General features: G+C 49.0%; 355 protein-coding genes, 1 tRNA gene, 2 other RNA genes and 1 pseudogene (2 of these 359 only partly in view). 215 read left to right on the top strand and 144 right to left on the bottom strand.

Annotated features, from left to right (window positions below):
* Positions 1-1,658, top strand: the 3' portion of a protein-coding gene (locus tag Pan54_RS25295; protein WP_146506209.1) for an HD-GYP domain-containing protein. It extends 100 nt beyond the left edge of the window; 1,658 of the gene's 1,758 nt are visible here — the last part of the coding sequence; its start codon lies off the left edge, out of view; it ends in the stop codon at positions 1,656-1,658.
* 60 nt (positions 1,659-1,718) lie between these two features.
* Here the strand turns inward: Pan54_RS25295 and Pan54_RS25290 are convergent, their stop codons facing one another.
* Entirely contained in the window at positions 1,719-3,488 is a 1,770-nt protein-coding gene (locus tag Pan54_RS25290; RefSeq protein ID WP_146506208.1) for an ATP-binding protein, read from the bottom strand.
* Positions 3,489-3,657: 169 nt separating this feature from the next.
* Between Pan54_RS25290 and Pan54_RS25285 the strand changes: the two genes are divergently transcribed.
* A complete protein-coding gene (locus tag Pan54_RS25285) occupies positions 3,658-5,106 on the top strand; it encodes a sulfatase family protein (protein ID WP_146506207.1) in 1,449 nt (482 codons plus the stop codon).
* Positions 5,107-5,127: 21 nt separating this feature from the next.
* Here Pan54_RS25285 and Pan54_RS25280 read toward each other — a convergent pair whose 3' ends face one another.
* From Pan54_RS25280 to Pan54_RS25265, 4 genes are all read right to left on the bottom strand, one after another.
* Positions 5,128-6,837, bottom strand: coding sequence for a SpoIIE family protein phosphatase (locus Pan54_RS25280; RefSeq protein WP_146506206.1), 1,710 nt, complete (start codon positions 6,835-6,837; stop codon positions 5,128-5,130).
* Positions 6,838-7,102: 265 nt separating this feature from the next.
* Entirely contained in the window at positions 7,103-11,044 is a 3,942-nt protein-coding gene (hrpA, locus tag Pan54_RS25275; RefSeq protein ID WP_146506205.1) for an ATP-dependent RNA helicase HrpA, read from the bottom strand.
* Between the two features lie 387 nt (positions 11,045-11,431).
* Positions 11,432-13,066, bottom strand: a complete 1,635-nt coding sequence (locus Pan54_RS25270; RefSeq protein WP_146506204.1) for an ArnT family glycosyltransferase — start codon at positions 13,064-13,066, stop codon at positions 11,432-11,434.
* Between the two features lie 121 nt (positions 13,067-13,187).
* A complete protein-coding gene (locus tag Pan54_RS25265; RefSeq protein WP_165441976.1) occupies positions 13,188-14,189 on the bottom strand; it encodes an NAD(P)/FAD-dependent oxidoreductase in 1,002 nt (333 codons plus the stop codon).
* Positions 14,190-14,490: 301 nt separating this feature from the next.
* On the opposite strand from Pan54_RS25265, the gene Pan54_RS25260 reads away from it, so the two are divergent.
* The 4 genes from Pan54_RS25260 to Pan54_RS25245 all read left to right on the top strand — a co-directional run bounded on the left by Pan54_RS25260 (position 14,491) and on the right by Pan54_RS25245 (position 17,478).
* The gene (locus Pan54_RS25260) at positions 14,491-15,330 is read left to right on the top strand and encodes an OmpH family outer membrane protein (protein ID WP_146506202.1); all 840 of its coding nucleotides are present in this window, start codon (positions 14,491-14,493) and stop codon (positions 15,328-15,330) included.
* Between the two features lie 267 nt (positions 15,331-15,597).
* Positions 15,598-16,089: a DUF2752 domain-containing protein gene (locus Pan54_RS25255; protein WP_146506201.1), complete on the top strand. Its 492-nt coding sequence runs from the start codon at positions 15,598-15,600 to the stop codon at positions 16,087-16,089.
* A complete protein-coding gene (locus tag Pan54_RS25250) occupies positions 16,059-16,730 on the top strand; it encodes a hypothetical protein (protein ID WP_146506200.1) in 672 nt (223 codons plus the stop codon). The genes Pan54_RS25255 and Pan54_RS25250 overlap by 31 nt, the downstream gene beginning before the upstream one ends.
* Positions 16,731-16,800: 70 nt before the next feature.
* The gene (locus tag Pan54_RS25245; protein ID WP_207310220.1) at positions 16,801-17,478 is read left to right on the top strand and encodes a hypothetical protein; all 678 of its coding nucleotides are present in this window, start codon (positions 16,801-16,803) and stop codon (positions 17,476-17,478) included.
* A gap of 231 nt (positions 17,479-17,709) precedes the next feature.
* Here the strand turns inward: Pan54_RS25245 and epmA are convergent, their stop codons facing one another.
* Both epmA and Pan54_RS25235 read right to left on the bottom strand, forming a co-directional pair.
* Positions 17,710-18,723 carry an EF-P lysine aminoacylase EpmA gene (gene epmA / locus Pan54_RS25240; protein WP_242631429.1) on the bottom strand — a complete coding sequence of 338 codons (1,014 nt, stop codon included), beginning with the start codon at positions 18,721-18,723 and terminating at the stop codon, positions 17,710-17,712.
* Positions 18,723-19,427, bottom strand: coding sequence for a YkgJ family cysteine cluster protein (locus Pan54_RS25235; RefSeq protein WP_146506198.1), 705 nt, complete (start codon positions 19,425-19,427; stop codon positions 18,723-18,725). The genes epmA and Pan54_RS25235 overlap by 1 nt, the downstream gene beginning before the upstream one ends.
* A gap of 1,035 nt (positions 19,428-20,462) precedes the next feature.
* Between Pan54_RS25235 and Pan54_RS25230 the strand changes: the two genes are divergently transcribed.
* The 4 genes from Pan54_RS25230 (at position 20,463) to Pan54_RS25215 (ending at position 25,502) form a co-directional block, all read left to right on the top strand.
* On the top strand, positions 20,463-23,318 hold the full coding sequence (locus Pan54_RS25230) for a ribonucleoside-diphosphate reductase subunit alpha (protein WP_146506197.1): 2,856 nt from the start codon (positions 20,463-20,465) through the stop codon (positions 23,316-23,318).
* A 56-nt stretch (positions 23,319-23,374) separates the two neighbouring features.
* Positions 23,375-23,737 carry a four helix bundle protein gene (locus Pan54_RS25225; protein WP_242631428.1) on the top strand — a complete coding sequence of 121 codons (363 nt, stop codon included), beginning with the start codon at positions 23,375-23,377 and terminating at the stop codon, positions 23,735-23,737.
* 8 nt (positions 23,738-23,745) lie between these two features.
* Positions 23,746-24,351 (top strand): AlbA family DNA-binding domain-containing protein, encoded by a 606-nt coding sequence (locus Pan54_RS25220; RefSeq protein ID WP_165441975.1) that lies wholly within the window; start codon positions 23,746-23,748, stop codon positions 24,349-24,351.
* Positions 24,352-24,440: 89 nt separating this feature from the next.
* Positions 24,441-25,502 carry a ribonucleotide-diphosphate reductase subunit beta gene (locus Pan54_RS25215; protein ID WP_146506195.1) on the top strand — a complete coding sequence of 354 codons (1,062 nt, stop codon included), beginning with the start codon at positions 24,441-24,443 and terminating at the stop codon, positions 25,500-25,502.
* Between the two features lie 223 nt (positions 25,503-25,725).
* Here the strand turns inward: Pan54_RS25215 and Pan54_RS25210 are convergent, their stop codons facing one another.
* The gene (locus Pan54_RS25210) at positions 25,726-26,961 is read right to left on the bottom strand and encodes a glycosyltransferase (RefSeq protein ID WP_146506194.1); all 1,236 of its coding nucleotides are present in this window, start codon (positions 26,959-26,961) and stop codon (positions 25,726-25,728) included.
* Between the two features lie 255 nt (positions 26,962-27,216).
* Between Pan54_RS25210 and Pan54_RS25205 the strand changes: the two genes are divergently transcribed.
* From Pan54_RS25205 to Pan54_RS25195, 3 genes are all read left to right on the top strand, one after another.
* Positions 27,217-29,016, top strand: coding sequence for a hypothetical protein (locus Pan54_RS25205; protein WP_146506193.1), 1,800 nt, complete (start codon positions 27,217-27,219; stop codon positions 29,014-29,016).
* 149 nt (positions 29,017-29,165) lie between these two features.
* The gene (locus Pan54_RS25200; protein WP_146506192.1) at positions 29,166-30,539 is read left to right on the top strand and encodes a DUF1800 domain-containing protein; all 1,374 of its coding nucleotides are present in this window, start codon (positions 29,166-29,168) and stop codon (positions 30,537-30,539) included.
* 32 nt (positions 30,540-30,571) lie between these two features.
* On the top strand, positions 30,572-31,798 hold the full coding sequence (locus Pan54_RS25195) for a DUF1501 domain-containing protein (RefSeq protein WP_146506191.1): 1,227 nt from the start codon (positions 30,572-30,574) through the stop codon (positions 31,796-31,798).
* Positions 31,799-31,841: 43 nt separating this feature from the next.
* Here Pan54_RS25195 and Pan54_RS25190 read toward each other — a convergent pair whose 3' ends face one another.
* Together Pan54_RS25190 and Pan54_RS25185 are read right to left on the bottom strand one after the other, a co-directional pair.
* Positions 31,842-32,756: a hypothetical protein gene (locus Pan54_RS25190; protein ID WP_146506190.1), complete on the bottom strand. Its 915-nt coding sequence runs from the start codon at positions 32,754-32,756 to the stop codon at positions 31,842-31,844.
* A gap of 63 nt (positions 32,757-32,819) precedes the next feature.
* A complete protein-coding gene (locus tag Pan54_RS25185) occupies positions 32,820-33,401 on the bottom strand; it encodes a DJ-1/PfpI family protein (RefSeq protein WP_146506189.1) in 582 nt (193 codons plus the stop codon).
* A 242-nt stretch (positions 33,402-33,643) separates the two neighbouring features.
* Here Pan54_RS25185 and Pan54_RS25180 point away from each other — a divergent pair, with 242 nt between their 5' ends.
* Positions 33,644-34,123 carry a hypothetical protein gene (locus Pan54_RS25180; protein ID WP_146506188.1) on the top strand — a complete coding sequence of 160 codons (480 nt, stop codon included), beginning with the start codon at positions 33,644-33,646 and terminating at the stop codon, positions 34,121-34,123.
* A gap of 120 nt (positions 34,124-34,243) precedes the next feature.
* Here Pan54_RS25180 and glk read toward each other — a convergent pair whose 3' ends face one another.
* Both glk and Pan54_RS25170 read right to left on the bottom strand, forming a co-directional pair.
* Positions 34,244-35,230 (bottom strand): glucokinase, encoded by a 987-nt coding sequence (glk, locus tag Pan54_RS25175; protein ID WP_146506187.1) that lies wholly within the window; start codon positions 35,228-35,230, stop codon positions 34,244-34,246.
* 78 nt (positions 35,231-35,308) lie between these two features.
* Complete coding sequence (locus Pan54_RS25170; protein ID WP_146506186.1) at positions 35,309-36,349, bottom strand: hypothetical protein; 1,041 nt, start codon at positions 36,347-36,349, stop codon at positions 35,309-35,311.
* 333 nt (positions 36,350-36,682) lie between these two features.
* Here Pan54_RS25170 and Pan54_RS25165 point away from each other — a divergent pair, with 333 nt between their 5' ends.
* Positions 36,683-36,856, top strand: coding sequence for a Flp family type IVb pilin (locus tag Pan54_RS25165; RefSeq protein ID WP_146506185.1), 174 nt, complete (start codon positions 36,683-36,685; stop codon positions 36,854-36,856).
* Between the two features lie 364 nt (positions 36,857-37,220).
* Here the strand turns inward: Pan54_RS25165 and ptsP are convergent, their stop codons facing one another.
* Together ptsP and Pan54_RS25155 are read right to left on the bottom strand one after the other, a co-directional pair.
* Positions 37,221-38,969 (bottom strand): phosphoenolpyruvate--protein phosphotransferase, encoded by a 1,749-nt coding sequence (gene ptsP, locus Pan54_RS25160; protein WP_146506184.1) that lies wholly within the window; start codon positions 38,967-38,969, stop codon positions 37,221-37,223.
* 260 nt (positions 38,970-39,229) lie between these two features.
* The gene (locus Pan54_RS25155) at positions 39,230-42,493 is read right to left on the bottom strand and encodes a family 16 glycoside hydrolase (protein WP_242631427.1); all 3,264 of its coding nucleotides are present in this window, start codon (positions 42,491-42,493) and stop codon (positions 39,230-39,232) included.
* A 393-nt stretch (positions 42,494-42,886) separates the two neighbouring features.
* Here Pan54_RS25155 and recJ point away from each other — a divergent pair, with 393 nt between their 5' ends.
* The 5 genes from recJ (at position 42,887) to Pan54_RS25130 (ending at position 48,056) form a co-directional block, all read left to right on the top strand.
* The gene (gene recJ / locus Pan54_RS25150; RefSeq protein WP_146506183.1) at positions 42,887-44,644 is read left to right on the top strand and encodes a single-stranded-DNA-specific exonuclease RecJ; all 1,758 of its coding nucleotides are present in this window, start codon (positions 42,887-42,889) and stop codon (positions 44,642-44,644) included.
* Positions 44,645-44,903: 259 nt separating this feature from the next.
* Entirely contained in the window at positions 44,904-45,245 is a 342-nt protein-coding gene (locus Pan54_RS25145; RefSeq protein WP_146506182.1) for a hypothetical protein, read from the top strand.
* Between the two features lie 185 nt (positions 45,246-45,430).
* Positions 45,431-46,480: a rod shape-determining protein gene (locus Pan54_RS25140; protein WP_146506181.1), complete on the top strand. Its 1,050-nt coding sequence runs from the start codon at positions 45,431-45,433 to the stop codon at positions 46,478-46,480.
* A gap of 94 nt (positions 46,481-46,574) precedes the next feature.
* Positions 46,575-47,516 carry a rod shape-determining protein MreC gene (gene mreC / locus Pan54_RS25135; RefSeq protein WP_146506180.1) on the top strand — a complete coding sequence of 314 codons (942 nt, stop codon included), beginning with the start codon at positions 46,575-46,577 and terminating at the stop codon, positions 47,514-47,516.
* Between the two features lie 12 nt (positions 47,517-47,528).
* A complete protein-coding gene (locus tag Pan54_RS25130; protein WP_146506179.1) occupies positions 47,529-48,056 on the top strand; it encodes a hypothetical protein in 528 nt (175 codons plus the stop codon).
* A gap of 4 nt (positions 48,057-48,060) precedes the next feature.
* Here the strand turns inward: Pan54_RS25130 and Pan54_RS25125 are convergent, their stop codons facing one another.
* The 3 genes from Pan54_RS25125 to Pan54_RS25115 all read right to left on the bottom strand — a co-directional run bounded on the left by Pan54_RS25125 (position 48,061) and on the right by Pan54_RS25115 (position 49,959).
* Positions 48,061-48,693 carry an SOS response-associated peptidase gene (locus tag Pan54_RS25125; protein ID WP_146506178.1) on the bottom strand — a complete coding sequence of 211 codons (633 nt, stop codon included), beginning with the start codon at positions 48,691-48,693 and terminating at the stop codon, positions 48,061-48,063.
* 111 nt (positions 48,694-48,804) lie between these two features.
* A complete protein-coding gene (locus tag Pan54_RS25120) occupies positions 48,805-49,146 on the bottom strand; it encodes a hypothetical protein (RefSeq protein WP_146506177.1) in 342 nt (113 codons plus the stop codon).
* 483 nt (positions 49,147-49,629) lie between these two features.
* Complete coding sequence (locus Pan54_RS25115; protein WP_146506176.1) at positions 49,630-49,959, bottom strand: hypothetical protein; 330 nt, start codon at positions 49,957-49,959, stop codon at positions 49,630-49,632.
* A 364-nt stretch (positions 49,960-50,323) separates the two neighbouring features.
* Between Pan54_RS25115 and Pan54_RS25110 the strand changes: the two genes are divergently transcribed.
* From Pan54_RS25110 to ribA, 3 genes are all read left to right on the top strand, one after another.
* Positions 50,324-51,184 (top strand): radical SAM protein, encoded by an 861-nt coding sequence (locus Pan54_RS25110; protein ID WP_146506175.1) that lies wholly within the window; start codon positions 50,324-50,326, stop codon positions 51,182-51,184.
* An 18-nt stretch (positions 51,185-51,202) separates the two neighbouring features.
* Complete coding sequence (locus tag Pan54_RS25105; protein ID WP_146506174.1) at positions 51,203-51,793, top strand: RNA polymerase sigma factor; 591 nt, start codon at positions 51,203-51,205, stop codon at positions 51,791-51,793.
* 272 nt (positions 51,794-52,065) lie between these two features.
* Positions 52,066-53,319: a GTP cyclohydrolase II gene (ribA, locus tag Pan54_RS25100; protein WP_146506173.1), complete on the top strand. Its 1,254-nt coding sequence runs from the start codon at positions 52,066-52,068 to the stop codon at positions 53,317-53,319.
* A 550-nt stretch (positions 53,320-53,869) separates the two neighbouring features.
* Here the strand turns inward: ribA and Pan54_RS25095 are convergent.
* The 4 genes from Pan54_RS25095 to Pan54_RS25080 form a co-directional block, all read right to left on the bottom strand.
* Positions 53,870-60,040 carry a hypothetical protein gene (locus tag Pan54_RS25095; protein WP_146506172.1) on the bottom strand — a complete coding sequence of 2,057 codons (6,171 nt, stop codon included), beginning with the start codon at positions 60,038-60,040 and terminating at the stop codon, positions 53,870-53,872.
* Between the two features lie 51 nt (positions 60,041-60,091).
* Positions 60,092-63,526: a hypothetical protein gene (locus tag Pan54_RS25090; RefSeq protein ID WP_146506171.1), complete on the bottom strand. Its 3,435-nt coding sequence runs from the start codon at positions 63,524-63,526 to the stop codon at positions 60,092-60,094.
* 299 nt (positions 63,527-63,825) lie between these two features.
* Positions 63,826-64,623, bottom strand: a complete 798-nt coding sequence (locus tag Pan54_RS25085; protein WP_242631426.1) for an inositol monophosphatase family protein — start codon at positions 64,621-64,623, stop codon at positions 63,826-63,828.
* Between the two features lie 407 nt (positions 64,624-65,030).
* On the bottom strand, positions 65,031-66,419 hold the full coding sequence (locus Pan54_RS25080) for an RtcB family protein (RefSeq protein ID WP_146506170.1): 1,389 nt from the start codon (positions 66,417-66,419) through the stop codon (positions 65,031-65,033).
* Positions 66,420-66,880: 461 nt separating this feature from the next.
* Between Pan54_RS25080 and Pan54_RS25075 the strand changes: the two genes are divergently transcribed.
* From Pan54_RS25075 to Pan54_RS25060, 4 genes are all read left to right on the top strand, one after another.
* The gene (locus tag Pan54_RS25075) at positions 66,881-67,357 is read left to right on the top strand and encodes a 6-pyruvoyl trahydropterin synthase family protein (RefSeq protein ID WP_242631425.1); all 477 of its coding nucleotides are present in this window, start codon (positions 66,881-66,883) and stop codon (positions 67,355-67,357) included.
* 229 nt (positions 67,358-67,586) lie between these two features.
* A complete protein-coding gene (ccsA, locus tag Pan54_RS25070) occupies positions 67,587-68,435 on the top strand; it encodes a cytochrome c biogenesis protein CcsA (protein ID WP_146506168.1) in 849 nt (282 codons plus the stop codon).
* 40 nt (positions 68,436-68,475) lie between these two features.
* The gene (gene hemA, locus Pan54_RS25065) at positions 68,476-69,759 is read left to right on the top strand and encodes a glutamyl-tRNA reductase (RefSeq protein WP_146506167.1); all 1,284 of its coding nucleotides are present in this window, start codon (positions 68,476-68,478) and stop codon (positions 69,757-69,759) included.
* Positions 69,760-69,836: 77 nt separating this feature from the next.
* Positions 69,837-70,616, top strand: a complete 780-nt coding sequence (locus Pan54_RS25060) for an RluA family pseudouridine synthase (RefSeq protein ID WP_146506166.1) — start codon at positions 69,837-69,839, stop codon at positions 70,614-70,616.
* A gap of 123 nt (positions 70,617-70,739) precedes the next feature.
* Here the strand turns inward: Pan54_RS25060 and msrB are convergent.
* A pseudogene (gene msrB, locus Pan54_RS25055) lies at positions 70,740-71,189 on the bottom strand (peptide-methionine (R)-S-oxide reductase MsrB); the annotation flags it as partial.
* A 461-nt stretch (positions 71,190-71,650) separates the two neighbouring features.
* Between msrB and Pan54_RS25050 the strand changes: the two are divergent.
* Positions 71,651-72,601, top strand: a complete 951-nt coding sequence (locus Pan54_RS25050; RefSeq protein WP_146506164.1) for a DUF1559 domain-containing protein — start codon at positions 71,651-71,653, stop codon at positions 72,599-72,601.
* Between the two features lie 34 nt (positions 72,602-72,635).
* Here Pan54_RS25050 and Pan54_RS25045 read toward each other — a convergent pair whose 3' ends face one another.
* From Pan54_RS25045 to Pan54_RS25025, 5 genes are all read right to left on the bottom strand, one after another.
* On the bottom strand, positions 72,636-72,899 hold the full coding sequence (locus tag Pan54_RS25045; protein WP_146506163.1) for a hypothetical protein: 264 nt from the start codon (positions 72,897-72,899) through the stop codon (positions 72,636-72,638).
* A 274-nt stretch (positions 72,900-73,173) separates the two neighbouring features.
* Positions 73,174-73,353, bottom strand: a complete 180-nt coding sequence (locus Pan54_RS25040) for a hypothetical protein (protein WP_146506162.1) — start codon at positions 73,351-73,353, stop codon at positions 73,174-73,176.
* Positions 73,354-73,570: 217 nt separating this feature from the next.
* Entirely contained in the window at positions 73,571-74,125 is a 555-nt protein-coding gene (locus Pan54_RS25035) for an RNA polymerase sigma factor (protein ID WP_146506161.1), read from the bottom strand.
* A 270-nt stretch (positions 74,126-74,395) separates the two neighbouring features.
* Positions 74,396-74,698 carry a hypothetical protein gene (locus Pan54_RS25030; RefSeq protein WP_146506160.1) on the bottom strand — a complete coding sequence of 101 codons (303 nt, stop codon included), beginning with the start codon at positions 74,696-74,698 and terminating at the stop codon, positions 74,396-74,398.
* A gap of 503 nt (positions 74,699-75,201) precedes the next feature.
* A complete protein-coding gene (locus tag Pan54_RS25025; RefSeq protein WP_146506159.1) occupies positions 75,202-76,479 on the bottom strand; it encodes a HEAT repeat domain-containing protein in 1,278 nt (425 codons plus the stop codon).
* A gap of 460 nt (positions 76,480-76,939) precedes the next feature.
* On the opposite strand from Pan54_RS25025, the gene Pan54_RS25020 reads away from it, so the two are divergent.
* Positions 76,940-78,292, top strand: coding sequence for an outer membrane protein assembly factor BamB family protein (locus tag Pan54_RS25020; protein WP_146506158.1), 1,353 nt, complete (start codon positions 76,940-76,942; stop codon positions 78,290-78,292).
* 6 nt (positions 78,293-78,298) lie between these two features.
* On the opposite strand, the gene Pan54_RS25015 is transcribed toward Pan54_RS25020, so the two are convergent.
* Positions 78,299-78,541 carry a hypothetical protein gene (locus Pan54_RS25015; RefSeq protein ID WP_242631424.1) on the bottom strand — a complete coding sequence of 81 codons (243 nt, stop codon included), beginning with the start codon at positions 78,539-78,541 and terminating at the stop codon, positions 78,299-78,301.
* 1,004 nt (positions 78,542-79,545) lie between these two features.
* Between Pan54_RS25015 and Pan54_RS25010 the strand changes: the two genes are divergently transcribed.
* Positions 79,546-80,658 (top strand): hypothetical protein, encoded by a 1,113-nt coding sequence (locus Pan54_RS25010; protein WP_146506157.1) that lies wholly within the window; start codon positions 79,546-79,548, stop codon positions 80,656-80,658.
* A 61-nt stretch (positions 80,659-80,719) separates the two neighbouring features.
* Here Pan54_RS25010 and Pan54_RS25005 read toward each other — a convergent pair whose 3' ends face one another.
* On the bottom strand, positions 80,720-82,327 hold the full coding sequence (locus tag Pan54_RS25005; RefSeq protein ID WP_146506156.1) for a hypothetical protein: 1,608 nt from the start codon (positions 82,325-82,327) through the stop codon (positions 80,720-80,722).
* A gap of 394 nt (positions 82,328-82,721) precedes the next feature.
* Between Pan54_RS25005 and Pan54_RS25000 the strand changes: the two genes are divergently transcribed.
* The 3 genes from Pan54_RS25000 (at position 82,722) to Pan54_RS24990 (ending at position 86,756) form a co-directional block, all read left to right on the top strand.
* On the top strand, positions 82,722-83,114 hold the full coding sequence (locus Pan54_RS25000) for a hypothetical protein (protein ID WP_146506155.1): 393 nt from the start codon (positions 82,722-82,724) through the stop codon (positions 83,112-83,114).
* 155 nt (positions 83,115-83,269) lie between these two features.
* Positions 83,270-86,146: a 2-oxoglutarate dehydrogenase E1 component gene (locus tag Pan54_RS24995; protein ID WP_146506154.1), complete on the top strand. Its 2,877-nt coding sequence runs from the start codon at positions 83,270-83,272 to the stop codon at positions 86,144-86,146.
* A gap of 175 nt (positions 86,147-86,321) precedes the next feature.
* On the top strand, positions 86,322-86,756 hold the full coding sequence (locus Pan54_RS24990) for a hypothetical protein (RefSeq protein ID WP_146506153.1): 435 nt from the start codon (positions 86,322-86,324) through the stop codon (positions 86,754-86,756).
* 8 nt (positions 86,757-86,764) lie between these two features.
* Here the strand turns inward: Pan54_RS24990 and Pan54_RS24985 are convergent, their stop codons facing one another.
* Positions 86,765-87,034 carry an indolepyruvate ferredoxin oxidoreductase subunit alpha gene (locus tag Pan54_RS24985; protein ID WP_146506152.1) on the bottom strand — a complete coding sequence of 90 codons (270 nt, stop codon included), beginning with the start codon at positions 87,032-87,034 and terminating at the stop codon, positions 86,765-86,767.
* 82 nt (positions 87,035-87,116) lie between these two features.
* Between Pan54_RS24985 and Pan54_RS24980 the strand changes: the two genes are divergently transcribed.
* Positions 87,117-87,704: an ECF-type sigma factor gene (locus Pan54_RS24980; RefSeq protein WP_146506151.1), complete on the top strand. Its 588-nt coding sequence runs from the start codon at positions 87,117-87,119 to the stop codon at positions 87,702-87,704.
* Between the two features lie 282 nt (positions 87,705-87,986).
* Positions 87,987-88,997, top strand: coding sequence for a serine/threonine protein kinase (locus Pan54_RS24975; protein WP_165441974.1), 1,011 nt, complete (start codon positions 87,987-87,989; stop codon positions 88,995-88,997).
* 28 nt (positions 88,998-89,025) lie between these two features.
* Here Pan54_RS24975 and Pan54_RS24970 read toward each other — a convergent pair whose 3' ends face one another.
* Positions 89,026-89,241: a hypothetical protein gene (locus Pan54_RS24970; RefSeq protein WP_146506149.1), complete on the bottom strand. Its 216-nt coding sequence runs from the start codon at positions 89,239-89,241 to the stop codon at positions 89,026-89,028.
* Positions 89,242-89,297: 56 nt separating this feature from the next.
* An RNA gene (rnpB, locus tag Pan54_RS24965) (RNase P RNA component class A) lies at positions 89,298-89,677 on the bottom strand.
* Positions 89,678-89,941: 264 nt separating this feature from the next.
* On the opposite strand from rnpB, the gene Pan54_RS24960 reads away from it, so the two are divergent.
* From Pan54_RS24960 to Pan54_RS24950, 3 genes are all read left to right on the top strand, one after another.
* Positions 89,942-91,045: a thioredoxin family protein gene (locus Pan54_RS24960; RefSeq protein ID WP_165441973.1), complete on the top strand. Its 1,104-nt coding sequence runs from the start codon at positions 89,942-89,944 to the stop codon at positions 91,043-91,045.
* A gap of 49 nt (positions 91,046-91,094) precedes the next feature.
* On the top strand, positions 91,095-92,174 hold the full coding sequence (locus Pan54_RS24955; RefSeq protein ID WP_146506147.1) for a Gfo/Idh/MocA family protein: 1,080 nt from the start codon (positions 91,095-91,097) through the stop codon (positions 92,172-92,174).
* A 204-nt stretch (positions 92,175-92,378) separates the two neighbouring features.
* On the top strand, positions 92,379-93,440 hold the full coding sequence (locus Pan54_RS24950) for an exo-alpha-sialidase (protein WP_146506146.1): 1,062 nt from the start codon (positions 92,379-92,381) through the stop codon (positions 93,438-93,440).
* A gap of 63 nt (positions 93,441-93,503) precedes the next feature.
* On the opposite strand, the gene Pan54_RS24945 is transcribed toward Pan54_RS24950, so the two are convergent.
* The 6 genes from Pan54_RS24945 to cysS all read right to left on the bottom strand — a co-directional run bounded on the left by Pan54_RS24945 (position 93,504) and on the right by cysS (position 100,958).
* Entirely contained in the window at positions 93,504-95,171 is a 1,668-nt protein-coding gene (locus tag Pan54_RS24945; RefSeq protein WP_146506145.1) for a flotillin family protein, read from the bottom strand.
* A 30-nt stretch (positions 95,172-95,201) separates the two neighbouring features.
* On the bottom strand, positions 95,202-95,885 hold the full coding sequence (locus Pan54_RS24940; RefSeq protein WP_146506144.1) for a hypothetical protein: 684 nt from the start codon (positions 95,883-95,885) through the stop codon (positions 95,202-95,204).
* Positions 95,886-96,098: 213 nt separating this feature from the next.
* On the bottom strand, positions 96,099-97,421 hold the full coding sequence (locus Pan54_RS24935; protein ID WP_146506143.1) for a 3-keto-disaccharide hydrolase: 1,323 nt from the start codon (positions 97,419-97,421) through the stop codon (positions 96,099-96,101).
* 126 nt (positions 97,422-97,547) lie between these two features.
* Positions 97,548-98,564: an SMP-30/gluconolactonase/LRE family protein gene (locus tag Pan54_RS24930; RefSeq protein WP_146506142.1), complete on the bottom strand. Its 1,017-nt coding sequence runs from the start codon at positions 98,562-98,564 to the stop codon at positions 97,548-97,550.
* A gap of 196 nt (positions 98,565-98,760) precedes the next feature.
* A complete protein-coding gene (locus tag Pan54_RS24925; RefSeq protein ID WP_146506141.1) occupies positions 98,761-99,333 on the bottom strand; it encodes a transposase in 573 nt (190 codons plus the stop codon).
* Positions 99,334-99,440: 107 nt separating this feature from the next.
* Positions 99,441-100,958 (bottom strand): cysteine--tRNA ligase, encoded by a 1,518-nt coding sequence (gene cysS / locus Pan54_RS24920; protein WP_146506140.1) that lies wholly within the window; start codon positions 100,956-100,958, stop codon positions 99,441-99,443.
* A 295-nt stretch (positions 100,959-101,253) separates the two neighbouring features.
* Between cysS and Pan54_RS24915 the strand changes: the two genes are divergently transcribed.
* The 3 genes from Pan54_RS24915 to Pan54_RS24905 all read left to right on the top strand — a co-directional run bounded on the left by Pan54_RS24915 (position 101,254) and on the right by Pan54_RS24905 (position 105,106).
* Positions 101,254-102,321: an NAD(P)/FAD-dependent oxidoreductase gene (locus Pan54_RS24915; protein ID WP_146506139.1), complete on the top strand. Its 1,068-nt coding sequence runs from the start codon at positions 101,254-101,256 to the stop codon at positions 102,319-102,321.
* Between the two features lie 122 nt (positions 102,322-102,443).
* Complete coding sequence (locus Pan54_RS24910; RefSeq protein ID WP_146506138.1) at positions 102,444-103,622, top strand: M24 family metallopeptidase; 1,179 nt, start codon at positions 102,444-102,446, stop codon at positions 103,620-103,622.
* Between the two features lie 266 nt (positions 103,623-103,888).
* On the top strand, positions 103,889-105,106 hold the full coding sequence (locus Pan54_RS24905) for an aminotransferase class I/II-fold pyridoxal phosphate-dependent enzyme (protein WP_242631423.1): 1,218 nt from the start codon (positions 103,889-103,891) through the stop codon (positions 105,104-105,106).
* Between the two features lie 85 nt (positions 105,107-105,191).
* On the opposite strand, the gene Pan54_RS24900 is transcribed toward Pan54_RS24905, so the two are convergent.
* The 5 genes from Pan54_RS24900 to Pan54_RS24880 form a co-directional block, all read right to left on the bottom strand.
* Positions 105,192-106,226 carry a hydantoinase/oxoprolinase family protein gene (locus Pan54_RS24900; RefSeq protein ID WP_146506137.1) on the bottom strand — a complete coding sequence of 345 codons (1,035 nt, stop codon included), beginning with the start codon at positions 106,224-106,226 and terminating at the stop codon, positions 105,192-105,194.
* The gene (locus Pan54_RS24895) at positions 106,223-107,176 is read right to left on the bottom strand and encodes an efflux RND transporter periplasmic adaptor subunit (RefSeq protein WP_146506136.1); all 954 of its coding nucleotides are present in this window, start codon (positions 107,174-107,176) and stop codon (positions 106,223-106,225) included. The genes Pan54_RS24900 and Pan54_RS24895 overlap by 4 nt, the downstream gene beginning before the upstream one ends.
* Positions 107,177-107,196: 20 nt before the next feature.
* Positions 107,197-108,537 (bottom strand): outer membrane protein assembly factor BamB family protein, encoded by a 1,341-nt coding sequence (locus tag Pan54_RS24890; protein WP_242631422.1) that lies wholly within the window; start codon positions 108,535-108,537, stop codon positions 107,197-107,199.
* Between the two features lie 177 nt (positions 108,538-108,714).
* A complete protein-coding gene (locus tag Pan54_RS24885; protein WP_207310219.1) occupies positions 108,715-110,538 on the bottom strand; it encodes a sulfurtransferase in 1,824 nt (607 codons plus the stop codon).
* A gap of 167 nt (positions 110,539-110,705) precedes the next feature.
* Positions 110,706-112,040 carry an outer membrane protein assembly factor BamB family protein gene (locus tag Pan54_RS24880; protein WP_165441972.1) on the bottom strand — a complete coding sequence of 445 codons (1,335 nt, stop codon included), beginning with the start codon at positions 112,038-112,040 and terminating at the stop codon, positions 110,706-110,708.
* A gap of 290 nt (positions 112,041-112,330) precedes the next feature.
* On the opposite strand from Pan54_RS24880, the gene ssrA reads away from it, so the two are divergent.
* From ssrA to Pan54_RS24840, 8 genes are all read left to right on the top strand, one after another.
* Positions 112,331-112,690: a transfer-messenger RNA gene (ssrA, locus tag Pan54_RS24875) on the top strand.
* A 206-nt stretch (positions 112,691-112,896) separates the two neighbouring features.
* A complete protein-coding gene (locus Pan54_RS24870; RefSeq protein ID WP_146506133.1) occupies positions 112,897-114,594 on the top strand; it encodes a helix-turn-helix domain-containing protein in 1,698 nt (565 codons plus the stop codon).
* 130 nt (positions 114,595-114,724) lie between these two features.
* Entirely contained in the window at positions 114,725-115,465 is a 741-nt protein-coding gene (locus tag Pan54_RS24865) for a response regulator transcription factor (RefSeq protein WP_146506132.1), read from the top strand.
* Positions 115,466-115,547: 82 nt separating this feature from the next.
* Positions 115,548-115,904: a hypothetical protein gene (locus tag Pan54_RS24860; protein ID WP_146506131.1), complete on the top strand. Its 357-nt coding sequence runs from the start codon at positions 115,548-115,550 to the stop codon at positions 115,902-115,904.
* A gap of 92 nt (positions 115,905-115,996) precedes the next feature.
* The gene (locus Pan54_RS24855) at positions 115,997-117,379 is read left to right on the top strand and encodes a hypothetical protein (protein ID WP_146506130.1); all 1,383 of its coding nucleotides are present in this window, start codon (positions 115,997-115,999) and stop codon (positions 117,377-117,379) included.
* 35 nt (positions 117,380-117,414) lie between these two features.
* Positions 117,415-118,002 (top strand): hypothetical protein, encoded by a 588-nt coding sequence (locus Pan54_RS24850; RefSeq protein WP_146506129.1) that lies wholly within the window; start codon positions 117,415-117,417, stop codon positions 118,000-118,002.
* 106 nt (positions 118,003-118,108) lie between these two features.
* Positions 118,109-118,504 carry a hypothetical protein gene (locus Pan54_RS24845; protein ID WP_146506128.1) on the top strand — a complete coding sequence of 132 codons (396 nt, stop codon included), beginning with the start codon at positions 118,109-118,111 and terminating at the stop codon, positions 118,502-118,504.
* Between the two features lie 63 nt (positions 118,505-118,567).
* Positions 118,568-119,518 carry a hypothetical protein gene (locus Pan54_RS24840; RefSeq protein ID WP_146506127.1) on the top strand — a complete coding sequence of 317 codons (951 nt, stop codon included), beginning with the start codon at positions 118,568-118,570 and terminating at the stop codon, positions 119,516-119,518.
* A 163-nt stretch (positions 119,519-119,681) separates the two neighbouring features.
* Here the strand turns inward: Pan54_RS24840 and Pan54_RS24835 are convergent, their stop codons facing one another.
* The gene (locus Pan54_RS24835; RefSeq protein ID WP_146506126.1) at positions 119,682-125,339 is read right to left on the bottom strand and encodes a PQQ-binding-like beta-propeller repeat protein; all 5,658 of its coding nucleotides are present in this window, start codon (positions 125,337-125,339) and stop codon (positions 119,682-119,684) included.
* 213 nt (positions 125,340-125,552) lie between these two features.
* On the opposite strand from Pan54_RS24835, the gene Pan54_RS24830 reads away from it, so the two are divergent.
* Genes Pan54_RS24830 through Pan54_RS24765 form a run of 14 tightly spaced genes read left to right on the top strand, consistent with a single transcriptional unit; the run spans position 125,553 to position 143,798 of the window.
* Complete coding sequence (locus Pan54_RS24830) at positions 125,553-126,461, top strand: TIR domain-containing protein (protein ID WP_146506125.1); 909 nt, start codon at positions 125,553-125,555, stop codon at positions 126,459-126,461.
* The gene (locus tag Pan54_RS24825) at positions 126,458-127,165 is read left to right on the top strand and encodes an adenylate/guanylate cyclase domain-containing protein (protein ID WP_146506124.1); all 708 of its coding nucleotides are present in this window, start codon (positions 126,458-126,460) and stop codon (positions 127,163-127,165) included. The genes Pan54_RS24830 and Pan54_RS24825 overlap by 4 nt, the downstream gene beginning before the upstream one ends.
* Before the next feature lie 2 nt (positions 127,166-127,167).
* Positions 127,168-128,517 (top strand): hypothetical protein, encoded by a 1,350-nt coding sequence (locus tag Pan54_RS24820; RefSeq protein WP_146506123.1) that lies wholly within the window; start codon positions 127,168-127,170, stop codon positions 128,515-128,517.
* Positions 128,514-128,885 carry a hypothetical protein gene (locus Pan54_RS24815; protein ID WP_146506122.1) on the top strand — a complete coding sequence of 124 codons (372 nt, stop codon included), beginning with the start codon at positions 128,514-128,516 and terminating at the stop codon, positions 128,883-128,885. The genes Pan54_RS24820 and Pan54_RS24815 overlap by 4 nt, the downstream gene beginning before the upstream one ends.
* 60 nt (positions 128,886-128,945) lie before the next feature.
* Positions 128,946-129,488, top strand: a complete 543-nt coding sequence (locus tag Pan54_RS24810; protein ID WP_146506121.1) for a hypothetical protein — start codon at positions 128,946-128,948, stop codon at positions 129,486-129,488.
* Between the two features lie 51 nt (positions 129,489-129,539).
* On the top strand, positions 129,540-131,519 hold the full coding sequence (locus tag Pan54_RS24805; protein WP_165441971.1) for an HsdM family class I SAM-dependent methyltransferase: 1,980 nt from the start codon (positions 129,540-129,542) through the stop codon (positions 131,517-131,519).
* Complete coding sequence (locus Pan54_RS24800) at positions 131,516-132,967, top strand: hypothetical protein (RefSeq protein ID WP_146506119.1); 1,452 nt, start codon at positions 131,516-131,518, stop codon at positions 132,965-132,967. Before Pan54_RS24805 ends, Pan54_RS24800 begins: the two co-directional genes overlap by 4 nt.
* Positions 132,964-133,998 (top strand): hypothetical protein, encoded by a 1,035-nt coding sequence (locus Pan54_RS24795; protein ID WP_146506118.1) that lies wholly within the window; start codon positions 132,964-132,966, stop codon positions 133,996-133,998. Before Pan54_RS24800 ends, Pan54_RS24795 begins: the two co-directional genes overlap by 4 nt.
* Before the next feature lie 8 nt (positions 133,999-134,006).
* On the top strand, positions 134,007-138,044 hold the full coding sequence (locus Pan54_RS24790; protein ID WP_146506117.1) for a hypothetical protein: 4,038 nt from the start codon (positions 134,007-134,009) through the stop codon (positions 138,042-138,044).
* 44 nt (positions 138,045-138,088) lie between these two features.
* Complete coding sequence (locus tag Pan54_RS24785) at positions 138,089-138,919, top strand: hypothetical protein (RefSeq protein ID WP_146506116.1); 831 nt, start codon at positions 138,089-138,091, stop codon at positions 138,917-138,919.
* Complete coding sequence (locus tag Pan54_RS24780) at positions 138,916-140,052, top strand: hypothetical protein (protein WP_146506115.1); 1,137 nt, start codon at positions 138,916-138,918, stop codon at positions 140,050-140,052. Before Pan54_RS24785 ends, Pan54_RS24780 begins: the two co-directional genes overlap by 4 nt.
* A 1-nt stretch (position 140,053) precedes the next feature.
* Positions 140,054-141,742 carry a helicase HerA domain-containing protein gene (locus Pan54_RS24775; protein ID WP_146506114.1) on the top strand — a complete coding sequence of 563 codons (1,689 nt, stop codon included), beginning with the start codon at positions 140,054-140,056 and terminating at the stop codon, positions 141,740-141,742.
* Positions 141,743-141,771: 29 nt separating this feature from the next.
* Positions 141,772-142,311, top strand: coding sequence for a hypothetical protein (locus Pan54_RS24770; protein WP_146506113.1), 540 nt, complete (start codon positions 141,772-141,774; stop codon positions 142,309-142,311).
* Positions 142,308-143,798, top strand: a complete 1,491-nt coding sequence (locus Pan54_RS24765; protein ID WP_165441970.1) for a protein kinase domain-containing protein — start codon at positions 142,308-142,310, stop codon at positions 143,796-143,798. The genes Pan54_RS24770 and Pan54_RS24765 overlap by 4 nt, the downstream gene beginning before the upstream one ends.
* On the opposite strand, the gene Pan54_RS24760 is transcribed toward Pan54_RS24765, so the two are convergent.
* Positions 143,780-145,117: a hypothetical protein gene (locus tag Pan54_RS24760; protein WP_146506111.1), complete on the bottom strand. Its 1,338-nt coding sequence runs from the start codon at positions 145,115-145,117 to the stop codon at positions 143,780-143,782. The two genes, Pan54_RS24765 and Pan54_RS24760, sit on opposite strands and share 19 nt — an antisense overlap.
* Positions 145,118-145,399: 282 nt before the next feature.
* On the opposite strand from Pan54_RS24760, the gene Pan54_RS24755 reads away from it, so the two are divergent.
* From Pan54_RS24755 to Pan54_RS24745, 3 genes are all read left to right on the top strand, one after another.
* Positions 145,400-146,344 (top strand): ArdC family protein, encoded by a 945-nt coding sequence (locus Pan54_RS24755; RefSeq protein WP_146506110.1) that lies wholly within the window; start codon positions 145,400-145,402, stop codon positions 146,342-146,344.
* Positions 146,345-146,679: 335 nt separating this feature from the next.
* Positions 146,680-147,000 carry a hypothetical protein gene (locus tag Pan54_RS24750; protein ID WP_146506109.1) on the top strand — a complete coding sequence of 107 codons (321 nt, stop codon included), beginning with the start codon at positions 146,680-146,682 and terminating at the stop codon, positions 146,998-147,000.
* Between the two features lie 34 nt (positions 147,001-147,034).
* Positions 147,035-147,928, top strand: a complete 894-nt coding sequence (locus tag Pan54_RS24745; RefSeq protein ID WP_146506108.1) for a hypothetical protein — start codon at positions 147,035-147,037, stop codon at positions 147,926-147,928.
* A 2-nt stretch (positions 147,929-147,930) separates the two neighbouring features.
* On the opposite strand, the gene Pan54_RS24740 is transcribed toward Pan54_RS24745, so the two are convergent.
* A complete protein-coding gene (locus Pan54_RS24740; RefSeq protein WP_146506107.1) occupies positions 147,931-148,476 on the bottom strand; it encodes a hypothetical protein in 546 nt (181 codons plus the stop codon).
* 86 nt (positions 148,477-148,562) lie between these two features.
* Between Pan54_RS24740 and Pan54_RS24735 the strand changes: the two genes are divergently transcribed.
* The 6 genes from Pan54_RS24735 (at position 148,563) to Pan54_RS24720 (ending at position 151,270) form a co-directional block, all read left to right on the top strand.
* Positions 148,563-148,979 (top strand): hypothetical protein, encoded by a 417-nt coding sequence (locus Pan54_RS24735; protein ID WP_146506106.1) that lies wholly within the window; start codon positions 148,563-148,565, stop codon positions 148,977-148,979.
* 48 nt (positions 148,980-149,027) lie between these two features.
* Positions 149,028-149,330, top strand: a complete 303-nt coding sequence (locus Pan54_RS24730; protein WP_146506105.1) for a hypothetical protein — start codon at positions 149,028-149,030, stop codon at positions 149,328-149,330.
* 48 nt (positions 149,331-149,378) lie between these two features.
* Positions 149,379-149,570 carry a DUF6117 family protein gene (locus tag Pan54_RS26900; protein ID WP_390621936.1) on the top strand — a complete coding sequence of 64 codons (192 nt, stop codon included), beginning with the start codon at positions 149,379-149,381 and terminating at the stop codon, positions 149,568-149,570.
* A 181-nt stretch (positions 149,571-149,751) separates the two neighbouring features.
* The gene (locus Pan54_RS26010; protein ID WP_165441969.1) at positions 149,752-149,925 is read left to right on the top strand and encodes a hypothetical protein; all 174 of its coding nucleotides are present in this window, start codon (positions 149,752-149,754) and stop codon (positions 149,923-149,925) included.
* Positions 149,926-150,090: 165 nt separating this feature from the next.
* Positions 150,091-150,336, top strand: a complete 246-nt coding sequence (locus Pan54_RS24725; protein WP_146506104.1) for a hypothetical protein — start codon at positions 150,091-150,093, stop codon at positions 150,334-150,336.
* A gap of 61 nt (positions 150,337-150,397) precedes the next feature.
* Complete coding sequence (locus Pan54_RS24720) at positions 150,398-151,270, top strand: tyrosine-type recombinase/integrase (RefSeq protein WP_146506103.1); 873 nt, start codon at positions 150,398-150,400, stop codon at positions 151,268-151,270.
* Positions 151,271-151,427: 157 nt separating this feature from the next.
* Here the strand turns inward: Pan54_RS24720 and Pan54_RS24715 are convergent, their stop codons facing one another.
* Positions 151,428-151,799: a zinc ribbon domain-containing protein gene (locus tag Pan54_RS24715; protein WP_146506102.1), complete on the bottom strand. Its 372-nt coding sequence runs from the start codon at positions 151,797-151,799 to the stop codon at positions 151,428-151,430.
* Positions 151,800-152,220: 421 nt separating this feature from the next.
* On the opposite strand from Pan54_RS24715, the gene Pan54_RS24710 reads away from it, so the two are divergent.
* Positions 152,221-154,140 carry a hypothetical protein gene (locus Pan54_RS24710; RefSeq protein ID WP_146506101.1) on the top strand — a complete coding sequence of 640 codons (1,920 nt, stop codon included), beginning with the start codon at positions 152,221-152,223 and terminating at the stop codon, positions 154,138-154,140.
* 342 nt (positions 154,141-154,482) lie between these two features.
* Here Pan54_RS24710 and Pan54_RS24705 read toward each other — a convergent pair whose 3' ends face one another.
* Positions 154,483-158,295 (bottom strand): reverse transcriptase domain-containing protein, encoded by a 3,813-nt coding sequence (locus Pan54_RS24705; RefSeq protein ID WP_146506100.1) that lies wholly within the window; start codon positions 158,293-158,295, stop codon positions 154,483-154,485.
* A gap of 551 nt (positions 158,296-158,846) precedes the next feature.
* Between Pan54_RS24705 and Pan54_RS24700 the strand changes: the two genes are divergently transcribed.
* The 4 genes from Pan54_RS24700 to Pan54_RS26005 all read left to right on the top strand — a co-directional run bounded on the left by Pan54_RS24700 (position 158,847) and on the right by Pan54_RS26005 (position 163,345).
* Entirely contained in the window at positions 158,847-159,998 is a 1,152-nt protein-coding gene (locus Pan54_RS24700) for a dsDNA nuclease domain-containing protein (protein WP_146506099.1), read from the top strand.
* Positions 159,995-160,543 (top strand): hypothetical protein, encoded by a 549-nt coding sequence (locus Pan54_RS24695; protein ID WP_146506098.1) that lies wholly within the window; start codon positions 159,995-159,997, stop codon positions 160,541-160,543. The genes Pan54_RS24700 and Pan54_RS24695 overlap by 4 nt, the downstream gene beginning before the upstream one ends.
* A complete protein-coding gene (locus Pan54_RS24690; protein ID WP_146506097.1) occupies positions 160,540-162,456 on the top strand; it encodes a hypothetical protein in 1,917 nt (638 codons plus the stop codon). Before Pan54_RS24695 ends, Pan54_RS24690 begins: the two co-directional genes overlap by 4 nt.
* A 748-nt stretch (positions 162,457-163,204) precedes the next feature.
* On the top strand, positions 163,205-163,345 hold the full coding sequence (locus Pan54_RS26005; protein WP_165441968.1) for a hypothetical protein: 141 nt from the start codon (positions 163,205-163,207) through the stop codon (positions 163,343-163,345).
* Here Pan54_RS26005 and Pan54_RS24685 read toward each other — a convergent pair.
* Entirely contained in the window at positions 163,342-164,778 is a 1,437-nt protein-coding gene (locus tag Pan54_RS24685; protein WP_146506096.1) for a hypothetical protein, read from the bottom strand. The genes Pan54_RS26005 and Pan54_RS24685 overlap by 4 nt on opposite strands.
* Positions 164,779-165,068: 290 nt before the next feature.
* Here Pan54_RS24685 and Pan54_RS24680 point away from each other — a divergent pair, with 290 nt between their 5' ends.
* On the top strand, positions 165,069-167,522 hold the full coding sequence (locus Pan54_RS24680) for a recombinase family protein (RefSeq protein ID WP_165441967.1): 2,454 nt from the start codon (positions 165,069-165,071) through the stop codon (positions 167,520-167,522).
* A 212-nt stretch (positions 167,523-167,734) separates the two neighbouring features.
* Positions 167,735-167,977 carry a hypothetical protein gene (locus Pan54_RS24675; RefSeq protein WP_146506094.1) on the top strand — a complete coding sequence of 81 codons (243 nt, stop codon included), beginning with the start codon at positions 167,735-167,737 and terminating at the stop codon, positions 167,975-167,977.
* Positions 167,978-167,998: 21 nt separating this feature from the next.
* Here Pan54_RS24675 and Pan54_RS24670 read toward each other — a convergent pair whose 3' ends face one another.
* On the bottom strand, positions 167,999-168,220 hold the full coding sequence (locus Pan54_RS24670) for a helix-turn-helix domain-containing protein (RefSeq protein ID WP_146506093.1): 222 nt from the start codon (positions 168,218-168,220) through the stop codon (positions 167,999-168,001).
* A 122-nt stretch (positions 168,221-168,342) separates the two neighbouring features.
* Between Pan54_RS24670 and Pan54_RS24665 the strand changes: the two genes are divergently transcribed.
* From Pan54_RS24665 to Pan54_RS26630, 9 genes are all read left to right on the top strand, one after another.
* Positions 168,343-169,503 carry a hypothetical protein gene (locus Pan54_RS24665; RefSeq protein WP_146506092.1) on the top strand — a complete coding sequence of 387 codons (1,161 nt, stop codon included), beginning with the start codon at positions 168,343-168,345 and terminating at the stop codon, positions 169,501-169,503.
* A gap of 132 nt (positions 169,504-169,635) precedes the next feature.
* Positions 169,636-170,109: a hypothetical protein gene (locus Pan54_RS24660; RefSeq protein WP_146506091.1), complete on the top strand. Its 474-nt coding sequence runs from the start codon at positions 169,636-169,638 to the stop codon at positions 170,107-170,109.
* Between the two features lie 124 nt (positions 170,110-170,233).
* A complete protein-coding gene (locus Pan54_RS24655; protein WP_242631421.1) occupies positions 170,234-170,473 on the top strand; it encodes a hypothetical protein in 240 nt (79 codons plus the stop codon).
* 99 nt (positions 170,474-170,572) lie between these two features.
* The gene (locus tag Pan54_RS24650) at positions 170,573-170,779 is read left to right on the top strand and encodes a hypothetical protein (protein ID WP_146506089.1); all 207 of its coding nucleotides are present in this window, start codon (positions 170,573-170,575) and stop codon (positions 170,777-170,779) included.
* A gap of 179 nt (positions 170,780-170,958) precedes the next feature.
* Positions 170,959-171,183, top strand: a complete 225-nt coding sequence (locus Pan54_RS24645) for a MoaD/ThiS family protein (protein ID WP_146506088.1) — start codon at positions 170,959-170,961, stop codon at positions 171,181-171,183.
* Positions 171,184-171,251: 68 nt separating this feature from the next.
* The gene (locus Pan54_RS24640; protein WP_146506087.1) at positions 171,252-172,268 is read left to right on the top strand and encodes a hypothetical protein; all 1,017 of its coding nucleotides are present in this window, start codon (positions 171,252-171,254) and stop codon (positions 172,266-172,268) included.
* Complete coding sequence (locus tag Pan54_RS24635) at positions 172,240-172,851, top strand: hypothetical protein (RefSeq protein WP_165441966.1); 612 nt, start codon at positions 172,240-172,242, stop codon at positions 172,849-172,851. Before Pan54_RS24640 ends, Pan54_RS24635 begins: the two co-directional genes overlap by 29 nt.
* A complete protein-coding gene (locus Pan54_RS24630) occupies positions 172,844-173,512 on the top strand; it encodes a ThiF family adenylyltransferase (protein WP_146506085.1) in 669 nt (222 codons plus the stop codon). Before Pan54_RS24635 ends, Pan54_RS24630 begins: the two co-directional genes overlap by 8 nt.
* 15 nt (positions 173,513-173,527) lie before the next feature.
* Positions 173,528-173,653: a hypothetical protein gene (locus Pan54_RS26630; protein ID WP_261343189.1), complete on the top strand. Its 126-nt coding sequence runs from the start codon at positions 173,528-173,530 to the stop codon at positions 173,651-173,653.
* Between the two features lie 245 nt (positions 173,654-173,898).
* On the opposite strand, the gene Pan54_RS24625 is transcribed toward Pan54_RS26630, so the two are convergent.
* Positions 173,899-174,108, bottom strand: coding sequence for a hypothetical protein (locus Pan54_RS24625; protein WP_146506084.1), 210 nt, complete (start codon positions 174,106-174,108; stop codon positions 173,899-173,901).
* A gap of 120 nt (positions 174,109-174,228) precedes the next feature.
* On the opposite strand from Pan54_RS24625, the gene Pan54_RS24620 reads away from it, so the two are divergent.
* From Pan54_RS24620 to Pan54_RS26000, 19 genes are all read left to right on the top strand, one after another.
* Positions 174,229-175,812, top strand: a complete 1,584-nt coding sequence (locus tag Pan54_RS24620) for a hypothetical protein (RefSeq protein ID WP_146506083.1) — start codon at positions 174,229-174,231, stop codon at positions 175,810-175,812.
* Between the two features lie 261 nt (positions 175,813-176,073).
* Positions 176,074-176,460 carry a hypothetical protein gene (locus tag Pan54_RS24615; RefSeq protein ID WP_146506082.1) on the top strand — a complete coding sequence of 129 codons (387 nt, stop codon included), beginning with the start codon at positions 176,074-176,076 and terminating at the stop codon, positions 176,458-176,460.
* A gap of 139 nt (positions 176,461-176,599) precedes the next feature.
* Complete coding sequence (locus Pan54_RS24610) at positions 176,600-178,264, top strand: efflux RND transporter periplasmic adaptor subunit (RefSeq protein ID WP_146506081.1); 1,665 nt, start codon at positions 176,600-176,602, stop codon at positions 178,262-178,264.
* Between the two features lie 27 nt (positions 178,265-178,291).
* Complete coding sequence (locus Pan54_RS24605) at positions 178,292-181,522, top strand: efflux RND transporter permease subunit (protein ID WP_146506080.1); 3,231 nt, start codon at positions 178,292-178,294, stop codon at positions 181,520-181,522.
* A 28-nt stretch (positions 181,523-181,550) separates the two neighbouring features.
* Positions 181,551-181,916, top strand: coding sequence for an RND transporter (locus tag Pan54_RS24600; protein ID WP_146506079.1), 366 nt, complete (start codon positions 181,551-181,553; stop codon positions 181,914-181,916).
* A 2-nt stretch (positions 181,917-181,918) separates the two neighbouring features.
* The gene (locus tag Pan54_RS24595; protein ID WP_146506078.1) at positions 181,919-182,545 is read left to right on the top strand and encodes a cation transporter; all 627 of its coding nucleotides are present in this window, start codon (positions 181,919-181,921) and stop codon (positions 182,543-182,545) included.
* 331 nt (positions 182,546-182,876) lie between these two features.
* Entirely contained in the window at positions 182,877-183,284 is a 408-nt protein-coding gene (locus Pan54_RS24590) for a hypothetical protein (RefSeq protein ID WP_146506077.1), read from the top strand.
* A 67-nt stretch (positions 183,285-183,351) separates the two neighbouring features.
* Positions 183,352-184,869, top strand: a complete 1,518-nt coding sequence (locus Pan54_RS24585) for a TolC family protein (protein WP_146506076.1) — start codon at positions 183,352-183,354, stop codon at positions 184,867-184,869.
* A gap of 260 nt (positions 184,870-185,129) precedes the next feature.
* Complete coding sequence (locus Pan54_RS24580) at positions 185,130-185,591, top strand: hypothetical protein (RefSeq protein WP_146506075.1); 462 nt, start codon at positions 185,130-185,132, stop codon at positions 185,589-185,591.
* Between the two features lie 211 nt (positions 185,592-185,802).
* Entirely contained in the window at positions 185,803-187,290 is a 1,488-nt protein-coding gene (locus Pan54_RS24575; protein ID WP_207310218.1) for an efflux RND transporter periplasmic adaptor subunit, read from the top strand.
* 12 nt (positions 187,291-187,302) lie between these two features.
* Positions 187,303-190,557, top strand: coding sequence for an efflux RND transporter permease subunit (locus tag Pan54_RS24570; RefSeq protein ID WP_146506074.1), 3,255 nt, complete (start codon positions 187,303-187,305; stop codon positions 190,555-190,557).
* 146 nt (positions 190,558-190,703) lie between these two features.
* Positions 190,704-191,225, top strand: a complete 522-nt coding sequence (locus Pan54_RS24565) for a hypothetical protein (RefSeq protein WP_207310217.1) — start codon at positions 190,704-190,706, stop codon at positions 191,223-191,225.
* Between the two features lie 158 nt (positions 191,226-191,383).
* Positions 191,384-192,160: a hypothetical protein gene (locus tag Pan54_RS24560; protein WP_146506073.1), complete on the top strand. Its 777-nt coding sequence runs from the start codon at positions 191,384-191,386 to the stop codon at positions 192,158-192,160.
* 120 nt (positions 192,161-192,280) lie between these two features.
* Positions 192,281-193,507 (top strand): ABC transporter permease, encoded by a 1,227-nt coding sequence (locus tag Pan54_RS24555; protein ID WP_146506072.1) that lies wholly within the window; start codon positions 192,281-192,283, stop codon positions 193,505-193,507.
* A gap of 54 nt (positions 193,508-193,561) precedes the next feature.
* Positions 193,562-194,245: an ABC transporter ATP-binding protein gene (locus Pan54_RS24550; protein ID WP_146506071.1), complete on the top strand. Its 684-nt coding sequence runs from the start codon at positions 193,562-193,564 to the stop codon at positions 194,243-194,245.
* Positions 194,246-194,321: 76 nt separating this feature from the next.
* Positions 194,322-195,287, top strand: a complete 966-nt coding sequence (locus Pan54_RS24545; RefSeq protein WP_146506070.1) for a cation diffusion facilitator family transporter — start codon at positions 194,322-194,324, stop codon at positions 195,285-195,287.
* Between the two features lie 174 nt (positions 195,288-195,461).
* Positions 195,462-195,743, top strand: a complete 282-nt coding sequence (locus Pan54_RS24540) for a hypothetical protein (RefSeq protein ID WP_146506069.1) — start codon at positions 195,462-195,464, stop codon at positions 195,741-195,743.
* Between the two features lie 18 nt (positions 195,744-195,761).
* The gene (locus tag Pan54_RS24535) at positions 195,762-196,748 is read left to right on the top strand and encodes an AAA family ATPase (RefSeq protein WP_146506068.1); all 987 of its coding nucleotides are present in this window, start codon (positions 195,762-195,764) and stop codon (positions 196,746-196,748) included.
* A 12-nt stretch (positions 196,749-196,760) separates the two neighbouring features.
* The gene (locus Pan54_RS26000) at positions 196,761-197,798 is read left to right on the top strand and encodes a hypothetical protein (protein ID WP_165441964.1); all 1,038 of its coding nucleotides are present in this window, start codon (positions 196,761-196,763) and stop codon (positions 197,796-197,798) included.
* Positions 197,799-197,822: 24 nt separating this feature from the next.
* Here Pan54_RS26000 and Pan54_RS24525 read toward each other — a convergent pair whose 3' ends face one another.
* Positions 197,823-198,041, bottom strand: coding sequence for a hypothetical protein (locus tag Pan54_RS24525; RefSeq protein WP_146506066.1), 219 nt, complete (start codon positions 198,039-198,041; stop codon positions 197,823-197,825).
* A complete protein-coding gene (locus tag Pan54_RS24520; RefSeq protein WP_146506065.1) occupies positions 198,034-199,395 on the bottom strand; it encodes a hypothetical protein in 1,362 nt (453 codons plus the stop codon). The genes Pan54_RS24525 and Pan54_RS24520 overlap by 8 nt, the downstream gene beginning before the upstream one ends.
* A 203-nt stretch (positions 199,396-199,598) precedes the next feature.
* On the opposite strand from Pan54_RS24520, the gene Pan54_RS24515 reads away from it, so the two are divergent.
* Together Pan54_RS24515 and Pan54_RS24510 are read left to right on the top strand one after the other, a co-directional pair.
* Positions 199,599-200,186 carry an RNA polymerase sigma factor gene (locus Pan54_RS24515; protein ID WP_146506064.1) on the top strand — a complete coding sequence of 196 codons (588 nt, stop codon included), beginning with the start codon at positions 199,599-199,601 and terminating at the stop codon, positions 200,184-200,186.
* On the top strand, positions 200,179-201,876 hold the full coding sequence (locus tag Pan54_RS24510) for a protein kinase domain-containing protein (RefSeq protein ID WP_146506063.1): 1,698 nt from the start codon (positions 200,179-200,181) through the stop codon (positions 201,874-201,876). Before Pan54_RS24515 ends, Pan54_RS24510 begins: the two co-directional genes overlap by 8 nt.
* Before the next feature lies 1 nt (position 201,877).
* Here the strand turns inward: Pan54_RS24510 and Pan54_RS24505 are convergent, their stop codons facing one another.
* From Pan54_RS24505 to Pan54_RS24490, 4 genes are all read right to left on the bottom strand, one after another.
* Positions 201,878-202,129, bottom strand: coding sequence for a hypothetical protein (locus Pan54_RS24505; protein ID WP_146506062.1), 252 nt, complete (start codon positions 202,127-202,129; stop codon positions 201,878-201,880).
* On the bottom strand, positions 202,116-203,009 hold the full coding sequence (locus tag Pan54_RS24500; protein ID WP_146506061.1) for a hypothetical protein: 894 nt from the start codon (positions 203,007-203,009) through the stop codon (positions 202,116-202,118). Before Pan54_RS24500 ends, Pan54_RS24505 begins: the two co-directional genes overlap by 14 nt.
* The gene (locus tag Pan54_RS24495; protein WP_146506060.1) at positions 203,009-204,109 is read right to left on the bottom strand and encodes a hypothetical protein; all 1,101 of its coding nucleotides are present in this window, start codon (positions 204,107-204,109) and stop codon (positions 203,009-203,011) included. Before Pan54_RS24495 ends, Pan54_RS24500 begins: the two co-directional genes overlap by 1 nt.
* Before the next feature lie 642 nt (positions 204,110-204,751).
* On the bottom strand, positions 204,752-205,630 hold the full coding sequence (locus Pan54_RS24490) for a DUF1330 domain-containing protein (RefSeq protein WP_165441963.1): 879 nt from the start codon (positions 205,628-205,630) through the stop codon (positions 204,752-204,754).
* Here Pan54_RS24490 and Pan54_RS25995 point away from each other — a divergent pair.
* Positions 205,629-205,856: a hypothetical protein gene (locus Pan54_RS25995; protein WP_165441962.1), complete on the top strand. Its 228-nt coding sequence runs from the start codon at positions 205,629-205,631 to the stop codon at positions 205,854-205,856. The two genes, Pan54_RS24490 and Pan54_RS25995, sit on opposite strands and share 2 nt — an antisense overlap.
* A gap of 101 nt (positions 205,857-205,957) precedes the next feature.
* Here the strand turns inward: Pan54_RS25995 and Pan54_RS24485 are convergent, their stop codons facing one another.
* Complete coding sequence (locus Pan54_RS24485; protein WP_146506058.1) at positions 205,958-206,224, bottom strand: hypothetical protein; 267 nt, start codon at positions 206,222-206,224, stop codon at positions 205,958-205,960.
* Between the two features lie 285 nt (positions 206,225-206,509).
* Here Pan54_RS24485 and Pan54_RS24480 point away from each other — a divergent pair, with 285 nt between their 5' ends.
* Positions 206,510-207,910, top strand: coding sequence for an exo-alpha-sialidase (locus Pan54_RS24480; RefSeq protein ID WP_146506057.1), 1,401 nt, complete (start codon positions 206,510-206,512; stop codon positions 207,908-207,910).
* Positions 207,911-208,943: 1,033 nt separating this feature from the next.
* Positions 208,944-210,608 (top strand): arylsulfatase, encoded by a 1,665-nt coding sequence (locus Pan54_RS24475; RefSeq protein ID WP_146506056.1) that lies wholly within the window; start codon positions 208,944-208,946, stop codon positions 210,606-210,608.
* Between the two features lie 74 nt (positions 210,609-210,682).
* Here Pan54_RS24475 and Pan54_RS24470 read toward each other — a convergent pair whose 3' ends face one another.
* The 4 genes from Pan54_RS24470 to Pan54_RS24455 all read right to left on the bottom strand — a co-directional run bounded on the left by Pan54_RS24470 (position 210,683) and on the right by Pan54_RS24455 (position 215,180).
* A complete protein-coding gene (locus tag Pan54_RS24470; RefSeq protein ID WP_146506055.1) occupies positions 210,683-211,147 on the bottom strand; it encodes a hypothetical protein in 465 nt (154 codons plus the stop codon).
* Between the two features lie 366 nt (positions 211,148-211,513).
* Entirely contained in the window at positions 211,514-212,452 is a 939-nt protein-coding gene (locus Pan54_RS24465; protein ID WP_146506054.1) for a DUF1559 domain-containing protein, read from the bottom strand.
* 169 nt (positions 212,453-212,621) lie between these two features.
* Positions 212,622-213,257, bottom strand: a complete 636-nt coding sequence (locus Pan54_RS24460) for a 3-keto-disaccharide hydrolase (RefSeq protein WP_146506053.1) — start codon at positions 213,255-213,257, stop codon at positions 212,622-212,624.
* Between the two features lie 204 nt (positions 213,258-213,461).
* Positions 213,462-215,180, bottom strand: a complete 1,719-nt coding sequence (locus Pan54_RS24455) for a hypothetical protein (protein ID WP_146506052.1) — start codon at positions 215,178-215,180, stop codon at positions 213,462-213,464.
* A gap of 422 nt (positions 215,181-215,602) precedes the next feature.
* On the opposite strand from Pan54_RS24455, the gene Pan54_RS24450 reads away from it, so the two are divergent.
* Entirely contained in the window at positions 215,603-217,393 is a 1,791-nt protein-coding gene (locus Pan54_RS24450) for a hypothetical protein (protein WP_146506051.1), read from the top strand.
* A gap of 305 nt (positions 217,394-217,698) precedes the next feature.
* Here Pan54_RS24450 and Pan54_RS24445 read toward each other — a convergent pair whose 3' ends face one another.
* From Pan54_RS24445 to Pan54_RS24435, 3 genes are all read right to left on the bottom strand, one after another.
* On the bottom strand, positions 217,699-217,890 hold the full coding sequence (locus tag Pan54_RS24445) for a hypothetical protein (RefSeq protein WP_146506050.1): 192 nt from the start codon (positions 217,888-217,890) through the stop codon (positions 217,699-217,701).
* Between the two features lie 309 nt (positions 217,891-218,199).
* Positions 218,200-218,523 (bottom strand): hypothetical protein, encoded by a 324-nt coding sequence (locus Pan54_RS24440; protein ID WP_146506049.1) that lies wholly within the window; start codon positions 218,521-218,523, stop codon positions 218,200-218,202.
* Between the two features lie 197 nt (positions 218,524-218,720).
* Positions 218,721-219,491 (bottom strand): sialate O-acetylesterase, encoded by a 771-nt coding sequence (locus Pan54_RS24435; protein ID WP_146506048.1) that lies wholly within the window; start codon positions 219,489-219,491, stop codon positions 218,721-218,723.
* A gap of 270 nt (positions 219,492-219,761) precedes the next feature.
* On the opposite strand from Pan54_RS24435, the gene ppdK reads away from it, so the two are divergent.
* Together ppdK and Pan54_RS24425 are read left to right on the top strand one after the other, a co-directional pair.
* The gene (gene ppdK, locus Pan54_RS24430; RefSeq protein ID WP_146506047.1) at positions 219,762-222,494 is read left to right on the top strand and encodes a pyruvate, phosphate dikinase; all 2,733 of its coding nucleotides are present in this window, start codon (positions 219,762-219,764) and stop codon (positions 222,492-222,494) included.
* 115 nt (positions 222,495-222,609) lie between these two features.
* Positions 222,610-224,040, top strand: coding sequence for an FAD-binding protein (locus Pan54_RS24425; protein WP_146506046.1), 1,431 nt, complete (start codon positions 222,610-222,612; stop codon positions 224,038-224,040).
* A gap of 46 nt (positions 224,041-224,086) precedes the next feature.
* Here the strand turns inward: Pan54_RS24425 and Pan54_RS24420 are convergent, their stop codons facing one another.
* From Pan54_RS24420 to Pan54_RS24410, 3 genes are all read right to left on the bottom strand, one after another.
* Positions 224,087-225,676 (bottom strand): hypothetical protein, encoded by a 1,590-nt coding sequence (locus Pan54_RS24420; protein WP_146506045.1) that lies wholly within the window; start codon positions 225,674-225,676, stop codon positions 224,087-224,089.
* Between the two features lie 337 nt (positions 225,677-226,013).
* Positions 226,014-227,582: a sulfatase family protein gene (locus Pan54_RS24415; protein WP_146506044.1), complete on the bottom strand. Its 1,569-nt coding sequence runs from the start codon at positions 227,580-227,582 to the stop codon at positions 226,014-226,016.
* Positions 227,583-227,788: 206 nt separating this feature from the next.
* Positions 227,789-231,232, bottom strand: a complete 3,444-nt coding sequence (locus Pan54_RS24410) for a pyruvate carboxylase (protein ID WP_146506556.1) — start codon at positions 231,230-231,232, stop codon at positions 227,789-227,791.
* Between the two features lie 403 nt (positions 231,233-231,635).
* Here Pan54_RS24410 and Pan54_RS24405 point away from each other — a divergent pair, with 403 nt between their 5' ends.
* The 14 genes from Pan54_RS24405 to Pan54_RS24340 all read left to right on the top strand — a co-directional run bounded on the left by Pan54_RS24405 (position 231,636) and on the right by Pan54_RS24340 (position 249,974).
* Positions 231,636-233,009 (top strand): outer membrane protein assembly factor BamB family protein, encoded by a 1,374-nt coding sequence (locus tag Pan54_RS24405; RefSeq protein ID WP_146506043.1) that lies wholly within the window; start codon positions 231,636-231,638, stop codon positions 233,007-233,009.
* 185 nt (positions 233,010-233,194) lie between these two features.
* On the top strand, positions 233,195-233,647 hold the full coding sequence (locus Pan54_RS24400; RefSeq protein ID WP_146506042.1) for a hypothetical protein: 453 nt from the start codon (positions 233,195-233,197) through the stop codon (positions 233,645-233,647).
* 180 nt (positions 233,648-233,827) lie between these two features.
* Positions 233,828-235,357: a YifB family Mg chelatase-like AAA ATPase gene (locus Pan54_RS24395; RefSeq protein WP_146506041.1), complete on the top strand. Its 1,530-nt coding sequence runs from the start codon at positions 233,828-233,830 to the stop codon at positions 235,355-235,357.
* 640 nt (positions 235,358-235,997) lie between these two features.
* The gene (locus Pan54_RS24390; protein ID WP_146506040.1) at positions 235,998-237,026 is read left to right on the top strand and encodes an HD-GYP domain-containing protein; all 1,029 of its coding nucleotides are present in this window, start codon (positions 235,998-236,000) and stop codon (positions 237,024-237,026) included.
* A 593-nt stretch (positions 237,027-237,619) separates the two neighbouring features.
* Complete coding sequence (locus tag Pan54_RS24385; protein ID WP_146506039.1) at positions 237,620-238,111, top strand: chemotaxis protein CheX; 492 nt, start codon at positions 237,620-237,622, stop codon at positions 238,109-238,111.
* A 46-nt stretch (positions 238,112-238,157) separates the two neighbouring features.
* The gene (locus tag Pan54_RS24380) at positions 238,158-238,523 is read left to right on the top strand and encodes a response regulator (RefSeq protein WP_146506038.1); all 366 of its coding nucleotides are present in this window, start codon (positions 238,158-238,160) and stop codon (positions 238,521-238,523) included.
* Between the two features lie 51 nt (positions 238,524-238,574).
* Positions 238,575-238,853 carry a hypothetical protein gene (locus tag Pan54_RS24375; protein WP_146506037.1) on the top strand — a complete coding sequence of 93 codons (279 nt, stop codon included), beginning with the start codon at positions 238,575-238,577 and terminating at the stop codon, positions 238,851-238,853.
* Between the two features lie 139 nt (positions 238,854-238,992).
* Positions 238,993-241,932, top strand: a complete 2,940-nt coding sequence (locus tag Pan54_RS24370) for a hybrid sensor histidine kinase/response regulator (RefSeq protein ID WP_146506036.1) — start codon at positions 238,993-238,995, stop codon at positions 241,930-241,932.
* Positions 241,933-241,965: 33 nt separating this feature from the next.
* Positions 241,966-242,436, top strand: a complete 471-nt coding sequence (locus tag Pan54_RS24365) for a chemotaxis protein CheW (RefSeq protein WP_146506035.1) — start codon at positions 241,966-241,968, stop codon at positions 242,434-242,436.
* A gap of 91 nt (positions 242,437-242,527) precedes the next feature.
* A complete protein-coding gene (locus Pan54_RS24360) occupies positions 242,528-244,540 on the top strand; it encodes a PAS domain S-box protein (protein WP_207310216.1) in 2,013 nt (670 codons plus the stop codon).
* Positions 244,541-244,812: 272 nt separating this feature from the next.
* Positions 244,813-245,940, top strand: coding sequence for a protein-glutamate methylesterase/protein-glutamine glutaminase (locus Pan54_RS24355; protein WP_165441961.1), 1,128 nt, complete (start codon positions 244,813-244,815; stop codon positions 245,938-245,940).
* A complete protein-coding gene (locus Pan54_RS24350) occupies positions 245,937-246,776 on the top strand; it encodes a CheR family methyltransferase (RefSeq protein WP_146506033.1) in 840 nt (279 codons plus the stop codon). The genes Pan54_RS24355 and Pan54_RS24350 overlap by 4 nt, the downstream gene beginning before the upstream one ends.
* Before the next feature lie 536 nt (positions 246,777-247,312).
* Positions 247,313-248,710 carry an MBOAT family O-acyltransferase gene (locus tag Pan54_RS24345; protein ID WP_146506032.1) on the top strand — a complete coding sequence of 466 codons (1,398 nt, stop codon included), beginning with the start codon at positions 247,313-247,315 and terminating at the stop codon, positions 248,708-248,710.
* Between the two features lie 7 nt (positions 248,711-248,717).
* On the top strand, positions 248,718-249,974 hold the full coding sequence (locus Pan54_RS24340) for a hypothetical protein (protein WP_146506031.1): 1,257 nt from the start codon (positions 248,718-248,720) through the stop codon (positions 249,972-249,974).
* 362 nt (positions 249,975-250,336) lie between these two features.
* Here the strand turns inward: Pan54_RS24340 and Pan54_RS24335 are convergent, their stop codons facing one another.
* From Pan54_RS24335 to Pan54_RS24320, 4 genes are all read right to left on the bottom strand, one after another.
* The gene (locus Pan54_RS24335) at positions 250,337-251,146 is read right to left on the bottom strand and encodes a DUF1571 domain-containing protein (RefSeq protein WP_165441960.1); all 810 of its coding nucleotides are present in this window, start codon (positions 251,144-251,146) and stop codon (positions 250,337-250,339) included.
* 484 nt (positions 251,147-251,630) lie between these two features.
* Positions 251,631-252,158 carry a carboxypeptidase-like regulatory domain-containing protein gene (locus Pan54_RS24330; protein ID WP_146506029.1) on the bottom strand — a complete coding sequence of 176 codons (528 nt, stop codon included), beginning with the start codon at positions 252,156-252,158 and terminating at the stop codon, positions 251,631-251,633.
* Between the two features lie 316 nt (positions 252,159-252,474).
* Positions 252,475-252,987: a carboxypeptidase-like regulatory domain-containing protein gene (locus Pan54_RS24325; protein ID WP_146506028.1), complete on the bottom strand. Its 513-nt coding sequence runs from the start codon at positions 252,985-252,987 to the stop codon at positions 252,475-252,477.
* Between the two features lie 299 nt (positions 252,988-253,286).
* On the bottom strand, positions 253,287-256,334 hold the full coding sequence (locus Pan54_RS24320; RefSeq protein WP_146506027.1) for a PVC-type heme-binding CxxCH protein: 3,048 nt from the start codon (positions 256,332-256,334) through the stop codon (positions 253,287-253,289).
* A 115-nt stretch (positions 256,335-256,449) separates the two neighbouring features.
* Between Pan54_RS24320 and Pan54_RS24315 the strand changes: the two genes are divergently transcribed.
* The gene (locus tag Pan54_RS24315) at positions 256,450-257,859 is read left to right on the top strand and encodes a DUF1501 domain-containing protein (RefSeq protein ID WP_146506026.1); all 1,410 of its coding nucleotides are present in this window, start codon (positions 256,450-256,452) and stop codon (positions 257,857-257,859) included.
* 51 nt (positions 257,860-257,910) lie between these two features.
* Here Pan54_RS24315 and Pan54_RS24310 read toward each other — a convergent pair whose 3' ends face one another.
* Positions 257,911-259,161 carry a Y-family DNA polymerase gene (locus tag Pan54_RS24310; protein WP_207310215.1) on the bottom strand — a complete coding sequence of 417 codons (1,251 nt, stop codon included), beginning with the start codon at positions 259,159-259,161 and terminating at the stop codon, positions 257,911-257,913.
* 103 nt (positions 259,162-259,264) lie between these two features.
* Between Pan54_RS24310 and Pan54_RS24305 the strand changes: the two genes are divergently transcribed.
* Positions 259,265-260,158, top strand: a complete 894-nt coding sequence (locus tag Pan54_RS24305; protein WP_146506025.1) for a hypothetical protein — start codon at positions 259,265-259,267, stop codon at positions 260,156-260,158.
* 305 nt (positions 260,159-260,463) lie between these two features.
* Here Pan54_RS24305 and Pan54_RS24300 read toward each other — a convergent pair whose 3' ends face one another.
* Positions 260,464-261,864 carry a hypothetical protein gene (locus Pan54_RS24300; RefSeq protein WP_146506024.1) on the bottom strand — a complete coding sequence of 467 codons (1,401 nt, stop codon included), beginning with the start codon at positions 261,862-261,864 and terminating at the stop codon, positions 260,464-260,466.
* A 225-nt stretch (positions 261,865-262,089) separates the two neighbouring features.
* On the opposite strand from Pan54_RS24300, the gene Pan54_RS24295 reads away from it, so the two are divergent.
* From Pan54_RS24295 to Pan54_RS24280, 4 genes are all read left to right on the top strand, one after another.
* Positions 262,090-262,566 (top strand): hypothetical protein, encoded by a 477-nt coding sequence (locus Pan54_RS24295; protein ID WP_146506023.1) that lies wholly within the window; start codon positions 262,090-262,092, stop codon positions 262,564-262,566.
* A 123-nt stretch (positions 262,567-262,689) separates the two neighbouring features.
* Positions 262,690-263,781, top strand: coding sequence for an NHL domain-containing protein (locus tag Pan54_RS24290; protein ID WP_146506022.1), 1,092 nt, complete (start codon positions 262,690-262,692; stop codon positions 263,779-263,781).
* Positions 263,782-263,882: 101 nt separating this feature from the next.
* The gene (locus tag Pan54_RS24285) at positions 263,883-264,854 is read left to right on the top strand and encodes a DNA-methyltransferase (protein ID WP_207310214.1); all 972 of its coding nucleotides are present in this window, start codon (positions 263,883-263,885) and stop codon (positions 264,852-264,854) included.
* Entirely contained in the window at positions 264,841-265,569 is a 729-nt protein-coding gene (locus Pan54_RS24280; RefSeq protein ID WP_165441959.1) for a PaeR7I family type II restriction endonuclease, read from the top strand. Before Pan54_RS24285 ends, Pan54_RS24280 begins: the two co-directional genes overlap by 14 nt.
* Before the next feature lie 5 nt (positions 265,570-265,574).
* Here Pan54_RS24280 and Pan54_RS24275 read toward each other — a convergent pair whose 3' ends face one another.
* Together Pan54_RS24275 and Pan54_RS24270 are read right to left on the bottom strand one after the other, a co-directional pair.
* Positions 265,575-266,804, bottom strand: coding sequence for a rhomboid family intramembrane serine protease (locus Pan54_RS24275; protein WP_146506020.1), 1,230 nt, complete (start codon positions 266,802-266,804; stop codon positions 265,575-265,577).
* Positions 266,805-266,975: 171 nt separating this feature from the next.
* The gene (locus tag Pan54_RS24270; RefSeq protein WP_165441958.1) at positions 266,976-267,947 is read right to left on the bottom strand and encodes an alpha/beta hydrolase; all 972 of its coding nucleotides are present in this window, start codon (positions 267,945-267,947) and stop codon (positions 266,976-266,978) included.
* Positions 267,948-268,059: 112 nt separating this feature from the next.
* On the opposite strand from Pan54_RS24270, the gene Pan54_RS24265 reads away from it, so the two are divergent.
* Both Pan54_RS24265 and Pan54_RS24260 read left to right on the top strand, forming a co-directional pair.
* Positions 268,060-269,496: a sulfatase family protein gene (locus tag Pan54_RS24265; RefSeq protein ID WP_146506018.1), complete on the top strand. Its 1,437-nt coding sequence runs from the start codon at positions 268,060-268,062 to the stop codon at positions 269,494-269,496.
* On the top strand, positions 269,493-269,894 hold the full coding sequence (locus Pan54_RS24260) for a diacylglycerol kinase (protein ID WP_146506017.1): 402 nt from the start codon (positions 269,493-269,495) through the stop codon (positions 269,892-269,894). Before Pan54_RS24265 ends, Pan54_RS24260 begins: the two co-directional genes overlap by 4 nt.
* Here Pan54_RS24260 and Pan54_RS24255 read toward each other — a convergent pair.
* Both Pan54_RS24255 and Pan54_RS24250 read right to left on the bottom strand, forming a co-directional pair.
* Positions 269,891-270,706 (bottom strand): DUF429 domain-containing protein, encoded by an 816-nt coding sequence (locus Pan54_RS24255; RefSeq protein WP_165441957.1) that lies wholly within the window; start codon positions 270,704-270,706, stop codon positions 269,891-269,893. The genes Pan54_RS24260 and Pan54_RS24255 overlap by 4 nt on opposite strands.
* 39 nt (positions 270,707-270,745) lie before the next feature.
* Positions 270,746-271,150 (bottom strand): hypothetical protein, encoded by a 405-nt coding sequence (locus Pan54_RS24250; protein ID WP_146506015.1) that lies wholly within the window; start codon positions 271,148-271,150, stop codon positions 270,746-270,748.
* A gap of 248 nt (positions 271,151-271,398) precedes the next feature.
* On the opposite strand from Pan54_RS24250, the gene Pan54_RS24245 reads away from it, so the two are divergent.
* Positions 271,399-272,928, top strand: a complete 1,530-nt coding sequence (locus tag Pan54_RS24245) for a sulfatase (protein WP_146506014.1) — start codon at positions 271,399-271,401, stop codon at positions 272,926-272,928.
* A 276-nt stretch (positions 272,929-273,204) separates the two neighbouring features.
* Here the strand turns inward: Pan54_RS24245 and Pan54_RS24240 are convergent, their stop codons facing one another.
* Entirely contained in the window at positions 273,205-274,047 is an 843-nt protein-coding gene (locus Pan54_RS24240) for an alpha/beta hydrolase-fold protein (RefSeq protein ID WP_146506013.1), read from the bottom strand.
* Between the two features lie 94 nt (positions 274,048-274,141).
* Entirely contained in the window at positions 274,142-275,314 is a 1,173-nt protein-coding gene (locus tag Pan54_RS24235) for a S1C family serine protease (protein ID WP_146506012.1), read from the bottom strand.
* Positions 275,315-275,990: 676 nt separating this feature from the next.
* Here Pan54_RS24235 and Pan54_RS24230 point away from each other — a divergent pair.
* On the top strand, positions 275,991-277,034 hold the full coding sequence (locus Pan54_RS24230; protein ID WP_146506011.1) for a hypothetical protein: 1,044 nt from the start codon (positions 275,991-275,993) through the stop codon (positions 277,032-277,034).
* A gap of 63 nt (positions 277,035-277,097) precedes the next feature.
* Here the strand turns inward: Pan54_RS24230 and Pan54_RS24225 are convergent, their stop codons facing one another.
* Entirely contained in the window at positions 277,098-279,158 is a 2,061-nt protein-coding gene (locus Pan54_RS24225; protein ID WP_165441956.1) for a DUF2079 domain-containing protein, read from the bottom strand.
* Positions 279,159-279,544: 386 nt separating this feature from the next.
* Here Pan54_RS24225 and Pan54_RS24220 point away from each other — a divergent pair, with 386 nt between their 5' ends.
* Positions 279,545-280,135 (top strand): MarR family winged helix-turn-helix transcriptional regulator, encoded by a 591-nt coding sequence (locus Pan54_RS24220; RefSeq protein WP_146506009.1) that lies wholly within the window; start codon positions 279,545-279,547, stop codon positions 280,133-280,135.
* Positions 280,136-280,238: 103 nt separating this feature from the next.
* Here Pan54_RS24220 and Pan54_RS24215 read toward each other — a convergent pair whose 3' ends face one another.
* The 5 genes from Pan54_RS24215 to Pan54_RS24195 form a co-directional block, all read right to left on the bottom strand.
* Entirely contained in the window at positions 280,239-282,344 is a 2,106-nt protein-coding gene (locus tag Pan54_RS24215) for a hypothetical protein (protein ID WP_146506008.1), read from the bottom strand.
* Between the two features lie 92 nt (positions 282,345-282,436).
* Positions 282,437-283,954: a hypothetical protein gene (locus Pan54_RS24210; protein ID WP_146506007.1), complete on the bottom strand. Its 1,518-nt coding sequence runs from the start codon at positions 283,952-283,954 to the stop codon at positions 282,437-282,439.
* Between the two features lie 76 nt (positions 283,955-284,030).
* Positions 284,031-286,181, bottom strand: coding sequence for a type IV pilus assembly protein PilM (gene pilM / locus Pan54_RS24205; protein ID WP_146506006.1), 2,151 nt, complete (start codon positions 286,179-286,181; stop codon positions 284,031-284,033).
* 430 nt (positions 286,182-286,611) lie between these two features.
* A complete protein-coding gene (locus Pan54_RS24200; RefSeq protein WP_146506005.1) occupies positions 286,612-287,712 on the bottom strand; it encodes a thiamine phosphate synthase in 1,101 nt (366 codons plus the stop codon).
* A gap of 104 nt (positions 287,713-287,816) precedes the next feature.
* Positions 287,817-288,749: an alpha/beta hydrolase gene (locus Pan54_RS24195; protein ID WP_146506004.1), complete on the bottom strand. Its 933-nt coding sequence runs from the start codon at positions 288,747-288,749 to the stop codon at positions 287,817-287,819.
* A 289-nt stretch (positions 288,750-289,038) separates the two neighbouring features.
* On the opposite strand from Pan54_RS24195, the gene Pan54_RS24190 reads away from it, so the two are divergent.
* Both Pan54_RS24190 and Pan54_RS24185 read left to right on the top strand, forming a co-directional pair.
* Positions 289,039-290,529, top strand: a complete 1,491-nt coding sequence (locus Pan54_RS24190) for a hypothetical protein (RefSeq protein ID WP_146506003.1) — start codon at positions 289,039-289,041, stop codon at positions 290,527-290,529.
* Positions 290,530-290,684: 155 nt separating this feature from the next.
* Positions 290,685-291,653, top strand: a complete 969-nt coding sequence (locus Pan54_RS24185; protein ID WP_146506002.1) for a sugar phosphate isomerase/epimerase family protein — start codon at positions 290,685-290,687, stop codon at positions 291,651-291,653.
* A gap of 100 nt (positions 291,654-291,753) precedes the next feature.
* On the opposite strand, the gene Pan54_RS24180 is transcribed toward Pan54_RS24185, so the two are convergent.
* From Pan54_RS24180 to Pan54_RS24170, 3 genes are all read right to left on the bottom strand, one after another.
* Positions 291,754-292,773, bottom strand: a complete 1,020-nt coding sequence (locus Pan54_RS24180) for a WD40 repeat domain-containing protein (RefSeq protein WP_165441955.1) — start codon at positions 292,771-292,773, stop codon at positions 291,754-291,756.
* Positions 292,774-292,943: 170 nt separating this feature from the next.
* Positions 292,944-293,357, bottom strand: a complete 414-nt coding sequence (locus Pan54_RS24175) for an Hsp20/alpha crystallin family protein (protein ID WP_146506000.1) — start codon at positions 293,355-293,357, stop codon at positions 292,944-292,946.
* Between the two features lie 69 nt (positions 293,358-293,426).
* Entirely contained in the window at positions 293,427-293,867 is a 441-nt protein-coding gene (locus Pan54_RS24170) for an Hsp20/alpha crystallin family protein (protein WP_165441954.1), read from the bottom strand.
* A gap of 558 nt (positions 293,868-294,425) precedes the next feature.
* Here Pan54_RS24170 and Pan54_RS24165 point away from each other — a divergent pair.
* The 5 genes from Pan54_RS24165 to Pan54_RS24145 all read left to right on the top strand — a co-directional run bounded on the left by Pan54_RS24165 (position 294,426) and on the right by Pan54_RS24145 (position 300,910).
* Positions 294,426-296,066, top strand: a complete 1,641-nt coding sequence (locus Pan54_RS24165; protein ID WP_146505998.1) for a hypothetical protein — start codon at positions 294,426-294,428, stop codon at positions 296,064-296,066.
* A 124-nt stretch (positions 296,067-296,190) separates the two neighbouring features.
* On the top strand, positions 296,191-297,033 hold the full coding sequence (gene kdsA, locus Pan54_RS24160; RefSeq protein WP_146505997.1) for a 3-deoxy-8-phosphooctulonate synthase: 843 nt from the start codon (positions 296,191-296,193) through the stop codon (positions 297,031-297,033).
* Between the two features lie 113 nt (positions 297,034-297,146).
* Positions 297,147-298,850, top strand: coding sequence for a tetratricopeptide repeat protein (locus Pan54_RS24155; RefSeq protein WP_146505996.1), 1,704 nt, complete (start codon positions 297,147-297,149; stop codon positions 298,848-298,850).
* A 117-nt stretch (positions 298,851-298,967) separates the two neighbouring features.
* The gene (locus Pan54_RS24150; protein WP_146505995.1) at positions 298,968-300,017 is read left to right on the top strand and encodes a bile acid:sodium symporter family protein; all 1,050 of its coding nucleotides are present in this window, start codon (positions 298,968-298,970) and stop codon (positions 300,015-300,017) included.
* 11 nt (positions 300,018-300,028) lie between these two features.
* Positions 300,029-300,910, top strand: coding sequence for a ThuA domain-containing protein (locus Pan54_RS24145; protein WP_146505994.1), 882 nt, complete (start codon positions 300,029-300,031; stop codon positions 300,908-300,910).
* 509 nt (positions 300,911-301,419) lie between these two features.
* Here Pan54_RS24145 and Pan54_RS24140 read toward each other — a convergent pair.
* Positions 301,420-301,827, bottom strand: coding sequence for a hypothetical protein (locus Pan54_RS24140; protein ID WP_146505993.1), 408 nt, complete (start codon positions 301,825-301,827; stop codon positions 301,420-301,422).
* 270 nt (positions 301,828-302,097) lie between these two features.
* Between Pan54_RS24140 and Pan54_RS24135 the strand changes: the two genes are divergently transcribed.
* Positions 302,098-303,102 carry an NAD(P)-dependent alcohol dehydrogenase gene (locus Pan54_RS24135; protein ID WP_146506552.1) on the top strand — a complete coding sequence of 335 codons (1,005 nt, stop codon included), beginning with the start codon at positions 302,098-302,100 and terminating at the stop codon, positions 303,100-303,102.
* Positions 303,103-303,127: 25 nt separating this feature from the next.
* On the opposite strand, the gene Pan54_RS24130 is transcribed toward Pan54_RS24135, so the two are convergent.
* From Pan54_RS24130 to Pan54_RS24120, 3 genes are all read right to left on the bottom strand, one after another.
* Positions 303,128-303,946, bottom strand: a complete 819-nt coding sequence (locus tag Pan54_RS24130) for an MFS transporter (protein ID WP_146505992.1) — start codon at positions 303,944-303,946, stop codon at positions 303,128-303,130.
* 180 nt (positions 303,947-304,126) lie between these two features.
* Positions 304,127-304,816, bottom strand: a complete 690-nt coding sequence (locus Pan54_RS24125; RefSeq protein ID WP_146505991.1) for a GOLPH3/VPS74 family protein — start codon at positions 304,814-304,816, stop codon at positions 304,127-304,129.
* Between the two features lie 81 nt (positions 304,817-304,897).
* The gene (locus Pan54_RS24120; protein WP_146505990.1) at positions 304,898-306,622 is read right to left on the bottom strand and encodes a hypothetical protein; all 1,725 of its coding nucleotides are present in this window, start codon (positions 306,620-306,622) and stop codon (positions 304,898-304,900) included.
* Positions 306,623-306,906: 284 nt separating this feature from the next.
* On the opposite strand from Pan54_RS24120, the gene Pan54_RS24115 reads away from it, so the two are divergent.
* The 8 genes from Pan54_RS24115 to Pan54_RS24080 all read left to right on the top strand — a co-directional run bounded on the left by Pan54_RS24115 (position 306,907) and on the right by Pan54_RS24080 (position 312,214).
* Entirely contained in the window at positions 306,907-308,007 is a 1,101-nt protein-coding gene (locus Pan54_RS24115; RefSeq protein ID WP_165441952.1) for a glycosyltransferase family 4 protein, read from the top strand.
* Between the two features lie 131 nt (positions 308,008-308,138).
* Positions 308,139-309,140, top strand: a complete 1,002-nt coding sequence (locus tag Pan54_RS24110) for an ABC transporter substrate-binding protein (protein ID WP_242631417.1) — start codon at positions 308,139-308,141, stop codon at positions 309,138-309,140.
* A gap of 186 nt (positions 309,141-309,326) precedes the next feature.
* Complete coding sequence (locus Pan54_RS24105; protein ID WP_146505988.1) at positions 309,327-310,094, top strand: SDR family NAD(P)-dependent oxidoreductase; 768 nt, start codon at positions 309,327-309,329, stop codon at positions 310,092-310,094.
* 91 nt (positions 310,095-310,185) lie between these two features.
* Positions 310,186-310,259, top strand: a tRNA-Val gene (locus Pan54_RS24100).
* A gap of 348 nt (positions 310,260-310,607) precedes the next feature.
* Positions 310,608-311,075 carry a hypothetical protein gene (locus Pan54_RS24095; protein WP_146505987.1) on the top strand — a complete coding sequence of 156 codons (468 nt, stop codon included), beginning with the start codon at positions 310,608-310,610 and terminating at the stop codon, positions 311,073-311,075.
* A gap of 35 nt (positions 311,076-311,110) precedes the next feature.
* Positions 311,111-311,407: a hypothetical protein gene (locus tag Pan54_RS24090; RefSeq protein WP_146505986.1), complete on the top strand. Its 297-nt coding sequence runs from the start codon at positions 311,111-311,113 to the stop codon at positions 311,405-311,407.
* A 3-nt stretch (positions 311,408-311,410) separates the two neighbouring features.
* Complete coding sequence (locus Pan54_RS24085; protein ID WP_146505985.1) at positions 311,411-311,707, top strand: hypothetical protein; 297 nt, start codon at positions 311,411-311,413, stop codon at positions 311,705-311,707.
* A 3-nt stretch (positions 311,708-311,710) separates the two neighbouring features.
* Entirely contained in the window at positions 311,711-312,214 is a 504-nt protein-coding gene (locus Pan54_RS24080; protein ID WP_146505984.1) for a super-infection exclusion protein B, read from the top strand.
* A 75-nt stretch (positions 312,215-312,289) separates the two neighbouring features.
* On the opposite strand, the gene Pan54_RS24075 is transcribed toward Pan54_RS24080, so the two are convergent.
* Complete coding sequence (locus Pan54_RS24075; protein ID WP_146505983.1) at positions 312,290-313,069, bottom strand: hypothetical protein; 780 nt, start codon at positions 313,067-313,069, stop codon at positions 312,290-312,292.
* A 62-nt stretch (positions 313,070-313,131) separates the two neighbouring features.
* Here Pan54_RS24075 and Pan54_RS24070 point away from each other — a divergent pair, with 62 nt between their 5' ends.
* From Pan54_RS24070 to Pan54_RS26895, 6 genes are all read left to right on the top strand, one after another.
* Positions 313,132-313,554 carry a phage tail fiber protein gene (locus Pan54_RS24070; RefSeq protein WP_146505982.1) on the top strand — a complete coding sequence of 141 codons (423 nt, stop codon included), beginning with the start codon at positions 313,132-313,134 and terminating at the stop codon, positions 313,552-313,554.
* Positions 313,554-313,958 carry an HNH endonuclease gene (locus tag Pan54_RS24065; protein WP_146505981.1) on the top strand — a complete coding sequence of 135 codons (405 nt, stop codon included), beginning with the start codon at positions 313,554-313,556 and terminating at the stop codon, positions 313,956-313,958. Before Pan54_RS24070 ends, Pan54_RS24065 begins: the two co-directional genes overlap by 1 nt.
* 249 nt (positions 313,959-314,207) lie before the next feature.
* Entirely contained in the window at positions 314,208-314,897 is a 690-nt protein-coding gene (locus Pan54_RS24060; RefSeq protein ID WP_146505980.1) for a hypothetical protein, read from the top strand.
* Entirely contained in the window at positions 314,897-315,940 is a 1,044-nt protein-coding gene (locus Pan54_RS24055; RefSeq protein WP_146505979.1) for a hypothetical protein, read from the top strand. The genes Pan54_RS24060 and Pan54_RS24055 overlap by 1 nt, the downstream gene beginning before the upstream one ends.
* Before the next feature lie 52 nt (positions 315,941-315,992).
* Positions 315,993-316,886, top strand: a complete 894-nt coding sequence (locus Pan54_RS24050) for a DNA cytosine methyltransferase (RefSeq protein WP_146505978.1) — start codon at positions 315,993-315,995, stop codon at positions 316,884-316,886.
* A complete protein-coding gene (locus tag Pan54_RS26895) occupies positions 316,883-317,290 on the top strand; it encodes a phage terminase small subunit P27 family (RefSeq protein WP_146505977.1) in 408 nt (135 codons plus the stop codon). Before Pan54_RS24050 ends, Pan54_RS26895 begins: the two co-directional genes overlap by 4 nt.
* 162 nt (positions 317,291-317,452) lie before the next feature.
* Here the strand turns inward: Pan54_RS26895 and Pan54_RS24040 are convergent, their stop codons facing one another.
* Positions 317,453-318,097: a hypothetical protein gene (locus tag Pan54_RS24040; protein ID WP_146505976.1), complete on the bottom strand. Its 645-nt coding sequence runs from the start codon at positions 318,095-318,097 to the stop codon at positions 317,453-317,455.
* Between the two features lie 191 nt (positions 318,098-318,288).
* Here Pan54_RS24040 and Pan54_RS24035 point away from each other — a divergent pair, with 191 nt between their 5' ends.
* From Pan54_RS24035 to Pan54_RS23945, 19 genes are all read left to right on the top strand, one after another.
* The gene (locus Pan54_RS24035; protein ID WP_146505975.1) at positions 318,289-318,909 is read left to right on the top strand and encodes a hypothetical protein; all 621 of its coding nucleotides are present in this window, start codon (positions 318,289-318,291) and stop codon (positions 318,907-318,909) included.
* Between the two features lie 20 nt (positions 318,910-318,929).
* A complete protein-coding gene (locus tag Pan54_RS24030) occupies positions 318,930-320,456 on the top strand; it encodes a terminase large subunit (protein ID WP_146505974.1) in 1,527 nt (508 codons plus the stop codon).
* Positions 320,457-320,473: 17 nt separating this feature from the next.
* On the top strand, positions 320,474-322,048 hold the full coding sequence (locus Pan54_RS24025) for a phage portal protein (RefSeq protein ID WP_146505973.1): 1,575 nt from the start codon (positions 320,474-320,476) through the stop codon (positions 322,046-322,048).
* Complete coding sequence (locus tag Pan54_RS24020; RefSeq protein ID WP_146505972.1) at positions 322,041-322,691, top strand: HK97 family phage prohead protease; 651 nt, start codon at positions 322,041-322,043, stop codon at positions 322,689-322,691. The genes Pan54_RS24025 and Pan54_RS24020 overlap by 8 nt, the downstream gene beginning before the upstream one ends.
* Before the next feature lie 159 nt (positions 322,692-322,850).
* Positions 322,851-324,065, top strand: coding sequence for a phage major capsid protein (locus tag Pan54_RS24015; RefSeq protein ID WP_146505971.1), 1,215 nt, complete (start codon positions 322,851-322,853; stop codon positions 324,063-324,065).
* 77 nt (positions 324,066-324,142) lie between these two features.
* Positions 324,143-324,484, top strand: a complete 342-nt coding sequence (locus Pan54_RS24010) for a hypothetical protein (protein WP_146505970.1) — start codon at positions 324,143-324,145, stop codon at positions 324,482-324,484.
* A gap of 273 nt (positions 324,485-324,757) precedes the next feature.
* Positions 324,758-325,306, top strand: a complete 549-nt coding sequence (locus Pan54_RS24005; RefSeq protein ID WP_165441951.1) for a head-tail connector protein — start codon at positions 324,758-324,760, stop codon at positions 325,304-325,306.
* Between the two features lie 26 nt (positions 325,307-325,332).
* Positions 325,333-325,662: a phage head closure protein gene (locus Pan54_RS24000; protein ID WP_165441950.1), complete on the top strand. Its 330-nt coding sequence runs from the start codon at positions 325,333-325,335 to the stop codon at positions 325,660-325,662.
* Positions 325,662-326,087, top strand: a complete 426-nt coding sequence (locus Pan54_RS23995) for an HK97-gp10 family putative phage morphogenesis protein (protein ID WP_146505967.1) — start codon at positions 325,662-325,664, stop codon at positions 326,085-326,087. Before Pan54_RS24000 ends, Pan54_RS23995 begins: the two co-directional genes overlap by 1 nt.
* A 4-nt stretch (positions 326,088-326,091) precedes the next feature.
* On the top strand, positions 326,092-329,670 hold the full coding sequence (locus tag Pan54_RS23990) for a LamG domain-containing protein (protein WP_146505966.1): 3,579 nt from the start codon (positions 326,092-326,094) through the stop codon (positions 329,668-329,670).
* A 39-nt stretch (positions 329,671-329,709) separates the two neighbouring features.
* Positions 329,710-330,150, top strand: a complete 441-nt coding sequence (locus Pan54_RS23985) for a phage tail tube protein (protein WP_146505965.1) — start codon at positions 329,710-329,712, stop codon at positions 330,148-330,150.
* 76 nt (positions 330,151-330,226) lie between these two features.
* On the top strand, positions 330,227-330,634 hold the full coding sequence (locus tag Pan54_RS23980) for a hypothetical protein (RefSeq protein ID WP_146505964.1): 408 nt from the start codon (positions 330,227-330,229) through the stop codon (positions 330,632-330,634).
* Between the two features lie 68 nt (positions 330,635-330,702).
* A complete protein-coding gene (locus Pan54_RS23975; RefSeq protein WP_146505963.1) occupies positions 330,703-330,888 on the top strand; it encodes a hypothetical protein in 186 nt (61 codons plus the stop codon).
* 47 nt (positions 330,889-330,935) lie between these two features.
* Complete coding sequence (locus Pan54_RS23970; protein ID WP_146505962.1) at positions 330,936-332,660, top strand: hypothetical protein; 1,725 nt, start codon at positions 330,936-330,938, stop codon at positions 332,658-332,660.
* Between the two features lie 11 nt (positions 332,661-332,671).
* Entirely contained in the window at positions 332,672-333,439 is a 768-nt protein-coding gene (locus Pan54_RS23965) for a hypothetical protein (RefSeq protein ID WP_146505961.1), read from the top strand.
* Between the two features lie 130 nt (positions 333,440-333,569).
* Positions 333,570-334,391 (top strand): hypothetical protein, encoded by an 822-nt coding sequence (locus tag Pan54_RS23960; protein ID WP_146505960.1) that lies wholly within the window; start codon positions 333,570-333,572, stop codon positions 334,389-334,391.
* Positions 334,392-335,005: 614 nt separating this feature from the next.
* Positions 335,006-335,206, top strand: coding sequence for a MerR family transcriptional regulator (locus tag Pan54_RS26890; protein WP_146505959.1), 201 nt, complete (start codon positions 335,006-335,008; stop codon positions 335,204-335,206).
* 51 nt (positions 335,207-335,257) lie between these two features.
* A complete protein-coding gene (locus tag Pan54_RS23950) occupies positions 335,258-335,479 on the top strand; it encodes a hypothetical protein (RefSeq protein WP_146505958.1) in 222 nt (73 codons plus the stop codon).
* Positions 335,480-335,592: 113 nt separating this feature from the next.
* Positions 335,593-337,158, top strand: coding sequence for an AAA family ATPase (locus Pan54_RS23945; protein WP_165441949.1), 1,566 nt, complete (start codon positions 335,593-335,595; stop codon positions 337,156-337,158).
* 935 nt (positions 337,159-338,093) lie between these two features.
* Here the strand turns inward: Pan54_RS23945 and Pan54_RS23940 are convergent.
* From Pan54_RS23940 to Pan54_RS23890, 11 genes are all read right to left on the bottom strand, one after another.
* The gene (locus Pan54_RS23940; protein WP_146505956.1) at positions 338,094-338,339 is read right to left on the bottom strand and encodes a hypothetical protein; all 246 of its coding nucleotides are present in this window, start codon (positions 338,337-338,339) and stop codon (positions 338,094-338,096) included.
* Complete coding sequence (locus tag Pan54_RS23935; protein ID WP_146505955.1) at positions 338,336-339,655, bottom strand: site-specific integrase; 1,320 nt, start codon at positions 339,653-339,655, stop codon at positions 338,336-338,338. Before Pan54_RS23935 ends, Pan54_RS23940 begins: the two co-directional genes overlap by 4 nt.
* 546 nt (positions 339,656-340,201) lie before the next feature.
* Positions 340,202-340,660, bottom strand: a complete 459-nt coding sequence (locus tag Pan54_RS23930; protein WP_146505954.1) for a hypothetical protein — start codon at positions 340,658-340,660, stop codon at positions 340,202-340,204.
* An 87-nt stretch (positions 340,661-340,747) separates the two neighbouring features.
* A protein-coding gene (locus Pan54_RS23925; RefSeq protein WP_449314306.1) for an IS630 family transposase occupies positions 340,748-341,883 on the bottom strand; the annotation gives its coding sequence in 2 pieces (ribosomal slippage) (positions 340,748-341,445 and positions 341,445-341,883; 1,137 coding nt in all).
* Positions 341,884-342,733: 850 nt separating this feature from the next.
* A complete protein-coding gene (locus Pan54_RS23920) occupies positions 342,734-343,483 on the bottom strand; it encodes an FRG domain-containing protein (RefSeq protein WP_146505953.1) in 750 nt (249 codons plus the stop codon).
* Between the two features lie 212 nt (positions 343,484-343,695).
* Complete coding sequence (locus Pan54_RS23915) at positions 343,696-344,259, bottom strand: REP-associated tyrosine transposase (RefSeq protein ID WP_146505952.1); 564 nt, start codon at positions 344,257-344,259, stop codon at positions 343,696-343,698.
* A gap of 698 nt (positions 344,260-344,957) precedes the next feature.
* On the bottom strand, positions 344,958-345,926 hold the full coding sequence (locus Pan54_RS23910) for a glycosyltransferase family 2 protein (RefSeq protein WP_146505951.1): 969 nt from the start codon (positions 345,924-345,926) through the stop codon (positions 344,958-344,960).
* A 118-nt stretch (positions 345,927-346,044) separates the two neighbouring features.
* Entirely contained in the window at positions 346,045-346,458 is a 414-nt protein-coding gene (locus Pan54_RS23905) for a hypothetical protein (RefSeq protein WP_146505950.1), read from the bottom strand.
* 187 nt (positions 346,459-346,645) lie between these two features.
* On the bottom strand, positions 346,646-348,274 hold the full coding sequence (locus tag Pan54_RS23900) for a DUF11 domain-containing protein (RefSeq protein ID WP_146505949.1): 1,629 nt from the start codon (positions 348,272-348,274) through the stop codon (positions 346,646-346,648).
* Between the two features lie 218 nt (positions 348,275-348,492).
* Positions 348,493-349,188 carry a hypothetical protein gene (locus Pan54_RS23895; protein WP_146505948.1) on the bottom strand — a complete coding sequence of 232 codons (696 nt, stop codon included), beginning with the start codon at positions 349,186-349,188 and terminating at the stop codon, positions 348,493-348,495.
* 215 nt (positions 349,189-349,403) lie between these two features.
* Complete coding sequence (locus tag Pan54_RS23890) at positions 349,404-350,645, bottom strand: hypothetical protein (protein ID WP_242631416.1); 1,242 nt, start codon at positions 350,643-350,645, stop codon at positions 349,404-349,406.
* A 364-nt stretch (positions 350,646-351,009) separates the two neighbouring features.
* Here Pan54_RS23890 and Pan54_RS23885 point away from each other — a divergent pair, with 364 nt between their 5' ends.
* The 3 genes from Pan54_RS23885 to Pan54_RS23875 all read left to right on the top strand — a co-directional run bounded on the left by Pan54_RS23885 (position 351,010) and on the right by Pan54_RS23875 (position 353,887).
* Positions 351,010-352,023: a hypothetical protein gene (locus tag Pan54_RS23885; protein ID WP_146505947.1), complete on the top strand. Its 1,014-nt coding sequence runs from the start codon at positions 351,010-351,012 to the stop codon at positions 352,021-352,023.
* Positions 352,024-352,069: 46 nt separating this feature from the next.
* Positions 352,070-353,173: a hypothetical protein gene (locus Pan54_RS23880; protein WP_146505946.1), complete on the top strand. Its 1,104-nt coding sequence runs from the start codon at positions 352,070-352,072 to the stop codon at positions 353,171-353,173.
* Positions 353,174-353,320: 147 nt separating this feature from the next.
* Complete coding sequence (locus Pan54_RS23875) at positions 353,321-353,887, top strand: hypothetical protein (RefSeq protein WP_146505945.1); 567 nt, start codon at positions 353,321-353,323, stop codon at positions 353,885-353,887.
* 524 nt (positions 353,888-354,411) lie between these two features.
* On the opposite strand, the gene Pan54_RS23870 is transcribed toward Pan54_RS23875, so the two are convergent.
* The 3 genes from Pan54_RS23870 to Pan54_RS23860 form a co-directional block, all read right to left on the bottom strand.
* Complete coding sequence (locus Pan54_RS23870) at positions 354,412-354,822, bottom strand: hypothetical protein (protein WP_146505944.1); 411 nt, start codon at positions 354,820-354,822, stop codon at positions 354,412-354,414.
* Between the two features lie 120 nt (positions 354,823-354,942).
* Entirely contained in the window at positions 354,943-355,236 is a 294-nt protein-coding gene (locus Pan54_RS23865; protein ID WP_146505943.1) for a PAAR domain-containing protein, read from the bottom strand.
* 288 nt (positions 355,237-355,524) lie between these two features.
* Positions 355,525-357,498, bottom strand: a complete 1,974-nt coding sequence (locus Pan54_RS23860; RefSeq protein WP_146505942.1) for a type VI secretion system Vgr family protein — start codon at positions 357,496-357,498, stop codon at positions 355,525-355,527.
* A 335-nt stretch (positions 357,499-357,833) separates the two neighbouring features.
* On the opposite strand from Pan54_RS23860, the gene Pan54_RS23855 reads away from it, so the two are divergent.
* The 6 genes from Pan54_RS23855 (at position 357,834) to Pan54_RS23830 (ending at position 362,126) form a co-directional block, all read left to right on the top strand.
* Positions 357,834-358,379, top strand: coding sequence for an Hcp family type VI secretion system effector (locus Pan54_RS23855; protein ID WP_146505941.1), 546 nt, complete (start codon positions 357,834-357,836; stop codon positions 358,377-358,379).
* Between the two features lie 14 nt (positions 358,380-358,393).
* Complete coding sequence (locus Pan54_RS23850; RefSeq protein WP_146505940.1) at positions 358,394-358,972, top strand: type VI secretion system tube protein Hcp; 579 nt, start codon at positions 358,394-358,396, stop codon at positions 358,970-358,972.
* A gap of 48 nt (positions 358,973-359,020) precedes the next feature.
* Positions 359,021-360,049 (top strand): type VI secretion system tube protein Hcp, encoded by a 1,029-nt coding sequence (locus Pan54_RS23845; RefSeq protein WP_146505939.1) that lies wholly within the window; start codon positions 359,021-359,023, stop codon positions 360,047-360,049.
* A 54-nt stretch (positions 360,050-360,103) separates the two neighbouring features.
* Entirely contained in the window at positions 360,104-360,682 is a 579-nt protein-coding gene (locus tag Pan54_RS23840) for an Hcp family type VI secretion system effector (protein ID WP_165441948.1), read from the top strand.
* A 70-nt stretch (positions 360,683-360,752) separates the two neighbouring features.
* Positions 360,753-361,493: a type VI secretion system tube protein Hcp gene (locus Pan54_RS23835; protein ID WP_146505937.1), complete on the top strand. Its 741-nt coding sequence runs from the start codon at positions 360,753-360,755 to the stop codon at positions 361,491-361,493.
* Between the two features lie 63 nt (positions 361,494-361,556).
* Positions 361,557-362,126, top strand: coding sequence for a type VI secretion system tube protein Hcp (locus tag Pan54_RS23830; RefSeq protein ID WP_146505936.1), 570 nt, complete (start codon positions 361,557-361,559; stop codon positions 362,124-362,126).
* Positions 362,127-362,219: 93 nt separating this feature from the next.
* Here Pan54_RS23830 and Pan54_RS23825 read toward each other — a convergent pair whose 3' ends face one another.
* The 4 genes from Pan54_RS23825 to Pan54_RS23810 all read right to left on the bottom strand — a co-directional run bounded on the left by Pan54_RS23825 (position 362,220) and on the right by Pan54_RS23810 (position 366,687).
* The gene (locus tag Pan54_RS23825) at positions 362,220-362,705 is read right to left on the bottom strand and encodes a hypothetical protein (RefSeq protein WP_146505935.1); all 486 of its coding nucleotides are present in this window, start codon (positions 362,703-362,705) and stop codon (positions 362,220-362,222) included.
* Positions 362,706-362,794: 89 nt separating this feature from the next.
* Positions 362,795-365,755: an MMPL family transporter gene (locus Pan54_RS23820; protein ID WP_146505934.1), complete on the bottom strand. Its 2,961-nt coding sequence runs from the start codon at positions 365,753-365,755 to the stop codon at positions 362,795-362,797.
* Between the two features lie 268 nt (positions 365,756-366,023).
* Entirely contained in the window at positions 366,024-366,419 is a 396-nt protein-coding gene (locus tag Pan54_RS23815; RefSeq protein WP_146505933.1) for a hypothetical protein, read from the bottom strand.
* A gap of 61 nt (positions 366,420-366,480) precedes the next feature.
* Positions 366,481-366,687: a hypothetical protein gene (locus Pan54_RS23810; protein WP_146505932.1), complete on the bottom strand. Its 207-nt coding sequence runs from the start codon at positions 366,685-366,687 to the stop codon at positions 366,481-366,483.
* Between the two features lie 505 nt (positions 366,688-367,192).
* On the opposite strand from Pan54_RS23810, the gene Pan54_RS23805 reads away from it, so the two are divergent.
* Together Pan54_RS23805 and Pan54_RS23800 are read left to right on the top strand one after the other, a co-directional pair.
* Positions 367,193-367,501 (top strand): branched-chain amino acid aminotransferase, encoded by a 309-nt coding sequence (locus tag Pan54_RS23805; protein WP_146505374.1) that lies wholly within the window; start codon positions 367,193-367,195, stop codon positions 367,499-367,501.
* A 370-nt stretch (positions 367,502-367,871) separates the two neighbouring features.
* The gene (locus Pan54_RS23800; RefSeq protein WP_146505931.1) at positions 367,872-368,180 is read left to right on the top strand and encodes a branched-chain amino acid aminotransferase; all 309 of its coding nucleotides are present in this window, start codon (positions 367,872-367,874) and stop codon (positions 368,178-368,180) included.
* A 214-nt stretch (positions 368,181-368,394) separates the two neighbouring features.
* Here the strand turns inward: Pan54_RS23800 and Pan54_RS23795 are convergent, their stop codons facing one another.
* Complete coding sequence (locus Pan54_RS23795) at positions 368,395-375,537, bottom strand: beta strand repeat-containing protein (RefSeq protein ID WP_165441947.1); 7,143 nt, start codon at positions 375,535-375,537, stop codon at positions 368,395-368,397.
* A 547-nt stretch (positions 375,538-376,084) separates the two neighbouring features.
* Here Pan54_RS23795 and Pan54_RS23790 point away from each other — a divergent pair.
* Positions 376,085-377,659, top strand: a complete 1,575-nt coding sequence (locus Pan54_RS23790; RefSeq protein WP_242631415.1) for a hypothetical protein — start codon at positions 376,085-376,087, stop codon at positions 377,657-377,659.
* 229 nt (positions 377,660-377,888) lie between these two features.
* On the opposite strand, the gene Pan54_RS23785 is transcribed toward Pan54_RS23790, so the two are convergent.
* The 8 genes from Pan54_RS23785 to purQ all read right to left on the bottom strand — a co-directional run bounded on the left by Pan54_RS23785 (position 377,889) and on the right by purQ (position 384,339).
* Complete coding sequence (locus Pan54_RS23785) at positions 377,889-378,281, bottom strand: hypothetical protein (protein WP_146505929.1); 393 nt, start codon at positions 378,279-378,281, stop codon at positions 377,889-377,891.
* 6 nt (positions 378,282-378,287) lie between these two features.
* Entirely contained in the window at positions 378,288-379,028 is a 741-nt protein-coding gene (locus Pan54_RS23780) for an RNA ligase family protein (RefSeq protein WP_146505928.1), read from the bottom strand.
* 2 nt (positions 379,029-379,030) lie between these two features.
* Entirely contained in the window at positions 379,031-379,651 is a 621-nt protein-coding gene (locus tag Pan54_RS23775; RefSeq protein WP_242631484.1) for an ATP-grasp domain-containing protein, read from the bottom strand.
* Between the two features lie 257 nt (positions 379,652-379,908).
* Positions 379,909-380,499, bottom strand: a complete 591-nt coding sequence (locus Pan54_RS23770; protein WP_146505926.1) for a hypothetical protein — start codon at positions 380,497-380,499, stop codon at positions 379,909-379,911.
* 417 nt (positions 380,500-380,916) lie between these two features.
* A complete protein-coding gene (locus Pan54_RS23765) occupies positions 380,917-381,636 on the bottom strand; it encodes a sulfotransferase family 2 domain-containing protein (protein ID WP_146505925.1) in 720 nt (239 codons plus the stop codon).
* Positions 381,637-381,761: 125 nt separating this feature from the next.
* On the bottom strand, positions 381,762-382,535 hold the full coding sequence (locus Pan54_RS23760) for a class I SAM-dependent methyltransferase (RefSeq protein WP_165441946.1): 774 nt from the start codon (positions 382,533-382,535) through the stop codon (positions 381,762-381,764).
* 128 nt (positions 382,536-382,663) lie between these two features.
* Positions 382,664-383,320, bottom strand: coding sequence for a class I SAM-dependent methyltransferase (locus Pan54_RS23755; protein WP_146505923.1), 657 nt, complete (start codon positions 383,318-383,320; stop codon positions 382,664-382,666).
* Between the two features lie 212 nt (positions 383,321-383,532).
* The gene (purQ, locus tag Pan54_RS23750; protein ID WP_146505922.1) at positions 383,533-384,339 is read right to left on the bottom strand and encodes a phosphoribosylformylglycinamidine synthase I; all 807 of its coding nucleotides are present in this window, start codon (positions 384,337-384,339) and stop codon (positions 383,533-383,535) included.
* 429 nt (positions 384,340-384,768) lie between these two features.
* Between purQ and recQ the strand changes: the two genes are divergently transcribed.
* The 4 genes from recQ to Pan54_RS23730 all read left to right on the top strand — a co-directional run bounded on the left by recQ (position 384,769) and on the right by Pan54_RS23730 (position 390,553).
* Positions 384,769-386,565 (top strand): DNA helicase RecQ, encoded by a 1,797-nt coding sequence (recQ, locus tag Pan54_RS23745; RefSeq protein WP_242631414.1) that lies wholly within the window; start codon positions 384,769-384,771, stop codon positions 386,563-386,565.
* Between the two features lie 129 nt (positions 386,566-386,694).
* Complete coding sequence (locus Pan54_RS23740; protein ID WP_146505920.1) at positions 386,695-389,709, top strand: FAD-binding and (Fe-S)-binding domain-containing protein; 3,015 nt, start codon at positions 386,695-386,697, stop codon at positions 389,707-389,709.
* 98 nt (positions 389,710-389,807) lie between these two features.
* Positions 389,808-390,065: a molybdopterin converting factor subunit 1 gene (moaD, locus tag Pan54_RS23735; protein ID WP_165441945.1), complete on the top strand. Its 258-nt coding sequence runs from the start codon at positions 389,808-389,810 to the stop codon at positions 390,063-390,065.
* Positions 390,066-390,085: 20 nt separating this feature from the next.
* Positions 390,086-390,553, top strand: coding sequence for a molybdenum cofactor biosynthesis protein MoaE (locus Pan54_RS23730; RefSeq protein ID WP_146505918.1), 468 nt, complete (start codon positions 390,086-390,088; stop codon positions 390,551-390,553).
* Between the two features lie 198 nt (positions 390,554-390,751).
* Here the strand turns inward: Pan54_RS23730 and Pan54_RS23725 are convergent, their stop codons facing one another.
* Both Pan54_RS23725 and Pan54_RS23720 read right to left on the bottom strand, forming a co-directional pair.
* Positions 390,752-391,615: a fumarylacetoacetate hydrolase family protein gene (locus tag Pan54_RS23725; protein WP_146505917.1), complete on the bottom strand. Its 864-nt coding sequence runs from the start codon at positions 391,613-391,615 to the stop codon at positions 390,752-390,754.
* Positions 391,616-391,768: 153 nt separating this feature from the next.
* Positions 391,769-392,578: an enoyl-ACP reductase FabI gene (locus tag Pan54_RS23720; RefSeq protein ID WP_146505916.1), complete on the bottom strand. Its 810-nt coding sequence runs from the start codon at positions 392,576-392,578 to the stop codon at positions 391,769-391,771.
* 268 nt (positions 392,579-392,846) lie between these two features.
* Between Pan54_RS23720 and Pan54_RS23715 the strand changes: the two genes are divergently transcribed.
* From Pan54_RS23715 to Pan54_RS23695, 5 genes are all read left to right on the top strand, one after another.
* Positions 392,847-393,155 carry a Dabb family protein gene (locus Pan54_RS23715; protein WP_146505915.1) on the top strand — a complete coding sequence of 103 codons (309 nt, stop codon included), beginning with the start codon at positions 392,847-392,849 and terminating at the stop codon, positions 393,153-393,155.
* 104 nt (positions 393,156-393,259) lie between these two features.
* A complete protein-coding gene (locus Pan54_RS23710; protein WP_146505914.1) occupies positions 393,260-394,417 on the top strand; it encodes a hypothetical protein in 1,158 nt (385 codons plus the stop codon).
* A 210-nt stretch (positions 394,418-394,627) separates the two neighbouring features.
* The gene (locus tag Pan54_RS23705; RefSeq protein ID WP_146505913.1) at positions 394,628-394,849 is read left to right on the top strand and encodes a hypothetical protein; all 222 of its coding nucleotides are present in this window, start codon (positions 394,628-394,630) and stop codon (positions 394,847-394,849) included.
* Between the two features lie 69 nt (positions 394,850-394,918).
* Positions 394,919-396,184 (top strand): L,D-transpeptidase family protein, encoded by a 1,266-nt coding sequence (locus Pan54_RS23700; protein WP_146505912.1) that lies wholly within the window; start codon positions 394,919-394,921, stop codon positions 396,182-396,184.
* A gap of 253 nt (positions 396,185-396,437) precedes the next feature.
* Complete coding sequence (locus Pan54_RS23695) at positions 396,438-397,433, top strand: C-terminal binding protein (protein WP_146505911.1); 996 nt, start codon at positions 396,438-396,440, stop codon at positions 397,431-397,433.
* 24 nt (positions 397,434-397,457) lie between these two features.
* On the opposite strand, the gene Pan54_RS23690 is transcribed toward Pan54_RS23695, so the two are convergent.
* The 5 genes from Pan54_RS23690 to Pan54_RS23670 all read right to left on the bottom strand — a co-directional run bounded on the left by Pan54_RS23690 (position 397,458) and on the right by Pan54_RS23670 (position 402,862).
* Positions 397,458-398,717 carry a sulfatase-like hydrolase/transferase gene (locus tag Pan54_RS23690; RefSeq protein ID WP_146505910.1) on the bottom strand — a complete coding sequence of 420 codons (1,260 nt, stop codon included), beginning with the start codon at positions 398,715-398,717 and terminating at the stop codon, positions 397,458-397,460.
* A 19-nt stretch (positions 398,718-398,736) separates the two neighbouring features.
* Positions 398,737-399,270: a hypoxanthine phosphoribosyltransferase gene (gene hpt / locus Pan54_RS23685; RefSeq protein WP_146505909.1), complete on the bottom strand. Its 534-nt coding sequence runs from the start codon at positions 399,268-399,270 to the stop codon at positions 398,737-398,739.
* Between the two features lie 159 nt (positions 399,271-399,429).
* Entirely contained in the window at positions 399,430-400,371 is a 942-nt protein-coding gene (locus Pan54_RS23680) for a DNA integrity scanning protein DisA nucleotide-binding domain protein (RefSeq protein ID WP_146505908.1), read from the bottom strand.
* Positions 400,372-400,556: 185 nt separating this feature from the next.
* Complete coding sequence (locus Pan54_RS23675; protein ID WP_146505907.1) at positions 400,557-401,465, bottom strand: DUF6263 family protein; 909 nt, start codon at positions 401,463-401,465, stop codon at positions 400,557-400,559.
* 227 nt (positions 401,466-401,692) lie between these two features.
* On the bottom strand, positions 401,693-402,862 hold the full coding sequence (locus Pan54_RS23670; RefSeq protein WP_146505906.1) for a hypothetical protein: 1,170 nt from the start codon (positions 402,860-402,862) through the stop codon (positions 401,693-401,695).
* Positions 402,863-403,285: 423 nt separating this feature from the next.
* Between Pan54_RS23670 and Pan54_RS23665 the strand changes: the two genes are divergently transcribed.
* Together Pan54_RS23665 and Pan54_RS23660 are read left to right on the top strand one after the other, a co-directional pair.
* Positions 403,286-421,462, top strand: coding sequence for a hypothetical protein (locus Pan54_RS23665; RefSeq protein WP_146505905.1), 18,177 nt, complete (start codon positions 403,286-403,288; stop codon positions 421,460-421,462).
* A 99-nt stretch (positions 421,463-421,561) separates the two neighbouring features.
* The gene (locus Pan54_RS23660) at positions 421,562-426,637 is read left to right on the top strand and encodes a protein kinase domain-containing protein (RefSeq protein ID WP_146505904.1); all 5,076 of its coding nucleotides are present in this window, start codon (positions 421,562-421,564) and stop codon (positions 426,635-426,637) included.
* A gap of 61 nt (positions 426,638-426,698) precedes the next feature.
* On the opposite strand, the gene glmM is transcribed toward Pan54_RS23660, so the two are convergent.
* The 3 genes from glmM to rpmA all read right to left on the bottom strand — a co-directional run bounded on the left by glmM (position 426,699) and on the right by rpmA (position 429,093).
* The gene (gene glmM / locus Pan54_RS23655) at positions 426,699-428,045 is read right to left on the bottom strand and encodes a phosphoglucosamine mutase (protein WP_146505903.1); all 1,347 of its coding nucleotides are present in this window, start codon (positions 428,043-428,045) and stop codon (positions 426,699-426,701) included.
* 119 nt (positions 428,046-428,164) lie between these two features.
* Positions 428,165-428,656 (bottom strand): DUF420 domain-containing protein, encoded by a 492-nt coding sequence (locus Pan54_RS23650; protein WP_146505902.1) that lies wholly within the window; start codon positions 428,654-428,656, stop codon positions 428,165-428,167.
* A gap of 182 nt (positions 428,657-428,838) precedes the next feature.
* Positions 428,839-429,093: a 50S ribosomal protein L27 gene (gene rpmA / locus Pan54_RS23645; protein WP_146505901.1), complete on the bottom strand. Its 255-nt coding sequence runs from the start codon at positions 429,091-429,093 to the stop codon at positions 428,839-428,841.
* Between the two features lie 579 nt (positions 429,094-429,672).
* On the opposite strand from rpmA, the gene Pan54_RS23640 reads away from it, so the two are divergent.
* The 3 genes from Pan54_RS23640 to Pan54_RS23630 all read left to right on the top strand — a co-directional run bounded on the left by Pan54_RS23640 (position 429,673) and on the right by Pan54_RS23630 (position 434,383).
* Positions 429,673-431,001: a hypothetical protein gene (locus Pan54_RS23640; RefSeq protein ID WP_146505900.1), complete on the top strand. Its 1,329-nt coding sequence runs from the start codon at positions 429,673-429,675 to the stop codon at positions 430,999-431,001.
* A 383-nt stretch (positions 431,002-431,384) separates the two neighbouring features.
* A complete protein-coding gene (locus Pan54_RS23635) occupies positions 431,385-433,457 on the top strand; it encodes a PAS domain-containing sensor histidine kinase (RefSeq protein WP_146505899.1) in 2,073 nt (690 codons plus the stop codon).
* 155 nt (positions 433,458-433,612) lie between these two features.
* On the top strand, positions 433,613-434,383 hold the full coding sequence (locus Pan54_RS23630; protein WP_146505898.1) for a HisA/HisF-related TIM barrel protein: 771 nt from the start codon (positions 433,613-433,615) through the stop codon (positions 434,381-434,383).
* Here Pan54_RS23630 and Pan54_RS23625 read toward each other — a convergent pair.
* The 7 genes from Pan54_RS23625 to Pan54_RS23595 all read right to left on the bottom strand — a co-directional run bounded on the left by Pan54_RS23625 (position 434,338) and on the right by Pan54_RS23595 (position 444,893).
* Positions 434,338-435,546: a ribonuclease D gene (locus Pan54_RS23625; RefSeq protein WP_146505897.1), complete on the bottom strand. Its 1,209-nt coding sequence runs from the start codon at positions 435,544-435,546 to the stop codon at positions 434,338-434,340. The genes Pan54_RS23630 and Pan54_RS23625 overlap by 46 nt on opposite strands.
* A gap of 223 nt (positions 435,547-435,769) precedes the next feature.
* A complete protein-coding gene (gene argS, locus Pan54_RS23620) occupies positions 435,770-437,734 on the bottom strand; it encodes an arginine--tRNA ligase (protein WP_146505896.1) in 1,965 nt (654 codons plus the stop codon).
* A 187-nt stretch (positions 437,735-437,921) separates the two neighbouring features.
* On the bottom strand, positions 437,922-439,877 hold the full coding sequence (acs, locus tag Pan54_RS23615; RefSeq protein ID WP_146505895.1) for an acetate--CoA ligase: 1,956 nt from the start codon (positions 439,875-439,877) through the stop codon (positions 437,922-437,924).
* A 549-nt stretch (positions 439,878-440,426) separates the two neighbouring features.
* The gene (locus tag Pan54_RS23610; RefSeq protein WP_146505894.1) at positions 440,427-440,816 is read right to left on the bottom strand and encodes a flotillin-like FloA family protein; all 390 of its coding nucleotides are present in this window, start codon (positions 440,814-440,816) and stop codon (positions 440,427-440,429) included.
* Positions 440,817-440,882: 66 nt separating this feature from the next.
* On the bottom strand, positions 440,883-441,881 hold the full coding sequence (locus Pan54_RS23605) for a dihydroorotate dehydrogenase electron transfer subunit (RefSeq protein ID WP_242631413.1): 999 nt from the start codon (positions 441,879-441,881) through the stop codon (positions 440,883-440,885).
* A gap of 58 nt (positions 441,882-441,939) precedes the next feature.
* On the bottom strand, positions 441,940-443,361 hold the full coding sequence (gene lpdA, locus Pan54_RS23600; protein WP_146505893.1) for a dihydrolipoyl dehydrogenase: 1,422 nt from the start codon (positions 443,359-443,361) through the stop codon (positions 441,940-441,942).
* 203 nt (positions 443,362-443,564) lie between these two features.
* On the bottom strand, positions 443,565-444,893 hold the full coding sequence (locus tag Pan54_RS23595; RefSeq protein ID WP_146505892.1) for a 2-oxo acid dehydrogenase subunit E2: 1,329 nt from the start codon (positions 444,891-444,893) through the stop codon (positions 443,565-443,567).
* Between the two features lie 467 nt (positions 444,894-445,360).
* On the opposite strand from Pan54_RS23595, the gene Pan54_RS23590 reads away from it, so the two are divergent.
* From Pan54_RS23590 to priA, 3 genes are all read left to right on the top strand, one after another.
* The gene (locus Pan54_RS23590) at positions 445,361-447,448 is read left to right on the top strand and encodes a DUF1592 domain-containing protein (protein WP_242631412.1); all 2,088 of its coding nucleotides are present in this window, start codon (positions 445,361-445,363) and stop codon (positions 447,446-447,448) included.
* 128 nt (positions 447,449-447,576) lie between these two features.
* Positions 447,577-448,926, top strand: coding sequence for a DUF1552 domain-containing protein (locus Pan54_RS23585; RefSeq protein WP_146505891.1), 1,350 nt, complete (start codon positions 447,577-447,579; stop codon positions 448,924-448,926).
* Positions 448,927-449,191: 265 nt separating this feature from the next.
* On the top strand, positions 449,192-451,549 hold the full coding sequence (gene priA, locus Pan54_RS23580; protein ID WP_146505890.1) for a replication restart helicase PriA: 2,358 nt from the start codon (positions 449,192-449,194) through the stop codon (positions 451,547-451,549).
* Positions 451,550-451,750: 201 nt separating this feature from the next.
* Here priA and Pan54_RS23575 read toward each other — a convergent pair.
* Together Pan54_RS23575 and Pan54_RS23570 are read right to left on the bottom strand one after the other, a co-directional pair.
* A protein-coding gene (locus Pan54_RS23575; protein WP_449314306.1) for an IS630 family transposase occupies positions 451,751-452,886 on the bottom strand; the annotation gives its coding sequence in 2 pieces (ribosomal slippage) (positions 451,751-452,448 and positions 452,448-452,886; 1,137 coding nt in all).
* Positions 452,887-453,023: 137 nt separating this feature from the next.
* On the bottom strand, positions 453,024-454,337 hold the full coding sequence (locus Pan54_RS23570) for a hypothetical protein (RefSeq protein ID WP_146505889.1): 1,314 nt from the start codon (positions 454,335-454,337) through the stop codon (positions 453,024-453,026).
* 280 nt (positions 454,338-454,617) lie between these two features.
* Between Pan54_RS23570 and Pan54_RS23565 the strand changes: the two genes are divergently transcribed.
* The 3 genes from Pan54_RS23565 (at position 454,618) to Pan54_RS23555 (ending at position 457,662) form a co-directional block, all read left to right on the top strand.
* Positions 454,618-455,859, top strand: a complete 1,242-nt coding sequence (locus Pan54_RS23565) for an FG-GAP repeat domain-containing protein (RefSeq protein ID WP_207310211.1) — start codon at positions 454,618-454,620, stop codon at positions 455,857-455,859.
* 222 nt (positions 455,860-456,081) lie between these two features.
* Complete coding sequence (locus tag Pan54_RS23560; RefSeq protein WP_146505888.1) at positions 456,082-456,780, top strand: SGNH/GDSL hydrolase family protein; 699 nt, start codon at positions 456,082-456,084, stop codon at positions 456,778-456,780.
* A gap of 240 nt (positions 456,781-457,020) precedes the next feature.
* Entirely contained in the window at positions 457,021-457,662 is a 642-nt protein-coding gene (locus Pan54_RS23555) for a hypothetical protein (protein WP_146505887.1), read from the top strand.
* Positions 457,663-457,711: 49 nt separating this feature from the next.
* Here Pan54_RS23555 and Pan54_RS23550 read toward each other — a convergent pair whose 3' ends face one another.
* Both Pan54_RS23550 and Pan54_RS23545 read right to left on the bottom strand, forming a co-directional pair.
* On the bottom strand, positions 457,712-458,491 hold the full coding sequence (locus Pan54_RS23550; RefSeq protein WP_146505886.1) for an SDR family NAD(P)-dependent oxidoreductase: 780 nt from the start codon (positions 458,489-458,491) through the stop codon (positions 457,712-457,714).
* 39 nt (positions 458,492-458,530) lie between these two features.
* Entirely contained in the window at positions 458,531-458,989 is a 459-nt protein-coding gene (locus Pan54_RS23545) for an SRPBCC family protein (protein WP_165441944.1), read from the bottom strand.
* 271 nt (positions 458,990-459,260) lie between these two features.
* Here Pan54_RS23545 and Pan54_RS23540 point away from each other — a divergent pair, with 271 nt between their 5' ends.
* Together Pan54_RS23540 and Pan54_RS23535 are read left to right on the top strand one after the other, a co-directional pair.
* Complete coding sequence (locus tag Pan54_RS23540; protein ID WP_146505884.1) at positions 459,261-460,034, top strand: M90 family metallopeptidase; 774 nt, start codon at positions 459,261-459,263, stop codon at positions 460,032-460,034.
* Positions 460,035-460,400: 366 nt separating this feature from the next.
* The gene (locus Pan54_RS23535) at positions 460,401-460,742 is read left to right on the top strand and encodes a hypothetical protein (protein ID WP_146505883.1); all 342 of its coding nucleotides are present in this window, start codon (positions 460,401-460,403) and stop codon (positions 460,740-460,742) included.
* Between the two features lie 60 nt (positions 460,743-460,802).
* Here Pan54_RS23535 and Pan54_RS23530 read toward each other — a convergent pair whose 3' ends face one another.
* Positions 460,803-461,373: the 3' portion of a 16S rRNA (uracil(1498)-N(3))-methyltransferase gene (locus tag Pan54_RS23530; protein ID WP_146505882.1), read on the bottom strand. It continues 155 nt past the right edge of the window; 571 of the gene's 726 nt are visible here — the last part of the coding sequence; its start codon lies off the right edge, out of view; it ends in the stop codon at positions 460,803-460,805.

The raw sequence follows: 461,373 nt of genomic DNA, 5'->3' as shown, positions 1-461,373 counted from the left end.
TTCAAACCAGACTGTGGCATGCCGGCGCCTGGAAGAATGACGATTTCCTGCAATCCTCGAGCCATCCACAGGATGAAACAATCTCCAACGCATTAAGTTCAGTTTCCGCAGAAACAGCTTATGCAACACACTCCATAGATTCGAATGATTCTTTGGTTGTCATTCCGATTGAATCTCGTAGCGTCATTCGTCAGATTATCGTTGGTATTCTACCGACCAGATCTATTCCCAATCTGGACATTATGATCAATCTGCTAATTGAGCAGCTCGATTTAAGTCGGCTCAATCGCCAGCAATATCTTATGCTCGAACACTACAGCGAACAGGTTTTGATTGGTGATGTGGAATTAGACTGGTATCGCACTCTTGTCGAAAATTTGGCCTTTCATGAAACGACCGCAGAATTGACTTCCAATGCCAATAAGGCACTGCATCAACTCAAAACAATTCTCAATGCAGAATCACTGGTTCTTGTGTTGAGAAATCAATCGACTGCGTATTCCGCAGACGCCAATCGCATCTTTTCGATTGGAGTACCCGGAATTCATGAAAATGACATTGCTCGAATACTGGAAGTGGCTGGGATCAATTCTCATTGTGAAACCTATATCGATTTGAACTTTAGAGGATTGTCAGGATGCTCAGCCCAACAGGCAAGGTCCATTGTGATTGTCCCTGCAATTTGTGCCCGTCGCTGTTATGGTTGGATGATCGCGATTAGTTCGGTTCATACAATGAATCAAAGAGAATTTCCCTGGGATGCCGTCATCCAGGAAAGGCAGTTTGATAAACGAACGGCCTTGCTCATGGAGTCGGCAGCCAGTGTGCTTGCCACACATGCCCACAATCAGAAACTACTCAATGAACAACAGGAGTTATTGCTTGGTACGGTACGCTCTCTGGTTAATACCATTGATACCAAAGACAAATATACCTGGGGGCACAGTGACCGAGTCGCTCAGATGGCTCGGGCAGTGGCAAAAGAATACGGTCTCACAGAAAACGAGTGCGAGAAAATTTATCTGGCAGGCCTGTTACACGATATTGGTAAAATTGGAGTCCGCGATAAGGTCTTATTGAAAACAGGAGGTTTGACAGCCGAAGAATTTGCCGAAATTAAAGCTCATCCTGAATTCGGTTACGAAATTCTCAAACATCTGGGGCAACTTCAGCACATTTTGCCGGGCGTGTTGCATCATCATGAGTCCTGGGATGGGACAGGCTACCCATATCAGTTATCAGGCAACGATATCCCACTCGCAGCTCGAATATTGGCTGTTGTTGATGCCTATGACGCGATGACGAGTGATCGACCATATCGCAAAGGCATGCCAGCTGCAAAAGCAGAGGAGATTCTTCTGAATGGACGTTCCCGGCAATGGGATGCCGAAATTGTTGATGCGTTTTTTCGTATCCTTGACGACATGCATAAAATTGCCAGTCAGGATTCAAAGCCGTTTGTTGACCACCAGGGGAATATGAATATAGAAAGAGGGTTCCAATCCACATCGCTTGGAATCGATCCCCTGCTGTCTGCAATCAAGACAACAACCTCAAATCGTCAGGCATTTGAAGAGCCTAAGGAATTGCGCTACGACATGGAGGAAACAACTCTCTTCTTGCGGAATCAGGTGTTTAGATCGCCAAATCATAATTGACAGCAGGCGAATAAGACTTCTTGACTTCCGGAGAAATCTTCTCCTGAAAGTCCGTTAATATTATCCTGCATCTCGAGTCTGATCGATTTTCTTAGATTTGAGTTCGTTGGCTTGATCGACCACTTGTTGTACGCGTTGACGGGTCCGTTCGATCGTCTGATACTCGAGGGAATCCTCCTCATTGGAAGACTTCATCTGAGGTGTAACCTCACAGGGAAGTCGAACCACAAACACACTCCCTTTGCCGAACTCACTCTCAACAGTCACTTCACCGCCAAGCAGTTTGCATAGTTCCTTGACAATCGAAAGTCCAAGTCCTGTTCCTTCGTATTCACGCGTTAACAAATTATCCTGACCTGGCATGTGCTTGGCCTGTCGAAACTTCTCGAAGATCCGCTCCTGATCGGCCAGCGGAATTCCGATGCCCGTATCGGCAACACTGATCTGTATCAACTCCTGATGATTTTGAAGTGAATCGTTATCGTAGGCATTGCCTCCACTTGTTAAACAAATCGGAGTCACCACAGCCCGCACGCGACCTCCCTCCGGCGTAAACTTGACTGCATTGGAGAGCAGGTTTGTCAAAATTTGCTGAATTTTGCCTGAGTCCTGGTGCAATGGTGGCAAATCCTCAGCACAAAACCAGGTCATTTCAATATTCTTGCGATCAGCCAGTGGCGAGATACTCAAGCAGAGTTGCTCGACAATTTCTTCAATCGAAAAGCGGACAGGATGGATCTCCATCTTACCACTTTCAATTTTTGCCAGATCAAGAATGTCGTTAATCAATGACAACAGCCGTTGACCGGAAGTCGAAATGTTTTCGAGATACCGCTTCTGTTTATCTTCCAGGTTGGAAGCAGATTTGAGTACATCGCTGAATCCTAAAATGCTGTTCAGGGGCGTACGCAGTTCGTGGCTCATCGTTGCCAGGAATTCATTTTTCAGCTTATTCATTTCAAAAAGTGACAGATTCGCCCGAGCCAGTTCGTCGACTTTATTATCGAGATTCGAGTTGGCATCTTTCAATTCATCCTGCACTGTCACAAGGTGGCGCAACATCCGGTTGAAAGCATGACTCAATTCTTCGAATTCATCGCCGGTGCGAATGTCTGCACGCAAATCGAGGGTGCCTCGTGCAATTTCATCACTGATATCTTTCAAGTAGAGAACGGGCTTCACAATCACATAGCGGACAATGGCATACGCCGCCACCATGGCCAGAAATGATGTGACGATGGCCATGGCAATCAGAATGGCATTATTCTTTGCGAGACGACTTTTTGTTTTGGCCAGCGGAAGAGAAATTTTCACCATCCCCAGCAGGTCCCCTTCAGCAGCATTCGGTCGCTGATGATAGTGGCAGGTCAGGCAGGACTTAGAGGCTTTAACAGCCGCGTAATATCGATACTCCTGCTTGTCTGGTAAAGTCAAAATGAATTCGGAGTCGCCAGCGCGAATGCGGGATAGCGCCTCGTATCCTAAAGGATCGCTGGGGCGATCTGCGGCATCGGCTGTGGGATCGGACTTCAGCAATCGCCAGCGATAATCTTGAATTTCGACAGGCTTTAAAAAACTGGCCATCTCTTCAATGGAATTGAGATGCTCATCCCCAACATCGACCGCTTTCCAGTGCTTTTCCATAATGATTGGCGCGACCAGAAGTTGAGCAGTCTCCTTGTTTTGATTCTCAATAATACTGGCATTCAACTGCGCATAAAAATAAAAGCTGCCAGAAATCAACAGCATCAAACCACCTCCAAACAGAAATCGACATTTCCGTTCGAGGCTCGTTTCACCAAGCAACCGTTTTATTGTGCGATAAGACATGCGTGTATATTAGAAACTTAATCTCATAAATATTGACACCGGAATTGTTTCAGAGGCTGAACTTTGTTGCAATGTGAGTTCTGGAGAAGGTTTTTCATTCTTCCCAAAACAATCATGATCTCATCTTTTCTAGATCCTATCTTTTCAGCATGTCGACAAGGTGCTCATTATGCCAGTCAGATGTCGTTTTCTTTGTTCTGCTCTTGGATGCATTTTAAGCATTTTGCAAGCATTCCAGCCAGTCGAAGTCGGGGCAGCCCCCAATGTTCTGATTATCATGGCAGATGACTGTACCTACAACGACTTACCGCTTTACGGCGGGAAAAATGCGAAAACACCACACTTGGATCAGTTCGCTAAGGAATCATTAACCTTTAATAAGGCCTATCTGGCAGAAGCAATGTGCCAGCCCTGCCGAGCGGAATTGTTTACCGGGCTCTATCCGATGAGTAATGGCTGTGCCTGGAATCACTCGGCCAGTCGACCAGAAGTGATCAGCCTGCCACAACACCTGAAGCCTCTCGGCTATCGTGTTGGCATTGCTGGCAAAGTTCATGTCAAACCCAATTCCGTGTTCCCGTTCGAGCATATCGAGGGATTTGATCCGAGTTGCGTTCGAGATCCGACTCAGCAACATTCTCTGGCTGGCATTTCAGAGTTTATGAGCCGAGACAATTTGAATCCGTTTTGTCTGGTTGTTGCACTGGTCGATCCCCACGTTCCCTGGGTGATGGGGGATGCGAGTCAGTATCCGCCTAAGAAAATCGAACTTCCACCAACTCTGGCCGATACACTCGTCACGCGACAGGACTATGGACGATATCTAGCAGAAATCACTTATATGGACAGTCAGGTCGGAGAAATTCTGGCTGAGCTGGCACAACTCAATCTCACCGAGGAAACTCTTGTCCTGTTCACGTCCGAGCAAGGTTCTCAGTTTCCAGGGAACAAGTGGACCAACTGGGACACCGGATTGCATACCGCTCTAATCGCCCGCTGGCCCGGAAGGGTTCCGGAAAATCAACGGACAGACGCACTGGTACAATATGCAGATGTCGTTCCGACCATCCTGGATCTGGCAAATGCAGAACCGATCTCAGCAGTTGATGGTACGAGCTTTAAGGAAGTGCTCTTCGGAGAAAAAACAGAGCATCGTAAATACGTTTTCGGAATTCACAATAATATTCCCGAGGGCCCCGCTTATCCGATTCGCACCATCAGCGATGGAGAATATCGATACATCCAGAACTTGCTGCCGGATGAAATTTACATTGAAAAACATTTAATGGGTAAGCAGACTCAAGGAAAATTAAATAATCCATACTGGCCAACCTGGGTGTTCACCGCCTGGAATAACCCACACACTTATGAATTGGTCAAACGCTACACCCACAGACCAAAAGAACAGTTTTATCACACCGCTTCCGACCCTTATGAAATGACGAATCTGGCAGAAGAGTCCCAATTCACCAAGGAAAAAGAACTCCTGAAAAGTGAACTGGAATCCTGGATGAACTCTCAGGAAGATCCTGGAATCCCCGTGGATACTCATGAAGCGATTCAAGCCGCAAAACAGGGTCAGCATCTGTTTGGACCAGGTATCAGAAAAAGAGAATAGAGTCCCCTGTCCTCAATTAATTTATGTCGGCGAGTACTTGAAGGCGACGACGCAGCGGTCGTCTCGTTGCGGCAGGCCTCCGCTGAAATCAACGGTATCGTTTAGAACGTAATTGACGAGTTGCTCGGGAGTGAACGATCCTTTGGGACGAGCGAGCAGCAGTCGCTCTCTGCCGTACAAATTGTGCTGAGAATCTTCCGTCTCCGTGATGCCATCGGTGTAAAGCAACATTGAAGAACCGGGTGATAACTCAAGGGTAGTTTGCTGGTATTCAAAGTCTCCACCAACACCGAGCGGCAATCCCGAGTAATCTCCTTCGAGATATTCACTGTTTTTTTTGTGATGGATAACGGGTGGCAAATGCCCCGCATTCACAATGACAGCTGTATTCGATCCTGGTTCCAGAACAACAATTACCAGGGTAATAAACCGAAACCCCAGACTGCTCTCCAGCAATTCCCGATTCAATTCCGTGAGTGCTCTGGCAACCGACTTCTGAGCCACCAAGTGATAACGGACGGCTGAACACAACCGGGCCATCAGCAGAGCCGCAGGAACTCCTTTGCCGGAAACATCCCCCACGGCGATCGCTAAACGACCATCAGGCAGACGCACATAATCGAAGTAATCTCCACCCACCTGTTGAGCAGCCTGGTAGAAATGCCAGAATTCAAAATCAAGGAAAGAGGGCTTTTTATTCGGCAGAAATCCCAATTGAATTTGAGTCGCGACTTCGAGATCCCGTTCCATTTCCCGACGATGCACAATCTCGGCATGCATGTGAGCATTCTCAATCGCTAACCCTGCCTGACAGGAGACACTCACAAACAAATCAAGGTCATCCTGATTGAACGGTTTCTTCAAGTCCTTTGTCGTTAACTGAATGGCTCCGAAAGCCGAACCTTCACCTCCTGTGAGTGGCGAACACATCATCGAACGGATTTCAAGCATCGAAGCAGACTCGCTATCTCGAAAGCGAGTATCATCTCCCATATCTTCACTGAGAATGGCTGATAGACTTTCAATCGTCTGCCGAAAAACAGTGGAACTGAATTTCTGATCGAGTGAAACCTCGCCCTTGGAATTTCGTGCCGCTTTTACGATTGGCTCTTTTGATTGAGCATTTGTGAGCAGAACCAGTCCCATTTCCGATTGTGGAAAAAGTCGGAACAAACAATCCAGTGTCTTCTTCATGACCGTGGAAACATCCACAGTTCGGCTGAACAGACTGCTCAGTTCGAGCAAAGCTCGCAGTTTAACTTCGGGACGAACATCGAGGCGGCGACTGATACTGCCTGCATTCAGTGAAGTAATAATCGATGAGGAGGATTCCAGATGATCGAATTCGCCTACATGCTCGACCGTGGCCTGTCCACCTGGATGTGTACCACGGGGGTCGTTATACGATAGCTCATCAGCCATCGTCGCATCGATCATTGGGATTTCATCGAGATATTCGAGCACAATATCACAAATACGAATCCGATCCCGGTTCGCCACCTTTTGCAAGCCTGAAACCATCTTGCCGTTCACATGGGTGCCGTTCCTGCTGCCCAAATCTTCTATGACGAAGTTTGTTCCCTGACGAATTAACCGGGCGTGTTGACGGCTGATCGCGGCATTATCGAGCACGACCTCGCAACTCGGATGTCGTCCCAGCACGATTCTCTCGCTAAGCAACTCGTGCAACTCACCGGGGCGACTCCCCTGGACAACACGCAAAAATGCCACAATACCCCCTGCTCCTATTCCAGCCCCAATAATTCCATCAATCTATTCTACCGTTTCTCAACCACTCCCTGCAAATGCCACTCATACAGCCTCTGCGAGATGCTTGAATTTTGCTATTTTCGGAGGAATCGACGAAGCATGATAAAATCACTCTGGGGTGGCGGGGGCGCTCCGCTTTAGCGGAAGCCCCCGAAAGTTCAGCATATCGGGGGCTTCTCTTCGAGAGCGCCCCCGCCACCCTGATTTATTAAGCTTCCGCTGGCCGTTATCGTGTCGCTTTTTTCCACTGACGATCCAATCGCTTCGGTGAAACGGCTTGCGATGTTCCCAGCTGCTGAGCGAACAGTGAGACCCGGTATTCTTCAACCATCCACCGGAAAGCAATTACTTCGGGATTATTGGCCTGCTTTGAAGTGACAGCTTCAATCGTGCGTCGCCAGTAGGGTTCAAGTTCTGAATATGCCCGACGATCTTTTTCGAGACCGGCATTCTTCAGTTTCTCACTTCGAGTTTTCATGCCCTGGAGATATCGCTCGTAGTGCATCAATCCTTCCCAAGGCTGTGTGGTTAGCACATTGGCAGGGAAGAGCAGTTCGAGTTGTTGTCGCATATCCTGTTGAGCATATCGCCAAGAGGGAGCCTTCAAAACTTCAATTTCTTTGATCAATTCCCGATACAACTTCGCAATTGGGCCAATTACGTTGGCAACATCCTGAACCGCGACAGTAATCCGATTCGTCGCCGTCGTTAGAAATTGACGATACTCCGCCTGAGTTCGCGGCAGTCCCGAAGTTGCTGCAAAAGCCCGGGCAGCGATCAGAAGTATCAATTGTCCCCGTAATTTTTCAAAAGGCTGATGAGCAGTCCCCAGCATTTCTAGTTGTTCGATATTCGGAAAATGATCGACCTGATGCTTTACCTTCGATTGCGATTCTTTCAGAAACAACCGATACAAGCCTTGCCGTGTTGCAGCAGTTGCTCGTTCGGAGGTCGGAAAAACGCGAAGATTCACATGTTGTCCCGCATCGAACAGAGCCGGGTAACCGGTTACAACGTAGTCCCCTCTTGAAAGGGTAATCGTCTCAGGCAGGTCTTCAAAATCCCAAGTCGTTAAGCCGTCGCGATGCCATTTCGACTCCTTTGCCAAAACCTCAAATGCAGGTCCTGCTGGTTTTTGAGGAGCAGAGGAATTCGAAGTTGTCTGAATTTTCAGACCGTGCTTCTTCTTGAGTAAATCAAGATCGCGACTCGAACCGAGAATGGCCCCCGATTCATCGGTCACGCGAATGTTCATCCGCAAATAGTCCGTCAGAGCAGACAGATCAAAATCATTGGGAGCGACCGATTCTCCTGCGATTCGTGTTAACGATTCTGCGACGGTGGTCAGAAATGCTCCCTGTCCATATTTCATTTTTGCGACGACTTCGCGAGCGGTATCGGGAGCAGGGACTAGTTTTGTGCGGACCGATTTTGGCAGCGACTTGATCAGTGCAGCGATTTTCTCTTCCAGCAAACCCGGAACTAACCAGTCGAGTAAAGCCTGTTGTAGGTGTGGCAGTTGCGACTGCGAAACCGTCACCGTAACGCCATCTTCCTCTTCACCTGGTTGAAGCTGATAGGAGAGCGGTAATCGCAAATTTTCGAATACGAGAGCATCGGGAAATTTCTGGCGATCGAGCGACTCTTCTTCATGCTCGATGAAATCATTGACATCCAGATACAACAGTTTTGGTTTCTGCTCCTCGGCTGACTTCCGCCACTTTTCGAAGCGGGCAACATCGTAAATTTCATTCGGAATTTTTTCTTCATAAAATTCCATAATTGTCTGTTCGAGGGTGCCGTAATCCTGTCGACGAACCTTTGCCTGCAAACCTCGCACTTCTTCAATCACCTGCAAATTATGAGCCAGGAAATCGCCTTGAGTGTCGATCTCGCCCAATGTCAATCCATCGCGAATCATCAGTTCCCGAGCCTGATCGGGATCGGTTCGTCCGAGGGGAACCCGTCTGCGGGGAATGATGGTCATTCCGAACAGGGTGACTTTTTCCCACGCCAAAGCCGCCCCGGCATCGCGATCCCAATGCGGCTCGCTCTGTGTCAACTTCACAAGATGTTTCGCAAGCGGTTCGATCCAGGCCGGGTTGATCCGAGCACAAGTTCGTGCAAAACGCTGTGAGGTTTCGATGACTTCGGCGGACATCACCCATTTTGGCTTCTTCGAGAATAATCCCGAACCGGGCCAGAGAAATCGTTTGGTCCCGCCTGAGCCGACGTATTCTTTTTTATCGTCGAGAAAAGCAATATTCGAAAGCAGTCCGGTCATCAAAGCTCGATGGATGGCATCTTCATTATCGCGACGTTTCTCGACCGGCAAGTTGGCTTCACGCACCAGTTGCAGCAGTTGACGATGAATATCGCTCCACTCGCGGAGACGATTCATATTCAGAAAATTCTGGCGACACGCATGCCGAAATTTGGAATTGGAAAGGTCTTGCTTGATGTGCAGATAGAAATCCCACAGTTTCAGATACGATAAAAAGTCAGAGGACTCATGCTGGAACGGTTCGTGAGCCTTGTCGGCTGCCTGTTGGAACTCAACTGGTCGATCGCGAGGGTCCTGAATTTCGAGCACGCTGGCGATAATCAGAATTTCATTCAGACACTGCTCATCGTGCCCAGCCAGAATCATGCGGCCGATTCGAGGATCGACCGGCAATCGAGCCAGTTGACGTCCAATCTCGGTCAACTGCTGTTGATCATCGATGGCACCGAGTTCGTACAGGGTTTTATGACCGTCACGAATCATTCCCCCGCGAGGCGGATCGAGAAATGGAAACTGCTCAATCGCTCCGAGTTTCAGAGAGATTGTCTGCAGAATGACCTGTGCGAGATTTGTCCGCTGAATTTCAGGCGGCGTGAAATCTTCGCGGCTGTCGAAATCTTTTTCTGAATAGAGCCGAATGCAGATGCCCGGGGCGACACGTCCACAACGCCCTTTGCGTTGATTGGCCGATGCTTTTGAGACCGGCTCAATCGGCAGTCGCTGCATTTTTGATCGAGCCGAGTAGCGACTGATGCGGGCCGTCCCGAGATCTATCACCGATTCGATTCCCGGTACTGTCAAAGACGACTCAGCCACATTTGTCGCCAGCACAATGCGGGAATTTCCATGAGGTTGAAAGATCTTCTGCTGTTCTTTTTCAGAGAGTCGTCCATACAAGGGCAAGACTTCGAGAGTCCGTCGCGTCCCCAGAGTTCGCGTCAGATGACCACGCAGAACTTTGGCAGCTTCGCGGATTTCCCGCTCTGTCGGCAGAAAGGCGAGAATATCACCCTGCGATTCCAGCGAAATTTCATCGACGGCATTCGTCAGTGCCGTTCGCCAGTCGAAGTCGCCCGATTCTTCATCTTTTTCTGGCGGACGATATCGCAACTCAACCGGGTAGGTTCGTCCTTCAATATTAAGAACGGGAGCAGGCTGACCATCAATCGTAAAGTGCTCGCTGAATCGAGCGGCATCAATCGTGGCAGAGGTGATGATGAGTCGAAGTTCCGGACGTTGTGGCAATATCCGTTTGATGTAACCGAGCAGGAAATCGATATTCAACGAGCGTTCGTGAGCTTCATCGATGATGATCGTATCGTACTGATTCAAAAACCGATCCCGCTGCGTTTCAGCGAGCATCACGCCATCGGTCATCAGCTTAATGTATGTGGTTGGCTGAGTGGTATCCGTGAATCGGATTTTAAAACCGACATATTCACCGACTGAACTTCCCAACTCTTCGGCAATGCGTGTCGCCACGGAACGGGCCGCCAGGCGGCGGGGTTGAGTATGTCCGATCACTCCATAAACACCACGCCCCATCTCCAGGCAGATTTTCGGCAGCTGAGTCGATTTTCCAGAGCCGGTTTCCCCGCAGACGATCACAACCTGATGTTTTTCAATCGCCGATTTGATTTCCTCGACGCGGCTATTGATTGGCAAGTCGTCAGCAAATTTTGGCTGAGGCAATGCGAGCCGGCGTTGCTGAGCCCGTTCGCAGGAAGTTTCTAATTGCTTGACCAGCATCGACAAGTCAGACTCGAATCGTTTTTCATTCTTCTTGGCCCGTTTCAATTGGCGCAATCGCTGTCGCAGCCGATGCCGATCACTGAACATCGTCTCTTCGAGTTGGGATTCGTATTGTTGGGGATTAAAACTCATGAAGGATTGGAGGGAACTATACCAAGTTCAATTTGAAAGCCGGATAAATAAGAACACATAATAAAAATGAATATTTAATTTAGAGGCACAGTGGACACGGAGAAGTCTTAAAATCCAAGGCTTACAAAGAATTTGATTGTTTTGCCTTACCAGATCTTTCCGAAAATTTCTCAGTGTCCTCTGTGCCTCTGTGGTTTTAATCTTTCTCAAAATCTTTTCCGTAATTTTTGAAGTTTAATTTCAAATTCAAAAACTGTTTTTAGTAATTCAATTCGTAAGTTGAGTTTCGTGATCCGCTAACTTAGCCTTCAGGATACAATATCTGATCTCGAATAAACTCCGGTTACCACATGGAAAAAGATGTAAGTCAGTCATCAAATTGCTGATTCAAAGAGACTTCAACTGGTAAAGCCGATACGAATCGGGTTCTGATTGTTGTATTACTTTTTCATTGTTCAATTGCACGAATCTGCTGGAAGGTGCCTGTTCTGTTTTGATCAGTTCAAATTCGTTCCCAAGTTTCTCCCATTGCTCGTGAAACAAACTTGATTCTTCCGCATGAGGGCCAGTGATAAGAAACGTCGGAACTTTTGTATTTCTGGCAGCAGGCAAAGCGAAATCGAGATGCCCGATCGGTCCGACCAGTCGGTTCTGAGCAGAGATGTGATAAAAAATGGCAGGTTCGCCATAAACATAAAAAATCACCTCGTTCTCACGAAATCCAGCCAGTTGGGCAATTACGCCAGCTCGCTGAACATCCTTTTCAGCGATTGATTTCAGTTCCGTGCGATTCTCCCAGGCAGGAGCCTGCATGATCGGTCCGCTCAATGTCAACAAGCTTAAGATGATAAAACCAAAGTAAGGGAGTACAGGCTTCCAACCTGTTTGCTTTTCTGTTTGTAAATTAGACAGGCTGGAAGCCTGTACTACGGGGAGTTTAGCAGCCATCAAGCCTCCCAGGAGACAAATTCCAATCCACCAGGGCACTACCAGCCGGGGGTAGGCATGATAAAGCGGAATCGCAACCGACAGACCAATACACCAACTGGCCAGCAACCAGCAACCACTCGGAGAAATCATTTTTGTATTGATCGCCGGGATAATTCGTACCAATGCTGAACGGTTCCAGGTCAGAAATCCGACACAGAGCAGACCTGCAATGCTCGTCCAACTCGATAACTCATATTGATTAAAAATCTGCCACTGCAAAGCCGGTAGCCACTCGCCCAGGCCACCGAAGTATTGTCGATGATTGGCGGCCACTGCCGAGTAGCCTCCGAATTCATCGAGCGAAATCATGTAAGGCAGCCAGAGGAAAAATGCGACACCGACGATCAAAAGCCAGTGCAGGATCAACCATTTCCATTGTCTCAACGGTAAACGCGAAAACAACGCCCAGCCGGTACTGCCGGAAATGATGACGGCCAGCGATAGCCAGCCGTTGTATTTTGTTAGCCACGCCAGACCAGCCATTAAACCACTGAGCAGAGCGAGCATGATCGAGCGTTTGGAAAAGCGAGCCTCTGCGTTTTGTTCCAGACAGGTGCAATGCGCCAGCGAGACCGAAAGCAGCATGAAAAAGCAGAGGACTGCTTCCGTTAAAGCAGTCCGCGAGTACAGGATATGCACATCGTTGGTGGCCAGCAAAATCGCGGCCGAGAGACCGCATAGCGGTCCACCAAGTTTACGACCCATCCACCAGATGAGCGGAATTGTACAGATCCCCGCCACCAGACTTGGCAACGCAGGAACCCAACTCGCCTGACCAAAAATCAGGAGCGACCATTCAATTAAAGTCGGCAATAAAGGGGGTGCATAAAGGTGACGATCCGGGTAGCGATACCCCTCATCAGCAGTGAACCACAGATTCGATGCGTAAACGCCTTCATCAAAATGTTCGACCGCAATCGCCGACAGATCCCAGCAGCGAAGAAGCATTGCCAGCAGCGAAATCCCAATCACGAACAGGATCTCTGCACGAACAATGGGACAGATTTTCGTAATGGGACAACTGGCAGACAAGAAAGATTCCAACTTGATTCGTGAAAGAGTGTTATTTATTTACAAGCACGAAGCGCAAGCGAGTGTGTCTAAACGACTTTAATTACACACTCGCTTGCGCTTCGTGCTTGTATTGCGAACTTTATAGAATCCGATCCGCTGCAGAAAGCCCACTCATGTAAGCTCCCTCGACACGAGCTTCGTGACACCAGTCGCCACAAATGGTGATTTGATTCTCGGAATCCTGAAAACTTCCTTCGGAAAGTGGATTTCTCGGAATCGCATACAGCCAGCGATGCGTGCTGGCGTGGACCGGTTCAGGTAAGGATTTTCCGAGTGCTGCTGTGAAAGCGTCGAGTAATATTGGTAAAACCGTTTCGTGTGTGGCATCGAGATATTCCTGAGACCATTCGGAGGAAGCGTGCAGCGTCCAGCATTCGTATCGAGAATTTCGTCCCGGCTTGCTGTTTTCACAGGCAATCCAGCGCAGTGGGGAATTCTGAACGAATGCGGCTCCAAATTCGACAGATAGTGAAGACTCAAATGCGAGCATCACACAGCGGCACGGATCCATAATCACCGTATTGCATACGTTATGGAGACTGGAATTCTCGGGTAGCAGGTTGATCGCCTGAGCTGGAGGAATTGCCAAAACGATGTGATCAAAAACTTCAGGTTGTTCGATGAATTGGTTAGAAGAGAGGTCTTCAGCGACAATCTGCCAGCCCGAGCCGGTTTGAATGAACTGAGAAACCCGCTGACTGCAACGAATCTCCAAGTCATTTGCCAAGGCTTTGCAAAGTGCATTCATGGCGGGATTACCGACATAGCGAGGGCCCTGTCCGGGCGCTTCTGAGATCTGCCCCTGTTCCAAGCTGACAAACGGCCCTTCCCAAATGGTCACAAAATCCTGTTGCATCCATTCCTCGACCTGCTGCTGAAAAGCAGGATGCCGGGCGGTGAAATATTGAGCACCATGATCAAATTGCAATGACGGATCGGAAGTTCGTCGCACAGACATCCGCCCGGATACGCCGCGACCTTTATCGAATAGCGTAACTCGATGCCCTTTGCTGGCCAGCTCTCGTGCACAAGTCAAACCAGACAAACCGGCTCCGATGATCGCAACGTGCTTCGACTTCACAGCAACTCCTGAACTTGGATTCTCATCTCGCATTGAGCTTCTTTTTACTTTCCTAAGCAAAAATGAAGAAGCTGAGGACTTTCTATTCTAGTTAATCTGAGCGATAAACTGGATATTTCCGCTGTGACTTTGCTGCAAAACTCGGGAATTCCCATTACACTCCAACAATATTACTCGATTTGACGTAAATTTAGAGGAATACTCTACTTGATTGGGATGAGATCCTGTCTGTTAAGATGCATCCCTCAATCAATTTAGCTCTCCGATTACAATAAATGGCCGCGAGAAAGGCATCCGGAATATGATTCGCGTTTTTAACTTCCTCTCACTGACTTTAGCTTGTGGCATTCTGGCTGGTTGTGGTGGTTCTGAACCTGCTGGTCAAAGAGTAGCAATTGTCGACTTCGAAGAAGTCTTAAAGGGAACAGGACTCGATAAGGATATTTCTCAGGTCGTTCAGCAAAGCGAAGCTCAGATTCGAGGGAAACTGGCCGAGTTTCAGAAGCAACTGGAAGATCAGTTCGCCGCCAAACGAAAAGAGTTTGGAGAAACTCCAACTCCGGAACAAGAGCAGGAACTGCAAGCCTTTTTCAATGAATTGAACGCTCAAAACCAGCGGGCAACCAATCAGACAAACCAGAATCTGCAACAGTTTCAACAGACGATCTCTCAACAAATTCAGGAGCAGATCAAAGGAATTTGTCTGGAACTGGCTGAAGAGGGAAAATACGACCTCATCATGGCCAAGTCCCCCTTCTTCCTGGCTTATTCCGATTCTATTGACCTCACCGCTCAAGTTGTCGAGCGGATGAATGCCAAAATCGCCGAAGCGGATGCGGAAGTGACTCCTGAAGGATCAGCAATCCCGGGAATTCCCGGGATGTCTCAGGAATCCGGCTCTCCAATTGCTCCGCCACCAACTCTCACCACGCCTTCGATGCCCGAAATGCCCGCAGTCCCAGCTGGTACTTCAACGCCAAAACCAGCCGGAACATCGACTGAGACACCCACAACTGAAGCACCCGCAGGTCCTCCTGCCAGCACAACATCACCGGAACCTGCGACAACCAGTTCAACACCGGCTCCGCCGGCAGCGACCTCAAGTGAATCGACCCCGGCTCCAGAAGCAACGACAGATTAAATTCATTTTCATTGATAAGCAGGGGGGCTGGGTTCGTAGCGAACCGCAGCCCCCAGTGAGTTCATTTCCAAATAAAAAGGCGAGCCGAGTTAACTCTGACTGCGATTTCGCTAGAGACGCATAATGATCCTGAGAACACCCGTGCCTTAACTGGCACGGCTCGCCAGATCTCCAGATTCCTGTTTTCAAGCGTATTTGCTAGTTGGGAATTGTAATTCTGACACGGAATCGTCTTATTTTCTCTCTGAAAAACCGCTTTTGACTCTAATGTCTTCCCCCGATATAACTCCAGTCCCCAAGGAACTTCGGCCTACACCAATTTCGCCGAATTCCGCTCCCTTCCTACTGACTCCCTTCCTTCGAATCCTGTTTGTCGTTCTTGGCTGCGGTTTGATCGCTGGCTTTTGTCTGGCGTATTTCCTTGAACCGTCTCCCCAAGGTTTCGGCACCCACCAACAGTTGGGATTACCTCCGTGTTCCATTCAATTTTTGTTCGGAATCCCCTGCCCGAGTTGCGGGATGACGACCAGCTTCGCCTGGTTTGTTCGCGGTCGGATTTTCGAATCAATTCATGCCAACATCGCAGCGACTTACCTGGCAATGATCTGTCTGCTGCTGATTCCGTGGCTAATGATCAGCAGTTGGACGGGCCAGCTGATGCCTCGTCGCAAACTCGAATATCGGGCACTGATTCTGCTCAGCAGTTTTCTGCTCGTCTCGGTCGTCCAATGGGGCGTGCGGATTGGCTTCGCGTCCTGATGGTCCTGCTCACGATCTGTATTGTGGGGAGCCAGTCCGGCTGTTCTCTGCTCGTGATGGCCAACAAAATGTTTTTGGGCGATCCCAAAATCAAGGCTCAATTTAAGCAGCGGACGGGCGTTGATCTGATTGATGAAGAAAAGCGGGTTTTAGTCGTCTGCTCGACACCCGAATTCCTGCGAACCGAACACTCAGCTGTCGGACGTGATATTATCGATGGCATGTATCGCCGGTTCCGGTTGCATGAAATTGATTGCGTTAACCCCAGTGATGTTGATGGCTGGCTGGGTCGCATTGGCGGAGTCTGGGATGATGCCAGCGAAATTGCTCAGGAATTCGATACTGACTACATCATTCATATCGAGATTGATGAAGTTGCTTATCTTGAGGAAAACAGCCCAAACTTCTATCGCGGAAATGCCCACGGCATGGTTAGCGTCTATGAATCTCGAAAAACAGGTGCCGGCCGTGGTGCCTTCCTGATCTTCCAGCACGAATACAAAAGCCAGTATCCCATCCACTACCCCATGTCGTCAGATAACATGTCGGAACGAACCTTCGCCGAGAAGTTCAACAAACGCATGGCTGACGAACTGGCTCGCCTCTTCTACGATTATCGCACCAGCGAAAGCGTCGATTAATTTCGGTGTTCAAGCCCCCTCCAATTCTCCTCTCTGTTCGACTTAACTATAACACCTGCGGGAAATAACTATGCGTGACTCCAGTCTCATGACCGTCATTCGCAAAGCGACTCTACTCACCTTTCTGATTGGTGCAGTCTCTTTAACCGGCTGCAATTATGCCATTCTGCTCGGATATCTGATTGGAGGCCCTCCCAGCATTGAGCCCGATTTCGATGTCCAGACCAATAAGTCGATGAGCGACAAAGAAGTCTCGGTCTGTGTGGTCGCATTCGCACCAACTAATCTGAAATGGGACTTCCCCAAAATCGATCACGAGCTTTCTCGCTATGTCGCGTTCCGACTCGTCGAGCATGAAATCAAAGTCGTCAATCCCGATCAGGTCAAAGCCTGGCTCGATTCTCATCCCGACTGGGACAAACCCGAAGAGATTGGCAAAGCCTTCGACTGCAACTATGTGATCTACATCGACATGAACGATTTCCACCTCTACGAAGAAAACAGCACAACGCTCTATCGAGGACGTTCAGAAAACTACATCAGCGTCATCGAGATGGATGAAGATGGTTACGGTGAAAAGATCTACAGCAAGGAAGTCAATTCGAAGTACCCCATCCGAGCTCCACGTTCTACTTCGGAAATGTCACTCGATACTTTCAAACGCGAATACCTCTCCCGCCTCAGTAAAGAAATCGGCTGGCTATTCTTCGAACGCTTCAACGGCGACGATATTCCCGATGCCGTGTAGGTTACAAGTTAATTTGTTTTGCTGTTCAACCAATAACCCAAAATAAAAATCGAATTAGCAACAAACTCGACAAGTTCGGTAATACCATCAATTCAATGAAATGAGCAATAGATACATTGGATTTCCTTGAATAACCTGGCATACAATTTTGTGAGAATATTTTTATTGTGAAATACTCTTTCGATTGAAATCAGCCAGGCCGGCAGAATGCCTGTCCTACAGTTATCGTTTTCACACACGCGAAAACGGAAAGGCCTGCACCTGATCAATCGATTTACAATCTAAGGCTAACATCAGTAAACGATCGACGCCTAATGCAACCCCCGTGCAATCGGGCAAGCCTTGTCGCATGGCTGAGAGTAAGTGGCGTGTCTCGGGAAGTGGTTGTAATCCCTGATCGATTCGTAACTGATTCTGAATGATATTTCGCCGTTCGAGTTCTTCAGCATCGAGCAGTTCCCGATATCCATTGCTAATTTCGATTCCATCGAGAAACAACTCGAACCGCTCAGCGACGCGAGGATCAGTCGGCGAAACTCTTGCCAGAGCTGCCTGTGAAACCGGATAATCGTAAACAAAAACAGCTCGCTGTTTTTTTAACCAGTCTTCGACACAAGCAGTCAGGAGCAGATCACACCAGAAGTCTTTGCCTTCATTTTCACCCTTGTGATTCACGGGAATTTCATCTGGAATCGTACGTTGAGCAACCTGGATCATTTCTTCTACCGTGCATTCCAGAGGCGAGATATTTAGCGATTTTTGAAAAGCCTGCTCATAACTGACGCGCACAAATCTGGCTGGCAAACCCTCAATCAACACGGAATATCGCAGGACCTGTCTACTAAGTGATTCAATAAAGTCCATCTGTTCAATTTGATCAATTCCGACGGCATACCATTCGAGCATGGTGAATTCCGGGTTGTGCAATCGTCCGGTTTCATCACGACGAAACGCTTTGCATAGTTGATAAATGCGTTCCGCTCCTGCGACAAGTAGACGTTTCATGCAGAACTCGGGCGAGGTTTGCAAATAGGCTTGCACTGGTGACGTCGATGATCCATTCGAAAGTTCCACAACAAACGGATCGAGATGTGCATCGATCACTGACTCGCGACAGAGCAGTGGTGTTTCCACTTCGAAGTATTCATGAGATTCGAAGTACTGTCGAATCTCTCCAAGCAGTTTTGCACGCATCTTTAACGTAGAAAGGGAAGCCGCAGGGAGATGCAGAGAATCCTCGTTCATCACGCACATCGCCGTTTTTGAGCATCATAAGCAGACATCTTCAGCACATATGGCTCTTCATCGGCAAAAGCTTCCTCTGAAATTGGCTGTACACGATTCTGATAAACATTGCGAATGAAATCGGGAAAGACAGACCAGGGGCCGACTTTCTGATTCCACAACTTCGCGATTTGCTTAAAGAAGCGAGCTTCATAACGTGCGATGACCAGATCGCTGGTCCCGTTTATGGGATCGACATCAGCCGGGGTCCACTGCCGTGGACAGAGTTTGAATTCCGGTTGATGATCTTCTCGACCATACTCCGGGACTGGATGAATGATAGGCAATTCATTTTCAACATCGAACTTCGTTGGAAACACACGACAGGCGGAGGGACGTGCGTGATAAATTCCACATTGCGATTGCCCGAGGGGATGATCCTTATCGGGTGGCGTTTCCTTCAGGAAAGAGCAGCAGGTCGATTTCTTAAAGATGCGACTCTGTTCGTGTTTCAGACAAATCACAAAAGGCGTTTGAGGTTCATCCTGGAAGAAGAAGTGAGGAGCATAGTCGGCTGCGATCGAACCTTCGGGATCCTCCCAGCGGCAACCAAAGTCCCAGAACGTCTTCCCGGTTTCCCGCTCCAGGGTCATCATATCGGCACCGTTAATTGGTATCGCAAATGAGCGACAACAACCGGCATGACAGCCCTGACAAATACTCATGATTTCACTTTCCGGGGTGAGTTTGTTCCACAATTCAGAACGAACACCATGTCCGCGCAAGTTACACTCCCTTCTTTCGATATCGTCACAACCGTTACAAACGTCACAATCAAAGCCAAGGCATTCCTGAGATTTGAAAAATTATCTAAAGTTTATCATCGAAAGTTCACTGAAATGAAAACTGCTTGTCTAAACTTGCTGTAACTTCAATGCTATCAGCATGTTGCTATCAGTTGTCGCCCACGAAATGGACTCCATCTTGCTTCAAAGGTGACACCTCCGAAACTCGAAATCCAGAATCTCGTACACTATTAATCGCGTGCCAATTTCTGGTTATCAACACGTTGTCGACAGGTTTAAATCTGGAAACTCAATGAGAGAGTACAACTTACGAACTTTTCCACAAAATGGATTTATCTCTTGTGGTATAAAATGTCGAGACATACAATATTTAGTGTTGACAGTCTTCACGGTTCCTTTATATTGGGGCCGTCAAACACAATCACATCTCAGCTGCAAGAAGTAGTTCTGGTTCAGGATACGTGTTTTACAACTCAGACTAAGCGTTCAACAGATCTGAGTTCATGCGTTATTTTCATCATAATGCATCCGATTTTGTACAGTGTTCTTATGTTTACTGTCGATAACAATGACAGAATGGAGTCAGTCGTGCTGAATCTCTTCAAAATGATTGCCGTTTCCTATTTTCATCCAGGGCATGGCTTCGTATCTGGAGCAGGGCAGACATGATCATTTCCGCGTTCTAGAGCATCTTCAATAATTCTCTGCAGCATACGGCAGGAGCAAACACAGCGTTTTGCTGTCATTTGATTCTCATGCGACTGCAGTAACCATTTGAAAATGGTCTGGCGGATTGCCGATTCGCGTTTCTGGCAGGTGATCAATTTTTTTACACCGTTGTTCACGACGCTACCGGTATGCGCGGATTTGCACGAGTTGAGAGAGAAGTAGAGCCAGCGGAGTTTGGTAAGTTCAGGCAATTGGAATCAATTTTTTCAGAGGAGCTGGTCGAATATGGTTCGCCCGCAAACAGATTGGATCGTTCGTAAACGAGATGGCCGAGTAAGTTCTTTCGATATGGGCCGCATTGGTCGGGCCATGGAGAACGCTTACCGAGCCGAGTTGAATTTGGCTGATAAGCAGCCTCTTGATACGGAAGTTGTCGATACAATCAAGACAATTACCCAGGAAGTCGCTGAGCAGATTGCCAATTCCGCCAGTTCCGACAAGGGAGTCGGCGTTGAAGAAGTGCAGGATGCCGTCGAAATGCTGATGATGAAGCACGGGCTTTATCGTGTTGCTCGACGTTATATCGTCTATCGTGCTGAGCATGCGAAGCTGCGGGCTTTGCGGGGTGATGAAGGTTTTGCCGACGAAGGATCCGACCGCGCACAAACTTATGTCACACTCGACGATGGCGTTCGTGTTCCTTTCGATTCCAATCGCATCGAACAACGGCTCGCTCAGGCTTGCGAAGGTCTGGAAGATGTCTGTTCGATCAACGATTTGCAGGAAGAAGTCCTCAAGTCGATTTACGATGGCATTACGACTCGTGAAATTTATCGGGCGATGATTCTGGCTGCTCGTTGTCGGATTGAACGCGATCCCATTTACGATACCGTCGCTGCCCGCCTGATGCTCAACGTCATTTATCACGACTCACTCGGCAGTGCCCCTTCGGCTAAGAAGTTGCCTCAGGTTTATCGCAATCAGTTCGAACACTATATTATCGATGGCATCACAGCCGAGCGACTCTCGCCAGACCTGCGGGAATTCAATCTGACCGAACTGGCAGATGCACTCGAACCTGAACGCGATCATCTCTTTCAATACCTCGGCTTGCAGACCATTTACGATCGATATTTGATTCATGTCGATGGTCGTCGTATCGAATCGCCTCAGTTCTTCTGGATGCGAGTTTCGATGGGACTGGCTCTTAATGAAGGGGAGCTGAAAGAGCAGCGGGCGATCGAGTTCTACAACATTCTTTCCTCGATGCGATTCACATCTGCAACTCCGACATTATTCAATGCCGCCACACCGCATCCGCAATTGAGTTCCTGCTACCTGTCAACCGTCGATGACGATCTCGAAGATATCTTCCGCCTCATCTCCGATAACGCCAAGTTGTCCAAATGGGCTGGCGGACTCGGAAACGACTGGACGAATATTCGTGCGACCAACGCACACATTCACGGCACCAACGGCCAGAGTCAGGGTGTGATTCCGTTCCTGAAAGTCGTCAACGACACAGCCGTCGCGGTAAATCAGGGTGGCAAACGCAAGGGAGCCGTCTGTGCGTATCTTGAATCGTGGCATATGGATATCGAAGATTTCCTCGATCTCCGCAAGAACACTGGAGACGATCGCCGCCGTACTCACGACATGCACACCGCTAACTGGATTCCCGATCTGTTCATGAAACGCGTGGAAGCCAATCTGGAATGGACGCTGTTCAGTCCCGACGAAGTTCCCGATCTCCACGACCTGACCGGCAAAGCCTTTGAAGATCGCTACACCTATTACGAGAAGTTGGCAGCCGAAGGTGAACTGCGATTGAGCCGAAAAGTCAGTGCCATGGAATTGTGGAGAAAAATGCTGACTCGCCTCTTCGAAACCGGACATCCCTGGATTACGTGGAAAGATCCGTCCAATGTCCGCTCGCCTCAGGATCATTGCGGAGTCGTTCACAGCAGTAACCTGTGTACCGAAATTCTGCTCAACACCTCCGAAAGTGAAACGGCTGTCTGTAACCTCGGCTCTATTAACCTCAAGGTTCACGTTCGCGACGGAAAATTCGACCTCGACATGTTGCAGGAAACGGTCACCATTGCGATGCGTATGCTCGACAATGTGATCGACATTAACTTCTATCCGACTGATCAAGCCGCCAATGCCAACAAACGGCATCGTCCGGTTGGTCTCGGCGTGATGGGCTTCCAGGATGCACTGCTGGCACAAGGCTTGAGCTATTCCAGTGATGCAGCAGTCGAATTTGCAGATCGCAGCATGGAAGCGATTTCCTATCATGCGATTCTGGCTTCTTCCCAACTGGCCAAAGAGCGCGGTCAGTATTCCACTTACGAAGGTTCGAAATGGGATCGTGGCTTATTGCCAATCGATACCCTGGCCGTCCTCGAAGCAGAGCGTGGTCAGGCGATTGATGTCGATCGCAGTGCCTCACTCGATTGGACACCCGTTCGGGAATCTGTCGCCAAGTACGGCATGCGAAACAGTAACTGCATGGCGATTGCCCCTACCGCAACGATCTCAACGATCATTGGCGTTTCACAATCCATCGAACCGAGTTACAAGCATCTGTATGTGAAGAGTAACCTCTCCGGGGAATTCACACAGGTGAGTACTGTTCTTGTTAACGAGCTTAAAGATCGTAATCTCTGGGACACTGACATGCTCGATGCCCTGAAGTATTACGACGGCATCCTCTCCGAAATTGCTCGCGTCCCAGCCGACATCAAAGAGCGATACAAAACCGCTTTCGAAGTCGAGCCTCACTGGCTGCTCGAATGTGCCGCCCGTCGTCAGAAATGGATCGACATGGGACAATCGCTCAACCTGTATATGCAGGACCCGAGCGGTAAGAAACTGCACGACATGTACTTCGCCGCATGGAAGAAGGGCCTGAAAACAACATACTACCTGCGTTCATTGGCTGCGACTCAGGTGGAGAAGTCGACTGTCGACGTCAACAAATTCGGCATCCAGCCCCGCTGGATGAAAAACAAATCCGCCTCCAACGACATCCGCCTCGACCGCCCCCACGCGGAAGAAGTAGCCGTGGAGATTCCCGCGACGATGGTTGGCCAGGTTTGTGATCCGAATAATCCGGACTGTGAAGCATGTCAGTAGGCGTTGGGCGTTAGTTGTTAGGCGTTAGGGATATTAGATGAGTTTGCGAGGAATCCATGTCTGGAGAAATGGGGTATCGCGATTTGCTGGTTTGGAGCAAAGCGATGACTTTGGTGGAAGAGGTCTACAAGTTTTCCACTCAGTTCCCATCTTCTGAACAGTTTGGACTTACTTCTCAAATTCGTCGGGCAGCTGTTTCGGTGCCTAGTAATATCGCTGAGGGATACGGACGTGGCGGTGGGGATTATCGCCGCCACGTAAATATCGCCCGCGGTTCCCTGATGGAAGTTGAAACACAAATGGAACTTTCGGTCCGATTGAACTTTTGCGACCGCGAGACGGTCAAATCAGCATGGCATCTTTCTCAAGAAGTCGGAAAGATGCTGACGAAATTGGGACATTCACTCAAAAAATTGTAAGGTCGTTCATGGAAGAGAAACTACCCGCTTGGGCTTCCCAGGAAAATACGAACCGTGTCTTCGACCTGATTGCTCAAGGCGAAAATAGCAAGGTTGAATTCAAGGAGTCAATTCCTCAGCAAGCTGATAAAATAACAAAAGAGACAGTCGCCTTTGCCAACTCAGGTGGAGGAGAAGTATTACTTGGAATCAATGCACAGGGTTTCGCAGTAAAACCTCAGAATGAAATCACAACTCAAGACAGAGAAAATGTTGTTGATCGCATAATGGGTTTGGTTGGAAATTTAAATCCTATGCCTAAAGTCAAATGCCATCAGTGCTCAGTCGACAACCACTTTGTTTTACTTATCACTGTGTCTGAACAACAAACTGAACCAGCCTACTATTTTCAGAACACCATCTACATCCGCGACCACAGCATCTCACGCCCAGCCAATCCAGAAGAAGTAAAAACACTATTTCTAAAATGGAGCAAGACTGAATTAATGGATGAAGAACTACTTCGGGCAAAACGCTTTGACAATGAGATTGATAATCTGCGTCTGGAATCATTACGCAACATCATCAATGCGAATAATATTGCAAGAACATCCCATGCGGCTCGTGTTTACTAAAAATTGCTGAATTTATTTATAAACTTTTTTCTCTAAAAACTAACGCCTAACGCCCAACTACTAACGCCTCCCTCGAAAGGATTTCGACTATGTCAAACCTCAGTATCCAAGAACAACAACTGCTCGACACTCCCACCGAACGCTTCAAAGCGAACGAAAAACGCCTCATCAATTGTGCGAAAGTGGACGTTAATCAGCTCATGCCGATTAAGTACAATTGGGCTTGGGAACACTATCAGAATGGATGTGCCAATCATTGGATGCCGACTGAAGTGGCGATGACTAAGGACATCGAAATCTGGAAGTCGGGCAAGCTTTCTGAAGATGAACGTCGTGTCATCATGCGGAACCTTGGCTTCTTCTCGACCGCTGAATCGCTGGTCGGAAACAATCTCGTGCTCGCGATCTTCAAGCATGTGACGAATGCGGAGTGTCGTCAATATTTGTTGCGGCAGGCGTTTGAAGAAGCGGTGCATACGCATACGTTTCTGTACGTTGTCGACTCTCTCGGCTTGAACGAGAGTGAAGTCTTCAACATGTACCATGAAGTTCCTTCGATTGCCCGTAAGGATGAATTCGAAATGCGGCTCACTGCCGAGGTGCTTGATGAGAACTTTACCACCGAAACGTTCGAAGGCCGAAAACAGTTCCTGCGAAACCTGATCGGCTACTACATCATCATGGAAGGTATTTTCTTCTACACCGGCTTCGTGATGATCCTTTCCTTCCATCGCCGTAACCTCATGACCGGAATCGGTGAGCAGTTCCAGTACATTCTGCGGGATGAAACGACGCACCTCAACTTCGGGATCGATTTGATCAACGGCATCAAATCCGAAAATCCGGACGTCTGGACTCCCGAGTTCCAGCAGGAAATTCTTGATCTGGTTCGTGAATCCGTCGAACTCGAAATCGAATACTCTACCGATTGCCTCCCCCGCGGCGTCCTCGGTCTCAACGGCGAACTCTTCCGCGATTACGTTCAGCACATCGCCGACCGACGCCTCGAAAGAATTGGCCTGCCCACCCAGTACGGTTCCAGCAACCCGTTCCCGTGGATGAGCGAAACCATGGACCTGGCCAAAGAAAAGAACTTTTTCGAAACCCGAGTCACCGAATACCAAACCGGAGGCACCCTCAGCTGGGACTAAACAAGCATTCTGCTTGACCGGGGGCAGTCGCATGGGCGCACAAGGTTTAAGTGCGTTTCGTTTGCTCCTGCAGGGCGATGTTGGTTGAAGATTGAAAGCTTATAGAGACACTCGCATTTGTGGGTGTCTTTTTTCTTTCAATATGACATAACTACAAGCACGAAGCCTAAGCGAGTGTGTTCTCTCGGGTTGACACACTCGCTTAGGCTTCGTGCTTATATAATCACACTCGTAGCGAAACGGAATGTTCTCGGGATTCTTTGGGCTCAATCACTTGAATGGGTGGATCGCCGCCGAAGCGATATTTCAGGCCGCGCCAGATATGCTCGCTTGTGAATAATGACTGAACGGTCGTCAATAAATTGATCATCATGGTCGTGGGAATAGAGATGAGAAAGACCAGGAAACGAGCCGGGGTGACCCAGAAGATGGATCGTCCTGCGATTTTTCGCACACGATCGCGAACCTTGTTCTGGATGGTGATCGCCAGTGCGAGTGACGAAAGTGTGGTGATGGTAAGGCCGGCCAAAAATGAACTTTGATAGAGATTGGGAATCATTGAACCCAGCATTGCGATGCTGAACAGCAGGCTGACAATCAGGTTATAGGCCACTACAATTTTCCAATGGGGATTATGCAGTCGAACGGTCAGGTATTGTCGAATGACAAAATTGTAAAGTTGCTGCATGCCGCAATCCTCATGATTCAGTACGAGCAGGTCCGGTAAAAAACGAGTCTGTTTTCCCTGGTCACGCATATAGGAGGCAATCGCACTGTCTTCTCCAAAAGAGCGTTTCAAGTGGTCACGTAAAGGCCCCGGCTGCAAATCTTCAGAACGAACCGCCATGCATCCCCCCCAGGGAATTTTCGCGGCAATCATCATCGGCACCGCATACATATTCCATGTGTAGCAGCATAACGTTCCTAACCGAGCAGACTGAGGCACATACCAGCGGTTGCCTGTGACCACTCCGACTTCAGGTTCGGCTAACCCTTCTGCGAGCCGTCGCAAACAGAACGGCTCGATTTGAGCGTCGCCATCGACAAAAGCAACGATCTCAAAATCCTCCAGGTCCTCGGTTCCTCGCAGCATTCCCGAAATCTTACCACTGCAGGTTGACAGCCGATTTCCCAGATTGATGACATCGCAATCTGAATCGGGATTTTCATTCAGAAACTCACGCACAATTGGCCAGGCTGGATCTTCTGGTGAATCAATGACGAGTCGTAAGCAATAGTTGGGATAGTCCTGTGTGCAGAGGCGTTTCAGGCACGATTTGAGCTCCGGATCGGCCCCTTTGAGAGAGAGAACCATCAATAATCGTGGAAATTCGGCATCTGTAAGCTGTGGTGGTGAAGGCTTTCGAAAAGCTTTGCGGACTAGCAGGATCAGATAAAACTGCCCAACCGCCAGAGCCGTAAACGGGAGTAACAGTAAGATTTCAAAAGCAGAAAACATGCACGGGCCCAAGCAGGAATTGTGGAAAAAAACATGGACACTTTTCAGTAGAGGCAGGGGTGCGTTCAATTTCAATTACTGAGTCGAAAACCCTCACAAATTCTCGAATATTGGCCTTTTGTACTCACTGGGAGAATTATTCAGGGGATGTTTTCGTGACTGACACACGGTTCTGGCTTATTTTTGAAACCGGATGAGCTGCAGTAAAGTAGTATAAGAGACCAAATTCAGTCCCTCTTTTGGAATGATGCTTTTATGCAGACTTTCGCTCAAACGACTTTTTACTCAGGAATGCTTGCTGCTGTATTTAGCCTGGGCATTTATGCTGAGGCTCCTGCAGGTGATGCCGCTCGATATTTTCCAGCGACCACAATCATCTATGCCGAAGTCGATCAACCTGTCGATTTAATTGAAGGAGCCCAGCAGAATCCTCAGATTTCCCAACTGCTTGATGAACTCAAGACAATACCAGCCATCAAGAAGGCGATGGAAGGAAAAGACTTTCAGAAATTTCAATTTGCTTTGAAAGTCGTCGAAGCCAAGCTGGGGCAGAAATGGCCCGAGGCATTGGCCGAATTAACTCACCATGGAATCAGCATCGGAGTCGATCCCGTTTCGAATGGAGTTGGGCTCCTTATGCAGGCTGAAGATGCGGAAGCATTAAATAACATCACAAACTCTCTGGTCGAACTTATCGAAGGGGATGCAAAAAGCAAAGGACAAGAACCTCATTTTGAGCAGATTGAATATCGTGAAGCGAAAGTTTTTAAAGCAAGTGATTTTGGGTTTGCTACCTGGAATAACTGGATATTGATTGGCAACAAAAGCGACGTTGGGCGTTCCATGCTGGATGCTTTGATTGACGACTCAAATACTGGGCTCTCAAGCACAGAGAACTTTCGGAATGCCAGCAATGCAAAAACTGGCGATGCAATTGCCTGGTTATTTATCGATATCGACGCAGCTCGAGCCGCCAATCCAGATGAAAACATTTATAGTAACAAAGCCGATGATCCCGGCGGAGAGTTTTTGCTTGGTGGACTTTACAGTGCCTTTCATGAGACACCTTATCTAACAGGAGAACTGCAGACAGTCGACTCGGGTTTGAAGCTCAAGCTTTCCGTCCCGTTTGATCGAAGTTCCATTTCCGAAGAACGGAATCATTACTTTGGTCCCGAGGGGACGGGCTCCGCATCCTCTCCGATTTATGTACCAGGTCATCTGTTGACGATTTCATTCTATCGAGATCTCAGCCAGATGTTTCAACGTGCTGGAGACTTATTTGATGAAAAAGCCAACGACGATCTCGCCAAGGCTGATGTCGGGCTTTCAACCCTGTTTTCCGGTCGCAATTTCGCCGATGAAGTGCTTTCAGGCATCAGTCCGCAAATGCAATTTGTGATTGCTCGGCAGACATTTGCCGAAGATAAACCGATTCCATCCATCAAACTTCCGGGGTTTGCACTGGTCACGGAATTGAAAGATCCCAAAGTCTCCCGGAAGGAGTTTCGGCGAAACTTCATCAACGCGATTGGCTTTTTCAACATCGTGGGAGCGATGAACGGTCAGCCCCAGCTGGAAATTGATTTTGAATCGATTGAAGGTGGCGAACTGGTCACGACCAACATGGTGCCCGAAGTCGATCAGAAACCCGATACGGAAGCACGCATCAATTACAACTTTTCTCCATCAATCGCTTTTTCCGACAACCTGATGATCATCTCCACAACCAGCGAACTGGCAGAAGCCGTGGCGTCTTCGAAAGAGAGATTGAGTGTCGAGCCAGCAGAAGACACTGGAGACATTCGAAACACAGCAATGCTCCTGAGTGTCAAAGAACTGGTTCGCCTTGTCGTCGACAATCGAGAGCATCTCATTTCGCAGAATATGCTCAAAGAAGGTCATACTCAAGAGGAGGCCGAGACTGAAATTGATTCTCTTGTGAAAATCGTTCGTCTGTTTAAAAGAAGCAAAGCTGTGTTATCAACAAGTGAAACGACTTTAGACTTCACGCTTGAAGTTGAAATTAATGCCGACAAGAGTCCACGTGAGTAGACTGTTCATGTTTGTTTCATAAATCATGCAGGTCAGGCTGTTCCTGATGATTTGTGCGCCACCTTCAATGTCGTCGGGCACAGCATAACCTAAGGCTTGGTTTCCAAACTTAAGGGTTAAGATTATAAATTTATCTCCAGTGAGGTTTGATGATGAAATCTGGCCAGACAAATATTGATCCTGAATGGGCCTGGTCGGCTTATCAGCCAGAACAACCTGAGGATTGGACACAAAGGCAAGTCGCCCACTTTTATCGCCGCTGCGGTTTCGCTGCCAATCCAGAAATGTTGCAGAGTGGCCTGCAAAAGAGTCCCCTTCAATTGGCATCCGAGCAAATTTCGAATCGACAGGAATCGCCACAGGTTGAAAAGGTATCTGCGTCTCTAGCCCGTTCGGTTCTCGCGACAGCTGATGCCAAAAATTTACCAGCCTGGTGGACTCACCGATTGCTGAATACATCGGTTCCTCTCCTGGAGAAAATGACACTCTTCTGGCATGGACACTTCGCGACAGGAGCGGAAAAGGTCAAAGATGCTCAATTGATGTTCGATCAGAATCAGATTCTCCGAGAACATGCTCTCGGGAATTTTGGATCGCTCGTCCATGCAATCTCTCAAGACCCGGCCATGCTGATTTATCTGGATTCCGCCTCCAACCGAAAAGTTCATCCGAATGAGAATTTCGCTCGGGAGATTATGGAACTCTTTGTGCTTGGCGAAGGGAATTACTCTGAAAAAGATATCCGGGAACTGGCCCGCTGTTTCACAGGCTGGGAAATTCGTCGCGATCAGTTTTACTTCAATCGTTTCCAGCATGATTTCGATGAAAAGATCATATTCAATGACACAGGCACATTTACGGGAGAACAGGGAGTCGATCTGGTTCTTAAACAGCCAGCCGGGGCAGAATTTATCGTCGGCAAATTGATGCAGTTTTTCATTGCCGATGAAGGTTTGCAGCATCCGGAATTAATTCAACCACTGGCCAGTCAATTCCGCGACTCTGGTCTGGAGACCGGGGCGCTGCTGGAAACGATGCTGTCGAGTAATCTGTTTTATTCGGACTATGCGATGGGACGGAAAATTCGTTCTCCAGTCGATTTTGCAATTGGCTTACTCAATTCGTTTGAAGGAACAACGAATCTACTCGAGTTGAACAGAGGTCTTGATGAACTTGGCCAGAGACTTTTTTATCCTCCAAATGTGAAGGGTTGGGAAGGCGGTCGAAACTGGATCAATTCATCGACTCTGCTCGCGCGAGCCAATTTAATGCAATCCCTGCTGGTACGCGATGAAACTCGCTTCGGAGGTGGTTCCTTAAGTCAGTATTGCAAAACACACGGGGTGACATCGCTCCAGGAAGCGGTCGACTGGTTTGTAGAAATACTGCTGGCAGTACCCTTGAGTGAACCTAAACATTCTGAACTCGTTCAACGATGCGAACATGGTTCCGGTTCGTTTGAAAATAATTTAAGACGCGGGCTCGGGTTAATTGTATCACTTCCCGAGTATCAATTGGCTTAACTCGCGCAGTCTAACTTCAATTGGAGTACAGCATGTCTCTTGTTCGACGTGAAATTCTGCAGTTATCCGCAACTGGCTTAGCGGTTTTGGGATTCCAGCAAACCGCTCCAGCATTCTGGGGACAGATCGCAGACAATGCTGCCGGGCAGGAGAATATCCTGGTCGTTGTGCAGATGACTGGCGGGAACGATGGGCTCAATACAATCATCCCTTACACTCAAGATGAGTATTATAAGCAGCGTCCCAAACTGGCAGTCCCCAAAAAAGACGTATTGAAAATCAATGATGAATTCGGATTTAACCCGGCTCTGGACGGGTTCTCCGAATTGCTCGAAGCGGGTTTATTGGGTGTTGTGCAGGGTGTCGGTTATGCTCAGCCGAACCGGTCTCATTTTGAATCGATGGATATCTGGCATACGTGTCAGCGAAAAACGGGAGATCGTTCCGATGGCTGGCTCGGTCGAGCAATTGATCAACTGGCAGAGGGAGAATCGACCGAGACGACCGGCATGCACATTGGGAATCGTAAGCAACCGTTGGCCGTCGCCAGCCGGCATCACAGGGTTCCCTCGATTCGTTCGATCGAGCAATTTCGATTGCAAACTCAGGAAAAAGATTCCATCCAGGCGATGCGTTCGTTAGCTCAGTCTGAAAATTCAGAAGCCGATTCTCTACTCAACTTTGTACAAACAAGCACAACGACTGCAATTGATGTCAGCCAGAAACTTCAGCAGGTGAGTAAAAGTAAGAATTCAAATATGAAATATCCAGAGACGGAACTGGCTGGTAAATTAAAAACCGTCTCACAACTGATCGCTTCGGACATCGGTGCCCGAGTGTACTATGTCGAAATTGACGGGTTCGACACCCATGCATTCCAAGCTCCTGCTCACACTGCATTATTGCGAGAACTGGGCGATGCTCTCAACTCGTTTGCACAAGACCTGCGTGAAAAAGGGATGCAGGAGCGAGTGTTGACCATGTGCTTCAGCGAGTTTGGACGACGTGTCGCCCAGAATGCCAGTGACGGGACCGACCACGGCACCGCCGCTCCCATGTTTCTGATGGGAAGCGACCTCGAAACCGGACTCATCGGCAAACATCCCAGTTTGACGAACCTGGACAATGGCGACCTGAAGTTTCACACAGATTTCCGACAGGTCTACGCAACAGTTCTCGATAATTGGCTCAGCTGCGACAGCTCTCACATCCTGGACAAACAATACGAATCGTTACCTTTGTTTGTCGCTTCGCGATGACACTCTCACTTGAGATTCTTCAAATAAGAATCCGATGTAACTCCTATTCTGATTCAACTTGATCCATAATCAGCCGGGTTTGTTGCTGAGACCACAGATGATTATTGAGGTCATGAATCGGGATCAGTCCACCGACGAGTCTGCGGCAGAAGAAATCGAGCTGCCTGGCGGTAGTGTGTCGCTCGTTGGACAGGTTTTCTGAATTAGAATTTCCAATTGGCTCAGCCTCGCTTTGCCAGATCAACTGATACTCTCCATCAATCCAGATCTGACCCTGTCTGGTTTTGATGTGATACTGAGAGGACTCCTGTTGATAGCTGAAATGGACCAGGACCTCAGACGTTTCCTGAGTCCTGGTTGTTTTATGAAATTGCAGAGTCCACTTCTGTGGATGAATTGATATCGATGTGCTATTGAATTTATAGCCCGGCAAGAGCCAGCGGAACCATCCCAGAGCCGCCCCAATTTCGGCTGCTTGATCGGACATTGAGTGCTCAGAATTTAATTGACAGGTCATTTCCAGTGGCGGCCCCAGTTCACTCGCCATCAGTTCCTGACATCGCAATCCTGTCGGAGAAAAGCAAAGGCGATGTTCCACGGAGGTGACTGCAGTCGTCGACTTCGCCAGAGCTGATATTTGCTTCAAAGCCACATCAGAGAGTAGAGAGGTCTCCGCCAGATAAACCGATTTGTCCTGTTTGAGACACTCGACATAGGGGAGTATGCCAGGCCAGCCTGTAGAGAGCATCAGAACGGCATCGACATCCCAGTTGTGGATCAATTCCTGAAAGGAGCGACAGACGGTCGCTTCGACAAGTTCAGCAGATTGACGGGCACAATGAGCAACATAATCGTAGACAACGGTCACTCGTACGCGTTCTCGCAGAGAGTTCAACGTGGGTGCATACACCTGTGTAAACTCAGGTCCACTCGCCCCTATCACTCCCAGTTTAATCATCCCAGTCCATCCGATATTTTATTGAGTCGTCGAGTTCGAAGAATTCTCCTGACAAGAAGAGGCTTAGAGTTGAATTTTCGCGCCGAGCACTTTAACAAACTCTCGAATCCAGGCCGGATGTGCTGGCCAGGCAGGAGCAGTGACAAGATTTCCATCGACATAGGCTTCATCGACATTTTTGCTGACAAAATCCCCGCCCGCCAACGACACTTCAGGACCACAGGCCGGATAAGCCGTGCAACTTCTCCCCTGTAAAGCTCCCGCTGCGGCTAGAATTTGCAAGCCGTGGCAAATTGCAGCGACCGGCTTGTTCTGAGTCATGAAATCGCGAACAATCTCCAGAACCTTCTCATTCAGACGCAAGTACTCGGGAGCTCGACCGCCGGGAATGACGAGACCGGCGTAATCACTCAATGTGATTGCATCGAAATCCGCATTGAGTGTGAAGTTGTGCCCCGGCTTTTCGCTGTAAGTCTGATCGCCTTCAAAATCGTGAATGGCCGTCCGAACCTGATCGCCGGATTTCTTTCCCGGACAGACCGCATGGACTTCGTATCCCAGTGTTAAGAGAGTCTGAAAGGGGACCATGATTTCATAGTCCTCAACATAATCGCCAGCCAGCAATAATAATTTCGGAGTCGACATTTCACTCAATTTCTAAGGAGACTGATTTTAGCCGCCGTAATGCATCTATGTTGTTTCGTGAACAGTTTGTTTCTGAACTGTTAGACTGTCTGTATTGTGATCGAGACAGGTTCAATCGTCAAATCGTATTTCGAGCCGGGCTTGATTGCTGACATAGATTAGTGGAAACTGATGCAACTCGATAAGTGAATCGTAATCTGAACAGTAAAAATGTGGCTGGGAGTTCTTTGATGAATGAACTAATGCGTATAACACTGCTGCTAGTGATGGCAATTGTGCTGGTGCCAGGGTGTAAGCCGAATTCGACGGTAACTGAAAACGAGCCCGCTGCCGCTCCTGAGCCGGAAAAACGGCCTAATCTGTTGAAGCGGAAAACTCAGGAAGTTGTCGACAAGAATAAAGTGATGGCCGAGAACCCGGCTTTGATTGAAGTCGAGAACAAGGTAACAGGGAATGATCCGTTATCGACCGCTCTCACCGGGTATATTGCTGCTTCATCGAGAGTGAATGTGCTGAATTTTCAGCGTCAGATCGATTTGATGAAAGCCACTGAAGATCGTAATCCGACTTATCAGGAAATTGTCGATGTGATCAAGCAAAACAACATGGAATTCAATGCGTTGCCGGACTATCAGATGTTTGCATACGATGAAACCACAGGTGGTTTCGGAATCCTTGAAGATCCGGATGCGAAGAAAGCGTTCTATGATCAGGTGAAGTAGAATTTATTCACAGGATACAAGCACGAAGCGCAAGCGAGTGTGTTGAGACCAAATGAGTTGGCACACTCGCTTGCGCTTCGTGCTTGTATGTTTCACAATTTCTGAAATTCACTCACACCACTAAAAAATGGGCTGATCATGGGCTAACAGATCGGCCACATGAGCCGCTCCCAGAAGTGGGGCTTTGCTGGTCATGATGACATGAATTGGAATTCTGGAGAGGGCATCTCGAAATCGGCCTTTTCTTAAGAAGGCGTCGCGGAAGGTGTCGCTGTCGAGTAGCGGCAATATTTTGGGAGCAATGCCGCCACCAATATACATGCCGCCAAAGGCCATCAGTTTTAAGGCCAAATTGCCCGCTTCTGCTCCGTAGAGGCCGACGAACATTTCCATTGTTCGAATACAGGCAGGGCATTCTCTGGCCAAAGCCGCCGCAGTGATGACGGCTGCCGGAATTTCTTCTTTCATCTTCTCAACAACGTGCTCTGCTGGTTTCTCTCGATAAGTATTGACCAGAAATTCAAAGATGTTTTCAATGCCTGGGCCGGAAAGGACGCGTTCCCAGGATACATTTTGGAACTTGTTTCGCAGGAAGCTGAGCAGGGCATCCTCTTCATGTGATTTCGGCGAAAAGTCGGCATGACCGCCTTCACTCCCAAAAGGATGGTAACGGGTGCCGTACCAAATCCCCGCTTCACCCAATCCAGTACCCGCAGCGATGACGCCACGGTTATCATCAATCTCCCGGCCCTGGTGAATGCAGACCAGATCGTTCTTGTCCAGGATTTCGACCGACCAGGCCATCGCTTCCAGGTCATTGATCACTCGAGTTTTCTTCGTGCCGACGCACTCCGCCAGGACAACTTCATCGACCATCCAGGGAAGATTCGTCGTTTTGCATTTGCCGTTATCAACAGGTCCAGCGACACCAAAACTAGCCGAGACGATTTCACACGGATTATCTTTCAGGAACTTCCGCACGATTACGTCGAGATCCGAATAATCTTTAGAGACGTATCGCTGCTCCTTAATAATCTCTTTGGGATTGTTCTCATCGAACAAGGCCAGAACAGTTTTGGTTCCACCAATATCGCCCGCCAACAACATGAGGTTATTCCTCTATTGAGTTCTCCAGAAACGTAGAGACTGGATCGTAATGTTCGGACCGGACAGGCACAATGCTTCTCACTTGGGAACGTTCTGGTTATCGCTCGCCTGCCTGAGAATTTCTGTCGGGTCGTACTCCTTCCCGGCCATCTCCTGGAGCACTTTTCGAGATTCCAGATCTTCTGGACGAAACTTCTTTGAGATTTCCGTGCGGAAAATGTGGTCTCCCTGATGATAAGCCGTAACAAGCAGCAAGGTTCCGAACCCGAACAGAGCCGCAAAGAGAATAATGTAAGGCTGTAATCCTGTTCCAGAGGGAGCCACCCGCACGACGATATTTGACTCTACTCGGGCAGACAGAATAAGCGGTGCCATATGCTGGCCACCATTGGAAGCGTAGCTGTACAGCTTGAAAAAATATCCAACGAGTTTGACGGGAGCATTCACGTTCTCGCCACGGGGGAGTCGTTTATCGAGAGATGTTGTTACAACGCGCCAGGGATCATTGCCGGAATCTTCGGTGGTAATCCACACCTCATAAGCCGTTTTCACACCATAAGGATTATCAGTTGTTTTTAACGGAAGAATACGGCGAGCCGTCCCTTTCAGGGAGATGAGTTCTCCGCGAAATAAATTGGGAGAGTGAATCAAATTGACATGCAAAATATCTTTGCGAGCCTTTTCATTGAGCAGATCTTCGTCGAGTCGACTGACATGAGCCAGTATTCGATAGTAGGCATCCGATTCATCCACACGCAGTCCCATGAATTGATCATTGATACTTTCGAGCCAGTCAGGCGGGATGTTTGTCGCTGAACCTACTTTCGAGGAATTCTCAGTATCGACGGGAGAAACAGACGAATTGACCGCATTTGACGAACTTCCAAAAGGATCAGGAGCCTGGCTGGCCAAAAATGGAGGAGCTTCGTTTCCCTCAGAGAGTGGCGAATTTACTGCGGACTCATTATCGGGCGGAATCAACCAGTGCCAGGTTTCTGGACGGGCAGCCCATAAGATTGCAATCATAATGAACGACAGTCCAGCCACCATGCCGAGCAATCGTCGCTGATCCTGCCTGCTTAAATACGGAGCAGGCTGGGGAGGGGTTTCAAATCGCATACTATTAACTTGCTTAGGAACAGACTGAAAATCGAAGGATGCTTTTCTGCAATACCAACTGTTGGGGAAATACAACGTTCAACCCATAGTAAATAGTACCGCAGTGGTAACTTAAGGAGAATATCGAAAATATTCTAAATAAAATTTGCCTGACCGGAAACCTGACATAAGTTTGTGGTGTGCGGTACTGATCGGTAGCCCCGAGAGGGACGCAGCGGACACCTTTTGATTATTCAACAAGACTGTCCCCTAAATTCAGGTGTCACTTTCAGACTTAGTATGGTCTGAAAGATAAAATGTGTCAGGTTAAAAGATTTTGAGAGGAACCCCGAGATGAAAAAAGTCATCGACAATGTAAAGCACTTTCTGGTTTGCGAAGACGGCCCAACTGCAGTTGAATACGCTGTCATGCTGGCTCTGATCGTCGTTGTCTGTCTGACAGCGATCAAGGCTATCGGAACAAACGCCAACACTCAGTTCGGCAAAGTTCGCGACGCGATCAGCTAGGTCAAATCCGCTCAACAGACTCCCATTCACATCGTGAAAGCCTCTTTGTGATTCGAATGTGGTGTTTGAGAGATACAAGACTGTTCGGAGATTTTCCGGACAGTCTTTTATGCTTTTCCGCCTCAAGTGTTTTTTGTGACCTACACTTGAATACAGGCCACTAAATTTGTGAGTTGCAGGTCAGGCACAGTCTGACCCACACAACCTGGTAGTACAATATTTCCTCCGGCATCAAAGGCTTCAGCCATGTTTCCATTCTGGTGCGACAATCTGATCACGGCAATTTGTCAGGCTTTTCCGCTGATCATTGGAATTGCCACCTGGTTCTTTTCACCTGGTGCCCGTTAAGGTAAGCCGCTTCTTATCATTGAGAATTATCTGGAACCAGTTTTCTAAGTTCTCGGTTGAGATAGCTTTCGATATCTCTGGCCAGTTCCTGAGATTTCACATACTTGGCCATCGCTTCGGCCTTTTCCAGCGTCAGATGCCGAATGACTTCTTTGATTTCCGGAATCGCATGCGGACTGACACTGATTTGCCGAATGCCCATGCCAATCAATAACGGCACACATTTCGGATCGGAACTCATCTGTCCACAAACGGAGACCGGGATGTTCTCATTCTTTGCCGCTTCAATCACCATCGCAATCATGCGAATAATGGACGGGTCGGCTGCATTATGCCATTTGGCGACCTGAGGATCGGAACGATCCGCCGCTAATGTGTATTGAATCAGGTCGTTTGTCCCAATCGAAAAGAAATCGACTTCACGGGCAAATTCTTTGGCCATTAATACCGTTGCAGGAACTTCAACCATGATGCCGAGTGCAATATCGGCATTGAATGGGATGTTCAACTCTTCCAGATCTTCCATCACTTCCCGGACAATCAATCGGGCTTGCCGGAATTCGAGGAGCGATGAAACCAGCGGAAACATAATTCCGACCTGTGCCCCCACTGAAGCACGCAGGACCGCTCGCAACTGAGTCTTGAACATATCCATATCGTGCAGAGACATGCGGATACTGCGTAATCCGAGTGCAGGATTGGAATCATCGGAATACTGACGACGAATCCAACCTGGAATTTTGTCGGCTCCCAGATCGAGTGTCCGAATTGTGATCGGCTGATTTGGAAAACCTTCAATCACTTCTCGATAGGCATTATAATGATCTTCTTCAGTTGGGATTGTGTCACGTCCGAGATACAAAAACTCAGTTCGATACAATCCAATTCCATCCGCGCCTTTTTGTTCGCATTGCTCGGCTTCCTGAGGAAATTCAATATTTCCCATCAGAAAAATACGCTGGCCATCTCTGGTTTCAGAAACCAGGTCCCGCATCTGACTGCGGCGATCTGAGACGCTTTTGTACTTCTGTCGAACTTCATTGATTCGCAACAGCGTATCGTCATCTGGATCGATGATGAACTCGCCACTCGTGCCGTCAACGACAACGGTATCGCCACCTGAGATATCCGCGATAAACGGGCCGATGCCGACAATAGCCGGAATTTCCAAGGCTGCAGCCAGAATCGCAGTGTGACTGGTTCGACCACCGACTTCGGTCACAAAACCGAGGACAACATCTTTTTTCAGACCGGCTGTTTCACTGGGTGTTAAATTATGGGCGACCACAATGACAGGCTGTGTCAATTCCGCCAGACTTTCCCGTTGTTCTCCCAGCAAATGACGGAGAATCCGTTTTTCAAGATCGTAAATATCAGCGGCTCGCTCTGCAAAATAAGCATTTCCGAGAGCCTGAAATTGGCGTGCATATTTTCTGAGTGTTCGACTGGATGCGAATTCCGGACTGTAGCAACGATCACGAATCAGTAGTTCGACTTCAGAAATCAGCTTTGGGTCCTGTGCCATTTGCAGGTGAGCAGCGAAGATCGCGCCATACTGCAGGCCAATCGCTTCATTCGCCAGGCGTTCATTTTCCAGAATTTCAGCGGAAACATTCTCGAGGGCCTGATGCAGACGTTCGAGTTCCTGATCGACAATTCGTCTTGGAATAAATCGTTGAGGAATCCGAAAATCTTCTGTGCCGATAACAAGAGCATCGCCGACGGCAATGCCGGGAGAGACCGCGATGCCGTTTTTAGTAATCATGATTATTCCCGAGAGGTGCCTGCAACGTTGTCAAATCGATGTAAAGGGGCAATTTTTGAACTTATTGTAGCAGATTCAGAATTGTCTCGCCTATCAAAACCTTAAAACCAAAGTGAACACGCGCCAATCATCCCGTGGTCGCGTAAACTCTATAATAGCTGAAGGTTATGGCATATATGACCAGGCGGGCCTGACCAGCTCAAAACAAAAATAGACTGCCGATTCTACCGGCAGTCTATTTGATGATACCGGAGATTTGGCTATTCCTGCTTAAACATTTTGTCGTCACGATTTCCGCGAGAAAGCAGATACGCCATCAAATCGAGGATTTCCTCCTCATGCAGAGTATTCAATAAGCCGTTGGGCATCATGGAAGTTTTAGAGGGTGACATGAAATCGATATCATCCCGTTTGATTGTTGTCATCGCATCGGGATTCATCATATCTGTATTCACACGGTAAGTGTCTCCTGCGAGATTAACAATGCGCCCAACAATGACTTGCCCCTCGACAGTCACAAATTGAATCGCCTCGTATTGATCACTGATCTGTTTACTGGGGACGACCACCGATTCGAGAATATCCCGCTTGCTGAAACGTCCTGCCAGTGCTGTTAAGTCTGGGCCGACTGCTCCCCCCTGTTCGTCAAAACGATGGCAGGCAAAACAGTTGGCAGCCGCAAACATCTGACGGCCATGCTCAAAATCACGATTGACGAGTTTATCCTCAAGCAGCGGGACCAGTTCTTCCATTTTCCACTCTTTAACCATCGGACGAGGCTCTGCGGCAAACGGATTGGCCGTTTCTTCAGGAACCGCTTCCAGAATTGGCTTCAGTGCCAGTTTTTCCTGGTCAGTCAATTTAGCCAATGCATCTTCGCGAATGTGTTGAACGAACAATGAGAAACTGGCTCCCCCACGATAACCGGCTGCCCGGTTAAACCAGGCAAAGTAAGTTTCCTGCAGTTCAGGAGTCCACCCGGCTGTCAAATGACGGAGTGTTTTTGCATAGTCGATTTGCTCTTCCTGAGTCGGGGCTTTCTTCAATTGCGCCACAATTTTACTCGCAGCCGAAGGGGCCTGCAGATAGACAAGCATCTGTGCGAGTTCCGAATTCAATGGATATGCTCTTGCGGGAAAGGCAGGATCAAACTTCTTAATCAATGCCTCTCGCTGATCAGCTGTCGGTGGCCCCAGTCGTACAAAAGCGACAGTATAAACTCGCATCATTGTCAGTTGTTGAGGCAAAGAAAGTTCGGACCAATCCAACTGATCGAGAGAATCGAGAATCGCAGTCAACTCTTCGTTGCCATAATTCTCAGCGGCATTCCAGTCTGGAACTGGAGCATCGATATTTTCGCCTGTTCCTTTGTCTGCTCGTACATATGTTCGAGCCAGGGCCAGCAGAGAATTTAAAGATGTCCAGGCATCCTCCTTAGCGTTCAGTGCTTTTTCTCGCCATTCCTCAGCCGGTCGATGTTCAATTGCAATCCGAGCCGCGAAACGGATGAATCGATCGGCATGACTCAAATACGGCCAGGCTTTTTCAAATGCTTCGGGATGATCCCCCAGATGCAATGTTTCCAACTCTCTGCGAATTTTGCGTAGTTCAGCCAGCTTCGAATCTTTGGCATCAATGGGTTTCGTCGATTCACTTCCCTGATAAGTAACACGGTACAAGCCTGATTGCACCTTACGTCCGCCGATTGCGAAGTACATCGCTCCATCGGCTGGATTGATAACGCTGTCAGTCAACGGAAGTGGAGTCCCGGTGATAAACTCTTCAGCAACAGCCGAATAAGTCGAACCCTGGGGAGTCATATGGACAGCATAAAGTTTTCCATAACTCCAGTCGTTGATGAAGAATGCTTTCTGATACTTGGCAGGGAACTTTGCACCATAGCCAAAGGTCACCCCAGTTGGGGAACCGGGCCCGATATTGAGGACGGGGGGTAAACTGTCCTGATAATAAACTGGCCACTTGCCTCCCCCATTTCGCCAGCCGAATTCTGCTCCGCTGATTGCATGGGATATTCGCGTCGGGCGATACCAGGGCGTATTGATGTCCCATTCCATGTCGGCATCGTACGTGAAAAGTTCGCCATCGGCATTCAGAGCCGCATCGTATTCATTGCGAAAACCAGTCGCGACCAGTTCCCATTCGGTTCCTTCAGGATTGATCCGACAGATATATCCACCGGGAGCGGGAGTCCCTTTCATGAATCCCCGACCATAAGGACGAGGTAACAGCAGATCTTCATCCCAATGCTGTGGCACGCGTGAAGTATCAATCTCGGTCAAATCCGTCCGGTTTCCACAGACGATATAGAGTCCCTGTTTGTCTTCAGTGTGGAATACCGCATGGGGACCATGTTCGCCAGTACCATGGAGAGGTCGCAGCATTTTGACGGTATCGAGTTTTTTGTCGCCATCGGTATCAGTCACACGATACAGGCCACCCGCATATTTTTTCGCTTTATTGACTGAGACATACAACGAATCAAAGGCCCAGAACAAGCCTTGAGCTTCTCCGATATCGACATCAATTTTCTCAATCTTGGTTCCCTCAGTTTGCCCCAGCGGAGGTGGTGTTACTTCATACAAGCCGCCGTATTGATCACAGACGATCAAGCGACCTTCCGGAGCCACGCACATCGATACCCAGGAACCTTCGACATCGTTCGGGACCGAATACAACAGTTCAACTTTGAAATCTTTGGCGATCTTCATATCAGCAATCGGAGTTGCTTTCGGAGTCGAAAGAGAATCCCCCTCTGCCGGCTTGGTTTCAGCCTTATCAGGCCGTTGCATGGCCTGTTTTTTGTCAGTCTTTTTTTCTTTCAACTCACGCAGTTTGATGTTCCGGAACTGTGCTTTCATGGCTGGACCACGATGGACTTGGAAGGCGATTTTTCCACTCATTTCCCGTTCACTCGGCTGATCATCAATCACGACGACAGCGACTTTTCCATCAATTTTGTGAGTGAGCCGATTTCCGCGAGCAATAATCGTAAGCTCATGCCACTCAGTGAGGTCTTTTTGATCGACGGGCACATCCAGCTTTTCTGCTGTCTTTTTGCCATCCGGACCGATAGTCACTTTCTCGCCACGTTTGGCGACAATTCCACGCCCTCGTTCATCGTAAAGCATGCCGGTAAATTCTGGTTTCGGATGCATATCCGCCTGATAACCACCGACCGACCATTGACCGACCTCAGGCATCAATTTGCTGCGATACTGAACGCCGGAGTTATTTTCACCTTCGAGTCGAAACTCGAGTTTAAGCTCGAAGTCGTCTACTTCTCCACCAGTCCAGACAAGAAATTGATTATATTTCAGATGGTCGGGACCGTTTGTTTTTCCTGTTATGACTCCATCTTCCACCGACCACAATTCGGGATTGCCGTCCCAACCTGTTAAGTCTTTTCCATTAAACAGATTTTGAAATTCCTGGCCTTGAACAGAAACTGATCCCAGCAACAAAATGCTGGACAGTGTAAGGAGTGTCATGGAATGAAAACGCACAGTAAGCTCCCGATAAATTTATGATCAAATGGAGTGAGGTTTAATTTTGAGAATGCTGATTCGCTGAGAAGGCAGGTAGCATCCGTTGTGAAGCTGCTCAGACATATGAACGCAACAAAAAGCGTAAATATATTGTTGAGTAACCGCATTGGATTGTCAATCGGTTCGAAATGGAACTGGTTATACATGAACTGACCAAATGAATGCCTTGATAATTAGCGAATTGAATTCCAGTACTCGAATCGGATACCATCCAACAAATACAAGCACTAAGCGGAAGCTAAAGTGTAGGAACCACTCGAAGCGACTCACTCGCTTGCGCTTCGTGCTTGTAATTCATATATCTAAGAGATCAACCAGACAGCAAATGCATTTGCTGCAGGAGGAAATCCCATGCCACGGGAATGGCAGTTTGTCAGTCACGATACCGGACTCGTTGAATCGTTGGCGCGAAATATTCGCAGCTCGACCTTACTGGCTCAGGTTTTAATCTCCCGCGGCATGAATCAGCCCGAGGATGCGAAAGATTTTCTATCAGCAAAACTGAAAACCCTTCAGGAGCCTGAGCTGGTTCCCGGTGTGACCGAAGCGGCTGATGAAATTGTCACTGCGATTCGAAATAAACGACGCATCACCATCTACGGGGATTACGATGTCGACGGAATGACGTCGACGTCCATTCTGTTTCATTGCATTAGCCAGGCTGGCGGAGTTGTCGATTACTACATTCCCTGCCGACTCGAAGAAGGTTATGGCCTGAACTGTGAAGCCCTTCGGGAACTGCATAACGAAGATCCAACGCGGCTTGTTGTCACGGTCGATTGCGGTATCTCCAGTGTTGAAGAGGCGGCATTGGCGAAAGAGTTGGGACTGGATTTGATCATTACCGATCACCACACCATTCCCGATGAACTCCCGGCGGCAAAAATTCTTGTGCACCCCCGGATCGGTGAGGACTCTCGGGCTTTCCCGCATTTATGCGGAGCCGGCGTGGCGTTCAAACTCGCCTGGGCAGTCAGTAAACGTCTCGGCGATGGAGAACGCTCAGACGCACGGATGCGAAACTTCCTCAAAATGGCCGTTGGCCTGACGATGCTGGGAACGGTCGCCGATGTTGTTCCGCTCGTCGGTGAAAATCGATTGATCGTCAAGTACGGACTCGAAACACTGCAACAGCAGGCCGGGGTTGGTCTGGCAGCGCTGATGAAAGAAATTGGCCTCATGGGCAAGGCATCGCTGACAGCCGAGGATATCGGTTTTGGGCTTTCTCCACGCTTAAACGCTGCCGGTCGTTTGGGACAAGCCCGCCTTGCGGTCGAATTATTGACGACAAATCAAACCGATCGTGCCTCGCAACTGGCGACCTATCTGGATGGACTCAATAAACAGCGACAAACCGTCGAGCGAAAAATCCTCAAACATGCTCGCGAAGAAATTCAGAATCATCCCGAATGGCTCGACCAACCCTGTCTGGTTATTGGACATAATGACTGGCATCCGGGGGTGATCGGAATTGTCGCCAGCCGGATCGCCGAGCAGTTTGAAAAACCGACGATTCTCATCGCCATCAATTCCAATACAGGCATTGGTCAGGGATCCGGTCGTTCCTTTGCCGGAACAAATCTGCATGAAGCGGTTTCCACATGCACCGATCTACTGGAATCGTTTGGTGGACATGCAGCCGCGATTGGTTTGCGGGTGAAACAGAGACAAATCGATCAATTTCGGGAACAACTATGCGAGAATGCCAAACTGGTCGAATCGGCTGAGGAATCGGTCCCGCGGCGAATTGATGCCGAAGTGACACTGGCGGAATTGACCGTGAAATCGATTCGCGAACTGGAATTTCTCGGCCCGTTTGGTTGCGAGAATGAACGTCCGGTTTTTGTTTCGACAGGACTGGAACTCGCAGAAAAGCCGAAAACGATGGGCGAAGGAGGCCGCCATCTCGCAGTGCGGCTTAAGCATTATGGGTGTATTTTACGAGCCATTTCCTTCGGTCGCGGCGATTGGGCCGAGGAAATGGAAAACGCAGGAGAGCGGATTTCCGTCTGCTTCAAACCGATCATCAATGAATTCCGCGGCCGCGAAAATGTCGAACTGCACATCATCGACTGGAAACCAGACGAAGCCCTCTCTGCGGTGAATTGAAAAAGTAGGACAGGCTTCCAGCCTGTCTGCATGAAGACGTCGTATCTGAAGGAATCCGCATAATCGTTAAATCTTTCCCAAATTGCCTCAAGTATCAGCTGATATGAGTCGATGTTAACGATAATTGACATACTTTTGATTGACCCCTCGCATCTTTTCCAAATGCAAAACTTCACTCGCTTTACGAGTGATATTGAAAATCAGCCTGTAAGTAAGCAGGCTGATTTCACTGAGCTTCCAATAACGGGGAGTGGTCATTATGAGTCAGATCGGATTTACAAGTGCTAGTTTCCCGTTGATCGCCAGTTCGGTTAGCGGCGGTCAGCAAAATCGGCCAGGACAGAACGAAGCGACAAAAGCTCAGGCTGGTCAAGACTTTAAGGATTCTCTCAACGCATTGACCTCCCATCAAAGTGAGGATGTTGGAGAAACTTCGCTTGAAAGTGACCGCGATGCCGACGGCCGCGATGCTCCACATGAACATCACGAACCAGCCGATCCCCATGAAGAAGCAAGGGCTAATCTGGATCGTCTGAAAGCCGAAAAACGTATCCCTGATACTGATCAAATGGTCGGCCAGTTTCTCGATTTGGACATTTAATGAGTGGCCAGAGGAAAGTGGCTAGTGATGAGAATGCTTAACTCTTCCCTGTATTTTGACAGGCCTTCCTCCTTTCGCCCTTCGCGTTCCTCCCCCTTCTCCAACTCGCTCTTGCTGTAAATGCTGTATTGGAAGTACATTCCGACAGTTCTCGTCAGAATAGCACCTTTACAGTCGGCACTTTCATGCTGCGGCACTTCAATAGCTGGATTTCCCCGGGTTTGGGGATCGACCTCGGCACTGCGAATACTTTGATCGCAGTTCTGGGGAGCGGTATTGTTGTGAATGAACCGTCGGTCGTAGCGCTGGCTCGGGATTCCCGTCGCATTCTGGGGCGAGGCACAGCGGTTGGCAAACTGGCTCGCCAGATGCTGGGGCGCACTCCAGATACCATTTCTGCAGTCCGGCCACTTTCTGAAGGCGTAATTACCGACTTCAAACTCTGTGAAGCGATGCTCAAATATTTTGTCCGCAAGGCGACTGGCGGCAAGCATTTATTACGACCGAAAACAGTCATCGCAGTTCCTGGCCGAATATCGCCCGTTGAAAAGCGAGCGGTTTTTCACAGTGCAGAACGATCTGGAGCGGGCAAAGTCTATTTGATTGAAGAAGCCCGAGCCGCTGCGATTGGAGCTGGGATGCCGATTTCCGAGCCGATTGCCTCGATGATTTGCGACTTAGGCGGTGGAACAACTGAAGCGGCTGTGCTCAGTCTGGGAGATATTGTTGTCAGTAAATCCTCGCGGGTAGCCGGAGAGCATTTTGATCATGCGATTGTCGAATATCTGCGTCGTCAGTACTCGCTGAAAATCGGATTACAAACCGCAGAACGTGTCAAAATGGAACTCGGTTCTGCCTGGAGACTTCCGCAGGAAGATGCTCTCGAAGTTCGTGGACTCGATCTGGTCAGCGGTGTGCCTCGAAAAGCGATTGTGACCAGCGAAGAAATCCGCGAAGTTCTTGTCCGCATCCTTGAAGAAATTGCCGCCTGTCTGAGAGAGACCATCGAGCAGTGTCCACCCGAGTTGATTTCAGATTTGGCGCAAACTGGTGTCGTTCTCACCGGCGGCGGAGCCTTGTTGCGGGGAGTGGATCAGTATCTCAGTGAGTTTCTGGGAATCCCCGTTCGCATCGATGACGATCCCACAACGACTGCCGCCCGAGGCACGGCGATTTGCCTGGAACATCTCAATCAATGGAAGCATGTGTTGATGTCGGACAGTGGGAATTTGTAAACAACCTACAGTCTGATGTGATTTCCATTTAGCGTCTTATTTCGTCAGGCACAGCCTGACCGACACATTCTGAAAACCTCTAAGATTTTCCTTCATGAATCATCGTGACCAGACCAGAGCGATTCTTATACTAACCAGCTGGATGCTGCTCGGTTGTGTTGCTGCTGTGCTGCCGGAAGTTCAGCGAGTCGAAATCCGCCGACAACTGCGAGATGGTTTTGCCCCTGTTGCCCGTTTTGCTGGAACGTTACCAGTCGAAACATTTCTGAGCAATTTTCGAGGCAATGCTGCGACCTCGACCAGTGAAAAGAATGAAGAGGTCTCAGAAAGCAGTGAAGAACTTTCACGGTTGGAACGACAGGTTCTCGCATTGAAATCGTTGCTGAATGATCAAAACCAGAAGTTGCCGGCAGAGACTTCTCAGAGTCTGTTTCAACCTCGATTGATTGAAGCTCGCCGCATGAGTGGATCGCTCGAAGAACGTTGGAGATCAGGCGAATGGGTCGATGCGGGGACCTCCCACAACGTCCGGGAGCAAGACTGGATTCTCAAAGCCGAGCAGCCATTGCTCGATTTGGGAGCGGATGCAAAAATTCATCCCGACGATCTGGTTCTGGCTGGGAGAGCCATCGTCGGACAGGTCTCTGCGGTTGGCCGCTGGAGCAGCGCATACCGATCTATCACTCATCCCGAATTTCGCTGTCCTGTTCAGATTTTGAAAACGGACAAGTCATCGCAGTCCGAGCAGATACCTGCTGGGAGTCTGCACGGTACCGGAGCAGAATTATGTGAGTTGAAATATGTCGAAAACACAGCTCCGATCAGCCAGGGAGATTTTGTGGTGCTGAACGATCCTGAACAAACCTGGGAACAACCCCTGGTTCTGGGGCGTGTTGTTCGAGCGGAAGTGAAAACGAACAGTCCGTTCTGGGAGATTGATGTCGAGCCGATTACCGAAGCAGAAAGTTCGCGGCAAGTTCTGATTCTCTCTCAGCAAATTTCCCCCGAACGCATTGCCGCAATGCCTAAAGAGTAATTGGAGACTCGAATGAAAATCATACTCAATCTGCTGACTCCGATTCTCCTACTGATGGTTGTCACGATGTTCGCACTGACTTTATTCACAGGACGAGCCGAGTCATCACTGCAAAATAGCGGATTGCTCTTAATTGTCTTGACCACTCTCAGTCTGACATGCTCTGCGACCTTGACTGCACTGGCGTTTGTCTGTGTTGGGCTGGCGGGGGAAGGACTTGGGCATTTTCCGCTGGGAACAATGATGGTCGCAACATCAGCGACTGCGTTAGTGAGTGTGAACTTGTCAAGAATTCGTTCTGTTTCCTGGGTGTGGCGGGGATTAGGAAGTGTGATTCTGGCGAATACACTGTGGATCCTGATTTGCCACCTGACGAGTTTGATTCGAGTGGAACAGTCGCACTCTTCAGGAGGTGAATTCTTTGAAGCCGGACAGGCAGTCCTGATCACTGGTGGAATGTGGTTGTTACTCTCAATACTGTATGCAGGGATACTTTCATTGTTTCGTCCAGCCCATAAGGGATCGTTTCAATTTGAGTAAATGCTCACTTTTCAGGAGCACGCTCATGAGACATGCGATCAGCCGGGAAGGGTTGCATCAGGTTTTCGAGAGATTCCCGTTCGACCAAATCGGGACTGAGCCAGCGTGAGATTGCGTTCTGATCTTCAAGAATGACGGGCATCCTTTTCTTAGGATGATAGATCTCCACCAGACTGTTTGCATCGGTTGTCACAATCGTGCAGGACTCGATTGTCTCATTGCCATCGGGCGATTGCCAATGCTCCCATAAACCAGCCAGGCAAAGGAATTCTGCGTCTGTTCGGTAAAACAGTTGACCGCCCTCATAGAAGTTGGTCGCTGGAATCACACAGCGACGTCGCTTGAATGCCTCGCGATAGGTCGGTTTCTCATGAATCGTTTCACTGCGGGCATTGAAGGTCATCCGCTGGAACGCCTTCGCCGTTTTCTGGCGAGCATTCGGCTTCCACCAGAATGGAAGCAAGCCCCATTGCAGACTGACCAACTCACGCTCGCCGGACCGGTTCAGGCGAATCGCCGGGATGGAAGATAACGGAAAGAAACTGCCATGTGGATCGCCCTGAGTTCGATTGATCACGATCTCCAACCAGTCGATCAGGTCGGTTGTGTTCAAAGAAGCATTAAAGGTATGACACATGGCGAATTATCAGGAATGAGACGGAATGTATTCTTTCTCCGAAACGAAGAAAGGCCACGGAAAAATCCGTGGCCTTTCAGTTTAACAAATCATCCCGAAGCGGGAATCCTTTTATCGTCGTTTCGGACCTTCGTTCACAGGAACATCGCAAGCAATGTCGCACTGATCGTTGTCGCAGTCGTCAACGGTATCGTTGAATGCTGACCCACGAGTGTAGGCAGCGACACCATTTCCACCACCGCCACCGAAGCTCTTCTCTTTTGAGAATCCGGTGTAGAGGTACGACTGATTCAAACTACCGATGGCATCGCCAACATCGTTCAGTTCAGCGACAACGGCGTGCTGAATTGAGCTTAAGCCGACGATCAAACCGATGACCAGAATCGTGGCAATGAGCACCAGTTCTGCAGAGACGATGAAACCCGCCTCATCATTGAGTAATGCTTTTAGCATTTCAGGGGACCTTTTCTTTTTTAACATTAATTACAAAGAGAGATGTTTTGGATTTCGTCAACTGGCCAAAGTTGCTGCTTTATCCGGCCATGGGTTCTCAAATTTTCAGGCTCGATCAATTGAGAAAAGTTCCATGAGTTCAGACTAAAAACAGTGAAATCCAAGCAAAGTCGAACGGCCAAGAACGACTTCAAACCTGAACTGCAGAGTGCAACAGTAAAGAATGGAGGCTCATTTCCATCAGTCACTGCAATGACCCGCATTCGATCAAAACAAGTCGCAGAATAGCAACCAGCCTTTGAATCGCCTGTTAGTTTACCAGAGAACCAACCAGGTACAATATGCTTAATCATCAAAATTATCATTAATAGAAAATTGGGAAGAATGGGCATTTTGATGAACCCATGTTCCAAATTCAAAAAGCCGCATGAACAAAGGCTCACACGGCTTAGCATTTTTAGTCTTAGCAAGTAGCTGTTGACCCTAATTCGATTTAGGGCCTTCGCTGACTGGTGCATCGCAGGAGATGTCGCACTGATCATTGTCGCAATCATCAACGGAGTCTACGAATGAAGATCCGCGTGTGTAAGCAGCGAGTCCACCGCTGAAGCTTTTCTGCTTCGAGAATCCGGTGAAGCAATACGACTGGTTTAAGCTTCCGATGGCATCGCCAACATCATTCAATTCTGCAACAACGGCATGCTGAATTGAGCTCAATCCGACGATCAGTCCGATGACGAGAATCGTTGCAATGAGGACGAGTTCTGCAGAGACGATGAAACCAGATTCATCATTCATTAATGCTTTAAACATAACAGGGCACCTTAAATTTTTTAATTTTTCGTTCAGTAATTGGAATCAGGATGGAAGAACCCCAAATCTCATCGTGAATGAGAGGGGTGTCACAGGGAAAATCGCTTTCATTGGGAAACCATGTGATCAGTCCGGTTTCCGATAGACTCCGCGGAGGAATTCAGCAATGATGAAAGGAAATCTTTTCCTGGCATGAATTGCTGCCTGAATGCACCAGGGCTGTTGCCAAAACGCAACATTTCCCCAGTGTGCCTTCAACATGAAAGACCGTACGAGCAGTCACAATGATCTTTTTCCGATTCTCGTTTGAGCAGAGAATCACATGTGAGTTCGTACCGATTTTAGGGATTGTAGAACCTGGCGCATGTCGATAACGATTTCGCAAACCACTGTGAAGCAGATCTTGACTCGCTGCTCAGGCTATTTGACAGAAATCTCGACACATTCTCTCCAGCCATACCGCGGTTGCAGTTTTGGGAACTCGCTTTGTGGAGTCGGCTGCTATGTGCAACACAATCCTTTTGTCACCAGAGGTCGTGACTGGGGGAGTTTTCTGGAAGTCCGGACCAATGCCGCGGAGATCTATCTGAAAACCGCTCAAAGGGAACAAAGCTGGGCTCATCGGAGCCAACGTGCGTTCTCGATCTTCTGTTCCAGCTCAACGGATCCTTTTGTCCCTCAGGAAAAGCGATTCGGCATCACAAAATCATTACTTGAAGCAATGCTCGTCTTTCCGCCCGATCAGCTCATCCTGCAAACCCATTCCACTGGGATTCTGAACGTATTGGAGCAGATTAAACGACTCAAGCAGGTGATCGACCTGAGAGTCCATGTTTCGATTGAATCCGACTACGACCGTCTGCAGGGTTTGCCCCCGCCTGCCGCAAGTGTCTTCAATCGACTGGAAACCTGCAAAATTCTCAAACATATGGGGATACCCGTAACTGTCACAGTCGCCCCTTTACTACCCATCGAACATCCCCAACAATTCTTTATGGCGATCGAAACCGCTGCCGATGGAGTGATCATCGATCATTTTATCGGGGGTGATGGCAGTCGAAACGGAAATCGTACGCGGAAAACTGCGCTCTACAAGGCCATGTGGGAAGTCAATCCAAATTCAGTTACAATCGAGTATCGAAAGCAGATCATTGAAATTGCTCGACAAATTATGCCCGGTCGCGTCGGCGTTGGTTCATCGGGATTTGCCGGTCACAGACAATGATCCTCATCAAGATTTCCTATGAATACGTCAGCCGATCAAAATCTGATCTCCTCGATTCGCAAAGGCGAGGAATCTGTCTGGAAACATGTGATCGAAACGTACGAAGGACGTTTGCAGGCATTCGCTTACAGTCGACTCAACAATAAAGCGATGGCAGAAGATATCGTTCAGGAAACATTCATCGGTTTCTTAACCAGTCTGCCAAATTACGATGATAAACGAACCTCTCTCGAATCGTTTCTATTTCGAATCGCCGCCTATAAAATTACCGATGCTCTCCGAAAACAGGGGCGACGCCCTTCGATGGCAATGGATGACGATCCGACAATTCCCGGACGCAGCCGAAAAGCTTCCAGCATGGCTCGCAGCCGAGAGGGAGCAGATCGGCAAAAAAAACATTTGCTGGAGACGTTGTCAGAAACAATCCGTCAATGGAGGGACGAGTCTGATTATGAACGAATCAAATGCTGTGAACTTCTGTTTGTCCGAGGCTTACCCAATAAAAAAGTGTCCGAGAAACTGAATCTCACCGAACAGCAGGTCGCGAACCACAAGCAGGCCTTATTACACAAGCTGAAAGACCATTCGATTACGGATCGTTCGGATTAAATTTGTTGTAGAGCTCTCATTCTCGAATATCAACCTCCCGATGGTGAATGCTTTGGGATGTCTTGAGTTCGCGTTTTGTGAACAGTTTCCGGCATGCAAAAGGCTACTGTCTGAAAATGGTTCCCTTTTTGCCGCACGCAAGTGTACAGTATATCCATAGGGTTATTCCGTCTAAGATAATCACTGAGATTGCCACAGTGAACCTTTCGTTTGGAAACAAGCTCTACATTTCATATCGCTCCGCAAAATTGAATAGACTTCTGAAAGCTTCCATGATTTCCTCACCTGATGAAAATTTGGATCACGACATCGAATTCGACAGTATCGAATCGGCTCTGACTGCGATTAAAGCAGGCAAGATGGTGATTGTTGTCGATGCCAGTGATCGGGAAAACGAGGGCGATTTTATCTGTGCAGCCGAGACGATCACGCCTCAGATGGTCAACTTCATGTTGCGGCAGGGAGGCGGAGTTTTGTGTGTGCCCGTCATTGATGAAACGGCTCAGCGTTTGCAACTTGGTTTTGCGGCTGCCAGTCAACCCAACAACACACCGCATCACACGAACTTTCTGATCCAGGTCGATCATGTCGATTCAGGAACTGGCGTGAGTGCGGAAAACCGGGCTCGGACGATACGCGAACTGGCCAATCCGCTTTCGCATCATGATGACTTCCTGAAACCTGGGCACATCTCTCCGCTACTGGCAAAAGAAGGTGGCGTTCTTCGTCGAGCCGGTCACACCGAAGCGACGATCGACTTAATGAGACTGGCTGGTATGCGTCCTGTTGGTGCATTGATCGAAATTCTCAGCCCGACTGGTTCGGGCATGGCGACCATCGAAGAGCTTAAAACGATGTCGGTCGAATTCGAGATGCCGATGATTTCGATTTCGGGGTTGATTCATTATCGCCGTCAACGAGAACAACTGATTCGACGGGTTGTGGAAGTGCCCATCAAAACCAGAGACTTCGGCACACCAACCTTTATCGGATACAAAGTCGAACATGAGGATCAGGAACCTCTGGCTATGGTCTGGGGCGATTTGCAGTCGGTCGAGGCTCCGCTGATTCGTATGCACTCTTCCTGCTTTACGGGTGATATCCTCGGTTCACTTCGCTGCGATTGTGGCGATCAGCTGCACATGGCTATGGAGATGATCCAGCAGGAAGGAGCAGGCGCAGTGGTCTACCTGCCGCAGGAAGGCCGAGGCATTGGATTGACCGCTAAGTTGCAAGCCTATCAATTACAGGACGAGGGTTACGATACCTATGAAGCGAATGTGAAACTCGGTTACAAACCAGACCTTCGCGATTTCATGGTCGGCTTGCAGATCCTCAAAGATCTCGGTCTGACGCAAATACGATTGCTCACGAACAATCCTAAGAAAACCGAAGCCTTCGAAAAATGGGTTGACCTGAAAGTCATCGAACAGCTCCCCATCATTGCTCCTCACGACGAAAATCGTGAACGATATCTGGCAACCAAACGAGACAAAATGGGACATGTGTTGCCTCATAAAACGTGAGTATGACGAAAACCGTTTGCGTATGAGAGAACTCTCAGTTGCTCCGGATCGCTCTGTAATCGGGATATTCGGGATGGCACGTCCCAGAACGAAGTGATGGGCGTGGGAATCGCCCACGACCACGCCCTTCGCTTTGCTCAGGGGCATGTGACCCGATGATTATTCTTTTTTCAATCGTTGGCCAACTGTCCAATAGTCGCACACGGGCATTTCTACCGCGTTTCAAATGAAAACTGGAGAAATTCCACAGTTTTAAAGTCACTGGTTATCACCAGATAAATTCTGGAAAGTAATCAAACCCAGGTGGTGGGGGCGCACTCGAAGAGAAGGCCCCGAATCGTTAACTTCCGGGGGCTTCCGCTGAAGCGGAGCGCCCCCGCCACCCCGGAGGTCCTGAAACATGCAGAGCAGGCACTTGTGACTGCTATTGAGATCTTTTCAATCCGTATTTTGAGTTGGAACAATCGCGTCGGGGAAAGTTGCAAAGCACGACATCGGAGTGCGAACATTTGTTGGACACCCACGATACGCCCAGGCAGGGTACTCGTCATCAGGTGGAAGCCGTCGTCAGCAATACGAGCATGAGACCGATCATCATCAGGCTGATTACAAACAGGTGGCGTCTGCGAAAGAGAGGGTGTTCTGTTGCGTGATAACAGACCAGACCAATTCCCCAGATACAGGTCAACAGGGTGAGTCCCCAGCGGTCTATTGCTTTCGGATTAGGAGCAGTCACATGTGGAATTGAGTTGGAAGCCGATCCAGACATGCTAACGGACCGATACATGGCCAGCGATTGAGATGTCCAACTGCTCTCCGCAATTGAGAACCAACCCTGATAAAGTGGAGTCTCGACCTGACTCAGAGATAATTGAACCTCTTCCTGAAATTCGGCAGGTATCTTTACAGTAAGACTTTGGCCTTCCTCAATTTGTTCTTGAGTCTCGGAAGTGAGCAATTTCAAATCATCATAATTCGAGCTGATTTGCCTGCCCATCAATTCCAGAATTTGAGTATTGTCCAACCAGGTTTTGACTAAGCGATCCGGCGGGCTTTGTGTAGTATTTCGATCAATAATTCGCCAGCTGGTTTTCGTTGCTGAGGCAGGGGTTGGCAAATCGATTCGATATTCTGTGTATGCTGAGGAAGGCTTTACAGACTTCCAGTGGATCAACAGGTTCGCAGCTTTGATCTGGCCCAAAGTCTCGATTTGCAGAGAAGTAGAGTTTTGCTGGACGATGACTCCGTCTGAGGGAAATATCGCGAGGATTTCACAATCGGCTGGAATCTGAATCGTCGAATGAAACGCCACTTTTTCAGATGTCTCTGCAGGCCAGACAATCAGTGTTTCCCCATTCCAGAGATTACCCTCCTGGAAAATAGTATGATCCAGCATTGGAGAGATTAATTCCAAGCGATTTTCTGATTGCTCGCCGCTCTTACTTCCTGAAGACGGAGCCTGTCTCTCTAACTGTTCGGGATTCTCCTTTCGAAGACTATCGCGATCAGAGAGACCGTCCGACTCCTGAGAAACGACGGTCTCAATTTTATGCAATTGGTAGGCGGGCAAGTCTCGGAAGGATTGCTTGTCCGTCCACTGCAGAGTGAGTGGTTTCGAACTCATGAGTTCAGAATTCTGCTCTCCTGATCGAGACAGAGACCATTGGGTTCTGGATATCGAATTGATGATGCGTGCAGATTCCTTCAGGGATGTAGCCGTCAGGATTCTCGGTGGCGATGTACTGATATCATTGGCTTTGAGACTACGTCGCTTCTTCCAATTCACTTTCAGAGAAAAACTTTCGTTAATCGGTTGCTCAAACAGGAACTGGAACTGGTTTCCATTATTGATAAGACGCACACCGTTGCTCTGGCCGTCTGAGACCAGTGTGACAGACTCTGCACTCCAGTTGGAATCATAATGGCATAGTAACGACCAGAGTGGTCCCCCTGAAGTTATTCCCTGGTAAGTGGCGTTTAAGAGAATCTCCTTCTGCTCGACCTGATAGACAAAATCCGCCTGCAGTTTCAACTGAGCAGGCATTGGCTGCAGGCCAATACGAATCGACTTGGCATTCTGTACGCGAAAGCATTGTGCAGACGGTTGAACAGCAGACGTTTCATTCCACAGACTTTGAAAGGATTCCTGAGTCAAACGGCTCGCTTTGGCATCGACGAACTGGCATGTTAAACCATATCCAGGCACCAGAGTTTGCACAGCAAGTTGAGTTGGGCATGAGGAACCGTTATCGACGATCTGAGGGAGTTTCAGGAGTGGCTCCCGATTAATGACTGGAACCGTTGCCAGAAATCGAATGACACAAGTGGCTTTACCGGGGATCGTCTGAGAGACTTCCATGTTCACGAGTTGACCTTCAGATTCATCTCCCATTTTTTTGACGGCAACTTGTTTCGCACCGACAATATCCTGAATGAATAGATTTGCTGGCAGCTCTATCTGAAACTCCCGACTATTGTTTTCAATGACGTTATAACCCAGTTGCCATGTCAATTCGATTTGCTGGGGATCTAGTTCCAGCAAGGTGTTTATCTCGGTCACATTGAGTGGATTCACTTTGGAAACAACGCCGCTGGCAGAAATGTTTTCGACTTCGAGAGTGAGCTGATCTGTGGATCCCAGTTTGACAGTCACATCTCCCTGATCACCTGGAGTTGTCGTATCAAACGAAACTGGATTCGAGATCTGATTCGGTAAACTCAACCTTTCTAAGAGACTTTGGGGATAACTCAACGTTGAGAATCCGGAATGCGGAATATTCATTGTCAGACGGGTTAATCCCGTGAGACGGGTTTGCTCAGGCAGGACATCGACACTGATGCGATAGCGACGAAAAGGGGAGCTTTGTCGCCCAAATGAGCCTGAAATAAATGGGTTCTCCGGTTGACGAATTTCTGTGGCTGGCAATTTGTTGGCAATTAACGGTATCTCCAAGCCCTGGTTACCTGGCAGTGGTGTCATGTTGACCGTCTGGTCGTTCACCTCGGCCCGAAGAGCGGATATCCGTGAAATTCCGGAAACGGGCAGGACAAAGCGAGACAGTGGGTTTATCCCTTTTTCGAGCAAATCGAATTCGCAGTGAATAACATATTCTCCCTGACTATCCAGTCGCAACGAATAATTGGCTGCATGAAATAGAATGTCATTCTGACCCTGTTTGGTCGTCAACTGCGTCCGTAATTTTTCCGCATAGTGATTTCGCACATAAACCACAGCAGGCAATTCATCGAACGTTAAGCCGGTGAACTCGGTTCTCAGTATTGATTGAGGGATCGGAATCAACACATCTTCGACAGCATTCTCTTGACGATCGGGGATGGGGCTCTGAGGAGATGTAGGATCGTTCTGGCTACGAGCGTGGTTGACCAGGCTCAGAAAAATCAGGATCGTCAGGAGCGAGCGTCCCAGCAACAAAGCTCGCAAAGGATGTACGGTTTCCGTACTGTTTTCCGAGGAATTTTCTGTCAATACCCCTAGCCTCCAGCGTTCCAATGTCGGAGCGAGTTGGGCAATGATCAGCAGCGCGGAAATGATGGGGTAAATATTTTCAATCTCATTCCAGCCGGGAATGATACTGACCAGAAATGTCAGTAACCCTGCACTGATCAACATCCATCGAGTCGAAATGCAGTGGTAGGCATATAAGAGATAAAACAGAATCAATGACATCAGGAACGACCAGAGTATCCATTTCCAGGAAATCGTCTCACGCTCACGAGGTAATCGAATAATCTCACTGTCAGGGATGAGAATTTCGGACTCATAGATTTGATGAGTCCCCTGCGCGACGAAATTCTGCATCCTTGTTTTCAATGGACTCGAAATGAATACGGTCGAATTGATATTGGCAAATTTCCAGTAAGGATACTCAGTTGTCACTTTGAGATTGATGTTCTTTGCTTCGCAGACAATCAATTGGATGCGGTCAGGTACGATCAATGCCTCAGGCAAAACGATCGAGCCGTTTTCATTGCAGGAATAGTGTAAGGACACTTTTTGTAACTGATCGGTTATTTCCGGCAAGCGATATGTCGAGACTCTTTTATTGATTTCAATACTTGTGTCGTTCAGCAGAACGGATTTCAAATAAATCGGTTGGGGAAAATTCAAATCAATCGAATGAATGTTTTTTCTGTTCTCAAAATTCAGACACTGCAATTCACATTCCATTGCCTCCCCATTTATTCCAGTAGGCAAGCAGAACAGCGTTGCCGTCCATGATGAATTGTCCATGGAAGTGGGGTTTGTATTATCAGTGGCAATCGTCTGAAGTCGATGAACGATCAATTCGGGTAACGTCTCGGATGATGTATAGCTTAGCTCGGAGACGACGACAGCCTTTTGTTGAATACCATTGCCGGAAAGTGATCTCAATTCACAGTATTCGGTGGCCTGGTTCAATATTTGTGCAAGATATGGCGTGTTGTTCAACAACTGTGGAATGGTGAAAGGTTCATCGACTTGCTGCGAAATTGGAACAACCGCTTCGAAACTCAACCCGGAATGAGAGGGTTCTGGTTCCCACAAGAGTGTCCAGCTGGAGTTGGTTGTCGTTGAAGGATTGCTATAGAGTTCGACGCTTTGCAGGAAAGGGTTCGCATTCGAACCTTTTCTGGAAATCGAGCGCTTCCATGAAACTTCCGAAGATTGTCCCGGCAAAATCCAATTGAGAGAGTTCATCGACTGGGCGACAAGCGGAGGAATTGAAATTCGATGTTGGGCAAAGAGCTTCCCCTGATCTTCAAAGATCACTGTTTGCAATTCACATTGATTTTGTGTCGATGGCAATTCAGCAACGACCATCGGAGGAAGTTCTTCGTTATGTCTTCTTTGAACAAAGAAGCGATTGATAACGGAGACATCCTCGATTCGAGCATTTTCACTCCAGGCATTTGACTCCATACCTGCGGTCCTTTTCTTGAGCAGGCTATAAATTGGGCCTTCAATGGCTTCCTTAACTTCACTTAAAGGAGGAATTGTCCGGGTGATTGAAATCGATCGAGATGAAATCAGAGTTTTATCAATTTGACCATTGACGGGCGTCAATATTGGGAACGAAATCTGCTGTTGCCGATTCAGTGGTGTCCTCGGTTTCAGAGAGATCCGCACGAGGATCGGTTTGCGGAGGGGAATCTGATTGGCCAGATCGATACTCAGGTAACTCTTTCCATTTCGTCGTTCGGTCGTCCAGTTCAGTTGTAAGTCTTCACCAATTTCATTCAGCGCCCGAATTTCGGTGACCAGATAATTGTTCGTCAACAAAAAGACCGCTTGATAAAATCCGGCATCTGTTGGGGACCAGAGCATATCGTGATAAATGACAAGTTGCTCATTGCCATCGCGGCAATGAATAATTTGATCGATTTTCAGTTCCGCATAAGGAATGATGGCTTGCAGTTTGATCTCAGGCGATTTTTCGATCACATCATAAGACCACAAATCGCGTGTGCCATCTGTGAACCGGGCACTCTTTTGCATCAGCCCTGATGTACTCAACGATTTCACCTGATAGGGGGCTTCAATTGTGATATTGACTTCACCTTCCAGGCTCATCTCATTCGTAATTTGGGGTAGCAAAGTGGTCAGACGACCGTCAGAGGTCAAATCGATTTTGCCTCGGATACGTAACGTAGCCGCTTTGGAAGTTTCGCCTGGCAATAAGTTGAGTCGATAGGACCGACCATTTTTGGAGGGAGACTCAACCGTGACCAGTCTGCGTGAGACATCTTCCAGATTGAGAGCAACGGATTGAATTCGAAACTCCTGTGGGATCCATAACAGGCAGCTTCGTTCTGGTTCCTGGCTGGCGGTCAACTGAAAATCACTCGTGAACGCTGCGCCAGAAGCAGAGATATTAATCAGTTGAACAGAGCGATTGATTTGATGAAGTGGTGCGTTTCGTGCAGGAACAGGTTGAACGATTAACTTGAGTTGTTCTTCTTCCAGTCCCAGTACAGTCCAGGTTCGATATCCGTTACTCGGCTTAGAGGCATATGTGACAACCTCACTAATGGACTCGACCGTTACCAAAAGATCTTCAGGGACCTTCAATTTGAAAGTGGATTGAGACGCCGCCATAAACTGAAGTTGAAATTCAACTGCCTGACCATTCCTTTGTCCGGGTCGTGTCCAGGTTCCAGTCAGTCGTTTTGTGTTGCCATCAGCAAAAATCACAAATCGATCTTTTGCATCAATCCCCCAGCGTTCCGACGGGCTCGACTCAATCGCATTGGACCACGCCATCGATTCGATGATCAGATTCGGTTTGCCGAATCGAATCCAGCCTGCCAATTCCTCATCGGCTGCCAACTCCAGGTCCATTGAACCTTCGGTCAAAACCCCTTCCGTGTAAGTCGCCTGATAAGTCGCCTGTTTGACGCGACCATCTCGAGACTGCAGCATTCTGGGCACACTCTGAGTTTGAGCCTGGATCAGTCGAGCGGTGGAAATCGGCTGCCAATCTCCAGCAGGCCATGATTCCGGTTGGTTTTCCGGAACATACACACGACGAATCGGCAGAGCATTTTCGGACTGTGCTTGAACAGTTCCTGAAATAAATACCAGAAAGCCAATCAGCAGAATGATAAAATGAGAATTTATCAGACAGGCCGTTCGACCATTGTCAGGAATTTGATCGCTGATGTTCTGCAGACAATTCATCGGCTTGATTGGGTATTGTTCAAAAAAGAAAATATTATTCACTATGAGAATTTCGCGTTCTCATTTCCGATGAGAGGATCGCGGATGTGATGATCACCTATGTGATGATCCGAGAACTTCCTTTCGCGGCGGTGGCTGTAAACGTGTGATTTCGTCGGGATTGACTCCATGAGCATCCATTTGAATCGCTCCATCACTGATGCCACGATCGTCCTGATGTGGGCCGACAATAATGAGCGTTGGCTCGTCGTGGCGGTAACGCATGTAATAGGCTCCCCAGAGCGCAATCCCAATGGCAAGAATGCCAATGAGCAATGGCTGTAATAAGACCGCCAGTTCCTGTGGAAAAATAACAGCCACTGTACTGAAAACAACGACCAACCCCAGTGTGCAACGTATCTGATAAGACCGGGGACGACCAAGAATGAGGATCGCAATCAGCAGGGGAAGCCCACAGCCGAGGGTCATCAATAGGCCTCGCCCTACGACTCGAAAAGCAATCGTTTTCGGCCACTGATAGCTGGTGAATCGATAAAAGCCTGCTTCCTGAATGGCAGCGGCCGGAATTCCACTGGTCATCGAATTGTGAGTAAGTGGAACACGGCGAAAACCGAACCCCAGCCAACGCCATCCATAATTCACTATGAGATTTTCAGGAGGCTGAAATAAATAAACTCCAGCAGGAAATTTGAGATCCCAGCTCATTAATCCAATGCGTTGATCGAGAGAATGACCAGGCAGACTCAATGTTTGGGATAATATCGAAGCCAAACCCGTTGACTCGAAATGTTGAACAATGATGACAAGTTTGCCCGGTTGTCCCACAGCATAATCGGGAAGTAATAAGCGGGCCTGATCGCCATCGATCACTGGTTCCAGAAATGAAGTATCTCGCTGTCCATCCAGATTCCAGTAAGCAGATACCACTGCAATGGAAGGTTGTAATTCCAGCGTAAAACTGGCGGGTGTTCTCGCGATTTGCAGATTCATGACACTGAGCGTGGTTCCATCAGCTGCAATTCGAGTTTCGACCTTCGCATCCACAAAGCCCACATCAGTTCCTTGTCGACTTCGAGAGAGATCAATTTCTACTGACTCTTCAGCGTTTTTTTCGACACTCGCATAAAGAGTTGCTCGTGGCCCAGTTTCTTCCAACTGCCAATAGTCATTAGTGGGGGTGATCGCATAGGGAGTTTGATTTAACAATTCTCGTCTTAAGCGATCACAGGGAGTCGCATTGATTTCTGGAATACGGCAGATTCGACGCGAAAGCAGTTCACGATCGTCAAGAGGGCACGTGATTTGAGCACGAATTTTCATTTCTCCCAATACTGGCTTGAGAGGCCGGTAGACGTACTCCAGAATACGACCTGAGTTGGAAGCAGCAGTCTCAGTTGAACCAGGAGAAGCCTCTCGATTCCGTGAGGTCAGATTTAATTTCTTATTAGTGGCATCACGAAATTCCGGTATCAGAGCCGTCTCGCCTTGAGGCACCTTCATCTGAAATCGAAATTCTTCAGCGGGGATATTCTCGACCAGAAATTCAAAAAGATAATCGATCGTTAACACTTGGCTGCCGGTATCGATCTGAGTCAGAATTATCGATTCCTGGCAGACGGAAAGTTGGTGAACTTTTTCAAATCGAATCGAACGCGTCTCTTCAGATTCCTGCAAGGCAAACCAGTGTGCATTCTGTAAACGTGTTCCAGCATTCCGAAAAAACAACTGAGACTTAGCCAGTTCGGCTCCCCGCTCTTTTTCCAGTTCTCTAAAACCATTCATCGCCAGCAAGGCCGCATATTGCGGGACTGTGGTGGCAATCCGCAAAATCTGATCCTGATATTCTGCATTCGCAGTGGCTGCAAAAACCGGCAACGGTAAATTTAAGTGTTCATCATTTTCCAGATATTCTTCCACAGGCCGATCGAGCTTTCTGCGAGCCAGAAAACGGATTTTTTGAGGTGTTTCCCATCCAGGAGTCGAAATCACCAGTTGATCAGATTTTTCAAATGTTACATCCAGAGGGATATCTCCGGATGTGACCGTCGATAACTCCCAGCCTTCAGTATCGAAATCTTTCCAGATCACACTAAGAGTTTCCACGACACCATTTTTAGGAATGACAACAAACTCTCCGGACAAATCGATTTGATCGCGACCGACCAGGACATCGAAATAACTTTCAGAAGCAAACGTTGTTTCTGAACGCTGTGCGGACATCACCAGTTGGATCGGTTGGTTGTAAAATCGAAACCCCTGATTCGCATCGGTCACAAATGTGATTTCTCGCACATCTGTCGTGATGATATTATCGGATTGTGGGACGAGCTGAGTCATCCGCCAATCGCTCGAACGACGAATCGCAATCTTCCCAGTTTCTTTTCGAGCCTGAACGACTTTGAACCCATCAATCACCAACTGACTTTCAAATCGCCGAATGGGGGCACTCAGTTTCCAGTTGATGATTGCGCTACTTTGCACTGGCGGTGAAAAGTTGAGAGTAATCGAAGAGGGATCAGCTGCATCAAATACATATTTCATGGTCCGATCAGAAGTTACGTTTTCGAGCTGGAACCCGGAGGGCAATTTGATTTGCAGCGAACTGATGGCCCCCTGCTCCACAGTGACTGTCTGCCGGGCATTGATCGAAGTCGACTCTCCCTGCCTTAAAACATCCACCAGACTCTCGACATCAAAAATCGGTTGAACACTCATGTCGATTGAGGAGTCCGACCATGTCAAATCGATTTTTTGCTGAAATCCGGCGATCCGAACTAAAGTCCCTTGTTCATTTTGCTGGCGTTCCCAAAATCCTTTGCTGTTCAATTCCACAGCTGGATTCTGGAGATCGAGTTGCAATTCCAATTCGGTTCTCGAAGCGGATGGTAATGTCAGCAAAAGCTGGTTTTCAGAGCCTGTCCTGAGAATTGGGACCAGCATCTGCACTTCCAACTGAAACAGTTCCTGATCCCGATACCAGAGAAGCCACTGGCCACTGTCAACATCTCGGGCAATCATCAACCGGTTTCGTTGAGGGACTTCCGCATCCGAACCCTGCTCAGTGAATCCAGTGAGAACTGCTTCTCCCATCATCAACGGCAGAGAATTCCACTCGCTGGATTGTTCGACTGAAAATTCAAATTGAAATTTCATCGCGGCCCAGGATTTCCCCGATGCATCTTCACTTAATGATCCGGTTGCTGTCAGATTTCTTAAAATCCAGATCTGTTCCGTTTTCCGCTCCGCTTCCTGACGATCCAACCACTCCAGGTACTGCTCAATTGTGACGTTCAAAGGGACAGCAATCAGTCGACCCTCACTGTCGGGTAGCGAAATAATATCCTGCGGAACGCGCACGGTGGACGGTAACGGCAATGGAGTTGGTGCAACTTGAACCGGGGGTGTGTTCGGTGATGGACTGACCGGTGTTGCCGGAGAAGTTTCTGAGGGGGGCTGTCCATTTTCGACTTGACCAAAACTGGGAAGCACCAGACAGATTGTCAGCAGTAACGCAATTTGCGAGATCATTCGCCCCTTGCGCTGAACTTGACTGAATATCTGACTTGCTGAAATCATGGATAAACCAGTAATTTTTCGATACAGAATCCTGAAATGAATTCTCGTTCAGGATTCAAATGAACAATCTGAAATCATCTAAACCTGGAGAGATACAGATTTCCACTCAGGCGAGACGTTCAATAAATTGAACCTGGGTGACTTTACGGCTGTGTAATTCTACCTCATACCTAAGTGAGAAAATACATTCTCTCAGGATTCCACAGAATTTTATCATAAAGGTCTTTTGATCTACATCGTGTCACACAAACTTATTGTGGCGTCGTGTTCAGCAGCGGCAACAATTCAGACTGCAGTTGAGACGACGAAGTAGCCAGGATCACTCCTTGATGGACATCCAAAGCAGAGGCATCTAACCCATTGGCCAGTCCCCCTGCTTCTCGAACAATGACCACACCCGCTGCAATATCCCAGGGATAAAGTGTTGTCGACCAGAAGGCATCGAGATTTCCACTAGCCAGATAGGCTAGATTGAGAGCCGCAGAGCCGAGACGTTGAATAGTCTGAGCATGAGGTAAGACGTTCACAAACCGCTTGAACGCGGGATGTTCCGGGTCACCAGCGACCGGAAGACTCGCCACACACATCGCCTGCGCCAGAGATTGGGTTCCACTCACGACAAGCGACTCTCCATTCCGCGTGGCTCCACAACCTTCAACAGCAGAATAGAGTTCGTCCCGAGTTGGATCATAAATCACGCCCAGAATCAGACGTCCCTGATATTCCAGTCCGATTGAGACGCAATAATAGGGAAATCCGTGGACATAATTGCCAGTCCCATCCAGGGGATCAATAATCCACTGATACTCGGAGTTACTGTCCTGTTTTGAAAGACCTTCTTCTCCCAGTAAACGATGATCGGGAAAGGCATTTTGCAGGATTTCAACGATTGTATTCTGCGAATCCAGGTCCGCATCGGTCACAAGATTCGATCGGCTTTTTTCGGAGACGGAAAACCGGCTTCGCCAACGTAGCAGCACCCCACCCGCCTCACGAGCGGCTGATTCAGCTGTCGTTTTCATCAATTGCCAACTATCCGTGTCAGCCATAATTCTTCCTTCCCTGATCTCATTTTGCAGGTTGGGTTAACGGGACGCGTTACCCAACATTTCAACATTCAGTTTCTTTTAAAGTAAATTCCATACTTGTAGAGTTACGCTTCGCTAACCCTACCTACTCACTTCCAGGGACATCTTAGTCAATTGCTCTCCCCAAGGCACCTTATCAGAGTCGGTCTCAAGAAAAACAGGAAATCGAAGTTTATTCACAATCGTGACAAAATTGCATGGACTCTGATAAGAAAAAATAATCGCGGATTCATAAACTCAATCAATAAAATATCCCCCTGAAAATGTGCAAAATACACAAATCCAAGGGGGTTTCATTTCTGAGCCAATCATTTCAATAAGCTCATTATCACATCCGTGCTTAACAGTGTCCATCCGTGGTTCAAAATTCAATCCTCCGCGCGACTCCCATCTCCACACATTTTGACGATTTTAGGATCAAAACGACCGACCGTTTCCACAAGATCCTGCTGTTCCTGCATCACGCTTTCAATATCCTTATAAACGCCGGGAACTTCGTCGGATCCTGCAGAAATGATGTGAACTCCTTTCTTAAGCAAATCATTTCGAACTGCTTTAAAATTATACATACTTTTCGCCTTCGTTCGAGACATCCGTCGGCCAGCTCCGTGAGAAGCTGAGTCAAGACTTTCAGCATTTCCTTTACCACGGACAATGAACGCCGGAGATGCCATCGAGCCAGGAATCACACCCAGCACACCTGCTCCTGCAGGTGTCGCTCCTTTCCGATGCACGATCACTTCTTTGCCGCCATGAGTTTCCTTCCAAGCGAAATTATGATGATTCTCGACACCGGAAATTATCCGCGCTCCCAGCAACTTCGCGACATTCTTATGAATAACCGCATGATTGGCAGCCGCGTATTCTCCCATCAGATTCATCGCTTCCCAGTATTCCTGCCCTTCTGCTGAATCCATTTCCAGCCAGGCAAGCCGTCCGAATTCTTTCATCGACTGCGGAAGTTTCCGCTGAGCGATACTCGAATACACATTGCAAACCGACGCACCGGTCCCGCGTGAACCGCTATGACTCAACAGAGCAACGTACTGTCCCGCATCCAGATTCAACTCTTCATCCCGTACGTCCAATGTCACGATTCCGTATTCGACAAAGTGATTTCCTGAACCCGAAGTTCCGAGTTGATTGCGGGCTTTATCCTTATTTTCACGGGTAACTCGCGTCACGGTCCAGTCCCGATCAAGCACATCATGATCGTGAGGCGTGTCCCACTTGGAACCAACACCAAATCGAGTCCCGTTTTCGAGAGAATTTCGATAATGCTCAGAATTCTTATCGAGAGACGCAACGGGCATATCAAGAATCGACAACTTCATTCGGCAGGCGATATCGACACCGACCGCATAAGGGACAACTTTCCCTTCCATCGCCAACACTCCGCCGATCGGCAAACCGTAACCAACATGCGCATCAGGCATCAAAGCGGCTCCGTATGCGCCGGGCAATCCACAAGCCTGCTGCATCTGCACATGACTGGCTGGATCGATTTCGGTTCCCCACGTTCGATAAGAAATCGGATCGGGAACGAAATGATTGGTGTCATCCGTCAATGCCAGGGCCAGTTCTCCAAAGACTTCATCTTCCGTAAAATCTTCTGGAGCTTCCAGAAAATCTTTGAAGGCTTGCTTAAGCGGAGTTCCCCGCAATCCGCGCAACGAAACGGCTTTCTGCACAGCCTGAATCGCTTCACGAAGGGCGTAATCTGGGATGCCTATTTTCTCTAATTGTCGCTTATTCATCGCTACTCTCTCGAAAACGCTTATTGATACTTTCGCATTCAGAGGTTTCTCGGCACAATTGGTTCGGGCGAAAGTGTCTCTGTGATCAGTAATCCTGGAAATGACTGAGTCTGAAACCTGGTAAAGATAAACGGTTTATGATTCGTTCAGCCATGTTATAATAAAATTAAGCCGTAGGTTAGGCTGTGCCTGACTTAAGAACGGATCACATTAAACGACAAGTCCCCTCTCCCTCGGGGAGAGGGTTAGGGTGAGGGTATTCGAGGTGGTATTTATTAGAAGGTCGATGAGATCCCCTCATCCGGCCTTCGGCTCCCTTCTCCCCAGGAGAAGAAAAGTATGCCGCTCCCCAAGGAGAAGAGAAGAAAACCGCTCCCCCAAGCGAAGTGAAGAAAACATACAAGACAGATTCTCAAAGAATTGTCACGTCGAAACGAGGTGTATTAATGAGTTTAACAATCATGAAACGCATTCGATTTTGTGCCGGGCATCGCCTGTTCGGTCATGAAGGCAAATGTGCGTTTTTTCATGGACACAATTATATAGCAGACATTTACGTCAAGGGTGAGGAAACCGATGAAGTCGGTCGTCTGGTCGATTTCGCTCATTTGAAAAAAGCCTTTAAAGGCTGGATCGATGAGAATTGGGATCACGCCTTCCTGCTCAATGTCACCGACGAAAACGGGATCGATGCCATCAAGCGGGTCGAGCCGAGCAAATATTTTATTATGCCCTACAATCCGACCGCTGAGAATATTGCGAAGTATCTTTTAGAAAACGTTGCGGTCGAATTGATGGAGAATCAGCCTCACAGCGTCTCCAAAGTAGTCATCTGGGAAACGGAAGATTCCTTCGCAGAAGCCAGTGTTGAACAATCCTCTGAGTTTATGGAAAGTTATCCGGAAGTCTCGGCATTTGTGAAATCGTATCATGGATAATAAGGCGAGCCGAGTCAGTCATGACTCGGGTTTTCTCATGATCCTTGTACATGGAAAGTCAAAATAGCAGATAATAAGGGTGGCTGGGGTCGTAGCGAAGCGAAGCTCCCAGAACAATAATAATCTGTGGGCTCACTACGTTCGACCCCAGCCACCCACCTGTTTTTATTCCCAGTGAAGAACTTGGCAACAAAGTTAACCTCAATCCACCCCTTACGAATGCTCACGCATGTATCAGGTCCATCTGTTTTGTTTCCTGGCCAGTTATTCGGCAGCATTCGTGCTGGAATTGAGTCGACTGTGGCAGTCAAAAAAATGGCTGCACTGGATGTCAATCGTCGCCACCATTGCCGGGTTGACCGCTCAAACCTGGTATTTAGTCGCCCGTTCTGCGGAATCACAATTGCCACCATTGCTGGCTTCGTATCATGACTGGCTGCTGGTTTCCGCCTGGTTGTTGATCACCGGTTATCTGCTGTATGTCATCCTCAATCTGAAGAAAGCCGGTTCCGAATCTCTGGGTTTATTTATCCTGCCGGTCGCATTACTGATGGTGATTGGCTCCAGTCAATTGACGACTCATGTGAAATCGTTTGCCGAAGGACAACAAGTTGTTCGAATGTTGCATGCGAGTTCACTGTCTATCGGTATTGTTGGCGTATTGATCGGGTTTCTCATCAGCCTGATGTATCTGATCCAGCATCGACGGCTCAAGAAAAAGCATACCCTGCATCGCGGTTTCACTCTCCCTCCATTATCCTCCCTAGCCAAGTACAATCGCTGGATGGTCATGCTCTCCATGCCGATGCTGACTATTGGTCTGATCACCGGATTTGTGCTGATTGCCAACTCTGACAAAGCAGAGAATGCATTTTCCTGGCAGGATCCAATCGTAATCGGATTCACTGTGATCTGGCTAGCAATGGTTGTCCTGTTCGGCTGGTTGTTGAAGTCGCATTCTCATTCCGGACGTGAAATTGCCCTGTTGAATGCCTGGGCCTTCGGCTTTTTGATTGTGACTTTGCTCGGCTTACAGTTTATCGTCATGTTGACCGGAATTCCGACTCAGCACGGCTAACGAAATCAATTCCTTCCTCTTAATAGACAATGTCAAATCAGTGAATTTACGGGTTGTTTACTGCAATCATGAAACGGCTGGACTGGAGATTCGCGAGCGGCTCGCATTTTCCAGCGAGGAACGTTTGCGTCTGGCCTATGTGAACCTTCGGGCCCGATTTCCTCAAACAGAAATCGTGATCGTCTCCACCTGTAATCGTGTCGAACTTTATTTCGGGGCGGAAGATCGCGGTCAACTGCCCGAACAGGAATCAATTGCACGATTCCTCTCAGAATTCCACGAAGTCCCGCTCGATGATTTCATCAATGAGTTAAGGACCGATACAGAAATTTCAGCCGTCCGACATCTGTTTCTCGTAGCGAGCAGTCTCGACAGTATGGTGCTGGGTGAAGCCCAGATCGTCAATCAGATCAAGCAGTCTTATCAGCGGGCAGCTGATTACGATGCCGTCGGACCGATTACGCATCATCTGTTTCAAGCGGCTATGAAATTCGCTTCGCAAGTCCGCACTGAAACCAAATTGTCTGAAGGGCGCATTTCGATTGCCTCGGTCGCCGTCGGCGAATTCGGCAAAAGTATCTTCGAACGATTCAGCGATAAAACCGTCCTTGTCCTCGGTGCTGGTGAGATGGCTGAAGAAACGCTTCGCTATCTCAAGGAAGAAGGTGTCGAGAAAATTGTGATAGCAAATCGAAGTCTCCAGCGCGGCGAAGATCTGGCCGGCAGATGGGGAGGCACTGCAATTCCGTTCGCGGAATGGGAATCGCGATTATCGGAATTTGATGTGATCGTCAGTGCGACCGGAGCGACCGAGCCGATTATCAACAAACAACGCTTTGCAGAACTGCGTTCGCAACCCGATTGCCAGCAGACGCTCTTCATTCTCGATTTAGGGGCTCCCCGGGATTTTGCTCCGGAAATTGCCCGGACGGACGACAACGTCTTTCTGTACGACATCAGCGACCTTGAACAAACCTGTCAGCAGAATCGCAAAGCCCGGGCACGTGAAGTCAAAAAAGCGGAGCTGATGCTCGATGAAGCCACCAATCAGTTCATGCACGCCTTTTACCATCGTGCAACGGGGCCGGTCGTCCAGCAACTTCGAGAAACCTGGCACGCGATCGGCAAGGAAGAACTCGACCGGCTCTATAAAAAGATGGAGCATGTCTCCGAAGACGATAAACAGCAAATCGAGCAGACCATCAGCCGGATTGTGAATAAACTCCTGCATCCTCCCCTCGAAAACATCAAACATCACTCCCGCGAAGGGACGCCCCACACTCTCCTCGAAACGGTCAAGCAACTTTTCGGTTTGAGCGATTGACCATCAGTAGGGTCAGTTGTGCGGCCCCGATAAACGACTTATTCCCCTGGACCCATATCCCTAGACCCTAGACCAAAATGTCCAAACGATCCCGCAGACGAGATCCTGATGCTGAAAATACGGTTGCCGAGTTTCCTTCACGTGAGGAAATTGCTGATCTGCAAATCCTGTGTGAAGACGCACCCCTCATTGCGGTTTCCAAACCCGCAGGCTTACTGAGTCAGGGAGCACCCCGCGGCGTGTTCTGTCTGCCCGATTACGTGAAAGCGTATTTGAAATATCAATACGACAAGCCGGGCAATGTCTATCTGGGTGTCATCCATCGAATTGATCGTCCGGTGACTGGGGTCGTCCTCTTTTCCCGCAACTCCAAAGGAGCGGCTCGGCTCTCCGAACAGTTTCGGGAACGGCAGGTGAAGAAAACTTACCTCGCGTTGCTGGAATCGCCACCTCCTGAAGAAGAAGGTAAGCTGGTCGACTTGATCCGCAAAATTCCCGATCAGGCACGAGCAGTGATTGAACCGACCGAAAGCAACGGAGCCAAGCGAGCCGAGTTATCCTATCGAGTTCTCGGCACCCATCAGAAATACACATTGGTTGAGGTAACGCCGCTCACGGGACGCATGCACCAGATTCGCCTGCAGTTCGCCTCCCGAGGCTGTCCAATCGTCGGTGATCAACTTTATGGAGCCACCCGAGAAATCGACCTGCGCCCACTGACTTCTGATTACACAACTCAAATCGCCCTGCACGCCTGGAAACTCGAGTTCCAGCATCCCGTCCGGTACGACACGCAGGTCATCACTGCACCGCTTCCATCTGAATGGCCAGGGTTTGCCCGGGAATTTTTAAATTGAATAAGAAGTTATAGGTCAGGCAGTGTCTGAACTACAGCCTGATTTTATGGAAACGTAATGGGTGGCACGTCCCAGAACGAAGTTCTGGGCGTGGAGGGGAGAGTTAAATCTCTCGTCCAATAACTATTCTTTAGTCTCTTCCACCAAAGGCAAATACTCGCCATATCCCTGAGCTTCCATCTCTTCTTTGGGGATGAATCGCATCGCGGCTGAATTCATGCAATAGCGTTTTCCGCCTCGATCAGCCGGGCCATCATCAAAAACATGTCCCAAATGAGAATCACCGATTTTTGACCGGACTTCCGTTCGGTTGTACCACAAGCCACGGTCAACTTTCAGTTCGATGAACTGCGGATCAATCGGTTTTACAAACGAAGGCCAACCCGTGCCCGATTTGTATTTGTCTGTTGAAGTAAACAGAGGTTCTCCCGAAACGATATCGACATAAATCCCTGCTTTTTTATTGTCCCAGTATGCGTTCTGAAAAGAGGACTCGGTTCCTTCTTCCTGAGTCACATTGTACTGCAGACTATCGAGCTTTTTCTTCAGCTCTTCTTTGGAAGGCTTTTTGAAATTGTGCCAGGGTTCGTCTCCACTAGTCTCTATGGAATGACTGTTTGTTGTCGATTCCTCAGCAGGGAGTGATTGAGATTCACTGGCAACCGTATTGCCCGGGACCGTCGTCACATTTTGCTGACACCCCATCAAACCCAAAGTCATGATCAGGGAAAGTGCTGAAAAATTACTAACTCTTGTTCGATGCATCATCATCTCGCTTTCCAGGTTTATTCAAGACTCGCCCCACAGTTTCGTTTTCTTTCAGGTTCGAGTTCTGTATTTCATTTTACAGTTCGAGATTGTTTTGAACAGAGACCGATTTTCGATCTGTTCCCCGAACAGATTCACAGTTTTGTGAATTTATGGAGTGTACCTGTAGATCATTGCTTTCCATTTCGTTACTGAACAAAGGGAGACATGCCCCGATCGAGAACAATAAATTTTCCAATCGCCACAAATTCAAAATAGGAATCGAAATGTCCAATCAGAGAAGTCATAAAAAGATTCCATCTGGCTTTACCCTTATTGAATTACTCGTCGTGATTACCATTATTTCGATTTTGATTGCCCTTCTGCTCCCAGCGGTTCAGCAGGCACGGGAAGCGTCTCGGCGGGCGAGTTGTCGGAATAATCTGCATCAAATCGCCATCGGAATGCACAATTATCACGATAGCTTCGGATCATTCCCCAGCGGCTTCGTGCTCAGTTCAAGAGGGTATGACAATAGCCTGCCTCCCGCGATGATTCCTTCCGACGATTCCAACGACATGGCTGAGTCACTCCAGTGCGATGTCAATATTCCCGGTCTGGCGGAATTGATCCACGAATGGGCCTGCATGGGCAAAGGCTGGGGCTGGCATGCATTGCTGCTGCGTCAGATGGATCAATTGACTGTCAATGTCGACTTTGAATCCGCTCGTTTTTCTGCGAATAATATTGCCGCAGGGAATGTGACTATCAAGCCCTACATCTGCCCCAGTTCAGCTGTTCCCGAGTCTTGCCTGCCTCAAAAAATGACACAATATCGCGGTAATATGGGATACTGGCCGGAATCGACCGATCCGAACGCTCGACCACTCAACAATGGCCTGTTCTATGGAAACAGTGCCGTGAAGTTTAAAGATGTAACTGATGGGACCAGTTCGACAATCATGCTCGGTGAAACGCAGTTGGGATTATGGCCGGATGGCTACAGTTGCTGTGCTCGCGCCCGTGATGACAAACCCAATTTCGATACGATGTGGCGCGGCGATCAACTTCAAGCTATTCCCGCAGTTATGCTCAGCTTTGGCAGCTGGCACGGCGACGCCATCCACTTCGCCATGGCTGACGGCTCTACCCAAAGCGTCAGCAAATTGATTGATACTGAGGTTTATCGTTCACTCTGCACAAGAAACGGCAGAGAGCGGATTGATTACAGCTTTTAAAGGACTGAAATCCAGATGAATTGAGTCGTATTAATCACCCGAGCTTGAGATCTTCAAAAAGTCGCGTGTCTGGATAAATGTGTTCGTAATCCATCCCACTGGTTTCTGAAAATGTGCGACGAACTTTCAGAGCAACTTCCGGCGGGACATTATCGCCACATCGTCGCACAAATTCCTCATCGGAGAGCGGGGGATGCTTATCGAGATATTCTTTTTTGACAATACGATCTCTGTAGGATTCCACTGCAGCGAGAATCGTAACGAAAATAATAACTCCTGAAATTATCCACCAAGACATTTTCGAATTCCTGCTAACTTAAGATATGAGTTGCATTCAATCTACTTACTTTTCCGTTTCATTTTCTACCAATTGTTTAGTCCAGATTCCATCCTGGTCGACTCCATCGATTCCTTTGGAATAGAGATGGTAGTTTTCACCTTCGACGAGATACACAAAGGGTTCACAAAAGATGGACAGTACGGGTTCGCGAGCCAGGTCTTTGTAAAGTTCATTAAGTGACTTGGGGAGTTCGGAGTGCTTCTATTAAAGTCAGTAGTATCAATCATCCCAACTAGAGATCTCGAAACAGTCGAGTCTCAGGATAAATGTTATCTTTATCCATTCCACTGATATCTGACATCATATAACGAACCTTCAGAGCAACTTCCGGAGAAATATTCTCTCCACATCGTTGCACGAATTCCTCATCCGAAAGCGCACGATGCTTTTCAATATATTCTCTTGTTGCCATTTGATCCCTGTGGACTAACCTTACAAAGTGGACCATAAAGAGAGCAATAGTTAACAATAATCCACCACATATTAAAAGCCAAAGCATGGTCAGACCCCTTATCGTTTTATGATAAAGCCATCTCTCAGCGAGTATGCATCATAAAAAAACTCCGACAGGTTTGCACCTGCCGGAGTCTCACTCAGCGATTAAGGTTTATTAAAATTCACCGTCCGCACTACGCCGGTTGCATGTCGGCGAGTTGTTCTCGCAGACGATGTCGGGCGGTGTGCAGACGTCGTTTGATGGTTCCGACCGGGCTGGCGAAATGATCGCTCATTTCCTGCAGCGACTGGCCGTGGAAGTAGAACGCGACCAAAGTATCGCGATCCATCTCCCGCAACTTTTCAATCCCGGCTCGCAACTGAGTTGCCCGTTCGCTGGTCACAACTTCTTCCCAGGGTTCAGAACCTCGGGATTCGGTCACGGCTGCGAACACTTCAGGCGACTGAGCCGATTCGGGTGGTCGTCGCAAGGCGTGATTGATTGACAATCGAACCGCAATTCGATGCAACCATCCCACGAAACGCAACGGCTCCCGCAACTGCTCCAACTTTCGTAAAGCTCGCAGGAATACTTCCTGAGTCACCTCGGCTGCTTCGGTAGTGTTTCGCAAACGCTTCATCACAACAGCGAATACAGACGATTCGAATTCGGACATCAACTCGCCGAACGCGTCGCGGCTACCAGACTGAGCCTCAGCGACCAACTGGATTAATCGATTTTCTTCCATGGCTCCTTGCCTTTCCTGACAAGTGATTGCCTGATCCCCGGAAAGCACACAGCCGCCCGCCTTTATCGGGTCTGACGTAGCTTTCTCAAAATCGGACTGCGGTCGCAAAAATCGTGCGAATACGCAGGAGCCGAAGTGAGGAAGGCAAAAGTGAATGAAGCGCACACACCGCATGAGCAGAAAGGATCGAAAACATTTCGATTCCCTCAGTCAGCGGGCCGGACAACGGATTGACGTGGCGTTAAAACCACGCTGTGCGAAAAGGGCTCGTTAAGAGCACATTCCACTGAATGCGGGGGACATCCCCGGCATTCTTCCGTCGCAAGGCTGACACATCGGGTCGAAACAACAGTCATGCAATAAATCATGCTGTTGCTTGCGATCGGGGCGTTGGCGTTTTATGCCGCCGCTCCCAAAACCGCCGGACTTCCGATAAGAGCCCTCGCTAAATAGCCAATGTTCCAGACGATGGCTGAGCGTGAGGGCGCCACGGACGCAGGCAATAACCGATGCATTCACAACTGCTGCTGTGACGGTAACTGTCGCGTTGATATTCGTGGTGATATTAATCATCGTCGCACCTCCTGCGGTCGTGCCGCAGCGTCTGGAAAAGAAGAAAATAGTTTGTTTCGCTAAAAATTCCTCAGTGTTTTCAGGATGTAATCCCTCACATGGGAATCAAAAAGTTATCCTGAAAAAAATCCTTGAGATCCCGGCTCAGCGATCGGGGGAATGATCCCGCTCGATTTGCCTGCAAATCTCCCATACTCCTATGACAATAGTAACGACGGATTGGTTCGCGTGATTTTTAATTTTCCTGATTTTTTCCAAAATTCATCGAAAAATTCGTCAACCTGCGAGAATCATGCGGATTGAATTTGGGGTGGTTGGGGGATATCGGAGCTGGAATTCAATATTTTGCACACATGCATGAACACATATATGCATAATTGGTAAGGCTTTAGGAACTTGAGGTGTTCACTTTGGCACAAATTCCCAATCTCACGCAACAACGGAGCGGCGGAGCCTTGTCGCTGGACTGCGAACAGGTGCTCCTATTCCACACGAATGCAAACTTAAGTATTCTGTGAGAGCAACCATAATTTCCAGGTGCGTTCGTCAAAGCCGAAGTCAACTTCCGTGAGTGACCGGAGAGCCTCGAGCACTTCAGGATTTTGCTGCGCAATATTCACGGTTTCCCAATGAAAAGATTGAGGACCGGGCGGCAGTATGATGTTATCGGGTGACATTGCACCGGTCAGCAAAGCGGCTTCTATATCTGGTGGGAGCAATGAACCTCGACCACCGGAAGAAACTGAACCTCCTGGCCCCATGGAAACACCTGTCGTAGGATTTGGAACCTTGATTCGATAAGAGTGATTCGTGACCAGAGCATCGATCAGTTGGGGGACGGCTTTACTACTGCCCAGGGTTTTCAATCCAGTGGCAGCCCGGCGGACAACCACGTTCTGGCTATCCCTGAGATGTTGTACGAATTCGGTAACTGCAAGAAAGGTCTGGTTTTCCGGGATCTTTTCGATCGCTCGCAGCCGTAATCCACGATCACCATCAAAAACGCCCATTCGCACTAAAGCCGAGATCGCTGAAGAATCGTTGATCTGACTGAGAGTTTCGATATAAAGATTTCTCAGATTCCGATTTTCCTGTTCGCCCAGATGTCTTTGTAGTCCAGGAATGGCAAGCGGATCATCAATGGTGCGAAAATTTTCGAGGGCAATCTCCCGTTGTTTATCGATTCGTCCAGTTAACCAGCTGGCCCACAAACTGGCTTTGGCCATCCATTCATTTTGTCGCTCTCGTTCCTCCTGGGAATGTTCCAGCAATAGTTTTTCTTCAGGAGTGATGTACCGCCCTCGATATCTGACATACCCCTGATCGAGCATGTGCTCTTCCAGAGAGGCCCATTTGCCGTCTCGTTCGACATGCCCCAGTAGACGATGAGCAATTTCGTGTGTTGGATCGAGTGCAAGCATTTTTTTCAAGTGGATTTCCTGCTGACGCTTCAACCGCTGCTCGCGACACCACTCAGCCAACTCCCATTGTGCTTCGACAGTATCAGGAACCAGACGAGACTTTAATTCGTAGGTTTCATACGAAAGAGGACGCCTGGTTTCAAACTCGACATCATTTTTATGCACAGTAATGACTGCACCGGTCACTGTGCGAACGCTTACACGATATCCGATTTCGTTGACGTTCGTTACGATTTTGCCACGCAATTCCCCACCCTGCTTAAGACGAACCAAATCGGCGCGTACCGCGAAAGGCAGTGAAAACATGACCAGCATGATCACACTCAAACGCTTCGAATTATTCAATAGATGATGGAACATGGCAGTTTTGTCCACAATGTGGACGGAAATACGGTCAGACAGCCCGAACTTTCAAGAATTCCTCTGCATTATGCCTTAAAATGACCTTGTGGCAAGGATATTCCTGATCATAGGAGGCTTGAGCCTCAGGTTTGAGAAAATTTACTCAGAATGAATTTTTCAGGTTACTCTGCATCCACTTTCGTATCTAATGGTAATCATCGTCATTTGAGAGTCCTGAAATTGCCAGAGGAGATCCTGAAATTGTGTTTGAACGCACAAATCCCCTCCGAATGCACTTATTGTGTCGGCAAAATCAGGGTCAGAGCCGTAAATCATCCTGATAGAAGCTGGATTCCGAGGAATTCATCGCGTTAAACTTTCAGATCGACGATGTTCAAACAGATGGGGAAATTCTTTTATCCTCATTCGCATATCACAACAATTGAGTTCATCTTCTCTAAGAGTTGGAGTCTTTCCGATGATTCGGAATATAACGATTTTGAGTCTGCTGACAGTATTATCCGTCTGCCCGAGCGCTTCAGCTCAGGTCAGTCTGCTCAATACGAACCCAGTTCCCGCTGCCCGGAATCTGAATCGTTACGGTCTGGAAATTGGTTGGGTTGGTCAGGCGACACTGGAATTCGGACGTGACAAAATCCAACATATTTCGATCGATGAGAGATCGGTTATAGCCATCTCTTCAACCGGAATGGTCACAATGTTCGATGCCGAGACTGGGGATAAAATCTGGGTCAATCGTATTGGAAGAGGCACTCAGGCGACGTTCAAACCCGTAATGAACGATAATGATGTCCTGATTGTTACCGGTATGACTCTGTATTCTCTAGACCGGGCCCGGGGTGATATCAACTGGAATATCACACTGCCACAAATGGCTTCGACGGCTCCCTCAGTCGATGATCAACAAATTTACGTTGGTACGCTAGACGGCAGTGTGTATGCTTTCGATTTAAGAAAGATCCGTCAACTTTATAACGAACGCCTGCTTCCAGATTACTCTCTGGCCACTCAGGCCTGGCGATACAAGACGGCTGAGAAAATCACTTCACCACCAGTTTCCTACGGGCGAGCGGTCAGTTTTGCCAGTCAGGACAAATCGTTATATACCGTCAGTGCGGCTACTCGAAAGTTGCTGTTCCAGTTTGAAACCGATGCTCCGATTTCTGCACCACTCGTCATTCACAACGATTATATGTTTCTGGCATCGGAAGATTTTAACTTTTACTGTCTGAACGCTAAGAATGGACAGGTTCGCTGGTCATTTCTTTCTGGATTGCCCATCCGCAAGTCGCCTTACATTATTGAAGGAACGATTCAGGGCGTAAGAACCGAAGTGGTTTACGTCCTTCCTGAAACAGGGGGACTGTCTGCACTGGATGCTTACAATGGTTTCCCAATCTGGAGTGAACCTCAAAAGCGAGCGGTCGATTTCCGAGCAGCTACTCAAAATTTTGTGTTTGTCACCGATGCAATCAATAATATACTGATTCTCGAACGCAACTTTGGAGAAGTGGTCGGCATGATTCCAGCCACTTCTTTCAAAGTCGACACAAACAATGCCCGAACCGATCGCCTGTTTATGGTACGTGAAAATGGCTTGATCGTCATGATCCGGGAATCGGAGAGCACCTATCCAACCTATTTCAAATATCCCGAGCGACGACCGATCACACCGGAAGTTTATGATCCGGAAATGGATCAACTGGAGGAGGGTGATTCCTCCGCAGTGGTGCCAGGCGAAGGAAACGATGATGGTAGCACGGTGGTCCCCACTGATGACAACGGCACGCTGATCCCCGGAGATCAGTAACAATCCTCAAAAGAGTTCGTCGTCCAGCCGTGGTTTCGGATGAAATCTCGCGGCATCAATGGTGGACCAAATATGAATCACCCATCCCATCCAAATGCACCACAGGAGTCCTGTCAGCACAAAATGGATTAACGCGGTGATCACTCGCCCTTGAATCAGTTGTCCCAATCCAGGTAGAAAAAAGCTGCACAATGCAGCGACCACATTCCCTGTCGATCCTGGCCCCATGGCCATTTCTTCATCTCTCATAACTCAAATATCCCTCGATTAATTGCCTTCTCAAATTATGGAATGCAATTTTGGCAGTGACCAGCAGTCTCGCTTACTTTCTGTAATAACGTGCAAAAATGGTTCCGAGGTCATTCTTTTTCCATTGTAATGTTATGATTCGGAAACTCTCTTGATGTTCAGTGCCCAGAGATAAAACCCAATGGGCCTTAAAAGCGATTCAAAATCTTGACTGCTTTTTTTTCTAACTGAAGTTTTGCAAATTCCAGTAAAACCATAACCCGAGGCGTCCGTGTCACCCCTGTTAAACGGATGACGAAACTAGCGATATTTATGCTCGCAGATCAGTTTTTGATATGAAATAACAGGCATGACTTGATATTTGAGTTTAACTGAATCACGAATCGGAAGCCGCCCCCTCACTGACGCTTCGAGTTAAGATGCTTTGGATAGTTCACACATTGTTTTGGCTATCTTTATGAATTCTGTCGTTTTTAAAAACTTCAGTTAGTAAGATTGGATAGCCTGAATAGTACCGCTATCCGGTTGGACGGAGTCGACAAGTGGCCTTCAAGATGAAGGTTGGAATTTCTATACCGCGTTCGAAATGAAAACCGGAGAAATTCAACAATTTGTAAGAACACAGGTTCGTGCCAGAGATTTAACGGAAAACAATCAAACCCGGGTGGCGGGGGCGCTCTCGAAGAGAAGCCCCCGAATGATTAAACGTCCGGGGGCTTCCGCTAAAGCGGAGCGCCCCCGCCACCCCGGTAGACCTTTTCAGGATGTCTAAGGAAATCCGGTTTCCAATTGGAACAGGGTTTAGAGCATATTCAAAAATCACCTGAAGCGTTCGGCAGGAGCAAACTCAGTGTTTTACGGCCATTTGGAGTCCAAGCGACTGCAGAAACCATTTGAAAATGGTCAAACAGGTTACTTGCAGCTGCGCTGCCCCGAATAATTCTTTCGGGGCTATCTTAATAAAGAACCACTAAAATTCATGAAGAACCAAAAAGATTGGTGCCATGGCGCAGAACAATTCTCGACTCCTGATACCGCTGATTTGGATGAGCATCATCCTGTTGCCTTCAGTGTTATGTGCTCAATCTCCACGCCCTCAAAAACAAGGAGCTGTTGAGAAGAAATTGATTGAATGGTCTGCGGTCGAGCCTGACAGTCGCACAGTACGGAAGTTAGCTGATCAGTTTGAGCGATCACCATTTGATGGATTTGTGTATCGAGCGACTACCAAAACGGGTGAGCAGATGATGTGGCATATCTGGGGAGATCGGAAATACAAAATCGAGGAATTCTCCCACGTAATCGACGATTTTCAATCCACGAACTTTTGGAAATTAACTGATCGCTTTTTACGGGTGAATGTTACCCCGGGTACAGTGGACTGGTTCGATGATAACGCCTGGAGTGTTGTCCTGTGTAATTTTCAGATCGCTGCTCAGCTCGCCAGAGAGACAGGAAGTATTGGAATTCTATTTGATACCGAGCAATACAATATTCGCCTTTTTGACAGTGAGGAAATGCAAAAAACTTATCCCTACAATCCTCGTGAGTACCGAGCAAAACTCAGGCAGCGTGGACGCGAGTGGATTGAGGCGATTAATTCGGAGTATCCTGATATCACCATATTGATGACTTTTGGATATCGTGCCGCTCAACAATCAGAGATTAAAAATTTCCGCGTCGGTAATTATAAATACCTCGCACCATTCCTTGATGGAATCCTGTCAGCCTGCGATGAGCGCACGAAAATTATTGATGGCTGGGAATATGCCTACGGCTACCGGCAGGAATGCCAATTTCGCGATGCACGTCGGGTCATGAAGCATCAGGCCAAAGACTGGACGGCTAATCGTTGCCGTTATGAAAAGCATGTCCAGGCCTCATTTGGTCTCTGGACCGATTATTCACTTCGAGATTATGGTTGGGATCTCAACGAGCATTCAAAGAATTATCACACACCGTTCGAATTTGAAAATCGAGTTCGAGCTGCTCTCCAACATAGCGATCACTACGTCTGGATCTATTCAGGAACACCGAACTGGTGGACTGGCGAGCGGTTACCTGATGAATATATCGAAGCCCTTAAAAAAGCAAAAACAGCAGCACAGGTTGAGTAACCCATGCTGCTGTGTATCACTTATTCGACAAGTCCTCATCGCGTAAGCTTGAGGCCTGACTTTACACCTCAAACATCGTCTGCAACTCCACAATCAACGGAGTGATTTGTGAGCTGAGTCGATTCAGATCATCACGTTCTCTGCCACTAAGTTTGTGGATGTATTCTCCGTTGAGATAATTCCAGCCCCGCACGAGTGTATCGCAACGTGCTCGAACATCTTCTGGCTTGGAGCCTTCTGCCAGATCGTAATGAATATTTCGGGCAAACGCAGTGAATTGCTGGCTCGTGTGCAATCCCTGAATAGAGAACTGACGGTTGTACTGCGGATTAGGCAGAACCTTTCTACTGAATTCTTCCTGCAAATGCTCGCCATAGTTTTCGAGCGAAGCCAGAAGTTGCATAGCCAGGTTTCGATCAAAAACATTCCCAACCTGCAGAGCCTGCTGAATGGAAACCATTGTCTGATCGGTTGTTTTGATCAGTCGCAGAATTTCCCGTTGATTGCATCCACTGTAAGCGGCTTCCAGTTGACGCCATTTCTGATCGACAATTCGGAAATCAACCTGAAGTTGCTGGAGATTGCGATTCTGCGAGATGGATTCTGTCAGTTTTTTGTTGGCGGTATGCAGTTCTGTTGCTGACCTTAATAAAGTGTCTCGAGACTGCATATCCATTAGCTGACGTAAGGTTGTTGTCTGAAACAGTGTTTCGACATCAGCAGTCAAGACGGTCGTCAGTCGAGTGAGTTGAGTGTTATCGATAGGGACATCAATCCAGAGAACTTCGTGCAATTCACGATCGGCTTGTTCGATTCGTTGCAGGCTCCGTTCGAGATAACGGTTATTTAGAGGCCACAACTGAGCCGCAAACGGTCCCCAGAGTTCGTGAAACTTTTGGAATTCGGCAACGGCAACTTCATGAGATTGCTGATATTCGATTGCATTGGCCATGAACCGGACCTGCTGTTCGATCAATCGTCCCTGCACAAGCAATTGACGAGCCTGTTGAGATTGGCCCAATTCAATAGCGATGTCATCGAGCAGACTTTGTAAATCTGCTTTGAGTGTATCGGTCAGTCGGAGGAATTCTCGATTATCGACTTGAGGCGAGACATCGAAAAGCTTGCTCAACTGACTGTCGATTGAATCCATCGTTTTGACGGAATTGCGAGCAGAAACACTCAATCCAATAGTCGACTGCAATCGGTGAGACAGTAGACGCCAGTCACGATCCAGATTGGTAAATTCCTGGCGGATAATGGCCCACTCAGAATTTTGAGCAATCAACTGTTCCAGAATTGTTGCACTGGCCTGAACCTCGAGGGTAGGATTCAATAGAGATCGCATTGAAGGATTTAGCCGCGAATCGGTACTGATGGCGTCGAAAAGTCGAATCGCTTCCTGAGAAAAATTATTCACCAGACGGCGAGTTTCCCGATCCTGTATCGGTGGACGACGATCGACAGGAGGACCATAAAGCTGCTGAGGTTGCTGCTGTTGCTGAACTCCATCCATCCGGCTGTCGATGAGCGACTGCAGCAGATTTTCGAAAAGTTCGCGACGTTGGTTTCCACCCTGCCCCTGAGCGAAAACCGACTCCGGAACCAGTCCAGCAATCATAACGGCAATAATAAGACTGGTCCGAGTACAGACCGCACGAATTCGCATAGCACATCCTCCTTGGGTATTGGAATCTCTTTAAAAGATTCCCTTGTGTCCATTCCTGTCCGATGTTTTTTTAGAACCTGTTTTCGTTGTGATCAGTCATCAATCGAGTGAACAGCTTCGATGCAAGCAGAGTCGCCTGCCTGAAAGAGACGTGAGAGCCCCGCAGGAAGAGAAACGCAGCCACATTCCTGTCGGAGAATCCAACATTAGGCAGCAAACGACAAAACTCCCTTTCACGTCGCTGAGCGTATACTAATTGGCAGCCTCAAACAGCACAAACCATATTTGGACTTCTCTGCAAGAATTTTCACACAGAGCCAGGATCTCGCAAATCAGTACAAATTGGGTATTATGAAAGAAAATGAATGTCTAATCTCGATAGGAAGCTTTGAAAATGCCACAAATTGCCCTGCTGACAGCCCTGTTACTCATCTTGGAAGGCCTTTACGGCTACTTTGGAGCAGCAGCTGATGACCGCAGTATGACTGCTCTGATTCCGTTATTTTTCGGCGTCCCTATTGGAATAAGTGGATTATTTGCCATGAAAGACAGCTATCGCATGCATGCGATGCACGCGGCTGTGAGCTTTGGATTACTGGGCGCGTTCGCCGCGTGGGGACGAACGGTTATGACTGTCGGCAAGATGAGTCAGGGGATGGAGTACAACCAACGAGCCGCGATGATGGTTCTGATTATGGCAATCATTTGCACAGGTTTTGTCATCATGTGCGTCCGATCCTTCATCGCTGCCCGGAAACGTCAACGGGCAGAGAAGGCTGAAGAGTAGTATTCAGTAATTGTGTTTCAAATTGCCGCTGTTCGCACTTGTCGTATTTCGTAAAATTGCGACAATAACCTTCGAACAATAAGAGGTAACATTTCTGGTTTGTTATCGTTATTTGAAACTCAACTATTAAGCCCAGACAGGGCACCAGGCCAAAAATGTCGGCTCACACCGGGGATCAAGCCCCTTCCAACGGCTCTTTGTCTACTTCTGATTTACAGTTCAGCAACGGCAGTTCCCATGTGGATGATAATGCCCAGAGTCTGCTGTATCTCGAAACTCTCTACGAGCAGTATCAGAAATCTCCAGATACACTATCGCCCGAATGGCGTGAGTATTTCGAGAAACTCGATGAGGAGAGCAAGCAGGATGCCGGGCAGACACTGCGTCCTCAGCGGAAGCCGTTCTCGATCTTCAATCCTCCCTCTATGTCCGAAGGGGGCTTGCGACGCCCGCAACGCATGGAAGTTGCAGGACGCCAGGAGCGGCTCGATCAGCTGATCCGCAATTATCGAGTGCGAGGACATATTCTTTCTGAAGTCGATCCGCTCGGCAAAAAACGTGGGAATCCACCAGAACTCAAGCCTGAGTTTTATGGTTTCACCGAAGAAGATATGGACCGTCGCTTTTCCACAAGCTGGATGGGCGGTCCGGAAGTGCGAACTCTTCGCCAGATTGTTCAGTGGCTCAAAACGACCTACTGCCGTTCCATCGGCGTGCAATTCATGCACATCGACAGCCTGCGCGTCCGTCAATGGCTGCAGACTCGCATGGAAACGACTGGCAACCGTATCAAACTGACTCGCGACGAGCAGGTCCGTATCCTCAAACGACTCAGTAATGCCGTGCTGTTTGAACAATTTGTGCAGAAGAAGTTCATCGGCGAAAAGAGCTTCTCGCTCGAAGGAGCAGAGACTTTGATTCCGCTGCTCGATATGGCCATCGAAAAAGCGGGCAATGAAGGAACCAAAGAAATCGTGATCGGAATGGCCCATCGTGGTCGCCTGAACGTGCTCGCCAATATTCTGCACAAAAGCTACCGACAAATTTTTCGCGAATTCGTCGATGCCGACCCTGAATTGCACATCGGACGAGGCGATGTGAAATATCATCTTGGCTATTCCAGTGACTGGCTGACCTCAAAAGGGAATAGCGTCCACTTGTCGCTCTGCTTCAACCCGAGTCACCTCGAGTTCATTAACCCTGTAGCACAGGGGCGAATGCGTGCCAAAATGGATCGCTTCCGGGACGTCAAACACCAGGAGGGCCTCGTTGTTCTGATTCATGGTGATGCCGCATTCATTGGAGAAGGTGTGACTCAGGAAACGCTCAACATGAGTGAACTGAATGGCTATTCCGTTGGCGGAACATTGCATGTTGTGGTCAATAATCAAATTGGCTTTACAACGACTCAGGAGCAGGCTCGCTCCAGTACCTACGCGACCGATATCGCCAAAATGCTGCAGATTCCAATTTTCCACGTCAATGGGGAAGATCCCGAAGCGGTCGCACAGGCGGTCAATCTGGCACTCGAATTCCGCAAAACGTACCACCGTGATGTCGTCATCGATATGTACTGCCTCCGCAGACATGGTCACAATGAAAGTGATGAACCAGAATTCACTCAGCCATTGATGTACCACGACATTAAGAAGCATCCGACTGTGTTTGAAAGCTATTTCGACCAGTTGATTCGTATGCGTGGAATTACTCGTGAGGAAGGCGAGGAAATCGTCGAACAGCGACGCCTTGTGCTTGAAGATGAGCTCAAAGCCGCAAAGCAGGACTCCTACATTCGCTGCCTGGAATATTATGGAGGTTACTGGTACGGCTACCGTGGTGGCTCGGTCTCAGAAGCGGACACCATCCAGACTAATGTTCACATGGATGAACTCAGTCGGGTGATGAATGTGCTCACCGACTACCCGGAAGGGTTTCACCCGCACCGAAAGCTGGTTCGTCTCCTCGAACAGCGTCGGGAAATGGGCCGTGGCGAAAAAGAACTCGACTGGGCCGCTGCCGAACTGCTTGCCTTTGGAACCTCGATCTCTGAAGGTCGGCCATTCCGTATGACCGGACAGGATGTTGAACGCGGAACGTTCAGTCAGCGTCATGCCGTGCTGCACGATGTGCAGGATGGTTCGATCTACTCACCTCTTAAGCAACTTGCTGCAGTGGATGGACTGGTCGAATTGCACAACAGTCCGCTTTCGGAAATCGGTGTCCTCGGATTTGAATACGGTTACAGTCTGGATTGCCCGGAAGGATTGATCATCTGGGAAGCTCAGTTTGGTGACTTCTGCAATGCCGCCCAGGTTATTATCGATCAGTTCATCGCGAGCACTGAAGACAAATGGGAGCGTCTCAGTGGACTGATTATGATGCTGCCACACGGCTTCGAAGGTCAGGGACCGGAGCATTCCAGCGGACGACTCGAACGCTTCCTCATGCTGGCAGCCGAAGACAACATTCAGATCGTTAATCTGACAACACCGGCCCAGCACTTCCATTGCCTCCGCAGACAAGCGTTACGCAAATGGAAAAAGCCTCTGATCATGATGACTCCTAAAAGTTTACTGCGGCTTCCAAAATGTACGTCTGATATCAGCGAACTCGTTCAGGGACAATTTGAACCCGTCCTTGACGATAAGACGATTTCTGATCCTCAATCGGTCACCCGCATTCTGCTCTGTTCCGGCAAGATCTACTACGATTTGCTCAAAGCCCGCGAAGAGCAGGAACGGCCCGATGTCGCAATCGTTCGCCTCGAAGAACTTTATCCTTTGCCGTACGTGAAGCTGCAGGAAGTCTTCGCTCGTTATCCGGCGGGAACTGAAGTTCGCTGGGTGCAGGAAGAGCCGGAAAACATGGGAGCCAGCCGCTTCCTGAAAGCGCACTTCGGACAATCGTTCTTTGACGAATACCCATTCCGATCCATCGAACGCCACGCCTCGGCCAGTCCGGCGACCGGCAGCAAGAAAAGCCATCAGGTCGAGCAACACTCACTCATGGAAGCGGCGTTCGCCAAGTATTAAAACACTGACAACCTGTAGGTCAGGCAATGCCTGACGATATCGACCTGGAATTCAATATTGCGTAAACTTCGCAAAACCAACCTGGGATAAAATAAAACCAAATACAAGCTCTCCGATTCTTTGACAGGAATCAGTAAACAAACGAACAAATACAAACTTCAAGGAGTGAAGTAACATGGCGAATGGAGACACCCTCACCCTCTGGGTCGGCGGCACCCTGTTCGGACTCGGCTGCGGGTTGATGATTGCCCGTTCGATTCCCGCTGTCGAACAAACGGCTCCTGCCAAAGCTATCATGAGCAAAGCTGCGACCATCGAGCCCGCAGGACATTTGTCAGACCCGGCAATCGCTCCCACTCCTCAAACACTGGAACGCTCCGGATTCTACCCAAGAAACGTCGGACAGAAAATCGAACCACCACGCCTCCTCCCCCCGGGCAACGCCATGCCCGTCTCCGAAGCCCAATCTCAACCCGCCCAACCAGAATACAGCAGCACCAGCACCCCCGACTTCCGCAAAGAACTCGAAGCCAGTTCGCAGGAACTGCCGAAGGAAGCGCTGGATGAACTGACGAAGATTCGGGATTTGATTGAAAGTGGGGATGAATAGTTACCGATTCATTCTGCCCGTCGAATCTCAGTGATCATGGGAGACTTTTGCGACATGGTGGCATTCATTTCGATATAGTGCTGCCATTGCTGCGGAACTTCATGATCAGGAAAGATTGCTTCAACCGGGCAAGCCGATATACACGCATCGCAATCGATGCAAGTTTCGGGATCGATAAACAGCATATCGTCCCCTTCCCGAAAACTATCAGTGGGGCAATCTTCAACACAGTCTGTGAATTTGCATCCTCGACACGGTTCAGTAATAACGTAGGCCATGTTATTTTCCATCTAAGAGTCTAATACTGATTCATTCAGGTAATGCCGCTCTGTTCAAAAAAGCGGACATGGAAAATTAAAAATGGCTACAGATTTCGAAAAATGGCCGTCAGAGGAACTATTTGATCGTTTTCAGAAAGGTCAGGATGAAGCTGCCGAGGTTCTGTTTACTCGTTATATGCTACGACTTACAGCTCTGGCTCGGGTGAAACTGGCAGTTCGTCTTCAGCAGCAAACCGATCCTGAAGATATTTCGATGTCCGTCTGGAAAAGCTTCTTCGCTGGAACTCAGGCAGGACGATTCTCAATTTCTCGAAGTGGTGATCTCTGGAAACTACTCGTAGGAATTACATTGAGAAAGGTTTATCGAGAATCCCGCAGGCAACTTTCTGATAAGCGGAATGTCAATCAGGAAAGAACACTTGACGTTGCTGACAATATTCAGGAATCACTCTCATCGCAGGAACCCTCGGCTGAAGAGTCGCTTGCCTTAATTGACACCATGGAGATCGTTTGTAATCAGTTAACGCCAATCCAACAGAAAATTTTTGAACAACGCCTTCAGGGATTACAGATTGCGGCAATTGCTGACAACCTGCAAAAATCCGAACGAACGATCCGACGACAATTGGAAACGATTAAACGATTGCTGACGCATTACCTGGACTGAAAAATGAGCAGACAATCAGAGATTGAAGATCTGCTTTCTTCTTTTGAAGAGAATTGGACCTCCGAATCAATCACAAAATTCAATATTCCGTACTCTAAGTTTCATTCCTGGCAATCTGTTGATGTTGAATATCTCGCAAGAGAACTGATTGGAATTGATTTTGAATTGCGATTAAAAAACTCTGGGCAATCTGGAGAGTTCAAAGAACTGCCCTCAGTCATCCAGTTCTATCGGAATTACTTCAGTGCATTTATTGACACCCGAAAACTCACATTACTTCTATTGAGTGAAGCAATCAGAGATTCGAAAAACTCAGGTCGAGAATATGATTTTCGACCTTACATAAAGGAATTTGGCAAAGAGCTGAACAAATTCCAGGAATCCATCGAACAGGAATATCTGAGTGAAATTGAACCTCATCTATCTTCGTTTGAAACTCATAACTCTCAAAGCAATGCAAACGAATTCAACGTGGACTGGTCACGATATAAATTAGTAAGACTGATCGGCACAGGCAGTCATGCGAAAGTTTATTTCGCGACTGATTTCGAAACTGGTGAGCATGTCGCTGTGAAGTTCTTACGGAAGCAATTTCAACAGAACGCAGCAAGAATTGAAGCCTTTATCAATGAAGCACAAATCCTCAAAAACTTCCACCATGAAAATGTGATCAATATTCGTGGACTTGGTCAAATTCCGAGCGGGGGACTATTCATTGTCTTAGACTGGATTTCCGGTAGATCACTTCACGAACAGCTGGAATCTCAAGAGTTCGTTTCAGAATTCCAGATCAGAAAGTGGATTCACCAAGTCTGTATGGGATTACAGCACATTCACAGTCGGGGTATCATTCATTGCGATTTGAAACCTGCAAACATACTGTTGAATGTTGAAAACCAAATTTTGATTACAGATTTTGGTTTCGCCAAATATTTAAATGACGACTTTCGACAAGCCAGGAATATCCAAGGGACCGTGAGTTTCATGGCGCCTGAACAGATTGATCAGCTATGGGGAAGAATTTGTCCTGCTACTGATATTTATGCTGTTGGAGTCATCCTCTATTTATTTCTGACAAGACGATTACCATTCATAAGTGAGACATTTGAAGAAATTGCTCTCGCAAAATTATCATCAGAACCAATTACAGACCCTCGGGAATTGAATTCTACTATTTCCGAATCCATCGCAAGTATTTGTATGAAATGCCTTCAATCAGAACCTACTTTTCGTTTTGAATCGGCTGCTCAATTAATAAATGCAATAGATCCAATCAGTTACAACTCAAACTGATTGAGATTCAAGAGTTGCAGTGTCGTTGTCAATAATTCCTGTTGTGACATTTCTTCAACTGTTCCAGGTACAGGGCATGCAATTCCTGTTCATTCAATTCGGGATGGCGATGTCTCAGTCCTGCTTTGAATAGTTCTCGACTGCGTTCCGTGAGCATAAACGCCTGTTGTAATCGCTCGTAGGGAGATTTCTTTCGAAGAATCTCCAGATACTTTTCCTGGTTTGGACGTGGTTTGAGATCCATCACGATGACTTAACAAAACTTTCTGAAATAATACTGCATCGATAAGAATCATACAAAAACGGAGTGAGTCTGTAAGCCGGGTTTTGTCGTGGACGGTCATTTCTCTGGGAGGACTGTTGCCAGTCCCCTCGACGCGATCGACCCGAGAGTCGGACGGTTCGGAAAAACCGTGCGGCGAGCCGCTTCTCTCTGCTTGATCTTGCTCCCGGTGGGGTTTACCAAGCCGGTATGGTCACCCATCCCGCTGGTGCGCTCTTACCGCACCGTTTCACCCTTACCTGTGCCCCGACATTTTCATGCCAGGGCCATCGGCGGTCTGTTCTCTGCTGCACTTTCCCTATTCTCACGAACGGTGGGCGTTACCCACCACCGTCTCCTATGGAGCCCGGACTTTCCTCCAGCAACCGAAGTCACCAGCGACCGCCCGACTCACTCCGCTCTTGAATTGTAATCACTCATGGAGTGGAGACATAACCAGTTCACAATCGGTTCTCTGAATTCAATCATTTTGGGTGGCACGACACAGAACGTAGTGATCGGCGTGGCGAATTCAGATCCCCACACTTTGAATCCCATTAAACTACTTTTTGAGATGTTGCAGTATTACTTGTTTGTCAGGTGAACAATATCCATGTATTGTGAGAGTGCTCAGCGATCGCATTGATCAATGGAATTTGTCAAATCACGAATGGAACAGTCCATGAGAAATCTCTTTTACGTTCTAATCGCCTTACTGGGAGTTTCTTTCTTTCAGGTGACCGGTCAGGCGGATACAGTTCGAAATTTGAATGAACTCAAAGCACAAATGACGCAACTCGGCAAGCCGGCTCTGGTCATTGCCGGGGCGGACTGGTGCGTTTACTGTCGGGAAATGTCTCAGGAACTGGCGACTTCTCCAGGACTGCAACCTCTTCAGAAGAATTTTGCAATTCTTAAAATCGATGTTGATACTCCCGTCTGGGATATTGCCAAACGCGTTTTTGAATTTGATGGCACTGGCGTTCCAGCAGTCTTTGTTTTCCGAGCCGATGGCGAAAAACTCTATTCTGCCAGTGGTAAACCTTCCGATATGGAAGGGTTTCTGAAACGCTACCTCGACAAATCCGGACGAATCCTCACAACAACCGAAGCCCGTAATTTGAGCCGGGATCTCACGAAGATTCAAGGTCTACTGAAAAAGGACGATCTGGCAGGAGCAATCGAAATTGCGATGCCATACGAGTTCAAAGACTGCTACGCTCAAACAGCGAAGACCATGATGGATGTCAAAAGTCAGATTGAAGTTCTGGTCACCGATCAAATTGCGAAGCTCGATGAAAAGCTGAAAGAGACCCCAGTCGATTTTGCCGCTGTTATTGAGCTCGTTCAATTGAAGCAAACCTGTCAAACCTCGCGGGAACTGTTGGCGAAAATTCAGCTGATTGAGGAAACATTGACTGCACAGGAAGCGAATCAAAAGTTGATTGCTCAAGCCGAGCAATTGCTTTCTGCGGATCAGTTACGGGAAGACCGCAAACGGGGCGAAGCGGCTGACATCTACAAAGAACTGATTCAGCAATATCCTGACACTGCTGTGGCAGCATTGGCTCAGGAACGTTTGGGAAATCGCGAGACAACTCCTGCCAAGCCTTCAATGCCTGCTAAAACGGAATCAGGAGACCCCAAAAAAGCAGCTGCTTATCTGCGTCTGGCGAAACAATTACTTGAAATCAAATCTCCCAAGGCGAATGAGTATTTGCAGAAAGCAATCGACGAAGCTCCTGAAAGTGAAGCCGCCGGTGAGGCAAGGGAATTGATCAAGTAACAGTGACTAATCACCCAAACCTACAAACCATACTTGAAATTGGTGTCGTATGCTTGAATCGAATCGACGAACCTTTCTTAGGACTTCAGCGGCTACTTTACTGGCCAGTCCAGTTATTTCGCTGGCAGGCAACTCTAATCGTCCCCCTATCAAAGTCGGTCAGATCGGCACGAAGCATGCCCACGCGGGCGGAAAGATGGCGACCTTCCGCAAATTCCCCGAACTGTTTGAAGTCGTCGGTGTTGTTGAAAACGATCCGCAGCAACGGAACCGAATGCAATCCACAGATGATTACAGGGGCCTGACATGGTTGTCCGAAACGGAACTGCTGTCGATTTCCGATGTGCAGGGAATTGCCGTCGAAACCGAGATTGACGATCTGCTCCCCGTCGCCGAAAAATGTATTCAGGCGGGAAAGCATATTCATCTCGATAAACCAGCAGGAACTTCGCTCGAACATTTTCGCAGGATCTGTCGTGCAGCCGATGAAAAACAATTAATGATTCAAATGGGTTACATGTATCGCAGTAACCCGGCTTTTCAGTTTCTGTTCAAAGCGGTAAGAGCAGGCTGGCTGGGAGACGTGCATCAGGTTCATTGCGAGATGAGCAAAAAAGTGAATGATGCGACTCGCGCGGATCTGGCTCAGTACCCCGGTGGTTCTATGTTCGAACTGGGTTGCCACATTATTGATGCTGTGGTGACGGTTCTGGGACCTCCTGATCGTGTGACAGCTTTCAATAAAAATACACGCCCAGAGTACGACAACCTGATGGATAACTGTCTGGCGGTTTTTGAATATCCCAAGGCGACAGCGACCATTCGCAGTTCCGTCGTCGAAGTTGAAGGAGGCCGGCGACGACAGTTCATCGCCTGTGGCAGCAAGGGGACAATCAAAATCGAACCTCTGGAACCTCATCAACTTCTGTTGACTCTTGAAGCTGATACGGAAGGATTTAAAAAAGGGACGCATCGAATCGACCTGCCGAAATCAACCGGTCGATATGATGGCGACCTTCAACATTTTGCAGCCGTCATTCGCGGAGAAGTCCCCGCCCTCTACACCACAATACATGACCTGGCCGTCCAGGAAGCGTTATTGAAAGCCAGTGAGATGCCACTGACTTAGAACTCCTCACAATAATGAAATTGAATTCATTCTGGGCGTTATTAATAGCCGGGTGGCGGGGGCGCTCTCGAAGAGAAGCCCCCGAAGCGTTGAACTTCCGGGGGCTTCCGCTGACGCGGAGCGCCCCCGCCACCCCAGATTATTTTGACATAAGATAGGTTATGTTAGCGATTTTTAAACTCTGAAAACAAAAGGATTGATTCTATGCGTTTGATTCAGAAATACGAACATCTCTCAATTCGTATGCTCCTGTTAACTTGTTTGACAGTCACTCTGATCGGTACAGATTCCATAGCGGCAGAGGACAAGTCCCTCAAATATGAAGTTCGGAAAATCTGGGATCAGGCCAATCACAATGCCTTTACGGGCCTTGTGAGGTTCGACGATCAATTCTTCTGTACCTTCCGTGAAGGGACTGGGCATGTACCGGGAGAGAATGGCCGCGATGGTGAGATTCGCGTGCTGACTTCTGCCGACGGTCAGCAGTGGAAATCATTTGCATTGATCTCAGAGAATGAAGTTGATTTGCGCGATCCGAAATTATCAGTCACACCGGATGGACACCTCATGCTGCTGATTGGCGGTTCGTATTATGAGGGAACAAAAATCCTCAAACGGGAACCTCGCGTTTGCTTTCTGGAATCAGGCAGCCAGACATTTTCCACATTGACTCCCATCAGAATGGATCCTGCCATCCGGACGAATTTCGACTGGCTGTGGCGCGTCACCTGGCATGAGAATACGGGTTATGGAATCATGTATCAGAGCAATCAGGCGGGCGTAAAGTATGGACTGCATCTGGTGAAGACAAGTGATGGCATCAGTTATGAGAATGTGAAAAGTTTTGAAATTGAGGATTCCCCCAATGAAGCCACGCTTCGATTTCTCGATGATGGCACGATGGTGATGCTGCTTCGTCGCGAAAAAGGGAAAGCATTGGGCATCATCGGAAACGCCAAAGCTCCCTACACAGAATGGACACTCAAAGAACTCGATCATCGACTGGGAGGCCCCGATTTTATCGTACTTGAGAATGGAAAACTGATCGCCGGTACGCGGAAGTATCAAGGACCAGCCAAAACGATTCTGGCAGAAGTCGATTTGCAGGGACACTTCAAAGAACTGATCGAATTCCCCAGCGGAGGCGACACCAGCTATCCGGGATTCGTCACCTATGATGGTCAACTCTGGATGACCTACTACTCCAGCCACGAAGGAAAGACTTCGATCTATCTGGCGACAATCCCCCTGAATGAACTTAATTGATGTCAACAAAAAAGACCACATGATTACTCATGTGGTCTTCAGGAAATTCTTTGGGTAACGTCTTTACGTCGTCTCGCTATTCTTCTTCTCTTTTTTGTTACCATTCTCGGCTTTGGCAACATTCTTCGAATCATCGGGTTTGATGCGGTTTTCGACGACTGGTTCAGCCTCACCGTTTTCGCCTGTCATCTTTACGAATGTTTCCGGCAATTCGACGCCGCCGATATCTTTCATGACCTGCAGCATGGGGGGCAATGTGCGGGACATGCCCTGCAGGAAGTTGGAGACGTTTGTCGAGTCTCCCTTGCCGGAGCCATTGTCCCAGACGACGACTTTGTCGAACTTGATATTCGAAATTGCCTTGGCGGACGCATCGGCCAGATTGTCGAGGTGTTCGAGGAGCAGCATCTGGAAGGCTTCTTTGGAGCCGCCGCAGGCACTGATGATTTCCCGTAAACCTTCCCCCTTCTTGGCAAGCATTTCATACTGTCCGCGAGCCTCGGCTTCGAGTTTGGCGAAGATCGCAGCGGCCTCGGCATCGGCATCCAGTTTCCGTTTGGCTGCAGCCGCTTCGGCATCGACGATTGTACGAGCTTTCTCTGCTTTCGCAGGAGCTTCGAGCTTGGCACGCTGCTCAGCTTCCACTTTTTCCGCTTCTGCGATCGCAGCTTTGGCCATCGCTCGGTTTTGTGCTTCCAGAACAAAGGCTTCGGCTTCTTTTTCGCGGGTTTTGGCTCGTTCGTAGGCTTCCGCCTTTTTCACTTGTAAGGTCGCTTGAGCCTCAGCAACTTCGGCATCAGCGACCGCTTCTCCTGTATAAGCATTGGCATTCGCATTCGCGACTGCGACACGTTTCTGGCGATTCGCATCGGCGACCAAAGTTTCCTGTTCGTAGAGCGCTTTCTGCTTACCGTATTCTTCTTCCTTGGAGAGTTCAGCAACACGAACCGTTTTTTCCCGGTCGGCTTCACGGATCCCGATTTCCTGCTCTCGACGAGCATTGGCAACCTGGATCAATTTATCACGATCGGCTGCGACAACTCGGACTTCCCCGAGTTTTTCCTGCTCGGCCACATCCCCGCGTGCTTTCTGAACGGCTTCCGATGCAGCCTTCTGTCCAATTGCTTCGATATAACCAGACTCATCGGTGATGTCGGTGATGTTCACGTTAATCAGCACGAGACCGATTTTTCGCAGTTCCGGTTCGAGTGAGTTCTGGATACTGCTCAGGAACTGTTCGCGGTCACGGTTAATATCTTCGATCAGCATCGATGCAATCACCTGACGCATCTGACCAAAGATCATATCTTCAGCCTGTTTCTTCACCTGCTGGGAATTCAACCCGAGCAATCGAATGGCCGCATTTTGCATCAATTGAGGTTCGGTACCGATGGCGACCGTGAAGACTGAAGGCACATTCACGCGAATGTTTTCACTGGACAACGCATCCTTGAGTGGAACTTCAATTTGAATCGGTTCCAAAGAAAGATAAGCATAATCCTGGATGATCGGCCATACGATTTGTCCACCTCCGTGGACTGTTGTGGCCGACTGCCCTTTATCAACCTGACCATAAATCACCAGTATTTTATTACTGGGACACCGCTTGTAACGACTGGCTAGAAACAGCCCAATTCCAAAAATAGCGGCTGCTGCCACGAAAATCGACATTGCGATTTCCGGATTGACATAATCAAGAATTGCAGCAAGAGAAACAGTATTACCTAACATATGTGAACCTCATCGATTCGAATTTGAACGCTATGCCGAATTGGCTGGAGAACGATTAACGGCGGAGACAGAGACTTCTGATACGACTTCAACGGTATCCTCCGAGATAACATTTGTGACCACAATGGGAGTGCCGGTTTTTAGTTGCTCTCCCTGCGTGATTGCTCGATACTCCATTGTTCGATTCGCAACTGAAACTGTCACTTTACCTGGTCCAGTGTTGTTTTCGGGAATCGTTAAATAAACGGTTCCTGTGCAACCCTTTGCAGCAGAGATGCGTACGGTTCCATCGGCCTTGAGTTGATATAACTTCTTGAAACTCCAGCCGACCATATACAACATGCCAAATCCGGCCAGCGCTGCGACGGCGAAAGCCTGCCCCGGTGGCAAATGCTCACTTACACCCCGACCTGTCAATCCGAAAACTGCAGTCGCGGCGACCAGCGAGCGAAAAGTAACGATACCGACAAACCAGCCATCTGAATGCGTGAGAGAATGATGATCGAAATCAACCTCGGCATCTCTAAGTCCAACAGCAGCATCTTCACCCAATTCGGGAGCTTCCAACTCTGGAACGTCCAAATCCGGCACATCCAGATCGGGTGCGTCAAAATCGAGATCGCCACTGCCATCCAGGCCGATTAACAGCATGACAAACTGGACGGCGAAAATCGTGCCCCCCAGAACCGCACACCAAGTAAATAGACTTTCCATCCGATGACCTCACAAGACAAGTACAAAGAGATACTGATGTATCTCACGTCATCAACGGGGAAAGATCAACAACGGTTCATGGAAAAAGAAGGTTTTTAGAAAATTCATGCTGGCGAGCCCTCGTGATGATTCGAGGAGTGTTTTCAATTGTGATTGATAACAAGAGTTGAAAGAGTGACCCAAGTCATAACTGACTCGGCTCGCCAGATACGATTAGAACCCATACGGATACGGTGGCAAATCGTAATTTGGCACCATATATACGGGAGCCGGTGGGGCTAATGGAGCGTAGCGGTATTCCCAGGTGTATGGCCAGTATTCGGCAGCATAAGGATAACGTGGAGCGGAATTAAAGCTCCGGAATCCTCTTCCACGACCACGATAATGTCCGTCGACATAAGTTTCGACAGGTGTCAATTCTTCGTTGGATTCCCGCTCGAATGGATCCCCATTAACGAGCCAGATGTTGCGATATCGAACCGGGTTACCATGATCCTGCAGAAGAATCGTCAACGGCTCTGGACCTTCCGGCTTGCCGGCTCCCGTTTTCGATTCGATCTCGACCGCATCATGAATCACGATTCCGTTTTGACGGACACGAATTTTCATGTTCTCGGTCTTATTACCTTCTTCGTCAAAGCGGGCGGATCGGAAATCGATGTCGTAAGTCTGCCAGCTCAAAGGAGGCAGGCACATATTCAAATCGGGAGCTTTGATGCGGTAAATCGCTCCACAGTGGTTGAATTCGAGCATGTCGCCAAAGGAGTCGAGCACCTGCACTTCGTAACGGCGTTGTAAATAGAAGCCACTGTTTCCACGATCCTGTCCTTCGCCGAGCGGCTTATAAGGCAGACGAAACTCGGCATGGAGTGTGAAGTCGCCGAAGGTATCGACCGTTTCACAACCTTGTTCGAGCAAGCCGTCTTGAGTGACATTCATGTTCTTCCAGAGATCGTTCTTTTCACCATCAAACAGGACCGTCGCATCGGCTGGAGCAGGTAGTCCGATGGTGGCACTGCGACGATCGTACTTGCGAACTTCGCCGAGTGTTTTGCCATCTAAAGTGGAGAATGTCGCGATGTTCCCCGCGACTTCAATCTGATAATCGCCAACGGTTGCCGTGACAACGTCGTCGTTTAGTTGAGCAATCGCACGTTCTGCTGGTTCATCATTCCAGCCATCGCCGGGCAGACCACCGTCATAAAGAACGGCATCAAAATTACCGTTGCCACGTGCGACAATCTGCAGGCCGACTTTCTTGCGATAGAAAGAATTCTCGCCGTCCGGCAGCGTGCCCATGTATTCGCCCTGATAGCGGAAATCACTATCGACGGCACTCAGATCCTGAGTCGCTGGCGGGCTGGGCTTTTTCTGAGCGTAAAGCTCAGGAGCCAAAGTAGAACTGATCACTCCCAGAGTGAGGCAACTGGTGAGGAATAATTTTGAATACGGCACGGTCGATGTCCCCTCAGCCGGGCAGGATTTCTGCAGACGGCAGCGAATTTCGAGAAAAAGGTCTTTCTCCCACTCTGCCATGTCGGGGTAGCATCTCGCAAGCGTTTAGTTTTGCAGACACTCAGAATTTTTGAAATTGGATACGATCATCGGAATTACAGCGATTAAAGGCGAACCGAGTCATGACTGACTCGGCTCGCCTCGTTTTTACTTATGAGACAAACCCGTCAGGTTCGTCTTGATGCGGCAGAGATACATATCGGCTGTCATATAAAGCGTTTTGCCATCTGCTCCGCCGAAGGTACAATTCGAAGTCCGTTCGCCAGTGCTGATGCGGCCAAGCAGTTTGCCTTCTGGTGTGAAGATGTAAACACCGCCGGGGCCGGTTGCGAAAAGGGTTCCGTCTGTGGCAACTGCCATCCCATCGGGCAAGCCGGGCAGTTTGTCGACAGATTCTGTCGCATCGTGCAGAACGCGACTTTTGCCGAGTGAACCATCTTTATTGATCGGAAACGCTTTCCACAAAGCGGCTTCAGGATCCGATTGAGCCAGGTATAAAGTTTTCTCGTCCGGAGACAATGCAATACCGTTCGGGCGAGTCATCTCTTTTGTCAGCAAAGTCAGTTGTTTATCGGGAGTTAACCGATAGACACCACAAAAGTCGAGTTCACGACGAGGATCGTCCCAGCGTTTCGGTAAGCCGTAAGGAGGATCGGTGAAGAGCAATTCACCATTGGAATGGAAGATGAGATCGTTAGGACTGTTGAGTCGCTTGCCTTCATAGTTATCGACGAGTGTCCGCTTGCCTCCCTCTTTTGTGAGGACAGAAAGTCGACGATCGCCATGTTCGCAGGAGGTGAGCCGCCCTTGGGAATCGAGCATTAACCCATTACAACCCGGCTCTCCACCATACGGAGCAACTCCCGTATATCCACTTGGTTGCATAAAGAGCGAAACGCCTTCGCCTTCATCCCAGCGATAAACAGCGTTTTGAGGGATGTCCGAAAAAAGTAGATGTCCTGGATCGCCCGGCACCCAGACAGGCCCTTCGGTCCAGTCGAACCCGGAGGCAACAACTTCAATAACCGCATCCTTGGGAATGATTTTATTGACCGCATCATCCATTCGCAGCACTTCCCCCAAATGAGGGAAGTTGAGCGTGTCCTGAGCAGTGCAGACGTTGGTGACCAGCATGATCATCAGCGCAAGAAAAAATCGAGTCATGAGTATCGCTTTCGTTAAACGCATCGAAATTGTGTGATACGAATACGAATATCAAGTCACGTTTCCGAAAGCAACCACAAAGGCGACCCGAGCCAGTCATGACTCGGGTTTTGTCACGATGATTGTGTGTTGTTTACAAAAAACATGTCGTTGGTGTCTCGAACCCACCCGAGCCATAACTGGCTCGGCTCGCCTATCAATGTTCGAATTCAACGTCGATAAATAGAGCGAGCGGTTTTTGTTGATTATTTACGTAGCGAATGCCAGCAATTAATGCAGGTTCATCGGGCAGTTTGCGTTTTGAGCCAGATTTGGTCCACCAGACTTCGCGCTTCTTTCTTTTATTCAGTTTCCGACTTGCATAACTCTTATAAACATGAAGCAATTTGTCTGGCTCGGGATCACCATTCACTCCCAGCACGACATGGATATGAGTCGGCATAATGGCAACGGAGAAAAGGCGGTCACTTCGATACGACGCGGTTTCTTGAAACTGAACTAAAACATCATCTGCATCAATCTTAGTCAGAGTGATGGTCGAGCTTTTCATACTCGATTTCGCAAAATCTTCTAACCGTGATTCGCCTTCTTCGTAAGGAATTCCGGGAATATTCTTGATCTCTTTAAGACCATCTTCGCTAAGAACCTTCCCGACAAAACGACGGCGATCTCCCGGCAACCATGAACCATAAGTTGTCCACGTCAATAGCCAGAAGCGATCCATTCGAGATGCCCATCCAATTTGAAATTGGCGAGCCGAGTCAGTCATGACTCGGGTTTTGTCACGATGATTGTGTGTTGTTTACAAAAAACATGTCGTTGGTGTCTCGAACCCACCCGAGCCATAACTTGCTCGGCTCGCCTGAACCAAAAATTTTACGCCAACTGTTTCGTCGCAATCGTTCCCTCTAGTGAGTTTCGCACTTCGTAACCGGCATCCTGAAGTTGGTTTCGCAGTTCGTCTGCTCGACCGTAATCCTTATTAGCTCGGGCTTCGTCAATGCCTTTACAGAGTTCGGCTGGATCGAACCCGCCTGCATCACTCGATTCCGACTGCAATTCTTCCGCGTGTTCCATTGGGGCGACATCAAGAATGCGGTTGATTGTTCGCAGCACCGCCAAAGATTCCTGAGGGTTTTCGTGTGGGCCAGACATCCAGGGGAAGAGGACACCGAGTGCTCCGGAAATGTTGAGGTTGTCGGAGAGGGCTCCGAGGAATCCTGCCAGCACGGGATGAGAATTATCGACTTCAGCCACTTCTCCACCCGTTTTTGCTTCGAGCATCGCGTTGAACTCATTCAATTTCCGGACGGCAGCTGCAGAATCCTTCAAGCCTTTTTCGGTGAAGTTCATATTGCTGCCGTAATGAGAGCGAATCAATTCGTATCGCAAAACAGCCGGGTGAACTTCACGGCCGGTCACTTTGCCGCCGAGCACATCGCGAACCGTGTAGAAGTTGCCCTTACTCTTCGACATTTTCTCGCCTTCGACCATCAGGAAGCGAGCGTGCATCCAGAAACGGGCGAAATGGTCTTCCCCGGAAGCTCCACAACTCTGAGCGATCTCACACTCATGATGTGGGAAGATGAGATCTTCTCCGCCTGTATGAATATCGATAACATCGCGACCCAGAAGCTTGCGAGCCATGACCGAACACTCAATGTGCCAGCCGGGATAACCCATTCCCCAAGGCGAATCCCATTTCATAATGTGTGACTGATCGGGCTTCCAGAGTAAGAAGTCAGCCGGGTGCTTTTTGCTGGCCTGATCGTTTTGCTGCACCCGACCGCCGGAACCTTCTCGCAGTTGATCGAGTGTGTTTCCGCTCAGCGAGCCGTATTTGGGAAAGCTTTCAACACTGTAATACACAGCTCCATCCGGTCCGACGTACGCATGACCACTTTTGATCAACTCGTCAATCATCTCCTGCATATCTTCGATATGATTGGTCGCATGCGGAATATTTTTTGGATACTCAAACGCAATTTTCAAGCCGAGCTTTCGGGAGTCTTCGAGGAAGGCATCGGTAAAGAACTGGGCGACCTGATAAGGATCATCGGGATTTTCGATGGCCCCATCCGGTACCTTGCCCGATTTCTTATCTTCCTTAAGACGCTTGGCGGCTGCTTCCATTTTGTCTTCGCCGCCACCATCCGCGAGATGATCATCGGTCATGTGGCCGACGTCGGTAATGTTCATGATGTGCGTGACATCATTACCCATTACTTCCAGAAACCGACGAATCAGGTCGGCAAAGAGGAAAGATCGAAAGTTGCCGATATGTGCAAAGTCGTAAACGGTCGGCCCGCAGGAATACATGCGAACAATGCCTGCTTCGAGGGGCTGAAAGTCTTCGGACTGGTTTGTGAGCGAGTTATAAAAGCGAATGGCCATCGATTCCTGAGTCCCTGAGTGAGCTAATATTCTAAATTACTGTTATTGAATGACATAATCTTGTGAATTTAGCGGATTTTGAAAAGAGCAGTTTGGAACAACTCACGCTTAATTGCGAACTTGCTCACAGTTGCCGCTGAGAAGCGTAATTATTATGGTTCATATTGAGATATCAGAAAATTTCTCATTGAGTCTCCAGCACAGCTGCTCGGAATGAACTTCACAGCCGATTTTTCGTCTTTTTCAACTCACTCAACAAAAAGAATTTGTACTGTTTCAAGCAAGGATCGCCCTCATGGCTGAAAATAAACCGCGTAATATCATCATCATTGGTTCGGGGCCAGCTGCCTGGTCTGCCGCCATTTATACGGCTCGTGCCAATCTGGAGCCTCTCGTTTTCGAAGGGGCTTTCACTGAAGATAACCGCCTCAAAGGGACTCTTCCGCTTGGCCAACTGGCTTTGACGACAGAAGTTGAGAACTATGCCGGTTTTCCATCAGGAGACATGACCAGTTATTTCGAAACCGCTTTCGATGAACGTAAAGCCGAGGAATTGAAGTCTACGCATCATAAGAAGGGCGTGAGCGGTCCGGAACTGATGGAACTGATGCGGAAGCAGGCGACGAATTTTGGGACAGAAGTGATTACCGACGATATCGTCAGCTGCGATCTTTCTGAGCGTCCCTTTAAACTGAAGTCGCTTCAGGGAAAAGAGATTGTCGCTCATGCTGTGATTATTGCGACAGGAGCTCGAGCAAATTATCTCGGACTCGATTCCGAAGAACGCTATAAAAACATGGGTGTCTCCGCTTGTGCGGTTTGCGATGGAGCCTTGCCACGATTCCGCAATCAGCCGCTGGTTGTGGTTGGCGGAGGAGATTCCGCGATGGAAGAAGCGACTTTCCTAACAAAATTCGCCTCCAAAGTTTACATCGTCCATCGTCGCGATGAGTTCCGTGCCAGTAAAATCATGGCTGAACGTGCATTGGCGAGTGAGAAAATCGAAGTGAAGTGGAACTCAGTCATCAATGAAGTTCTCGGCGACGAGAAGAAAGGCGTGACGGGCGTTCGTATCGAAAGTGCTCTCGAAGAAGGCAAAACCGAAGACCTGGAAGTAACCGGATACTTTGCAGCGATTGGGCATACACCGAATACCGATTTCCTGGATGGGCAAATCGAAACCCACGAAAATGGTTATGTGAAATGGACGGTCCCGTTCCGGACGAATACGAGTGTGGAAGGTGTTTTCGCAGCCGGGGATGTCGCCGACGATTACTACAAACAGGCCATCACCGCAGCCGGCAGTGGATGCCAGGCAGCACTGGATGCTGAACGCTGGTTGGCCTCACAGGGAATTGAATAGAGATGCAGGGTGGCGGGTGGCACTCTCGAAGAGAAGCCCCCGAATATAGAACTTCCGGGGGCTTCCGCTAAAGCGGAGCGCCTCCACCACCCCATATTATTGAAACAGTTTAAGGAATAATCATGCTGACAAAAGAAGGTTGCCAAAAACGACGCGAACGTCTGTGGGGCAACGTGCCTGAACATTTAGAATGGTTGCTGATCGCTGATCCGCGTCACGTGCAATATCTCTCGAACTTCATGGTCCAGCCGCTCAGTTTTTCTCTGGGAGAACGATGCTTACTGCTGCTCGAACGAGATCGAGGCGCGACTTTGCTGGGAGATAATTTCTCAGTCCGCTCAGCTGCCGCGGAAGTGCATGTCGATCATGAAGTGATTGAACCCTGGTACGATCACAAGCATTCGGTCATCAATCGCGATCACGCATTATTCAATGCGGTTAAGCAGGTTTCGGAGCGACTCTATGGTCGTTCCGGTTCTGTCGAAGCAGAGTGGTTGCCGGTCGGAGCGTGGGAAGTGCTTGCTTCTGATCGTGAATCGCATTCGGTCTCTGGAGAATCGGATAAGAGAAACAAATGCTCAACGTCGCTCGATCTGGGAACAACTTTGCGATCGATGCGACGCAGCAAGGATGCCGATGAAATCGAGTTGATGAAAGTTTGCATGAAAGCCGGGGCTGCCGGTCAGGCACGCGCCCGCGAAGTGATCCGGGAAGGGATTTCCGAGTTCGAAATTTATCGAGAAGTTCAAAAGGCCGCCATCGCAGCAGCCGGCCGCCCCGGTCTGGTTTACGGCGACTTCCGCGCCTGCACGCCGACCTCACCGAAACAGGGGGGCTTGCCGACCGATTATAAACTGCAGTCTGGCGACTTATTCGTTCTCGATTATTCGGTCGTTCTGTGCGGCTACCGTAGTGACTTCACCAACACTTTCGCAGTCACAGAACCGACGGAAGGCCAGAAAGAATTGTTTGCGATTTGTCAGGCTGGCATGAAAGCGGGCGAAGAGACTCTTAAAGCGGGAGTTTCCTGTGCTGAAGTTTATAAGAATGTCAAACAGCCTTATCTGGATGCAGGTAAGGGAGATGTTTTCACACATCATGCCGGACACGGATTGGGACTCGGTCACCCGGAAGCCCCGATACTCGTCCCCGACAGCACCGACATCCTACAGGCAGGCGATGTCGTCACCCTCGAACCGGGAGCCTACGAAGAAGGAACCGGGGGCATGCGGATTGAGCACAATTATTTAATTACAGAAACGGGTTACGAACGACTTAGCCAGCACGAGATTGCCTTATAAAAGATAGGCTCTTGGCATGGCGACGAATATGGGGGCTTCGCTGTGCTGCGTCCCTAGTCACCCACCGGTTCGTATTAGAACAATTACGGAAAACACTAAACTCGGGTGGCGGGGGCGCTCTCGAAGAGAAGCCCCCGAATCATCGAACTTCCGGGGGCTTCCGCTGTAGCGGAGCGCCCCCGCCACCCCGGAGATTCTTTTTCATCCGCGTTTTTCTGCAGTCCAATATAAAAATAAGTTAAAGCTCGGAATTAAGACTACATCCCGTGAGCAACTCCTTCCACGATGACGTTCGGGATCGACTCAACGCGATCAAAGAACAGAATTTGCTCCGAACTCGTCGTGTTGTAGAGCCGCTTGGTCAGGGGCGATGTCGAATTGAAGGGCGGGAGCTCTGGGATTTTTCCAGTAACGATTATCATGGCTACTCGCTTGATCCTGCGATTCAATCCGCAGCCATTAAAGCGATCGAGCAATATGGTGTTGGAGCTCGTGCCAGCGTACTGATCTCCGGTTGGACACCCGCGCATCAAGATTTGTGCGATGCTCTGCGGAACTTTGAGTCGGTAGATGAGATACTGCTCTGCTCATCTGGATACGCAGCTTGCCAGGGAGCGATTGCATCGCTGGTTCAAGAAGAGGACATCCTCTTCTGTGATCGTCTAAATCATGCCTGTCTGATTGATGGTTGTCGACTCTCCAAGGCAAAACTGAGAGTATATCGCCACGAAGATATGACGACACTTCGACGGGAATTGACGAAAGCCCAATCAATACAGGGCCGTCGCTGGATTGTGACAGAGACCGTTTTCGGGATGGATGGGACAAACGCTCCGCTGGTGGAACTGGTGCAATTAGCTGAGGAGTTCGATGCGTATCTTATCTGTGATGAAGCTCACGCCACTGGAGTGTACGGCTCCAGCGGACAAGGTCTAATCGGTCAGTTTCGTGAGCAGGGGGAATTGACTGCTGAACTCATCGAACGGCGAATTCCCGTCCGCATCGGCACCCTTAGCAAGGCCCTCGGTTCTCAAGGTGGATTTGTTGCCGGTTCCGCAGAAACCATCCAACTCTTGTGGAACACATCTCGCCCTCTGATGTTTTCCACCGGCTTATCAATAGCCGCCTGTGCATCTGCGACTGCGGCTATTAAACAGTTGCAGGCACATCCGCAACAAATCTCAAAGTTACGAAACCAATCCCGCCAGTTTCGTCTTAACCTGAAAAGATCTGGCTTTGAAGTCCTTGGGCAAGAAAATTCCCCCATCATTCCAGTCGTATTGCATAATGAAGAGAAGACGATGGAATGGGCAAAAGAGTTGGAATCCCGAGGCTTTCTGGTCGGTGCAATCCGACCACCAACAGTTCCGCAGGGAACAGCACGACTGCGAATAACTCTCAGTTCTATCCATCCTGAAAGATCCACTGATAAGTTGATCAAAGCACTTCAGGAATTGCAGGAATCATCAGTCGAGAAAACATGAGCATTTTTGCCATGAATTGCGGTATTTGCTCAGAGTTTTACTATTTTTGAGGCTCATGTGAGTGAAGTTTTCATTTAATAATGATCTAAACTCGTTCATTAGCCAACTGAATAAGAGCATGGGCACAGGCGGCGGAGGCAAGTTCGGGGCCGAGCAGTTGCGGGAGCGAAAGCAGATTCACATCACTCAATTCAGGACAGGATTTCACCACGGCTTGCCCAATAAATTCACTGCTTCCAGAAAGAATAATTTGTCGAGGCGGAGAAGTAAGTGATTTCAATACCAACCGAAGCTGCCGAGTTATCAACTCCTGTTGACTCCCCTTGAACTGCAGGGCCATTTCCGTGAGTTGCGATTGACTCAGTTGATGTTCGCCTGCGCAAACCATACGTGCCAGTCGTTGCCGGGCATGTTTGATATCTGCTGGCCTTCCATCTGCCGTATTCAAATCCGTGGAATCTTCTGGGATTTCTTCCAGGATCAAATAGACATCGAACATCGTTGCGAATAGTTCGGCTGCCAGTGGAAATTCCACATTATCAAGCCGAACAGAATCGGAAACCGCACACAGAGGTGTTCGCTGCCCGCCGGTATAAACAAGTTCTCCGGAGCGAAGTCGTTCGTAGTCGGTCAAACCGCTTGGGCAGGCATAAGCGTCAGCCAACGGTATGAGGTCGGTCGTTGTCGATCCAATATCAATCAACAGTCCCGTTTCGCCAGCTCCAAGAGCCCGAGCCACCCAGGTCGCCAGTGCCATCCAGTTCGCTGCGGCTGTCAGCATGGGAAATTCACAGCCGACCTCTGGCGAAACGAATTCACCAGAGGTTTGCCAGACGACTACCGGTATTCCATCCGCGGCAGCCACCGTTGTGTTGATTAAATACTCCACACCTTCGGCTGCATTAGCAAAGCAATCTGCCAGTTCCCCTGTCATCGTAAAGGCGATCAGACAAGCCGGTTTAAACTGCTGGAAAGCGTCCCGGAGAACCGCTTCCAGTTCGCGCCAGGACTTCCAAAGCGGAAAGGAAATCGATCGGGCACGGCCATGACGATCCGCAAATTTGAGATTCGCTCCCCCCAAATCCAGACCGATAATGTTTTCGGAAGATCGGTCGGTCATGGCTGAGCAGCGGGCTTCTTTTCACCCAGATGAATGGTCATTGTGACAGATTCTCCGGGGCTGAGGAGCTCTTCTTTATTATCCAGTTCTGCCCAGATCCGAAATGATCCATCGATGGGATCAAACTGTGGGTGGATAAACGTAATATCTCCTTCAACGATCGATGGCTTCTCTTGGGCTTTTCCTGTTTTGACTTCGACACTCACTTTTGTCTGTAACAAATCGAGATATCGATACTCAGCCGGCAAGATTGCCTCTGCTCGCAATGTGGAAACATCGACCACCCGCAACAGCGTTGTCCCCGGTTGAACCCATTCGCCGGGGCGAACATAGATCTTTTCGATACTTCCATCCAGCGGGGATTTGATCGTTCTTCGTTCGAGATTCGCCTGGGCAATTTCCTGCTCGATTTCCTTTAAATCAGCGGTCAACTTTCGCATTCGCTGTTCATGAACGGCTTGATCGTAATCGAGCACTGCTTTTTCTGAGATGAGTCGGAGTCGATCGACTTCCGTCAGAGAAACCGTTTCCGGATACTTGAGATTCGCTTCCTGAGCCCGTTTCAATTCTGCCTGAGCCACTTCAATCGTCTTCCTGGCCAGGGACTGACTGATCTCATTTTCGGCTTCCTCCCGAGCCACATTCAACTGACCGGTTGCCAGTTTCAACTCCAGTTGAGCTTCGGTCTGATTCAAACTCGCCAGCTTTGCTCCGGCTTTGACCTTCTCACCCTCTTTAACTTCGAGTTTTTCGAGGATCCCCAAATCACGAGCAGGAATTTCAGCTGAGTGTAAAACAGAAAGAAATGTCGATTCGGCAACAATCTCTTCTGCTTCAATCGACGGTCCAGTAGCGATCATCAAGAAAAAAAAGCAGACCATCCCCATCTGCCCACTAGCCACTCGCCACTGGCCACTCAACCCTTTAAGTAAATTCCCGGTCTGTTTCATACGAAACCTACTTCTCCCAATTACTCAGCCAGATTGACACAGATAATTTCATTATCGTTGCGAACATAACAGCATTTGTTGGCGTAAGCCGGATGCGTCCAGACAACAGGACGCCCAAAAGCATCGCCGGTCGGCTCGATGACATGAGCCCGGGAGATTTCCCGGAATCCGTTCCGCCCCAGTTTTGTAATGACCAGATCCCCTTTTTCAGTGAAGAGAATAAACTGGTTCCCATTTTTTACGGTAAAAGCGGTCGCGTGCGCGGCGGGACGTTCGCCGGAAATCAGCTCTGTTGTTTCCCAGAGACGCTCTCCAGTCAGAAGGTCCGCAGCCATATAACTTCCCGGCCGGATATTGCATCCGAAAATCACACCGTCTTCAATGAACGGAGTGCTGTTCCCCGGATAAATTCCCGTACGACCCGTTCCCCGCCAAACTTCTTCAGACATCGGCTGACCGTTGGCATCGGTCCCCAATTTGAATACGGCTCCGACATCACCAATGCCTGCAGCGTACAGGTAGTCACCAGATAGGCGAGGCGACATAACCGACATTGTGTAATCCGGCTTGAGTGGTTGTGACCAGTGCAAAGTCCCGTCAATCGGATTCAGGCTGTTCAGCGATTCCGGATCCCAGACAATTAACTGCTTTGTTCCGCCATGTTCGATCATTGTGGGTGGAGAGTACCCGGGTTGAGGCGAGGAAAGATTCTTCCAGACTTCTTCTCCCGTCTTCCGATTGAAAGCCACAACAACACTTCCTTCACCACCCGCCAGACAGTACAGCAGATCGCCATCGACGAGAGGATGGCTCGAGTATCCCCAGATCGGAGTCTCTTCGAGCGGGTACTGTTCCTTGAGTGACTTGGCCCAGATCTTTTTCCCGTTCTTGGCATTCAGGCAGGTCAAATTTCCTTCTGCCCCAACCGTATAAACAAACCCCTCATGGACGGTTGGAGTACAGCGGGGGCCGGAAGGATAGGAAATAAAATAGGGGCAATCGTATTTGTATTCCCAGAGTTGCTCACCGGTTTTGGCATCCAGACAGGCAATACGTTCCTGACCGATCAATCGATTTCGGACAGAAGCACTGGGAGTCAAATCTCCGCCATCGTGAAGATAATCGAAGACGAAAACTTTATCGCCGACAACAGCTGGGCCGGAAAAGCCGAGTCCGATGTTTGTTCGCCACAGAATTTCAGGTCCAGCTTCGGGAAATTTTTTAATCACTCCCGTTTCACGCCAGACACTATCTCGTTGCGGCCCCTGCCATTGAGGCCAGTCCTCAGCCTGAGCGGTCGCATTCCAGAGGCTAATACTGATCAAACCTAGCCAGACCACAACTCTTCTCAATCGACTCATCATCCGCTCCATCAAAAGGCTCGTGTCTCAAATTTAACTTACGAATTATTACACTCAGAAACAAATTGTCGATGGGTGAGGCATTGTCTGTGGAGTTGAGTCATGAATTTTAATTTCGAAATAAGTCATCATTGATCCAAGTTCTGTTCTCTCAACAGATGACACAAATGTGATCTTTTATTCCGCCCAGGCTGGTCGATTGGATTCATAACTCCGTTCCTGATTTGTTTCTGGATCGTTGAATGTCAACTTCCAGGCATGGAGACACATCGGAGGATCGTTCACCGTCAGCGTTTGGCGATCACCCCATTGCCCATTCGGAAGATAGACCGGATCTCCACAGATCGGAACTCCCAGATACCATAAATGGACACGGATCTGATTCGTCCGACCAGTGATGGGACGAGCTTCAATTAACGATTCCCCATTTTCATATCGTTCGAGAACACGAAACTTTGTTTCGGCGGTATCACCGGCTTCGTTATCTATCCCACGAAACCCACCCTCGTTAGGTACGCGCGAAATCGCTTCACTGCAGACAAACTCATTCCACTCAGGTTGACCAGTCAATCGACACAAGTAAGTCTTGCGAGCCTGCCCTTTTTCAAATTGACGTTGAACACGCTTTGAAATATCTCGATGAGACGTAAACAGGACCAGGCCGGTCGTGTTCGCATCGAGCCGATGGGCAGGACGTAATTGTATTTCTGGGAAAGCGAGATCAAGAATTGATGTCATGCTGTTGCGGTTAAACCGCCCACAAGGATGCATCGGCAAAGGAGCCGGCTTTTCAAAGACGACCAGAGGTTCATCCCAGTCCAGAATGCGAATATTGGCATTCACATCGGGCTCAATCGTATCGGGTTCCAGTCGCAGGAGTCGCTGACCGGGACGGAGAATAGACTGTTCATCAAGGCTTTGACCGCGATCTCGAATGCAGCCTTCCTGACAGACTCTCTCCCAGTTGGCACGCGTGACATGGGGATGATAGTCGCACAGGAAATCGATCAATGTCCAGTTTTCGTACCGCAACGGTACGTTTAAAGGGCGTTCGTTGGTGTAGGAAATGGAGCCGGGGAGTGGCTGAGTGACTGAGTGAATTCGCTGCTCACGATCGGCAATCGTCGGCTGATTCAAAGTCGGATCGGTCCAGCAATACGGACACGTTTTTCCAATTTCGTAATAATCCGATTCCTGATCAGCCACAGTCAACGGATGTTGACAGGCGTAACACTGGGTTGTTGCGGTCTCTTCCAGATTCGGATTCAGGGCAACGCGATGATCAAACACAAAGCAATCCCCATCGTAATGTTCGCCGCCGCATTCTTCAAAGTATTTCAGGATGCCCCCTTCGAGCTGATACACTTCCCGAAACCCTTCCTGCTCCATGAAAGGGCCTGCTTTTTCGCAGCGGATTCCACCGGTACAGAACATGACAATGGGTTGTTCTTTAAGCTCTCCCGGCAATTTGCGGACCGCTTCCGGGAAGTCCCTGAAATGTCCGACACCGATTGGCAAAGCGTTTTCAAATGTGCCCAGATCGACTTCGTAATCGTTACGCGTATCCAGCAGCGTGACAGGACGACCTTCATCCAGCCAGCGTTTCAATTCTCCGGCTGGTATTTTTTTCGATGTGTAATCTCGCGGTGCAATTCCATCGATCCCAAACGCAATAATCTCTTTCTTCAACTTGACCAGCAATCGACTGAATGGCTGGGTCTGGCTGAAACTCTCTTTCACTTCCAGCTTCTCGAACAGAGGGTCGCTGCGCAGATGATCGAGCAATTGATCAATCGCTTCGCGACTGCCCGCCATGAAGATATTGATCCCTTCCGGACTGAGGAGAATCGTTCCCTTCAATCCCAGTGACTTACACAGAGGACGCAAGGCTTCACGCCGCTCGGGTAATTTATCCAGAGGCGCAAACAGATAAGAAGCAATATTGACAAAGGGCAAATGAGCCGAGGTTGTTGGCTCTTGGGGTTCAGAAGTCACGATCATAATTGGCTGATAAGTGTGGAAATGGAATTGCTGTTGAGAAAGATCCGGAAATTTATACAGAGTTTATTCCGACATCCAAAGATGTTGGAAAATCTATTTCCGAATCATGATTATTGTGAATTATCATAGCAGAAAATCAGGTCGAATTTCCAGATGGTTCAGGTTCTTCACTCTTTGGTGGACTCTCTGATATTCCAAGCCTGTAATTTGTGTTCATCACGCAATATCAAAATTCCATTCGCAATGACTGGAGCAGAGTAACTGGGGCTCTTCAACAGAGGTTCATCTAGCTCCAGGAGAACTTCCAGGCGATCGGATCGCAATTTGACGACAGCAAATTCACCCGATTCGCCCAGCAGATACAACTTTCCATCCGCAGCAATCATCGAGCCCCGCATCAGTTTGGAAGACCATTCCCATTGTATTTCCCCTGTCTCCAGAGAAAGGCAACGTAGTAATGCCTGGCGATTCCATTTCGATGTAAAACCATAAATCGAATCTGAGACACAGGTAATATTATTGAACTGACTGTCCAGATTCCGGCGATCAGTCCAGAGCTGTTTATACGATCCATCTGGCTCAACCTGCAGACAAATCACGCCGCCGCCGGGACCAGCCGTCGCAATAATTTTGTCATCGACAATCAATGGGGAGACCGCATTCACTCGATTGGGACTTTTCTTCACTCCAAATTCAACCTGCCAGCGAACCGCGCCGTCTTCGGGATTCAGCGAAGCAAGGTAATGATCTGTCAGCACAATTAAATGGGGAATTCCATGAATGAGTGCATAACGTGGTGTGGCATAGCTGCGGCCATCTTCCATGGAAGTCCAGATCGTTTTACTGGATTCCGCATCCAGGGCAACGATTGCACTTTTGCCTTTCGTGCCTCCCAGGTTCAAATAGATTTGTCCATCAATTACCAAAGGGCTGGATCCCACAGGAAAATCCCAGGCTTCCGGCTCGTAATCCAACTGCAAATCACGCAGCCATTTCAATTCGCCGTCTGCTCGATTGATGCAGTAAAGTTTGGATTCCGTACCGATGGCATACAGGGAATTCTCATCCAGAGTGGGAGTGGAATACGGACCATTACTGTATTCCACAGGACATTCATAAGTTGTTGGAGAGCCAAATTTCCACTTCAGTCCTCCTTTTAAAAGCTCGCGGCACTCGATAATTTCATCATCGCCAAGACGATAAAACACGTAGAGATCATCCCGCCCGACCACTGGAGTGCTGTAGCCGCTGCCAATTTCGATTGTCCAGAGGCGATTTTCATCTGACAATCTGTCTGAGGAGAGCTTCGTTTCCTGTGAGGTACTGTTAAAATCGGGGCCTGCCAGATTGGGCCAATATCCAAGTTTTTCCCGTTCGGCGAATTCTGGACGAATATGATAGTCGAGCTTTTCTGCTGACTTCTGATTATCGGACTGACGATTAGAAGATCCTGAGACTGCAGGTTCGGAGACTGAACTTCCAGAACACCCAACAGTGTTCAATATGCTCAGGAATAGAATCAGACAACAAATACGGTTTATTCTGTAAGACAAAATCATTTGGCAATTTTAGTGAACCTGGAGTTCGTTATTGTGTCCAGAAAACTGCGAATCCTGAAAATTACTTGACGATTCGCGTTTGTCCCGTACGATTAAGTATTGATGAAGCTTTTCATGGATTCGGTTGAATTGTGATTTCTTCCACCCGGTGCAAGGAATCATACTGTAAACCATGAAAGAAATGCGAAGAAGCGAGTTGTTGAGGGCTTAGCTCTTAATGACACAATCCAATCGGGGGCGATTGGAATCGACTGGTTCTCCGTAAGTTGAGGTGGCGTGTCGTGGTTGATCAGTTGGCCACGTAAAAAACTGATCACAAAATTATCTGCCGAAAAGCAGTTTGCTATGGTAGCTTAATTTAGCTGCCCGGATTTAGGAATCCCTGTCTGAGGAGTCCGAAAATCCGCTTAACAAAATCAGACTGGTGTCGAGTCAATGGTGACTACGCTCGACATGAGACCTCGTAGACACCTGGCTTTCAAAGGCTTTGGATGTTGAGCCCGAGAAAGCGAGACCCAATCAATATTCTACACACGTAGAGGCCGAAACCGAGGGCTCACAGGACGGGGGTTCAATCCCCCCCGCCTCCATCAAGTAAGGTCACTTGCGATTTTCGCAAGTGGCCTTATTTCTTGCGCTTTGCGGCATTTTCGCTGTCACATTTGCTCCTTCGACAGCGGCTTCGGAGCCCCAGAATGTCTGTATTTGGGGACGAAATTGTCTGTTTTGCTCATAGGTTTGGCCGTGCGGAATCAACCGTCGATTCCGATTTCACCCCAAACAGTTGAGGAAAACAGACATGAGCACTTACCAGAAAAAGCTGAAGCGGTCGAAGAACGGCATCGTGCGTTACATCGGTCGAAACTTTGCCGGACACCAAGAGAAATTCTATCTCGGCTGGGACCTCTCGCTGGCCGAACCACGGGAAGCTCTCATCAGGGAGCTTTGGGACCACCTAGAACGACACTGGCACTACACCCAAGGAAACTTCCACTGGACGCCGGACTATCTGGCTGCAGCAAAGGCGATTGCCAAAGGGAAAGCTCCCGTTCTTCCACCGACTTTCAAGACGAAGTCCGACCCGGAAGGTTACGTTGCTGCACTGAATGACATTGGCCCGGCATTCGCGCCTGCCGACGAAACGCTTTTCGAGGCAGGGCTCAAGGCCGTGAGTGCCGGAATTCGTGACCGACGTGATGTACTTTCAACTCGAAACAACGTCGAGCTGACTGGTCAGACCATTGAAGAAGCCCTGAACGGCTATCGAGACTACCTGCAAACAAAAGGTCGTCAGCCAGATGGCTCCTACTCAACATGGTGGAAAACACAGCTCACGCAGCTGAAGTCTTGGCGGAGCTTTCTTGATGTAGTCCATCGGTTCAAGGATGGGGAGCAAGTGAAAGTTGAGATGACAAAAGTTGATTTGGGTCATCTCACAACCGAGCACGCTCAGGCAATGATCGATGCCGTAAGGTCTCGACCACTAACCTTCGATTCCCTGCGACGAAAAGATGGGACGAGAACCCGACTGACGCCATCAAGTGCAAGGGGCATCATCAAGGTCGCGGTGAAGTTCTTTGAATGGCTCGACCTGTCATCTGAATTCAGCTGGCTGGAGCCTCGGAAGTTTCGGCTGTCAAAAAAACCAGAGCCTCTCACCAACGAGGAGAAGTTTGTCCGCGAGCAAAAGAAGGAGGTCTCAACCGTCTCGTATGAGCATATTCGTCTACTTTCAAAGTATGCCCTTCCGTCTGAGAGAGTCATTCTCCTGTGTGGGTTGAACGCGGCATTTGGCCCCGGCGAGATCGGTCAGCTCCGTGTGCCATTCATCAGGAGAGAGTCTGGAGAAATTGTCGGAATCAGGTTCAAAACCGGCAACCCGACTCGGCACAAACTCTGGCCCGAAACTCTTGAGGGACTTGAGTGGCAACTGGATCGTCGAGCCAACTTCGAACATGGTGAGGGAACCGACCGGGAAATTGTCTTTCTGACAGAAAACGGCAAGCCGCTTTGGCGCATCACCAAAGCTGGAAACTACAGTGACGGTGTCAGTCGCCAGTGGAATCGCCTCGTTAATCGAGTGCAAAAGGACCACCCGGACTTCCCCGATTACTCACTGGGCAAACTTCGAAAGACTGCAGCCACCCGAATCCTAATGCTGGCCGGTGCCGCAGAAGCGAGTCTTGTACTTGCTCATCGGACAATTTCTGAGGACGAGTTGCTCGAATGCTACGTCCAAATCCCATGGGAAAAACTGTACGACGCCCAAGAGAGATTTGGCGAGGAAGTCGCTCCTCATTTGAAAACCGACCGACCCGCATTCCTACGGCAACCCAAAAATTACATTGGGCTGAAAAAGATCGAACTGATCCGCGAGCTTCATACCGCTGGCGTCCCGGTGAAGAAGATCGCCAAAGCCGCCAAAGTCTCAACGATGACGGTGTATCGTCAGATCGAGCGATTCAACGACGAAAAGCACAGCAATGGTCAGTGCTGAATTCCGCTAATGGCATTTAACAATGCCTAAAAAGTTGTCGTACAATCCCTCCGACCACCAGAACTCACGAACCACTTCCGTGCTCTGGAAGTGGTTCGTTCTTTTGAGTCAAAATATCGGAGGCGATCTCATGATTGATACTGAACACGGCTTTTTTGTTGGAATCAACCTGCAGGGCGAAGACCAGTTCTTTCACTGCTTTTCTTCCCAACCCGACCGACCAATCAGAAAGAAACGAGTCGAGTACATCTATCGCGACAATTGTGTCGCAGCGGGCGTTGATTGCTGGTCTCCACTGGGCCTGTTGTTTGCGAAAGACGCGGCAAATGGTCGATTTCCCGTTCCATATACACCATGCGAAATCGCTCGTCAGTCAGACGAACCGCACTTGGAATATGCGGAAATGTACAACGCTGAACGCTATCGGTTTCCTGCGGCAAATCTTTTTCCCGCAGAACGAGAGTTGTACAACCGAGGCGTGGTTGCGCTCCGAGACAAGCAAGTCGCCAGCGTCGTTGAGAGGGTGAAGTCGGAGCTGCGCATGGATGGCTTGCTCATGGAAGCTCAGGAAGTCGCCATTCTCGCTCAAAAGCCGCTCGTAGATGAAGGGACGCAGACGTTGACGTACGCTGGCAAGAGCGTGCGATTCCGGGGTGCGATTCAGTTTCGTCTATTGCAGCGGTTGGCAATGGACGCTGGCCGTTTTGTTGATAACGTCGAACTTGGCGAATTCGTCTGGGGTGATGACGACATTAAGGACAAACTCATCTCGAACACACGCGGGCACATCGAGCGCAAGCTGGCGGCAGCGAATATCACCGGTGTTGGTTTTGATGCAGTAAGTGGCAGAACCCGGATGATTCTTTCGTAAAGAGCAAACATGAGGACGATTTTGGACTGGCGTTGAAATAATTCCTTCCAACTGACCTTTTCACCCAGTTGGAGGAATTACGATGCGCGTCGAATCAATTGATGACCTCTATGACTTGTCTGTTCAACACGTCGCCATATATCGAGAGCACGGCGAGCAGCTCGACTCCGTTTCCGGCGTTGAGGGATTTTGCGGCCTAAAGCTGGTCGCTGATGCCTTGTACGGCGTCTTCGGCGACGAATATGGGACGGCTGCCGGAGAGATCGCAGAAATTGTCGAACTCCCCGCACTCGAAGAATCATACGAGTTCTTCATCGCTTGTATCCGCCCTGAGAACGGCACTCCAGTCCAACTTTCGTTCTCAAAACACCTCGAACCTCACGAAGTCGTGAAGGAACTCGTGCAGTTGGTGAAATGCGGAATTCCCCTTGATTACTGAGCTGTCTTGCAGTGCGCGCTGGGAGTGCGCTTGGCCGCTTTTGCTACCTGACCCTGCCTTTCATGTAGTTCACTACGCCGAGGAAACAACTTGTGATTGCAAAGACGAAACGAACGAAACCAGTTTGTGTTTACAACCCCGTGAACTTTGAGCCAGAAAGTGTCCTGCCCAAACGGCTCCGAAGACACGCCGATTCAGCCAGATACGTGCTCCACCGCATCCACTGGGGACAGGTTACGAAAAAAGCCAATGAGCGGGGCTTTGTGCCGCTCAAGAGGGCATACCTGCGTTCGTTTATCCCGCATCGAATCGTCAGGCCGCTAATAGGAGCATTGATTGACGCGGAAGTCATCGAATCCGACAGGTACTTCGTTCCCGGTCACAAGTCGTACGGTTATCGCTTCGCTGGTTCATACTTCCGGGCTCCTGTGGTGCGGCTGCCACTTTCGAACACAAAGCTGATCGAACACATCACGCACGAGAACCGCTCCGAATGTAAAAAGGTTCGGCTTGATGTTCACCGCTATCTGCGTACGCAGCTGAAGTCTCTACAGATTGATCTTGATCGCGCCTTGGTGTTCTTGGAGCACGATGAACACCGTGAGCTGTTGAAGATTCCGGCATTCCAGATCGCCACTGGCGAAAGATTGTTTTCGGTCTGTCGATACGGCCGAATCCACACTGATCTGACGCACTTGAAGAGCACGTTGCGTCCATGCCTTCATGTCGATGGCAAGCGTTTGGTTTCAATTGACATTCGGAACAGCCAGCCATTGTTTCTTGCCTTACTAATCCTGATTCGCAGGCTCCGAGGCGAGACATTTCTGTCGCTATCAACGCTCGGGACTCAATCAAACCCGTACCGCACTCTTGAAGACAGAATTGCCACTATCATCTCCCCACTCCCACCACCAACTCCACTGTCCAATACGATGGGCGCAAAGCCCATTTCAGTTGCCGATAGTCCGTTTGAGACACGACTTACGACAGATGAACATTGCCGCAACATGTGCCCGGTTAATAGGGACACGCTCAGCCTCGACGAGGCCAGATTTCTAACACTCTGTGAGTGCGGGCAACTGTACGAGTCGCTGATGGAAGAGGCTGAGATACCAGTTCGTCGCTGGGCAAAGGAGATGATCTTTGAGGTCTTGTTCGGTCGGAATCGTTCTCGGTCAGAATTGAAGACTCGATTCGCTGAGCTGTTCCCAACTGTCTACGACACGGTCAAACAATTGAAGCGCAAGGACCATTGCCGCCTTGCTCACCTCCTGCAGAACCTTGAATCGACCGTCGTTATCAACCGGGTCTGTCGGCGGCTGATGAACGAGAAGGTCTCGCCTGTGTTCACGATACACGACTCGATCCTGACGACCGATGCCTGTGTCGAGCGCGTCTTGGATGTCTTTCAGGAAGTCTTTGCGGCACTCGGTGTCGCGCCCTCGTTCCATGTAACTCGCTACGACCAAGAGTGAGTTTCGACCACAAATCTTTTTAAGGAGAAGTTCTAATGACGGTTCACCTTATTTACGGCGTGAATCAACACAGTTGTTCTGCCGAAGGCAAGACCATTGCATTCGTCTCGTCACAACTGCAGCACGTATTCAATCTACCACCCTCGCCGCAATTCCTCGTCAACGGACGGCAGGTCAATGCTGACCATGTTCTGGCTGACGGCGAGCAACTGGAGTTCGTCAAGGAGTTCGGTCAGAAGGGGCTTGGCGATGTCTGCACAAAAGAAATCTTCCAAAGGTCGTTCGACGTGTCAGATGAAGAATGGAGTGAGTGCAAATCTGCCGGTCTCCACACGACTGAACTTCGTGGCACAGAGGTGTTTCTAATTCAGGAGGGTGCTGATTGCCTGCAGAGAGTTCGAACGCTGCGTGGACGAAGCGGTCGAGACGTAAAGCTGAATCCCACAGAGCAACGCATTATCAAAGTGCTGACGACGAATGGACCACTCACAGGTGACGAACTCGCAAGCAAAGTTGGACGCGGCTTTACGTCAACCTTCCGCCAACTACTCGCATCAATGGTGAGGCACTGCATCGTACAGAACGACAATCGTGGTTATTCAGTGTTGCGACACGATCTGTGATGTCGGCACAGACTGACATTGTGCGACGGTTAAAATCCTGCACATGCAACGCGGCTAACGGGCCGCAAGCGTTTTACATTAACAAACGAGAACTGGAGGAAATCTAGTGGCAACGAACAACGACGACAAACACGAGATCGATGAGGATGCGACCGATCCGGGATTCGTAATTGGTGACAGCCCAGTACACCTGCAACCTCGCGTAGCAAAACCGACTGTTAAGCACACGCCAAAGCCCGACTGTTTCCTCGAACAAAACATGCGCATCGTTACTTCGCGGTTCATTACGCAGCCGATTGTCGAACAAGGCAAGCTCACGGGAAAGTGGAACGTATTGCGAACTCGCAATTGGGAACAATACCGCTTCACGAATGACGTGCCGTGGGAAAAGACCGTGGACAGTCGTGAGGAAGCCTACCGCTGGGTCGCAGCCGAGAATGGCAGTGCTCACAGAACGGACGAGCAATCAAACCCAAAGCCGCATGAACGTTTAGAGCCTTAGGCTTGATACGAAACGCACTCAGTAATGTTCACACACAACGCTCCTCTCAACAGGAAAAGTACAATGAGACTGACGATCCAAAAAGACATTCACTGCCCATACCTCGCCAATGCGATGGACTACTTGGGCATGACGGAAGACGATTTATCCGACCGGTTCACCAAGGCTGTGGCGTCATTTACCTCCCACATCCAACTACAGCAACACCTTTACGAATATGCTCAGGACTTGATCGACGACGAGCTTTCAAAGATTGCACCGGGCTGGTCGCATCGACTTGTAACAAACTACATCGTTGCGCAAAGGCACTACGACTTTGACGACGGGCATCTCATCGGAATCTCGGTCGCTCCTCGGCAGGAAACACCGTCTCTCATCGAATGTCACTTCTCACCAGATATAAAGTGGGACGCGCATGTCAAGAACGAGGACGCGATGTGGAAGCAGTCCCGGCTATACAAAGAACAACGTGGTCGTGATGCGTGTGTATTTGAAGAGCCCGATCATCTGGCATTTGGAGCTCTACACGACGACTGCAACATTGTGCCCATATCCCGAATGTTTCGAATCGAATCGGTGCTTTGGGTGGAAGGCGACTCGAAGGACCGATTCAAGGTTGAGGAATTGGTTCGGCAGCACACCTGTGACGGCAGAGTCTTCTTCGCCGAAGCGGTAGCGAGAAATCTGGAAGAAGACGAAGGATTCGTAGGCTCAAGCAACGTGTACGGCAATGTCGGCATTGAGAGAATCAGGATTGATCCTCCAGACGGCAGCATTTGGCGCGGGCTTACTTACAAGAGTGCCCCGGCTGGATTTGTGGTTGAGCTATCTACTCAATATCCGCTTGCCGTCTTTCACTTGCGGTCGCACGACAGTTCTACGGCCACTTTTGAGGAGCCGGTTACTGTGACGCAACAGTCGTTCAAAGACGGAGTCGAAATATCCAGCACCGAAGACAATCTTCCGATCATCATCGATCCGAGAGCAGAGTCCGCATCCACTCTAGGCCAATGATGCTTCGGCTGCTGTTCCTTGGCTACAAACCCTCGTGAAGATTCCAGTCGTCGTGGTTGTCGCACCCAGCAAATGCCCTTGCACGATCCTGTCACAAACGGACTTCTTATGAAAAAACAACGCAATATGAGTGACCACGTTTGAGGTGACGTGACCGCCGGATTCACGCAACTGGATTGGTCTCATGCTGCCGTGTGGCGTCAACATCATCCAACGCACGAGACAATCCGGTCGCAAAGTCTTCGCCTCGATTCTTCTGCAGCATACGTATCTTGCTGCGAAATCGTTTCAGCTCCGACGGTGAATCACAGATCGCCCACGCTGCCATGTATTCAGCAATTGGGTCCGCGCAGAATCCTACTCTGTCACGAGTTCTGTTCATTTCAATCAGCCCTGATTTGACCAGTTCGTTGATTACATCGGCAATTGGCAAGCTATCGTCACCTTGCCCGACAGTCGTATATGGGGACGCTTCAGCTTTTCCCTTCAGGTAGCCTCGCAATTCGTAGAAACACACTTCGCCGCTTGTTGCCTCGTCTTCAACGCAGAGGTGCGCGACTTCCTTCACCACTCGTATAAAGTCTTGTTCGCACAGCGTATCAGCTGACTGGGATCGTAACGCGAGCACGTAGTCAATGGCGAGTTGAGCAAAATTGGAGGTAACTGCTTCTGAGTGCCGCGCAACTTCAATCGCCATGCGAGCCATCAACGGAGATAGGTCAATGCTGAAAGCCAGAGCGGAGACGGCTGCGTAAACGTCCTCGAATTCCTCTTCACTGACATACGCACGTACAAAGCCTTCTAACTTGGCCTCGGAGATCGGTCCCAGTTCGACCAAGCAGAATCTTTCGAAGACACGTTTCTTGGGCGGCAGGTGGCGAGAGGTGACGATCAAACAACGAAGAATCCCTTTTTCCATGAGGGATCGTACTTGGCAGAGTGCCTCAGATTCTGAACCTGCAGTTCCAGCCAAGACTTGTTTGTCTGATACAACACGTCGCTCACTGGCTCCATCCAGAACGACAATGATGCGTTTTCGGTGGAGCAACCCTTCAACCATGGACCTTGTCGGCCGTTTGTCGTCAGTATGAAGTCGGTCGCACATTAACTCGACCAAGTCACCAGCCCAGTCCTCGGCGACGAGAAACGTCAGGAATGGTGTCTTTCGCGATGAATTGACTCGCCGGGCAATTTCAAACGCCATGGTCGATTTTCCTCGACCACCGGGACCGTACAACCAGACGCCACCACTGTTGCCATTCGAGAGACGTTTGAACCATTCTTGACTTTGGTCTTCGTATCCGAGATCAACGTATCGCTGTCTTTCCTTGTATGCGGCACAGTCCTTCAAGCATCGCTCGTCCAATGTGTCAAAGTGCTTTTTCATCCAAGAGTCTACGGCTCTCCTTGAATGGCCGAGAAAGTAGATTAGGGTGAAAAATCTGGAAAACTTCTGGAGATTCGATTGGCCTTCATCGCCGACGCGTGACATTGCCAATTCTGCCAGACGAGCTGGCGCTGCAATCCAGAGGCCAAGAACGGCCATGAGTGTCAGGGAGTAAACAAGGGTTGGCCAAACTGCGGCCTTTACGATCACGGGTGCATCCAAGTACGCGTGACCAACGCGTTGCGCGAGGTCGAGAAGCTGGCTGGCAAGACTCGCAGCTATTGTTGTCTTGTTGGTTAGTTCGTGGCCAACATCAACAGCAGCAGCAAGGCGAAACCCATCCGCGCTGGGCAGTGGTACTGTCTTGCCTGCTTCGAATACTCGCGCCGTGTCGAATACGTAACCGGTTCCTGCAAAGCGACCGTCGGGCATTGTAATTAGGAGTCCGTTGTTACCGACGATGGCGCTGCCTACTTGATTTAGTTCCCGGTCAACGAAGTGCAGAGTAGTCGAGCCACTGTCAAAGGCTGGGGCATCGAATTGCGGCGAAACGACCGCACCACTCTCGCTCGATGCAACCAATGTCATCGGCATGTCGAATTGGCGTGAACGTATCGTACGCACTCCTCCCTTATCTCCTGCGTACATCAACTGAATTTGCCCTCCATCGATACACCAGAAATGGCTTTCAAGCACGTCATCTTCGAGCGTATTGAACACAAACCGAGGCGTGTATGACCAGAGTTGGTTCATATCGTTATCAAGTAATAACTGACGGTCATCGTCCTCAAGCAATAAGCAATCATTGAGTGGCGTTAGGGATGTGGATTTCGGGTTCTTGTCCAAATCCCAAGCCTCAGGAAGCTGAAACGGACTACCAAGCACTCTCCCATCGTTGCGGCTCACGCAGCATATGGTCCCAGATGCTGACATCGCATAGACACAGTCGTCATGTACTGCAACAGCCACTACGCTACCTGAGTCGTTGTCATCGAATGACATGTCGCTCATGAGCAGGTATGTTGGAGGCAGTGAATCATCGCCCATGAAGGAAATGGCAGGACTTTCTTCGTATGGCCAATCTGCGGGATCAAGACCATCTGTGTCTTTTACCACTTCGAAAACGGACAACCGATGCAGGTGTTTTGGACCGTCATCGGACAATGCGTAGAGTTCCACAGCTCCGTCGATGCAGCCGATTACGATTACGCCAGCGTCTTCTGAGACGTAGTGGCACGAGGGTTTGCCCCACTCTTTCCTGCGAGCAATTTCTGACTCCTGCCCCGTGTCGCAATCAACGACCCAAATGTCCTCATCGTTGTGAACGAGAAGGGAACCGGATTCACCGAGAATATCAACACCCTTGATCGAATCTCTGAACTCCCGTGTCCAAAGCCGGTGTCCATCGCAGCTAAACAAAGTCAGCCGCTTGCCTTCCCCCACAGCCACCAACCCATTCTTGTGTCCCACGTCCACAATTGCTCGTTCCTTGTAAGCTGGCACAAGCGAACAGAGCTCTCTCGCAGACGCTTCGATGAAATGAAGCGACTCACGGCCCACAGCGGCGATAACAGAGTGTCCATCGACAAAGGAAATCGCGTCGCACGAAGATGGAAGCTCGATTAGACCCAATGACACTCCGGTCTTGGAAAAGAGCTCCACAACGCTATTTCCTCGCCAATCACTAGCTGCCATTCGAAGCAGCGCCACACGATTTCCGTCATCGGAGATCGCTGACGAAGTCACATTCTCGAACCGAATCGGCCAGTGCGTCCACGATTTGGCAGCGCGGCCCTTGAATGCCAGATTTCCATCGCCAGCAAGTGCTAACACGTACTTTTCATTGTTGCTTGCTGAAAGAGTAGCCGGAGGCAAGTCGGTACTTGCCGCACTGACCACCTGTCCTGTTTCGGCGTCAACGAGACAATTACTTTCGCTTCCAAGTTGAACCACAACGTTCTGTAGATCAGAGTCCATCTCCAGCGACGAAATGTTTTCGCCAACCATTGTGTGCCAATTCTGTGATCCGTCCTTAGTTCGCATCTTCAGAAGGCCACCATCCTCAGTCGCGATGAAGACATGTTGTCCGTCACTGGACACCAACATCTCAGCTGGGACATCCTTCATCAGTGCTACCTGCCTACTCGACTTCAAGTCGGCATCGTGACTCAGGATTCTGCCGTCAATGCCGCATGTAAACACGGTGCCAGACTCACGTTCAATCGTGATTCTGGTGATCTTTTCAAATATGAAGTCGTCTTCTTCGATGGAGAGGTGTCCGTTTGTCGCATGACCGTCGTGAGATTCAGCGAGGAACTCGCCGTCAAGATTCCATGCGGACACCTTCCCATTTAGCCCTGCTGTGTAAAGCCGGTCTATGCCGTTCGCGACAAGCCCGTTCGCCCCTTTGCCTGTGTGAGTGCCATGCCCCGCATCAAATGTCCGCACATCACCTCCGAGCGTAGCAACTCTTATATGGCCAAGCAGGCCAGCGGAAACCACATTATTGCCCGTGAAGTGGAGGCAATTCGGCGCGGCACCATCAATCTGAATTGGTTTGGATTTAACGCTCAGGTCTGGCGTCCAGACGACCAGCGTCCCGTCAACGGCGAGAGTGACGAGCGCACTGCCGTCGGGGGACCACGCCAGTTGCCTGATTTGCCTTGGGTAGAACTTCGGGACTTCTGTGTGAAAAGAAGAGGCAACCTCAAGTGAGTGATCTAAATCAAACACCACCACTCTTCCGTCGGCACCGGCAGAGGCTAACAGATTCCCAGCCGGTGCGATTTCGAGATCACAAACTGCACCTCGCCCAAATTGTGTCTCAGGGTGTAAGTCATGCTCAGCTTCAAGACTTCCATCCGCAACGTGGAACTTGCGAACAACGCCGCTTCCCAGCCCGGCGAACAGATGCTCGCCGTCTTTAGTAAAAAGTAACGACTCTGCTAATTGGCCACGACCTTCAAGCGAAACGTTGAACTCGGAGCCAAGCTCACCATTATTCAGATCAATCGTGACTAAACGCCGGTCGTAGCCCTGACTCTGATCGATGAAAGACATCGCCAAGGTTCTGCAGTCTGATGACAGCGCCACGCAGTCGGGGTGATCCGGCAACCGTACCTCGTCCCGTTTCTCTGAACCGTCGTAGGACCAAAACCTTACCCTGCCTTCTGCCCCAACGGAAATAATGGTCTGAGTCTTGTCGTCATGACTCAGGCCAACAACACTCGCGTGTGCTTCCCACGATTGTGTTGTCGCCCTCTTTGTTGGGTCCAAGACTCGAATCGTTCCGTCACGTCCACCGGTAACAACAACATCTTCTGAAATCCAAAGCAGCGAGTTGACTTCACCGTCATGGTCGAATTCCAGCCCCTTGCATGGCACTACCGACGACACAATTTTTCCGGTCGGCTGCCAGAATCGCACCGTGGAATTCTCACTGTGGTATTCTCCTGACTCGACAAACCCAATAATGCTTCCATCTGAATTGAATTCCACATCATCGACGTAATATCCGCCCGCCGTTTCGAGCTGCCCTAGTCGGATGCCACCGCTTGTCCACAGCTGTGTTCCCGTGTCTTCACCGACGGTGACAATCGATCCGTTCGCTTTCGAAAAGGCAAGTCGCTTTACAAAGGGGTTGTGTGGATTGAAGTAATCCTCTTGATGCGGGGCGATGCTGTCAGAAACCAATGAGCCATCCTGAGTCCAGATAAGCACCCGTCCAAACTCTTCGACAGCAACGATGCGAGGCTCGCTGGCCAGCATCGCAACGAAAGAAGATTGAAGTTCCTTCCGAAGCCCCGTAAGTGGTTCGCACCAGTTCGTGCCATCCTCCCGGACATAGTGAAACGAATTGTCACCGGCTGTGATCCGCCGGATCAGTGTTGCGTCCTCGTCCGGTGCAAAAAAGAGACTGGAGTCCACCTCGCCAGCAAGCTCTGGTTTGGGCTTGAGCCGCCATCGAAAAGCTCCACCACCCCACGTTCTTGCGACAAGCCGAGTGCCATCTGGAGAGATGTCGAGGCCAGTTACACTGTCTTGGTTGATCCACCAAGCCTGCTTGCCATCGTCTCCAACGTCACGTTGCAAAGCAGGATTGGTGAATGGCTCGGATATGGGTTGCCCGCTCGAATCCCACACCCTCATGCTGCCGTCCTTACCCGCCGCGACGATCCGAGACTCGTCTCCCGGAAGGAATTTGGCCGTCCAACTTGCAGGAAGCGTGCCGACACGAAGAGGCTTCTTCGGATCGGATAAGCTCCAAACGGACACGTCGGCATCCGACACCACTAAGCAAAGCGAAGGATCGTCGGGGTGAAACGAAAGGTGCTTCGGCTTGCTCGTAAGCACCTGAGGCTCAACACGAAACTCCGGCTGAGCATTGCAGCCTGCAAGGCAGATCAGACTTACAACTACGACAAGATTCCTCATTGACAGAAGCCTCCCTAAAACCTCTTTCGCTCGATTGCGTCAATTATTGCAAAACGCCCCCCAATGCGTCTTGGCTCAATTTTATCGCGATTAGGGCGCAGAATCAAATGAATCATTTTGTGCTGACACAATTCGGCGGGGTTGACTCTCAATTCTCAGTTTGTATCATTTCCGTGCGCGTGGATCATTTTCTGCTGACACGGAGATCGTGGTGTGAAAGAGAGATTCGAGGGGGATGATGGTCGGCGGTTGCTGGTTGAGTCGATTCGTCGGCAGCCTGTTGTTGAGGGGGATGCCGGGCTCGCTGAGCGGCTGGTGGCGGTCTGCGATCTGCAGGAATTCAAGGCAGGCGAGACCCTGATTGCCGATGGTGGTGACGACAACACCATCCATCTAATCGTTCAGGGGCGGGCTTCGGTTCTGGTTTCCGGTACGGAAGTGGCTGAGCGTCAGCAGGGTCAGCATGTCGGCGAGATGGCCCTGATCGATCCGATGCAGCCTCGATGCGCAGCAGTCAACGCCAAGACCGATGTGGTTGTCGCGACCGTCAGTGAGCCGGAGTTCACCAAGCTGGCTCAGGATTACCCCCGACTGTGGCGGATGTTGGCCCTTGAGCTGGCTGACCGACTTCGGCAGCGCAATCGGCTGGTGCGGCCAGCCAATGTTCGGCCAGTGCTCTTTATTGGCTCATCGGCGGAAGCCATTCCCGTCGTCAATGAGGTTGAACGGCAGCTGGCTCACGCCAACATCTTGCCCAAAAAGTGGACAACCAGCGTCTTTACGCCATCAGAGTATCCCGTTGACGACCTGATCGCGGCGATCAGTGCCAGCGATTTTGGATTATTGGTTTTGTCGCCAGACGATCTGGTCGAAAGCCGGGATGAAGTCCTGTCTGCCCCACGTGACAACGTCATCTATGAGGGCGGCATTTGCACTGGCGAGCTTGGTCGCCGTCGGACACTTCTGCTTCAGCCGCGCGGCGTGGACATCAAGATTCCCAGCGACCTCTTTGGTCTCAACCCAATCACTTACAGCGTCGGCCCGGAAGGCGATTTGGCAGCCGCCCTCGGTCCTGCGGTTACGGAGATTCAGAACGTTATCGGGAGATTAAAGACACGATGAGTACCGCGACCAAGACACTGGGCGAACAGCTCGATTCCGAAGTCCGCAAAATCTTCCGTGAGGCATGGAAGACACGCGATGGCCAAAAGGTTCTTGAATCTGAAGACATTCAGCTAGGAAACCATGCAGTAAAGCTGGAAGGCACCGTGCTGTATGCGGACCTCGATGGTTCGACGAACATGGTTGACAATTACAAACCAGAGTTCGCCGCTGAGATTTATAAGACCTACCTTCATTGTGCAGCGAAGATCATCAGGTCTGAGGGCGGGCAGATCGTGTCTTATGATGGCGACCGAATCATGGCGGTTTACATTGGCACCTCAAAGAATACCGATGCTGCTCGGACGACGTTGAAGATCAACTATGCCGTTTCCGAGATCATCAATCCTGCGATCAAAGATCAGTACCCACGAGATAACTTCGACGTGAAGCAAATTGTTGGCATTGATACCAGCAACCTGTTTGTTGCTCGCACCGGGATTCGTGGGTCGAACGACCTCGTGTGGGTCGGTCGCTCAGCAAATTATGCCGCAAAGCTCTGCAGCGAGAGCAGCTACTACCCGTCATGGATCACTGGCGATGTCTACAACAGCCTGAATGATGCTGCAAAGTATGGGAAGGACAGTAGAAACATGTGGTCATCGTATTGGTGGGAAGATCGCCAGATCACGGTCTACCGTTCAACTTGGTACTGGAAGGTCTGATCGTGGAACTCGACACCAATCAATCATTGGCCACGCATTGGTCGCAGCGTCCTTCAGAGGCGAACTGGGACCCGGCTCAGGCTGTGCGCTGGGGTGGGATTGGTCGGTCGGATCGAGAGTTCGTTCCGTTGAGGTATCTGCTGCGCGATGCTCGGCAGGGTGTATTCGCCAAAGCGATGGAAGACGGCGATGTCGCTGTGCGGACGATTGGAGTTCGTGACATCAATCCTGTTCTGAGCGGTGAAGGTGAGCGGAGGTTGATGTCGGAGCGGGCTGTGCGGCGGCATCTGGCTTCTGATGGTGATGTGCTGGTGGCCAGAGTTGGCCGCTTGGGTCAGGCCAGTTGTGTTACGGGAGCATCATCATCGTTAGTGCCACGGGACAGTGTGTTTGTGGCAACGCCGATGCGGAAATCATGGGGGGCCGGGATTGCTGCGGCACTCAGCACGTCGGTGGCTCGGGACTGGATGTCGGATTTGTTTCTGGGCAGCCGACAAGCGAGCCTCACACTGGAGCAGTTGTTTGACATCCCGATTCCAAAACCAGTCGAAGCCGAATTTGAAGAAGTTGATGATCTGGTTCAACGTGCAGGCCAGTTGATGAGCGACGGGGCTGGCATCGTTGGCCAGATACGTGGTGAAGTCGGCATTGCGCTGGAGAACGCTCCCACCGAAACTTTGGAGAAATCGACATTCTGGATGGATGACATTGACGAGCTGGGTGCTTGGTCGTTTCAGGATGTTCGACGTTATTGGACTCGACGGCGGGCACGAGCGGCGGTGAAGAGCCTGCAACGATTGGCCGAAGCAGTGGACCTGTCGTCACACCGGGCCAAGACGGAATACGGCGATCCCACACCGCCCTTCACGATTGATTCTGATGATGTTCGGTCACACTGGTATCTGGCCCTTCCTCGGTTGCGACCGGGTGAACCGACTGACAAACCGGGCACGCGGCGGTTCTTTGCCGTTGATCGTGAAGCTCTGTTGATCTCGACCATGGGGAACATCGCGGCGGCACCGGTGCTGGTTCCGCAAATGATTCTGGATCAGACGGACGAACCGTTGATGGTGCCGATTTCATGGTTGCCGTTCGTCGGGCTCCGTCACCCTCGGTCGTTGGCCGTTGTGCTCGATCATCCGTTTCTGCAACTCCAGCGTCGGTTGGGGGCGTCGTTCAGCACGGTGGCCCACATCACGAAAGAAGAGATCGAAACGCTGTTGGTGCCACTGATCCCGGAACAACAACAGGAACGATGGGAAGCTGATCTGATCGATGCGCAGACCAAGTTCATCGAAGCCAGTCAGATTGTGGATCATGTATTGGCCATCGCCGAGGAGTGGTACTCATGAGCAAGTTGTATGACGCCGTCCATGGCGTGCTGGCCAAGGGGCCACGAACCACCGAACAGATTGTGGCTGAGTGTCGTCGTCCGGGTCTTCCTTTTCGGCCTGAAACCATCGAGCTGTTTCTGGAATTGTCCAAAGAGATTGAACAGCGTGATGGCAACTGGCAGTTGCCCGGACAGCACCGAGCTGATGCTATTTCGGAAGCCATCGACAAAGCCTTTGCTGACGGCAAGACGTACGTGCCCATCGATCAGATCGGTAAGCATCTGGATGAAGATCAGGCCGTCACGGATGACGACATCGGCGAAGTCTGCGAGGAACGCGGCAAATACCAGATCAAAGGAAAGTTCATCGTTCGACGAACGAATTAGTCGTTGGAGTTCACGCTGCTGTCGGCGGCATTTTCGCTTTCACCGGTATGGAGAGTTGACATGAGAATCGAAGACAAACAGTTCAATCATGGTGCCGCTTTGATGCAGATCGCTGAACACGAGAGCTTCACCGCGATCAACCCGCTGGTCATTGATGGCGAGAAGTCTCACACGGCCTTCGTCATCAATCACGACATCGCCATCTACCCCAAGTATGCGACCAAGCCCAAACGTCCGTTTGATGAATACCTGTTTAACTTCTCGTCAGACAACGTCGCCGAACTCGAAGCGATTGGTGACAAGTATGCTCGTACGTGCATCCCGCTGATCTGCGTCAAGGACCATCATATCTGCGGGCTGACACTGGACGATTTCCATGACCTGCGAAATCGACGCATCAAGGCTGCTGGTTACGAGGAGGACGTTGTGTCAATTCTGGTAACGATTCCTGACGGTGGCGCTTGTCGCGTTTACGTGAACAAGCCGGGAGTGAAGAAGACCATTCTGGGCAAGGAAATCCTGATCCCTCGAAACGCCTTTCCCAACTTTCTGTTCGAGGCTTCATTCAGTGCTCGTCGGAAGCGAAAGACAGCCAAGGTCTGAGCACACGAACGAGACACTTGACCCGATAGAGATTTACCAACGGAGATGACTGTGGCAAAGAAGAAAGCCGCCAAGAAAAAGAAAACCGAAGCAACCGCTGACACGGTATTGGCTGCGGCGCGGGAGCGTCTGGCTGAGAAGGGTTACAGCGGTGGGACAGAGCATGAATTCCCGGATGGGAAGGGATGGCTGTTCCAGAGCAATGGCAGGCCGGAGCTGCTTTTGTGTGCCGTTGCGCCGGATGTGTCGATTGACGAACACCAAGGTCAGGTGGCGGTGCTGACCGGGTTGTCGGCGGTGGATGATGCGGCGGTGCCGTATGTGCATGTCACCAACGGCGAAAGCTCATCCACGTTTCATCTGACCGAAGACGGCGACCGGGCGATTCCTGAAGTGCCCAACGCTGAAGAGGCATCCAAGGCGGTTGGTCCTCGTGTTGGTGGCGAGATGGCCAAGGAGCTGGACACCTACACGATGATGATGGATCGGTTTAACCAGATTCATGAACACATCTATGGTGCCGGTGAGCACGTTTCGTCATCGAACGAAGCCATCGATGAATTGTGCAAGCTGATCTACCTTGTCGCCGTCCTGAACCATTATCAGGGCCAAGGCAAATCACTGCCGATCCCAAAGACCGGCAAAGAGCTGGCCGACATTCTTGATCCGGCTCGGTTTCAATCGAAGAAAGAAAAGGATCGGGAGCAGGCGGTGGAAGATGCTCGCGTGGCCTTTGAGCACTGCCGTGACTTGAAGGAATTCAACACCACAATTGACGGCAAGAAGCTGCGTATCTTCGAAGACCGGGCTTACCTGCGACTGGAAAAACCCGACACGTATGCCATGGCGTTGTCGGTGTTGATGTCACCACGGGATGACAAAACCAACGGTGTCACGTTGCGTCAGATTGGTGACGTGACTGGCCGCGCCTTAGAGGTCGTGCTGCGTCGTAAGTATGTCGGTCGTGGTGGCATGGGGGCGTATCTGACACCTCAACAGATCACCAAGTTTGTTGCGGAGATGGTGTTCGTTGATCTGAAGCGTGAAAAACGACTCGACGATCTGATTAAACGTGACGATCAGGACCGGCCAACCTTCCGGTTCTGCGACCCATTCATCGGCTCCGGTGGCTTCCTCTTGCAGCTGATGAACAAGACGACGCGCTACATCGAGTCACTGGTCACACTGGATGCCAAACGACGCGACAAGATCATTCATGACGTATTGAACTCGTGCTTTGTCGGTGCTGACCGAGCACCGGGTATGGTGATGAAAGCCCGGATCAATATGGCGGCCCATGGTGGCATCCATGCGCCAATTGGACGTGTACCGGACTCGCTGACATCACCCGAACTCGACGAGTGGATTGGGAAGATCGACGTGATCGCGACGAATCCGCCGTTCAAGAAGGATGGTATTACTCGCAAGAAACTGAAGGGTGACAAGCACGGTGAAGACGACCCGATTGGCGGCGAATCTGGTGCTGCGATCCTCGATGCCTTCTGTGAAGGAATTGAAGACGGAGTCATGAGCATCGATCCGAACAAGCGATGCCTTGGGGCGAAGCCGGATAAGAAAGGTGTATGGAAGCCGGTAAACAGCATGGACCCCGCAGTCTTGGCGATTGACCGTTGTCTTCAACTGCTGAAGCCGGGTGGCAAACTGTTGATCGTCGTACCAGACGGGATTCTCTGCAACAGCAGCTATCGCTACGTGCGTGAATACCTCATCGGCACGAAAGATGAGTCCACTGGCGAGTTCAGCGGCGGGAAGGCTGTTCTGAAGTCAGTTGTCAGCTTGCCGCAAGAAACGTTCGGTCTGAGCGGCGCTGGGGCGAAGACAAGCGTATTACACTTGGAGAAGAAACGCTCTCCAGCTGACCGGCAGAGTGCCGTTTTTATGGCTGTGGCAAATGAGGTCGGATTCACCGTCAGCAAAAAGGTTGAAATCCAGCTGGGCGAGACGAGAAACGACTTAAACAAGATCATTGCTGCTTACGAAAGCGGTCACGATTCAGAGGGGCAGCAATGACGGAATTGTCTCTGGACCAAAACCCGATCTGGGTGCCGAACGTTGAGATCGGCGCAAACCGTTTCGATGCTCTCTACTACGATCCAACCCTAACGGTGGCAGAACGGCATCTACGGGCGAAGGGTCCTCTCGGCTGGAAGCGGCTGCAGGACGTTGCGTCAGAGTTATACTCATTTGGCGCGTACGAACTGACAAACCAAATCCGGTTCGTAGAACGCGGACAAGACACGATTCCGTACCTAAACGTCACTGAGGTGAAGAACCCTTTTGTACATTTCGCTGGTGCGCGCCACATTGACCGTGCTTCTCATCGTCTGCTTGAGAAATCGGCCTGCTCTCCCGGAACCTTGCTGTTGGCAATGTCAGCTTCAATAGGTCGCGTCGGAATACTGCCCGCAACTGCTGGTGCGTGCAACTCCAATCAACATCTGGCAAAGGTTGTTATAGACGGTACCCAGCACGACCCGCATTTCCTCGCCATCTACTTTTCCAGCTCGGTCGGTAAGGCGTCTTGCGAACGCGAGGCAGCTGGAGCGGTTCAAAAGAGTCTCTACCTCTACAACATTGCAACGCTTCCGATTCCTGACCCGTCGCCATCGCTACGAACTGCGATTGGACACAAGGTAAGAGCTGCAGAGTTGCTCAATGCGAGAGCGGAGGTCGAAGCACGCCGTGCGGTTGAACAACTCGATACACTCTTTCCGAACCCCATGCATCGGGCGTTGAAGCCGAACGAAGATGGCAAGTGTGACTACTTCAGTGGATTCGTTGGAAACGGTGAACTCGGACTGTTTCATGGTGCGCAGTTTTTCGCCCCCAAGCGGAAGAACGCTATTGAGTTCGTTAGTACTAGCGGTGTCGGACGACGGATCGGGACTTGTGGATCACGAGTAAGGGAGAAAGGCAAGAGAACAAGCTCCCGAAAGCACCTCGACCCAGCGAATGTCTCTGGCGTCGATGGATATTGGACGACTGAGCCCGACGAAGACGGAGGTGATGTCGTGATTGCTGAGTCCAGTCAGGTGCTTTTCATGCGGATGCGGCCATATCTCAACAAAACGACAATCAACGACGGGAGTTCTGCTGTCAGCGGCTCTCCTGAATTCCTCGTGTATCAGTTTGCATCAAGTGACTCGTACTTCGCGGCGCTATGTCTCAGACAGCCGTGGGCGCTTTCACAAGTTGCGGAAATTGCAACCGGCGACCGACCGAGAGTTGATGGTGAATTTGTGGATGACGTGCTTGTTCCTTGGCCTTGTGATGAGCTGCGTCACGAGATCGGTGAGCACTACCGGTGCAGTTTTGTTCTTCGCAGACGAGCAGACACTTTGGTTGAGCAAGCCATCGAGGATGTCGAGAGACTGGTCCAAGGTATCCTCGACGAGACTGATACCATCCATGCCGGTACGGCATTGGCTGAGGAATTCGGTTTGGAGGTGCCCAAATGAAAACAAGGGGACATCAACAGATCGATGTTAGATCGCTTGAGGCTGTTCTCCCCCGGATCGGGACCGGCGGGATTGCGACTTGTACTCCCGCAGTTCGGGAATTCCTTTTGGAATCGCACTTTGCTGTAGATAGCCCGACTGATGAGAAAGTGCTCATCGGAACCAATGCTCTTTTTGCACTCGGCCCAACTCGTCACTCTCGGCACGCACTAAGACGTATGACAAGTGCGGAGCCGACATACCGGCGATACCTACTTCATACAGTGTTACTGGCAATCAAGACATTGGCTGACGATGAGTCGGTCGCCGACACTCTCGAACGGCTGGATCACTTGGGTATCGAATTGTTGGATGCTTTACTAGCTCCCGGACAACCTCCAATGCACCCGCTGGATGTACCCGTTTGGCAGGCACCGGATGCGATCACGCTACTCTCCAAAGTTGTTGAACAGCCCCTTGACATTGCGGTATTGCAGTCAGGCCCCGTCGTCCCAGTTGGCTTTAATTGGCTGGAATGGGATACGCCACCTGTGGCTCCCGCTCCAGCCCCTTGGGCTGATGTCGATCCGTTGACTAACCCACTACAAGCCGTGCGACATCCATTTTGGGGTGCGCTGATCGCCACACTTGACGCCTGCACTGGCGACTACGAATGGCAATCGTTGATTCTTCGAGGCGGTCGGATTCGCAGCCAGCATCGAACCATTGGCAAGGCTGAGCCGGTGATCGAATCACTCTGGCGAGAAGAGCTCGGTCTTTATCCCGTTCCGCCATTAGTTGTCCCGGAGGACATCCCCTTCGTGCCCGGAAAACCGCTCCACTGGCTTCAGCGATCTTTGGATCGGCTGGCCGACGCCGGAATCGCGACGGAATCGGAAGGGTCATGGCGGCTGACCGATCACTTCCGCACTGAGTTGATGAAAGATGACGAGCACATGATCGCATTCGAGGCTGTGCGACAGCGGTCGTATCGGCTGGCCACTTCAGCCGCAAGGATCACAGACATCCCCAGTGAGGTTGTCGCACAATGAGCAAATCCGTGACGAAGACAACAGTGACGAATCCATGGAATGAATACGGTGTGTCGTCCTATCCACCTCGTGCCCCGATGGTCGGACAGGAACAAGTGCATCGGCATCTGGATTCATCCCTGAAGAACTTTCAGCCCAACGATGGCAGCAGTGCTTGGTTCTGTGCTCTGACATCGACGTGGGGTGGTGGTAAGACTCGAACAGCCGACGAACTGGTGTCTCAAGTCACGGGCGAATCGGCCGGATGGATCGACCGCACAGGGACCGCGCTACCAGCCATCGTGAAGCCGGACTTCGAGGATGGGCTCGTTCCGGCGATGGTGTCTTACAAGTGGGTGATACAGAAGGTCGAAGAAGTCGGTCGCCGGTTGCCATTCACCGAGTGGATTCCTCGTGTGACACTGGCAGCGCTGATCGGATTAAAGGAGCGAGCCACACCACAGCTCAAGACGGTGATGGACCATCTGGAAACCTTCAAACAACCAGTGGCTAAGGCGATCCGGGAGTTGCCGGAGTTGAAAGACATCGCCCCCTCACCCCAACCCTCTCCCCAAGGGGCGAGGGAACAAGAGGTTGTGAATGGCATTGTCGATGTCATGAAGCAGCACGGACTGAATCGATTTCTGGTGATCGTGGAAGAAGTCGAAGACCCGTCCGAAATCCGTAACAAGCCCGGTGGTGTTCTGGGACAGGAAGCCTATCAGGAAATCAAGGACACGTATCTGGACGTGATCCCCGAAGTTCTGAAGAGTGACATCGAACGCCAGCGGTTTCCAAATGTCGGGTTCCTGTTGCTCTGCTCGCCCGCCGTTTACAGCACAATTGAAAAGATTCCGTCTCAGGCCCGGCGTCATTATTCAGTACCCATCGGCCGGAACACGGTTGCCGACCTGTGCGGGTATCTCGACCACCTGCGACAGAGCAAACCCGGAATCCCTGAATACAGCGAAGCTCTGATCCGAGCCGCCTATCTGGCGACCGACCGCAACATGGGCTGGATGAACGTGGTGATGTACAGCGTGCATCGCCCGTTTGTTGATGGTGAAACCGACCCCGTCTCACTGTTGCGACAATTTGCTGTGGCGGACCCGCGCGGCAAAGAAGTGTTCGTCGATCAGGGACTCGCACGCATCCCCGGCTCCGACACAAATTCAACGGCACAAAAGCTGTTGTACGGTCAGACGGCAATGTCCATCGACGGGTTGGATGAAGCCGAACGATCATCGTTGAAACAGATGAAGGTTGTGGATGCTGCCGCCACACCAGCGTTCACCGAACTTTATCCCTTGAGAGCCAGTTTGTCGGACTTGCTGGAGACAGCACAGGCCGAGCCCGGTGTGCAGGTCGTTTCCGGGGGTGGTGCTCAGGTTCACGCCGGAGACATGAAGATCGATCTGGCCCGACTGCTGCATGATCTGTCAGCCTATCAGTGTGACGATGCTGGCCGTGCTGTTTTGCCTCGTGACAAAGACCAGTTCGTTCTGCATCTGACAACATTGCACGGGATGTCTCAGACCGGGGCGGCGGCTCAATACCTCTATCCGGTGTTTCTGAGCCATCTGGCCGAAGCACCAACTCACTTCGGGCCATCGTTTGCCGCACTGCGTCAAATCGACCGGCGATTACGTCGCGAAGACATGCAGTCGCATCTGCTGGACGACGAAGAGGCTGAACGACAACTCAACGAAAACTTCGCGGGACTGTCGAGTGAAGAAAAGTTGCGGCGATTTACTCGCGGCTTCCTGAACCTGCTGGATGAATCACAGACCATCAAGGAAGACACGGCGGATGACGATGTCGTCGTGTCATCGGTCACGTTGGAGCGAACCGATCCATTGTTGCTGTCACAAAATGACAAAATCTGGATTGTCTGTGGTCATCATGGAGCGAGTGTTCGGGACGCCATGCTGAAACTGTGTGCCGACTCGCAACCGGTTCAGCCGATTCTGTTACTGCTCAGCGGCGATGATCCGAGTCAGCGTGAGTTGATTGAACAGTTTCTCGCCAACCGGATTGCAATTCGTGATCGTGTCGTCACGTTTCCATTGGCCGAAGTGGATGAACGGCTGCTGTTTCTGAAGTCAGAATCCCACGGCGATCTGACAAATCTGGCGACGAGTCTGTTGTATCGGCTGACGGAACGCATCAAGGAATCGTTAGCGGATCGGTTTCAGCAGTTGGTTGACGCTGGCATTGTCGTTCGACCGCTGTTTCGATTGAACAACTGGAAACCCTATGCCAGAGAGTTGGCGGAAGTCTGGTTGTTCTTGGCATCCGATGCTTCCAACGATCTGACAAAAGCGAGAGATACCTTTGGTGAGTCGTTCGTTGGAAATGCTCAGGTCGCGTTGAAGAGCAATGAGCCGACCGCCAAGAAACCCACGACAGAACTGGTGGACCATGATTCTGACCCACCATTGCCGCAGTGGCCACCGGCGCTGGCTCGCATTGTCAGTCTGCTGAAGGATGGAGCACGCAGCGCGGACTTTCTGGAACGTCGCTTCTTTGGTTCAGGCGACAAGCCACGGGCCATCGTGGAACAAATGTTGGAATGGCTGCAGAAGATCAGACTGGTGACCCGTGACACTCAGGACAACATGTTTCGCGTGCTGACACGTGGCGACATCGAGTCCGCCGTCGATACGGCTCAGTCATGGTATGACAACGATCTGAAGAACCTGCTGGAAGCCGTCAGTCGCTACACGGGAATTGTGGAGGAGCTGAACACCGACGGCGCTGACATGCGTGTCGGGATTCGGAATCTGACGCAACCAACGGAACTCTCCTGTTTTGAATCTCTGGGCAAAGAACTTTCCGATCCGGCAGATGGTCCGGTTGCGACTGATGAACATCGAAAGTCATTCGCCGCGCTGGCTGGGCATCTGAGTTTCCAACTGCGGCAGATGGCAACGGACCAAAGTGCCAAAGGAGCCGTGCTCGCTCAGAATGCTGGTCAACTTGAGGACCATCTGAAGAACAAAGACGTTCCGTTCCGGGACCGGGCGGACGGTCTTGGTGCGTTCGTGAAGGCCATCGAACAGCGAGTCGATGACCTGCATAGTGAGATCAATGCCGCCAAGGGCCAGTTCACCACAACATTGGATGATGAAGGGCTCCCGGCTGTCGTTTTTCAGACACCAGCCGATGGTCTACTTATTCTGACCCAACGTGACCAACAGCTTCAGCACACAACTAAAGGCGTACTGGCTAACGAGACGTTGATCTATCACCTCGTGAAACGGAATTTGAAGCAGGCCGAGAAGTGTGTGAATGAAGCCACGCGGCGACTGACCGAATTGAAGTCCGGCTGTGAAGGCTGGATCGCTGAGTGGAAGCAGTTCAAAGCCAGTGTCAGCGAGTTAGAGACCGAATGCCAAGGCTATGAGCAGCAGTGCGATGATCTCGATAAACAATCCGGCGATTCGGTTTATGTTCGGAATCATCTGAGGCATCTCAAAGCAACCATGGAACCGTTGCTTGAGGAAGCATCCGAATCACTCGAAGTTCTTCAGGATGTCGTGTCGGAAGACTATGCTGACAAAGTGAAGCAACAGGATGCCGGTGGCCGTCCGTTCGATGATGAGGGACAGGCAGTTCTGCTGAAGTCGGCTCGAAAGTTGATTCGAGAGTTCCGAGAGGGTGGTGGGAACTCGGCGGCGCGGTTGCGTGAACAGCTGGAACCACTTTCGGAGCAGAAGAGCATCTATGCCGGTGAATTGATGTCCGAACGAGGCACGCCGACCGATCCCGGATTGGGACTTCTTCGGTACGCCATGAATCGGCTCGATACGAATGCAACCAATGCTCACAACCGATTGGAGTCCGCAGGAACTCTCAGAGAGCTGGTTGAAGCCGCGTACAAGCTGCGCGAGGAATGGCGGACCACCGGGCCGGAAAAGATGGGTGATGCGGAGCTGTTTGGATTCTTTCTGAAGGTCATTGATGAAACGAATCTCGGTACGGAAGGAATCCCACCAGCCACCGACTGGGCCAAACTTGGAAAACTCAAAGACCAGAATCTCATTACATTGAAGTTGAAGGACTGATTGGGAATCCATCTCCCCAGACGAACGGGAGAAGTGAGATAGAAATGCCGAAAGCACAACCAACCATTCTGATTCGCTCCGAGGATGCCGAGCATCCCAAGCTGAGCCGATTACGTCGAGCCGTCAAAGTTGAAGTTGGCGATGCTAAGGCGGTTGATCGTCCATGGGTTGTTTGGGCGACGGGGCTGTCTCGTACATGGCTGATCGAAAAGCTGGATAAAGGCGGACAAGTGCTTGTGATGCCACCTTGGATGGATGGCGGATTTGCTGGCTTGCCGCCGTCGCGAGAAGTCAACGCTCCAGATCGTCCCTTGATGCTGGGTGACGAGTCGTACGCCGTCAGTGCGTCGGCGGGGATCGATCCTTCACCGGCATGGCAGGGACATGGTTACTTTTTCGAGTCGAAGGTCGCATGGCTGGTTTCACACGAACCGTTTGCCGGTGCTGGTCAGGCTTGGCTGTCCACTGCTGAGCTGCTGGTTGCCAGCCCATCGACTCGCCCACGCGATGCCAAGTTGCTGACGGCAGCAATCGTTGAGTGCCTGCAGGCCCGGTGTCGCGTTAAGACACCTCAGGCAACGAACAGCAATGCAGTACCAGTCGATGTTCCCACTGACTTTGCCGCCGAAGACGCTCCATACCTATTGGCAGCAGCCGGTTTGCCAGCGGATGTCGAGGTCGAAGCTGCGGCTCAGTTCATCAACCGCCGACTGAGCGTAGAACCGGATACTGCAAAGATCGAAAGAATCATGAAACACCCAACCGTGACGGCTGAATTGTCACAGCCCATCGGTCAGCGGGAGCAGCTTGCCAGAGTGATCGACAGTCTTGGCTTTCGCAGCTTTCGACTGGAGATCGAGGAGAACGCCGTATGAGTGACGACGGGCAAACACTGGCCCAATCGCTGGTTGCTCGAATGCAACTGGCCCAATTGGGAACGGCCAACACAGTCGCTCACAGCGTGCGTGTCGGTCGCGGCATCGCGGAGAAACTGAAGGACGGCGGAATGATCCGTCGTGTTTCGCCAAAGCCAAAGGAGACCTTGCGGCTGTCCGCCATCAGTGCGGTTGGCAAACGTGCCGAAGCCTTCGGCGGATACTTGTATCTTGTCGCCGCTGTTCGTCGTGACATGACCATCACCAACGGACAAGTTGCACATGGGACAACGGACTCGACTTGCGAGATCGACATCCTGCCGTATTGCGACGTTCGTCAGCGGATCGGACTGAAGCAGTTCACGATGATCTATCGTTTGCTGGACCGCATCCTGAAGGAATCGGACAGGCCAGACCTGTTAGTGATTGACCGAACGCTGCTGTTGCCAAAAGAGTTTGCCAACAGTGACGACCCGCAGGTTCAGGCGGAATTTCAACAGGTTGCCAAGAAAGGAAATGCGTTCTGGAAATCGATTCAGAATGAACTCTACCCGACCACACCCGGCGGATTGGTCGTCGTCGGGTATCCACAGGTAAAACGAGTCGATGAGCCGTTGTGGTCGATTGCTGACAATCGCTCCGACGCGCTCATCGACAACTTGGCTGTTGAGAGCATTCTGGACTCCATTGGTCGGGGTAAGCCATTGGATAATGCCGGGGCCTCGCGAATCATGGGATCGATCATCTGGCCCGAACAGCGGACGGCTGCGTTCACGTACTCCGGCCTGAAGATGGACAACCGAACTGAACCGGTTCATCTCCACAAAGAGATTGACATTGCGTCGTTTCATTATCGGTCTGGTCTGCGGACTCCACCGCATCAGGTGGAAGTGGCGGGTGGCCGTGCATGGACAACCGATGGTTTGGACCGATTGGCCGAAAAACTGATCGAGGCAAGTCCATTCGATCAGCCAGATGCCATCCTGCTGCCCATGTGGATGGCCCGGCAGGACATCAAACAATTGCAGGCCGACCATTTTTTGGAACAGTACCAACGCGACGTTTTTGAAATCCTGCGAAGCGGCGAGCTCGATAAGGCGTGGCTGCGGGGCTGGGAACCAGATGGAGTCTGATATGAGCGATACGAATTCAAACCGAGTGATCGGAAAACTGATTGGCAATACCGGCGACCCAATGAGGCTTCAGGTCGCACTCAAGGACAGTCACTCTGCACGGCGGGGTGAGTTTGTTCGAGTGATGCACCAAGAAAGCCGCGCGGACGATCCATTGCCAGTGCTTGGCCGGATCGTTTCCATCTCCCGGTCGAACATCCTGTTCAGCGAAGCCGCCGGTGAGGGGCTGGCAGACATCACACTGCTACCCGGAACCCGAGTGACTGGTGAAACGGTACGGGCGACCTTGGAACTGGTGGGCTACACCGATCCATCCAGCGGGCAGCCTCGCATTCCACGGCGGCCTCTTGATCCGGGATCGGAAGTGCTGGGCGTCGATTACGACTTCCTGCGTGAGTTCTACCGGTTCGATCCGGCCTGCAGTATTCATCTTGGCAATCTGGTTGGCTACGAACGTGGAGCCAACACCGTTCCGATCTTTCTGGATGTCAACAAGCTCGCCACAGAACACTTCGCTGTGCTGGCAATGACCGGTGCCGGAAAGTCGTTCACCGTCGGGCGAATCATCGAACGCATGGTCGCGCTGCACAATGCCACGGTTGTCGTCTTCGACCCACATGGTGAGTACGGAAACGCATTCAAGGCCGGAAAGGTCCAGTTCAGCGGTGCAGAGAACTCCGTCGAAGATGAACGAGACCGCAGTGATCTGAAGAAGATTCGGGACAACATCGAAACGCTCTGCACCAAGCAGGGCCGAGGAATTGTTGCCTATACGCCGGACATGCCGGAGTTTCATACCAAGTACGCCGGAAAGAATCACAAGCTGGCATTGGCTCTGGATCGTTTTGATCTCGATGAATTCAGTGCTGTTCTGCCCGGACTGACGGAACCACAACAACGAGTGCTTGATGCGGCTCTTCGCTATTGGACAAAGACGACTCAGGCACCACGGGCCGCTGATTCATTGCTTTCGATGCTGACAGATCGGCTCGATGACCTGAAGAACTGGGACGAACTCAGTTCGGCTGAGTCCAGTGCCCTGAATGCACGTTCTGCGGCGGTTGTCGCCATTAGGTTGCGAAGGCTCATCAACGATTCCAAGTCGTTCTATTCGACCGGCATGGACCAACCGCTGGACATCAAGAGTATCGTTGGCCGTCCGAGTGATACTGGCGGACGACTGGTGATTGTTGATCTTCAGGGAGTGAGCGATTCGGCCAAGCAGATCATCGTGGCGCTGATGTCGGCTGAGATTCTCAATGCCGCGCTGGATAAGTCAGATAAAACTCGTCCGACATTTCTGGTCTACGAGGAAGGGCACAATTTCGCCCCGGCAGGTTCTCCATCCCTCTCACGAAACATCATCAAACGCATTGCTTCCGAGGGGCGGAAGTTCGGCGTTGGTTTTGGGATTATCAGTCAGCGTCCAAGCCGTCTCGACCCCGATGTGACCAGTCAGTGCAACACGTTGATTGTGATGCGACTGAAGAACCCGGACGACCAGAAGTTCATCGTCAAAGCGTCCGACATGCTGAGCAGTCATGACATCGACGAACTGCCAGCTTTATCGACTGGCGAAGCGTTGGTGAGTGGTCGTTCAATTCCTGCTCCGCTCTTGGTGCGTGTCGGCGTCAAGGCGTTGATGCACGGCGGCGATTCTCCAGATGTGCTCAGCGAATGGAACCCATGAGCGAAACATTGACATCCAAGATAGAAAGAATGCTCAACGACGAAGGACATGTCCAAGGTGTCGTTCGCCGGGATGTGCCCATGTTGTGCGCCGACTGGGGAGCCAAGGACGAAGATGCTTTGGTTCACACACTGGGTGTCAATCTGCTCGCGGCACTGGGGCGATCATTCGGTGAAGTCGGTGTTTCAGAGTTTCCCGTACCACGTGCCCAACAATGGCAACGAAAACTGGTCCGAGTTGATTCAGCGTGGTTTTCATATGAGACCCGCAAACCAACGCTGCTGGCGGAGTTCGAACGATTTTCACGGGAGACAGCCATTGAAAAGCTCACGAATCTTTGCGTAGCCGCGCACGGATGTGACGCTGTCCCAGAGGTCTTGTTGCTTTGCCTCTGGTCTACTGACGGAAAATCAGTTGAGGCACCATGGCTCAAACCCAATGAGCCGCTATCCGTCCCCGGTGGTCCACCCGTCACTAAACCCACCGAATCCAATGTCTTCATTGTTCACGCAGTCTTTGGCCGCCGAGGTGAGCAACTACATTTTCTGAGATTCAGGAGGCTCACTTGAACACGACTTATCTTCATCCCGGAAAGCGACTTGGTTCTGCATACGAACTGGAGGCACTCGTTGGCACTGGACAATTTGGTCAGGTCTGGCGAGCAAAGAAACTTAAGGATTCTTCAGGCGTGCCGGTTGCCGTCAAGGTTCCACTGGACCCGCATCGCGGCGAAGAAGTGCTGATGTCGGATGGTCAGTTCATGCTCGACATGCCGAAACATCCGGGGATTGTTGGCGTCAATTGGCAAGGGCGCGTCGGGAAAATGTGGGTCGTCGAAATGGAATACGTCAACGGCGAGCCGTTATCGCAACTGATGTCTGACGAGATTCGATGGAGCAAAGTGACGTTCGAAGAGATCATCGAATGGTTTCACGGACTCGCCGAATCATTGGCGTTTCTTCACAGCCACAACATCGCGCATGGCGACATCAAACCTGACAATCTGTTGATGGACGAGCAGCTTGGACGGTTGAAGATTACGGATTTCGGGACGAGTCGCCGTCTGACGGACAACCTGATTCGCACTGACCGTCATGCTGGAGCGTGGGCGTATCAGGCACCGGAAATTCAGAGGGCAAATCAGCGTGGGGCGATCAGCGATCTGTTTTCTGTCGGAGCAGTGATCTATGAGGTCTTCACCGGATCGTTGCCACGATCTGGAATTCATGAGCTTCTGACCTCTTCGCCAATTACACGGCCCCGTCAGTTGAATTCGGCGATTCCTACGGAACTCGATCAACTGGTGATGGACTTGTTGCAGGATGACCTTTCAAAGCGTCTCCCCACCGCTGATGTACTTCGCGAGAGATTGGAATTGCTGAAGCCAACCGTTCCCGATGTCCATGTTCCAAAGCTGGAGCCATTGCCAACAGGAACGGGGTATTTGGATCGCGCGGCCGAGTTGATCGCTAACGGTCAGAAGGAAGAGGCTCGCAATGCTGCAGCAGAAGCAACGCTTCGTAGCACGGGCTTGGTGCCTGCCCTTGAGCTCTATGCCAGACTCAGCGACGAACTCGGCTACACAGATGATGCAATTAACGCATTTAACAAGCTATTGGCCTTGGAGAAGACACCCAGTGAGACCCGGCGATCTGCAGAATCAAGTCTCGCCGACTTGTTCCTTCGATTGCATCGCTACGAAGAGGCAGAACGCTACGTTGAGCTGTCACTTCAACAGGAGCATGTCACTCGGTCGATGCAGTTGAAAGCTGCTGTCGTGCTGGGAGCCTGCACGCAGTTGGAACGATCTCTTCAGGTGCTCAATGCGATCCTGAATACGAACCCGCAGGACGGAGCGGTTCTTGAAAAGAAGACATGGGTATTGTGGCTCCTGCATCGTTATGACGATGCGGCCCAAGTCGCCCGTGAGGCGCTGGAAATCATGCCGGAGAGTGAACTATGTCTGCGTCGGCTGGTTGACTACGAGTCACTGACCGGCAACCAACGCCGCGCTCAGCATTACCGCGAGCGACTTAGTCAGCTTGAACCGGTTTGATCTCGGGGAATCTTGTCCTTCCACCACTGAAGACGTGTCTCGAAGTCTTCGTCCACGGGTTCAATAGCCGCAAATTCCAGAAAGCATACCTGCAACAACTTAAAAGCACGGTCTGCGATCTCAGGATACTGTCTGACCGACGCACTGACTTTTCGAAGCAGATTGTTCGGCCATCTGACTGACTGCTGCGCGCCGTTGCCCTGAAACTCGTTAAGGGCACGATCCCAAAGGTTTTGAATCTCGTCGTCGTTCAATAGACCATCCTTTTCGAGATACCCCCGCACCAAGTCGTCGGTCGAACTAAACATGGCCTCGGCAATGCTCAAGCCGGTTTGTCCTTGCCTCTTTGCCTCGTTGTAGTCCTCGTAATTCTCAACTTCTGGCGCGTCTGCCGTTCGCAACCAATCTCTCCAAGGTGGACTTTCCTCCGGCTTTGCGAGCCAATTAAGGATATTGCTCGCCACTGTGTCGCCACCCGTACCAGATGACGACATCTGGTTCTCGAATTCAATCGTTATCCTTCCTCTAACGCTTTCGGAATACACACCGAGTTTGTCTTTCTGCGAGTGCGCGCCGATGAGCTCAGCCCGATCTTCGGTCGGAATCGAGGGAGCACTCCAGTATGTGACTTCGAGATCAAAGAGCGTGTCCCCTTCGCTTCGTTCGAATCGACACGGTTGTCCGTCAACGAGGTCAACTGCAGGCCGGAACTCGGAAGGTGCGGCAACATTCAAGTCGCCGTACTCTGTCGGAAGAATCAGTATGCCATCCTCATCGTTTCTATGAGCTCGGGACGCATCGATAATCCCAACAACCGAAACCACTGCCTGCTTCGGCTGCTCTTTGAGTCTTGAGAAAGCACCGTATATCGCTTTGAGCAACCGGTTGATCGCGTTGCCGGTAAAAGTAGCATCTACCGTCCAGATTCGAATCGTGTCCGTGTATTCGAGTTCTGCCGTGATGAGCGCCGCAAACTCGCGCTCAAAGAACTCGGTAGATGTTTCTCCATCATGCTTGCCATTCCATGACAGTCCGGGAAAGCGGTGGAAACGAGGCCGGTCAATCAGTGGAGCAGCTTCCGGGCCTTTCAGTGATTGAATAATCGGAAGCACGTACGGAATGCCGCCAGTCGCAAAAAACGGGACAAGCGTGGGCTGAAACTGTAGCACTCGATGCGTAAGCGACTCGATCATTCGCCGCATCGCCAGAAAGTCTTTGAAGACGATAGCAAACTCATTCTCAACTGCCGTCACCCACGAAGCTGGCGGGGTAAATGGCAATGAGTAATCGGGTGGATGTGCAACGTACAGCGTCATCATTCAGGCGATCCAAATTGGCAGTTGAAAGCGGCGAGCTCTTGAGTCGAAGATACCGTGAAAACTGAGAATGGTCACTTGGTGTTCTGCATTAGGCCCCTGAATTACGTTGATATTCAAGGATCACCGGGAACGGTTTGCTTTCACTTTGCCGTTATCAGAATTGCGACCGAACCTCCGCTGACAGCAACTTCTCAATTCTCCTGCGAAACACGCTGCATGTGCATCGGCAATATGATCTGACACCCGCCAACTGGTCGTACTTCACTCATTCAGGAGACGACCATGCCCAGCAACGCTCAAATCCGCCAAGACATCACGAATCAAATTGTTGCATCTATCGAGTCCGGCAATCTGCCACCGTGGCGAAAGACGTGGCGAAGCTGTCCCAATTCGGGTTGGCCAGTGAACGTCGTCAGTCGCAAGTCATACTCGGGCGTGAATCCGATTCTCTGCATGATTGCATCGATGAGGCACGGGTTCCAATCGAAGCATTGGGCAACGTTCAATCAATGGAGCAAAATGAACGGTCGTGTAATGAAACGACCGGACCACGTGAAGCCCGGACAATGGGGCACCAAGGTTGTGTTTGCGTCTCGAATCACGAAGACCAAAACCGACAAGCACGGTCAGGAAGTGGAAGACAAGTTTTTCGTTCTCAAGCAATACACGATATTTTGCGTAGACCAAGTTGAAGGCGCACATCTCAATCACCTTCGTGCTGGATACTCCGCAGACACCCGCACAGAGTTTGAAAAGCTCGAACATGCTGAGGCAGTTTTCGCCGCTACGAACGCCGACGTTCGCCATGGCGGAAATGAGTGCTTCTACAATCCGTCGCTCGACTACATCCAGATGCCGAATCGGGAACGCTTCAATGCGGAGTATTACGAGAGCTTGAGCCACGAGTTTGTCCACTGGTCGCTCAATGAACGCCGACTGAACTGGAAGGCTTCCAGTGAGCACAGTTACGCAGAGGAAGAGCTTGTTGCCGAAATCGGTGCCTGCTTCCTTGCCAGTGAACTCGGCATTCCTATCACCGAGACCCTCGACAATCACAGTGCCTACCTGAAAGGCTGGCTTGCAAGAATGAAGGGCGATGCAGGTTTCATTTTTCGTGCCAGCAGCGCGGCATCAAGAGCCGCTGACTTTGTTCTCAGCTTCAGCCAAGAGCTCAGCAGTGCCGAGGCTGAGGGAGCAGAAGCCACACCCGCAATTGCAATGTCCTGATCGGGACACCTGAGTAGGAATCGCCTGCTGGTGATTGGATGACGACTCTGACTTTGACGCAAAGCCCTCGCTGAACGACGACCGTTGACCGGTCAGCGATGTCGTCTCCGTCAGCGGAACTGCCAAGTCTCAAAGTCCTCGCTCAATCACCGCAGCGATCTACTCGGGGCCACATTGGCACCCGCAATATCGCCGCCTCGACAACGTGACGTGCTGGCGGTCTCGACGCAAACGAGCTGAGACCGCCCGGCAGCCAAACGGGGTCGAGGCGGCTCTTTTGGGAGAATTCAACGCTCATTCGCCCGGTCTGGGCTAACGCTAAACGGAGACAGCTAATGCCGTGGTCGATCAGCATGTCGGTATCAGGCTGGGATCGTGTTCGCCAACAACTGAACCAATGGGAAGACTCCGATCTCATCAACGCGATTTCGGACGACCGTTACGAAATGGTGTATCCATTGGCCGGTCCCGTTCACGCAAACGCGGCGTTGTGCGCGGCACACGTGCGTCTCGGCAGACTCTCTCACGAAGAACTTGTAGACGCTGCCTATCGGTTAATCGAAGAACACCAGACCTGCGAGGTCGGTGGGCACGGCGTATGGATTGACCGGGAAGGCTTCCACATCGTCCGGCTCGACAGTGACACCCGCAGCTAATTGAACGAAACGCAATCTCCCCGAGGAGCTGACGATGAACAATAGCGAACGACCGCTTACTCGACTTGAACGCAAGCAACAGACTCTCGCTGACATGGTGCGAATGATTTGCCGCAAGCAATATCATGCTCTCTTCGTCTCGGGATTTGGTGGTGGGGGCAAAACCCGCACCATGACAACCATCTGCGAGGAAGAGGGCCAAGACCTTGTCGTGTTCAATTCACATGTGACGCCACTGGCACTCTACGGCATCATTCATGAGTACCGTAACTCTGAGAGCATTCTGCTCTTTGACGATGCTGATGCCCTCTATCAGAACAAGCCTGCTCTTGGCCTGCTTAGAAGCTGTCTCTACGGGCAGCCAGAGCGAGTTGTGACTTGGAGTAGCTCACAACTGCCGGAGGGGCTTCCTCCACGGTTAACTACTGTGGCTCGGTTCATGTTTTCAGCGAATCAAGTTCCAAAGAAGTGCCCGATTTTCGATGCGATGACCAGTCGGTGCTTGACGTATCGAATGGACGTAACGAATTCGGAAGTGCTGGAGCACTTTCGGGTCATGTCCGCAAACGGGTGGCCGGGGTGTAATGTCGATCAATGCGAGCAGGTGATCGATTTCATTGAAGAACAGGCAGGAGACCGGCAGCTCTCGATGCGGCTGCTCGCACCCGCAGTGCGCATCTACAAATATGCCAACGAGCAGGGCACTGACTGGAGACCCATCCTCCTCGCTCAGTTGCACAATCTGGGAACCCCAACGACATCGACAAAGCGAATTTCAAATCGCGAACGAGATGAACGTGTGGTTCGTGAAGCGATCCGACGACATCCCGACTCAACGACAGAACAGTGTGATTACTACAAAGACAAGTCAGGTAAGTCTCAAGCGTCATTCTATAGGGTGCTTAAGAGACTGCGTGAAACGGTATGAGTTCATGCTGAATGGTTGCAGTCGGCAAGTGCCTGCATTGCCGACTGCTTCAGGGATGGCAGGCTCTCATCAGGAAGCCGCTTCGTTGGCAACGCAAGCAGATAACTCTCGACCGTTGATCGATGTTCAGAAAAACCGCTTGCCGCAATGCCGCGCAACGCACTGAAATGAAGGCCGTCGTTTGCTGTCTCAAGCACGCTTCTGACGAGGACGACTGCATCCTCGCATCGACACAGCGCAACTGCTTCGATCAATTCCATCTGAATGAGTTCGAGAGAAAGGCGGAGGTTCGCCTCACCCGTCTCATGGGGCGTCCAATCGCCAACGTGATGAACTGATTCAAACGCTTCCGCCAAGAGCGAGAACATCTCATCGTGTCGAGAGCTCGATTGTGCCCCTACAGCCCCGTTGAACATGCCTCGCGTGTAACGACTTCGCAACGCTGACCGAACTCTTCCGGCGTTTTGACCGGAGACGGCATCAGCGAAGTCGTCGTCACATGACCCATCATTCAGTGTCGCCGCCGTGAGATAGTCTGACCGACCCATCCTGTGTCCTCCATTGCTTCACGTTTATAGCACACCCGCAGCCAGAGCATTCCCAAAAGCTGGACCACCAACAAGGAGATGCTCTGATGTTGTTTTCAATTATCTATTCCGTTGACTGCCCTTCTGGAACCGACATTGCTGACTTTGCTCCGCCCGTTCTCGATCTTTTCGATGAAACAGAAGACGACGATCAGTACGACTACGGATACCTCGAAGGTGAGTGGGAAAACGGGCACCATCGGAAGTGGTGCGGCATCCTGAATCGAGAACAGTTTGATGCCTTTCTCGAATACACCGGGTTGTATGCCGAAGATGTTGAGACAATGGGTTCGCTTGGTGCTCCCGGATGTGGCATTGGATGGGCTCCCGCGATCAGTTTCACGAACGATGATCCCGAAGCAATCCAGTCTGCTTACGTGACGCCGTTGCCGGAAACGACCCGTGAGTCGTTAGGTGAAGAAGACTGGAATCGCATTCGCGCTGCCGTGCTTGCGGTCTACTGACACCCGCCGTGTATCCAGACGCCACCTTTCACCAACAGAGACGACACGATGACTATTCCAAATGACAAGCCGACGTTTTCGTTGGGCGCGACGGTCGCCACTCCCGGCGCATTGAGTGCCCTCGAACGCGCCCAACGGACACCGCTGGAGTTTCTTGCGAGGCATCAGGCTGGCGATTGGGGCGATCTGTGCTCGGAAGATGCCGAATTGAACGATACGGCAATTAAAGACGGCAGCCGCATCTTATCGAGTTACGAACTCGGCGAAGACAAGCTCTGGATCATCACAGAGGCCACCGACGACAACGGCAAACGTTCTGCGACGACGTTGCTTTTGAGCCATGAATACTGAGTTGCGCATTGCGACACCCGCCCGCCACGTACCGAACGGAGAACCCAAATGACCGTCGTTCAACAACACAAGCCAAACTTCGAGATGCTTCGAAGGGCATTCGACAATGGCGACGTTGCCCTACTTGAGTGCCAGCTAAAAGCAACGGGCCAGCCCGTGGCCGTGGTCGTCGCCGTAAATCGGGACAGCAACGGATTCGCCTTCGTTCCGGTTGCCATGATGTTCAGTGGGAACCCCTAAGAACAGTTGAACCCGCCCAAACCTGATGGCGGCTTTTACGAAGAGGAAGGGTAGCCATGCCGAAATCCCTGATCGAAGCTCTGTGGGAAGTCATCATTGGCTCCGTACAGAAAGTGGCTGATCCTGACTAACACCCGCTGAGTCCCCAGTCAATCACTCACTCGATTACTGGAGACGACCAATGAATCACGACCTCGACCTCTTTATCGAAGACCAAATCAACGGCGGCTACGGCCCCATTCTCGACCAGCTCACCGGCGACGAATGTGATCTGTTTGACGATCTTGCATTCGATCCAAATGACGAACCCACGGTTGAGGCGCTCGAACTGATTGAAGCTGCGTTCGGCGCGTAAGCAACAACAGCTTCAATAACCATCGCAAGGCCAGTGAGCAGCAAACTCACTGGCCGTTCTCATTTGTGGAGGAGCAGGCAGGAATCTGCCAGACACGCTCTCAAATCACCTCGATTGTGACACCCGCCAGTAGGACGCATCGACATCTTTAACCGGAGGACATTCATGACTGACCCGACAGAAGCAATCCGCCGCCAGCAAGTCGTTGAAATCAATTCCGACCCAACTGGCCGGGAGGCATTGGAATGCAAGCACGGCAAAGTCTGGAACACCAGCGAACTACAGGAGGACTTCGAAGTTGTAGGCTTCTTGGCCCCTTATGTGATTGCTCGCCGGAAGTCAGATGGTCAGCAGGGATCGCTGATGTTCCAAGGTTCTCCGCGCTTCTATTTCTCCTTCCAACCGGAATGATCGCGTGGCGGCCAGATGTTGAGGCGTCAGGGACGACGCCTCTTTTGAACGAGCGCCGGATTTGCCCACATGGCACCCGCAATCACATCATCGCGAGCATGATTTCGCCATTTTCGACGGGACCGAAATCAAAAACTGCGGCAGCTATTTCACATTTTCTGTGGTTCACGAAATTCAGGACGGCAAATCGACCATGAACGATCCAAAACGAGAGCTGAAACAGTCTGATTGCGTATCACAAAATGAAAGTGCGAAATCGAAAGTGATCTCGCAGATCGCTCGAATCGTCAGGAAGGCTGGCATCGACTACGAAGACTGGCGATATGTCAGCCGTCGAGTCCGTGAGCAATGTGAACTGAGTCCGAAGAAGAAGAGCCGCAAACTTCCCCGCGTTCTCACATCGGTGGAGTTTCGTCGGTTTTATCAGGCGGTAGACCGTGCCGATGATGCGCAGCACTCGTTGATGCTGAGGCTCCTGTTCTTCACTGCCGTGCGAGTCAGCGAACTCTGCAACATGAAGGTCGGCGACGTTGATCTGGAACAGTGCAAGATACGGATTGAGCAGGGCAAGGGACGCAAGGACCGATACGTTTTGTTTGGGCGGACGTTTGCAACTGCACTCCGCACGCACATTGCTAATCACCCGCAGAACAGATGGCTGTTTCAGACACGGCGAGCAACGAAGTATTCGACTCGACGAATTCAGCAGATCGTCCAGAAATACGCAGAGGATGTCGGCGTAAAGGCCACGCCGCACACGTTCCGTCATCAGGCGATCACATGGTTGACCCGCCACTCGGGCATGGCCGATGCCGAATTGCAGTTGATTACCGGCCACGCTCAAAGGGAGACGCTGGCCATTTACCAGCACATCGCCCTCGATGGAGAGCTCGAAGAAAAGTATCACGAGAGCATGAAGGACATCGAGCTTTGAGAGACGTTGTCGTGGCGACGGCGGTACTTGGGAGCTTCTGTTGCAAAGATTGTTTAGGCGAATTAAGCGACTAAATGTTCGTAAACTTGAGACCGGGGGCTGGCTGATTCTGGACCAAGCTCATGGTTCCTTGTTTGTTGCCCCTTAGACAAAAATCTCACCCAGTGAGAACCGTCCCGCAGTTCGGGCAGATGACACCCGTGGTTTTGAATGCCCCTTCAATTGGTTCTTCGACCTGAATCCCGCAAGGACACGCGAGCGATCTGTTCTGGGACACTGGTTGGTTTGAACCAAAGACCTTGTTCGCAAGGCGAATCGCCATGAACACCAACGCGACGGCTACCACGACAGGGAACAGCGGGATAATTCCGACTACCACGAGGAGAATCAGGAGACCCGCACTCTTGATCCCGTCCAAGTCCCACTTGCCCGGCTGATGGTTCCCGCAGTTTGGACAGAATACGGCATTCAAGCCGACATCAGCACCGCAGCTCTGGCAATAGGTAGGACCGTAAACGAATCGACGCATGAGCAACTCCCGGATGGAACGTGACAATCCAAGAGTTGCGGGTGTCAGAGCAGCGCTTTAGTGGAGGCAGGTCGCCTTGAACCCGCATTCTGAGACACAGATTTGTCTGTTTTGGGCAGCGAAAATGTCTGTTTTGGCTTGAAATCGTGACGACATGGCCACGGAGTTTTTGCCCTATCTCAAGTGGGTGCAGCGGTTTAGCGACACTGCAACGCGAAGCTACCTTGACACCCCCCGCCTCCACTCAATAGCCACTTGCTTTTTTGAAGCAAGTGGCTATTTTTATTGGTGTTGCGGCGATCCTGGCATGGCAATGCCAGCCTTTTCCACGGCCCCGATGCCGCTGTTTTCCGATAATTGTTCCGATAAGGGGCTCTTTTCTGGTCATTATGTTCCGATAAGAGCTCAGAATTGGTGTGCAATGCCTACTAGAACCCGTCGACAATGGAAACCCGATCACCGCGGAAACTACGTCCGGCAGATCGGCTGGAAGCTGTCCAAGAACGGCAAAATCGTTCAACACAAATTCAACCTTGGACAGAATCGAAGCGAAGCTGAAAGACGCGAGTCTCGGCTTCGCGAATTCTGGGATTGTGTCGAATCAGCGAGCAAAGAAGACAGACCGCTCTGGTCCGCTGAGTTGTTGGCGATCGCCCAGCAGATTGCAGAAGGGCAGCACCAGATCAGAATCAACAAGCAGCCAAATGAGTTGCTCCACCACTACTCGCATCGGTTGAAGCGTCTGGCTAGCGAATATCCATTTCTACAATTTGTTGCAGACGACCGAGCGGCATACGAAATTGGCAAGAGTGTCCTGGAAGATTGGGAAGCAGTTCCATCGAATCCTGGGCTGCCTCTCGATTCGTTCTCTCAGCCGAACATTGAGCAACTCAGTCGTTGGGTGAGTATTCAACAGCAACTCGACGATAGCGGTTTTCAACTTGTGCCGAATGCTCTGCTCTCACCGAGTGACGTTCCATCACATGCAATGAATTCAAAACAGTCAGCAAGGGGGCATGCAATTGAGCCTCTTCGACGGTTTGAATCAGCGGTCCCAAACTATGTCTCAAAGGATGCGCCACCGTCAGGTGCCACGCTCCATCAAGCATTCAAGAGTTATCAACACTACCTCGAACAGGAATATCACCGGGTTGAGGAAGATCAGATTTCTGCATGGGGTCGCACACAGGTTCGACAAGTCACCACGTTAATGCAGCATCATGTCAACCGACTGCTGGTCACACTTGATGGTGAAGCGATTGATGAACTCTTTGCTTATTGGCGTCGACGTCCAAGCAGGCTTGGTACCAATAATCCGATGACGGCGAAATCATGCAGCAACTATCTGGGAACGCTGACGCGGTTCTTGAAATGGCTACACAAGTCGCGGGACTTTGACTGGAGAAAGTCAGAGGACTTTGGAGAGTTGGATACCCGAGTCAAAAAACTCCCCAGTGATGATGCAAAGAAGAGTCTCAGGCAAGTGGAAACGTTTTCGCTGGATGAGCTCAAATTGCTGATGCGTTACGGTCAACCAATGGATCGCCTGTTCCTGCTTCTCGGTTTGAACTGTGGGTTTGGCCGTGCTGAGATCGCTTCGCTGCTTGTTGGCGAAGTTCACCTATTTCAGGCTCACTCACCAAGCGAATGCGAGATTATTGGTTGTCAGACGACTGACAACGATTCGTTCATCAAACGCATTCGAAGAAAAAGCGGCGTTTACGGAGAACACTTACTTTTTCCAATGACGGTGCGTGGGATTGAGTGGGCGATACAAAAGCGGAAACAGTTTCCCGATTTTGGTCCCGAAGCTCGCCTGCTGCTCACTGAGAAAGGAAAGCCTTTCGATCAGCCGACTAAAAGCGGGAATACAAACCAGCTGATCCCCAACGCCTTTGCGAAGCTAATCAAACGCATCGAACAGGATGGCAATGAGATCAGAAATCTCTCTTTCGGCAAACTGCGAAAGACGGCGTCGCACCTCATTAAGCTTCATTCAGATGGCGAAACAATGGGCGTGTTTGACTGCCATGGACAGCCAGTCCAGAGCGATGACTTGACGGACAGCTATAGCAACCGATTATTCGGTCGCGTTTTCGAGGCAAGTCGAAGAGTTGAGACATATCTCGCCCCAGTTTTTTCTGAAGCAGGCCAACAACCATTTGAACGTCAACCTCAGGCGTACACAAAGCGGTCGACAATCGATCGAATCATTGAACTTCATCAACAAGGCTATCCGACAGGGCAAATCGCATCCGGTTTACAGGTTTCGAAAGCCACGGCAAGCCGACACATTCAAAGGCACAATCAACTAATTCGCGAGGCTGCGGAAAACGGCTGACATAGTCGTCTAACAAGTTGTCAACTCCGAGGATATCGTAATGTCGTATTTGCCGAAGGACAGTTGACCTTGGATCACGCCATTCTGCGTGGTTGATTCCTTTTACCCGTCGCTGAAGCAAATTACACTCCGAAGGATCGTCAAATTTCTTCCGAGCGAAAAGGTGCAAAATCGCGAGTGATACCGCTTCTGATAGATTGTCAACAAAATTAAGATTTGCTTCTCATGCATCGCGGCCAGCATTCGGCAAAACTAGATGGGTAACTTCGTGTCCATTCTTCTTCAAGAATGGCGGCTTTATGCCAACGACAACCACAATCTAACGGTGAATGGATAGATTTTTTACTCGCCAACGCAATCTCGGTTAAGCCCTGCTGGTGGATGTTTGATTTTGGGAATCGACTCACCATCGTAATTTGGTGGTGGAGTCGTTTCAGAGTGACCATTTCTAAAACGATCCAAGTCAAGCTCAAAGATACTAACCGAGGCTTGATCCATTCCGTGATGGTGCATGATCACCTTGCGAAAATGGTCTTTGTACGGCGCTTGTGCTGTGCTTCCTCCGAACTCTGCGGAATTCACAAGCAACACATGCTGGTACATATGATAGTGAAGTGCAGCGACCATCGTGTCAAAAGTTCCGATGTCTTTGTTGAGAGCGGAGACGATGAAAGCATCCGAATGTTGGCTGAGATCTGCTGCAAGTCGCAGATCTGTTGCGTCATAGCAGATAGACGCACTCAGTTTCCATGACTCGGCATTTGGCTTTCGATACTCGATCAACCATTGGCATGGGCGAAACGAGGAAATTCCAAGTGAAATTTCCTCGGGCGTCATGTGGTGCTTTCCTTGCTCGATCATGCGAATCGAGCGACCATCACTCGTTTGATTGGGAATGATCCACAGCCCCGTGTTAATCAGCTGATCTTCATTGTCGGGGCTCGGGTGAAACACCAGTCCACAAAACACCATGCACTTCAATGAGTCAGCAAAACGTTCGAGGATGAAGATGTCGTCGCTGTGAACTGCTAGTTCAGGAAACAATACGAGATCGATCTTCTCTTTCGTGTTCTTGTAGCCCTCTCTTACTTCCGTCAACTTCATGAATAGTCGAAGCATGGCTGAGACGTGTCTTCGGTGCCGACGCCTTGTAGCAGGTTCGTTCAGCGCCGGGTCAGCGGTACCGAATTCTGAAGCCTTCGGTATAGCAGTCTGCACGAGTGCGACACGCAAATGACCAGTCGTTTCTCGGTCATCGGTTGTTTGGACTGGAAAAGGATACAGTGGCATCCCCGATAAACGACAATACAAGCCGTTAAGTTCTTCCAATCGATTTCCAATGCAGCGACGTAGACTAGCATCACTAAACTTGGTTGGCAGTTTGACCAATTCCCGACGCTGGCGAGTGCCGGGCCATTCGAGCAATCGGCCAAGCAGTTCGGCGAGCCAAGGAGAGATTGCCAGCAGTCGATGCCCAAGTCCTTGGCGATCATTGAATAGTCCATGCTTTCGTTTGTACCAACCTGAAGACACGCCCCGGTATTTCGTGACTCCAGACAACAGTGGCTTCGTCATGAAAGGCTGCGTGAAATCGGTCTTGCCAATCACAGCGGCTCGGACAATCTGACCAATCTCGTATTTCCATGAATCGGAAGTTCGACACCATTTAGGCACTGCAAAACGCTCGTCACCCAAACTTGGCACTGGCCCGATTCGCACCTCGAAAGTTATCTCGGACAGTGAATCTCCGGGGTCAGCAAGTCGCTCCCAAGACGAACAAACTATGTCTATCCGAGAAGGTGTCAAAACCCCCTGTCCCGCAGCACGCCTTTGAGATGGCTTGCCCCATTGCAAGGCCAATTCGTGCATTAAGCGCAGTGCGGCTGTTTCCTGTTGAAACGGGTTGTCATCGCTAGTGATGATATCGACCAGCCGATACGGATTTTCATCGCCTTCAATCGCCTCCCACTTCGCCGTTCCAAAACTTGAAACATAGCCTGCAGTGACAGCAATCTGTTTCCAGAACTGTCGATCTTTGGACGACAGCTTTGCCATCGTTGAATTGAATAACTCATCGTATTCGACGATGTATCGAAGGTGGTCCGTTACAACTGAGTTGGAAGAATTTCCTATCCACTTAGCGAGTGCCGTTGCTATAGAGTTCTTTCCGCCGCTGATACGGTGGGCGACCAAGCAAAGTGGCACAGCCACGTCCGATGCAAGTGGCCGTTTAGGTGCAAGCGTGGGCCATTTGCCACGTAGCAATCCATGAAGAAAACCGTAGTGGCGGTTTTCGGGAGTTGTCTTTCGTGAGATCGGTTGTGGCTGCTGGTTCACGGCAAGGAATAACAAAGCCTGCTGTCGCAAATACCAAGGTGATGCATCCTCTTTGTCCAGCACGCTAGTCGCAAATTCGGACAATCGTGCTCGATATGCGTCGATGCCCGTTCCTCCGGGAAGCTCATCGTCATCTCTGACGAAACCTGTCTCAGTCGCACCGGCTCGGAGAATTTCGGCACCTACGTACTCAGCAGTCAGTCTCCGTTTGTCCGTAGCGTCGTCCTTGTTGATGTGAGCGTGCAGCAAGTTCAAAACGACCTCAAGGTGATCCGTGACCGGAAAAAGATCGAGTGACACACGCAGGATGCGAACATTGGACGGGTCAAGAATCCACTTCCTCAGTAGCTCGACGGCAAACGTTCTCGCTCGCTGGTCAAGAATCTTGCGACCGATGTTCATCGTTGAATCAGTCAGCGATTCTTCGTCAGCCATGACTCGGAGTGATCGATAGACACGCCTCCATCGGTGGGCAACAAATCGTTCCAGAGTATCGTTTCGCACATCCGGTTCGACTGCCAAGACTCGCCGCATCAGTTCATCGTTCCCGGTGCCTTCGGGTGCTGGTTGGCTCTTACGACTATTGGAAACGGCAAGTAGTCCGTCCAGCATTTCTAGTGCGTGACGGGCCGTCTCAACATCCAGTGGCCCGGAGACATTGTTGTTGACCGACTGCATTGCTTCAGCGACGGGCACGTTTGACGAGTGCGAATCGCCAAGCATCACCACCGTCTTCTTCTGATTGAGTTTAAGTCCCTCAGCGAATCGGTCGAGCAGACGCTGAAGCATTGCTTCAAACTCATCCCGGAAATCGTCTGGCGTTTCCTTGTCGAATTGAACGACAAATCTCATGTCGTCCACGTATCGACAGTAGTCAACAATTCGCCAGATTCGTTTCGTCAACTTCTTTCCGAATAGCCTGATGATTTCAGAATCGAAATCGAGCAAATACGCATTTGCGAAGAAGCCACTGGCGGCAAGCCCTTGCGGTAAGCCTATTCCGTCCTTCATTCCGCAAATTTCCAACGAGAGTGAGCGGTCAGCATTGTGCCATCGCCAATCGAATAGGTGCTTCACGCCTTTAAAGAATCGCTCGTGCACTTTCTCGCAATTGTCCCAATATTCGTTAGCGAGTGCCTCAAGCTTCTCCAGCAGATTGTCACGAGGAATCAGATCGTAAAACTGGGATAAGTCGATTTGAACAATCGCCCATGATTCCGAATCGCCAAACAGTTGCTGACGAATTTTCTCAGGTCGGCGGACAAACTGTTGATAGTCCTCGAAATACTGGCGGTACAACTTGGCATTTCCCCACTGGAAACTTGCCGAACCGTCAGCCCAACGTGAAATCAGTCGATGCCCATAGCTGACCACGTTTCTTTGATTTTCAACGGTCAAAGGAAGTCGTGGATCGCCCTGTTCGGTTTCCACGATGTCAGCAAGACAGATGAGCACCGCCATGCACGCTGTCTGCTCTCTGATCGAAAGATGCGCCAAAGGCCGCAGGCGCAGCTTGTCTTTCTCCTTTGGTTTCCATCCGTCGCTCGTTTCCCACTCGGACGACTTCGGGGCTGCAACCAGTCTCATCGAGTCCGGTTCATAATTACTGATCTCGCTGATACTAAGCGAATCAGACCACGTATCGATCAGACTCCGAAGTCGAATCGCTGACACGTCCAATTCCAACGAATCGGCATACCAATTGTGCGATCGAATGTAAGCGTGAGACTTTTTCCAAGCCTGCACGAGAACGGCTTGGTCGTGGAGAAACTTGGGATGAGGTCGCACTTCAGAGTAGTTTGTGGGTGTCTTTGCCATTCTTCGCCCTTGGATGCATCATTCTCAAGCTCGTTAAACACCCTCCCTGCTAAATCTGCCAACGGGTCACATCAACCGATCGCTGCCCACCAATTTGATCGACGAGTCTTTATTGTGTCACGACCAATTGAGCAAACCCACGAAACACATCCGGATGCCGCCGTATCTGTTCTCGCAGTTTCGACGGCACTCAAGCCGTCAATAACTACAGTCCCTTTTCGTCGGCTTCAAACGCCTCGACAAGACGGTGAAATAGCGATTCGCTTGGGTATTCCACGAAATCAAGTCTTTCGTTCTCGACTTTGTTGCGGTATGTGAAGCCAACTCCAACTTTCGGTGCCAGTTCCCGCAGCGTCTAACTCTTCGATTGTCTCAGTTCTCGAATTCGTTGGCCGAAGGTCGTCAGATGAATCCTCGCCTAGTTGTTCAGTCGTTCACGAAAGCGTAGAATGTTTGCAGTAATTAGACAACTAGCTGGCAATGAAATTAAGCGATTTGCTGAGGGGCGTTCTGAGTCGACCTAAAGCCCCACGACATAATACGGTGGGCATATGGCTGACGATTCTTCCTTCAATTCGATTCACGACCTAGCACCACTGGAACGTGGCGGAGTCGAGGCTCGTAAGGGGTTTGAGTTTCAGGATCATGTGGCTGTGTCTCTCTTAATTGAGATGCTCACTGGCAACGAGATTTCAGAGGTCTGGTGTGAGACACACGATGACCTAACCATGATTTGGAATGACGGAGTGGAGGATGCAGTTGAGTTTGTGCAAGTGAAGGCACTTGCAATCGGTCAACTGTGGTCTGTTGCAAAACTGACTGAGCGAGAACGCAAGAAGAAAAAGGCAATTTCAAGCTCCTCGATTCTCGAAAGGTCATTGGCAAACGACCGCTGTGACGAGACAACGACCTTTCGCCTTGTCACGACGCTTCCCCCAAACGAAGAACTGGCGTTCCTGCACCTCCGTTTTGATGCTCCAGATCGAAAGGACAAGAATCTCAGTGAGCTTGTTGCAGACCTGAAGAAACGATTAGATGACTACAAGTCTCTGAAGAAGAATGGTGTCGAATACTGGCTCAAACGGACAACGTGGGAGGTTCATCAATCCGAGTCGAGCTTGAGCGCAACGAATAAACTCGCCTTGCATCAGCACATCGTTTCTCTCGGCCACAATCTTTTCCCTGACGAGATAAACGAGATTTATCTGGCTCTTCTGAGCGAGGCTCGTCATGCGGCGACGGCAAATTGGGGCTCAAATCCAGATCAGAAGAAAATCAAGAAGTCATCGCTTGCGTCGTGGCTGCAAAAAGAAGTGGATGCCCGGCGTTCTCCTCCTGCCGTGGCGGGCAAACGCCTTGAGGACAAACTTGAGCATGCAGGTCTCGCCAAGGGCGACATCACGGCGTGTGTTGAGAGTCGCCATCAATATCTGGTTGAGCGGTACAAACCCAAGTATCTCAATGTATCTGAGATGCAGCGAGTGGAGAATGAGGTTTCGGCTACTCTACTTGCGCTCAGAGCCAACCTCGACGCTGGAGTGATTAACGATGACGGTGTGGCATTCCATGCCGAGTGTTTGAATCACATTGGCGTGCTTCAGTCGAGCTTTGGGAAAAGTCCCCCGCCAATCTCGTTGATGCAGGGCTGTATGTATAACATCGCCGACCGATGCGTTCATCGTTTTCGGAGGGCTTCGACATGAAGTCCATCCAAAACATAGACAACAATCCGATTGGTGTTCCTCTCACTGCCGACGAGTTACTTGAATTTCATGCAGCTCGGCTCTTGCTGCTCTTTCGTGTTTGTGGGACGGCTGGCCGAATCGATGGCTTGACCAAAATGGCGAAACTGGATTTTTTCGTGCGGTATCCAGAATTCTTTGACAAGGCTTGTAAGACACTCGGGCTTCCGGCAGAGTCAGCTACACAGTCAGTTGAATCAAGCATGATCCGATTTCATTACGGTCCTTGGGACGACCGGTACTATCACGTCCTCGCATATCTGGAGTCCCGAGAGCTTCTGAGCGTCACCAAAGACAAGAAGACGTTTAATTTGTCGCTAACTGCTAGAGGCGTTGAACTCGCCAAGACACTTGCAAGCGACGACTCTTTTCACGGGCTTGTCGAACAGATGAAGCGTGTGAAGAAAGCACTCGGAAGCAAGGCCGGTTCAACTTTGAAGAAACTGGTCTATCAAGTATTCGACAAAGAGGTAGCGGAACGACGAATGGGGGAGACCATCGAATGAACGAACGAACTCTCATCGTCAACGAAGTGACTCGAACTCCGTCAGCAGGACCGGAGGATCATCTCGATCTTTCGGAAGGAGTCAACGTATTGGTTGGAGCACCCAATACCGGAAAGTCCAAATGGCTCCAGATGATCGATTTTGTTCTTGGAAACGATGACGATGCCGCCAGCGTCTTCGGCGAAGATGTCGCTGAAAAGTACAACTCAATTGCGGCAAACTTGACGGTTGCTGGCGAAGAATGGGAGGTAGAACGACGCTGGAAGGACGGCACACCAAAGACAAGAGTGTTCCTGAACGGCGAATCCCTGAATTCAAAACAGTATTGGCATCGAATACTGGAGCAACTTCAGATTCCCATCCTGCACTACCCGCAAGGAAATCCCTACGGCCAACGCACTTGGCCCGAACTGGGATGGCGCAGCTTAATCCGGCACATGTACCGCCGCCAGATGTTTTGGAGCGACATTGCCGACCGCCAGCCGGAGAGCGAGCAGCACGCTTGCGTGCTGCAATTCGTGGGACTCGCCGAACACCTCTTCTCTGAGCAGTACGGCGATCTCGTAAAGAAGGAAAAACGGATAATCGAATTGAAGGCGCAGAAAGAACAGTTCATGTCGGTTCTGTCTGAGTTGTCAAAGGACATACTTTCTGCTGACGAAATTGGTGTCGGTGTCACTCCACAATCTCTCAACAGCGCAAAGCAACGAATCGAATCTCAGATCAATGAACTTACTCAAAAGCGAAACCAGATTCTAACGGCGCTGTCAGCCAAGGTGGCAACGGATTCAGTGAATGATGGTGACACCTCGCTGCAACTAAGCGAACTGTCGAAGGAGTCGGCAGTCCTTGAAAATCGGCTCGACGAACTCCGAGTCGCACGGGAAAGGGCTAACGCTCGCATGGATGAGGTGACGGAATACCGGACCTCAATTCAGCAGGAGGTAGAGCGATTACATCGGGCACAAAAGGCAGGGGCAACACTTGCCGACTTAAAGGTCACGCACTGCCCCGTTTGTGATCGTCCAGTAACAAACACGCATTCTGGTGATGATTGTTATCTCTGTCATCGACCTTTCGACACTTCGAACGCTACCGGGAGTCTTGAGCGGCTGAATATGGAGATTCAACAGGCTGAAGCCGTTTTGGCCGAATCCGAGGAAATGCTGGGCGTGCTAACTCAACAAATACAAGGGCTCGACTCAGAGATTAACACTTGCCAAGCCAGAAACTCTGAGATTCGTGGACTCCTGCGTCCGGTTCGAACCGCCGCTGCTGCAGTCCTTCCTCCAGAGATTGGCGTGTTGGACATGAAGGCCGGGCGGCTTCAGGAGCAGCTTGCTCAGGTAGAACGCATTGCCAACAGTCTCGCACACCGAGAAACGCTGACTGAGATGATCGAAAAAATCCAAAGCGAATCTGTCGAGCTTGAAAAGGAGGTCGCTGAACGAAATGCCAAGCTCGACTTTGAACGTGCGAGCGACGCAATCGAAGATGGGATGAACACGTACTTGAATGCGCTCACGCAGGCTAAGCCAAAGTCGTGGACACAGAATTCTGTTAGAGTTCGGATCGATGAAAAACGAACTCGCTTCTTGATTGGCGACCAGAAGAAGTGGAGTGCGCAACTTGGTGGGACGCTGACGCTGTATTTCCTCTTGTCGTATCAATACGCCTTGATGAATCTTCTATCTCATGCCGGGAATCACTTCCCCGGTTTTCTTGCCATTGATTTTCCCGCCGAATTACCTGATGGATCGTCGATTAAAGATGCCGAAAACTTCGTTATCGAACCATTTGTAAAACTGTTGGCGATGGACGATTTCCAGAAGGGGCAAGCTATTATTGCAGGAAATGCTTTTGAGGGACTCGAAGGTACAAATCGAATTGAATTTACGAAGGTTTGGACATAGGGCAGTGATCCAAAATGTATTTCTAGCACAAGAACAGCAGCCTGATTCGGGCTTATTCAGCGACGGTTTATAGATCTTTAAGAACTGCTGATCTTGTAATGAACGAAGTGATCGAAGCTGAGCAATACAGGATCATCTCAATTGTGATTTGGGATCAAGATTTGGTTGTCTTTCAGGGCTAGTAGTCCAGAAGTGCAGAAACTTGTTAGTTCGACCCTGACGGTCAATTGCATTCGGCCTCCAAATATCGAAGGCAACGGCAAGTCGCCGAATTCAACGGTACAATCAGCAACTCCGCGAAGCGTTAGAAAACGGCTGATACGACCTCGTGGTCTTCCAATTGCCAATGCTGTGGATCTCAAGGATTCGATTTGCCGACGGACAGTTCATCTCCCCCACTCCACTCGGCGTGGTTGTTGATACGACCTCGCCGAATACGAGCTTTTCCGAAACTACGCGGTTGCATTTCGCAAATTGCTAGCACGTATGAGCTTGCAGCAGACATCGAACGTCCGAAACTCCAGTCGCACGTCATTTCTTCTCTTCTGGCGCTAAACTGAGGCCCAAAACGGGGCATGTGTTTGTGATGGCTGTGTTTAGCATTTGTCAATGCAAACTCCGGCGTCTCAACCCGTCAAGCTGACGAAGAGTCTTTCGACAGCATCCAGAATTCTCACAGTTCGAGTGATTCCCGATCCATCGGTCGAGTCCTGGTAAACGCTTCCATTTCCCCATGTAAGGAGAACCTATGGCTAAAAATCCGTCCGAAAAACCAGCGACCAATAAAAGCGAGTTGTCATCCGCTGCCAAAGAGTTTGCCAAGTTGATTGCTCGCGTTCTGGCCCAGAAATGGCACCGACAGAACAAGCCGAAACCGCCCCAATGCTAATCGTCCCATCCGTGATTCTCTTCATCGTATAACGGTTTGCGATTGACCCGCCTATTACCATTTCCTTCAACTGGGTGAGTGTCATCATGCTCGTAGATTCGTAAATTTCGGCCCATTTTGAGACTTGCAAGGGAATACTGCTTCAACCGTCGATCGGCCTCCCGTCGATTGTTGACCATCTCGGAATAGTAGTTCAAGAGTTGGTGAATCACGCCAGCCTCATCAAAATCTTCTCCACGGAATTTCGCGAGAATGGAGGCTTTGAGAAATGGTAACCGTTCCCGGATGAGCACCAGCGGCAAACCACCAAATCCTTCCTGAGGTATGTAGACGCGGTCGAAGAGTTCCTGCTCCTGTTCGTTCAGTTCTTTTGGCAATGCATTTCGAAAGCACCGCATCTGGGCTCGGATACAATCGGCCAGATATTGGTAAGCTTTCCAGCCCAGCTCAAGCAAGGCGCAGCGAACCATCATTTTTGTGACCGGGCCGCAGGTATATACACGGCTGGCGATTAACTTGATGAACGAGTTCTTGGGACCGATGAGCCATTCATCAAATCCCTCCGTCGTTTTTTTGAGCCGTTTCTCGATCGCAGAGAGGATCTGCTCGGTAATCTCGCCTTTAATCTCATCCCATTCGTCGTCGACAGGTTCGACGTCAGGCGGACCGTCGTACAGAGCCGCACGAATCAACCCCTCTATTTTCTGCTTGCTATCGACTTCAAGAGGATTCTTCTTTGCGCCTGCGAAGAGTCCCAATTCGATCAATCGGGCTTCGGATGGTCGCTCGTAACTCATCTCCTCGGACAGCTCTCGTCCTACGTTTTTGAGAGATTCAATTCCCCACCGTTGTCCGTTTCCGCTGTCATCTTGACCAAGCGATTCGGGCAGGACATCTCTTTTGTCGAAGTCTTCGCGTCCCGATCTGGAAATCATCAGATCCTTGTGGCCTCCAAAACTCCGATTGTAGTGCTCAGTCATACCGTGCACTTTCCGGAACAACTCGAACATAGCCCGATAGCCGAAGCGAGATTCCGCATCCATGTTGCGGAGGTGCGTGAGAATTGCCAAGCCTCCGGCTGCACAATCGGCAATCAAGCCGTCTGGTCCGTTGAGCGGATAGAACCGCCGATTCCCGTCATGATCCGTCGCGCACAACATCCGTAACTGGAATCCTTCTGGAAGATCCGCTGCAATTTCGTCAGCCGGGATCAGCGTGTGAATCGACACATGGTCTGACGCTTCGGCCAACTGCTGGATCCACGGTAAGGATCTCTCTTCGAGTCCCAGGTGTTCGACACGAATTAACCCGTACCGGGCGATGACAGTGTTTCTCAAATTGGCTGCGACCATGGTCAGTCCCTCCTGTTGGTCTGCGTAGGCGATTTTTCCGGAATTCACCTTGCGAGGGGAGAGGCAATTTGTGCGTTTCAAGCCTCTCATTTTCAACACCTATCGAAAGAGGTGAAGCAATGGACAAGAAACACAGTGCTGCGTCACTCACAAGGTCCCGAAGTGGATCAACAATGATCCCATTGGGAAAACTTGGCTGCTGCCAGCTTTGTCACGCGACAAAGCGGCCAAACAGCTGCGGGTGCTCGAAGTCACCCTCTGCCTGCGGTCTTCAGAAAACGTGCGGTGCGGCTGCGGGCAGCGAGTCAACAAACAATCGCGAGCCTACGCGAATACCTGAGTCTCAAACTGCTCTTAAAGAAAGTTTCACCATGATGGAATGCACCGTCAATACCAATTCGCAAACTCACGGCCCACTGTTTTTCAAAGCTCCACATGGACGCTGCCAAGATAAGCCGGACACGCGTTGTCTCGGCGCGATTGCCTGGATGCTGCAGACGTTGGATCGTTGGCTGGAACCTGTCATAAAACCTGTTCGCCGTCGCGACCCGTTATCCGTGCTGATCGCTGTCGCGATGTGTGCCTACGTTCTGTTATTCGCTTGTTGTATTGCATACGAGTCACCAGGCTCAGATCAGCCGCAGGATTGTAGCTCGGCGCTCGCCGCCGCTGCCCCGATCTCAGCACGGCGTCGGAAACAGGCACGTCGCGAACAAGAAATTGAAGACTTGCCGGACGTGGCGGCCAGCTATTCCCGTTATAGCTCCAACATGCAAAGTGATAACAGCATCGAACAGCAGCAGCGGAAATGTCATGACTCCGCGGCAACGTGCGGGCACGTCATCTGTCCACAGTTGGAGTTTGCCGATCGAGCTGTCTCGGGGACTAAGAGGGAACGGACAGATTTGAATCGCATGCTGGACGCGGCGAGTCAACGACAATTTACAACACTCTACCTGTACAGTCTGAGTCGACTGGCTCGGGAATCGGTCATTACCTTGTCGATGTTGAAGAAACTGGTCCATTCCTATGGGATTCGTGTGATCTGCGTCGCCGAATCAATCGACACGGACAAGAAAGGGTGGGAGTTGATTGCGTCGATCTATGCCGCCATCCACGAGCAGTACATCAAAGAGTTGGGCGCTGGCGTCTTTCGGGGACATGAGCAAAATCTTCTTAACGAGTATTCGACAGGTGATTGGTGTTTTGGCTTTGGCTCAAAGGACGTTCCCGGCACAGAAGCCAGCCGTCGCGGACGTCATGCCAAACCTCGCAAAACTTACGTCATCAATGACGACCATGCGGAATGGGTCTTGCAAATCTTCTATTGGTTTGTGGATGAAGATCGCACAATCGGCTGGATCGTTCGAGAATTGAATCGACTGAAGGCTCCTAAGGACCATCGTTCAACCACACCGGAATGGCATCATCAGCTCGTTGTCAACTTGCTTGAAAATGAAAAATATATTGGGATCTGGCCCTGGGGAGAAAACCAGAATCACCGCGATCCTGAAACAGGGAAGGTTCAGCAGAAGCGCCGACCTGCCGAAGAATGCGAGCAGTACACGCGAGAATTTCCGCATTTGCGGATCATTGACGACCCGACGTTCGAGAGGGCACAGCAAAAGCTCAGTGAAAATGCAGAAAAATGGGAGAAGCACCGTAACGACGAAGGGCAGATTCAGGGATCGTCATCCGAGTGCAACGGTCGTGCGAAACCTCGGCTGTTGGCCGGGCTTCTGAAGTGTGCCCAATGTGGTCGGCCCTTCCATTCAACAGGCAAGAAGGTTTATTGTCCAGGTGGGAAACGCGGAACCTGCGAGGTTGTGACATCGGCATCACTGGAGTTGGTTGAATCGAAGGTTTTGGAGGCCATCGGGAGCGTGCTTGAGGGAGAAGACGACTGGTTCAATCTGGTTTACATGGAATTGCTGGCGTTTCACGATGACTTTCAAAAACGCGTTCCCGATGCCATTCTTGCCAAACAGCGTGAACTGAACGACCTCGACGGACGTATTGATCGCCTGCTCGATCAGGTCGAGTTGGGGCATGCTCCCAGCGATCTCAATCGCCGGTTGGAGCAGCGCAGAACTGAACGTCAAGACGTTGCAAAGGAACTTGACGACCTAAAATCCGAAGCTAATAGTCACCGTTCTCTACCGTCAAGAGATTGGTTGCGAGAGCAACTGGCATCGTTGAGCGAGAGCCTAAATAGTGAGGCTCCTGTTGCCAATTCGGCTTTGAAGAAATTGATGCCTAGCGGAATTTCGATGGAGTTAAATGGTGAACCGCGGCGTCGCAGCACATTCTTCCGTGGCCATTGCTCGATTCACATCAATGGCGTGTGCGAGACGCTTGGGGCTGGCTTCTGCTCCGAGGAAGACGCTGGCGATGCCTTTCCCATCAGCATTGACTTCAAAGACCATGACGAACTCAATCATCAGCATGAAATGGCTCTGAAGATGTACAACGAGGGGCGTCCTGAGTTTGAGATTGCCGAAGAACTGGGTGTCAGCCGCAGTCGTGTCACGGCCATCCTGAAACAGGGATTTGAGGACCGCGGTGAGGTGAAGCCCGATGGCCGCAGCCGCCGCGCGACGCTGGAGCGGAAGCACAAAAAACGACCGCTTTATCAAAAGATCGCCGATGAAGTGATGGAGATGTTCGACGCTGGTGCACTACTTGGCGAGATTGCCAAACATATCGGGATCGATCGCAATACAGTGACCAGTGCCGTCAAGTATTGGCATGAAAAACATGGTCTGCCGGCCCCGGATGGTCGTACCCGGCGGAAGGCACTCGACACCAAGTCCAGCCGGTCGTAATAGGCCCCGGATTAAGTTCTCGAACTAAACTGAAGCTCGAATTGCGGCAGGTGAATAGGGAAGAGTTGCTTAGCATTTTCCACTCATGTGAACCTGCTGTGTTTTTGCTCTTACCCCCAAAAAGAAAGGAGCCTCTTATCGACCAAACACCCGTTCTAAATAACAATGAATTGATGCTCATCCGCGCGGCGTTGCGTTTCTGGCGGGATGAGATGCCAACGAATGACCTCAGTCTAGCGGCGAGCTACTTCGCCCAGGAAGAAAGGTCGTCGCTGCCGGAGAGTGTCGATGTCGCTCAACTTCTCGGACAGTTGGGACAATGTCGGATTTGCTATGTGATCTGCGATTCTGATCACAAGATAATCCTGCACGGCAAACTGTATGAATCCATGGACGAGGCCAAGCAGAATTGTGCGGATCATCTCGCCATCGCTACGGCTATCGTGCCAGCGTAATTTCAATTGATGGTGACACACTCAAACGCCGTCTGTTAGCTCCGCAATGCTGACCCCCAGCGTGCCGGCAATCCGCTCGATATTTCGCAAGGCGACGTTCCGTTCTCCCCGTTCAATTCCTCCCATATAAGTGCGATCGAGTTCGCAGGCGTGGGCAAAGCTTTCCTGCGAATAGCCCTGCTCAGTCCGCAATTCTCGGACTCGCTTGCCGAATCGCACCAAAATGTCTGCTCGTTTTGCCATGCAGGCATTGAACAGTTGACAACGCCTATGAGGCTACGGACTATGAGTATCTATTGCCGTCTGCATGAGTCGTTTTTTCACTGTGTACACATTTCCCGAACAATCCGCCAAAAGGAGACACCATGCATGTCAAATTGCTGTTTTTCATGATTTTTGTGGCTGCCTGCACATCGACGGGATGTGTTCCGGCCCATGACCCCGTTTGGACCGCTGATTCCCAGAGTGTTATTGTCAGTAAATCCGATGGCGCCGTGATTCAATTTGATCTCAAAACGAAGGCAACGCGGCAGTTGCTGAGTCCTGCAAGCTACCGCCCCAGTCGTATTGCGATCAGCCCCGACGGCAAACAGGCTACCATCGCTGTCGCCGAACAGGGACAGCCGAGTTATCGGGTTGCCGTGCAGTTCGTCCGCATCTCGGATGGTCGATCGTTATCGGTCGAGGCTCAGGTCTGGGGAGAGGCCAATGCTGCACGCAACGTTGTGCCGACATCCGCGTATTGGTGCCCGAGTGGAAAACGAATCCTCATTTGCTTTGCGGATCTCAATGAAATTGTACGGTCAGTTGTCTACGAGCCTGAGTCCAAGCAATTCCACGAATGGAATGCAACACCGCCTGCGGTAATGCTCTGCTCGACTTTGAATCTCTCGCCCATTTTGCCGGATGGGTCTGGCTATTTTGGGATGAAGCCGACTGATAACGGTTATCAATTTCATCTGGTTCAATGGGATGGTTGGGAACACGTTCTCACACCGCACAATATTGACCTCCCCGCTGCTGAATTACTCAGCCCACCAGACCCGCAAGCTGCCAAGCCTGGCTCGATCCACCTCGGACAGGCCAAATGGGATGAACGGAAGCTGGTGATTCCAATGAATGATCGAACGATTGTCGCGGATTTCGCGGCCCGAAAGCTAACAACACGTCCCCAGGCACAATCGGAACAGACGGCGTATCGTCAAGCAAAAGTCCGTGCTGCCAAGGAAGCGGAAGGAGTGAGCACTCAGTTGGTCACATTCTCCAAAGGGGGGCTGTCGATTGTGGTCCATACAGATGCCCCGAAGGGAACTCAACGAGTTGAGTTGATCGATTCAAAAACGAAGGGGCGTCGGCTGCTACTGTCTGGGATTTCCCCGATTGGTCTGAATCTACGTGCGATGACACTCTCTCCAGATGGACTCCATGTATTCGTGGCGATCAAGCAGGATGGGACACCTTGGGGATACTTCTTCAAATACGACGGTTCCGTCGTTGGAAAAATCAAACTCGGTAAGTCGAGATAGGACCTGTGTCTTGATGTGATTCCACACTCAAAGCGGACTGCAGTGCGTGTTGACAACTGAGAGTCCAATGACGAAGCGAAGTTTAGTGAAGAATGATCAACAGGCAGACAATTCTAAAAGGAGGCTCAACCTATGTCAGAGAAAGAAAGAGCCTGGTATCAGGATGGGTTCGTGGTCCTCATCGTAGTGGTGATCATTGGATATCTCGCGATGGCTGCGTTCGTCCGTTACGCCGAGTATCAGGAACAGCAAAAACCGGTTGCGATTCCAATGCTGAGTGGCCGAATCGACTACCCTTTCCTGAGCAATCCGGTGTGGAAAGTCTCGGCGTGGCACCAGTGCCCTGCCATTTTGCGGAATGGGACACTGACCGTAACCGTCGAAAGTGACCTACTGGCGAATGGAGACGCGCGACAGTACGAAGTTTACAGCTTTGAATCGTGGTCACCCAACGAAGATCACGCCGTTGAGTTTGAGTTCCCTCTGCATACGTTCGATCCAAAGCAGGACATCCCGATTTCGGTGACTCTTAGCGCCAAGAATGCCAAGTCGTTTGTCTATCGTGATGCATGGCTCGGTAAAACCTGGAAATCGAACCAGAACTAGCTGAGTACTGACAACGGAACTTTCTCAAGGCCCGCGATGCGGGCTTTTTTCATGCGCTGACCAAAACAACAGAAAGGAGCCCGACATTCCTGAAGCATCGAACTCATTTCCACTTGGCCAAATCGTGGCCACACCGAATGCACTCGGCACGATCTCACATGCCGACATCCAAACAGCGTTGACACGCCATCATTCCGGTGATTGGGGAGATTGCTGCGCCGATGATCGGCAGGCCAACGACGACGCTTTGATTCAGGGAGGCCGTTTGTTCTCGGTCTATCACTCAGAAAACGAAAGCAAATTCTGGATCATCACCGAAGCGGATCGCTCGGCGACGACCGTGCTATTGCCGGAGGACTACTAATTACCACGCTTTAACAATTTCAACTTGTTCAATTTCAGCCTCGGCTGCATTCACGTGCAGTCGAGGCTTTTTCTTTGGCACTCTCAAGGAGAACCACAAATGCATCAATCTGAATTAAACCGTGCTGTCGCTCATGCGACTGGTGAAACGGTATCCACCATTAAACGACTTGGCTTCCTGATCGCTGAGACAGACGAGCGAATCGATCCCGATGATGAATACCACGGCCCCTACATTATCGATTGGGATGAACTGGAAGCTTCCCGTCAGACTCGGAACAACATCAATGAACCGATCGCCGCATAGAGTTCTGTCATATCACCGCTTTGCACAACCAGATGATCGTCGCGCGATTCGCTGGCGTGTTCGTGGTGGCCAGCAGCGGGGCCGACGCGAGCGGCGAGTTTCCACGAAACGACGTCACAGACGAATGCTGAAGCACAAACGACATTTCCACTCACTCAAATCTATCGCAAGGACATCCCATGAAAGTACTCGTGATCAATAACCACGGCGGCGGATTCGCCGACTATCTCGAAGTGGCAGACGGAACCACAGTTGCCAAACTGTTCGAGGAACAAACGGGTGGCAAGGATCCCGAAAATTACTTGATTCGTGTCAATCGACAGCCTTGTCCACAAGATCAAGTGCTACAGGATGGGGACAGAATTTCATTCACTCCCACCAAAATCGAAGGAGCGATCGCCTGATACCATCATCCACAACCGTCGAGCCTTCGCCTGGCGGTTGTTTCATCTTCTCATGGAAAACAATGCCTATGAATCAAGACGATCGACGACTCATCAAGTTTGCTTGCAAGATTCACGACCGATTAAAGGCACGGGCTGGTCCGGTTGAAGAAAGATCACTTCCTGTTGACAGCTGGAACCAAGTCATGCGTTTCCATCGGATGATTCATAAAGCTCGCAAACGACATTGGTTTTTCGCTGCAGAGCGTCTCCGGAGAGGTATCGCAACTTCGATTGAAAGGCTTCAGCACGATTTGATCATTGCCAAGTCTTCCGATGAAAATACTGAGAGACCAGTTGCATTGGCCTCGGAAATCTTTGCGGACTTGATTTCGCTGTCTGACGAGTTTGAGGAGGTCTCGATTGACCGGCAGCACGGAACAATCTCCGTGACGACCGCATCGATTGAGTTGGATGGAGTCTATCTCGGTCCCTTCGAAATTGTGCTGGAATGGTCGATATACCAGTCTGATAACTCACTTCGATACCGGGTAGTGGCCCTCGATCCACATCCAGCATCGACCAATGACGCCGTGACACATCCGCACGTTCAAGACGAAACCGTTTGTGAAGGGGATGGACGGCATGCGATTCGGATCGCATTGGAACAAGGTCGGATCTTGGACTTGTTTCTGATCGTTTCCAATCTGTTGCAAACCTACAACGACGAGAGCCCCTATGTGCCGCTGGCTGGTTGGCCTGGCATCCCATGCAATGATTGCGATGCCACCATGCTCGAAGACGAATGGTGGAGCTGCGAGAAATGCGATTCGCGTATTTGCGAACACTGCTACGTCCAGTGCTCTGAGTGCGATGCATCTTTCTGCTGCGACTGCACCAACTGCTGTGAAACCTGTGGAGACCGCTACTGTGGATCTTGCATCACCGTTTGTACGGCGTGTCTCAATCACACTTGCCAACATTGCCTCGATGAACTTGAAAGGTGCCCCGACTGTTATGAGGAAGAGAACAAAACGACAAACGAACCAGATTCCGAAACTTTGCTTCACGCCAACAGTGTGGGCGAAGCTCCTGTTCCTGCGTGATTACGGCGAGAGCGAAGTCGGTGGATTCGGGATTTCGGCTGACGACGACTATTTGCTGATTGAAGATATCCAACTCATCAAGCAGTCTTGTTCACCGACCTTCGTCTCATTTGATGATGTCGCAGTGGCCGACTTCTTCGATCAACAAGTGGATACAGGTCGAAGTCCTGATCAGTTTGCCCGTATCTGGGTGCATACGCATCCCGGCGATTGCCCGGAACCGAGTCCAACTGATGAACGTACTTTCGAGCGTGTTTTTGGCAACTGCGATTGGGCGGTGATGTTCATTCTCGCAAGAGGCGGCCGAGCGTACGCCCGCTTACGTTTCAATCACGGCCCGACCTGCGACATCGAGATTTCGGTGGAGATCGATTACTCGAAATCGTTTGCCGCCAGCGATTACGGATTGTGGAGCAATGAATACGTAGCGAACATTTCGGCTCGGAAGGTATCGCCGTCTTTTCAAAGATCCAATGAAGACCTCATCGATTCCTCTAACGCAGATGACGGTTACGACGACTGGGACAGTGTCTGGTCGGAGTATCTCGATCCTTGTGAACAGAAGGAGATGCTCTATGACTGATTTTCCGTCAACTTCCGTGAGTCGGTTCGTTCGCCAGCAGGAAATCATTCCTCGCGATCGACTCTCCCAACTTTCGGTAACGATCATTGGCGTGGGAGCCATCGGACGCCAGGTTGCATTACAACTCGCCGCGATCGGATCGCCTCGTATTCAATTGGTTGATTTTGATCACGTTGATACAACCAATGTCACAACGCAGGGATACCTGGCTGAAGACATTGGTCAGCCGAAAGTCGTCGCAACCGAAGACGCAATTCACCGACTCGATTCTTCCATCGAAGTCAATTCTCTTGAAGATCGCTATCGGCCCAAGCAAAATGTCGGAGACGCCGTATTCTGTTGTGTGGATTCGATCTCGGCACGTTCTGCCATCTGGCGCACCGTCAAACATCAATGCCAATTCTGGTGCGACGGCCGCATGCTCGGCGAGACACTCCGTGCCTTGGTGGCTGCCGATGAGGTTTCCCGCGAGCATTACAACTCGACCCTGTTCCCGCAATCCGATGCTCAAACCGGAAGCTGCACATCTCGCAGCACGATCTACGCGGCCAGCATTGCCGCAGGTTTGATGGTCCACCAATTCACGCGCTGGCTACGCGACTATCCAGTCGACTTCGATACATCGCTCAACCTGTTGGCCGGAGAATGGCACGTCCAGTGAATGAAAGGAGAATCTATGAATGACCTTGTCGGCATCGCCGTACTCGCGGGAATCTGCTGGTACTGTTTCCGTCATGGCAAATCACTCGGCTGCCGCAAAGGCTTCCAAGCGGGTCGACGACGCAGAAAACGACGACTATAAAATAAGATCACAATTTGAGGTTAGCGGGGCCGCCAATTGGCGGCCCCGCTCGTTTTCTTTTTTTTAGCTATCAATGGAAGACGTGCAATCTTTGCTCTCGGATTTTTGATGCCCAAGTGGCTGCAGGAGGCTTTGCTTCTTCAGTGGCCAGCTTTATGCCTCCCGAGCTCTTGACGACTACTGTCCAAGTGAACCGAAATTGAGTAATCTCATTCTCAAACAGAAGATTTTTTGGTACTTTCGATCTAACGTTTGACAATCAGAAGTCTCAGAAAATGTTCAGCCCCCAAAGTCAGTCGATAGTCGACAAGTTGATCGCAAGCCAGCCTATCGCGTCTGGAACGATCACTATTCCCGAACTGAACGACGATGGTATACGACTGCTGAAGCAAATCCTTGAAAATCAATCCGAACTTGGCGGGTTGAATGGAGATAGCCGAATCTGATCGATTCATCTTTGAAATGCACCGTGGAACTGCACAACAATTGTTCGATTTGATTCCACAACCGAAAGATTCACCGTTTAATAGATGAGAGTTCGTTGACGAGGTTGACTCGTATTGGAGGAGCAATCCTTGAATTTCACAGCCAGGCAAAATGTACTTTTCGACCGCATCGAGTCGCTTATTGAGCGTGCTGCCTGGTTTCCTCATCCGATTGTGGAGATCTGGGGAGGTGGAAGTCTTTTTCGCCTCGAACCATCTCCCAAAGATGCCGACTGCGTCTTTAGGTTCGACGGAGTTCACCCACTTTGGGAGTGGTTCTTACCAATTGCAAAGTCTGATTTCGCTGACTCAATTCTTGAAGAGGCCCGTCGGAACGGATTGGACGACTTGGCTGAAATTGATCGCCAGACTATCGTTTGGTGGTGCGAGTCGTTTCATCAAGCCGGTCTGCGTCAATATTCGTTCATGGATTCCAGCCTTCAACTTCCGATCTATTTGACGAAACGCCTTATCAAGAAAAACTATCCCTCAATTTCCGTTGTTGAGTTAACACCCCGGTCAGATCCGACCGCATGGCGAATGACACTCACGAAGGTTTGGAGCAAGGGGACGACGTTCGACCGATCTGCGTTAGTTGACTCTGCAAAAGCTCTTGAAGAATCTGACAGAAGCAATCTGCTTCAACAGCTTGCTGAGTTCCGCAAGGCAAACAGGCTGCTACGAGAGTGTATTCAAAGTTGGGATCAAGAGAAGTTTCAATTAGCAAGCGACTATGCTGGCAAGACTTTACCGGACAAATTAGCTGCCGTCCGCCCAAGCAAGAGCACAAAACCAACTTCGGACATTCGTAAAATGGTTAAGCGACAAGCACGACTTTTTGAAGCCCTCGACGCAGCAGCCTCGGTGCGATCAAATGATCCAGCAGTCATCGCACTTGAAGCACTCACGAGTCAACAGAAGGTCAAACGCTGGGGACCAAATCTGGTTGATGAGGGCATTTTGTCTGAACGCCATTTGGGATTAGCCAGGCATAATTTGAGAAGGAAACATCACACGCGGGCATATTTGCATTCTCGTTTAATCACAGACTTACATGACAACGGGTGTCTGGTCCAACGTGAAGGTGAGCATCTTTGGTTTTTCACGGACGACCTTAAAGGGCTCGTTGTTGGTTATGAATATAGAGGGTGGTTTGCTGCATTTTCACATGGTGTTTTTCTTGCATCGATCAATGACGATCGTGAGTTCTTTGACTGGCCGGTTTATCGGAACCCGATTCGTTCCATGGATGAGCTTTGGCCTTTGGTCGAGGCTTTTCGTAGTGGTGAGCAAATCGAAAACAGTTCCCGATGTCCTGAATTAGCATGTCCGTTTTGCGGTGAGCGAGTAGTCACACGAGATCGGCCATTCGACTTGGAGAACAGAAAATGTTCTCATCTTGTCGACATCCAAGTTCTCTCAAACGATGCTGGTATGGGGTTCGGCGATCTACTTGATTATCCGAAGCGAGACGAACTGATCGAGATCAACAACAATTTCGCCAAAGGGTGTCGAGTCTCCGAGCAGGATTGGCAGATTACGGCTCTTTTTGTAAGTTCTCCCGAATACGAACCCCCAGATTTGAGTCACCTTGTCGATCCAGTCGAGGGCGCTCCAAGCCCCGAGTACATTGCTGCTTGTGATGCTTATCTCGATAAGCTTCGAGCGTCGTAGATCTGAAATGCGTCAAGCAATCGCTGTTAATTTCAAAAAAGCCTGAGGGGCAGCCAGTTGCTTCAGCCGAGGAAGCATATAACACTTCGGTAAGGGGGACAATTCAGCAAAGGTCTCAGAGTCTCACGAATTTTTTTCAAGATTCTGTGAGGTCGTAAAATGAGTGAGACTGGGAATCAATATTGACCTGTAGCATAAATCGACTTATCATATCTACTATCGAAACACGTAAACTTCTTGCGAAAACACCGTTGCAATCCAATGTTCACCCAACTTATCCACCTCCTGATGTGCATAACCGTGCTGGTTTGTCCGGCGATGGGTGGTGCGTGTTGTGGGTTTGCGGGTAGTTCGGCTGCTACCATTGAAGAGTGCGAGAGTCATTGCTGTTGCGATACGGAGCATGAAGAATCTCCAGTGGCTCCCGGTTGCCCGGAGCCTTGCCAAGATTGCTTCTGTGCAGGTGCTTTGCCGCCGGGGTTTGGTGCTTCAGTGGAATTGGCTGGGGCTGTTGACGTCTTAGGTGTCGCTCCCATCTCGGACCTGGTTGCAGCAACCAGCACACAGCGTCTCGAATTTGCTTTGCGAGACGAATCGCCGCCGCATGGGCGTGCATTACTAACGTCTTACTGCCGGTTTCTGCTGTAAGACACTCTTTCACCGTTTCTCCGGCTGCGCGTCAATGTGACTTTTTGTTGCTTCGTGCTGCGCGTCAGGAGAATGGTCCCGTCGTTTGCTTGTAAATGAGCATCGTCTGAGTGTCTTACTATTTTGCAGAAGCAGTGCTATGTCAGAAGTCCTCACTTCGCCGAAGATCCCGGCAGAATCTCTGCCATCAAAACCGTCCGTTAAATCGCAGACAGTTCCTAAAGAGAACCATGCCCAAACCGGCAAGCGTCCTCAGCAGTCGCGTTTGTGGCGAGTCGCTGCCTCCGTGATGTCGTGGATACCATCGGTGGTTGTTGTCGCCGGGTTGGGTGGGCTGGCGTGGTATGGTCATCACAACGATTGGAAGCTGCCGAGCTTGGCGGCAACGGCATCACCGGAAGCCAATGCTCCGGCGTGGTGCGACAGTCATGGTGTGCCGGAAGAAGAGTGCATCAACTGTGTGCCGGGACTGATCGAAGACCCACCAAAGCTGACATTCTGCGACGTCCATGGCATTCACGGTTGTGTGCTGCATGATCCTTCGCTGGCGGAAACGAAGTCGCCTGTCGAAGTCGTTGCCAGTGATCTGGAGCGAGCGGAGCGTGCGTTGGCCGTTCGACCTCGGCGAGAGAACCTCTCGCTCAGCCAGTTACCCGGTTCGCGAATTCAGTTTGCTTCCGTCGATGCCATGCAGAGTGCTGGTGTTGACGTTGAACCTGTGCAGCGGCAACCAGTCGTTGAAAGTGTCGCGACCGCTGGCGAGATTCGCTACGACGCGACGAAGACCGCTCAGGTTTCACCGCCTGCTGATGGCATCGTCAAGCAGGTCCTGGTGAATGTCGGTGATTGGGTTCAAGCGGGGCAGGTCTTGGCAATCGTTGACTCCGAGAAAGTCGGGCGGCTCAAGTCGGAACTTTTGTCCGCTCTATCGGACGAGCGTCTCAAGCAGGATACCGTTCGTCGCATAGAACCGCTTGCGAACCGAAACGTGATTCCTGGGAAGCGTTTACTGGAAAGCCAGACCGAGCTCCAGCAGGCCACGTCGCTGGTGGAGAAGACTGTACGTTCCCTCGACAATCTTGGTTTGTCCGTTGACCTGGAACAACTGCGTTCAATGCAATCCAACGAGGCCAGGGCAGCCGTTCGTAAGCTGGGTACGGAAAAAATCGAAGAGCGAGGCGGAAGTGACAACCTGATTGCGGTGGTTGCTCCTTTGACTGGCCGCGTTGTCGATCGCGAAACGGTGGTCGGCGAAGTCGTCGACCGTGGATCGCAGATGTTTCGGCTCTCGGATACACGGACTGTGTGGCTGGACCTCCGCGTTCCGGCGGAAGAGGCATCGCTGGCCGAAATTGGACAGGAGGTTCGTTATCTGCCAGACGGGCAAACTGCTGAGCATCGCGGCAAGGTCATTTGGATCAGCTCTGATGTTGATCGGGAAACGCGTACCGTCCGGGTCCGTGCCGAATTAGCCAACTCGGATGGTGAACTTCGCAATGAATCTTTCGGGACAGGGGAGATTATTCTTCGTGACGAAAGCGATGCGATCGTGGTTCCGGAGTCGTCCGTTCAATGGGATGGCGAAAACACGCTGGTGTTTGTTCGCGATGCCCGTTTTTTTGAGAAAGATCGACCGAAGTTCTTTGTTGCTCGGTCGGTTCGCGTGGGGGTCACACAGGACGGATTTACGGAAATCATCGCGGGCGTGTTGCCGGGTGAAGTCGTGGCCAGCAGCGGCAGTGATGTCCTGCGGGCCCAGTTGCTGAAAAACAACCTGGGTGCGGGCTGCACCTGTGGTCACTGAGCCTGCTGAAAAGGACCTGTCAAAACGATGCTCACACGCTTGATTGAACTCTCGTTGCACCATCGCTTCGCCGTATTGCTCGGCGTGGTGGTCCTGATTGCCGGGGGTGGCTACGCGCTCAGCCAGTTGGATGTCGATGCTTTTCCCGATACGACGCCCATCATGGTCCAAGTCAACACGACTGCACCGGCTTTGTCTCCGGAAGAAATCGAACGGCAGATCACGTATCCAATCGAACAATCTCTCAGTGGTCTTCCCTCACTCGAAAACATTCGTTCGGTCTCGAAGTATGGCTTCTCGCAGGTCGTCGTGACGTTCGAGGACGGGACAGATATTTACTTCGCTCGTCAGGTCGTCGGCGAGCGACTGGCGACAGTTGAACTCCCCAGAGGTGTGGGCCGACCAAAGATGGGACCGGTTGCCACGGGTCTCGGAGAAGTCTTTCACTACGTGTTGACCTATCCCGGCGTGGACTTCAACAAGCTTCCGGACGCAGAACGAACACGGATGTTGACGGAACTTCGCACGACGCACGACTGGGTTGTCAAACCGCAGTTGCGAACGGTTGCCGGGACCGCAGAAATCAACAGTTGGGGTGGCTATGAAAAACAGTTTCAGGTTCGCATTGATCCGACCGGGTTAGTTTCGCGCGATCTCACCTTCAGCGAAGTCGTCGACGCTCTGCAGGAAAACAATCGCAACGTTGGCGGCGGCAATGTTGATCGTATGGGCGAAATGCTGCTGGTTCAGGGGCTCGGACGGACGACTGACATTCCGCAAATTGAGAACATCGTGATCAAAGCGATCGATGGTGTGCCGGTACGAATTCGCGATGTTGCGAGTGTGGAAATTGGTCATGAAATACGACGTGGTGCGGTCACGGCAGATGGCAACGGCGAAGCGGTAATGGGGCTCGGCTTCATGCTGATGGGTGAGAACACGCATCAATATACGGATGCCCTGAAGCGGAAGGTCAAAGAAATTGAAGCCAATCTGCCTCCGGGGATGACGCTGGTCACAATGTACGACCGCACAGAACTTGTCGACTCTGTCATCGATACCGTTCGCAAGAATCTGTTTGAAGGGGGACTACTCGTCATCGCCGTACTGTTTGTCTTCCTCGGCAATTTGCGAGCTGGATTGATTGTCGCACTGGCAATTCCACTTTCGATGTTGTTCGCGTTCAGCGGTATGTGGCGATTCGCTATTTCGGCCAGTCTACTGAGTCTGGGCGCCATCGACTTCGGACTCGTCGTTGATAGCTCGGTCGTGATGGTCGAGAACTGCGTACGGCATTTGTCGCAGGCCAATCCGCTGAATCGAAGTCGACTGGAACGTATTCGCGACGCGGCGGTAGAAGTCCGCGGTCCAACGATGTTCGGCGAACTGATCATCATGATCGTTTATCTGCCGATCCTCACGCTGGAAGGCATTGAGGGCAAGATGTTCCGTCCGATGGCACTCACCGTCATCTTTGCGTTGGCCGGGTCGATGCTGCTTTCGATGACCCTGATGCCGGTATTGGCCAGCTTGTTTCTACCGAAAAAGATGAGCCATCGCGAGCCGCTGCTGGTTCGGATACTCAAGCGGCTTTATCGCCCCGTGCTGCACTTCACGATGCACCAGAAGATCGCGATCATCGGTTTCGCATTGGCTGTTCTGGTAGTCGCCTTCGGGATGATTGCTCCCAATCTCGGCACAGAGTTTATGCCTCAGCTTTCGGAAGGTTCTGTGGCGATCAACGTGGTTCGTTTGGCTGGAACTCAGCTTGATGAATCGATGCGGTTCAACACGCAGATGGAAAAGGCTCTGATTGAAGAATTTCCGGATGAGGTCGCTCATGTGTGGAGTCGCATCGGTTCGGCTGAAATTGCTACGGACCCGATGGGGCTGGAACTGACCGATGTTTTCATCACGCTCAAGCCCCGAAAGGAATGGCAGAAAGCAACTACGCAAGCTGAACTGACGGCGTTGTTCGAGAGGAAATTGCGAACGCTGCCCGGCCAACGACTGGCCTATACACAGCCGATCAAACTGCGAATGGATGAACTGGGGACCGGCAGTCGCAGCGATATCGCCATTAAGCTTTACGGTGACGATCTGGAGACGCTCGCTGCCAAAGCAACCGAGATCGAACGTGTGCTGTTGGACGTGCCCGGCTCGGCTGATGTGGGAGCGACGCAGTTGACCGGCCAGCCGATGCTGCAAGTCAAGATAAAACAGGACGAAATCGCCCGTTACGGTGTGCCTGCTTCCAGCGTGTTGGATTTGGTAGAGGCTGTGGGCAATCGTCCGGTTGGCGATGTCTTTCAGGGGCAGCTTCGTTTTCCACTGACGGTGAGACTTCCCGACGAGTATCGAAATGATCCCGAAAAGATCGCCTCCATTCCTGTGACCACTCCGCGGGGAGAACAGATTCCGCTGGGGCGATTGGCAGAAGTGAACTTCACCGATGGTCCCTCTCAAATTTCCCGGGAATGGGGACAGCGACGAGTGACCGTGTCGGTCAACGTTCGCGGTCGTGATGTTGGCAGTTTTGTTGCGGAAGCAGAACAAAAGATCGCCGATCAGGTCATTTTGCCTTCGGCCAGATACTACATCGAATTTGGCGGACAGTTTGAGCACATGATTCAAGCCAGGCAGCGGCTGATGATCGTGGTGCCGGTGGCACTCGTCCTCATCTTCACACTGCTGTATGTGACTTACGGAAACGCAATCGATACCGTGCGCGTTTTCACCGGTATCCCGTTTGCCTGGACAGGCGGTGTGATCGCTCTGTGGTTGCGGGACATGCCGTTTTCAATTTCAGCAGCGGTTGGCTTTGTGGCATTATCCGGCGTTGCGGTGCTGGATGACATGCTGCTGGTCTCCACGATTCGACAGCTACGACAGCGCGGTTATGACCTGGAAGCCGCTGTCGAACAGGCCGCATTGATCCGACTTCGTCCCGTATTGATGACAACGCTCGTGGCGGCGCTCGGCTTTGTTCCGATGGCCTTCAGTACTGGCATGGGTGCCGAAGTGCAGCGACCCCTCGCAACCGTCGTCATTGGTGGCGTCATTAGTGCGATGGTGATGTCGCTGCTGGTCCTGCGTGTGCTGTACATGATTTTTCAAAGTCCATTAGGTTCTGCGGATGAAATCGCTCACGACGACGAGACCCCGCAGAAGCTCAATGGCGAACAAATTGAGAGTGAGATGTTCAGCGAGAGTTCCACTCAAAGGCAACTGGATCGTTCCGGTACCGACGCTCGCTGAGGAAAGTTGATTGCAAGGAGAATCTGCAATGCGTTTGATTTATGGAATGATGTTTGTGGCGATGCTCGGATTCACAACGGTCGGCATGACCGGCTGTAGTTCCAATACCGATACGGTGGGTACCGAAGAACACGAGGACCACGATCACGAAAGCGAAGAACACGCCTCGCACGATCACAGTGGTTGGTGGTGCGTTGAACATGGTGTCCCTGAAAAGGAATGTGCGTTGTGTATGACGTCCCTGGTCGCCGACTTCAAAGCGAAAGGCGACTGGTGCGAAGAACACAGCCGACCTGAATCGCAGTGCTTTGAATGTCACCCGGAGAACTTCGAGAAATTCGCGGCGCGCTACGAAGCGAAGTTCGGTGAACAACCACCGAAACCGACGGAGTAGTGATGACCGACGACTGTGGATGCGAATTTGACGCGGTGAATGATCAGCAACGATCGACCCTGCGCATCGTGTTGGCGATCAACGCGACGATGTTTATTGCAGAAGTGATTGCGGGGTTACTTGCCGGTTCGACCGGGTTGCTTGCCGACTCGCTCGACATGCTGGCCGATGCCAGCGTCTACGCGATCAGTTTGTACGCCATCGGCAGGGGATCAGGCATCCGTCTCAAAGCCGCGACCGCAAGTGGCGTGCTACAAATTGTACTCGGCTTTGGGATCCTGATCGAAGCCGCTCGCCGTTTCTTCGGAGACGGTGAGCCAATCGGTTTTGCGATGATGGTAGTCGGCGGGGTGGCCCTCGTCGCGAATGCGATCTGCTTGAAGATGATCTCCAAACACAAAAGAGGTGACGTCAATTTTCGCGCCTCGTACATCTTCTCGGCGAACGATGTCATCGCAAACATCGGTGTCATCATCTCGGGAGCATTGGTCTTGTGGACAGGGTCACAAGTTCCCGACTTAGTCACCGGTATTCTCATTGCTACGGTCGTTCTTAAGGGCGGCATCAGGATACTCGCCGAGACAAAGCAGGAATCTGGTCATCAGGAAACGGATGAAAAAAGAGGATAAAACGTAGAGCGAAAAGAGGGTGGCGGCAAGACTTAGATGGCATGTGCAACCGCTCCACAGCTTGCGAAGAAAGGGTTACGGGTGCTGAGGGCTGTGCGCAAAGTGTTTGTTGTGGGCGTTTCTTTATGACAGCCGTATTGTTTGATTAGCGAAACGACAAAAGGCACTTTATGCCGATTTTACCGCTTGCACCGGCACTTCAATCAGAACAGGCGTTACGTGCGTTTCAAGTCGATAAACCTAAAGGACCATTGCGGTCAAGAAATGTAGGTTTTCCAAACCAACCCGCACAATCAGCATCAATCACGACTTTCACCACAAGGATGTCCCGGTGTCACTCTGTTCTGTCACAACTTTGTTTTTGGCTGCCTTAATGACTGTTCAATCAGTCGTTCCGTGCTGTGCCATCAACATGACGCCGACAAACAGCGACAGCGCATTCGATGTGAATTCTCAGGTCGCACAAGCTTGCTCCTGCTGCCAGCATCCGTTGCCGCAGCAGGAATCTATCCCCTCTGACGACGGTCATTCACCTGATGGCAAGTGCCTGTTTTGCAGTGGATTCGTATTTCATTCCGTCGCAGACAATTCTACGGAGTTTGTCAAGAAAGGTTTTGCGGGCTACGCATCGCATAACGTTTCTCCCGAGCACAAGCTGACTTCTGATCTCTTTCCAGTCCTGCAACCTCAGGTTCCCACGCAGCAATTTCTGAATCTCGGTATGCGTCTGTTGATCTAGTCATCTTTCGTGACAGGAAGAATAGACTTGCTCAGAATGATACAAAACCGCTCTCAGAAAGATTGCCATGTGTTTCCTTAATCAGAATGTCGTGCTCGCATTATCCACGGTGTTGCTTCTGAACGCTGGCTGTTCAGTGTCGCGGTATCATGCTGCCAGTACTAATTCCGCAGTGCCAGGTGATTCCCTGTCTTACAATACTCAGACGCCTAATGAGATCTCGGAACCTAAACAACGCGATGCGTCACCACCGTTACAAACGGTCGCGTATCAGAATGAGGAAGCAGCCGAATTGGATGAGGTTTCTCAGGAAGATTCCGTTCAGTTGGCCATCCCCATTGAAGCTGAGGAAATCGTTTCCAGTGAAGTGGGATTGACGCTTGAAGAGATTGAACAGTTGGCATTGGCAAACAATCCGGCGATTCAACAGGCCCGTGCTGCCTCCGCTCGCGCCGGTGGGATCCGGACTCAGGTGGGACTCAAGCCAAACCCGACCATCGGCTATTTCGGTGAAGAGATCGGCAACGAGGGAGCAGGTGGATTGCACGGTGCCTTCGTATCACAAACCTTCGTGCGAGGCGACAAACTCGCGTGGAATCGGCAGGTCATCGGACACGATATCAACGCGATGAATTGGCAGATCGAAACGCAGCGGCAACGCGTACGGACGGACATTCGACTGGCGTTCTATGATGCGTTGGCCGCACAGAAGCGACTTGAACTCGCTCGCGATTTTCGTAGCGTTGCCAGGGAAGGCGTGACGATCTCTGAGGAGCGGATTGATGCCCTGGTCGGCACACGACCGGACGTGTTGCAGTCAGAGATTCAGCTCAACGAAGTCGATCTTTCGATTCAACAGGCTGAGTTCGAGCTAGCTGCGGCTCTGAATGAGTTGGCTGCATTAGCGGGTGTTTCCGACCTTGGAACAACACGATTGGTTGGTGAACTGAATGCAGCGTTCGATTCGCGTAATGCGGAAGCTGAGCTTGCAAAAATAATGGCGAGGAGTCCACAGTTATCTGCCGCTCAAGCACGTGTCGACCGAGCAAGGACAAATCTTCGACGGCAGAAAGTTCAACCTGTCCCGAACGTCACAGCGCAATTTGGGGTTGGACGAGACGACGCAACTGGTGACGCATTTGCCAACGTGCAAGTCGGTTTGCCGATACCGGTCTACAATAAGAATCAAGGCAACATTCGAGCTGCCTATGCGGAATACTGCGCGGCGACACAGAACGTTAAACGGATTCAACAACGCATCCAGCGAGAACTTGCTCTGGTCATGAAAGAGTACAACATCGCACAAGCGACGGTGCGACAATACGAAGCACTGATTCTTCCGAAGGCTGAGGAAACACTGAAACTCATGCAGGAAGCTCGCGACGCCGGAGAGTTTGACTTCCTGCGAGTGCTGACGACTCGCCGGGCTTACTTCGATGCCAATCTCAATTATGTTGCCGCGATGGCCCGACTCGCTCAAGCGAACGCCAAAATCGACGGGCTGTTGCTGACTGGCGGCTTGTCGAATGTCGTCACCTATGATGTTGGCGACGACTTGCGAGGACAAGCTCTGAGTGGTCAATAGGAACGAGTTGTCTTGAAAACGAGAGTGTCGAATGGACGACACTTTCAATTGAAATGAAAACTTTACAGTTTGGATGACGTCCTCAGCCAGCAATTTTCTCTCCCAAAAGTAGTGTCAATCAAATAATTGCCATTCTCCACGTAAGCTGCCGTGTGGACGACCAGTCATAAATCGCTATAAATCGCTGTAGACGAGATGCCGAATAACCGATATAAACTGTATAAGTAACTATTAGGCAGTACTAACATTTCCACAAAACTATGTTTCACAGCATCATCACCATCCTGACGACGGCGGCAGTCGCGTTTCACGCGATACTGGGATGTTGTGCGCACCATACCCACTCCTGTGATTCGCATGAGTCTGGGCTGGCTGTTGTGGCTTCTGCTGAAGCGAAGGACGACTGCTCGCACGGTGAACATGACCATGATCACGAGAGTGGTTCGCCAGGTGAAGAACTCGCTGGCGACTGCGATCACGAGCATGACGGTCGACATCACGATGATTGTGGTGAAGGAGATTGCAGCTTCACTTCGGTGCCGCGAAGCAATGACCTCGAATTGATGCTCAGATTCTCAATGTGGTGCCAGGCTCTCAGCGATACGGCTCATGCCGATGCTTTTGATGGCCTGCTTTCACTGCACACTGCTGCTGAGACGTCCCCAGATCCATTGATGGGTTCGAGGACTGTACGCGCCATATCTCAGGTTTGGCGACTGTAAGTAGCCCACGCACCAAGGTTTGTCTCTGGACGGTGATCTTCTCAACGAATTGAATCGTTGGTTTGAACGTCACGCTTTACGGTCCGGCTGCTCTCTTTTCCTTGGCTAGATTCTCCTTGCGATTGATTGATCGTTGAACGCTGCGTTTCTCCTAAATATGGGGCATATCGCACGCAGGTTGGATGAATTCCCGTGTGCTGGATACAGAACAATGAAGATACGTTTACCTAAAATGCCAATGACATGGGTCTGGATCGCTGGGCTCCTGATCGTCGCAGCTGTCGGCGGCGCGACGTGGAGCCGCTGGTTCCCGGCAGCCACATCATGGGTCGATAGCACGGTCACTACGTTCCGTGGCGGTGGTGAAACAGGTGAGGGGGAAACTCACGCCGAGGATGACCCACATGCTGGCCATGACCACGATGCTCACGCCGGACACAGCGAAGAGACATCGTTGGAGTTGTCGGATCAGGCACTGCGAAACATCGGCCTGTCGGACGAGACCATTCAGCCGATCAAGCTGGAAACTTTCCGTAGGTCGATCACGGTTCCGGCCGTTGTGGTGGAGCGCCCCGGTCGTACTCGTGTTCAAGTTGCGACACCGATGACCGGTGTCATCACTCACGTTCATGCCGTGCAAGGAGAAGCCGTTGAACCAGGCACATTGCTTTTTCAAATTCGCCTCACGCACGAAGACCTTGTCAATGCTCAGACAGAGTTCGTCAAAACGCTGGGTGAATTGGAAGTCGAAGAAAAAGAGATCACTCGCCTAAAGGAAGTCACACGCAGCGGGGCTGTCCCGGGAAAACTCTTGCTGGATCGTGAATATGCCCGCGACAAATTAACCGCATTACTGCGTGCTCAGCGTGAAGCGTTGCGTTTACATGGACTCTCGAACAACCAGGTAGACCAGATAGCCAGTGAACGAAGACTATTGCGGGAATTGCAAATCTTCGCCCCATCGATTGACAGCCACGGTGAAGAAGAGCTGAAGCTGACGCGACGAACCATCAATCAGGCAAGTTACCAGCAACCCATACCGCAGGCTCACACAGGCCCCCTGATCCTTCAGCAGCTGGACGTTTACAAAGGTCAATCGGTCAACGCAGGTGACACGCTAAGCATTCTCACCGACTACGACGAACTCTTCATCGAAGGGATGGCTTTTGAGCAGGACGTGAGCCAGCTTCGGCAAGCATCTGAACAGGAATGGACGGTCGATGCCATCTTTCAGCAACCTGGGGCGGAAACACAGGTCGTCGAGGGATTAGACATCGCCTACCTCGCCAACACAATTGATACTGATTCGCGCACGCTGCACTTTTATGTCCGTTTGCCTAATCAAGTCACGAAGGATCGCCGTGACCAGGGCAATCGGTATGTGGAATGGAAATACCTGCCGGGACAGCGACTTCAACTCCGCGTGCCGGTCGAACAGTGGCCCGATCAGATTGTCGTTCCCGTTGATGCGGTCTCACGCGAAGGAGCGGAATCGTTCGTGTTTCAGCAGAACGGCGACCACTTCGATCGCGTGCCTGTTCACGTCAAGTACCGCGACCAGTTTTCTGCAGTGATTGACAACGATGGTTCGCTGTTTCCTGGTGATGTCGTTGCGCTGCGTGGTGCTCATCAAATGCAAATGGCCCTCAAGAATAAGGCTGGCGGCGGAGTTGATCCGCATGCTGGTCACAACCACTAGAAGGGCTAAACCATGTTAAATTCAATTATTCGATTCGCTCTCCGACAGCGACTGCTGGTCATCGCTGCGGCTTTGTTCCTCGTGGGATACGGCACATGGCAGACGACGCAGTCGCAAATCGATGTCTTTCCCGATTTGAACCGTCCGCGTGTGGTGATCATGACGGAAGCGCCTGGACTTGCTCCTGAAGAAGTCGAAACGCTGATCACTTTTCCTATCGAAACAACGATGAACGGCGCGAACGGTGTGCAAGCTGTTCGCAGTTCGTCTGGCGTCGGCATTTCCGTGGTCTACGTTGAGTTCGATTGGGGGACAGACATTTACAACGATCGTCAAATCGTTAACGAACGTCTGCAACTTGTGCAGGAACGCATGCCGGAAGGCGTTAGCCCGACGTTGGCTCCGATTTCATCCATCATGGGCCAGATTTTGATGCTGGGTATGTGGAGTGAGGACGGCGAAACCGAACCTCTCGAACTGCGAACGCTTGGAGACTGGGTTGTACGGCAGCGACTGCTAACAATTCCCGGCGTTTCGCAAGTCTTCACGATGGGCGGCGGCCGCAAGCAATTTCAGGTGTTGGTTGATCCCGATGCGATGCTGCGTTACGGCGTCTCGCTACATGAAGTCAAACAGGCCGTTCAAAACAGCAACGAGAACGCGACGGGGGGCTATCTCGATGAACAGGGACCGAATGAACTACTGGTTCGGGCATTAGGTCGCGTGCAGTCGATTGAAGACTTGCAGAAAGTTGTCGTCACGATGCGTGAAGGCAGGCCCATTGCGCTCGCACAAATTGCTCGTGTTGTCGAAGGACCGCAGGTCAAACGTGGTGACAGCGCCGCCTTTGTTCGCAATGAAGCAGGCGAATTCTCAGGCGGCCCGGCGGTCATCCTCACGATTAACAAACAACCTGGAGCCGACACGCGACGAGTAACGGATGATGTGATGGCCGCAATCGACGATCTACGACCTTCGCTGCCGAATGACCTACGAATCGAGCCTCTTTATACACAGAAGTCGTTCATTGACCGAGCCATTGAAAACGTCGTGGAAGCGCTACGCGATGGCGGAATTCTGGTCGTCATCATTCTGTTCCTGTTCCTGATGAATTTTCGCACGACGCTCATCACGTTGACGGCGATCCCATTGTCCTTGGTGATGACCGCAATCGTGTTTTCATTTTTCGATCTCTCAATCAACACGATGACGCTGGGGGGTCTTGCTGTCGCCATTGGCGAATTGGTGGACGATGCGATCGTAGATGTGGAGAACATCTTCCGGCGATTGAAGGAGAATCGTGGTGCGACCAATCCTAAGAACCCGCTACTGGTTGTCTTTCAAGCCAGCGTTGAAATTCGCAACTCCATCGTGTTTGGCACGATGATCGTCATTTTGGTCTTCGTCCCACTGTTTGCATTGTCGGGAATGGAAGGCCGCTTGTTCGCCCCGCTCGGTGTGGCCTACATCGTTTCGATTCTGTCCTCACTGCTTGTTTCACTCACGGTGACTCCGGTGCTTTCGTACTGGTTACTCGGTCGCCGCAAACTGGTGGAACACGAGAAAGATGGCTTCATTCTGCGAGGGATCAAGTGGGCTGGTGACAAAGTGATTCGCTTCAGTTTGCTCGTCCCGCGATTCAATCTGGCCGTGACCGCTGTCTTGGTTGGGTTGGCGGCGTTGTTCGTGACGCGACTGGATCGTGACTTTCTACCGCCATTCAACGAGGGTGCCGTCCAACTGAATGTCGTGCTGCCGCCGGGAACGTCACTCGAAACATCGAACGAGATTGGCCAACGCGTTGAGCAGCGGATTCAGGAGATTGATGACATCGTCAAGTTTGTTCGCCGAACCGGTCGAGCTGAACTCGATGAACATGCTGAAGGTGTGAATATGAGTGAATTGATTCTGGAACTCGATCCGGAGTCACCACGATCGCGTGAGGAACAACTGGAAGAAATTCGCGAGGCGATGGCCGACATTCCCGGGATTGTCACTGCTGTGGAGCAGCCGATCGCTCATTTGATTTCGCACATGCTGTCCGGCGTGAAAGCGCAAATTGGCATCAAGATTTATGGCGATGACTTGGATACGCTACGACGTAAAGCAGAAGAAATGAAAGCCGCGATGCAGGCCGTGCCAGGAGTTAAGGACTTGCTTGTCGAGCCGCAGGTCACGATTCCTCAACTCCGCATCGAGTTGGACCGCGATCAGTTGCTGCTTTATGGGCTGACGCCCGTGGAAGTCAATGAATTCATTGAAACGGCAATGAACGGGCAGGTCGTTTCGGAAGTTCTTATTGGCCAGCGAACATTCGACTTGCTGATTCGGTTGGACGAAAATTACCGCGAGAACATGCAATCGCTTCGGCGATTGACAATCGACATGGAAGATGGAGGCAAACTCCCTTTAGAGGCGGTTGCCAAGATTTACGAATCAGGTGGTCCCAACACGGTCAATCGTGAAAATGTGAGACGTCGAATTGTGCTGCAATGCAATGTCTCGGATCGCGGTGTGGTTGATGTCGTGCAGGACATTCAAAAGCGAGTTCGTCCGGTCGTTGAATCGTTGCCCCCCGGATACTTCGTTGAATACAGCGGTCAGTTCGAAAGCCAACAATCGGCATCGCGAATTATTGGGGCTTTATTCGCTGTGTCGATGATCGGCGTGTTTCTTGTTTTGTTCACAATGTTCCGTTCGGTCAATCTCTCTTTGCAAGTGATGATGGCTCTGCCGATGGCCTTCATCGGCTCTGTTGTTGCACTGGTGATTACCGGGCAGACACTGACCGTAGCAGCGATGGTCGGCTTTATCTCGCTGGCTGGCATCGCGACTCGCAACGGAATTCTGCTGCTCAATCACTACCTGCATCTGGTCAAGTACGAAGGCGAAAGCTGGACGAAAGAAATGATCGTCCGTGCTGGACTGGAACGCTTGGCTCCTGTGTTGATGACGGCACTGACAACCGGCATCGGGCTGGTCCCACTTGTTCTGGCGGCGGGTGAGCCGGGGAAAGAAATTCTTTATCCCGTGGCTACTGTGATCCTGGGAGGATTGATCAGTTCCACACTACTCGACTTCTTCGTTCACCCGGCCCTGTTCTGGTTGATCGGCCTGAAGGAAGCCGAACGAGTTGTTAATGAATCTCATACAGATGTTGCCCTCGTTGTGGAAGCTGACGAGGAGCATTTCGCTCATAAAACCAATCCTTCTTCGTCCGGGACGACGGAGACCACTGAACCCGTGACCGCTCCTGCTGCCCAGTGATGAGTAACAAGTCCGACTTCATCCTCTGTAACAAAAACTGATCAAGACAAGCCAAGACATAGCAGTTTGCCGATTTGCACTGCTGCAAGCTCATCACCAAATCTAAACAACCCTCTGAATTAGTAACCCCAACTCTGGAGAATGAGATGAAAACACCAACTACTTTTACGACGTTTTTCTTGATGGCAACCGTATTGGTCATCGCTGGATGCTCGGACAAATCTTCAACGGATACCGCCACGTCTGGCCCGCCGAATACTGTTGATGCTCATGCCGGTCACGCGCATCCATCAGAAGGCCCGCATCATGGCGACCTGATCGAGCTCGGCAACGAAGAATATCATGCCGAGATTCTCCACGATGAAGACGCCGGGACAATCACCATCTATGTACTCAACGGGGCGGCGACAGAACAGGTTTCGATTGACGCAACCGAAGTCACGATCAATGCCAAGCACGATGGCAAACCGGAACAATTCACGCTGGCAGCTTCACCAGACACGAATGATCCCCAAGGCAAGTCATCACGATTCATCTCCAACGATGCGGAACTCGCGCATCGTCTTGATGAAGAAGGAGCCGAACCAAAGCTCGTGCTGTCCATCAACGGCAAGTCATATCGCGGCACAATCTCGCACGATCATGACCACGACGGGCACGACCACTAATTGATGAATGCCGATGGCAGATTGATGATTTGTCAATCTGCAATCTCAATTCTTCAATCACGAAGAGCCACCATTTCTTCCACTTGGATCGCCGATGGCAGGTTCACGTCAATCTGCAATCGGTAGTCTCAAATCTTCACTGAAAAAGGAGTTTCCCAATGACAAGGATCGTTTCAACTTTTGGATTGTCCGTCGCGTTGCTGAGTGCTGTTTTAACCATCGGACATTCAGCACACGCAGCCAGTCCGGCCAAGCAAGTTGTGGATACGGCTGCACGAAACAATCAGTTCGCTTTCGTGATGTTCTATCGCGGTAACGATACTGCCGCTCAGGCAATGCACAAAACCATCCAAACGACGCTTGCTGGACGTAAGGATGCTGTGATCGTGCCTGTGCAAATCAATGACGATACTGAGCAAGAGCTGATTCAGCGGTTTGACGCAACGCGAATCCCGATGCCAGCTGTCGCCGTTCTCGCTCCCAACGGAGCGGTGTGCAGCGTTTTTCCACAGAAGGTCAACGGACATCAACTGACGGCGGCCATCGTTTCGCCGGGACAGGCAAGTTGCCTCAAAGCATTGCAAGAAAGCAAGATCGTCGTCTTGTGTGCTCAACCCGCACCGTCCACGGAAATTCCGGTTGGCGTCCGTCAGTTTCAGGCCGACAAGCTGTTTTCAAACCGAACGGAAGTCGTGACCGTGATGGCCACCGACCCCAATGAAGCCAAGTTTCTGAACCAATTGCGGATCCCCACGAACCAGCAGACACCGGTTGTCGCTTTCATGGCCCCTCCGGGAGTGATGCTTGGAGTCTTCAACGCGAACGTGACGCATGACGTATTAGCTCAAAAACTGGCAGCTGCTGGAAAGTGCTGCGACGACGAGAACTGTAAGCACCACAAGGCCGCATCGGGGCAACAGCCTTCGCGTCGATGATGACAATAGAGTCCAGGGTCGAAAGTCCAGAGCAAGCGTCTTTGGACTCGACTCACTCAACTCTGGTTTTAGCAATCTTCAATCTCAAACTATCAATCCGCAAACAAAGGAATGGATTCCATGAAATTACAGACAATGATCTGGAAGGAACTCTGGCAACGACCAACACCGATGCTGACCAGTTTGCTGGCAGTCACCTTGGGTGTCACCGCAATGGTGGCGATTCAAAACATCACGGTTTTCTCGGAACGCAAGATCGCCGGTGATATGGAATCGCTCGGAGCGAACGTGCTGGTCTTGCCACCGACGGTCAGCTTGCAGGATTACTACTCCGCTGACATGCACGGCCAGACAATGCCCGAGGAATATGTGTCGCGTTTGGCATTGGCTCGGATGCCGGGCGTTGAAAATCTTGCTCCGAAACTGTGTGTTGAATCGAATGTTGACTCGATCCCGGTCACAGTGACCGGAATCCTGCCGCAATCCGAATTCCAGGCCAAAGCCGCTTGGCAGGGGCTGGGTTTGATTAGTCCCGTCGGGACCGACCGCGGCTGTTGTGCAACCAAGGCCAACGTAGAAGCAGGTGCCAATGACCCGAATTCGCTCGCCGCGAACCGAACCATTCAGGAACTCGGCGATCGTGATGTGATTCTTGGGCAAGATCTGGCGGCTCAATTGAGAGCAAAGGTTGGCGACAAACTGCTGGTTCTCGACGAATCGTTCACCGTCCTGACCGTACTGCCATCAACCGGAACAATCGACGACAGTCGGATGTTCGCTCACCTGCACAGCGTGCAGGATTTGTCCGGTGCCGGGCCTGTGGTTAACGTCATCGAAATCATGGCTTGCTGCGAAGATGCGGCCGGGAGTCTGATTACAAATCTTTCTGCTGAACTGCCCGACACCCGCATCATTACAATCGCTCAGGTGGTCGAGACACAAGTCGCTGTCAATGGGTTGATGTCGCGTCTGTCATGGGTCTTTCTTTCGATTCTTCTACTGGTCGGTGGAGCCAGCATCGCCAGCGTGATGTATGCAAACGTGACCGAACGCCGCAAAGAAATTGGTACGTTGATGGCTCTCGGTGCCAGTCGTAGCTTTGTGACTCGAATGTTTCTTGGCAAAGCGACGCTGCTCGGTTTGGCGGGTGGTTTCGGAGGCTTTGTGATTGGAACGGTCGTTGCATCCATTTTGGGACCACAACTGTTGGGCATCAGTGTTCAACCACTGCCGGAGCTTTTGGCCGTAGGTATGGTTGCCGCAACCGTGGTTGCTGTGGCAGCGAGCTTCCTGCCTGCAAGACGAGCAGCAGGACTCGACCCATGCCTCGTCTTCAATGACGCATGAACCAACAGCCAACAGCATCACACTCCAACATACTTCAGCACAAAGGACTCTCTTATGTATCAGCTTCAATCAGTCACGCAGACCTATGAACGTCGTGGCAATGTCGTCACCGCACTGGATACCTGCAATCTCGAAATCCCCGACAATGACTTTATCGCTATCGTCGGTCCCAGCGGCAGCGGCAAAACAACGTTGCTCTCAATCCTTGGCGGAATGATGGCTCCGACTTCCGGCAGTGTCTCGCTTGACGGCCAATCGTTGTACGAAATGTCAATTGACGAGCGAACGAAGCTGCGGGGCGAAAAGGTTGGTTTCGTCTTCCAGTCCTTCAATCTGGTAACGTGGATGTCTGCATGCGAAAACGTCCAGGTTCCTCTGATGCTCTCCAGGAAACCTGCAACCGAACAGCGTGCTCACGCGCTCGAACTACTCGACCGCGTCGGACTTTCGGATCGAGCCGACCATCTGCCGTCGGAACTGAGCCAAGGTCAACAGCAGCGAGTCGCACTGGCTCGTACGCTGGCCAACGATCCGCAAGTGATCCTTGCCGATGAACCGACAGGAAACCTCGATTCGCAGACGCGTCAACAAGTGATGAACTATCTGGCCGAATTCCACAACGACGGGCGAACGATCATCATGGTGACGCACGATGCAGATACCGCCGCGTTTGCAAAGCGAACCATCCGGCTCGTTGAAGGCGTCACCCACGAAGTCATGGCTGTAGAGGCTGCATGATAGTAACGTGATGATCAAAGTAATCGCGGCGTAGCATGCACTGGCAAATTCGAAACACGTATGAAATGAGTTTGTAATGCCACAGACACGAAAAGAACATTCCAATCATGACCATTCTGGCCATTCTCACGGCGCCAGCCGAAGTGGAGAATTGGAAGGGGTCAGCGATTCTCGTTTGCTGTGGGCCGTGATTCTGAATCAGATTCTCACGGTCGGACAGGTGGTTGCCGGAATCTTTTCCGGCAGCGTGGCTCTACTTTCTGATGCGGCTCACAATTTCAATGATGCCAATGCACTGCTGATCGCTTACATCGCTCGTCGAATCTCCAAAAAAGATGCGAATGAACGATATACGTTCGGGTACCGCCGAGCGGAAATGATTGGCGCGTTGATCAACCTCACATTGCTGGCGGTCATCGGATTGTACTTGGTTTATGAAGGCATCATGCGCTTCATGGAGCCGCAGGAGATCATCGGATGGCTGATGGCCGCCACGGCGTTGTTGGCATTGGTCATCGACGTTGCTACAGCATTGCTGTTATGGGCGATGAGTCGCGGGTCATTAAACGTTCGTGCGGCATTCATCCACAATATTGTCGATGCACTCGGAAGTGTTGCCGTACTGCTGGGAGCCGGAGCAATCATCTGGTTCGACTGGACGTGGGTCGATCCAGTGATCACTTTGCTAATTGCCAGCTACGTGCTGTGGCAGGTCTTCAAAATGCTTCCACAGGCCACGCGTGTGTTGATGGAAGGAACTCCCGTCGATCTTGATATGAAAGAACTGGTCAAAAAAATAGAGCAAATTGACGGAGTCAGCGGGACGCACCATGTTCATGTCTGGGAACTGGATGAGCAGCATCGAGCGTTGGAGGCTCATGTTATTATACAGAAAGGGAATCCGGATGTACTTGAATCGATCAAGCGGAAAATCAAGCATTCTCTTTCGGATGAATTTCAAATCCAGCACTCAACACTGGAATTCGAGTACGAGGGAGTCGGTGAAGACTGTGATGACCAGCAAGTCATCGCCGACCATTAGGAGACAGGTTCAGATTTCAACATGCTGTTGACCCTATTTATCCTGACAACATTTTTGCTCTGTGGAGTCCTCGCGTCTGTGTGGCGCCGGCGTAATTCGCGACATTCGCTTTACTTTCGGTGCTGAAAGTCCGAAGTTGTATTAAATAACTTGGGTGTAACAATGGGTCTTGTGATGAAATCTCGCGAAGGTGTCGAAGCAAATGGACTTGGTGATCTCGGTCAAAGGATTCGACAGCGGCTCGAACCTGGGAAGGGAGAACGACCTGGGAGGCCGAGCGATCCGACTTGGAAAATTCAGCGAAAATTGTCCATGAGCGAAGAAACACTTGTTCTCCTGGAACAGGCCGCTGTTGCGGTCAGCACAGATGAGAGACGAGTCAGCCCAATGCAGATTGCAGCACTTTTGATTGAAGATGCGACGCAGGGACTTGCAAAGCAACTGAATGAAAGCTGAACGGATTCGAAAAATACGATGGCAACCGCACAACAAATCAAATCATTGCTGGCAAGTTACAGCGAAGCGGACGGCGAAATGTTCGTTTCTGTCGCTCTGCAAATTGCTGCGCATGAAGCACGCGCTGGAAAGGGAAAGCTGGCCTCGGATATCAAGCGGCTCGTTGATGACATCAAGACGAAGCAGAAGCAAGCAAAGGTCGGTGGCTCTGTTCCCATCAGTCGTCCAGTTGGTGAGTTGGCCGCGTTGTTGTCGGCGACATATCCAAGAACGAAGCTGTCCGAGATGGTTCTTGCCCCTGAGCAATACGAATCGTTGAAGCTGGTTTTGCACGAATATCGTCAGCAGGCGAAGTTGCGGGAGCACGGACTGTCCGCTCGGCGTAAATTGTTGCTCGTTGGGCCGCCCGGTGTTGGGAAAACGATGACATCGTGGGCTCTCGCAGGTGAACTCAAACTACCACACTTTACAGTGCAACTTCATTCGCTGATTACGAAATACATGGGCGAAACTGCGGCCAAGCTGTTCGCAATCTTCGAGTCAATGCGACACACGCGCGGAGTCTATCTGTTCGATGAGTTCGACGCGATTGGTTCTATGCGCGAGGGCAGTAATGACGTTGGTGAGATTCGACGCGTGCTCAACTCGTTCCTTCAATTCTTGGAGCAGGATGAATCGGATAGTCTGATCATTGCAGCGACTAATCTTGAAGCGATTCTGGACGACGCACTATTCCGTCGTTTCGATGATGTGATCCGATACCAATTACCGGGCGAGGACGAGAGACTCACTTTGATTGAGAATCGACTCTCTTCATTCAAACTGCGCAAAGAAAACATTAAGCAAATGGCGTTGGTTGCAGACGGATTAAGTCACGCAGAATTATGTCGTGCGTGCGATCAGTCAGCAAAGTTGGCAGTTCTTGCCGACCGACGAAACATAGAACCTGGCGAACTTGAAAAAGCGATACAGACGTTTCGCGAGAGAAAACAAACAGTTAGGTAGGACGTAGTCTTCATGGCGGAATTTCGACACTTCTTGTTACAGAACACCCGCAGTCGACAGAATTACATCAGCACGCAGAGTGGTGGAGGCAAGAAGAACAGTCCGCCACTTCCCGAACGGAAAACTCACGCTGACAAGTTACTGGGTGATCTTGCACGAGCTGAGAAGAAAGCGAAGGCGCGTCAGAAAACAGAACCTGCTTACGAGGGTATTCAGTTCATTCCGATGGTGTTCGACGAGAGTTCGGACTTCGATCTTGAACAACAGCAACTCGAAAACACGTCGCCCGGTGCCCGAATCGTCAGTGCCAAAGAACGCGGTGGGCGGAAAGAATATCTCGTCGCAGTTCCCGACAGTGAAGTCAGTAAGTTCGCAGATAAGTTCCGAGACTATCGCGACAAAGAAACAGCGAAAAAGGGCACGCCTCTAAACGAAAAACTTGCCTCCAGCGTCATCACGATCGACGCGGCTGAACTGGAATCCGTGACGACTTTGATTCCGACGATGCGTTCCAGAAGGCATTTGAGGATTTCGAGAATCGCTGGGGTGAGTGGGAAGAATGCGAGCGGTATCCACAGTGGCAATACCGCATCTGCGTTACGTTCTCGGTCGCTAATTGAGCGAGTTCCATTTCGCTCCATCCCACTTCCACCAGTTGTTCTCGTGCCAATGGGCATCGCACTGTGGGCACCGGAATGCTGTGTTGGACTGAACGAAGACAGGTCGCCGACAACCGGGACAATTTGTGTTTGGGTTGCGACCAGTGACTCGGACCTGCTCACTGTCATTGTTCAGTGGAGCACCAAGAGAATCGTAAAACGGGTCGCCGCCGCTTTTCTTGATCGCCTCATAGCCTTCTGGATCGAACAATTTCACGAAACCGTTCGTAAACAGCCTCGATCCTTGCCAAAACAAAAACAGCGTTACACCGAAACCAAGCAGCAACGGCAAAGCGAACGGTGCGAGAATGATCGCCGCAATAATCCCGACTGGCGAGCAAATCAGAAAGAAGCGAAGTTGGACAAGCCAATGTGGGGTGCGGTCGTCTGACAAGTGAGGCTCCTTGAGGGCGGTCTAAAACGGAACATCGTCATGGTCCGCTTCTGCATAATTGGGCGGCATGTCGAGAATGAAGCCGATGCAATTGCATCTTTCACAGCGGTCAGAAAAATGGGTTGTGTAATGCTCATCGCAACCCCAGACTCGACCTTCACCGTCGCAGACCGGACAGATCTCGATCACTCGGCGTCCAAGAATCTCGGTCGGTAATGGTTGATTTGCCGGACTACTCATTGTTTGGGTGCTCCGTGACGAACGCTCCAAACTCCTCTGCGATGGCTGCTGCCACTTCTGAGCGTAGACCACTCGGCACGAGCGACCCATCAAGCAGTTCTCCAAGTACAACTCCGCAGCGTTGTTCGAGCAGAGCCTTTTCGTCGTTCGATAGTGACGACAAGTGATCGGACAAACGATGCAAAGTCATACCGTCAGGGGTGCTCTGACTTCTGACACACAGTTCGTGAAGACACGCCAAGGCAACCGCTTCGCTTCGGACTCCCTCAGTTTTAAGGCACTCGGTCAGATCGTTCCAAAGCGAATCGCACTGGTTCAGCTTCAAACTCAGTGCCGCCCGAACCAGCCGGGCTTCAGGGAATGGAACCGGCTGAAAGTCCTCATAGACCTCAAATTGAAGGTCTTGAAGTGGTTGACCAAAGCCGACACATACGTTGGCAGCGTTCATCGCTTGGTCGTAGTTTCCACAGGCTGCGTGCGAGATTGCCAGTCGTAGCATGAACGCATCGCATCCATGATCGAGCGTTCCGCTCGGCATGAAATCACCATAGGCATCGACGTTTCCTGCATCAGCAAACGCATGACGCCATTCAACTCCGTCGTTGCCGCCGTACATGTACATCTCGACCAGACGAATGAAGACAACAGTCACGGGGGATGTTCCTTCCTCGGAGTGCTCCTCTAATTCGTCAAAGCAACGCTGAAGGTAAGCACAGGCATTCGAGAAGTCGTGTGCGTCGAAGAAGAGCCATCCGATCCATCCATAAAGCCGAACAAGATCAACACCGCTTCGCTCTCCCCACCACCAATCGGCTGACGGACTCATCAGTGCAATAACGAGGGTTTCCGCTGCCTGCTTGGATGAGCCAGACAAGTAATGGGCCAATGCAAGTCGATCCAATGCAACTCCGATCAAGTCGATGTCGTTGGGTGTTTCGCCGCAAAGCGGAATTCGAGGGTCTGTTGCTTCAAACCGAGCGGTTTGCATATCGACTCCAAATGCCGCCCACCAGTTTTGTCCAAGGGTGAGTGTCTCGATTTCTTCGGTTCCCACACGCAGAAAAAAACATGGTCGTGTCGAAGCTTGGAGAAAGGTCGTGAAGTGATTGATGGCTTTAGATGTGGCGATTTGCTCATCCGAAGTGAGAGTATGGCTGGTTGGGAATCCTTCCCTGAAGAACTGGTCGGAGTGGTGCAGACCCAACAAGAAGTGAGCAGCAATTGACCAGTCTGCCCTTTGCCCCGCTTTGAGACACGCCAGCATCTTTTCGACATTTCCAACCGACTCTTCTGTCAGTTGTCCACCCATTTTCTCGGCGATCTCCAAGATTTGGTCTTCGGGTGAATCTGTCACGAGGCGACGTCCTTAAAGAGGAAACTCCTTGCTCTATCCAGATGAGCGAGTGCGAATGCTCCAATGGCTCAACTTCACGCAATTCTCATATTTCTGATCCGCTTTTGAGCTAGTCGCCAGTCGGCACTCGCCCTTCTTAATGGAGGCGGACCATTCCGATGTTCGTTGTTCGTCCACCAAGGGATCGTGCAACGGAGAGCGGATTGGGACTTACGACTGACCTACAGAACGAATTGCAGCGGCTCAGCGAGGGGTGTCCCGAATCCCGACGCACCATCGTTGAGTTGTGCTGTCAACGACTTCGGACGATGGCGAGGCGAATGCTCAAGAGTTACGGACATGTGCAGCGTTGGTCCGACACCGACGATGTATTGCAGGCGAGTCTGTTGCGACTACACCGTGCCTTAGCTTCAGTTCAGCCGGAATCCGTGCGGAAGTTCTACGGTTTGGCGGCGACCCAGATACGACGTGAACTGATCGATCTGGCACGAAGCTACTACGGACCGCAGGGCATCGGAACAAAGCACGACAGCGACGGCGGCAACGCATCTGAGCGATGTGAAGATCCGTTCGAACCAGAATCGGTTGCTGCTTGGACGGATTTTCACGAAGCGGTTGAAGCACTGCCGGAAGCGGAGAAAGAAGTCGTCAGTTTGTTGTGGTACGACGGACTCACCCAATCCGACGCCGCCCGTGTCCTTGGCATCTCTCTTGCCACGCTGAAACGTCGTTGGGTGTCGGCTCGTCTCCTCCTCAAAGACCAACTCGCAGGAGGACTCGATCTTGACTGATGACGAGAAAGATTTGATTGCCGACCTGCTCGTGCGTTGGGAAGAAGCGTTCGAACAAGGTAAGGACATTCCAGCCGCAGAACTTTGCACTGAATGTCCCCAACTGACGCAAACAGTTCGCTCAAAGATCGAGAGCCTGAAGACAACGGCTTGGACGAAACGTGATCCTGCTCGTCCGTTGACTGACCATCAACCGTCCAAGGATATTTCTGGCATTGTGCTGGCAGACCGGTATCGACTCGATTCACTCTTGGGATCGGGCGGCTACGGGCAAGTTTACAAAGGACAAGATCTGAAGCTGCAACGACCGGTCGCCGTAAAAATCGGTCATCACCGCACATCATGTGATTTGCTACTCGATGAAGCTCGTCGAGTTGCTCGATTGAAACATCCCGGTATCGTGGCTGTCCACGACTGCGGAGAGCACGATGGTCGCATGTTTCTCGTGTTTGAATTGGTTGAAGGTCAAAGCCTTGCTGATCTCGTCCGCAAGCGGAAACTGTCGATTCGAGAGTCAGTCGAACTCGTCGCAACCATCGCTGAATCGCTTCACTACGCTCACGAGAAAGGTTGTTTTCATCGGGACATCAAACCAGAAAACATTCTGATCGATGTGGATGGCAAGCCGTTAATCGCTGATTTTGGAGTGGCTTGCACGTTGGACGAGTTGGAGAAAGGGCGAGCGTTGTCGTCGGGAACGCTTGCGTATATGTCACCAGAACAGGTCTCCAATGAAACGCAGCTTCTCGATGGTCGATGTGATGTTCACGCTCTTGGAGTCGTGCTATTTGAACTTCTGTCAGGTGCTTCACCGTTTCCAGCGAAAGACAAACAAGAACTACGAGAACAGATTCTCTTTCGCCAACCCAAGCGACTCAGGGAAGTTGATCCGTCGCTTCCTGAAACACTCGACACGATCTGTACGAAGGCATTGTCGAAGCATCCCGGTGATCGTCATCAAACGGCACTGGAACTGGCAAATGAACTACGAGCGTGGCTCAGTACATCGAAGCCAGATCGTCGAAGATGGCTATGGGCGATTTTCGGTCTCGTTGCGGTTGTCGCTCTGGTCGCAGGTTTCATTCTCTCCACTCGTCAATCTGACCACGAACTGGTCAGAGACGGCGTGCTCCACTTCGATGGTCGCACAAGGATCGTCACCAACGTCGAACTCACGCTACCAGTCACCCTTGAAGCATGGATCAAGCCTGATCCTTATCGAGACGAGAATTGCCAATTCATCATCGGTAGCGACATTCCCGGTGAATATGGTTTGGGTATCGCAATTTGCGGCTCGATGCTTTCGTTGGAGTACATCGAAGGGATGGTGAACTCGACTGCCGCCGTTCCACCAAATCACTGGTCGCATGTGGCTGCTGTTTTTTCCGAAGACGATACTCGGCTCTATTTGAACGGCAAACTTGTCGAAACAGCCCCCGGTTCGAAGCCGGGAGGCAAAACGCCTTTCGTCATCGGGAATGTCGGTCAGGACAACTTGATCAGCTTCTATCGAGGACAGATCCGGTCAGTGCGGGTTTCGACTGGCGAGCGGTACACAGGCGAGTTTGAGCCGGGGGAACTTGAGTTCGATGAAAGACTCTTACTCATCGTTGATGACCGTGTAACGATCCGAGACAATCAAATCGTAAACGCTGCCGGTCAGGTCGTCGGGCGGATTGAGCGATACTGAGCTATTCAAACTCGTCGCCCCACCGTTCCTTCATGTGCTTCCGAAGCCCACGCTCAAGCGATTCGAGACATTCGGTCAAAGTCTTGTTGCTTCCAGTCTCTTCGTAGACCATTCCGCCACAATCTTGAGCCACAGCAGAGGAGCGAGTCCATTCTTGGTCGCCGATTTCAATCCATCCGTGCTGAATCCAAGCTGCAATGGCTGGGAAACGCTCATCCAACGAATTCGCATTCCGCTTGTTATTCGATGCCATCGTTTGCCATTTCTCTGAGTGGTTCAATCAGATCAACAATCAACCTCTCGCCTTCTGCTCGGAGTTCATCCACTGTGACGTTCATGCCATTCAGAATACCGATGTCGGTGGTCCGTTGAGCTTCTTGAAGTGCGTTTGCATCGCCTAGCAACTCTTCAAGACCTCTGCCAATTTTTACCGTCAATTCCTTCCAGCCTGATGGAAAGCATTGCTTAACCGCATCAAACCACGGTTCTTGCCACGACTCAACTTCGTCTCGTCCTGCAAGGCGAGCAAGGGCTATCACCCGTCCGAGATCTTTGGCAGATCGAAGAGTTCCTGTCATCGATCCTGATTCAATTCTGCTTTTGCCAACTTCGGGATGCGAAAGCAAATTGGTTAGAGCCATCATTGATGGTGCTGCATATTCGAGTCCCATTTCAGACCGGAGTCTTCCAATCGAGACAACGCCCAAGAAACGAAAACTCGGCAACCCATACCATCCGTCCGACATTTGGATCGGAATCCATTTTTTTGCCTCTATCTGATCTTGTTCTGGGATGTTCAGAAACTCAATGAAATACTCGTCCGAAGTTGGCGGCAAGAGCCGGATCGCACGCAAGTCATCCACTGGTTCTTGCCTTTCCATTGGAAAACAAGCGTCCGTTTTTCTCCATCCAGTCCCAAGCAGTTTCTCCGTCATCTCACGACACGATTCGACGTGCCCGGCTGGATGGATCACTAAGTCGGCATCCTTGGTGTTGATCGCCTGACCCATCAATTCCGTTCGGTAGTGGTACGCCGCAGCCAAACTCCCTGTAACGAATAAGTGCTGATGTAATTCGCTGGGAACATCTTCGGCGATCTGAGTGAAGAGCTTTTGGGGATCGAGTTTGTTCATCAGAGCCTCGCTTCATGTCGTAGGTAGTTAATGAGTTGATCCGCCTGCACACCAAGGCTCATCTCGCTGAGGTCGAGTACGGTCTCAATCGGATCAGCGAAGGGGAAGGTCGCATCGGATGTGTCCGTAATGAGTTTTTCGTTTCGCACGAGAGCGTGGACGACCAATGACGGTGAGTTTTCGATTCCGTCATCTAAAACAAGTGCGGGATCAAGTTTTCTGACAAATCCGAGATCTGCCTCACCGTTTGGGGCGTGGTAGAGTAAGTCCAGTCGAGGCGTTCCATTCAAATCGAAATGCGGGTGCCAATATCTGGCGGCGAGCACACCACTGATTGCGACGGGAAGGTTTGATTGCTTCCGCAACCGTTTTAACAGACCATCGACATCCGACTTTCCATTTGCTCGATTGCGAAATCGAAACGAAGCTCGCATTTCTCCCGACAGAGCGACTAACTCGTTCCATGCATCTTTGGGAAACACTGCAAGCTCTACCGAACGGTTCGAGTGAGACTTGATAGACCCAGCGAGTGACTTTCGTTCAAGAGCTTCTCGAATGGTGGGATAACTACAGCCGACTTCATCCCCCAACCTGCCAAGTGCGATTGGGCCATCGTGTTGAAGCCAATGCAGGAGCAACACTTTTAGGATCTCGTAGAACTTCTGACCGGGACGTTGCTTGACCGGATACACATTCTTTCTGGTGGGTTCTTCGGTAGGGCTAGTCGATTCCAGCAATCGGGCGATGCGTTTTGTCAGTGCATCTTCATCCGAAAACCAAGCTTCCCGCCCATCAACGGCGACAACTGAAAATCGATTAGCGATTGATGGCGAAAGAACCGTCTTGGATTGGGACCATTCATCCATGATCCGGCGTGTTGACATTCGAGGGCGGTGAAGCACAAGAATTCCACGTTTTACCCGCTCGCTCTCCGACAGAAACATCGCCAATCGCATCACAGCAGAGTGCAGCCCACGGCTGCTGGCGAGCGAACGCTGAACTTCAATAGCAACTGTGCCATCGGTGCTCAGGTAGTCGATCTTCCCGTCTTCGTGAGGCGAGAATTCCGCTAACCAATTTTCGTCTTGGATTTCAGCCAACGAGAAGCCCCCCCCTTTGAATTCAAGTGCAACTTTCAATTAAAGGTAGCACGTTCAATTGAAAGTTGCAACTCGAATTTGTGAAAGAGGTCAGGTACTGCTTGGGGTACAAGGAGCGTGATCCCTCCACAGCAGGGTTCTCACCCCAAGCGATGGCGAGACGCAAAGTGCTTATCCGAACTCTTGGATAAGAGTGTTCGGACAAGCCGAAAGTTCGTGAAAAGCGAACTTCTGCCGGACACAGGATTGCCAACTTCAAGCTAACAGAGATCCGTGAAAGGGGTTCGAGGCGATGTGCCTCGAACCCCTTTCGTGATACCGGCTTTTTTCTGATAACTCAGCGTCTTTTTTCTGATAAGCGGCACTTTTTTCGGTGTAAGATTTGTGTTCGTTTTGACCTAAAGCCTTGCAGTAATGTCGGTTAGCATCGGTGTGCGGATTGTGTCCGATTTCGGAAAGTGCAAGCCCCCCGCCTCCATCTAAAACAGCCACTTGCAAAAGTCGCAAGTGGCTGTTTTCATTGAGCTTCCGTCAATAAGTACGGGACAGCCAGTAGTTCCGAAATGCGGCTATCCAGGTACAGAAATAGCCTGATGCTTCCTCAATCCGACCTTGATCGATTGCTTATCCGACCACGCACCGTCATCGTTTCTGCTCCAGTTTTTTCAGTTCTGCAGCCTCATTAGAAAACCCGTACAAATGACCGAGGCTGATCGCATCAGCTCGATGTCCAGAGACCTCCTGATACACATCGCTCTGAAGCATGTCCGTAAATGCCTTGGCGGACGGATACATCACGAGGATTACTCGATCGTATCCTTCGTCACCGACGAGTACTTGTTCGGGTTTGAAGTGGCAAATGACTTTGCCGTTGTGTGTGCCCTTGATGAGGGGCGCGACGACTTTGGCGTATTTTTCAAGGTAGATTTTTTCGCCGCCGGGTTTGAACTTCAAAAGGTTCAGCATATAGACCGCCTCATTCGGACTAGGAGGCTCGGGCGGGCCTGTCATGGTATCGGCGGGACTACGTTTCTTTCCTCCCGACCACGGCGACCCGTTGAGCGCGTAGACGACAGTCTTCTCAACAATGTCTTGGAGGGCCTTTGTCGCCGTGCGATAGTCCTCTGACTTGGCAAGTCTAAGAACATCCTTACGCGAGCGGTATCGCTCAATCAAAATGCGATCCCAAGGACATGGACGAAACCCAAACACTTTTTTTGAGCCGCTGAAGTCGTACTCGATTGGCTTCGCTTTTCCGTAAAAGATGACCACCCCGCCCAATTCGCGGATTCGGGCAACCGAAACGTTGAGGTACTTCTGAAAAGCCTCAATGTCCGTATCACCCTTGAATTTGAGCAGCCTTAGTAGAAAGACTGGGTGGTCGTCTGGATTGGATTCGAGAGAGTTGAGCCGACTGCGAAAATGAGCATCGTTTGGAGGTTGCCCGTTCGCCCTTTGATCGGCCAAACACGCGAGGAGACTGCTGGCGATCAAGACGAGTATGCTGCGCTGAGTTGCCATGAGTAATACGAATCTCCGACTGATTGGTGTGACGGCCATCCGAGATGTCTCGCAAATTGAGCTTCCGTGCCAAGTCAACATTAGCGATACAATCACCCATTCGCAACTTGCCGCTGCATCGATGGACCTGCTGCTGTCTACGCGTTCAAACGACGCTTGGGGCGTCCGATGTGGTCGGATAGACCAAGCTGCATTGGTCGGACAGGGAGCCTTTCGCCGCGTTTAGCGAATCGGGCTTCGTCGGACGCAAGTCCCTGCTGCGAACGAGGTTTACGCGCCGGTGGCATTGCCGCCAAATTGTGAAAGTTAACTTCCCCCCGCCTAAACTCAAACAGCCACTTGCACTTTGTTGTAAGTGGCTATTTTATTGGACTTGCGGGTTAAGACTCCATTATCGCTGGGGCAATAAAAGCATCCGAAATGCGGCTCGTGCGGGGGCGGTTCTCGAAGCCGGACAAACAAGGACACTGTACCAGCCAGTTGGGTAGGAAGCTGAACGGCATAGAGGGTCGGGTTCAGCACACATTCCGACTCGGGACAGATAAGCGGGAAGCTGAGCGGTGAGACAACCGTATGCGACAACTGTGGGGACATGTCGACAGAGTGCTCCTGACGGCAAGTATCCGCGCAAGAAACATATAAGGTGGCGTCATGATTCCAACCTGTTTCCTTGTCTTTAGTTACGACACCTTTTACAACAACTTTCCTCATGATTATGTAGACTGCTTTGTGCGGCATGAGTCTGTTGCGGTTTGTTATGCGGGCGGGTACAGGGAGGACGTGCTAAAATGTCCCCTCACTTGCACAGATACTTGACCAGACTCTCCTGATTGTACTCTCGTTGATAGCTAAGAATCAAAGAAAAGGAAATAGACAACGATGCCGAACCAAGTTCAGTTTGTTCGCCAGGCGGCTGCAGCCTTGATAGCATGTGGGCTCGTCGTCAGCCTGCTGCCGAGTTTCACTCCGTCTCTATACGCCCAAACGGTGGACCCGGCATCCGTATTGGGCGACACGACAATGCCGTCCCCCGAAGATGTGTCGCAAAATTTCCCCTACGGAATTACTGGAAAGACGCCACCGTCTCTGATCAAAATCAATTACAAAGGACAACCACCCTACCACAAGCACCGTATCAATCTGAGGATCTTTCAAGGCTGCCCGCAGGTAGAAATCTCCGAGGGTGGTAGACTCTGGGCAACTTGGTTCGGTTCTAACATCCAAGCCGAACGAGCACCTTACCACAAAGATCAATTCTCGGTTATTTCAACCTCCGCAGACGGTGGCAAAACATGGAAAGAAGTCTTTGTCTTCGACCCGAGCGAACTCCTTGGGGGAGGAGCATCAGACCCAATGTTGTGGAAAGATCCCCAGGGGAATATCCGATTCATCGGTCTTAGAAACATAGATTTCAAAGGCCAGGACGAATTCGCTTCCTCTGCGTGGGAATTCACTATGCTCGACCCAGAAAATGAACACACCGCCTGGACTGCACCGCGTCTGCTGGGAAACAAAAACATCTCCGTCATGAAACCGCTAATTTTCGCTGACGGCACGATTATGCGCTCGATGGACGACTTTAAGTTTGTCGGCATTCCCGACAAGGTGAGAATTCGCTTTTTAAAAGAAGACGTTAACGGCAAGCCGATATTTGTTTCCGAATTCCCCGTGGATAACGACGCGGTATTTGCGGAGCAAATGCCCATCATCCGAAAAGATGGCAGCCTCTTCACCTTCTATCGCGCCCGCAGAGGGCAGAAATTTGCCGAATCCTTCGACGGCGGCAAATCCTGGAAACTGGGCGGCTACTACCCGATGCAGTTTTCGATCAACACAAAGTGCATACTCAAAACACTCCCTTCGGGCAAAGTATTGTTAGTTGCAAACGACGTCCAGATGAAACGGGAAAACGACAAGAAAATATACTACTACACCGACGAGAACGGTAAAGAACGCGAGCTTGAAAAACATAAGACTCCACGTACCCGCATGACGGCCTATTTAAGTGACGATGACGGCAAAACCTTTACACATAAAATGCTGTTATGCGATGAGGGGCAAATCAGTTACCCGTCGGCTACCCTCAATAAAGACGGGGCCATATACATCGTCTATGACCAAGGGCGAGGCGAGATCGGCCAGCACACCATATTTTTGTCGAAGATTACCGAAGAAGATATCCTTGCGGGCAAACTCGTCAAAGGTGAAGGCTTCTTGAACAACATCGTAAGTCGCCCCAGCGACCAGGGCGGTGGACGCCGCAAAGGCGACAAACTTTAAGCTCGCCCTGGAGATGCAGTCAAATCAAAAGTTGATTCTGATACGCTTTCGAGGTTGAAATAGCGCGATATTGTTATTCAATCAACAGCAAGAATATTCATGATTTTCATTGAATTTCGTTGATGTCTTAATCGATATTCAATTTTCACATTCCATAAAGGAAGTGTTTCCTCTAACTGGAGTATTGCAAAACGCCAGAGATCAGTTTCTTGTGCAATAGTTTTCAGGTGAAGTTGCAGGGTCCGCTGATAACATGAGTTTCTCATAAAGTTCAGGGCTATTTTTATCTGTGCTGATGCGTGTCCATCTGTGTTTCTTTTTCAATAATTGTAGTTTTGCAACAATTCAGCTCTAACTGTAAAACGGGGTCGCAGACGAGTTGTTTCTCATTATACCGCGTACCAAATGAAAACCGGAGAAGTTCAACGATTTTTAAGAACACTGGTTATCACCTGATGAATACCGGTAAATAATCAAACGCGGGTGGCGGGGGCGCTCTCGAAGTGAAGCCCCCGAATCGTTGAACTTCCGGGGGCTTCCGCTGAAGCGGAGCGCCCCCGCCACCCCGGAGGTCCTGTTCAAGATGTTACAGGAAATCCGGTTTCCAATTGGAACAGGGTTTAGATCATTTTCAAATGGTATCTGCAGTCGCATGGACATCAAATGTCCTAATAACGATGTGTTTGCTCATGCTGAACGCTGAAGGTGATTTTGAATATGCTCTAGAATCCGTATGAGACATTATCGACTCCTCTAAAAGTGCATATCTTTCTTTTGAGCGTCCATTTCTCTTGTGGACGTTCTGATGGAGAAGTCCGCGTGTTTTCGGCCTCAAGCAGGTTCTGGCTAGACTCAACGCGGCGAGCCACACATTTTGCTTCCCGAAGAAATGAAAAACAAACCTGCCTCGACTGGCATTTCAGCAACGAGAAAGCCAGAATCAAATACGAATGCCTCTATCTGGAAATCAGGATGAGATGTTCCAGCAGTGGCTGCAGTTAGCGAGTATTCACCAGACATGAGAGAATTCAATATGTTTACAGTATTCCGCAAGCGATCACGGATTGTCAGTACACAGGGTGGATGTTTTCAGTCAGCTCCTGGTAATGTTATTGGCAAAGTCACTCCATTATTGATTTATGTCTCTGTGCTGATCATCTCAAACTTGATCTACACTCAGTCACTTCTGGCCGATCCACGCTCTCGCCCAAACATTGTTCTCATCATGGCCGATGATCTGGGGTTCGCGGATCTGGGATGCTACGGCTCTGAAATCCAGACGCCCTATCTGGATCAACTGGCTTCAAATGGTTTGCGATTCAGTCAGTTTTATAACACGGCCAAATGCCATTCCTCACGAGTTTCATTATTAACGGGTTTGTATTGCGATCAGGCTGGCAGTGAAAAGTTATCGCGCGGGGCGACGATTGCTGAAGCGCTGGCACCTGCGGGCTATTCCACTGCGATGGTTGGAAAGTGGCATTTGAGCCAGCAGCCGACGGACTTTGGTTTCCAAAAGTACTGGGGACATCTCTCGGGAGCGACGAATTTCTTTACCGGCGATGACACTTTCCGCCTCAATGGTGAAAACTGGGATGTGCCAGCCACTATAAATGGACGACCTTTTTATACGACTCACGCAATTGGAGATTATGCGATTCAGTTTGTTGATGAGATGACCCAATCGAATGATCCTTTCCTGTTGTATGTTGCCTTCAATGCGCCACACTATCCCTTGCAGGCTCCTGAAGAAGCCGTGAAAAAATACAACGGCTTGTACAACAAGGGCTGGGATCAATTGCGAAAAGAACGGCATGCTCGACAGATTGAATCTGGTTTACTGCCTGAAAAATGGAAACTCAGTCCACGTCCCGAGCATGTCCCAGCCTGGGATTCTCTGTCTGTTGAGGAGCAGGAATGGGAAGCGAGCCGGATGGAGGTTTTTGCAGCCATGGTCGATGTACTTGACCAGAATGTGGGGCGACTCGTCGATCACCTCAAGGCAAAAGGGGAATTTGAAAATACGTTGTTCCTGTTCTGCTCGGACAACGGCGCCTGTCCGTTTGAACGAACACGAGGACGAAATCTGAAGCCATGGGATCCGAAATCCTATTGGACGTATGATGCCAGTTGGGCTCATGCTGGCAATACGCCATTTCGGTTGTATAAACAGAATCAACACGAGGGCGGGATTTCTTCGCCACTCATCGTGCATTGGCCAGCCGGGTTGAAAACAGAATCGGGTTCGATCACCGATCAGCCTGGCCACTTAATCGATTTGATGGCCACCTTCATTGATGTGGGCAAAGCAGATTATCCCGAGCAGATTGGCAACCGCACTATCGATCCACTGCAAGGGAAATCGCTAATGCCAATCCTTCAGGGAGAACAGCGTGAACCCCACGATGAGTTGTACTTTCACTTCTCGAGTGATCGAGCATTACGCCAGGGAGACTGGAAGCTGGTCTCTGCCAAGTTGGGGCGTTGGGAACTTTACAATATGAAAGACGATCGCACAGAGTTGAATGATTTGAGCAAAGTCTATCCTGAACGAGTCGAACAAATGGCAACCGAGTGGTTCCGCATGGCAGAGGAAGTCGACCGACTCAAAGGAAAACAATTGGCTCCTGTGGGAACCAAAATTAAATCTCTCGATTTCCGCAAAGATACCAGCAATCAACTCAAGACAAAGAATTGACGAGCATCCTTGCGATTGAGCACTACAATCAAACACTGAATTTTCTTGATTGCTCGCAATCCCAGAAGCGTCTGTCAGGGTTCATTCGCCACGCGTCTGGCTTGAGCTTTTGAATGATCATAGCCGAGTGCTTCGTCTGAGAGTTCGAAGTTAATTACGGTTGTTTCTTCTGGAAGATCTTTCTCAACGGGATAGGCGACACAAAGCATTTTCGTGGGGGGGACCTCAACGGTTTCATCTTCTGTCTCGACTGGCTTCTGCTCGTAAGCCGTTATTTGAGCGATGTAGGCTCCTCCAGTGGTTCCCTTATCAGATGCTGACGAAGTGTCATACTTGCCATCGACAATCGTTGCATATCCTTTGGCTCCATTATTCCCTTTTGAAGAATCAGCCACAAAATCAATTCTGCCATACTTCACCGGAGTTCCATCCAATGTCACAGTTCCTGAAAGATCGCAAATTGGAACAGAATCTCCTCCGCCACATCCTGGCAGAGTCAAAACAATCATTAGAAGTGAGAAGCGAAAAATAGAGTTCATGATGTAGACCTCAATGTAAATTAAAAATTCAATCGACAATAAATTGAGAATGTACTGACCGTTTAAAACAGAACACCCATTTAGAGCATATCCAAAATCAGTCTTCCGCGTTCTGCCTGAGCAAATGCAACATTTCAGGGAAATAATCGCACATGCGAAGGCACATTGCATTTAGAAATGCTCTAGACCATTTTCAAATGGTATCTGCAGTCGCATGGACATAAAATGTCCTAAAAACGCTGTGTTTGCTCCTGCTGAACGCTGCAGGTAATTTTTGAATATGCTCTATCAACTCTCCATTTAAGAAAATCCCAGGATCTGTGAAAACAGTCCTGGGATTATTAAGCTGACCACAATCTCTTATTCTTAAAACTCGCCAATCGGTATCTCATCATCCATACTGGCAAGGTTCTGATAAGTTCCGAAGTTGATGTTTTCAGATAGGAAGCGGACTCCTCCATCTCCCAACAAAAACTGGGCACCACCTTTGTGCTGACTACTGGTCGAGACATCATTAAAACGCTTCAGAGGATCGGATCCCACATACGAGGCTTCCTCATTAATCGTTTTCTTGATGTTTTTGCAGCAATACATTGCTGCGTTAGAACCATTTGTATTTGCCCCCTGCAGCAAGGGACGCAATGGACTACTACCGGTGAGCCCCACTCTGCCAGAAAATTCACCAGCCAATAGTGTATTCGTTGTCCCATCAGTAATATCAGCAAATGTTCTGTTCTGATTCATCGTCAGAATTCCAGATTGGCCAACTCCACCGTGACTACTTGAATTATTCCCAGCGAACTGATAGTTACGCGTAGGATTTGCTCCGTTGACGGCTCCAATCGGGCCTGCTAACCCGAGGTAATGCATTGCCCAGACATTGGTCACATTTGACTTCTGATCGGCATTTCGTGAACTGGGGCAAAAGTACGTCTCCACTCTGTTCATTGCCGCAGCACGATTATTTGTCGTGGTGTAATACTCATTGAAATTAAACTGGTCATACAATGCGTTCTGCTCAAGCATTGGCAGAATGTAGACCAGCCAACTGAAGTTATTTGTTGGCCCTTCAGTCGATTGTGGACGTCCCATACCCCCCTGAGGGAATGTCTTGTGAACATCATGGTAGTTGTGCAGCGCCAGTCCAATTTGTTTAAGATTATTTTTACAGCTACTTCTGCGGGCGGCTTCACGGGCTTGTTGTACTGCTGGAAGAAGTAACGCAACCAAGATTGCAATGATTGCTATCACTACCAAGAGCTCTATCAGCGTAAAGCCCTGTCTAAATTTGTTTGTTGTCTGCATGCTTCGTTACTCCAAGAAAAGATGGGATAGATATGACCCTGGAAATATTTAGTCATGAGCGTCCTGGAAGCGGACGCTTTTGAATTCATGACATTTCCATCTTATTTCGGCGCAATCTATAATGCAACGCAAATATGATTTGTTTAATCCGATCAAAAAAGATTAAACTTTATTCCTCAAGCACTTTTATCTGCATATTTCGGAACTGAACACCGCCGCCGTGGCCGCAAAGTCGCAGGTAACCCGACTTGCGTGTCAAACCGGGATGCTCTTTGCCATCAATGGATTTCCCATCAGGGGCGGCTTTTTCCAGGTCGGCATCAACAATGACCTTGCCGTTTACGGTGACTTTGATGTGCTTACCATCGGCAACAATTTCCTGGGTATTCCATTCGCCTGGCTCTTTCAGTGAACCTTGTTTCGCAGCGACGATTCCGTATACGGAACCGTGATGTTGCCAGTCCTTAATGTTGTCGTATTTGGGGTGGGAGTCGTCCAGGCATTGAATTTCCATCCCACTGTAGGCGGCATTTTGACCGCGAAGTGATCGAATCCCGACTCCACTGTTGGCGCCCGGTTCCTGAACAAATTCAAATCGCAGGACGAAATTGTCAAATTCCTGCGCGATATAACAACCATCTCCATCGAGATACCCATCGTCTGTGACGATGACTGAATCTTCCCAGCCGTTGTTGTCAGCTGTAGGCATCAAAGAAACAAACCCTTTGTCGTCGGCTTGAGACAATTGATTGAATGAGAGAAGTGCAGTCAACACGAGTAGAGTCGCAGAAGTTGATCGAAGCATAATTGAGTCCTGTTTCAGAAGGGGCATAGGTTGGATACGTTTATTCCGAAATTCATGCAAATGATCGGAACGGAAGTAAAATATACTTTCCCAATAAAAAAACGGGATTACCAGTCTAAGACCGGTAATCTCGTTTCTAAATCTCAAGAATAGCTGTTCACCATTCAGACCGTTTCACTGTGAAACTTATGAACGATTGGATTATTAGAATGCGTTTCCACCCTGAATTTGCTGGAAGAACTGCATAAGTGATGCTCCAGCCTGTAAGGTTTGTACTGGAATGTACAATTGACCGACGCAGGCGCGATCTTTGGTTGCAACGCTCATGCCGATGTAGGATCGTTGAACCTCCAGATTATCCAGTGAATCCTGATCGAACGGCATCGGGGGCAGTCCCGGTGCATTTGCTGCTATGGACAGTCCCTGTTTGACCAGTGTCGGGAGATCCATCAACAGGACGAAGTTGTTATCGCCCAGTGGTTTGATATCGCGGGAGACTACGGAGTCGGTTTCAGCAGACTGGCTTTTGTAGGCTTTAACAGCCGTTTCCATCAGATCTTTACCGCCACCCATTGTCTGTAGATACTGATCTTCATCGACAAAAGCGACTCGAGTTTCGATGGTGTCTCCACCATACATGAACTGGTTGATCTGAGCCTGGAAGCCGCCGAATTGGGGATCATTGTCCATGGTCTGTTTTGTCAACATCAGGTCCACATCAACGCCATCGACTTTCTCGTAATTTTTTTCGAGAGAGAGTTCCTGAGTCATGCCGGAAATTTCCATGCCATCCATCAGTTCGACGGCTTTGGCCATTGCGTCCCGGAACTGACCGGCAGGTGAAGCCGTTCCCAAGGCGATTGTTCGAACGAGGCCTGTCTGCAAGTCGCCGAGTGAGAAGGCTCCGCTCATCCCTTCGTAATTGACTTTTTTGGTCATTGCAGAGAGTTTTTTCCACTCGGCAGCGTCTTCTTCGCTCATCTCCAGCATTTTGGGCAACAGGCTCAGGCCCCATTCGTTAATTTTATTCATGTTTCCGCCAGCGTTCCAATATAACAACTGCTCAGATGGAAGCTTCGATAACTGAGTTGCTGGCTGAGGAGGATTCGCAGCCAGATACTTGGCAGAACGCGAACCATCGGTGAATTCGACGACTTCTTTGAAATTAATCCCGGCATCAGTAACGGTCAGAGCGTTGGAGTAGCCCTCAGCATCTTCGACAATGACGACGATTTTTTCGGCGATTTTTTCGCTAAGATCTTTCAGGAAATCGAGATTCATGCCAGGAACTTCGAGCATCTGGCCCTGAGCTTCCTTGATTCCCTCGTTCATCTGTTCACGCATTTCTTCGAGTTTATCTGCGTAAACTTCCTTAACCAGAACCAGATTGACAGCGACTGCAATATGCGAGCCTTCAAACTGGGATTTGATCTGTTCAGAAGCCAGGCTCGCGACAGATTTGCTGGTTCGATCTTCCAGATGAGCCTGGACCAGTTCCATGGCTGCGTCGTTGTCACTGTAGATACCATACTTGTCGTGAGCGACAAACGTGAAAGATTCATCGAGAGCTTCGCCCATCGCTTCGGTATCGATGGCGGGAATGACGAAGACGACAGCAGGATCTTCGTCTTCATTCAGGAACACGCCAGCCCACCAGTCGCGGCTCTGGTCGACGCCCTGCATCGTAGGATTGGAAATTCCCAAGCCGAGCATGCCAGCTTGACCTTTAATGACTCCGCCGGAACCTTCCTGAACGGAGACAGCGAAACTGGAAAGTTGCTTCAGTGTTTTCTGGGGGGCCATCAATTTGATGACTGCAGCGGTGGAATCGGGAAGCAGATCCGGGCCATCGGCAGCTCGAATGGTTGTGGTGAAAATCAGCAAGCTGAGGCAGGTAAGACTCAGTCGGCACATCATACGCATTGCAAAATCCTTTAGTTAGTTTGCCTGGGGCATTTAGTTTCACTCCGTCGAGTCACGGATATGACTTTCCGTTAGACGAAGATTGAGTGTAACGTATCCAGATTGATTATGGATCATTCAGGTTCGATGAATTTCCTACATTTTACCTCTCTGCGTCAAACCGTACAGAGCAGCTATCTTTCTTAATGGTATTTATCCTGTAGAAACTGCAATGTGGCAAGATTGACGTAAATGGAAGTCCTGAGCAGTTTTGCAGCCAATCCAGACCATTTTAACAATCAATCGCAACCATGCCTCATAAAATCAAGTAGACTGGGGTAGCGGCCAAATCGGTTTTTCCGATAAAATACTCCCACCACTCGACCTCGAATGAGCTATTGTCCGAAACATTCTGTACACGACTCGCTCACGAAGAAAAGATCATGAAATTGACGCCACCCTCTGGTGCTCTACCTTACCGCACCACCCAAAGTTTCAAAATTATCCTGACTCTCTGCATTCTGCTGGCTTCTTTGCCTGTCTTCAATGTCTGCGCTGAAGATGCAGCCGTCGATGAAGAGGCGATGTTCCAGAAACGTCGCGATATCGCCGTCGCTTTGAACTATTGCCGCGCCTCTTTTCATCGCATCCGGAAGTATCCTAATGAGCAGGTGATGCGTGAAGAGGAGCAGAAAATCCTCAACAATCTGAATCTGAACGGGATTAAGAACGCCGAAATCATTCGACTTTATACTGAAGTCCTCGATGAAATTGGTCAGATTCAGTTGACGGAAAAAGAAGCCGAACTTTACGACGGGAAATACAAAAGGTCTTTAAGACAGGAAATGGCTTTCGACTCCCTCTCTGTCGGTCTCGACTTGCTGACTGCTCAGTACATTGGAGCTGTCAAAACGGGAGCGAACAGCTGGTGGGATTATCGCAACTTGAAATGGAATCGCGATAACGAAGTCTTCAAGCTTGAAAAAACGCGTGTGAATTCGGTCGTCAAAAAGTCCTCTACGTTTCTGGATACGTTCTGGAAAATGACGCAGGAATTTGAGATCCCCGACCGCTGGCTGGTGCGTTCGACGGACTTGGACGATCTTGAACAGGCCATGAATGAAGAGAATCTCGAAACCAAGCTCCGCATCCTCAAACGGATGGAGCCTTACATGGAATGCTACCCTCCCTATTGGTACTACGTAGCCCGTACGCAACAGGAGTCTGGCGACCTGACGGCTTCACTAAGCAGTTACGATATACTCGCCAATCTTGGCACACAACATTTTCGACGCGACGACATGCTCGCCAGTGCGTTCGCGAATCAAGCCGTCATCCAGGCTTATTTTGGGCGACCAGAAGCTATTCAAACCGCTCGCAAAGCTTTGGCATTCTCGACGGAAGTGTGGGAAGCCAATTTGATGTGTGCACGAATCCTTCAGCAGTCCGGGCAACTGGCTGATGCAGAGGATGCCATTCTACGGAATTTGGATGTCGGACTCGAAGAAGAACAAAGTGCCGTCACATTGTTAACGTTTTATTACGATACCAACAACACAAAAAAATTAGCCCACTATCTGGGTGATGAAAAAATGTTGGCCAGGGTTCCACCTCCCGTGCTGATTCGATTTGCTTCACGGTTGAATGAAGAGGAAACGCCCGGACAAATCTGGACGGCCCTGGCTTCTTCAATGCGGGTTTATCCGCAGGTTGGTTTTGGTAGCGATGATGTTCTACTCGCCTGTCATCCGGTCTGGCGTATCGATCGCAGTAAATTGGTTCTCGAACGCGAAGACGGAACTCAAGTCCAGGGAGAATATTTTCGTCAGGGCGATTATGATGTCATTCGCTTTGCCAAGGTCGCTGACTTCGGCGGCGTACTGACAGGACCTTCGAAGTTACCTCGATTGAAACTCGAGTTAAGTTATGGCGAAATCGATCCGATCCATCTTGCTTTTTCCGACGAAGCTCTGCCAGGTGAAAAAATTGCAGCTCAAACAACAGCCAGTACGCGAAATGCGACTGAACCAAATACGTATCACTTAATCGCCGCCCAATGGGGTGAACGCGAAATCGCTTACGTGCCGAGTTTTCCACGGACAGCCAGCTTGTACGAATCCCTCAATTTTAATCCGACAGCTGCAAACTTTGGCCAAAAGGCCAACGGTGAAATCAAGTCCGCCAGTCAAAATGAGGGAGATGTCCCGGACGAAGCCGATACAAAAATTCGGTAATCGTTTTTAAAATGCATGGGCATCAAACAGCTCTCTCAGCTTTGCACCCCCCTCTCAAATCGCAACTCCACAAGCGACAACAGGCCTAATAAACAAGTCTTCTGTTTCGTTCCCACATGCATGCACAGTATGCGTACATTGAGTGGCACGAAAACCATTAGCAATGGCGAAATCGTGTATTGGGCGACTTGTAAATTTGCAGAATTATCTTGGGGTGAAAAAGTTGGGTTAATTGTTTTCTGAGTCAGCGTTGTACTCGAAGGCGAGGTATCAGTGGTGGGATGTGAGGTAGGTAAGCGGTCGGCTTAGGCTTCGGGTTTCAGATTGATGAATTCCTGGTAGGCTTCTTCAGCCGACATTTCTAACACAGGTTCGGAATTGGCTTTAAGGTCTGAAATGTGATCGCTGTAGCCAGCCAGATAGCCTTCCTTCCAAGTCACAAAAAAAGCACAGCTGATAGCAACGAGCATTAGTGCGCGGCGTCCGTTTTTGAACATGGTGTAATCCTTGTTCATGAGTAATAATTGAGCAGATTAGTGACGTTACTAACCTTTGTCGAAATATACCTATGCGAATTGCGTACCAATTCACAGATCGGCTTATCTTGTTGCGTGTTTCGACTGTCTGAGAGCGTTTTAGGCAGCGTCTATTAAGTTTATAAGCGTATCGCACCAATTAATCATTTAGCCGATTAAGTTTGTACGATCAAAAAGCACAGATACGTATTCAGCATGCGTTGATTTTTCAGGCATTACTGCTGGCATTTTCATCAATCCGAGGCCAGCTCGATCCCAACGAGAGCTGGATTATTCCTCAAGTAAATTGAAAGGATACCCGTTGAAGGTGTCGTACAGTGAACTCACAACAATTCCACCAATCACAAGCAAGATGACCATAAAGATCAGCATCAATATCGCTCCGCTGTAACGATGCATGCTAATCCCTGAAGGGACATTGCTTAAATTTTCTTCCCACTGATACGGCTGTTTTCCAGAAAGGATGGGCTCTTTTTCCAGCGGATCGCCTTCGCCGGGCTCTGTGGCAAATTCCCCTTTCAGCGAGTCGTGCTCCGGCGTGAACTTCTCTGGAAATTCTTCTCGGCGATGATGCTCAGATTTCGAATCAGTCATGGTCCACTCCTGCGACGGAATTAATTGGGAATCGAATCTGGCCTGCAGAGAATTCAATTGTGTATTAAAAACTTGTCCCCTTGCCCTGAGGGAGAGGGGGAAATCGAGGTTGTTGACATATCAAACGTCAATTTTCTGGGGGCTACGCTTCGGCCCGACTCCAGCCCTTCTTGTCACTTCCTTATCTGTCTTGCATTTTATTCCGGCCGTCCGTCTGCTGCCGGCTTTTTATTCTCGATGAGTGCTTTTGCCTGACGCACATATCTACGCCCCAAAAGTTCATACCCTTCCTGAGTGTAATGCAAATCGTCCCAGGTTTTACCATCTTTGGACTTATTATTGAGATCATCGCAATCAACCCAGGCCCCGTGAGGATCATCATTGGCAACTTTCACCTGAGCCTGCCGAACTTCTTCCCAGTTCTCGGAAGTAGCTCCCTGGTCAAAATCACTCAAGCGGCCAATCACGAAATTCATTTCTGGCTGATCGAGATCCCGACGTAAATTGCTGATCAAAGTCTTAAGAGCTTCTTCATAAGCACTACTCAATTTCTCTCTCGAATCCCGCTCCCCCTGCATCCAGCAGAAAGTCACCGAAGCAGGTTGAGGATGATCCTGCAGCATTTTCTTATACTGTGTCAGGATTTGAGCATAGTAGTCGCTGTTTGCGGGGACGGAATCCTGAGGCTTATTCAGATTGTATTTCTCTGAAATCGCATTCCAATCGTTCGATAACCACAGTCGAATCGGACGTCCGCCCACCGCGACCTTGATGTAAGCCGTCTCGGCATCCGGAAATTGCTTCTTCAACTCCGGCTCAAATCCCAACTTGGGATTCATCCCTGCCATATTGGATTGCCCCGACAGAATAAACAGATGTGTCGGCTTATCTGCAGCTTCACTCCATGAAGTCATGCTTAATAGAGAAGTGCAGGCCAGAATTGCGGTGAATCTCATTGCGTATGTCATAAGAGCGGCTTTCCCGACAGTTTTATGGTGAGGAATTCAAATTCAATGATTCTTGACTCCTGTTCAGATTACGCATTCAAGTTGACCAATACAATCGCAGTTCTCACGGAAAGTTGAGCAGGAGGAGAATTCATCTTTCCTGCATTTTTTCGGACACTTGCAACGATCGAAAGGGCCTGCTACCGTCTGATCTCCAAGAGTACGCGCACGGTTCGCTGTACACTCATTTGTTCACAACACTTTCGGTCAAAACCTGGAGCAAGACACACTATGTCCTCTGGTACTAAGTACGTTTACTTTTTTGGTGGTGGGAAATCAGACGGCGACGCATCTATGCGTAATTTGCTGGGCGGCAAAGGGGCCAACCTGGCTGAGATGAGCAATATCGGTCTGCCAGTTCCAGCCGGCTTCACAATTACGACCGAACTCTGTACCTATTTCTACGATAACGATCGCACCTATCCCCCTGAGTTGAAACAACAGGTTGAAGATGCGATGAAGCAGGTCGAGCAGACCATGGGAGCCGAGTTCGGTTCTCAGGAAAATCCTCTGCTGCTTTCCTGCCGTTCTGGTGCTCGCGAATCGATGCCCGGGATGATGGATACCGTTCTGAACATCGGCCTGAACGATACGACTGTCGAAGTTCTGTCCAAAAAATCAGGTAATCCTGCCTTCGCATGGGACAGCTACCGTCGCTTCATTCAGATGTACGGCGACGTCGTCATGGAAGTTCGTCCTGAAGGCAAAGAAGAAGACGGTTATGAGCTGATCCTCGACGAAGCCCGAGAAGCCGCAGGAGTTGAATACGATTCTCAGTTGAATGTCGAACAGCTCAAAGAAGTTGTGACGAAGTTCAAAAAGTTGATTCGCGACAAAGCTGGCAAAGATTTCCCAACTGATCCAATGGAACAGGTTTGGGGAGCAGTTGGAGCCGTGTTCCAGAGCTGGATGAATGACCGTGCGATTGTTTATCGCCGTCAATACGGGATTCCTCACTCCTGGGGAACTGCTGTTAACGTGCAGGCGATGGTCTTCGGCAACCTGGGTGACGATTGTGCAACCGGTGTCGGCCTGACCCGCGATTGTTCAATGGGTGCCCCCGGATTCAACGGCGATTACCTGATCAATGCTCAGGGTGAAGACGTTGTTGCCGGTATCCGAACTCCAAAGCGAATCGAAAAAACTCTCGGCGACGACATGCCGGAAGCTTACAAACAGCTTTGTAATATCGGCGAAACCCTCGAACAGCATTACAAAGACGTGCAGGACATCGAGTTCACCGTCCAGCAGGGCAAAGTCTGGATGCTCCAGACCCGTAACGCCAAGCGAACCGGTTTCGCAGCTGTGCGAATCGCTGTCGACCTGGTTAACGAAGGGCTCATCGACAAGAAAACCGCTTTGACCAAAAAGCGAATTCCTGCCGACGACCTGAACCAGTTGCTCCAGCCTATTTTCGATCCAGCCGCCAAGAACAAGGCGATTGAAGATGGTACTTATCTGGCCACTGGCATTAACGCCGGTCCAGGAGCCGCCACGGGAATCATCTGCTTCCATGCTGAAGATGCCGAAGCGATCCAGGCGAAAGATCCCGATGTTCAACTGATTCTCGTCCGTCGCGAAACCAGCCCGGAAGACCTTCGCGGCATGCGTATCGCCAAGGGAATTCTGACTGCCTTCGGGGGAGCCTCTTCTCACGCTGCTCTCGTGAGCCGTCAGATGGGCAAAACCTGCATCGTCGGTTGCTCCGAACTCGAAATCGATTACCACGATGGAACTTTGAGCGTCGGCGATAAAGTCCTTAAAACAGGGGACTGGATCAGCATCGATGGTTTCACCGGCGAAGTCTTCGCAGGCAAAGTCGAAACCAAGCCTTCTGAAATTATCGAAGTGCTCATCCACAAAACCCGTAAGCCGGAAGATGCAGAAACCTTTCAGCGTTACTCACAGTTGATGGAATGGGTCGATGAAATCCGCACCATGAAAGTGCGAGCCAACGCCGAACCAGACGATGCTGCCAAAGCAGTCGCCTTCGGTGCAGAAGGTGTCGGTCTTTGCCGAACCGAGCACATGTTCTTCAGTCACCTCGACGAAATCCGCGAGATGATCCTGGCTGAAGAAGTCGATACCCGTCAAGCAGCCATCAACAAACTGTTGCCATTCCAACGGGAAGACTTCGAGATTCTGTTCAAAGAAATGAACGGACGCCCGGTTACAATTCGCCTCTTGGATCCACCGTTGCACGAATTCCTGTCAGAGCATCACTTGCACGAACAACCAGATCTGGCCCACAAACTGGCCGACATGGTTGGAGCCGGCAAAGAGTTCATCTACCGTCGTGTTGAAGAACTCAAGGAATCGAATCCGATGCTCGGTCACCGTGGTTGCCGTCTGGGAATCGTCTATCCGGAAATCACAGCGATGCAGGCACGAGCCATTATGGAAGCCGCCTGCAATGTGCAGAAGGCTGGCATCGAAGTCCATCCAGAAATCATGATTCCACTCGTCGGCTTCAAGGCAGAACTCGATAACCAGACGAAAGTCGTCCGTGATGTTGCCGCTGAAGTCTTGAAAGAACAGGGCGTCGAAGTGGAATACACCGTTGGTACGATGATCGAAATTCCACGAGCCGCTCTCCGAGCTGACGAGATCGCTGAAACAGCAGAATTCTTCAGCTTCGGAACCAATGACCTCACCCAGACGACTCTCGGCATGAGCCGCGACGACTACGGTGGGTTCATCGGCTTCTACCAGGAAAACGACATCATTCCCAGCGATCCATTCCAGACCGTCGATCAAGATGGCGTGGGCGATCTGATGAAAATCGGTGTCGAACGTGGACGCAGCACTCGCTCCGACCTCAAGATCGGAATTTGCGGCGAGCACGGCGGAGACCCGGCTTCGGTCATCTTCTGCCACAAACTCGGCCTCAACTACGTGAGCTGCTCACCATTCCGAATCCCAATCGCTCGTTTGGCCGCGGCTCAGGCTGTGTTGGATAGTTAATATAACTAGCCTTCACTGATTATATACGACAAACGCTCGATGGAAGATTTTCCATCGAGCGTTTGTTATTTTGAACTGAAGATTCAAGCCAGCTTTCCATTTCTGGAAGATCAGGATGAAATACATCACTAATTTTGGTGGCAATATCAGCTTTCAACCCTGCCATTATGCGGAACCTGAATCTGAACAGGAATTGACTGAACTTCTTGAGCAACACCGAAATGGAAGTATTCGTGTCATTGCCTCAGGACACTCCTGGAGCGATTTGATTATCAGTCAAGACCTGCTGATAAACATGAAACACTTCCGCTCCATTTCTGTATCAGGGGAGGGTGCAGATACTGAGGTCACTGTTGGGGCTGGATGCCAGATTAAGGATTTGCTCAAAGACCTGAATCAGAAAGGCCTGACACTTCCCTCTGTCGGATTAATTACAGAACAAACCATTTCCGGCGCAACAGCAACAGGAACTCACGGATCTGGCAAGCACAGTTTATCGCATTATCTCAAAGAGATAAAAATTGCCTGTTATGCTGAACCAGATCGTAAGGCAACTGTCCAAGTCATCAATTCAGGTGACGAACTCAAAGCTGCCCGTTGTTCTTTGGGGATGATGGGAGTGATTGTCTCGGTTACTTTACCGTGTCTGCCACAATATCAGGTGCAGGATCAGGCAACCGAGTACAGCACGCTTGAGGAAGTCTTACTGGCTCGTGAAAATTTCCCCCTGCAGCAATTTTTTCTGTTTCCCTATCGCTGGAAATACTTCGCACAGAATCGGTGCGTGTCTCAGTCAAAGAGCAGTAAATCGGCATGGCTTTACCACTTGTACTGGTATTTTGGCATAGATTGCGGGATGCATATAGCGATCAAAATCTTTGCTTGCTGGTTTTACACGCGATCAGGAGTTCACTGGCTCTATCGATGGTTGCTTCCCCTATTTGTTCCAACCTGGTGGAAAGTAACTAATCGAAGTGATCGAATGCTGGTCATGGAACATGAGTTGTTTTGCCATCTCGAATTGGAACTGTTCGTTCCCGATGTTCACTTGAAGGAATCAGCTGCGTTTCTTGAGTTGGTCATCAAAATTGCGGACGGACAAGAGGTCAAAATACCAGAGGACTTCATGCAAAAACTGCATAAGGCAAATCTGGTGAAATCCTTGCAGCACCTCAGAGGTGGTTATTCTCAGCATTATCCAATTTGCTTTCGACGCATTCTTAGAGATGAAACTCTAATCTCGATGGCAAGTGGTGAGTATGAATCGTGGTATTCAATCAGCTTAATCACATACCATAAATCCCGGACAGAGTTTTATAAGTTCGCAAGTTTTCTAGCCACGGCTTACCGCCAGCTATTTGATGGTCGCATCCACTGGGGCAAATGGTATCCTTTCAATCAACAAGAGACTATTAAAGCCTATCCTCAATTGCACAGATTTAGAGAGATCTGCAAACACTACGATCCTGAAGGAGTTTTCGGAAATGATTTCACTCAGAATATTATTATGGGCGAGAACTCTCTAAAAGAAAGCCCTCAGAGTTAAACTCCGAGGGCTTCCAAATTATAAGAGATTCATTAACGATTAGGTCTTATTCTTCAGGCTCAGGAATTCGAACCATCAACCACGATTCCGTGGTCTCTTCACCGAAGTGAACCAATACAGACGTCTCATCGCGAGAGAGGTTGAAGAGCATGGTTTCCATGACGATTCCGTTTTCAGGATCGTCGGCAAAGTGCCAGACGGCTCGCTGGCTACCTTCATCGACTCGTCCCAGTAAGGGGCGGGTTTCCTGGCTTTTCTCATCGTAGAATGTCCCAGAGAGGATGCCATCCTGATTGATCGCAAGCTGAACGATGAAGCTGGCTTCCTGATTTTCATCCGAAGCCAAGGCAAACACGCCGAGCGGTTTCCACTCCATTTCTTCAGCCTGTTCTGGAGTCATTTCCGGAACAGATCGAACCACGTGCACGGCCTGATTGTAGTATTCAGGAATCGTTGCATAGCGATCACCACTGACATAGACATATCCATTGCGACAATAAATATCTCCGCCTGGACCATACGAATAGTAGCGGGGAGAGTTATAGCTGCCACGTAACCACCGGGTTAAAGAATTTGCCGGGGTTGGCTGCCACCAGTAATTTCGGGCATAATTGCGATTTCCGTTCAGGCTTCCGTAAACATGGAAGTATCCATTCACTCGGTTGTTGTTATTGTTTCGAACAACAGAACGCCAGAAGTTCTGATCGAATCGCACATTCTGATTACGGTTCTGGTTTCGGTTTTGCACGAAGTCGTTACGAATCCGGGCAGCTGTCTGGTCGGCATTATCCCAGCGTCTGAACTGCTGGTTCTGATAACGCTCCAGATTATTCGCCTGATTGTGCAATCGATCCCGCAGATTATTCTCTGCAGTGTTGCGATTCTGGTTTCGAGGATCTAATTCCCCTTCGATCCGATTTCGTAATCGATCTTCTGGATTCTCAGCACGATTATTCTGATCCCGATCGCCTTGGTTTCGCTGTCCACTCAGGTAGTTTCGCAGGTAGTCCGTGCCTCGGGCATTGGGCCGATTATTCTGAGCGCGATCTTCACCGCGCTCGGTAGGACGATTGCCATCGCCGGGACGGTTTTCGTCTCCTCGATTCTGATTGAACCGTTGCATTTTTTCGCGGAACTCCTCGGCCCGTTCGCTACGATTCATCTCAGGACGTTCGCTGCCGCGATTTTCATCCTGAGTGGGATTTGGTCGATCTCCATCGGGTCGGTTTCCTCGATCACTGCGATCGGAACCGCGATTTTCTGGTCCCCGGTTGGAATTTTCTGAGGAAGGGTTTCGGCTTCCTTCCGTTCTTTCTCCCGAACCACGGGGAGGCTGACCGCTTCTTTCCGAACTGCCTCGATTGGAGGAACCCCGTTCGGATGATCCGCGGTTAGAGGAGCCTCGTTCCGAGGAGCCTTGATTGGAAGAACCTCGATCCGACGATCCTCGGTTTGAAGAACCGCGATTGGATGAGCCGCGTTGAGATCCTCCGTTATTCGAGGAACCTCGATTCCCTTGTGCTGATCTTTGTCCTGAGGGAGCTTTCCCTCCTTTTTGAGCCTCAGCTGGTGTTCCCAGCAGAGCCATCGCCAATCCGCAGCAGCAGACGGCTGAAATATGTATCATGCGTTTCATCGTGAAGAACTCTCTTTCTTGAATACAGGTGTCCATATGCCGAAGCGTCGGCACTTCCCCGAAGTGAGAGTAGAGCAGAGTTCATGCCAAAGGGCCGATGTTTTCTTAGTGATTGGAGTCATCCAGAAGATAGTGTAAATCAGCGACAAAATATCTGATACTGCTGCCTCTGACATGCAGTCACAAAGAATTATCGGAACTTCAGCAGACAGTATGATTGCTCAACACTCAAAGAAAGCAGTTCATCCCGAAATGCAGCGATTCTGAATCGGTCTGCCAAATGACTTTAACAAGTTTAAATCGAAGAACGGTGAACGACCGTTATTCCATTCAAATTTCATCGCTTTTTATCTGGGGTGTCTAATGAATTTTCCTCCATCCACATCAAGTCGTTCCACCAGCCCGTATCGTTAGGAACCTGTGGTCCAGGATTCGTCCGACCATCCTTGATGATTGCCGTAATCTCCGATTCCAGCACTCTGGAGATTTCAGGATTTTCACCGTAAACATTTCTTGTTTCTGATCGATCCACGGTCAGATTGTAAAGTTCCCGCTCCTGCTTTCCATGAGATAGAATCAGTTTCCACTCAACTCCCTCAATCGTATTCCGAATGGCGAATCGTCCCTGCATTTCATGATGAATCATGGCTGGTCGCGGTTTAACATTCGACTTGCCAACAATGACATCCAGAAAACTGAAACTGTCCTCTCCGGCATTTGCTGCAAGGGTGACATCCAGAAGTTGTGCAAAAGTGGCCAGCAGATCTGTTTGACAAATTGCACCATCCCACACCCGACCAGCCTCGATACGATTTGGCCAGCGAATCAGAAAGGGAACCCGATGGCCGCCTTCATAGGCGTCCCGTTTGCCTCCCCGATAAGGCCCGGCACTTTTGTGATCGTAGAGTTCGTATCGCTTCGAGTATGTGTTTTCTGGCCCGTTATCGCTCGTGAGAATGACTAGCGTATTTTTGGTCAGTTTGTGTTCGTCGAGACATTTAAGTATTTGACCGATGTGATAATCCGTCTCAATCAGAAATTCTCCGTATGCTCCCGCTGCTCCCTGCCCGCGGAATTTTGGGAGGGGAATGACCGGTTTATGCGGTGATGTGTATGGCAAGTATAGAAAAAAAGGCTTCTCAGAATTTGGAGACTTCGTGTGATTTTCGATGTATTCAATCGACTTCTCGGTGAAACGTGTGAGGCATTCCGAATCCACAAAATCGGGAGCAATTTCAAACAGTCCCTTCGAAAGTTCTTTCTGATAAGGAGGCTGAATCCGGTAATCGCTGATCGCAAGATCGTTTGGCTTCTTCCGCGTAAATTGTGTGGGGGGCACTTTTGCATATCGTCCTTCGAACCAGGCGAGTATCCCATAGTTCAAAGAGGCGGGGATGCCATAGAAGTAATTGAATCCTTTATCGAGCGGCATATCCTGAACGGGCTGGGTCCAGTCTCGATTTTGTGGCGTTCCCGGAAAGTCCATTCCCAGATGCCACTTGCCGACCATCGCCGTTTCGTAGCCCTGCCCGCGCAACAATGTAGCAAGAGTCATGCGGTCATCGTCGATCAAACATTCATGCTCTGCTCCCAGCACACCGGTTTTCATGGTGGTCCGCCAGCAATATCGGCCCGTCAACAGGCCATACCGAGACGGCGTGCAAACCGTATCTGAACAATGGGCGTTGGTGAAAGTGAGGCCTTCCTGAGCAATCCGATCCATATTCGGCGTCTGGAACTTCGATTCCGGATTCAGGCAACTGACATCACCGTAGCCCTGATCGTCCGTGTAAATCAGGATGATGTTTGGCTTATCAATTGAACCTGCATCTGCACTGCTATTCCAGAGATTCAGCAGCACAATGATCACTACAAAATTCAACCGCACAATGAAGCTGGAAATCATTTTCGATAGTCCTCAAAATGCTGGTTAACTAGAGCAAAACGATATCGATATTAGAGATACGGGGTGGCGGGGGCGCTCCGCTTCAGCGGAAGAGTTATTAACCGGGGGCTTCTCTTCGTGAGCGCCCCCGCCACCCACGTTCTACTTTCAAGATAACAATAATATCGGTAAATCTTTTTGCAGTTTTAGCAGGTTAATCAGCGTTCTTACTCGAAGGTAATGACGAGATCGCCCGTATTCACTTGACTACCCGCCTTGATGTGGACCGAGGCGACAGTGCCTGCGACCTCGGCATTGATCGTGCTTTCCATTTTCATCGCTTCGAGACTGAAAAGCTTTTGACCTTTTTTGATTTTATCACCAGGATTAACCGCAATTGTCACGACCATGCCGGGCATCGAGGCACCAATCTGCTTGGGATCGCTCGGGTCAGCCTTAACCGTCTGCAGTGCATCTCCTTCGAGTGATTTATCGGCAATGGTCACGTCACGTGGTTGTCCGTTTAATTCGAAGAAGACGGTTCGCGTCCCATCCGTATGTGGCTGTGATTTTGTCAGATACTTAATGATCAGCGTTTTACCTTTTTCAATTTCAACCGCGAATTCTTCCCCTGCATCCTGTCCGTAGAAGAAGACTGGAGTCGGCAGTGTGCTGACATCGGAGTAGGTTTCCTGATGTTTTGCAAAATCGGCATAGACCTTGGGATAAAGCAGATACGAAAGCACTTCCCGATTTTCCGGTTCATGTCCCAGCAATTTCTGCACCTCGGCTTTTGCGTTTTCCATGTTGGCAGCAGGCAGCGAAGCTCCGGGACGATCGGTTAAACCGGGTTTGTCTTTGAGTACGATTTGCCGAATTTTCTCTGGGAATCCTCCCGGAGGCTGGCCCATCATGCCTCCAATTAAATCGATAACCGAAGCTGGGAAGGCGAGTTCGCGTGAGGTATCCATGATGTCCTCAGCCGTCAATTCGTTGGCAACCATGAATAATGCCATGTCCCCAACCGCCTTAGACGTTGGCGTCACTTTGACGATATCCCCAAACAGATCATTGACGGTCGCATAGATATCGCAAACATCCGACCAGCGATCGGAAAGCCCTAACGCCTGAGCTTGCGCGAACAGGTTCGTATATTGCCCACCCGGCATTTCGTGGCGATACAAATCGGATGTGGAAGGCAACACCGCCGACTCAAACGGGGCGTAATATTCGCGAACCGCACGCCAGTAAGTAGCGATATCATCGAGGTCATCCCGATTCAATTCAGGCTTGCGATCACTGAACTGCAACGCCCCGACAATGGTATTCAAGTTCGGTTGAGAAGTCCCCCCCGACATGGGAGCCATCGCGGCATCAGCGATATCGAGTTGTTCTGAGGCTGCATTAAAAATGGAGGCGGCTTGAATTCCAGCAGTATCGTGCGTGTGAAAGTGTATTGGAATGCCGATTTCCTGCTTCAGGGTTTTGACGAGCAGCGTCGCTGAATCCGGTTTGCACAGCCCGGCCATATCTTTGATCGCCAGGATATGGGCGCCCATTTTCTCCAACTGTTTTGCCAGATCGACATAGTATTTCAGATCGTACTTCGTCTTCTTCGGATCGGAAATATCACCTGTATAACAGATGGAGGCTTCGCAAATCATCCCGGATTCAATGACCGCATCCATCGCCAGTTTCATATTCGGCACCCAGTTCAGGGCATCGAACACGCGGAAGACATCCATGCCGGTCTGCGCGGCTTCTTTGACGAAAGCCTCCACGACGTTATCGGGATAGTTCGTATATCCGACCGCATTCGAGGCACGTAGCAACATCTGCGTGAGAATATTCGGCACCTTCTCACGAATATCCGCCAACCTCTGCCAGGGACATTCATGCAGAAATCGCATACTGGTATCGAACGTCGCACCACCCCACATTTCCAGTGAAAACAGATTTGGACAAAGATAAGAATAGGCCTCTGCAATATTCAGCAGATCGTATGTTCGGAAACGAGTCGCATGCAAAGATTGATGGGCATCCCGGAACGTCGTGTCGGTGAACATTAATTGCTGCTGACTTGTGATCCACTTCGAAAAGTCAACCGCTCCAAGTTCCAGGAACTTATCCCGGGTTCCTGTGGGGCGAGGTTTTGTCAGATCATATCTCGGAACCGGAGCTTCACTGCGACGTTTGGCGACAGGGCGATCTTTGACAATGGGATTGCCATTCACAATCGTCTCGCCAATATAAGTCAGCAGTCGCGTCGCGCGATTTTTCCTTAGAGGCAGGTTGAACAGATCGGGGGTATTGTCGATAAACCGAGTCGTACACTCCCCTTTCAGGAAGACTTCGTTCGTAACAACTTTTGTCAAAAACGGGATATTGGTTTTCACGCCTCGAATACGAAATTCTTGAAGACATCGCAGCGTTCTTCGAGCCGTTTCTGGAAATGTTCGACCGTGGGCAGTCACTTTGACGAGCAGGGAATCGTAAAACGGATTCACAACCGCTCCCGAAAATGCACTTCCCGCATCAAGACGAATCCCCATCCCACTGGCCGACCGATAGTGTGAAACGCGGCCGTAATCGGGCATAAAGTTGTTCATCGGATCTTCGGTCGTGATGCGACACTGGATCGCAAATCCGTTTGGCTTGGGAGGATTTTCTGGATCCAGGCCAATTTCCGGGTCGGTCAGTTTGTGTCCCGAAGAAACCAGAATTTGTGCTTTCACGATATCGAATCCGGTGACTTCTTCAGTCACCGTATGTTCGACCTGGATGCGTGGATTCACTTCAATGAAGTAAACATTATTCGTTTTCACATCGAGCAGGAACTCGACTGTTCCGGCTGCGTAATAACCGACCGCTTTCCCGATGGCCAGCGCGGAACTGAGCAGCATTTCGCGGGCTTCAGCTGTCAAATTTGGAGCAGGCGCAATTTCGACGACCTTCTGATGCCGACGTTGAACCGAACAATCTCGCTCATAAAGATGCGTCAGATTGCCATGCTGATCACCCAGAATCTGGACTTCGATGTGCCGGGCCTGTTCGATGAAATTCTCAATGAACACATCGGGACTACCGAAAGCTGTGAGTGATTCCCGTTGAGCTGATTCAAATGCCGAGATAAATTCATCGGCAGATTTGACCACCCGCATGCCTCGACCACCGCCCCCCTTGGCCGCTTTGAGAATGATTGGGAATCCCTGCTCATTCGATTGCCTCAAGCCTTCTTCGGCACTCGAAATTGCCTCGCCGCTTCCAGAAAGAACGGGAACACCTGCTTTGGCTGCAAATTGACGCGCGGTTGTTTTATCGCCAAGTTGTTCGAGAGAATCGATGGAAGGACCAACAAAAATGATCCCCGCTTTCTCACAGGCTTTGGCTAAGTCGGGATTTTCTGAAAGAAAACCGTAACCAGGATGAATGGCATCGGCTCCGCATTCGAGCGCCTGTTCGATGATGCTGTCGATATCCAGATAGGTTCGAATCGGTTCGCCTTCGCGGCCAATCTGATAGGCTTCATCGGCTTTGAAGCGATGCAACGCATAACGATCTTCGTAAGAGTAAATCGCAACCGTTCTAATTCCCAGTTCGGTGGCGGATCGAAAAATCCGGATAGCAATCTCACTTCGATTGGCGACGAGCAGCTTTTTAATCGACTTCATATCTGTGGGCGACTTTCGTGTTGCAGTTCTCTGCGATTCAATTGTTTGAGTGCAATTCGCACCCGGAATCCACATTTTCAGTAAACCAGTCTCTGAGCAAATCAGTGTCTGAGCACCCATCATTTTAAACATGGTCAGTTTAAGACCATGTCTCATGGAGGGCTGAGTGAAGAATTGGAGTTCCAAATGGTAATTTTCGTATCATTTTGATTTCTCGAAGATAGTGTAATTTCGAGCAATTCGCAATTTGAGGCTGTGAACTTTTACGTTTACACGACTTCGTCATTCATTTTTCAATTGCATGAAGATTTCGAGAAGTTTCTGGACCCGATTGACGCAAGCCCAGAATCTATTGAGGATGAGAATCTAAACCCTGCCCGCAATCGACGATTTTGACTTCACCATGAACCATCGCTCAAAACGCCGTTCTTTTTCCATCTTGCTTTATTTATTTCTCGCGATTTGCTCGGGAGGCCTGGCCGGTTTGTGGTTTGGTGCCTTCACTTCCTTGATGATCGCGACTCCAGAAGGCCCCAATTCCCTCCGCAAATTCGTTCCAATTGAACTCCGGCAAACTCAAACTGCGCTTGATAGAACTATCGATGCGAACTGGACTCAACTTTTCGGGCCACTGGGCAACAGTTGTATGCCCGATGCAAATGCCCGGGAGATTGGCTGGTCGGGAGCCGAACCGGAAATTGTGTGGCGTAAAGAGATCGGTACGGGCTACAGTTCCCCCATCATCGCAGTTCATCAGGCGATTGTTTTGCATCGCCTGGGAAACGAAGAAGTTGCATCCGTCTATGATTTAAAAGAGGGAACTCTGAACTGGGAGTATCGCTATCCAACCAGCTACGTATGCCCGAACCCACCACACAGCAGTGGTCCTTACAGCACTCCGCTGGTCGATGGAAATTTCGTTTATCTCCAAAGTGCCGAAGGCGTCTTGCGATGTCTATCACTTGAAGAAGGGGTATTGATCTGGCAACGGAATTATACCAAAGACTTCAACGTTTCCAGGAATGTCTTTGCTGTCGGGCATACCCCAACACTGGATGGTGAACAACTCATCCTCAATATCGGCGGCAAGCCTGATGCCGGAGTCATTGCCATCGATAAACAGAATGGAGATGTTCTCTGGACAGCGACCGATTTCGGTGCTTCCTATGCCAAGCCCGTACTGGCAACAATTCACGATCAGCGAATCTGCTTTGTGCTGACGGCTGAAGAAGCGGTGGCCTTGAATCCTGATACTGGAGATGTTCACTGGCATTTCCCTTTCAAAGCAATAGCCGAGGATTTCGTCAACGCAACCACGCCAGTCGTTTGTGGGGATGTTGTGATTTTCACTGCGTATCAGGCAGGAACCATTTATTTACGCGTTCAGCCGGATGGCCAATATGAAGAACTTCGTAAAGACAAACGCACGCTCGTCAGCCAGTTCAATCCGCTTACATGCCTCGATGGAAAACTTTTCGGCTGGCATTTTTCCGACAAAAGTTTCCGCTGTGTCGATCTGGCCTCCGGTCAACTCCAGTGGAAATGGGTTTCCGGCCTGGGGCGAGGAACGCACCTCATTTCCGGGGAGTCAATTTTCCTGATTGGGGAATCGGGTAAAGTCGCCGTCGTTCAACGAAATCCTCAAGAGTTAGTCATCCTCGAGAAACCGACGGAACCAATACTGAAAGAACCCGCATTCTCTGCCCCGGCCATGTCTGAAGGAATGATCCTGATTCGCAACGAGGAAGAACTTGTCTGCCTGAAGGTCGTGGAATGAGCAATTATGATGGCACTACTCTAAGGTATGTTAAAGGCGTGGCTTTGTGTAATCACCAAGTCCATCACTTTGTTCTTGGTTTGCCACCCGCCGAAAAAGCCATAAGGCTAGGTCAGGAAAAGCACAACACGGCCAATTTATATCTGGCAAGGAAATCTCTTTGACTTAAAAGATACAGACAATCAATGGGTGCAGAAGACTTTCAAGTTGGACTTTATCTGAAGAAACACGTGGCAGCAAATGAAGCACTTAAAATGTTGTTGAAGCAAGATTTTGAATTTATCGACACTGACAACAATAGTAGTTATTTATTACTAGATGTGGAAGATTTCTTTGTAGAAGCAGAAATATCAGACTTTAAAGGTACAGTCATCTCTTTACGATATGCCGTTTGTCAGCCTGGCGACGCCTTATTGGAAACTATCAAGACAGTATGGTCATTGAGGGCTAGTGTTGAAAAGTCGGTTTTCCCTGATTGCAACAAAGATAGACAGCTTGAAGGGCTTGACACTCACTTAGACCTTTACAACTGGGTGAAGGAATGTGCACAAAAAAAACGGGAACTTTGGTTTGCAGACTTTCCTGAAACGCAAAGAAAAACACAATGTGTTTATGCGTATGACGGATTAATCGAATAGAGCAGTGTGGCTTAATACAATCACTACGCCAATCACTTCATTATGGGACGTGCCCCCCCATAGGCCAGTACAAAGAATCGAGCGACAAGCCAGCTTTCAGTGGAATTTTGTCCTGCAATCTGACAGGATTACAGAAGATCACCGATTCTTTCTGTCACTACACCTGCGAATGTGATTCTTATGCTGGCCAAGTTACTCAGTTTTACTCTCTATGGCATTGATGCCAAACCGGTTGAGGTGGAAGTCGATATTTCCCCGGGGGCATTGCCGAAGACAATTCTTGTCGGTCTGGCAGAGGCTGCTGTTAAAGAAAGCACACATCGCATTGAGAGGGCGATGGTTAATAGTGGATATGTTCGATGTATCGACCGAATCGTCATCAATCTCTCGCCAGCGGATCTCCCCAAAGAAGCCGCTTCGCTCGATTTGCCAATTGCGTTGGGAATTCTAGCCGCCAGCGGGCAGCTGGATCAGGAACGATTTTCGCAATATGCAGCCGTTGGGGAACTGGCACTCGATGGCACTTTACGTCCGGCTCGCGGCACCCTCTCCATGGCGATGGAAGCCCGACAACAGAAGATGCAGGGGCTATTGATTCCAGCCGAGAATGTTCGCGAAGCGAGTGTGGTCGAGGGAGTCGATGTCATACCGATACAATCTCTGACCGAAGCAGTCGGATTTCTCAATGGCGCATTACCAATCGAACCGGAACCATTCCGTTGGGAACAGGCCGTCGACGAGTATGGCCGTTATCAAGTCGATTTTTCTGATGTTAAGGGGCAGGAATTCGCGAAGCGTGCTTTAACAGTCGCAGCTGGAGGAAATCACCATCTTTTGATGCTAGGGCCGCCAGGCTCAGGTAAGACATTGCTGGCCTCTCGAATCGCAACCATCCTGCCTCCGCTTTCACAGGATGAAAGTCTGGAGACAACGCGAATCCACTCAGCCACGGGTTTGATGGCTCATGGAGAATCCCTAGTTCTGAAACGTCCTTTTCGGGAGCCGCATCATACCGTGAGTGAAGCTGGGCTTGTGGGCGGGGGGAGTATTCCGAAGCCGGGTGAGATATCCTTGGCTCATAACGGATGTCTTTTTTTAGATGAATTGCCCGAATTCAATAAGAGAACACTCGAAGTGCTCCGACAGCCTTTGGAGAGTCAGAATGTAACGATCACTCGAGCGGTTGGCAGCACAACATTCCCGGCTGATTTCATGTTGATCGCAGCGATGAACCCCAGCCCGAGCGGTTACGGACCGGATTCAGGGCATCGGGTGAATGCTTTGCAGATGGAGCGATATCTTTCCAAAGTGAGCGGTCCGCTGCTGGATCGAATCGATATTCACATTGAAGTCCCAGCTGTTCCGTTTCGGGAACTGGCCGATAAACAGGAAGGAACCAACTCTGACCAAATGAAGCAACAGGTGTTGCAGGCTCGGGAAATTCAGGAACGCCGCTTCTCCGGGGCCCCTAATCGGATTAACGGGCGAATGTCGCCAAGACAAATCCGCCAGCATTGTCGTCTAACATCGGATGCAGAGTTTTTTCTGAAAGCAGCAATGGAAGAAATGGGCCTCTCCGCTCGCGCTCACGATCGCATCCTGAGAGTCAGCCGCACAATTGCCGACTTGGATGCGAGCGAGTTGATTGACGAAACGCATCTGAGTGAAGCGGTGAATTATCGAAGTCTGGATCGAAAATACTGGTCGTGAATTGCTAGAGAATATTCAAAAATTACCTGCAGCGTTCAGCAGGAGCAAGCACATCGTTATTAGGACATTTGATGTCCATGCGACTGCAGATACCATTTGAAAATGGTCTAGATATCGAGCCTTATCGATTTTGAATGGGATGGAGAAGTTTTTCGGTAAGTACTTCGGATCGAGAGCAAGTTCATGCACTTGGACTTCGCACCTCGTTTGAGAATCGTTTCCTGACGCTGCAGGGTGCTCAATGGCAATCGTATCGCTGCCAGATTCTAAGCGTCGTTACGATCCTGCTTTCGGTGTGTAATACAATCGCCTTGGGTTGACAGAGTTTTCTGGACGCTTGTCAAAGCCTTGGATTACGGGATTGCGAATTCCAGTACCATGAAACTGGTTCTAACGATCATTCGGCATTCTCCGTATATAAGTGATTCAACAGAACGGCACCTGTCTATGGTTAATTAAGTTGAAATACTGCCCCTGCTTGAAATACTGCCCCTGCTTATGGTAATACAAGCCTTAAACCTCAATATCATCCCACCTCGACGTAATTTATGTAGTAGACTCACCTAGGTGAGTTTACTTATATCAGCAAATCCAACTTAATGCATGGCATGACATTCTTCATTTGCCTAAGAAATCCATCATGAACGATTACGGAATTTCAGAGCAATCTTTTGAATCGTTAAAATCAGTGTTAAGCGAAGGATTGCTGGAAAGTGATTTGACGAAGCTAAAGGATTTGATGCTCAGGCTGGGGCGGAAAATGATTGATCCTGAATATCGCCATCAGTATGCAGCCAGTCTGGGAGATTTCAGTCAGAATATCTCCCGTAAGATGATTGACTATTTGGAATCAGGAAAAAAAAACAGTGTCTCGATTATCAGACTGCTGGCGAAGTACTATGAAATTCTTAACGTCGAAGGTGCTCAATCCGTTCGTGTCTTAAACGAATATTCAAAAAATCAAAAATTGACAGACGGAGCTGTTCAAAACAGCCTGCTCGCAATGGCTATTGGGCAATCACTTGCATTGAGTAAAGAAGATATCAAGTTGGCTGGGATCGTTGGTCTTTTCTCAAAATTGGGGATTACTTTACTGGATCAATCGGTGGTCAACCAACCCAACGTATTGAATGTTCTTGAAAAAGTTTCACTCATGCGAATGCCACTTCAACTTGCAGAGCTGTTGAATACGCTAATGGGGTTAAATCCCAAAATCCCAGGCATTTCACAGCAGATTTATGAATTTTCGGATGGCTCTGGATATCCAAGACAGCTCGGTGAGAAAAACATCAGCCCCATTGCCCGTATTATTAAAGTTGTCGATTGTTACATATCTCTCACTTCTGAAAGACCGTATCGACACGCTGTCAACCGGCATGTTGCACTCGTCTTCCTGCTGAAACTGGTTCGGGATGGAAAAATTGAGCCACGATCCGTCGATGCACTGCTTAAGATAATCGGGCTCTATCCTAAGGGCGTGCAGGTCCTTTTAAGTGATGGAAATAAAGCTGTAACAGTTCAGGCCAACAGCGATGTGACTCGCCCGATTGTTCAAGTTGAGTCTCAGAGTGAATATCTCAATCTGATGGAGAGTGATCTGACAGTGTCTAAGTTTTTGCTCGACAAAGACAAAAATGAGATCTCAACGCTGCAATCCATTCCGGGCTAATACTTCCGCAGTTAAACGATTGATTCTCGACATGAGAGATTCACCATACCTCTCAATAGAGCCTTTCCATTGTAAGGTCTGTTATTAAGGCTTGTTGAGAATTTCGAGTCACCAATCGCTGCATCAGCAGTCCTTCTCGTTTCACAGCCATAGGCTTTCTGGCCACGAGAAACGCTCCTTTCCAGACCGCGTTCCATTTGAAAATGGCCTGAAAAGCAGAGCCTTCGGTTTGAGATTGAAGAAATTCCAGGTCAAGAATGCTTACGCGTGCTTAAGCGATTTCGTAGAGAGCTGAAATCTGTCTGTGATTCATCAAGGAGTAATCCTGAACAGTCGCTCGTGCATCTACGCTCTCCATTTCAGATTGTTTCTATTTTAGTCAGCAATCCTGAGGGATATCCCTTCGTTTTTCTTAGGCAAGCGTACGGCATTTTAGACGCAATCGTTACAAATCGCTCACTTGCCCCAAACCTGCACCAAAACGTAAGGCATTTCCCCTAAATCTCCGAAATGATGCATTTTATGAACTAAGTTTATGATGTTGCAGAAAAACAACATTCAAGTCATTCGAATGGATCTATTGGGAAATCGTCATGAGCACAGCAATCAAACAAACTTCTGAACTCACAGCCAAAATCATCAATCCGCTTCTGGCATCAACTAAAGATGTATTTGAAATGATGCTCGATTGTACTCCGACCCGAAGCGGCTTGTCTCTGAAAACCAAGAATAGCCCGGAGTATGAATTAAGTGCAGTGATTGGGATTACAGGAAATGCGCTCGGCACCATTGTGTTAAGTGTGAAGAAACAGACAGCACTAAATATCTATGAATCCATGCTTGGAACAAAAGCTGAAGAAATTGATCGAGAAGTGATGGATGCTATTGGGGAAATTACCAACATGATTGCGGGAGCTGCCAAAGCAAAACTGGAATCACTTTCACTCAGTATTAGTATTCCCAACCTGATTTCCGGTAAAGGTCATGAAGTTCACTATCCAACAGGCGTCACGCCAATCTGCCTGTCGTTTGACTCCGACATGGGTAGCTTTTGCGTTGAAGCTGGGTTTTCCTCAAAAGATTAGTTCATAGGTTTTACAAGACACAATTTTTTTCCTGAAAGATAATTCAATGAAAATATTAGTCGTTGACGATTCACGCACGATGAGAGTCATCATCATCAAAGCTCTGGCTCAGTTGGGATTCAAAGATGTCCTTGAAGCAGGGGACGGTCAGGAGGCATTGGAACTCTTTAAAACAATCCCTGTCGATGCAGTCCTGAGTGACTGGAACATGCCGAATATGAACGGACTGGAATTTCTAAAAGAAGTCCGTCAACTCAATAAAACCATTCCTTTTATCATGATTACAACTGAAGCCGAACGAGGAAGCGTCGTTGCCGCTGTCCAGGCAGGTGTGACAGATTATGTTGTGAAGCCATTTACTCAGGATGCCTTGAGGAAAAAACTCGAACAGAGAATACCTTCGTCAGTCTAAGTCGATACGTTCTTCTGGATTCAAAACTCTTTTCAAATACCGAGATTAATCATGTCGACTTTACAGTGCACTGAGCCCCAAACTTCACTACGTGTTATTGAACTCCTGTCGCTCCCTTCTGAAGAGATAGATGCTCAATTCCGTCAAATGGAAGAAGTCGAGATTATCGATTTTGGTCATGTTGAATCTGTCACCTCGTGGTTTATCGCATCTCTTGCTAAAAGCCTTCTCGAACGAACATCAAGCAGCCCAGAACTGCAAATTGTTTCGACAACAGATCAAGTGCAACGCACGTTAACAGCCTGCGGCCTATCAGAATTTATTAACTGAATACCTATCGGCTGAAGTCGAGAGGTTCGAGTCTTGGGTTACGGACTAAAGTCCTGTCATCCACATGCTCTGGAAAAAGTTTGCGTCCGCGTTTCGCCAACTGAATGTTCATTCAAAGAAGTAGTATTGGGAAATAGATATGTTCGAAGACTGCGTAGACCTGATTAACGACTTTGTCGTTGAATCCAGAGATGGGTTGGAAGGTATCGACAATCAATTGCTGGAAATTGAAGCCAGTGGTGAAAATGTTGATACCGATATTGTGAATGAAGTCTTTCGGGCAATCCATTCGATTAAAGGAGCCTCAGGCTTCCTGGGTCTGGACTCGGTCGGCCGGCTGGCGCACAGTCTGGAGAACATCCTGGATCTGCTTCGCAATGGCCAATTTGTAATCGACTCCCATCGAGTAGGTGTGATGCTCAGTGCGATCGATAAATTACGCTTTCTAATCGAAAATGTGCATACGTCCAATGAACACGATGTATCACACGAGATTACTCAACTCGAACAACTTACAAACAGTCGTGAAACCGTAACGACCACGATTCCAGTCGAGACAGCCATCGATGTAAAACAAACCCCCTGCTGTACTCAAGACGATTTTCAAGCAGCCCTCGAAAATGGTCAACAAATTTATGAAGTCACGTTTGATTTGTTTGAAAGCACGGAATCAAATCCAGATTTGACGGATTTCATTGAACGACTGGGAGATCTAGGAACAGTTCTGGGAGGATATCTCGATTCGGCTGCCCTGACGAACTGGGACGCGAATCAAACCAATTCCCCACTTCCCTGGACGGTCAGCATTGCCACACAATTGGATCAGGAGTCTCTCGCCCGATTCTTCATGCTTCCTGTCGAAAATATCAAACCTGCTCAACAGATCGTGGAGCAGCCAGGTGTTGAGGACAATACCCCTGTCTGCGAAACCGATAATTCAATCGAGAAACATCAACACGATGTTTCTTTGACTACAGAAATTGCTCACAAGCCCTCAGCTAAAGTTCAACCGGTGACAGCACCTCCCACTGCTGAAAGTAGCATCCGTGTTTCTGTCACTGTCCTGAATCGATTGATGAATCTGGTCGGCGAGTTGGTGCTGGGACGGAATCAACTCTTGCAGACGATCGGTTCTGAAAATGACCGCGTTCTGCTCTCAGTCGCCTCCAGAATTGATCAGGTGACAAGCGAAGTGCAAGAAGCAGTGATGAAAACTCGACTGCAGCCAATTGGAAACGTATTCAACAAGTTTACGCGAATTGTGCGGGATCTGAGTCAGAAACTGAATAAACAGTGTGAACTCGATATCAAAGGAAAAGATGTCGAACTCGATAAAACGATCATCGAAGGCATCGGCGATCCACTGACCCATTTGATACGCAATGCCGTTGATCATGGTGTGGAAACTCCTGAAGTCCGACAGAAGGCCGGGAAACCTGCGGTCGGACGACTCGAACTTAATGCTTTTCATCAAGAAGGCAAAGTCAACATCATCATCAGCGATGATGGAGCTGGAATTGATGCCGAACGACTTCGCAAGAAGGCGGTCGAAAAATCAATATTAACAAGTGCGGAAGCCGAACAGCTTTCCACAGAAGAAGCGGTCCGGCTGATTTTTCATCCTGGATTTTCAACAGCCGATCAGATCAGCGATGTCAGTGGACGCGGTGTCGGGATGGATGTTGTTCGCACCAATTTCGAACAGCTCGGCGGGACCGTGGATGTGGAAACGAACGTGGGAAAAGGGACCAGATTCATCGTTCGACTCCCGCTGACTCTGGCCATTATTCCGTCTCTGGTCGTCAGTTCCCGAGGGAATCGGTATGCCGTTCCTCAAATGTCTGTTTCGGAACTGGTACGCGTACAGAGAAGTGAATGGTCGAGCAGAATGGAAAAAATTCGTGGAACCAAACTTCTGAGGCTTCGCGGTAACCTGCTGCCGCTGGTGGATGTGAATTCGAATAACCAACCGCAGGCCGACGGTGAACTTGCCGATTCTATCAATATCGTCGTTTTAAATTACGGTGAAATTCAGTTCGGTTTGATTGTCGATGCGTTGCATGACACTGAGGAGATCGTGGTCAAACCACTCGGGCGTCACATCAAGAATGTCAGCTGGCTGGCGGGTGCAACAATTCTGGGTGATGGTCAAATCGCATTCATTATCGATGTTGCGGGATTGGCCAACCAGAAACGAATTGGCTTAATCGAAACCTCAGATGTTGAGCGACAGGAGTTGTTGGAGAAACATGATGATCAGGAGACTTTGGAAGCCCTGATGATCGCCAATCATCCCGATGAGCAATTCGCCATTCCCATCTCTCAAATCTCCCGCATTGAAAAGATTTCCCCTGCCGAAATCGAGACGATTGATGGTCGACTGGTGATGAAGTATCGCGGCAGCAGCTTACCGTTACTCTCACTGGAGAGACACTTCCATACACGACCGATCGAATTCGGCAGCGAAATATATATCGTCGTCTGCCAGATCTTTGATTCTGAAGTGGGACTGATCACCCCCGAAGTTCTCGACACTCATAGAATTGGAACCGAACTGGATACGCAAACACTTCAAGCGGCTGGTTTACTGGGTTCCACAATCGTAAATCAGAAAACAACTCGGGTTCTCGATATTTTCCAGATGGCCAAAAGTGAATATCCCCACATGATCCCTGACAAATTGTCAGTCACTCACAATAACACTGGTGCCGGGAAACTCGTGCTCGCAGAAGACTCCAACTTCTTTCGCTCAAAGATGAAGTCTTTTCTGGAAGAAGAAAACTGGACAGTCTACGACTTTGAAAATGGGTCCGAAGCCTGGGAATTTCTCAAGTCAACTCAGGAATCATTTGATCTTGTGATCACAGATATTGAGATGCCAGTCATGGATGGATTTGAATTCTGCCAGAAGATACGAGCCAGTGATCACTGGAACCACATCCCTGTGATCGCAGTGACTTCTCTGGCCGACAGTGAAAGTCATGCTCGGAGTCAGGCGGTCGGTATTACAGAACACATGATCAAACTGGATCGAGCCAAACTGATTGAAACTCTGTCCCGCTATATCAGTCATTCTTAAGCAATCTTATCAATTCTCATAGGAGAAACGTTGATGCAAAACGACAGAGCAATCGCTTTGCCGCAAAAAGCGGATTTAATCCAATTGGTGACCTTCCGCGTGGAAGATTCCTGGATGGGAATCAATATCGATCACATTCAGGAATTGAATCGCCATATCGAACCAACTCGTGTTCCGGCCGTCGATTCCTATGTGAGTGGAGTTGTTCATCTTCGAGGAGAGGTCGTCACTTTGATTGATCTGAGAATTCTGCTCGGGTATCCACAAGCCGAGTCCACTGAATCGCAAAAAGCGATTGTCGTTGACCTGGGGGATGAACGAATCGGGATGCTGGTCGATCACGTGGATGATGTCTGCACATTTTCCTGCGATCTAATTGAAGACTATCCCTCACATCTTCACCAGTCAAATTATGATTATTTTGAATCGATTATCAATACCGATAATAAAGTGATCTCGGTACTGAATATCGCAAACGTTCTCTCTGTTTCGTTGACTCATTGATTTCGAATAAAGAAGTCAAATTCAACTCGATGTTGTTTCGTGAACCAATAACTCTCTAGATTTCCTTACCCCCTCTAAGAAAGCTTTTGAAATGATCTCTACGTTTTCCAGTAGCAAAAACCGCCTGAAAAAAATCGTCAACAATCAGGCCACTGAAGTCAATCCCCAGGCCCCTGATACTAAGAAACAGAGTATTGATCTGAAGTGTCAGTTGGAAGCCATTAACAAATCGATGGCTGTGATTGAATTCAATATGGATGGAATCGTTCTCGATGCTAACGAGAACTTTTTGAAAACACTCGGGTACTCCCTGAACGAAGTGGTTGGACAACATCACCGAATGTTTTGTCAAGCCGAATATGCGAACAGCCAGGAATATCGTGCCTTCTGGGAAAAATTGAATCGCGGACAGTATGAATCTGCTGAGTACAAGCGAATTGGAAAGGATGGAAAGGAAGTCTGGATTCAGGCTTCATACAACCCCATCCTTGATGAAAATGGACGATGCCTGAAGGTTACCAAATTTGCAACGGACATCACAAACCAAGTCAAATCCAAGGAAGAGGCGTTTCGTTTACAAAACCTTATCGAAAACTCAGATGCGGCCTTCATGATGGTCGACCGCGATTTTGTTGTCACTTATCACAATAAAGCAACAATAGATTTACTCACGAAATATCAGGATGTCCTGCGTAAAGTCTTTCCCTCGTTTAATCTCAACAATCTTCTGGGAACCTGTATTGATAAATTTCACAAAGATCCCAGCCATCAGAGAAAAATGCTCTCGGATCCAAGAAATCTGCCTTATAAAACAGACATCCCTTTAGGACCTCTGACCATTTCGCTGAACGTGACAGCAGTTTATGACTCCAAGGGGGATTACGTTGGAAACACACTTGAGTGGGAAGATGTGACCGAAAAACGTTCTCAGGAAGCTCGAAACGCGGATTACTCTGGTCAGATCTCAGCCATCAGCAAATCCCAGGCTGTCATTGAATTCAATATGGATGGAACAGTGATTAGCGCGAATGACAACTTCCTCTCAGCGGTCGGTTACACCCTGGAAGAAATCAAGGGCAAACACCATCGTATCTTCTGCGAAAAGGATTTCGTAGAAAGCTCGGAATACCGGTCCTTTTGGGATAAATTGAATCGGGGAGAATACCAAGCTAGCGAATACAAACGCCTTTCTAAGCAAGGAAATATCATCTGGATTCAGGCGTCTTACAATCCGATTATGGATCTAAAGGGCAAACCCTATAAGGTTGTCAAATACGCGACCGATGTCACTGAGCAAAAGAAAGTCCTCTCTCTGGTCGCCGATGCTGCCATGCAACTGGCCAGTGCTTCGGCTCAACTCAAATCTGTCAGTAGCGAGATGACCAACAACGCCAGTGAAACTTGCGGCCAGGCTAATCTTGCTGCCAATGCTGCTCAACAGGTTAATGAAAACGTTCAGACTGTTGCCTCAGCCATTGAAGAAATGAACGCTTCAACTCGTGAAATTTCAACCAATGCCAACGAAGCGTTCAATGTCGCAACTGTGGCTGTGAAAGTTGCTGAAACAACAAACCGAACCGTTTCTCAGCTGGGTGTCAGCAGTGCAGAAATTGGTAAAGTTGTCAAAGTGATTAACTCAATTGCAGAGCAAACGAATCTGCTCGCATTGAACGCGACGATCGAAGCCGCTCGAGCAGGCGAAGCTGGCAAAGGCTTTGCTGTTGTCGCTAACGAAGTGAAAGAACTGGCCAAGGAAACGGCACGAGCCACTGAAGATATCAGTCAGAAGATTGAAGCGATTCAGTCGGATACGACAAAATCTGTAGATGCGATCGCTGAGATCACAAGTGTGATCAGCAAGATCAACGAAATCTCTAATACGATCGCAAGTGCTGTTGAAGAACAGTCCGCGACTAACAGCGAGATCAGTCGTTCGGTTTCTGAAGCGGCCACCGGAACTACGGGAATCACCGGTAACATTTCACGCGTCGCAGAAGCTGCAAACTCAACAACAGATGGAGCTGCAGAATCACAGAAATCTGCCGACGAGCTTTCTGCCATGGCAGAATCTTTGCGAAAACTGTTGTCGAACTTCAAGTACTAAGAAGAATTGCTGAAACGGAAAAGACCGCACTGTATTTTCCAGCAGTGCGGTCTTCTTCAGGAATAACTCTCCCTCGATTCATTTGTGCTGAATTTTGTTGTCAAGCGTTTTCGCGAAATGACATCAGATTCAAACAGTGCCGCCAATGTTGAGAGATTTGATAGACACTAAAACACATTCATGCTTTCCACGGCTATGGCAAGCAGAAATTGCAGATGTCCGAATACTTCAAGAAGTATTCTTCGGACATCTTCTCATGGAGAAATGACCTCGTGGCTGATTCCTTTAGAATATTTATCGTGGACGATTCCCTGATCTTTCGTCAAATTGTTCGCCAGGCGTGCATCCAAATTCCCAATGTTGAAATCGTCGGAAGTTCTGGTGACGGTCGACAGGCAATCCACAAAATCCAGGAACTCAAACCTGATCTAGTTACGCTTGACTTGGAAATGCCGGTCTTTAGCGGGCTGGAAGTCCTCAAGTCTGTTAATAAAACGCAATGCCCTTCAAAATTCATCATGCTTAGCTCAGTCACCCAGGCTGGAGCAAAAGAAACGATTGAATGCCTGAATGCGGGCGCTTTGGACTTCATAATGAAGCCGCAAGGCAGCTCTCGAGAAGAGAACATGCAGAAACTCGTCAAAGAGATTTCTGTGAGAGTCAAATTGATTCAGGATCATGTCAATTGCGATCATGAGCCGAGCAAACGGCCAGTGAATACCCCTGCACCTGCAGTCGTTCCCTCACTTCCCCCAAAGATATTGACTGCCAGTCCAGTTGAAAATAATTGTCAATCAAATATCGGCTGGCTTTCTGATCAAGGTGTGGTCGGGATTGGCGTCTCGACAGGCGGACCCGCTTCTCTCAAACAAGTGATTCCCAACTTTCCGCGAGACTTTCCGTTGCCCATTCTTATTGTGCAGCACATGCCTCCGCTCTTTACAAAGTCGCTTGCTCAAAACTTGAATCAACAGAGTCCGTTGGAAGTGAAAGAAGCCGAGCAGGGCGAGAAGGTTAACAAGGGGGTAGTTTACATCGCTCCAGGTGGACTTCAAATGCGTGTTACCAATGATGGAATGCACAAGATCATTGAACTCACTGACGACCCACCAGAAAACAGTTGTCGACCTGCTGTTGATTATCTTTTTCGATCTTTAGTCAAAGAATATGGCAGTAAGACTCTGGGGGTCATTATGACCGGTATGGGAAGCGATGGGTTCCTGGGGGCACAGGCGATTAAGAAAGCCCATGGAAAGGTTTTCGTTCAGGATAAAGAGAGTTGCGTTGTCTACGGAATGCCTCGATTTCCGACAGAAGCCGGAATTGTTGATGCAATTTTACCGCTCAATCAAATTTCTCAAGCGGTCCAGCGGGCCTCGACTCAGGAGTGCTTCGTATGACACCGTCAGCAATAGAAGTCCAGATGATTTGCCGCAAAGTCGATGAACTTTGCGGAATCCAATGGGACGAAAGTAAAACCTATCTGATCGAATCGCGTCTAAAACCTTTGTTGAATAGTTTTGGTTTGACAAGTTATGAGGCATTGATTCGTTCCATTCCGCTCAATGATAAACTGCGTATCGCACTGATTGATGCCATTACGACTCGCGAAACGCTGTTTTTTCGTGACGATGCCGCCTATCAGGCGTTGGAGCACAAAGCACTTCCCGAGATCATTGACGCCCGATCTGGTACCTTATTTCCCAAAAAGCTCAGGATCTGGTCAGCGGCCTGTAGCAGCGGTCAGGAACCATACAGCATTGGTATGATGCTGCACCGGATGATTCCAGATATTCACAATTGGAATATTCAAATTCACGCCACAGATATCTCAGAAGCAGCTATTGCTCATGCAAGTCGAGGTCGATATAGCGATCTCGAAATGAGCCGCGGTATTCCTGCTGATATCAAAGCCAAATACTTCACGCGAGTTGGCTCGGAATGGCAGATCTGTGATCAGATACGTAGTCTCGTCTCGTTCGAGAAGAGAAATCTGCTTAACCCACTGACGGCTTTAGGACGATTCGATGTCGTCTTGTGTCGCAATGTCGCGATTTATTTCGATCTGCCAGTCAAAAGAGACCTTTTCGAACGTCTGGCAAATGTGATGGAAACACATGGTGTTTTGATTGTCGGAACGTCAGAAAATTTAATGGGGTATGGCCAACGCTGGGCTCCTCAGCGACATTGCCGGTCTGTTTACTATCGCCCCAATTTACTGGAACAACCTTGTTGACAATCACATAATTGTTACTGGAAGTTTTGGAAGAGTTTTCATGTCGTCTCGGAGTAGACAAGTAGGGTGCGTCCTGACGCACCATTCTGCCGAGATGATTTCGTTATTGACTCTCAAATCCAAAATGAAACCTCCGCGATTCGCTTATCGCTTTCGAATTGAATCCTAACCCTGATTCCGGTGCGTCAGGACGCACCCTACTATTCCAACGATCGCTAAATATCGCCCGATTCTGTAATTCAAAGCCGTTATAAACACTGCTGGGCAAGACAGCAGGGGCACACCGCAAACGACATTGAACGGAAGACAGAGTACTCCTGTTTCTTCAGTGATAACGCTGAAATCGAAAACAAGGAGTGCAACTTCAAAACTGACACGTCGGGTTATGATTAGTCTGAGAAATTCATCTTGAGTTAAAATGGGAAGCCGCTATACATTCCCGCCAGGAAAAGGCTCGAATCCAGGATGCCATCCTGTTTGCCAAATGTTTCGCGGTGAAACAAACAGGATGAACCAATTCAGTAGATGATAAACAGATGCTCTTCAGTTCATTAGTCTTTCTGTGCCTGTTTCTGCCACTTGTCCTTGCCGTCTATTATTTGACTGGCAAGGATCAACGGAACCAGTTTCTGCTGATTGCGAGTCTAGCCTTTTATGCATGGGGCGAAGGCCGGCTTGTCGTTCTTCTGCTGCTATCGCTGATCTTCAATTATGTTCTGGCTGCACGAATCGGAAAGTTGATTTGTGATCGGACTCAGGAATCTGCAAGCCGTGCGAAGATTCTTGTGGCGTTTGCCGTCATCGCGAATCTCATTCCGTTGGCCTATTACAAATACTCGGGTTTCTTACTGGGCGATTCGCTCGACCCAATTCTCGGAGCGGGCTGGTTTGATGTCGCGTTGCCGCTGGGGATCAGTTTCTACACGTTCCAGGCAATGAGTTACGTCATTGACGTTTACCGCAGGGATGCTTCTCCTGCGAAGAGTTTCACCCATTTTGCCTGCTATGTCACCTGCTTCCCTCAACTCGTGGCTGGGCCAATCGTTCGATACAAAGATGTCTCCAGACAACTCATCGAACGGGTAACCTCAATTGATAAATTTCACGAAGGCATCAAACGTTTTGTCGTTGGGCTCGCCAAAAAAGTTCTCATTGCGAATACACTTGCGGTCTACGCAGATGTTGCCTTCGGACTTCCTGTCGAAGACCTGAGTATCGAGCACGCCTGGATCGGGGCGATTTGCTATGCATTGCAAATCTATTTTGATTTCTCAGGATACTCGGATATGGCCATCGGATTGGGGTTAATGCTCGGATTCCGATTTGCGGAGAATTTCAACTATCCTTATATTGCAGTCTCAATTCAGGATTTCTGGTCTCGCTGGCATATCTCACTCTCAACCTGGTTCCGGGATTATCTTTACATTCCCCTGGGAGGAAACCGAAACGGCAAGCTCAGAACCATCGTCAATCTTTGGATTGTCTTCCTGCTTTGCGGCTTATGGCACGGTGCCAGTTGGAATTTCATTCTCTGGGGAGCTTACTACGGAGCTTTCCTGTCCCTTGAGCGAATTATTCACAAAGACCTCACAGCTAAGGTGCCCAACATAGTTCGGCGGTGTTATGTCTTACTCGTTGTATTGGTTGGCTGGGTTCTGTTCAGGGCAACGACACTCGAACAAACAGCAGGATATCTTGCTGCGATGGCGGGTCAGGGAGCCGGCATGCTTTGGGCGTATCCCTTTAAAACGGATCTGTTATTGGCGATCTTTTTCGGAATCGTTTTTTCGATGCCAGTCCAGCAGTCCCTGGCTCGCATCCCTCCTCGAATTCGAGTGGGTTTTGAACCCCTCTATATCATGATGCTCATGGGAACATCCATGCTGCTCCTGGTCAATGGAACCCACAATCCATTTCTGTATTTCCGATTCTGAGAGAATTATGTCGTGTGATCATCGGAATTCCAAAATCGTATTGATTGTTCTCTTTCTGGGAATAATTTGGCTCCCGCTTGTACTGAGCATTTTGGGAACTGGCCGTCAGTCCGAGATCAGCTTTCTAAACACTGAGCAGAGGAGCCCGCAAAACTATCCCTCAACTCCCAGGACGATCACAGAACTTTCTTCCTACCCCAATGCTTTTGAAAAAGCCTTTAATGATCGCTTTCCGCTTCGAGAACAGAGTATTCAACTGTATGGCAAACTTTGTATTCAAGGTCTGCATACGACGCCAAATTCTCAGTTATTGCTCGGTAAGAATGGTCATTGTTATTTAGGGAGTCACTTTGATGACAGAAAATACGCGGCTGCTCTGGCCCCGATTCAGATCGATGAAGAAAAAATACCCCAAGAGGTAGCCCAAGTCGAAACCTATGGCGAATTTCTGAAGTGTTTACCAGTTCCCAGTGTCATGATTTCTATTCCAACAAGTCACGTGTTGGATTTCGAGAACCTGCCTGAATTCATTCAACGACAGGCCGATCCAGAAGTGATTGAGGCTCCTCAAAGCCTGAGGGTTATGCAATCCGTTTCCAAACCAGTCCGTGAACGATTTATGCTGTGTCCCTATGCACGCATCCGTCAAGCAAACGCACAATATCCTCTGTATGCGGAAAAGAACTTTCACTGGCATACAGGAAGATACACCAGGTTAATGGCGAGTTGCATCGCAGAACATTTCGGCATCGAACAGTACGAAGAACCAAAATCAGAAGAATTCCAGTATGAGTCCACCACTTCGGACCTGAATCAGTTCGCCAGTTATGAGATGATCAGCCACAACACGGAGGTTTATCGTCCAGAAGTCTGGAATCAACTGGGTATCGCTGATCAGACAGCCTCAGATGTCTATCCGAAACTCCCTCCGTTGAATCACACTCGGTACACAGTCAACCCAAAACGAAATCATTGCATTCTGGTCGTGGGCGAATCTTTTACGCCAATGCTGAATCCCGACCTCGCCCGCTATTTTGGCGAAGTGATTTCAGTGAATTACAACGTTGCTCGGCAGAACCCTGAAGTCAGGAAATGGCTGGAAGTCGTTATGGGTGACGTCCGACCCGATTACGTCGTTTTCCTTCATCATCAAATATTCTATATTTTTGATGACTTCATGACCGATTATCGTGCGATTCAAGGTGCGGATCAATCTGTTCAACAAATCGCTTCCGATCCCGAAATGCCACGTTCAAATCACTGAATCGCAATGGCTAAAGCCGCCTGATTCGAGCCGTGAATTGCGGAGTAAAGTCCTGACACTCACATGGCCTGGACTATAAAGGCATCGAAAATTGGAGCAGACTGTCTGGTGGATTCAATTTTGAAATACACCAGAAGAAATTGGTTTTCGAGAAACCCTGGCCCATTTCCAAAATCAATTTTCCACGTTCTGCCTGAGCAAATGCAGCGATTGATGGAAATAATCGTACATGCTAAGGCACACTGCATTTAGAAATGCTCCAGAGCCTATTCAAAAATCACCCGCAGCGTTCGGCAGGAGCAAACTCAGTGTTTTACGGCCATTTGGAGTCCAAGCGACTGCAGAAACCATTTGAAAATGGTCTAAAACTGATAGCTTGGATTCTTACTATCGAACGAGAAGTCGTTAAGACCTTTATTCGTGTGCAGATTCGTGTAAGTGTATTCTTCAATCAGTGGAGCCTTCTGCCCGGCTGCCGCTGGGAAGCCGTAGCATTCACAGCGAATTGGCAGATTCGTCTCTTTTTCCAGGTACAGTCGCATTGTGCTGTATTTGAATTGGCGTCGAGGTGTGGGATGGGATGTTTCCACCACGCGGCATTCGACATTTCCTAATTGAGCATTGGGATAGTATTTGACATCGCATTCACCGTACTGGGATTCGTATTCCCATGTCGCAATCAACTTTTCGATCATATTCTCAATCCCAATCATTGTAATTGGGTATCGGTTCCCCTTCATTGCCAAGCTGGAATCGACGTCCAGGGATTGGGTTCCGATCAGCGATGTCAGTCCCGAGCCTTCGTGTGCCAGAATCTTATTTCCATTTTGACCTTCGACATACATCACTTCGCGACCGGCATGAGGTTCACGGAATTTCAGATAAACGCTAAAGGGCTGGTGTCGAACTTTGATTTCCATTTGAGTCGTTGTCAGTTCGTTACCGACCATTTCCCGCTTTGTCAGAACGGCTTCGTAGTCGACCACCTGATCGACAGCCTGCTGTGCTTTTTTGGCCAGCTGCACAACAGGTGCAAAGGGATGTCCTTCAGGAACCTTGGACTGATTTTGGGCGAAACTTGCAGTCGGGCTAACAACACACAAGCAGAGAGTTACAAAAGCAGACCATGCCACGATTGTGTGAAAGTTTTGGAATTTTGATCGAAATTTCACGGCGTCTCTCCGTAAATGTTTTAGCAGTGCAAGAATTGATGAGCGTTTCATCCAGAATAGTTATCGTCGAATTACGAGTTGTTAATCAAGTAACTCGGTGCAGGAAAGGTTGTTATAAACGACAGTCCCCGCAAAAACTCTCCAAATTGCCAAGCTACCCGTCAGTAGTAGATATATCACTGACTGAAACTTATACCTGTTTTATTTTTCTTGCTGCTATTCTACCTGAGGATTCCCGCATTGAAAACGCCAAAAACTTCAGATGGGACTTCAAAACGAATATCCAGAATCGAAATCCGTCTAAAAAAGCAGCGTTAAATGCAAAAAGCCCCCAAGTTATCCTGGAGGCATTTTGATTTTTCTTCTCATCCTGACACATGGGGTGTCACTGATGGGAAATCATATTTTTTTGTATTTCACGCTTAGATACTAACTGAAAATGAGCAAATTTTACAGGTGACACTCACTCTTAATCGTCATTCCATTATGGGCTGGCAGGAGGATTCTCATCATCATCGTTGGCGATAATTACACCTCCAATAATTGCTCCGGTGACAACAACGGTCGTCGTGAGAGTACTCATACCAATGATCCTGTTGGATAAAATCTGACCACGCTCTGTGGAGCCAGTGACTAATAATACTTTCGACTTGGCAGAAGGAGGGGCTGCTCCGTTCCAGATGCGTACCGTTGAAATGGTTTCGCCAGCTTGTAGCTCATGCAAACCAGTTCCGAGATTCGAAAGAACAAATTCTCCCGCCTCATTACTGGTAGCCTGGGAGGCAAGGGAGCCTTGGAGAGAGGCAGAAATGGCGACGCCAGCTTGAAGTTGACCTTGGGTGTTAACCACTTTGCCATTTAAAACGCCATCAATTACCGCAATATCTGCAATTTGTATCTTTTGTGCAAATTGCGTATACGGTGATTCAGCCATGGCGGAAACTTGTGGAATTACCATTCCCAGGCAAGCCAGTCCGACCATTGAATTCGCAATCAGAGTGAAACCTTTCATCCCCCAAATCCTTTCGTGTGATTTCAGCAAAACTGCACGTTAGCGCATTTTACCTGAGATTCAGGCGATATTGCGAAATCCGTTTATACTCACACGAATTTCGGACTCCGCCTCAGTAGACTGGAACGCATCCAGTGTTAACGGTATCAACCGTACAATATCTACCTTCGGGTGGAATCCGGGATCGGCTTCAGCAGTGAGACTTGCAATTCGCGGAATTGCAAAATTGCATTCAACCTGCCGGCAAAATAGGAATGATTGTTATTCCTATTCTGGGCAGGTTGATGAGTGCAATTATTCTCAAATCGGGGCAAAATTATGGGCTGACAATGATTGTATCGCCACCACCATCTGCCAGAGCAGCACCACCGAGGGCAACACCGACAACAGCTGTTCCGAGAACAACATAGTCAAAAGGATTGTCCTGAGCACGAACGGTTGCACCGTTGACGATCAGAACTTTGCTTTTGGCTGCCGGAGGAGCAACTTCGCCTTCCCAGAGTCGAACGACTGATTGAGACTGGCTTGTTGAAACCTGGTACAAACCGCTATCCAGATTGCTGACAGCGAATTCACCGTTGGCATTGGTTACTGCAGATCCGACAACTTTGCTGCCGAGGCTGACTTTTACAACAGTTCCGTTGATGATCTGGCCTTGAGAGTCAACAACTTTTCCGTTCAGCATGCCTTGAGTCAACGCAACATCAGCGATTTGAACTTTGCTGGCAACCTGATTGGTGGAAACGCCTTCAGCCATAATCTGAGTTGGCATCGCCATTCCAAGACAGGCTAAACCGGCGACAGCACTTTTGAGGAAACTAATTTTCATCGTCCATGATCCTTTGTTGTGGAGCTTTTTCTTCAGGCCCTGAGGAACCTACAGATAGAAATTCCAGAGTCTGATAAACGTCCGCCGCCAGTTCACACTATCAACGGATCGACAACTATTAGACAGAACTGTCAAATGAGTTGGGAAAGGAACAACCACTTCCATCTTTGTCATCGGAACTATTTGTATTTCATCTCCACAAAAAAATTCAGTTACTGTCTTTTTGTAAATTGTACTCGATTCTGCTGCGTTTGGATTCCAATTCAAAATACAGATGAACAAATGAAGCAATGCACTATTTACTCTGCTACGACTTCAATCTGTCGATCCGACTGCAAATAGCCAATCAAATCCCGAATCTGTTCCGGGCTCATTTTGTCGAGTACCCCATCGGGCATCAGGGAAAGATTCGAAGGTTTTGAGATTTCGATTTCTTCTCGTGCCAGTGTAATTTCATCCTTTTCAGTCTGCACAGTTACCGTCTGATCCGTTTCGGATTTGATCACCCCGTTAATCACGCGACCTGAATCCAGCACGAAGGTCGTGACCTTGTACTGATTCGGCACAAGAGCAGAAGGCGTAACGATATTTTCGAGTAGATAATCGAGATTCATGCGATTGCCCCCCGTCAAATCGGGAGCCAGATTCTTGCCGGCATTGAACAACCGATGACAGTTCGAACAAGTCTGATTGAAGACGATCCGCCCATTGGAAAGATTCGCTTTGGCCAGCGATTCGTCTGTCAGTTCTTCTTTGAGATGATCAATCTGCTCCTGCTTGGCAGCCGGAGTGCTTGTTAAACTGCCCCAGACATCTTCGAGCAGCTTATTGATTTCCTCATCTCCAAACTGCGAGATTTGACGAGCTTGAGATGCAGACAAAACCGCTTCTTTCAGACGATTCTCTTTCATCGCTTTGAGCAGTTCCCGTGCATAGGCTGGTCGGGAAGCCAAGGTTTCCAGAGCCGCCGCTTGAGCTGGCTTTTTGTAATTATTAAATTGATTGAGCAACAGTTTCGATGTATCGGCGTCATCATACCGCGCCAGTGCCTGAATGGCCGTTGTATCAATCACACGGTCATTCAGACTCTTCTTCAAAATCGGCAGCAGAGCTTCATCCTTACGCTCGGCTAGAAATTCCAGAGCCGCGATGCGATCAATCGGATTCGCATTGCCATCAGTCACAAGTTTAATTAACTCTTGCATCGCTCGCCCATCACCAAAGACCAGCGAAAGATCCCGAACGGCTTCCTTCAGCTTGGGATCATCACTCGCAGCCATTTCCTCAACAAGTTCATCCCAACCGGCAGGCTTCGGTAACTGACGAATCCCCTGCGTCGCCGCGACCATACCCGCAAGCAATTCAAGCTTTTGTGTTTTGGATTCAGCCTCTCGAACCGCACTGACCAACAATGGCCCCATTTTAGGATTCGTAACAGACTCATGCATCAAACGCCGAGCAATGAAATTCCGCAACTTGGGAATTGACTCGATATTAGTCAACTCCAGCGCCTTTTCCGGAGACTTCGTGACTGCTGGCTCCAGCCCGTACCACATGATGAGTCGCATATCGTGATCGTTAACATCTTCTGCATGTTGAGCCAGAGCATGGGCCATCTGAATGCGATACTCAAGTGGCATCAACCGCATGGAGGAGGCATAAGAAAGTCGAACATACGAGGATTTTTCTTGAGCGGCTTTCTCACAGAATAATTCCCAAGTCTGATCATTCACAGACGCTTGATCCGACAACAGTCGAACTGACCACGCACGAAGATGCTCATTAGCATTACTGAGACCACTTCGAAGTTTTCTTTCTGGAAAAGCGTCAACAGAAAATAGCACCCAGCCAATTTTCAATTGACTGACAATCGTATCATCGAACCATTTCGGTTTCTCTTTAGTAAATATTTCCTTGATATCGAACGATTCACCTGAGGACCAAAAACGATCAAACAAAATTCTTCTCGCGTGACGGGAGTACCAGTCATTCGAATGACATTGGAGTTCCATTAATTCTGGATTTGACAATTCCTTCAAATCTCCCGTGAAATGCTTCTCCGGTTTGCCATAAGTGATCCGATAAATCCGTCCCGAAGTACGATGCACGCCATCGCTATCGTGACACTCTCCCAGATCGGTCCAGTCACTCACGTAGACTTCTCCATCTGGACCGTACATCAGGCCAACACCGCGGAACCACGGTTGATTGGCGAACATGAAATCTTTTCCATGCTCAATCACATAGCCTGCTCCTTCGCGGACGGGAATATCGCAATTCACACGTCGCCCGTGGGTATTGCACATGAAGAGTCGACCACGATATTCGTCGGGAAAATTGTCGCCCAGATAAATCATTCCCCCACAATGCGAATGACCACCGCCCAGTTTGCCATGCACACCGTTGTCTTCTCGGCTGTCGGTCCAGTTCGCAGAATGATCCCAGTGATAATGGTCTGCATGTTGATCGATCAGCTCATAAAAATGCGGATTGAAATCGGCTCCGTACATCCGTTTGAAGTGTGCCCCCGGAATCGCATGCCAGGCATGCCCGATGACATTGTTCGTGAAGAAGAAGTCGCCGTATTCATTGTAGTCGAGCCCCCAGGGATTCGTTGTCCCTTCCGTGACGAGTTGAAAACGATGGTCCCGCGGATGAAACCGCCAGACGGAGCAGTTCATTTTTGTCCGCTGATCCTGAGGCATCCCCGGAGGCCCCACCAGTGACGTCGCCTGAATGCCGTGACGTCCATAGATCCAGCCGGTCGGTCCGTACATCAAACCACTGACGATATTGTGCCCCACCTGATTCTGATCGAAACCATCCAGAAAAATCTCCGGCTCCCCATCCGCTTTGTCATCGCCATCTTTATCGGAAAGCCACGCAAGCGTGCCTGCATTGAGAATCCAGCAACCATTCGATCCCGGCAGCACACTCGTCAATCGATTCCCCTGATCCCAGAACACAGTTCGCTTGTCGTGCTTACCGTCGCCATCGACATCTTCCAGAATGACGATACGGTCTCTGAGCGATTCGTCAAATCCACGTCCGGCATACGTGTAAAACTCTGCCACCCAAACACGACCCCGGTCGTCCATCTCCATTGAAACCGGTTGCGAAACATCGGGCTCTCCAGCAAAGAGAGTCACTTCAAAACCTTCGGGAACCGTAATCGCATCGGCTGCCGACTGAGCCGTTGTCGGATTCTCCCCCTCTTTTTGTGTGTTGATGATTTTCGGGAAGGCTGCTTCTTCCCCGATCACAAATGCAGGGCTTCCAGCATTGATAATAAAGCAGGTTAGAATCGCTGGAAGGATGACGGCGAGCGGCATACGGCAGATTTTCACGAGGACCTCTTTTTCATTTCAATATTTAATCAGTGTTGACTGCTCTCGACGAATCGATCAAAACTGATATGTTAACGGGATCACAACAGCACGATCAATTCCGTGGGGATAAAAAATGCTGAGAATATCGGGCCGACAATTTCGACATTGCGATGGAATTCTCCGTAGAGAATTTCTTACCATCGGAACTTTCGCCGGAACTGCACTCTCTTTACCGGCATTGTTGAGAGCAGAGAATCAGCGTACGTCTTCTCAGCGTGCGAAGTCACTCATCATGGTGCATCTGGATGGGGGAGCTCCACAATATGAAACAATCGATCCCAAGATCTCTGCCCCTTCTGAAATTCGTGGCCCATTTGCTCCCATATCAACTGCTGTACCAGGAATTCAAATCAGCGAGTTAATGCCCAAGGTGGCCGCTGCTGCCGATAAGTTTGCATTCATCAGAAGTTTGACCGGTTCGGTCGGACGACACGATGCATTTCAATGTCAAAGTGGATTTGCGGAAAGCGATTTGAAATCGATGGGAGGCCGACCCGCCCTGGGCTGTACAATGTCTCGTCTGAAAAGCCAATCCACCGATCAGGTTCCCACCTTTGTCGACATGATGCAGGGACGACCGCTTGTTCGAAACAGCGCACGCGCCGGTTTTCTAGGACCAGCTTATCAACCGTTTCGTCCCGATATGTCTTCCATGTTTGAGCGGGAACTCGAATCGGGTATGAAGGGCGAACTGAATCGGCTCGGAGGCGATCACACCGTCTCTTTAACATTGAACGAAGCGCTCTCCACCAATCGGATGGATCGACGTCTTTCACTGCTCGACGATCTCGACAAGATCCGCCGCGCGATCGATCAGCAGGGCATGATGCAGGCGATGGATCAGTTTCAGCAGCAGGCGGTCAGCATTCTCACCTCCGGTAAACTGGCAGAAGCGGTCGATTTGTCTCAGGAAGATCCCCGCATTGTCGAACGTTATTCGCTGCCCGAAAATCGTCCCGGCAGCCAATCTGTGACCAGTGAATCATCTCATTCGGTGAAAAAGTTTCTGATGGCTCGCCGGCTGATTGAAGCGGGGGTTCGCGTTGTCAGTCTTTCGATCAGCGATTTTGATACGCATTCCTCCAACTTCCCTCGCATGCAGAATTTATTACCGATTGTCGATCATGGCCTGACCACCCTGGTCGCCGATCTCGAAGAACGTGGCTTGCTGGAAGATGTCACGATCCTCGCCTGGGGGGAATTCGGTCGAACTCCCCGCGTCAATAAAAATGGCGGGCGAGATCATTGGCCCAAAGTTGGTCCAGCGATTCTCGCAGGGGGCGGCTTGAAAACTGGTCAGGTTATCGGTGCGACCGATCGTCTCGGAGGAGAAGTGGCAGATCGTCCCGTCACTTATAAGGACATGTTCGCAACGGTCTATCATCAACTCGGCATCAACCCTCATCAGATCACCATCAACGACCTGCAAGGCCGCCCGCAGTATTTGCTTGATGAAGGCAAAGCGATTCGCGAATTACTTTGAAGCACTCTTTTTCATTCGCCCCCAGACACTCTCACTGTAACCCTCGCATCTTCAATAAACTTCTTCCACCTCGCCAGCAGAGGGATGTTTTGGGCGGCATTCGGGGATTGACTGGAAAGCGATGCGGTCGGGTGCTGATTCGCGGGAGCCGTGCATGGCTGCCAGATATAAGGCTCCCTCTCCCATTTTCAGATTGATCGCATCCATCGTTTTGACCAGGCTCTGCCGACGTTGCTGCTCGGGGAACAATGGCAGAGAACAACTCTTTGACGATTTCAAATTGAACAGCGTGAGATCGACCTTGAAGGGAATCGCTCCCTGAGGGCGCAAGGCCCACATTTCCGCCAGCGCCGCCAACAGAGCCGGCGTGTCCTGAACATCACCCACTTTTCGGGTTTCCGTCCAGACCCCCCGCTCCCAGAAACTGACTTTGACTGTGAAAGAGCCGCACCAGTAATTCATGTCCCGCAAACGGACAGCCGCTTTGTGCGTCAGCTTGACGAGAATCGCATAAGCATCACGATCATTGCGTGCATTGGGTGGGAGCACATGCGAATGTCCCACTGTCCGCCGCTGCGTCGGCTTCTCGGTCAGATCTTCTCCCCGCAAAATATGCCACCAGCGATCTCCAACCACGCCGCCCCACACCTCATGCAGACGATGACTCGGCTGCTCGCATAACTTTTTCACCGTAAAAATCCCGGCTCGATGAAACCGCTTCTCCATCTGCTTGCCGATGCCGGGCAGGTCGGTCAACTCCAGTTGATGCAGGCAGTCCGGCAAATCGGTCGGGCGAATCAATGTCAGGCCATCCGGCTTCTGCATATTGCTGGCCACCTTGGCGAGCAGGCGATTCGGAGCCAGTCCCACCGAACTTCGCAGCGCGATCCCGACACGGGTTTTGATCGCATTTTTGACAGCTTTTCCTAATTGCAATGCCCGTGCATATTCGCCATCCGCACCGAGCAGGCGGCAGGACATTTCGTCGATCGAGTGAATCTGATCGACCGGCAATACCGACTCGACCGCCTTCACAATCCGCTTGTGATACTCCACATATTCCCGCGTTCGGGAGACAACCAGATTGATCTCCGGGCAGAGAATTCTGGCATCCGAAACACGCGTTCCCGTTTTAATGCCAAATGCCTTTGCTTCGTAACTGGCTGCAATACAACAGGTTGTGTCGGCCATCATTGGAATAACGCCAACCGGCTTCCCGCGCAATTCGGGCCGCAACTGTTGCTCGACCGAAGCAAAGTAGGAATTCATGTCCACAAATAGCCAATTAATACACATGTTCATGTTGTATCACGCATCGGAAGAAGTGTACATTCATATCTAGTTATTTTTACTGAATTGAAGAACTTTGGCAAAAATTCAACCGGGGGATCAGATGAAGCCATACATGAGTTGTATTTGGGGAGCAGTCCTGGCGATTACTTTGCAAGCGATTGCCGCGCAGGCACAGGATCCGGGTGTCACAAAACCGACTCTGGAAGCGCTCGTGGCAAATTCTTCTGAAATTATGACTGTGAACGTCAAGTCATTTCAGGTGGAAGAGCCCCGACAAAAAGTGACGCAACTGGAACTGATGCCAACTGGTCACATCAAGCGAGTGTGGAAATTGCCGAAGCATCAGACAGAAGCGAACAGACTCGTCTATGAACAGGAAGATGCAGGGCAGGTTCGAGCTTACGATCAATACTACTGGAGCTATGATCTTTCCTCGCCCGGCGGAAGACTCGCCGCTCAATTACCAGACTGGAAGAAAAACCAGACGGAATTTCTGCTGTTCAAAGATTTTCAGTCTCCAAATTCCGGCCCACTGCAATTCCTGATTTCGATTGATGATGACAGTGTTTATGTGAACGACTGGAGTGCAGTTTCGGGACGGCAAGAAATCCTCAAGAGGATTCACGAACTGATGAAGAAATATCAGGGCGTGAAAAAGGTAAAACTGGTGCTGGTTGATGTTGGTCATTTCGGGAGCACGTTTCCGAAAAATGAAGAAGGAGAAATCGACCATGCGATGCCAGAGGCGCGATGCATTATTCAGCCATTCGATAACGACTATGAAAAACTGCTTGTTTCACAAATTAAAGATCTCAAAAAACTGCGTGATAACAACTTCACAACAACCCGGATCGACTGGCTGAAATACACGCAGGACTTCTATCACTTTCAGAGCCCGGAGAATGAAAAGCTGTTGCAGGAGGCATACTCGGACCCACAGATTGGCGAGCAGCAGAAAGCATTGTTGAAAAAGATGCTGGACGCGTGGGGAGTTAACATTGAATAGGTGACGATCCCCCGACATTACAAGCACGTAGCGCAAGCGAGTGTGTCATTAGCATCCTGAGAATATTGACTCATTCGCTTGCGCATCGGGTTTGTAGAAGTAGGTTGGGTTTGCGAAACGAAACCCAACAAATTCTAACAACTGATGAGAAATCAAAGAGTCGAATTGAATCCAGAAAGTTTGGGTTACGCGTTCCGTAACCCAAACTACGAACTGAATGACAACAAACGAGGTAGCACACACATTTCGTCAGGCAGTGCCTGACCTACAGTGCTGGGACGTGCACCCAATAATTGAATTTCCATTTACTTGTCAGAAACTTCATCCATCAACTCAAACAATGTTTTCTCGATGAGGTCGGAGGCATCGAACTGAACTTTGTTAGTGCCCATCCAGGTTTCGTAGCCACCAAGTTTGTGTTGTTCGGGAGTTGGCAAATAGCCATACCAGCCATTGGCCAGTTCGATGGTGAATGTGTCGGCGAAGGGGGTTTTCTCTTTGAGTTCCAGGCCGATTTCCGCAAAGGTTTCGAATGGAATCGCGGTCACTGCCAGATCTCCAATTCTTACGACCTGCAACATCACTTCTGTGGAGTCTGGCCCTTCAAGTAGCGATTGCACACGTCCGGCGTAAGTTCGCTCGTGCCGTTGATAAAGTACGGCATCTTCAGGTTGCTGCATTACCTTGGCGAAGTAATCCTGCATCGCTTTGTCTGGTTTACGATATTGCAAAGTCAAATCGCGACTGGCCGCATCGAGGGGAATCCAGTCCTGAAATTCAATCTGCTGATGAGCTTCGTAAACTCGCTCGGCGATCAGGTTAGCGACGTTTGTCATCTGCTCATAAGGCTCGCGTCGTTCAGACTTCTCCTGAAAGTTAATGTTATTGATATCTCCACTGGTGCCGTTGGACATGATGCCGACAAAGTTGGCATCAGTATTCATCAACTCTCCAATCCGTTCAGAGAAGATCGCAAAGTAATCGGCTGAGACATCGCCTCTTTTCACTCCTCCGACATAGTGCAGAGAATAATTCGCCAGTAATGCGATTGGTTTTCCCTCCAGTGTCTGCACGCTTAGAAAAGAAACTTCGGGATCAATCGGGCCTGCAGGTCGTAATAAGTTGGCGCTGGCACGCGGAGGATTCATGCGGACTTGATCGATACCACCGAAAGGATTCTTCAGGGCCTCGGGATCGGTCGTGTACCAGCGGCGATTGAAAACTTCGGAGGGCTCATCGACACCCCCCCAACCGATGCGCGCGGGTTGACGATTTGCCATTGCTCGACGAACACCATCAGCAATACGACGTACGAGAAATGGTTGATAAGCTTCACTGGTCGCCGGAGTCGCCGAGTGGGTATGCGTGGCGGAGATCAGAATGTGATCCGGTTCAATATCGGTTTCGCTGCAAATCAGAGCGCGGGCTTCGTCACAGACTTCGCGTTTCAAGCCGAGGCTATCGCAAACAACGAAGGCAATTTTCGTTTCGCCATTATCGAGTACGAGACAACGTGCGTGGAGTTCATCGTGAATATTGGTTGAAGGGGTCGGTACCCAGTTACCAACAAGATTCTCACCGAGCGGGGGAGTAATGTTACTTTTCGCAGATCCGGCCATGAAAACCTGATTCGGTTTGGCATCGTCTGCAGTTAATGTTGCGGGAAGAATCAGGAAGACAATCAGCAGCCAGTGAAACTTTTGCATGACAACCCTTTCAGTGGAGTGAAGTGCGAGGTGGGAATTCACTATACTTTGCCAAGTCAATCGTTGAGCCGCAAGGAAGGAATGGGTTGAATGTTGATGATAGGCCAGTGTTGAGTGGCCAGTGGCTAGAGTTTTTGAAACGGATTCGAGGTTCTCTCACGACAATTCTCTCTCAATTCACAATATTTAATTCGAATCCCCAGACCCGAATCCCGACACCCGATCATGCTCGAACTTACCGCTTATCACGAAGCTGGCCATGCAATGATGGCGGTTTATCTCGGGGCGCTCGTCGAGTCGATCACGATCGATCCCGACTGGGATGATGGCCCCGAACGTTACGGCGATGTCACAATCGTGTGGTCGAATACGCAATTAACGAAAGAGGACCTGGGAGATCGTGTTCGGATTGCACTCGCAGGACCAGTAGTGGAGATGATTTATCGGCAGGAACCATTTCATCCTGCTCTGGTTGCCGAGTGGGCACAGGACTGGCAGGACGCTTGGCGCTGGGCAGAGCCTCTGGAGAAGCAACCCAAACGCAGACTGGCGTATCTGGAAAATATGGCAATTGAACTATATCGTTTTTTTGATGAAGACAACGCCTGGGCCGCAACGGCTGCCATCGTCGATCACCTTCTTGCCCACGAAACGCTTGAGGGAGAAGAGATCTCGGATATCATGTCCGAGTGGCTGCGATAACTAATAATGTTAAAATCCAGGGTGGCGGGGGCGCTCCGCCTTTGCGGAAGCCCCCGAACTTTTTCACCTCGGGGGCTTCTCTTCGAGAGCGCCCCCGCCACCCGACTTAAAAGAGGATAACTCATGCTCAAAATCATATTGCTCACTATGCTCACAATCTCATCATTCCAGCTGTGCTCTACTCCAGTAGAGCCTGCAGAAGTCAAGACTCTGCTGGGAAATGGAAAAGCAGGCTATACGGGAGACGGCGGGAAATCGACTGAAGCGACCTGCAATGAACCGTTCGGCGTTGTCGTTGGTCCCGATGGAGCTCTCTATGTGTGTGAAACGAAGAATCATGTGATTCGCCGCATCGATCTAGAGTCATTGGAAACGAGCACCGTCGCAGGGACTGGGAAATCTGGCTACTCGGGAGATGGGGGAATCGCCACCGAAGCAGAACTGTTTGAACCTTACGAGGTACGGTTCGATTCTCAGGGAAATATGATCTTTGTTGAAATGATGAATCACATTGTACGCGGCGTCGATGCAAAAACCGGGACGATCGCGACGCTGGCAGGCACTGGCAAGGCTGGCTTCGGTGGAGATGGTCAGGTTGCAACAAAAGCGATGTTCAATCGCCCGCATTCGATTGCTTTTGACGACAAAGATAATCTGTTTATTTGCGATATCAGCAATAATCGATTGCGAGTCGTCAATCCGCAGACACGAATTGTCACCACAATTCTCGGTGATGGAAAGAAACAGAAACTCCCAGAAAACGCCAAACTGGGGGACATTCCTGTCAGTGGTCCCCGGGCACTCGATTACGATGGCGAAAACCTCTGGCTCGCCCTCAGAGAAGGAAATGCAATCTATCGAATTGATCTGAAAACATCACGAATCCATCACGTAGCCGGCACCGGCGGAAAACAGGGTTATAGCGGTGATGGCGGACCAGCCGCTCAGGCACAACTGGCCGGTCCGAAAGGGATCGCCGTCGACAAAGATGGCAACATCGTATTTGCTGACACCGAAAGCCACACCATTCGCTGGATCGATGGCAAAACGGGAGTCATCAAGACGATCGTCGGGAATGGAAAAAAGGGAGATGGCCCCGATGGCGATCCCCTCAACTGCAAACTGAACCGTCCACACAGCGTCTGCTTCGGTCCTGATGGTCGCGTTTATATTGGCGACAGTTCCAATCATCGAGTTCGGGTTTGGATTCCGTAGAGAGAGTAAATTGATTAAACTATCTACAGATAAATATTTTCCGCAATTTGTTCGGTCCCGAAAATCACTACTGCATATCATCTGTTTTATGAGGCCATCAATTGCCTGTATTAAATTCAATTTCATTAGAGGAATTTATTCCCCCAGAAGTTGCTGATTTACCTGATTTGCAAACTGCAATTCCTGCTATTGCAAAAAACACTCAGTTGACTGATATCATCAGTGAATCTGTAAGCCGAATTCCAACATTTCATAATATTTATTGTGAAGATGCCAGAGAAATGACTCTGGAACCGGAATCTGTTCACCTGATTGTGACTTCGCCTCCCTATTGGAGCTTAAAGAAATACAAAGATTCAGAAGGACAGCTTGGTCACATTGTTGAATACGATCATTTTATTGACCAGTTGGATCAGGTTTGGAAAAAGTGCTACGACTCACTTGTCCCAGGTGGGCGATTAATTTGCGTTGTCGGAGATGTCTGCCTTTCCCGGAAAAAAAATAAAGGACGACATACAGTCGTACCGCTTCACGCGACAATCCAAGAACATTGTCGTACGATTGGCTATGACAATCTAGCCCCTATCATCTGGCATAAGATTGCGAATGCCTCTTACGAGGTGGAAGGGGGTTCTTCGTTTCTAGGGAAGCCATACGAACCCAACTCTGTCATCAAGAATGACATAGAATTCATTTTAATGGAGCGCAAGCCAGGTGGATATCGGAAGCCTACTACTGCGAATCGAATACTAAGTGTGATTCCAGAAGCAAAACACAGGGAATGGTTTCAACAAATTTGGAGTGGAGTTACTGGTGCTTCAACGAAAAATCATCCTGCCCCCTATCCACTGGAATTAGCAGAACGATTAGTCAAAATGTTCAGTTTTGTTGGTGATACAGTTTTGGATCCATTTCTTGGAACCGGTACAACAACTTTAGCAGCGCTAAGAAATGGTCGAAATTCTATCGGCTATGAAATTGATGCTTCCTACTTATCGATGGCTAAAAAGAGAATCAAAGACTCAGTCGGGATGTTCTCATCGACTGAGGTGCATGTTCATGAAAAACCTTGAGAAACGATTGGCAAAAGCGGTTAAACATTTTTGGTTAACTCGGGATTCACAGTCACTGAATCAAGGAGCAAAAACTGGAACGAGAGATGCGGGTTTAAGAACAGCAGTGACCGGTGGGAAACATCTGGACGGTTTTGCAGAGTTATGTCGGGATATTTTAATTGATGCAGGTTTAAAGAAGACTGAGATTTTCTGGAAACAAAAAACAGAATTGCCGGGATATTTCCGTGCAGAGAAAAAATGGGACTTACTTGCGATTTCTAATGGTCAGCTAATCGCGGTCATCGAATTTAAAGCTCAAGTCGGTCCTTCATTTGGGAATAACTTTAATAATCGAACAGAGGAAGCACTTGGAAATGCAACAGACCTCTGGGCTGCCTACCGTGAAGGGGCAATTCAACCCTCACAACGACCATGGTTAGGATTTTTGTTTTTACTTGAAGATTGTCCCCGATCACAAAGTCCCGTCAAAATAAAGGCGCCACATTTCAAGACCTTTGAAGAGTTTCAAGGGGCATCTTATGCCAGAAGATATGAGGTCATGTTAACGAAATTGTTAAGAGAGAGATTATACGACGGGACTTGTCTGCTTCTTTCCAAGCGAGAAGATGCGAATAAAGGCCTGAGCAACAGTCCTATCCAGGAACTCTCATTCAATTCATTTGCATCGAGTTTGTCAGGTCATGCAAGTGGATTTGCAAAAATGCGTGAATAAACTCTCTACGACCAACTCTGGCCTTCCAGTTCCAGTACGCCCTCATCAATCAGTTGATTGGCCTGGCGTTCGAGTTTGATGCGGATTTTTTCTGCGTTCTCATCGAGTTCCTGAGGATCGATCTGGCTCATGACGCGTAGTGCGGCTCGCGGACGCTGGTGGATATCGATATAGATGGCAGCCAGCCGAACACGTACTTTGGAGGCCAGATCGGGAAAGCGATCGACGTATTGTTCATAGAAGGGCATCGATTCGGAATACATTTTCTGGCGATATAAGCCATCAGCCATGCTCTTCAAATCCATCGCACAGAGTGTGAATTCTCCCATCCGTCGCTTGGCAAGCTGATATTCTGAAACCGCAGCGGTTGGCTTGTTCTTCTTGAGTAACTCCCGGATTTTCAAAACCCGCTTTTCACGTTTGGATTGCTGGACTTCGACATCATCGAGTTCGGAATCCAATTCAGCGAGTTTGGGTTTCTTCTTTTTTCGTTTTTTGGACTTCTTTGTTTTGAGTTGATAATCAGCTTCCGGCATTTGAGCAGCGGTGCGCGTCAGTTGGCGGCCATGTTGATTTTTCATGACCGAAATCAAATCCCAGCCCTCACAGTCGACCCACTTGCCAACGAGGAAAACATAGCCGATGCCTCCTCCAATTAACGCGCCTGCCAGGTGCAGCATCGCACTGCTCATCTGAAATCCTGAAAATACAGCAAACACAAACTCAAGACCGATATAGATCATGCCGAAGCTTAGAATCGAAATTTCAAAAGTTGTGGCGATGATTCGGATTAGAAAGACAAACAGATAAACCGATAAATCATTCTTAGGAGCCCAGATCAGAGAAATCGCCAGGAGTCCATAAATGATCGAAGAAGCACCAAACGAGGACCCGCCGGAATCGCTGGCAATCATCAGTACCTGTTCGATCGAGCATTGAAAAATTCCCATGCCGAAGTAGACAAGCAAAAACCTCGGTGTTCCGATTTTTCCTTCGACAACCAGCCCGAAACCCCACAGAAATATCATGTTCCCAATGAGATGGAAAATGTCTCCGTGAATGAAATTAGACGTGATCCATTCCAGTGGCTGCAACCCATTTCCATGTTCCAGCACATAGGGAGCGACATCGGGAACCAGAAAAAAGATGAGCACATTGAGCACAATCATCCCGACAGTGCCATAAGGCCAATGATAGATGGGAGCATCGGTCCCATAGGGGATGAAAAAAAACATAGGCCAGTTGCGTAAATGGAATGCCTGAAGTTGTCATTATGATTTCGTAACAATTCCCTGTCAGAATAGAATGGGGAACTGTTCATAGATCATCTTGACGTATTGGTCTTTCCAACGCAAAAGCAATGCGACTGGTTCAGCAAAACTTTTTCAGAGTCATTAAGTTCGCTATTAATGATGAGATGTGTGTGATTTGCCTGAGCTGACTGCGGAAGTGTGGTCAATCCAGTCGGCTATTTTTGCAACCGCTTCGTGTGCCTGCGGAAATGTTTGCAGATATCGCATGAAACCATGAATCATGCCGGGGATTTCGTGGTGAACGGTTTCGACTCCCGCAGCTTGCAGACATTCGGCGTAGGCGGCTCCTTCATCACGCAATGGATCGAACTCGCAGGTGAGCACGAAGGCGGGGGGCAGATTCGCGAAAGAATCGCGTTGCAGGGGAGATGTCCAGGGAAGCGGGCGTTTGCTGAGATCTGGACAATACAGTTCCCAAAACCATTTCATCATATCAGCGGTGAGCAGATAGCCTTCAGCATTGTCTCGATAGGAGACGCGATCGAAATCGCAGTCGGTAATCGGGTAGATTAGAATTTGACCTTCGATGTGGATGCGGGAATGATCGTGGAATTCGTTAGCGACAACCGCAGCCAGATTCCCGCCGGCACTGTCTCCACATAAATAGATATGTTCGCAGGGTTGATGGGAATAAGCCTGGCCAGGAATACCTTCAGTCGCCAGATGTTCGACAGCATCGAGGCAGTCTTCCAGACCTTTGGGAAATTGATGTTCGGGGGCGAGTCGATAGTCGAGACTGATGACAGTCATGTCGGTCTGACTGGCCAGTTCGCGGCAGAGTTGGTCATAATGATCGAGTTCGCCCATCACCCAGCCGCCACCATGAATATAGACAATGACGGGATGTCCGTTATGAATTTCATTCCGGGGCTGATAAACTCGGGCTGAGACAGAACCTGTTCGCGTGGGGATTCTGCAATCATCCTGAGCGACAATCGGAGCCAGCTTGCCGACAGAAGGTTGCTTCCGGGCTCGGGCTTCTTCAATCGTCATTTCATGCACAGGGGTGCTGGAAAAAACAGAGACGGCTTCAACAAAAAGTTCGGCACGACGGTCCAGAGGCATGACTGGAATCCTTGGAAGGTGAGGGCAACACTGGTAGGCTATAGGGGCAGGCATTTGAATGAGCACTATGCATTACTGATGCCTTATACATTGTAACAAGGAGTTTGCCAACGTGAACCATCTGTTTTGTAACTTTATCCTGTTTCTGCTGACTTTCTGTCAGATTTCGACAGCTGAACTTCTGGCGAGTCATGTCAAATCGAAGCCCCCCAACATTGTCCTCATTCTGTGCGACAATCTGGGTTACGGCGATATCGAACCCTTCGGTTCCAAACTGCATCGGACGCCTCATTTAAATCAGCTGGCAAAGTCCGGTCGTAAATTTACGCACTTTTATTCCGCCAGCGGAGTCTGTACGCCAAGTCGAGCCGCCTTGATGACTGGTTGTTATCCACAACGTGTCGACATGGCCATTACCGACGGAGCAGTTTTGCGACCGGTTTCGCCGATTGGTCTCAATCCCAAAGAATGGACAATGGCAGAACATCTCCAGAAAGCCGGCTATGCGACGGCAGCTTTTGGGAAATGGCACCTGGGAGATCAGCCGGACTATTTGCCGACGAATCAGGGGTTCGATTATTTCGAAGGGATCCCCTACAGCGACGACATGACTCCCCGCGAAGGCCAGAACTGGCCTCCGTTGCCTTATATGGTCAATACTGAAGTGGTCGATGCCCCGGTGGATCGGGATCAAATGGCAAAACGCTTGACCATTTCCACTTGTGAGTGGATCAAAGACCATCAAAAAGAGCCTTTTTTTGTTTACATCCCCAAATGTATGCCCGGCAGCACTCAGGCTCCTTTTGCCAGCGAGGACTTCAAAGGGAAATCGAAGAACGGTCCGTGGGGCGATTCCGTTGAAGAAATTGACTGGTCACTCGGTGAAATTGTCCGCACCTTGTCGGATTTGGATCTGACGAATAACACGCTCATTATCTGGACTTCCGATAATGGAGCCCCTCGTCGTACGCCAGTCCAGGGAAGCAACCTCCCGCTGAGTGGATGGGGTTATACAACTTCTGAAGGTGGGATGCGGGTTCCCTGTATCATGAGCTGGCCTGGCACAATTCCAGCAGGTACGGTCTGTGATGAGCTCACTACTATGATGGACCTGTACCCCACAGCGGCCAAATTAAGTCAGCATCCCCTCGATAATACGGTCCCTCGGGATGGACACAACATTCTGTCATTGATGCTCGGGCAGAAGAATGCGAGTAGTCCTTACGAAGCTTTCTATTACTATCAAATGGATCAGTTGCAGGCCGTGCGTTCCGGGAAGTGGAAACTTTACCTGCCAATTGAATCGCGATCACGTACGAGAAATGGATCACCTCAAAAACAGACTTTAAAACTTTATGACGTCGTCGAAGATCCTGCCGAGTCGAAGAATCTGGCCGAGAGTAAACCGAAAGTTGTCGACCAATTGACGCAGTTAACCGTTGAAGCGAAAACAGAGCTGGGAGATTATCAACAACCAGGTTCCCAGGTTCGCCCTCATGCCGTCCGGGACGTGGCACTTCCTCTTCTTCTGACTACTCCTGCACCATGACGGAATCGAAACTCAATCCCGACAATCTAACACCGCCACGCTATCGAGGCTCATTGCTGTCTGCTTTTCATAATGCAATCCGGGGAATTCTCATTGCATTTAAAAATGAGAGAAATCTGCAAGTCCAGATGGTAATCGCGACGGTTGTCATCTTTGCCGGGATTGTCTTTGAGTTAAACATCACGGAATGGGCGATCATTTCAATTTCGATTTCGTTTGTGATCGTTACGGAAATGTTGAACACGGCAATTGAAAATACACTCAATCGGATTAGTCTGGAAGAACATCCCTTAACGCGGAATGCGAAAGATGTCGCAGCTGGAGCAGTGCTGATCAGTTGCATTGCCGCGGTCGTGATTGGATGTCAAATTTTCATTCCCAAAATTTTGGGGAATTAAGTTGCCGTACCAATACTTCTCCCCCATTGTTGGATCTGATGCATGATTTGCTCGGAGGTCAAAGGAGGAAGTTCACGTGAATCCGAAAAGCATTTCGGGAGGGCAATCAGAAAATCATCCCGGTCGTGGCTGGTATGAATGACGGGGTCACCACTTTGCTCGCGAATCACTGGCAGCTGTCCAGCCCGATACCAACCGCAAGCGACAATCGCCATTGCAGTGGCATCGATAAAGTTATCAGAGGGAATCCTTGCAAAAGGGATCAGATCTCTCAGGTCGAGTGAATATCCTTGCTGATGGAGAATTGCGACTCTGAGCAGTTGCCCCAGCAAAGTTTTCTTGGACGCATAGCCGGACAACTTTCCACAGCCGAGAGCAGCAAATGTCAGTTCGGGATGGGACTCGAGAGTCCTGGGATTCTGCCGGCGAATGCAATCCGCGGAATGAATCATGGGCAGCAATCCTCGAAAGTGCCCCTGTTTCTGAGGGCTTCCCTCTAAACGACGCTGTCTCCAAAGTGTCAGTTCATTTTTATAGGGGACTGCGAAAATGCTCGATTGCATTCCCGGCCCAACCCATTGCCTGGCTCCTTGATCGCAGGGGCGAATTTTACAGCCTTCTGGTTGCAAGCCGTAAAGTCCAATTGGAGAATCGACGACAATGCAGGCCGCATCTTTAACAAGAGGTTCAATTGCCTCCTCAACCATCAGTGTTGAGAATACTATTTGCCCAGGTGCATTCATGTCACATCGAGCACAAGCCCAGCCCTGTTTCTGGTTGATCCAGTCGAGCCCAAGAACATAGTCAGACATGCTCTCACTCATTTCAATTTTGATGCGGAGAGAAGAATCTCATTTCTCAAGAGTTTCCTGATAGTACCAATTGCCATCAATCTTTACCCACAATTCTGTACTCGGAGATTGCCATAAGCCGGCAATGCAAACCTGAGTTTTGAGTTGAGCAGTCTTTCCGGATGCGGCTATTTTCGAAGAAACGATTTTGTAGTCTTCTGCTCCAACCCTGGAAAAATTCACGATTCGCATCAGCGTGCGAAAAAACTTTTCGGACTTTTCCTGACCATGCTTTTTAACAGAAGCCGGATCGGAGAGTTCCAGACACTTCTTGAGATCATCATCCAGAATCGCCTGGAACAATTCCCGTCCACGCGATTCCAACTCCTCTTCAGCCGTCGGCTTCTCAAAATTCACAGAGAGGGAATTAAACAGGCAGAGGCTCAAGATCAGCACACTTCTCATCCGGACAATCCTTTTTCGGAGATCAACTAAGCAGTAATTTTCCGATTGTAGTTCGTCTTATCAAATCTTCAGAGTCGAATTCAGAAGAATGTTAGAGAATGGCTGTGGAAACAGGGGAATCCTGCCACACCAAATTGATGGATAGATTTGAGATTACTGATGCTTACTGTTAGCTTATAACCAGTATCAATCGACTCTATTGTGTGACAGAGTTTCGCATCTGTTTGATCTCAGGAAAGTTTCATCCAATGAAAAATGTCCTCCTCATCCTGATTGCAAGTTTAATTGGGATCGTCTTTGAGCAAACCACTTCCGCATCGCAGCCGAACATCATGGTTTTTCTGGTGGATGATATGGGAGTCATGGATACCTCCGTTCCATTTTTGACGGACGAATCAGGACATCCAAAGAAGTATCCCCTCAATGAATATTACCGCACACCAAATATGCAGCGTCTGGCTGATCAGGGAATTCGCTTTAATAATTTTTGTGCGATGAGTGTCTGTTCGCCAACGCGAAACTCAATCATGACGGGGCAAAACGCAGCTCGGCATCATACAACCAACTGGATCAATCCGACCAATAACAACCGTGGTCCTTTCGGACCGCCAGACTGGAACTGGGAGGGTTTGAACAAAGAAGATGTCACCCTGCCCCGACTGCTCAGTAAAGCCGGTTATCGAACGATTCATGTCGGTAAGGGACATTTTGGAGCTGAGGATTACGAAGGGGCAGATCCCCTGAACATTGGATTTGATGTCAATGTCGCAGGAGCTTCTTTCGGAGCCCCGGGAAGTTATTACGCGGAAAAGGGATACGGAGCAGATACGAAACGTGCTCATCATGCAGTGCCTCATCTGGAGAAATATCATGGATCAGAGACTTTTCTAACCGAAGCCCTCTCCATCGAAGCGAAAGCTCGTGTGACCGAAGCGGTGAAAGATGACAAGCCATTCTTTCTTTACATGGCTCATTATGCCGTGCATGCCCCATTCGATTCCGATCCTCGCTTTGCCGATCATTACAAAGACTCTGGCAAACCTGCTAATGCTCAGGCGTTTGCTACCTTAATTGAAGGCATGGACAAATCGCTTGGCGATTTACTCGATCACTTCGATGAACTCGGCATCTCCGAAAACACACTTGTTTTCTTCCTGGGCGATAATGGCTCCGATGCTCCCCTCGGTCATCAACATGCTGTCGCCTGTGCCGCTCCACTGCGAGGAAAAAAAGGTTCGCATTACGAAGGGGGAATGAGAGTTCCATTCATTGCCGCGTGGGCAAAACCGAATGCCAGTAACGCCAATCAGAAGGAATTGCCAATCGAAATCGGAGCGATTCAAAGTCAGCAGGCCGCAGTTTACGATTTGTATCCGACCATCTTAAATCTTGTCGATGTGAAATCTCCTGAGGGACACACCGTCGATGGATCCAAATTGAATAAACTCCTGACCGGAAAGTCCGATGCATCGAGAAACGAAACATTCCTGATGCACTACCCTCATTCCCCGCATCGCAGCGACTATTTCACCAGCTATCGCAAGGGAGACTGGAAAGTGGTCTATCATTACATCCCCTCAGAAGCTTCCGAAGGTTCGCACTATCAACTCTACAATCTTAAGGCTGATCCTTTTGAATCCAGCAATCTGGCGAAATCAAACCCGGAGCAATTGCAAAAACTGATGAAAGACCTCATTGCTGACATGCAACATTACGAGGCTCAATACCCAGTCGAAAAAGATGGCAAGACGCCACGCAAACCTATTCTGCCAGAGTAATTCAAGAGCTCATCAGGTGATGATTTTCGATTAGTGAGCCCTCAGGTTTCATAATAATCTGGGGGCTTCGCTGCGCTACGATCCCAGCCACCCGGTCAGAGTAATTAAAGAGAGAGGGGAGTTGTCCTCGCTGTTCTTATTATTCTCACATCGATTCCCCATAACCTGCATAATTCATTAGGAATACAAGCACGAAGCGCAAGCGAGTGAGTAACTTGGGGTGGACTCACTCACTCGCTCGCGCTACGTGCTTGTAAAATCTCTTGCCTAACCGTTTCAATCTTCTTTCATCAATAACTCAACGGCTTCACTAACCCAGCCGCTGTGCCAGTTGTGGGATCTTTCTGGCGTATCTCGATAGTGATGGGGAATTTTTAATTCCTCAAGCAGTTGATGGGCTTGCTCATGGTGTTCGGCGAAATTGCCAATGCCGGTGAGAATCAGTCGCGGTTGATCTTGCAAGCTTTCTGCATTGGCTCGCAGTAAGTTATCGATGCGATAGGTTTCGAAGTTTTCCTGCGTCCCAAAGATGGGACCGTTTCCGTACTTGCCGATCTGCTTCATCATCAAGGGAGCATCCCAGGCTGCTGCCAGGCCAAAATAATTGGGATGCCGCAGCAATAGGCTCCAGGCTCCCCAGCCGGACTTGCTGAAGCCGAGCAGCAGCCGATCTTCTGGCTTGTTTGAAACGGGATATGTTTTTTCAACAAACGGGACGACAGTCTTGAGAAAATAACTTTCCTGATGAATTTCTTTATTATCAGGATGATCGGCATACCATGGCAACTGCGAGAAAGTCGGAGCTACGAAAATGCAGTTGTATTTTTTATGCAGGCGATGCTCCCGAACTTCAAGCAGGCCATCCCCGAAACGGCTTTCACTGCCCTGCTCGACAGGTAGCACATAGATGACAGGGTAGAGTTTATTCGTATCGAGATCAGGAGGAAGCAGTACACGAACTTGCGTCGCCTCCGACTGATCTGGCGATTCGATCTTATGAACCCGAATCTCCCGCATATATTCCAAAGTGGGAGAAGATGCCCATGTTTCTTCGTAGAAAGCCATTGAAGAAACAATCAGCAGCAGGAATGAGCCAAAGGCCAGTCGAGAAATTATCATGTTGTTTCCATAATGAGAATACCAACTTCAGTCAGTCGATTCTCATTATGGATTGCAGCTGACAAGAAAGGAAGCATCGCTCCCTGCTGATCGTTTACCGACCTCGCCATTGATTGGCTTTTGGTGTTTCAGTGCGTTGATCCAGGACACTACGGTCGCCCAGGACAACAGGCAGTGTTTGTCGTTTGCCTTTTCTGAGAACAATCGTTTTCACTGACGTGTTGACTGAAGTCAAACTGACCAGATTGATCAGGTGATTTTCATCCAGAACCTCGACTCCACCGAAGTAGAGGATAACATCGTCAATCATCAATCCTGAGCGGGAAGCAGGGGTGTCTTTGTAGACATCGACAACACGAGCACCGCGAACACGATCCAAACCCAGTTTCTGAGCGGTTTCTTCATCAAAGTCGGGATCAAGTTTCACACCCAGGTAAGCCCGTTTAACAGTGCCGTTCACAACAAGCTGCTCAGTCACATATCGCACCAGATTGCTGGGGATGGAGAAGCCAATCCCTTCATTCCCACCACTGTTGGAAGCGATGGCGGTATTGATGCCAATAATTCTGCCGGAAAGATCGATGAGCGGTCCACCACTGTTGCCGGGATTGATGGCGGCATCGGTTTGCAGAAAATCCTGGTTAATGACATCACTCGACTCCCCCAGTCGGAGAGAACGACGCCCCTTGGCGGAGATGATGCCGAATGTGACTGACTGACTCAAGCCGAAAGGACTTCCCTGTGCCAGAACCATGTGACCGATCTGAACAGTGTCACTATCGCCCCAGCGTGCCGGTTGAACGTTCGGCTCGTCAATCAGCAGAATGGCAACATCGGATTTATCATCGGCTCTCACTTCATAAGGATTGATCGTGCGCCCATCAGAGAGTTGAATGCGGATGTCAAAAGTATCTGCTCCCGCGACCACATGACGGTTTGTTACAACGAAGGGAGTTTTCGCTTGTGGACTGGACATGATGACACCCGAGCCGGTTTCTTCAACCAGTCCGCCGGAAGCTCCTTCAGTTTCACTCTGAATATGTACGACACTTGGAGTCGTTAACGCGGAAATGCGTGAGAGCTGATTGCCACCTTCGGAAAAAGTCGACGGTGCTGCGAGTTGTCGATACATCTGTTCGACCGCATTCGCGTTCATCAATTCGGCTTCTGCGGTATTTCGCCAGGCCCCATCACGACCCGTTAACCCTAAGATCACGCCCAGCAGAAAGAACAGGCTCGAAAAGAAAATCGTTGTGTACTTGTTCATGAATGCCTCTCAGGGATTTCTACGCCGGGGTCCGTTCAGACAACGGATTTGTCGATTTGATACGAGTCTGTTTGAATACGAATCACTCGCATCCAATGTCGCAGCCGCATCCACCGGCCATTCATTCTCCTTACCCTTCTTTCGGGTAGTGAGTCATCCCTGTTAACGACGCCCTTAATCTGACGTCACTACTATGATCTCGTGAAAGTCAAATCGGTCAATTGCTTTTTCAGAAAATAATCAATCCTTTCAAACTCTGGCTGCCACCGGGCTTCGATGTCCAGAATTCTGCATAACTGGTCTGACACAATTATTCCGGCCTCTAATATTAAGTGCGACCCCTAGCTCAACCATTTTGCATAAGATCGCTGCGGTCGGTTTGCTGTGCATAATCGTTCCAGCACAACAATTTACAGCTGTAACATTGATACGATCTGCAGAATTAATGCATCGTGAACTTCAAGAGCAATATCGCCAGAACGGATCCGGTTGTATCGATTAAATGGCCAAATAGCGGATTTACAGAACCTTGCATGAAAAAACAAAATAGGTAGAAAAGTGATACTTGTATTTGACTGTACCGGCTCCGTAACTTCAAAAAGAACAAGATACCGTCTGAAGTTTACCTCAGTCGATGTGGACTAAAGACCGCGAGATGATTCAAAGGAGCGACACAATGAACGGCAGCATCAACCAGGACAATTCTCGAAACACCAGTCGTTCTCCGGCAGGCTGGTCGCACGGGTTTCGGCTCGGCTTGATCGGATTTTTAATCGCCTGGTCATTTTCAGCCCACGGGCAGGATTTGCAACCTGTGCAACAGGTTCCCGATCCCAATGAAGAAGGCCTGGAAGTTCCAGTCACGCCTGATCAAGTCGAAAAACCGGGGAAGATTGTCCCCGGAGATGCTGTCCCTTCTCTGCCGATGCTGGAAGAAGTACCAAAGCCTGTTGAAGTCTCACCGATGCCACTGCGAGTTCCTGATACGAAATCGACTCCTGTTCCCGAAGTGACGAAACCTGTCTCTCCAGAACCGATGAAGCCTGTGCAAAAACCAGAGCCTGAGTTGGCTCCTTCCAAGCCGGCACTAGAAAACACAAACAAATTCGCTGAAAAGCCACTCAAGTCTTCTGAGAAAGAGTCTGGCGAGCAATGGACGATGCTCATCACTTCAGGCCCCAGCCGCGCAGCCGGAACGCCTGCTCAGAAGGATCTCGTAACATTTGATCTCGACAAGAAAACGCATCAGGTTGTCGGAGGCCCCCACGTCAAACAGCTTGGTCCTGAAGACGAGCACCTGTTGACGAAAGCCTCAGAAGTACCTCATCATAAATCGAAAGTCGTCGCTGCTGATTATGAAGCGATTTACCAATCGATTCCTTATAGCCGAGCCGAATATCTGGCGAACCCCGCTTATCGACACGAAGCAACGATGGAAATCCTCTTTGGGGAATTACGACCGACTGTGATCCATAAAGAGGACAAACCTCAGCGGGTATACAATCAACCCCGAATTAACGATGTTCCCGAGGTTTATCGACCTCAATTGCCCTGGAACTGGAATGGACCGGGCAGGGCGTATGGTTTCGGTTATGGATATGGACCGGCTGGCTATTTCGGAGCCCGATATCCTTACTGGACACCCAACTCCACTTATCGCATTTATCAAACTCAATACGGACCACTGTTCAACAGATATTACCGCCCGCTCGGTTATTAGTCTGAAAATTTGAATGGAATACTCAAAACCACTGCAGGCTTGCTCTGTTGTGGTTTTTTGTTGTTAGTCTCTTCGTTTCAACACAATGAAATATCCATTCGTTTCATCCTTGAGCAGTTCCCATTGATCGGGCTGTTCACGAAGTTCCCGAACTTGTCCCGGCTCATGAATTTCGCTGTAGGGGTGTCGGGTATCGATCACGATGTAGTCGGTATCTTCTGGGACATTTGTTGTCCCCCCGCTCACAGTTCGTGCATAATGACTGTAATCGTAGGAACGCTCGTAATGCGTGAATCGAGGATGAACATAATCCGTCGAAGCGACACGAGAGTTGTTGGGAATCAGTGATTCAATTTGGGGAAAATTCTTGGCCCGTTCATCCGGCACATAAAGACGCCAGCCATTCCAGTCGGAACCAGGATCCCAGAAAGCGACTCCCAAAGGTGAGAGCGAGAACCAGACAGAAGTCGCTATTGCACAACTCAAAGCAAATTGAGTTTGTCGTAGCGACCGCAGTCTTATTTCCAAAGCTTCATTCTCGATCACGTTCGATTCTTCTTCAGCTTCCTTGCGATGGAAGAAGGCATTTCCAAGTCCAGTTGCTGCAGCCCAGAAAAGCAATGGAACCAGTGGTGCGTGAAAGTGATGCCGAGGATCTTGAGCCAGTTCGTTCAGACAAAGCAGCACAAACATCGGAGCCGTACTGAGAAATCGTAATGGCGAAAGTAGCGGTAAAAAACCGAGCGGCAGCAACATTGCCAGCACATACACTGCAGAATTGATTGTAAAAAATTCCTGTCCCAGCAGCTGTGGATTCGTCAGCATCGTCCAGATGATTTCCGATGTGGACTCGCCAAACTTTGAGAAGTAGCCGGCATAATGAACTTCAACTCCACTGCGAAACCAACGTATCAGTTTCAAGGCAGCCAACAGATAAATCGGACCACCAATTAGATACCCCAGGCCAAATCGGAAACCAAGGGATGAGTCATTCTTATTTCGGTTCCACCACCATTGCACCAGCAGCGAGAATCCAATCGAGAAAATGACAATCGCATAGTCTTCTTTGCAGGTCAAAGTGAAGATCAGCAGACCTGAGGCGATTCCCCATTGTTTTCGTTCAATTTGATCGAGAGCGAACAGCACTATTGGAACACCAAAGGCGATGGGACGAAATGTTTTCAAATCGACCGCGATGTCCAGAAACTGCATCGGGAAAAAGCAGAGATAAGTGGCACTTAACAACAGGGCCGCTTTCCGATTTCCGCAACTCCGCTCCGCCATCCAGTAAATTGGAATCGCCCCGATGGCCAGGGCAAAGGACTCGCAAAATTCCAATAACAGCTGAGAAGGCCAAAGCAAATAAGCCGGGATTAGAAACAGATGCACAAACTGAATATGTTCCCCCCAGAACAAACCCTGATCCAGATAGCTGCGAAATCCTTTACCGTGCAGCACATTCCAGAGATGCTCTTCATACATCGCCGAGTCGCCATGCGGCAGTCTCAAATTGAACCACAAGCCCCAGTTCATTGCAGTGAATATGATCACATACAACAACATTAGGACGAGCAGTATGATTTTGATTGGCGATGAGTTTTCTTTTGATTCCAGCAATTTCGCTTCAGAAATTTTTGTAGTACGCAGGACCTCATACAGACTCCCTGCAATTGGAAGTGAAATCCAGAAGACGAGTGTCGCCTGCAAAAATGTCAACACGGGTGTCGACTGAGCAATCAGGCAGGCAATCCATAAGATTCCCCATATTCCCGCCAGACTCATCCAACTGTTCAACTGCCGAATTCGATCCCCGCTTCCTTTCAACCACAAGACTCCAGCCGGGATTGCGTAAAAGAGGATCGAGATAATCAGGCAAAACAGGTAAGAAACTCGGATTTCCTGCTGGCCCTGAGCCAAAGGTGTCACCGTTCCTCCCAGAAGATTCAGGGAGATCCAGTTTGCAGTTGGCGGGCTGAAAAATGACTGTGACAAAGAAGGAGCTTCAAAGACGATCTGTAGTGTGTTGGCCAGCAGGCAAAGGACAACACTCGAAATCACTCCTGTGATAATCCCGGATTGGAGGACCACGTCTTTATTCGCATCCTCTGCTTGTGTATGATTCATAAGAGCGCTGTCTCTGGGTAAAGTGCTCTGTCGAGCGTTTAATTTCCATCTCAATCGCATCAGCACATCGATTTTGCCTGAACATCTTCTGATACAGTTTGAAGAGTGTATGTTAGACTGGGCAATCGTGACTGTGCAGTGATCGCAGTGGCTGAAAACTGAAATTATCGGTTCACGTATTTCGATCCTCAAAATCGAATTCAGATCTGCTGGCGAATTAAATACTTTTCGAGCAAACTTTGTATTTTCAAAGTTATGATGATACAACAAATTTAATTGTGCATAGTGACCGGTTCATAACTGACTTACAAATGGAGAGTCAATTGACTCCCCTTCAAACTCAATCTTCAACTGAATTCAACTTGAACAGGTGTTAAGGATTTCCATTGTCTGGATCAAAACAATTACACGAGAGTTGCGACGGAGTTGGTTTTTGGATTGTGAGCACTGCCCATGCATTCCGCCAGGCACTCGAATGCCAACTAACACACAAAGGGATCACCTTTCGACAGTGGGAAGTTCTTTCGCTACTCAGTAAGGACGGTGAACAGCCGCAGTCGGACCTGGCAGATAAGATGGGGCTTGAGGCTCAAACACTTGCTGGAATCATCGCCCGTATGGAACGCGATGGTTGGCTGCAACGAAAAGGCTGTTGTTCGGATCGCCGTCGGAAACTGATCAGTGCAACCGCTAAAGCGAAGAAAATTCAGCAGGAAATGCACGAATGCTGCGAACTGGTTCGAAATCAGGCTGTTCAGGGCCTTGGGCAGAAGGAACTTCTCGAACTAAAACGTGTTTGCGAATTGATGCGGAATAATTTAGCTGGTGACTGCCCAGAACCGAACTTGATTCCAAAAATCGCAGAAACCATACATACCCAAACGCCATGCAAAACTTTTCCCCTGGATGAAGATACGCACATCAGTATGGACGATACGATTGCTCCGACCAACTCGATCCGCTCTCGAAAGCCTTAAGACGAGCAATACGACTGCATTACAGATTCACACAGATGTCAAAAAGCCTCCGAACAAAAACGTGTCCGGAGGCTTTCATCATTCTGGTAATTACTTTCGATGATTATTCAGCTGAAGACGAAGACTGACGTCGCGTTGGATTACGACGGCGATCTCGCAAACGAGAGGGCCCCGCATCCATCTGCATCATCATTTCCATTTCCATCGCAGCGCTGTCTTCACCGTCCAGTAATGCATCGAGCCCACTGGCTTCAGACATCTTCTTAGAGGCATCTTTAAGATCATTAAAAGGCACCTTTTCTGCCTGATAATATTCATCGTAACGAACACGAGTTCCTTCAGTGGAGAGCTTGTCGAGAATCTTCAGATTTCCAGAGGAATCAACCACCAGCACCTCAGGGACCACACCAACATCTCCCCTGGTGAGTGTTTTTGGCAGAGTTAAATCCTTGTGCAAATTGTAGTCGAGTTTATTGATAACAAGTGCATCGACAATCAAATCGTCTGTCTTGAATTCAACATCTTCTTCCACTTCATAGGTCATCTCGGCAGGGCGTAACACGTGAGTCTTTGACATGCCACCAATGTAATCGCCTGGTTCCATCGAGAGATTTCCTTTAATCATCGTTCCCGAGTCGTACCATTGGAAGATCTCCATATTGGTAATTTCATTGGAAATGCCACGAGGTGGTGAAACATTACGAACAAAGTAGGCATAATCTGGGGACACCACGGCGACGTCACTCGGCTCACTAAAGGGTGTATCTCGCACCGCGCCTTGAGCGACTGAAGGATCAACCACCTGGTCGATGGGGACATCGTAGTTTGGATTGCTCAAGACTAGACTGACGCGATATCGGTAGGCTTTGCCTGCTTCAATGTCAAAATCGATATAGCGGAATAAGACGAGGTTCCCGGCTGCAGAGACTTGCGCTTTGATTTTCTCAATCAGTTTTTTACGAATCTCTGCGGAAGTCCCTTTAAACTCGGTTTCAAAAACTCGATTCAACTGTCGAGTATCTGTTTCACTCAGATATTCCTGTTGCATGGAAGTCGTATCGAGTTGAACCTTGTTAAATCCTTTTTGGACAGCCACTTGCTTAATTTTCTTGTTGTTTTTGAGATGCTCTTCGAGGATTTTGCGATTCAGTGTTTCCTCGTATTCCAGTTCTTCAGATGAGAGTTCAAAATTCTTTACACTGGGATGATTCACTTTATTGCGCCATACACCCATCAGGCGAGCTGGAAGGGGCATCGTGATGACGGGATTCCTCACTCCGGCAGAGACGACATCAGCATCGTAATCGATCGTTTGATTCAAGTAGTCCATGGCAACTTGAATATCGACCGGTTCCCAATCTCCCCAAGGCCCTTCAGAAGAATCCGCCTTTTGACGTTCGAGTTTGAAATCCATGAAGCGAACCAGTTTTTCCGCTTCCGGTTCTGGAATGCTGAGAGCTTTCGAATAATTGGAAACCTGCTTACGCAAGTCGAAAATTCCTCTCACTGAGACATAGCGAACCGGAACACCTTTGACATTGGATGGCAAAGACATGCCGCTACCATATTCTCCGCCCATTTCCGCATCATAATCGACAACCATCTCGTCGTAGTCACTAGAGACGGAATACTCTTCGTAGTAATCTCCCCCCGCATAAGGATTGGCGGCATCGCCAGCCATTTCTGGCCGAGCAGTCGGGCGAGATGCGATATCGTCCAAACCAAGATCGTCTTCCGGTTTGGTCTCGACGGGTTCTGGTTCCGCGTCAGACATTTCTGTTTCAGGAGTGACGGTCGTACTCTGTGCCAGAATGGTGCGGCCGGCATCGGCTTTCATTGCCGCGACCATCACGAATTCAGGTTCGCGGCGAGGATCATCACTTCCTGTTGGTGGATACATGAATTCTGCATCCCAACGATACGGGCTGTCCGTAATCCCAACCAGCATCTCTTCGACCTGCTCGTCCACTTCAACGGGAGGGAACTTAGCCCGTTCCTCTTCATTCCAGGTCGAATTTGTAATAAGTTTGTCAGCTTCATCCAATTTCTGTTCGAGTAGTCCTGGGGGCTTGGAATAAGTGGACCACTGTGTTCCCGCCAGAGTGAGAACCACAAACAGGCAGACCAGACCAAAGACGACCTTTTCGGTGTGTTTGAGCGCGAAGTGTTTGATGCCATCGACTGAAAGCATTGATTTGATATTGGCCATGTCCGACTCCTTTTCTGTGTTAGTTCGAGTCGATCGAGTTTAAAATTCGGTATTGAAAGCAGGCTTAACGGTACAGCCATCAAGTCTCTGGATTATTCTAAAGGGAGTGGTTCGAGTTCATCGGGATTCGCGACAGGCTTGGCTGCCGGAGTTGCTGGTGTCGAATCATCGAGTGGTGTTTCCGGAAGTTCTATGGAATCTGGTGACTCAGGAATTTCCAGATCATCTGGCTTTTCGATCATGACATCATCTGCATCTGCAGGCTTGAGCTCGTCAGCAGGTTCAGTGGTAATTGATTCTGGAGTTCCGATCGGTTCCTCAGGAGTGGCCGTTGGAACTGCAGCTGGTGCAGTTGAGGTCTCCGATTTCGTTTCGACAGGTTCAACGGGATTGTAAATGTAGATCGTGCCACAAATGGCAACCTTGGCCAAACTTGGCCCTGTAACTGCTGCTTTTGCAAGCAACTGGTTTTCTGGAGTTCCCCCGGTCAATCCAACTGCTCCCGCACCACCGGGGTCACCTTCACTATAATTGAATTCATCGGTATTGGGCATCGGATTACCTGCAAAAGGATTCCCGCCGGACTCTGGGCCATCCTCGTAATTCGTCGCACCCAGTAAGGTCGAAGATGCACCCGCCTGAGCAATCTGGACACGATTGATTGTGACTGGCCAGTCTCCATTGGAAAGCTGGACTAAAAATTCTGGTAACCGTTGGTGTTCAATGATTGCTTCGAGATAAAATCCACGTTTCTTGAAAACGGTTCCCTCTTTATAATCGATATAACGCCCTTGCTCATCTCCGAATTCTTCAGCCGGGTCAAACGTAACGGAACTGGCCCCTACATTCATTGTCTGATTATTGTTCAATGGATTTCCCTCAAGACCCATTTCTGTATACATTTCCTCCATGTTGTAATCGCCTTCTGGTCCCATTCCCGAATCGCCACTCGGTTCGGCATCGGGATAATCTCCCGGTCCTCCAACCAGCATGATTGTCGTAATGCTTCGGACAAGTGAGTCGGTGATAATCGAGGCATCTGAATTAGCGCGTCGAATCGATTTGAAAAGTGATTCAAGCAACCAGAGGTCTTCCTGAGCTTCCCAGATTTCTGTGGTCGTCGGAGGCAAATCACCAAAAACTTCTTTGGGGACCAGCGATTCCGGGAATATCACAGTTCCTTTTCCAGTCACAGGATCAAACGCATCGATCTGCTTCCAGACCGAAGTCACGTCGATATTGTAACCATTGCGATAAATGACGCGGGCTTTGGAAGGGATGTCACCAAAGTAGGAAGTCGGTCTCAAATCTCGATTGATACGATTGGGCCAGGTCATCATTTTTTGCTGACGACGCCAGAGTTCGTATTGCTCCTGTTGATTTTTTTCTTCGACAACTTCGGCAATCTTGTTGACGCCTTCACTCCAGGATTGATTGGGCTGTGCGGATTTGGGCACTTGTTGAAAGGCTCCGTCGATATCCTTAATCTTCTTTTCTCGTTCCGCATTAAATTGCCCGACTGCAGGCCACCAGCCAATCAGAGGGAGAATAAGGACCAGTCCCAGAATGATCCAGAAGTGGTGATCGATAATCGGTTTCAATTTGTCCATGATGAAACTCTTTTATTCTGCAGAACGTGGTTGAGTAATGAAGTGTGCCAATTTGATCGTACTAATAGCGAATTAACTATTCGCTGGTTGTTTCTGTGTTTTCCGTTGAAGTCTCTGCATTTTCAGATTCCTCTGAAGCAACTTTCAGAGGATCGTCTTCCAGACGCTCTTCTTCAGGAATGGGCTTCCAGATAAACTGAATCTGAAATTGAGTCCGGTGTACCTCGCGGAACTCCATGTTTCGCTTACCCTGACCAGGTTGTCCGTCATTGTATTCATATTCCTGCATAGAAGGATCAGCGGGAAACGCCTCCGGCATCGGTTCATTAAAATCTCCCCGAGGCCTGTTGGTCGGATTGACAACATTAAAACGGGGATCTTTCCGGGCGTTACTTGCCCGTTGAGCCAGATCGACGACCTCCTGTTTCGCATACAGAACTATCGGATTCGTGATTCCCATTTTACGGACATCAACCCGATCCCCATCCTCCTGCTTGAATGTCCAGGTTTGCAGATTCGGAATCACACGATCGAGCAGATAATTAATTCCCTGATCGGTTTCGGGTTTATCGGGGATGTGATGGTAGTGTTCCCCGTTGAGAGTGAAGATATAGCCTTCACCTTCAGGAGCCGGCTGAGCCTGCAAGCCGCGATCCACGGCTGCTTCATCGCTAAGGGATTTATAACTATCACTAATCCCTTCGTACCAGGCCGCCAGATCATCCGACTTCTCGGCTGTGATTGACTTAATCAGCACGCGGTTACGATATTCGATGTTGTCTTCATCCAAAGCCTGACCGATATCCCGGGGCATACATTCATTGATCGACTTGTAGAACTCCAGCCAGATCGTATCTTTCATCCCCTCAACTAGAGTTTTGCCGACGGACTTGGCAGAATCATATCGCCCGGTTGCGGCGCTGTAAGAACTTTGATATCCGCCCCATGTGGATTGCAGATCGCCCGATTTTTTTAACGCTTTATCCCAGGGGGATGAATGCACAACCCGCCAGGCATTCGCCGTTCCAATTGTGGAAAGTGCCAACCCCGTCAATAACGTAGCTGCGGTAATGGCCGCCCACGGCTTTTTACGACGAATTTCTCGCGCTCTCGCAATTTCCGGTGGCAGGAGGTTTGTTCCCATTCGGGAAAGCCCCATCGCCTGAATCGCCAGACCATAGGCTACAGTAAACGACATGATGTTCTCTTTGAACAGCTGTGCTTCCAGAACCGATGTCCCCGCCAACTGTTTGAACTCCTCGGCTCGCTCAACCGGCAGTTCCAGGTTCTGTTCCAGGAACTTCTGCAACCCAGCCATGCGAAATCCGTTACCGCAACCGATCACCTTTTTGATTTCCGCACCCTGAGAAACACTACTGAAATACCCCAGAGAGCGTTGCACTTCAGAAAGATAATCGTTGAAGACGGGCTTCAATGCCTGGAATACCGCTTTTGGATCCGGTGATTTTGTCGCATTGCACTTGAGATGCTCAGCTTTTGCGAACGTCAGCTTCATCTCTTTCGTCAGTGCACGCGTGAAGTGATTACCGCCAATGGGGATATTGCGAATCCAGATTTTCGCGCCATCGGTCACCATGATCGTCGATTGATCGGACCCCATATCGAGCACGGCTGTTTGTTCTTCTTCGACAGGTGCCCCTTCGCCATCCGGACGAATGGAAAGTCGATCGTAAGCCAGGAAACTGTACAGCGCAACCGGAGCGATCTGCATCAACTCGATTTCAACTTTGTTCGTCTGGAACGGGTGCAACTGATGCATCACCTGATCACGCTTCATCGCAAAAATTCCGACTTCGGAATCAATCACAAATCCACCTGCTTCTTCACCGCCTCCCATCTGCTGAAAATCCCAGATGACATCCTCAAGTGGGAAGGGAATCTGCTGCTTGGCTTCGTACTTGACAATCTCCTTCACCTTGCCGGCTTCAACAGGAGGCAACTGAATGAATCGAGCCAGTGAAGACTGCGCAGGCAAGCCGATGGCGACAATGTCGTCTTGAACTTTGTTGCGAGAGAGAAACTTCGTGATCGCTTCGGCAATCAGCTCATCAGGAATCGCGTCTGGCTGACTGAGAATTTTCGCATGGGGAATGTAGTCAAACCCAACCGCCACCACCTGATGCGCGGCTTCTGCATAGCGGAGCTTGAGTGCTTTCAGTCCAGCCTGACCGATTTCAATTCCCCAAACTGATTTAGTTTCCGGCATGATCGTCCTCATCTTGATGTGTCGAAACGAAATTCATCAACTCAAGTGATGCAATTCCGATTGAACTCTTTTTCAGGCAACGCAGAAATGCAGGTGCCATGAAATGATTATATTTTAATTGTAATGAGCCCGTACGTGAATCTCTGTACGAATTATTGATTTCAAATTTAAGTCGATTTCAAGAAGTCGAATTGCTGAACGCAGGAATGGAAAACCAGTTTCGACTTCTCAACCCGAGACAAGGGCTTCTAAAATTATACGCTGCTCACAACGGTTCGTAAATAAAATAAGCCAATACAATTGGTTGAAAAACAGGATCGACACCTATGAACGGAATAACAGACGATTCCTGAGAAACCGGTATTCGAGGTTTTCGATGCTTATTGATTATAACCCGTATCAACCTACCGAATTCAGCCTCAGATTATCTTTAGACGCGATTTTCTTCCCGATTGTTCCCGGAAGAAAGAATATTTTTCATTTCCTGGATTATTCGTCCCATCTGCTGCGATTGACTGATCGCCTGGCATACTGCAATTCGAGAGATGCCTGCCTGAGCGACTTCCTCGACATTCTCCTGTCCAATTCCCCCAATTGCAAAAACGGGAATCGAAATTTCTGCCGCCATTTGCCTGAGAAATTCCAGCCCTGCAAACTCGGAGAAGGATTTTGTTTCCGAAAGAAACGTCGGACCTGCTCCCACATAATCGGCTCCTGCAGCAACTGCTTCCCGAGCCTGTTCCATATTGTGTGTCGAAATCCCAATCAACTTTTGCGGCCCAAGTAACTTGCGGACATCCCCATAGCAGAGTTCTTCCTGACCGACATGCACTCCATCGGCATCGCACAGCAAAGCGATATCTGGTCGATCATTAATTATCAGCAGCGTCGACGAATGACGGGTGGCGTCCCGTAACCACCGGGCCCGGGCGAGCAGCTCCCGATCATCGAGTTCTTTTTCCCGCAACTGAATCACATCCACTCCCAGAGTGATCGCCTGCTCAGCTGTCGTCTGCCAGTTCAATACACACGTTTTTTCAGTCAGCAGAAAGTAGACACTCGCCTGACCGATTCGAGCTTTCCTCTGATTTTCCAACAGAAGTTCCTGTTCAAAGCCATAAAACCGATAGCGAAGTTGCTCAAAGCCACGAGCCGCAGTTGTGGAGATCAACTTGGAATACTCTTCCAATGTCCGCAAAGATTCTTCCACTCGTTTGCAGTTTGCCGCAACCACATCCAGTAGAGATGCTCTCACATTTTCAGCAGCCGTACTAATAGCCGTCCCGATATCACCCGCCGTATCCCGATTCTGCAGCAGCTGCTCAGGATCAAGCTCCTTCCAGTAATTACGAAAATCATGTCGGAGTTGTTTGAGATCCGAGCTGAGAGATTCCTCATTACGATGAAACCGAACATAATCCTCAATAATCCGCAACCCTTCCCGACACCGATTGGCCGCAGCATCCAGAATCCGAAAGACAGAACGGGATTCCAGAGTGGGTAAGTCTTGAGAAATAGATTCTTCAGTCATAAGCAATTGATAGCAAAGTAAAATATGTTGAATCAGTAGACTCTCTAAAATCCGTGAATATCCGTGTCCATCCGTGGTTCAAAACTTGCTAAAAAACAGTTCACTTATCGTCCCTTCCGTGCAACAGCGAATTTCTTCTCGTGAAACTTCATGATCTCCATTCCCCGCTTCTCATAAATGACTTTCGCGCTGTGGGGAGCTTCAGGGACGATCACTTTCGAATAGGGGATCTTTAGGGAATCGAGAAATTCCATGTAGGCCAGATTGTTCTCGTAATTGAAACCTTTTGTGCCGACGTGAATCAGAATGTTCAACTTCGGCTCAGGGGATTTCGCATATTCCCGAGCCAGATCCCAAGTGTTGTAGCCGGGAGTGAATCGTAAATGGGGATTCTCGTAACCATCATTTTCGCTGATTTTCTTCTCGGTTTCATATCCGCCCCCACCCGGTGCAGCGGAGATAAACAACTCGGGATGCTTGAACATGATGCGAGCGGTGCCGCGACCACCTTGCGAAAACCCTTCCAGTCCCCGCCCTTCTCTTTTGGCAATCGTGCGATATTTGCCATCGACATGCGGAATCAATTCCTTGATGAACACATCCTCGCCCATCGCCTGTTCGCGATCCGGCATGTTGTAATGACTGACAGGACCGCCATTGACGAACACATAAATCATCGGAGCGACTTTCCCGGAACTGATCTGCTCATCAATCAGAGGCACCAACCCAATACTCTTCAGTTCACTCCCCGGTCGTCCTCCGTGCAAATAGTAAACGACTGGAAAACGCTCTGCTGACTGTTGCGATTCGCTGTAAGCTTCCGGCAGGTAAATACAATAGCCAACTTCCCGTTTCATAGACGAGCTAACGAACGTCGCATGTTCAAGTCGATCCGATTTGAAGCGTTCGGGCAGGGGATTCACCCATTGGAATGCCTGAGCAGCCGGTTTCTTCTTTTGCTGCGCCTCGCAATTCTGAGCACACAAACCAACCATCAACACGATCAGCGTTGTCAGACTCAATTTAGACCATTTCATAGTTGCCACCCTAGCTTCATTGTAAGATCCATCCGTGTAAATCTGTATCCATCCGTGGTTCAATATTACCTGCCAAAGATCATCGTAAGTTTCCCATAACTCACCCGGCTTAACAATCCCGACGGTGGAATTCAGTCAGATCACTCAGCGTTTATTCTTCCACCAAGGTTGCCTGTCTCGCCTCATTTCACAATACTGAAGGCAGAAAAGAACGTCAAAAAATACAGGAGACCTGAGCAGGTGGTTTCTGCTCTGGGAGACGGATTATTCCCCATCAGGATTCGGATTCATGAAGATCGTCCAGTTTCTGGAACATCACCATATCAAACTCAACCCATTCTCACAGGAAGACGCGAGTACCGATCACGTCTTTTCGCAGCACTGTGTGACCGGAGTCCATCATCCCGGCTGGGATAAAATTTATGGACACCCCGAACACCCTTCGACTTCGGTCGTGTTCGGCGAAAAAGGAAGCGGAAAAACTGCACTTCGCATTCAAATGCGGAACGAATTGCGGGAGTTCAACCGCACAAACAGCGACAAGCGCTCGTTCATTATCGAGTATGACGATTTCAATCCGTATCTTGATAATTTCCGAGAAAGGATGCACGGACGGAATCGCCAACCGGAAAAAATGCTACGAAAATGGCGATTGTGGGACCACATGGATGCCATTCTCGTGCTCGGCGTCACCAAGCTGACCGATCGCATTCTCAATGCGAAAAACGAATCCGACCCCGCCAGTTCGATTTCCAACGATGCACTTCAAGGTCTTTCTAAAAACGAACGGCGCGACCTCTTATTACTGGCTGCGTTTTACGATCGCTCGTTTGATGAATCTCCCATTCGGCGCTGGTCGGCTTTGCGTCGAAAATTGAAATACAACACCCTGACCAGCTGGAAACAGATTACGATTGGCGCCTTGGTCACAGCGATTGTACTCGGGTTCAGTTTCTGGCAAGACCTGTTTCCTAATTATTTAAAGTGGATCATCATCGCCATCGTGGCTGGCTGGGCTCCCTTACTGTGGAAGCAGTTCCGGCTCGCATGGTGGTCGTGGGATGTTTCGCGTCAGATCCGTGTAATCGATCGTCTGCCCAATTCATTGCGAAGAATTCTAGGCCGCTTTCCCGGACAAGACATTCTCGGCCAGCCGATTCCAAGTCGAAATCGCAGTGATGACCGCTACGAACTACTGGGCAAGTTTCAGTCAGTCCTGAAAACACTTGGCTTTCAACACATTGTTGTGCTGATGGACCGTGTTGATGAGCCTCATTTGATCAACGGCTCTGCCGAGCGGATGAAAGATCTCGTCTGGCCCATGTTCGACAACAAATTCCTCAAACACCCCGGCTTCGGCTTCAAAATGCTGCTCCCAGCCGACATGGCTCCTTACCTGCAAAAGCAGGGCCGCGACTTCTACGAAAAGAGCAGACTCGACAAGCAGAATCTGATTCTCTCACTCGCCTGGAGTGGACAGTCCCTTTACGACATGACCAGCGATCGTATCAAAGCCTGCTCGGAAGACCCAAATAATCCCGCCACCGTACAGGACCTGTTCGACGAGTCGGCTTCGCGAGATATGCTCGTCGACACCTTCTCCCGCTTACGCGTCCCCCGGCATCTCTTCAAGTTTCTGCATCGGCTCATGCTTGATCATTGCAGCAAATACACCGATGATGAACCCAACTGGAAAATCGGTCGCGATACCGTCCAGACAACTCTCGCTCTGTACCTGAAAGATCTCGAATCCTTCGACCGTGGTGCGGGGACGATCTAGCTGTAGGTCAGGCTGTGCCTGAAGAAATAAGGGTGGAATTACAATATACGGATCGTATTTATTCTCATGAACAAATCAATCATCCGTTAATATTCGTGTCCATCCGTGGTTCAAAAAACACAAAGCTCCATCATTCTCTACCAAGGCGGACATCCATGAGCAGTTTCAATCGTCGACACTTTCTGTCAACCTCAGCCGCTTCGCTGGCTGGAGCATCCTTTTTAAGTGGTGCCAGTGGAACTGCAGTTTCATATGCAAAAGAGTTATCCAGCGACGTGACTAAGAAATTTCGCTACTGCTTCAACACCAGCTGTGTCCGTAAATCCAAGCTGCCTTTGCCAGAGTTAGTCGAACTGGTGTCCTCGGCTGGATACGATGGAATTGAACCCTGGATCGGTGAGATAGAAACCTTTCAGAAGTCAGGTGGCAACCTTAAAGATTTACGCAAGCAATTGGACGATTGTGGCCTGCAGGTCGAATCAGCAATCGGCTTTCCTAACTGGGGCGTTGATGACGACAAGAAGCGAGCAGGTGCATTCGAGCAAGCAAAACGGGAAATGGATTTGGTTCGTTCACTCGGCAGCAAACGCATTGCCGCTCCTCCTGCTGGAATCAACGGCAGTAACTCGAATTTGGTTGACCTGAATCTATTGGCCAAACGCTATTCCGATCTGCTTGACCTGGGCGTTTCGATGGAAGTGATTCCTCAGCTGGAAATCTGGGGATCCGCAAAAAACCTTTCACACATTGCACAAGCCGCTTACGTGGCGGTAGCTGCCAATCATCCTCGGGCTGCCATTTTGCCGGATGTGTATCACCTCTACCGCGGTGGATCCGACTTCCATGGACTCCGACTGCTTTCCGGTGAGGCGATCAACATTTTCCACATGAACGATTACCCATCGTCACCTCCTCGCGAAGAAACTCGCGATTCCGATCGCGTTTATCCGGGTGACGGCGTCGCTCCACTCGATTTGATTCTGCAATCCCTCAACAGCATCGGCTTCAAAGGAGTGCTCTCGCTGGAACTCTTCAACGACACCTATTATCAGCAACCCCCAGCAGAAGTGATTGCCACAGGTCTGGAAAAGATGAAAGCCTCGGTCGCGAAGGCACTTGCTTAACGGTTATTACATGGGTGGCTGGGGTCGTAGCGAAGCGAAGCCCCCAAGATCATCGAATATTCTGGGTGCTCACTGCGCTCGACCCCAGCCACCCTCCAACCTATTTCAAAAACGTAGCCAGATCCCAAATGATGGCCGTTTCATCCTGACTCCCCGTGGCCAGAAATTTGCCATCTGAGGAAACCGCGACCGCCGTGATCTTTCCGGCATGCGGTTCCGACTTGATGAGCACTTCTCCAGTCGAGAGCGTCCAGCCAATCAACTCGTTCTTCTCTTTGTATCGACCTCCACTCCCGCTGAAAATGACATCCTGATTGAGAACCGTTGTGATGCAATTGACCGGGCGGGCGTGCTGTTTGAAGATGCCAGTCTGAATCCCATCTATAACCGATGTGACAATGATCGACTCATCGAAGGAGCCTGACAACACAGATTTTCCATCGTTTGTCGCTGCCAGCGATGCGACTGCCGATTTATGAATCACGTGCGACTTCTTTTCCTGAAATGATTCAAGATCGATTATCGCCACCGAACCAGGCCGCGTGACCCGAGTTTCATCCCCAAGCCCAATTGCAGCCCATTTTATAGCAGGATCGACTGCCAGAGAGGTAATTGGCTCGTCATACTCAAGAGATTCCGCCAGACTCCAGACGTCATCGGTTAACTTCCACAAGGCAACTGTCCCATCGTCGGCGGCAGTCAACAGTTGTTGATCGGAAAGGAAATTCGCACCGGACACCTGACCGCGGTGATGTTTGAGTTGGGCAAGTTGCGAATAATCCTCTGTGTTGAAGAGCGTCACTTTCTGATAATGTCCTGCGGCGAGCAGTTTGCCGTCGGGGGAATCGGCGATACTGGTGATATAGCCACTCAATTTGTCGAGCTTCTGCAAAGTCTCTGCTGACTCAATCGAGACCACCTGCAACTGGCCGTAAGTCCCCAGATAGAGTGATTGATTGTCGACGGAAAACCGAAGAGCGGAAACGGTTCCCGTGGCTTGACTGATTGTTTTGAGAGGAGTGAGCGGCTCTGCAGCTGTTAGAAAACCGACAGAGAAAAAGCAGTTCAATAGTGACAGAAACAAAATGACAATCTGGCAGTGATTCAGTACAGATTTCACAGGAGCATATCCCATCAAGAGTTAGCTGGGCGGATATCACAGTCGAAATCCATTCTAAAGGCAGAAACTATTATTGAACAGGTGAGAGTCTTTACGTGATCCAATCGGAACAAAAAAAGCTCCCCGTAAATAATTACGGGGAGCTTCAGTTTCATGAAAAAGAGTCCGCTTTATTTGCCTGCGTTAATCGGAACTCGGACCGGCAAAGCTGCCTTTGATTTTGGGATCGAGACAGTCAGCACGCCGTTTTTAACGGAAGCGGACAAGGCTGTCGAATCGACATCTTCGGGAAGTCGGAAAACGCGTTCGTAATGCCGTTGATCAGATTCATTATAAACCTTCTCAAAGCCTTCCGGCTGATAGAGATGAGCAGTTCCGGTAATGGTCAACACATTCTTTTCAACGGTGATCTCCGCAGTCGATTCATCAATTCCCGGCATGTCGACCTGCAGCAGGAATCCGGTTTCGGTTTCCCGAATATCGGTTCGCGGGCGTGTCGCTGCCCGATGTGTTGCTTCAGGCACTTCATGTGTTGAGCAGCAACGATCAGATTGTGTGTTTGTGATTTGGGTTTGGTCTGACATTTTCGTCACTCCTTACAATATTGCTTTTGTAAACAAAAAACCTAATGTTAAGTCAAACAGGCATCGCGATTATCGCGATTGCACTTCAATCCGTTGTGGGCCTTCTTCTTCAAGTCCCACGATCTTCAATTCCAGAATCCCTCTCTCGTAAACAGCTGCCGTCTGAGAGGCATCGATTTTGAATGGAAGTTCCAGTTCACGATTCAGGCGACCAAAAGGTCGTTCGCTTTTAAGAACTGTTCCTTCGTCGCTTTCTGATTGCTGACGCTCTGCAGATATCTTGACGCGATCATCCTGCACATCAATCGAGATGTTCTCCAGCTCTGCGCCGGGCAGTTCAATCCGGATAATCCATTCGCGCTCTTTTTGCCAGACGTTCATCGAGAGAGCACCCTGACTCGCCATCAGTCCGTTTCGAAACTCGACCAGAGAGTTGTTCAATTCATGTTGAAGACGCTGAATTGACAGTGGCACCTGTGATTTCAATGGTTTTACATATGTACCGATCATTTCGTATCTCCTTTTTATTAAATCTTTTTTTAGCCCTCGTCGATGGAGGGAGTACTTTGAGGTGGTGCACATCGTGTGCCAATTGACATGGCAACCTGGGGATTGACGCGTAACTTATTACATAACAATCACTTAAGAGTCTTTTGTCGCATGTTGACAATTAATGCCCGGCCACAACAGTGCCATTATGGCACCTTTTGCGAGGTAGCCGAAACGTGCCATTGTGGCATCCTGTTAATGCTTGACGGTTACGTAGAAAATCCGTGGGACTTACCACTCTGACCATCACAATAGAGGGGAAGATCTTCAGAGAGGCCGGCTCGGATTACGATCTGATAGATAAGAATGGACTTCGATTCAGCCAGGGAAGGCTTGCGCCGGTGTCGCCGTGCGGTCGAATTCTCATCTCAATCTGAAATTCATGATTCTCTGCAAGGTTTTCAATCACCATTTGCTGCTTATTCCGGGGCAAAATTTGCCCGTAAGGTAGCAGGTTCGAGTTGAACAGCTTAGAGAATCTGAAGATAGAATCTGTGTGACCAGGGAAGGTCAGAACTCATGAGTGTTAAATTTGCGGGCTCGCGCAATATCGATGATCGCCGACGTCGCCGGCTGGCCGGTGAAAACGAGGGGCATCCGGAACCGACTCCAGCGATCGCAAAGGCTGGTGGATATTGGAAAATCCATCGCCCCAACGACGAAACCTGCATCGATGCTCGTTCGCCCATCGCCAGTTTGCTTCCCCACGGTCGCGTTCAAGTGATGCTGATTTGCTGTGGATTTCCATTGATAATGGCCTTGGTCGTCTCTGCAATGCAATGGATCACACTACCTGCAGACCATCCGTTGATGGCTTCACTGAACCTGCAAACGGGATTTGCATGGCGTTTTTTCACTGGCTTAATTCTGCTGGCCTGTGCAGGAACCTGCTGGTTGATCAGCTGGTTTCGTTCGGCCAGCGTGCGCGATTTTGATGGATGCTTCAAGTCGTGGTACTGGTCTGGTTGGGTGTTTGCAATTTTCGGAATTGCAGCCGGATGTGAACTGCACACCATTGGGGCTGAACTTCTTGCCAGTTACACACGTATCGAAATCCCGCTCTTAAAATCGTGCCTCTGGATGGTCCTTGCAGCTGCACTGTTGATCGAACCTGCACGTTGTTTCACACGGGAAATGTGGTTTTGCCGTCGAAGTTGGGTCTCTTTTGTAAGCTGCTGTTTTGCGATGTTCTCTTATCTGTATGCGACCTGGTCTCTCCATCAGGAAGATCAATTCCGCTATGCAGAAGCCTGGCAGTTGGTGGCGGCATTAATGTCAATTATGACACCGACCCTGATGTTCTCTGCTCTCATCTCGCAAACACACTATGTGATGTATGTCACTTCTGATCCCGTCAAAAAGCGACAAAGTTGGATCATTCAGGGAATGATTCAAGCCTGCCACAAGAGTGGCTACGGACTTTCCCAAGCGGCTTCAGGTGTCGCTCTCATCGCTAAAAAAGCGGCAGAAAAGAGATACATCTCTGAATCAGCCGAAGAGGCGAAAGATCAGAACTCTCAGCAGACCACTCAGAAGTCGACTCGAAAACAAGTCGTGAAAAAAGTTGAAAAATCGGTGGAGACAGTCTCCAGGAAAACGGTGAAACCACAGGCAAAAACGACTGTTAAAACCGAAGATGCAAGCACAATCACAGAAGCTTCAGAACCAAACGAGGAAAAGGCACCACGGAAAGGACTTTTCTCAGGTGTATTTGGTCGGAAAAAATCGAAATCCATCTCTGAACATGAACAAACCTCTTCAGATGGTGCTGAACCTCAATTAAAAATCGCTGAAGAGACAACTTCCTCACGGGCATCAGTTCAGAAATCGAATACCTCAAAATCGACCTCTGCCAATACGAAAGAGGAATCCTCCGCGAATAAAACGCAGGCAAAACCCCGAATCCGCGTGAAGTCTGAGGCGAATTCTGAACCTGAACAAGCCGTTCAGGAAACGGGTAACAAAAATTCTGCACAACGTGGCAGACAGGCCTCAAAACCCGAGAAGACTGCTGCTAAACCACGTGAGACGGTCTCGATTGACACGTCATATGAAGATGATGATCGATTAGACTCACAGGACCTGAAGGGACTTAGTAAGAAGGAACGCCGCCGATTGCGTAAAATGCATCGGGACCAACAACGCAATAAAGCCGCTTAATCTGTTGCAGGAAGGATGTTTCTTTGCGTAGCCCGTCGGAGTGGTTAAAATGATTTCCTGAGTTGTGGCACTGTGAGCTGCCAGTCTGTCAGAGAATCATTTTATCCTAAAAATCGGGCGGTTCATGTCTGAGAATTCAGTTTCGCTGGGAAAATTCCGTTGCGGTCGCGGCGAGCCATTATTGTTTATTCTGGGGCCATGCGTCATTGAATCTCAGGATTCACTGCTCAATACGGCAGAAGAAATCCGCAAGATTTCTGATGACCTGGGGATCAATGTCGTCTTTAAAGCGAGTTTCGATAAGGCGAACCGGACCAGCATCGACAGTTTTCGAGGTCCCGGCCTTGAAGAAGGATTGCGGATCCTGCAATCAGTCACCGATCAAATCGGCTTCCAGACAACGACCGATATTCATCTCCCGGAACAGGCGGCTCCTGCTGCGAAAGTCTGTCAGATTCTCCAGATTCCAGCTTTTCTGGCCAGGCAAACCGACCTCATTCAAGCGGCAGCCGAGGCGACGCGAGACAATGGCGGTGTGATTAATGTCAAAAAGCCCCAGTTTATCGCTCCAGAGGACATCAAGCATGTTGTCAATAAATGCCGGGAATCTGGGCAGGAGAATGTCTTGTTGACTGAACGGGGGACCACGTTTGGCTATGGACATCTCGTCAACGACATGCAGGCCATACCGCTGATGCAAAGTCTGGGTTGCCCCGTCGTTTTTGATGCCACTCACAGCGTGCAACGTCCCGGCGGGAAGACCACCGGCGGAAATCGGGCGATGGTTCCCTATTTAGCTCGAGCGGCTGTCGCAGCCGGAGCCGATGCCGTATTCATGGAAACCCATCCCGATCCCGAACAATCTCCCAGCGATGGTCCAAACATGATTCCCCTCAAGGATTTGAGGAAAATTCTCCAACAATTGATCGAAATTCGCGTACTGGTCAATGGCTGGGGGAATCTGTAAGTCAGGCTGTGTCTGACGTGATGGACCATTGATAATTATTCTGTCAGGCATTTCCTGACCTACGGACTTTCATCCCAAATTTACTATCACTTTTTTCGAGTTGACACCTGACGATGACAATTTGTCGAATTCAAACTTTGATTTCTTGTACTCTCCTTCTGACGGCAGGGCTGATTTCAGCAGGCTGCAATGGTGGCAATTCCTCTGAAAATTTGGAGAAAAAAGAGGGCAAGAAAGTCGATGCGATCTCTGCTCGAGAGAATCTTGAAAAGCGAAGAATCTGTAAGGCGAATCTCGATAAAGTTTATCAGATCCTGCAGCCAAGTGCAGAGAATATCAACAGCGAGTTGCAAGCTGCAGTGGTGATTCTCAATCAGTGGTTTGGGAGTTGTGCCGACTTGTCGAAGACACAACGAGATGTTGCCAATCCGTTATTCATGCCTCAGACAGAACCGGAGTTTATCGCAAGTTTAAATAGCGATTCGGTATCGCTGGGCGATGTCCTTTATCTCCGCGATCAACTTTTGATTCGGAAAGTTGTTGAGCATGTTGTCCAGAATTCCCCCACGGATCTGGAAAAGATCCGAGCGATCTTTGAGTACACCTGCCGGAACATCACGCTCGATCAACAGTTGATTGATCCTCGACTGGCAGCTACTGATTTGATTACTCAAGAGAGACTCAGCCAACTCGACCCGACAACCATCCCTCGAACATTGCAGGATGTGATTCTGGCGGGGCGGGGATTGCCTCAGGATCGAATCTGGGTGTTTGCAACCCTGCTCGAACAACTCAATCTCGATTCCCTGGTCATGATGCCTCCTGAATCTGCAGATGCAAAAGCGTCTTCACCAGCTATTCTCTTTGTCTTGATTGACGATCAGCTGTTGGCTTTTTGTCCGGAACTGGCGATTGAATTTCAGGCAAATGCTGAGGATGCGAATCAGTTGTGGGCTGCCTCGGCTCTCTCAAAGGATTTTAACTCGCTGTTTAATACTTTTCCGGGTGTGACATTCCCGGAAGGCTCTCCAATTCAACAAATGCAGGCTATTGACTGGAAGACCGCAGACGTTTTTCTGCCTTATGCCATGCTGTCGACTTCTCGAAGAATGGAAGCCTTGCAGATTGAGTTTGCCGGAGAAATGGCCTGCACAATTTATCAACCTCTCGAGGGGGATGATGCAAATGGAGTCGGATTGGGGGAACGGGTTACTTCTCGGCTCAAACCGATTCTGGGGGAGAGGAAGCTGACATTCTGGAGTTATCCGCACAACATGTATCAGCAATCGCTTCTTGCCAGTGAAGAGGCTTTAACACTTCGAGAGCTTTCGCACGCGACATTGATGAAAGAAGTTCGCTCCGTCCGTGCGAATGAAGATCAGAATGAGGAAAAGACTTACAAAGTCAGCATGGAGCGGCAAATGCTCAAGGCGCGCTTGCAACAGTTGCTGGGGAATGAAACAGAAGCCTTGCGAACTTATATTCGCATCCGTTTGCAATTCAGTGTGACAGGCACAGGGGCGGCTGTTCAATTTGAAAACCTGATGCGATTTCTCCAAGCCGAGGATGCCCAGTACTGGAGTGCGATTTCTCAGTATGAAAGTCAGGGCTATCGAGCCGCTGCAGATACGTTACAGAATTATGTCGCCCGCTATCCCAATGGTCGCTGGGCCAATTCTGCTCGCCAACTTCAGGCAGAAGCCCTGGCCAAAAATGACAAGCCTGCAGAAGCAGTGGAAATCCTGAAACAGTCGGAGTTTCCAGCCTCGATGGATGTCCGCAAGGAGATTGATCTTCAACACTGGCAGGCCCCTTAATTATTATCGGCCATTCAACTCACTCGCTTGCGCTTCGTGCTTGTATCTTAATGACGTGACTCTTAAATTTGACTGGATCTACTCATCCATGCAGGTTCATAAAGTTAAGGTCGTCTCATCAAGCAGTTTTTTCTTCGTCAATGGTTTCTGATCACTCTGTTTATTCTGTTGCCGGTCGGAGGTTTGCTGGGGCAGTCGGTGCCGGGATTGAGCGAATCCGTCGGCCAATATGTGAATACCGGCTATCTGGTCTTCTTCATTCTCTTTGGCATGTCCATCACGTTGCCGACGGGGAAACTCTGGGAAACCGCTTCGCAGCCGACATCGATTATACTGGCGATATTAGTCAGCATTGTCATCCTTCCACTCATTACCTGGGGAGTGGTCCTGCTGTTTTCGCTGAAGCCCTTCTCGGCTGGCCTATTAATCATGTCTGCCGTGCCGACGACTCTCGCTTCAGCTGCCGTCTGGACACGAAAAGCGGGCGGGAATGATGCGATCCCTCTTATGGCCACACTTCTGGGAAATGCCTTTTGTTTTCTGACGATCCCCTTCTGGCTCGGACTGACGCTCGGGCAAACTCTGCCCATCGATATCTGGTCTTTAATGTCTCGGCTGTTAATTGTGGCAGTTTTGCCGATGGGGCTGGCTCAGATACTGCGGGCAATACCAGTTGTCGGAAAAAATGCCGATGCTCACAAAGTCTCCATCAGCATGCTTTCGCAGATCGGCATTCTGATCATCATTATGATCAGTGCCATCCGCACCGGTCCGATCTTTCAGGAACAGTCGGGAAATATATCGCTGCAACAGATATCACTGGTCATCGTGTTATGCGGATTCATTCACGGCGTCGGTCTCTGGAGTGGCTGGGGGCTCACACGTCTGCTGCGAGGAAACTGTGAAGATGCAATTGGCGTTGCCTTTTCCGGGAGCCAGAAAACACTGGCCATCGCCATCGATCTAACGACTTCTCCTATTCTCCTCGCGACTGGAATTTCTCCCCTAGCAATTATTCCTCCACTGATTTTTCATGCCCTGCAATTGATTATCGATACGGTCATGATTGCCAAGTTCCGGCAAACATGTTCTGATATCGATGCGAAGACGTCGCCTCAGCCCACACATTCCAATGCTGCCGAATCGATTTCGACAGACTTAAAATGAAAGAAACCAACATGATGAAACCCGAGATTCCACTGAGCATTCTGGCTCTGTTTTTTGTTTTGGCAATTTCCTGGACCGCTCCGGTGCAAGCCAAGGAAATCCCGAAAACCAAAATCCTGATGCTGACTGAAAGCAAGGGATTCACCCACGGCTCGGTACGACGCAATGACGGAAAACTCGCCACCGCCGAAGTTGCCATGATTCAGCTCGGCCAGAAAACCGGTCTGTTTGATGTCGATTGCACTCAGAACAGTGCTGCCGATTTCACGAAGGAGAATCTGGAAAAGTACGATATCGTTATGTTCTATACGACGGGCGAACTGCCGATTGCTCCTGAGGATCGTGACTATTTCATCAACGACTGGTTAAAGCAAAAAGGCCACGGCTTCATCGGTTTCCACTCTGCTGCCGATACCTATCGTACTAATGATCCCAAGAAGAATGAAGAATTCCGCTGGTACTGGGACATGTGCGGCGGCACCTTCAACGGCCATCCCTGGGGAGCTGGCACTACTGTCACCATGACTGTTCACGATCCCGAGCATCCTGTCATGCAACCATTCGGAAAAGTCTTTGTGCATCAGGATGAGATTTATCAGTATGTCAACTGGCAGCCGGAAAAAGTCCGTGTGCTGATGTCTCTCGACATGGCCAACTGCAAACCGAGCAAGCCGTATCATGTGCCGGTTGCCTGGGTGAAAAGCTGGGGCGATGGCAAAGTCTACTTCAACAATCTCGGCCACCGCGACGAAACCTGGACCAACGCAGCCTTTCTCAAATCGGTCGAAAACGCCGTCAAGTGGATGCGAGGCGGACTGGAAGGTTCCACCGAACCCAACCCGGAAGTCTCTGCGGCTGAGGAAGAAAAAGCCAAAGCAGCCGCCAAAGAATAATCATTCAACTCGCAACCACACCCACGCTCGCCGTGGGTATTTTTTTGGGCTGGTCGAGTCCAGATATGTGCTCTATCCCAGAAAATAAACAGGGTACCACTGGCTTTGCCAATGCATCGTGACTTCAGTAATAGTCGTGATTAGTACTGACGAAGCCAGTGGCACACCCACCCGAAGTTTTAGTGGATCAATTCTCTAGTGTGGACATGACAGTTGGGGCCAGTCGTATGGTGTGGTTTACGACGCTTACCTGGCCGATCTTATTCTCGATCGGTTTGTCGACTTGTTTTTGACGGATCGCAAAAACTGGAGCATTTGCAAAATTAATTTTCTGCGTTGATCCTGTGCATACATTTTGTTTCAGAGCAAAAGCATACATGCGAAGGCACACTGCAATTAGACCATTTTCAAATGGTTTCTGCAGTCGCTTGGACTCCAATGACCGCAAAACATTGAGTTTGCTCCTGCCGTATGCTGCAGGTGATTTTTGAATATGCTCCAGAAATGCACTATCGAATTGTGACTCGGGCGGAGTGCCAGGATTTTGAGTAGCTGTCGTAGACTTCGAGTGAGTTGGTGCCGTAGTGCAGGGCATTGAGAACGTCCCGGGCATTGAAGACCTGCATGCCGTTGATGGAGGTGATGATGTCGTAGCCGACACGGAATTTTGCATTCACAGTCTTGCCATTCGGGAGCACAACTCGCAGAGTCCGTTTGCTGTTGTCGCGATAAACGAGCACGCCTTCGACGCCATCTTTATAGGTATATTTTCCGCTGATGCCGAGCCTGGCCCCTGAGGGATTCTGAGGAGTGATGATCAGTTTTTGCGTTTCTGCAAATGTCGTCGTGGTAACGGTTCCCATTGCCAGGAATGCTGCGAAAGTGGCGAGGACGAATTTGTTGGTAATGCCGGACATCTTGTTGACCCTTGTTTCTGGTGGATTAAGTTGTTTTGTGTGACCCTCCTGGGATATTTGAAAAGCGAAAGTTAAGCTGGGTAAGGGACAGGGGTTATTCTGAAAAACAGGAAAATGCAGTTTTTTGGCCTATTGCCCTTTCATGTTTTTAATTCTGCCACTTGACTGTCAATGTCCCTGGGCCTTCTCCCTGAGCCTTCTCATTGTAAAATCAATCGCGAGTTCTACTAATATTTGAATGCCTGTTTCAAATTCGAGAAGGAGTTGATGATGACGACTGTAAAAGCCTATGCCGCCAGGGAAGCTAAGGGGCCGTTTGAGGCTTATGAATATGAGTTGCCGGAGATTGGGCCGGATGATGTTGATATTGAAGTGATCTCGTGCGGGATTTGTCACAGCGATCTGTCGATGCTCGATAATGAATGGGATCTGACGCAGTATCCGTTTGTCGGTGGGCATGAGGTGATTGGCAAAGTGGCGGCGAAGGGAGAGCATGTTCCGGCTTTGGAAATTGGGGATCTGGTTGGACTCGGCTGGAATTCGCGATCCTGTATGCATTGTCAGCCTTGCCTGTCGGGGGATCAGAATTTGTGTCCTACGATTGAAGGGACGATTACGCATCAGCATGGCGGCTTCGCCGATAAGGTGCGGTGTCATTGGGGATGGGCCGTGAAATTGCCGGATGAACTGAATCCGATCACGGCTGGTCCACTGCTGTGTGGTGGGATTACGGTTTTTAATCCGCTGGTTCAGAATGACATTTCACCGATGTCGAAGGTGGCTGTGGTGGGGATTGGTGGTCTCGGTCATATGGCATTACAGTTTCTGAATGCATGGGGCTGTGAAGTGACGGCGATTTCCCGCAGTCGGGATAAAGAGGAAGAGGCCCGTGAACTGGGAGCTCATGAGTACATTGCGACTGACGAGGATGAGCCTTTTGAGGATGTGCAAAGCAAATTCGATATGGTTCTCAATACGACTAATGCGATGCTACCCTGGGACGACTATATTGCCACACTCGCCCCTAAAGGCGTATTGCATACGGTTGGAGCGGCTCCGAAAGTGGAAGCGACCGTCTTTCCGATGATTATGGGACAGAAGTCGCTGAAGAGTTCCCCACTCGGAAGTATCGCAACGACTCAAAAAATGCTGGAATTCTGCGCCCGGCACGACATTGCTCCCATGACTGAAGTTTCTAAAATGTCGGACATCAATGATGCCTTTGAGAAGCTGCGAAACGGGTCGCCTCGGTATCGACTTGTGCTCACTCGGTAAGGGGAAGGGAAGTGGATTGTTTTAGTTAGCGCTGCAGTTCCTGCAGAATTCGATCCGCTTCCTCCTGTTTTTCTCTCGGAACGGGGACTTCGAGATGATGAATGTGTTCGCCGTTCTTACTGATGACTGCGACTTCGAACTTCAGGATTGAGAGAGGAAGCTCATTCTGTTTTTCGTGAGTGAGAGATTTGAGCCTGCCTCCCCAGTGCCCCCAGCTATGCAGGCGACTATGAAAATAAACGCAGCCGGGCATGATGAAAGTTTCCCCCTGCCGATTTTCCAGTGCGCGACACCACATCGTCCAGCCAAGCCACTCGAAAATTGTCATGAGAACGGCGAACAGAACACCAGAGGCAAAGGCAATTCCGATGGCCGTTCCTCGATGTTCTCCCCAGTTCCAACTGATCAACATGGTGAGGCCTGCAAAGATTCCTCCAATTAATAACCAGGCAATAACAGAAGACGATGTGAAGGGAGTATTCTCATCCCGTCGCTGATTTTGCAGACTGCAATAACTAGCCCACTCATCTGTCGTGTAGCTCCAATGGGCGAGCGGTTGACCGGACAACATCTCTCGGAAAGTCTTGCGACGGAATCGGCGATCCAGAAAGAGAATGCCCATGAAGACCATAGTCGCGCCTCCGGTCACTGCAAAAGTGACAGCCAGACCAACGTCCCAGCCTGAGGGATTCGCGGGCAATTGTGTCAGCCCGAACACGCCGCTCGCAAATAATACTGCTCCAGGAATTAAAATGATCAGCATCGTTTGCAGCGATTGGAGCGGCAACGTTTGAATGAGGTCCTCGCATCGCTTTTCGAGTTCCTGTGTGTCATCGTTCTGCATGGCGAAATTCAATGAGCTGAGAATAAATACTTCAGAAATCACTTTTGTCGAAGTTAACCCAGTTCGATATGCATTTCCAGTCTTTCGATTTCAAATCGATATGGTGTTCATTTTTCGAGCGGAATTCACCCAATCATAGAACAGATAATGTCGCAGAGGATTCTCGCGATGATCACTCAGCTAAGTATTGACCTGACTCATCATGATGGTTGTCATCAGTATTGATGCTGTGACGGCGGCCTGGCAGGCGGCAATGGCTTTTTGGGTTGCGGAGCCTGCGAGTTCTTCTTTAGCGATCACTTCGATGCGAGCTTTATGCTTTGCGCGTTCGTGAAAGCTGATTGCTGCAGTGATGTAATCGGTGTGATGAGCCAGAGAGATTAACGCGCAGGTGCGGGGATCGAGTTGGGCTTCATCGTTGAAAATGCCATCGCGGATGCGTGAGACGATTTCCTGTTCGGGAGCGGGGTTGAGAGTGGGGTAAATATTTCTTGAGAAGATGTACAGGATTGTCTCTTCAACATTCTCAACGACGCCTCGGTCGCAGAGTTGTTCTGTGGCGAGATATCTGAGGCTGGAGAGGTTCGCTAATTCCGACAAGAGTCCTTCCAGAGACATCGGCTTCTGCCAGAGATTGATCAGACGATAGGCTTTGCGGAATAAGGGATCGTCTGGTTCTTTATCCATTTGCAGCTTGATGAGACCGTTGGCTTGATCATCGATAATGATCTGATCTTCGAGCAAAAGTTCTGCCAGAACTGCACCGGCCAGCGCATGCTCGATATACCCGCCGTTTAAGGTTCCCTTTTCATCATGCAGAGCCAGGAGCAGCAATTCTTCATACAGGTGCAGCGGTTTTGATTCTGTCATACTGTCCTTTGTTACTGAGACACGCGAAGTGGTTTGTTCAGTATAACAACATGCAGAGGGAGAGCCAAAAGTTTTGCGGAATTATGCCGTCCAGTTTTTGGGAATTAATCGTCTCGGTAACCAGTCGGCTTTGTGAGCACTGATCAACATCGCAAACAGTAACATGCCCAGGCTCCAGGAGAAGGTGAGCATTGCGGTGGAGCCGAACTGGGAGCTGGCCTGTTGATAGCCGATCAGCACTGCTCCATAAAGCAGCAGCAGGAAGTTGCCGGCAAATGCGAACAGATACCAGCGGTTTTTCATTGCGAAGGCGAGCAACAGGCAAAGCCCCGTCAGTGCGACGAGGATGAGCAGTCGATAGCCGATGTTCAACTCCAGAGGCAGGGTGCGAGTCAAAATCTGATAGCCAACGAGGATGGCTTGAGTGCTGGCGACAAAGCGTAATAAGCAGCCGAGATCGTCGCGGTGGCAGGCTCCGAGTATCAAAGCAGACAGCCAGATGAGGATAAACGTGGATTCGGTCGTCCACTGGGAATAACTGGATTGCTGGATCACTATTGCAATGCTGCTGATCAGCAGAGTTGAGGCAGAGGTCTGGTAGAATGAGGAGTGTTTGATGAGGCCTTTGATCAGCAGTCCAAAGCCAACCATGGCAATCGGCCAGGCCCGTTGTGGAATGAGAGCGGGCCATTGTTCGGTGCTGGGATCGATCCAGGCAAGGAGCAGGAAGAAGCTGACAAACCCATAAAATGCGCCAGAGACTTTTCGCAGAGTCGCCCAGCCATAGAAGAGAATGACGAGCAGAGTCGCAATCCAGATGGGAGAGCCGACTGTTGTGAGCATGCGATCCCAGAAAGCGGTGAAGACCGTCGAGGATCCAAATGGAAAGGCCAGCAGAATTAATGCAGGAGTCAGGGCAAGGCTCCACTTGCGTTGAATCGAGCAGTGGGCGACAATTCCGCCTTCGAGTAAAAGTAACAGGATTGCCCAGAGAATAGGAACCAGAAACCAGGTTCCCCAGATGGTGGAAAAGACGATCCCCATGCCTCCGCTTGAGAGCTTATGCCAAATGGGACCGGTTGGGCCGAATGTCAGGCATAAGGCGTAGGAGCGGATTAAAGTTGCGACGATCAGCATAAAGAACATCGACCATGGAAACAGGGGCCACTTCCAGGGGGTGCCGTTGTTGCGGACATACTTCGGACCACCCCAGACAGCAGGCAGTAACAAGAGGAGAATGCCAGCAGCAGCGACCGGAAAGAGCAGCAGTAACCATTCCGTCTCAGAGGAAGAACGGGGATTTAATTCCGGCGACATCCACCATGGCGTGAAAAAGAATAGCACGAGGAAGAGGTAGTAGGGGATGCGATAGCGGGTTCGCAGTTGAATTTTCGTCAGTAACAGGACTAATTCGGTGATGACGAATGAAAATGCGACACCGGCCAGGGCCAGCAATGCACCTTCATGGGGAGATTCCAGTTTCACGAACAGATCGTCCATGCTGACCGAGATGCCCAGGAACAGGAGCAGAAGTAATAAGAGAATTGAGCGGGCGTCTTCCCAGATTTTCCCGAAGCGGATGATGCAGATGCCAATCAGAGCGAGCAAGGTGGTGTAACCGGCGAGCACACCCATCACGACCCAGCAGTTGATTTCCCCAATCGGCATTTCTCCGTAGGCGGCTCGAACGGAAGTCAGCATGAGCACAGTGCTGATGACATAAAAGGGATTGTGGTTATAGAGTTTCAGCCACCACGGCGTAGATTTAACGGGAGCAGCAAGAGAGGGCGAAGCTTCTGTAGACATGGCAGACTCCTGACGTATTGCGAACGCAACACCTGAAAGTGACACGAACGGTCGAGATGAGATCAGGTCGGCTGACTGCACGACTCGAATGAGCCGCGAAGTGAGTCATCAGTAATTCCACAATCCGGATTCTGAACATTTATACGAATCGACATCGGAACCCGTTGGACATTTTGGAGATGGAATAGAAAATTATTAATAAATATCGTAAACGATTCAGAAATGAGATTTCCTGATCCCTTTCAGTTAGCCCAGTGATGTCATTACCCCAGATTGCAGTATTTATGGAATTTCCTTCCGCATTGGGGGGAGAGCGTTCGTTCCTGAGCGTTGCCAATGAATTGCGGGATCAGTTTTCATTCACATTTCTGGCTCCTGCTCATGGCGATCTGGAGAAGCTGATCGGTGTGCTGGACTTTCCGCAGATCGAGTTTTCTTTACGTGACGAGGTTGGGGTACGGCGTGATGATGCGGATGCTATCTGTGAGTTAACGCAGCTTCTCTCGGAACATCAATTCGAGATCCTGCATACGAACAGCCTGACGCTTTCACGATTTCTGGGAAGGAATCTCATGCAGATTTCGATGCCGGTTGTCGGGCACATCCGAGACATGATGAAGCTTTCCAAAGGATCGATTTCAGATCTCGGTCGCTTGAGTCGACTGATTTGTGTTTCTGATGCTACGCGAAATTATTATGAATTGATGGGAGTCAATTCTGATCGTTTACTGACCATTCACAATGGAATCGATGTTGAGCAGTTTCCTCGGAAGTTCGCGAAAAGTCTGCATGAGGAACTGGGATGTGCTCCGGAAGCAAAGTTCGCTGCAACGATTGGTCAAATTGGTTTACGGAAAGGTCACAGCACTTTGATCGCAGCCCTTCCCGAGATGGCGAGGAATTGCCCGGACTGGCATTTTCTGATGATTGGGGAATGCTATTCCGGGAAGCAGGAGAGCAGAGAGTATCTGGAAGACCTGCAGTGCTCGGTTGCTCAAAATGGATTCTCGGATCGTGTGCACTGGCTCGGATATCGGGAGGATATTCCTGAGCTTCTGCCGCAAATCGATCTGCTCATCCATCCTGCCCGTCAGGAACCATTCGGTCGCGTTCTGCTCGAAGCAGCTGCTTGTGGCGTGGCTATTGTCGCGACCGATGTTGGTGGAACTTCCGAAATGCTGGTCGATCAGGACTCGGCTTTGTTGATAACTGTAGATGATCCAGAGGGGTTGGCCCAGACATGCATCTCACTGATGCTGAATTCTTCTGCCCGCAAACTATTGGGGGAACAAGCCCGGCAGCGGGTTCGCAGTCACTTTGCTCTTAACTCCTCTGCGAAATCTCATGCTCGGGTCTGGAAGGAATTATTGAATAAGATTCCATAATTCCTTTCTCGGGGCCTCACTGGAATGTGAAGTCTGATGTGAGTATTGTGAGGACTTGAATAAATATGTATAGACTCAGATGCCTTCAGTGAATTTCACGCTGGCAAGTCGCTCTCAATAAGGAATCTACCGTGGCCATTCGAACATTTTGTCTGATTGCAATCACATTTTTATTGGCATCGTGTAATGGAAGTCCGGATGGGAATAATTCCAATACTGGGACTTCAGGAAATGACAAAACCATTCGCATCGCTGTGATTCCGAAAGGAACAACGCACGAGTTCTGGAAGTCGGTGCATGCAGGTGCGAAGAAAGCCGCGGATGAAGCGGGCAATGTCGAGATTCTGTGGAAGGGGCCATTGCTGGAGAATGATCGAGCCGGTCAGATTAGTGTGGTTGAAGATTTTATCGTCAAGAATGTTGATGGTATTGTCCTGGCTCCTCTCGATTCTCAGGCTCTGATCGATAGTGTTCTGCATGCCAATGACGAAGAGATACCCGTCGTTATATTTGATAGTGCTTTGGGAGATGAGTCTGCGATTGTCAGTTATGTGGCGACCGATAATTTTCGGGGGGGAGAACTGGCTGCCGAAAAACTGGCGGAAATCCTGGATGGCAAAGGGGAAGTCGTCATGCTGCGGTATAATGCCGGCAGCGAAAGTACCGAACAGCGTGAAGAGGGATTCCTCTCGAAACTGAAAGCCGACTTTCCGGAAATTACAGTCATTTCTTCCGATCAGTATGCGGGGACAACACCGGAATCCTCACTGGAAAAAGCGACTGAAGTGATCGATAAATATCGCGATCAGATCGATGGTATCTTTGCTGTCTGCGAACCGAATGCAACCGGCACGCTTGGAGCCTTGCGGGAATTGAACCTGACCGGCAAAGTCAAATTCATCGCTTTCGATCCCAATCCCGATTTGATTGATGGCATGGAACAGGGGCACGTTCAGGGCATCGTCCTGCAGGATCCCGTGGCGATGGGATATCAGGCGGTGAAAACTTTGCTTGCTCATCTTAATGGAGAAGATGTTGAATCTCGAATTAAGACGGGAGAATATGTCGCCACTCCAGACAATATGAAAGAAGAGCAGTTTGAAAAACTCCTGCATCCTATTCAGGTGGATTGAGCCGCCCTATATCATAAGTCCCCTCTCCCTGAGGGAGAAGGCTAGGCTGAGGGGGGGAACGCGACGTGAAATATTATTTAGGGCGTCGAGGCAATTCCCTCACCCGGTCTTCAGCTACCGTCTCCCCAAGGAGAAGGAAAGAGCACGATTCATTGATCAGCAATACAAGTGAAAATTAATAGCCCTATGAAACCAAATCGCGTTGCCATAGTAACAGGAGCAGCCAGCGGAATCGGTTTGGCGACCGCTCAGCTTCTGGCCGGCGAAGGCTGGCTGGTTGTGAGTTGCGATTTGCAGCAGGCTCATGAATCAATCCATGAAATTGAAAACTGGAAAGAGCACCTGCTGGTTGATGTTCGTTCGGTCGAGCATCTTGCAAAGCTGATTGAAATCGCAGCTACTTACGGTCCCATCGAGGCTCTGATCAATAATGCCGGGGTGAATCACGTCGCTGACATTACAGAAGTTTCCGAAGAGGATTGGGATCGAGTTTTAGACACGAATCTCAAAGCCGTCTTTTTTGCATCCAGATATGTGGTTCCCTATTTCCGAAAACAGGGGAAAGGGAGCCTCGTCAACATTGCCAGTAACGCAGGTTTGTTGCCGCGAGCCCATGATCCTGTTTACTCGATCAGCAAGATGAGTCTGGTAGGATTAACGAAATCACTCGCGCTCTGCCTGTCACGAGACAATATTCGCGTCAACTGCATTTGTCCTGGACCGGTCAGTGAAACGGGGATCATTAATGCCGATCTGGCAGCCGCAGCTGATCCGGAAGCGACTGCCCAATCCTTCATCAACGCTAGCCCGCTGGCTGCTGCTCAAGGCCGCATGATTCATCCCAAAGAAGTCGCTGCCAATGTTTCATTTCTGCTCTCCGAAGCAGCCGCCATGGTCACCGGAACATCCATCGCCATCGACGGAGGAAAATCCCTCGGCGTCCCTCCCAAATAATCGGAATTTGTATCGAGCCTGCTAAACGATTCCATAAACTCGATTGACGATCCCCCCAACCCGGCTAAAATACAACTTCCCACTACAAATAGGGCAATTGGCACAGCTGGCTAGCGCGCTACCTTCACACGGTAGAGGTCACAGGTTCGAGTCCTGTATTGCCCATTTCTTAAAGCCTTAAACTACAACGGTTTAGGGCTTTTTTCATGTCTTTAGCTCTGCAACAAATAAGCTCTGCAACAAAGTTTGCAACAATCTTTGCAACAAATTATCGGTAGGTCTGCAACAAATTCAGATCTCTTTGCAACAAATTTGCAACTAAATTTTCGCCATGATCACTTCCTAATCGCTTCCCGATATTTCTAAGGATGAAACCGCTTCTTGTTCAGGTTTTAGTTGCAAGGGCAGATTACAAATTTTGTAACGATGTATCCGCTTTCTTCGCCTACTGTTGTTCGGTACACTCTCTGAATCAAAATAGATTTGTGGTGATTGGATATCAGGAATAATTTAATGTGGATGACACGAACGTCAAAAAAGCGATTGATTGTAAAAATTGAAAAGACTTTGGGATTGAAAATATCTCAAGGCGATTCAGCAGGTGATTATTTTGAATGGCGTATGCCTTGTGGTCATCGATTATTGCATTTCACGTTACAGCAGGTCGATGGTGAATGGTGGTTGCCAGAAATCATTTTTCCGCTTGAATTTGACGACAATGCATTGGACAAGATTAACTCAGAATTGAGTAATGGAGACTTGGGAGAAGCATTTCACCTAGGAAACGAGATGACAGGTTTAAAAACATATCTGCTAGGCAATAGACATGGTAATGAGTCGTGGCTTTCCTTTGATTCCCCGAAAATATTTAACATTATTCAATGCAGGCTAATTAAAGATGAAGGTCAGCAATATTATCAACTTGATAAAAATGGTTTCGTTGTGCCGAGTCCGACAATTACAAAGTTCAGGGGCAAGTAATACAATTTACATAGATAGACGACAGGATATTTCATATGACAAAAAACATAAAGCTACTTAAAACCAAAATTGAATCCACTAAAAAAACACTGGGAAAGTTATCGCCAGATTCAAAACAGACTCATATTTCATTGGCAATAGCGGAAGATTTCAATGGAATAATTGATCAATTAGTTTTAGAAGTTCCCGACATTAAAAATATTGTACCTAAGAAAATAACGTCTACTATGCCCATGTCGCATATGAAGAAGGCAGATATAAAATATATTGACCTTGAAATATATTTAGACCAGCTAATTGCCATAATCTCAGAATTTGAGTCAGGAAAATAAAACGTGGATAATAAAAAAGCTCAATTATTGAGAGGGCGACTTCAAGCAATTATTTCGACAATTGAAAACGAGAATGAACGAAATCGAAGCGGAAAAATAAGTTGGTCTTTAGCATGTGATTACAATAAGATCATAAGTCAGGTTTCTGCTGAATTTCCAGATTACAAAGATAACTTCCCAGCCATGATTAGTGGCACGCATGGGCAAAAATTGGGACAGGGAGATGCTTCCTTTTTAGACCTAAAAATCAAGGCAGAGCAAGTCGTTAAAGTTGTAGAAGTTCTAATAGAAGGGAACTGATTTATGCCTGATTGGGTAGAGTTGGCTAAATTGGCAGTCCGTCCACGATATTCCTTCTCCTTATTTTTTACATCACTTGTTGTTCTGCTGGTTCCATTACCGTCTCAATTGAAAATTGAAGAAATCAGAGATGAATATGGTAAATGGATTGGATTGGCAGCAGTATTTTTCTTCATCGTATGGGTCATTGAACTATTTATTTTGGGTGCTTCATTCATAGCATATATCTACGATCTTTACAAAGAAAAGGAACTCATGAAGTCAATGCTTGATGGACTAAATCAGGATGAGAAATTAATTCTGATGCAGCATGTCAACAAAAATGAAACCACTTTGAATTGGCCAGCAAACAAGCCCGGAATTGCTTCATTGGTACACAAAGGAGTACTAGAACAAGTTTCATCTGATTCGACTTTTGGAAAACCGTATGTCGTTGATAATAGAGTGTGGGTATTTATACGAAACAAACCAGATCGATATTTGAGGAGTAGTGAGATTCAGGCATAAGTCTTCAAACCTCTTTCTCTCAACCCACATTCAAGATTTTGCCATACGCAGATATAACGTACTCTGTTGTCCCATTCATATTCGTTTTTGAATTGCATCTATGATATCCACAATGGACGAGATGTATCCAGTTACTTTATCACGTTCAAGCTCTGCTGAATTCGCATGAGCATATGTGTTTCGTTCATCAAGGGCAGTCAATATTCGTCGGTATATTTTTTCTCCAATTTTATGCTGGATGCAATCAAGAACGGTTCGCTCACCCGGTGATTTTTTTGCTTCCCAGAAATCCTCTTTTGTCTTCACTTCACTATAAATGCTTTTATCGTTGCGTTTGCTTTTGAGTAGCTCTTCATTGAATGAACTTAATCTGGAATCATCATCGATGATCCATGATTGAATCGAGTCCATACATAACGTCCAAGCGTTAATTAGACATGCCCGGTAAGCTCCAATTCTTGCACACTTTATGGTCTCTTCGTGAAACAGTTTACCTGATTCTGACAAACTCTCTTTAAGACTTGAAAAACGAGGAGAAACGACACTGTCATCAAGTAACCCTACCTTGGAGACTTCCAATTCCCTTGACATCATACTAATTGCAGCAGATATGTGAGATTTCAAGCGAATTAGTCTTAGTTCCATATCGATCAAGCCATTTTCTTTCACATCTCTTGCCGAAGCAATGTGGTGCAAAGTGGATTCAAATCCACATTCATTACACAAATCTTCCGAGTCACGAATCAATTGACCGACTAACAATGACTCTGATCTGTTATTTAGATCTTTTGATAAACTAATTTTATTCAAGTACTGAAAGAGAAGCACTGGTTTTGACAATGTAATTTCTTTCACAGATTTAGCTCCTCACGTGGATAAATACCTCAGTTAATTAACTTTTACTGAGGTATTACATTATGTCTTTCTCAAACACAACCGAAGAAAACATCCTGAACGGTTTATTCCGTTCCGCTGCATTTTCAAAGCCATCCGAATTATGGATTGCATTGCTTACCGCAACGCCAGATGAAGCCAGCACAGGCAACTTCACAACATCGACTGGCACCGAGGTCTCTGGCGGCTCGTATGCTCGTCAGCAACTTGATCCATCTGATAGTAATTGGACTGATCCCGATGGAGTTGGTTACGTCAGAAACAATGCCAAAATCAGCTTTCCGAAAGCGACCGCTGACTGGGGAACCATCACGCATGCTGCAATATGCACTGCATCAACTAACGGCAATGTGATTGCTTATGCTGAGTTGACCAGTTCAAAAACAATCGAAACCAATGACGTTTTGGAATTCGACATCAACGCATTGCAGGTCTCATTGGACTAATGGCGAAAGGTCTTAATTTCGAGCACAAACGAATTACAAAAATTGTAATCAGGAAGCCAGTTAAAGAACGTCCTGTTGATCAACAACAAAGACAAAAGCTGTATAAGTCGGCACGTTGGAAAAAGGTTCGCTTAATCCAATTGCGATCTTATCCTTTGTGCAATCGCTGCACGAATGCTGGCAGAGCAGGACAACCTGCAAGACAGGTTCACCATATCATAAGCATTGAAGAAGATATCGAGAAAGCTTTTGATCTCGATAACCTTGAGAGTCTTTGTGATTCGTGCCATCAGTTGGTTGAAAATGAGATCAGACGAATTAGGAAATTTGAAGATGTGAAGATTGATCCTGAAACAGGATTAAGGATCGTAGATACAGAAGAAGAAAAGGAAGGCAATGAATAAATTCACTCACAGGCGAAAGACAAGAGATCGAAGCAAGTATGAATCGACACCACACATCTAGCCCACTGGGGTTGACTGGGAAGACAGGTCAACAGGAGTGGGCTAGGGGGTAGGGCGGGGTAAAATTTGCAGGGTGAGAGGACTGGGTGTCCCATCCCCAGTACGTCTTTTTTTTTCGCCTAATTTTAAACCTCTGGGGTCAATTATTGTCCCCACCAATTGAAACAGATTCACACAATAAGGAGTCAGATGCAAGTCAGGTCAGATCCATTTCAAAAAGGCGAGCCATTAACCGCTAAGGATTTGGAGGCGATACGGCGTGAAGCCAAGCGATTTGAGGGCTTGAGCGTTTCTGCTCCGCTTCAATTGAGTCGGTCAAGTGCTGGTGTATTGCTTTCCCTATCTGGTTCTCTTGGTGGAAAAGCTAAGCTTTACAAAACTTGTATTTATGATTCGAGCTACGTTGAGGAAGCTGACCATTTGCAAATCTTTACGGCGGTTTCTGCAACGATTGAATTTGATGATGCTGTTGAAGAGGCGGCGACAATCACAGATGAAGAGATCAAAGAAGACGATTCAAATGTGGTTTTTATTTACAATATTTGTAATGAGTATATTCCAGTTGGTGAATACATTCTTGGTTGGAAAGTCGGAAACGAGATTGTCACATACTGGAGACCACCAGCAGTTGAAATCCAGTTGAAGAGAGGTTATCTGACAAGTGCTCTTGGCAGTGCTTCGGGATCGTCAGCAACAATGGCGGTTTGGGAATATTCCGTTGCAGATGGCTGGCACTCAACAGGCGAAGAAATATACGTCATGACTCGTGGGAGTTTCCCTGCTTCCAGTGGAGTCTATTGCACAGCGATTGGTGGTGTGGAATCTGAGAATGTGATTGGTGGCACCTTGTGGGAAGTGATTGTATTGGGGTGTGCATAATGTATGGCAGTGCATGTTATCGACAACTCTTAGAAGGTCATCAATCAGATTACGATTACATCACAGGCTTAGATTTCCCACCAGCAAAGCCAGCAGGCTTGAACGGCTATTCAGTTCAAATGTCTTGCTTACCGATTGATGACGTTGACACGTATTGCACACCAACTGGCAACAAGTCAGTTCCCGTTGGTTACGATGTATGGCTGACAACAACTGGCAGCTTCAACGAGACTTGGAGCGGTGGAACTTCGATGGGATGGAACCATGACAACTTGTCATATGGTCCTCATATGGGGCAGCTTTTGCACGATGGATTTGGTCGATACTTGGGGACAATTTCCCACCCAACAGAAGCAGGATCGATTGACATTAAGCTTGTCTCTCAAACTGCTTGTAGTCCTTTTTTCACTGGATATGTGGGGGTTGCAAATGGATCGATCAGAATCAGTCAGACACCTATCGGCAATGGTGGCACTTTGCAATTTGGTTCTGTATTTTTTGACGGCACTGATAAGTTTTGCAGTGGTTCATTGCACGCAGATGCAACATCTGGATTGCCCGATTGGTTCTACAAAATGCCTAGCAGCTATACCGTTAAAGGGGGCGACATTGACGAGACAGTTGCTGCTGGTCCACTTGTGCTGACTAGCAATACCAATCCTGATTGCTTTTGTCGCAACGGTGACTTTGGTCCTTTATACAATACGATTCCAGAATTCACAGCGGCAGCTTGTGATAATATCAACAATACCTACTATTGGGTGGAAGGCAGTTGCAAGACACCAGATGAAGAATTATCGACAATAATTTTAGAACCAGTCGGATACGCATCAGCGGGTCATATCATCAGAGTCGGTGTCGGTGGCTCGATTGGTTCGTTTTGTAGTCCACGATACTTTTATTATTTTTCTGATTATTCAACAGGAATAAGCTGGTGGGGTTCGACTGTATTCACACTCTCAACCGATGCATTTTGGGGTTACGACCCCACTGATATACCTGCTGGCTTGAGACCGACAACATTGACATTGGCTAAGGTCTAACAGTCAACATCAGTTGACTAAGTAAATTCAACTTCGTCTGCATACCTAATGTATGTTAGATTACATTGATTTATTTGCAGGACTTGGCGGCTTTAGTGTCGGCTTGAAAGACCTTGGAAACTGTCATTTTGCAGCCGAAAATGAACCAATCGCACGCTCTCAATATGCATTGAATTTCCCCGCTCATACTTTGCACAGTGATGTTACAAAAATTGTAGAGTTGCCCAAGCTCGATCTGCTTTGTGGTGGTTTTCCATGTCAATCTTTCTCATCGGCAGGAAGACAGAAAGGTTTTGACGATCCACGGGGACAACTGATTTTTCAGATTCTCAGATTGGTTGACAGTAACAAGCCACGCTGGTTATTGCTGGAGAATGTGAAGAACTTACTTCACATCGATGATGGCAAAACCTTTGAAACGATCCTCGATGAAATTAAAAAAAGAGGATATAAAGTAAGTTACAAAGTTTGTAACTCGATTAATTTTGGTGTGCCACAATTGAGAGAGCGGGTTTTCATCTTGGCAGGTCCAAAACAAATCGAGATTCCAGATGGTAATGGCAAACCGAGACGAACAATCAAACACATACTTCAAAAGAATGTAACAGATCATCATTTCCATCGGTGCTATCGCTTGCCAGATTCAATTGAAAAAACCACAGGCAGAATTCCCGTTGTGAATGATCAGGGCAAACTTCATCAAGATGATTACTTAATCAGGAGCAATGAACCATCACCAACACTCGCTGCTTCTTGTTTTGGTGCGACTTACGGAAGAAAAGTAATCTATCCTGAGATGCGATATCTGACATCTCGTGAGGTGGCAAGAATTCAGGGATTTCCGCAGTGGTATAAGCTGCACAGCAACAGAAAAGAGAACTATCGTTTATTTGGAAATGCAGTTGTGCCACCAATTGTTGCTGAGATCGCAGGGAGGCTAATATGAAGAAGAAACCAACAACAAATAAAAAGGCAATACCAGCAGTTCCTGAGTCGCTCAAGAATGACTCAACAGCAGTTGAAGAGTGGAAGCTGGTATGTTCGCTCTTGAACGATTTAAACCTGCTCACAGATGCCGATGAGAGGTTGTTAGAATTGTATTGCAGTTCTGTATCTTTATTTCGTGCATCAGACCAGAAGTGCCGAGATGATGGCGAATTCTTTACGACCTCAAATGGAACACCCTCAGTTGCTCCGTGGTATACCTCTCGCAATAAGCATCAGGATCAGATTGTCAAATTGTCGAGCATGTTGGGAATGTCACCTGCAGACAGAAATAAATTGAAGGTTAAAAAACAAGAGGGAGACAACAGCAATGGGTGGAGCGGGATAATAGCTCCACCCAAGTAGACTGTTACAATGACAAAGATGTTAGCCTTTCAACAGCCACAGCCATGATGCAAAGTATTTTTACAAATTTTGTAAACAGTCATATGGGTAATTCCTTATGTGGGTGGAGAAAGAAGGGGGTGAGCGAACCCACCCCCTAAGAGAAGTCAACAGCAGTAGACACTAGGCAGCTATTTTGCTTCGAAGCTTCTTACACAAAGTTTCAATCTGTTCAAGCTCTTGCATAAATGAAGGCGGGAGAACATCGCTTGAATCAACAAATTCTTGTAGCGTCTTACAAACTGTCAGCAATTTGAAAGTTTTGGTATCAAAAGTCTTTGATGTTCCAATTATCCGACCGACTCCACCTACAATCTTTCCTTCAGAACTTTCTGTTTTTAATTCAACAGGCTTATGTGGTTCCTCAATTTCTTCAACTTCAGATTCCTGAACAAGATCATTCAGAATTGCAATTGTTGGTTTTTTAGAAATCTCAAGAGCAGATTTCCACAACTCAATTTGCTCAGCAGGATCGTCTTTCCCCAATTCATGGACTCGATGAGCAACACCAATATTTCGAGGCAAAGCCAAACCAGCATCAACAAGATTCTTAGCAGCAATTGCTGCTCTCATGTATCGATAAACTTCATTCCATTTCATATCAAATCTTGCTGTTGCATACTCGACGAATTTCCCTTCATACAACTTATCATCTTGAATCTTGACCAGAGCCAAGCCAATTGCGACATATCCTGACAACTTGTTGTCAATGATTTTCTCTTGTTTACGAGCTTTTTTTTTCTGTTCAGCGGTTAAAAAATTAGACATGTTGAACCTCTTTCAGTAGAGCCATTTTTGGTTGAGTCGCTTGACGTTTGCGACTCGTTATGGCTCTAAATCAGGGTCCACTAGCAAGCCCCATAAATGCACAATATGGGCTTATAACTGGCATTGAATCACGATAATATGCACAATGACGCTGATACGTCACAAATGGGTGTGCATAATTAGGAGTGAAAATGGATCCCACAGAACGAAAAACACTCTTCAAAAATAATTTCAAGCTTGGCAAGAAGTATTTTGAATTGCTTGAATTTGAAGACGATCAGAAAACAGCTTCTCTTAAATACATTTCTGATAAACTGAGGTGGAGTGAATCTAATTACCAATGGTTGCGGAGAATCGCTTCACGGGGAATCAGCCACATCACGAAAAAGCGTGCAGAAGAATTACAAAATTTGCAGCGGTTATTCCACATTGAACATGGTTGGTTTGATGAGCGTTCAATTGAGAGCTTGGAATTAAGTATTGGAATGCAAAAGTTTTGGAATAGACCTCATTCCCCGAATTATTCTCAACCAGAACGGCGTAAGCCATTACCAGAATATACAATGAATCAGTTATTACAGATTGGTGCTGAGGTAGCATCGAAACACCCGAATGAAATCAGAAGTGCAGACCAAATTATAAATTCTGTAGTGCCAACATCGGTAGGCAATAAAGCTCGTGAATTCGTTCGTGTTATTCCACAGTTCCTGAATTTGCCAGAAGCAAAGTATCCTGCTGACGATATTGATGATCAAAAACAAGACGAGCAGTTCGAAGAAGAGTATATTGATGATCGATTAGAGAATTTGTAATTGTCTCCCATACATAACGTATGGGGAAAATCAACGAAGCAACACGAGCAATTGAATTCATCGAGCGTCTCAAGCTCGTGGATGACTACTACGGCGAACCATGCAAGTTACGTCCGTGGCAAAAAAAGATCATTCGTGGCATCTTTGCCAAGGATACGAAAAAAGCTTTCTTACTGCTTCCCCGAAAGCACGCTAAGACTTGGCTTTGTGCTGCTCTGTCAATTGTCTTTTTATTTACAAAATCTCACTGGCAAATTGTTTGTGCAGCAAGTGCTGAACATCAAATAAAAACGCTCTATCGGTATGTCAAAACAATCATTGAGCAAGATGAATACTTGCTAAAGAACGTCACCATCCTGCCAAGTAAGGGAAAGATCACATGCAAACTGACGGGCAGTGAGTTGATCTGTGTTGGTTCTGGAGGCAAATCAATCCATTCATTGAGTCCCAATCTTGTAATTCTCGATGAACTCCATGCGTGGACAACCAAAAAACATCAAGAGACATATGAGGCTTTAACCACTGGTTCAGGTGCGAGAAAAGAACGATTCGTTATCTCGATATCGACTCAAACAACAGATCAGAATTCAATCTGTGCAGATGAATTCAAGTATGCCTGCGACGTTCAAAAAGGCATAATTGAGAACAAATATTACAAAACCTTTTTGCATTATGCTGATGTTGAAGACGATTGGACAGATGAAAAGGTCTGGAAAAAAGCCTGCCCTGCATTGGGAGATTGGATCGATTTTGCGTACTACAGAGAAGAATTCGAGTTCGCCAAAAAGATTCCCTCTCGTGAGCGATCTTTTAAAACCTACTTTTTGAACATGCCATTTTCTAACAATCAGGCATGGTGCAATTTGCCTCTGTACCAGTCAACTCTGGTTGATCGTATTGAATTCCCAGATGATATCCCCGTTGTTCTGGGGGCTGATGTGGCTCCTGTCCACGATTTATCAGCAGTTGTGGCTTGTGCCAAGGTTGATGGCATCTATCGATTCAAATCATGGTTGTGGTGCAGTGATCAGAGCATCTTTGAACGATCAAAATTTGAAGGTGTGCCTTATGATATCTGGGCTGAAAGGGGATTTATCAAAGCAACATGTGGAAATTCCACCAATTTTGATGTCATTAAAGATGATATTATTGAGATTTCCAAGCAACTTAATGTTGTTCAATTGGCGGCTGATAAAGCTCATTTCTTTCAGCTTGGGAGCCAACTTGAAAGTGAGGGAATCCCTGTTGCTTGGTATACACAGTCATTTCTCAGGATGTCGCCACCAATGAGAAGGTTTGAAAAGTTGCTACTCGATCAATCATTACAAATCGAGAACAATCCAGTATTAACCTATTGCATGAGCAACGTAATTGCTGAAGAAAATAGCTATGGCGACATTCGCCCGAGCAATAAATTGCGGAATCGAAGTGAGAAGATTGATGGTGCAACAGCTTTGTTGATTGCACTTGGTACTCAGATGATTTTGGAAACTGAGGGATTTGAACAAGATACTGAGCCAGAATTTAGTGTGCCGATTTTCTTTTAATCTCCCATATATAAGGCATGGGAATATTTGATTGGTTCAGTAAGAGTAATGTAACGACACCAGCACCAGCAGAACAACGTGCTGTTGATTATGATCGCATTATCTTTGGTGGTGGTTCTGGCTCATACGATGATACTGGTGAAATCGTCAATCGTGAGACTGCAACGAGTTTGATTGCTCTGAGAGCTTGCGTGGATGTGATCGCTGAAACAATTGGCAGTCTTTCTTTGCATGTCTACAAAAATACTGATGATGCTCGTGAGCGTGCGAAACAGCATCCTTTATATCGAGTGCTGCACTCGATTCCGAATGAGGATATGTCATCAGTCCAATGGATTGAATCGGTATTCCGTCGATTATTGCTCGATGGTGCATCATATGACTACATCGAGTTCGATGGTGGTGTGCGACCAAAAGCCATTTATCCAATTCTGAATTGCAAACCAGTCAGAATAAATGGAAATCTGAAATATTGTGCAACAGTAGGAAACCAGAAAATTGACCTTGAACAAAATCAGGTATTGTCAGTTGTTGATTACTCATACGATGGAGTCAGTGGGATAAGCCGAATTCATTCGTGCTCTCGTCCATTGGGAATTGCTCTAGGTGCTGAAAAGTTTGCAGGACGATTTTTCAAGCAAGGCACGGTTACAAATTTTGCTCTGGAATATCCGCAAAATTTAACTCCAGACCAACAGCAATTGATCATCGACGCCTATAAAGATCGTCATGCAGGAACCGATAACGCTCACAATATTATGTTGCTACATGGCGGAGCCAAAGCTCATGTGCTTAATTTGAGTGCAGAGGACGCTCAATTGATTGAGCGATTGAAATTATCTTCACTTGATATTGCTCGTCTTTTCAGGGTTCCGCCCCACATGATCGGCATCAATGAAGGTTCGCCACTTGCATCTGTTGAGCAACAAAGCATTTCATTTTATCGCAACACAATCAGACCTCATATTGTCAAATTTGAGGCTGAATTGAATCGCAAGCTGTTTTTAGAAGTTGAAAAAGATGACCACTATGCAGAATTTGATATTGCATCGATGTTGCGTGGTGACAGTCAAGCTCAAGATGCGTCACATGCAACAGGCTTGACGCATGGTTGGTACTCAATCAATGAGGTGCGAAAACACCGCAACATGGCACCAGTTGAGGGTGGCGATCGTCACCTATTCCCGCTCAATATGTCACCAGTTGAGGACGTAGATTCTACACCTGTTGACTCTGAAGTAGTAGAAGACAAAGAGTCAGCAGGAGTAGATATCAATCCATTGATTGCATCAGCAATTCAACGCCTTGTCACCAAAGAAATAAAAGCGATTCAACGAAAAGCGGATTTGCCTGATGATGAGTTCAGAGCTTGGAGCGAAGATTTTTATAGCAAACATTTTGAAACAACAAAGGCAGTGTTGGAACCAGTCCTGCAATCAATCAACAGATCTGACGATCTTGAGAACGAAGCACAGCAATATTGCAAATTACAATTTTTGGAATTGATGCAATCAAATGATCGAGCCACATTGATTAGCGAGTGGCAGCAATATAAATCAGCAGATACAGCGGAGGATATTATAAATGGATAAGCAACTTGAACAACGTTTCATTGAGGCAGAAGTCAGATTATTTGAAGAAGAAAATAAGCCCAAAATCAGAGGTCAGATTCCTTTTGATTCATTGTCAGTCAACCTCGGGGGATTCAAGGAACGAATCCGAAAAGGTGCTTTCAAGCGTTCGCTCGTTGAAGGTCGAGACATTAGAGCTTTATTTAATCACTCAACAGATAAACCATTGGCAAGAACTTCAACTGGTACACTACTGTTGACTGAGACTGATAACGGTCTTGATATTGAAATCACTCCCAACAATGCAAGCTGGAGCAAAGATGTACAAGAAACAATCCGTTCTGGTGATCTCAATGGCTTCTCTTTTGGTTTTTTTGTCACAGAGGATGAGTGGGATAATGAAGGGGGTCAAGTGGTTCGGGAATTGATTGATTTGGATTTGGTTGAAGTTTCTCCAGTTTTTCAGCCTGCATATAAAGCTTCTGAAATTGCGGTTCGTATAGCTCCAGATGCAATCGAAGCTGCTAAAAGATATGCAGATCAAGACGCAGTTGAAGCGAATTTAGACGCAATTGAAGAGCGAAAACCAGAACCAAATAACTCTTATGAAATTGAATTGAAGAGGAAGCAACTCGATTTGCTGAAATTGAAATTGAGCATGTAAAAAGAAGGAAGAACTGGAAAGCCCTCTGTCTTGTGCATGACAGAGGGCTTTTTTTACTTCTGTTACAAATTTTGTAACTGCTCGTGAATAGATACAGTAGCTGCCAACAAGCAAAGCCGTTGCTCACTGATTGTTGCAGACACAATCAGAAATCTATTTATGGAGCAACTATTTATGAGTTGGATCAAAATCAAAGAATTAAGAGAATCAGCAAATAACGATATTGTCGAAGCTGGTAAAGTGCTTACCACACGAGAAGCGGCAGGCGAAGAATTAACCGCTGAAGATAATCAATTGCTTGAGCGAAATTATAAATCTGCTGAAGAAAAGATTGAAAAAATCAAAGTCCTTGAGCGACAAGCCGAAGCTGAGAAATCTATCGAGCAACGAATCGGGCGAGAAGACAAAGTATCAACTCCAGTTGATAAAGATATTGAATCACGTGCTTTTGATAAGTGGTTGCGATATGGCAAAAGTGCTTTGAATGAAGTTGAAGTGCGTGCATTGTCTAAAGGCACCAGCACTGAAGGTGCTGAGTTCGTACCTGAATCATTTGCCGATTTCTATGTCAGCAAAATGAGTGAGTTGTCCTCTATGGAAGAAGCTGGTTGTCGTATCATAACGACCGAAAATGGTCGGGATATTCCTGTACCAGTATTGGACGATTCCAGCAATACAGGCGAGTTACTAAACGAAGGCTCAACAGCTAATGAAGAAGCTGATCCTGCAACAGGCGAAGTCATTTTGAAAGCTTATGTATTCGATTCAAAAGTGGTTCCTGTTTCAATTCACTTGGTTGAAGATGCTGCATTTCCAATCCAAGAATGGCTTGGAGAAGCTCTTGCACATCGAGTCGCAGACATTGAAAACAGTTATTTCACAACTGGGACTGGCACCAATCAACCCGGAGGAGTCAAGACTAAATGTACTGACTCTGGAATCTTGGCATCCAGTGCGAGTGGTACTAAATATGCAGACCTTGTCAGTTTGAAGTATGGTGTTAAAAAACGATATCGTGGGAAAAATTCTATCTATATGATGAACTCCACGATGCTTTCAGGCATCAAAAAATTGACAGATACAACTGGAAGACCTTTGTGGCAACCGGGATTTGGAGAAAATCCACCAGAAATTGATGGTCATCGCTACGTTGTGAATGACGATCTCGCAGACGTTGATATTCTCTTCGGTGATTTTTCACATTATGTGATTCGTCGTGTCAGAGGACCAGAAATGAAGCGATTTGACGACAGTGCATACATGAAGAAATTGCAATATGGATACATAATTTTCGAGCGTGCCGATGGCAACTTGACTAATACTGAAGCAATTCACAAATACGCACATTCCACTTACTCGGGTCAACCAGCTTAATCAACTTGAGTTGATACAAATAACAGTCTGTACTCTACATATAGAGTGCAGGCTTTTTTATTGATTGGAGAAAAATAATGTTGGTTTCACTGATTATAGAACATGATCGAATTCGATATTTCCCCGCTCATATTGGTTATGAGCTAATCGACGCACGACAAGCTTATCTTGTTGCGGATAACCTCGATGAAATCCCCAAAGAGTGGGATCAAGACGAGATTGAAATGCAGATTAATCAAGGTATGCTCGTGACAATAGCTCATTGGAATGAACTCGATGAAGACGAAAGGCAATATCAAGAGGAATGTTTGATTGAAGTTGCCGATCAGATGGGCAAAATGGTTGTTGAAAAAAAGCCAACAAAGAGAAAGACAACCAGAAAAAAGACCACAAAGAAACGAACATCAAAGACTAAATAAATGTGTAATCGATACGTCGCAAATATCGCTTTTACAATCTTGTTTATTCCTGACGAGCCATTCCTTTCTTCCTTGGCTCGTCAGGTTTTTTTTATTGATCTCGCCACTAAATACAGATATGGAAAATCATAAAATCACAATTTATTTAAATGAGTCAACTGTTGTTGATGGCGTTGAATTGCCAGCAGGAACATCTCAATCTGATGCAATACAATTATTGCAATCAGGTGTTGCAACACCTGTCACAGATAATCCGAAATGGGAGGTTCGACAATGTATATCTTAGTAGCTCCTGAGACAACCGCAGTTGACCTCACAACAGTCAAAAGACATTGCCGCATTGATCACACTGATGATGATGTGTATCTGACATCTTTGATCAATGTTGCAACTGAGACAATTGAAGAAGAAGTTCAGAAAACACTTGTCACAACATCATACAGACTGCAGATTGATGCATTTCCTTGTGGTGTTTTTCAAGTTCCATTTCCGCCACTCATCACAATTGATGAAATTTCTTATCAGTTGAGTGGTGAGCGTGAGGTTCTTTCATCGAGCAAATATCAGGTTGATGAGAGCAATGTACCCGGACGCTTAAAGATTTTGCAGCAACCATCACATGATTCTGTTATGGGTGGTATCTGGATTGATTTTACTGCTGGTCATGAGCCAGCAAACGTGCCAGCTAAATTAAAGCATTGTCTGCTGATGCTGGTTTCTCATCTTTACGAAATGAGAGAACCAGTGACAACATTGAATATCAAAGATGTCCCGTGGTCAATTCAGTTATTGCTAAATCAAGAAAAATGGAACTTATTTTAATGTGTGGTTGCACGAGAGGGCGAAACATGGCGAGTGGCAAATATCGAAATCGGATCACAATTGAGCGAGTGACACGAGAACAAAATGAATATGGGGAATCAGTGGAATCATGGTCTACGTTGATGACTCTACAAGCTGCTGTGATTCCAGTCTCAGCCAAAGAGACAATCGAAAACCAGCAACAAAAAGAGCAGATCACACATACAATCTATGTGAGATACAGTTCTGATATTGCAGATCTCAATACAGATGATCGTGTATTGTTCGGGACAAAGATTCTGAATCTTTCATCTGTCATCAATGTTGGTGGTCGCAATCGAGAATATCAATGCACAGCAATTGAGGTGGTTAATTAATGGATTTACAAATTACTGGGATTAAAGAACTCGATAAACAGCTTAATCAACTTGAGAAAAAAGACCTCAAAAAGATGTGTAAAAAAGGTTTGCGTGAAGGGCAAAAGGTCATTCAAAAAGAGGTCAAAGAAAATATGCCTGTTGATAGTGGCGATGCGAAGAAAAATATTGTTGTCCGTGCGATGCCAGCAAAAGTAGTGAAAAAGCTTGGTGGCACGGTTGGTTTATTTGCTGGTAACACAAGAGCAGGATTTGAAAAGAAAACAGGCAAAGAATTCTATTTGCAATACATCGAAAATGGTAATGGCGACAATGAACCACAGAGACCATTTCAGCGGGCACTCGATGCCAAAGGTGAAGAAGCCAAGAGTAAGGCAATCAGCATCATTGCTCAAGAGTTGAATAACTATCGAGGTAAGAAGTGAGAGTATGCCAGATTACACATTTCCATCAGCATTAAAATCTTACATCGAAGGTAATGCCAATTCAGCACACTTTCCATTTACTACTAATGGAAATGATGTATCAGGCAATGATGTACATCTTACATTAGAAGGCAGTACAGCAATTGATAATGGTACGAATGTTGCAAATTTTGGTGGTCGACCACACTTATACTGTCCAACTGGTAGTAGTAATCGAGCAATAAATACAACTGATGACTTTATACCAGACGATGCTGATTTTTCGGTAAGCTGTTGGTTATATGTCTCTGGTGCTGGCTCCAATGATCGAGTATTTACATTTGGCACAGCAGCAAACGGATGGTATTTCTACAAGAGAAACACTGGACAATACAGGGTGCAAGGCTATTACTATGCAGATTTTGATGAATTTTCGGTAGGATTCAATATCGGCACTGCCTTTACTGGTGCTTGGAATCATCTTGTTGTCACTTATGATCACAGCAGCAAAACATTTGTAGCATATGTTAATGGCACATCAGCGGGATCAATGGTGATGTCAACTGGTGTGCGAGGGATCGGTACAAACAAGTTACAAATTTATGGCGATGCTTTTGGTGCAGTCCAAGAATTTTCTTTGTTTGGTGGCAAAGCTTTAACTTCTGGTGAGGTGTCAGAGTTATATAATTCTGGTGACGGTGTGCAATGGTCAGCATCTAGTGCCACAACTTACAACGAGACAGCAAGTGGTGGAATTGTTGCTGGTGGCGTGTCAACAGTAGTAGAGACAGAGCCACCAGTTGTAAATCCTGCCTGCCAATCTGCTGATTTGGAACTTGCTTTGATTCCATCATTCAACTCTGGTGGCACTTTTGACTTCGCTAAGAATCACACCATCACCAACAGTGGTGCTAGTGGTGAGATCAAGGAAGGCAAATATGCATTAGTATTTGATGGCACTGATACTTTGACTGTTCCAGTCAATGCAAATTTCGCTCAGACCAATGCACCATTCTCAATATCGATGTTTATTCAGTCTGATAATACAGACAATCCAAGAATTATTGATCGATCATTAAGCGAATGGATTTTGACCTATGAAGGAGCAACTGATCAAGTCCAATTCATCATCAAGAATTCCAGCAATCAAGACAATGTTATCTCATGCAGTGTTGATCTTTCCACCAGCAAACATATTTGTGTCACTTGGGACGGTACCACCACCGATTCATCAACTGGAACATCTGGTGTCACGATGTATGTTGACGGATCACCAGTCAGCATGGAATTGACACGATATTTCAACGATGGACCACAATATGATTCAGAATCTGCTATCACAATCGGAACCAATTTAACTGGTTGGCTCGACGACCTCAGGTTTTTTACTAAAGAATTGAACACAACTGAAGTTGAGCAACTATCAAGCAAACGTGGTTATTGTTTTGAGCCTGACGTATTCAATGAAGTTGGATCAGGTGGTGCTGTAGCTGGTGGTGCTGCGAGTGCTGGCAAATTATTTGAATATGATACTTCTGGCGGGATTGTTGCTGCTGGGATTTCAACATTTACAAAATTTGTAAATCCTGAAATTGCTGGTGGTCTCGTTGTTTCTGGATCAACTTCCCCAATTACAATAATTGTAATCGAATCAACTGGCGGTTTGTTTGCTAGTGGCTCAGTATCAGAATTATTTTCCCCGACAATATCTGGTGGCATTGTTACAGGTGGGGAATCTCTGATCTCAATCAGCAAGATTCATACTGTTACGGTAACTGGCGGTTGTGAATCTGGTGGAGTTGCGGTTGCAGCAACCAATTATCTTTGCTACTCAATAATTGAATCGAGTTCATCAACTGATGCAGACGGCACAAGAGCAAGACAAGTTGCAACTGCAATAACAACAACGTCAGCAACAACAGGTGTTGCAACTCGTATTCAATCAGGTTCTTCAACAATTGAAGCCATTGCTTCAATGTCATTGACTGGCAAAAAAACCACCAAAGCAAGTGGTTCAACAGCTTGCTCAAGTGAACTCGTTGCAGACAATCATCGTGCTAGACAAGCAAATCTGATTGTTACAAATTTTGTAACAATGTCGGCAACTGCTCAAGAGGTTCATGGTTCAAGTGTGGGATTTGTGGGTGCTGGTTCTGTATCTGGAGATGCAAGCAAGGTTCATTCGGCGATTGCCAGCATTGAGGCAGTTTCCAGCACTTCAGGAACTGCCTTAAAAACAACATTGACAATCAAAGAAGCGGCTTCAATTTGTTCCGCATCGTCATCGATGACGATAACAGCAACTCATTTCCGAAAAGCACATTGTTTAATTGTCTCTGAACAAGGTGTTGAATGTGTTGGGACTCGTACAACATCTGGGAATGCAATATTTGTAACAGATTCAACTTTTGATGTTGCTGGTGGGAAAATTAATCCAGCATCATCATTGATCGCTGGAGAATCTTTAATTGTTGCAATTGCTGGTAAGGTTCAATCCGCATTATTTGCGATTGCTCCAGAATTACAGGTTGTTGGAACACCAACAAAGACAACTCCAGCAAATTCAGCTATTGATTGTTCAGCAATCTTTGCAGCAAGTCCAACACGATGCCAATTTACAAATATTGTAATCACCCCAGTGTCTTCCATGCTTGCCACTGGCAACTCGATTTACTCAACTGGCTTATCAGTCTTGGGTGAATCTTCATTGTCCTTAGTGCCACAACTGGTTCGACAGGCAGAGATTGATATTGATTGCAACTCACAATTCAGAATTAAACCGTATCTGATCCCAAAACGATTGATGTTGGAGTTCTCAAGATGGGTTCAACTGCAAGATTTGTCTTTCAATTTGTATCCCCTATATCGTCCACGAACTGTTGCCTTACCATGTGGCACATTTACACGAATTTCCTCTGTCCCACTCAGGGATTTGTCTGCAAATTCTGGAGTTGTCAAAACTCGATTGCAAATCGATTTGTTTGCCAGCACTTACACTTCTTTAATTGCGATCAATGACGAGTTGCGATCATTGCTCAAGAGCTATTCAGGCAATTTCAAATCAATTGAGGTCTACTCAATCGAATTTGAAAACATCGAAGATATTGAGACAACTCCAGTAGACTCCTCTGATTCGCCAGAATTTCAGAGATCAATTGATCTTGTCATCACTCACACTGAGACGATCCCAAGCAATTCGGATTCACTTGTTGGATCATCAACAAGTCAACCAGAAGCTGGAGTTGTCGGTTTATTGTCTGGAATTGCTCCAGTCCATCGCCGCAGACCACAAGACGAGACAGAGACAAGCATTGTGTTTCGACGATCTTCAACATCTGAATTTGAATTGCTAAATGATGATGTTCTGTATTCTGTTCCAAATTTTGTAATCGAAGTGGTTGGCGATAATTACTCTGCCATTGATCCAATTGCCGCTCAAGTTCGTGGACGTCTTGAAAATTACACAGGCAACTCATCAGGTTCTGAAATTTGGTCAATCAGATTAACCAATGAATTTGATCGATGGACAAGACCAATTGACGCAACCGACAAAGGTGAAAAGATAATCAGGCAACAATATTCCGTGCTTTGCCTTACGCCATAAAATTTGATCGTAGCACCACTAAATAACTGCAAAGAACACTTGCAGAAATTTAGAAATTTAGGGGGCAGCGTGGCAATAAAGGCAAAAGGAACAACATTATCAGTCGAGTTTGCGACTGATACATATACAGTGATCGGCGAAGTTAAAAGTATCACAGGTCCATCTTTTGGTGAGGTCAGCACTCCCGAATCAACACACCTCACCAGTGCGGCACGTGAATATATTGCTGGGATGACAGGCGGTGGTACATTATCGTTCGACTTGCATTTCGATCCTGACAATGCAAGTCACAGTGCATTGAGTGATCTTGTGATTAACCCTGCAGTTGTTGGTTTCAAAGTCACATTTGCTGATGCGACTCCAGCAATTTATTCATTCGATGGCATTTTGAAGAACTTCGATATCTCAGTATCTTCATTCGATGACTTATTGAGTGCATCTTGCTCAGTTCAGATTTCTGGCTTGATCACAAAGGCATAACCATTGGCGTGGTTATTTTCTTCTCTCGGAGTAGCGGTGTAGCTACTCCTCTTTCATTACAACAATAAGGAGGCACATGGATAAAGATAAAATATTTAAATCAACTCAAGTAGACACCCGAGAAGTTGCAGACCTTTGGGGCGGAGAATCGCTCTGGGTACGTCCTGTTACTGCAAGACAATATAGTGATTTGGAATCGCTCAATATTGAGTTGGCATTGTCACTTCAAAAAGGCAAATTCGATAACAAATTGAAACAACAATTCAAAAACCATTTGTTGATTTGGTCAACTTGCGATTCTCGTGGCAAACTGATTTTTGATGAAGATGATTTGGAAAATATTGAAGGTCTCAATTCTCAATATGTTGAGCGATTGCTTGAGGCAGCAATGAGGGTGAATCCATTTACCAAAGCTGAGCGGGCGAACTTGGAAAAAAACTCAGAAGCTGCCCCAGACGGCAGCGAATCTTATCAATTGCTGTGAGTAGTGGACTTCCGCCATCAGTAATCGAAAACACTTGGAATTCAGTTGAATTAGAAGAAGCTTGCTTGATGGCTGGTTACAGCGATAGCTGGATTCAGACAGGAATGCTTTGTTCATTGATTGCGAACTTGGCACATAAGGACAATAAGAAAGTGCCTGCCGATTTCATGCCAATTACAAAAATTGTAAATGATCAAAACCAAGATCAACAAAAAGCTGTGATGGATCGGGCATTTAAATTGCTCGCAAAATAAAACCTACAATCTCCCATATATAAGGTATGGGAGCCGTAGGGAACATCTTGATCAATGCTATCGCCAATACGGGCAAGGCTGAGAAAAACATAAAGAATCTGAGAGGTACTGTCGGTACCTTGGGGAGCGGCATCGGCAGTTTAAAAACTGCCTTTGTCGGCTTAGTTGGTGTTATGGGGCTTGGGCTTGGTTTTTCTGCTCTCAAGTCTGGCGTTAAATCTGCAATGACTGATTTGGATCGTCTTGCAAAAACCGCAGATACCTTAAATCTTAAAGTTGGTGAATTGTCTGCGTTACAGCTTGGAGCAGGTTTAAGCGGCTCAGACGCTTCAACCTTGGAAAAAGGTTTGCAACGTCTGGTTCGTCGTATTGGCGAAGCAAAGCAAGGGCTTGGTGCAGGCAAAAAAGCTCTTGAGCAATTCGGATTGTCTGCTGACGATCTTGGAAAAATGAGCACAATTGATGTTCTTAAAACGATCTCCCAAAAGATTAAAGAATTACCAGATGCGACTGAGCGTGCCGCTGCTGCTTATGCCTTATTCGGGAGACAAGGACAGGAATTGCAATTGTTTCTGGGGCAAGGTGCTGAGGGCATCGATCAATTGTTGCAAAAAAGTGATGAACTTGGGGGCAATTTTGATCGAATCGAACTTGCTCAAGTTGAGTCTGCAAATGATCGCATTGCAGAGATGGGTTTCTTGTTCGATAACTTGAAGAAGAAAATGGCAATACAACTGATTCCAGTGATTGAGATGGCTGCAACTGCCATGACAAATTTCACTCAATCGATGTCAAGCAATGGTGCTGAAGTTCCCAATGCAATGAATCCTGCAATTGGTTCATTAGCTTACTTAGCTGACATGCTCGAACTGGTTTCAATGGGATGGGAGTTGATGCAGTACGCTGCAAATCGTGCCATTTCTCTTATTTTGGTTCCAGTGAAATATTTGGGGCTTGGCTTACAGAAAGTGATGAACCTGATACATGGTGAAGGTTCCACATCAGGTGGAGACGATCTTGCTGTATTCACTGACGGAATGTGGGATCAGGCATCTGAAGATTGGAATGCACTAGGTGACTCATTCATTGGTCAATCAGGCTCATCAAAAATCACTCAAGCCTTTGAAGACATGGCAGCAAAAAGCAGAGAATCAGCAGAAGCAACAGTCAACTCAATGCAAGATGTCTCAACTGGTGTTGAGGGTGCCGTCAACGAAGCTAACAACTCAGTATATGAGTTGATCGATTCACTTGAGCAACAGATTGCAACTTTTGGAATGTCCTCAGATCAAGCTAAGCTCTATCAACTTGCTCAAGATGGTGCAACTCAAGCAGTATTGGCAGAAGCCGAAGCACTTCAACAGCAGTTGACTGTGCTTAACGAGCAAACCGAAGCGATGAAAGAGGCAGAAGCAGAGCACGAAAAAATGCAATCGAAAGCAGAGCAGATTATCGAGTCAACAAAAACCGACATTGAGAAAGTTCAAGATCAGATTGGCGAATTAGATAGCTTGCTTGCAAGTGGCTTGATTGATCAATCGACATATGAAAAAGCGGCTCAAAATGCCCTCGATACACTAGATGAGAAATCAAGTTCCTCTAATGCAGGAACTTTTTCTTCTCTCGATAGTGTCTCAAAAAGCATTCAACAAGCTGCTTTAAATACAAAAGATAAAGCGGCTCAACAGCTTGATCAACTTAAAATGATCGCCACCAATGGTGTTAAACAACTCGACGAAATGAAGAAATCAAAGCAATTGTTACTTGCTTAGTCTGGAGGAAAATGGGGATAGCGTTACTTAAAGAAAACGTGGAATGGAATCGGGAGAGTCCATCGTATAGTCAAGATTATATTGTGACTGCTGATGGTTCAACTCCTGCTGCTGATGTTGCATGGTCTGCACTACGTTCTTTTGTTGGCGGCTGGTACTTGGGATCATTTTCCTTACCAGCAAGAAATGCTGCAACTGGTCTTTGGGCTATGTCTGGTTCCTTTTCTCACGAATTTGAAAATACTCGTGGCGGAATTATCCTCACCATCAACTATGGTGTCCCTGATGTTGAAACCCAAGAACAAGAAGAAAAAGAGAATGGTTCTTCGTCTTTGCAATTGGGCGATCTTTCTGTGTCAACTGGAGTTGATGCAATCAGTCTTGAAGAGGGATCATATGAATTCACAGAGGGCACTCGATCTGGTGAGAAGCTTGAAGGCATCACGCCATCAAAGAAAGTTGTGCAATCATCTGTTTCTATATCGAAGCATATGACAACTTTACCAGATTTGACTGATTATGTGGGTAAGGTCAATTCGGAGGAATTGACGATTCCTAGCTATCCAGCAATTGAAGCAGGTCGGGTTCTAATGGCTTCACCTTCAATATCGAAAACCTTCACAACTGATGCTTCAGATCGTTACAAAATCACTTTTAATTTTGATGTGTTGCACGATCACACTCACAACCAATTTTGGGATGGTGAAGCATGGAGTGCTGTTGATCCACCACCATTTGAAGAGATCGATTTGAGTGAGGCTTTTGTCGAGGGGGATTAAGTATATGTTAAGATTTACAGAATCCTTGAATGACCACTTGTGTGACAGTACACATGTGATATTGTTGCACATGTGATGTGGTTGCACATGTGTGCATTAATGATTTTTATTTTTGAAGGAGACGATCGAAATGAAAGTTTTTGGAATTGTGATTGTATTAATGTCGGCTTGCATCTTAATGCCTAGCACAGAAACAAACGCATTCTCGCCAAGAGAAGACCAAGAAAAAAAAATATACGAAAAATACGACGTTGTGTTTTTCAGTAAGGAGTTCAATGAAGGAGATATTCTTGCTCCAATAAAAATTGCCCTCGGAGATGAAGAAGAGTTGAGAAGAAAACTGCATCAACTGGGAGTCGACTTGGCGAAAATCGCAAAACTTTATGACGAATTTAATGCAAAAGCAAACATCGACACCTTTTATTTCGGTACTATTGGATGGAATGAGAGAAACGCTAGTGGTGTAGCAGCTGATCTACTTCCGAGATCATACGGATATAAGCACTATGTTGCTGTCAATTATTCAAAGAAATCCGCAGGGTATTACTTAATCTCAGGCCATCACGCTGAAAAGATTGAAAACATATACTACCGAGGGCCACTCTCGTTCATCAAGGCTGGTTATCAAATAATAAAAGAGGATGATGTCAATCGTAGGGAATCAAAGGGGGCTACTAAATATCATATGGATCGAGACACAAGTAAAAAAGATGTCGTTGGTGAAATTATAAAGTATGCAAATTATGTATCATCTAGGTCTCAAGGCAGAAATATTTCGAAAGATAAGCTGATTGGTATTCACGACTGCGTTAAGAATTGCATGAAAGCCTTGGAAAGAGATCGAGACGAAGTGAGACCGGGGCAGCACGAAGGATGGGCAAGAGAGCAAAGCAGTGAAGCCATAAAAAAAGAAATTAAGAAAAATTGCAAGAAAATTATAGCTATGATTTAGCAGGGTATCGCTGTTCTGATCGTTTTTGAAGGATGCTTTTCAATTTACTATTGTTGGTCCACACAAAGAATATTTATTTTGCTGACTGACAAATAATAGGCCACCAGTTAATTCTGGTGGCTTTTATTGTATTCAAAGATTTGATTATTACAATTAAAGTAAATATCAAAAACCTTCAATGCTGATTGGAAGTGGAAACATCCACTCCCCACTTCTTGTTCGCTGAATTTTTGGTCCTAAAGTCTAAAGTTCAGCGAATCTTACAATTAAATCTGCCCACGTCATCTGCTTGATGTCGTTTTCGTGGGCAAGCTCATGGCATTGCTCACACAGCAATTTCAACGTATCAAGCTCCTCAGAGCCTAGAATATCAGGGTATTCTGTGTGATGCACATGGCAACGTCTGCCCCATCGCTGGCACTGCTCACACTTGCCTTTTGCCCGCTTCCAGACGGCTTTTCGCTTTTGGTCCCAAATTTCGGAATTCAAATAATCGTCGTAAGTTAAGTATCTCATGCAAATATCTATGCAGGATAATTTAAGAAATTGCAGTAATTTCTTAAAATAGTATAATAGATACTATAATATTACATTCACAAAAGGAGTATTAAAGAATGAAACTATTATCAGAGATTGCAACTCAGCTTGAGCCACCATATACAACACTGGCGGCATGGCAATCAAGAGGTTCTCTTGATTGTGGGACAAGGGTAGGGAAGCGACTGTACTACACGGAGTCAGATATCGAGCGAATTAGGAATTCTGCTGTGTATCAGATATGGATTGATCGCAAGAATCGAAAGCTTTCGGTTTGAAAACAAAAAGCCATTGCCTGAAAGTATGGCAACAATAATGAAAGAATAAATATGAACACAAAAACAAAGGTTGAGATAAGATCATTCCAAGATCTTATGGAGTCAGCAAAAGAGCAAGAAATAAGATATGAAAAGCATAATCTAAATCAGCTTGAAGACATCATCACAAATGAACTCACTGAGTTATTGGGGATACCATATCGTGAGGCAAAAGGTGTTGCTGAGTCTGGTATTTTCCAATGGTATAAGAAAAACTTTCATAATGAAAGTTGAATAACCATAAAAAACCCTGCTGATTGTGTCAGCAGGGTTAAGTGAGTTGTGGTGTGGAGCCACAAGACAGTGTATGCATGGTGCAGCACTGTAAGGTATAGGTATATAATATCGTGATTGCAGAAAATTTACAAACTGAAAATATTGAACAGATCGATTGGAATAATGATCCCGATCTGAAAGACCCTGACTCATATGACTCTTCATCAATTGATGTCTTTGAGCAGGATGAGGCATTACAACAGACGATTGCAGTATTGCTGATTAAAAATGGCGGACCACTCCTTGCTGGATTTTGCAAAGCTGGCATCTCGCCAAAATCCTTTGTCAATAATACTCATGCTCTATTGGCAGAAGTAGCGGTAAGCTACTTTGAAGAATTTGGCGATGTGCCACCTCGTGAGGTGGTGGTAAATGAGATCAAGGAAAAATTGAAAGACGACAAAAACGCTCTGTATTACTTAGCAGACGTTAAAACACTTTATGATTATTTTGAGCCGAATGTATCGAGTCTCGAATATTGCCAGAAGAAACTGGCAGAATTTCAGAGATTGTCTCTGATTAAAAAAGGAATCTCTGAGTACATTAAAAAACCACACAGCATTGAATCGGCAGAGACATTACTTCAATCTGTCTCAGAGGCGGTCTCCGTCTCATGTGTAGACGTAGAGGCTGATTCCTACGCTCTAGGCGACAGAATCGATAACGTACGTCCTGAGTGGCTTGTGAGTAAGCTTATAAGACGCAATCAGATTAGTTGTATGTTTGGTTCGCCCGGGTGCCGCAAAACATGGCTTGCCATTGATCTTGCCTTATCAGTCGCAACAGGCACTGATTTTCTTGGCTCGATTCCCTGTAAAAAAGGGAAGGTCTGGTATATCGCTGCTGAAGGTGCCGACGATTTTGAATTGAGGGCTGAAGCCATCATAAGAGGTCGAGGTATTGAAAGACCATCAGGAGCCGATTTTCAATATCGGTTTATCCCATATGACTTTTCATCAGAGGCAGCCGTCAATCAATGTATTAAACACATTGAAAACAGCATTTCAAATGCTGATCTGATCGTGATCGATACATTGAGTAAAAATTTTAGTGGCGATGGCGACAATAATAAGGAAATCGGCAAATTCATTAACAGCATTGAAAAATTGAGATTGAAAACTGGTGCTCACATAATGACTGTGCATCACACAGGATGGTCACAGACCGAGAGAGAACGTGGAGCGAGTAATCTACGAGGCGGTATCGATACGTCAATATTGGTTGATTCTGATCAACAGAAAAGCACACTGGTTTGCAAAAAACAGAAAAGTGGCATCGAGTTTGACGATATTTGTGTCAAATTTGGTTTACAAATTTTGGAAGATTATCTCCAAGATGGTGAGGCAGTCACTGGACTGGTGGGTTATTTCGACAACTCGACTGATGATGATCAATTCACGCATTGTGTTTTGGCAGCATTTGGAGATGAGGTTGAGTTGAATCAGTCTGAGTTGGTGGATCGGGTCAAGGCTGATTGGTTGTCTCGGACTGGGGCTAATCTTGGCGTGAACAAGACTAGAAAAATGCTCGATGATCTGTCTGCAACAGGTTCAACAATTGTCAAGAAAAAAGGACTGAACAATGCCTCAATTTATAGTCTGATTGGAGGCAATCCTGTTTTACAGTCGTCGATTTGAAGTGACTAGAAAACCCTATAAATATAGGGTTTTCTGTTTTACACCCCCTAGAAATAGTAAAACTGTAAAACAGGCAATATTACTGGGATTCTGGGGCAGGCTAACGGGAATCAAATCCCCCGAAGGGGGGATTATGATCCCTTCCGTTTGCCATAGCATCCCAGACGCTTTGCCATAAGATTGTGTAATTCTGTTGTAAGATTAAATTGAACTTTCAGTTCAAAAATTTGTAACAATTGCTGAGTGATATATCCTTCAGTTCAATTCAATAAGAATCGCAGGACTGTTACTGAAGTCACTCAGATTCACTATTTCAATTGCTGGAGTGATATCCATTCAGATCAATTAAACAAGATTCGCAGGACTGTTACTGGTCACTCAGGACTGGTTCAATTTATTGCTAAGTAGATAACATCTTCAGAATTGAATATGAAAAACCAAAACCACAGCACTCTATTAAGATCACAACTGTAATCGTGCATGATGGCAGTTGCAGAGCAGATTGAGCAAGAAAGCCGCTTGATCTGCTTTTTTATTTGAATCTGCATAAATAAAGTATGCACGATTACATTGATTACGATGACATCCTCAATTCGCCCAAATGGCAGCAAGTCAGGAAATTCATCTGGCATCGAGACAGAGGCACCTGTCAGATATGCGGCAATACAGGGATCGACACTCACCACAAAAATTACAAAGATTTTTGGAATCCAGACTCGATGAGACTCTTATGCAGAAAATGCCACAACATTTGGCAAGGAGAATATCCGCATCACATCCCAAATAACCACAATGATTTCCAAAAGCTCGTCAGGATCGCAGAAATCGCTCATGCGTTGAGGGGGCTAAAGTGTAAGCGTGGTAAGTGGGTTAAAAAATAAAGCTCGTCAGGGCGAATCTGACGAGCTTGGGATTTGTTACAAAATTTGTAATCCTTATCTTGGAATGTTTTTCAACCACCATAATTTTTGCCAATCAGTGTATTCGGCATACCACATGGAACGCTTTGTGATTTGAGCAGCGGGTGCGAAAACACTATCACGAAGACTCACTGATCCATACTCATTGAAGAATCCCCAAATAAATCCAGCAGTCATAAAATAGAATACCACCACAGCCATCAGGACGAAGAAAATCTGCACCGACCATGAAGATATCCATGATTTCGCTTCGTCACTCATATAGTCCCAAGCTTAAAAAATGTCCTGATGTGTTCAGTCACCTCTGCTGGCAGTTCTGTTGTGCCATCGTAGTGCTTATCGGTGGTTCCTTTGGGGACATTCGCCAGATAAACCTCACGCCAGATTTTGAATTGAGTGTGTGAGCCTATCGCACTTGCTCCACTCTTGCGAAAATATTTCACAGTCTTTTCGATGCCTGTGGTTTCTTGAATCTTGTCAAACTCATCAGCAACTTTATCTCGTCGAGATTTGCCGCAAAGTGGTTTTCCATCATCTGCCAAGAAAACATTTTCCCCAGTTTTGTTTCCTAATTTTTGTAATCCAGATAAACAGCAATCCCATAATTTATATCTGACTGTTGGGATATTTGCAGAGGCATTTTTTTTGTGCTTTCCTCTTCTTCTGGTAAGAGTTCCATTTTTGTAATCGACCTGAGATGGTTTCAACTCAGAAAGATCGGCAGCAGTCATACCACAATTGAGCATCAATTGGTAATGCAATTTTTGTATTGGTGTTGCTGCTGCCATTATCAATTCAATTTCTTCTACACTGAAAAACTCGATCTGCTTGTACTCTTTATCAATTTTGTAAATCGAAGAAGTCACAAATGGTGGTGTGCTGGCTCGTGTCGTCTCGTGCAACCATTTAAAAAATGATCGTGTCAGAATCAACGTGTCACCTGCTGTTGCTGGAGACCAATTTTTATTTGTCTTGATTGCTGCAAAAAGTTTTTCCCATTCTTGCAATGATATTTTGCCAAGTTCGATGTTCTGAAGATATGGACGAATGAAGGCAAATTTCGAGTTAAGGGTTGACCATTTGGCATCACCAACAATTAATTTTTTGAAGGCTTCAAACTCAGTCAGTGCTTGTCCATAAGTTGCGATACCACCAGTACGCCGCAACTCGCCTTGATCAGCTTGATGATTAAAGATTGCTTGAGAGGCATCACTGTGACCATACGGACGTAAATCAACTGTGTTTAATTCATCGCCTGCAATCGCACGTTGTTCCAGATGTTCAGCCAATTCTGAATAAGTTGAAATGCCAGTATCACGCATTCGTTGTAACGAATTACGAATATCAGACGGCAATTTATCAGGCGAAGATTGCTGTTTTTTCCAGAGAGTAAACTCGGTTAAAGCTTTCGCAAAATCTGCATCTGATTGGCTTAGTGGTGAGGTCGAGTACCAGCGATTTCCCTTCACCATTTTTGTGTATCGTTTTTGAGATTTGATGTAAGTTAATTTGACTGTCCCGACCATTTTTGACATTCCTGATTTACCGAAAATTTGTTGCATTTGTTGCAGAACCAATAGCGATTCAAATTAACAGGTCTGCAACAAATTTTGCAACAAAAACTGCAACAAATTGTTGCAAAATGTCAAAAATATCCTATATTTATAGGGAGACGCTACCTTCACACGGTAGAGGTCACAGGTTCGAGTCCTGTATTGCCCAATCTTGTACACTATTAACCACTGAAAACTTTACGTTTTAGGTGGTTTTTTTACGGTGTACACAAGCTCTGGACAATACGGCAGCACATGCTGCCTGCGCTGCCTGCAGACTTTGTCGATTGGGGGCTGAAAACACAATCTGCCTCACCGTTCTCGCTCCCTGTCAATTGATCAGCAATTGATCTTCAATCTCCAAACGGAGAGCCCAGTTCTGACGTCTTGTTGTCTGAGAACGCGACGAAGTCATTCTGTTTTCGTCCTCTTAGACTCAGTGTTTAACGATGGGCTGCCTTTTGGGATGGATAGCCCCCATTAAAATCAGTAACCGCAGGATAAATTCACATTATCACTCCAAGCCCCAACCCACATAATCGGTCGCGCTGCCCTGCGATGCCTGACTTATTAATTTTTCTCTTTCGGGCCATAGTCTGTCTTTTTAATCGTGACGAGAATCACCACAGTCTCCGCAAGGGGGGCGGGGGAAGTCGCTTTATCTATTGGATCTAGTGGTTGACTTCTCCCTGGACTGGTGAAAAGTACGGTTTCGCCAGGAGTAATTTTAAACGCTGCCATTACTCTCCGGGAAACAATTCCTGGATAGTCATAACCATTAAGCTTGCCCATCTTGTCAAAGTTGACTTCTGAATGATCGTGCGACAATCTTAAAACGATTTGGTTTTCAATGATTTTCTCAGGGGTCAATAAAATCTGATGCCCAATGCTTCGCCGTTCGATAGATGCCTTGTTATCTTTTTGAAGAACTCTTAATGCAATTTCACCTCCACTTTGGAATGACACTGCCAGGCCCAAATCAGTCAGCGTAGTTGATTCGATCATCCATTGGGGAATCACTTCTTCCAATTGTTTAGTTTTTTCAGGATCTAGGACTTCATAATGATCCCCAAGGAATTCCAGGGAAGTAAGTTTATGTGATGGGATACTAGTACCTCAATTCATTTGATATTGTGGGTACAAGCGTTTGAGTTTGATACGAGCCTCGCTGGTTGTAAAGTGCCAGTCGACACCCGATTGGCTTTCGTTGCGATGGTTCATCCAAGCTGTCACTTCGCGGCTCAATGTTTCAATATCTCGGATGCGTCGCGTTAAACATTGTTTGGTCAACACGCTCAATTCGATCTCGGCGACATTCAGCCAACTCCCATGTTTGGGCGTGTATCGGATGTCGATCCTGTCGGCCAGGCGCTTCGCCTCAGCCGGTTCAAATGTTTCATACAACGCCCCCACGGTGTGAGTATTCAGATTGTCGCAAACCAGAATCACCATTTCCGCATTCGGATACTCTTCATCGAGCAACGCTTTGATCTCGGTGGCCCAGTCGCGACGCGTCTTGGTCGGACGCACGCTCACTTTTCGCCAGCCCGCTTTCGGTTCGGTAAACAGAAAGTGGTTGGCGGTTCCGTTTCGTTCGTACTCGTAGTCATATCGGGCAGGCTTCCCCGGTTCACAGGGAAGCGGCTGCCGGGTTTCTTTGATCAGTTGCATCGGTTGCTCGTCCATACACACCACCGGATATTCTTCGTCGTACTCCCACTGATAAATGTCCAGCACATCTTCCATCCGAGCAACAAACTCGCCATTCTCTTTGGCAGGAATCACCCAGCATTTGCGGCGATGAGGCTGCAACTCGTTTTTTTCAGCGTCCGACCAACTGTTGTCGGTGACACGCTCTCCACAATTTCCAACTCGACCATCCGATCGGCCAGTAACTCCAACGTCCAGGCCGCACGGCCTTCCGGCGCCTGGCTACAGGATGTTGCGATCAACCGAGCTTCTTTCTCGCCATCAAAAATGGGCTGACGGGAGGGACGCTCCTGTTTCTTTCGCTCCAGGGCCGTTTCCAGCCCTCCTTCCACAAGTCGCTGCCGGACATTCTTGACCGTGTTGAGATGACACCCGAATGCTTCGGCTGTTTTCTCATCCGACCAGCCAGGTCCCTCGGCATCCACCTTGAGCAGGATATGAGCATGCTTAATTTTGTAAGCCGCCGCCTTCCCCTTGAGAACGATGGCCTCCAGTAAATCCCGCTCTGCCGAATCCAACCGCACCACATACTTCTTATTCATCGCGATTCCTCCCTGAATCAAAACAGACATGCGAGGAATAATTCATTACTCAAAATTGATCAACAGACAAAATCAAATGAATCGAGGTACTAGCCATCTTTAATTCGATCAATAACGGGATCCTTGGCGTGCCGTGATCTTCCGTTACTATTTCCTGCGGTGCGTGTAATTCCTCAGCCATAGGCTGCGACGGGAATATACTCAGACTAACAAGAAGAAGCATAATAGTTCGCATTATCTACTCCCATTTTTATGATGGACATTACTCAAGAATCTATTTAACAATAGCTACGTTCACAAAAAACAGTCAATATCAGGTTTGTTTTGCAAAGTTCTACTGACTTTGCCAGTGCGATTAAAGCATGACGTCAAGGACACTGGATTAACAGTATGACTCACAAAAGCGAATAAAACATGACCATGAACCGGGGCATCTTCATGAAATCAAATTTTCGTGCGATCAAACAAAGTCCCTGCTGGCAAATGAGGAATGGTGCCGAGTGCCATGCTCACACTTGTGGAAGCATGCAATGCGTGAAGGAATTCATCCTGATCGTCATTTTTCAGAATGTCAGTTTAACGTTAAATCAAGAGATCTGTACAGGATTCATTTCTCTTTGAAATCATCCATGTCAAAACTGCCATGTCCACGGCAAGCGTGGACATGGCAGTCGGCTCGTGGATGTTTCTTCGATGGGTTTTCATTTTGATATATGACGTCAATAATTCTGGGGGCTCCGCTGCGCTTCGACCCCAACCACCCGTCGCTGCGCTTTGACCACAGACACCTGACGGGGCTACCCACGTGGAGATTACACTCGATTTACAAGTGTCTGTGTGCAACACATTGTTATGCAATTCTAAAGCCTGTTTCTGAGAACACCAACTGCTTGAGGTCTTCAGCGAGATTATTAAGATCAGGAAAGAGTGTTCTCCTTCGTATGCCAAGTGATGCAAGTTCGGCAATTATTTGTGGTTTTGATTGCGAAGGAATTGTGTAGCTGCGAATAATAGAAGATGCTCCTTCGATTTCCCGCAAATCTCGAGACGTTCCATGAAGTGTGAATGCACTTTGCTGGATGAGCATGCGGTTATCAATTTCGTGGGACAGTATTGCAACAGTTTTTTCAGAGTTAAATCTATCATCGAATGCTCCACGGAATAACTCATTTGCCGGCGAAGCAGAAACAGGTATCAGCGTGTGATCACCATTAGTAATTCGATTCATTTCGCGGGGATGCAGCGCGTACAACAATGCGTCAGTATTTGCGTTGCCATTGGCGGCAAAGAAAAATGCGACGAGTGCGGATTCGGACCAATCGAGAAGTCGTGTTGGCAACCCGTAGTGTTGAGCTAAAAACAACCACGAGCTGTAATCGTCATGCGTTGGACACGTGGGGTGTCGTGTACGAGAATATTGCTGAAATCGCAACGACAGATTTTGCTCGCCACGAGTGCCACGTTCATTGCGGTAAACGCTGGGCATCAGAGAATACATTTGGGAAGACTGACCTCGCCACCAGATTTCTCCGTTCCATTCTGCCCGCAACGAGTTGGCAACACCAACGAGTTCGGCTACGTTTGAAATAATTGTTGCCATGATTATTCACTTACTAATATAATATCAGACAGAAATCTTTCTTTATATTTAATTTACTTTGAAAAAGTAAAAATTCTTAACAAACACAAATAGATTGTCAACAAATTTGCAAGAAAGAGAAGACGGATAAAAAAATACTACCTTAACAGGTTATCGATGGGTGGCTGGGGTCGAAGCGCAGCGGAGCCCCCAGAGTTTATAGCTCATTCTAATTATTCCAACCAGTCTTTGGGAATCGGATCAATTGAAAGTGGCCCATCGATAGAGTTCAAATACCAGGACGCGCTCGACCATTTCCATTCGGAAGCTTGCTTCACCAAACCTTTGCGAACGGGATTTGCGTGAATATAGTCAATCATGGAGAGCAATGATTTTGAAGTGACGATATTCCGATCGTATCCTCCCCCGGATTGCCAGAAGAGTCGCTCTGACTTTTTGCCACGTGATCGAGTGATTTTTGGTAACCACTCAGGAGAATGTTGAATTAGATATTCGATTGCTAATTGACCAACAGGCTGTTTGATTGCTTTGCGAATTGTTGAAAGATCCGTGAACTCTTTGTTGGGAGAGATGATCATGTGAACGTGATCCGGCATGAAGACATACGCCCACAGGTGAAACTGATATTTCTGGCGTGCATTGGCAATCGAATCAGCCAGCCACTGACAGCATCGTTCGGCTTTCAAGAAGGGATAACGGTGATAGCATGAGTAGGTCAGTTCATGAGCGTGACCTGGTTCGTGGATGTTAATACGATGGATTCTCTTTTGATTCATGACGTCAAATTATCTGGGGGCTTCGCTGCGCTGCGACCCCAGCCACCCGACGCTGTTCAATAGACATGAAGCGCGAATGGTGAGTCATCTTGTGCTTGCAGCACCCAACGACAAAGTCGGTCGGTCCACCCTGCGACCCGGTCACGGAGGTAGTCAGTAGTTCCTAAAATATAGTGCATCTTCCAGCATATATTGCCCATGGTAAAATAATAAAATACGATATTACCAGAATCGCCCGCAACACATTGTAATTCTCACTCTGAAACTTGGCCGAGATAATAATCACCACAGCAATCAAAATACTTACGGGGAGACATCCGAGAAGAGTCAAGAAGATAGCAGTGAAAATTAATTGATCGAATGAAACGGTCTGTAGATACTGAAGGTACGACCCCAATTGTCCAAATGCTAATGTCACAAACGGTAACAAAATCCCCATAATTGCAATTGTCCTTGTCTGCCTCTCTGCATATGACTTATCCTTACGATTTGATGGTTCGGTCATACCGCAAATTCCAAAATTGTATTACGCCGCTCGTCGAGTTGAGCTTTTAAGAAGGGATAACGGTGATAGCAGGAGAATGTCAGTTCATGAGCGTGACCTGATTCGTGGATGTTACTTCGATGGATTTTCTTTTGATTCATGACGTCAAATTATCTGGGGGCTTCGCTGCGCTTCGACCCCAGCCACCCGGGGTTTATAAGTCAATCGAAGTGTTTTCTCCAACCCGTTCTCGAACACTGAACGTTGCTCGGTGATGAACCGTATTGGCTACAATCAATTCGGCAAGTAAACCGAGGGACATGGCTTGGGCTCCGAGGATGGTTGCGGCTGTGGAGTAGGCGAGGAGGGGGCGGGTGCCGATGGGGGTGATGGGGATGGCTTCGAAGATGTTCATGAGGACCCAAATCAGAGTCAGGTAGCCGAAGCCGAGGATGCCGAGGGCGAAGAAGAAGAGGCCGATCGCTCCGAGCATATGTTGCGGGCGCTGTCCGTAGCCGATGAGGAAGACGACGGTCAGTAAATCGAGGAAGCCGCGCAGGAATCGGATGACGCCGTATTTGGAATGTCCGAATTGACGGGGGCGGTGATTGACGACCAGTTCGGTCACGCGAAAGCCGCGCGAGTAGGCGAGTACGGGGATGAAGCGGTGCAGTTCGCCGTATATGTGGATTTCTTTGGCGACATCGCTGTGAAATAGTTTGAGTCCGCAGTTGTGGTCGTGCAGTTTGAGGCCGGTCAGTTTGCCGATCATCCCGTTGAAGACGCGGCTCGGGTAGACCTTGTGCCAGGGATCGAGACGGCGTTCTTTCCAACCGTTGACGACATCGAACCCTTCGGCGGCTTTGTCGAGGAATTTGGGGATTTCAGCCGGATCGTCCTGCAGGTCGGCATCCATCATCATGAGCCACTCGCCCCGAGCGGCTTCCATCCCGGCTGTCAGCGCAGCGGCTTTGCCGAAGTTGCGACGGAAGCGGATGCCGGAGATTTCGGGATGGTCTCCAGCAAGTTTTTCGATGATTGACCAGGAGGAGTCGGATGAGCCATCATCGATGAAGATGACTTCGTACTCGATTTGACTGGCTGTGCAGGAGGCGGAAATTTGAGAGCGAAGCTCGGCCAGAGACTCTTCTTCGTTGAATACGGGAACAATAATCGACAACACGCGGAGACTCCTCATTAACATTAATTCGAATGTTAAGAGTGTATCGTGTGTGGTTGGATCAGGCGAGTGACCACTCTGGTGGCTTCAGTGCGCTTCGACCCCAGCCATCCGAATGGACTCAATCATGGTAGGCAATCTCGTAGCCAGCTTTTTCCCAAGCTGTTCTAGTTCTATCAAACAAAAACATAACAACAGTTTCAAGCGTTATGTCTTTGTCGTTTCCAAGGAAGAACTTGAATGATCCATCAACACCCTCGATGCCTGAACGGTTCCACGAGTCTCCAAAATGCCAGACGTTATTGCGGATGGCATCATTCAGGAATCTCATTACAGACTCCGGTGGCACGGTTGCTTCAGGAGACTGGAAAGGACTGTCGTCCGGTAAGTCCGGGTTATAGCTGCACCATACTCGCACACTTTCTATCCCCGCTTTTGAAAGCAATGTGGTAAAACGTTCAACCTCAAGACGAATCATTGCTCCGTCTAATTCGGCTTGATGATTTTTGAGTCCTGCCGTGCTAATGGCTTTCATTAAATCTCACATAACTTAAACTAGACATCTCGTTTAATGATATCTCTATAACAGTGGTTGGCTGCGCTGAGACCCCAGCCAACCATTTCAACTCAACGAAAAAGGGCGTGGTGGTTAGTTGCAACCACCACGCCCATCACTTCGTTCTGGGACGTGCCACCCAGGATTTGAAACCCTAATCCCGACTTTATCGAACGCGTGCCTGGAAGGTGACGGTGCCGCCGGAGTTGCCCTCGATTTCTTCGGAGAGTTCCCATTTGAGGATCAGGCTGCCTTCCTGATTGTCTTCGACGACCAGTCGGCCGTTGCGGTCGGAGGTAGCAGTGCCTTCGATGAATTCGAGTCGCGGGGTGAGGTTGTCGATCAACTGCACATTGTACAGAGGTCGTTCGCCCGTGTTGCGGAAACGAATTGTGAAGGTGATGATATCGCCGGTGACGGCATCGCGTTTGTCGGCTGATTTGTCGACATACAGATCGCCGATCCGTTTTTTGTCTTCGAGTCCGACCAGTTCTTCGGGACGGAACCAGCTGTAAACTTCGGTCCCGCCAACATCAGTCGCCACGGCAACGGGGCTTTGTTCACGAGACCAACTGGCGGCTGCCTGGCGTCCGTCGAAACCGACTGGAGTTTGCCAGCGATCCATGGCGACCTGTCCGCTGAAACCGTAATCGGTGTTTGTGTTTTCGAGCTTGGTGTGATCGGCAGTAGTGGTCGCCTGATTCACGCCCAAAGTGACTTCTTCGGTTTCGAGTCCACTGGCGCGACTTCGCACGACGGCTGCGTTGATCTGTTCTTTTTGTTGTTCCATATTCGGCTTGATGCGGGTGTTGACCGCCAGACCGTTCACGCTTTCATAGGCTCCGAGTGCTTTATCGATGCCCAGATTTTCCGAACTTCCCGTCGTCGATTTCACGGCTCCAAATCGAGGAGCATAGACACAAACTTCATTGGTCGGCTTCATGTGATGCTCGCCGGTGTCATCCTGATATTCAGCAATTGTATCTTGAGTGTCGAGTCCTTCGCGTGTGCCGGGACTGTAGTGGACGGGAACTTTGCGGTCACCGCCGTCGCAGATGTATTCGTCGGGATAGAATGCGGGATCGCAGGCTTCACAGGCTTGTGGACTGCAGGCTTGCTGACCGGGGAAGGGTGGGCAGGCCATGGTGGCGTGACCGGAATTCTCTTCGTATTGTCCGCCTCGGTTTGTTTCGATTCGTTCTCGCGGTTCGGCGGGTGTGAAGTCGGCATCGGGTTCGAAGGGAGACTGGTAAACCGGTTCTTTGGTCTGGTCTGCGTAAGCGGTTTGGATGATCTCGGTTTTCTCAGTGGTTTGAGCTGGAGTCTTTTTGGCGGTTTGATACCACTGCTCGGATTCGCCGATAGGGCGTTCGTAGCCTCCTGGTGGAAGTGCTGCTGTTGGCATGTCCTGATATTTTGACATCTCGGGAGCTTTGTAACCGACAGTCTGCTCAGAAATGGCTGGCCATTCACTTTTCAGGTGAACCTTGCCATCCGTTTCGGTAGCCTGAGGGGCAGTCTGCTGCACAGGCAAAGAGGCGACCACTTGTGGTGGAACCTGCGATTGAGCCACCTGTTGTTTCTCGAAGGGAATGCCCGCGGTTTCGAGTGTCTTATGATTTCCCAGTGTATTTTCCTGAGCGGCTAATTGAGCCGAGGGATTATCGTGGGCAAAGGGATCGTGGCTGACCATCTCTTTCGAGTTGCTGCACGAATAATTCGCACATAAAAGGACACCTAGTCCGATTCGAACAGGAAGTGCAGTTCGCCAGGAAGGCATATTTAATTTCAACATGGTGAGACCTGCTGAGTTATCGTGATTGAGATGGCAGTGGTTTTATGATCGGGAAATTTTAATTTGACCAGGTGGCACGCCCCTGAGCATCGCGAAGGGCGTGGTTTTTGTAATCGCCACGCCCATCACTTCGTTCTGGGACGTGCCACCCATTGGTTGTTCAATTGTTTTTTGAAATCAGCGTTTAATTTTGGTGCGTCAGGACGCACCCTACGCCTTTACTCTGTCACAAACTCCAGTGGGAGTGGTGGCATGATTCTGGGATCGTTCAACTCGTGTGGACTGGGGATTCTTCCGCCGATGCGGAGGATTAATACCGGACGGCCACGCAGGTCGGCCTCTTCCAATAAGTTTCTGTTCTTCGGTAATTCTTCTTCGCGAATTCGTTCTTCTTCAGAATGAGGCAGAGCGATATCGGGCTGTTCGATGTAGATGATTTTTGTGACCAGCTGATCCTGAGCCGCTTTTTCGATGTCTTCTTGGGTCAAATCGACAGGGATCGGATAGGTTTGACGCAGATGAGCAGGGGGATGAAGGCGGTCCATCAGTTCGAGTGTCGGATATAATTCCAGACCCGGATACCCTTCGATGTTCGAGAGTTTGATCCGATACAACGGGCCGACCATGAAGCCTGCCTGAGCAGGTGAGGCTGCGACGGGAGCGGGATGTGTCTGTGATTGCAGGAAGGTGACCTGACCACTGGCCGGCAGGCGAATCTGCACGGGTTGGAAGTAACACAGGTCTGCTCGTCCCAAGGCACCGGCCCACATGCCTGCCTGTCCGGGAGGCATGTGATGATGATTGAGGGGGTGATAGTATCGCTGATCGGGAAATCGATCCTGAGCCTGCAAACGATCTACGTTTGAGGTCAAAACCGTTCCGCTGAGAATCAGGAACCAGGCGATTGCTCTCATGGGAGGAACCACATTATTGAAAAGTGAGAAAGGTCGGACGTGCGGAAGAGTTCCGTCAGTCGTTCCAGGTGTTGTGAAGGGAAAACTTTGTTTGCGAAGGAAGGGATACGTCTGCAAACAACTTTGAGGGGCTTGTAGCTTAGGAAATACTGCGAGATCCTCAAAGAGAATTTCGCCACCCGGATAATCCGGATGGCGAAATGGAGCTTTTTACATTATCGACCCTGCGGATATCCCTGTGGTGGTCCCTGGGGATAACCTGGAGGACAATAGGCCCCCTGAGGTCCGCCCTGTGGATAACCCTGTGGAGGGCCGTAGCCACCTGGGCCTGCTGGTCCGCCGCCATACCAGGCAGGAACCGACAAGTCGTTTGGTCCGTGAACAGGATGCTTCTCGGTATACTCGACATCCTTCACAGGATGCGGCATTCGAATACCTGGATCGTGCTTAACACGGGTCACGAAGTGATCAACTGGTTGACCAACATCGTAACGAGTGTTGTTGTAGATCGTGTGCGATTTCAGAGACGCTGGTCCACCGTAAGGCAGGTGTGGTGGTCCCTGCAATCCGATCGGTGTTCCTGAGCGGGGCATGCCCCAAGCCTCTGCACCGCCAACACCGGCGATCATATTTTGAGGAGGCATTCCAGGACCGCCCGGTCCGCCCATGACGAAACCGTTTGGCATACCTGAAGCTGGTCCAGCTGGTCCAATTGGCATCGGATCGATGAACTTGCCATTGTCTCCGTTGAATTTGTATTCGTGAGAAACAGCCTGAATCATTTCTTCCTGCTGACCTGGCATTTCCAGATCCATATTACCAATTCGCATTACAGCCATGATTGTTCCGCGACGATCAGCCTCGCTGACAGGATCGACACCGGGATCAAGTCGTGTTGAAACCAGAGTTTCGACTCCGGCAATCGCCAGTTCCTGGAACTTGGCTTCTGGCAGGTAGATGACCTTGGTGACGAAGTTGTTGGTTTCGATCTGATCGAGGTCTTCGTCGGTAATCTGCAGTGGAATACTGTTGTGAGTCAGGTATGCATCCGTTGTTGGGTGTGCAGGATACACCTGCAGTGTTGGATACAGAACCAAACCTTCGCGTCCGGGGACATTTGTCGCTTTGAGGCGATAAGTGGCACCCTGCTTAAAGTTGTAACGGCCAGGAGCCATCATCTGGTTTTCGGCAAAGCCGACTGGAATCTGCCAGCCGAGCATCATGCCTGCAGGGCCGACGAAGCGGACCTGCGAGGTTCGTGGAATGAACTCAGCGGGCTGTGGAGCCAAAGGTTGCATAATTGCCGGGTAGGGCAAGTCCACCATAGGTCCAGGTCGTTGCATCATCGCCGCAGGTGGAGCGTGATATTCGCCTTTGTCGATCACCTGTTGGCCGTCCACGGCACAGCCGACACACACGACGACCAGTGTGCCTAAGGCCAGGAAATAGTACTTCATCTTTCGTCCTTTTTTCGTTATTGGCCGGAGGAGAACAACTGACGTCCGATTTCCGATCCGGTCGGTTACAACAATCCTGTTGAAAACCGAGAGGTGGCCAGAACCGACAAATCAATAGGTTCCGAGGGTTCCGGGCAATCTTGCAATTCCTCTAACGTCTGAGGAATTCGATACAAATCTGACAAGATTGCCATCGACTTCGATTTCAAAACTGATCTAAACTCCCAGCCGTTGTCTGAATTCGTGATTTGAAGCGCGGTTACGCAATTCACTTTCGCACAGACAACGTCCTGTAACTTCTTATTCGGATGTTTGAGGCCGGATTCTTTGGCAAATTCGTTATTTTCGGGCGAACATGAAAATATTGCGCAGATTAACATTGACGGCTAGCATTGCGGGAATAGCCGCAATCGGGCTGTTTGTGTGGCTCTCGCAGGGTGGCGACCTAAAGCAATCGGTGAAAAATCCGCAGGAATTACTGGGGAAAATGAAATCCGTCCTCAGCGGAAAATCCTCGGAGGAAGAGCTCGATCCCGCTCAGCTGGCTGAAAATATCCGCGAGGGGAACTCGCTGATCAAGCAATCCCGACTTTTGCTGCTGCATAATATGGGACCGATCAGGGCCGAAGTTTTGCAAATAATACAAACGCCGACACAAAGTTTTCGGGCCACGGGAAAATACTGGCAGGCTCCGCAATCGAAAAGTCGGCTGCTGGTCGAGATGGAAATCGAAAAAGCCTCGGGGAGAATTCTGCAGGTTTCCAATGGACAGGTGATCTGGTCTGTTCGTGAAATTACTTCGGAAGCCGATCGAACGGCCAAAACCGATTCCGACAAACCGCCGCAGCGGCTGCAGATTGAACGTATCGATCTCCAGCGGCTCTCCGATTTCGCAAAGATCAATGGAGCGGATGAAACCGAATCGCGGATTGCTAGAGAAATGCAGAGTGGACTGGCAGGACTACTCTCCTCGCTGGAAGCCCGGATGGACTTTCGAGCTGTCAAGCAGGTCAGTATTAATCAGGAGCCCTGTATTGTACTTGAAGGGGAATGGAAACCGGAAAGTGCGGAGAATTCGATGGGAAATGAATTTGCCGTCAATATCTTTCATCAGTCGCGTCCAGATCTTGTGCGACTGTTTATTCGAGAAAGTGATCTGTTCCCGATGCGATATCTTTGCCTGAAAAAACATCCGGAACGCAACGGCTATTACGCTCAGTTGGCCATGGAACTTACAGAAGTTACTCAGCTGCCAAATCTCGACCCTTCGATGTTCAACTATCGCCCACCCGATGAACAAGTCCCGAATGATATTACACATGAATATCTCTCGCGGCTCGAAAAGTACGGAAAGGCATCCGATGCAGTCATCAAATAAGCAGAATTCGTTGAGATGGAATTTCTCGGGGCAAAGGCCGAACGCAATGAGCCCCCAGCTTGGTCGTTTTGGGAAAATCAATCTCAAGTTAGTAGCCACCTTTTCGGGCCTGCTTGCCCTGGGGATTCTACTGATCACCAGTACCATGCAACCACAGACATCTGCTCAGCCTCCCGAAGAACGGTTCATGCAAAACGGACTGCTTGTTCTGAATGATGGACGCGTTCTCACGGGACAAATCTCGATTCTCGAACGGGGCTATCTTCTGAATGGTTCCACGGGACGAATCACAATGCCATTCTCAAATGTGATTTGTCATGCCAGAAGTCTGAAAGAAGCTTACCGTAAACAGCGTGAATCCATGACTAAACCAACTGCCGATCAACACACCGCTCTGGCACGCTGGTGCCTTGTGAATCAGCTGTTTGCCGAAGCCGAGCAAGAAATTGAATCGGCCTTATTGCTGCAACCTCATCATGTCGCCGCAAAAAAAATGCTGGCACGTTTCGATGCCCAGAAACCGAGAGATATCGACTTCTCCAGTGCAGAATCTAAGAAGATGATGGATCAGTTAATGATCAACAAAGAGTTCAGCACTGCCCAGCCCATTGGTGGACTCGATGCCGAACTAGCCAAACAGTTTGTCACCACTATCGAACCAATGATGATGAACAATTGCAGCAACACTTCCTGTCATGGAACCGAAGCCCGCAACGATTTTCGCCTGACGCAAAAGTGGAACATCCGTGGCAACACCCGACACATCACCGACCAAAACCTCGATGCGGTCCTGCCTTTTATCAATTCCAAAACGCCTGAACAGAGCCGCTTGCTGACGGCACTCGATGGAAGTCACGGCCAAAATGGACTGAGCGTCTTCACCGGATCCCGCGCTAAATATCAACGCAAAGTTTTGGAACAATGGACGATTGCAGTCGGCTATTCCAAGGCTCCAGGCACAACCTCACTCGTTAATCAGAACAAAGAACCAGTCACTCCCGAAGACCTCATCCCCCCGACCGGCATCATGCCTGCCAGCTACGAATCGCATACGATCACGCCAGAGAGCCCACTGAAAAAAGTGCGTGAAGAACAGGCTTACGATCCCTTCAATCCCGACATCTTCAATCGAAAAGTCCACGGCAATTAACCGTAGAGCAGGCATCCTGCCTGTATTGCAGACGAGCATATCAGGTTTTGATGCAGGCTATTCAAGCTGAGTGACCATTATTTATCGTATATCTTTGAGGATTGAATGTTGCCGTGAGGGGATCGCGAAAGGAATGAGTGAAAAACGATGTCAGAATCGACTAGTCGACCATCCCTAATCGAACATGCAATTGCTGTTACGATCACCTGCTTAATGCTTGAACAGCATAGTCGATTGCCCGAAGTGAATTTAGTTGTCGCTGGCATTGGTTTACTCTCAACTTTGGGTCTTGTCGTTGCTTATGGCTTCCATTTTGAAAAATCTTCACAGAACCAATTAAAAGCCATTACTCCAAAATCTTTACTACATTGGCTTATTCTTCCAGCTGCGATAATAATCATGCTAACCAGTGCTCAAACGCATTGGCCGGCCAGTATACGATTCTCTCTCAGCAAATCCAATTTCGATAATCTCATCGCTCAGGTGGAAAGAGGAGAGAAACTTGAAGGATTTCCACGGCGAGTCGGCCTCTATTGGATCGATTATGTTAAAGATAGCAATTACGATTTTAGCACAGGTCAAGGAACCATTGGGTTTATCACTGGTATCGTGATGATTGACGAATGCGGGTTAATTTATGATAAGACAGATCCAAAATCATCACATTACCTGACAACCCGGATTGCTCCATGCTGGTCCATCACAGAATGGTAATTCCACTGACTCGCTAACATGGAGACTCAATCCCAAAACGGCTGTGTGGCGGAGTCGTCGCGCAGCGAAGCCCCCAGAACGTCGATAACACTGGGAACTCACCCTCTGATATTTTCGAATATCTATTAGGTGATGCATCCAAGGAGGAAATTGTGCTCTTCTATTCTGCACTTATTTGCCTTGCACTGGGGATCATTTTTATGTTTTTACATGACATTCTGCCCTACCTAGACTCCAGGTCAGGCAGTTCAGTTACGAATTGGCGGGAATTTATTCGGTCTTACAGTGGATTGTTGGCATCTATTCTGATTACTGCTGCTTTCTTATTAGGTGCAGCCACAATAAGTATTTCAGAACTTCGCGGATTGTAATCTTGTTTGACGCCCAGCTACTAAAATGGCTTACACTGCACCCGTTCTATTTCAATACTAAAACCAAGTCTGAGGGGTAACACAAAGAAGTCTCAGATCTTGGATAATTCTGGGGGGCTTAGCTGCGCTTCGACTCCAGCCACCCACCCGTTATCAATTCCCTGAGAACTGATTCCAGATCAGAGCGGCGAGAAAGAGAATTGACAGGCTGATGACGAGGAATCGGAGTAATCCAAAAGGGTTGAATTCATGACGGGAGATGCGGCGATGAATCATCCCTTCGCCCCACTCGGCCAGTAAGGTTTGAAATTCGCGTTCGCTGGCGGTGATACAGATTCGGCTCCCTTTGCGATGATCGTCGTATGCAATCCCTTTCGCAAACTTGTGCTGACCATCTTCCTCTTTGGTGACAAGAAGAAACTGAAAGATCTGCTCCCAGCCCGGTCGAGCAATGGCTATCAGTTCGGTTTCCTTCAATTCGTAGCTGCCGTCTCGATAGCCTTTCTTTTTTAGGTATCGCTTGATCTCCCGCTCAATGCCTCCGTTGGGCAGTTTATTCCACATGATTTACCTGACTATTTTTCAATTGTGACAGGGAATTGTAGAGCGGAATGAGGAAGAAAAAAGTGGCTGCAGGAAGTTTGGGCGAAAAACATTTCCGTGCTAAGAACAGGCTTACATGATTCAGCCGCCTATCATCACCGTCGGACATCCCGGCCCGACGATCACTCCCCCATGAGCGGTAGTATCCCCCAATCGAACGGCTGGCTTGTTCATAATCATGACCGTCGCCGAGCCTTTGACGAGCGAATCGGGAGGCCCGACACAGGTTGCCATATCTCCTAGAATCGAAGCTGGCAGCATACCTATCAAGACTGTGGCAGCTCCCGGACCAACGATCGGCCCGCCCACATGAGGCACCGGCCCAGTCGTCATCGGACAGGTGTGCATATCAGTAATTCTTGCAGCTGGAGGCATGTCCTATATCCTTGAAGTCAATCGCTTAAACTTGTTCATAATGATGTGTAGGTCAGTCACTGCCTGACGACAAACGAGGTGGCTCGCACATTTCGTCAGTCAATATCTGACCTACAATGCTGAGATCTAAAATATCGGTCACATCGGTGGCTGGGGGCGAACGAAGTGAGTTCCCAGTACGATCAATCATCTGCGGGCTTCGCTTCGCTACGACCCCATCCACCCAGATCAAAATACTCTAACCTCTAAGCACTAATCTTTAACCTGTATCAACCCTCAACCAACCACTCAATTGATCTTCACCATGCCCCCTTTGAGGGTCAGCATGCCATCGCCGGAAACGGTGGACATCGGAGATTTCAGGTCTGCTTTAGCATCTCCCTGAATTAAAATTTGCGGGCCTTTAATGGTCACTCCCTGCATGTCGATTTTGATCATGCTACCTCCGACTTTCAGAGTGATTGCCTTGGCGGCTGTGATGGAGCTTTCGCCCGCTTTGATATCGATGGTATGGTTACCGGTTTTGACGGTGAGTGCGTCATCGGTTTTGATTTCAACGGTTCGAGAGCCGGTTTTCAGGGTGAGTGTGTCATCCCCTTTATCGATGGTGACGGTGCGATTATTGTAGATGTCGACCGTCTGATCGCCCTTGTCTTTCGTATCGAAGCCGACTTTGAGAGTGTCGTCATTTTCAACGACGCGATTGAAGTCCCGCTCGGCATGGAAATAGACTTCCTCTTTGCCAATCGTGTCGTCGAAGCGGAGTTCGTTAAAGTTCTTGGCTTTCGCTTTATCGGTCGAGAGCGTTTTGAATCCTGATTTATTTTGCTCATCGGGCAAGGCATAGATCGTACTGTTATCACCGTTATAAACACTGCCTGTGATAATCGGCCGGTCGATGTCTCCATCGAGATATTCGACAATCACTTCATTCCCGACACGAGGCATGAACTGAGCCCCATATTTCCCACCGGCCCAGCTTTGAGCCACGCGAATCCAGCAGGAACTTTTGTCGTCCATTTTGCCTTCGCGGTCCCAATGGAACTGGACTTTCACTTCACCGAATTTGTTGGTGAAAATCTCCTGCGCTTTCGGTCCCACAACAACTGCGGACTGGGGGCCAGCCACATGAGGTTTGGGAGTGATGCGTGCGGGACGGAAGGCGACTTTGCTCGGAACACATTCGAATTTATTCCAGTAGACCGGCATGTCTTTTTCGCTGGTGCCGATGATGGGACCCGATGCAAACACGATCGGTTCTTGAGCACGATGTGCGACGGATGTTAAAACATACTTGGCATTGACTTCAGCTTTGACGGGATGAGTTTTCAATTTGAATTTTCCACCCGCCTGAAAGCCCGGATGATATCCAGAGCCCGAAGCGATATCGTGCATCGCTTCCTGAGCTTCCATACGAACGGTGGCCAGGGCTTTGCCATCAGCCGTTTTCAGAAAACCGCCTGCGTATTCATACTGCTCCATGGAAGCGGTCGACTTCAGCTTGACGATTGTCTTCTCTTTGGCGATCAGAGCCGTCGAGGGATTCACGTAATCGTAATCACGCAGTTCCACTTTCCCGGTGATACATTCATAACGGCGCGACCAGGAATTGATTTCTCCGATAATGGGATCTGAGAAATCTCCATTGAATTCGATATCACTTTTATCAAGATCCACATAGGCACTGGCCGCATCGCCTAAAACGAGCGTATGTTTGGAGGCTTCATGATTGAAGTAATAGTAGATGCCGTATTGTTCGAGCATGCGGGAAACGAAATCGTAATCGGTTTCATTGTATTGAACGCAGTAGTCCTGTTTTGCGTAGGTCCCTTTGAGCGAGAGTTTGTAGTCAGTTAAGCCATTATCTTTGAAAACCTGTTCGACAATTTCTGGCGGCGTTTTCTCCTGAAAGATTCGGCTGTTCGAATTCAATTTCAGAAAGTAAGTCCAGGGCACCAGCTCGGCCTGATAATTCCGTAGAATCGAATCCTCGATATTTGAAACCGCTCCCTGAGTAAATCGCCAGACGATGCCGTTTAAATTTCGCTCATAATCGTCATCGAGCTTGGCATTGAATGTCGCCGACTTGCCCAGAATTTTATCGAATTCAATGGCCTGATCTTCGGAGACCATATCGACCAAAAATTGAAACGGCTGCGAAATACCTTCAGTTCCCGTGAGCGAAATCGCGACAAACTTATCATCCCCCAGCGGGGTTTTGATGGTTAAGGCGCGATCGGCTTGTGATAATTCGTCCGCCATTCAAAAGCTTTCTGTATGGATATTTCCAGTTCAACTGGAGCAATCTTCTGTAGGAGAATTGCTGATTTTTGTGTTCGATTCTCAGATAGCATACCAATTCTGTCACATTCGGGAATCTCAGAACCGATGATGGACTATGTCAGCTCGAATTCAGGAATTCCATCTGCGAGCATTCCCGGTTCATTCCTTGAACTTTACCAATCAGACTTCTATTCTTATCGGAAGGTCTGCCTTGCGTGTGAAGAGGAATTGTCTTGTTCTCAAGATGCATTTCGTTCTGCTGATCCTATCAGCTTGAGATTTAATAAAAACACTTCAGTGGAAAGCCCTCGTCAGTGCTACTCGATTCCTATCTCAAACTGACAGAGCCCACACTGGATGGGGAAAGTACCGATACGCTGCACGAGAAAGAGATTAGTATTGTCTCTTTCGAACAGATCATCAATCGGGCCAACATGCTTTCTCAGAATGATGCAGGCACGGAAAATAAATCCCGTTCCGAACATTCGCCTTTTCGAATCATCAAACTGCTCGATAAAACGTCCCCCAAACTACTGGAAGCTGCCTGTAAGGGAACGCTTTATAAGAAAGCGGTGCTCTCACTCTGCCAGCCGAATGCCTCTTCGGGAACGACCAGTTCCTCCTGGAAAAAAGCCGTTTACTTTGAAGTGACCCTGGAAAATGTGCATATCACACGCGTGCATTTAATGGGCGATCCGACAAATGTGCCCTGCGGAATCATGAATTCCGAAATTCTGCAGATGGGGCCACTCGAACAGATTGACCTCTCCTACCGAAAAATCAAGTGGCTCTATAAAGGTGGTACGGGCACAATCAATATCAGTGGTAGCTGGAATCTGGGAACAAACTCGAACGCATAGCGGGAAGTGAATTCATGGCCACGAGTAATGTGTATCTCATCCTGAGTGAGAAACTTTTTGATGAGACGACCGATGGCAAGTACGGAACGACTGCCATCAATCGGCCGGGGGCAATCGAAGTTCTGAACTTTGGATTTTCGATCAATCAAGTCGGTAGCGAAGATCCCGGTCGCCCTCGCAGTGTGGAAAAAATCGATCGAACCGATGTGAAAATCACAAAAGCGGTCGATTCCCGTTCGCCGTTGTTGTTCAAATACTGCTGTCAGGGAAGTTTCATCGGAGCAGCCGAGATTCAATGCTTCGGCCCCGATCCTTCAACACCCTATCTGGTCTACCGTATGCAGTTTGTGCATATCAGCAGTTACACACCCTCCGGTGGAGGGGATGTCCCGACCGAAGAGATCGGCTTACGTTTCGGAGAAATGGGAGTCCGCTGGAACGATGCCGGGATCGGCTCGGAGCGTCAGGGGAATTCCAAAACCGGCACGCTGCACAGCAACTGGAGTTGGGTCATGGAGTGGCCGGTCACGCTGGGCGATCCTATTCAACGAATCAAAGGGATGGATGGCGAAGAACATCCCACCGTTGGTTAATTCAGCTGTTTGATTATTTGCGATTATTCTCAAGTCAGGATCAGAAGAATGAATACTCAGATCTATCTGCTATTGAAAAAAACGGGAGATTTCAATCCGGCTACACTCAATTTAAAAGATGTGAAAAACCTCATTCTGGGTGATGCCCTGGATATGCCATTCGTGAAATGGATTCGTGTCACCGGTCTGGCGAATTCAATTGGCTTCAGTTCGGGAACGATTCGATCAATCAATGCTACTGGCGACATGGTCGAGAAAAGTTATGGTTCTTCGGCTGGGTCCTACAGTGATGCATTGAATGCTTCCTATGTCGATCAAACTGCAAATGAAGTGGAAGATGACTTTATACGGCATCACGGGGTTCGTAGGGGGCAGGCTACAAGTAAGTTCAATTCCTACGCAGGGAAAAATCGTTTTGGAGCCCAGGGACGTTTACAGCCCAAAGTGCAAGGGCAGCAATTTTCACAAGAGTCCGTATGGAGAGATGATGATTGGGTGGATTCGCCTGTTCAAGCACCTGCAGGGGGAGCAAATTTTACTGGAGGCGTAGCTGGCAATACCTCTTTTACCCGCTTTCAAAACTCCAAACTAAAAATTTCATTACCCGATCACGACAGCCTGACATTCACCAAAAACTGCGACAATGCAACACCACAGCTAGCATTTGCCGCTTCTGCCCAGGAACCGGTTAAACACGCTCTGTTTGCGTTTCGGCGAAAAATCGGCAACGGGGTCCAGGGAATTCGAGTTCCTTTTATGATCATCTGGCTCCGGGAATGTTTGATTGAAGGTTGGGAACTTAATGGAGATGTCGAAACCGTCAAAATTAAATACAAAACCATCAAGTGGTGTTCCTACGATCAAGTTTCCGACTGGAACATGCCCACAGGAATGAGTAATCGTGATTGGGATACTCAGGATCAATCAGGTGGTGAAGACATTAAAACATATGTCATAATGGCTGCCATTGCAGCAGCGACGGCTGCGTTGGGTTTAGGATTGTCGATGGGTCTGTCTCCTCTCAGTTCGAATTACACCGCAGGAGACCGGACCAAAACCCTCAAGCTGATCGAGTAATTCACTCACTTCTCACGTACTCAACAGCTGACGACACAGACACTGGAGATGATTATGGCTGGCATGATGTTTATGAAATTGACGGGTATCGATGGAGAAGAACCGATCGGCTCCTCACCTGCCCAGAAGATGATTGCGATCGCCAGCTATTCTCATCAGGTCACAACACCGATTGCTCAGCTTCGACCAAATTCTGGTGAAGATATGCGAAATCGCCGCGGACCATGTGATCATGGTCTATTTGTCGTGCAAAAAGGTTTCGATAAGACCAGCTCAAAACTTTTTTCCGCATCTTGTAATGGAGTCATTTTTGATAACGCTGTAATTTATGTTTGCAGTCAGGATCGAAACAGTCTGACGAACTCCAGTAAAATTGCTCCCTTTTTCACGATTACCATGACTGAAGCAATCATTGCTAACTTCAGTTATGAGTCTTCCGGGACCTGGCCCATGGAAGTTCTTTCCCTGCATTACACTTCAATCAGTTGGAAAGTTGACTGGATTGATCCCGATGAAGAAAATGACACGGCTTCCAAATCCAAACTCGAACCCGTTGGCTGGGATGGAGAACTCGATAAAGAATCGCCGACCGATGTTCCTTCGGCACTGAGCTGGAAATCGAGTCTGCTTTAGAATTTCGCTCTAAACATTTGTAGAAACATGCTCTTACTTTTGCTCTTGATTACTTAAATCGGACACTGATATGCCGTCAATTGTTGGTTGGGTCGCTTTTCAATTTCATATGGGAAGTAATAGCGATAATGTCATGGGGGGAACTGGAAGTGAGGTGACCGGCTTTACTCCAGAGGGCGTCCCAATCTCCACACCGGTGACTCTCGATGCCGCCAAATTGGGATGGTACGCCACAGGACGAACCTTCAGCGAAAAATCCGTGAAATACACTCCGGAAGGCAAGGCACAACAGACGATCCCTACAACTTCCTGGGGGCAGGTGCGTGAAATCCAATATGGCGTTGTCCGTGACTATGGTGGAGTCAACAGTAGTGGAGGTCCGCAACAGTCCGGGCGTGCCGATCATCGTTTAATTACTATGCAACGGAATATCGATCAGGTCACGCCGAATTTATTTAAACATTGCTGCAATGGATTCCAGATCCGCAGACTCGCCTTTCTCGATTCGACGGAAACTCTCGGCAATATTATTGTGGTGGCCGAAAATTGTCAGGTCGTCAGTTTGTCCACCTCGGAAACGCGATTCTTCAAGGACACACGGCGTTATAACCTGCAAATCCATGGCCAGTCTCCGAATATGAGTTTGGCGGGATCGGGAGCCGATGAATCGACTTTTATGGGGCCGGTTCGCGTTGAAAGCCTTTCCATTCTCTATACGAAAATCAGTATTAAAGTCGCAGGATCTGCCTGGCAGGGTTGGGACACGGGTACAGAACAGGCTTGGAATGATCCGGGTTATGTTGTGACTTAACCATTAAACCCTTTCGCACATCGATTTCAGAAGCTGATCTGGTCATTTTGAGAGAAACAGAATATGGCGATTGCACATTTGGCAATATTAACTACGGCAACGTTTCCAACAGGGCAGAATATCTGGACCTGGTTCGATGCGTATACACCTCGAACGTTAACGAATAATGTGGCCTCTGGGACGATTCAGGTTACCAATATTGAAATTCCAGGCGATTCACTGGTTAAACCTTATCGAAGTTGGATTTCGATCCAAAGTTTTCGATTTGATCTTTCAGCCAGATCAGGCTCCAATAGTTACAGCATGTCCCTGATTAAACCTCACGATCGAACCTCTCCGAAACTCTTCAAATACTGTGCGAATGATACGAAAATTAGTGCGGCAGTTCTGGAATTGACTCATCCGGACCGTGCCATCCCCGATAAAGACAATCGTGGGACAGATACGGGATCTGCCAAGCACAAGACGACCTATTTCCTGAGAGATGTCAGAATCCGTAACTTCATGTCTTTTGGTGAGGATACCACTGGCACGCAGAACACATCGGAAGAAATCTCGTTAACTTATTCTGGTTTTGGTGTTATTTACGATACCATTAATGACGGAAATGTCCGCGAGAAATTCGACTGGTAAGGACCGTATTAACCAATACCATCGTCGAAGTACATCTGACTGCCGGATTACATTTTACTTATGTGCTAGCTGGAGTTTTGTAATGCTTCAGTGCTAATTAAAAATCCGGGTGCTTGGGATTCGCTTTTGCAAATCAATCACGACTTGTGAGGGTATCTCGCAATTGGTCAGATCGAGTTTTTCCAGATGATTCAACTGTGATAATTTTGAAACTTCCGATTCCGGAAAACTGGTCCCAGCCAGGTTCAGAAAGATCAATTCGTCCAACTGACAGATCTCATCGATCCCGGCTGCACTCAATTGACTCTCGGAAATCTGCAGAGATTTTAACGAACCCAAATCAGCAAGAACGAGTTGATGTATTTCGGAATCTGACACATCGTTGAGATGAACGGCTTGAACTCTCCCCAGCATGGTCTGTCGCGATACCACAAATCCTCGAATGTCAGCAACGCTCGACTGCTCACGATAAGCTGTCCAAACAAATGAAAGCACAACGATTAAACCAACAAAGATCAGACTGATTAAAAATCGATTACGCATATTTTTTTGCGGTGTCGTATCGGAGCGAGCCTCCATAAGTTCCTCATGCAGTAAATTCTATCGATTATCGAATACCTGAAACGATCCTGTCGAACTTTCATAGTAATTTCAAGATGAGCACTCTCTCAAGCCGCGAAGTTTTGTTTGGTTAACGGCTTCTGATTCTCACTGAGCTTGTATTCGTCTTCGTTGGATTGAGCCACTGTTCGCTCATCGAATAACCAGGACAGCAACGCAGGGAGAATGATGATCGAAACAATTAAGCAGCTGGCGATCCCAGTAACCACAACTTGCCCCAGTCCTGCCAGTCCGCGATGAGAAGCGAAGGCCAGAGAACCGAAGCCGACCATTGAGGTGAGGGTGGTCAACACCAGCGCCCGGCACGTATTTCCCGACATCGTATAGCGTTGTTTGCTGCGATAAAAATCGTGAATGACATGTACGCCATCATCAATACCGATGCCTAATACGAGTGGCAGAGCAATAAGATTGGCAGGTGTGAATGAGATTTCGAACAACGACATTGAGCCGAGAAGCATTGCTGCTCCAATAGTGGGGGGCAACAAAGCGAGTAAGCCAATCACACAGCGCCGTTTTTCCATCACCAGACTGAAGGCGACAATCAAGCCTGTGAAGGCAAACAGAAGTTTTAATAGGGTTAGCTCCGAAGCCAAATCCCAGTGACTCCAGAAACGAAGTCCCACAATTCCTGAAATTGCCAGCACGCATATTGGCCAGACTCGAACAATCGTTCTTTTGTGACAGACATCGAGCATCAGAATGAGAATGATGGCCAGAGCCGCATAGGCAGCCGCGTTCAGATAGCTCTCTTTGAGTTGTCGCGACGCTTCAAAGTTCTGGATTGGCACGCCAGTTACATCGCTTTCGACTGTGCGAAGATCGGTCACAAATTGCTGTAGGCCGGCATCGTCCCAGACATCGATATTCGGTCGAATCTGCAGGAGCCAATCGCCTTCGGCACTTCGGAATCGCTCGACGATATCCTGCTGGTACATCTGTTGAAGTTCGAGATGTTCCTGCAGGTTGATTGCGATGAGCCGAACTTCCGACCATAATGAGCGAATCATTTCCCGCTCTGCTGCTCCGAGAATTTGAATTTGAATATCAAATGGTTGCTTTGCGAAAATATCCAGAAAATGATCGACTTCGAGTCTCAATTGTGTGCTGAGAATAGTTTCCGTTTGAGTCAGTTTTTCGAGAATATTTTCCAGCCGTTGTCCCACTTCGGAAGGATTGTGCGGCAAGCTGGCCAGAGTCGGGCTCTCCATCGAGACTGCTCGCCGAACACTCGCTTGCAGAGCTTGCTGATTCATCCCACTTGCCAGTCCGTTCTCAGGCATACCGGGATATGTGTTGAAGCCGACCGTCTGCTCCGAAGCCAGTTCGATGACTTCTCCAACAGTCTCCAGTTTTCGAAAACGATCTGCCTGCTCAATGGCCTGCTCGCGTGAAGCATACCAGGTGACCGCATACAGAACATCGTCATCCTGATTCTTCGTCAACGCATTTCGAGTTTCCAGAGCCGGCAAATCGCGAGGCTGCATGTTGAGCAAATTCGCATCGTATTTCACGAGGCAGTCTGGGCCATGAGAACTCCATTCCCAGGCATTCAGACATAGTCCCGAGATGGGTAACAGTGTCAGCAGTAATGTTCGGAAGGGGCGTTCGACGACTGAAAACCTCAGCAAATTCATGAACGCAGTATGCTTGACGGCATGTGCTTCAATTGTACGAGAAAGATCAGTTCGTTTTTTGGAACTGATCAGAACAACAAGTGGTGGGAAGATGACAAAAGTTGCCACAACAGCGAGTAGAACGCCCACTCCCGCAATGATTCCCAACTCTGCGACTCCGGGAAACTCCGTGAAGCCTGCACATAAAAACGCGACCGAAGTTGTTAAGGCCGCAGTGACTATTCCTCGTCCGACAGTATGACCTGCCAGAGACAGTGAAGCATCAACCGCACGCCCCTGGCTGCAAAAGTCCTGATAGCTCGACAACAGATGGATTCCGAAATCGATACCAAGTCCGACCAGAATCGCAGCAAATGCCATCGAGAGGATATTTAAATGGCCAATCAGAAATGTTGTCGCCCCCAATGTCCAGATCATGCTGACGCCAACCGTTACGCAGCAAATGATCGGTAACGAGAGTCCTCGGTAGCCGAAGATCAGCAATAGAATAACCCCGGTTGCAGAGAGCAGCGAAGCAAGTGTCATATCGGCCTGCGAGCGCGACATCTCTTCGTATTCGAGCTGAGGAATTCCGGTGACACCAATATTCAATTGAGGAAATCGCTGCCTGCAGGCCGAGACGATTTTATGCAACGATGCCAGCGTTTTTTGATACTTATCTCCACCCGCAATCGTTTCGGTCTGAGGCACGAGTGTAATCAGACTGCTTTCATCCGTAGTCTCGGCTTCAATGAGTGTGGATCGATCTGCCGTGGAATTCACTGCGGATTCACTCTGATTTATCTCCTGACGGTCCGGAGATCCGACATAGCGATGCCAGAACTCCTCGTTGGCAGTGACGGAGTCGGGAAAAAACTGTTTGAAGGAATGATCAATTTCCTGCAGGGATCTCTCCAGCGATTTAGCGACCCGATTGGTGACCAGCAGAGGATCTGGTGTCGAGCCGTAATCCGATGAACTGAGTTCCTGTTCCGAAATCGACAGCAGACTCAATAGCGGCGAACCAGCGGCATTCGATTGAGTGATGGATTCGGTCAGTTGCAATTCACGAGTCAGCAAGTGTACCTGTTCGGAAAATTCGAGTGCTTCATCGGGAGCATAAAAGGAATCGACCGTCAGCACATTCTTGAACTGATCGGGACGAGAAAGCAATTCTTTTTCAAACCAGGTCACCGCCTGCTTTCGCAGAACAGGATCTGAGCCTTCGACCAGAATGACTAACTCATTGGATTCTCGAAAACGCTCGCAATATTCCATCCAACGCTGATGAAATTTCGCATCCGGACTGATGAGATCGGATCGGTCGGATTTGAACTGAAGATTTGTCAGAGCCGCAAGACCGCAGAAGAGCGTCGCACAGAAAGCAACCAATAGCGTTTTCAGAGGGTGGGCGCATACAAAAGCAATGATCCGACCAGGCAGATTGAGAGCGAACGATTGTGTTGGACTTCCCTGTCTCAAACCAGCAGCCTCTAACTCACTTAAATTTCTCGCAACTCTGTGGATCACTTCTTAATCGAAGTCTCAAATAAAGCAAATGTTACTCTAAGAGAGCAGCCCAAACACTATAACCACTTTGAGATGCTTGCGGCAGTCAGATTATTGAAGCGTGCGAGAATTGGGAAAGCTTGGGCCAGTTTCAAAACTGACGGGAGCGCATTGATGAGACCGTGAAGTCGATGTCGTCTGATTCGGTCAATTTTGTGGGTTCGAGTTCTGCCCGACTGCTGGGGAGATTCAATCGAATCGGTTTCCGCTTGAATTTCTCGGATGAGTCCTTCTCCTGCTTTGCCAGTGAGAGGTTCGCGGTTTTTGTGGAAGTCTCTTTCACCAGATTCGGTTCCATCTGATTGATCGACGAGACCTTCTTTTTGCGGGGGATCAAATCGATTCCCAGCCAGGGAGAGCTTTGCCCGCTGCTGTGCTGGAACATCGTGCGTCCAACTTCGCAGCCACTTGTCACGAGAATGATGGACAAGAGCATCGTCGTTTTACACAAAGTTCTCAGTAAATGGTTTTCTGGCATCCATGCCATGATCAACTTCCTCGGGGAATATTTGCTACTACAGGGGAAAGGTGGCTTCCGGGATTCAGTTTCACTCGAATTCATCAGTCTCTGCCTGAGCAGTCTGCTCGGCTTCATAATCGACATCCGGCTCATATTGGCCGGAGATTCCCCGACCGGGAACCAAAGAGGAAAAGCTTGATGGCATTCGTGAGGAAGCACATCCACTTGAAAGCAGGATTAAGGCAGACAGAACCCACCGGGAGGAAATCGGTGAGATCACTCTGAGATTAGGCATGTTTTTCCGAATCATTTCGGCTTTCTCCAATCCGTCATGGATGGTGAATTCAACATTATTTGAAAGATGTCACAGGAAACCGTTCCAGAATCCTTCCAGAGATCCCTGTGAATTAGCCGCTATTTAACAGCTTTTCGGTTCTTTTTGAAGACCGGTTCTGCTCACTCAAGACCCCGTTGCCACTTCACAACATGATGCAACTGAGCATCATTGACATAAGCCTTTACATATCAATGGGATATCGATGCAGATAAGTTTAAATCTGATTCCTGTTGTTTTTTTGCATCAGTCTGCCAGATTGCCTATTCACCCATTGGGACGTAATTTTTTGGAAATTTTACAATGACGCAAGCCTTTGCAGTGTAGGTAATTACGCCGCCTTCAACCCACCCAGCTCTACCACGCTGAATCACCCTTCTTACCCATTGGCACACCGGCTGCTTTACATCTTGTCAACGACCTGACACACACTTCAAAACAAACTTTCTTACTGGAGACCACCACCATGACTCAACTCATCAACGCTCTTTACAACGACGAAGCTGGTTTCATTGTTTCTGCTGAACTCGTTCTCGTTGCCACGATTGCCGTGCTCGGAATGGTTGTCGGACTTTCCGAAGTCGCTTTCAACGTAAATCAGGAACTCGAAGACGTCGGATCAGCTTTTGGCTCAATCAATCAGAACTTCCACTACAACGGAACAGCCGGTCACAAAGGCGGAATCGCTGGCAGCAAATACAACGACGAATGGGATCAGTGCGATGATTCCTGCGACGTGAGCTGCGATGTCGCCCCAACCGGCGAAAGCTACTAAGGAGCATTCTGCTCCACCGGGGGCAGTCGCACGAAGGACTAGAGACTGAGATCGCTGAGTCTGCTCCTGCAGAACGAGAAATGAATTTGTGAATCAAATTAGATTTGGGGTTAGTGGGGAGAGGTTAGAGTAAAAGCCGAGGGCGGAAAGCGGAAAGCCGTAAAGGTAACGGTTTCCCAGTGGCTCCAAACCCCTCGGCTTTCCACTCTCCGCTTTTGAACCCTCTGGGGGCTCCGCTTCGCTGCGACCCCAGCCACCCAGATAAATACTCTAACCTCTAAGCACTAATCTCTAACCTGTATCAACATTCAACCATTTATCTCTGGCCTCTGGCCTCTCGCCACTGGCCTCTCTCAAGGAGACCTGAACGATGAACATTGCACACGCGTTATACCACGATGAAGCTGGCTTCATCGTTTCTGCAGAACTGGTCCTGATCGCGACAATTTGCGTTGTTGGCCTGGTGGTCGGCTTGTCCGAAGTCGCCTGGGGCGTGAACGAAGAACTCGAAGATGTTGGCTCGGCCTTCGGTAGCGTTAACCAAAGCTTCGCCTACCGCGGAGCAGCCGGCTGCAAAGGAGCAGTGGCGGGAAGTTACTTCGGAGATGAATACGACTACTGCGACAGCCAATGGAATTTGGCCTGCGACTCTCAGCCGACTGCGGAAAGTTATAAGTAGGTGAAATGAAAGCCGAAAGTGGAAAGCGGAAAGCCGAGGGGTTCGGAACCGCTGTAACAATTTCACCCTTTTCGGCTTTCCGCTTTCCGCCCTCCGCTTTCGAAAACTCTTCTGCGGCTGCTTGAAGTGTGTGGTCTCCAATAGCCGCGGAAAAAGCAAACAGGCCCGACGATCAATGATCGCCGGGCCTGTTGTGCGTTAGCAACAAATTCGATTAATAAGGTTCGAAGTAGTAGCTGGTATCGAATCCGCTGATACCACCGTTGTTGTTGAGGAAGATTTGATTTGTGAAGTCGGAGTTAACCGCTGCGAATCCTCCAAGAGCTGCATCGAATGCTGGGATCAGTGAATTGATCTGCATCGTGCTTTCTCCAACCCCTGGGAAGAGGAAGTTGTCGGAGTTAAGAGGAGGATCAATGATGGTCAAGTCTGGTGGCAGTGGTGTCATTGTCACGAAGGTTGTTCGAGCTGGTAGTCGAGTTGCATTTCGTGAACGTGTGCCACTGTTGAATGGACCATTATCATCTGCTCCTCCATCGGTGCCGTTATCCTGATTCTGAGTACGGGATTTGAAGATAGGTTCATTGTTGTTGTAGAAGGCGAAGTTCTGGTTGTCAGTAGTTCCGCCTGTTCGAGAGGCTCCGAAGACATCAGCAGATTGACCGGTCAGGTTTGACAATGAATCGATTTGAATTCGTGCCAATGGATCCTGTTGATATCCACTAGGTGTGTACACGTCGTTTGCACCGTTACGCGGGTTGGTGTTCTGATCGGTCCAGGCTCCACCGGTCGTTGCTGGATTAACTGTGGAGGTGAAGGTATGCATCCAGAAGTCAACCCCATTGTTACCCATCATATTGGTATCGTCGATAGAGGCTCTCAATCCACCTAATGCAGCTGGGTTAACAGTGTTTGGATCCTCAAAAGGTCGATTGTTTGGCGTGTTACTGTCAGCTCCTGTCGTTCCGACACGGAAGACAAGTCCCCCGCCGTTGTAGCTGTCTCCCAGAGCATTGTTGACGATCTGGTTTTGGCCAGTGCCGTTGAAGCCTGGATCAGCAGAGATTGAGAAGTCCAGGAAGGCATTGGCAAAGATGCTTCCATCCTGAGCTAAGTCAACGTCGGCTGACACTTCATTGCTCTGTGTTGTTGAAGCAGTGATCAGGTTGTAAATCCCCTGCTCACCATTTCCTGAGACAATAATATTGTTGATATCAACCGAAGCCGCACCGTCGCCTTGCACTGTGGTATCAATACCTCGTCCACCATTGTCGCGAACCACGTTAGTATCGAAGACCACTTCGATTTCAGGATTGCCCGCACCGGTTGAGTTAGTACGAGTATTACCACCGGGATTCACCGTCATTTGAATACCATCACGCAAGTTATCTTGAATTAACGAGTTGGTCATAACAAGATTAATATCTTCAAAGAAGCCTGTTGAGGAGAGGTTGATTCCGTGAAGAGTATTATTACTGATAACGGAACGATCCACATACCCGCTTGAAGGTGAAGTTACATTCAAGCCGCTTCCACCGTTACCATCGATAAAGGCATTGCTGACGGTATAGAATCCGACACCAGGAATATTAATACCATTTCCTCCGTTATTGGTAATCATAACAGCATCAGAGTCGAGTCGACCGTCACCATCGAGGTCTTCGCCGGGATCCAGGAAGCCGTTATTGTTCAGGTCTTCCGTAAAGTTAGATCCGATCTGCAGAGGACGAAGGGTATTATTCAGATCACCAAACACACCTGAGAGGTTAATACCATCACCTGTGTTATTGTCGATTTGCAGGCCGACCCAGGTTCCAGTGATGGAAACTTCATCAGTGAAGTCATTCTGGTTTGTGACCAGGAAGATCCCGTTGGCACCGTTGTCATTAATGGTGCTGTATCGAATATCGACCAGCATCTCGGCATCACCCTGAGCAAACAAGCGGACACCATTGGCTCCGTTACCGGAGATGTCGTTCTGCTGGATCAGATATTCATCATTGTTATTTGCCAGATTCGCAGTCAAGTCGATACCGTCTCCACCGTTACCATTGATGACACTGTCACGAATGACAAATGCTTCTGCTGGTGGGGCAGGAACCGTATTGGTTGAGAATGGGAATGGTGGAACCAGAGTTGAAAGCCCCAGTGGTGCGATTGGTGAAGGAACAGAAGCTCCTCCTGTCCCACCTGGGATAGTCAACAAGGGTGGAATGACGTTGGCATCATCACCGACGATTGCCGATTGATTTCGCACCACGTTGATACCATCTCCGGTCCCGTTAGTACCGTTGTTGGAGATCGTCGAGTTGGCGATCAATGGTGTCTGGAGTGACGTAGAACCGGAGGCCACGATAGAGATACCATTATTCAGGTTACCGCTGATTGTTGTTGGACGAATCGTGCCAGGGTTGGCAGGGTTCACGACAATCGGATCACCAATTCGCATGTTGTCAAGCATTGCATTGTCGTTCAGGACAATGCCAATACCTTCTCCGTTGAAGTTAAGGTTATCATTGACACCACCGGCATCAGCATCCTGATTGCCATTGATGGTCACATTATCGAGTCGAAGATCACCCACGGTGTTTTCAGACATTTCAATTCCGAGTCCAGCATCCTGGTTGCCATTGATTGTGCTGGCTTCCGGAGTACTACCAACCAGAGTGAACTGACTGTTGTCTTCGGCGGTAATGTGGTAACCAATACCATTATTGTTGTTCACCGTGTTACCGAAGAACCAGGACTCTTCATCGGTTGGATCAGGAGTCAACAAGGTATTCGGAGGAATAAGGCCGTTGTGATAAATGGCGTTGTTAGAAAGTTCGACGTTAATACCACCCAGACCATTGCCGGAGATATCGTTCACGCAGATGATCGCATCGAGATGATTGTTCAGATTCAGCGAAGTATTCAAACCATAACCAATGTTGTTGTTGATCTGGTTGAGTCGGTAGTGAATCTGGTTATCTCCCTCGTTGTTCGTAGCGAACTGAGGATCGATCAGGCGAACACCGTCTCCCGTATTCCCGTTGATCAGGTTGTTCTCGATGATCACATTGTCGAGATTACTATTGAGAACAGAGATATTGATACCGTTGCCCATTGCACCGGGATCGATTTGGACCAGGTTGACTGGTGTTGGTGTGGCTGCAGCGTAATGGAATGGTCCGACATTCTGATTGAATGTTCCATTCAGAGGATTCGTCGTTGTTCCATTAAGTGGTGTTGGGTCTGAATAAGCATCCGATGCGTTCAGATTGACAACATAACCAAGGTCCTGCAGCGAACCGGCAGTAATTCGGCTCAGAGGATTCGGGCCTGGTGAATTCAGGAAGCCAGTCATCAACTCATTGTCGAGAATTGACTCTCTCCAGTGTCCATCAGCTGTTCCGGGTCCACCGCTGTTTTCCACTGGTACCCCAGTGTCAGCTGTTCCGAAAATTGTATTGTATTGTGCTGTGGCCAACGCTCCCGTGAAGCGGGTATCTGTTACGCCATCGCCGTTACTTGGATTTAGCAGCAAGCCTTGAGTCTGCCAGATGGTTCCAATTCCGAGGACGTGTCCCATTTCATGCAGGATAACATCTTCCAACTGACCACTCGCTTCGAGTGCAGCCAGGTCGGCGGTATCGAATTGCATGATTCCCTGGAATGGAATGTTAGATCCCATTCGTAAGCCAGTCGGTCCGGCCTGTCCGAGAATACCGTTCACACCATCGATGGCAACAGCCTCAGCTGAGATCTGGATATCATCAATGGCTCCGACATCGGGAACATCACCCACAATAATTTCCGCCCAGCGATTAGCAGCCGACTGGAAGATGACCTGCTGTGAGGCAGACAATCCACCCTGGAAGACGACATCAATATTGAACTGACTGATCGGATTGAAGGTCTGCAGATTCCCGTTGCCGTTAATCAGGTTGCCTTCAATGAAGGGGTCAGTCATTGTCGAGTTGAGCAACTGGAAGTTAATACCATTCACACCGTTATTAGTGATTTGGTTGTTAGCAACTCTGAGCCCACTGAATGGAGTATCTTCAGCACTGACATAAATACCGTCCTGAATGTTTCCGCTGAGAATACTTTCCTGGAGGGTAAAGTCGTTGAATGTCGTTCCCAGTGATCCTGTATCCTGAATGTCGATCAGCAAACCATGGTTGGTATTGTCAGTGATTGCTGCGTGAAAAATTCCGGTTCGATCCAGAACACCGTCGCCGTCGAGGTCTTCAGTCAAGTCCAGAATTCCATCGTTGTCGCGGTCTTCGCCAAGATCCAGAATTCCGTTTCCGTTGGTGTCTTCAGTCAAATCCAGTATTCCGTTGCCATTGGCATCTTCATTGACACTGGTCAGTACTGCACCGTTATCGAGACGAATGTGAACTCCATTGCCGTCTGTGGTGTCGAGTCCATCTTGGCCGTTACGCAGGAACTGGTTCAAAATGGTATAGGTACGTGTTGTTTGATCGGCTGGGTTAGACAGTGTGAAATCGAAAGCCGAGTTGGAAGGTCCCACCTGGACAGTCAATGAACTGCTGTTATCTCCGTTGATGAACAAACCGTTCAAACCGTTGTCGTTGAATTCGCTTGGGACAACATTGACTATCGCTCCAGTGATAGAATCCACTTCGAACGTGCCGCTCATTGGAGTGAGCATGTCGAATGTTGAACCATTATCGGCTTCAAAGATTGCCCCATGTCCGAAGTTGCTGTTGGACAAGTGAGCGTTTGGCGAGGCCAGTGTGATTGTTCCACCGTTATCAGCTGCTGCTCGGAAACCATATTCGTTCCCCAAAGCCATCGGTGCGGTTTGGACATATGGATTCTTTACCGTTGGCAGTAATCCGGCCTGGTAAGGATTGTTGAAAGAGGTATCGTTGCTGATGACATTGGCTTCAACCGTTGCACCATTATCAGCGAACAGATTCATACCATTCTTGTTACCGACATTGTCATCGGTATCGGAAACCGACAGAACCGTTGTCGGTGGAATCAGTTGGATATCACCATTGATATCTTTGGCGGTGAATGTATTCACAACATTTCCATTGGCATCCAGACCCTGCTGACGGAAATATTGCATTTCGTCCAGGTGAGTCACGTTGCGGGAAATGGCACCGTAGTCGAATCGTCCGTTACCGTTGGCATCTTCGCCGACGTCCAGGACACCATTACCATTCGTATCTTCAGTGAAGTTGGAATTGATGCTGTTACCAGCTCCGTCTGCAACAATGCTGATACCAATACCCAGGTCATCTGCCCCGAGTACGCCATCTTTGTCGTTGTCTTCGCTGACATCGATGATGCCATTTCCATTGAGGTCCTCCCCAATATCGAGCTTACCATTTCCGTTCAGGTCTTCAGTACCTGTGAGGAAAGCATCCAGAACACCGTTGTTGTTAATATCTTCACCGAAGACATTGAACACAAGGTTATCATTCACACGCAGATTCAAGTTACCGGTTGTGGCCGTATTCTGATTAATGGTAATGCCAGAGTTTGAATTAAAGCCATCACCTTCGATGCGGTTCAATTCGACAATACCCTGGCCAGTTCCCACATGGGTGATATTGACACCGTGAACAGTATCGATGATTGAGTTGCTGTTGATATCGAAGTCGGTCACACCGGTTCCGTTGTTGCCACCGGCACCTGCATGCAGGTTGATCGATGGATCGAGCAGATTAGCCGTCACGATACCGCTGTTGAGCATCGTTGGCATATTCGGATTGGCACCACTGATCTGGAAGCCAGAAACTTCCGTATCAGATTCGCAGGCCACAGAGAAACTGTTATCGATGGTGACGACAGAGTAGTGTAATAATGGGTTGGTGATTGGTGGTGTATCGTTTGTCAGGATTGGCCGTGGGTCGGTGACAGGATCGAAGATGGTTCCAAACAGAGCCGTATCATCTGCCGTCGCTCCCGGGATTGCATAAGTACCGGTTCCCAAGGCTCCTGCGTTCGCCTGAACCATATGAGGTGCATAAGTTAGAAGTTCATTTCCGCTCGCGCCAAGAGTTCTGACAAGTCGTCCTGTTGATGCCAGGAGTCGTTGATTTTCAACAATCGTGATCCCTGAGTTCAGGTTGTTCGTGAAGAAACTTCCATCCGGTACAACACCCGGTTGAACAAGAACAATATCGAACTCAGCCTTTTCAGCTCCTGTCAAATTATTCCAGGCTTCCGTACTGTTGAAGGGATTCTCTGAAGAACCATCGCCAGCAGCCAGAACATTATCGACTTCAAACGGATCGATATGTGCAACCGTGATCGGCGAATTGTCAAAGCTGTTCAGCAATGGGATGCTGTCGGAAACTGTATATTGTTTTGTACTGACGCGGTAGTTACGTTCTTCAGGACGCAGCATGTAATCGTGAACGCGAGGCTGTCGCATCACGCGTGAGGCCCGACCATCAGGAAAGTTGTAAACGAAACTGAGCTGTGAACTGGTTCCGAAAATGTCGTCGTTGGTATAACGAACATCCATCGTTAGGTCTTCAGTCAGATTTGCATCGACATGAGCCATGAAGCCCACTCCATCCTGACCGCGATAGGATGATTCGTAATACAGACCGAAGTCCCAGTTCATGCCGAATTGACCGAGCAGTGGAATTGGTCCACCAATCGAGGCGTCGGCATGGTTATAGGCGACTTCGCGGTATCGATCGCGATTCAGGTTAATCTGATTACCCGCGAAGAATGGGTTCACGGTATCGATAGACTCGCCAATGAAATCATCTTTATCACTCAAAATGCGGTTCACATTCACGCGGGTACGCCAGTAACGCGAGGTCATCGCCCAGCTGACACCACCCTGTAAATACTGATTGACGTGGCCGCCATCGTAATCGAGCCAGATCGACTGCGAGTAGACGCGGTCGCCGTAGGCATCGTAATTACGACGTCCCAGTCCCAGGTTGAAACCCCCATCCGAGTTGTTCGTGAACAAGCCGCGGATGTCGAAGAACATCAAACTGTTCTCATCCAGAGCTTTGGGGATGAAGGCCCCGACGTTGACATAGCCATCGTCGTAACCATACAGGCCGCCGTTGCGTTGGTCTAAACGAAACTGAGTCGTAAAGACATCCCCGGACATCCGATAGCCGAGGTTCGGGGCATTGTACATTTCCTGGTACACAGGAGAGGATTGAGGCAATCCTTCCCCCATGCCGTTCAACACGGCTCTTCCCGTTCCGTCATCGGAACCGATGACGTGCGGAATCGGTGGAGGCGTCGAGTTGTCGTCCGATAGTCGGACGCGACCCGATGAGTCCACTTCATCTGCCCAAGAGGAGATGACAGGAACACACAGCATACATGCTGTCGTGATACAGGCGAGAAGACGTTTCATTGAGGGCTCCAGCGTCATGCTGACTGAATCCTGCTAAGTTCGGGAACTTGCTGTCGAACTTGCGACAACTCATTCAGTTGGAAATACTTATGCGAGAGGTCAATCTCTGAAAGGTGTCCTGAATACGTTCACTCAAACCGAGCGCAGTCAGGTTATACCGGTTGTGCCGAGAATGGCGGTTACTCTGAATTTCGGATCATTACGACCGTAAAGTTGAGTAGAATCGTTCTAATCCGCATAAGTTCACAGGATGTTTCCTCTGCATATTTATATCCCGAGAGGGGACTTTCGTCGTAAGATGTTTCCCACATAACAGTTACGACAGAACACTCCCCTGAAAATCAAGCGCCGATATTTCTGGCATTTCGACTTCAAATGCTGCTGCAAATTGTTTGATGGACACGATTTGGTTTTGATTCAAATGTCATCCCGTCAGAAGTCATGGCGGATATCAATATGTGCACGTTTTGCCATGCATTTGCCTGGCATTTCACAATCTGCGATTATGACGACGAGCTCATTAAACTTTCACAACAGGGCGAGAACGATGAACATTCAGACACAATTTCCTGGAACGGATCAGGTCAGACGATGGGCGACTTTCACTGCGATCGTGCTCACTTTTCTTACGTTTGCCTCTCAAAACAGGATTCATGCGGAGGACTCTTCACAACTCCAGGCCGCTTTTGAGGAACGGGACATCACGCCCGAAATCGGTATGGAACAGCCCGGTGGCTACGGCAAGTCTTTTCACAGATCACTGCACGATCCCTGCAAAGCTCGCATTGCAGTTTTTGCAAACCCAAACGAAACGGCACGCGAATATGCAGTCGTCATCAGCCTGGATGCCTTAATCGTCCGTCGAAAAACCGTCCTCAGCGTCCGCGACAAAATCGAAAAGGCGACCGGCATCCCCCAGAGTCGCATCCTGATCCATGCCACCCATTCTCACTCTTCCGGCCCGACCGGGATGATTCTCCCCGGCGAATATGATCAAGCCGACGAGTTCATTCAGGATCTTGCTTACAACAAATCGAGCTGTGCCGATGCGAAATATCTTGAAACTGTGGAAAAGCAAATCGTCGATGGTGTCGTTACTGCCTGGAAAAAACTGGCTCCCGCCAAATTCGCTGTAGGCCGAGGCCATGAAGACACCGTCGCCCATAACCGCCGCTTTTTCATGAAAAACGGTTTAACGGTCACTCATCCGCGACCCGGCAATCCCGACATCGTCAAAGTTGCCGGCCCGACCGATCCCGAAGTCGGCGTGCTGGCTTGCTGGAATGAAAAAGGGGAGATAACTGGCTGCATTGTCAATTACGTCTGTCATGCGACCGCCAGCCCCGGCGGGATTTCTGCCAACTATATTTATTACGTCGAAAAAGTCATCAAAGGCATGTTTGGAGATGATCTCGTCGTCGTCTTCATCGCAGGGGCATCTGGCGATGTGACGCAAGTCGATAACTTGACAACGGTTGTGCCGAAATCTGGGGAAGCCTCTTCGGCTCTAGTCGGTGGTCGTATTGGAGCTGAAGCCGTCAAAGTGATGCTCAATATGACTCCCGGCACCGAATGCAAACTCGATAGCCGTCAAACCGTTTTGAAAATTCCACGACGAGCCCCCCGACGCGAACATCTTGAAGAAGCTCGCAGTCTGATTGAGCAAGAGCCCCAAACTGTTGGAACCGCCAACTGGACCTTCGCTAAAGAAACTCTCCTGCTTGAAGCTCGGCTCAAAACCGAGCCCGTTGCTGACGTCGAAATTCAGGCACTGCAGATCGGCCCTGTCGTTATCGTCACTAACCCCGCTGAATATTTCTGCGAGTACGGCCTGCAAATCAAAGAGGGGAGCCCGTTTCCGTACACGTTTATTGCGTCTTTATCAAATGGCTGCGTTGGCTACGTCCCGACTCTGGCCTCTTTTGGCGAACACGGAGGCGGCTACGAAACTCGCCTTTCGAGCTACAGCAATCTGGAAATCACAGCCGGAGACCAAATCCGCGATACGGGAATCGCTCTCGCGAATGAATTAAAACCGGGAGCAGTCCCGGAGCCGAAACCGATTCCAACCTTCCAGGGTCCCGCATGGTCCTATGGAGATGTGCCCCCGCAGGTCGATTAAAAAAACGACGGGTGGCTGGGGTCGAAGCGCAGCGAAGTCCCCAGAATTCACAGTAGAAGTAGGGTGCGTCTTGACGCACCTTTCACTCGAAGTTGTTGAACCAGACGTTTTAACAATGGCTGGTTCAACAGTTAAACTTGAGCATACTGAGATCGTCCGAAATTGATGGTTGATTGGTCACTACAATCATGGCAAGGTGCGTCAAGACGCACCCTACGAAACTCCCAATTCATTGATCCAGTTCCTCTACAACTTGTGAAAGGGCCTCTCGGAACTCGTTGAAGTTCTTGCCTGCCAGTGTTACTTCAAATCGTGCTTCGGCTGAATCTCCAATGATGATGAAGCATCGATCGGCAAACTCATTGTCACGATGAACGATAACCGGGCGGTCGTAGTAGAGACCGACTTCAACCGAATTGTTTTCGTCATACGCATTCGAATCAGATTTTGCGAGGAGATGCTTCAATTCGGCAAAGACATCGAGACACGGGATGCCACATTGAAGCGACACGAAAGGTGACTCAATTTGCAGGCACCAATGCTGACGTTCTCCAAGTATCTCATCGACCGCCAACTCCCAATCTCCCGAGCGTCCAAAAGCCGCCATTCCATACTCAGTCATCAGTGTCTAGCTCCAGATATTCACACCATCTACCAATAGATTCGGTACCATCTGCTGGTGTTGCCAGTGAGTGCTTTGCTTAATTTTCTCGACGAACTCGGGACGGACGAACTTGGCTCGTCCCGTGACACCGCCGTCCGCCTCCGTTCGCAAGTACAGACCTTCCATCAGGTTGTCAGGTCGTTTGGTGATTGGGTTGTCGAAGTGACTGTCAAACTGCGATGGCCCGATCAGTTCTTTGAGGTTTTCACGACCAAGTGTGCCTGTGTATATGACCGGCACCGTCTGGATTCCCGTCCCTTCGAGCAGCGACAACCGACGTTCCAGATCGAGGAACGATTCTGCCTGTTTGTCGTAGATGTCGAACTCGAAGAAGTAATGCGTCAACTTCCGGTAATGGACCGAGTGCCGGGCGTAGACCCACTCACCAAACAAAATGAAGCCGTTCTCTAACATCTCATCCAGCACTTGCCGCTTCGCCGCCGTCCATTGCTTGAACAGATCGTACTGTGGGTGCATCCCCTCGGTGATGAGATGGCCCCGGCATTGCAGGACCATCTCACCAGAATCCAAGAAGTGGATGCCGACATTCGTACCGTCGATTTTTTCCTCAACGATCAATGACTCGTCGGCGATGAACGCCTTCGATTCGTCTTCGCCGAGATGCTTGTCGTCATCCGTCCCCTTCGACACAAACAGATGGGGCGTGCGAGGGTATTTGGTAAAATCACCGTGGGAAGTACCCATCGTTAGGCTCTTTGCTGAATCTCGTTTGCATTTGGCAGAAGCGTCTCGCCTACCAGATTGTCCATCAGACCCATCATTTGACGCCATCGTGCTTCGACCATAGCTGTGTAGAGATGTCCCGGAAGACCGTAATTTCCCAAAGAAAATCCATCGTTCACTTCCACTAGAACTGTCGCACCAGAGGTCGTAACAGCCCAGTCCAAAGAGAATGCGATGGGGCGATCCTTGAATGCTGGGATCGCCTTTTGCATTATGCTGGGATCCGGGAACAGAAGTGGATTACCCTTATAATAGCACACCTGAAGAATTCTGTCCCTCAGAATGTAGCTTCGCCATTCTGACTCGAAGCACAAGGTTTCCTGACATAAGATTTGAACGTCATCATCCAGATGTGCAGTGGGTATCAGGTTACTAAACTTTGACACGACCAATCCCGTGAACATTTTCTGGTGAATTAGTGGCTTTATATGAATTGCTGGCTGAAATTCGCTGTTAGTGGCTACGCTGCGAAATTCGCCGAGCGTTGATTCCCATATTCTTCGTGCCGCATACGGCCAGAGATCACGAGGCAGATCATCTATTTGCGGAGCAGTACGTCCGGCACGTTGAAGTGCTAATAGCACCGTTCCCACACCCGCTCGAACGATTGTTGAATCTGCTTCTTGGATGAGAAGATCATCAAACTTACCACTATTGAGTTCCTCGAAGCGGAACCTGATGACTTCATATCCACGTTCCCAGAACTAATAGGCGGAGCGTTCAAAATTGTCGTAAGTGGATTGTCCTTTGTCGATTTGTTGGACCAAGACTCGCATCGTGTTATGTTCTCGGATTCTGATTGGCGATTTGTAGAAGGAAGGAAGGCAGGCGGGAGCCTGCCCTACTTGACTGGATAGATCTCGTAGACTCCTCCCTGTTTGACTCTGATATCCTTAAAGCCTCCCATTCCACCGGTAATGTAACCTTCCAACTGTCCTTTGAATTCCAGTTCCTGTTGCCGTGCAGCAAATTCGAGTGTGCCGTCGGTCTGAATGAGAATATCTCGCCGCTTGTACTGTCCTGAAGCAATTGGTCCAAGTTCAACTTGCACGCCAGGCCCGGTGACAATGAAACTATCAATCGTTTGGTTGCTATTGTTGTAGACTCGAACAGTGTATTGCATTGATACAGCGACTGCTGATAGGGCGAAGTAACCAGCCACGGGGAAGTTGGCGAGCAACAAACTGCCTACAACCACGGCTTGCAAAAATAGTGTGCGACTGGAAATTAGTTGGGCTCTACTCTCAAACCACAGGTGACGACAGAGAGCGGATGCGCCCATGTAGAATGCCACGAGGCCGACGAGAATAGTCAGCCCCCCTGCGGCTTCCAGCCATTCCCATTGGGTATATCTCCACATCACATAAATGAGTGTTCCAACAAGCAGCGGGCTGGCTCCAAGTACAATTGCAGACTTTAAGAGCCGCGGCATGTTCATGACTCGCGAAAAATGACTTACCTGTTGATTGTCAGAGGCCATTTTCAGTCAGACATATTTTGAATATTTTGCAGAATGTGGCTAGTCGGGCAACATGTCCACACTTGTTGTAGACATGCATGACGCAGCATGAGTGAATCCTACACAATTCAAACGGTTACATCTTGTGCAATCCCTCAAGTGAAGAAATTTCCATTTTACATTCCGGTCACTTTACATTCTCAAATCTAAGCCTTGAAAGACCCAAATCTGATGAGGATTCGTCACAGAACTGCTTAAGCCTCCGCCGCCCTGAAAGAATCTTTCAGGGCCACCCGCGTCTGAAATTGATGGTTGATTGGTCACTACAATCATAGCAAAGTGCGTCTTGACGCACCCTACGAAACTTGATGATATGCCCGCAGAAACTTTTCAGGCAGACTTTGCCAGCAAATTTGATTTCGACGCGGCTACTTGCTCGACATATCCAAAGCGATGCAGGCAATCCAGTTCAAGTTGCAGGACATGAGTCCGCAACTCCGGCTCCCATTCGATGGAGGATCGGGGAGATTTGCTGACGCCGACGTCTTCAAAATTCCGGATGAAGTCGGCATCAAAATCGAGTCCTGCCTGCTCGAGTGCAGTGACAAGGTCCTCACGGAGATTCTCCTGCTTGCCAACAAAATTTACTTGAGGACTTATGTAGCCATCGTAAAGATTGGTCACATAGCTCGGATGTTTTGCGATAACATTTCGGACATACTGATTGAACTCCGCGGCTCCCAGTCCATCGATGTTGGCATTAGGATGCCAGCCATACGCCTTCGAAGCTTCGGCAAAAGAGAGCCAGTTGCGGTTCGGTTGAGACATGTATTTGAACCAAGACTCATACCACTTGAGGGGATGTCTTACAAAGCAGAACATGTACGGCTCCCGATTTCCAAATCGAGCATTCCGCACAGTGTATCGCAACTGATTCTGAAGACGTTTCTTCCAGGTCTTGCCGGCAAATGTAAGATGTTTCAAGTCGGCATGCTTGTGCGAAAACCGAAACGCGACCAGATTGCTTTCCTCAAGAACCCGGGTGACCCAGTTTCCGCCGGTCTTGGGAATGTGCAGGAAGACAGAGCCATTCTTCAATAAGAGTGCCATCGCAAACTTTCAATTTGCCCGTAAATAGATGAGGCAGGGTGGCGGGGGCGCTCCGCTTAAGCGGAAGCCCCCGGAAGTTCGACGATTCGGGGGATTCTCTTCGAGAGCGCCCCCGCCACCCTAATTTAAGCAGCCTTTTTATGCTCATCGCCCAGAAAGACATCGGTCGGTAAGACTTTTGTCGAACGAGTTTTCTCGAAGACCATAATTACGGATCGACCAGTCAACAGTGACCAGGAATTCGTGTGTTGATAGATCTCCGTGTTGCGTTTTTCATTATTTTCATAGTTCTTCGAAAAGAAGAGCGAACGCGACCAGAGTTTGCCAATGGTTTGAATGGTCCAGTATACGGGAGCCAGGAAGGCCCGCTTCGATTTATCGGCTCGTGCTTCCGCGACGCGTGCCCCGAAGAAATCTCCCAGGTATCGCATTGAGTGATACGACATCGGTGAAATGTGAAAACGGTCGACCGCTTCTTCCGGACCGTAGTCGGTCAGTTGAGATGGATGAAATTGATAGAAGGTCCCGGTGAACAGGAACTGCAATCGGGACCACATATTCATAATGTTTGGTGTCGAGATAATAACCGTTCCACCAACTTTGCTGACACGAATTAATTCGCCCATCAGCAGATAAGGGTTGAGTACATGCTCGATGCCTTCGAGGCAGATGACTCCATCGAAGGTTTCATCGTCAAAGGGGAGCCGCTTGGTCATGTCGGCATAGACAAAATCACCGGCATGTCCATTGATATCGCCCGGCGTCACTTGATGGCCCTGTGCCCGCAGAGCAGCCGTCAACTTCCCGCTGCCAGCCGGTAAATCGAGAATATGCTGACCAGGAGTCTTTTGACCGAAGATCTCGACTGCCTGCTGCATATAGCCAGGAAAACTCTGCATCTTATGTTCACGCATCGGAATATACTCTCTGGCGATAACCCAATCAGGGTTTTGTTTACTTAGTTCGTAGGTCTGGCATTGCCCGACATCCAACATTCAACCTTCAGCTCTAAACCTTCAACCCGAATTCACGCCGCCAACTTCTGAACCTGCTTACGTCGATAAACGGCGAAAACAGTATGAGCATAGCGGTTCGCATAAGCTTTGGAGGAAAACCAGAAACGTCGCATCAACGTGAGTGGACCTGAACGCGGTTTTTCGACAACTCGCAAGTCAACCAGTTCATATTCTGCGGGACAGGCTGACTCAAAGAAATCGACAACTTGTGAAACATTGAAAAACCATTTGTGACGATCGACTGGTTTTTGATGCGGCAGGCCGTAATGCAGAATCTCGCCGCGACCACGTCCCACTTTCTGACGGGCTCCGCACCAGCAGTTGGGCAGAGAGACGATGACGTCCTGACTGCTCACTCGAAACAGTTCGTGGAACATATCATGCAGATTATTAATATGTTCGAGCACTTCAATGCAGATTACGCTGTTGAAGGAACCATCGGCGAATGGCAGCTGTTTGCACTCTTCCAGATTGATGACCTGATCCGGTTTGCCGACAATATCGATACCGTAGTATTCTTCCTTCGGCAGTAATTCCCGGAGTGGAGCTTCATAGCAGCCCACATCGAGAACTTTACCTTTAAGCACACCCCGAAATTGCTCCAGCAAATACTGACTGCGAGCGGGACGTGTGCGGAACGATGCATAATCTCTCTGCGATTGCACCATCGAATTGTCATCCTGACTGATAAAGAAAATGGCTTCCTGCCAATTGGCCTTGTCTTCAGATCATAAGTCAACCTGAGAAAACAGGTCAAGACCTTGTCAGAAGATCAGTCTGGTCAATAACTTCAGATATTTGCAGCCTCTTCGTTATATTCATTCATTGCCAAATAATGTGAGTTTGCCAGAACCAATTATTGATGAATGCCGGATACTTCTCACGCAAAGTAATTGACTGCATTTTGAAATAATTTCAATCCGTCACCCGCTCCACGTTCAGGTCTGCGTGTCCAACTGGGGTGATGCGTTGCTTTGATAAACCGTTCTGGATGAGGCATCAGACCTAGAACCCGACCGGAGACATCGCTTAAGCCTGCGATATTGGCGACTGATCCATTTGGATTATACTCTTCAGAAAGGACCTCATCATTGGCAGAATGGGAGTCATCACAATAACGAACTGCGATTTGCCGATTCGCTTTCCAGGAATTCAGCAAGTCATCATTGGCGACACACAATTTGCCTTCGGCATGCGCGAGCGGCATTTCAATGGTCTCAATACCCTTCAGAAACACATTTTGCGGACTGTCGACGACCATTTTTACCCAGCGGGCGGTATATTTTCCGTTATTGTTCCAGGTTAATGTCGCTTCGCGTTCAAATTCTGGTCCGGGTGTCCAGTCTTCAGTTCCATTGGGTAAGATGCCCGATTTGAGCAGCACCTGAAAACCATTGCAGATTCCCAGTGTGAGCGTGTTTCTCTGGAGATGAGCATGCAGTAAGTCGCCCATCTTGCGGCGAATCTGTCCAGCAAAAATCACCCCGGCTCCGATATCGTCTCCATAACTGAAACCGCCGGGAATGCAGAGAATCTGATAATCCTGCAGGCGTTCGGGAGACTCCGTCAGTTCAAATACATGGACATTGTCCACCTTTCCACCGGCCTGCTCGAAGGCATAGCAGGTTTCGTGGTCGCTATTGGTCCCGGGGGCTCGAAGAACGCAGATTCGGGGAGTCGAACTCATCAGACTGATTTTCCTTAGGATTTCAGGGGAGTTGACTTCACTCGCCATTTCCTGAAATCATGCAACTGTTCAAAATTCGTCGCTGCCTTGTGTGATGACCCTTGATTCGGGAAAATACACGAGCATTGTGATGATGCTAATCATCAAACCACAATTCATCCACCATTGGGACCGAGAAACTCACACTCAAATTGAGATCCGCTGGAAAAGGGAATGAATCGACAGTAACTCATCACGAATTAATGATTTTAAAGTGGGTGGCGGGGGCGCTCAGCTTTAGCGGAAGCCCCCGACAGTTCGACGTTTCGGGGACTTCTCTTCGAGAACGCCCACAGCCATTCATTTGAATGATCAACAAGAATTTCAAATCGAGGAAAAAACATCACTGAGACATCAATCAGCACTGATGAGACCGACACGGAAGCCACCTTGCTGCCAGTTCTCCAGCAGTATTGGGGATATTCCGCATTTCGCCCATTACAGAAAGAAGCCATGGAATCAGTCATGGCTCGACAGGATTCACTGGTTGTACTGCCGACTGGAGGCGGGAAATCGCTCTGCTATCAGGTTCCCGCTCTGGCCCGCGAAGGGATGATGGTGGTCGTTTCTCCACTGATCGCACTGATGAAGGATCAGGTCGATGTCCTGATCGATAATGGGATCTCGGCTGCAGCCGTCAACAGCACGCTTTCTGTGGACGAACGGCGAATGATCGCCCAGCAGATTGAAGCGGGTGAAATCAAATTGCTGTACGTCGCCCCCGAGCGACTTTGCACCGCGAAGATGATCGATTTTCTCTCGAAACAGAAAATCTCCGCGATCGCAGTCGACGAAGCTCATTGCATCAGCACCTGGGGACACAACTTCCGACCAGAGTATCGGCTGCTGGGAGAATTGCGAAATAAGCTTCCCGATGTCGACATGCACGCCTACACGGCCACCGCGACCGAGCAGGTTCGTCACGATATCTGCGAACAGTTGCAGCTGAAGGCTCCTGTGGTTTTAACCGGAAACTTCGATCGGCCCAATTTGATCTACCGCATCCAACGTCGACAAAGCCTGCAAACACAGGTACGAAAGGTGATCGACAGATACCCCGACTCGGCAGGCATCATATATTGTATCAGTCGTCGTCAGGTCGATGAGTTATCCGCTGCTCTCAAGGAAGCTGGCTATCGAGCGCTGGCTTATCATGCCGGGCTGGAAAATGGAGAACGGCATCGGGCTCAGGATGCCTTTCTGAAAGAAGAAGTAGACATCATTGTGGCGACGGTGGCGTTTGGGATGGGCATCGACAAATCGAATGTCCGCTATGTCATACACGCCTCGGCTACAAAATCTCTGGAGAATTACCAGCAGGAAACCGGCCGGGCCGGCCGAGATGGTCTGCACTCGGAATGCGTGCTCTTTTACAGCGGAAACGATTTTGCCACCTGGAAACGAATGCTGAGCGATTTAACGGGTGATGCCGCGCTGGCAGCCGAGGAGCAACTCAAAACCAAGTCCCGATACTGCAGTTCTCTGACCTGTCGACACCGAGCTTTGGTCGAGCATTTTGGCCAGCAGTATGAAAAAGAAAATTGCGGAGCCTGCGACGTTTGTCTGGGTGAAGTCGAATTGATGCCCGATTCACTCGTCATCGCCCAGAAAATTCTTTCGTGCGTCGTTCGAGTCGATCAACGTTTTGGAGCCGATTATGTCGCTAATGTGCTAATCGGTTCACGAGACCAGCGCATTCTTGATAATGGTCATAACGAACTGACGACTTACAATCTCCTCAAGGGCTTCACCAAAAGCACGATCCGTGGCTGGATAGACCAGTTGATTGACCAGGAATGTCTGCTTAGAGAAGAAGAGCATCAGACGATCAAACTCACTCCTAACGGTCGCCAGGTCTTGCACGGTGAAATTGAGCCGCGACTGCTGCAGGCGACGAAGAAATCCAGCACGACGAAAGCCGAGAAGCCGGAACTTCAGCCCGATGACCAGCTGTTATTTGAGGAATTACGGGCAGAACGTCGGGAGATTGCCAGCGAGAAAGGAATCGCTCCGTTCATTGTGTTCAGTGATGTTTCGTTAATCGACATGGCACAAAAACGTCCTCAAACAGAAGCCGAGTTCCTGAACATCCACGGCGTCGGCCAAACCAAAGCCGACCAGTACGCGGCTCGATTTATCGAACGGATCAAAACCTATTGTGAAAACGAAGCGGAATCGAATTTGTAAATTGATCTGCTCACGTTTTTGATTTTCGCCCCCTGTAGAGAGTCATCATTGCGCAATTTCGAGTAGAATAACTTCAGGCATTGATACAGCTCATCAGCATAAATAGTTCTGCTCGTAATTGATTTCAACGTGCGACGTTATACACCAGAGCAACAACAACGACTCTCTCAGCAGGTACAGGAAGACCTTTCGGGAATTCTGGAAGGAACCGTACGCACTGACGACGGCTCCCGTTCTCTGTTCGCGACCGATGCCAGTCTGCATCAGGTTTCGCCGATTGCCGTGGTCTTTCCGGCTCATGAAGCTGATGTTGTCGCCGTTGTCCGCTATGCTGCGGATCACCAAATCCCCTTGATTCCCCGCGGTTCGGGAACAGGTCTGGCAGGTGGGTGTCTCGGCACCGGCATCATTGTCGACTTTAGCAGTTCAATGAACCAGATTCTGGAAATCCGGAAGCACACGGTTATTGTTCAACCTGGAGTCGTGCTGGACGACTTGAACAAACAGCTCAGAAAACAAGGCTATTATTTTCCGCCGGATCCTTCCAATGCATCAGTGACAACAATTGGTGGAATGATTGGCGTCGATGCAGCTGGCTCTCATGCATTGGGAGTGGGTTCGACAAGAGACTATGTCAAATCGCTGAGTGTTGTTCTGTCTGACGGTTCGCTGCATCAATTGGGACGTGAAGCTGTTCAAGCCGGGTTAGTATCGCAGTCTCCCGATACGACGAGTGAGGATCACGATCAATATGCGCGGGTTCGTGTCATCCTCAGGCGTCTTGCTGCCATTCTGAAAGATAATGATCAACTCATCCGCCAGCAGCAACCACCGCTCACCCGAAATGCTGCGGGCTACATGGTAAGAAATATTCTGAGAAAAGGAATACTCGATTTCCCACGATTATTTGTTGGATCTGAAGGTTCACTTGGCATTTGTACGCAAGCGGAATTACATATTTTGCCATTGCCGGAAAACCGTCGAGGGATGTTGCTGATTTTTCCGCGGTTTGATGAAGCAACAGATAAAATCTCTGCAATTCTCGAATTCGATCCCAGTGCCTGTGACATACTCGATCGGCGTCTGCTCACTCTGGCACGGGAAGCTTCCCCATTATACGCGACGATGATTCCTCAACATGCCGCGGCTGCTTTAATTGTCGCCTTTGACGATTATTCAGAATTCGCCATCAAAAATCGCATCGCTAAGTTTAAGGAATTTATTCAGGCAGAACTCCCCAGTTGCACGATTGTATCTCATGCTCAAAACAGTCAGGAAGTCGACGATTTATGGAAATTGCCCCGGCAAGTCGTTCCCCTGCTGGCACGAATTCAAGGGGCTGCCCGTCCTGTCCCGTTTATTGAAGATATCGTAATTCCTCCCGCCAGCATTGGTGAGTTTCTGCATCAGGCACAGCGTATTCTGCAACGCTATCAGGTGACTGCTTCACTATATGCCCATGCCGGCAGCGGTCAGCTGCATTTGCGACCCTTCCTCGAACTCCCCTCCTCAGACAACGAATCACTTTACGAATCGCTCGCACGGGACTTGTATCGCGTCGTCGGCGAATTTGGCGGCTCGATCTCGGGTGAACATGGCGATGGCTTATCGAGAACGGCCTTTATTCGCACTCAATATGGACCACTCTATCGGGTCTTCCAGCAGATTAAACAGATTTTTGATCCTCATGGGATCTTCAATCCCGATAAAATCGTCAGTGGCGATCCGCACCTGGCAGTCAGACATTTTCGCCCTGACGCCAACATGATTCAACTGCAGACCAAAGCAACCACTCATCTGAACTGGACGCCGACCGATATGGCGGTCGAAGCCTCGACATGCAATGGTTGTGGTCAATGCAAATCGACACAAGCTCAGTTACGGATGTGTCCGTTTCATCACGTTGACTGCAACGAATACACTTCGCCACGTGCTAAGGCGAATACGATTCGTCAGTATCTGTTTCAAAGTGCAGATACTGAAGTCAGCGATGCAGGTGAGATTTTGCAATCGCTCAATACTCAGGAAGTTCTCGACTCCTGTTTCAACTGCAAACAATGCCAGCTCGAATGTCCCAGTGAGGTCGATATCCCCCATTTATGGCTGGAAGCAAAAGCTCAGTCGGTTTTACAGCAGGGGCTGGATCGGGGCGACTGGTATCTTACACGGGTCGATAAACTGGCGGAATTCGGCTGGAGATTTTCCTGGCTGACCAATCCCATGTTCCATACTCGCTGGGGACGCTGGCTGCTCGAAAAGTTTTGTGGAATCGATGCCCGCAGGCGACTACCTGATCTGGCCAAGAAGCCGTATCTCGAACAGATCGAACGTCGCAATCGAAAGAACGCGAAAAGGCCGGCTCCACAGGTCCAATCCAATCGCAAACCAGTCATCCTGTTCATTGATTACTTTGCCAACTATCACGATCCTGACACTGCTCTGGCACTTGAGGCGATTCTTCGACATCACAACATTCCTTATCTCATTCCTGAAGAGCAGGTTGTCTCCGGGATGAGTATGATCAACTCGGGTGACCTGACAGCTGCCCGTGTAAAGGCTGAGCAGAACATCCGCATTCTTGGGCCTTACGCTCAGGAAGGTCATCAGATTCTCTGTCTCGAACCCTCCAGTGCAGTCTGCCTGAAACAGGAATATCCCTTCCTGATGAAGCATCCCGATGTGCAGGCGATAGCAGATCAAACTATGGAAGCGGGGAGCTTTCTGGCTCACTTGAATAGCGAGGGTTTGCTCAATACCGAATTCGTCGCATTTCCTCAAAAATTCGGCTACCACGAACCTTGTCATCAGCGTTCACTCCGCAATTCAAAACCTTATGTTCAATTGCTTTCCTTGATTCCGGAACTGCAAATCCACTTCATCGACAAAGGCTGCAGCGGTATGGCTGGCCATTTTGGACTGACTCATAAGAACTTTGAAAAATCGATTGCCATTGGTCAGGGCTTGATCGATGCGGTTGTCAACGATGAATTTGACATCGGAACCACAGAATGTGCCGGTTGCAAACTTCAGATGCAGCACCCGGCTGCGAAACCCGTTTTGCATCCTCTAAAAATCATCGCTGCAGCCTACGGATTAATTGCCATCGACTTCAAAAACTTCCCTTACAATAAAACTACCGGTTGATGGGGGGCTGGGGACGGAGCGAAGCGAAGCCCCAGATCGTCGAGCATTCTGGGGGCTCACTTCGTTCGCCCCCAGCCACCCAGCGATTATTTATAATCATGAACAATACATCAACGATCACCATCCGCCTCTTCGCCGTACTGCGAGAAATTGTCGGCCAGGATCAAGTCACAATTCCCTGGCATGAAAACTTAACCGTTGCAGAGGTTAAACAAACTCTGCAACAAACCTATCCTGAAATAGAACCCCAGTTCAAAGCGATCATGATGGCTCGAAATGGTTCCTACTGCAAACAGACTCAACTCCTGCAACCCGACGACGAAATCGCATTCATTCCCCCAGTCAGTGGTGGATAAGCCTCTTCAAAACAAATCCCATGAAAAAAACATCTCACCAAAAATTCGAATCTGACGAAACAGGATCCCTCCGGATCGAACTGACAGAATCACCAATCGACCACAGCGAACTGTTGAACTCAGTCCAGGACCACTCCTGTGGAGCATCTGTTCTGTTTCTGGGAACTGTCCGTGAATTCACAAATGGAAAACAGACCGATTCCCTGACCTATGAGGCCTATCATGAAATGGCCATCAGTGAGATCCACAAGCTGATCGAACAGGCTCGCCAGCAATGGAACGTCAAGCACATCGGTATCATCCATCGGTTGGGACCATTAGCACTTGGTGAAACGGCTGTCGCGATAGCCGTTAGTTCTCCGCATCGAGCCGACTCGTTTGCAGCTGCTCAATTTCTCATGGATGAAATCAAAAAATCTGTCCCCATATGGAAACAGGAACACTGGTCCGACGGCACCACAGAATGGGTTCATCCGAGTCAAACGTAATGAGTGATTATTGAACCGGTAGTAAACGATTGAAACAGAAAGCTGTTGATCGCAGGATGACACGACCCTGAGCAGCGAAGGGCGTGGTCAATTGCAATCGCCACGCCCATCACTTCGTTCTGGGACGTGCCGCCCAGGGACTCACTTAGGTAAGCAAGTTGGACCAAGCATTGCAATGTTCAATAAGGTATGGGGCCATCAGCTCACGACCGTATTCTGCAGGCTTCCCAGTTTTTCGATGGTGACTTCGACCGTATCGCCGTCTTTCAAGTAGACGGGAGGCTTGCGGGCATCGCCGACGCCGGAAGGGGTGCCAGTGAAAATGAGATCGCCCGGTTGCAGGGTCATAATCTGAGTGAGATGAGCGATGATTTTGTCGATACCGAAGATCAGTTCGGTGGTCGAACTCTGCTGCATTGTTTCGCCATTGAGAGTCAGCGAGATACTCAATTGATGAGGATCGCCAACTTCTTCGCATGTCACTACATAGGGACCAATTGGAGCAAAGGTATCCGGAGATTTTCCAAGCATCCATTGACCGCCCGGGCGCCCTTTCTGCCAGTCGCGAGCAGAGACATCGTTGCCGATCATGTAGCCGGCAACATAATCGAGAGCATCCGCAGCATCGACCTGATAAGCTGATTTGCCAATCACAACAACCAGTTCGGCTTCGTAATCGACTCGCTGACTCACCGCTGGCAGACGGATCGAATCCCCCGGGCCGATGATGGTATTTGCATATTTGCCAAAACAAACCGGTTCGGAAGGAATCTCCGCTTTCGTTTCCCGGGCATGATCGCCGTAGTTGAGTCCGATACAGATAATCTTCTCCGGCTTGGTAATAGGAGCTTTGATCTTGCCTTCGATGAATTTCTTTTGAGCCAGTCCACCTTGAAAAGCCCGGGTTGCACGATCAAGAACACCTTCGCGGAGGATGCCAAATAAGCAGTTGGGCAGAGAATCATCGACTGCACACAAATCAATAAACTGTGTCTGGCTCTCCGACAGTTCTACGCCGACAACTTTCAATTCCCCGGCAGATTCCAGCATCGTCAGTTTCATGGTATGTCTCGCTTGTTTGGTCGTTGTGCAGGCGAGCCGAGCCAGTTATGACTCGGGTACGTTGCCTGTATTAAAAAGTGCTTTGTGTGAGTGTACACACAATGATCGTAAAAAAACCGTGCCATGACTGGCACGGCTCGCCTCGAAACTCCTCTAATTCGCAGATTGAACATCGTGCGGAGGAGCTCCCATGATATGGTAGCCGGCGTCGACGTGCAGATTTTCTCCACTGATGCCGCTCGCCTGATCGCTCATCAGGAACATCCCCGTTTTGCCCACTTCTTCCGGAGTGATGTTCCGTCGCAGCGGTGAGAAGGACTCATAGAGTTTTGTCATCTGATCAAACTCACCCACAGCCGAGGAACTGAGTGTTTTCAGTGGTCCTGCACTCAAGGCATTCACACGGAAGCCTTCTGGGCCAAGTTCATTGGCCAGATATTCGATAGTACTTTCCAGAGCCGATTTGCAGACCCCCATAATGTTGTAACCGGGAATCACTTTCTCGCCGCCAAGGTAAGTCAAAGAAAGAATGTTTCCACCTGGCTTGAGGATCTTACGAGCCCGTGAAGCGAGAGAAATCAGACTGTAACAACTGATTTCCATCGACAGCTTGAAACCATCGCGGCTCACGTTGTGGACTGGCCCTTTCAGGTCATCCATTGGAGCATAAGCAATGGAGTGTAATACGAAATCGATTTCGCCGAATTCTTCTTTGGCTTTTGCGAAGACGGCATCGAGGTTCTCTTCGTTCTGCACATCGCAGGGGAGAATGAATTTGTCGAAATCATCAACCAGTTTTCGCAGACGACGTTCCATGCGGGGACGTTCAGGGTCTTTATCAGGCAGGTGCGTGAAGCCCATCTCGGCTCCCTCGGCGTGCAATTGCTGAGTAATTGCCCAGGCGATACTGTGATCGTTTGCAATCCCGAAAACCAACCCTTTTTTGCCTTCAAACAGGCCCATGCCGAACTCCTTGATCAATACTGAGAATCCCTTAAACCTGTGTCAAAGGGAATGTGTTTGTACGTAATTTGAATCCGCTCAGGTTATCGGTCTCAGGGCAGGCAATCAAGGTTGGCGAGTGATTTCCAATCCGATCGAGCATCTTTGATCTCTTCATAAGAGATACTTTGAGCGTTAATCGGGTTACGATTGAACATCCGCACGAAAACCACAAGAATGGATGCAGAGTATTTTGAACACCCCTTATCTATGAGACTGAAAAAATATCATGCTGGCACACATCGTCTACTTTTCGTTAAACGACAATTCTGAAGCCGCCAAAACGCAACTGGTGGATGCCTGTCATAAATACCTGAAGAATCATGCTGGCGTCGAATTTTTTGCTGCCGGAACATTGGGTGAAGAATTCAGCCGGGAAGTGAACGACAAGGGCTACGATGTCTCTCTGCATGTCTACTTCACCGACAAAGAGACTCACGATGCCTATCAAACTGTGGAAGATCACCTGACTTTTATCAAAGAAAACAAAGAGAACTGGAAACAGGTACGCGTGTTCGATTCCTGGGTCGAATCTTAAGTCGATCAATTCTTAATCATTAGACAATGGGTGGCTGGGGGCTCACTGAGTTCGACCCCAGCCACCTATTTAACGGCATACCCGGCAGTTTTGGATATCAATCGATGGATGAGCAAGCAGGCGATGGACAGCCGGGCGATCTGAAAGTCAATACTGACTCAGCTGAAGCTCATCATTCACAAGCGGACGGTCGGATCTTTCCCTGCGAGGCCTGCGGAGCCGATGTCGTTTTCAATATTGGCACTCAACATTTGAAATGTCCCTATTGTGGGCACGAACAGAAGTTGAGTATCGAAGCAGATGCCATTCTGACCGAGCACGATTTTCACGAAATGATCGAAAGTCTGCGTGAACATCACGAGACCGTGGGGGCAACAGAAGGTTTCAAAGAAGTCGATTGCGATGCCTGCGGCGGGATTGTCGTCTTTGAAGGAAATCTGACCAGTACTCGATGTCCGTATTGCGATTCACCGATTCAGCTCGACGGCATCCACGAAATGGAAACCCGCATCAAGCCGGACGGGGTACTGCCGTTTCAGGTTGATGAGAAACGGGCTAAGGGATCCATCAAAAAGTGGGTGGCCTCTCTCTGGTTTGCTCCCAACGATTTCAAAAAATCGGGCGTGGAAGGCAAACTGAATGGCGTCTACATTCCTTACTGGACGTTCGACTCCATGACGTTTGTCGCTTATGCCGGTGAACGTGGCGAAGAATATCGAGTAACCGTGGGAACAGGAAAAAACCGTCGGACAGTAACGCGAGTCCGCTGGTATCCTGCCAGTGGAAACTTTCAGCGGTTTTTTGATGACGTGCTCGTGCTCGCTTGTCAGAAGATGTCTCCCAAGCTCATTCATGGCCTGGAGCCTTGGCCATTGAATTTGAGTCTCCCGTTTACACGCGAGGCATTGGCAGGGTATCTGGCTCGTACTTACGATGTGGAACTGGAACCGGGATTTCATCAGGCCAAACCACGAATTGAGTCAGCTCTTCGCAGCGATGTCAATCGGAGAATCGGCGGCGATCGCCAGCGGATTTCCCGAATGGGAGTCGATTATTCGGCCATCACGTTCAAGTTTCTGCTCCTGCCCATCTGGCTCCTTTCCTATCGCTACAAGGGGAAGGTCTATCAGATGATGATCAACGCAGCAACCGGCAAAGTGAGCGGCGAACGTCCGTGGTCGGCCTGGAAAATTGCTGGAGCAATCGTATTGGGAGCAATTGTTGTTCTGGGTTCCTGGGCATTAATCGCTTCGATGCAGTGACAAAAGCAGACTCGGATCGTGTGTTTGCCCATTGAAATTGTCATTTTTTCCAAAACTGGAAACGCATGGCACAATTTCGATTACAGCCCTACACTCCCGTCCTTGTCTCGGAGCTATTCTGTGCATTTGCATCATTGAATGTGAGGATCGTTTCACTTTCTCCGACGTCCTGTCGAATCTTTTCGCGAATCCAAGACTGGGAGTTCTTCCATGTCTCGAAACAAACTATTTTCATCTTTAATGTACATAATCTCGGCAGCCTCATTAGTCGGCTGTTCGATGATGCCTCATGCACTGCAGCCAAAACAGTTAAGAAAATTAAATCGTGGCCCTGAACTGGGGCGCGACAGTTATAACTTTTCGATCCCCGATCCCCAGCCGGAAAAACATCAGGCCGATGGCATGATGTACGGCGATCCTTTCAATAATTAATTCCGTATTTCTCCCCTCCCAGCTTCTCCCGGAAGCGCTAATCCTCGACTTGTCGAATGGATTCATATTATGTTTCAGGATCGTCCTTACCTACAAAAACGTAAGTCCTCGTGGTCTATCTGGTGGTTCGTTGCCGTCATGGCGGCTGGATTAACGGCCTGGCATCTGGAATTGCTGCCGACCTCATGGATGACGTCACAGGAAGTTGTCATTGATGATCATCCGATGGACGATTTTCTCGATGATTATCCAACAGATCTCACCTCTGCTCAAGCCGAAATGGGAGCTCCCGCGTTCGACGATTCCGCTGCAGAAGAATTTCCTCTGGTGGACCAACAGGCAGAACCTCAGGCTCCAGTGAATAATATTACTAACATTCCTGTTCAGCTGAATGAAGCCTACGATTCCCCTCAGGGTTTTGGTTTGGATCAAACCGTGCAAATCACAACAGCAAATCCTCCCGTTCAAACACTTCCCTATCGTAAATCCGAAGCTCCTGCGATGGTGCAAACGCTACCATTCCGAGGCAATCAAGCACCTGTTCAATACGCATCCACTCAAGATTCTCCTGAAGCGATGCCAATCATTACGGCTTCTGCAACGATTTCTGACAACAATTCGATGCTCGATGCTCGACCAAATCAACAGGAACCTAAAAGGCTGGTCGCTCCCTTTGCTCTATCCGCTCTGGCTGAGCAGGATGTGATACGATTACGCGAGCTTTCGACTCTCTTCTGGAAACAACCAGGACGTCGGGCAGAGATCAGCAACGAAATCCAGATGCTCTCACACAAAATCTATTTTTCTCCCGAAATTCATTACCTGCCTGCTCATCGAGTCGAACCGAATCAGCATCTCGAAACTATTGCCCGACAATACGATATGACTTGGGAATATCTGGCAGGCCTGAATCGCATCACACCAGAAAAATTGCGAGCAGGGGCGGAGATAAAGGTTATCCAGGGGCCATTCGATGCCATTGCTGAATTGAGCAATTTTCAATTGATCGTCCACGCCCATGGCTATGTCGTCGCAACGTTCCCGATCGGGACCGGAAAAGACAGCAGCACGCCGCTGGGACAATTTCAGGTTGTGAACAAGCAACCGAACCCAACTTACTATGGTCCTGAAGAAGTCATCAAAGCCGATGATCCGAACAATCCACTTGGGGAATACTGGATCGATCTTGGCGACAGCATCGGCATCCACGGCACCAATGAGCCCGACTCGATCGGTCAAGCCTGCTCACACGGTTGCATCCGAATGCGAGACAGCGACATTTCTCAGGTTTATAATCTATTGACGACAAAATCCAGAGTGGCGATTCGAAAGTAGTGCTCTGCCGAGCCCTGAATATCATCCTCAAATTGCTATTCCGCAGGCAGTTTGTCTGCTCCTTCGTGTTGAAAATATACGACATTTAGAGTTAGATGGACCTACGTCTAAAACGATATTATCAATGCGAGTGACCCGTTCCTTACAAGGTGCGGGTTTTATTATTATCTTTGCTACAATAAACATTGCTGTGGTGAATTCGAACAAAGTTGATGTGCAAATATCATCTTCCACTTGATGAGGAACTTTAAGCATGAGCTCGCGCCCGCTCGTTGTTGTCACCGATTTTATTACCGAACCTCTCGAATACGAACATCAGATTTTAGGCGAAGTTGCAGACGTGGTTGCGATTGATGCCAATAACGAAAGTGAATTGGTCGGAGCCGTCGAGCAAGCCTCAGCTTTGATGATCTATCATGCGATTTCCCTGACCAGCGAAACCATCAATCGTCTGCAGGATTGTAAACTGATTGTCCGCTGCGGAGTCGGAATCGATAATGTCGATGGTCTGGCTGCTCGGCAGAAGGGGATTGATCTGGCGAATGTTCCCGACTACGGAACCGAAGAAGTCGCCGACTCAGCCATCGGCTTAACGCTCTCTTTAACTCGTGGGCTGCATGTGCTCAACAATCGACTGCAACGGGAAGTAGGCCCCTGGTCTTACTCACAGGTTGTCCCGAAACGTCGCCTGCGAAATCAGGTCTTTGCCATTATTGGACTGGGACGAATCGGAATTGCAACGGCCCTGCGAGCAAAAGCCTTGGGGTTTGATGTCCGCTTTTATGATCCTTACATTTGTCAGGGAATGGATAAAGCACTGGGGATCCAGCAGATTGATTCATTGCCCGAATTAGCTAAAAGTGCCTATGTATTGAGTTTGCACTGTCCACTCACACCCGGCACACAATCGATTGTCGATACAGACCTGATCCGTATGATGCCGCCGGGCGGATACATCATTAACACAGCTCGAGGAGGTTTACTTCAACCGGAAGTTGTGCTGCAGGCGATTGAGGATAATCATCTTGCCGGCGCCGGAATTGATGTCCTGCCCGACGAACCTCCTGCTCCGCAAAACCCATTGGTCAATGCGTGGCGCGATCCCAATCATCCAGCTTACGATCGCGTTATCATCAATCCTCACGCCGCTTTTTATTGCGAAGAAGGCCTGCAGGATATGCGAATCAAAGGTTCTCAAAACTGCCTTCGCGTCCTGCAGGGAATGCCTCCCGTGAATGTGGTCAATTAAAATGTGCACGGCCGTTTAATCAAATTACGATCCCAATCCGTTCAGAACCGCTTCCAGTTTTTTTCGGGCAGTCTTCGCTTCTGGATCATTGTCTTCAGCTGGGGATTCTTCCGGAAGCCTGCGACAATCGATTAATTTTCCAGTCTTGCGATGTAAACGAAACTGGCCATCGAAAACGACGAAATCGTTGCCATAGCCCCCTGTGACCCAACTGCGTGAGGAAGTTCCCTCTCCATCGAGTACATCGGCAAATGAAACTCCATCCAGATTCAGCTCGGACGTTTCCACGTTTGCCAATTCACAAAATGTCGGAAAGAGATCTGCAGTATCGATCAATTGATCACACACGGTTCCTTCAGGTATCTTTCCCGGCTTCCTCACAAGCATCGGGACGTGCATCCCGGCATCGTTCAGGTTGGTTTTTCCACCACGAACAAGGCCCGAATTCGTTCGCCTCGGGATTTTTGAATCGGTTCCATTGTCGCCAATAAAAATGACATAGGTGTTTTCAGCGATGCCCAAATCATCGACCGCTTTTGTCAAACGACCAACAAGTTGATCGAGATAGACCACCATCGCTTCGAGTGAAGCAGGTTGACCTTTGGTTTTTTCATTCGGCGTCTGACTGATCGGCCAGTGAGGCAACATCATGTTGTGATGAATACAGAACGGCCTGTCATTTTCGACGGCTGCCTTCATCTGATCGATGACATAATCGGCTAAAACATCAGGGCCGAAACGATCAGAGATGTCGTTGCGAATGTTGCCATCATGATTCAAACAGGGATTCCAGTATCGAGTTGTCTTGGCGCCTTCTCTCCAGATCTGCCAGAGGCACCACGAATCGAATCCTGCAGAGCGACAATGATCGGGATGAAATTCCAGTGTCGCCAACTGCCATTTCCCAGTCACTGATGTCTCATATCCCGCTTTTCGTAACTGTTGAGCATAAGTTGGGCGTTCCGAAAAGTTGACTGCTTTTTTCGTCCCCAGATGCACAGGAAGCACATTGTAATATCCGTGATGGATTGCATATTTGCCGGTATAAACAGACATCCGCGAAGGCGTGCAAACCGGGCTGGTATAACAGCGGGAGAACTTCATCCCCTCACTAGCCAATTGGTCCAGATAGGGAGTTTTGACTGTCTGGCCACCATAACATCCAAGCATTTCATATCCGAGATCATCCGCAAAGATGAACAGAATATTCGGGCGATCCTCCCCGGCTTTACTGTTGGACGGGAATAGAGTGATCAGAGTCAGAAAAAGAAGTGCACGAATCATCCTGGCTGGTGCTTTCGAGTTAACTGAGACTTTCAGTCAGTTCACAGATATCTGGTAAATGGCGATAGTCGTCGTTGTAGTCGAGTCCGTAGCCGACCACGAATCGGTCTTCGATCTCGAATCCGAAATAATCGGGTTCGACCGCATGGGTGGTTCTGGATTTTTTCCAAAGCAGTGTCGCGGTCTGTATCGAGGCCGGTTGCAGAACTTTGACTTTCTCCTGCAATTGAGCAAGCGTCTGACCGGTATCGAGAATATCATCAATCAGCAGTACATGTCGCCCCGCTAGACAGGGGAGGAAGTCGAGATTGACTTTCAAATTGCCGGGAGTCGTGACTTGCCCCACATAACTCGAAGCCTGAATGATTCCAACCTGATGCGGAACATTCAGATGTCGCATGAAATCGGCCAGAAACATCAGGCTGCCTGTCATTACGCCCAGCAGAGTCAGGTTTCGATCAGCATATTCTTGAGAAACCAGCTCAGCCAGTTCCTGCACCCGCTGTTGGATTTCAGCAGCGGGAATCATGATTGAAGGAACTGGAGATTTCATATCTGCCTTGCGGTTTAATATACTTTCACTCTCATGCTACTCATTCAGGACGAGCTAAACATTATAAATATCAATAACGTACGGTGTTCTGCAGGAGCAAAAACAACGACATCAGTCCCTCAAGCGATCTTGCGACTGCATAAGGTAGAGCAGAATGCTCTAATCACCAGTCGATGGCGGAGGCTCAATCAGATCTTCCCGCCATTTCATAGCCTGATCCATCGGTTCGATTCGCAGAACGACGACGCCATCCTGGAAGAGACGAACCGTTCCTGTTGACTCCGAGACCGCTATCGCAATTGAGTTTGTTGCTTTGGAAATCGCAGCCGAGGCCCAGTGTCGGGAACCGAGTCCTTTGGACAAAGTCAGTCCATCAGCCGGAGCATCGAGGATGCGACCGGCTGCGACAACGGTCCCGTCTGATGCGATGACGAATGAGCCGTCAATCTGAGCCAATTCTTTCACGCTCTCGCGAACTCGGGGGTTCCTCAATTTGCAATCCTTGCGGCTGTAACCGCGGAAAGGATCGTGCACCTGCTCGTGAGACATCTGCATCACTTTACGATGATTTCCGACCACAAACATCGTGCCGACCGATTTCCCTTCGCGGCCTTCCCGTCCGATTTCACAAGCCAAATCGACTACAAGCCGAAGTGTCTCGAGAGGGACTTGAGTTTCCAGGCGTTGCAGATCGCGGGAGGTCAAGCGGGAAAGTTGATCGCCCAGGGTGATCACGCTGATGGTGTCGACATCTTCTCTGTTAAAGACGGCATAAAGTGTGACGACCGAATCGCCATTGCTGATCAACTCATCGGCGAGACCTTCGAGCAGCGATTGTCCTAACTGATTTTGTCGCGTCCCCGGCTCATGCAGGAGTTCGATAAAATCGATGTCATCCTCTTTAGCCGCCTCTGTGACTTTAGGTTTATCCGTGGCGACGATCAGACGAATCGATTTGAATTGATTCTGAATTTCACGAAAATCGTAAGGGACTTCAGAAAGAATCAGAATGGCAGAGGACTTCAACGCCTTCGCCAGTTTGATTGAGGCTTCCAGCAGGCTGGTGACTTCTGGTGAGAGACTGTTACGATTATCACTCACTGAAGAGCTCCACATTTTGAACCGCAACCTTAGCAGTGTGCGGGTCGAAAACGACAAATTGAGGCGGTTTGAACTTCACGACAGATGAATGTCGAGTGTAAGCAAACCAGATTAATCGTCAAGCGGTGGGCATGCCCTGTTTTCAAAATGCGTAAACGCCGTACTCATTAATCGATTGCAGGGAGTCAATTCTTCGAAACCGCCTCGGCTTTTTCGGAGACAGCCGTTTCCTGCTGGAGCTTTTCGATCCGTTCATTCTGAGCATGTACGAGAGTTCCCGCTCCAAAGGCCCCGACGACTTGATCATCCACGCTGAGTGTCCTGGAAATCATCACGCCGCGAGACATGTCAAATTCTACAGAGCCGGAAGGGGTTTGAGTCATTAATCGCGTTTTGACTGCAGGATCGCGAATGATAGTGGTCAGAATCGTATATACATTAATGTGGGCAACGTCTTCTTTCACACTTTCCAGAGTGTATTTCCGCAGAAGCTTCACTTTCTCTTTCAGCTTGTCAGTCACAGGGACTTCAACTTCCAGCGTTTGTGTCCAGGTTTCTCCCAGGGCGACATCATGCTCCGGAAATACGACCAGGAAATTAATTGCAGGATCGTTTTCCAGCGATTTATCGCCATTCAAACTTTGCACATGCACCAGTTCCCCCTGTTCATTCACACGCATTCGGCAGAGAGGTTTGCCAATCGAGCTCAAAATCGACTGCATTTTGGGTGGCTGCAAATTGGGATCGGCACTATCGAAGATGGTTGGCTTGGAATCGTCGAATTGGGCGACCAGCCGGGCACGGTCGATCATCAGTTCCAAAGTGGCCTCTCCCGCCTCATTGATCGCAATCACGCGATAATGTCGCCACTGCTGAGATTCGTTGCGAACAGTTTCCGCAATTTCTTTTTTGCGTGTTGTGTAGGCAGAGCGGTCCTGCACATGGTATTTCACAAAGTGTCCCTGCTCGAATTGATACTGCAGATGATATTTAGCTTCTGCAGGATCCTCGGCTCTCGCAAAATCTGATGAACCTGCCAGAGAAATGGCAACAAGCATCAGGCATCGAAAAATTTGGGAATTCTGAAAAAACATGGTATCGCGTCCCTGCGAGTGATCAAATTTGCATTCCGGGTCTGCCTGAAAGCTAATTTGTAGCGGAATAGCCTGTTTATCACAGACTCTCAGGCGACTATTGCAGGATGCTAGCAAAGACTTCAACTGGGGACGAGATCAATTTCGCGCTTACCCGGGAAAGAATCATCCCGTTCGCAAATAGAGAACTTCGCATAAACAGCTCTTGGAATCGTGCTGGTAAAGTATTACGGAATAATGAACGCAAGTCCCGTAACAGTTGCCAATTCGACCAATACTGCTTTGGTTGTCCACTTTGGAACGCGGGGAGCATAAGGAGTGAGCGAGCCTGGTCGATCTTCAATGATTTCGTATTGGACCGAGTTTGGAGGATCGATTGTCATTAAACCAGGCAAAAATGGTACAGTGGTGAAGAACTGGGTTCCTGAAACAAGTGGTTGCCAGTAACCACGAGAATATCCATGACGTTCGAGGTTAGCTTCCTCGAAGTATAAAGGGGCATGAGTCAAATCAGAGGCATTCCAGTATTTATCCTGCGCACACCATCCCCGCGAAATCCCTGGCAAATGGCAGATCGCTGGCTGCTCAGCCGTCTTTGCTTCTCGATCCTCTGGCAGAGGTCCTTTGCTGGGCTGAATATTAATCCGCGTGTGAGCCAGCGACTTATCACCTTCCCAGGTGGCGGGGCTGAGATTGTGATCCAATGCCCGCATATCAACAGGCCCGCAAGGATTCAGGAGTTCACAATATTCAGCATGACCTTCGACATGTTCAAAGTAGAGAACATCCGGCCAGACTGGACGGCGAGCCGCTAAGGCCCAGCGGCGAGGCCAAAGATTTTGAACGGGCGCAAGTTCTTCATGGACATAACCTTGTGGAAAGCCAAAGCCATTTTCACCACAGAGGTGAATTTCCTCTTTGCTACAGAAATCTTCAGTTAGATTTCCAGTGCAATCCGACTCCACACTGGTGCCATCGACTTCGGACTCTTTTTTGAAGATCAGGCCGCCCGCCGGCTCGATGAGAGTATTTTCATTTTCCGTAAGTGGTTCGATATCAGCAGGATACGAATTCAGCTGCTCGTAGGCTGAGTTGACGACTTCTTCTCCTGTTCCTGGTTCTAACTGAGCAGTCATGATCACATCAGCTGGCTGAATTTCCTGCACAGAATTCAGCTGGAGATTTGACGTAATCCACTGATCAGGAACAACTTCTGACGCCTCGTAGGTTGTCTTCAACCACGGTTTTTCGTGAGTCAACGTGAACAGTTTTGGAAGTGCTTCTGGAACGGGTTGTTCTTGAGCATTACTTCGACTGCTGAAGCTGAGGAGGAGAATCAAACCCAGTCCCCAGCTCATCGATAATTTGTGCTGAAAGTTATGGGGAAGATATCTCATGAGAAAAAGGTCCATCTTTAATATTCGCGAAAAAATGGCAGGCAGAATCTGAAACCTTAATCGTTTCCTGTCATGCGATTGTGGAATAACTCCTCTATCGTCATCGGACCAGAACAATCGAGAAGCTGAGAGAAACCAAAAAAACTGTTACAAACCGCGCATCCTTCCCTTTTTTTACAAGGACTTTCGGAATTCAACCGGTAGAATACCGCTACAATCGATTGCTTATCAATTTTTTGCGGGCCATATCCAGAGTTGTGCGAGATGACTAATCGCCCTTAAACAAATGACAGATATAATAGAATACCTGTTTTCCCCATTTTAATTTCCCCCAGCTTTCAGTTTCAAATGACTGACAAACGACGGTTTGTTGGTTTTTCAGGCAAGATGGGGTCGAGATTCATGATTTCATGGGATGATTTCATGAAAGTGGTTCGAGAATCGGTAATCGTATTCACCCGGGAATGCACTGTGCGCGAGAATCTGAACAAAAATGAGAGACCAATTCAAGGAGTGACCCGTCTCTTCGGTCAGGTCATCCGTCGTTGGATCAATACGCCCTCACGGTCCTGGCAAAATGAAGCTGCCGCGACGGAGACAATTGATGGCAGTCTGTTCACACGCTGGCTTCGGCGTCGTGCCCCTAAACTGCAACCCGCCTTTGCTCATCGACCTTTGCAAAGCATTCGTCTCGAGGAACGTCGCCTGCTCAGCGTGACGGCTTCATTTGCAGGCGGAGTTTTGGATGTGGTAGGAGATGCCGCGGGAGATGATGTGACCGTCCAGGTCTTCAATGATGGAATGGAAGATCGGGTTCGGCTAATCGATAATAATAATACTGGCACTCCAATAACGATTGGCATGACTGCGGATGATACATTTGCACTTTCGGACTTGTCGCAAATCGATTTTGACATGGGAGACGGCGATGACATTATCAATTTCGATGTCCTGAATAATGTCACATTTACCGTTGTCGATGATGCCGCTGGCGACGATGTTGTGAATTTGTCGGGTGTCAATACTCTAACAGGCAACACGATCTCGATTGTGTCAGAGACGACCAATCTCGATGGAGACGTCCAATTTGCAAGTGACATTGAACTGACGAGCAATGTGACATTGACAGCCAATACCTCATTGAGCCCCACGGCAGGAATCGTGGCGATCGATGGAAATTTGACTGGTAATACCGGCAGCGAAACGCTGGTCATCAATGCGATGGGAGATGCTTCGGTGACTGGCTCAATCACCGAAGTCAGTTCGTTAACCATCGATTCTGATGCTGGAATTTCGCTCAACAGCTTAAGCCTTACTTCCGATGACGGTATCCTGGATTTAACAGCGGGGACTACAGTCAGTGTTTCTGGTGGCATTTCGGGATATCAAACTATTGATGTCGATGCCACCACAACCGTCGATTTTCTCAGCAGTGTGAGCAATGCTTCTGCTGGAGCAGGGAGTCATCTGAATGTCGCAGGCAGTGATGTTTTCTTTGCCAGTTCGATTGATCAATTTGAAACCGTTTCAATTGATGCCGGGATGGAAGTTGACTTTCATGGCAATCTCGCCAATGTCGGATTGTTTGAACTGGTTGGAACTGGTGACACACGTTTCAGTGGCACGAATCCTCAAACAGTCGCAGCTGCAGATCTCGATATTCAGAACACATTGATTGTCGATCAGAACCTGCAGTATGACATCACGAATGAAGCCAGTTTTACAGAGATCCAGGCAACACTGGTCGATAGTCGAAATCTGACTATCAATGCGGCTGAAATCGGAATTCAATCGCTGACTGGTTTGAATTCTATCGTATTGTCAGCAGTCGCCGTTGGCCCTACGGACGGCAATATCAATGTCACTGGCGACACGACAAACAGTAACGCACTCTCATCAAGTGCGACACGCGTAATTAATTTTGGTGGGACAATCACTGGCACCGATGCCGGAGTATTCGCAATCACTGCCGCGACCGATGTGCACCTCAATCAGAACAGCGGGAGTTTGACAGGGTTTACCAGTGTTGCGGTGACGGCTTCCGGAGTCACTCGATTTACTGGAGATGTGACAACATCGGGCAGTTTCACAACCGATGCTGCAGGTTCGACACAATTTGATGCCGTCAGTCTGGATGTCGGTTCGGCTAACTTTGCAGATAATGTGGTGATCGCAACCTCACTTACGATTGATGCTGATACCAATGTCGATTTTGGAGGAAGCCTGGCTGGTCAGGATGGAACGCAAAGCCTGAATCTGACAAGCGTTGTTAATGCAACATTCACTGGAGCCGTATCGGGACTGTCATCGATTGCGATCACTTCAACTGGTGATGTCGATTTTCAAAATACGGTTACGGGAACAGCTGCCGGTCAACTGGATATCGTCTCAGCTCAGAATGTGACATTCGCAAATACTTTGACAACTTTTGCACTGGTCGATATCACTAACAGCACGTCTCTACGGTTTTCAGGAGATGTCTCAAATCTGGATGTTTTGTCTGTTGATGGAGCCGGCACGCTCTTTTTCAATACGGCTAATGTAACGGTCGATGCTTTTGACCTCACAAATGATGTCATCCTCGAACAATCACTCCAGTTGAGTGTCATGGGGGATGTCGATTTCCTGGGTTCAATCGGCAGTGATGCCGACATGAATCAGGAAATATTGACGATTATTAATGCCGACAACCTGACATTTACTGGAGGGCTGAATAATCTCGATGGTTTGAATGCGACCACTACAAATGACATCACATTTCCTGCTGAAATCACCGGGATTGAATCCCTGACACTCAACGCCGGGAACGCAATTTCCTTTACGGAATCGATCACAGGAACCGGAGCCGCTGCTGCACTTCTGGTTTCCGCAGCCAGCACGGTTCAGTTTGGTGGTTCAACCAATCAAATCAGCGATTTCGGCTCCGTCAATGTGACCTCCTCCACCAGCACAACTTTTGATCAAGGTTTCAGCAATGTCGTTTCACTGACAACAAACGGCACAGGGACGGCTTCATTCGATCTGGCAAGCCTGTCTGTCACAAACGTGACATTAAATACCGCTGCCGAATTCGATCAGTCCATTACCTTCACAGGAACTGGCGATCTGGAATTCAATGGTGCAATCAGTGGTTCGATTGCGGATCTTAACTTCAGCATCACGTCTGCAGACACCGCAAACCTCGCAGGAGCGGTTACTGATTTTGATCTTTTTGATGTTACAACGATCACGTCAATACAGATTGATCAGACCGTAAACGTCGAAACAATTCAGCTCGAATCCGAATTGATCACGATCAATAATGCCATTGAAGCGACCGTCGGCTCTTTGGAATTCACTGCAGGTGATATTGATTTCGGAATGAGTGGTCTGGCAACTGCGAATGCCGGACTGGTCATTCAAGCGAACGATCTGACATCAATTATCGGTCTCGGCGGAGATGCTGGCGATGCCGTTGTTGGCTCCCTGCATCTGACAGAAGCAGATCTTCAGGCCCTTGCTTCGACTTCCACACTGACAATTGGTGGAGCGACTCATACAGGAGCCATCAATTTCTTTGCGATGGATTTATCTGCTGAGCAGTTTGATGTGATTGTGATGGCAACTGCAGGGAGTACCGTTTCGATCAATGAACAGGTCACGTTAGGGGAAAATAGTTTTACGATCGATCCGCCAACCGATGTTGTGATCTCCGCTCCGATGATCGTCACTGGAGCAGCGACGATAGATATCGAAGCCTTGAACGATATCACCTTTAACATGACTGGTCGCCTCGAATCCGAAACCGGTCAGATTACTCTGATCGCTGGTCGGGATATCCTCTTTGAGCAGACTGTCACGAATGCCATTACGACGGTTGATGGCAACATTCTGCTGGAAACTGATCATGATGCGGATATGGACGGGGAGATTCAGATCAATGCCAACTCAGTATTCAATACAGGAACCGGGGCTGGGTTTGTTGAATTTGATGGGGACGTCACTTCGGCTGCGATGTCTCCAGTAATGTTGGTCGTGATGGCGGGAACAGGAGATGTTGATTTCAATCATGAGGTCAGCAATATCGGCGGAGTGATCGTTAATTCTGCAAACGATGCCACTTTCCATATGGCACTCGATCAGATTGGTAATGCCACCGTCAATGCTTCAGGTTTGACACAATTCCTGGCAAATGTCACCAATGTCACCCAGTTCTCAACTGGAGGTGGGGGAACGACAGAGTTCACATTGTCGACACTCTCTGGCGGTCAAATGAGTTTCGATGATGATGTTACTTTCCTGACGACCGCGATGGTGACTTCAAGTTCTAACATTTCCTGGAATGGAACGCTTTCCGGTGCAGTCGGGATGCCGGACCTGACGGTTCAGGCGGAATCAGGAATTCTTTTCGGTGATCAGGTTGGTAGTTTGGGAATACTCACGCTGACAACGAACAATAATAGTATTAACTTTGCTGGAACTTTCTCCAATATCACCACACTGGTCGCTAACTCAGCCTCGTTGATTAACACCAGTTCAATTTCTGCCGGAAGCATTACATTCAAGGAGACCGTCACCACCGATGGAACGATGATGGACCCCTTAACGACGACGATCACAGCCTCAACCGGCGCATTGATCTTCGAGCAGTCGATTACCTCCACAATTGCCGATGTCGATTCCCTGAACCTGATGGGGGACACCGTTCAACTGCTCGGTTCGATAGACAGCTTACTCAGTCTTGAAGTGACGGGCACGAATGGCATCACACTGAATGCTCCCACAATTACGACTGCCGATCAGATCTTATTTAACAGCGCAGTCACCTTAACCGGAGCCACTGATCTCGATTCGGCTGACATCGAATTCGTAAGCACGTTGTCAGGAGCCTTCGGCGTCACCGCAGACGGAGATACGATTACATTTGGTGATACCATCACTAATGTGACATCACTACAGTTGACAGCATCTACAGAAAATCGGTTAGAAGGTTCGCTGGTCAATGTCGGCACGCTCACGACTGTAGAGAACGGCGGGCAAACTTCAATTGCTGGTTCGAATTTGGACGTGACTTCAGCACTTTTCGGAGATGATGTTGTCCTCGAAACCGATGTCACGATTGATGGTGCGACCTCCCTGCAGTTTGCGGAAACGCTCTCGTCCAGCCCAGCCGGTTTCGATCTGTTGATTACCGGAGCCGGTACAGTTCAGTTTGATGACACGATTACAGATCTTGATGAACTGAGTGTGGCCGCGACAGGGACCACGACGTTCAATGGTGATGTCACCATCTCGGGGATGCTCGATCTGGATTCGAATTCCGGGATCATAATCAACACAGCTCAACTCCAGGCCGCATCAGCTACGTTTCGGGATGCGGTTACGGTTGCTGGAACACCGACTCCACTGACTGCGACCATCGAAGCGACCAGCGGAGCATTGATCTTCCAGCAGGCAATCACTTCAACCAATGCCAGCACAGATGATCTGACCCTGAATGGCGATACTGTCCAGTTGCTTGGGCCTGTGAGCAATCTGCAGAGCCTGCAGGTAACCGGGACAAATGGAATTACACTGGGAGCCACCAGTGTGACCACGGCTGATCAAATCCTGTTCAATAATGCCGTCACACTGACAGTTGGAACAAACCTGAGTGCAGATGATATTGAATTTATGGGAACGTTGTCAGGAGCCTTTGGCGTAACGGCTGCCGGTGAGACGATTACATTTGCCAGCACGATCACCGATGTGACCTCACTGCAGTTGACCGCTTCAACTGAAAACCGACTCGAAGGTTCTCTGGTGAATGTTGGCTCGCTGACGACTATCGAGAATGGAGGACAGACCTCCATAGCTGGCTCAAATCTGGAAATTGGCTCGGGACTTTTTGGCGATGATGTTGTTCTTGAAACTGATGTCACGATCGATGGTGCGACCTCCGTACAGTTTGCGGAAACACTCTCGTCCAGCCCAACTGGATCCGACCTGACGGTGACCAATGCCGGAACTGTGCAGTTCGATGACACCATCATGAACCTGCAAAACCTCATGGTCACTGCGACTGGCACGACGACATTCAATGGCAATGTCTCACTATCTGGAACACTGGATATTGATTCTGCCACCGGCATCACCATCGACACTGGCAATATCACTGCTGGCACAATCACTATTGATGATGCAGTCTCGATTGAAAACACTTCAACAATTCAGGCGACTATTGGGGCATTGATCTTTAATTCGACAATCACCTCCCCCAATGCCAGTGCCAATGGCCTCTCTTTGATCGGAGTCTCGGTTGAACTTCATGATACAATTGACGAATTGCTTAGTCTGGATGTGACCGGCACCAACGGCATCACCCTGGAAGCGGCCACCATCACAACCGCTGATCAGATCCTGTTCAATAACGCCGTCACCTTACTGGCCGCAACCGACCTGAGCGCTACGGACATTGAATTCGCCAGCACGCTAGCCGGAGCCTTCGGCGTGACGGCCGACGGCGAGACGATTACTTTTGCCAGTACGATCACCGATGTCACAGCACTCGATTTGACCGCATCCACTGAAATTCGTTTGGAAGGTTCGCTCAGTAATGTTGGAACATTGACCACAAGCGGAACCACATCCCTTGCTGCGACAACCCTGGATGTTGATTCGGCAGACTTTGGTGGTGCGGTTGTCCTGGAAAATAATGTTTCAATTACCGGATCATCCGCAATGGATAAAATTACTTTACTGCGTTTTCAGAGTACACTCAGTTCGCTCGCTCCCGATAAATTCAACCTGTCAGTCATGAATGCCATCGATGTGCAATTTGATGGTACCATCATGAACCTGCAAGACCTGATGGTCACCGCTACTGGCACGACAACATTCAGCGGTGATGTTTCCCTTTCCGGAACTCTGGACGTGGATTCTGACACCGGCATTACCATCGACACCGGCAACATCACCGCCGGCATCATCACCTTTGAAGACACGGTTACCATCGCCACGACCTCGACCATCGAAGCGAACGTCGGGGCGCTGATCTTTAACTCGACCATCACCTCCTCGAATGCCAGTACCGATGATCTCACCCTGATCGGCGATACCGTCGAACTGCACGGTTCGATTGACTTGCTGCAGAGCTTGGATGTGACCGGCACCAACGGCATCACTCTGGAAGCGGCCACCATCACCACCGCTGATCAGATCCTGTTCAACAATGCGGTTACATTATTGGCCGCAACCGATCTGAACGCTACGGACATCGAATTCGCCAGCACCTTGGCCGGAGCCTTCGGTGTGACCGCAGCCGGTGAGACGATCACATTTGCCAGCACGATCACCGATGTCACGGCACTCCAGTTGACCGCCTCCACCGAAAACCGAATCGAAGGTTCGCTCGTCAATGTCGGCTCGCTGACCACGGTGATGAATGGCGGACAGACTTCCGTTGCCGGCTCGAATCTGGAAATTAGCTCGGGACTCTTTGGCGATGATGTCGTTCTCGAAATCGATGTCACGATTGATGGAGCCACCTCACTGCAGTTTGCAAAAACGCTCTCGTCCACACCAGCCGGGTTTGATCTGATTGTGACCAATGCGGGAACGGTCCAGTTTGATGATACCATCACAGACCTGCAGGACCTGATGGTCACCGCTACTGGTACGACAACATTCAGCGGTGATGTTTCCCTTTCCGGAACTCTGGACGTGGATTCCGACACCGGCATTACCATCGACACCGGCAACATCACCGCCGGCATCATCACCTTTGAAGACACGGTTACCATCGCCACGACCTCGACCATCGAAGCGAACGTCGGGGCGCTGATCTTTAACTCGACCATCACCTCCTCGAATGCCAGTACCGATGATCTCACCCTGATCGGCGATACCGTCGAACTGCACGGTTCGATTGACTTGCTGCAGAGCTTGGATGTGACCGGCACCAACGGCATCACTCTGGAAGCGGCCACCATCACCACCGCTGATCAGATCCTGTTCAACAATGCGGTTACATTATTGGCCGCAACCGATCTGAACGCTACGGACATCGAATTCGCCAGCACCTTGGCCGGAGCCTTCGGTGTGACCGCAGCCGGTGAGACGATCACATTTGCCAGCACGATCACCGATGTCACGGCACTCCAGTTGACCGCCTCCACCGAAAACCGAATCGAAGGTTCGCTCGTCAATGTCGGCTCGCTGACCACGGTGATGAATGGCGGACAGACTTCCGTTGCCGGCTCGAATCTGGAAATTAGCTCGGGACTCTTTGGCGATGATGTCGTTCTCGAAATCGATGTCACGATTGATGGAGCCACCTCACTGCAGTTTGCAAAAACGCTCTCGTCCACACCAGCCGGGTTTGATCTGATTGTGACCAATGCGGGAACGGTCCAGTTTGATGATACCATCACAGACCTGCAGGACCTGAAAGTATCAGCCAGTGGCACCACACTGTTTGATGACAATATTGATCTCTCCGGCTTGATGGAAGTTGCATCCACAGGTGGGGTCACATTCAATTCTGCTCTCGTCAATGCCAGTGAAATTGATTTTCAAAATGCCGTTAAACTCAATAACGATGTCGACATCACCGCAAATAACTCGATTGAATTTGATAGTACATTGACGGGCGATCCTGGAATTACGGTGACTATTGGCGCAGGTCAGGATCTGACGTTTACTGGAATGGTCTCTGATTTTCTTTCGCTGGAACTGACAGCTGATGGAACGACTCATCTGGATGGCAATATTGCGACTGATGGAACATTCATCGTTACAGCTAATGGAGTTACATCGGTTTCTGCAACTTCGATTGACGTGGCGGATCTGGACATACGCAATGGCGTGTCGTTCACACAATCACTGATGATGACAGTTGATAATCAATTACGGCTGGGTGGCACGGTAACAGGAACGGGGGCCACAACATTAACTACAGTGGCTGATGATTTGATTGTTGTCGGTACGATTTCCACATTTGACGAACTTCATCTGACCGGAAATAGTACAGCGTCGTTCAGTGGAGATATCAGCGGTGTTACATTGCTGGATCTGACAAGTGCCGCGGCCAGTTTCACCGTGGATTCGATTTCAGCGACAACCATCAGTATCGATGCGCCAGTGACATTTAATAATCCCGGTGATGGCACAATCGAGATTACAGCAACAGATGCCACGTTCCAGCAGTCGATTATGGGAACGGGGGCGGAGACGTTAACGATCACAGCTTCCATGGAAACACGTTTTGGAGATGATGTCAGCAATCTGACTTCTTTGGAAACCGACAGCGCCGGAACGACGGTTATTGCACAAAGCCAATGGACAGACATCACTACAGTACTGTTCAATGATGCTGTTGTACTGGAAGGCAATGTTACTTTTGATAATGCCGATTCCCTGACATTCGTAAGCACACTCTCGGGAGATTCTGCCACCGAAACCTTAACGATTCTCAACGGGGACACAGTCGCATTTCAGGATGCGGTTTCCGATCTGGCCTCACTGGATGTCTCTGCCAATCAAACCATTCTCTTCAACAGTACGGTTACGGATGTCGATGCACTGACCGTCTCTGCAGGCACATTGACGACTCTCCGGTTCAGCAGCCTGATCCTTGATGACGCCAGCTTTGCAGGGCCTGTCCAATTGGATCAGTCACTTGTTATTCAAGCCACAAACGATGTGACTTTTACTGGAGAAGTGACAGGGCTAACTGGACTTGAGGAACTCAATATCACTGCTGATACGATTTCTCTGGCCGATGTGAGTGATATCGATGTTTTGACTCTCGATGCGGCTACTGCGATCGCTTTCAATGGTACGCTCAATGTGAATGAGTTGTCGCTCGTCACAGTTGACTATACATTTGGTGGCACACTGACCGTTAACAATGGTGTGCTGACGATTACGGCTGAGACCATTGAAATTGATACGGCTGCAACGTTCACTGCGAATGCGGGCATCATGCTGATTCCTTTGGACGCGGCATCCACAATTGGTCTTGGAGGAATTACTGGAGACCTTGCCCCTGGCCAATTCAACTTGAGTGAAGCCGAACTGCAGGCTCTCTCTTCAACGGGTGTGCTGACGATTGGTCGAGCCGATCTATCGGGAGATATTACGTTTCACACTGCTGACCTCTCGATGGAACAATATGATCTGACGATTCTTGCAGGAGCAGGATCGGATCTTTCAATTCTGCAGTCACTCCAGTTTGGTGAAAACAATTTTCTGATCGATCCACCAGACAACATCAACATTGCAGCTGCAGTTTCTGCGACCGGTGCTGGTAGTGTTATGATGGAAGCGAATCAGGAAATCGCCTTCACTGCTGATGGATTAATCACCACCGAAGATGGTGTCATCTCATTAATCGCCGGCACACAGTTTCGCTTTGCTCAAAACAATGCGGGTGTCTTAACGACTCAGGGTGGAAGCATCGTTCTCGATTCTCCATCAACACTGATTAATGCGAATTCGATATTTACAACGGATAGTGGAATCGGCTCGATCTCAATAACGGGAGCGATCAGTTCAGGGTCGATGAATCTGTTTGATTTGACACTGATAGCAGGGACTGGAGATGTGAGTATCACGGGGAGTGTCGATTCGCTGGATGAATTCCTGATTACCTCTGCGAATGATGTCACTTTCAGCGATACGATCAATGACCTGACTCTGCTGGATGTGACGGCAGCGGGAACATTGCTGTTCCAGGGTGATCTTGGTGATGTGACGGATGTCACAACGTTGACGATCGGCTCAACAGGAACTACACGGATTGAGTCCGATGTGATCAATGTCGGTGACGCCACCTTTGGCAATACGGTGACGGTTGTTCCTTCGCTTAGTGTCACTGCATCCGGCAATGTCAATTTTGTCGGTTCTGTATCGGGTGATACGATGTCCGCCTCTCTAAATGTGATGGCCGGGGGCGATATCGATTTTGATTCGACGATTGGCACATTGACAAACCTCAATCTCGATGTCGCAAATGGCCAGACGATTAAACTTGGCGGAGATGTCACGAATGTGACCAGCCTGTCCATCGAAGCGGAAGGTCAGACAAATTTTGAAACGGCTTTGATTTCCGTCGGCACCGCCAGCTTTGGTAACCCGCTGTTTGTCGAACAGAGTGCCAGTATTATTGCGACTGGACTGGTCAGTTTCCTGATCTCCGCCCCCGCCGATGTCTCCATCGACAGTACGATGTCCTCGACACTGCTGATTGATGCCAACTCGGTTCAGGTTGCAGGGAAAATTCAGAATCTGTCCTCACTGACAGTCACTGCCCCAGGAGAAACTCGCTTTGCTGGTGAAATCTCAAGTATAGGAACGCTTTTGACCAACGGTGGAGGGAATACTCTCTTCACCAACTCGAGTGTTTCAGTGACCACTGCAACATTTACTGACGATGTTCAACTTGATACTGATGTCACGATGTCAGCGACGGGAGACATTAATTTCAATGGCTCTCTCAGTGGAGTTGATGGTGATGAATCACTTGTCATCAGTACGAGTCAGAACACGACATTCGCTGGTACCGTCGATGATCTGATGACGCTGAATGTGACTGCAACCGATAACGTTCGAATCGAGCAAAACGTAAACAATGTGGATCAACTCATTGTTGATTCCGGCATGATGACTCAAATTGCAGCAGCAAGTATTTCAGTAGGCTCAGCGGATTTCACAGGGGATGTTTCTGTCGAAAACGATTTGACTCTGAACAGCGATACGACAGTTACGTTCAACAACAATCTGGCCGGAACTTCAGGCGACGATGTTCTGCTGATCGATGCTAATGGAGCCGTCCAATTTACAGGGACTGTGCAAACCTTTGAAGAACTCAATATCGATACGCCGGCGGTGACACGCTTCGAGGATGATATCAGTGCGGTCGATTCCCTCAAAACATTCGGTGGAGGAGCGACTCAGTTCAATATGCTGAACGTGATGGTCGGAACCGCTCAATTTAGTGACAGTGTCGAAATCGAACAGGTCGTCACTTTCGATGGAGATGGACTGCTGAGTTTCGAGGCTGCTGTCAGTGGCAATGCAGCCACATCCGAATTGGAAATCACAAACACAGATGATGTGACGTTCGGCTCGACGGTCATGTCACTCCTGCGGCTGGAGATTGATGCAACCGGGACAACCACGTTCGACGGCCAGGTGACAGATATCGTTCAGTTAATCATTGCAGGCAATGGAACGACCTCTATTGAAACTGATCTCATCGATGTCGGCTCCGCCTCTTTCGGAAACGTCGTTTCTGTGATGGAGACGACACAACTCAATACCACGACCTCTGCCGAGTTCCTGAACACGGTTGCCGGTCTGGATGGAAATCAGGAATTTAATATTGATGCCGGTACGAATGTGACTTTTGCAGATACGGTTTCCAATCTGGCGAAACTGGATGTCACTGCAGCGGGAATGGTCACTTTTGCGACCGATATTTCCGATGTGACAATGTTGAGAACCGATGCCGATGACGGGACATTCTTCAATGTCGATCTGATGGATGTCGACCAAATCACAGTTGGGTCAGCACTGTTTGTTCAAGCGGTGACGATCAATCAGGACACTTCTTTCATTGCGACGGATTCCATCGAATTCCAGTCAACTCTCACCGGAGATCCTGACACGGTCGCATTGAATCTGAAAGCGGAAGATACGATTACATTCGGCGGGCTGGTTTCCGGTTTTGGCATGTTGACAATCGATGCGGGCGTGACCACGCAACTCAATGCCAATATGACCAATGTCGATACGCTGCTGATTGAGAGCCGCGGAATTACGAATCTCAATACGGCAATGATTTCCGTCGGTTCTGCCACTTTTCAGAATCCGGTCGTCGTGCAGGCTGATCTCACTTTAAATGCGACTGCTAACGTCGATTTCCAGGGGACCGTCACCGCTGACGGAATGGGAATCGATTTGGTCATCGATTCTGATATGAATGTGCTGTTCGAAGATGAAGTTTCCGATTTCAATTCTCTGCAGGTCACCAGCATGGGGACAACCACGTTTGAGCAGAATCTGAACAACATTGGAACTTTGAACGTAACATCTTCGGCAATGTCAGGAACAATTTTTGGGACTGCGACCGTTGGCGAATTAACGGCTGACATCACGATGGCCACATTCAATGGGAATGTCACTTTGCTGCAGGATGTCAGATTCACTGCAAACAGCAGTCTGCTGTTCAATAACAATCTGTCGGGTTCGGTTGGTACGGAATCGCTGTTTGTGGACTCAAATACAGGCACGGTTGATTTTGCAGGTTCGGTGATGAACCTGACGGATCTCACAATCGACAGCGCTCAGAACGTCACCTTCCAGTCACCTGTCGATTTGAGCGGAGACCTGATGATCACTCAGGGAACCGGTTTGACGGAAATTCAGGATCAGTTCTCAGCCGGTTCTATATTTGTGGATACGAACCAGATCAACATTCTGGGAGATGTCAGTACGGATACTGGTTCTATCAACTTCTCAGCAGATGATTTCATTCTGATCGATGCCACGCTCGATACCACTGCCGCAGGAGCCGCAGGAGATGTCGTACTGAATGCGACAGAGCAGATTCATTTGACGTCCAATGGGCAAATCTTCAGTGAAACAACCGGAGAAGTTCGACTCACTTCAGATGCTGGCGGAATGGCTGCCACGGGCAATATTCTGCTGGATGATGGTTCGACGATCCAGTCGACTTCTGTTGTGATTCTTGAAGCGGCTCAGGATATTGTTGTCTCAAATATTCTTGCCAACAACAGTTTCGACAATGCCATTCAGGTGACCACTCGAATGGGCGGAGTGGTCGATGCGGGAAATACCGACCGGGATTTTGTGACCGATGGGCGTCTGGTCATACAAGCGGCGATAGGCATTGGTTCTGGAGACGCCCTTGAAATCGATGTCCATCAAATTGATTTCACTAATACAGCTAATAACATTGAAGTTTCAAATGCAGGTGATCTGGAGATTGTTTCGATCACTCAGAATTCGGCCAGCTTGACTTCGATCATAACCGAATCTGGAGTGCAAACTGTTCTCGAAACGGGAACGGGAATCACATCTGCAGGGGGTATGGTCACACTCGATGCTCAGGGGAATGGTTCGCTGCTCATTCAACAGGCCATTGCGACAAATGGTGGCGACTTGGAACTTTTCGCTGACACCGGAATCACAACCGGATCAGATGGCACTTTGAATACAACGGGCCCCATCGGAACCAATTCTGGAAATGTCACACTTGATGTGCGTGGGACAGGTGATATCACGCTGAACCAGTCGATCACAACATCAGGTTTGGAAAACACAATTGGAGCAGCAGGTGATGCGGGTAAAGTTTCCATCACGACTACTGATGGACTTATCGATCTTGGACTGATTCTTACCCAGGGCGGTGACGGGTTGACGACTTCCGGAAACGGTGGCGATGTCGTTGTCGATGCCATCGGAGGTTCGATTCAGTTTCACCAGCAAATCAACACTTTAGCAGGGACAACTGGAGTCGTGGGAGTTGATGGCAATGTCCGTTTCACCTCAACCGATTCCATTCTCGATCGGAACGATGGTCAAACAAAAATCAATGCAGGCAATGCCTTTTTCTCAGCAGCAACTGCCATCGGTGAAATTGACAGCTTCGAGATGGCGACCGGAAATGCAATCGATCTGCAATTGACCGGAACACTCGAGCGGGCCGAAGTGACTGAGGTCGGTGGTACAATCCATCTGATGCACATGGGCGATTTGCTGGTTGCTTCGAATGGATTGATTCCAGATGTCAACGGAGCAGCTGATCTGGTAATTACCTCGACCGGAAAACTGGATATTGGCACTAATGTCGGTGCTCTTGTTGCCTCTCCGGGAGATCGTGTTAATCTGATTTCGAACACGACACTTATTCTGCCTGATGCTGGAATTGATGTTGGTAATGGTCAACTTCGGTTGACAGGGGTTGAGGATATTATCGATCCAGCTGGTCGCGAACTCGGGTTATTGCGAGCAGAGGATTTGTTTGTTGTGACGGGATCCGTTGGCGGAGATACAACTTTACGAACGGATGTCACAACAATTGATGCTGTGGTCACTGGAGCGGGGCAGTCTCTGAATATAATTGAGTCCGATGGGATCGTTGTTAGTCACCTGCAGACCAACAATGGAAATGTCTCCATTGATGCGGCAACTATTGCAATGGGTGATATCACCGTTGTCGATCTTGATGCCGGAACTGCACGTATTGAACTGACGACAACCGCTCAGGGTGGTGGCGTAATTGATGGCGGCAGCGGGAATGCGAGTATTCAGGCCGGAGAGCTTGCTATTGATGTCACGAAAGGAGTTGGGAATAATGACCGATTGCTTGTTGATGTCGATCAGTTGGCAGTTGCTACGCAAACGGGCGATGTGAATATTCTGGATCTTTCTGGCGGATTAACGATCACTGATATCCAGGCGGTTTCCGGAGTCAAAGTCAATAATGGCTCACCAGTTGATCAGATCGATATTCGCACGGTTGGAAATCTTTCCATCACCTCGGATGTCATCAATACGGGTGGAGGAAATATCCAGCTCTCAGCGACTGGTGCCAGTTTAAACTCACTGACTCTGAATTCTAAAGTTGCCGCAGAAGGTGGGACTGGAAATGTTCTACTGACCGCGACGAATAATATTCAACTGCAATCTCTGGCCAGAGTAGAAACCGATCAAACCGGCGAAATTCTGATCAGTGCAGGTGAGAACCAGGCGATCACAGGAACCGTCGATGGAGTGGATAATGCCGAAATCGTGATGAATAGTATGGCTCGGGTTCTTTCTGAAGCTGGCGATATTTCTTTGCGAGCCTCGGGCGATGTCACTCTCGCAACGATCAATGCGAATTCTGATGGATTGGCCGGGCAGGGCGATGTGATCATCGAAGCCGATTTTGCGGGTGTTCAGGGAACATTGGCCAAAGGAAGTGGCGGCATTCTTGAAAGTACTCCGGAAACGGTGACGAACATCACAGGCGATTCTCTGACACTCCTGGCTTCGACCGGCATCGGCAGCAACGACGACCTGCGAACAAATGTGACGGATGTGATTGCCACCAATACCGTTTCAGGAAACGTCCGCCTGTTTGAAGTCGGTAGTGCGGGAGACAATGCACTGATTATTAACTCGGTTTTTAATCAGCAGGGAACAATCGATCTGCAAACAGAAGATGGCCTGCTCCAGGTTATCGGCAGCGTAACTACAACCAATGCGGGTGAAATCCAACTGATCGCTGGAGATGGCGATAACGATGGAAACGGCAATCTGATTCTTTCAGGCGACGTAACCGCAAATACCGGTGAGATTCATTTGGAATCTACTGGGAATGATATCGTGCTGAATAACAATTCTGTCGTCTCAACGATGACCGGTAACATTATCGTGCAATCGGGAGCAGTCGGAAATGGAATGCTCAGCATGGCCGACGGGACACGAATCGCATCGACTTCGGGACTGATTGACATCACAGCCTTTGGTGATGTCTCGATTGGCCAACTCCAAACCGATTCCAATTCCACAACCGCAATTTCTATCACAACATCCGCAGCAGTCACTGATTCTGGAGATACGGGAGGCTCCGATTTGATTGTAGAATCCGGACGCGTTGTGATTAAATCCAACAATGGAATTGGCTCCGGAAATGCTCTGGAAACATCGGTTGGAAGTATTGACTTCACGAATATGAATTCCGGCAACATCGAGATCTCCGAGACAACGGCATTGAATATTGATCGAATCGATCAGCAGTCTCCCGGCCAGGTGATCATCTCTGCGGTGGATACGATTACGGTTACGACTCCGGGAATGGGGATTCATTTGGCTGGTGGAGATCTGTCGCTGAAGACCACGGGCAGTGGTGGTCAACTTCTGTTGAATAACAATGTCGCCACAAATGGCGGCGATGTGGCCCTGAATGTTGCAAACTCCCTGCGTTTGGGTCCAATGGTCGATTTGGACACGATGGGGGGCAGTCTGATGGTCTCAGCTGGGACGGTTGACACGGCTGGCCAGATTGATATGCATGCCACTTCAGTCGTCAGAACCGGGACCGGTTTCGTCTCCATGAATGCTGCAGATGATATCTCTGTTTCACAAATTCGCACGAACAATAACATTGTTTTGGACTCTCAGGATGGGGAAATCAGCAATGCGATTGGTGGTGGCACTGTGAATCTGCGGGGAGATAAAGTTGCTCTCCGTGCGGCTCATGGAATTGGTTCGGGGACTTCGTTAAATACATTCGTCAATGTGCTGGCCGCTGAAAATTCAACCAGCGGTGCAGTGAATATTGTTAATCAAAGTGGAAATGAATTGTTTATTGGGAGCTTCTCTGGAGTCTCAGGACTTTCCAATCTGGGAACTGGTGGGGGGGAGATCGAGGTTCGCCACAATAGTTCGCTAACAGTCAATGCACCTATCGTCAATCTAACAGGTGGCGAGATTTCTCTGATTGCAGCTTTGAATTCGATGACAGACGACTTAACGGTCAACGCACCCATTTTTGCGGGAAGCAACGGTGCGATTGAATTCCGATCCGGCCATGATTTAATTTTGAATGATACAGGGGTTATGTTCGATATTATGGGGGGATCGATCACTGGGCTGACAGGAAATGAAGTCAAGATTGCCAGCGATGTGATCATCCGCAGTGCAACCGGGTCGGTTGTTCAGGATATTCCTCTATTGGAAAATATCTTTACTCCTCAGGTGCTCGCCACAGGATTCGCTTCTGTTTCTGGTGATTTTGGACGTCTTTTTGAGCAGAATTTTACGATCTTTGTCGACTGGGGCGATGGCACGATTGATACAAATTTTGAAGGGGCTCCAACACCAGACAGCTTTACTTATACCCACACTTATTTTGGCAACCCAGATCCCAACAATCCGGCTGCCCCGATTCCAATCACTGTGACCATTATCGATGATCCCAACATTTCCTTCTTTGAAGCTGGAGTCGAAACAGGGGTTGAGGTTGTCCTCCCGCCAATTATTGAATTTGCAGGTGTTCCAGGAGAAGGATTGGCCTCGGGCATTGCCTTTGATTTGAAAGTCGAAGTTCCTGAACTGGGGACGGTTTCCAATGGTGATACGGATACCAATATCTCGGAACGTTCAGAGACCATTCAGGCTGAGGAAGCCGCTGAGAATGTTCAAATTGTTGAAGAAGTGACTACGTTTGAAGAACGTCTGGTCAAATTACGAATTTTCAATGCAACAGGTGATGTGAATGAAGAGATCACATTGGAAGGCGAGCAGGCGTTGATGATTCTAAACGACTTTGTCGGTTTTGTGGAAAAGTACGATCTGCCGGACGGACGTTATCAAATTCTCCAGCAGGAACCGGGTGAGACCACCTTACGTGTCGTTTACGATTTACTCTTGAGAAATGGGCGTCCCGCCGACAACAGCGATGGTCTGCAGGATCGTCCTCCAACAGCTGATGAAATGATGCCCAGCGATGAACCTGCAGGCAAAGGGGAACCGGAATTAACCCTTCCTGATGGGGGCATTATTCCAGAAGAGAACAGTCAACCAAACTCTGAATCGGAAACGCCAACAACGCCGTCTGTTCCCTGAGATTTAACGATTTGAAATGACTCACCCAAGACCATCACACGAAATCAAATATTGTCGCTCCAGGTGAAACTCCCGAAAAACTGAATTGAATCAATCGTCATGACTTCCAACTCCGATGAAAAACTACCGGAAAAGAATCCAGATCCGCAGAAACCATCTGCCGGAGATGAAACTCTACAGGAAGAGGACTTCCAGATCGATGAAGTAAATCGTGAAGGCGAGCGTACCATTCAGATGGATGATGATGCGGATTCGCTCGACGATTCCAGCGAAGATTCTGGAACTGGTCAGCAGACAATTGTCGATGAGGACCTCTTTGGAGTGCATCATCAGGCTGGTGATCAGACGATGGTTGAGATTCCTGAGGGACATTCAACCGATTTCCCAGACGATCCGGGAGCCACCTATGTTTCTGATGACGATCTCGTCCCGGATGATGGTGGGCGAACGATGGAGATGTCCAACGATGAACTGACGGCTGATGAGAGTCGCACCATTGTTGATCTCGATTCTGCTGATACCGATGGCATGAAGACGATGGTCGATGATTCTCAAGTCGGAGACGATTTCGACTTGAGCAAAACCTGGGGGGTGGAAATCAATGCGATTACCGATCCTGGCATGACCATTCGAGCCGCTGAAATTGAGCAGACGAGTGGACCTGGAACCCACTCCATTCCTCGACGCGAACTGATTGAAAGTGGTAAGCAGGACTTTCCTAAGGGAGAGTATCAGTTGCTCAATATCCTCGGTGAAGGAGGCATGGGCGTTGTCTGGGAAGCTCGGCAAAAAGCGATCGAGCGAAATGTAGCGATTAAAATGATCAAAACCCGCATGGCGAAAAAGCCAAAGCAGGTTGAGAAATTCATCGCGGAAGCAGTTGTGACGGGAGATTTGGCGCATCCGAATATCGTACCAATCCACGAACTGGGACAGGATACCGAAGGAAATTATTTCTATGCGATGAAGCATGTCCAGGGAACGCCCTGGAACAAAGTGATTCGCAATAAATCGTTGCACGAAAACCTCGACTATCTCCTTCGTACTTGCGATGCGATCGCCTTCGCACACGCTCGCGGTATCATGCACCGCGATCTCAAACCCGAAAACATCATGCTGGGAGATTTCGGAGAAGTTCTTGTGATGGACTGGGGGCTGGCATTACCAACCGAAGAGTTCACAAAAAAAGATTTAATCTGCAGCACCCACGGCATGGGAGGAACGCCCGCCTACATGGCTCCTGAAATGGCAACCGGACCATTGGACCGAGTCAGTTATTCGAGCGATGTCTATCTGCTCGGTGCGATTCTCTACGAGATCATCTCCGGATACCCGCCGCATCGTGGGAAGTCATCGCAGGAATGTCTGGCTGCGGCAATGCGAAATAAAATCGCACCAATCGAGCAACACAACGAACTGGCAGACATCGCATTCAAATCGATGGCGTTAAGCCCTTCAGACCGATATCAAACCGTCAAGGAATTCCAGGGAGTCATCCGCGATTATCTGGCTCATGAAAAAAGCCTGACTCTTTCCGATCGTGCGACGAAAGAATTAGACAAAGCCACCACGACGCGAGACTATGCTCAATTTGCACGCAGTGTGTTCGGGTTTGAAGAAGCGATCACACTTTGGCCAGAGAATGAAGAGGCCCATCAGGGACTTCGCTCTTCTCGGGCCGCTTATGCAACGACGGCTTTGCAGAAGCTGGATTTCGACCTGGCAGAATCGTTAATCAACGATGCAGAAGAAGAAAACCAGGATCTGCTTACTCGTATTCGAGTCGCCAAGCAGGATCGTTTGACACGAAAACGGATGTTTCAAATTGCCAAAGGGGCGGTTGCTGTCCTGGCAGTCGCTATTTTTGTCATTATTGGAACGTCTTACTATCTGATTAACGAAGAATACCAGCGCGCCGTGCTGGCAGAAAAAGAGGCGAATAATCAGAAAAATATAGCGATTGGAGAAAAAAAGGAAGCTGACCGTCAACGCGGGATTGCACAAATAGAACGTGATAACGCGGAAGAAAATCGTGTGCTGGCGGTCATGGCTCAGAAGACTGCCGAAGAGGAAGAAGAGAAAGCTCTTGCTCAGAAAAAGATTGCAGAAGAGCAAACAATCATTGCTGTCGAACAACGAAGCGTTGCAGAAAAAGCCCGTAAAGAAGAGCAGTATAAATCCTATATCGCCAGTATTGGTTTGGCTGCAGCGAAGGTTGAAGAGAATGCGTTTTCGGATGCTCTCTCCCTACTGGAAGCCTGTCCACCCGAGTTAAGACACTGGGAGTGGGGTCGACTGATGTATTTGTGCAGTCAAAGTGCAGCCAGCTATCCCTGCGGTGCCCCTGTCGACGGATTGGCACTTTCTCCCGATAATACACAAATGGCAACTGCCAGTTGGGATGGCCAGATTCGTATCTGGGATGTCGCATCCGAACAGGTTTTGCATTCGATGGCTCACGATGGAATTTACGTCCATGCGGTCGACTGGGCACCCTCAGCCAACCTGATTGCCAGTGGAAGTAATGATAAAAACGGAAACCTGAAATTCTGGAACCCGGTTACTGGCGATTTAGTCGGCTCCTTTAAAGCTCATAGCGATGATGTTGTCGGAGTTCGTTTCAGTGATGATGGTAACTGGTTAATGACATGTTCATACGACAACACGGCCAAGCTCTGGAAAGTGATCGACAATCAGGAAGTTCAGGCTGTTTGCACTATGCGTGGCCATACCTGGTGGGTTTGGGATGCCGCATTCATCCCTGGATTTGATCCTCAAGACCCAGAGAAAAATCGTGTTGTGACCGTCAGTCAGGATGGAAAAGCAATCATCTGGGAAATCGCAGCCGATGCACAGTCTGCAGAACCGAAAGTTGAATACCTGGAACATAACGGACCTGTTTATACGGTTGATTATCATCCACAGGGGCAAGCGGTCGCGACAGGTGGATATGACCGCACAATTCAATACTGGAAACCTGCAGATATCCAGCCGTTCGACTTTGGTGCCGCCGTGAATGGCGAGCAGATTGAAACACAGCAGCACATAACATTCAACGAACATACTGGGCCTGTTCGATCCGTCCGGTTTTCTTACGATGGCGAATTGCTTACAAGTGGTTCTCAGGACAATTCCATTAAAGTCTGGGATTTGAAAGCAACCTCTGCAATTAAAACATTTCGTGGTCACGACAGCGCAGTGCGTGCCTGCGTGATGACCCAGGATGGACGCAGTTTGCTTTCCTGTTCGGAAGATCAACGGGCGATTCGATGGTCGGTCGATGATTATGCCGAAATTCAAACATTAAATGGTCAGGAACTCACAGGGCATCGCGATGCGATTCTCTCTGCCCAGTTTTCGCCCAACAGTCAACAGGTGTTGACCGCCAGTCGAGATCGCTCGGCATGGCTCTGGAATATTCAAACGGGGAAGCCGGATGTGATTTTTCAGGAAGGCCATCAGTATCTCAGTTCCTCGGCTCTCTTCCTGAAAGATGAACGAATTCTCGCAACCGCTGCGGCTGACAATTCCGTCCGTTTCTGGAACACATCGACAGGAGCGGAGATTGTCCGGTTTCCCTCGACAGGACGTTCAGGCCTGGTAGCGATTTCGTCAGATGAAACCTTAATGGCGACCGGCAGCGAAGATGATCGCATTCTGATTTGGGATTTATCCAATATCCTCAGTGATCCCAAGCCCCTGCTCAAGCAGGAACTCTCAGGTCACCAGCATTCAGTGACGGCACTGTGTTTTATTCAAGGAACTCATCAGCTCGTGTCTGGGGATGCTCATGGTCGCTGTATCAAATGGGAAACTGATCAGGCCAGAATTCTGTGGAAAAATCGGGATCACACTTTGAAGATCTCTGAAATTCGTCAGGCAGACAGTCCTCCCGTTTTGTTGACTGCGAGCCACGATCGCACGATTGGAGTGCGCTCGATTGAAACAGGGGAAGAAATCGTTTCGAGAGTCATGAAGCACGACGGTCCTGTGATTTCCTTTGATGTTTCGAAGGATGGAAAAACAGTGGCTTCAGTCACTGCGATTCCAGAATCAACACAGGAAAGTACATCCTCAACGGAATTGTCGATTTGGAAATTAACCGAGAAGCCAACCGTTAAACAATTCATGCTGACTGGAAACGTGGTGAACGACATCATCACCGCTGAAAACGGCCAGGTCTGTTATGCAACGTGTGGAAATAACACAGTTCAGCGAATTGAAACGGCAACAGGTCGATCCGAATTGTTTATCGATGGTGCCGAACATGGGGGATTGCTCTGGTCATCACTGATCAGCCAGGATGGACGTCGACTGCTCACAATTGGCGGTATCGATGCCCGATTGTGGGATGTGAGCACGCGGCGGGAACGTATGTCGTTTGGCCCCCATGGAGCGGTTGCTTCTGCGGCGATGAATCCGAATGGGAAAACAATTGTAACCGGCAGCTGGGATCGTTCACTCAAATTCTGGGATGTCGCTTCCGGTCAATCACAGCGGAAAATTACCAATGCCCATCAGGGATATATTAATGATGTCGAGTTTTCGCACGATGGTCGCTATTTCCTTTCAACGGGAGATGATGGCCTCGTTATTCTGTGGGACTTTCAAGAAGCGACTGAAGTGCTGCGGATCCCTGCTGATCAGTCCGGAATTAATGTCGCGGTATTCTCACCGGATGACAAACAGATTCTCACCGCATCTAGGAATCGAACTTTGAAATTGTGGAATGCAGAAGATGGAAAACTGATTCGCGAATTCGAAAAGGCTCATGACTGGAGTATTCTCTCTGCACGATTTTCACCCGATGGCACACGGGTCATCTCAGGGAGTGAAGACAATAAAGCGATCTTGTGGGATGCGAGTACTGGCAAACCGATCTCCGAATTAAAGGGACACACCGCTGCCGTCACTTCAGTAGCCTATTCTGTCGATGGGAAACGTATCCTGACTGCAAGTCGCGATAACACCGCTAAACTCTGGGATGCAACAGCTGGCAACGAAGGTAATGAAATCCTGACGTTGAAAAAACATCAGCAGGAAGTGACCGCCGTCGATTTCTCCAGCAATTCTCTGGAGGTACTAACTGGCAGCCGGGATGGAACGGCCATCATCTGGCCCGCTATCAACTGGGGGATGAATCCAGCTGCAATCAATGTCGTTATTGAAGAGTAAAAACATACACTCCCATCGACTCACTCGCTTGCGATTCGTGCTTGGATTTACTCTCGATACATCAGGACAACTTACGACTGATGATTTCTTTAGCTTCTTCGCAAAGAGCGGTAGCCTGATCATTTTCCGGAGCTTCGGCGATCACTCGAATGATCGGTTCGGTATTGCTGGCTCTGACTTGAACCCAGCGATCATTCCAGTCGAGTCGTAAACCATCGCCTTCCGTCGCAGTGGCATCCTGATAGTGTTCTCGCAGTGCTTCGCATGCCTTGCCAACTGCTTCCTGTGGACATGTGAGTTTGGACTTCACAATGGCATATTTGGGAATCGTTTCGACCCACTCCGAAAGAGAACCTCCTTTCCTGGATAGGCCAGCCAGGACATACGCCATCGAAACGAAACTATCCCGAACAAAGCCGACCTGAGGTTCGATCACGCCGCCATTACCTTCTCCACCGATCAACGCATTGCAGGCTTTCATCTTTGCGACGACATTGGCTTCGCCAACATGCGAGCGATGAAATTCGCAGCCATACTTCGCTGCCAAATCTGCAGTCACCCGACTGGTCGAACCATTCACAACGACTGGTCCTTGATTTCGTTCCAGGACATAATCGACGGCTAAAGCCAGTGTCAGTTCTTCACCGATATAATTCCCATGCTCATCGACAATAGCCAGTCGATCAGCATCGGGATCCTGAGCGAATCCAACATCAGCTCCTTCTTTTCGAACTCGTTCGCTCAAGGTCGTTAAATTTTCAGCCAATGGTTCAGGCGTATGAGCGAACTGACCGTCTGGTGTGCCCCCCATCACAATCACTTCGCAACCGAGTTGCTCGAGCAGTTGAGGAGTCGATACCGCTCCCGATCCATGATTGCAATCCAACACCACTTTGAATCGCTGTTGACGAATCGCTTCGACATCAACCAGGGAAAACACACGTTCAAAGTGAGGACCAGCAGGGTCTTCGAGCAGTTCGACGGTCCCAATTTGATCGTATGTCACATAAGAAAATTTACCGGACTCCAGCAGTGACAACAGTTGCTGTCCTTCTTCTCGATTGTAAACCGATCCTTGGGCATTGAATGGTTTCAGTCCATTCCACGGCACAGGATTATGACTCGCAGTGATTTGAATTCCGCCTGCTGCTTTGTGATGGGTGACCAACACGCCACAGGTGGGAGTTGTTGCGATACCGGCATCGATCACTCGACAACCCGTCGCCATCAAGCCTGAGAGCACCGCATGTTTGACCATTTCTCCAGACGAGCGACCATCGCGGGAAACGACAATACTTCCCCCTTTGGCAATTGTTCCCACTGCTGCCGCAAACTGACAAAGAAAATCGGGATCTAAACCTTCACCGGCTACTGCGCGTAAGCCGGAAATACTAAGAATTCTTTGCATGATCGAGATTCAGTTCATGATTGATTATGGCGTATGATGTAGAGGGTGTCGGATTTCTTACCCTTCCCTGATGAACAGAGAGAATATTGCATCGGCAAGGATTTGATAACCTCAAATACTTACGCAATAAAGGCATAATAGTAGAAGATCAGTCCCGTTATTGAGGTAAGAACCAGATCGATCGTGCTTAGCCAGGCTAGAGTTTTGTGGCGTTTACTGTACGGGCCTGGCTTGATCGGATCGGGAAAGCGGCGCAAGGCTTCGTAGGTTGTCCAAATCCAGAGGATCGGCGTCGAAATGGCAAAGATCAGGTGGATACGAAGTATTTGAGAAACGTCTGCGAGTTCCGCGGTCGACATGCGGGGAGCTGCGGGATCTTTATTGATGATATTTTTCCAGCCACCATGCAACTGCATATCAATTTCAAATAAGCCAACTGCTGTCAGCAACAGCAACCCCATGAGTAACTGTGCGACTTTATGCTTTCCGTATTTGTGCCGATATTTGACCAGCCAGATACTGTAAACCAAAAGCGGAACAAGAAGGATGAGTGCACAGACAACCACATCGAGCATAAAAGAGGCATCGTAACCTAGAAAACCCCGGTTCATGCTCAATTCCTGTCCGTTAAATTGCTTAAGAGTGCCTGAAGTCGATCGGATCTCTATTTGTATATTGAAATAGGAGAGAGCGTTGTAGCGAGCAGGCTAACACCGAATCTCAAATTAAGATCTCAATAAAAAAAGCCGCATTCAGAAATGCGGCCTGATGTTTTATTTGACTGAGACAATACTCAGTTAGACACAACGGGTTCAACGTTAATGCGTCGACCTTTTTGATCGAAGTAAACAGTCCCTTCGGTCAATGCAAATAAGGTGTAGTCGCGTCCCATGCCGACATGCCGCCCCGGGTGCCATTTGGTACCACATTGACGAATGAGAATATTGCCAGCCAGTACGGATTCTCCGCCGAATTTCTTCACGCCCCGTCGCTGTGCGTTGGAATCGCGTCCGTTGCGACTGGAACCCTGTCCCTTCTTATGTGCCATGGGAAATCTCTGTCTGCTTGTAAACCGTTGTGAAAATTGAAGTTATGTCCGACCCACTCAAGTAGGCATTAATCTTGAATTCAAGATCATATCGGCTATTCCAGTCGGTTTCAAGATCGCGCGTCCTTTCATTTTTACAAACTTTTGGTCTTTTGAGAGTCAAACTGATCGATTGGGAATCGATCCCGCTAAAAATGATGAAAACTTGTGGAAAACATTCGAGATTTTTGAGGAGCCTGAGAAGTGGGTTTGTTCTGCTTATAAGGAAGGGGAGATGAGCCTGCCTGTTAAGCTATGAGAACTTTGACGACTGTTCCGGTTAAGGTTGCCCAAAATCGATGCCATCGTTCACTTTTCGTTAAGTTGCCTGAGTATCCTGAGCTATGCTTGAGTCAAAATCAGGACATTGCGATGAATTCCTGCAATATCGATCGGAATGAAGGAATGATGTTTGCAACGTGCTGGTTGATAAGTTGATAATGGATGTTCAAAAAAAGTAAAAATTCAGGACGTCAAGCCGCAGGACGTTGCTATGGCACAACAATAATGATCTACACATCTGAGAGGGGAGAGATTTCGATGAGAAGGATGATCGCTGCAATCGCGGTGACGGCGATGTTGACATCAGCCGGGGTGGCTCAAGCAAGGGGACTGTGTGGTGCCTGCAATTACCATTGCTGTCCACCTGTTGCCTGTCAGCAGACCGCCTGTTACACCACTTGTAAAGTGGAACGAGAGACCTGCTATCGTACTGTGTACGAAAACGTCTGCGAGCCTCAGCAATACACGGCTTGCCGTACTGTTTACGACACACAATACGAGGATGTGCAGCAAACTTGCTATCGCACTGAGTACCAGCAACTGTGCCGCACAGAAACCTATCAGGTTCAACGACCTGTTTACGAAACCAGTTTCCGAGAAGATCGATATACGGTCCAACGACCTGTCTTCGAAACTTCACAGCGAGAATGTTCCTACCAGGTCCAGAGACCAGTCTGGGAAACCCACCAGAAACAGGTTCAACGAGTGGTCTGCCGTCCTGTAACAGAGACGATCAACCGTCAGGTCAATCGAACTGTTTATCGGACAGTGACTGAAACAGTAAATCAGACACGTTGTTATACCGTGATGAAACCTGTTACCACCTATCGACCCGTTCAACGAGACTGTGGCCGATATGTTTGCCAGCCTGTCCAACTGCCAGGTCCACTGGTTCCACGAATGGTATGTGATCCTTGCGGCTTGCCTCGCGTTCGTATGGTTCGCTGCCCTGGCATCACTGTTCAGCGTCGTGTCTGGTGTCCGAATATTGTCACTCAGCAGATTCCCTGTACTCGATATGTACCTCAGGTCGTACAGCAGAATTGCCCGGTACAAGTTTGCCGTGTCGTTCCAGAAACAGTCTGCGAGAATGTACCTTGCCAGGTAACACGCTTGCAAAGAGAAGTCGTTACCGATTCTGTTCCTGTTCGCACCTGTCGCTGGGTTACAGAAACAAAAACCCAAATGGTTCCCGTTCGAACTTGCCGAATGGTATCTGAAGAAAAAGTCTGCCGCACTCCAGTGCGAACCTGCAAAATGGTGACAGAAGAATGTTCTCGTCAGGTTCCCTATACGGTTTGCAAGCAGGTGCCATATACCGTCACTCACCGAGTCGCGAAATGTGTGCCACGTCAGGAAAACTATACCTGCACTCGCATGGTAACACGCACAGTGCCTCGTCAAGTTGCCTATGAAGTTTGCAGATTAGTTCCTGTCACAGTCTGCAATGAAACTCCCTGCAACACAGGTTGTAGCGATTGTCAAAATTCAGGAACTTACGAGTCAAATCGTTTAGTTCCCGGAACCATTCAAAACAATGGTGACCTTCAGCCACAACCCGATAATATCGGTGGTGACGAAATCTAATCTCACGATTACATTTCAGCTACATATCAATTGAGCAGACGACTTCCGGGTCGTCTGCTTTTTTATTTGAATTATGAATTCTTCTGAGAAATGAGAAACGGCGTCTAAATCTAATTAAACTCTCTCGACTGAAACAAATTGAAGTTGTAGACTTATATCAAAGCATTTCTAAATGCAATATTCCTTCGCAGGTACGGTTATTGCTCTAAAACGTACAGTTTGCTCAGCTAGAATGCGTAAAATCAATTATGGAAAGACTATAGATACGAACTCATCAAGTCTGTTACTCGTTATGACAATATAACCTGCAAGGCACACAGACCAGTCGATTTTTTTCTGCATTAGCTCTTCCTGAAAATCCTAATTGAAGAAGATCCTTATCTATGGACTCATCAGAGTTAACTTCTGAAATCAAGCCGGAATTGAAATCAAAGAACTCTTTTGAAGCAGAATTGCCTGTTCTTCAGAAAGACTATCCGGGGATCTCGGAACGCTCACTTCTAAATAATGTTCTTCAGCATTCTTCTTTAATTTTATGGGCACTCGATAAAGAAGGTAGGTTCATCCTTTCGACTGGTGCTGGACTGAAGATGATTGGTTTAACCGTTGGAGAAGTCATAGGTGCCTCTCTCTTCGAGATGTATGCAGACCACCCAAATATTTGTGAAAAGGTCAGAAGCGCACTTAATGGAGAAGAAGTTCAGGAATTCGTAGAAGTCGATGGGCATGCCTTTGAAACCTGGTACCGACCAATAATAACTGAGGGTTCTCAAATCAATGGTGTTGTCGGAATCACAAGTGTGGTGACTGATCTCTACGAAACACGCAAGGCGTTAGAAAAAAGTGAAACGCGTTTTGAGAAACTGGCTCAAATGGCGCCAGTTGGAATTTTTCAATGCAATCTCAAAGGCAGAATCATCTTCGCCAATCGATATTTCTGGTCATGCTTCAAAGAGGAAACATACGAAAATATTTCACAGAATATCCAAGCCGCTGACAATCTGAAATCGTCCGAACTGACTTGGCTAGAGCTATTCCATTCAGAAGGGACAGATTCTCTGGAGGAGCAATGGAAAGAAAGTCTGGATAATGGCCAGGCATTTGAATCTCGTTTGATTCCCCGCCAACCAGCTAAAGATATCAATCAGGTTTTGTTGCGTCTGGAGAAAACGGAATCGGATGGGTTTGTCGGAATCGTGGTGGACATGACGGCTGTCCAGAAAGCGGAAAGCGTATCTGCTCTTCGTCACCGGGAATTAGAGAAAGCTGTCCAGTATAGAACCATTGAACTGATTGAACTCAATACCAAGTTAAAAGCTGAAGTGGAATCGCGAAAACGTGCGACTCAGGAACTGCAGCTTTCTCAGAATCAGATGCAGTCCATCCTGGAAAACACTGTGGATTCCATCGTTCAAATTGACCGCGAAGGCCGTCTGGAATATGTCAATCACACTCGATCAGAAAACCCATCCGAGGAGGTCATTGGATCAACTGTCTTCGATTGGCTAGATCCTGCTGATGCTAAAATTGCACAAGAGACCTTGCGGCGCGTCATTGATAACGGAGAACAGGTCGAGCAACCTGCAATGGTGAATCTCCCTGATGGTAACCAAGCCTATATGACTGGCCGGTGGGGACCGATCTGGCATGATGAAAAAGTCATTGGCGCAACGATTGTCGCAACTGATGTAACCGAAATGCGGAATATGGAACTGGAATCCAAACGCCGTCAGGAAGAGTTGGCACATATGTCTCGTCTGAGTTTGATCGGCGAAATGTCTGCCCGCTTGTCCCACGAATTGAAACAACCCCTGTTTTCCATCGGAAGTCTGGCGACTGGCTGTCTGAATTATGTGGAAGCAGGCAAAATTGACCCCGCAGAATTAAAAACCATGCTTCAACGGATTGCCAGACTTTCCAATGAATCCCGAGACATCGTCGAAAATACCAAAGATTTTGCCATAAGAAGGCCATTTCAGAAAAAGTCTGCTCAGGTCCAGGAAATTATCGAGCGGTCTTTAGATCTTGTCAGTGGCGAATTCAAAAAATCTGAGATTCTCATTGAGCAGACGTACGAAGATCACTTACCCGCGGTGAATGTGGACCCGATTCAAATTCAACAGGTCTTTGTGAATCTCATCATGAATTCCATCGATGCCATTCGCGTCAGCCACAAGCAATTGTCCCATCAAATTACGATTTCTGCTAAACCCTTAAACGAGGAATTCGTTATCGTCAATGTGAGTGATACCGGTGATGGATTTCAGGAAATCGAACCTTCAAATTTATTTGAAGCCTTTCGATCGACGAAAGAAAACGGACTGGGAATGGGGCTGGCAATCTGTCGTGGCATTATGGAAAACAACCTCGGCGAACTGAAACTCCTTTCAACAGGAGAGGAAGGAACTTATTTTCAGATTAATTTGCCTATTTATACACCGGCCAATAAGGTTTGATTTCCAATCTCATCTCCGAGAATGTCTCAAACGATTTCATGAGAATTCACTTTTGAGATCGTAATTACACTCCAGAACATAGCTTCCCGCAAATATTTCGTTTAAGGTAAAGATCTCTCAACCAGACAAACCCAGCGAAATCTCGCGGAGCTTTTATGAAGATCATTCCCGTTCTCGATATATTGAACGGAGTGGCGGTACATGCGGTGGGTGGATTGCGAAGTTCCTATCAACCACTCAAGTCGAAGTATTGCGAGAGTCCATGTCCAGTTCAGATCTCAGAGAATCTGAAAAGTCGATTTGGCATCTGTGACTGGTATATTGCGGACCTCGACGGCATTGTCCACAGACGCTGGAATCTGGAATTGCTGAACACATTGGCTGGAAGCCTGGGGCGAATTCGTATTGATGCCGGGATTCGTCAAATTGAAGACCTCTTCGAACTCGGCTCTCTAGTCTGTTCGAACCGCTGTATTGTTGCGAGCGAGTCGTTGACAGATTGCTCGGTGCTCGATTCCCTGGCCTGCATGTGCGAACCGAGGCAGTTTGTGTTCAGTCTCGATCTGGTCGATGGTCAACTGAATGCCCCAACTGGAGCCTGGGGAACTCGTTCACTCATGGAAATTGTCGAATACGTCGTCGATCTGGGAATCCAGGAGTTAATTGTCCTCGATCTGGCGTATGTCGGTGGCGAGAAAGGGCCGGGAACCACTGAGCTTTGTGCAGGCATCCATCGTGAATTCCCGCATCTGCAAGTGATGACTGGAGGTGGAATTCGCAACTGCGATCAGATCAAAAGGCTCGAGCAGTCCGGTGTCGATGCTGTTCTCATCGGGACGGCTTTGCATCACGGATTGCTGAATGAAGAGATCATATCCCGTTATTGTTCGGGAGAATCAGGTAACAATTCGAACACAAGAGGGTGATCAGAATTCGGGTCTGAGACGCGGAGTGAAATTTTACCATCCAGCAAATTTTCGAGCATTTCTCCACACAGATTATATCGCCAACCGTGAGCCAGTTTCGGAACGTCTGATCCCTGATCTCCCAGATACCAACGGACGAAATCCCTCAAATCGTTGGACGTTGCGACAATGGCCGGCGAAAGATCGGCCTCTGCACAGCAATTTGCCAGTGCAATCGCCAGCAGTTTGCCGAGGACATGCTCTTCCTGCTTGGAATGATCGACACTGTCTGACTTGAGTTTTTCCGGCAGTTCGTGTTCAGGAGTTTGACTCGCTTCCTGAATCACTCTGATAATATCAGCTGCGTGTCGCTTGTAGTTCCCTCGCTGCATATCGCGGGACGAAAGGACTTCAGCTTCTGTTTTAGGATGTCGATGAGCCAGATCGACGAGCAGGTCATCTCGCAAAATGGTCCGAAAAGGGCGATTGGTTTTATCGGCAACACCTTCCCGCCACCGAAATAGATCGCGGGCAATACCCAACTCGAGTTGAGAAAGTCGTCCCAGTTTTGGAAGCTTTACCCAGGCATCGCCGCGGGTACGCTGAGCTTCAACAAGAGTGTCGACAAATTCCTGACATTCCTGATCAGCCCATTCTGTCCGCTTCGTCGATTTGAGTCGACGTCGTTGCTTAGCAGCGATGTCAATCAGATAACGTACATCTTCGACGGCGTATTCAATCTGCTTGGTAGTCAATGGACGCTTCGCCCAGTCCGTACGAGTCTCTTTGCCATGAATCCGTTTTCGCATGACTTTCTGCACAATTGCCGAGTGGGAGAGCGGAAAGCCTCTACTCAGCAGTCCCTGAACAATCTGCACATCGACTAGATTCCCGGGAGCTTTTTCAATTGCGTGCCAGCAAAAGAGAATTTCTTCTCGCCCGCCATGCACAATAATTCTCGTTTCCTCATCTGCCATGATTTCCCACCAGGGAGTCAAATCGAGTCCATCGAGCGGATCGACGGCGACCATTTCTTCCTTGGTTCCGAATTGCAGCAGGCAAAGTAGGGGGCGGAATGTATGTTCGGAGACAAATTCGGTATCGAAAGCGACTTCGCCACAGGCGTGCATACGCTGGCAAAGTTCATTGAATTCAGATTGAGACGTCAACAATTGTGGAGGCATAAATCAGCGATGTGGATTCGTTGGTGCAATAATATGTGTAGGTTACGTCTACTCAATACTTGAACAGACCAATAAAAATAATAAAACCGCCAAGACGCCAAGATCACTAAGACGGTGAAGATTTCCCACTGGATTTTGATCAGAAACAAATCTCTCATTGCTGAAAGGATGCCTCTAAGAAAGATCTCTTAAAATTCTTGGCGTCTTGGCGGTTAAACAGAAATTACATTCTTTCAGAAGTTTCGATTCCAAGCAAGTTCAAGCCCTGTTTTAATGTGCGAGCGGTCACATCGCATAACTTAAGTCGACTGATGCGAACCGCTTCGTCGTTCTCTTTGGCGACCGGGCAGCGATCATAAAATGTGCTGAAACTATTAGCCGTTTCGAATAGATAGTTCGTCAGCAGGTTCGGTTTCAAATCCTGAGCAGTCGCAGAAAGAGCTTCTGAAAATCTCAATAATTGCAATCCAAGTGCCCGCTCGGCTTCGTGAGCTAAACGAATCGGCACATCATCCCGCTGCCGAATGTCTTTGCGTTCGACGTCTGCTTTGCGGAAAATCCCACAGACTCGTGCATAGGCATACTGCATATACGTCGCCGTGTCGCCTGTCATGGAGAGCATTTTGTCCCAGTCGAAAATGTAATCGCTTTCCCGATTGTGATGCAGATCCGCATATTTGATGCCCCCCAGCCCCACAATTTCGGCAATCTGCTTTCTCTCGGTTTCATCGAGTTCCGGGCCATTTGGCTTTGCCTCATCGTTTGACGTGATAATCGCCAGTGCTCGCGAGATCGCTTCATCAAGCAAATCTCCCAAGCCTACGGTATCCCCCGAACGTGTTTTAAATGGCTTACCATCCTGTCCCATTACCGTGCCGAATGAAACATGCTGCAGGTTCAGATTTTCATAACCCCAACGGCGAGCGGTCCCAAACAGCATCTGAAAATGTTCTCCCTGACGCGCATCGACAACATACAAAATCGAAGTCGCTTCCAATTTTTCGACGCGATAGCGAATGGTCGCCAGATCAGTCGTCGCATAAGTGAAGGCTCCATCCTGTTTCTGCACAATAAAGGGAGCTTTGAAATCGGGCAGGAAGACGCACATCGCCTTCTGGCTTTCCTCGGCCAATCCTTTCGTCTTCAACTCTTCTACGACATCCGCCAATTGTGGCTGATAAAAACTTTCCCCCAGTGAGTAATCGAAATTGATATGCAGACGGTTGTAGATGACATTCATCACGTCCAGGCAGGCCGGCAGAAATTCATCCCACAGCTTTCGATTCTCGGCATCCCCGGCATGCAGTTTTGAAGTTTCGAGACGAGCGTCGGTATGTATATTCGGATGAGCGGCTGCAAGAGGACCGTAGATTTCATCCTGCTCAATCTCGGCAATCAGAGACTCCGCTTTGGTGACGGATTGTCGAATCGATTCGAGATCACTTCGCAGCTTTTTGAGTTGTTTCTTCCCCTGCTTATCATCCTGCTCAAACTCAGCCTCGGCAGCGTTCACTGCCTGCTCGGTTTCGCTCAACTTCCATTCCAGTCCAGGCAGGGTTTCGACAGTTGTATGATATTCACTCAGCTTATTGACCAGTCGGTACAGCCGCGATAATTCCGCAACCGGTTCCTTCTCATACGCTTCCTGATCGACAAAGTTGCGATAGCCATAGAGAATCATGCCGAACTGAGTCCCCCAGTCGCCGATGTGATTATCACTGGTCAGATCGTGTCCAAGAAACGAGAGAATTTTATAAAGGGCATCGCCAATGACGGTACTACGCAAGTGTCCGACATGCATCGGCTTGGCAACGTTCGGCGAAGAATAATCGATGACGATTTTTTCTGGCGACTTAACCGCTTCAACGCCTAGTCTTTCGGAAGTGAAGACTTCAGCAAACTCCTGTTCGAGCAGATCTGTCTTCAGTTTCAAATTGATAAACCCTGGCCCCGCAATCTCGGGTGGTTCACACAGATCACTGACATCAACTTCAGCAATCATATCGGCTGCAATCTCACGCGGCGGCTTTCCCAAAACTTTGGAGAGAGGCATGGCGCAGTTCGCCTGATAGTCTCCAAACTGAGCATTCTGAGCAGGCAGGACCATCGCGATATAACGACTGGGATCATCGACTTTATTTTCGAGGACAATTTGAAAACGATTTCGAAGGACTTCAAGAAGATTCATGAGAGACTCGAGCAGTGCCTGTTCAGGCAATAATGATTTCGATGATGTTAAATGTATAAACAGTATTTTAGCCGTTTTGTTCCTGACCCGAAACGTAAGAGAGGGGAAAGCGTTCAGAAAATATGACGCTTTCCCCTCATGAAGGTTCGGATTAAGTGCGAAGACTAAATTTTAGACTGCTAAGAGATTAATCTTCCGTTTCGCGCAACTTGGCCAGTACGGTGAAATCTTCCAGAGTCGTCGTATCACCAGCCGACTCCCGTCCTGCGGCAATGTCTCGGAGCAGACGTCTCATGATTTTTCCAGAGCGGGTTTTGGGCAATGCGGCTGCAAAGCGGATTTGATCGGGAGTCGCGATCGCCCCAATCTGCTTACGGACGTGTTGGGTCAGTTCTTTTTTCAGTTCTTCAGAACCACCATCTTTGGCAGTGACAAAACAACAGATGCCTTCTCCCTTGAGTTCATGCGGAAAACCAACGACAGCCGCTTCAGTCACCTGTTCGTGAGAGACCAGAGCCGATTCCACTTCCATCGTACTGAGTCGATGTCCGGAAACATTCAGTACATCATCGACACGGCCCATCACCCAGTAATAGCCATCTTCATCCTTGCGAGCACCATCGCCAGCGAAGTAGCAGCCATCAATTTTGGAGAAATAGGTGTCAACGAAACGTTCGTGATCGCCATAGAGTGTTCGCAGCATGTGCGGCCAGGGTTGAGTCATGACCAATAGTCCACCCTGATTATCGCCAACTTCCTGACCACTCTCGTCGACAATTGCTGGCACGACACCCGGTAGCGGTTTTGTACAACTTCCCGGTTTTGTCGGAGTGATCCCCGGCAGCGGGCTAATCATGATGCCGCCCGTTTCGGTTTGCCACCAGGTATCGACGATCGGACAACGTTCGCCCCCGATGACCGTATGATACCACATCCAGGCTTTCGGATTGATCGGCTCGCCGACGGTTCCGAGCAATCGCAGGCTGGAGAGATCAGCTTTCTGAGGGAATTGATCACCCCATTTCATGAAGGCGCGAATGGCAGTCGGAGCCGTATAGAAAAGGGTGACTCGATATTTTTCGACCAGTTCCCAGAAGCGGCCTTCATCCGGCCAGTTAGGAGCGCCCTCATACATCATGGTGGTCGCCCCGTTTGCGAGCGGACCGTAAACGATGTAACTGTGGCCGGTAATCCAGCCGATGTCTGCCGTGCACCAGTACGTATCTTCTGGTGATAAATCGAAGACCCATTTGGTCGTCATCTGAGCGCCGAGCATATATCCGGCTGTGGTATGCATCACGCCTTTCGGCTTTCCGGTACTTCCGGAGGTATACAGAATGAAGAGTGGATGTTCGCTGTCGAGTGAGGCAGCCGGGCAGTCAGCCGATTCGTTTTCCATCAGCTCGTGCCACCAGTAATCGCGATCGGGAACCATCGTCACGTCGGCTCCTGTGCGTTGATAGACGATCACCTTTTCAACCGTCGGCGAGCGTTCCAGACTTTCATCGACAGCGATTTTCAACGGCACTTCTTTGCCACGACGCCAGCCGGCATCGGCAGTGATGACTAGTTTGGCTTCGGCATCGTTATTTCGATCCGCGACGGCATCGGCACTGAAGCCGCCAAAAATGATTGAGTGAGTCGCACCAATCCGGGCACAGGCGAGCATCGCGATGGCCAGTTCTGGAACCATCGGCATGTAAATTGTAATGCGATCGCCAGCTTCAATCCCCATGCGTTTCAGAACATTGGCAAACCGGCAAACTTCCCGATGCAAATCCTGATAGCGAAGCACGCGAGTATCACCCGGTTCCCCTTCCCAGATAATAGCCGCTTTGTTGCCATGGCCAGCTTCAATATGCCGATCCAGGCATTGATAGCTCGCATTGATTTTGCCCCCTTCAAACCACTTCGTTTCTGGCATTTCACCAGACATCGTCGAGGTGAACGGTTCAAACCAAGTCAGATTTTCCTGAGCCAGTTCGCCCCAGAATTCAGCGGGATTGTCTTTGGCGTGCTGCCAGGCCTGCTCGTATTCCTCTTCCGTCTTAAAGCTGACCCGAGGTGTGAATTCGGCGGGAGGTGGAAAAACGCGGGTTTCGTGCAGAACACTTTCGATATTGCCAGATTCCGAGGCGGACATACGCAGCTCCGTTATTTTGTCTGAATTGTCAATCTGAAGAGATTATAAAAGTCGTAAGCAGTCGATCAGGCTGTGCCTGACGTACGGACTAATCCTGAATTGAAATCGGTAGAATTTGATCTATCGACCGATAGTAAAGCGATTGATCGCAAACGTCAACGAAATCCGCTTAGCCGCGTGGAACACAAATGACTACACAATTCAGGAATCACGCTAACCGGTAAAGCCCGCACCACTTACCGGAGCTTATTAAACAGTGGGAGACGGGCCCGCTCCGCTTCAGCGGAAGCCCCCAAAGTTCTGGGCTGTTCTTCGAGATCGCGCCATCACACACTGCACAAAAACAGGCAATCAGCTTCAATTCGTACTCCTAACGATACAGAGCTTTATAGCTTGTGCAAATTTTCAGTTTTCTGATTCGCTGAGTTTTCGGGAATTGGACGGTATGGCGGCTAGTGGCGGAGCTGATTCGTCAGTTGTGCTTCATCTCACGAATAAAACTTGGATATTATATGGCAGGCGATATCGGCAGAATTCGCAGAGGAGCTTTCAATCGGCCAGTTGATTTGCTTCGACGATTCGCCGGCGAGTGTCTTCGGAAATCGCATCTTCCCAACTCAACTCAATGTCGCGTTCTTTCGCACGCTGCAGAGTGATCAAAGCCGTTTGAACATCGGCTCCCTGGATGATGGCTGATTCGATGTAGTCATTGCGAATGTCGAGCCCGCATTGCCTGGCCATGCAAATCATATTGACGACATGCTTGCAATCTGATCGTCGCAACTTCATGCCTACTAGATTTAAGAGTGAGACTTTTGCTCCGCACATGGTCGCCTGGAGCCATAGGCGAAATAAATTGGCGAACAAAAGAAGAATGATCAAGCCTATGATCAGCACGATCACCAAAAACACGATCATCACGATTTGCTCAGGCGGCATTGTGATTTCCTTCGCTGATTTACGAACAGTCAAATGTGTTCAACTGCCCATCACTATACCAGATTGTCAGGAAATATCTCCCCAGAGTATATCCTTGGCAGGAAAGACCGGCCCCTCGACACAGGAGCGGCGATAGTCCCACGAACCCTCGCCCGTTTTGATGGGCACGACACAACTGAAGCAGGCCCCAAATCCACAGGCCATTGGGGTTTCCAGAGAGGCCCAGCAGCGGACATCATATTTCGAACAGAGTTCTGAAACCGCCTGCATCATACGCAACGGGCCACATGTCAGTACGACTTGATCGTCTGCTGATCCGGATTCGAGCAACGGTTTGAGTAGATCGGTTACCAGTCCATGATGACCGGCGGTACCATCTTCGGTGCAGATTTGAATGTCAAGTTCGTTGAGATCGGAAAGGTCATCCATATTCGCCTGAAAACAGGCCGAGCGAACTCCGTAGATGAGGGAAGCTCGTTCTGCTCGAATTCCTGTCCGCTGGGTTTGCCCATACTTTTTCTGCAGTAAGGCTTCCCGGCTGACTGCGACAAACGGAGTATATCCAATGCCACCAGCGACCTGAATCAGATGTTTGGTCTCCAATTCCGGAAACCCATTGCCGAGTGGTCCCCAGATTTCCAGGTTCTGACCGGGCTGAACGTCTTCAAGAAGTGCGGTCATCTTACCAACGACATGAAACCCGACATCGATCCCAACTGGTTTACCATTTTCCAGATACGTATCGTAAAGAGCAAAAGGCCGACCGAGCAGGGGATCGGTACGATCGGGAGAGCGAAGCATGAAGAACTGGCCCGGAAGAATGACCTGAGCCAGTTCCGGACATTCGAGCCGAACGCGATAGTTTTCCTGAGAGAGCGTAGCGAGTGAAATCACTTTCGCCCGACACTGCATTGCACACGTCGATTCACTTATCATTCGTTTCCCAACTTTCCGATCCGCAAACTCGACATCATTGGAAATGGGGTGGCGGGGGCGCTCCGCTTCAGCGGAAGCCCCCGAATGATTAACGCCTCGGGGACTTCTCTTTGAGAGCGCCCCCGCCACCCGCTGTTCCTATTTGATGTGCCAACTTTTTTGTTGTCAGGCAGTGCCTGACCTACACCTATTTCTTTGGTCGGAAGTAGTGTGTTGCCTGTCCGAACAATCCTTCAGCCGATTCCATCACGGTTTCCGAAAGGGTTGGATGAGCGTGAATACTCTCCGCGATATCGCGAGCAACTGCTGCTGTTTCGACAGCCAGAACGCCTTCGGCAATCATTTCACCTGCTCCCGGGCCGACGATTCCCATGCCGAGAATTCGCTCGGTTTTGGGATCGAAGATTAACTTCGTTAAACCTTCCGTGCGTGAAATTGTTTGAGCACGACCAGAAGCTGCCCAGGGAAAACGAACAACGGTCACTTCCCGCTCATCGCGTTGAGCTTCCGCTTCCGTAATGCCACACCAGGCGAGTTCGGGATCAGTAAACACTACTGCCGGAATTGCGATGCAATCGAACTCAGCAGGTTCTCCCAGAATGACATCGACTGCGACTTTCGCTTCGCGTGTCGCTTTGTGAGCGAGCATCGGTTCGCCAGCCACATCTCCGATTGCATAGATGGCAGGATCGCTTGTTTGCTGACGCTTATTAACTTCGATAAAGCCCTTGTCGGTCACTTTGACTTTTGTTTTATCCAGGCCAATATTACCGGCATTCGGACGGCGTCCGACAGAGACCAGAACCCGGTCAAACGTCATCTCGGCAGGGGCATCCGCCCCTTCGAGTTCCGCGACGATTCCCTCTTTCGTTGCTTTGAGGCTGTTCACTTTCGTCGATAGATAAATTGATTTGAGTTGATGACTCAATCGTTTCTGCAACGGTTTCACCAGATCCCGATCAGCTCCCGGTAACAAGCCATCGGTCATTTCGACAACTGTCACTTCGGAACCGAGTGCGGCATAAACGGAGCCCATTTCGAGACCGATGTAGCCGCCACCAATGACAAGCATTTTTTCGGGAACATCTTTCAACTCGAGTGCACCAGTCGAATCCATCACCCGTTCATCGCCAATGTTGAATATACCGGGCATTGCGGGGAGCGAACCTGTAGCAACGATGGCGATATCGAAGGTGAGCTTGCCCGTCGAGCCATCTTTGTATTTCAGCTCCATCGCATTGGAATTAAGAAAACTTCCTCTGGCTTCGACCAAATCGACTTTGCGAGTTTTGCAGAGCGAACGAATCCCACCCGTTAATCCAGTCACGACTCCATTTTTAAAGTCTCGCAGCTTATCCAGATCGACTTCCGGCTCTGCAAACTTGATGCCCCACTCGGCTGCTTCTTTCGATTCATTGAGCAACTTAGCGACGTGCAGCAACGCTTTGGAAGGAATACATCCCCGGTTGAGACAAACACCGCCGGGTGCGACATCGTCGTTAACGAGAATGACTTTTTTCCCTTTATCGGCTGCTTCGAAAGCGGCGGGATATCCCCCAGGACCCGCTCCCAGAACGACAACTTCAGCATGTAAATCAGAATTTGACATCAATCGATTTCCTCAACGCGACAACATCAGCCGCTCTGTAAGATCCGCAGTGCGGACCTAATTTGATATTGATCTGGAAAATTCAACCCGGGGTGGCGAGGGCGCTCCGCTTTAGCGGAAGCCCCCGGAGTTATAGGTTTCGGGGGCTTCTCTTCGAGAGCGTCCCCATCACCCTCTTCTATGCAACTCACGAACAAAACGCATTAACATTCTGAGAGTAGGGTGAATGGATCGGAAAGTAATGCGGACAACTTCACAATGAATCGAGCGGCGTCGGCTCCATTGATCACCCGGTGATCATACGAAAGCGACAATGGCAGGATCAGTCGTTCTTCGAGTTCTCCATCGAACAGTTTCAATTCTTTCTGCCCGCGAGACATTCCGAGTATCGCCACTTCTGGATAACTCACGATCGGTGTAAATCCGGTTCCGCCAATGCCTCCCAGATTCGTGATCGTAAACGTGCCCCCCTTCATGTCGTTCATGGAGAGCTTGCGATCACGGGCTTTGTTGGCCAGTTCCGTTACTTCAAGTGCGATCTGCAAGAGTGACTTCTTATCAGCATCCCGCACGACAGGCACAACCAAACCGTTTTCGGTATCTACGGCGATCCCAATATTGAAATAGTCTTTGTAAACGATTTCGTTAGTCTGGGGGTCGAGACTCGAATTGAATTTCGGGAAAGTTTTGAGAGCCGTCACTGCGGCTTTGACAGCGATGGCGGTCATTGTCACCTTTGGACCGTTTTTGCCGGTTCCCTGCAGGAACTGCTTGCGAGCCAGTTCGATATCCGTGATATCGGCCATGTCCTGCTGTGTCACATGTGGGATAACATTCCAGGACATCGAGAGATGCTGGGCGGCCATTTTGCCGATTTTGTTCAACGCTTCACGATGCGTATGTCCAAACTCGCTGAAGTCAGGCAGAGCCGGAGCCGCCATCGGGCCGCTACCGGAACCACCAGACGCAGCCGGGGCAGTTAATCGAGCTTTGACGTAAGCCTGAACATCTTCCTGAGAGATTCGTCCCCCAGGTCCACTCCCATTCACTTGATACAAATCGACGCCAAGGTCGCGGGCCATTCTGCGAGTCGCCGGGCCAGCTGGGGCAGGGGGACGATTTTCTTGATCGCCCGATGTGGCCGAAACTTCCTTTACAGGAGATGGCGAGGCGGATTGAGCAGGCGGAGTTGGGGCTGGTTTGGATTCTGGAGCCGATTTGGGCGGTTCTTTCGTTTCCGGTTCCTGCTTTGCGGCTGGTTCCTCTTTTTTCTCTTCACTCTTCCCGCCACCGCTACCTTCTTCAATGGTGAACAGCGTCGCACCGATTGGCACCGAATCTCCGGCAGAGACGTGAACCTTCACGACCGTCCCCGCATGGGGACACTCAATTTCCGCGAGAGCTTTTTCGGTTTCCACTTCGGCGACAACCTGATTGGCTTTAATCGTATCGCCCTCAGAAACATGAATCTCTGCGATATCGGCAGAGGTCACACCCTCGGCAACTTCCGGTAATTTGAATTCAATAGCCATCCGATATGGTCTTTCTAAGGCATAGTCTGAGTTGCAACACCACGATGCGGCATGGAATTGTCTGGTCTCTCAGTATAAATCCCGCTCAATGGAGCAAATTAAAAATGAGGTTTCTCTTTAAATCGAACTCAAAGTCTCGACTCTTGATCAAATCTCATTGATTCATCTTCTAGAACATATTCAAAAATTAACTTCAGCGTCTAGCAGGAGCAAACACAGTGTTTTTAGGACATTTGGTGTCCAAGCGACTGCAGAAACCATTTGAAAATGGTCTAAACAATAATTCATCGTCATAAAGAAGTATAACTACCATAACGCAGACGAAAAGCGTGTCGACACAGAACCACTCGGCTTCCCATTCCAAACTGTCCAAGTCAGATGCATCTTGCAATCACACTCGCATGCGAATATATTGATTGATCGTTTGTCTACATTCAAAATTAAGCCATTTCGGTAACGATATCAATATGTGGAAATCCGCTTTAAATGCCAAAAATCTGAGACTTGCAATTGCCTCCAGTCTGATTTTGGTTTTGATGCTGAACACTTCCGCAACGCACTCTGCCGAAGATTTTTCAGAATCATTCCAGTCACTGACCCAAAAGCATTGCGTAAAGTGCCATGGGGCAGAAGAGGAGATTTACGGCGAAGTCAATCTCCAGGAACTTTCGCTCGATGATCTGAAAACGAACAGTGAACTGTTACGCAGTCTGATCGACGTCCTCGATCTGCAGGAAATGCCTCCCGAAGATGAGCCTCAATTAGCTGCTCAAGATCGACAGTTACTGGTGATGCAGTTTCAGAGCATGCTCCACAAATCACTCGCCAGTGAACGCCGCTATCTGCATACACCGATCCGCCGCATGAACCGCTTTCAGTACAACAATGCGGTTGTCGATCTGTTTGATTTGAAGTGTATCGTGTTCACTCTTCCAGAAAAAATGATGCGAGATCACAAGGGTTATTTTCAACCCGAAACGGGAAAAATGGCCGAGGTTGTGACTGTCGGGTGTCGTCCGCTTGGGAAGTCTCAAATGATCGAACCACGGCTGATGGGCGTGGCCGCGTTTCCGCAGGATCTTCGAGCAGAGCATGGTTACGACAATCGAGGCGATCATCTTTCACTATCACCACTATTGATGGAAGCATTTCTGAAGCTGGGGCAGTCGATCGTCGAGAGCCCTGATTTCACACCGAAAAACGTGGGCATCTGGCGAGAATTCTTTGCCGCTCCCAAAGCGGATGTCGATCAATTGGTGGAGGTGAGACATCGGCTCAAGAAATTTCTCTTCAAAGCATTTCGACAGCCAGTTGCCGAGAGTCAACTGGAGCGTTACATCGGCTACGTGCAGCATCAGCTTGAATCAGGTGTTCCCTTTCCTGAGGCGATGAAATCCGTCGCAGCTGCGACGATTGCTTCACCAAACTTCCTGTATCTCTACGATAAGACTGATGTTAATGAGACATCGGAATTACTCGATGACTTTGAACTCGCCTCTCGACTTTCCTTTTTTCTCTGGGGGAGTCTGCCCGATGAGATGCTGCTCGAACTTGCGACGAACGGAGACTTGAGCAAACCAGAAGTCCTTGACGTCCAGGTGGAGAGGATGCTCAAAGATAAGAAAATCAAACGATTCTGCGATAGTTTCCCCTCTCAATGGCTACAGTTGGAGCGGATCATTTCTTCGGTGCCGGATCGCGGGAAATATCCCGATTTTTATTTTTCAAAGTATCGCGACAGCATGCACATGATGCTCGAACCGCTGCTGCTGTTCGAAACGGTACTCATTGAAAACCAGCCGATCACACAATTCATTGATTCCGACTTCACTTATCGGTCGATCTTGCTGGAAGAGGCTTACGGAGAACTCGCGACCAAGCCCGTGGATAAGAAACGGGATGAGGTGACAACATTGACCTTCCATCGAGTTCCTGTGACCGATCGCCGGAACGGAGGCTTGATTACCAATGCAGCCGTGATGACGATGACTTCTGGACCGGAACGAACTCAACCGATTACCAGAGGTGCGTGGATTGCCGGCGTGATTTTCAATAATCCTCCCGAGCCTCCGCCAGCCAATGTGCCTGCCCTCGGTGAAAAACCAGCCGAAGGCGAAGAACATTTGACATTAAGAGAACGGCTCTCGCTGCATAGGGAACGCTCCGACTGCAAGGGGTGTCACGAGCAGATAGATCCTCTCGGTTTTGCATTGGAAAATTATAATCCGATTGGAGTCTGGCGTGATGAGTATGAGAATGGTCGAGAGATCGACATGCAGGGCACATTATTTCGGCAGCATCAGTTCAACAATGTGATCGAATTTAAGGATGCGATCCTGACGGAAAAAGATCGCTTCACCCGGGCACTGGCAGGGCACTTGCTTTCGTACGCACTAGCCCGTGAACTCGGAGCAGCCGATCAGATTGCACTCGATGAAATGACACAGTCGGTTATCGCAGATGAGTATCGATTTCAATCCCTGATCAAACAGATTGTTTTCAGCGAACCGTTCCAAAGCAAATCCGGTCCGAAGGCTCATATAGCCTTGGAATAGAACTACAATTAATTTGAGATCATAAAGTGGGCGGCGGGGGCGCTCCGCATACGCGGAAGCCACCGAGGATTTCAAACCAAGAGCTTCTCTTCAAGAACGCCGCCACCCTCAAACGAAAAGACATTCCTATGAGAAGAACAACACGACGAAATTTTCTTCGCGGCATGAGCGGGGCAGCTCTGTCTCTGCCTTGGATGGAGAGTCTCTGCTCGGCTGCTCCATCAAAAACTGTAGCACAACGCATGGCTCATTTTTATGTGCCGATTGGAGTTGTGCGTCGTGGATTTTTTCCTGGAGAAGCAGAGGACATCATCCCGAAAGGAAACCTGGGAAATGTGATGACCTCTCTCGGAAAGCAGGATCCCAACTTCAGCGTCAAACCACTTACGGAATTGACTCCCACAATGCAGCCGCTGGATGGGTTTCAGCAGAAGATCAATCTGATTACGGGCATGGATCGGACGTTCCAGCAAGGGACTGACGTGCATGCCCAATGTGCATCGTGTTACCTGAGTAGTGCCGAACCTTATACCATAAAAGGGACGGCCTGGCCGTTGAATCGGACTCTCGATCATCTCGTCGCCGATCAAATTGGAACTCAAACTCCATTCCCGACACTCGAATTCAGCTGCAACAGTCATCGCGATAATAAAGAATCGATTTATTTCGACAACATCTCCTGGTACGGCACCGGACATCTGGCTCCTTCGATCCGCGATCCCCGAAAAATGTATCGCCGTCTGTTTTCGACTCAGGAAATTGATCAGTATCGAGACATCACCGATCTGGTCCTCGAAGATGCCCGCGCGATGCGAAAACAACTGGGCTCAGCCGACCGGGAGAAATTTACCGAGTACTTTGAGTCGATCCGTACCATTGAACTGCAGATGGATCGACTGGAGAAAATGAAGGCGGAACTCTCGCTGGTTAAACTGGATGAACCTCCTGAAGCGTACCTGCCTCGCGGAGAATATATTCGTCTGATGGGTGACTTGATGGTGGTTGCTCTGCAGACCGGATTGACCAATGTCACAACCTTCATGGTTGGTCCTGAACGCTGGGACACGCCTTATAAATTTGAAAGTCTGTTTGACACCCCTCGCAGTCATCATCAGATGTCGCACAATCAAACCAAAATGATTGACGACCTGCTGAAAGTCGATCGCTTCCACATGGAACAGTATGTGTATCTGCTCAAAAAGATGGACTCAATTCAGGAATCCGACGGCTCCACATTGCTCGACAACACCTTGTTCACATACGGCTCCGGGCTGGGAGATGGTTCCACACATCAATACAACGACCTTCCGATTATTGTTGCAGGAGGCGGAAAACGCGTTTATTCCGGTCAGCACATCAATATGCCGGAAGGGACACCGCTGTCCAATCTCTGGCTGACTCAGGCTCAACTGCTGGGGCTGCCGATGAAAAGATTCGCCGACAGCACCGGACCGATTGCTACATTGATCGCCGGATAAATTTCTTCAATGGGTAGCACGTCCCTGAGCATCGCCAAGAGTGTGGTCATCCGTTATTGCCACGACCTCACTTCGTTCTGTGACGTGCCCCCAGGAACTTGCTTACACAAAATGCATTTCACGCAACAACTCATTGCATTGTTGAACTACGGCGACTGGCAGTAAGTCGGCTAACCGTTAAGATGAATTGAACGAGTTAATAATCCGTCAATGTGCCTAAAGGAATATCGTTTCCAGATTCTGATCTGGCACGAGGTCATCGCGAGTGAGCCGACAACAGAATTTATTTGAGGATGCCGCCGAGCTGAAATGGCAGCGGGCTGATCGGGAAGATCAGTTGTTTGCGGCGATCGTGTTCAATCGGCCGATGGAAACCGTGTATCACTATCTCGTCCCGCCCGCATTACGGGAAATGATTCGTCCCGGCCAGCGCGTGCAGGCTCCGTTTGGTCGTGGAGATCGTCCGACTATCGGCTTTTGTGTTGGCTGCGAACAGGGCCCCCCCGAAGCGATTGCGAAGCGGAAGAATGTCAAAGAGCTGATCAGCATTCTCGATCGTGAGCCGATCGCCGACGCAAAAATGCTCGGCCTGACGAAATGGATTGCCGAGTACTATCTTTGCTCCTGGGGACAGGTTCTGCATGCGGTCATTCCCGCGGCTGTCAAAAAAAGTGCCGGGACACGGCAGGTCAAACTCGTGGAAATCGATCCTGAGGTCTTACCAAATCTGGAAGACTTGAATCTACCTGCCAAGCAGCGAGCGGTGATCGATGTGCTGCTCGATGCCGGCGAACCTCTGCCGGTTGGCGAAATTACTCAGTCGGCTGGATGCGGAACGTCTCCCATCAATACCTTGCTCAAGAAGAACATCCTCACCGCGATTCGTGAAACGCGAATGAACTATGAGCCTCCTGAAAAGCTGGTGGCTCGGGAGGCTGACTTGATTCTGGCCGATCAGCAGCAGGCAGCATTGGATGCGATCACGCATGCGATTGATCATGGCAAGACAACCAAAACGCCGGAAATTGAAGAGGTCGCCGATCCAAGAAAAATCGATCATTACAAGGGCGATCAAACATTCCTGCTCCATGGCGTGACAGGCTCGGGGAAGACGGAAGTTTATATTCGCGCCATTCGGCACGCGGTCGATTTCGGACGGCAAGCGATTGTGCTGGTTCCGGAAATCAGCCTGACGCCTCAAACGATCCGCCGATTCCGCAGACGTTTCGATTCGGTCGCCGTGCTGCACAGTCATCTGACCGACAGTGAACGCCACTGGCAATGGCAGCAGATCGCCTCCGGAAATGTGCAGGTGGTGGTCGGTGCCCGCAGTGCGATTTTTGCTCCGACGCCCCGGCTCGGCCTGATCGTCATCGATGAAGAACATGAAACGACATTCAAGCAGGAAACGGTGCCGAGATATCACGCCCGCGAAGTCGCCCGCAAGCGAGCAGCGATGGAGGGGATTCCGCTCGTCCTCGGAACGGCGACGCCGATGCTGGAATCCTGGTGGTTGGCGAAGCAGAAAAGTTATCAGCTGATCAGCATGCCGAAACGGATTGAAGAACTACCGATGCCTCCGGTCGTGACCGTCGACACGATGAACGATCCCCTCATCAAACGAGGTCACAATATTGGACGGGCGCTCAAGAATGCGATTGATCAAACCCTGAAAAACGATGGGCAAATCATTCTATTCTTCAACCTGCGAGGATTTTCACCCGTGTTGTGGTGCCGTTCCTGTGGTGAAAAACTGAGTTGTCCGCATTGCGATACCAGTTTGACGTGGCACAAAGATCGCAAGCTCTGTGTCTGTCATACCTGCGATTACACAATACCAATGCCCGGCCAATGTCCAGCTTGTAAAAAACAAGGACTGCGGCATTTCGGAGCGGGAACACAGCGTCTCGAAGAAGAAGTCCGCAGTAAGTTTCCGGGAGTGACTGTCTTACGTATGGATAGCGACTCGATGCGGAAACCGGGAAGTCACGACGAGGCTCTCGAACGCTTTCGTCACGGCGAAGTCTCAATTCTGCTCGGCACCCAGATGATTGCCAAAGGGCTCGACTTTCCGAATGTCACGTTGGTGGGTGTCGTCGATGCCGATACCGCTTTGCATCAGATTGACTTCCGGGCCTCGGAGCGAACTTTTCAATTGATTTCCCAGGTCGCAGGCCGGACTGGTCGCAGCTCACGGGGAGGCCGGGTGCTGGTGCAGACGATGCAACCGGATGCCGAGGCAATCCGCTTTGCCGCCGAGCACGATTTCATCGGCTTTGCGAACCGGGAACTGGGACATCGTCTTGAACGTAAGATGCCGCCGCAAGCGGCACTCTTGCGAATCATTCTCCGCGCCAAAGATGAACCGCTCCTCGACACTGCCGGACTCGAAATGGTCGAAGAACTGCAAAAGCATGCGGAAACCCTGCCCGATAAATACCGCATCCTCGGCCCGGCTCCCGCTCCACTGGCGAGACACAAAGATTACTATCGCTATCAGATTCTCATCACAAGCACTTCCCACACCGCCATATGTGCTTTGATCGAAAAGTGCCGCAAGCAATTTGATAAACTGACAATGATTGAATACGCACTCGATGTCGACCCGCTGCAAATGCGATAAACACTTCACACGTTCATTCTTGAGCATATTCCAAAATCACCTGCAACGTTTGGCAGGAGCAAACTCAGTGTTTTACGGTCATTTGGAGTCCAAGCGACTGCAGAAACCATTTGAAAATGGTCTAATGGACTGTTCCAATTTAAGCTTCGGGTTGTGTACCACTGGCACCTTAATATTGAGTTGGAACAGAGCACTAGTACCTCAATTCATTTGATATTGTGGGTACAAGCGTTTGAGTTTGATACGAGCCTCGCTGGTTGTAAAGTGCCAGTCGACACCCGATTGGCTTTCGTTGCGATGGTTCATCCAAGCTGTCACTTCGCGGCTCAATGTTTCAATATCTCGGATGCGTCGCGTTAAACATTGTTTGGTCAACACGCTCAATTCGATCTCGGCGACATTCAGCCAACTCCCATGTTTGGGCGTGTATCGGATGTCGATCCTGTCGGCCAGGCGCTTCGCCTCAGCCGGTTCAAATGTTTCATACAACGCCCCCACGGTGTGAGTATTCAGATTGTCGCAAACCAGAATCACCATTTCCGCATTCGGATACTCTTCATCGAGCAACGCTTTGATCTCGGTGGCCCAGTCGCGACGCGTCTTGGTCGGACGCACGCTCACTTTTCGCCAGCCCGCTTTCGGTTCGGTAAACAGAAAGTGGTTGGCGGTTCCGTTTCGTTCGTACTCGTAGTCATATCGGGCAGGCTTCCCCGGTTCACAGGGAAGCGGCTGCCGGGTTTCTTTGATCAGTTGCATCGGTTGCTCGTCCATACACACCACCGGATATTCTTCGTCGTACTCCCACTGATAAATGTCCAGCACATCTTCCATCCGAGCAACAAACTCGCCATTCTCTTTGGCAGGAATCACCCAGCATTTGCGGCGATGAGGCTGCAACTCGTTTTTTTCAGCGTCCGACCAACTGTTGTCGGTGACACGCTCTCCACAATTTCCAACTCGACCATCCGATCGGCCAGTAACTCCAACGTCCAGGCCGCACGGCCTTCCGGCGCCTGGCTACAGGATGTTGCGATCAACCGAGCTTCTTTCTCGCCATCAAAAATGGGCTGACGGGAGGGACGCTCCTGTTTCTTTCGCTCCAGGGCCGTTTCCAGCCCTCCTTCCACAAGTCGCTGCCGGACATTCTTGACCGTGTTGAGATGACACCCGAATGCTTCGGCTGTTTTCTCATCCGACCAGCCAGGTCCCTCGGCATCCACCTTGAGCAGGATATGAGCATGCTTAATTTTGTAAGCCGCCGCCTTCCCCTTGAGAACGATGGCCTCCAGTAAATCCCGCTCTGCCGAATCCAACCGCACCACATACTTCTTATTCATCGCGATTCCTCCCTGAATCAAAACAGACATGCGAGGAATAATTCATTACTCAAAATTGATCAACAGACAAAATCAAATGAATCGAGGTACTAGACGAGGCAGACACAAAGAAGTTTGGAGTAAGTCGCAGTCAAGAATTATCTGGGCAAAGTACTCGCCAGTTCTTCAGCCAGTGACCCACGTGCAAAATCAGATTTTCTGTTCTGAGGTGTGTTCTCTCTCGGCATTGCACGATTCTGTGACACCGTCTGCTGATAGGAAAGAATTCTGGTCAGTTCGTCGGAACGGCTATGCATTTCGTTGAGCACCTGCTCCATTCTGCTGCTCAGGTTTGTGTAGATTCCGAGTACGAAGATGAGATGGCTACCGGCAAAGGTGAGCCAGCCAGTTGATTCTGCGATATCAATCCCAGCTCCGAATCGTGTTGCAATGATAATACCGATGCCCCCCGTCATACCGAGTGAACTGCAAAAGACGAGTGCCTGACCGATGATGGCGGACCAGTTTCGAGCCCGTTTTGCAGGGGTGAATTCGGTTTCAGGGTCAAAGTCGGCGAACGTTTCCGATCTTCGCGGCGTGAAACGGACCTGACCATCTCGTGACTCTGTTTGTGGAGTCTGTTCTCGATAAGCCGAGCTGTCGACAGATGTGACGGTTGGTTTTTGAGTCATGCTCGGTTCCGATTGAGGACGGGAAAGGGATTGTTCGAGAGTTGGTTTTTTCTGGGCAGTGATGCTCGGATTACGCGGTGACAATTCCGGCTGACGAGCTTTTGCCATCAGCCCAGCTGCATCATTACTGGCCGATTTTCCGGCTGAAAATGTTGGTTCAGACTTCTCTTTTGGTTCTGTTTTTCCGAACGAACGTCGCTCTGCCTGCGGTTTTTCAGCGGAATTCGTTACGGTTTTGGATGGCTGTGCTTTCGGCGGTGTCTGTGTTTTGGGCAGTGGCTTCATATCGATGTTTGCAGCTCGCTTGGGAAACGAGATGGGATTTGCCAGGCGTTGTCGTTCCAGTGGCAGCGAATCCTGTTGCGGATTTTGCTTTTGCACCACTGGTTGAGCCGGTGGAGTTGCCGGGCGTGAAATCATCGGGGGAGGCGATTGAAGTTGCTCCTCTTCGAATTCCTGTTCGTCATTCTGATAGTCTTCCGCTGATCGAGAAGCTGAGACAACAGGTTTGGCGGGAGCATGAGGCTGCTCAACACGACGTACAACAGGTTGTTGTGGAGCCGGCTGGCTGGTCTGATCACCCTCTTTGGAAGCAGTCGGTTCCTGATCATACCGGGTTTCTTCCCAGCGTTTGAGCAGAGCGTGAGCGGTTTGCGCAATCGATTGATTGCCCAGTGTCGTCGCCGCTTCCAGTTCGTTGCCGCATTCGGTGCACTGTTCCTGACCGGAAACTGGACTTTGACTGGTATTCACCTCGGCGTGGCAGTTATCGCACCACATATCCCCTCCCTGAGATCTGATCGCTGAATTTGATCGGTATTATTTCGCGGAGTTCCCCCTCCAGCCTGCAAGTCATAATCGAAACAGGGGCAAATCGGCAAGGGGAATTCTATTACAGAAGTAATTCTCTGGGTCAGACTGGCACAGGAAAGGCCATCGACGTAACATAGTTTATTGATGTGAAGTGTTGAGATTGATAATTCTTGAGCAATTCGAATTGAATAATAAGAACGCCCATTTCGTCAGGCAGTGCCTGACCTACAGTTGAGGACAAAACCACATGAACTCTATGAAATTCTCTATGATCTGTCTGGCTTCTGGAATGCTATTGGCAGCTTCCACACAGACATTTGCTGACAAACCACTCAAGTTCGAAGCCAAGCGGTTGACTGTTGATGCCAATGAGGGAATCGATGTGGCCGATGTCGATAACGATGGTCAGCTCGATATCATTTCCGGTCGCAACTGGTTTCGGGCGCCTGAATATGTGCCGCATCCGTTGCGAATGATTGAGGACTGGAACGGATATGTTGTGAGCAATGGCGATTTTGCTTACGACGTGAACAAGGATGGCTGGGTCGATTTGATTTCCGGCGGCTTCCTGCAGACGGAAATCTGCTGGTACGAGAACCCCAAAGAAGAAGGCCTGCGACTGGGGCAGATGTGGAAAAAACATGTGCTGGTCGACAGCCAGCTCAGTCAGAATGAGGGAAATCTGTTTCTGGATATCGATGGCGATGATGTCCCCGAGTTTCTGGTCAACAGCTGGAATAAAACGAATCCGACCTGCGTCTGGAAACTGACTACGAAAGAAGTCGAGCAAAAGGTTGAAGGCAAAGGTAAGTCGGGAGCAAATGCTTCCGGAACTCTTACCACACAAGTTCCTGCGTTAGACAAATGGTTAATCGGCGAACGGGCCAACGGTCACGGCATGGCGATTGGCGACATCAATAACGATGGCCTCACCGATATTCTCGTCGGTCAGGGCTGGTACGAACAACCAGCCGAGAACGCCGATTCTCAGCAATGGAAATATCATGCCGACTGGCTCGACTGGCACGCTGCCGTGCCTTGCCTGGTGCGGGATCTCAATGGCGATGGTCGAAACGATATCATCTGGGCCAAAGGTCACGACTACGGCATCTACTGGTGGGAAGTGACCGGAGTTGATGAAAACGGCAGCCTGCAGTGGAAAGAACATGAGATCGACAAAAGCTTCTCTCAAGCTCATGCCCTGCACTTTGCCGACCTTGATGGCGATGGTCAGGACGAATTGATTACCGGAAAACGTGTTCGTGCTCATAACGGAAACGATCCCGGCGGACGCGAACCAGCCGGAATTTATTATTACGAATGGGATCCCATCGCATTAAAATTCACTCGGCACGATATCGACATCAGCGGAAACGTCGGGATTGGCCTGCAGATTCGCACCGCCGATCTCGATGGCGATGGCAAACTGGATATTGCAGTTGCAGGAAAATCAGGAACCCATGTGATTTTCAATCGGGGTCAGAAGTAAGAGTCGAACCATGGATCAACTTAAATGACCGTGCCGGATTATTAGACTGTTGGCTAACCGCTGAAACAGAAAATGAATGCATCGGGTGGTACTATTCGTATCTTCTGTCACCAAATTTGAGTTGTTCTATCGAAATCAGGCATTGCCTGACTTACTACTGTCTAATAATTGCTCACAGTGATAGAGTGCTTCTTCAAAAATTTACCGCAGAAAGACAAGTTCATGCTTCGATTGATGATGCTCTCCTGCTTGATGGGCGGAATGCTTTGTTCGCCTCTTTTCGCTCAAACTTACACCACAAAAAAGGGACAGAACCCCGCCTTTGCAGAAGTGACTGACGATCCGGCTTTGCCTCGGGTTTTGATTGTGGGAGATTCCATTTCCATCGGCTACACCCCTGCACTTCGGGAGATCCTTAAAGGCAAGGCCAACGTGCATCGGATTCCGACCAATGGCGGCCCCACTTCGCGCGGAATCGATAACATCGATCAATGGCTCGGGGATGGCAACTGGGATGTCATCCACTTCAACTGGGGATTGCACGACATTGTCTATATGACCAAAGAGGGTGTGAAAAACTCTGATCAAAAAGGTCAGCATCAGGTTCCGATTGCAGATTACGAAAAAAATCTGCGTGCGTTAGTCGAACGGATGGAGAAAACAGGTGCGGCGTTGATCTGGCGAAACACGACACCCGTACCGGAAAATTCTGCCTACCGGGTCGCCGGTGAGGAACTGCCTTACAATGCCGTAGCCGCGAAGATTATGAAAGAACACAACATTCCGACGGACGATCATTACACCTATGTGATGAAACATATGGCAGAAGTTCAGCGCCCCGAGAATGTCCACTTCACTCAGGCAGGCTCCCGCAAGCTGGCAGAACTGGCTGCCAAAGCGATTGAGGCTCAACTCAAGTAGAGTTTAATCGTGATTGATACGCTTTTCCGGGCGATTCACGCACAGGAGGGATATTCACCTGGCCCCCTGAGTGCCCCGGTTTAACCAGCAGGACAACGGTAAGTGCGTGTAGGCATTCGTGAACTTGGGTAGCATTCCGGGGGGAGTAGCATTTCAGGGGATTTCGAATCCCACAGACGTTAAGAATTGAAAAGAAGCTTTTCGTTTCACCTGTTAAAATCCATTTTAAGGATGTCGTTTATGTCAACAGCGGGAAATCGTATGACATTGCCCAATGTGAGTGACAGCGGCGATTTGACATTGGGAGTCACGCCGGGGCCGGGGAGTGGTGGTGAAGTTACTGCTCGTCGTGCCGGTCAGATTACCGATATGATGCTGCCGGTTTCTCCCTCGAAAGTTGGCGTTACGCTCGCAATGCGGAATATGTCCAAAGCAATTAATCTGGCCCTGCTGACCGATTTTCTGGAGACGGAACTCGATAACGTCTACAAAGGCGCACGAGTTCGAAAAGGGTCGGTGCAGATACTGCATCAGGATTACATCGGGTTGGGCGATGGCTTCTTTGCTCAAGTCGGTAAGCTGAATAAATCCTTTCAACTCACACTCAAAGGCCCGGATGCTGCCTCGCCAGAAGGAAAGAAACTGATCAAAGAAAATAAAGGCGGAATGATCAGCGGTATCTTCGATTTGATGGGTCGTAAGCTGAATCTTTTGCAGGAATATGAGGATAAAGTTCCCGTCTATCTGGGACAAACTCTCGATCGGCTCGAAGCCAAACGGATTATCACGGAGTGGAACGCCGATGAATGGTTGATTGAAACTTCAACCATCGGTTTGGATGTGAAGATGACCCCTGTTAGTGAAGAAAACCAGATTAACTGATGTGAATAGTCGTGCAAAGACTCCAAGTTGTTTTGCGTTTATCAAAGTCTCAGCGAGCAGTCCAACCACCATCAACCGTTAACATACTGCCGGTCATATAGCTCGATGCCGGGCTCGCTAAAAAGATGGCTGCTCCCTGAATCTCTTTGAGATCGCCCCAACGCTCCAGAGCCGTTGCTCCCACAATAAATGTTTTGGCTTCTTCGGTTTCAGCAATCGGAATGTTCATCGGTGTGAGAAACGGGCCTGGGCAGATGGCATTGACGGTGATTTTATCGGCTGCCAGTTCCAGTCCAAGAGCCCGCGTCATCTGTACGACAGCTCCTTTGCTGGTCGCGTAAGGAGTGCGATTGGCCAGGCCGACTAAGCCAAGTGTGCTGGCCATATTAATGATGCGACCGTAGTTCCGTTCCTTCATTATCGGAATGACGTACTTGGCACAGAGCCAGAGGGCATCGACATTGATGCTTTGAACTTTACGGAAATCTTCCAGGCTCAACTCTTCTATCGGCCCCCGGATATTGATGCCCGCATTGTTGATGAGGATATCGATTTTCCCAAATTCTGATCGGCAGGCCTCGACCATCGCCTGCACTTCATTTTCTTGAGAAACATCTGCGGCATAGCCGACAGCTTTGACGGAATATTCCTCCATGATTTTTTCCGCAGCCGCTTGAGCTTCCGATAAATGTCGGCTGACAAGAAAAACATTCGCCCCGGCTGAAGCCAACCCGGCCGCCATCGCTTCGCCTAACCCTTTCGAACCACCGGTAATCAGGGCAACATTGTCGGACAAACCAAATTGAGAAATACCAGGCCAGCGCGTCATGATGAGTTTTAAACTTTCGTTAGTGCTAATTCAGATTTTTTAATTAGAGTTCGGCTGAGCAACGTAAGTTTCACAAAACTGCTTTAGATTTTCGAGTTCTTTGAGACTGGCTTTGCAGCCGGATTTGTACATGAATTTCCCAAGCAACTTAAAAAGAAGGCGAAAGAAGCCTTTGCCTTGAACACTCGAATATTGAGTCACTCTTGTGCGACCACCAAGATCTTCAAAGGTGAATGCGGTTTCAATATCAAAGGTTTCCCCGATTAAATGAACAGCATTCAAGTGAGGCGGTTCGTAATTGGTAACAGTTCCCTCAAAAATCATTCGATTGCCATTACTTTCAGTCACAGAGCGAAATGATGTTCCCACAACTTCTGGAGTATTGTGAATGAGTTGTTCTTCAACCACAATCTTGCTCCATTCAGGAACATGCTCATTGGTCAGTTCAAATACTTCTTTAATGGGACGGTCAATTTCAATACTGGCAGAATATTCCAATGTTAATCCTCCGGATTCAGCAAATTTGGAAATGTAATCAGGAAATTGCAGACAATTTCATTTCAGATGGCAATCGAAATCGATACAGATCCTTGACTCATAGAATTGCTGACACATCATAGCATAGACAAGAGTTTTCTTTCTCCCAGTAATCCTTCTCTTGGTAATAAGTCTATCTTGATTCCTTTTTTTTATTCAGGTTAATTTGGATTCAAGAATATTCTCCTCTTGTAGAGTTCGCTTCAACAACGAACAGTTGGATTTCATTACTATGATTAAGTGGTTGAGTAAATACTTTTCTTCAGAACAATCTTATCCATTACCGAAAGAGTGGCAGAAGATTCTTGCACGGAATGCTGCGTTCCGCACTCAACTTGATCCCGCAACTCAAAAGCGTCTCGATCTGGGAATTGCTGCTTTTGTCAGAGACAAATACTGGGAAGGCTGCGGCGGGCTTGAGTTGAGCGATGAACATCGAGTAACAATCGCTGCCCATGCTTTAAAGATCACACTCGGATTTGAAGAGGATTATTTTGACGATGTCCAAACAATTCTTGTCTACCCTTCAACGTACAAAGCTCAGGCGAAAGAAAACATTGGCGGGGGAATTATCGTCGAAGGCAAATCAGCTCGGCTGGGAGAATCGTGGTATCATGGGCCTGTGATTCTCGCCTGGTCGGATATTGAATCTCAGATCCTGCACCGAGGAAATCCCCGCAATGTGATCGCTCATGAGTTTGCTCATCAGCTGGATTATCGGAATGGTCCGGCTGCGGATGGCGTTCCTCCGATTGAATCGGCCGAGCAGGCCACACGCTGGCTGGATGTGATGAAACGGGAATACGAAAAGCTTTGCCAGATCTGCCAACATCGCGGCAAGCGATCGGTCCTCGATTGTTACGGCGCCACAAACCGAGCCGAATTCTTTGCTGTGGCTACAGAAAGTTTTTTCGAAGATGCCAATCGTCTCTCCAGTGAATGCCCGGAGTTATTTCAGGAAATGATGGGCTTTTACCAACAGGACCCTCGTCAACAGATGATCTGAGACTTCGCGGATTGCTACATTTACTAATTGCGGTAGTGTACGAAGAATAGGCTGATTTTTCGGATTGGAACGATCTTCGAGTAGCCACTTGATGGCTCAGCCAGAAATCCTCAAGATTCGCATTTGATTTGGCATACAAAATGCGTAATCTATAAATTCTGCAGAATTTCGTAACTGGAGCAACCATCTGTTGAAAATTGTTCACAAATTGTGGATGGTCTTTCGTGTGTTCGGTTGACTCCAAGGCATTCGTACCCTTAAATGAATACGAATTCGACGCGTTCGGAATTTGCATCCTGAGTGAATCTGTACTCATCGAGTACACACTTTCCGTCGAGAAAAACATTGAAATTTGGGAGATGATTAATGAAAACAGCGTTATTGAGCCTGAGCTGTGCCGTGCTTTTTGCCGGCTTCGCCATGTCGAGTGCCGATGCACGTCCTAAGTACTTCTCAGAATTTAAGAAAATGTATCCGGACGTAACCGGAGCAGCTGAAGCAAAATGTAATGTTTGCCATGAAGGCAAAAGTAAAAAAAACAAGAATGCTTACGGCAAAGCCTATGGCATGACTTTGAATGCAAAGAACAGCAAAGATGCTGAGCAGATTAAGAAAGCCCTGAAAGATACCGAAGCCAAAGAGAGTGGCGTTGCCGGTAAAACTTACGGCGATCTTCTCGGAGAATGCAAACTGCCAGCTGGTGAGTAATTCACCCCGACTGTTAATTAGATAATAAGAACGCGATGATTTTCGGATCATCGCGTTTTTTTAATGACTGAGCAAGTTCGCCAATGTTGCCATCGCCAGCCCAGCGGTTTCCGTTCTGAGAATATGCCTGCCGACTTGCCAGCGTTTCATTCCGTATTCAGATGTCATTTCAAATTCCTGGTCGCTTAATCCCCCCTCTGGTCCGATAACGATCGTTAATGATGTCGTTGACTTTACCCAGGATTGCAGTTCTTGAAGGGATTCAAACTCGTTGTTTAAATCCCCCAGGAGACACTTCGTATTCTCTTCTGAGGTCAACTTGCAAAAATCAGTAAACGATTGCATCTCCTGCAAAACCATCAAATGATTACGCCCGGATTGTTTACAGGCTTCGACAATATATTGTCGGTGTTTTTCAATTTTCGATTCCCTGGGAGTCACTGATGAGCGTTCCATATTCAGGGGAATCAATTCCGCAACGCCCAACTCGGTCGCTTTCTCGACCAGCCAGCGAAAGCGTTCTCCTTTAGGAACAGCAGTCGCCAATCTAATTTTGAAGTCAGCTTCCTCAGTAACTTCTTTGCGAGAAAGATCAATTTCGAGCCCCACCGTTTTTCTTTTCAGATTCGTT

Source organism: Rubinisphaera italica (genome assembly GCF_007859715.1).
Classification (GTDB): domain Bacteria; phylum Planctomycetota; class Planctomycetia; order Planctomycetales; family Planctomycetaceae; genus Rubinisphaera; species Rubinisphaera italica.
Note: the sequence above shows the minus strand (reverse complement) of the source record. Positions and strands in the feature narration are given on the sequence as shown.

Excerpts from the sequence above, each read along its gene's own strand:
- Pan54_RS25290 (WP_146506208.1), bottom strand. The coding sequence starts at position 3,488 with ATGTCTTATCGCACAATAAAACGGTTGCTTGGTGAAACGAGCCTCGAA.
- Pan54_RS25285 (WP_146506207.1), top strand. The coding sequence starts at position 3,658 with ATGCCAGTCAGATGTCGTTTTCTTTGTTCTGCTCTTGGATGCATTTTA.
- hrpA (WP_146506205.1), bottom strand. The coding sequence starts at position 11,044 with ATGAGTTTTAATCCCCAACAATACGAATCCCAACTCGAAGAGACGATG.
- Pan54_RS25260 (WP_146506202.1), top strand. The coding sequence starts at position 14,491 with ATGATTCGCGTTTTTAACTTCCTCTCACTGACTTTAGCTTGTGGCATT.
- Pan54_RS25255 (WP_146506201.1), top strand. The coding sequence starts at position 15,598 with ATGTCTTCCCCCGATATAACTCCAGTCCCCAAGGAACTTCGGCCTACA.
- Pan54_RS25250 (WP_146506200.1), top strand. The coding sequence starts at position 16,059 with ATGGGGCGTGCGGATTGGCTTCGCGTCCTGATGGTCCTGCTCACGATC.
- Pan54_RS25245 (WP_207310220.1), top strand. The coding sequence starts at position 16,801 with ATGCGTGACTCCAGTCTCATGACCGTCATTCGCAAAGCGACTCTACTC.
- epmA (WP_242631429.1), bottom strand. The coding sequence starts at position 18,723 with ATGAACGAGGATTCTCTGCATCTCCCTGCGGCTTCCCTTTCTACGTTA.
- Pan54_RS25235 (WP_146506198.1), bottom strand. The coding sequence starts at position 19,427 with ATGAGTATTTGTCAGGGCTGTCATGCCGGTTGTTGTCGCTCATTTGCG.
- Pan54_RS25230 (WP_146506197.1), top strand. The coding sequence starts at position 20,463 with ATGGTTCGCCCGCAAACAGATTGGATCGTTCGTAAACGAGATGGCCGA.
- Pan54_RS25225 (WP_242631428.1), top strand. The coding sequence starts at position 23,375 with ATGTCTGGAGAAATGGGGTATCGCGATTTGCTGGTTTGGAGCAAAGCG.
- Pan54_RS25220 (WP_165441975.1), top strand. The coding sequence starts at position 23,746 with ATGGAAGAGAAACTACCCGCTTGGGCTTCCCAGGAAAATACGAACCGT.
- Pan54_RS25215 (WP_146506195.1), top strand. The coding sequence starts at position 24,441 with ATGTCAAACCTCAGTATCCAAGAACAACAACTGCTCGACACTCCCACC.
- Pan54_RS25210 (WP_146506194.1), bottom strand. The coding sequence starts at position 26,961 with ATGTTTTCTGCTTTTGAAATCTTACTGTTACTCCCGTTTACGGCTCTG.
- Pan54_RS25205 (WP_146506193.1), top strand. The coding sequence starts at position 27,217 with ATGCAGACTTTCGCTCAAACGACTTTTTACTCAGGAATGCTTGCTGCT.
- Pan54_RS25200 (WP_146506192.1), top strand. The coding sequence starts at position 29,166 with ATGATGAAATCTGGCCAGACAAATATTGATCCTGAATGGGCCTGGTCG.
- Pan54_RS25195 (WP_146506191.1), top strand. The coding sequence starts at position 30,572 with ATGTCTCTTGTTCGACGTGAAATTCTGCAGTTATCCGCAACTGGCTTA.
- Pan54_RS25190 (WP_146506190.1), bottom strand. The coding sequence starts at position 32,756 with ATGATTAAACTGGGAGTGATAGGGGCGAGTGGACCTGAGTTTACACAG.
- Pan54_RS25185 (WP_146506189.1), bottom strand. The coding sequence starts at position 33,401 with ATGTCGACTCCGAAATTATTATTGCTGGCTGGCGATTATGTTGAGGAC.
- Pan54_RS25180 (WP_146506188.1), top strand. The coding sequence starts at position 33,644 with ATGCGTATAACACTGCTGCTAGTGATGGCAATTGTGCTGGTGCCAGGG.
- glk (WP_146506187.1), bottom strand. The coding sequence starts at position 35,230 with ATGTTGTTGGCGGGCGATATTGGTGGAACCAAAACTGTTCTGGCCTTG.
- Pan54_RS25170 (WP_146506186.1), bottom strand. The coding sequence starts at position 36,349 with ATGCGATTTGAAACCCCTCCCCAGCCTGCTCCGTATTTAAGCAGGCAG.
- Pan54_RS25165 (WP_146506185.1), top strand. The coding sequence starts at position 36,683 with ATGAAAAAAGTCATCGACAATGTAAAGCACTTTCTGGTTTGCGAAGAC.
- ptsP (WP_146506184.1), bottom strand. The coding sequence starts at position 38,969 with ATGATTACTAAAAACGGCATCGCGGTCTCTCCCGGCATTGCCGTCGGC.
- recJ (WP_146506183.1), top strand. The coding sequence starts at position 42,887 with ATGCCACGGGAATGGCAGTTTGTCAGTCACGATACCGGACTCGTTGAA.
- Pan54_RS25145 (WP_146506182.1), top strand. The coding sequence starts at position 44,904 with ATGAGTCAGATCGGATTTACAAGTGCTAGTTTCCCGTTGATCGCCAGT.
- Pan54_RS25140 (WP_146506181.1), top strand. The coding sequence starts at position 45,431 with ATGCTGCGGCACTTCAATAGCTGGATTTCCCCGGGTTTGGGGATCGAC.
- mreC (WP_146506180.1), top strand. The coding sequence starts at position 46,575 with ATGAATCATCGTGACCAGACCAGAGCGATTCTTATACTAACCAGCTGG.
- Pan54_RS25130 (WP_146506179.1), top strand. The coding sequence starts at position 47,529 with ATGAAAATCATACTCAATCTGCTGACTCCGATTCTCCTACTGATGGTT.
- Pan54_RS25125 (WP_146506178.1), bottom strand. The coding sequence starts at position 48,693 with ATGTGTCATACCTTTAATGCTTCTTTGAACACAACCGACCTGATCGAC.
- Pan54_RS25120 (WP_146506177.1), bottom strand. The coding sequence starts at position 49,146 with ATGCTAAAAGCATTACTCAATGATGAGGCGGGTTTCATCGTCTCTGCA.
- Pan54_RS25115 (WP_146506176.1), bottom strand. The coding sequence starts at position 49,959 with ATGTTTAAAGCATTAATGAATGATGAATCTGGTTTCATCGTCTCTGCA.
- Pan54_RS25110 (WP_146506175.1), top strand. The coding sequence starts at position 50,324 with ATGTCGATAACGATTTCGCAAACCACTGTGAAGCAGATCTTGACTCGC.
- Pan54_RS25105 (WP_146506174.1), top strand. The coding sequence starts at position 51,203 with ATGAATACGTCAGCCGATCAAAATCTGATCTCCTCGATTCGCAAAGGC.
- ribA (WP_146506173.1), top strand. The coding sequence starts at position 52,066 with ATGATTTCCTCACCTGATGAAAATTTGGATCACGACATCGAATTCGAC.
- Pan54_RS25090 (WP_146506171.1), bottom strand. The coding sequence starts at position 63,526 with ATGATCTCGCAAATTGCGTTACTGCTGACAATCTGTCTGGTGCTTCCC.
- Pan54_RS25085 (WP_242631426.1), bottom strand. The coding sequence starts at position 64,623 with ATGGCTGACACGGATAGTTGGCAATTGATGAAAACGACAGCTGAATCA.
- Pan54_RS25080 (WP_146506170.1), bottom strand. The coding sequence starts at position 66,419 with ATGAATAAGCGACAATTAGAGAAAATAGGCATCCCAGATTACGCCCTT.
- Pan54_RS25075 (WP_242631425.1), top strand. The coding sequence starts at position 66,881 with ATGAAACGCATTCGATTTTGTGCCGGGCATCGCCTGTTCGGTCATGAA.
- ccsA (WP_146506168.1), top strand. The coding sequence starts at position 67,587 with ATGTATCAGGTCCATCTGTTTTGTTTCCTGGCCAGTTATTCGGCAGCA.
- Pan54_RS25060 (WP_146506166.1), top strand. The coding sequence starts at position 69,837 with ATGTCCAAACGATCCCGCAGACGAGATCCTGATGCTGAAAATACGGTT.
- Pan54_RS25050 (WP_146506164.1), top strand. The coding sequence starts at position 71,651 with ATGTCCAATCAGAGAAGTCATAAAAAGATTCCATCTGGCTTTACCCTT.
- Pan54_RS25045 (WP_146506163.1), bottom strand. The coding sequence starts at position 72,899 with ATGTCTTGGTGGATAATTTCAGGAGTTATTATTTTCGTTACGATTCTC.
- Pan54_RS25040 (WP_146506162.1), bottom strand. The coding sequence starts at position 73,353 with ATGGCAACAAGAGAATATATTGAAAAGCATCGTGCGCTTTCGGATGAG.
- Pan54_RS25035 (WP_146506161.1), bottom strand. The coding sequence starts at position 74,125 with ATGGAAGAAAATCGATTAATCCAGTTGGTCGCTGAGGCTCAGTCTGGT.
- Pan54_RS25030 (WP_146506160.1), bottom strand. The coding sequence starts at position 74,698 with ATGATTAATATCACCACGAATATCAACGCGACAGTTACCGTCACAGCA.
- Pan54_RS25025 (WP_146506159.1), bottom strand. The coding sequence starts at position 76,479 with ATGTTCCATCATCTATTGAATAATTCGAAGCGTTTGAGTGTGATCATG.
- Pan54_RS25020 (WP_146506158.1), top strand. The coding sequence starts at position 76,940 with ATGATTCGGAATATAACGATTTTGAGTCTGCTGACAGTATTATCCGTC.
- Pan54_RS25015 (WP_242631424.1), bottom strand. The coding sequence starts at position 78,541 with ATGAGAGATGAAGAAATGGCCATGGGGCCAGGATCGACAGGGAATGTG.
- Pan54_RS25010 (WP_146506157.1), top strand. The coding sequence starts at position 79,546 with ATGGCGCAGAACAATTCTCGACTCCTGATACCGCTGATTTGGATGAGC.
- Pan54_RS25005 (WP_146506156.1), bottom strand. The coding sequence starts at position 82,327 with ATGCGAATTCGTGCGGTCTGTACTCGGACCAGTCTTATTATTGCCGTT.
- Pan54_RS25000 (WP_146506155.1), top strand. The coding sequence starts at position 82,722 with ATGCCACAAATTGCCCTGCTGACAGCCCTGTTACTCATCTTGGAAGGC.
- Pan54_RS24995 (WP_146506154.1), top strand. The coding sequence starts at position 83,270 with ATGTCGGCTCACACCGGGGATCAAGCCCCTTCCAACGGCTCTTTGTCT.
- Pan54_RS24990 (WP_146506153.1), top strand. The coding sequence starts at position 86,322 with ATGGCGAATGGAGACACCCTCACCCTCTGGGTCGGCGGCACCCTGTTC.
- Pan54_RS24985 (WP_146506152.1), bottom strand. The coding sequence starts at position 87,034 with ATGGCCTACGTTATTACTGAACCGTGTCGAGGATGCAAATTCACAGAC.
- Pan54_RS24980 (WP_146506151.1), top strand. The coding sequence starts at position 87,117 with ATGGCTACAGATTTCGAAAAATGGCCGTCAGAGGAACTATTTGATCGT.
- Pan54_RS24970 (WP_146506149.1), bottom strand. The coding sequence starts at position 89,241 with ATGGATCTCAAACCACGTCCAAACCAGGAAAAGTATCTGGAGATTCTT.
- Pan54_RS24960 (WP_165441973.1), top strand. The coding sequence starts at position 89,942 with ATGAGAAATCTCTTTTACGTTCTAATCGCCTTACTGGGAGTTTCTTTC.
- Pan54_RS24955 (WP_146506147.1), top strand. The coding sequence starts at position 91,095 with ATGCTTGAATCGAATCGACGAACCTTTCTTAGGACTTCAGCGGCTACT.
- Pan54_RS24950 (WP_146506146.1), top strand. The coding sequence starts at position 92,379 with ATGCGTTTGATTCAGAAATACGAACATCTCTCAATTCGTATGCTCCTG.
- Pan54_RS24945 (WP_146506145.1), bottom strand. The coding sequence starts at position 95,171 with ATGTTAGGTAATACTGTTTCTCTTGCTGCAATTCTTGATTATGTCAAT.
- Pan54_RS24940 (WP_146506144.1), bottom strand. The coding sequence starts at position 95,885 with ATGGAAAGTCTATTTACTTGGTGTGCGGTTCTGGGGGGCACGATTTTC.
- Pan54_RS24935 (WP_146506143.1), bottom strand. The coding sequence starts at position 97,421 with ATGGCAGAGTGGGAGAAAGACCTTTTTCTCGAAATTCGCTGCCGTCTG.
- Pan54_RS24930 (WP_146506142.1), bottom strand. The coding sequence starts at position 98,564 with ATGACTCGATTTTTTCTTGCGCTGATGATCATGCTGGTCACCAACGTC.
- Pan54_RS24925 (WP_146506141.1), bottom strand. The coding sequence starts at position 99,333 with ATGACTGACTCGGCTCGCCAATTTCAAATTGGATGGGCATCTCGAATG.
- cysS (WP_146506140.1), bottom strand. The coding sequence starts at position 100,958 with ATGGCCATTCGCTTTTATAACTCGCTCACAAACCAGTCCGAAGACTTT.
- Pan54_RS24915 (WP_146506139.1), top strand. The coding sequence starts at position 101,254 with ATGGCTGAAAATAAACCGCGTAATATCATCATCATTGGTTCGGGGCCA.
- Pan54_RS24910 (WP_146506138.1), top strand. The coding sequence starts at position 102,444 with ATGCTGACAAAAGAAGGTTGCCAAAAACGACGCGAACGTCTGTGGGGC.
- Pan54_RS24900 (WP_146506137.1), bottom strand. The coding sequence starts at position 106,226 with ATGACCGACCGATCTTCCGAAAACATTATCGGTCTGGATTTGGGGGGA.
- Pan54_RS24895 (WP_146506136.1), bottom strand. The coding sequence starts at position 107,176 with ATGAAACAGACCGGGAATTTACTTAAAGGGTTGAGTGGCCAGTGGCGA.
- Pan54_RS24890 (WP_242631422.1), bottom strand. The coding sequence starts at position 108,537 with ATGAGTCGATTGAGAAGAGTTGTGGTCTGGCTAGGTTTGATCAGTATT.
- Pan54_RS24885 (WP_207310219.1), bottom strand. The coding sequence starts at position 110,538 with ATGATCGTGACTTCTGAACCCCAAGAGCCAACAACCTCGGCTCATTTG.
- Pan54_RS24870 (WP_146506133.1), top strand. The coding sequence starts at position 112,897 with ATGAGCACTTACCAGAAAAAGCTGAAGCGGTCGAAGAACGGCATCGTG.
- Pan54_RS24865 (WP_146506132.1), top strand. The coding sequence starts at position 114,725 with ATGATTGATACTGAACACGGCTTTTTTGTTGGAATCAACCTGCAGGGC.
- Pan54_RS24860 (WP_146506131.1), top strand. The coding sequence starts at position 115,548 with ATGCGCGTCGAATCAATTGATGACCTCTATGACTTGTCTGTTCAACAC.
- Pan54_RS24850 (WP_146506129.1), top strand. The coding sequence starts at position 117,415 with ATGACGGTTCACCTTATTTACGGCGTGAATCAACACAGTTGTTCTGCC.
- Pan54_RS24840 (WP_146506127.1), top strand. The coding sequence starts at position 118,568 with ATGAGACTGACGATCCAAAAAGACATTCACTGCCCATACCTCGCCAAT.
- Pan54_RS24835 (WP_146506126.1), bottom strand. The coding sequence starts at position 125,339 with ATGAGGAATCTTGTCGTAGTTGTAAGTCTGATCTGCCTTGCAGGCTGC.
- Pan54_RS24825 (WP_146506124.1), top strand. The coding sequence starts at position 126,458 with ATGAGTACCGCGACCAAGACACTGGGCGAACAGCTCGATTCCGAAGTC.
- Pan54_RS24815 (WP_146506122.1), top strand. The coding sequence starts at position 128,514 with ATGAGCAAGTTGTATGACGCCGTCCATGGCGTGCTGGCCAAGGGGCCA.
- Pan54_RS24810 (WP_146506121.1), top strand. The coding sequence starts at position 128,946 with ATGAGAATCGAAGACAAACAGTTCAATCATGGTGCCGCTTTGATGCAG.
- Pan54_RS24800 (WP_146506119.1), top strand. The coding sequence starts at position 131,516 with ATGACGGAATTGTCTCTGGACCAAAACCCGATCTGGGTGCCGAACGTT.
- Pan54_RS24795 (WP_146506118.1), top strand. The coding sequence starts at position 132,964 with ATGAAAACAAGGGGACATCAACAGATCGATGTTAGATCGCTTGAGGCT.
- Pan54_RS24785 (WP_146506116.1), top strand. The coding sequence starts at position 138,089 with ATGCCGAAAGCACAACCAACCATTCTGATTCGCTCCGAGGATGCCGAG.
- Pan54_RS24780 (WP_146506115.1), top strand. The coding sequence starts at position 138,916 with ATGAGTGACGACGGGCAAACACTGGCCCAATCGCTGGTTGCTCGAATG.
- Pan54_RS24775 (WP_146506114.1), top strand. The coding sequence starts at position 140,054 with ATGAGCGATACGAATTCAAACCGAGTGATCGGAAAACTGATTGGCAAT.
- Pan54_RS24770 (WP_146506113.1), top strand. The coding sequence starts at position 141,772 with ATGCTCAACGACGAAGGACATGTCCAAGGTGTCGTTCGCCGGGATGTG.
- Pan54_RS24760 (WP_146506111.1), bottom strand. The coding sequence starts at position 145,117 with ATGATGACGCTGTACGTTGCACATCCACCCGATTACTCATTGCCATTT.
- Pan54_RS24755 (WP_146506110.1), top strand. The coding sequence starts at position 145,400 with ATGCCCAGCAACGCTCAAATCCGCCAAGACATCACGAATCAAATTGTT.
- Pan54_RS24750 (WP_146506109.1), top strand. The coding sequence starts at position 146,680 with ATGCCGTGGTCGATCAGCATGTCGGTATCAGGCTGGGATCGTGTTCGC.
- Pan54_RS24745 (WP_146506108.1), top strand. The coding sequence starts at position 147,035 with ATGAACAATAGCGAACGACCGCTTACTCGACTTGAACGCAAGCAACAG.
- Pan54_RS24740 (WP_146506107.1), bottom strand. The coding sequence starts at position 148,476 with ATGGGTCGGTCAGACTATCTCACGGCGGCGACACTGAATGATGGGTCA.
- Pan54_RS24735 (WP_146506106.1), top strand. The coding sequence starts at position 148,563 with ATGTTGTTTTCAATTATCTATTCCGTTGACTGCCCTTCTGGAACCGAC.
- Pan54_RS24730 (WP_146506105.1), top strand. The coding sequence starts at position 149,028 with ATGACTATTCCAAATGACAAGCCGACGTTTTCGTTGGGCGCGACGGTC.
- Pan54_RS26900 (WP_390621936.1), top strand. The coding sequence starts at position 149,379 with ATGACCGTCGTTCAACAACACAAGCCAAACTTCGAGATGCTTCGAAGG.
- Pan54_RS26010 (WP_165441969.1), top strand. The coding sequence starts at position 149,752 with ATGAATCACGACCTCGACCTCTTTATCGAAGACCAAATCAACGGCGGC.
- Pan54_RS24725 (WP_146506104.1), top strand. The coding sequence starts at position 150,091 with ATGACTGACCCGACAGAAGCAATCCGCCGCCAGCAAGTCGTTGAAATC.
- Pan54_RS24715 (WP_146506102.1), bottom strand. The coding sequence starts at position 151,799 with ATGCGTCGATTCGTTTACGGTCCTACCTATTGCCAGAGCTGCGGTGCT.
- Pan54_RS24710 (WP_146506101.1), top strand. The coding sequence starts at position 152,221 with ATGCCTACTAGAACCCGTCGACAATGGAAACCCGATCACCGCGGAAAC.
- Pan54_RS24705 (WP_146506100.1), bottom strand. The coding sequence starts at position 158,295 with ATGGCAAAGACACCCACAAACTACTCTGAAGTGCGACCTCATCCCAAG.
- Pan54_RS24700 (WP_146506099.1), top strand. The coding sequence starts at position 158,847 with ATGGCTGACGATTCTTCCTTCAATTCGATTCACGACCTAGCACCACTG.
- Pan54_RS24695 (WP_146506098.1), top strand. The coding sequence starts at position 159,995 with ATGAAGTCCATCCAAAACATAGACAACAATCCGATTGGTGTTCCTCTC.
- Pan54_RS24690 (WP_146506097.1), top strand. The coding sequence starts at position 160,540 with ATGAACGAACGAACTCTCATCGTCAACGAAGTGACTCGAACTCCGTCA.
- Pan54_RS26005 (WP_165441968.1), top strand. The coding sequence starts at position 163,205 with ATGGCTAAAAATCCGTCCGAAAAACCAGCGACCAATAAAAGCGAGTTG.
- Pan54_RS24680 (WP_165441967.1), top strand. The coding sequence starts at position 165,069 with ATGATGGAATGCACCGTCAATACCAATTCGCAAACTCACGGCCCACTG.
- Pan54_RS24675 (WP_146506094.1), top strand. The coding sequence starts at position 167,735 with ATGCCAACGAATGACCTCAGTCTAGCGGCGAGCTACTTCGCCCAGGAA.
- Pan54_RS24670 (WP_146506093.1), bottom strand. The coding sequence starts at position 168,220 with ATGGCAAAACGAGCAGACATTTTGGTGCGATTCGGCAAGCGAGTCCGA.
- Pan54_RS24665 (WP_146506092.1), top strand. The coding sequence starts at position 168,343 with ATGCATGTCAAATTGCTGTTTTTCATGATTTTTGTGGCTGCCTGCACA.
- Pan54_RS24660 (WP_146506091.1), top strand. The coding sequence starts at position 169,636 with ATGTCAGAGAAAGAAAGAGCCTGGTATCAGGATGGGTTCGTGGTCCTC.
- Pan54_RS24650 (WP_146506089.1), top strand. The coding sequence starts at position 170,573 with ATGCATCAATCTGAATTAAACCGTGCTGTCGCTCATGCGACTGGTGAA.
- Pan54_RS24645 (WP_146506088.1), top strand. The coding sequence starts at position 170,959 with ATGAAAGTACTCGTGATCAATAACCACGGCGGCGGATTCGCCGACTAT.
- Pan54_RS24640 (WP_146506087.1), top strand. The coding sequence starts at position 171,252 with ATGAATCAAGACGATCGACGACTCATCAAGTTTGCTTGCAAGATTCAC.
- Pan54_RS24630 (WP_146506085.1), top strand. The coding sequence starts at position 172,844 with ATGACTGATTTTCCGTCAACTTCCGTGAGTCGGTTCGTTCGCCAGCAG.
- Pan54_RS26630 (WP_261343189.1), top strand. The coding sequence starts at position 173,528 with ATGAATGACCTTGTCGGCATCGCCGTACTCGCGGGAATCTGCTGGTAC.
- Pan54_RS24625 (WP_146506084.1), bottom strand. The coding sequence starts at position 174,108 with ATGAATCGATCAGATTCGGCTATCTCCATTCAACCCGCCAAGTTCGGA.
- Pan54_RS24615 (WP_146506082.1), top strand. The coding sequence starts at position 176,074 with ATGTTCACCCAACTTATCCACCTCCTGATGTGCATAACCGTGCTGGTT.
- Pan54_RS24610 (WP_146506081.1), top strand. The coding sequence starts at position 176,600 with ATGTCAGAAGTCCTCACTTCGCCGAAGATCCCGGCAGAATCTCTGCCA.
- Pan54_RS24605 (WP_146506080.1), top strand. The coding sequence starts at position 178,292 with ATGCTCACACGCTTGATTGAACTCTCGTTGCACCATCGCTTCGCCGTA.
- Pan54_RS24600 (WP_146506079.1), top strand. The coding sequence starts at position 181,551 with ATGCGTTTGATTTATGGAATGATGTTTGTGGCGATGCTCGGATTCACA.
- Pan54_RS24595 (WP_146506078.1), top strand. The coding sequence starts at position 181,919 with ATGACCGACGACTGTGGATGCGAATTTGACGCGGTGAATGATCAGCAA.
- Pan54_RS24585 (WP_146506076.1), top strand. The coding sequence starts at position 183,352 with ATGTGTTTCCTTAATCAGAATGTCGTGCTCGCATTATCCACGGTGTTG.
- Pan54_RS24580 (WP_146506075.1), top strand. The coding sequence starts at position 185,130 with ATGTTTCACAGCATCATCACCATCCTGACGACGGCGGCAGTCGCGTTT.
- Pan54_RS24575 (WP_207310218.1), top strand. The coding sequence starts at position 185,803 with ATGAAGATACGTTTACCTAAAATGCCAATGACATGGGTCTGGATCGCT.
- Pan54_RS24570 (WP_146506074.1), top strand. The coding sequence starts at position 187,303 with ATGTTAAATTCAATTATTCGATTCGCTCTCCGACAGCGACTGCTGGTC.
- Pan54_RS24565 (WP_207310217.1), top strand. The coding sequence starts at position 190,704 with ATGAAAACACCAACTACTTTTACGACGTTTTTCTTGATGGCAACCGTA.
- Pan54_RS24560 (WP_146506073.1), top strand. The coding sequence starts at position 191,384 with ATGACAAGGATCGTTTCAACTTTTGGATTGTCCGTCGCGTTGCTGAGT.
- Pan54_RS24555 (WP_146506072.1), top strand. The coding sequence starts at position 192,281 with ATGAAATTACAGACAATGATCTGGAAGGAACTCTGGCAACGACCAACA.
- Pan54_RS24550 (WP_146506071.1), top strand. The coding sequence starts at position 193,562 with ATGTATCAGCTTCAATCAGTCACGCAGACCTATGAACGTCGTGGCAAT.
- Pan54_RS24545 (WP_146506070.1), top strand. The coding sequence starts at position 194,322 with ATGCCACAGACACGAAAAGAACATTCCAATCATGACCATTCTGGCCAT.
- Pan54_RS24540 (WP_146506069.1), top strand. The coding sequence starts at position 195,462 with ATGAAATCTCGCGAAGGTGTCGAAGCAAATGGACTTGGTGATCTCGGT.
- Pan54_RS24535 (WP_146506068.1), top strand. The coding sequence starts at position 195,762 with ATGGCAACCGCACAACAAATCAAATCATTGCTGGCAAGTTACAGCGAA.
- Pan54_RS26000 (WP_165441964.1), top strand. The coding sequence starts at position 196,761 with ATGGCGGAATTTCGACACTTCTTGTTACAGAACACCCGCAGTCGACAG.
- Pan54_RS24525 (WP_146506066.1), bottom strand. The coding sequence starts at position 198,041 with ATGAGTAGTCCGGCAAATCAACCATTACCGACCGAGATTCTTGGACGC.
- Pan54_RS24505 (WP_146506062.1), bottom strand. The coding sequence starts at position 202,129 with ATGGCATCGAATAACAAGCGGAATGCGAATTCGTTGGATGAGCGTTTC.
- Pan54_RS24500 (WP_146506061.1), bottom strand. The coding sequence starts at position 203,009 with ATGAACAAACTCGATCCCCAAAAGCTCTTCACTCAGATCGCCGAAGAT.
- Pan54_RS25995 (WP_165441962.1), top strand. The coding sequence starts at position 205,629 with ATGAGTAATACGAATCTCCGACTGATTGGTGTGACGGCCATCCGAGAT.
- Pan54_RS24490 (WP_165441963.1), bottom strand. The coding sequence starts at position 205,630 with ATGGCAACTCAGCGCAGCATACTCGTCTTGATCGCCAGCAGTCTCCTC.
- Pan54_RS24485 (WP_146506058.1), bottom strand. The coding sequence starts at position 206,224 with ATGTCCCCACAGTTGTCGCATACGGTTGTCTCACCGCTCAGCTTCCCG.
- Pan54_RS24480 (WP_146506057.1), top strand. The coding sequence starts at position 206,510 with ATGCCGAACCAAGTTCAGTTTGTTCGCCAGGCGGCTGCAGCCTTGATA.
- Pan54_RS24475 (WP_146506056.1), top strand. The coding sequence starts at position 208,944 with ATGTTTACAGTATTCCGCAAGCGATCACGGATTGTCAGTACACAGGGT.
- Pan54_RS24470 (WP_146506055.1), bottom strand. The coding sequence starts at position 211,147 with ATGAACTCTATTTTTCGCTTCTCACTTCTAATGATTGTTTTGACTCTG.
- Pan54_RS24465 (WP_146506054.1), bottom strand. The coding sequence starts at position 212,452 with ATGCAGACAACAAACAAATTTAGACAGGGCTTTACGCTGATAGAGCTC.
- Pan54_RS24460 (WP_146506053.1), bottom strand. The coding sequence starts at position 213,257 with ATGCTTCGATCAACTTCTGCGACTCTACTCGTGTTGACTGCACTTCTC.
- Pan54_RS24455 (WP_146506052.1), bottom strand. The coding sequence starts at position 215,180 with ATGCGTATGATGTGCCGACTGAGTCTTACCTGCCTCAGCTTGCTGATT.
- Pan54_RS24450 (WP_146506051.1), top strand. The coding sequence starts at position 215,603 with ATGAAATTGACGCCACCCTCTGGTGCTCTACCTTACCGCACCACCCAA.
- Pan54_RS24445 (WP_146506050.1), bottom strand. The coding sequence starts at position 217,890 with ATGTTCAAAAACGGACGCCGCGCACTAATGCTCGTTGCTATCAGCTGT.
- Pan54_RS24440 (WP_146506049.1), bottom strand. The coding sequence starts at position 218,523 with ATGACTGATTCGAAATCTGAGCATCATCGCCGAGAAGAATTTCCAGAG.
- Pan54_RS24435 (WP_146506048.1), bottom strand. The coding sequence starts at position 219,491 with ATGACATACGCAATGAGATTCACCGCAATTCTGGCCTGCACTTCTCTA.
- ppdK (WP_146506047.1), top strand. The coding sequence starts at position 219,762 with ATGTCCTCTGGTACTAAGTACGTTTACTTTTTTGGTGGTGGGAAATCA.
- Pan54_RS24425 (WP_146506046.1), top strand. The coding sequence starts at position 222,610 with ATGAAATACATCACTAATTTTGGTGGCAATATCAGCTTTCAACCCTGC.
- Pan54_RS24420 (WP_146506045.1), bottom strand. The coding sequence starts at position 225,676 with ATGAAACGCATGATACATATTTCAGCCGTCTGCTGCTGCGGATTGGCG.
- Pan54_RS24415 (WP_146506044.1), bottom strand. The coding sequence starts at position 227,582 with ATGATTTCCAGCTTCATTGTGCGGTTGAATTTTGTAGTGATCATTGTG.
- Pan54_RS24410 (WP_146506556.1), bottom strand. The coding sequence starts at position 231,232 with ATGAAGTCGATTAAAAAGCTGCTCGTCGCCAATCGAAGTGAGATTGCT.
- Pan54_RS24405 (WP_146506043.1), top strand. The coding sequence starts at position 231,636 with ATGAACCATCGCTCAAAACGCCGTTCTTTTTCCATCTTGCTTTATTTA.
- Pan54_RS24400 (WP_146506042.1), top strand. The coding sequence starts at position 233,195 with ATGGGTGCAGAAGACTTTCAAGTTGGACTTTATCTGAAGAAACACGTG.
- Pan54_RS24395 (WP_146506041.1), top strand. The coding sequence starts at position 233,828 with ATGCTGGCCAAGTTACTCAGTTTTACTCTCTATGGCATTGATGCCAAA.
- Pan54_RS24390 (WP_146506040.1), top strand. The coding sequence starts at position 235,998 with ATGAACGATTACGGAATTTCAGAGCAATCTTTTGAATCGTTAAAATCA.
- Pan54_RS24385 (WP_146506039.1), top strand. The coding sequence starts at position 237,620 with ATGAGCACAGCAATCAAACAAACTTCTGAACTCACAGCCAAAATCATC.
- Pan54_RS24380 (WP_146506038.1), top strand. The coding sequence starts at position 238,158 with ATGAAAATATTAGTCGTTGACGATTCACGCACGATGAGAGTCATCATC.
- Pan54_RS24375 (WP_146506037.1), top strand. The coding sequence starts at position 238,575 with ATGTCGACTTTACAGTGCACTGAGCCCCAAACTTCACTACGTGTTATT.
- Pan54_RS24370 (WP_146506036.1), top strand. The coding sequence starts at position 238,993 with ATGTTCGAAGACTGCGTAGACCTGATTAACGACTTTGTCGTTGAATCC.
- Pan54_RS24365 (WP_146506035.1), top strand. The coding sequence starts at position 241,966 with ATGCAAAACGACAGAGCAATCGCTTTGCCGCAAAAAGCGGATTTAATC.
- Pan54_RS24360 (WP_207310216.1), top strand. The coding sequence starts at position 242,528 with ATGATCTCTACGTTTTCCAGTAGCAAAAACCGCCTGAAAAAAATCGTC.
- Pan54_RS24350 (WP_146506033.1), top strand. The coding sequence starts at position 245,937 with ATGACACCGTCAGCAATAGAAGTCCAGATGATTTGCCGCAAAGTCGAT.
- Pan54_RS24345 (WP_146506032.1), top strand. The coding sequence starts at position 247,313 with ATGCTCTTCAGTTCATTAGTCTTTCTGTGCCTGTTTCTGCCACTTGTC.
- Pan54_RS24340 (WP_146506031.1), top strand. The coding sequence starts at position 248,718 with ATGTCGTGTGATCATCGGAATTCCAAAATCGTATTGATTGTTCTCTTT.
- Pan54_RS24330 (WP_146506029.1), bottom strand. The coding sequence starts at position 252,158 with ATGAAAGGTTTCACTCTGATTGCGAATTCAATGGTCGGACTGGCTTGC.
- Pan54_RS24325 (WP_146506028.1), bottom strand. The coding sequence starts at position 252,987 with ATGAAAATTAGTTTCCTCAAAAGTGCTGTCGCCGGTTTAGCCTGTCTT.
- Pan54_RS24315 (WP_146506026.1), top strand. The coding sequence starts at position 256,450 with ATGCTGAGAATATCGGGCCGACAATTTCGACATTGCGATGGAATTCTC.
- Pan54_RS24310 (WP_207310215.1), bottom strand. The coding sequence starts at position 259,161 with ATGAACATGTGTATTAATTGGCTATTTGTGGACATGAATTCCTACTTT.
- Pan54_RS24305 (WP_146506025.1), top strand. The coding sequence starts at position 259,265 with ATGAGTTGTATTTGGGGAGCAGTCCTGGCGATTACTTTGCAAGCGATT.
- Pan54_RS24300 (WP_146506024.1), bottom strand. The coding sequence starts at position 261,864 with ATGCAAAAGTTTCACTGGCTGCTGATTGTCTTCCTGATTCTTCCCGCA.
- Pan54_RS24295 (WP_146506023.1), top strand. The coding sequence starts at position 262,090 with ATGCTCGAACTTACCGCTTATCACGAAGCTGGCCATGCAATGATGGCG.
- Pan54_RS24290 (WP_146506022.1), top strand. The coding sequence starts at position 262,690 with ATGCTCAAAATCATATTGCTCACTATGCTCACAATCTCATCATTCCAG.
- Pan54_RS24280 (WP_165441959.1), top strand. The coding sequence starts at position 264,841 with ATGAAAAACCTTGAGAAACGATTGGCAAAAGCGGTTAAACATTTTTGG.
- Pan54_RS24275 (WP_146506020.1), bottom strand. The coding sequence starts at position 266,804 with ATGTTTTTTTTCATCCCCTATGGGACCGATGCTCCCATCTATCATTGG.
- Pan54_RS24270 (WP_165441958.1), bottom strand. The coding sequence starts at position 267,947 with ATGCCTCTGGACCGTCGTGCCGAACTTTTTGTTGAAGCCGTCTCTGTT.
- Pan54_RS24260 (WP_146506017.1), top strand. The coding sequence starts at position 269,493 with ATGACGGAATCGAAACTCAATCCCGACAATCTAACACCGCCACGCTAT.
- Pan54_RS24255 (WP_165441957.1), bottom strand. The coding sequence starts at position 270,706 with ATGTCTGACTATGTTCTTGGGCTCGACTGGATCAACCAGAAACAGGGC.
- Pan54_RS24250 (WP_146506015.1), bottom strand. The coding sequence starts at position 271,150 with ATGAGAAGTGTGCTGATCTTGAGCCTCTGCCTGTTTAATTCCCTCTCT.
- Pan54_RS24245 (WP_146506014.1), top strand. The coding sequence starts at position 271,399 with ATGAAAAATGTCCTCCTCATCCTGATTGCAAGTTTAATTGGGATCGTC.
- Pan54_RS24240 (WP_146506013.1), bottom strand. The coding sequence starts at position 274,047 with ATGATAATTTCTCGACTGGCCTTTGGCTCATTCCTGCTGCTGATTGTT.
- Pan54_RS24235 (WP_146506012.1), bottom strand. The coding sequence starts at position 275,314 with ATGAACAAGTACACAACGATTTTCTTTTCGAGCCTGTTCTTTCTGCTG.
- Pan54_RS24230 (WP_146506011.1), top strand. The coding sequence starts at position 275,991 with ATGAACGGCAGCATCAACCAGGACAATTCTCGAAACACCAGTCGTTCT.
- Pan54_RS24225 (WP_165441956.1), bottom strand. The coding sequence starts at position 279,158 with ATGAATCATACACAAGCAGAGGATGCGAATAAAGACGTGGTCCTCCAA.
- Pan54_RS24215 (WP_146506008.1), bottom strand. The coding sequence starts at position 282,344 with ATGGCCAATATCAAATCAATGCTTTCAGTCGATGGCATCAAACACTTC.
- Pan54_RS24210 (WP_146506007.1), bottom strand. The coding sequence starts at position 283,954 with ATGGACAAATTGAAACCGATTATCGATCACCACTTCTGGATCATTCTG.
- pilM (WP_146506006.1), bottom strand. The coding sequence starts at position 286,181 with ATGCCGGAAACTAAATCAGTTTGGGGAATTGAAATCGGTCAGGCTGGA.
- Pan54_RS24200 (WP_146506005.1), bottom strand. The coding sequence starts at position 287,712 with ATGACTGAAGAATCTATTTCTCAAGACTTACCCACTCTGGAATCCCGT.
- Pan54_RS24195 (WP_146506004.1), bottom strand. The coding sequence starts at position 288,749 with ATGAAATGGTCTAAATTGAGTCTGACAACGCTGATCGTGTTGATGGTT.
- Pan54_RS24190 (WP_146506003.1), top strand. The coding sequence starts at position 289,039 with ATGAAGATCGTCCAGTTTCTGGAACATCACCATATCAAACTCAACCCA.
- Pan54_RS24185 (WP_146506002.1), top strand. The coding sequence starts at position 290,685 with ATGAGCAGTTTCAATCGTCGACACTTTCTGTCAACCTCAGCCGCTTCG.
- Pan54_RS24175 (WP_146506000.1), bottom strand. The coding sequence starts at position 293,357 with ATGTCAGACCAAACCCAAATCACAAACACACAATCTGATCGTTGCTGC.
- Pan54_RS24170 (WP_165441954.1), bottom strand. The coding sequence starts at position 293,867 with ATGATCGGTACATATGTAAAACCATTGAAATCACAGGTGCCACTGTCA.
- Pan54_RS24165 (WP_146505998.1), top strand. The coding sequence starts at position 294,426 with ATGAGTGTTAAATTTGCGGGCTCGCGCAATATCGATGATCGCCGACGT.
- kdsA (WP_146505997.1), top strand. The coding sequence starts at position 296,191 with ATGTCTGAGAATTCAGTTTCGCTGGGAAAATTCCGTTGCGGTCGCGGC.
- Pan54_RS24155 (WP_146505996.1), top strand. The coding sequence starts at position 297,147 with ATGACAATTTGTCGAATTCAAACTTTGATTTCTTGTACTCTCCTTCTG.
- Pan54_RS24145 (WP_146505994.1), top strand. The coding sequence starts at position 300,029 with ATGATGAAACCCGAGATTCCACTGAGCATTCTGGCTCTGTTTTTTGTT.
- Pan54_RS24140 (WP_146505993.1), bottom strand. The coding sequence starts at position 301,827 with ATGTCCGGCATTACCAACAAATTCGTCCTCGCCACTTTCGCAGCATTC.
- Pan54_RS24135 (WP_146506552.1), top strand. The coding sequence starts at position 302,098 with ATGACGACTGTAAAAGCCTATGCCGCCAGGGAAGCTAAGGGGCCGTTT.
- Pan54_RS24130 (WP_146505992.1), bottom strand. The coding sequence starts at position 303,946 with ATGCAGAACGATGACACACAGGAACTCGAAAAGCGATGCGAGGACCTC.
- Pan54_RS24125 (WP_146505991.1), bottom strand. The coding sequence starts at position 304,816 with ATGACAGAATCAAAACCGCTGCACCTGTATGAAGAATTGCTGCTCCTG.
- Pan54_RS24120 (WP_146505990.1), bottom strand. The coding sequence starts at position 306,622 with ATGTCTACAGAAGCTTCGCCCTCTCTTGCTGCTCCCGTTAAATCTACG.
- Pan54_RS24115 (WP_165441952.1), top strand. The coding sequence starts at position 306,907 with ATGGAATTTCCTTCCGCATTGGGGGGAGAGCGTTCGTTCCTGAGCGTT.
- Pan54_RS24105 (WP_146505988.1), top strand. The coding sequence starts at position 309,327 with ATGAAACCAAATCGCGTTGCCATAGTAACAGGAGCAGCCAGCGGAATC.
- Pan54_RS24095 (WP_146505987.1), top strand. The coding sequence starts at position 310,608 with ATGTGGATGACACGAACGTCAAAAAAGCGATTGATTGTAAAAATTGAA.
- Pan54_RS24090 (WP_146505986.1), top strand. The coding sequence starts at position 311,111 with ATGACAAAAAACATAAAGCTACTTAAAACCAAAATTGAATCCACTAAA.
- Pan54_RS24080 (WP_146505984.1), top strand. The coding sequence starts at position 311,711 with ATGCCTGATTGGGTAGAGTTGGCTAAATTGGCAGTCCGTCCACGATAT.
- Pan54_RS24070 (WP_146505982.1), top strand. The coding sequence starts at position 313,132 with ATGTCTTTCTCAAACACAACCGAAGAAAACATCCTGAACGGTTTATTC.
- Pan54_RS24065 (WP_146505981.1), top strand. The coding sequence starts at position 313,554 with ATGGCGAAAGGTCTTAATTTCGAGCACAAACGAATTACAAAAATTGTA.
- Pan54_RS24060 (WP_146505980.1), top strand. The coding sequence starts at position 314,208 with ATGCAAGTCAGGTCAGATCCATTTCAAAAAGGCGAGCCATTAACCGCT.
- Pan54_RS24055 (WP_146505979.1), top strand. The coding sequence starts at position 314,897 with ATGTATGGCAGTGCATGTTATCGACAACTCTTAGAAGGTCATCAATCA.
- Pan54_RS24050 (WP_146505978.1), top strand. The coding sequence starts at position 315,993 with ATGTTAGATTACATTGATTTATTTGCAGGACTTGGCGGCTTTAGTGTC.
- Pan54_RS26895 (WP_146505977.1), top strand. The coding sequence starts at position 316,883 with ATGAAGAAGAAACCAACAACAAATAAAAAGGCAATACCAGCAGTTCCT.
- Pan54_RS24040 (WP_146505976.1), bottom strand. The coding sequence starts at position 318,097 with ATGTCTAATTTTTTAACCGCTGAACAGAAAAAAAAAGCTCGTAAACAA.
- Pan54_RS24035 (WP_146505975.1), top strand. The coding sequence starts at position 318,289 with ATGGATCCCACAGAACGAAAAACACTCTTCAAAAATAATTTCAAGCTT.
- Pan54_RS24030 (WP_146505974.1), top strand. The coding sequence starts at position 318,930 with ATGGGGAAAATCAACGAAGCAACACGAGCAATTGAATTCATCGAGCGT.
- Pan54_RS24025 (WP_146505973.1), top strand. The coding sequence starts at position 320,474 with ATGGGAATATTTGATTGGTTCAGTAAGAGTAATGTAACGACACCAGCA.
- Pan54_RS24020 (WP_146505972.1), top strand. The coding sequence starts at position 322,041 with ATGGATAAGCAACTTGAACAACGTTTCATTGAGGCAGAAGTCAGATTA.
- Pan54_RS24015 (WP_146505971.1), top strand. The coding sequence starts at position 322,851 with ATGGAGCAACTATTTATGAGTTGGATCAAAATCAAAGAATTAAGAGAA.
- Pan54_RS24010 (WP_146505970.1), top strand. The coding sequence starts at position 324,143 with ATGTTGGTTTCACTGATTATAGAACATGATCGAATTCGATATTTCCCC.
- Pan54_RS24005 (WP_165441951.1), top strand. The coding sequence starts at position 324,758 with ATGTATATCTTAGTAGCTCCTGAGACAACCGCAGTTGACCTCACAACA.
- Pan54_RS24000 (WP_165441950.1), top strand. The coding sequence starts at position 325,333 with ATGGCGAGTGGCAAATATCGAAATCGGATCACAATTGAGCGAGTGACA.
- Pan54_RS23995 (WP_146505967.1), top strand. The coding sequence starts at position 325,662 with ATGGATTTACAAATTACTGGGATTAAAGAACTCGATAAACAGCTTAAT.
- Pan54_RS23990 (WP_146505966.1), top strand. The coding sequence starts at position 326,092 with ATGCCAGATTACACATTTCCATCAGCATTAAAATCTTACATCGAAGGT.
- Pan54_RS23980 (WP_146505964.1), top strand. The coding sequence starts at position 330,227 with ATGGATAAAGATAAAATATTTAAATCAACTCAAGTAGACACCCGAGAA.
- Pan54_RS23975 (WP_146505963.1), top strand. The coding sequence starts at position 330,703 with ATGGCTGGTTACAGCGATAGCTGGATTCAGACAGGAATGCTTTGTTCA.
- Pan54_RS23965 (WP_146505961.1), top strand. The coding sequence starts at position 332,672 with ATGGGGATAGCGTTACTTAAAGAAAACGTGGAATGGAATCGGGAGAGT.
- Pan54_RS23960 (WP_146505960.1), top strand. The coding sequence starts at position 333,570 with ATGAAAGTTTTTGGAATTGTGATTGTATTAATGTCGGCTTGCATCTTA.
- Pan54_RS26890 (WP_146505959.1), top strand. The coding sequence starts at position 335,006 with ATGAAACTATTATCAGAGATTGCAACTCAGCTTGAGCCACCATATACA.
- Pan54_RS23950 (WP_146505958.1), top strand. The coding sequence starts at position 335,258 with ATGAACACAAAAACAAAGGTTGAGATAAGATCATTCCAAGATCTTATG.
- Pan54_RS23940 (WP_146505956.1), bottom strand. The coding sequence starts at position 338,339 with ATGAGTGACGAAGCGAAATCATGGATATCTTCATGGTCGGTGCAGATT.
- Pan54_RS23920 (WP_146505953.1), bottom strand. The coding sequence starts at position 343,483 with ATGGCAACAATTATTTCAAACGTAGCCGAACTCGTTGGTGTTGCCAAC.
- Pan54_RS23915 (WP_146505952.1), bottom strand. The coding sequence starts at position 344,259 with ATGAATCAAAAGAGAATCCATCGTATTAACATCCACGAACCAGGTCAC.
- Pan54_RS23905 (WP_146505950.1), bottom strand. The coding sequence starts at position 346,458 with ATGAAAGCCATTAGCACGGCAGGACTCAAAAATCATCAAGCCGAATTA.
- Pan54_RS23900 (WP_146505949.1), bottom strand. The coding sequence starts at position 348,274 with ATGTTGAAATTAAATATGCCTTCCTGGCGAACTGCACTTCCTGTTCGA.
- Pan54_RS23895 (WP_146505948.1), bottom strand. The coding sequence starts at position 349,188 with ATGAGAGCAATCGCCTGGTTCCTGATTCTCAGCGGAACGGTTTTGACC.
- Pan54_RS23890 (WP_242631416.1), bottom strand. The coding sequence starts at position 350,645 with ATGAAGTACTATTTCCTGGCCTTAGGCACACTGGTCGTCGTGTGTGTC.
- Pan54_RS23880 (WP_146505946.1), top strand. The coding sequence starts at position 352,070 with ATGAGCCCCCAGCTTGGTCGTTTTGGGAAAATCAATCTCAAGTTAGTA.
- Pan54_RS23875 (WP_146505945.1), top strand. The coding sequence starts at position 353,321 with ATGTCAGAATCGACTAGTCGACCATCCCTAATCGAACATGCAATTGCT.
- Pan54_RS23870 (WP_146505944.1), bottom strand. The coding sequence starts at position 354,822 with ATGTGGAATAAACTGCCCAACGGAGGCATTGAGCGGGAGATCAAGCGA.
- Pan54_RS23865 (WP_146505943.1), bottom strand. The coding sequence starts at position 355,236 with ATGCCTCCAGCTGCAAGAATTACTGATATGCACACCTGTCCGATGACG.
- Pan54_RS23860 (WP_146505942.1), bottom strand. The coding sequence starts at position 357,498 with ATGGCGGACGAATTATCACAAGCCGATCGCGCCTTAACCATCAAAACC.
- Pan54_RS23850 (WP_146505940.1), top strand. The coding sequence starts at position 358,394 with ATGGCCACGAGTAATGTGTATCTCATCCTGAGTGAGAAACTTTTTGAT.
- Pan54_RS23845 (WP_146505939.1), top strand. The coding sequence starts at position 359,021 with ATGAATACTCAGATCTATCTGCTATTGAAAAAAACGGGAGATTTCAAT.
- Pan54_RS23840 (WP_165441948.1), top strand. The coding sequence starts at position 360,104 with ATGGCTGGCATGATGTTTATGAAATTGACGGGTATCGATGGAGAAGAA.
- Pan54_RS23835 (WP_146505937.1), top strand. The coding sequence starts at position 360,753 with ATGCCGTCAATTGTTGGTTGGGTCGCTTTTCAATTTCATATGGGAAGT.
- Pan54_RS23830 (WP_146505936.1), top strand. The coding sequence starts at position 361,557 with ATGGCGATTGCACATTTGGCAATATTAACTACGGCAACGTTTCCAACA.
- Pan54_RS23825 (WP_146505935.1), bottom strand. The coding sequence starts at position 362,705 with ATGGAGGCTCGCTCCGATACGACACCGCAAAAAAATATGCGTAATCGA.
- Pan54_RS23815 (WP_146505933.1), bottom strand. The coding sequence starts at position 366,419 with ATGGCATGGATGCCAGAAAACCATTTACTGAGAACTTTGTGTAAAACG.
- Pan54_RS23810 (WP_146505932.1), bottom strand. The coding sequence starts at position 366,687 with ATGCCTAATCTCAGAGTGATCTCACCGATTTCCTCCCGGTGGGTTCTG.
- Pan54_RS23805 (WP_146505374.1), top strand. The coding sequence starts at position 367,193 with ATGACTCAACTCATCAACGCTCTTTACAACGACGAAGCTGGTTTCATT.
- Pan54_RS23800 (WP_146505931.1), top strand. The coding sequence starts at position 367,872 with ATGAACATTGCACACGCGTTATACCACGATGAAGCTGGCTTCATCGTT.
- Pan54_RS23795 (WP_165441947.1), bottom strand. The coding sequence starts at position 375,537 with ATGAAACGTCTTCTCGCCTGTATCACGACAGCATGTATGCTGTGTGTT.
- Pan54_RS23790 (WP_242631415.1), top strand. The coding sequence starts at position 376,085 with ATGAACATTCAGACACAATTTCCTGGAACGGATCAGGTCAGACGATGG.
- Pan54_RS23785 (WP_146505929.1), bottom strand. The coding sequence starts at position 378,281 with ATGACTGAGTATGGAATGGCGGCTTTTGGACGCTCGGGAGATTGGGAG.
- Pan54_RS23780 (WP_146505928.1), bottom strand. The coding sequence starts at position 379,028 with ATGGGTACTTCCCACGGTGATTTTACCAAATACCCTCGCACGCCCCAT.
- Pan54_RS23770 (WP_146505926.1), bottom strand. The coding sequence starts at position 380,499 with ATGCCGCGGCTCTTAAAGTCTGCAATTGTACTTGGAGCCAGCCCGCTG.
- Pan54_RS23765 (WP_146505925.1), bottom strand. The coding sequence starts at position 381,636 with ATGGCACTCTTATTGAAGAATGGCTCTGTCTTCCTGCACATTCCCAAG.
- Pan54_RS23760 (WP_165441946.1), bottom strand. The coding sequence starts at position 382,535 with ATGCAGAGTTTTCCTGGCTATATGCAGCAGGCAGTCGAGATCTTCGGT.
- Pan54_RS23755 (WP_146505923.1), bottom strand. The coding sequence starts at position 383,320 with ATGGTGCAATCGCAGAGAGATTATGCATCGTTCCGCACACGTCCCGCT.
- purQ (WP_146505922.1), bottom strand. The coding sequence starts at position 384,339 with ATGAGTTCGACTCCCCGAATCTGCGTTCTTCGAGCCCCCGGGACCAAT.
- moaD (WP_165441945.1), top strand. The coding sequence starts at position 389,808 with ATGAACAATACATCAACGATCACCATCCGCCTCTTCGCCGTACTGCGA.
- Pan54_RS23730 (WP_146505918.1), top strand. The coding sequence starts at position 390,086 with ATGAAAAAAACATCTCACCAAAAATTCGAATCTGACGAAACAGGATCC.
- Pan54_RS23725 (WP_146505917.1), bottom strand. The coding sequence starts at position 391,615 with ATGAAACTGACGATGCTGGAATCTGCCGGGGAATTGAAAGTTGTCGGC.
- Pan54_RS23720 (WP_146505916.1), bottom strand. The coding sequence starts at position 392,578 with ATGGGCCTGTTTGAAGGCAAAAAAGGGTTGGTTTTCGGGATTGCAAAC.
- Pan54_RS23715 (WP_146505915.1), top strand. The coding sequence starts at position 392,847 with ATGCTGGCACACATCGTCTACTTTTCGTTAAACGACAATTCTGAAGCC.
- Pan54_RS23710 (WP_146505914.1), top strand. The coding sequence starts at position 393,260 with ATGGATGAGCAAGCAGGCGATGGACAGCCGGGCGATCTGAAAGTCAAT.
- Pan54_RS23705 (WP_146505913.1), top strand. The coding sequence starts at position 394,628 with ATGTCTCGAAACAAACTATTTTCATCTTTAATGTACATAATCTCGGCA.
- Pan54_RS23700 (WP_146505912.1), top strand. The coding sequence starts at position 394,919 with ATGTTTCAGGATCGTCCTTACCTACAAAAACGTAAGTCCTCGTGGTCT.
- Pan54_RS23695 (WP_146505911.1), top strand. The coding sequence starts at position 396,438 with ATGAGCTCGCGCCCGCTCGTTGTTGTCACCGATTTTATTACCGAACCT.
- Pan54_RS23690 (WP_146505910.1), bottom strand. The coding sequence starts at position 398,717 with ATGATTCGTGCACTTCTTTTTCTGACTCTGATCACTCTATTCCCGTCC.
- hpt (WP_146505909.1), bottom strand. The coding sequence starts at position 399,270 with ATGAAATCTCCAGTTCCTTCAATCATGATTCCCGCTGCTGAAATCCAA.
- Pan54_RS23675 (WP_146505907.1), bottom strand. The coding sequence starts at position 401,465 with ATGTTTTTTCAGAATTCCCAAATTTTTCGATGCCTGATGCTTGTTGCC.
- Pan54_RS23670 (WP_146505906.1), bottom strand. The coding sequence starts at position 402,862 with ATGAGATATCTTCCCCATAACTTTCAGCACAAATTATCGATGAGCTGG.
- Pan54_RS23665 (WP_146505905.1), top strand. The coding sequence starts at position 403,286 with ATGAAAGTGGTTCGAGAATCGGTAATCGTATTCACCCGGGAATGCACT.
- Pan54_RS23660 (WP_146505904.1), top strand. The coding sequence starts at position 421,562 with ATGACTTCCAACTCCGATGAAAAACTACCGGAAAAGAATCCAGATCCG.
- glmM (WP_146505903.1), bottom strand. The coding sequence starts at position 428,045 with ATGCAAAGAATTCTTAGTATTTCCGGCTTACGCGCAGTAGCCGGTGAA.
- Pan54_RS23650 (WP_146505902.1), bottom strand. The coding sequence starts at position 428,656 with ATGAACCGGGGTTTTCTAGGTTACGATGCCTCTTTTATGCTCGATGTG.
- rpmA (WP_146505901.1), bottom strand. The coding sequence starts at position 429,093 with ATGGCACATAAGAAGGGACAGGGTTCCAGTCGCAACGGACGCGATTCC.
- Pan54_RS23640 (WP_146505900.1), top strand. The coding sequence starts at position 429,673 with ATGAGAAGGATGATCGCTGCAATCGCGGTGACGGCGATGTTGACATCA.
- Pan54_RS23635 (WP_146505899.1), top strand. The coding sequence starts at position 431,385 with ATGGACTCATCAGAGTTAACTTCTGAAATCAAGCCGGAATTGAAATCA.
- Pan54_RS23630 (WP_146505898.1), top strand. The coding sequence starts at position 433,613 with ATGAAGATCATTCCCGTTCTCGATATATTGAACGGAGTGGCGGTACAT.
- Pan54_RS23625 (WP_146505897.1), bottom strand. The coding sequence starts at position 435,546 with ATGCCTCCACAATTGTTGACGTCTCAATCTGAATTCAATGAACTTTGC.
- argS (WP_146505896.1), bottom strand. The coding sequence starts at position 437,734 with ATGAATCTTCTTGAAGTCCTTCGAAATCGTTTTCAAATTGTCCTCGAA.
- acs (WP_146505895.1), bottom strand. The coding sequence starts at position 439,877 with ATGTCCGCCTCGGAATCTGGCAATATCGAAAGTGTTCTGCACGAAACC.
- Pan54_RS23610 (WP_146505894.1), bottom strand. The coding sequence starts at position 440,816 with ATGCCGCCTGAGCAAATCGTGATGATCGTGTTTTTGGTGATCGTGCTG.
- lpdA (WP_146505893.1), bottom strand. The coding sequence starts at position 443,361 with ATGTCAAATTCTGATTTACATGCTGAAGTTGTCGTTCTGGGAGCGGGT.
- Pan54_RS23595 (WP_146505892.1), bottom strand. The coding sequence starts at position 444,893 with ATGGCTATTGAATTCAAATTACCGGAAGTTGCCGAGGGTGTGACCTCT.
- Pan54_RS23590 (WP_242631412.1), top strand. The coding sequence starts at position 445,361 with ATGTGGAAATCCGCTTTAAATGCCAAAAATCTGAGACTTGCAATTGCC.
- Pan54_RS23585 (WP_146505891.1), top strand. The coding sequence starts at position 447,577 with ATGAGAAGAACAACACGACGAAATTTTCTTCGCGGCATGAGCGGGGCA.
- Pan54_RS23570 (WP_146505889.1), bottom strand. The coding sequence starts at position 454,337 with ATGTGGTGCGATAACTGCCACGCCGAGGTGAATACCAGTCAAAGTCCA.
- Pan54_RS23565 (WP_207310211.1), top strand. The coding sequence starts at position 454,618 with ATGAACTCTATGAAATTCTCTATGATCTGTCTGGCTTCTGGAATGCTA.
- Pan54_RS23560 (WP_146505888.1), top strand. The coding sequence starts at position 456,082 with ATGCTTCGATTGATGATGCTCTCCTGCTTGATGGGCGGAATGCTTTGT.
- Pan54_RS23555 (WP_146505887.1), top strand. The coding sequence starts at position 457,021 with ATGTCAACAGCGGGAAATCGTATGACATTGCCCAATGTGAGTGACAGC.
- Pan54_RS23550 (WP_146505886.1), bottom strand. The coding sequence starts at position 458,491 with ATGACGCGCTGGCCTGGTATTTCTCAATTTGGTTTGTCCGACAATGTT.
- Pan54_RS23540 (WP_146505884.1), top strand. The coding sequence starts at position 459,261 with ATGATTAAGTGGTTGAGTAAATACTTTTCTTCAGAACAATCTTATCCA.
- Pan54_RS23535 (WP_146505883.1), top strand. The coding sequence starts at position 460,401 with ATGAAAACAGCGTTATTGAGCCTGAGCTGTGCCGTGCTTTTTGCCGGC.